This window comes from Pseudomonas sp. PKS (assembly GCF_051913525.1).
Classification (GTDB): domain Bacteria; phylum Pseudomonadota; class Gammaproteobacteria; order Pseudomonadales; family Pseudomonadaceae; genus Aquipseudomonas; species Aquipseudomonas guariconensis_D.
Genome location: NZ_JBEGDO010000002.1, coordinates 1 through 367,710, shown reverse-complemented (window position 1 = coordinate 367,710; position 367,710 = coordinate 1). Strand labels below are relative to the sequence as shown.

The 367,710-nt window shown below is 62.9% G+C and carries 355 protein-coding genes, 3 tRNA genes and 1 pseudogene; 175 read left to right on the top strand and 184 right to left on the bottom strand.

Going from position 1 to position 367,710, the window contains the following annotated elements; translation table 11 throughout:
- Positions 1-19: 19 nt before the first annotated feature.
- Positions 20-301 (bottom strand): YheV family putative zinc ribbon protein, encoded by a 282-nt coding sequence (locus ABOA88_RS04035; RefSeq protein ID WP_043207663.1) that lies wholly within the window; start codon positions 299-301, stop codon positions 20-22.
- Positions 298-2,349: an oligopeptidase A gene (gene prlC / locus ABOA88_RS04030; RefSeq protein ID WP_196170254.1), complete on the bottom strand. Its 2,052-nt coding sequence runs from the start codon at positions 2,347-2,349 to the stop codon at positions 298-300. The genes ABOA88_RS04035 and prlC overlap by 4 nt, the downstream gene beginning before the upstream one ends.
- A 103-nt stretch (positions 2,350-2,452) precedes the next feature.
- On the opposite strand from prlC, the gene ABOA88_RS04025 reads away from it, so the two are divergent.
- Positions 2,453-3,001 (top strand): gamma carbonic anhydrase family protein, encoded by a 549-nt coding sequence (locus ABOA88_RS04025; RefSeq protein ID WP_196170255.1) that lies wholly within the window; start codon positions 2,453-2,455, stop codon positions 2,999-3,001.
- A 105-nt stretch (positions 3,002-3,106) separates the two neighbouring features.
- Positions 3,107-3,757 (top strand): HAD family hydrolase, encoded by a 651-nt coding sequence (locus ABOA88_RS04020; protein ID WP_367850548.1) that lies wholly within the window; start codon positions 3,107-3,109, stop codon positions 3,755-3,757.
- A 93-nt stretch (positions 3,758-3,850) separates the two neighbouring features.
- On the opposite strand, the gene ABOA88_RS04015 is transcribed toward ABOA88_RS04020, so the two are convergent.
- Positions 3,851-4,924, bottom strand: a complete 1,074-nt coding sequence (locus ABOA88_RS04015) for an aminopeptidase (RefSeq protein ID WP_196170285.1) — start codon at positions 4,922-4,924, stop codon at positions 3,851-3,853.
- An 84-nt stretch (positions 4,925-5,008) separates the two neighbouring features.
- On the opposite strand from ABOA88_RS04015, the gene ABOA88_RS04010 reads away from it, so the two are divergent.
- Together ABOA88_RS04010 and ABOA88_RS04005 are read left to right on the top strand one after the other, a co-directional pair.
- Entirely contained in the window at positions 5,009-5,425 is a 417-nt protein-coding gene (locus tag ABOA88_RS04010; protein ID WP_196170257.1) for a PA0061/PA0062 family lipoprotein, read from the top strand.
- Positions 5,426-5,503: 78 nt separating this feature from the next.
- Positions 5,504-5,917, top strand: coding sequence for a PA0061/PA0062 family lipoprotein (locus ABOA88_RS04005; protein WP_196170258.1), 414 nt, complete (start codon positions 5,504-5,506; stop codon positions 5,915-5,917).
- A 20-nt stretch (positions 5,918-5,937) separates the two neighbouring features.
- Here ABOA88_RS04005 and ABOA88_RS04000 read toward each other — a convergent pair whose 3' ends face one another.
- Entirely contained in the window at positions 5,938-6,171 is a 234-nt protein-coding gene (locus tag ABOA88_RS04000; RefSeq protein ID WP_196170259.1) for a DUF1161 domain-containing protein, read from the bottom strand.
- Between the two features lie 70 nt (positions 6,172-6,241).
- Positions 6,242-6,667: an OsmC family protein gene (locus ABOA88_RS03995; protein ID WP_196170260.1), complete on the bottom strand. Its 426-nt coding sequence runs from the start codon at positions 6,665-6,667 to the stop codon at positions 6,242-6,244.
- A gap of 150 nt (positions 6,668-6,817) precedes the next feature.
- On the opposite strand from ABOA88_RS03995, the gene ABOA88_RS03990 reads away from it, so the two are divergent.
- Entirely contained in the window at positions 6,818-7,822 is a 1,005-nt protein-coding gene (locus tag ABOA88_RS03990) for an LLM class flavin-dependent oxidoreductase (RefSeq protein WP_367850549.1), read from the top strand.
- Positions 7,823-7,903: 81 nt separating this feature from the next.
- Here the strand turns inward: ABOA88_RS03990 and ABOA88_RS03985 are convergent, their stop codons facing one another.
- Together ABOA88_RS03985 and ABOA88_RS03980 are read right to left on the bottom strand one after the other, a co-directional pair.
- Positions 7,904-8,125, bottom strand: coding sequence for a DUF1161 domain-containing protein (locus tag ABOA88_RS03985; RefSeq protein WP_367850550.1), 222 nt, complete (start codon positions 8,123-8,125; stop codon positions 7,904-7,906).
- Between the two features lie 106 nt (positions 8,126-8,231).
- The gene (locus ABOA88_RS03980) at positions 8,232-8,447 is read right to left on the bottom strand and encodes a dodecin (RefSeq protein WP_043207635.1); all 216 of its coding nucleotides are present in this window, start codon (positions 8,445-8,447) and stop codon (positions 8,232-8,234) included.
- Between the two features lie 154 nt (positions 8,448-8,601).
- Between ABOA88_RS03980 and ABOA88_RS03975 the strand changes: the two genes are divergently transcribed.
- Positions 8,602-8,925 carry a DUF883 family protein gene (locus tag ABOA88_RS03975; RefSeq protein WP_043207633.1) on the top strand — a complete coding sequence of 108 codons (324 nt, stop codon included), beginning with the start codon at positions 8,602-8,604 and terminating at the stop codon, positions 8,923-8,925.
- Here the strand turns inward: ABOA88_RS03975 and ABOA88_RS03970 are convergent.
- A complete protein-coding gene (locus tag ABOA88_RS03970; RefSeq protein WP_367850551.1) occupies positions 8,922-9,818 on the bottom strand; it encodes a LysR family transcriptional regulator in 897 nt (298 codons plus the stop codon). The genes ABOA88_RS03975 and ABOA88_RS03970 overlap by 4 nt on opposite strands.
- Before the next feature lie 209 nt (positions 9,819-10,027).
- On the opposite strand from ABOA88_RS03970, the gene trpB reads away from it, so the two are divergent.
- Positions 10,028-11,245 carry a tryptophan synthase subunit beta gene (trpB, locus tag ABOA88_RS03965; protein ID WP_182816841.1) on the top strand — a complete coding sequence of 406 codons (1,218 nt, stop codon included), beginning with the start codon at positions 10,028-10,030 and terminating at the stop codon, positions 11,243-11,245.
- Positions 11,242-12,051, top strand: a complete 810-nt coding sequence (gene trpA / locus ABOA88_RS03960) for a tryptophan synthase subunit alpha (RefSeq protein WP_367850552.1) — start codon at positions 11,242-11,244, stop codon at positions 12,049-12,051. Before trpB ends, trpA begins: the two co-directional genes overlap by 4 nt.
- Positions 12,052-12,137: 86 nt before the next feature.
- Here trpA and ABOA88_RS03955 read toward each other — a convergent pair whose 3' ends face one another.
- Entirely contained in the window at positions 12,138-12,467 is a 330-nt protein-coding gene (locus ABOA88_RS03955; RefSeq protein WP_070091331.1) for a DOPA 4,5-dioxygenase family protein, read from the bottom strand.
- 54 nt (positions 12,468-12,521) lie between these two features.
- Here ABOA88_RS03955 and ABOA88_RS03950 point away from each other — a divergent pair, with 54 nt between their 5' ends.
- Entirely contained in the window at positions 12,522-13,139 is a 618-nt protein-coding gene (locus ABOA88_RS03950; protein WP_367850553.1) for an NAD(P)-dependent oxidoreductase, read from the top strand.
- 45 nt (positions 13,140-13,184) lie between these two features.
- Here ABOA88_RS03950 and ABOA88_RS03945 read toward each other — a convergent pair whose 3' ends face one another.
- On the bottom strand, positions 13,185-14,084 hold the full coding sequence (locus tag ABOA88_RS03945; protein ID WP_196170264.1) for a choline sulfate utilization transcriptional regulator: 900 nt from the start codon (positions 14,082-14,084) through the stop codon (positions 13,185-13,187).
- A 109-nt stretch (positions 14,085-14,193) separates the two neighbouring features.
- On the opposite strand from ABOA88_RS03945, the gene betC reads away from it, so the two are divergent.
- The 3 genes from betC to ABOA88_RS03930 all read left to right on the top strand — a co-directional run bounded on the left by betC (position 14,194) and on the right by ABOA88_RS03930 (position 18,303).
- Positions 14,194-15,711: a choline-sulfatase gene (gene betC / locus ABOA88_RS03940; protein ID WP_367850554.1), complete on the top strand. Its 1,518-nt coding sequence runs from the start codon at positions 14,194-14,196 to the stop codon at positions 15,709-15,711.
- A 14-nt stretch (positions 15,712-15,725) separates the two neighbouring features.
- The gene (gene choX, locus ABOA88_RS03935) at positions 15,726-16,652 is read left to right on the top strand and encodes a choline ABC transporter substrate-binding protein (protein WP_367850555.1); all 927 of its coding nucleotides are present in this window, start codon (positions 15,726-15,728) and stop codon (positions 16,650-16,652) included.
- Between the two features lie 85 nt (positions 16,653-16,737).
- On the top strand, positions 16,738-18,303 hold the full coding sequence (locus ABOA88_RS03930; protein WP_196170267.1) for a SulP family inorganic anion transporter: 1,566 nt from the start codon (positions 16,738-16,740) through the stop codon (positions 18,301-18,303).
- Between the two features lie 27 nt (positions 18,304-18,330).
- On the opposite strand, the gene aroE is transcribed toward ABOA88_RS03930, so the two are convergent.
- Together aroE and hemF are read right to left on the bottom strand one after the other, a co-directional pair.
- Positions 18,331-19,155 (bottom strand): shikimate dehydrogenase, encoded by an 825-nt coding sequence (aroE, locus tag ABOA88_RS03925; protein ID WP_367850556.1) that lies wholly within the window; start codon positions 19,153-19,155, stop codon positions 18,331-18,333.
- A gap of 24 nt (positions 19,156-19,179) precedes the next feature.
- A complete protein-coding gene (gene hemF / locus ABOA88_RS03920; protein WP_367850557.1) occupies positions 19,180-20,091 on the bottom strand; it encodes an oxygen-dependent coproporphyrinogen oxidase in 912 nt (303 codons plus the stop codon).
- A 134-nt stretch (positions 20,092-20,225) separates the two neighbouring features.
- On the opposite strand from hemF, the gene ABOA88_RS03915 reads away from it, so the two are divergent.
- Positions 20,226-21,203: an NADPH:quinone reductase gene (locus ABOA88_RS03915; protein ID WP_367850558.1), complete on the top strand. Its 978-nt coding sequence runs from the start codon at positions 20,226-20,228 to the stop codon at positions 21,201-21,203.
- 80 nt (positions 21,204-21,283) lie between these two features.
- Here ABOA88_RS03915 and ABOA88_RS03910 read toward each other — a convergent pair whose 3' ends face one another.
- The 3 genes from ABOA88_RS03910 to dprA form a co-directional block, all read right to left on the bottom strand.
- Complete coding sequence (locus tag ABOA88_RS03910) at positions 21,284-21,592, bottom strand: hypothetical protein (RefSeq protein WP_196170270.1); 309 nt, start codon at positions 21,590-21,592, stop codon at positions 21,284-21,286.
- Between the two features lie 356 nt (positions 21,593-21,948).
- Positions 21,949-22,506 (bottom strand): L-threonylcarbamoyladenylate synthase, encoded by a 558-nt coding sequence (locus tag ABOA88_RS03905; RefSeq protein ID WP_043207599.1) that lies wholly within the window; start codon positions 22,504-22,506, stop codon positions 21,949-21,951.
- 37 nt (positions 22,507-22,543) lie between these two features.
- Entirely contained in the window at positions 22,544-23,641 is a 1,098-nt protein-coding gene (dprA, locus tag ABOA88_RS03900) for a DNA-processing protein DprA (RefSeq protein WP_437437070.1), read from the bottom strand.
- A gap of 208 nt (positions 23,642-23,849) precedes the next feature.
- Between dprA and def the strand changes: the two genes are divergently transcribed.
- The 5 genes from def to ABOA88_RS03875 are packed head-to-tail and all read left to right on the top strand — an operon-like array spanning position 23,850 to position 28,379.
- Complete coding sequence (def, locus tag ABOA88_RS03895; protein WP_016394290.1) at positions 23,850-24,356, top strand: peptide deformylase; 507 nt, start codon at positions 23,850-23,852, stop codon at positions 24,354-24,356.
- A gap of 60 nt (positions 24,357-24,416) precedes the next feature.
- The gene (gene fmt, locus ABOA88_RS03890; RefSeq protein WP_367850559.1) at positions 24,417-25,349 is read left to right on the top strand and encodes a methionyl-tRNA formyltransferase; all 933 of its coding nucleotides are present in this window, start codon (positions 24,417-24,419) and stop codon (positions 25,347-25,349) included.
- Positions 25,346-26,656, top strand: coding sequence for a 16S rRNA (cytosine(967)-C(5))-methyltransferase RsmB (gene rsmB, locus ABOA88_RS03885; RefSeq protein ID WP_196170272.1), 1,311 nt, complete (start codon positions 25,346-25,348; stop codon positions 26,654-26,656). Before fmt ends, rsmB begins: the two co-directional genes overlap by 4 nt.
- Positions 26,657-26,678: 22 nt before the next feature.
- Positions 26,679-28,052 (top strand): Trk system potassium transporter TrkA, encoded by a 1,374-nt coding sequence (trkA, locus tag ABOA88_RS03880; protein ID WP_367850560.1) that lies wholly within the window; start codon positions 26,679-26,681, stop codon positions 28,050-28,052.
- A 12-nt stretch (positions 28,053-28,064) separates the two neighbouring features.
- Positions 28,065-28,379, top strand: coding sequence for a tetratricopeptide repeat protein (locus tag ABOA88_RS03875; protein ID WP_043207591.1), 315 nt, complete (start codon positions 28,065-28,067; stop codon positions 28,377-28,379).
- A gap of 95 nt (positions 28,380-28,474) precedes the next feature.
- On the opposite strand, the gene ABOA88_RS03870 is transcribed toward ABOA88_RS03875, so the two are convergent.
- Both ABOA88_RS03870 and ABOA88_RS03865 read right to left on the bottom strand, forming a co-directional pair.
- The gene (locus tag ABOA88_RS03870) at positions 28,475-29,362 is read right to left on the bottom strand and encodes a lysophospholipid acyltransferase (RefSeq protein WP_043207587.1); all 888 of its coding nucleotides are present in this window, start codon (positions 29,360-29,362) and stop codon (positions 28,475-28,477) included.
- Positions 29,363-29,403: 41 nt separating this feature from the next.
- Positions 29,404-29,955, bottom strand: coding sequence for a DNA-3-methyladenine glycosylase I (locus ABOA88_RS03865; RefSeq protein ID WP_043207586.1), 552 nt, complete (start codon positions 29,953-29,955; stop codon positions 29,404-29,406).
- Between the two features lie 87 nt (positions 29,956-30,042).
- On the opposite strand from ABOA88_RS03865, the gene glyQ reads away from it, so the two are divergent.
- The 4 genes from glyQ (at position 30,043) to ABOA88_RS03845 (ending at position 34,407) form a co-directional block, all read left to right on the top strand.
- Complete coding sequence (glyQ, locus tag ABOA88_RS03860) at positions 30,043-30,990, top strand: glycine--tRNA ligase subunit alpha (RefSeq protein WP_043207584.1); 948 nt, start codon at positions 30,043-30,045, stop codon at positions 30,988-30,990.
- The gene (glyS, locus tag ABOA88_RS03855) at positions 30,987-33,041 is read left to right on the top strand and encodes a glycine--tRNA ligase subunit beta (RefSeq protein WP_196170274.1); all 2,055 of its coding nucleotides are present in this window, start codon (positions 30,987-30,989) and stop codon (positions 33,039-33,041) included. The genes glyQ and glyS overlap by 4 nt, the downstream gene beginning before the upstream one ends.
- A gap of 3 nt (positions 33,042-33,044) precedes the next feature.
- A complete protein-coding gene (gmhB, locus tag ABOA88_RS03850) occupies positions 33,045-33,572 on the top strand; it encodes a D-glycero-beta-D-manno-heptose 1,7-bisphosphate 7-phosphatase (protein ID WP_196170275.1) in 528 nt (175 codons plus the stop codon).
- Between the two features lie 64 nt (positions 33,573-33,636).
- Positions 33,637-34,407, top strand: a complete 771-nt coding sequence (locus tag ABOA88_RS03845) for a lysophospholipid acyltransferase family protein (RefSeq protein ID WP_367850561.1) — start codon at positions 33,637-33,639, stop codon at positions 34,405-34,407.
- 249 nt (positions 34,408-34,656) lie between these two features.
- Here the strand turns inward: ABOA88_RS03845 and ABOA88_RS03840 are convergent, their stop codons facing one another.
- Positions 34,657-36,279 carry an MFS transporter gene (locus ABOA88_RS03840; protein WP_196170276.1) on the bottom strand — a complete coding sequence of 541 codons (1,623 nt, stop codon included), beginning with the start codon at positions 36,277-36,279 and terminating at the stop codon, positions 34,657-34,659.
- Positions 36,280-36,375: 96 nt separating this feature from the next.
- Entirely contained in the window at positions 36,376-38,022 is a 1,647-nt protein-coding gene (locus ABOA88_RS03835) for a GMC family oxidoreductase (RefSeq protein WP_367850562.1), read from the bottom strand.
- A 237-nt stretch (positions 38,023-38,259) separates the two neighbouring features.
- Here ABOA88_RS03835 and ABOA88_RS03830 point away from each other — a divergent pair, with 237 nt between their 5' ends.
- Positions 38,260-39,147 carry a LysR family transcriptional regulator gene (locus ABOA88_RS03830; protein WP_070575617.1) on the top strand — a complete coding sequence of 296 codons (888 nt, stop codon included), beginning with the start codon at positions 38,260-38,262 and terminating at the stop codon, positions 39,145-39,147.
- Here ABOA88_RS03830 and ABOA88_RS03825 read toward each other — a convergent pair.
- The 3 genes from ABOA88_RS03825 to ABOA88_RS03815 are packed head-to-tail and all read right to left on the bottom strand — an operon-like array spanning position 39,136 to position 42,148.
- Positions 39,136-39,954, bottom strand: a complete 819-nt coding sequence (locus ABOA88_RS03825; RefSeq protein ID WP_196170278.1) for a sulfite exporter TauE/SafE family protein — start codon at positions 39,952-39,954, stop codon at positions 39,136-39,138. The two genes, ABOA88_RS03830 and ABOA88_RS03825, sit on opposite strands and share 12 nt — an antisense overlap.
- Positions 39,951-41,231, bottom strand: a complete 1,281-nt coding sequence (locus ABOA88_RS03820; protein ID WP_367850563.1) for an NAD(P)/FAD-dependent oxidoreductase — start codon at positions 41,229-41,231, stop codon at positions 39,951-39,953. Before ABOA88_RS03820 ends, ABOA88_RS03825 begins: the two co-directional genes overlap by 4 nt.
- Positions 41,232-41,263: 32 nt before the next feature.
- Positions 41,264-42,148, bottom strand: a complete 885-nt coding sequence (locus tag ABOA88_RS03815; RefSeq protein ID WP_196170280.1) for an MBL fold metallo-hydrolase — start codon at positions 42,146-42,148, stop codon at positions 41,264-41,266.
- Between the two features lie 317 nt (positions 42,149-42,465).
- Between ABOA88_RS03815 and ABOA88_RS03810 the strand changes: the two genes are divergently transcribed.
- Positions 42,466-43,770 (top strand): sigma-54 interaction domain-containing protein, encoded by a 1,305-nt coding sequence (locus ABOA88_RS03810; protein WP_230387866.1) that lies wholly within the window; start codon positions 42,466-42,468, stop codon positions 43,768-43,770.
- Positions 43,771-43,836: 66 nt separating this feature from the next.
- Here the strand turns inward: ABOA88_RS03810 and gyrB are convergent, their stop codons facing one another.
- From gyrB to dnaA, 4 genes are read right to left on the bottom strand one after another with little or no spacing between them, the layout of a single operon-like run.
- Complete coding sequence (gene gyrB / locus ABOA88_RS03805) at positions 43,837-46,257, bottom strand: DNA topoisomerase (ATP-hydrolyzing) subunit B (protein ID WP_196168087.1); 2,421 nt, start codon at positions 46,255-46,257, stop codon at positions 43,837-43,839.
- 4 nt (positions 46,258-46,261) lie between these two features.
- Positions 46,262-47,365 carry a DNA replication/repair protein RecF gene (gene recF / locus ABOA88_RS03800; protein WP_196168086.1) on the bottom strand — a complete coding sequence of 368 codons (1,104 nt, stop codon included), beginning with the start codon at positions 47,363-47,365 and terminating at the stop codon, positions 46,262-46,264.
- 15 nt (positions 47,366-47,380) lie between these two features.
- On the bottom strand, positions 47,381-48,484 hold the full coding sequence (dnaN, locus tag ABOA88_RS03795; RefSeq protein WP_196168085.1) for a DNA polymerase III subunit beta: 1,104 nt from the start codon (positions 48,482-48,484) through the stop codon (positions 47,381-47,383).
- 40 nt (positions 48,485-48,524) lie between these two features.
- Positions 48,525-50,060 (bottom strand): chromosomal replication initiator protein DnaA, encoded by a 1,536-nt coding sequence (gene dnaA / locus ABOA88_RS03790; RefSeq protein ID WP_367850564.1) that lies wholly within the window; start codon positions 50,058-50,060, stop codon positions 48,525-48,527.
- 167 nt (positions 50,061-50,227) lie between these two features.
- On the opposite strand from dnaA, the gene ABOA88_RS03785 reads away from it, so the two are divergent.
- The 22 genes from ABOA88_RS03785 to glmS all read left to right on the top strand — a co-directional run bounded on the left by ABOA88_RS03785 (position 50,228) and on the right by glmS (position 70,882).
- On the top strand, positions 50,228-50,362 hold the full coding sequence (locus tag ABOA88_RS03785) for a hypothetical protein (RefSeq protein ID WP_268866945.1): 135 nt from the start codon (positions 50,228-50,230) through the stop codon (positions 50,360-50,362).
- Positions 50,363-50,643: 281 nt separating this feature from the next.
- Positions 50,644-50,778 (top strand): 50S ribosomal protein L34, encoded by a 135-nt coding sequence (gene rpmH, locus ABOA88_RS03780; RefSeq protein ID WP_003253163.1) that lies wholly within the window; start codon positions 50,644-50,646, stop codon positions 50,776-50,778.
- Between the two features lie 13 nt (positions 50,779-50,791).
- Positions 50,792-51,196: a ribonuclease P protein component gene (gene rnpA / locus ABOA88_RS03775; RefSeq protein WP_070574400.1), complete on the top strand. Its 405-nt coding sequence runs from the start codon at positions 50,792-50,794 to the stop codon at positions 51,194-51,196.
- Positions 51,189-51,434 carry a membrane protein insertion efficiency factor YidD gene (yidD, locus tag ABOA88_RS03770; protein ID WP_011536514.1) on the top strand — a complete coding sequence of 82 codons (246 nt, stop codon included), beginning with the start codon at positions 51,189-51,191 and terminating at the stop codon, positions 51,432-51,434. The genes rnpA and yidD overlap by 8 nt, the downstream gene beginning before the upstream one ends.
- A 2-nt stretch (positions 51,435-51,436) precedes the next feature.
- Positions 51,437-53,119: a membrane protein insertase YidC gene (gene yidC, locus ABOA88_RS03765; RefSeq protein WP_196168083.1), complete on the top strand. Its 1,683-nt coding sequence runs from the start codon at positions 51,437-51,439 to the stop codon at positions 53,117-53,119.
- A gap of 84 nt (positions 53,120-53,203) precedes the next feature.
- Positions 53,204-54,574 carry a tRNA uridine-5-carboxymethylaminomethyl(34) synthesis GTPase MnmE gene (gene mnmE, locus ABOA88_RS03760; RefSeq protein WP_196168082.1) on the top strand — a complete coding sequence of 457 codons (1,371 nt, stop codon included), beginning with the start codon at positions 53,204-53,206 and terminating at the stop codon, positions 54,572-54,574.
- 503 nt (positions 54,575-55,077) lie between these two features.
- The gene (gene mnmG / locus ABOA88_RS03755; protein ID WP_367850565.1) at positions 55,078-56,970 is read left to right on the top strand and encodes a tRNA uridine-5-carboxymethylaminomethyl(34) synthesis enzyme MnmG; all 1,893 of its coding nucleotides are present in this window, start codon (positions 55,078-55,080) and stop codon (positions 56,968-56,970) included.
- Positions 56,967-57,617 carry a 16S rRNA (guanine(527)-N(7))-methyltransferase RsmG gene (gene rsmG / locus ABOA88_RS03750; protein ID WP_196168080.1) on the top strand — a complete coding sequence of 217 codons (651 nt, stop codon included), beginning with the start codon at positions 56,967-56,969 and terminating at the stop codon, positions 57,615-57,617. The genes mnmG and rsmG overlap by 4 nt, the downstream gene beginning before the upstream one ends.
- 18 nt (positions 57,618-57,635) lie before the next feature.
- Complete coding sequence (locus ABOA88_RS03745; RefSeq protein WP_043214197.1) at positions 57,636-58,427, top strand: ParA family protein; 792 nt, start codon at positions 57,636-57,638, stop codon at positions 58,425-58,427.
- Between the two features lie 9 nt (positions 58,428-58,436).
- Positions 58,437-59,309, top strand: a complete 873-nt coding sequence (locus tag ABOA88_RS03740) for a ParB/RepB/Spo0J family partition protein (protein WP_070091293.1) — start codon at positions 58,437-58,439, stop codon at positions 59,307-59,309.
- A 149-nt stretch (positions 59,310-59,458) separates the two neighbouring features.
- Positions 59,459-59,866: a F0F1 ATP synthase subunit I gene (locus ABOA88_RS03735; protein WP_043214193.1), complete on the top strand. Its 408-nt coding sequence runs from the start codon at positions 59,459-59,461 to the stop codon at positions 59,864-59,866.
- Between the two features lie 16 nt (positions 59,867-59,882).
- Positions 59,883-60,752, top strand: coding sequence for a F0F1 ATP synthase subunit A (atpB, locus tag ABOA88_RS03730; protein ID WP_023383137.1), 870 nt, complete (start codon positions 59,883-59,885; stop codon positions 60,750-60,752).
- A 145-nt stretch (positions 60,753-60,897) separates the two neighbouring features.
- Complete coding sequence (atpE, locus tag ABOA88_RS03725; RefSeq protein ID WP_003097235.1) at positions 60,898-61,155, top strand: F0F1 ATP synthase subunit C; 258 nt, start codon at positions 60,898-60,900, stop codon at positions 61,153-61,155.
- A gap of 57 nt (positions 61,156-61,212) precedes the next feature.
- Positions 61,213-61,683, top strand: a complete 471-nt coding sequence (locus ABOA88_RS03720; protein ID WP_023383136.1) for a F0F1 ATP synthase subunit B — start codon at positions 61,213-61,215, stop codon at positions 61,681-61,683.
- A gap of 12 nt (positions 61,684-61,695) precedes the next feature.
- Complete coding sequence (locus ABOA88_RS03715) at positions 61,696-62,232, top strand: F0F1 ATP synthase subunit delta (protein WP_043214190.1); 537 nt, start codon at positions 61,696-61,698, stop codon at positions 62,230-62,232.
- 21 nt (positions 62,233-62,253) lie between these two features.
- Positions 62,254-63,798: a F0F1 ATP synthase subunit alpha gene (gene atpA, locus ABOA88_RS03710; RefSeq protein WP_043214188.1), complete on the top strand. Its 1,545-nt coding sequence runs from the start codon at positions 62,254-62,256 to the stop codon at positions 63,796-63,798.
- A 48-nt stretch (positions 63,799-63,846) separates the two neighbouring features.
- Positions 63,847-64,707: a F0F1 ATP synthase subunit gamma gene (gene atpG, locus ABOA88_RS03705; protein ID WP_023383133.1), complete on the top strand. Its 861-nt coding sequence runs from the start codon at positions 63,847-63,849 to the stop codon at positions 64,705-64,707.
- A gap of 27 nt (positions 64,708-64,734) precedes the next feature.
- The gene (gene atpD, locus ABOA88_RS03700) at positions 64,735-66,111 is read left to right on the top strand and encodes a F0F1 ATP synthase subunit beta (protein ID WP_023383132.1); all 1,377 of its coding nucleotides are present in this window, start codon (positions 64,735-64,737) and stop codon (positions 66,109-66,111) included.
- Between the two features lie 44 nt (positions 66,112-66,155).
- Positions 66,156-66,581 (top strand): F0F1 ATP synthase subunit epsilon, encoded by a 426-nt coding sequence (locus ABOA88_RS03695; protein WP_043214185.1) that lies wholly within the window; start codon positions 66,156-66,158, stop codon positions 66,579-66,581.
- A 112-nt stretch (positions 66,582-66,693) separates the two neighbouring features.
- Positions 66,694-68,061 (top strand): bifunctional UDP-N-acetylglucosamine diphosphorylase/glucosamine-1-phosphate N-acetyltransferase GlmU, encoded by a 1,368-nt coding sequence (gene glmU, locus ABOA88_RS03690; RefSeq protein ID WP_196168079.1) that lies wholly within the window; start codon positions 66,694-66,696, stop codon positions 68,059-68,061.
- Between the two features lie 206 nt (positions 68,062-68,267).
- Positions 68,268-69,044, top strand: a complete 777-nt coding sequence (locus ABOA88_RS03685; RefSeq protein WP_196168078.1) for a DeoR/GlpR family DNA-binding transcription regulator — start codon at positions 68,268-68,270, stop codon at positions 69,042-69,044.
- Between the two features lie 2 nt (positions 69,045-69,046).
- Positions 69,047-70,882: a glutamine--fructose-6-phosphate transaminase (isomerizing) gene (glmS, locus tag ABOA88_RS03680; protein WP_196168077.1), complete on the top strand. Its 1,836-nt coding sequence runs from the start codon at positions 69,047-69,049 to the stop codon at positions 70,880-70,882.
- A 206-nt stretch (positions 70,883-71,088) separates the two neighbouring features.
- Here the strand turns inward: glmS and ABOA88_RS03675 are convergent, their stop codons facing one another.
- From ABOA88_RS03675 to cynR, 5 genes are all read right to left on the bottom strand, one after another.
- Positions 71,089-71,481 (bottom strand): Rid family detoxifying hydrolase, encoded by a 393-nt coding sequence (locus ABOA88_RS03675; protein WP_196168076.1) that lies wholly within the window; start codon positions 71,479-71,481, stop codon positions 71,089-71,091.
- Between the two features lie 16 nt (positions 71,482-71,497).
- Positions 71,498-72,052, bottom strand: coding sequence for a pyridoxamine 5'-phosphate oxidase family protein (locus tag ABOA88_RS03670; protein ID WP_367850566.1), 555 nt, complete (start codon positions 72,050-72,052; stop codon positions 71,498-71,500).
- A 53-nt stretch (positions 72,053-72,105) separates the two neighbouring features.
- Complete coding sequence (locus ABOA88_RS03665; RefSeq protein ID WP_196168074.1) at positions 72,106-72,810, bottom strand: SDR family oxidoreductase; 705 nt, start codon at positions 72,808-72,810, stop codon at positions 72,106-72,108.
- Positions 72,811-72,914: 104 nt separating this feature from the next.
- Complete coding sequence (locus tag ABOA88_RS03660; RefSeq protein ID WP_196168073.1) at positions 72,915-73,802, bottom strand: LysR substrate-binding domain-containing protein; 888 nt, start codon at positions 73,800-73,802, stop codon at positions 72,915-72,917.
- 226 nt (positions 73,803-74,028) lie between these two features.
- Positions 74,029-74,943, bottom strand: coding sequence for a transcriptional regulator CynR (gene cynR, locus ABOA88_RS03655; RefSeq protein WP_367850567.1), 915 nt, complete (start codon positions 74,941-74,943; stop codon positions 74,029-74,031).
- Between the two features lie 111 nt (positions 74,944-75,054).
- Here cynR and ABOA88_RS03650 point away from each other — a divergent pair, with 111 nt between their 5' ends.
- From ABOA88_RS03650 to ABOA88_RS03640, 3 genes are read left to right on the top strand one after another with little or no spacing between them, the layout of a single operon-like run.
- Positions 75,055-75,714 carry a carbonic anhydrase gene (locus ABOA88_RS03650; protein ID WP_367850568.1) on the top strand — a complete coding sequence of 220 codons (660 nt, stop codon included), beginning with the start codon at positions 75,055-75,057 and terminating at the stop codon, positions 75,712-75,714.
- A gap of 29 nt (positions 75,715-75,743) precedes the next feature.
- The gene (gene cynS / locus ABOA88_RS03645) at positions 75,744-76,214 is read left to right on the top strand and encodes a cyanase (protein WP_043210009.1); all 471 of its coding nucleotides are present in this window, start codon (positions 75,744-75,746) and stop codon (positions 76,212-76,214) included.
- Positions 76,215-76,229: 15 nt separating this feature from the next.
- The gene (locus tag ABOA88_RS03640) at positions 76,230-77,504 is read left to right on the top strand and encodes an amidohydrolase family protein (RefSeq protein WP_367850569.1); all 1,275 of its coding nucleotides are present in this window, start codon (positions 76,230-76,232) and stop codon (positions 77,502-77,504) included.
- 72 nt (positions 77,505-77,576) lie between these two features.
- On the opposite strand, the gene lpdA is transcribed toward ABOA88_RS03640, so the two are convergent.
- Positions 77,577-78,977, bottom strand: coding sequence for a dihydrolipoyl dehydrogenase (lpdA, locus tag ABOA88_RS03635; protein ID WP_367850570.1), 1,401 nt, complete (start codon positions 78,975-78,977; stop codon positions 77,577-77,579).
- Between the two features lie 210 nt (positions 78,978-79,187).
- On the opposite strand from lpdA, the gene cfaB reads away from it, so the two are divergent.
- The gene (gene cfaB / locus ABOA88_RS03630; protein WP_196168070.1) at positions 79,188-80,372 is read left to right on the top strand and encodes a C17 cyclopropane fatty acid synthase CfaB; all 1,185 of its coding nucleotides are present in this window, start codon (positions 79,188-79,190) and stop codon (positions 80,370-80,372) included.
- 1 nt (position 80,373) lies between these two features.
- Here cfaB and cls read toward each other — a convergent pair whose 3' ends face one another.
- A complete protein-coding gene (cls, locus tag ABOA88_RS03625; RefSeq protein ID WP_367850571.1) occupies positions 80,374-81,813 on the bottom strand; it encodes a cardiolipin synthase in 1,440 nt (479 codons plus the stop codon).
- A 126-nt stretch (positions 81,814-81,939) separates the two neighbouring features.
- Between cls and ABOA88_RS03620 the strand changes: the two genes are divergently transcribed.
- Positions 81,940-82,467 (top strand): DUF3617 domain-containing protein, encoded by a 528-nt coding sequence (locus ABOA88_RS03620; protein ID WP_367850572.1) that lies wholly within the window; start codon positions 81,940-81,942, stop codon positions 82,465-82,467.
- 4 nt (positions 82,468-82,471) lie between these two features.
- On the opposite strand, the gene folE2 is transcribed toward ABOA88_RS03620, so the two are convergent.
- The gene (gene folE2 / locus ABOA88_RS03615; protein WP_367850681.1) at positions 82,472-83,365 is read right to left on the bottom strand and encodes a GTP cyclohydrolase FolE2; all 894 of its coding nucleotides are present in this window, start codon (positions 83,363-83,365) and stop codon (positions 82,472-82,474) included.
- 112 nt (positions 83,366-83,477) lie between these two features.
- On the opposite strand from folE2, the gene zigA reads away from it, so the two are divergent.
- Both zigA and ABOA88_RS03605 read left to right on the top strand, forming a co-directional pair.
- Entirely contained in the window at positions 83,478-84,683 is a 1,206-nt protein-coding gene (zigA, locus tag ABOA88_RS03610) for a zinc metallochaperone GTPase ZigA (RefSeq protein WP_196168068.1), read from the top strand.
- A 77-nt stretch (positions 84,684-84,760) separates the two neighbouring features.
- On the top strand, positions 84,761-85,735 hold the full coding sequence (locus tag ABOA88_RS03605) for a CobW family GTP-binding protein (protein ID WP_367850573.1): 975 nt from the start codon (positions 84,761-84,763) through the stop codon (positions 85,733-85,735).
- Here ABOA88_RS03605 and ABOA88_RS03600 read toward each other — a convergent pair whose 3' ends face one another.
- Entirely contained in the window at positions 85,736-86,128 is a 393-nt protein-coding gene (locus tag ABOA88_RS03600) for a DUF3301 domain-containing protein (RefSeq protein WP_196168093.1), read from the bottom strand.
- A 119-nt stretch (positions 86,129-86,247) separates the two neighbouring features.
- Here ABOA88_RS03600 and pdxY point away from each other — a divergent pair, with 119 nt between their 5' ends.
- Positions 86,248-87,120 (top strand): pyridoxal kinase PdxY, encoded by an 873-nt coding sequence (gene pdxY / locus ABOA88_RS03595; protein WP_196168066.1) that lies wholly within the window; start codon positions 86,248-86,250, stop codon positions 87,118-87,120.
- A gap of 44 nt (positions 87,121-87,164) precedes the next feature.
- Here pdxY and ABOA88_RS03590 read toward each other — a convergent pair whose 3' ends face one another.
- Positions 87,165-87,650 carry an acyl-CoA thioesterase gene (locus ABOA88_RS03590; RefSeq protein WP_043209987.1) on the bottom strand — a complete coding sequence of 162 codons (486 nt, stop codon included), beginning with the start codon at positions 87,648-87,650 and terminating at the stop codon, positions 87,165-87,167.
- 324 nt (positions 87,651-87,974) lie between these two features.
- On the opposite strand from ABOA88_RS03590, the gene ABOA88_RS03585 reads away from it, so the two are divergent.
- On the top strand, positions 87,975-89,735 hold the full coding sequence (locus ABOA88_RS03585; RefSeq protein WP_367850574.1) for a cation:proton antiporter: 1,761 nt from the start codon (positions 87,975-87,977) through the stop codon (positions 89,733-89,735).
- 174 nt (positions 89,736-89,909) lie between these two features.
- Here ABOA88_RS03585 and ABOA88_RS03580 read toward each other — a convergent pair whose 3' ends face one another.
- From ABOA88_RS03580 to uvrD, 3 genes are all read right to left on the bottom strand, one after another.
- Positions 89,910-90,317 (bottom strand): SMI1/KNR4 family protein, encoded by a 408-nt coding sequence (locus ABOA88_RS03580; RefSeq protein ID WP_043209983.1) that lies wholly within the window; start codon positions 90,315-90,317, stop codon positions 89,910-89,912.
- 112 nt (positions 90,318-90,429) lie between these two features.
- Positions 90,430-91,278, bottom strand: a complete 849-nt coding sequence (locus tag ABOA88_RS03575) for a Tim44 domain-containing protein (RefSeq protein ID WP_090344154.1) — start codon at positions 91,276-91,278, stop codon at positions 90,430-90,432.
- A gap of 280 nt (positions 91,279-91,558) precedes the next feature.
- Positions 91,559-93,742, bottom strand: a complete 2,184-nt coding sequence (uvrD, locus tag ABOA88_RS03570; RefSeq protein ID WP_367850575.1) for a DNA helicase II — start codon at positions 93,740-93,742, stop codon at positions 91,559-91,561.
- Positions 93,743-93,982: 240 nt separating this feature from the next.
- Between uvrD and ABOA88_RS03565 the strand changes: the two genes are divergently transcribed.
- The gene (locus tag ABOA88_RS03565; RefSeq protein WP_230387549.1) at positions 93,983-96,859 is read left to right on the top strand and encodes a putative bifunctional diguanylate cyclase/phosphodiesterase; all 2,877 of its coding nucleotides are present in this window, start codon (positions 93,983-93,985) and stop codon (positions 96,857-96,859) included.
- 6 nt (positions 96,860-96,865) lie between these two features.
- On the opposite strand, the gene zwf is transcribed toward ABOA88_RS03565, so the two are convergent.
- Positions 96,866-98,308 carry a glucose-6-phosphate dehydrogenase gene (gene zwf / locus ABOA88_RS03560; protein WP_196168062.1) on the bottom strand — a complete coding sequence of 481 codons (1,443 nt, stop codon included), beginning with the start codon at positions 98,306-98,308 and terminating at the stop codon, positions 96,866-96,868.
- 104 nt (positions 98,309-98,412) lie between these two features.
- On the opposite strand from zwf, the gene hexR reads away from it, so the two are divergent.
- Together hexR and ABOA88_RS03550 are read left to right on the top strand one after the other, a co-directional pair.
- On the top strand, positions 98,413-99,279 hold the full coding sequence (gene hexR, locus ABOA88_RS03555) for a transcriptional regulator HexR (protein ID WP_043209971.1): 867 nt from the start codon (positions 98,413-98,415) through the stop codon (positions 99,277-99,279).
- Positions 99,280-99,475: 196 nt separating this feature from the next.
- Positions 99,476-99,694 (top strand): PA3496 family putative envelope integrity protein, encoded by a 219-nt coding sequence (locus tag ABOA88_RS03550; protein ID WP_080642090.1) that lies wholly within the window; start codon positions 99,476-99,478, stop codon positions 99,692-99,694.
- Here ABOA88_RS03550 and ABOA88_RS03545 read toward each other — a convergent pair.
- On the bottom strand, positions 99,636-100,598 hold the full coding sequence (locus tag ABOA88_RS03545) for a LysR family transcriptional regulator (RefSeq protein WP_043209969.1): 963 nt from the start codon (positions 100,596-100,598) through the stop codon (positions 99,636-99,638). The two genes, ABOA88_RS03550 and ABOA88_RS03545, sit on opposite strands and share 59 nt — an antisense overlap.
- Positions 100,599-100,787: 189 nt before the next feature.
- Here ABOA88_RS03545 and ABOA88_RS03540 point away from each other — a divergent pair, with 189 nt between their 5' ends.
- Positions 100,788-102,203 carry an acetyl-CoA carboxylase biotin carboxylase subunit gene (locus ABOA88_RS03540; RefSeq protein WP_070093419.1) on the top strand — a complete coding sequence of 472 codons (1,416 nt, stop codon included), beginning with the start codon at positions 100,788-100,790 and terminating at the stop codon, positions 102,201-102,203.
- 11 nt (positions 102,204-102,214) lie between these two features.
- Complete coding sequence (oadA, locus tag ABOA88_RS03535) at positions 102,215-104,023, top strand: sodium-extruding oxaloacetate decarboxylase subunit alpha (protein ID WP_196168061.1); 1,809 nt, start codon at positions 102,215-102,217, stop codon at positions 104,021-104,023.
- Positions 104,024-104,176: 153 nt separating this feature from the next.
- Here the strand turns inward: oadA and ABOA88_RS03530 are convergent, their stop codons facing one another.
- From ABOA88_RS03530 to ABOA88_RS03520, 3 genes are read right to left on the bottom strand one after another with little or no spacing between them, the layout of a single operon-like run.
- On the bottom strand, positions 104,177-104,848 hold the full coding sequence (locus tag ABOA88_RS03530) for a GNAT family N-acetyltransferase (protein ID WP_367850576.1): 672 nt from the start codon (positions 104,846-104,848) through the stop codon (positions 104,177-104,179).
- 4 nt (positions 104,849-104,852) lie between these two features.
- Positions 104,853-105,299 (bottom strand): GNAT family N-acetyltransferase, encoded by a 447-nt coding sequence (locus ABOA88_RS03525; RefSeq protein ID WP_196168059.1) that lies wholly within the window; start codon positions 105,297-105,299, stop codon positions 104,853-104,855.
- Positions 105,300-105,310: 11 nt separating this feature from the next.
- Positions 105,311-105,940: an FMN-binding negative transcriptional regulator gene (locus ABOA88_RS03520; protein ID WP_367850577.1), complete on the bottom strand. Its 630-nt coding sequence runs from the start codon at positions 105,938-105,940 to the stop codon at positions 105,311-105,313.
- Between the two features lie 89 nt (positions 105,941-106,029).
- On the opposite strand from ABOA88_RS03520, the gene pdxR reads away from it, so the two are divergent.
- Positions 106,030-107,568: a MocR-like pyridoxine biosynthesis transcription factor PdxR gene (pdxR, locus tag ABOA88_RS03515; RefSeq protein WP_367850578.1), complete on the top strand. Its 1,539-nt coding sequence runs from the start codon at positions 106,030-106,032 to the stop codon at positions 107,566-107,568.
- A gap of 80 nt (positions 107,569-107,648) precedes the next feature.
- On the opposite strand, the gene ABOA88_RS03510 is transcribed toward pdxR, so the two are convergent.
- The 4 genes from ABOA88_RS03510 to aspA all read right to left on the bottom strand — a co-directional run bounded on the left by ABOA88_RS03510 (position 107,649) and on the right by aspA (position 112,625).
- Positions 107,649-108,752: a polyamine ABC transporter substrate-binding protein gene (locus ABOA88_RS03510; protein ID WP_196168056.1), complete on the bottom strand. Its 1,104-nt coding sequence runs from the start codon at positions 108,750-108,752 to the stop codon at positions 107,649-107,651.
- Positions 108,752-109,795: a histone deacetylase family protein gene (locus ABOA88_RS03505; protein ID WP_196168055.1), complete on the bottom strand. Its 1,044-nt coding sequence runs from the start codon at positions 109,793-109,795 to the stop codon at positions 108,752-108,754. The genes ABOA88_RS03510 and ABOA88_RS03505 overlap by 1 nt, the downstream gene beginning before the upstream one ends.
- A gap of 217 nt (positions 109,796-110,012) precedes the next feature.
- Positions 110,013-111,005: an AraC family transcriptional regulator gene (locus ABOA88_RS03500; protein WP_367850579.1), complete on the bottom strand. Its 993-nt coding sequence runs from the start codon at positions 111,003-111,005 to the stop codon at positions 110,013-110,015.
- A gap of 195 nt (positions 111,006-111,200) precedes the next feature.
- Complete coding sequence (aspA, locus tag ABOA88_RS03495) at positions 111,201-112,625, bottom strand: aspartate ammonia-lyase (RefSeq protein ID WP_196168054.1); 1,425 nt, start codon at positions 112,623-112,625, stop codon at positions 111,201-111,203.
- Between the two features lie 180 nt (positions 112,626-112,805).
- On the opposite strand from aspA, the gene ABOA88_RS03490 reads away from it, so the two are divergent.
- The 5 genes from ABOA88_RS03490 (at position 112,806) to ABOA88_RS03470 (ending at position 116,427) form a co-directional block, all read left to right on the top strand.
- Positions 112,806-113,747, top strand: coding sequence for a LysR substrate-binding domain-containing protein (locus ABOA88_RS03490; protein WP_196168053.1), 942 nt, complete (start codon positions 112,806-112,808; stop codon positions 113,745-113,747).
- Between the two features lie 171 nt (positions 113,748-113,918).
- Positions 113,919-114,410, top strand: a complete 492-nt coding sequence (purE, locus tag ABOA88_RS03485) for a 5-(carboxyamino)imidazole ribonucleotide mutase (protein WP_043209945.1) — start codon at positions 113,919-113,921, stop codon at positions 114,408-114,410.
- 10 nt (positions 114,411-114,420) lie between these two features.
- On the top strand, positions 114,421-115,503 hold the full coding sequence (locus ABOA88_RS03480; RefSeq protein WP_196168052.1) for a 5-(carboxyamino)imidazole ribonucleotide synthase: 1,083 nt from the start codon (positions 114,421-114,423) through the stop codon (positions 115,501-115,503).
- Between the two features lie 95 nt (positions 115,504-115,598).
- The gene (locus tag ABOA88_RS03475) at positions 115,599-115,847 is read left to right on the top strand and encodes a GlsB/YeaQ/YmgE family stress response membrane protein (protein WP_196168051.1); all 249 of its coding nucleotides are present in this window, start codon (positions 115,599-115,601) and stop codon (positions 115,845-115,847) included.
- Positions 115,848-115,893: 46 nt separating this feature from the next.
- Positions 115,894-116,427: a DUF3299 domain-containing protein gene (locus tag ABOA88_RS03470; protein WP_416742703.1), complete on the top strand. Its 534-nt coding sequence runs from the start codon at positions 115,894-115,896 to the stop codon at positions 116,425-116,427.
- A gap of 60 nt (positions 116,428-116,487) precedes the next feature.
- Here the strand turns inward: ABOA88_RS03470 and ABOA88_RS03465 are convergent, their stop codons facing one another.
- Together ABOA88_RS03465 and ABOA88_RS03460 are read right to left on the bottom strand one after the other, a co-directional pair.
- Positions 116,488-117,384: a D-hexose-6-phosphate mutarotase gene (locus ABOA88_RS03465; RefSeq protein WP_367850580.1), complete on the bottom strand. Its 897-nt coding sequence runs from the start codon at positions 117,382-117,384 to the stop codon at positions 116,488-116,490.
- Positions 117,385-117,456: 72 nt separating this feature from the next.
- Positions 117,457-117,855 (bottom strand): acyl-CoA thioesterase, encoded by a 399-nt coding sequence (locus tag ABOA88_RS03460; RefSeq protein WP_003253317.1) that lies wholly within the window; start codon positions 117,853-117,855, stop codon positions 117,457-117,459.
- Positions 117,856-118,215: 360 nt separating this feature from the next.
- Between ABOA88_RS03460 and ABOA88_RS03455 the strand changes: the two genes are divergently transcribed.
- The 8 genes from ABOA88_RS03455 to ABOA88_RS03420 all read left to right on the top strand — a co-directional run bounded on the left by ABOA88_RS03455 (position 118,216) and on the right by ABOA88_RS03420 (position 128,882).
- Positions 118,216-119,505 (top strand): MFS transporter, encoded by a 1,290-nt coding sequence (locus tag ABOA88_RS03455; protein WP_196168048.1) that lies wholly within the window; start codon positions 118,216-118,218, stop codon positions 119,503-119,505.
- A 198-nt stretch (positions 119,506-119,703) separates the two neighbouring features.
- Entirely contained in the window at positions 119,704-120,702 is a 999-nt protein-coding gene (locus ABOA88_RS03450) for a phosphate ABC transporter substrate-binding protein PstS (RefSeq protein WP_196168047.1), read from the top strand.
- A 140-nt stretch (positions 120,703-120,842) separates the two neighbouring features.
- Positions 120,843-123,131, top strand: a complete 2,289-nt coding sequence (locus tag ABOA88_RS03445) for an ABC transporter permease subunit (protein WP_196168046.1) — start codon at positions 120,843-120,845, stop codon at positions 123,129-123,131.
- A gap of 17 nt (positions 123,132-123,148) precedes the next feature.
- Positions 123,149-124,819, top strand: a complete 1,671-nt coding sequence (gene pstA / locus ABOA88_RS03440; protein WP_196168045.1) for a phosphate ABC transporter permease PstA — start codon at positions 123,149-123,151, stop codon at positions 124,817-124,819.
- Positions 124,820-124,921: 102 nt separating this feature from the next.
- Positions 124,922-125,755, top strand: coding sequence for a phosphate ABC transporter ATP-binding protein PstB (gene pstB / locus ABOA88_RS03435; protein ID WP_043209930.1), 834 nt, complete (start codon positions 124,922-124,924; stop codon positions 125,753-125,755).
- 130 nt (positions 125,756-125,885) lie between these two features.
- Positions 125,886-126,656: a phosphate signaling complex protein PhoU gene (gene phoU / locus ABOA88_RS03430; RefSeq protein ID WP_043209928.1), complete on the top strand. Its 771-nt coding sequence runs from the start codon at positions 125,886-125,888 to the stop codon at positions 126,654-126,656.
- A 164-nt stretch (positions 126,657-126,820) separates the two neighbouring features.
- The gene (locus tag ABOA88_RS03425) at positions 126,821-127,735 is read left to right on the top strand and encodes a response regulator (RefSeq protein WP_196168044.1); all 915 of its coding nucleotides are present in this window, start codon (positions 126,821-126,823) and stop codon (positions 127,733-127,735) included.
- Between the two features lie 250 nt (positions 127,736-127,985).
- A complete protein-coding gene (locus tag ABOA88_RS03420; RefSeq protein WP_367850581.1) occupies positions 127,986-128,882 on the top strand; it encodes a peptidoglycan DD-metalloendopeptidase family protein in 897 nt (298 codons plus the stop codon).
- A 66-nt stretch (positions 128,883-128,948) separates the two neighbouring features.
- On the opposite strand, the gene ABOA88_RS03415 is transcribed toward ABOA88_RS03420, so the two are convergent.
- From ABOA88_RS03415 to phoB, 3 genes are all read right to left on the bottom strand, one after another.
- Complete coding sequence (locus ABOA88_RS03415; RefSeq protein ID WP_043209925.1) at positions 128,949-130,289, bottom strand: hemolysin family protein; 1,341 nt, start codon at positions 130,287-130,289, stop codon at positions 128,949-128,951.
- A 254-nt stretch (positions 130,290-130,543) separates the two neighbouring features.
- Positions 130,544-131,815 (bottom strand): phosphate regulon sensor histidine kinase PhoR, encoded by a 1,272-nt coding sequence (gene phoR / locus ABOA88_RS03410; RefSeq protein ID WP_367850682.1) that lies wholly within the window; start codon positions 131,813-131,815, stop codon positions 130,544-130,546.
- Between the two features lie 194 nt (positions 131,816-132,009).
- Complete coding sequence (gene phoB, locus ABOA88_RS03405; protein ID WP_003253341.1) at positions 132,010-132,699, bottom strand: phosphate regulon transcriptional regulator PhoB; 690 nt, start codon at positions 132,697-132,699, stop codon at positions 132,010-132,012.
- A gap of 176 nt (positions 132,700-132,875) precedes the next feature.
- Between phoB and ABOA88_RS03400 the strand changes: the two genes are divergently transcribed.
- Positions 132,876-133,247, top strand: a complete 372-nt coding sequence (locus ABOA88_RS03400) for a COG4315 family predicted lipoprotein (RefSeq protein WP_070093397.1) — start codon at positions 132,876-132,878, stop codon at positions 133,245-133,247.
- Positions 133,248-133,366: 119 nt separating this feature from the next.
- Here the strand turns inward: ABOA88_RS03400 and ubiA are convergent, their stop codons facing one another.
- On the bottom strand, positions 133,367-134,257 hold the full coding sequence (gene ubiA, locus ABOA88_RS03395) for a 4-hydroxybenzoate octaprenyltransferase (RefSeq protein WP_367850582.1): 891 nt from the start codon (positions 134,255-134,257) through the stop codon (positions 133,367-133,369).
- A complete protein-coding gene (locus tag ABOA88_RS03390) occupies positions 134,257-134,814 on the bottom strand; it encodes a chorismate--pyruvate lyase family protein (protein ID WP_367850583.1) in 558 nt (185 codons plus the stop codon). The genes ubiA and ABOA88_RS03390 overlap by 1 nt, the downstream gene beginning before the upstream one ends.
- 132 nt (positions 134,815-134,946) lie before the next feature.
- Between ABOA88_RS03390 and ABOA88_RS03385 the strand changes: the two genes are divergently transcribed.
- From ABOA88_RS03385 to ABOA88_RS03370, 4 genes are all read left to right on the top strand, one after another.
- A complete protein-coding gene (locus ABOA88_RS03385) occupies positions 134,947-135,114 on the top strand; it encodes a rubredoxin (protein WP_011536423.1) in 168 nt (55 codons plus the stop codon).
- Between the two features lie 30 nt (positions 135,115-135,144).
- Positions 135,145-136,293: an NAD(P)/FAD-dependent oxidoreductase gene (locus ABOA88_RS03380; protein WP_196168039.1), complete on the top strand. Its 1,149-nt coding sequence runs from the start codon at positions 135,145-135,147 to the stop codon at positions 136,291-136,293.
- A gap of 189 nt (positions 136,294-136,482) precedes the next feature.
- Entirely contained in the window at positions 136,483-136,782 is a 300-nt protein-coding gene (locus ABOA88_RS03375) for an HU family DNA-binding protein (RefSeq protein ID WP_043209915.1), read from the top strand.
- Positions 136,783-136,937: 155 nt separating this feature from the next.
- Positions 136,938-137,312 carry a hypothetical protein gene (locus tag ABOA88_RS03370; RefSeq protein WP_043209913.1) on the top strand — a complete coding sequence of 125 codons (375 nt, stop codon included), beginning with the start codon at positions 136,938-136,940 and terminating at the stop codon, positions 137,310-137,312.
- A 145-nt stretch (positions 137,313-137,457) separates the two neighbouring features.
- Here the strand turns inward: ABOA88_RS03370 and ABOA88_RS03365 are convergent, their stop codons facing one another.
- The 6 genes from ABOA88_RS03365 to exbB form a co-directional block, all read right to left on the bottom strand.
- Entirely contained in the window at positions 137,458-138,861 is a 1,404-nt protein-coding gene (locus tag ABOA88_RS03365; RefSeq protein ID WP_196168038.1) for an aminoacyl-tRNA deacylase and HDOD domain-containing protein, read from the bottom strand.
- Between the two features lie 141 nt (positions 138,862-139,002).
- On the bottom strand, positions 139,003-141,081 hold the full coding sequence (gene recG / locus ABOA88_RS03360; protein WP_196168037.1) for an ATP-dependent DNA helicase RecG: 2,079 nt from the start codon (positions 141,079-141,081) through the stop codon (positions 139,003-139,005).
- A 3-nt stretch (positions 141,082-141,084) separates the two neighbouring features.
- Positions 141,085-142,011 (bottom strand): hydrogen peroxide-inducible genes activator, encoded by a 927-nt coding sequence (locus tag ABOA88_RS03355; protein WP_196168036.1) that lies wholly within the window; start codon positions 142,009-142,011, stop codon positions 141,085-141,087.
- 94 nt (positions 142,012-142,105) lie between these two features.
- Positions 142,106-142,840, bottom strand: coding sequence for an energy transducer TonB (locus ABOA88_RS03350; protein WP_196168035.1), 735 nt, complete (start codon positions 142,838-142,840; stop codon positions 142,106-142,108).
- Positions 142,837-143,265 (bottom strand): TonB system transport protein ExbD, encoded by a 429-nt coding sequence (exbD, locus tag ABOA88_RS03345; RefSeq protein ID WP_043209902.1) that lies wholly within the window; start codon positions 143,263-143,265, stop codon positions 142,837-142,839. Before exbD ends, ABOA88_RS03350 begins: the two co-directional genes overlap by 4 nt.
- A 3-nt stretch (positions 143,266-143,268) precedes the next feature.
- Entirely contained in the window at positions 143,269-144,231 is a 963-nt protein-coding gene (gene exbB / locus ABOA88_RS03340) for a tonB-system energizer ExbB (protein WP_367850584.1), read from the bottom strand.
- Positions 144,232-144,423: 192 nt separating this feature from the next.
- Between exbB and ABOA88_RS03335 the strand changes: the two genes are divergently transcribed.
- A complete protein-coding gene (locus ABOA88_RS03335) occupies positions 144,424-145,275 on the top strand; it encodes an SDR family oxidoreductase (protein ID WP_367850585.1) in 852 nt (283 codons plus the stop codon).
- Between the two features lie 125 nt (positions 145,276-145,400).
- Here the strand turns inward: ABOA88_RS03335 and ABOA88_RS03330 are convergent, their stop codons facing one another.
- The 5 genes from ABOA88_RS03330 to ABOA88_RS03310 form a co-directional block, all read right to left on the bottom strand.
- Entirely contained in the window at positions 145,401-146,126 is a 726-nt protein-coding gene (locus tag ABOA88_RS03330; protein WP_367850586.1) for a hypothetical protein, read from the bottom strand.
- A gap of 57 nt (positions 146,127-146,183) precedes the next feature.
- The gene (locus ABOA88_RS03325) at positions 146,184-146,564 is read right to left on the bottom strand and encodes a RidA family protein (RefSeq protein WP_043209898.1); all 381 of its coding nucleotides are present in this window, start codon (positions 146,562-146,564) and stop codon (positions 146,184-146,186) included.
- A 21-nt stretch (positions 146,565-146,585) separates the two neighbouring features.
- Positions 146,586-148,694, bottom strand: a complete 2,109-nt coding sequence (gene spoT, locus ABOA88_RS03320; RefSeq protein WP_196163174.1) for a bifunctional GTP diphosphokinase/guanosine-3',5'-bis pyrophosphate 3'-pyrophosphohydrolase — start codon at positions 148,692-148,694, stop codon at positions 146,586-146,588.
- Positions 148,695-148,753: 59 nt separating this feature from the next.
- Positions 148,754-149,017: a DNA-directed RNA polymerase subunit omega gene (gene rpoZ, locus ABOA88_RS03315; RefSeq protein ID WP_008091595.1), complete on the bottom strand. Its 264-nt coding sequence runs from the start codon at positions 149,015-149,017 to the stop codon at positions 148,754-148,756.
- Between the two features lie 220 nt (positions 149,018-149,237).
- The gene (locus tag ABOA88_RS03310) at positions 149,238-150,110 is read right to left on the bottom strand and encodes a LysR family transcriptional regulator (RefSeq protein ID WP_043209893.1); all 873 of its coding nucleotides are present in this window, start codon (positions 150,108-150,110) and stop codon (positions 149,238-149,240) included.
- A 209-nt stretch (positions 150,111-150,319) separates the two neighbouring features.
- Here ABOA88_RS03310 and ABOA88_RS03305 point away from each other — a divergent pair, with 209 nt between their 5' ends.
- From ABOA88_RS03305 to ABOA88_RS03295, 3 genes are all read left to right on the top strand, one after another.
- Entirely contained in the window at positions 150,320-151,702 is a 1,383-nt protein-coding gene (locus ABOA88_RS03305) for a glutamine synthetase family protein (protein WP_070093384.1), read from the top strand.
- 4 nt (positions 151,703-151,706) lie between these two features.
- A complete protein-coding gene (locus ABOA88_RS03300) occupies positions 151,707-152,480 on the top strand; it encodes a gamma-glutamyl-gamma-aminobutyrate hydrolase family protein (protein WP_196168031.1) in 774 nt (257 codons plus the stop codon).
- Between the two features lie 112 nt (positions 152,481-152,592).
- Positions 152,593-154,137, top strand: a complete 1,545-nt coding sequence (locus ABOA88_RS03295; RefSeq protein WP_070572153.1) for an APC family permease — start codon at positions 152,593-152,595, stop codon at positions 154,135-154,137.
- Positions 154,138-154,174: 37 nt separating this feature from the next.
- On the opposite strand, the gene gmk is transcribed toward ABOA88_RS03295, so the two are convergent.
- Together gmk and ABOA88_RS03285 are read right to left on the bottom strand one after the other, a co-directional pair.
- Positions 154,175-154,831: a guanylate kinase gene (gene gmk, locus ABOA88_RS03290; RefSeq protein ID WP_367850587.1), complete on the bottom strand. Its 657-nt coding sequence runs from the start codon at positions 154,829-154,831 to the stop codon at positions 154,175-154,177.
- 13 nt (positions 154,832-154,844) lie between these two features.
- Positions 154,845-155,708 carry a YicC/YloC family endoribonuclease gene (locus ABOA88_RS03285; protein ID WP_196168029.1) on the bottom strand — a complete coding sequence of 288 codons (864 nt, stop codon included), beginning with the start codon at positions 155,706-155,708 and terminating at the stop codon, positions 154,845-154,847.
- Between the two features lie 226 nt (positions 155,709-155,934).
- Here ABOA88_RS03285 and rph point away from each other — a divergent pair, with 226 nt between their 5' ends.
- Together rph and ABOA88_RS03275 are read left to right on the top strand one after the other, a co-directional pair.
- Positions 155,935-156,657, top strand: a complete 723-nt coding sequence (gene rph, locus ABOA88_RS03280) for a ribonuclease PH (protein WP_043212958.1) — start codon at positions 155,935-155,937, stop codon at positions 156,655-156,657.
- A gap of 25 nt (positions 156,658-156,682) precedes the next feature.
- Positions 156,683-157,054: a DUF4870 domain-containing protein gene (locus ABOA88_RS03275; protein WP_043212961.1), complete on the top strand. Its 372-nt coding sequence runs from the start codon at positions 156,683-156,685 to the stop codon at positions 157,052-157,054.
- Positions 157,055-157,162: 108 nt separating this feature from the next.
- Here ABOA88_RS03275 and ABOA88_RS03270 read toward each other — a convergent pair whose 3' ends face one another.
- The gene (locus tag ABOA88_RS03270) at positions 157,163-157,942 is read right to left on the bottom strand and encodes an exodeoxyribonuclease III (RefSeq protein ID WP_043212963.1); all 780 of its coding nucleotides are present in this window, start codon (positions 157,940-157,942) and stop codon (positions 157,163-157,165) included.
- An 80-nt stretch (positions 157,943-158,022) separates the two neighbouring features.
- Between ABOA88_RS03270 and pyrE the strand changes: the two genes are divergently transcribed.
- Complete coding sequence (pyrE, locus tag ABOA88_RS03265; RefSeq protein WP_011536401.1) at positions 158,023-158,664, top strand: orotate phosphoribosyltransferase; 642 nt, start codon at positions 158,023-158,025, stop codon at positions 158,662-158,664.
- 106 nt (positions 158,665-158,770) lie between these two features.
- Here the strand turns inward: pyrE and ABOA88_RS03260 are convergent, their stop codons facing one another.
- From ABOA88_RS03260 to coaBC, 7 genes and pseudogenes are all read right to left on the bottom strand, one after another.
- Complete coding sequence (locus tag ABOA88_RS03260) at positions 158,771-159,430, bottom strand: DUF799 domain-containing protein (RefSeq protein WP_367850588.1); 660 nt, start codon at positions 159,428-159,430, stop codon at positions 158,771-158,773.
- Complete coding sequence (locus ABOA88_RS03255) at positions 159,427-159,798, bottom strand: DUF4810 domain-containing protein (protein ID WP_367850589.1); 372 nt, start codon at positions 159,796-159,798, stop codon at positions 159,427-159,429. Before ABOA88_RS03255 ends, ABOA88_RS03260 begins: the two co-directional genes overlap by 4 nt.
- Before the next feature lie 26 nt (positions 159,799-159,824).
- Positions 159,825-160,505 carry a CsgG/HfaB family protein gene (locus ABOA88_RS03250; RefSeq protein ID WP_196168026.1) on the bottom strand — a complete coding sequence of 227 codons (681 nt, stop codon included), beginning with the start codon at positions 160,503-160,505 and terminating at the stop codon, positions 159,825-159,827.
- 194 nt (positions 160,506-160,699) lie between these two features.
- Positions 160,700-161,605: an acetylglutamate kinase gene (gene argB / locus ABOA88_RS03245; protein ID WP_043212973.1), complete on the bottom strand. Its 906-nt coding sequence runs from the start codon at positions 161,603-161,605 to the stop codon at positions 160,700-160,702.
- A gap of 31 nt (positions 161,606-161,636) precedes the next feature.
- Positions 161,637-163,010 (bottom strand): annotated as a pseudogene (locus ABOA88_RS03240) (phosphomannomutase/phosphoglucomutase); the annotation flags it as partial.
- 134 nt (positions 163,011-163,144) lie between these two features.
- Positions 163,145-163,600 (bottom strand): dUTP diphosphatase, encoded by a 456-nt coding sequence (gene dut / locus ABOA88_RS03235; protein WP_084855344.1) that lies wholly within the window; start codon positions 163,598-163,600, stop codon positions 163,145-163,147.
- Positions 163,601-163,605: 5 nt separating this feature from the next.
- Positions 163,606-164,817, bottom strand: a complete 1,212-nt coding sequence (gene coaBC, locus ABOA88_RS03230; protein ID WP_070093841.1) for a bifunctional phosphopantothenoylcysteine decarboxylase/phosphopantothenate--cysteine ligase CoaBC — start codon at positions 164,815-164,817, stop codon at positions 163,606-163,608.
- 125 nt (positions 164,818-164,942) lie between these two features.
- Here coaBC and radC point away from each other — a divergent pair, with 125 nt between their 5' ends.
- On the top strand, positions 164,943-165,623 hold the full coding sequence (gene radC / locus ABOA88_RS03225; RefSeq protein WP_196168024.1) for a RadC family protein: 681 nt from the start codon (positions 164,943-164,945) through the stop codon (positions 165,621-165,623).
- Positions 165,624-165,672: 49 nt separating this feature from the next.
- Here the strand turns inward: radC and ABOA88_RS03220 are convergent, their stop codons facing one another.
- Positions 165,673-167,262: an ABC transporter substrate-binding protein gene (locus ABOA88_RS03220; RefSeq protein WP_196168023.1), complete on the bottom strand. Its 1,590-nt coding sequence runs from the start codon at positions 167,260-167,262 to the stop codon at positions 165,673-165,675.
- Between the two features lie 362 nt (positions 167,263-167,624).
- Here ABOA88_RS03220 and rpmB point away from each other — a divergent pair, with 362 nt between their 5' ends.
- Both rpmB and rpmG read left to right on the top strand, forming a co-directional pair.
- Positions 167,625-167,861 (top strand): 50S ribosomal protein L28, encoded by a 237-nt coding sequence (gene rpmB / locus ABOA88_RS03215; protein WP_043212989.1) that lies wholly within the window; start codon positions 167,625-167,627, stop codon positions 167,859-167,861.
- Positions 167,862-167,872: 11 nt separating this feature from the next.
- Entirely contained in the window at positions 167,873-168,028 is a 156-nt protein-coding gene (gene rpmG, locus ABOA88_RS03210) for a 50S ribosomal protein L33 (protein WP_003253507.1), read from the top strand.
- 107 nt (positions 168,029-168,135) lie between these two features.
- Here rpmG and ABOA88_RS03205 read toward each other — a convergent pair whose 3' ends face one another.
- The gene (locus ABOA88_RS03205) at positions 168,136-168,495 is read right to left on the bottom strand and encodes a cupin domain-containing protein (protein WP_196168022.1); all 360 of its coding nucleotides are present in this window, start codon (positions 168,493-168,495) and stop codon (positions 168,136-168,138) included.
- 195 nt (positions 168,496-168,690) lie between these two features.
- Here ABOA88_RS03205 and ABOA88_RS03200 point away from each other — a divergent pair, with 195 nt between their 5' ends.
- Positions 168,691-170,184, top strand: a complete 1,494-nt coding sequence (locus ABOA88_RS03200) for an aldehyde dehydrogenase (RefSeq protein ID WP_196168021.1) — start codon at positions 168,691-168,693, stop codon at positions 170,182-170,184.
- A 172-nt stretch (positions 170,185-170,356) separates the two neighbouring features.
- A complete protein-coding gene (locus ABOA88_RS03195) occupies positions 170,357-171,496 on the top strand; it encodes an MFS transporter (protein WP_043212996.1) in 1,140 nt (379 codons plus the stop codon).
- Between the two features lie 100 nt (positions 171,497-171,596).
- Here ABOA88_RS03195 and ABOA88_RS03190 read toward each other — a convergent pair whose 3' ends face one another.
- Together ABOA88_RS03190 and ABOA88_RS03185 are read right to left on the bottom strand one after the other, a co-directional pair.
- On the bottom strand, positions 171,597-173,153 hold the full coding sequence (locus ABOA88_RS03190; RefSeq protein ID WP_367850590.1) for a phospholipase D family protein: 1,557 nt from the start codon (positions 173,151-173,153) through the stop codon (positions 171,597-171,599).
- 59 nt (positions 173,154-173,212) lie between these two features.
- On the bottom strand, positions 173,213-174,643 hold the full coding sequence (locus ABOA88_RS03185) for an aminotransferase-like domain-containing protein (RefSeq protein WP_196168019.1): 1,431 nt from the start codon (positions 174,641-174,643) through the stop codon (positions 173,213-173,215).
- Between the two features lie 179 nt (positions 174,644-174,822).
- Here ABOA88_RS03185 and ABOA88_RS03180 point away from each other — a divergent pair, with 179 nt between their 5' ends.
- Entirely contained in the window at positions 174,823-175,053 is a 231-nt protein-coding gene (locus tag ABOA88_RS03180) for a DUF1127 domain-containing protein (protein WP_196168018.1), read from the top strand.
- 145 nt (positions 175,054-175,198) lie between these two features.
- Here the strand turns inward: ABOA88_RS03180 and ABOA88_RS03175 are convergent, their stop codons facing one another.
- Complete coding sequence (locus ABOA88_RS03175; protein WP_196168017.1) at positions 175,199-176,491, bottom strand: NAD(P)/FAD-dependent oxidoreductase; 1,293 nt, start codon at positions 176,489-176,491, stop codon at positions 175,199-175,201.
- Between the two features lie 181 nt (positions 176,492-176,672).
- Here ABOA88_RS03175 and ABOA88_RS03170 point away from each other — a divergent pair, with 181 nt between their 5' ends.
- The gene (locus ABOA88_RS03170; RefSeq protein WP_196168016.1) at positions 176,673-177,026 is read left to right on the top strand and encodes a YkgJ family cysteine cluster protein; all 354 of its coding nucleotides are present in this window, start codon (positions 176,673-176,675) and stop codon (positions 177,024-177,026) included.
- Positions 177,027-177,029: 3 nt separating this feature from the next.
- On the opposite strand, the gene ABOA88_RS03165 is transcribed toward ABOA88_RS03170, so the two are convergent.
- Entirely contained in the window at positions 177,030-177,518 is a 489-nt protein-coding gene (locus tag ABOA88_RS03165; protein ID WP_043213006.1) for an Lrp/AsnC ligand binding domain-containing protein, read from the bottom strand.
- 155 nt (positions 177,519-177,673) lie between these two features.
- On the opposite strand from ABOA88_RS03165, the gene dadA reads away from it, so the two are divergent.
- From dadA to ABOA88_RS03135, 6 genes are all read left to right on the top strand, one after another.
- Positions 177,674-178,975 (top strand): D-amino acid dehydrogenase, encoded by a 1,302-nt coding sequence (gene dadA / locus ABOA88_RS03160; protein ID WP_043213007.1) that lies wholly within the window; start codon positions 177,674-177,676, stop codon positions 178,973-178,975.
- The gene (locus ABOA88_RS03155; protein ID WP_196163193.1) at positions 178,947-179,300 is read left to right on the top strand and encodes a RidA family protein; all 354 of its coding nucleotides are present in this window, start codon (positions 178,947-178,949) and stop codon (positions 179,298-179,300) included. Before dadA ends, ABOA88_RS03155 begins: the two co-directional genes overlap by 29 nt.
- 91 nt (positions 179,301-179,391) lie before the next feature.
- Positions 179,392-180,465 (top strand): alanine racemase, encoded by a 1,074-nt coding sequence (gene alr / locus ABOA88_RS03150; protein ID WP_196168015.1) that lies wholly within the window; start codon positions 179,392-179,394, stop codon positions 180,463-180,465.
- Positions 180,466-180,575: 110 nt separating this feature from the next.
- The gene (locus ABOA88_RS03145; protein WP_043213014.1) at positions 180,576-181,124 is read left to right on the top strand and encodes a cupin domain-containing protein; all 549 of its coding nucleotides are present in this window, start codon (positions 180,576-180,578) and stop codon (positions 181,122-181,124) included.
- Positions 181,125-181,278: 154 nt separating this feature from the next.
- Positions 181,279-181,683, top strand: coding sequence for a c-type cytochrome (locus ABOA88_RS03140; protein ID WP_043213033.1), 405 nt, complete (start codon positions 181,279-181,281; stop codon positions 181,681-181,683).
- 127 nt (positions 181,684-181,810) lie between these two features.
- Positions 181,811-183,676 carry an acetyl-CoA hydrolase/transferase family protein gene (locus ABOA88_RS03135; protein ID WP_196168014.1) on the top strand — a complete coding sequence of 622 codons (1,866 nt, stop codon included), beginning with the start codon at positions 181,811-181,813 and terminating at the stop codon, positions 183,674-183,676.
- Positions 183,677-183,705: 29 nt separating this feature from the next.
- On the opposite strand, the gene xpt is transcribed toward ABOA88_RS03135, so the two are convergent.
- Complete coding sequence (gene xpt / locus ABOA88_RS03130) at positions 183,706-184,278, bottom strand: xanthine phosphoribosyltransferase (RefSeq protein ID WP_043213018.1); 573 nt, start codon at positions 184,276-184,278, stop codon at positions 183,706-183,708.
- Between the two features lie 71 nt (positions 184,279-184,349).
- Positions 184,350-186,359 (bottom strand): DNA helicase Rep, encoded by a 2,010-nt coding sequence (gene rep, locus ABOA88_RS03125; RefSeq protein ID WP_070572124.1) that lies wholly within the window; start codon positions 186,357-186,359, stop codon positions 184,350-184,352.
- A 252-nt stretch (positions 186,360-186,611) separates the two neighbouring features.
- Between rep and ABOA88_RS03120 the strand changes: the two genes are divergently transcribed.
- Positions 186,612-188,276 carry a putative bifunctional diguanylate cyclase/phosphodiesterase gene (locus ABOA88_RS03120; RefSeq protein WP_196168013.1) on the top strand — a complete coding sequence of 555 codons (1,665 nt, stop codon included), beginning with the start codon at positions 186,612-186,614 and terminating at the stop codon, positions 188,274-188,276.
- Between the two features lie 106 nt (positions 188,277-188,382).
- On the opposite strand, the gene ABOA88_RS03115 is transcribed toward ABOA88_RS03120, so the two are convergent.
- Entirely contained in the window at positions 188,383-189,771 is a 1,389-nt protein-coding gene (locus ABOA88_RS03115) for a NorM family multidrug efflux MATE transporter (RefSeq protein ID WP_196168012.1), read from the bottom strand.
- Between the two features lie 156 nt (positions 189,772-189,927).
- Here ABOA88_RS03115 and ABOA88_RS03110 point away from each other — a divergent pair, with 156 nt between their 5' ends.
- Complete coding sequence (locus tag ABOA88_RS03110) at positions 189,928-190,878, top strand: LysR substrate-binding domain-containing protein (protein ID WP_196168011.1); 951 nt, start codon at positions 189,928-189,930, stop codon at positions 190,876-190,878.
- A gap of 65 nt (positions 190,879-190,943) precedes the next feature.
- Here ABOA88_RS03110 and hglS read toward each other — a convergent pair whose 3' ends face one another.
- Positions 190,944-192,329: a 2-oxoadipate dioxygenase/decarboxylase HglS gene (gene hglS / locus ABOA88_RS03105; RefSeq protein WP_196168010.1), complete on the bottom strand. Its 1,386-nt coding sequence runs from the start codon at positions 192,327-192,329 to the stop codon at positions 190,944-190,946.
- Between the two features lie 119 nt (positions 192,330-192,448).
- Positions 192,449-193,339, bottom strand: a complete 891-nt coding sequence (locus tag ABOA88_RS03100; protein WP_196168009.1) for a LysR family transcriptional regulator — start codon at positions 193,337-193,339, stop codon at positions 192,449-192,451.
- 136 nt (positions 193,340-193,475) lie between these two features.
- Here ABOA88_RS03100 and amaB point away from each other — a divergent pair, with 136 nt between their 5' ends.
- Both amaB and amaA read left to right on the top strand, forming a co-directional pair.
- Positions 193,476-194,966 carry an L-piperidine-6-carboxylate dehydrogenase gene (amaB, locus tag ABOA88_RS03095; protein WP_196168008.1) on the top strand — a complete coding sequence of 497 codons (1,491 nt, stop codon included), beginning with the start codon at positions 193,476-193,478 and terminating at the stop codon, positions 194,964-194,966.
- A 159-nt stretch (positions 194,967-195,125) separates the two neighbouring features.
- Complete coding sequence (gene amaA / locus ABOA88_RS03090; RefSeq protein ID WP_070572115.1) at positions 195,126-196,412, top strand: L-pipecolate oxidase; 1,287 nt, start codon at positions 195,126-195,128, stop codon at positions 196,410-196,412.
- A 91-nt stretch (positions 196,413-196,503) separates the two neighbouring features.
- On the opposite strand, the gene ABOA88_RS03085 is transcribed toward amaA, so the two are convergent.
- On the bottom strand, positions 196,504-197,931 hold the full coding sequence (locus ABOA88_RS03085; protein ID WP_367850591.1) for a mechanosensitive ion channel domain-containing protein: 1,428 nt from the start codon (positions 197,929-197,931) through the stop codon (positions 196,504-196,506).
- A 246-nt stretch (positions 197,932-198,177) separates the two neighbouring features.
- Between ABOA88_RS03085 and ycaC the strand changes: the two genes are divergently transcribed.
- The 4 genes from ycaC to ABOA88_RS03065 all read left to right on the top strand — a co-directional run bounded on the left by ycaC (position 198,178) and on the right by ABOA88_RS03065 (position 202,461).
- Positions 198,178-198,807 (top strand): isochorismate family cysteine hydrolase YcaC, encoded by a 630-nt coding sequence (gene ycaC, locus ABOA88_RS03080; RefSeq protein WP_043213448.1) that lies wholly within the window; start codon positions 198,178-198,180, stop codon positions 198,805-198,807.
- 59 nt (positions 198,808-198,866) lie between these two features.
- Complete coding sequence (locus ABOA88_RS03075; protein WP_196168006.1) at positions 198,867-199,418, top strand: antibiotic biosynthesis monooxygenase; 552 nt, start codon at positions 198,867-198,869, stop codon at positions 199,416-199,418.
- Positions 199,419-199,457: 39 nt separating this feature from the next.
- A complete protein-coding gene (locus tag ABOA88_RS03070; protein ID WP_196168005.1) occupies positions 199,458-200,276 on the top strand; it encodes an alpha/beta fold hydrolase in 819 nt (272 codons plus the stop codon).
- Positions 200,277-200,478: 202 nt separating this feature from the next.
- The gene (locus tag ABOA88_RS03065; protein ID WP_367850592.1) at positions 200,479-202,461 is read left to right on the top strand and encodes an amidohydrolase; all 1,983 of its coding nucleotides are present in this window, start codon (positions 200,479-200,481) and stop codon (positions 202,459-202,461) included.
- 95 nt (positions 202,462-202,556) lie between these two features.
- Here the strand turns inward: ABOA88_RS03065 and ABOA88_RS03060 are convergent, their stop codons facing one another.
- The 4 genes from ABOA88_RS03060 to ABOA88_RS03045 all read right to left on the bottom strand — a co-directional run bounded on the left by ABOA88_RS03060 (position 202,557) and on the right by ABOA88_RS03045 (position 207,541).
- Entirely contained in the window at positions 202,557-203,468 is a 912-nt protein-coding gene (locus ABOA88_RS03060) for a LysR substrate-binding domain-containing protein (RefSeq protein ID WP_196168004.1), read from the bottom strand.
- 157 nt (positions 203,469-203,625) lie between these two features.
- Complete coding sequence (locus ABOA88_RS03055; protein WP_196168003.1) at positions 203,626-205,413, bottom strand: monovalent cation:proton antiporter-2 (CPA2) family protein; 1,788 nt, start codon at positions 205,411-205,413, stop codon at positions 203,626-203,628.
- Between the two features lie 195 nt (positions 205,414-205,608).
- Entirely contained in the window at positions 205,609-207,096 is a 1,488-nt protein-coding gene (locus tag ABOA88_RS03050; RefSeq protein WP_196168002.1) for a YifB family Mg chelatase-like AAA ATPase, read from the bottom strand.
- A gap of 181 nt (positions 207,097-207,277) precedes the next feature.
- Positions 207,278-207,541 carry an accessory factor UbiK family protein gene (locus ABOA88_RS03045; RefSeq protein ID WP_196168001.1) on the bottom strand — a complete coding sequence of 88 codons (264 nt, stop codon included), beginning with the start codon at positions 207,539-207,541 and terminating at the stop codon, positions 207,278-207,280.
- Between the two features lie 388 nt (positions 207,542-207,929).
- Here ABOA88_RS03045 and glnK point away from each other — a divergent pair, with 388 nt between their 5' ends.
- Together glnK and ABOA88_RS03035 are read left to right on the top strand one after the other, a co-directional pair.
- On the top strand, positions 207,930-208,268 hold the full coding sequence (gene glnK, locus ABOA88_RS03040; protein WP_002555808.1) for a P-II family nitrogen regulator: 339 nt from the start codon (positions 207,930-207,932) through the stop codon (positions 208,266-208,268).
- A gap of 42 nt (positions 208,269-208,310) precedes the next feature.
- A complete protein-coding gene (locus ABOA88_RS03035) occupies positions 208,311-209,642 on the top strand; it encodes an ammonium transporter (RefSeq protein ID WP_043213430.1) in 1,332 nt (443 codons plus the stop codon).
- Between the two features lie 218 nt (positions 209,643-209,860).
- Here the strand turns inward: ABOA88_RS03035 and ABOA88_RS03030 are convergent, their stop codons facing one another.
- Positions 209,861-210,031, bottom strand: a complete 171-nt coding sequence (locus ABOA88_RS03030) for a hypothetical protein (protein WP_196168000.1) — start codon at positions 210,029-210,031, stop codon at positions 209,861-209,863.
- 69 nt (positions 210,032-210,100) lie between these two features.
- Between ABOA88_RS03030 and sutA the strand changes: the two genes are divergently transcribed.
- Positions 210,101-210,427 (top strand): transcriptional regulator SutA, encoded by a 327-nt coding sequence (sutA, locus tag ABOA88_RS03025; RefSeq protein WP_043213429.1) that lies wholly within the window; start codon positions 210,101-210,103, stop codon positions 210,425-210,427.
- A gap of 84 nt (positions 210,428-210,511) precedes the next feature.
- Here sutA and ABOA88_RS03020 read toward each other — a convergent pair whose 3' ends face one another.
- The 6 genes from ABOA88_RS03020 to lptM are packed head-to-tail and all read right to left on the bottom strand — an operon-like array spanning position 210,512 to position 215,143.
- Complete coding sequence (locus tag ABOA88_RS03020) at positions 210,512-211,207, bottom strand: HAD family hydrolase (protein WP_367850593.1); 696 nt, start codon at positions 211,205-211,207, stop codon at positions 210,512-210,514.
- Positions 211,204-212,103: a tyrosine recombinase XerC gene (gene xerC, locus ABOA88_RS03015; protein WP_367850594.1), complete on the bottom strand. Its 900-nt coding sequence runs from the start codon at positions 212,101-212,103 to the stop codon at positions 211,204-211,206. Before xerC ends, ABOA88_RS03020 begins: the two co-directional genes overlap by 4 nt.
- On the bottom strand, positions 212,103-212,813 hold the full coding sequence (locus ABOA88_RS03010; RefSeq protein WP_196167999.1) for a DUF484 family protein: 711 nt from the start codon (positions 212,811-212,813) through the stop codon (positions 212,103-212,105). Before ABOA88_RS03010 ends, xerC begins: the two co-directional genes overlap by 1 nt.
- Before the next feature lie 13 nt (positions 212,814-212,826).
- A complete protein-coding gene (gene dapF, locus ABOA88_RS03005; RefSeq protein ID WP_070572093.1) occupies positions 212,827-213,657 on the bottom strand; it encodes a diaminopimelate epimerase in 831 nt (276 codons plus the stop codon).
- Positions 213,658-213,661: 4 nt separating this feature from the next.
- Positions 213,662-214,909 (bottom strand): diaminopimelate decarboxylase, encoded by a 1,248-nt coding sequence (gene lysA / locus ABOA88_RS03000; RefSeq protein ID WP_196167998.1) that lies wholly within the window; start codon positions 214,907-214,909, stop codon positions 213,662-213,664.
- Between the two features lie 9 nt (positions 214,910-214,918).
- Positions 214,919-215,143 carry an LPS translocon maturation chaperone LptM gene (gene lptM, locus ABOA88_RS02995; protein WP_196167997.1) on the bottom strand — a complete coding sequence of 75 codons (225 nt, stop codon included), beginning with the start codon at positions 215,141-215,143 and terminating at the stop codon, positions 214,919-214,921.
- Positions 215,144-215,419: 276 nt separating this feature from the next.
- Here lptM and cyaY point away from each other — a divergent pair, with 276 nt between their 5' ends.
- From cyaY to rnk, 3 genes are all read left to right on the top strand, one after another.
- Positions 215,420-215,752: an iron donor protein CyaY gene (gene cyaY / locus ABOA88_RS02990; RefSeq protein ID WP_043213409.1), complete on the top strand. Its 333-nt coding sequence runs from the start codon at positions 215,420-215,422 to the stop codon at positions 215,750-215,752.
- A gap of 1 nt (position 215,753) precedes the next feature.
- Positions 215,754-215,975 (top strand): DUF1289 domain-containing protein, encoded by a 222-nt coding sequence (locus ABOA88_RS02985; RefSeq protein WP_196167996.1) that lies wholly within the window; start codon positions 215,754-215,756, stop codon positions 215,973-215,975.
- 133 nt (positions 215,976-216,108) lie between these two features.
- Positions 216,109-216,519 carry a nucleoside diphosphate kinase regulator gene (gene rnk, locus ABOA88_RS02980; RefSeq protein WP_196167995.1) on the top strand — a complete coding sequence of 137 codons (411 nt, stop codon included), beginning with the start codon at positions 216,109-216,111 and terminating at the stop codon, positions 216,517-216,519.
- Positions 216,520-216,533: 14 nt separating this feature from the next.
- On the opposite strand, the gene ABOA88_RS02975 is transcribed toward rnk, so the two are convergent.
- The 4 genes from ABOA88_RS02975 to ABOA88_RS02960 form a co-directional block, all read right to left on the bottom strand.
- Entirely contained in the window at positions 216,534-217,376 is an 843-nt protein-coding gene (locus ABOA88_RS02975) for a hypothetical protein (RefSeq protein ID WP_367850595.1), read from the bottom strand.
- Positions 217,377-217,454: 78 nt separating this feature from the next.
- The gene (locus ABOA88_RS02970) at positions 217,455-220,319 is read right to left on the bottom strand and encodes a class I adenylate cyclase (protein WP_367850596.1); all 2,865 of its coding nucleotides are present in this window, start codon (positions 220,317-220,319) and stop codon (positions 217,455-217,457) included.
- Positions 220,320-220,500: 181 nt separating this feature from the next.
- The gene (locus ABOA88_RS02965) at positions 220,501-220,746 is read right to left on the bottom strand and encodes a TIGR02647 family protein (RefSeq protein WP_043213401.1); all 246 of its coding nucleotides are present in this window, start codon (positions 220,744-220,746) and stop codon (positions 220,501-220,503) included.
- Between the two features lie 66 nt (positions 220,747-220,812).
- Positions 220,813-221,121, bottom strand: coding sequence for a hypothetical protein (locus ABOA88_RS02960; protein ID WP_196167993.1), 309 nt, complete (start codon positions 221,119-221,121; stop codon positions 220,813-220,815).
- A gap of 145 nt (positions 221,122-221,266) precedes the next feature.
- Between ABOA88_RS02960 and ABOA88_RS02955 the strand changes: the two genes are divergently transcribed.
- Positions 221,267-221,926, top strand: coding sequence for a glutathione S-transferase family protein (locus ABOA88_RS02955; RefSeq protein WP_196167992.1), 660 nt, complete (start codon positions 221,267-221,269; stop codon positions 221,924-221,926).
- 192 nt (positions 221,927-222,118) lie between these two features.
- Here the strand turns inward: ABOA88_RS02955 and argH are convergent, their stop codons facing one another.
- Entirely contained in the window at positions 222,119-223,513 is a 1,395-nt protein-coding gene (argH, locus tag ABOA88_RS02950; protein ID WP_070572082.1) for an argininosuccinate lyase, read from the bottom strand.
- 308 nt (positions 223,514-223,821) lie between these two features.
- Between argH and ABOA88_RS02945 the strand changes: the two genes are divergently transcribed.
- The 7 genes from ABOA88_RS02945 (at position 223,822) to ABOA88_RS02915 (ending at position 230,191) form a co-directional block, all read left to right on the top strand.
- Positions 223,822-224,565, top strand: a complete 744-nt coding sequence (locus ABOA88_RS02945) for a LytR/AlgR family response regulator transcription factor (protein WP_196167991.1) — start codon at positions 223,822-223,824, stop codon at positions 224,563-224,565.
- 105 nt (positions 224,566-224,670) lie between these two features.
- Entirely contained in the window at positions 224,671-225,612 is a 942-nt protein-coding gene (gene hemC, locus ABOA88_RS02940) for a hydroxymethylbilane synthase (protein WP_196167990.1), read from the top strand.
- Positions 225,609-226,379: a uroporphyrinogen-III synthase gene (locus tag ABOA88_RS02935; RefSeq protein ID WP_328325573.1), complete on the top strand. Its 771-nt coding sequence runs from the start codon at positions 225,609-225,611 to the stop codon at positions 226,377-226,379. The genes hemC and ABOA88_RS02935 overlap by 4 nt, the downstream gene beginning before the upstream one ends.
- A 45-nt stretch (positions 226,380-226,424) precedes the next feature.
- Positions 226,425-227,525, top strand: coding sequence for a uroporphyrinogen-III C-methyltransferase (locus ABOA88_RS02930; protein WP_328325571.1), 1,101 nt, complete (start codon positions 226,425-226,427; stop codon positions 227,523-227,525).
- A complete protein-coding gene (locus ABOA88_RS02925; protein ID WP_367850597.1) occupies positions 227,522-228,760 on the top strand; it encodes a heme biosynthesis HemY N-terminal domain-containing protein in 1,239 nt (412 codons plus the stop codon). Before ABOA88_RS02930 ends, ABOA88_RS02925 begins: the two co-directional genes overlap by 4 nt.
- Positions 228,761-228,981: 221 nt before the next feature.
- On the top strand, positions 228,982-229,488 hold the full coding sequence (locus tag ABOA88_RS02920; RefSeq protein ID WP_196167988.1) for a disulfide bond formation protein B: 507 nt from the start codon (positions 228,982-228,984) through the stop codon (positions 229,486-229,488).
- A 232-nt stretch (positions 229,489-229,720) separates the two neighbouring features.
- Positions 229,721-230,191, top strand: a complete 471-nt coding sequence (locus ABOA88_RS02915) for an Rsd/AlgQ family anti-sigma factor (RefSeq protein ID WP_043213381.1) — start codon at positions 229,721-229,723, stop codon at positions 230,189-230,191.
- A gap of 9 nt (positions 230,192-230,200) precedes the next feature.
- On the opposite strand, the gene ABOA88_RS02910 is transcribed toward ABOA88_RS02915, so the two are convergent.
- Positions 230,201-230,863 carry an FKBP-type peptidyl-prolyl cis-trans isomerase gene (locus tag ABOA88_RS02910; RefSeq protein ID WP_367850598.1) on the bottom strand — a complete coding sequence of 221 codons (663 nt, stop codon included), beginning with the start codon at positions 230,861-230,863 and terminating at the stop codon, positions 230,201-230,203.
- 224 nt (positions 230,864-231,087) lie between these two features.
- Between ABOA88_RS02910 and ABOA88_RS02905 the strand changes: the two genes are divergently transcribed.
- Positions 231,088-232,134, top strand: coding sequence for an AlgP family protein (locus ABOA88_RS02905; protein ID WP_367850599.1), 1,047 nt, complete (start codon positions 231,088-231,090; stop codon positions 232,132-232,134).
- On the opposite strand, the gene ABOA88_RS02900 is transcribed toward ABOA88_RS02905, so the two are convergent.
- Positions 232,110-232,592, bottom strand: coding sequence for a TIGR02444 family protein (locus tag ABOA88_RS02900; RefSeq protein WP_367850600.1), 483 nt, complete (start codon positions 232,590-232,592; stop codon positions 232,110-232,112). The genes ABOA88_RS02905 and ABOA88_RS02900 overlap by 25 nt on opposite strands.
- A 69-nt stretch (positions 232,593-232,661) precedes the next feature.
- Here ABOA88_RS02900 and abc-f point away from each other — a divergent pair, with 69 nt between their 5' ends.
- From abc-f to ABOA88_RS02885, 3 genes are all read left to right on the top strand, one after another.
- Positions 232,662-234,572, top strand: a complete 1,911-nt coding sequence (abc-f, locus tag ABOA88_RS02895) for a ribosomal protection-like ABC-F family protein (protein WP_196167984.1) — start codon at positions 232,662-232,664, stop codon at positions 234,570-234,572.
- Positions 234,572-235,159 carry a mechanosensitive ion channel family protein gene (locus ABOA88_RS02890; RefSeq protein WP_070572070.1) on the top strand — a complete coding sequence of 196 codons (588 nt, stop codon included), beginning with the start codon at positions 234,572-234,574 and terminating at the stop codon, positions 235,157-235,159. The genes abc-f and ABOA88_RS02890 overlap by 1 nt, the downstream gene beginning before the upstream one ends.
- Before the next feature lie 231 nt (positions 235,160-235,390).
- Positions 235,391-236,023, top strand: coding sequence for a LysE family transporter (locus ABOA88_RS02885; protein ID WP_090344276.1), 633 nt, complete (start codon positions 235,391-235,393; stop codon positions 236,021-236,023).
- A 55-nt stretch (positions 236,024-236,078) separates the two neighbouring features.
- Here ABOA88_RS02885 and ABOA88_RS02880 read toward each other — a convergent pair whose 3' ends face one another.
- Together ABOA88_RS02880 and ABOA88_RS02875 are read right to left on the bottom strand one after the other, a co-directional pair.
- Positions 236,079-236,831, bottom strand: a complete 753-nt coding sequence (locus tag ABOA88_RS02880; protein WP_043208196.1) for a slipin family protein — start codon at positions 236,829-236,831, stop codon at positions 236,079-236,081.
- A 2-nt stretch (positions 236,832-236,833) separates the two neighbouring features.
- On the bottom strand, positions 236,834-238,180 hold the full coding sequence (locus tag ABOA88_RS02875) for an NfeD family protein (protein ID WP_196167983.1): 1,347 nt from the start codon (positions 238,178-238,180) through the stop codon (positions 236,834-236,836).
- Between the two features lie 96 nt (positions 238,181-238,276).
- On the opposite strand from ABOA88_RS02875, the gene ABOA88_RS02870 reads away from it, so the two are divergent.
- The 3 genes from ABOA88_RS02870 (at position 238,277) to ABOA88_RS02860 (ending at position 239,747) form a co-directional block, all read left to right on the top strand.
- Complete coding sequence (locus ABOA88_RS02870) at positions 238,277-238,735, top strand: aminoacyl-tRNA deacylase (protein ID WP_043208200.1); 459 nt, start codon at positions 238,277-238,279, stop codon at positions 238,733-238,735.
- A 60-nt stretch (positions 238,736-238,795) separates the two neighbouring features.
- Positions 238,796-239,038, top strand: coding sequence for a DUF2789 domain-containing protein (locus tag ABOA88_RS02865; protein ID WP_196167982.1), 243 nt, complete (start codon positions 238,796-238,798; stop codon positions 239,036-239,038).
- Positions 239,039-239,108: 70 nt separating this feature from the next.
- Positions 239,109-239,747 carry an NADH:ubiquinone oxidoreductase subunit N gene (locus ABOA88_RS02860; protein WP_070094711.1) on the top strand — a complete coding sequence of 213 codons (639 nt, stop codon included), beginning with the start codon at positions 239,109-239,111 and terminating at the stop codon, positions 239,745-239,747.
- Positions 239,748-239,836: 89 nt separating this feature from the next.
- Here ABOA88_RS02860 and ABOA88_RS02855 read toward each other — a convergent pair whose 3' ends face one another.
- From ABOA88_RS02855 to ABOA88_RS02785, 15 genes are all read right to left on the bottom strand, one after another.
- On the bottom strand, positions 239,837-240,274 hold the full coding sequence (locus ABOA88_RS02855; protein WP_196167981.1) for a CBS domain-containing protein: 438 nt from the start codon (positions 240,272-240,274) through the stop codon (positions 239,837-239,839).
- Positions 240,275-240,388: 114 nt separating this feature from the next.
- Positions 240,389-241,663 carry a VWA domain-containing protein gene (locus tag ABOA88_RS02850; RefSeq protein WP_367850601.1) on the bottom strand — a complete coding sequence of 425 codons (1,275 nt, stop codon included), beginning with the start codon at positions 241,661-241,663 and terminating at the stop codon, positions 240,389-240,391.
- 8 nt (positions 241,664-241,671) lie between these two features.
- Positions 241,672-242,913, bottom strand: a complete 1,242-nt coding sequence (locus ABOA88_RS02845) for a VWA domain-containing protein (RefSeq protein ID WP_367850602.1) — start codon at positions 242,911-242,913, stop codon at positions 241,672-241,674.
- Positions 242,914-242,957: 44 nt separating this feature from the next.
- Entirely contained in the window at positions 242,958-243,461 is a 504-nt protein-coding gene (locus tag ABOA88_RS02840) for a hypothetical protein (protein ID WP_196167978.1), read from the bottom strand.
- A gap of 10 nt (positions 243,462-243,471) precedes the next feature.
- The gene (locus tag ABOA88_RS02835) at positions 243,472-244,209 is read right to left on the bottom strand and encodes a hypothetical protein (RefSeq protein ID WP_196167977.1); all 738 of its coding nucleotides are present in this window, start codon (positions 244,207-244,209) and stop codon (positions 243,472-243,474) included.
- A 26-nt stretch (positions 244,210-244,235) separates the two neighbouring features.
- A complete protein-coding gene (locus tag ABOA88_RS02830; RefSeq protein ID WP_367850603.1) occupies positions 244,236-245,783 on the bottom strand; it encodes a formylglycine-generating enzyme family protein in 1,548 nt (515 codons plus the stop codon).
- Positions 245,773-246,996 carry an ABC transporter permease gene (locus ABOA88_RS02825; protein ID WP_367850604.1) on the bottom strand — a complete coding sequence of 408 codons (1,224 nt, stop codon included), beginning with the start codon at positions 246,994-246,996 and terminating at the stop codon, positions 245,773-245,775. The genes ABOA88_RS02830 and ABOA88_RS02825 overlap by 11 nt, the downstream gene beginning before the upstream one ends.
- Positions 246,980-247,678: an ABC transporter ATP-binding protein gene (locus ABOA88_RS02820; RefSeq protein WP_196167975.1), complete on the bottom strand. Its 699-nt coding sequence runs from the start codon at positions 247,676-247,678 to the stop codon at positions 246,980-246,982. Before ABOA88_RS02820 ends, ABOA88_RS02825 begins: the two co-directional genes overlap by 17 nt.
- Before the next feature lie 6 nt (positions 247,679-247,684).
- Positions 247,685-249,637 (bottom strand): vWA domain-containing protein, encoded by a 1,953-nt coding sequence (locus ABOA88_RS02815; RefSeq protein WP_274092806.1) that lies wholly within the window; start codon positions 249,635-249,637, stop codon positions 247,685-247,687.
- Positions 249,634-250,680, bottom strand: a complete 1,047-nt coding sequence (locus ABOA88_RS02810) for a hypothetical protein (protein WP_182816733.1) — start codon at positions 250,678-250,680, stop codon at positions 249,634-249,636. Before ABOA88_RS02810 ends, ABOA88_RS02815 begins: the two co-directional genes overlap by 4 nt.
- A gap of 5 nt (positions 250,681-250,685) precedes the next feature.
- Positions 250,686-253,394, bottom strand: a complete 2,709-nt coding sequence (locus ABOA88_RS02805; protein ID WP_182816730.1) for a putative virulence factor — start codon at positions 253,392-253,394, stop codon at positions 250,686-250,688.
- Positions 253,391-256,471, bottom strand: coding sequence for a virulence factor SrfB (locus ABOA88_RS02800; protein ID WP_367850605.1), 3,081 nt, complete (start codon positions 256,469-256,471; stop codon positions 253,391-253,393). The genes ABOA88_RS02805 and ABOA88_RS02800 overlap by 4 nt, the downstream gene beginning before the upstream one ends.
- A 17-nt stretch (positions 256,472-256,488) precedes the next feature.
- Positions 256,489-257,928, bottom strand: a complete 1,440-nt coding sequence (locus ABOA88_RS02795) for an SrfA family protein (protein ID WP_367850606.1) — start codon at positions 257,926-257,928, stop codon at positions 256,489-256,491.
- Between the two features lie 211 nt (positions 257,929-258,139).
- On the bottom strand, positions 258,140-259,873 hold the full coding sequence (locus ABOA88_RS02790; protein WP_367850607.1) for a dipeptidase: 1,734 nt from the start codon (positions 259,871-259,873) through the stop codon (positions 258,140-258,142).
- A 197-nt stretch (positions 259,874-260,070) separates the two neighbouring features.
- Positions 260,071-260,147 (bottom strand) — tRNA-Arg (locus ABOA88_RS02785).
- Between the two features lie 185 nt (positions 260,148-260,332).
- Between ABOA88_RS02785 and ABOA88_RS02780 the strand changes: the two genes are divergently transcribed.
- From ABOA88_RS02780 to ABOA88_RS02730, 11 genes are all read left to right on the top strand, one after another.
- Positions 260,333-261,082 (top strand): GntR family transcriptional regulator, encoded by a 750-nt coding sequence (locus tag ABOA88_RS02780; protein WP_070572053.1) that lies wholly within the window; start codon positions 260,333-260,335, stop codon positions 261,080-261,082.
- Complete coding sequence (locus ABOA88_RS02775; RefSeq protein WP_196167969.1) at positions 261,079-262,803, top strand: fumarate reductase/succinate dehydrogenase flavoprotein subunit; 1,725 nt, start codon at positions 261,079-261,081, stop codon at positions 262,801-262,803. The genes ABOA88_RS02780 and ABOA88_RS02775 overlap by 4 nt, the downstream gene beginning before the upstream one ends.
- 112 nt (positions 262,804-262,915) lie before the next feature.
- Positions 262,916-263,161: a 4Fe-4S dicluster domain-containing protein gene (locus ABOA88_RS02770; protein WP_196167968.1), complete on the top strand. Its 246-nt coding sequence runs from the start codon at positions 262,916-262,918 to the stop codon at positions 263,159-263,161.
- Positions 263,162-263,284: 123 nt separating this feature from the next.
- The gene (locus ABOA88_RS02765; protein ID WP_367850608.1) at positions 263,285-264,691 is read left to right on the top strand and encodes an ABC transporter substrate-binding protein; all 1,407 of its coding nucleotides are present in this window, start codon (positions 263,285-263,287) and stop codon (positions 264,689-264,691) included.
- Positions 264,692-264,706: 15 nt separating this feature from the next.
- Complete coding sequence (locus tag ABOA88_RS02760; protein WP_367850609.1) at positions 264,707-265,489, top strand: ABC transporter permease; 783 nt, start codon at positions 264,707-264,709, stop codon at positions 265,487-265,489.
- A complete protein-coding gene (locus ABOA88_RS02755; RefSeq protein WP_367850610.1) occupies positions 265,489-266,346 on the top strand; it encodes an ABC transporter ATP-binding protein in 858 nt (285 codons plus the stop codon). Before ABOA88_RS02760 ends, ABOA88_RS02755 begins: the two co-directional genes overlap by 1 nt.
- Entirely contained in the window at positions 266,343-267,308 is a 966-nt protein-coding gene (locus tag ABOA88_RS02750; RefSeq protein ID WP_196167964.1) for a HEAT repeat domain-containing protein, read from the top strand. The genes ABOA88_RS02755 and ABOA88_RS02750 overlap by 4 nt, the downstream gene beginning before the upstream one ends.
- A complete protein-coding gene (locus ABOA88_RS02745; RefSeq protein ID WP_196167963.1) occupies positions 267,308-267,583 on the top strand; it encodes a DUF971 domain-containing protein in 276 nt (91 codons plus the stop codon). The genes ABOA88_RS02750 and ABOA88_RS02745 overlap by 1 nt, the downstream gene beginning before the upstream one ends.
- 430 nt (positions 267,584-268,013) lie before the next feature.
- Positions 268,014-269,456 (top strand): NADP-dependent succinate-semialdehyde dehydrogenase, encoded by a 1,443-nt coding sequence (gabD, locus tag ABOA88_RS02740; protein ID WP_070090834.1) that lies wholly within the window; start codon positions 268,014-268,016, stop codon positions 269,454-269,456.
- A gap of 180 nt (positions 269,457-269,636) precedes the next feature.
- Positions 269,637-270,914 carry a 4-aminobutyrate--2-oxoglutarate transaminase gene (gene gabT / locus ABOA88_RS02735; RefSeq protein WP_196167962.1) on the top strand — a complete coding sequence of 426 codons (1,278 nt, stop codon included), beginning with the start codon at positions 269,637-269,639 and terminating at the stop codon, positions 270,912-270,914.
- A 139-nt stretch (positions 270,915-271,053) separates the two neighbouring features.
- Entirely contained in the window at positions 271,054-272,262 is a 1,209-nt protein-coding gene (locus ABOA88_RS02730) for an HDOD domain-containing protein (protein WP_367850611.1), read from the top strand.
- A gap of 14 nt (positions 272,263-272,276) precedes the next feature.
- Here ABOA88_RS02730 and ABOA88_RS02725 read toward each other — a convergent pair whose 3' ends face one another.
- Both ABOA88_RS02725 and desA read right to left on the bottom strand, forming a co-directional pair.
- Positions 272,277-273,308 (bottom strand): GGDEF domain-containing protein, encoded by a 1,032-nt coding sequence (locus tag ABOA88_RS02725; RefSeq protein WP_437437072.1) that lies wholly within the window; start codon positions 273,306-273,308, stop codon positions 272,277-272,279.
- 98 nt (positions 273,309-273,406) lie between these two features.
- The gene (desA, locus tag ABOA88_RS02720) at positions 273,407-274,591 is read right to left on the bottom strand and encodes a delta-9 fatty acid desaturase DesA (protein ID WP_196167960.1); all 1,185 of its coding nucleotides are present in this window, start codon (positions 274,589-274,591) and stop codon (positions 273,407-273,409) included.
- Positions 274,592-274,741: 150 nt separating this feature from the next.
- On the opposite strand from desA, the gene dibA reads away from it, so the two are divergent.
- Positions 274,742-276,637, top strand: coding sequence for a phosphodiesterase DibA (gene dibA, locus ABOA88_RS02715; protein ID WP_367850613.1), 1,896 nt, complete (start codon positions 274,742-274,744; stop codon positions 276,635-276,637).
- A 99-nt stretch (positions 276,638-276,736) separates the two neighbouring features.
- Here dibA and ABOA88_RS02710 read toward each other — a convergent pair whose 3' ends face one another.
- From ABOA88_RS02710 to tcyJ, 9 genes are all read right to left on the bottom strand, one after another.
- Positions 276,737-277,381, bottom strand: coding sequence for a methionine ABC transporter permease (locus ABOA88_RS02710; RefSeq protein WP_196167958.1), 645 nt, complete (start codon positions 277,379-277,381; stop codon positions 276,737-276,739).
- Positions 277,371-278,477: a methionine ABC transporter ATP-binding protein gene (locus ABOA88_RS02705; RefSeq protein WP_367850614.1), complete on the bottom strand. Its 1,107-nt coding sequence runs from the start codon at positions 278,475-278,477 to the stop codon at positions 277,371-277,373. The genes ABOA88_RS02710 and ABOA88_RS02705 overlap by 11 nt, the downstream gene beginning before the upstream one ends.
- A gap of 1 nt (position 278,478) precedes the next feature.
- Positions 278,479-279,279: a MetQ/NlpA family ABC transporter substrate-binding protein gene (locus tag ABOA88_RS02700; RefSeq protein ID WP_367850615.1), complete on the bottom strand. Its 801-nt coding sequence runs from the start codon at positions 279,277-279,279 to the stop codon at positions 278,479-278,481.
- Entirely contained in the window at positions 279,272-280,660 is a 1,389-nt protein-coding gene (locus ABOA88_RS02695) for an LLM class flavin-dependent oxidoreductase (RefSeq protein ID WP_367850616.1), read from the bottom strand. The genes ABOA88_RS02700 and ABOA88_RS02695 overlap by 8 nt, the downstream gene beginning before the upstream one ends.
- The gene (locus ABOA88_RS02690; protein WP_367850617.1) at positions 280,660-281,865 is read right to left on the bottom strand and encodes an SfnB family sulfur acquisition oxidoreductase; all 1,206 of its coding nucleotides are present in this window, start codon (positions 281,863-281,865) and stop codon (positions 280,660-280,662) included. The genes ABOA88_RS02695 and ABOA88_RS02690 overlap by 1 nt, the downstream gene beginning before the upstream one ends.
- A gap of 98 nt (positions 281,866-281,963) precedes the next feature.
- Positions 281,964-283,184: an SfnB family sulfur acquisition oxidoreductase gene (locus ABOA88_RS02685; protein ID WP_367850618.1), complete on the bottom strand. Its 1,221-nt coding sequence runs from the start codon at positions 283,182-283,184 to the stop codon at positions 281,964-281,966.
- A 236-nt stretch (positions 283,185-283,420) separates the two neighbouring features.
- Entirely contained in the window at positions 283,421-284,176 is a 756-nt protein-coding gene (gene tcyN, locus ABOA88_RS02680) for an L-cystine ABC transporter ATP-binding protein TcyN (protein WP_196167952.1), read from the bottom strand.
- Positions 284,177-284,178: 2 nt separating this feature from the next.
- Positions 284,179-284,847: a cystine ABC transporter permease gene (gene tcyL / locus ABOA88_RS02675; RefSeq protein ID WP_043208270.1), complete on the bottom strand. Its 669-nt coding sequence runs from the start codon at positions 284,845-284,847 to the stop codon at positions 284,179-284,181.
- On the bottom strand, positions 284,844-285,638 hold the full coding sequence (gene tcyJ / locus ABOA88_RS02670) for a cystine ABC transporter substrate-binding protein (protein ID WP_043208272.1): 795 nt from the start codon (positions 285,636-285,638) through the stop codon (positions 284,844-284,846). The genes tcyL and tcyJ overlap by 4 nt, the downstream gene beginning before the upstream one ends.
- A 292-nt stretch (positions 285,639-285,930) precedes the next feature.
- Here tcyJ and epsC point away from each other — a divergent pair, with 292 nt between their 5' ends.
- Together epsC and betT are read left to right on the top strand one after the other, a co-directional pair.
- Entirely contained in the window at positions 285,931-286,863 is a 933-nt protein-coding gene (epsC, locus tag ABOA88_RS02665; protein ID WP_367850619.1) for a serine O-acetyltransferase EpsC, read from the top strand.
- Between the two features lie 342 nt (positions 286,864-287,205).
- Entirely contained in the window at positions 287,206-289,167 is a 1,962-nt protein-coding gene (betT, locus tag ABOA88_RS02660) for a choline transporter BetT (RefSeq protein WP_167358082.1), read from the top strand.
- Positions 289,168-289,241: 74 nt separating this feature from the next.
- Here betT and tauD read toward each other — a convergent pair whose 3' ends face one another.
- The 4 genes from tauD to tauA all read right to left on the bottom strand — a co-directional run bounded on the left by tauD (position 289,242) and on the right by tauA (position 292,890).
- A complete protein-coding gene (gene tauD / locus ABOA88_RS02655; RefSeq protein ID WP_367850620.1) occupies positions 289,242-290,075 on the bottom strand; it encodes a taurine dioxygenase in 834 nt (277 codons plus the stop codon).
- A 41-nt stretch (positions 290,076-290,116) separates the two neighbouring features.
- Positions 290,117-290,956, bottom strand: a complete 840-nt coding sequence (gene tauC / locus ABOA88_RS02650; protein WP_367850621.1) for a taurine ABC transporter permease TauC — start codon at positions 290,954-290,956, stop codon at positions 290,117-290,119.
- Positions 290,953-291,747 carry a taurine ABC transporter ATP-binding subunit gene (gene tauB / locus ABOA88_RS02645; protein WP_196163279.1) on the bottom strand — a complete coding sequence of 265 codons (795 nt, stop codon included), beginning with the start codon at positions 291,745-291,747 and terminating at the stop codon, positions 290,953-290,955. The genes tauC and tauB overlap by 4 nt, the downstream gene beginning before the upstream one ends.
- Before the next feature lie 171 nt (positions 291,748-291,918).
- On the bottom strand, positions 291,919-292,890 hold the full coding sequence (gene tauA, locus ABOA88_RS02640; protein ID WP_367850622.1) for a taurine ABC transporter substrate-binding protein: 972 nt from the start codon (positions 292,888-292,890) through the stop codon (positions 291,919-291,921).
- A gap of 498 nt (positions 292,891-293,388) precedes the next feature.
- On the opposite strand from tauA, the gene ABOA88_RS02635 reads away from it, so the two are divergent.
- The 9 genes from ABOA88_RS02635 (at position 293,389) to ABOA88_RS02595 (ending at position 301,269) form a co-directional block, all read left to right on the top strand.
- The gene (locus ABOA88_RS02635) at positions 293,389-294,729 is read left to right on the top strand and encodes an OprD family porin (RefSeq protein WP_367850623.1); all 1,341 of its coding nucleotides are present in this window, start codon (positions 293,389-293,391) and stop codon (positions 294,727-294,729) included.
- Positions 294,730-294,891: 162 nt separating this feature from the next.
- Positions 294,892-295,530, top strand: coding sequence for a peroxiredoxin (locus ABOA88_RS02630; protein WP_043208283.1), 639 nt, complete (start codon positions 294,892-294,894; stop codon positions 295,528-295,530).
- A gap of 497 nt (positions 295,531-296,027) precedes the next feature.
- A complete protein-coding gene (locus ABOA88_RS02625) occupies positions 296,028-296,282 on the top strand; it encodes a DUF3077 domain-containing protein (RefSeq protein ID WP_196167945.1) in 255 nt (84 codons plus the stop codon).
- A gap of 265 nt (positions 296,283-296,547) precedes the next feature.
- Entirely contained in the window at positions 296,548-297,141 is a 594-nt protein-coding gene (ssuE, locus tag ABOA88_RS02620) for an NADPH-dependent FMN reductase (protein ID WP_070090814.1), read from the top strand.
- Between the two features lie 93 nt (positions 297,142-297,234).
- The gene (locus ABOA88_RS02615) at positions 297,235-298,200 is read left to right on the top strand and encodes a sulfonate ABC transporter substrate-binding protein (RefSeq protein WP_367850624.1); all 966 of its coding nucleotides are present in this window, start codon (positions 297,235-297,237) and stop codon (positions 298,198-298,200) included.
- 59 nt (positions 298,201-298,259) lie between these two features.
- Positions 298,260-299,408, top strand: a complete 1,149-nt coding sequence (gene ssuD, locus ABOA88_RS02610) for an FMNH2-dependent alkanesulfonate monooxygenase (protein WP_043208289.1) — start codon at positions 298,260-298,262, stop codon at positions 299,406-299,408.
- Positions 299,409-299,418: 10 nt separating this feature from the next.
- The gene (gene ssuC, locus ABOA88_RS02605; protein ID WP_043208290.1) at positions 299,419-300,213 is read left to right on the top strand and encodes an aliphatic sulfonate ABC transporter permease SsuC; all 795 of its coding nucleotides are present in this window, start codon (positions 299,419-299,421) and stop codon (positions 300,211-300,213) included.
- A complete protein-coding gene (ssuB, locus tag ABOA88_RS02600) occupies positions 300,210-301,022 on the top strand; it encodes an aliphatic sulfonates ABC transporter ATP-binding protein (RefSeq protein WP_367850625.1) in 813 nt (270 codons plus the stop codon). The genes ssuC and ssuB overlap by 4 nt, the downstream gene beginning before the upstream one ends.
- Positions 301,023-301,053: 31 nt before the next feature.
- A complete protein-coding gene (locus ABOA88_RS02595; RefSeq protein WP_003255829.1) occupies positions 301,054-301,269 on the top strand; it encodes a TOBE domain-containing protein in 216 nt (71 codons plus the stop codon).
- Positions 301,270-301,384: 115 nt separating this feature from the next.
- Here the strand turns inward: ABOA88_RS02595 and ABOA88_RS02590 are convergent, their stop codons facing one another.
- The 4 genes from ABOA88_RS02590 to ABOA88_RS02575 all read right to left on the bottom strand — a co-directional run bounded on the left by ABOA88_RS02590 (position 301,385) and on the right by ABOA88_RS02575 (position 306,521).
- The gene (locus tag ABOA88_RS02590; protein WP_367850626.1) at positions 301,385-302,011 is read right to left on the bottom strand and encodes a TetR/AcrR family transcriptional regulator; all 627 of its coding nucleotides are present in this window, start codon (positions 302,009-302,011) and stop codon (positions 301,385-301,387) included.
- Positions 302,011-303,588 carry a glutamate--cysteine ligase gene (gene gshA / locus ABOA88_RS02585; RefSeq protein WP_196167940.1) on the bottom strand — a complete coding sequence of 526 codons (1,578 nt, stop codon included), beginning with the start codon at positions 303,586-303,588 and terminating at the stop codon, positions 302,011-302,013. The genes ABOA88_RS02590 and gshA overlap by 1 nt, the downstream gene beginning before the upstream one ends.
- 228 nt (positions 303,589-303,816) lie before the next feature.
- The gene (locus tag ABOA88_RS02580) at positions 303,817-304,200 is read right to left on the bottom strand and encodes a PaaI family thioesterase (protein ID WP_052352403.1); all 384 of its coding nucleotides are present in this window, start codon (positions 304,198-304,200) and stop codon (positions 303,817-303,819) included.
- Entirely contained in the window at positions 304,200-306,521 is a 2,322-nt protein-coding gene (locus ABOA88_RS02575) for a Tex family protein (protein ID WP_196167939.1), read from the bottom strand. The genes ABOA88_RS02580 and ABOA88_RS02575 overlap by 1 nt, the downstream gene beginning before the upstream one ends.
- A gap of 231 nt (positions 306,522-306,752) precedes the next feature.
- Here ABOA88_RS02575 and ompR point away from each other — a divergent pair, with 231 nt between their 5' ends.
- Positions 306,753-307,493, top strand: coding sequence for an osmolarity response regulator transcription factor OmpR (gene ompR, locus ABOA88_RS02570; RefSeq protein WP_367850627.1), 741 nt, complete (start codon positions 306,753-306,755; stop codon positions 307,491-307,493).
- 123 nt (positions 307,494-307,616) lie between these two features.
- Positions 307,617-308,930 (top strand): ATP-binding protein, encoded by a 1,314-nt coding sequence (locus tag ABOA88_RS02565; protein WP_070572020.1) that lies wholly within the window; start codon positions 307,617-307,619, stop codon positions 308,928-308,930.
- A 31-nt stretch (positions 308,931-308,961) separates the two neighbouring features.
- Here the strand turns inward: ABOA88_RS02565 and rimK are convergent, their stop codons facing one another.
- Together rimK and rimB are read right to left on the bottom strand one after the other, a co-directional pair.
- Entirely contained in the window at positions 308,962-309,867 is a 906-nt protein-coding gene (gene rimK, locus ABOA88_RS02560; RefSeq protein WP_043208300.1) for a 30S ribosomal protein S6--L-glutamate ligase, read from the bottom strand.
- Positions 309,864-310,346: a retropepsin-like aspartic endopeptidase RimB gene (gene rimB / locus ABOA88_RS02555; protein ID WP_328306830.1), complete on the bottom strand. Its 483-nt coding sequence runs from the start codon at positions 310,344-310,346 to the stop codon at positions 309,864-309,866. The genes rimK and rimB overlap by 4 nt, the downstream gene beginning before the upstream one ends.
- Positions 310,347-310,455: 109 nt before the next feature.
- Here rimB and ABOA88_RS02550 point away from each other — a divergent pair, with 109 nt between their 5' ends.
- Positions 310,456-310,857 (top strand): RNA-binding S4 domain-containing protein, encoded by a 402-nt coding sequence (locus ABOA88_RS02550; RefSeq protein WP_196167938.1) that lies wholly within the window; start codon positions 310,456-310,458, stop codon positions 310,855-310,857.
- 31 nt (positions 310,858-310,888) lie between these two features.
- Here the strand turns inward: ABOA88_RS02550 and ABOA88_RS02545 are convergent, their stop codons facing one another.
- Positions 310,889-311,689 (bottom strand): phosphatase PAP2 family protein, encoded by an 801-nt coding sequence (locus ABOA88_RS02545; protein WP_196167937.1) that lies wholly within the window; start codon positions 311,687-311,689, stop codon positions 310,889-310,891.
- A gap of 108 nt (positions 311,690-311,797) precedes the next feature.
- Here ABOA88_RS02545 and hslO point away from each other — a divergent pair, with 108 nt between their 5' ends.
- The 3 genes from hslO (at position 311,798) to ABOA88_RS02530 (ending at position 315,033) form a co-directional block, all read left to right on the top strand.
- Positions 311,798-312,697 carry an Hsp33 family molecular chaperone HslO gene (gene hslO, locus ABOA88_RS02540; RefSeq protein ID WP_070572017.1) on the top strand — a complete coding sequence of 300 codons (900 nt, stop codon included), beginning with the start codon at positions 311,798-311,800 and terminating at the stop codon, positions 312,695-312,697.
- Positions 312,698-312,876: 179 nt separating this feature from the next.
- Positions 312,877-314,418 carry a phosphoenolpyruvate carboxykinase gene (locus ABOA88_RS02535; protein ID WP_196167936.1) on the top strand — a complete coding sequence of 514 codons (1,542 nt, stop codon included), beginning with the start codon at positions 312,877-312,879 and terminating at the stop codon, positions 314,416-314,418.
- A gap of 180 nt (positions 314,419-314,598) precedes the next feature.
- The gene (locus ABOA88_RS02530; RefSeq protein ID WP_367850628.1) at positions 314,599-315,033 is read left to right on the top strand and encodes an acyl-CoA thioesterase; all 435 of its coding nucleotides are present in this window, start codon (positions 314,599-314,601) and stop codon (positions 315,031-315,033) included.
- A gap of 66 nt (positions 315,034-315,099) precedes the next feature.
- On the opposite strand, the gene ABOA88_RS02525 is transcribed toward ABOA88_RS02530, so the two are convergent.
- Together ABOA88_RS02525 and fdhD are read right to left on the bottom strand one after the other, a co-directional pair.
- Positions 315,100-315,582, bottom strand: coding sequence for a glycine zipper domain-containing protein (locus tag ABOA88_RS02525; protein WP_196167934.1), 483 nt, complete (start codon positions 315,580-315,582; stop codon positions 315,100-315,102).
- A gap of 250 nt (positions 315,583-315,832) precedes the next feature.
- Complete coding sequence (gene fdhD, locus ABOA88_RS02520) at positions 315,833-316,666, bottom strand: formate dehydrogenase accessory sulfurtransferase FdhD (protein ID WP_196167933.1); 834 nt, start codon at positions 316,664-316,666, stop codon at positions 315,833-315,835.
- A gap of 171 nt (positions 316,667-316,837) precedes the next feature.
- Here fdhD and lysM point away from each other — a divergent pair, with 171 nt between their 5' ends.
- Positions 316,838-317,278, top strand: coding sequence for a peptidoglycan-binding protein LysM (gene lysM, locus ABOA88_RS02515; protein ID WP_043208319.1), 441 nt, complete (start codon positions 316,838-316,840; stop codon positions 317,276-317,278).
- Between the two features lie 78 nt (positions 317,279-317,356).
- On the opposite strand, the gene yrfG is transcribed toward lysM, so the two are convergent.
- Positions 317,357-318,019 carry a GMP/IMP nucleotidase gene (gene yrfG / locus ABOA88_RS02510; protein WP_196167932.1) on the bottom strand — a complete coding sequence of 221 codons (663 nt, stop codon included), beginning with the start codon at positions 318,017-318,019 and terminating at the stop codon, positions 317,357-317,359.
- A gap of 64 nt (positions 318,020-318,083) precedes the next feature.
- Here yrfG and nudE point away from each other — a divergent pair, with 64 nt between their 5' ends.
- Positions 318,084-318,650: an ADP compounds hydrolase NudE gene (nudE, locus tag ABOA88_RS02505; protein ID WP_196167931.1), complete on the top strand. Its 567-nt coding sequence runs from the start codon at positions 318,084-318,086 to the stop codon at positions 318,648-318,650.
- Entirely contained in the window at positions 318,647-319,480 is an 834-nt protein-coding gene (gene cysQ / locus ABOA88_RS02500; protein ID WP_196167930.1) for a 3'(2'),5'-bisphosphate nucleotidase CysQ, read from the top strand. The genes nudE and cysQ overlap by 4 nt, the downstream gene beginning before the upstream one ends.
- Positions 319,481-319,519: 39 nt before the next feature.
- Here the strand turns inward: cysQ and ABOA88_RS02495 are convergent, their stop codons facing one another.
- Genes ABOA88_RS02495 through rfbB form a run of 7 tightly spaced genes read right to left on the bottom strand, consistent with a single transcriptional unit; the run spans position 319,520 to position 326,592 of the window.
- On the bottom strand, positions 319,520-319,975 hold the full coding sequence (locus ABOA88_RS02495; RefSeq protein WP_196167929.1) for a thioesterase domain-containing protein: 456 nt from the start codon (positions 319,973-319,975) through the stop codon (positions 319,520-319,522).
- Positions 319,972-321,381 carry a sigma-54-dependent transcriptional regulator gene (locus ABOA88_RS02490; RefSeq protein WP_367850629.1) on the bottom strand — a complete coding sequence of 470 codons (1,410 nt, stop codon included), beginning with the start codon at positions 321,379-321,381 and terminating at the stop codon, positions 319,972-319,974. The genes ABOA88_RS02495 and ABOA88_RS02490 overlap by 4 nt, the downstream gene beginning before the upstream one ends.
- Positions 321,378-323,192, bottom strand: a complete 1,815-nt coding sequence (locus ABOA88_RS02485; protein ID WP_196167927.1) for a sensor histidine kinase — start codon at positions 323,190-323,192, stop codon at positions 321,378-321,380. Before ABOA88_RS02485 ends, ABOA88_RS02490 begins: the two co-directional genes overlap by 4 nt.
- A gap of 37 nt (positions 323,193-323,229) precedes the next feature.
- Positions 323,230-324,090 (bottom strand): dTDP-4-dehydrorhamnose reductase, encoded by an 861-nt coding sequence (gene rfbD / locus ABOA88_RS02480; protein WP_367850683.1) that lies wholly within the window; start codon positions 324,088-324,090, stop codon positions 323,230-323,232.
- 5 nt (positions 324,091-324,095) lie between these two features.
- Positions 324,096-324,641: a dTDP-4-dehydrorhamnose 3,5-epimerase gene (gene rfbC, locus ABOA88_RS02475; protein WP_196167926.1), complete on the bottom strand. Its 546-nt coding sequence runs from the start codon at positions 324,639-324,641 to the stop codon at positions 324,096-324,098.
- On the bottom strand, positions 324,638-325,513 hold the full coding sequence (rfbA, locus tag ABOA88_RS02470) for a glucose-1-phosphate thymidylyltransferase RfbA (RefSeq protein ID WP_196167925.1): 876 nt from the start codon (positions 325,511-325,513) through the stop codon (positions 324,638-324,640). Before rfbA ends, rfbC begins: the two co-directional genes overlap by 4 nt.
- Positions 325,510-326,592 carry a dTDP-glucose 4,6-dehydratase gene (gene rfbB, locus ABOA88_RS02465; protein ID WP_196167924.1) on the bottom strand — a complete coding sequence of 361 codons (1,083 nt, stop codon included), beginning with the start codon at positions 326,590-326,592 and terminating at the stop codon, positions 325,510-325,512. Before rfbB ends, rfbA begins: the two co-directional genes overlap by 4 nt.
- A 215-nt stretch (positions 326,593-326,807) precedes the next feature.
- Here rfbB and ABOA88_RS02460 point away from each other — a divergent pair, with 215 nt between their 5' ends.
- From ABOA88_RS02460 to ABOA88_RS02450, 3 genes are all read left to right on the top strand, one after another.
- Positions 326,808-329,708, top strand: coding sequence for an aminotransferase (locus tag ABOA88_RS02460; RefSeq protein WP_367850630.1), 2,901 nt, complete (start codon positions 326,808-326,810; stop codon positions 329,706-329,708).
- A gap of 197 nt (positions 329,709-329,905) precedes the next feature.
- Positions 329,906-331,012, top strand: coding sequence for an agmatine deiminase (gene aguA, locus ABOA88_RS02455; protein ID WP_196167922.1), 1,107 nt, complete (start codon positions 329,906-329,908; stop codon positions 331,010-331,012).
- Positions 331,013-331,193: 181 nt separating this feature from the next.
- Positions 331,194-331,391: a hypothetical protein gene (locus ABOA88_RS02450; RefSeq protein ID WP_196167921.1), complete on the top strand. Its 198-nt coding sequence runs from the start codon at positions 331,194-331,196 to the stop codon at positions 331,389-331,391.
- A gap of 96 nt (positions 331,392-331,487) precedes the next feature.
- Here ABOA88_RS02450 and ABOA88_RS02445 read toward each other — a convergent pair whose 3' ends face one another.
- A complete protein-coding gene (locus tag ABOA88_RS02445; RefSeq protein ID WP_196167920.1) occupies positions 331,488-333,575 on the bottom strand; it encodes a TonB-dependent receptor in 2,088 nt (695 codons plus the stop codon).
- Positions 333,576-334,059: 484 nt separating this feature from the next.
- Between ABOA88_RS02445 and ABOA88_RS02440 the strand changes: the two genes are divergently transcribed.
- Positions 334,060-335,346, top strand: a complete 1,287-nt coding sequence (locus tag ABOA88_RS02440) for an OprD family porin (protein WP_196163310.1) — start codon at positions 334,060-334,062, stop codon at positions 335,344-335,346.
- A gap of 30 nt (positions 335,347-335,376) precedes the next feature.
- Here ABOA88_RS02440 and ABOA88_RS02435 read toward each other — a convergent pair whose 3' ends face one another.
- The 9 genes from ABOA88_RS02435 to ABOA88_RS02395 all read right to left on the bottom strand — a co-directional run bounded on the left by ABOA88_RS02435 (position 335,377) and on the right by ABOA88_RS02395 (position 340,866).
- Positions 335,377-337,041, bottom strand: a complete 1,665-nt coding sequence (locus ABOA88_RS02435) for an FMN-binding glutamate synthase family protein (protein WP_367850631.1) — start codon at positions 337,039-337,041, stop codon at positions 335,377-335,379.
- 119 nt (positions 337,042-337,160) lie between these two features.
- A complete protein-coding gene (locus tag ABOA88_RS02430; RefSeq protein ID WP_196167918.1) occupies positions 337,161-338,546 on the bottom strand; it encodes a flavin-containing monooxygenase in 1,386 nt (461 codons plus the stop codon).
- A gap of 92 nt (positions 338,547-338,638) precedes the next feature.
- Positions 338,639-338,842: a hypothetical protein gene (locus ABOA88_RS02425; RefSeq protein WP_367850632.1), complete on the bottom strand. Its 204-nt coding sequence runs from the start codon at positions 338,840-338,842 to the stop codon at positions 338,639-338,641.
- A 67-nt stretch (positions 338,843-338,909) separates the two neighbouring features.
- Positions 338,910-339,110 carry a DUF3079 domain-containing protein gene (locus tag ABOA88_RS02420; protein ID WP_367850633.1) on the bottom strand — a complete coding sequence of 67 codons (201 nt, stop codon included), beginning with the start codon at positions 339,108-339,110 and terminating at the stop codon, positions 338,910-338,912.
- Between the two features lie 126 nt (positions 339,111-339,236).
- Positions 339,237-339,312: transfer RNA gene (locus ABOA88_RS02415), tRNA-Thr, on the bottom strand.
- An 87-nt stretch (positions 339,313-339,399) separates the two neighbouring features.
- The gene (locus tag ABOA88_RS02410; protein WP_196167908.1) at positions 339,400-339,648 is read right to left on the bottom strand and encodes a hypothetical protein; all 249 of its coding nucleotides are present in this window, start codon (positions 339,646-339,648) and stop codon (positions 339,400-339,402) included.
- Positions 339,649-339,669: 21 nt separating this feature from the next.
- A complete protein-coding gene (locus tag ABOA88_RS02405) occupies positions 339,670-340,050 on the bottom strand; it encodes a hypothetical protein (protein WP_367850634.1) in 381 nt (126 codons plus the stop codon).
- An 18-nt stretch (positions 340,051-340,068) separates the two neighbouring features.
- The gene (locus ABOA88_RS02400; RefSeq protein WP_043211003.1) at positions 340,069-340,275 is read right to left on the bottom strand and encodes a helix-turn-helix domain-containing protein; all 207 of its coding nucleotides are present in this window, start codon (positions 340,273-340,275) and stop codon (positions 340,069-340,071) included.
- A gap of 9 nt (positions 340,276-340,284) precedes the next feature.
- Positions 340,285-340,866, bottom strand: a complete 582-nt coding sequence (locus ABOA88_RS02395) for a hypothetical protein (protein WP_196167906.1) — start codon at positions 340,864-340,866, stop codon at positions 340,285-340,287.
- Between the two features lie 448 nt (positions 340,867-341,314).
- Between ABOA88_RS02395 and ABOA88_RS02390 the strand changes: the two genes are divergently transcribed.
- Entirely contained in the window at positions 341,315-341,674 is a 360-nt protein-coding gene (locus ABOA88_RS02390) for a multidrug/spermidine efflux SMR transporter subunit MdtJ (protein ID WP_070571999.1), read from the top strand.
- Entirely contained in the window at positions 341,668-341,985 is a 318-nt protein-coding gene (mdtI, locus tag ABOA88_RS02385; protein ID WP_196167905.1) for a multidrug/spermidine efflux SMR transporter subunit MdtI, read from the top strand. The genes ABOA88_RS02390 and mdtI overlap by 7 nt, the downstream gene beginning before the upstream one ends.
- A gap of 223 nt (positions 341,986-342,208) precedes the next feature.
- Here the strand turns inward: mdtI and ABOA88_RS02380 are convergent, their stop codons facing one another.
- The 5 genes from ABOA88_RS02380 to ABOA88_RS02360 all read right to left on the bottom strand — a co-directional run bounded on the left by ABOA88_RS02380 (position 342,209) and on the right by ABOA88_RS02360 (position 346,546).
- Positions 342,209-343,444, bottom strand: coding sequence for a methyltransferase (locus ABOA88_RS02380; protein ID WP_230387539.1), 1,236 nt, complete (start codon positions 343,442-343,444; stop codon positions 342,209-342,211).
- 127 nt (positions 343,445-343,571) lie between these two features.
- Positions 343,572-344,261, bottom strand: a complete 690-nt coding sequence (locus ABOA88_RS02375) for an ABC transporter permease (RefSeq protein WP_196167904.1) — start codon at positions 344,259-344,261, stop codon at positions 343,572-343,574.
- Positions 344,261-344,953: an ABC transporter permease gene (locus ABOA88_RS02370; RefSeq protein WP_196168090.1), complete on the bottom strand. Its 693-nt coding sequence runs from the start codon at positions 344,951-344,953 to the stop codon at positions 344,261-344,263. The genes ABOA88_RS02375 and ABOA88_RS02370 overlap by 1 nt, the downstream gene beginning before the upstream one ends.
- 55 nt (positions 344,954-345,008) lie before the next feature.
- A complete protein-coding gene (locus ABOA88_RS02365) occupies positions 345,009-345,761 on the bottom strand; it encodes an ABC transporter substrate-binding protein (RefSeq protein WP_043211016.1) in 753 nt (250 codons plus the stop codon).
- An 11-nt stretch (positions 345,762-345,772) separates the two neighbouring features.
- Positions 345,773-346,546: an ABC transporter ATP-binding protein gene (locus ABOA88_RS02360; protein ID WP_196167903.1), complete on the bottom strand. Its 774-nt coding sequence runs from the start codon at positions 346,544-346,546 to the stop codon at positions 345,773-345,775.
- Between the two features lie 605 nt (positions 346,547-347,151).
- Between ABOA88_RS02360 and gabP the strand changes: the two genes are divergently transcribed.
- On the top strand, positions 347,152-348,552 hold the full coding sequence (gene gabP / locus ABOA88_RS02355; RefSeq protein ID WP_070571997.1) for a GABA permease: 1,401 nt from the start codon (positions 347,152-347,154) through the stop codon (positions 348,550-348,552).
- Positions 348,553-348,684: 132 nt separating this feature from the next.
- On the opposite strand, the gene ABOA88_RS02350 is transcribed toward gabP, so the two are convergent.
- Together ABOA88_RS02350 and ppk2 are read right to left on the bottom strand one after the other, a co-directional pair.
- A complete protein-coding gene (locus ABOA88_RS02350) occupies positions 348,685-349,128 on the bottom strand; it encodes a hypothetical protein (RefSeq protein ID WP_070571996.1) in 444 nt (147 codons plus the stop codon).
- 90 nt (positions 349,129-349,218) lie between these two features.
- Positions 349,219-350,226, bottom strand: a complete 1,008-nt coding sequence (gene ppk2 / locus ABOA88_RS02345; RefSeq protein WP_230387538.1) for a polyphosphate kinase 2 — start codon at positions 350,224-350,226, stop codon at positions 349,219-349,221.
- 177 nt (positions 350,227-350,403) lie between these two features.
- Between ppk2 and ABOA88_RS02340 the strand changes: the two genes are divergently transcribed.
- Positions 350,404-350,958: a sce7726 family protein gene (locus ABOA88_RS02340; protein WP_196167902.1), complete on the top strand. Its 555-nt coding sequence runs from the start codon at positions 350,404-350,406 to the stop codon at positions 350,956-350,958.
- 183 nt (positions 350,959-351,141) lie between these two features.
- On the opposite strand, the gene ABOA88_RS02335 is transcribed toward ABOA88_RS02340, so the two are convergent.
- The 8 genes from ABOA88_RS02335 to ABOA88_RS02300 form a co-directional block, all read right to left on the bottom strand.
- Positions 351,142-351,843: a beta family protein gene (locus tag ABOA88_RS02335; protein ID WP_367850635.1), complete on the bottom strand. Its 702-nt coding sequence runs from the start codon at positions 351,841-351,843 to the stop codon at positions 351,142-351,144.
- A gap of 23 nt (positions 351,844-351,866) precedes the next feature.
- On the bottom strand, positions 351,867-352,034 hold the full coding sequence (locus tag ABOA88_RS02330) for a hypothetical protein (RefSeq protein ID WP_367850636.1): 168 nt from the start codon (positions 352,032-352,034) through the stop codon (positions 351,867-351,869).
- A 250-nt stretch (positions 352,035-352,284) separates the two neighbouring features.
- The gene (locus ABOA88_RS02325; RefSeq protein WP_196167900.1) at positions 352,285-352,605 is read right to left on the bottom strand and encodes a hypothetical protein; all 321 of its coding nucleotides are present in this window, start codon (positions 352,603-352,605) and stop codon (positions 352,285-352,287) included.
- Between the two features lie 79 nt (positions 352,606-352,684).
- On the bottom strand, positions 352,685-353,146 hold the full coding sequence (locus ABOA88_RS02320; protein WP_196167899.1) for a DUF4234 domain-containing protein: 462 nt from the start codon (positions 353,144-353,146) through the stop codon (positions 352,685-352,687).
- Positions 353,147-353,363: 217 nt separating this feature from the next.
- Positions 353,364-353,439: transfer RNA gene (locus tag ABOA88_RS02315), tRNA-Phe, on the bottom strand.
- A 90-nt stretch (positions 353,440-353,529) separates the two neighbouring features.
- Entirely contained in the window at positions 353,530-353,802 is a 273-nt protein-coding gene (locus ABOA88_RS02310; RefSeq protein WP_043211032.1) for an oxidative damage protection protein, read from the bottom strand.
- A complete protein-coding gene (gene mutY / locus ABOA88_RS02305) occupies positions 353,799-354,866 on the bottom strand; it encodes an A/G-specific adenine glycosylase (RefSeq protein ID WP_367850637.1) in 1,068 nt (355 codons plus the stop codon). The genes ABOA88_RS02310 and mutY overlap by 4 nt, the downstream gene beginning before the upstream one ends.
- A complete protein-coding gene (locus ABOA88_RS02300) occupies positions 354,863-357,103 on the bottom strand; it encodes an AsmA family protein (RefSeq protein WP_367850638.1) in 2,241 nt (746 codons plus the stop codon). Before ABOA88_RS02300 ends, mutY begins: the two co-directional genes overlap by 4 nt.
- Before the next feature lie 265 nt (positions 357,104-357,368).
- Between ABOA88_RS02300 and hisB the strand changes: the two genes are divergently transcribed.
- The 5 genes from hisB to hisF all read left to right on the top strand — a co-directional run bounded on the left by hisB (position 357,369) and on the right by hisF (position 360,502).
- Positions 357,369-357,962, top strand: a complete 594-nt coding sequence (gene hisB, locus ABOA88_RS02295; protein WP_043211130.1) for an imidazoleglycerol-phosphate dehydratase HisB — start codon at positions 357,369-357,371, stop codon at positions 357,960-357,962.
- The gene (gene hisH / locus ABOA88_RS02290; protein WP_196167896.1) at positions 357,962-358,600 is read left to right on the top strand and encodes an imidazole glycerol phosphate synthase subunit HisH; all 639 of its coding nucleotides are present in this window, start codon (positions 357,962-357,964) and stop codon (positions 358,598-358,600) included. Before hisB ends, hisH begins: the two co-directional genes overlap by 1 nt.
- On the top strand, positions 358,601-358,861 hold the full coding sequence (locus ABOA88_RS02285) for a DUF2164 domain-containing protein (RefSeq protein ID WP_196167895.1): 261 nt from the start codon (positions 358,601-358,603) through the stop codon (positions 358,859-358,861). It abuts the gene before it with no gap.
- A 27-nt stretch (positions 358,862-358,888) separates the two neighbouring features.
- Positions 358,889-359,620, top strand: coding sequence for a 1-(5-phosphoribosyl)-5-[(5-phosphoribosylamino)methylideneamino]imidazole-4-carboxamide isomerase (gene hisA / locus ABOA88_RS02280; RefSeq protein ID WP_138219338.1), 732 nt, complete (start codon positions 358,889-358,891; stop codon positions 359,618-359,620).
- A 111-nt stretch (positions 359,621-359,731) separates the two neighbouring features.
- On the top strand, positions 359,732-360,502 hold the full coding sequence (gene hisF / locus ABOA88_RS02275; protein WP_367850639.1) for an imidazole glycerol phosphate synthase subunit HisF: 771 nt from the start codon (positions 359,732-359,734) through the stop codon (positions 360,500-360,502).
- A 122-nt stretch (positions 360,503-360,624) separates the two neighbouring features.
- Here the strand turns inward: hisF and choV are convergent, their stop codons facing one another.
- From choV to ABOA88_RS02260, 3 genes are all read right to left on the bottom strand, one after another.
- A complete protein-coding gene (gene choV, locus ABOA88_RS02270) occupies positions 360,625-361,803 on the bottom strand; it encodes a choline ABC transporter ATP-binding protein (protein ID WP_196167894.1) in 1,179 nt (392 codons plus the stop codon).
- Positions 361,800-362,648, bottom strand: coding sequence for a choline ABC transporter permease subunit (gene choW, locus ABOA88_RS02265; RefSeq protein ID WP_170831707.1), 849 nt, complete (start codon positions 362,646-362,648; stop codon positions 361,800-361,802). The genes choV and choW overlap by 4 nt, the downstream gene beginning before the upstream one ends.
- 90 nt (positions 362,649-362,738) lie before the next feature.
- Entirely contained in the window at positions 362,739-363,686 is a 948-nt protein-coding gene (locus tag ABOA88_RS02260) for a choline ABC transporter substrate-binding protein (protein ID WP_090346341.1), read from the bottom strand.
- Between the two features lie 442 nt (positions 363,687-364,128).
- Here ABOA88_RS02260 and ABOA88_RS02255 point away from each other — a divergent pair, with 442 nt between their 5' ends.
- Both ABOA88_RS02255 and ABOA88_RS02250 read left to right on the top strand, forming a co-directional pair.
- Positions 364,129-365,505 (top strand): L-serine ammonia-lyase, encoded by a 1,377-nt coding sequence (locus tag ABOA88_RS02255; protein ID WP_102081072.1) that lies wholly within the window; start codon positions 364,129-364,131, stop codon positions 365,503-365,505.
- 388 nt (positions 365,506-365,893) lie between these two features.
- On the top strand, positions 365,894-367,000 hold the full coding sequence (locus ABOA88_RS02250) for a GlxA family transcriptional regulator (RefSeq protein ID WP_043211058.1): 1,107 nt from the start codon (positions 365,894-365,896) through the stop codon (positions 366,998-367,000).
- 139 nt (positions 367,001-367,139) lie between these two features.
- Here ABOA88_RS02250 and ABOA88_RS02245 read toward each other — a convergent pair whose 3' ends face one another.
- On the bottom strand, positions 367,140-367,397 hold the full coding sequence (locus tag ABOA88_RS02245; RefSeq protein ID WP_043211060.1) for a hypothetical protein: 258 nt from the start codon (positions 367,395-367,397) through the stop codon (positions 367,140-367,142).
- Positions 367,398-367,710: the final 313 nt, after the last annotated feature.

Here is a 367,710-nt window from a genome sequence, read left to right as displayed (position 1 = left end):
CCCCCCCCCCCCGACGGCCTCATTCGGCCGGTTTCTTCAGCTTCGGATTGGGGAAGAACTGCACGGTCTGAACCTTGGCCGGCGCCGCCTTGGGCGCCAGGTGGTTGACCCGGGTGCCCAGCTCGGTGGGCACCGACAGGCCCTGTTCGTTCAGGGTGTCAGTGAAACCGCAGGCCACGCACTCGCGGTGTGGCACACCGTCTTCATTCCACATCATCAGCTTGTCGGGTTCGCTGCACGCCGGGCAGACCGCCCCGGCGATGAAGCGCTTCTTGGTTTTGCTCACAGGGACCTCGCTCATGCCGCCGCATCCTCGGTCAGGCCACTATGGCGCAGCAGCGCATCGATGGAAGGCTCGCGGCCACGGAAGTCGACGAACAGCACCATCGGCTCACGGGAACCGCCACGGGCCAGGATCGCTTCGCGGAAAGCACGACCGGTCTCGGCATTGAGCACGCCTTCTTCCTCGAAGCGCGAGAATGCGTCGGCCGAGAGCACTTCTGCCCACTTGTAGCTGTAGTAACCGGCCGCGTAACCACCCGCGAAGATGTGGGCGAAGCTGTTCGGGAAGCGGTTGTAGGCCGGCGGGCGCATCACCGACACCTCGTCGCGCACGCCCTCGAGCACCTGCAGCACGCTGCGCCCATCGCCATGGTTGGCGTGCAGTTCGAAGTCGAACAGCGAGAACTCCAGCTGACGCACCATCATCATGCCCGACTGGAAGTTCTTGGCCGCCAGCATCTTGTCCAGCAGGTCCTGAGGCAGGGGCTCGCCGGTCTCGTAGTGGCCGGAGATCAGCGCCAGGCCTTCAGGCTCCCAGCACCAGTTCTCCATGAACTGGCTCGGCAGCTCCACCGCATCCCAGGCCACGCCATTGATGCCGGAAACGCCCGCATGCTCGATGCGGGTGAGCAGGTGGTGCAGGCCATGGCCGAACTCGTGGAACAGGGTGGTGACTTCGTCGTGGGTCAGCAGCGCCGGCTTGCCGGGCGCGGCCGGAGTGAAGTTGCACACAAGGTTCGCCACCGGGCTCTGCAGGCTACCGGCGGCGGTACGACGACGGTCGCGAGCACCATCCATCCAGGCACCGCCACGCTTGTTGGCGCGGGCGTACAGGTCGAAGAAGAAACGGCCCACGTGCTGGCCGTTTTCCTTGATCTCGAACAGGCGCACGTCCGGATGCCAGGCGTCGAAGCCCTTGAGCTCGGCAATCTCGATGCCGTACAGGCGCTGCACGATGGTGAACAGGCCCGAAAGCACCTTGTCGATCGGGAAGTAGGCACGCAGGGCTTCTTGGGAGACGCTGTAGCGCTGCTCGCGCAGCTTCTCGCCGTAATAGCCGGCGTCCCAGCTCGAAAGCTCCGGGCAGCCCTGCTCGGTGGCATAGGCCTTGAGCTGCTCAAGGTCCTGGGCGGCGAACGGTTTGCTGCGTTTGGCCAGATCGCGCAGGAAGCTCAGCACCTGGTCGCTGGACTCGGCCATCTTGGTGGCCAGGCTCAGCTCGGCGTAGTTCTTGTAGCCCAGAAGCTCAGCGAGCTCCTGGCGCAGGTCCAGGATTTCGCTCATCACCGGGCCATTGTCGAACTGGCCGGCGTTAGGGCCTTGGTCGGAGGCGCGGGTGCAGTAGGCGGCGTAGAGCTCTTCGCGCAGGGCGCGGTCGTTGGCGTAGGTCATCACCGCGTAGTAGCTGGGGAACTCCAGGGTGATCAGCCAACCGTCCAGGCCCTTGGCTTGGGCAGCGGCGGCCATCTGCGCCTTGGCCGAGTCGGTCAGGCCGGCGAGCTGCGCTTCGTCGGTGACGTGTTTGGTCCAGGCCTGGGTGGCGTCCAGCAATTGGTTGGAGAAGCGGCTGCCCAGCTCGCTCAGGCGGCTTTGCACCTCGGCGTAGCGCTGCTGCTTGTCGGCCGGCAGGTCGATACCCGACAGACGGAAGTCCCGCAGGGCGTGGTCGATGATGGTCTTCTGCGCCACATCAAAGCCGGCGGCTTCGGGGCTCTTGGCCAGGGCTTCATAGGCTTCGAACAGGGCGCGGTTCTGCCCCAACTCGGTGGAATAGGCGCTCAGCGCGGGCAAGCAGGACTCGTAGGCCTCGCGCAATTCCTTGCTGTTGCACACCGCATTGAGGTGGCTGACCGGGCTCCAGGCGGCGCCCAGGCGGTCGTTGAGCTCGTCCATCGCCAGCACCAGGCCGGCCCAGGTGGGGTTCTGGCCTTGCTGTTCGAGGATCTGGGCAATGGCTTTTCGGTTATCGGCCAGGATCTGCTCGATCGCCGGCAGCACGTGTTCGGCACGGATCGCCGAGAAGGGCGGCAGATCGTAGGACTGCAGAAGCGGGTTGTTCGCACTCACGGTTTAGATACCTTGGCAGGAGGAAACACGGGACCATCTTAATTACAATCGACGCCGACCGCAGCAGGCAGCCCGCCTATCGGCATTCAAGAGGGGCGCTATCATGGCCATCCGACGCTTTGCACAACACACTCCGAAAGTTGGACCCAGGGTTTTCATCGATCGTTCGGCGGTGGTGCTGGGCGACGTGGAGATCGGCGAGGACAGCTCGGTCTGGCCGTTGACCGTCATTCGCGGCGACATGCACCGCATCCGCATCGGCGCACGTACCAGCGTGCAGGATGCCAGCGTGTTGCACATTACCCACGCCGGCCCCTTCAACCCTGACGGGTTTCCATTGCTGATCGGCGATGATGTGACGATCGGTCACAAAGTCATGCTGCATGGCTGTACCCTTGGCAACCGCATCCTGGTCGGCATGGGCTGCACTATCATGGATGGCGCGGTAGTGGAAGACGAAGTGATCATCGGTGCCGGCAGCCTGGTCCCCCCCGGCAAACGCCTGGAGAGCGGCTACCTGTACGTCGGCAGCCCGGCCAAACAAGCCCGCCCGCTGACCGACAAGGAACGCGCGTTCTTTCCCTACAGCGCCGCCAACTACGTCAAGCTCAAGGACCAGCACCTGGCCGAAGGCTACGACCAGCCCGAATGACCGCCTTCGCGTCTAAACCCCCGCCACAGGCCCTGCGATTGACCTTGTGGGAGCGGGTTTACCCGCGAAGAACGCCACGCAGCATTCAAGTGGAACCCTTTGTACATGCACCAGCAGAACATCCTCTTCGACCTCGACGGCACCCTGACCGACCCACGCCTGGGCATCACCCGTTCGATCCAGTATGCCCTGACCAAGCTGGGCATCGACGAGCCGGACCTGACCCGCCTCGAACACTTCATCGGCCCCCCTTTACTGCAGGCCTTCATGCAGTTCTATGGCTTCGACGAAGCCAAGGCCTGGGAAGCGGTGAACTTCTATCGTGAGCGCTTCCGTGTCACCGGCCTGTACGAGAACCTAGTATTCGACGGCGTGCCAGAACTGCTCAAAACCCTCAACAGCCAAGGCCGCACGCTGTACATCGCCACCTCCAAGCCCTGGGAGTTCGCCCGGGAAATCGCCCGGCACTTTGCCTTCGACCACCACTTCAAGGTGATCTACGGCAGCGAACTGGATGGCACCCGCACCAACAAGGTCGAACTGATTCGCCACCTGCTGGACGAAGAAGGGCTGGACCCGGCCCAGACGCTGATGATCGGGGACCGCAAGCACGACCTGATCGGTGCACGCAGCAACGGGCTGCAGGCAGTGGCGGTGGGGTATGGCTTCGGCAGCCGTGAAGAACTCTTGGCCGAAGCACCAGCGTTTCATTTCGAGACCTTGGCGCAGATGCACCAGGCATTCGTCGGCCAATGAATGCAGGGGGCTGCTGTTGCAGCCCGTTCGCAGGCTCCCACAGGGCAGCGGTGCCCCCTGTAGAAGCCTGCGAAGGGCGCAAGCCGGCCCCACTTACCGACCTGCAGCCAATCGCGCCAACCGCGTCTTGCGCTCTTCTAGCGGCAACCGCCCCAGCGCCTCGACCTGCCGGTAGAACCGGCTCCAGTCTCCGCCCACTTGCCCAAACAACGCCGCAAACGCCGGCACCCACTGGTCATACAGCCCGAACGGCAACAGCTTGGCGTTGTTCATCGGCCCATACATCCAGGCGTCATAGCGTTTGTCCCCTTGCCACTGCTCATCGCGCATCTGCCGATAGGCCTGGCGCAGCCGTGCGAACTCCGCCTGCTTGGCCGCCCGCTTGGCTGCCTCGCTGCGTGGGCTTGCGTAGATCGCCTCGAGCCGTGCTCGACTGTCCAGCACCAGCTGGATGAACTGCGCGCGCTGGCGCAGCGCATCCTCCCGAATCGCTGCAAGCCCACGGGCCGCGCGCCATTGCCGCGATCCTTCCTGCTCGACGAACGAGGCAAAAGACTCGTTGAACTCCGTGTCGTCCTGCACATAGAAACGCTGGTGGGCCAGCTCGTGGAAGATCACTGCGGCCAGGCGCTCGTCGCCCCAGCCGACCATCGAGGAAAGGATCGGGTCGTCGAACCAGCCCAGGGTCGAATACGCTTCGACGCCCCCCACATAGGTGTCCAGCCCTTGCTGGCGCATCAATGCCGCCGCGCCCCGGGCCGCGCCTTGCCGGTAGTAGCCCCGGTAGGCCACGCATCCGGCAATCGGGAAGCAATGGGTCACCGGCTGCAACGAAAGCTCCGGCGTGGCAAACACGTTCCAGACCACGTAGGGTCGTCCCAGATCAGCGTAGACGCGGTAACTGCGGTTGTCCGGCAGTTTCAGGTGCTCACTGGCGAACGACCGGGCCTGCTCGGCCTGCGCCAGTCGCTGGCGCAGGGGCGCAGGGGTGGTGGGGTCATCAAGCAGGCGCTCCACCGGCTGGCGTGCGCGCAGCAACTGCCATTGCCCTTCGGCCAGTTGCCCGTAATAGCCAAGGCTGCTGCAACCGTTCAGCAGGAGGGCGGCGAGGACGGGAACCAAACGGGTGAAAACGCGGTCGAGAGGCCCATGACCTGAGCGCTGCAAAAGAAAAAGTCGGAACATCAGGGCTGTCTATCTCGCTCACGGCCAGTGCGGTCCAAGACTATCTCGCCAGGGGGGCGTTTCGCCATGCGTTCAATGATTGTCATCGCCGGCACGCTCGTGCTGCTGTCCGGATGCTCCACGTTGCCGGCGCCGGACCCTAACCAGGCCTGGGTCGACCTCGCGCCCTTCGACAACACGTCCCTGCACGCAGTACAGGTGGACGAACGCGACTGGGCCGATAGCCGCTATTTCGAAGTCCAACCTGGCAACCATGAGCTCACTGTGCGCTACCAGTTCCCCGTGGAACCGAGCAACATCGGCCCAGTCGACGAGCCCTTGTGGCGCGACTGTCAGCTCAACCTGACCTTCAAGGATTTCAGCGCAGGCCAGCGTTACCAACTGCAAGCCGGCAGCATCGGTTTCCGCCCCTGGATCAAGCTGTACGACCAGCAGCAAAAGCTCGTCAGCCAAGGCTTGCCAGCAGGCTGCCAGCGCACCTGAAAGACCAAGACTTTCACGACAGTACGGGGCTGTCGGCGCTATGCTTATAGCTTGTGAATCGCAAGCGGGAGTTTCGCCATGCGCCAGCCCATGATGCTGATCGCCCTCAGTGCGCTGGGGGCCTGCGCCAGCCCCTTGCCGCCCGTCGACCCCAAGCAGGCCTGGGTCGATCTCTACACCATCACCCCCGGTAAGACCATCATGGCCGACCGTCTGGACGGCAAGCGGCTCGATGATGGCCGCTACTTTCAGGTCACACCTGGCAAGCACGAGCTGGTGGTGCGCTTCGACTATGAGGTGTACTCAGGCGGCTTCTCGACCGACCCGACCGAGCGTACCTGCTACCTGACCGTGCGCTACAACGACTTCAAGGCCGGTGAACGCTATCGCCTCGAAGCCAGAGCGCCGGTGATGCAGCCGCAGGTGCTGCTGTACGATGCCCAACGCACGGTAGTGGTGGACGAACCCAGCAACGTCTTCTGCATTCCGTGACCCGCAAACGCGGGTCCTTTCTACCGATCGTTTTTCTGGTAGATGATTTTCTTGGTCCCGCCCTCACAGCTGCCAACGATCATGTTCTGGTCGCGGACCTCGCCATTGGGCACGATTTCCAAGGTGTAGGACGTCACGCCCGCGGCCTGGATCTTCGCTTCGATCTCGGCTTTGAGTTCTTCGCACGGCTTGGGCGCGGCCAGGGCGGTCGAGGCCAGCAGGGAAACCAGCACGGCGGTTGCAACGCGGATCATGGGACGGCTCCTGAAGAGGCAGACCAGCTGCCAACGCTGTTTAGACTACAGGAAACCGCCCCTGTTGCGCCTAGGCAACCAACGTCGCGTCCAGGCTGATCGTGGCGTTCAGTACCTTCGATACCGGGCAGCCGGCCTTGGCCTTATTGGCAATTTCCTGAAACTGCGCCTCGCTGGCGCCAGGCACCTTGGCCTTGAGGATCAGGTGCACGGCGGTGATGGCGAAACCGTCCGGCTGCTTGTCCAGGCTCACCTCGGCAATGGTGTCGATGCGTTCTGCGGTCAAGCCCGCCTCGCCCAGCATCATCGACAGGGCCATCGAGAAACACCCCGCATGCGCCGCACCGATCAGTTCCTCCGGGTTGGTCCCAGGCGAGCCTTCGAAGCGGGTGTTGAAGCCATAGGGATTCTGCTTGAGCGCCCCACTCTCGGTGGACAGCGAGCCCTTGCCGTCCTTGAGCCCGCCTTGCCAGATCGCCGATGCTGTCTTTTTCATGCTGCCTCCTGGTCATAGGATGAGTACCTATGGGTTCTGAGGACTGCACCCTATGCAAGTTCAGAACAATCCGACGCTCAACATTGAAACCCCGGAAACTGCCCATACAGAGTCTTCAAGGCCCTTGGCCAAATTTCTGCGGAGGCTCCAATGACGCACCTGCGTGACCTGAAGATTTCTACCCTCGACCTGGTACCGGTGCGCGCCGACGGCGGCCCAGCCCAGTCCCTGCGCAACTCGCTGGATCTGGCGCAGCACGTCGAGCGCTGGGGCTACAACCGCTTCTGGGTGGCCGAACACCACAACATGGATGGCATCGCCAGCTCCGCCACGGCGGTGCTGATCGGCTACCTGGCCGGCGGTACCTCAAGCATTCGCATCGGCTCTGGCGGCGTGATGCTGCCCAACCACGCGCCACTGGTCATCGCCGAGCAGTTCGGCACCTTGGCCAGCCTGTACCCGGGCCGAATCGACCTGGGCCTTGGCCGTGCGCCAGGCTCCGACCAGATGACCGCCCGCGCCTTGCGCCGCGAGCGCTCCGGCAGCGCCGACGATTTCCCGGATGATGTCGAAGAGCTGTCGCGCTATCTGGGCCCTCGCACGCCGGACCAAAAAGTCATCGCCGTACCCGGCCATGACACCGACGTGCCGATCTGGCTGCTGGGTTCCAGCCTGTTCAGCGCTCAGCTGGCCGGCATGCGCGGGCTGCCCTACGCCTTCGCCTCGCACTTCGCCCCGCGCTACATGCACGAGGCGATCCGCATCTACCGCGACCATTTCAAGCCCTCGACCGTGCTCGACAAGCCCTACGTGATGCTGGGCGTGCCGATGGTCGTGGCCGACACCGATGAACAGGCCGAGTATCTGGCCACCTCCATGTACCAGCGCATCCTCGCGCTGATCCGTGGCCAAAGCTTGATGCAGCGCCCACCGATGCCGAGCATGGACGGCTTGTGGCTGCCCCACGAGCGCGATGCGGTGGGCAGTTTCCTGGGCCTGGCGATGATCGGCAGCCCGCAGAAGGTGCGGGCCAAGGTGGAGGTGCTGTTGGAGCAGACCGGTGCCGATGAACTGATCTTCACCTGCGACCTGTATGAGCATGCGGATCGGTTGCGTTCGTACGAGCTGCTGGCCCAGGCGCTCAAGACCGAGTAGTGCTTTTCGCGGGTTTACCCGCTCCCACAGGGCTCATCGCGGAGCACGTGGGAGCGGGCTCACCCGCGAAGCGTTCACCACTCAACCCCGTCTATAGACGATTTCCTTGGTACCGCCTTCGCAGGTACCGACCACTTTGCCCGCCGGCTCGCTCTTGTTCACGATTTCCAGCGTATAGCCTTTCACGCCCTTGGCATCCAGCTTCGCCGCAATCTCGGCCTTGAGCTCTTCGCACGGCTTCCCAGCCGCAAATGCCCCGCCTGCCAGCGCCATCAAACCCACCGCCAGAATCAGTTTCTTCATCGATCGCTTTCCTTGTTCAGATCAAAAAAGGACAGGGTGCCATTATCGAAATGGCACCCTGCAACCTTTACCCCATCTGGCCGGGCGAAGCCAGCCTGGGCCTGTTTCAGCTGTTGGCGATGCGGAAACCGACCTTCAGCGTGACCTGGAAGTGCGCGACCTGGTTATCGCGGATATGGCCACGGGTATCGACGACCTCGAACCACTCCAGATGCTTGATGCTCTTGCCGGCCTCAGCCAGGGCATTGTTGATCGCGTCCTCGATGCTGGTGGGCGAGGACCCGACCAGCTCGATCTTCTTGTAGGTGCGATGATCGGACATGAGCGCTCTCCTTGGTTGGCGTGTGAGATTTGAGCCTAGCAGCGCAGGCCCGCTTTACCTGCGAACTTGCATGGCAAACGAAAGTTCGATCGCACTTTCGCTTCGCGGCACAGTCGCAACCCTTACAACCCAACCCACGCGAAGGAGAGTCATCATGGCCTACAACTCGCTGCGTAAAGCGTCGCTGGAAAGCATGGAGGCGGAGATCGAAAGCCTGCTCAAGACCCTCGAACACCTCAAGCACGACGCCTCGGAAGAGTCGCAGAAATCCATGAAAGCGATCCGCAGCAACGCCGAGAACGCGCTCAGGCAGTCGCGAACCCTGATGGGCGAAGCGTACGAAGAAGTCAAAGCCCGCACCCGCCAGACCGGCATCGCCACTCGCGATTACGCCCAGGAACATCCCTGGACCACCGCAGGCGTCGCCATCGGTGCCCTCGGCCTGCTGGCCGCCTGGCTGATGTGCAAGCGCAACTAAGTCGTTTGAAGGTCCAACTCGTTGCGCAGCCACTGCGCCAACTGCTCGGCGCGCCCGTCCGCGGCGCGTCGCGGCACCCACAGCGCCAAGGCTGCGCGGGTAGGCGAGAAGCCCCAAGGTGCACTCAGCCGCCCGGCCCGTAGGTCATCCGCCACCAGCGGTTGCGGAGCGATGGCCACACCCAGGCCGGCCACTGCGGCCTCCAGCAGATAATACAAATGCTCGAAGGCTTGGCCGAACGTCAACGCGGCCGGGTCCAGCCCTTGCTGCCCGGCCCAGGTCGGCCAGGCCTGTGGGCGCGAGGTGGTATGCAGCAGGGCTTCGTCGAGCAACGCCTTGGGCGGCGCGTTGCGCAAGCGCTCAAAACCTGCGAAATGCGGGCTCACCACCGGCCCGATGCGCTCCTGGGCCAACACATGGACCTGCATGTCCGCAGGCCACGGCGGCTCGGCATACACCAGCAAGGCATCCAGCCCCGGGCGGCGGGGGTCCAGGTCGCCTTCACCGGCGGACAAATGCAGGCGCAGCTCCGGCAAGTCAGCCTTAAGCCGCCCCAGACGCGGGATGAACCAGCGCGCCAGCAGACTGCCAGAACAGCCCAGCACGAACGGCGCCTCGCTGACATCGCGGCTGAGCTCCGCGCAAACCGTGCGCAGCCGATCGAAGGCATCGAAGCTCGCATCGCGCAGGCGTGAACCGGCATCTGTGAGTTTGATGCCGCGCCCATCCTTGACGAACAAGGCCACACCCAGATGCTCCTCAAGTACCTTGATCTGTCGGCTGACGGCGCCGTGGGTCACGTGCAGATGCTCGGCAGCCTGGCTGACGCTGTTGAGCCTGGCAGTGGCCTCGAAGGCCCGCAAGGCGTTGAGGGGGGGGAGATCCTGGCGCATTTGATGTGTGAGATTTTCTGACAAATTATCGCAATCTTATCGGTTTTCAGCCGGCCATGTCGTGGTTAGAGTAGGCCCATCGACCGATGGAGGCCTGTTCGCGGGTAAACCCGCCCCACAGGTTCAGCATCGCCCGGATTTGTGGGAACACGTTCACCCACGGACAAGCCCACACGATTTCACTGATCACATCGCCTATGGAGCGCCCCATGACCCAGACCCAATACCGCGCCGGCCCCGACGCCAACGGCCTGTTCGGCTCGTTCGGCGGCCGCTACGTGGCCGAAACCCTGATGCCCCTGGTCCTGGACCTGGCCCGCGAATACGAGGCGGCCAAGGCCGATCCTAAGTTCCTCGAGGAACTGGCCTACTTCCAGCGCGACTACATCGGCCGGCCCAACCCGCTGTACTTCGCTGAGCGCCTGACCGAGCACTGCGGCGGTGCGAAGATCTTCTTCAAGCGTGAAGAACTCAACCACACCGGCGCGCACAAGGTGAACAACTGCATTGGCCAAGTGCTGCTGGCCAAGCGCATGGGCAAGAAACGCCTGATCGCCGAGACCGGCGCAGGCATGCATGGCGTCGCCACCGCTACCGTGGCCGCGCGCTTCGGCCTGCCCTGTGTGATCTACATGGGCGCCACCGACATCGAGCGCCAGCAAGCCAACGTGTTCCGCATGAAGTTGCTGGGCGCCGAGATCGTCCCGGTCACCGCCGGCACCGGCACCCTCAAGGACGCCATGAACGAGGCCCTGCGCGACTGGGTCACCAACGTCGACGACACCTTCTACCTGATCGGCACCGTGGCAGGTCCTCACCCGTACCCGGCGATGGTCCGCGACTTCCAGTCGATCATCGGCAAGGAAACCCGCGCCCAGTTGCACGAGAAGGAAGGCCGCCTGCCTGACAGCCTGATCGCCTGCGTCGGCGGTGGTTCCAACGCCATGGGCCTGTTCCACGACTTCCTCGATGATGCCAGCGTGCAGATCATCGGCGTCGAAGCCGGTGGCCACGGCGTGAACACCGACAAGCATGCCGCCAGCCTCAACGGCGGCGTCCCGGGCGTTCTGCATGGCAACCGCACCTACCTGCTGCAGGACGAGGACGGCCAGATCACCGATGCCCACTCGATCTCCGCCGGCCTGGACTACCCGGGTATCGGCCCTGAACACGCCTACCTGCACGAAGTGAAGCGTGTCGAGTACGTCAGCATCACCGATGACGAGGCCCTCGACGCCTTCCACACCTGCTGCCGCCTGGAAGGCATCATTCCGGCCCTGGAGAGCTCCCATGCCCTGGCCGAGGCGATCAAACGCGCACCGAACCTGCCCAAGGACCACCTGATGGTCGTGTGCCTGTCCGGCCGAGGCGACAAGGACATGCAAACCGTGATGAACCATATGGCCGCCCAGGAGAAACAGCCATGAGCCGTCTTGAACACCGCTTCGCCGAGCTGAAGGCCCAAGGCCGCTCCGCGCTGGTCACCTTCATCACTGCCGGCGACCCTGGCTATGACGCTTCCCTGGCCATCCTCAAGGGCCTGCCCGAAGCAGGCGCCGACGTGATCGAGCTGGGCATGCCGTTCACCGACCCGATGGCCGATGGCGTGGCCATCCAACTGGCGACCTTGCGCGCCCTGGATGCCGGTCAGACCCTGGCGAAAACCTTGCAGATGGTCCGCGAGTTCCGCGTCGGCAACCAGACCACGCCGATCGTGCTGATGGGCTACTACAACCCGATCCATCGCTTTGGCGTGGAGCGCTTCGTGGCAGAGGCCAAGGAAGCCGGCGTCGATGGCCTGATCATCGTCGACCTGCCGCCCGAGCACGACGCCGAGCTGGCCACCCCGGCCCAGGCCGCAGGCATCGACTTCATCCGCCTGACCACCCCGACCACCGACGACGCCCGCCTGCCGCGCGTGCTGGAGCGCAGCTCCGGATTCGTCTACTACGTCTCGGTAGCCGGCGTGACCGGTGCGTGCTCGGCCACCACCGAGCACGTGCAGCAGGCCATCGCCCGCTTGCGTCGCCACACCGACCTGCCGATCAGCGTGGGTTTCGGTATCCGCACACCGGAGCAGGCCGCGGCGATCGCCAAGCTGTCCGAAGGCGTGGTGGTCGGTTCGGCGCTGGTCGACAAGATCGCCCAGGCCAAGAGTGCCGACCAGGCAGTGGCTGATGTGCTGAGCCTGTGCTCGGCGCTGGCTGAAGGCGTACGCGGCGCCCGCCTGTAACATCGCGAGGGCTGCGCCAGCCCCACGGGATCACCGCTCGTGGGGGCTGGCGATATAGCCTGCGAGGGGCCGCAAAGCGGCCCCATTCATTCGAATATCGACAAGTCCAGTGGCCGCACGGCCCCCATCCAGATCGCATGATCCCGGTGATCCGCCAGCTCATCCCCCGTCAGCGGATGCAGGAACACCACCAACCCCTTGCGATACAGCGCCAACCACGGCAACACCACGCCCACCACCTCCGGCCCGAAGGCCAGCTGGCAGCTCCAGTCCGGATGCGGCCCGACCGGCTTCTGGTGCATGCGCCCCATGGTCACGGGAAACAGCCGCGCCGCTTCCTCGCATAGCGCCCGGGCCTGTTCCATCGTCGATGCGTCGTAATACACGTGGGCGTGATAACCCTTGATCCTTTGCACGATTACTCCCAAATGAGGTCAAAGGATCACGGGCCAGCGAAGGGGAGCGATCCTGTGAAAAATGCCGAGACCCCAGGGTTCAAACTGGTTCTGTTCGGTGCCGAAAGCAGCCTGGGCAGTGCATTGATCGTCGAGCTGCTGTCGCGCCAGCGCGAAGTCATTGCAGTGGTCGATGACCTCAACCGTCACGCGCCACGCCCTGGCCTGCACTTCAAGCGAGGCGCGCTAGGTGACAAGCACCAGGCCGAACAGAGCGTGGCCGGAGGCTCGGCGGTGATCGCCCTGCTTTCAGCGCTGGCGCCCGACGATCTGCCTGCGCAACGGCAAATGGCCGAAGCCCTGGTGGCAGGCCTTTCGCGTACGACTATACGCCGGCTGTTGCTGGTGGGCGATTTCGATGTGCTGGACAAGCCGGCCGGGCACAGCGAAGCGCAACGGGCGTGCGCAGACCATGTCGTCGATCAACTGCAACGCAGCACGCTGCGCTGGACGCTGATCAACGCCCCTGAAGAGATGCCAGGCCTGGGCATCGAGCATTTCCGCAACCTCGATGGAACCCTCGAGCCCGGACTGGCCGGGCCTTTGCAGCGATTGGCGCGGATTGCGGCAGGGATGGTCGATGCCCTTGAGCTGAATCTGCACCAGGGCGAGCACGTGAACTTCGTGCTCTAGGATGCGCGGCTGCCTGCGCTGGGCCGTAAAGCGGTCCCCGCGACATCACAGCCCTCGCTCCTGCTCCAGCCAATCCACGAACCGTTGGATCAACGCCCCACGCCGCTTGCGCGGCGGCAGCACCACGTAATACCCCCGCGCCGAGCGCAAACTGCCTTCGAGCGGTCGGCACAACAGCCCTTGGTCCACCAGACCATCCACCAGGTGTCGCCAGCCAATCGCCACCCCTTGGCCTGCAATCGCCGCCTGGATCAACAGCGTGTAGTTGTCGAAACGCATCTGCCCAGGCGGGGGTGGACTGTGCAGACCCAACCCGCGAAACACCCCCACCCAATCGAACCAGCGACTGGCCTGTTCACCGCGCAGATGAAGCAGGGGCAATCGTTGCAAAGCCTCGGCTGACGCGGGTTTGCCATGCATCAGGTTGGGGCTGCAGACCGGGAAGACCTCCTCGTCGAACAGCCAGCGGCTCTCGCCCTGATGAAAACGCCCATCGCCAAACAGCACCGCCACGTCGATGTCCGGGCGCAGCATGGCCTGGCTGCGCTCACCGGTCACCAGGCTGACGTCCACCTGTGGATAAGCCTCATGGAAGCGCGGCAACCGTGGCATCAGCCAGAAGGCCGCAAAGGCGAAGTCGGTTGCCACCTGCAACACTTCGCGCTGACCGCGCCCACTGGCCTGGGCGATGCCGTCGTCCATCGCCAGCAGCGCTTGGTGGATCTGCTCGAACAGTGCCTGACCCGTCTCGGTCAGTTCAATCCCCCGGTAGATCCGGTCGAACAGGCGTGTGCCCAACTGGGCCTCCAGGCGCTTGACCTGCTGGCTCACCGCCGGCTGCGTAGTGCCCAACTCCAATGCCGCAGCGGTAAAGCCCCGCAGCCGGGCGGCAGCCTCGAAGACCCGCAAGGTATCCAGGGAAACGTCAGCAAGGTGCTCAAACATAAGCGCAACTAATCCCACTCATTGCCCGGCATGGGCTTTACCCATGTTATCCACAGTCGCATCCTCGATCGCAAGCGGTTCCCATAACCTTCAACGATGGAAGGCACCCATGAAGCGACCCAACATCCTGTTCATCATGGCCGACCAGATGGCCGCGCCCTTGCTGCCGATCTACAGCTCATCGCCCATCAAGATGCCGCACTTGAGCCGCCTGGCCGAACAGGCGGTGGTGTTCGACGCCGCGTACTGCAATAGCCCGCTGTGTGCACCCTCGCGCTTCACCCTGGTCAGCGGGCAATTGCCCAGCCGCATTGGTGCCTACGACAACGCTGCGGATTTCCCTGCCGACGTACCCACTTACGCCCACTACCTGCGTCGCCTGGGCTATCGCACCGCGCTCTCTGGCAAGATGCATTTCTGTGGGCCCGACCAACTGCACGGCTACGAGGAGCGCCTGACCAGCGACATCTACCCGGCCGACTACGGTTGGGCCGTGAACTGGGACGCACCCGACCAGCGCCCGAGCTGGTACCACAACATGTCCTCGGTACTGCAGGCTGGGCCCTGCGTGCGCACCAACCAACTGGATTTCGATGAAGAGGTGGTGTTCAAGGCCCGCCAGTATCTCTACGACCATGTTCGCGAGGGCGACGGCCGACCGTTCTGCCTGACCGTCTCCATGACGCACCCCCATGACCCCTACACGATTCCCAAGCACTACTGGGATCTGTACGACGGTGTGGATATCCCCATGCCGCTTGAAAGCATTGCCCAAGACGAGCAGGACCCGCACTCCCAACGCCTGCTCAAGGTCTATGACCTGTGGGACAAACCCCTGCCGCCGCACAAGGTCCGCGATGCCCGCCGCGCCTACTTCGGCGCCTGCAGCTATATCGACGACAACATCGGCAAGCTCCTGCAGACCCTGGAGGAATGCGACTTGGCCGAGGACACCCTGATCGTGTTTTCCGGCGACCACGGCGACATGCTTGGCGAGCGAGGGCTCTGGTACAAGATGCACTGGTTCGAGATGTCGGCCCGGGTGCCACTTCTGGTGCACGCACCCAAACGCTTCGCCCCGGCGCGGATCAGCGCCAACGTCTCCACCTGTGACCTGTTGCCAACCCTGGTGGAGCTGGCCGGTGGCGCAGTCGAACCGGCCCTGCACCTGGATGGCCGCTCCCTGGTCGGGCACCTGCAAGGGCAGGGCGGACATGACGAGGTAATCGGCGAATACATGGCCGAAGGCACCGTCGGCCCGCTGATGATGATCCGCCGTGGCCCGTACAAGTTCGTGTACAGCGAGGACGACCCATGCCTACTCTACGACCTGAGCCGCGACTCGCACGAGCGGGAGAACCTCACCGGCAGCCCGGATCATCAGGCGCTGCTGCAGGCATTTGTCGATCAAGCCCGCCAACGCTGGGACATTCCCGCCCTGCGCCAGCAAGTGCTGGCCAGCCAGCGCCGTCGTCGCCTGGTGGCAGAGGCGCTTGCCATCGGCAAGCTCAAGAGCTGGGACCATCAACCCTGGGTGGACGCCAGCCAACAGTACATGCGCAACCACATCGATCTCGACGACCTCGAGCGCAAGGCGCGTTATCCACAACCCGCACCCCTGGATTGAGCAGAGAGGCCGCCATGAAGCAGTTCTCCACCGCCGTGATCGCCCTGGCCCTGGGCCTGACCGCCATCACGGCCCACGCCGACAGCGATAGCCAATGCACCACCGTCAAGATGGCCGACCCTGGCTGGAGCGACATCGCCTCCACCAACGCCGTGGCGCGCCTGCTCCTGGAGAGCCTCGGCTACCAGGTGAAGATCGACAATCTGGCCGTACCGATCATCTTCGGCGGCCTCAAGGACGGCCAGGTGGATGCCTTCCTGGGCAACTGGATGCCCGCGCAGCAGGGCTTTCACGACAAGTTCGTCGCCAATGGCGACGTGCAGCGCCTCTCTCGAAACCTTGAAGGCACGCAATTCACCCTCGCGGTGCCGGATTACGTCTGGGAGGCCGGTGTGAAAGAGTTTGCCGACCTGCAAAAGCATGCCGACGCGTTCGACAACAAGCTCTACGGCATCGGCTCCGGGGCACCGGCCAACCTGTCGCTTAAAGAGATCATCGGCAAGAACGCCTTCGACCTGGGGCAGTGGAAGCTGGTCGAATCCAGCGAGCAGGCGATGCTGGCCCAGGTCCAGCGCGCGGTACAGAAAAAACAGTTCATCACCTTCCTCGGCTGGACGCCGCACCCGATGAACGTGAAGCTCAAGATGCATTATTTGACCGGCGGCGAGCAGTGGTTCGGTAGCAAGGGCGACGTGTACACCCTGGTGCGCAAAGGTTATCCACAGGCCTGCCCGAACGCAGCGAAACTGCTGGGCAACCTGCGCTTCAGTCTGGCGATGGAAAACAGCATCATGGCCGAGGTTGTGGACAAGAAGGTGAGCTTCGATGAGGCGGCCAAGGCCTGGGTGCAGGCACATCCCGAATGGCTGAACACCTGGCTGGCCGGGGTGACCACCCGGGAGGGTGGGGATGCCCAAGAGGCCGTGAAAGCTAGACTTTGATCCGCTGAGCGACACATAACCCCTGTGGGCGCGGATGAACCCGCTCCCACAGGGCTGGTGAAATCTCCAGGAATCTGTATTCCCCATGCCCCACCTGACCCACCTGCTGCCTTTCCTCACCTGGCTCCCCCGTCAATCGGGCCGAAGCCTGCGCCAGGACCTGCTGGTGGGCCTCAGTGGCGCCATCCTCGCGCTGCCGCAATCGATCGCCTACGCCCTGATCGCCGGCCTGCCCGCTGAATATGGCCTGTACGCCGCCATCGTACCGGTGCTGGTGGCCTGCCTGTGGGGGTCGTCCTGGCACCTGATCTGCGGCCCTACCGCAGCCATCTCCATCGTGCTCTACGCCAGCATCAGCCCGCTTGCCGTGGCTGGTAGCGACGACTACATCACCTTGGTGCTCCTGCTGACCTTCCTAGGCGGCGTGTTCCAGCTCGTGCTGGGGATGCTGCGCTTCGGCGCGCTGGTCAACTTCGTCTCCCACGCCGTGGTGCTCGGTTTCACCCTGGGCGCCGCGGTAGTGATCGCCCTCGGTCAGCTGCCCAACCTCATGGGCATGGACCTGCCCAGCCAGGCCACGGCACTGCGCACATTGCAGGACTTGCTCAACCATGCCGGCGAGGTCGACCTGCCGTCGCTGGCCCTAGGCCTGGCGACCCTGCTGATCGGCGTGTTGCTCAAGCTCTGGCGTCCACGCTGGCCCAGCCTGTTGATCAGCCTGGTGGTGGTCAGCGTCATTGCCTGGCTGCTGCCGAGCCTCTTTGGCCATGTGCCCAGGGTGCCTGCCTTCGTTGGCCAGTTGCCGCCCTTGAGCCCCTTGCCGCTGCTGGATTTGGAACTGATCCTGCGCCTGCTGCCCAGCGCCGTGGCGGTGGGCATGCTCGGGCTGGTGACCAGCCTGTCGATTGCCCGGTCGTTGTCGGCGCGCTCCGAGCAACTGATCGACGCCAATCAGGAGATCCGTGCCCAGGGCCTGTCGAACATGGTCGGCGCGCTGTTCTCCGGTTACCTGTCATCGGGCTCGTTCACCCGATCAGGCTTGAGCTACGACGCTGGCGCCCGCTCGCCACTGGCCGGGGTGTTCTCGGCATTGTGGGTGGCTCTGTTCGCCGTCGCCGGCGCCGGGCTGATCGCACACCTGCCGATTCCAGCCATGGCCGGCAGCATCCTGCTGATCTGTTGGGGGTTGGTGGATCACCGGGCCATCCGCTCGCTGTTTCGGGTCAGCCGCTCGGAGTTCCTGGTCATGGCGTTGACTGCCGCCGCCACCTTGCTGCTGGAATTGCAGACCGCGATCTATGCGGGCGTGCTGGCATCGCTGTTCTTCTATCTCAAGCGCACCTCGCGGCCACGGGTGCAACAGAGCCGGGAAGGGGGGGTCGATGTGCTGCGGGTAGGGGGGTCGATCTTCTTCGGCGCCGCTCATTATCTGCAGGTGCGCCTGCAACGCTGCCAAGGGCCGCAGGTCGTGATCGACGCACGGCAGATCAATTTCATCGACTACTCAGGGGTGGACATGCTGCACCGCGAAGCGCGGCGACTGAAGCGTAATGGCGGGAGCCTCACCTTGCATCGTGCCCGGCCGCAGGTGATCGAAGAGTTGCAAAAGCTTGAAGGCGCCGCGCTGTGCCCGATCCGCTTCGAAGAGTGATTGGGGCCGCCATGCGGCCCAACACAGTCAGCCGCGCGCCAACTGTCGCCGTAGCTCATCCAGCACAGGTGCCGTATCCGGCCGCACCCCACGCCAGGTGAAGAACGCCTCGGCAGCCTGCTCGGCCAGCATCCCCAGCCCATCGAGCACCTTGGCCGCGCCCAATCGGGTGGCCCATTGGCAGAACGGCGTCGGCTCCTTGCCATACATCATGTCGTAGCAGACCGTGCGCCCCGGCTCGACCAGGCTGTCGGCAATCGGCGGCAACTCACCCGCCAGGCTCGCCGAGGTGGCATTGATGATCAGGTCCACCGGCTCCTGCAACCAGGCAAAACCACTGGCCACCACCGGCCCCAGGTCATCGAACTCCCGGGCCAGTTGCTCGGCCTTTTCCACCGTGCGGTTGGCGATCACCAGCGACTGCGGGCGATGCGCCAGGATCGGCTGCAACACGCCGCGCACCGCACCACCGGCACCAAGAATCAGGATGCGCTTGCCGGCAAGCTCCACGCCGGCATTGACCGTCAGGTCCCGCACCAGGCCGGCGCCATCGGTGTTGTCGCCCTGCAGCGTACCGTCGGCCAGCTTGCTCAAGGTGTTCACGGCACCTGCACGCTGGGCCCGTGGCGTGAGGCTGTCGCACAGGCGGAAGGCTTCTTCCTTGAACGGCACGGTGACGTTGGCCCCCGCGCCTTGCTTGAAGAAGCCGCGGGCGCAATCGCTGAAATCATCCAGCGGCGCCAGCAGGGTGCTGTATTCCAGGTCCTGGCCGGTCTGGTCGGCGAACAGGCGGTGGATCAACGGCGACTTGCTGTGGCCGATGGGGTTACCGAAAACGACGTATTGGTCCATGGGAACTCCTCGTTATCCACAGGCTTACTGATTGAGCCAGTCACGGTCCTGCAGGAAGTACTCGGTCAGGCGCGCTTCCTCGCTGCCCGGCGCGGGTTTCCAGTCGTAGCCCCAGCGGACCTGCGGCGGCAGCGACATGAGGATCGACTCGGTGCGACCGCCCGATTGCAGGCCGAACAAGGTGCCGCGGTCGTAGACCAGGTTGAACTCCACATAGCGCCCACGGCGGAACTCCTGGAACTCGCGCTGCTCGGGCGTGTAAGGCGTGGCCTTGCGGCGCTGGACGATTGGCAGGTAAGCCTCGATGTAGGCATCGCCGATGGCGCGCAGGAAGGCGAAGCAGGTGTCGAAATCCCACTCGTTCAGGTCATCGAAGAACAGCCCGCCAATGCCACGCGGCTCGCCCCGGTGCTTGAGGTGGAAGTACCGGTCGCACCAGGCCTTGTAGCGCGGGTACACATCGGCGCCGAAAGGCGCGCAGGCCTGCTCGGCGACCCGGTGCCAGTGGATGCAGTCTTCTTCGTTGCCGTAGTAAGGCGTCAGGTCGAAACCACCGCCGAACCACCACACCGGCTCCTCCCCTTCCTTCTCGGCGATGAAGAACCGCACGTTGGCGTGGGAGGTTGGCACATGAGGGTTGTGCGGGTGGATCACCAGCGACACGCCCAGCGCCTCGAAACCACGGCCGGCGAGCTCCGGGCGGTGGGCACTGGCCGATGGCGGCAGGCCGGCACCGAACACATGCGAGAAGTTCACGCCGCCCTTTTCGATCACCTTGCCCTCCCCGATCACCCGCGTGCGACCGCCGCCACCGGCTTCACGCACCCAGGCGTCCTCGACGAAACGGGCGCCGCCGTCTTCGGTTTCGAGGGCAGAGCAGATGCGGTCTTGCAGGTCGAGCAGGTAGGCTTTCACGGCCTCGGTGCGGCTGGTCATCGGGTCACCTGGAAGGAGCGGAAAAATGTGCCGGCTAGCATACCATCGGCGCAAGCTACGCCGCAGTTGACGACGATCAAGCAAAGGCGTCCGATAGGAGGTCTTCCCGATCCCCCATGACAACGGAGTGTGAGATGGCCAAGCGTATCCAGTTCAACCAGCACGGCGGCCCGGAAGTCCTGCAGCTGGTCGAGTTCGAACCCGCTCCTCCGGGCCCGCAGCAAGTCCGCGTGCGCAACCACGCGATAGGGCTGAACTTCATCGACACTTATTTTCGCAGCGGTCTGTACGCCCCGCCCACGCTGCCCTCAGGCCTGGGTACCGAAGCTGCCGGCGTGATCGACGCGGTCGGCGAAGGCGTCAGCCGGCTGAAAGTGGGCGATCGCGTGGCTTATGCCGGCGGGCCGCTGGGCGCCTATAGCGAGGTGCACACCCTGCCAGAGGCCAACGTGGTCAAGCTGCCGGAGGCCATCAGCTTCGAACAGGCCGCCGCAGTGATGCTCAAGGGCCTGACCACCCAATACCTGCTCAAGCAGACCTACGCCGTGCAACCGGGCGATTTCATCCTGTTCCATGCCGCTGCCGGTGGCGTGGGCTCATTGGCCTGCCAGTGGGCAAAAGCCCTGGGCGCCAAGCTGATCGGCACGGTCAGTTCCGCCGAGAAAGCCGAGCGCGCCAAGGCCCTGGGCGCTTGGGCGACCATCGATTACAGCCACGAGGACGTGGCCAAGCGCGTGCTGGAGCTGACCGGTGGGGAGAAATGCGCGGTGGTCTACGACGGCGTGGGTGCCGACACCTGGCTGACCTCGCTGGACTGCCTGCGCCCACGCGGGCTGATGGTGAGTTTCGGCAACGCTTCCGGCGCGGTGACCGGGGTGAACCTTGGGATCCTGTCGCAGAAGGGCTCGCTGTACGTCACCCGCCCGACCTTGGGCAGCTACGCCAACAACGCAGAGGACACCCAGGCCATGGCCGACGATTTGTTCGGCATGATCACCAGCGGCAAGTTGGTTGTGGATATCCAGCAGCGGTATCCGCTGAGCGAAGCGGCCAAGGCCCAGACGGAACTGTCGGCGCGCAGAACCGTTGGCTCGACTGTGCTGCTGCCCTGATCCGAGATCGTTACGCGGTGGGTTGATTCAGAACGCCACCGGTGGGGAGCGGTTTTACCCGCTCCCACAGCGCCCACCGCTTAGCCGGCGGTCCTGATGGTTGCCGGCGCCGACTCGATGCCATCGAGCATCGCCTCCACCAAGCCCTCTGCCATTTCAATCGCGTGCAGGTTCGACCAGTACATGCCGCGGCCTGACTCGTGCAGGTGTTCGAGTGCCTGCAGGCCAGTCTCGTAGGCGCAGCGCAGGTAGAGCGCTACGTGGACGAGGGCGTCGTGGGCAGAGATGTCAGGGTTTGTGGAGAAGAGGGGAGGATGGCCGGCATCGCAGCGGCCGAAGGGGCGAGATGTGGTGTTGGGTAGAGGTGGATCAAGGACAAGCTTTTTCATGGGAACCTACCTGTTGGCGCCAGCACTCAATCCGTTACCACTCGAATTGGGTGGCAGCTGTACGCAGGGTGGTAAACCGGCGGTTCCCAATCCGGCAGGCTCGAAAGCCTCCCGCGCACAGCCGCCATGGACTGCCACGGAGAACCTAGACTGCCGGGTTACCACACCCGATCACCAAGTCGTTTGGCGACGGTCTGGAGCCTAGAGGCATGGGTTCCCTGCCGGAAGGTGACGGCAGCTAACGGATAGGTAGGGTATTTCCCTAAATTCCAGCTGGACAGCCGGGCGGAGGAAATCAGAAAAGTCCTGCAATACCTTGGGGCCGCGTGGCGGTCCATCGCCGGGCCCTCCCTGGGTCAGCCGGCCCGAACGACCTCGCCTGTCACCAGGTCGCGAATCACGCTCGGATTCTTCCGCCCACCCAGCGCTCCGCCAAGCACCAGGTCCAATTGGCCATGGAAATACTGCTCCACTCGCAACCGGCTCTTGGCCGCAGGGCGCCCGCCTGGGTTGCACGAGGTGGAAATCAGCGGCCCGACCAGCGCGCACAGCTCGCGCACCAAGGGGTGATCGCTGACCCGCAGGGCCACGGTGTCGTGCATCCCGGTCACCCATTCAGGCAACAGGTCTTGATGCGGTACCAGCCAGGTGTTCGGTCCAGGCCAGGTGCTGCCCATGCGGTCGATCCAGTCCTGTGGAAAATCCTCGAACAGGAAATCGAACTGTCGAATGTTGTCAGCGACCAGAATCAGCCCTTTATCCACAGGCCGCGACTTGAGCGCCAGCAGGCGATACACCGCGTCCTCGTTCCATGGGTCGCAGCCCAAGCCCCAGACCGCTTCTGTCGGATAGGCGATGACCGCACCTGCCCGAATCTCACGTGCGGCTTGTTGCACACGCCAACTGCTCACCATTTTGTCTCTCCGCATTTAAGCCTGATGCGCAGTGTACTTAGCTGCTTCGGGCAAACCAACGCCCAGCTTCGTTGCTCACCCGCCCACCCAGCTCCAGTTCCGTGAGGCTGGCCAGCACCTGGGCCAGGGGCTGCCCGCTGCTGTGGGCCAGGGCTTCGCTGGTCTGGGGCGCGGCATGCAGCAGGGCGAGCAATGGGTGGTCCGAGTTTTCCACAGGTGCGGAGGGCAGGTTTTGCCAGCCTTTGAGGCTGTCGAGGATCTGTTCAACGCTTTCAACCAGCAATGCACCATCGCGGATCAGCTGGTGGCAGCCCTTGGAGCCGGGGTGGTGGATCGAGCCGGGAATGGCGTACACCTCCCGACCTTGCTCAGCCGCCAGACGCGCGGTGATCAGCGAACCACTGGCCAGACTCGCCTCGACCACCAGCACCCCCAGCGACAGACCGCTGATGATCCGGTTGCGTCGGGGAAAATTCGCGGCATGCGGATTGGCATCAAGGGGAAACTCCGACACCAGCGCACTGCCGCCCTCGATCATGTCCCTGGCCAGCTCGCGGTGGCGCTGTGGATAAAGTTTTTGCAGACCCGTGCCGAGCACGCCGATGGTGTGCCCACCGGCCTGCAATGCCGCCCGATGAGCGGCACCATCGACCCCCAGAGCCAACCCGCTGGTGATGGTGAAACCGGCCTGTGCAAGACACCGGGAAAACGCCTTGGCGGTGTCCAGCGCAGGGGGCGTTGCGCGGCGACTGCCGACGACGGCCAGCTGCGGCCGCTCGAGCAATGTAGGATCGCCGGCCACGAAAAGCAGCGGCGGGGCTGAGTCCGTTTCTGCGAGCAGCGCGGGATACGAAGGGGCGTCCCACATCAGCAAATGCTGGCTCGGACGCTCTAGCCAGGCCATTGCGGCGGCCGCGCCGTCACGGACTTCGGCGCTGCGACGGGCCTCGGCACAGGCCGCCGGCAGGCCCAGCGCACGCCAGGCACTGGCCGGAGCGCTGAGGGCCGAAGCGGCATCGCCGAAGGCATCGATCAGGGCGTGGAAACGTCGCGGCCCCACCTCGGGCAGCCGATGCAAACGCAGACGCGCCTCGAGTTCGGCAGGTGGACAGGCGGGCATAACGGACATGTTCATGGCGGATCATCCTTGATCGGCGAGGGGTCATCCACGTGGCACAACCTGTGGATAACTTTGTTGATAATACTTTGACAAGCTGTCCATGGAATGGACCTGATGCAGTCCTTTCACACCCTAGCCGAGCTTTGCCAGGTGCCGAATGCCCCGATTCCCTTTATTATGTGTGCTCAGTTTTCAACCGAACGCACAGTGACTGCCTGACCTTATGGCCATCTTGAACATTCTCGAATTCCCGGACCCGCGCCTGCGCACCATCGCCAAACCGGTGACGGAGTTCGACGACGCCCTGCGTCAGCTGATCGACGACATGTTTGAAACCATGTACGAAGCCCCTGGCATCGGCCTGGCCGCCACCCAGGTCAACGTGCACAAGCAGGTCGTGGTCATGGACCTCAGCGAAGACCGCAGCGAGCCGCGCGTCTTCATCAACCCCAGCGTCGAAGAGCTGACCCACGACATGGGCCAGTACCAGGAAGGCTGCCTGTCGGTGCCGGGCTTCTACGAGAACGTCGACCGTCCTCTGCGTGTGCGGGTCAAGGCCCAGGACCGCGACGGCAAGCCGTTCGAACTGGAATGCGAAGGCCTGCTGGCAGTGTGCGTGCAACACGAGTTCGACCACCTCAACGGCAAGCTGTTCGTCGACTACCTGTCACAGCTCAAACGCGACCGGATCAAGAAGAAGCTGGAAAAGCAGCACCGCCAGCAAGCCTGATCCCCACCTTCCAGAAGGCTTGCTTCGGCAAGCCTTTTTCTTTTTCAAAGCGAGAACTCCATGCGTATCGTCTTCGCAGGCACCCCAGAGTTTGCCGCCGAACACCTCAAAGCCCTGCTCGACAGCCCCTACGAAGTGGTGGCCGTCTACACCCAGCCTGACCGCCCGGCTGGCCGTGGCCAGAAACTCATGCCCTCGGCGGTCAAGCAGTTGGCCGTTGAAAACGCCATCCCGGTGTACCAACCGCAGAGCCTGCGCAACGCCGAGGCCCAGGCGGAGCTTGCCGCGCTCAAGCCAGACCTGATGGTGGTGGTCGCCTACGGTCTGATCCTGCCCCAGGTGGTGCTGGATATCCCGCGCCTGGGCTGCATCAACAGCCACGCCTCTCTGCTGCCGCGCTGGCGCGGCGCCGCGCCTATCCAGCGTGCAGTCGAAGCCGGCGATGCCGAAAGCGGCGTGACCGTGATGCGCATGGAAGCCGGCCTCGACACCGGCCCCATGCTGCTCAAGGTCGTGACCCCGATCAGCGCCGAGGACACCGGTGGCACCCTGCACGACCGCCTCGCCCAGATGGGCCCGGGCGCCGTGGTGCAGGCCATCGCGGGCCTGGCCGACGGCAGCCTGCAAGGTGAGGTTCAGGATGACGCCCTGGCCACCTATGCCCACAAGCTGAACAAGGACGAAGCACGCATCGACTGGAATCGCCCAGCCATCGAGCTGGAACGTCTGATCCGCGCCTTCAACCCGTGGCCGGTGTGCCACAGCACCCTGGACAGCGAGAGCGTGAAGGTCCTGGCCGCGCAGTTGTCCACAGGCAAGGGCAACCCTGGCGAGATCCTTTCCGCCAGCAAGGACGGCCTGGTGGTCGCCTGCGGCGAAGGCGCCCTTAGCCTGACCCGTCTGCAATTGCCGGGGGGCAAGCCACTGGCCTTCAGCGACCTGTTCAACAGCCGCCGCGAGAAGTTCGCAAGCGGCAAGGTACTGGGCCAATGAATCCTCGCCTGGCCGCCGCCCGCGCCTTGGCCGCCGTACTCAGCGGCAAGGCCTCGCTCAACAGCTCGTTGCCCGCGCAACTGGACAAGGTCGAGGAACGTGACCGCGGCCTGGTCCAGGACCTGGCCTTCGGCACCGCCCGCTGGCAGCCACGCCTGGATCTGCTGGCCGCCCAACTGCTGCAAAAGCCCTTCAAGGCCGCCGATGCCGATGTTCAGGCCTTGCTGCTGGTCGGCCTGTACCAGTTGTTCTACACCCGCATTCCGGCCCACGCCGCCATTGGCGAAACCGTCGGTTGCGCCGACAAGCTCAAGAAGCCGTGGGCCAAGGGCTTGCTCAATGCCGTGCTGCGCCGCGCCCAGCGTGAAGGCGAGGCACTGCTCGCCGACATGGAGCGCGACCCGGTGGTGCGCACCGCTCATCCACGTTGGCTGCAAAAGGCACTCAAGGCATTCTGGCCGCAGCAGTGGGAAGCGATTTGCGCTGCCAACAACGCCCATCCGCCGATGATCCTTCGGGTCAACCGCCGCCACCACAGCCGTGATGCCTACCTGGCGCTACTGACCGAGGCCGGCATCAGCGCCAGCCCTTGCCAGTACAGCCGCGATGGCATCCTGTTGGCCGAAGCCTGTGATGTGCGCGGCCTGCCAGGCTTCGCCGAGGGCTGGGTCAGCGTGCAGGACGAGGCCGCGCAACTGGCCGCCGACCTCATGGAACTGGCGCCCGGCCAGCGCGTACTGGACGCCTGCTGCGCCCCGGGTGGCAAGACCTGCCACCTGCTCGAAGCCGAAGCCGGGTTGGCCGAAGTGGTCGCCATCGACCTGGAAGCCAAGCGCCTGGCGCGGGTGCGCGAGAACCTCGACCGCCTGCAGCTGGATGCCCAGCTGATCGCCTGCGATGCCCGCGACACCGCCAGTTGGTGGGACGGCAAACCGTTCCAGCGCATCCTGCTCGACGCGCCCTGCTCGGCCACCGGCGTCATCCGCCGTCACCCGGACATCAAGCTGACCCGCCAGGCTGACGACATCCCGGCCCTGGCGACGCTTCAAGGCGAGCTGCTCGATGCCCTGTGGCCGACCCTCGAAGTCGGCGGCATGCTGGTCTACGCCACCTGTTCGAGCCTGCCGACGGAAAACACCGAAGTGATCGACGCCTTCCTCGCCCGCACCCCCGGTGCCCGCGAGCTGGACCTGGCACTCGAGGCCGGCCTGCGCCAGCCCCACGGCCGCCAGCTGCTGGCCCAGGAAGGCGGCCACGACGGTTTCTACTATGCCAAGCTGATCAAGATCGCCGCCTCGCGCGGGTAAGCACAAGGACTAGGAGTAGCGGATGAAGATCATCATCCTCGGCGCAGGGCAGGTGGGCGGCACGCTGGCAGAGCACCTGGCCAGCGAAGCCAACGACATCACCGTGGTCGACACCGACGGCGACCGCCTGCGCGACTTGGGCGACCGCCTGGATATCCGTACCGTGCAGGGCCGCGGCTCGCTGCCCACGGTGCTGCGCCAGGCCGGCGCCGATGACGCCGACATGCTGGTGGCGGTGACCAACAGCGACGAGACCAACATGGTGGCCTGCCAGGTCGCCTATTCGCTGTTCCACACGCCCACCAAGATTGCCCGGGTGCGCGAGTCGGCCTACCTGACTCGTGAAGAGCTGTTCGACAACGACCATATCCCGGTGGATGTGCTGATCAGCCCGGAACAGGTGGTGACCAACTACATCAAGCGCCTGATCGAGCACCCCGGCTCCCTGCAGGTGATCGACTTCGCCGACGGCAAGGCGCAACTGGTGGCGGTCAAGGCCTACTACGGCGGCCCACTGGTGGGCCAGCAACTGCGCCAGATCCGCGCCCACATGCCCAACGTCGATACCCGCGTGGCGGCCATCTTCCGTCGTGACCGCCCCATCACGCCGCGAGGCGACACGGTGATCGAAGCCGACGACGAGGTCTTCTTCATTGCCGCACGCAAGGACATCCGGGCGGTAATGGGCGAACTGCGCCGCATCGATGAGACCAACAAGCGCGTGGTCATCGCCGGTGGCGGGCAGATCGGCGAACGCCTGGCCGAGGCCATCGAAAGCCGCTACCAGGTGAAGATCATCGAGATGAGCCCGACCCGCTGCCGCCATCTCTCCGACACCCTGGAAAGCACCGTGGTGCTGCAGGGCAGCGCCTCGGACAAAGACCTGATGCTCGAGGAGAACATCGCCGACGCCGACATCTTCCTGGCCCTGACCAACGACGACGAGGCCAACATCATGTCCTCGTTGCTGGCCAAGCGCCTGGGTGCACGCAAGGTGATGACCATCATCAACAACCCGGCCTATGTGGACCTGGTCCAGGGCGGCGATATAGACATCGCTATCAGCCCGCAGCTGGCTACCATCGGTACGCTGCTGGCCCACGTGCGCCGCGGCGACATCGTCAGCGTGCACTCGCTGCGCAGGGGCGCGGCGGAGGCCATCGAGGCGGTCGCGCATGGCGATGCCAAGTCGAGCAAAGTGATCGGCAAGGCCATCGAAGACATCGCCCTACCGCCAGGCACGACCATCGGCGCGATCATCCGCGACGAGGAAGTGCTGATCGCCCACGACGACACAGTGATCGAAGCGGGTGATCATGTGATCCTGTTCGTTGTGGATAAAAAGCACATCCGTGACGTGGAAAAGCTGTTCCACGTGGGCCTGAGTTTCTTCTAAGGAGAAAACGGCATGCGCGAATCGCTGGAAAAGATGCTGGCCAAGGGTGTGGATAACGCCCTGCTGCGCTTTGGCCTGGGCAAGGCGTGGCTCGATGAAGGCAACGGTGCCGAGGCGGCGGTGCACTTGGCGCGCTGCGTGGAGCACGACCCGAAGTATTCGGCGGCCTGGAAGCTGCTGGGTAAGGCCTACCAGCTACAGGGCGACCTGGCGGCGGCGCGCAAGGCCTGGGAGGAGGGGATCGCGGCGGCGCAGGCCCATGGGGACAAGCAGGCCGAGAAGGAGATGGCGGTGTTCCTGAAGAAGCTCGACAAGGCAGCAGGTTGACGCGATCCCTATGGGGGCGGGTAAACCCGCTCCCACAGGGGCCCTGCTGAAACAGGCAGAGTTGTATTCAGCCTGTTCCAGCGGCGGTGGATAACTCAATACCAGCGCGCTTCGCCCGCCGGACGCTTCTTGAAGCGCTTCATGCTCCACATGTACTGGCTTGGATACTCGCGTACGTAACGCTCGACGACCTTGCTCATGGCGGCCGCCGCCACGGTCACATCCTCGCTGTACATCTCCTCGGGCGCAGCCTCCAGGAAAACCTTGAAGCCAGAGCCGTCCGGCAGACGCAGCGCATGCAGGAACACGCCCACCGCCTTGCCACCCGCCAGCATGTTGGGCACGAACTTGCTGGTCAGCGCCTGGGTGCCGAGAAATGGCACGAACACGCCGGCGGACTCGGCCGGCTCCGGGTCGGCCGGAATACCCACCTGACCGCCGCGACGCACTTCCTTGATCACGCTGAGGATGCCTTCCTTGGTCGAAGGCGCCACGCGGTTGCCCATCTGCACCCGCTGCTCGCGCAGCAGGTCATCCACAGCCTTGAGCTTGGGCGGGCGGTAGAAGATGATCGGTTTGCACTGGCTGCAATAGAAGTGGTTCAGCACCTCCCAATTGCCCAGGTGACTGGTGATACCCACTACGCCCTTGCCCGAGGCCAAGGCCTGCTCCAGGACCTCCAGGCCGTGTACTTCCTTGATCAGCTCCAGCGAGCGCTGGGGCGGCCAGATCCAGGCGCAGGCGCTTTCGACGAAGGACTTGCCGATATCCTTCAATGCACGGCCCACAAGTTGCTCGCGCTCGGCCGGGTTCATTTCCGGGAAGCACTTGGCCAGGTTGATGCGCACCACATTGCGCGAACCGTTGGGGATCTTCCACATGAGCCAGCCGATACCCGCACCGACCCGCTGCACTGCGCCCCAGGGCAGCTTGGCGAACAGTCGCAGCACCCCGACCATCAGGGCGCCTTTGAATTTTTCCACAGCCGGATTCCTTATTTCTGCAAGGCGGGCATTGTAACGCTTCAGCGCAGCAACGCGGCGTAGCGATCACAGTCGGTGGTGTGGTCCATGACCATGCCGGTGGCCTGCATGAAGGCATAGCAGATGGTCGGCCCGACGAACGTGAAGCCGGCCTTCTGCAGGGCCTTGCTCATGGCCCGGGCCTCGTCGGTAACCGCCGGCACCTCGCCACGCGTCTTGAAGTGGTTGATCCTGGGCGCGCCACCGACGAACGACCACAACCACTCGGCCGGGTTATCCACAGCCAGCCAAGCCTGCGCGTTGCGCCGCGCGGCCTTGAGCTTGAGGCGATTGCGGATGATCCCCGCGTCGAGCATCAGCTCTTCGATCCGCTCGTCGCTCATCTGCGACAGCTTCACCGGGTCGAAACCATGCAGTACCTCGCGGTAGCGCTCGCGTTTCTTCAATACCGTGATCCACGAAAGCCCGGCCTGGAACCCTTCGAGCAAAAGCATCTCGAAGAGCAACGCCGGGTCACGCTGAGGCGTTCCCCACTCCTGGTCGTGATAGGCCTGGTACAACGGATCGTCGGTACACCAGAAGCAGCGTGGCATAAGGCTCCATTCCATGGGTAGAGGGCGAGGCGAATCGGGTTATACTCCCGCTCTTTACATCCGCATCCCCAGATACAGGTGAATTTCGTGAGCCAGCCTACGCCAGCCGTGCGTACCTTCCAAGACCTCATCCTCGCCCTGCAGCAATACTGGGCGGAGCAAGGTTGTGTGGTGCTTCAGCCCTACGATATGGAAGTAGGCGCCGGCACTTTCCATACCGCCACTTTCCTGCGCGCCGTCGGCCCGGAAACCTGGAACGCCGCCTATGTGCAGCCTAGCCGTCGCCCAACCGACGGACGGTATGGCGAAAACCCCAACCGCCTGCAGCACTACTACCAGTTCCAGGTGGTGCTCAAGCCGAACCCGGCCAACTTCCAGGAGCTGTACCTCGGCTCGCTGAAGGCGATCGGCCTGGACCCGCTGGTCCACGACATCCGTTTCGTCGAAGACAACTGGGAATCGCCGACCCTCGGCGCCTGGGGCCTGGGTTGGGAAATCTGGCTCAACGGCATGGAAGTGACCCAGTTCACCTACTTCCAGCAAGTCGGTGGCATCGAGTGCTTCCCCGTTACCGGTGAGATCACCTATGGCCTGGAGCGCCTGGCCATGTACATCCAGGGTGTGGACTCGGTCTATGACCTGGTCTGGGCCGACGGCCCGTTCGGCAAGGTCACCTATGGCGACGTGTTCCACCAGAACGAAGTGGAGCAGTCGACCTACAACTTCGAGCACGCCAACGTCGAGAAACTGTTCGAGCTGTTCGACTTCTACGAAAGCGAAGCCAACCGCCTGATCAAACTGGACCTGCCGCTGCCGACCTACGAAATGGTCCTGAAGGCGTCCCACACCTTCAACCTGCTCGACGCCCGCCGCGCCATCTCGGTGACCGAGCGTCAGCGCTACATCCTGCGCGTACGTACCCTGGCCCGGGACGTGGCGCAAAGCTATCTGCAAGCCCGCGCACGCCTGGGCTTCCCGATGGCGACCCCTGAACTGCGTGACGAAGTGTTGGCTAAGCTGGAGGCTGCACAATGAGTGCTCAAGATTTTCTGGTCGAACTGGGCACCGAAGAGCTGCCACCGAAGGCCCTCGCCAGCCTCGGCGACGCCTTCCTGGCCGGCATCGAGAAAGGCCTGCAGGCCGCCGGCCTGAACTACACCGACAAGCAGGTCTATGCCGCCCCGCGCCGTCTGGCCGTGCTGATCCGCCAGCTGGACGTGCAGCAGCCTGACCGCAGCATCAACATCGACGGCCCGCCCCGCCAGGCCGCCTTCGACGCCGAAGGCAACCCGACCCAGGCCGCCCTGGGCTTCGCCAAGAAATGCGGCGTCGACCTGGCCGAGATCGACCAGAGCGGTGCCAAGCTGCGTTTCTCGCAGCACATTCCGGGCAAGGCCACCGCCAGCCTGCTGCCGACCATCGTCGAAGACTCGCTCAACGACCTGCCGATTCCCAAGCGCATGCACTGGGGCGCCAGCCGTGAAGAGTTCGTGCGCCCGACCCAGTGGCTGGTGATGCTGCTCGGCGACCAGGTCGTCGAATGCACCCTCCTGGCCCAGCAGGCCGGTCGCGAATCCCGTGGCCACCGCTTCCACCACCCGGAAAACGTGGTCATCACCACCCCGGCCAACTACGTCGAGGACCTGCGCAAGGCCTACGTGCTGGCCGACTTCGCCGAGCGTCGCGAGCTGATCGCCAAGCGAACCGCGGAGCTGGCCATGCAGCAGGAAGGCACCGCTGTCGTGCCGCCGGCACTGCTGGACGAAGTGACCGCCCTGGTCGAATGGCCTGTGCCGCTGGTGTGCTCCTTCGAGGAGCGTTTCCTGGAGGTGCCGCAGGAGGCCCTGATCACCACCATGCAGGACAACCAGAAGTACTTCTGCCTGCTGGACAGCGAAGGCAAGCTGCTGCCGCGCTTCATCACCGTGGCCAACGTCGAGAGCCGTGATCCGAAGCAGATCGTACTGGGCAACGAAAAGGTCGTGCGTCCGCGCCTGACCGACGCCGAGTTCTTCTTCAAGCAGGACAAGAAACAGCCGCTGGAAACCTTCAACGAGCGCCTGAAGAACGTGGTCTTCCAGGCTCAGCTGGGCACTGTCTACGACAAAGCCGAGCGCGTTTCCAAGCTGGCCGCGTTCATCGCTCCGCTGATTGGCGGCAATGCCCAGCGCGCAGGCCGCGCAGGCCTGCTGTCCAAGTGCGACCTGGCCACCGAGATGGTCGGCGAATTCCCTGAGATGCAAGGCGTTGCCGGCTACTACTACGCCCAGAACGACGGCGAGCCGGAAGACGTGGCCCTGGCGCTGAACGAGCAGTACATGCCGCGCGGTGCTGGCGCCGAGCTGCCGCAGACCCTGACCGGTGCCGCCGTGGCCATCGCCGACAAGCTCGACACCCTGGTCGGCATCTTCGGCATCGGCATGCTGCCGACCGGCAGCAAGGATCCCTACGCGCTGCGCCGTGCCGCCCTGGGCGTGCTGCGCATCCTGATCGAGAAGCAGCTGGACCTGGACTTGACCACTGCGGTCGAGTTCGCCGTCAAGCAGTACGGTGCCAAGGTCAAGGCCGCCGGCCTGTCCGAGCAGGTGCTGGAGTTCATCTTCGACCGCCTGCGCGCGCGCTACGAAGACGAAGGCATCGACGTCGCCACCTACCTCTCGGTGCGTGCCCTCAAGCCGGGCTCTGCCCTGGACTTCGATCAGCGCGTGCAGGCCGTGCAGGCCTTCCGCAAGCTGCCTGAAGCCGAAGCCCTGGCCGCGGTGAACAAGCGTGTGTCGAACCTGCTGAGCAAAGCCGAAGGCGCCATCGCCGACCACGTCGAGCCGAAGTACTTCGACAATGCCAACGAGTTCTCCCTGTATTCGGCCATCCAGCAGGCCGACCAGGCCGTGCAACCGATGGCTGCCGCGCGTCAGTACAGCGAGTCGCTGGCCCGCCTGGCCGCCCTGCGTGATCCGGTCGACGCCTTCTTCGAGGCGGTGATGGTCAACGCCGAGGATGCCAAGGTCCGCGCCAACCGTTATGCCCTGCTCAGCCGCCTGCGCGGCCTGTTCCTGGGCGTGGCCGACATCTCGCTGCTGGGGTAAGCCTTGAAACTGCTGATTCTTGATCGAGACGGAGTGATCAACCACGACTCCGACGCCTACATCAAGTCGCTGGAAGAGTGGATCCCCATTCCCGGCTCGATCGAGGCCATCGCGCAGTTGAGCAAGGCAGGCTGGACGGTGGCCGTGGCCACCAACCAGTCCGGCATCGCCCGCGGCTATTATCCGCTGGCGACCCTGGAGGCCATGCATGCGCGCCTGCGCGCGCTAGTGGCCGAGCAAGGGGGGGAGGTGGGTTACATCGTGCATTGCCCGCACGGCCCGGACGACGGTTGCGATTGCCGCAAACCCAAGCCTGGCATGCTGCGGGCGATTGCCGAGCATTATCAGGTCGATCTGGCTGGCGTCTGGTTTGTCGGCGACAGCAAAGGTGACCTGGAGGCCGCCCTGGCCGTCGATGCACAACCTGTGTTGGTGAAGACCGGCAAAGGACAAAGGACGCTGGAAAAAGGCGTTCCGCAAAACACCTTGATTTTCGACGATCTGGCGGCCATCGCCAGAGAACTAATTTAAGTAGTGCGCCCGCTGTGGCGCACTTTTCCTTAGGCGGGCAGGCCCCGCAACGGTACATGCCACTATGTCGATCCTGCAGGCGATCAGAATCTTTCTTTTTTACCTGCTGTTGGGCACCAGTTCGCTGCTGTGGTGCTCGCTGAGTTTCTTCGTCGCACCGTTTCTGCCGTTCCACAAACGCTACCGGTTCATCAATGTTTACTGGTGCCGCTGCGCCGTGTTCCTGGCACGGGTGATCCTGGGCATTCGCTACAAGGTCACCGGCGCCGAGAACGTGCCCAAGGAGCCCTGCGTGATTCTCTCCAACCACCAGAGCACCTGGGAGACGTTCTTCCTTTCCGCGTATTTCTCGCCACTGAGCCAGGTGCTCAAGCGTGAGCTGCTGTACGTGCCGTTCTTTGGTTGGGCAATGGCGATGCTTCGCCCGATCGCCATCGACCGTAAAAACCCGAAGGAGGCCCTACGCCAGGTCGCCAGCAAGGGCGACGAGCTGCTCAAGCAGGGCGTGTGGGTGCTGATCTTCCCCGAGGGCACCCGGGTGCCCCACGGACAGATCGGCAAGTTTTCCCGAGGCGGCACCGCCCTGGCGGTGAATGCCGGGCTGCCGGTGCTGCCAATCGCGCACAATGCAGGCAAGTTCTGGCCACGTGAAGGCTGGGGCAAGCGCCCGGGGACCATCGAAGTGGTGATCGGCGAGCCGATGTACCCGGTGGGCACTGGCCCGCGGGCGATCGCAGAGCTCAACGACCGCGCCCAGGCCTGGAACGAGGCGGCCCAGCGGGCCATGGGATCGCTGCCACCGGTGGCGGAAAACCAAGCGGAACACAACGTTTGACGATCTGTGGATAACTTGTGAGCAAGTTTTGGATCATCACCTCGAAATGCAACTTAAGTATTTGATTTAAAAGCTTATTTCTTTGTATGACCGTTTCTTGAAAATCGTGCATAAGTTTTTTCGCAGCATAAAAAAACCGGCTTTTACGCCGGTTTTTTTGTGTCCGCAGCACCGCTGATCGCGTGAAGACTTGCGGGAGCGGATAAACCCGCTCCCGCAAACTACCCTGCGCGCGACCAAGGCCGGGCGCTAGACCTTGTCGATATCCACATCCTTGGTCTCTTTCAAGCAGAACAACCCCACCACCAGGCTCACCCCAGTGATCAGCACCGGGTACCACAGCCCATAGAAGATATCGCCGGTGTACACCACCAAGGCGAACGACACGGTCGGCAGGAAGCCACCGAACCAGCCATTGCCGATGTGATACGGCAGGGACATGGAGGTGTAGCGGATGCGGGTCGGGAACAGCTCGACCATTACTGCCGCCAGGGGCCCATAGGTCATGGTGGCAATCAGGATCATGGCGACGATCAGCACCACCACCATCACCTGGTTGACGCTCGCGGGATCCGCCTTGGCCGGGTAGCCAGCCTGCTCGATGGCCGAGCGCATGGCCGCCTCGTCGAACCCATCGATGCGCTGCTCGCCGATGGTGACCAGCACCTCAGAGCCCACTGGCGCATCCACCGAGCTGTAGGGCAGGCCTTGTTTGACCAAGAACGTCTTGACCTTGTCGCACGGGCTGTCGAAACGAGCCTTGCCCACCGGGTCGAACTGGAAGGTGCAGCCTTGTGGGTCGGCCGTGACGACGATCGGCGCCTGCTGGCTGGCTGCGTCGATCTGTGGATTGGCGTAGTGGCTCAGGGCCTTGAACATCGGGAAGTACAGCACTGTGGCCAGCAACAGGCCAATCATCAGGATCGGCTTGCGCCCCACCCGATCGGACAACCAGCCGAAGAACACGAAGAACGGTGCACCGATCACCACGCTGATGATCAGCAGGGTATTGGCCTGGGCCGGGTCCATCTTGAGCATCTGGGTCAGGAAGAACAGCACATAGAACTGGGCCGTATAGAAGGTCACGGCCTGGCCGGCGTTGATGCTGAACAGCGCGGTCAACACGACCTTGAGGTTCGGCCAGGAGGTGAAGGATTCGCGGATCGGCGATTTGCTGACCTTGCCTTGAGCCTTCATCTTCACGAAGGCGGGCGATTCTTCCATGCTCATGCGGATCCAAGTGGAGATCGCCAGCAGGAAGATCGACAACAGGAACGGCAACCGCCAGCCCCAAGCCTCGAATTCGTCACCACTGATGTAGCGGCTGCCCAGCACGACGACCAGCGAAAGCAGCAAACCAAGCGTTGCGGTGGACTGGATGAACCCGGTATGAAAACCACGCTTTCCAGGCGGTGCGTGCTCGGCGACGTAGGTTGCCGCGCCGCCATACTCACCGCCCAAGGCCAGGCCCTGAAGCATGCGCAGCAGCACCAGGATGATGGGCGCGGCGATGCCGATGCTGGCATAGGTGGGCAGCAGACCAACGGCGAAGGTCGATAGGCCCATCAGCACGATGGTCACCAGGAAGGTGTACTTGCGCCCGATCATGTCACCCAGGCGGCCGAAGACCAGCGCGCCGAACGGGCGGACCAGAAAGCCGGCGGCAAAGGCCATCAGCGCAAAGATGAACGCCGTGGTGTCGTTGACCCCTGCAAAAAACTGCTTGCTGATCACCGCCGCCAATGCGCCATAGAGAAAAAAGTCATACCACTCGAACACCGTCCCGAGGGATGACGCGAAAATGATCTTACGTTCCTCACGTCGGCTGACCGTGCTGGCAGCCGTACCTTGCTCTTGGATGTAATCCGACATCGTTGCTGTCCTCGGCCCGTAGGCCACAGTGATTATTGTTGTTTTCCACTGTCGGCGGCCTCTGACCGCAAGCCGCCGGTGTTGCACGCACCCGGGTCAGGGCGTCGGTATCGCGGTGTCGCTGAGGTTGGTCTGGGTGAGAGCCCCCTTGAGGATCAGTTGCGCCGCCTTCTCGGCGATCATCAACGTGGGTGAGCAGGTATTGCCTGAAACGATCTGCGGCATGATCGATGCGTCAGCCACGCGCAGGCCGGGCACTCCCTGTACGCGCAGCTGGTTATCCACAACGTCCAGCGGGCCGCTGCCCATGCGGCAGGTGCCCACGGGATGGAAGATAGTGGTGCCGATCTTGCCGGCGGCCTCGTGCAGTTGTTCCTCAGTCTGCAGGGCCGGGCCGGGCAAGTATTCACGCGGATCGAACGCTGCCAGGGCGGGGGCCTGCACGATGCGCCGAGTGACACGAATGGCATCGGCGGCGACTTTGAGGTCTTGCGGATCACTCAGGTAATTGGGATCGATCAATGGCGCAGCAAGCATGTCCGCGCTGCGGATATCGATGCGGCCGCGGCTGACCGGGCGCAGGTTGCACACCGAGGCGGTGAACGCCGGGAAGCGGTGCAACGGCTCGCCGAAGCGCTCCAGCGACAAGGGTTGTACGTGGTACTGCAGGTTGGCGGTGGCCTGCTCGGGGTCCGAACGCACAAAGGCACCCAGCTGGCTCGGGGCCATGGCCAACGGGCCACTGCGGTCATAGAGGTAGCGCAGGCCCATGCCCATCTTGCCCCACAGGCTGTTGGCCATCTGGTTGAGCGTACGGGTGTTGCGGATCTGGTAGATCAGGCGCAGTTGCAGGTGGTCCTGCAGGTTGCCGCCCACGCCCGGCAGCTCATGACGAACCCCGATGCCCAACCCCTCGAGCAATTTTCGCGGCCCGATGCCAGAGCGCTGCAGGATGCCAGGCGAGCCGACCGAACCGGCGCACAGAATGATCTCCCGTCGCGCCTTGAATGCCTGCCAGGCCCCTTGCCAGCGGGCTTTGACCGCTGAGGCCCGGGCATTCTCGAGGATGATCTGGTCGACCTGCACACCGGTGAGCACCGTGAGGTTTGGACGCCCTTGCACCGGCCGAAGGAAGGCCTTGGAGGCATTCCAACGCACACCGCTGCGTTGATTGACCTGAAAATATCCACAACCTGCGTTGTCGCCGGTATTGAAATCCGCCACCTTGGCGATGCCACTCTGCTCGGCAGCATCGCGGAAGGCATCGAGGATCGGCCAGCTGTAGCGCTGCTGTTCGACACGCCATTCGCCCTCGGCGCCATGGCTGTCGCTGGCACCGGCGAAGTGACGCTCGCTGGTCTTGAACAATGGCAACACATCCTTCCACGCCCAGCCGTCATTGCCTTGTTCGGCCCAGCGGTCGTAATCGGCCGCCTGGCCGCGCATGTAGATCATGCCGTTGATCGAGGAGCACCCACCCAGCACCTTACCCCTTGGATAACCCAGGCTGCGTCCACCCAGGCCTGGCTGCGCCTCGGTCTTGAAGCACCAGTCGGTGCGTGGATTGCCGATGCAGTAGAGGTAACCGACGGGAATGTGAATCCAGGGATAGTTGTCGCGGCCACCCGCCTCGAGCAGCAGAACGCGGCAGGAAGGGTCGGCGGACAAGCGGTTGGCCAGCAGGCAACCGGCAGGACCGGCACCGACGACCACATAGTCGAAGACTGAATCGGCTGATGGCATGTGAAACCTCGCGCCTGATTTTTATTCTTGTCCCTGACCATCTTATTGATTAATTTCGAGGACGAAACACGAGATTTCGCGCAGCCGCTGTGCGTTTTAGCACAGCGCTATACCTGAGCCGGCCCCTTCGCGGGTAAACCCGCTCCCATAGGTTATCGCCGAACTCAGGCTCGGCAATAACCTATGGGAGCGGGTTTACCCGCGAAAGGGCCAGCGCGAACAGCCAAAAGGATCAGCATGTTCGACTGGAACGATCTGCGGTTTTTCCTCGAGTTGCAGCGCAGCGGCCGTCTGCTGAGCGCCGCCAAACGCCTCAACACCACCCACAGCACCGTCGCCCGGCACATCGAGAGCATCGAGCAGAGCCTGGGCACCGCGCTGTTCGTCCAACACGCTCAGGGTTATGAACTCACGCCGTCCGGACAGGCCCTGCTCAAGCATGCCGAAGCCATGGAGAACGTGGCCTTGCTCGCCCAGGAAGAGATCACCCAGGCCATCACGCCATTGGGCAAGATCCGTCTAGGGGTCACCGAGGGCATCGGCATCATGTTCTTCACCCCACGTATGAACGCCCTGTTCGAGCGTTACCCGGGGCTGGAAGTGGAACTAGTGGCGGTGCCGCGGTTCGTCAGCATCCTCAATCGGGAAGCAGAGATCAGCATCCACCTGGAGCGGCCCAGCGCCGACCTGCTGATCACCCGCAAACTCACCGATTACCGCCTGGCGCTGTACGCTAGCCAAGCGTACCTGGACCGGGCACCGCCCCTGCGCAACCGCGAGGACCTGGCCCGGCACAGCTGGATCGGCTATGTCGACGACCTACTGTTCAGCCAGGAGCTGCTGTTTCTAAACAGTTTTTGCCGGGCCCCAAACGTGGTGTTCCGCAGTACCAGCGTGATCGCCCAGCAACATGCCGCACGCGCCGGGCTGGGCATTGCCGTGCTGCCCAACTACATGGCTCGCCATGACCCCTCGCTGGTGCGGGTGCTGCCCAGTGAAACCATCCAGCGCAGCTACTGGATCTGCACCCGCCGGGAGTTGCACAAGTCGGTGCGCCTGCGGGTGGTCTGGGACTACCTGCTGGCCTTGTGCAACGCGGAGCAGGACGAGCTGCTAGCCGAGTAGCGCCTTGCCCGCCAACAGCAATGCAGCGCCGATCCCTGTCACGGCGAACAGTTGCTGCAGACGTGGCCCGGCCAGCTTGCTCGCCAGGGGGCGGGCCAGCAGCAGACCCAGCACGGCCCCGACGGCAAACGGCGCGCCTACCGCCCAGTGCATGACACCGGCCAGGCTGGCGCTGACCACACTGCCGGTAGATACCAAGGCGATCACCGCCAGGGATGTGGCGACGATGCTCTTCATGTCCAGGTTGGTGTAGCGGTTCAAGGCCGGAATGATGACGAACCCGCCACCGACGCCCAACAGTCCGGACAGCAGCCCCGACAGCACACCGGTAAACGCCAACGCGCGGGCGCAAGGCAGGGTCCAACGTAACCGCCCCTGCAACGGGTTGAGCACGCAGGGCATGATCTGACGCTCACCGCAGGCCGGCTCGCCGCGCAGTTCACGGCTGGCCTTGCGCCAAATGCGCTGGCAGGCATAGACCAACACGGCAGCGAACACCAGCGAAAGTGGCGTATTGGGCAGACGGTGCGCCAGCATCAGGCCGAGCGGCGCCGCGATCACCCCAATGGCCGCGATGAACAACGCCGCACGATACCGCACCACACCCTTGCGCAAACCCAGCACAGCGCCGACTCCGGCCGCCAACCCCACGGCGAGCAAGCCGATGGGCGCCGCTTCGACCATCGACAAACCGAGGCCGAACACCAACAGGGGCACGGCAAGAATGCCCCCGCCGGCACCAGTGAGCGCCAGCACGGCACCAATGATCGCGCCAAGCCCAGCTCCGATCAGTTGATGTTCGATCACTGCCCGACCTCAGCCACCAGCGGTTGGGGTCGCGCCAGCCATTCACGACCTTTGAGCATGCCTTTCCAGTACAGCGGCGGGAGTATCTGCGCCTTGAGCAGCCAGGCCAGGCGAGTGGGCTGGCGGCCGTCGAGCAACCAACGCGGAAAACTCGGCGCCACCTTGCCGCCGTAGGTGAACTCGGCAAGCACGATTTTCCCGCGCTCGACGGTCAGCGGGCAGGAACCATACCCATCGTACTGGGCGAGGGTAGGCAGGCGCCCCAGCGCAACCAGCACATTGTTGGCCACCACCGGTGCTTGCTTGCGCGCCGCGGCAGCAGTCTTGGCATTGCTGGTGTTGGTGACATCTCCCAGCGCATGGATGTTGGTGAACTGGCGGTGGCGAAGCGTGGCGGGGTCCACATCGACCCAACCGGCAGCATCGACCAGCGGGCTCTGACGAATGAAGTCCGGCGCGACTTGCGGGGGCACCACATGCAGCATGTCGAAAGCCTCGACGCGGGTCTCGCTGCTGCCGTCGGGCAGTGTACGCACGAAAGTCGCACGCTTGTTCGGGCCATCCACCGCTACCAGGCGATGGGTGTAGTTCAGGTCCACTGCGTACTTGTCGATGTAAGCCATCAGGGCCGGGACATAGTCAGGTACACCGAACAACACCGCGCCGGCATTGAAGAAACTGGCCTTGATCGCGCCCAGGTTGCCTTGGCGCAACCAATGGTCACAGGACAGGTACAGCGCTTTCTGGGGCGCGCCGGCGCACTTGATTGGCATCGGCGGCTGGGTAAAGAGCGCACGGCCTTTTTTCAGGTTCTGCACCAACTGCCAGGTGTAGGGTGCCAGGTCATAGCGGTAGTTGGAGGTAACGCCGTTGCGCCCTAAGGTGTCGCTTAGGCCTTCGATGGCGTTCCAGTCGAGCTTGAGGCCTGGGCAAACCACCAACTGCTCGTAGCTGACGGCGCGACCATCCTCGAGCACGACCAGTTGCGCCTGGGGATCGAAGCGCTCGACCCGCGCTTTGATCCAGCGTACGCCACGCGGAATGGTCGAGGCCATGGTCCGGGCCGTGCTCGGCGCATCGAACACACCCGCGCCGACCATGGTCCAGCCAGGCTGGTAGTAATGCACGTCGGCCGGATCGATCACGGCGATGTCCAGGGACGGGTCGCGGCTGATCAGGCTGGAGGCGGTAGCGATACCGGCGGCGCCGGCACCGACAATGACCACCTTGTGGTGGTCAGCGCATGAAGAATCGGCAGGGGACTGCAAGGCAGGCATGGCGGTGTTTCCTTGGAATAGTCGTTATGTGTTCAAAGCACGTTCAGCGGAATCTTCAGATAGCTCACGCCATTGCCCTCAGGCTCGGGGAACTGGCCGCTGCGCATGTTGACCTGCACCGAGGGCAGGATCAGCACGGGCATCTCGAGGGTGGCATCACGGGCTTCGCGCATGGCCACGAAGTCGTCCTCGCTGATGCCTTGGTGGATGTGGATGTTGCTGGCGCGCTGTTCGGCCACGGTCGTGACGAAGCGCATCTCCCGGCCACCTGGCAGGTAGTCGTGACACATGAACAGCTGAGTCTTGTCAGGGAAGGCCAGCAGGCGGCGAATCGAGCGATACAGCGTGCGCGCATCAGCGCCGGGGAAATCACAGCGCGCGGTGCCATAGTCCGGCATGAACAGCGTGTCGCCCACAAATACCGCCATCTCGCCGCTGTCCTCCACCACATAGCTCATGCACGCCGGCGTATGTCCCGGCGTATGCAGGGCACGGGCGCGCAGGTTGCCAATCAGGAAGATCTCCTCGTCTTCGAGCAGTACATCGAACTGACTGCCGTCTCGGGCAAAGCCTGGCGCTTCGTTGAACAGTTCGCCGAAGGTCTTCTGCACCTGGGTGATGAGGGCACCGATCGCTACATGTCCGCCCAGCTTTTCCTTCAGGTAGGCCGCTGCGGAGAGGTGGTCAGCGTGGACATGGGTTTCCAGTATCCACTGGACCTTGGCACCCAACGCCTGTACCCGGGCGATCAAGGCATCGGCCGATTCGGTGCTGGTACGACCTGATTTGGGATCGTAATCCAATACGCTGTCGATCAGCGCGCACTGGCCAGAGCTTCGGTCCAGGACGAGGTAACTGATGGTCGAGGTCACCTTGTCGTACAAGGCTTCCACATGAAGGTTGCTGCCGATGATCATTGCACGTCTCCAGATTTATCCACCGCGCCTTCTAGAGGCGTAGGCAGTATTTGGAGGTTTATCAAGATGCATGCCAGTCGGGATCCGTGGGGAGCGCTGGCTGTTACGCAGACGAGGTGGTGTCTGGAAGGCCAGTAAAAACAGGGAAATCTCGGTGACGCCATTGCAGCTGGAGCACGGGTGATGCGAGCCAGGGCCCCATTTGAACCCCGGGGATCTGCCATGCCTGTCAGCCCATTTGGCAGTCGACTGTCAGCTAATGGCAGTGTTTGGCAGTCCCTGTTAACCTCGCCGGGTACTCGCCATCGGTCACCGTTATGTCCGCGTTTAGTGTGTCAGCCCAGCATCCCGCCATCCTCGCCCTGGTGTCCTACCTGGAACACGATGTGCTGCCCAGCATCATCCTGGACACCGACTACAACATCCTCGCGGCCAATGCTGCCTATCGCCGCCAGTTTGGCAAGGATGACCACGCTCCCGTGGGAGAGAAATGCCACCGGGTTTCCCACCACTATGCGGTGCCGTGTGATCAGGCGGGCGAGCATTGCCCTTTGCGCAAGGCTTGGGACAGCAAGGTGCCAGAGCGGGTTTTGCACATCCATCACACGCCTCGCGGGCCTGAGCATGTGGACGTGGAGCTGCGCCCGATCCTGGATGAACAGGGCAGGGTGGTGGCTTTCGTCGAACGGCTCACCAGCGTGACGCTTGCCTCGGCTCAGCCTCAGGAGCAAGGGCTGGTTGGGCGATCCGCAGCATTCAAGACGGCCCTGGCGAGCCTGCAGCGAGCAGCACCAGCGCAGATCCCAGTGTTGTTGCAAGGCGAGTCCGGTACCGGCAAGGAGCTCTTCGCCCGTGCCTTGCACCTGGGCAGCCCTCGGGCCAACGGTCCCTTGGTGGTGGTCGATTGCACGGGCCTCACCGAATCGCTGTTCGAAAGCGAGTTGTTCGGGTACGAGAAGGGCGCCTTCACCGGCGCCACCCAACGCAAGATCGGCCTGGCTGAAGCAGCCCATGGGGGCACCCTGTTCCTCGACGAGATTGGCGAAGTCCCCCTGGCGATGCAGGTGAAACTACTGCGCCTGATCGAATCCGGCAGCTTCCGGCCCGTGGGCAGTACCCGCACGGTCCACTCCGATTTTCGCCTGGTCTCGGCGACCCATAAGCCTCTAAAGGAAATGGCCGCCGCCGGTACCTTCCGCGAAGACCTGTACTATCGCATCAGCGGCTTCCCCATCCGTTTGCCCTCCCTGCGAGAGCGCGTGGAAGACCTGCCCTTACTGGCCGAGAGCCTGCTGCAGCGCATGGGCAAGCAATCACCGAAACTGCAGCCTGAAGCCCTCGAGCGGCTCAGCCTGCATCCCTTCCCGGGGAACATCCGCGAGCTGCGCAACATCCTCGAGCGGGCACGCCTGTTTGCCGATGAGGGTCTGATTCGACCTGAGCATCTACCGGATGACATCGGCCCGTCGGCAGCTCAAGGTTCACGTCATCGCAGTCGCAATGAGCTGGGCGACTTGGCTCAGGCCTTGGAAAACTTCCGCGGATCACGCAGTGAACTGGCCCGTCATCTGGGCATGAGTGAGCGGACGTTGTATCGACGCCTGCGTGAACTGGGGCTGTAGATTCTGCGAGCCCATAACAAAAAGCCCCGGCAATGCCGGGGCTTTTTGTTTGTGCGGTGGGCCTGATCAGAAGTCCAGGTTGGATACCGACAAGGCGTTGCTTTCGATGAAGTCACGACGCGGCTCGACCGCATCACCCATCAGGGTGTTGAACAGCTGGTCGGCAGCGATCGCATCTTCGATGGTCACCTTCAGCATCCGGCGTACAGTTGGGTCCATGGTGGTTTCCCACAGCTGATCCGGGTTCATCTCACCCAGACCTTTGTATCGCTGGATGGTGTGACGCTTGGCGGTTTCGTTCATCAGCCAGTCCAGGGCTTCCTTGAACTCAGTGACCGCCTTGCGACGCTCGCCCCGCTGCACGTAGGCACCTTCACCGAGGAGGGTACTGAGTTTGGCGCCGATGGCGACCACGGTGCGGTAGTCGTTACTGCCGAAGAAGTCACGATTGAAGGTGACGTAGCTGGCCAGGCCATGGGAGGTGATTTCCACTTCCGGCAGCCAGAGGTTACGTTCCTTGTCTTCGCGCAGGCTGGCCTGGTAGGTGAGACCGGACTTCTGGCTGTTGTTCAGACGCTCTTGGAACTGAGCCAGCCAGCTCTGCATGACTGCCTGGTTAGCCAGTTGCTCCAGAGTGACTTCCGGCAGGTAGATGAAGTGCTCGGTCAGCTCTTCCGGATACAGGCGCGACAGACGCTTGAGCGTTTTCATCACGGAACGGAATTCGTTCACCAGGCTTTCAAGCTGAACGCCGGAAACCGCTGGCGCCGATTCGTCCAGGTGCAGGCTGGCATCTTCGAGGGCCGACTGGGTCATGTACTCTTCCATGGCCTCGTCGTCCTTGATGTACTGCTCCTGCTTGCCTTTTTTCACCTTGTACAGCGGCGGCTGGGCGATATAGATGTAGCCGCGCTCGACCAGCTCCGGCAGTTGGCGGAAGAAGAAGGTTAGCAGCAGGGTACGGATGTGCGAACCGTCAACGTCAGCATCGGTCATGATGATGATGTTGTGATAACGCAGCTTGTCGATGTTGTACTCTTCACGGCCAATACCGCAGCCCAGGGCAGTGATCAAGGTGCCCACTTCCTGGGACGAGATCATCTTGTCGAAACGCGCTTTCTCGACGTTGAGGATCTTACCCTTGAGCGGCAGGATCGCCTGGGTGCGACGGTTACGACCTTGCTTGGCCGAGCCACCCGCGGAGTCACCCTCCACCAGGTACAGTTCGGAAAGGGCAGGGTCCTTTTCCTGGCAGTCGGCGAGTTTGCCTGGCAGGCCGGCGATGTCCAACGCACCTTTGCGGCGGGTCATCTCACGTGCCTTGCGCGCCGCTTCACGGGCACGGGCAGCATCGATCATCTTGCCGACCACTGCCTTGGCTTCGTTGGGGTTTTCCAACAGGAAGTCGGCAAAGTACTTGTTCATCTCCTGTTCCACGGCGGTCTTCACCTCCGAGGAAACCAGCTTGTCCTTGGTCTGCGAGCTGAACTTCGGATCCGGCACCTTGACCGAGATGATCGCGGTCAGACCTTCACGGGCATCGTCGCCGGTGGTCGCAACCTTGTTTTTCTTGGCCAGGCCTTCCTGTTCGATGTAGTTGTTCAGGCTACGGGTGAGCGAGGAGCGGAAGCCGACCAGGTGGGTACCACCGTCGCGCTGCGGAATGTTGTTGGTGAAGCACAACAGGTTTTCGTTGAAGCTGTCGTTCCACTGAAGGGCGACTTCGACACCCACACCGTCGTCACGCTGAACATTGAAGTGGAACACCTGGGAGTTGACCGGGGTCTTGTTAGTGTTCAGGTATTCAACGAACGCGCGCAGGCCACCTTCGTACTTGAAGAACTCTTCCTTGCCGCTGCGTTCATCCTTGAGCAGGATGCCGACGCCCGAGTTCAGGAACGACAGTTCGCGAATACGCTTGGCGAGGATGTCCCAGCTGAAGTGGATGTTCTTGAAAGTTTCGGCCGAAGGTTTGAAGTGGATGTGGGTACCGGTGCTTTCACTCTCACCGACCACGGCCATCGGGGCCTGTGGAACACCGTGAACGTACGTCTGCTCCCAGATCTTGCCGCTACGGCGAACGGTCAGTACCAGCTTCTCGGACAGGGCGTTCACAACGGAAACACCTACACCGTGCAAGCCGCCGGAAACCTTATAGGAGTTGTCGTCGAACTTACCGCCTGCGTGCAGGACGGTCATGATGACCTCGGCTGCCGAGACACCTTCTTCTTTGTGTACGTCGACAGGAATGCCGCGACCGTTGTCGCGAACACTGATGGATTCGTCCGGGTGAATGATGACAGTGATGTCGTCGCAATGACCAGCGAGGGCTTCGTCGATCGAGTTGTCGACCACCTCGAAGACCATGTGGTGCAGGCCGCTGCCATCATCGGTGTCGCCAATGTACATGCCGGGGCGTTTGCGCACGGCATCCAGTCCTTTCAGCACCTTGATGCTGGAGGAGTCGTACGTTTGATTTTCGCTCATGCCTTCACTCCCGATGGTCGTGGGTCTGGGTGATACGGCCTTGTTCCACGTGGAACAAAGCGACTGGCGTTTCCGTCTGCCAGCCTTCCCTCAGTAATTCGTGATCTACACAGGTGATAAAAACCTGGCAGTGTAATTCTTCAAGCAAGCGACATAGCGCGAGACGATGCTGCTCATCCAGTTCGGACGGCAGGTCATCCACGAGATAAATACAGTGACCGCGGCGTGCCTGACTGACGAGATGGCCCTGGGCGATCCGCAAGGCGCAGACCACGAGCTTCTGCTGTCCTCGGGACAAAATGTCGGCGGCATTGTTTGTGCCCAATCGCAGACGCAAATCAGCACGCTGCGGCCCCGCCTGGGTATGCCCGATTTGCTGATCGCGAAGAAGAGAGGAGGCGAGCACTTCGTTGAGTTCCCGGTCCTTGTCCCAGCCTCGGTAGTAGCTCAGGGTTAACCCGTCCAGCTCAACCAGTTCGCTCAGGGTTCGCTCGAAGACAGGCTTCAAGGCCTTGATGTAATTGCGACGGTATTCATCTATCTCCGCACTGGCCAGGCATAACTCCCGGTCCCAGGCGGCTTGCGAAGCAGCGTCAAGTGTACCATGACGCAACCATGAGTTCCGCTGCCGCAGCGCCTTCTGCAGGCGTTGCCAGGCAGTCATGAATCGAGGTTCCACGTGGAACACTCCCCAATCCAGGAACTGACGGCGTACTTTTGGAGCGCCTTCGAGCAGGCGGAAACTGTCCGGGTTGATGAGTTGCAACGGCAGTAGCTCCGCCAGTTGGGCGGTGCTGCGTGCGTTCTGTCCATCGATCCGGATGGTGAAATCCCCCTGGCGATCCCGCGATATACCCAGGTTGCTGGTGCCACCCTCCACAAGCTGAACCTCGCCGAAGACGGTACAGGTGGGCTGCTCGTACTGGATAACCGGATTCAGGCGCGTACTGCGAAAGGAGCGGGCGAGCCCCAACAGGTGGACAGCTTCCAGCACGCTGGTCTTGCCGCTGCCATTGGCGCCGTAAAGGATGTTGATGCGGGGGGAGGGGGAGAGGGTCACCGGGTGCAGGTTGCGCACCGCGGTGACCATGATACGTCGAAGTGACATTTGACCTGCTACAGGTTACAGACGCATCGGCATGACGACGTAGGAGGAGTCATCGTTGCCGGCTTCCTGGAGCAGGGCGCTGCTGTTGGAGTCGGACAGGATCAGGCGAACCTGCTCCGTGGTCATGACACCCAGCACGTCCAGCAAGTAGCTGACGTTGAAACCGATCTCCAGCGAGCTGCCGCTGTAGTCGACGCTGATCTCTTCTTCCGCTTCTTCCTGCTCCGGGTTGTTGGCCTGGATTTTCAACTGGCCGGAAGCCAGCTGCAGGCGGATGCCCCGGTACTTTTCATTAGAGAGAATCGCGGTACGGCTGAACGCTTCGCGCAGGGCCTGACGATCACCGATCACCAGCTTGTCGCCGCCTTTTGGCAGGACTCGCTCGTAGTCCGGGAACTTGCCGTCCACCAACTTGGAGGTGAAGGTGAACTCGCCCGTGGTGGCACGAATGTGATGCTGGCCGAGAACGATGCTGACCATACCTTCCGGGTCAGTCAGTAGGCGCGCCAGCTCGAGGATACCCTTGCGTGGCACGATGACCTGGTGGCGCTCGGCCTGGCCAATGGCCGCCTGCATGGAGCACAGGGCCAGACGGTGGCCGTCGGTGGCAACCGCGCGCAGGGTGTCGGTCGATACTTCCAGCAGCATGCCGTTGAGGTAGTAACGCACGTCTTGCTGGGCCATGGCGAAGCTGGTGCGTTCGATCAGGCGACGCAGCTTGCTTTGCTCCAGGTTGCAGGTCAGCGAGCCTGGACCTTCCTCGACGGTCGGGAAGTCGTTGGCAGGCAGCGTCGACAGTGTGAAACGGCTGCGACCGGCCTTGACCAGCAGCTTCTGCTCGTCGACCTTGATGTCGATCAGAACGTCGCTGGGCAGGCTCTTGCAAATGTCCATCAGCTTGCGCGCCGGGACAGTGATTTCGCCCGGCTCGGCCGGCTCTTCCAGTTGCACGCGGCCAACCAGCTCGACTTCCAGGTCGGTACCGGTCAACGACAGTTGCTGGCCTTGCACGACCAGCAGCACATTGGACAGGACCGGCAAGGTCTGGCGGCGCTCGACGACGCCTGCGACCAGTTGCAGGGGTTTCAACAGGGCTTCGCGTTGAATGGTGAAATGCATGGTCTAGTCCCTTGCCTTCAATTAGCTGCACCGACGTTCATCAGGTCGTCAGCGTGCGCAGCAGGTTCTTGTAGTCCTCGCGGATGTCCGCGTCGGATTCCTTCAATTCGTTGATCTTGCGGCAGGCGTGCAGCACGGTGGTGTGGTCCCGGCCCCCAAACATGTCGCCGATTTCCGGCAGACTGTGGTTGGTCAGTTCCTTGGACAACGCCATGGCCACCTGGCGGGGACGCGCGACCGATCGCGAACGCCGCTTGGACAACAGATCGGCGATCTTGATCTTGTAGTACTCGGCCACGGTGCGCTGAATGTTATCCACACTTACGAGTTTGTCTTGCAGCGCCAGCAAGTCCTTGAGCGACTCGCGGATCAGCTCGATGGTGATATCCCGACCCATGAAGTGGGAGTGGGCGATCACCCGCTTCAGGGCACCTTCGAGTTCACGCACATTGGAGCGGATACGCTGGGCGATGAAGAAGGCCGCGTCGTGAGGCAGTTCGACCTTGGCCTGGTCGGCCTTCTTCATGAGGATCGCCACACGGGTTTCCAGCTCCGGTGGCTCCACGGCGACTGTCAGGCCCCAACCGAAGCGCGACTTCAGACGCTCTTCCAGGCCTTCGATCTCCTTTGGGTAACGGTCACTGGTGAGAATCACCTGCTGACCGCCCTCGAGCAAGGCGTTGAAGGTGTGGAAAAACTCTTCCTGGGATCGCTCCTTGCGGGCGAAGAACTGGATATCGTCGATCAGCAACGCATCGACCGAACGATAGAAGCGCTTGAACTCATTGATCGCATTGAGCTGCAACGCCTTGACCATGTCGGCGACGAAACGCTCGGAGTGCAGGTAGACCACCTTGGCATTCGGGTTCTTCTTCAGCAGGTGGTTACCCACAGCGTGCATGAGGTGGGTCTTACCCAGGCCCACGCCACCATAAAGGAAGAGCGGGTTGTAACCATGCTTGGGGTTGTCGGCAACCTGCCAGGCCGCGGCGCGAGCCAATTGGTTGGACTTACCCTCGACGAAGGTTTCGAAGGTGAAGGTACGGTTGAGGTAGCTGGTGTGCTTGAGCGCGCCTTCGACCTGGACCGTGCGTTGCTCGGTGCGTGTGCTGGTGGCAGGCGTAGAAGCAGGCTCGCCCATGGCGTCGAAACTGTCGCGCGAAGACGGCTCTTCGATCTCGAGCGCAGGCGCCAGTTCAAGCGCAGGTTCAACGACCGGCTCGCTGGGCTGCACGACCTGTGCGGCTTGCTGGACTTGGGTCTGCTGGGCCATTGACGCAGCGACCGCGGCACTGACAGGCGCATTGGGTGCAGCACGCGGAGCGGAACTGCGACGGCTGCCTATTAATAAGGAAAGGGCAGGCGCAATGCCATTGCCACGCTCGCCCAACAGCTCGAGCAGACGACCCAGGTACTTTTCGTTGACCCAATCGAGAACGAAACGGTTGGGCGCATAGACGCGCAACTCGTCGCCTTCGGCTTCGACCTGTAGCGGACGGATCCAGGTGTTGAATTGCTGGGCAGGCAGTTCATCGCGCAGAAGCTCCACGCACTGCTGCCAAAGTTCCACTGACACGGATATCCCCTGAGTTGAAAGCCGGATGAGGCAAAAACAAACCGCCATTGTACCGGGAGGTAGACCAGTTATCCACATGTGGCACCGACTTGCACAGGGACAAATCGGCCAAAAAACTTCCTAAACACCCTTCATGCAATGTGAATAAGGCCTGTGGATAACCAGGCATGAGCACTATGCACAACCCAACCATCAAGCCTGTTGATAACTCACCTGTGGATAACAAGGCATTCGCTCCACAGGTTGTGCGTATCATCAGCACAACGAAGGCACGGCTTACCGACAAGGTTATGATTCTCTGAAACGCGCACCAATAAAGGCGTACGAGAGGTTATCCACAGAAGGTTATCCACTAAAGATCTATAAGTTCTTCAGAAAAGCTTTTTATATGTCCTTCTATTTTTTTCATGTTGTCTTCTCGTCCACGTTCGATCAAGCCACGTGACGGCCTTCGACCCCTTGGTACCTTCTATAGGCAAAAGCTGGTTGGAAATTGACCTATGGGCTTGCTTTCTCTAGAATCGCCGGTCTCTTAAAAAGGGGGCCATTCCGGCCCGTTGTCGACAAACCCAGGTAACACGCCATGAAACGTACTTTCCAACCAAGCACCATCAAGCGCGCGCGCACCCACGGCTTCCGTGCCCGTATGGCTACCAAGAACGGCCGCGCTGTTCTGTCGCGTCGTCGTGCCAAAGGCCGTAAGCGTCTGGCAATTTGATTTTTCGGCACAGGTGGTGAGTCAGGACTTCAGTCGGGATAAGCGACTGCTTACACCCCGGCACTTCAAAGCGGTCTTCGACTCCCCAACCGGCAAGGTTCCAGGGAAAAACCTGCTTATCCTTGCTCGCGAGAACGGCCTCGATCATCCGCGCCTCGGCTTGGTGATCGGCAAGAAGAGCGTCAAGCTCGCCGTTCAACGCAATCGTCTCAAGCGCTTGATGCGCGATTCGTTCCGTCTGAACCAGCAGCTGCTCGCTGGGTTGGACATCGTGATCGTCGCGCGCAAGGGATTGGGCGAGATTGAAAACCCAGAATTGCACCAACACTTTGGCAAGCTCTGGAAGCGACTGGTTCGCAGTCGGCCCTCTCCAGCGGCTAATGCCGATTCCGCAGGGGTAGACAGTCACGATGCGTAAACTGGCACTCGTTCCGATCCAGTTTTACCGTTATGCCATTAGTCCACTAATGGCCAGCCACTGTCGTTTCTACCCCAGTTGCTCCTGTTACGCTTATGAAGCCATTGAAAATCATGGCCTCTTGCGTGGTGGGTGGCTGGCCGTTCGTCGCCTGGGGCGTTGTCATCCGTGGAACGACGGTGGTTTCGATCCCGTTCCACCCGCTCCTTCCTCCCGAACTTCTTCGATAGCCGAGTAATCATGGATATTAAACGCACGATCCTGATCGTCGCCCTGGCAATCGTGTCCTACGTCATGGTCCTGAAATGGAACCAGGACTACGGTCAGGCTGCCTTGCCGACTCAGAATACTGCTGCCAGCAATGTTGCCCCGGCGCTGCCGGACACCGTTCCGGCCGGCAATAACGGCGCCAGCGCCGATGTGCCGAGCACCAATGCTGAAGCGAGCCCAGCGGAGCTGGCACCTGTCGCTGTCAGCAAGGACCTGATCCGGATCAAGACTGATGTCCTGAACCTGGCTATCGACCCGGTCGGCGGTGATATCGTCCAGTTGACTCTGCCGAAGTACCCGCGTCGCCAGGATCATCCGGACATTCCGTTCCAGCTGTTCGACAATGGTGGCGAGCGTGTCTACCTGGCCCAGAGTGGCCTGACCGGCAGCAACGGCCCGGACGCCCGTTCCACCGGCCGCCCGCTGTACGCTTCCGACAGCAAGAGCTACCAGCTGGCTGATGGCCAGGACCAACTGGTCGTGGACTTGAAGTTCAGCGAGAACGGCGTCAACTACATCAAGCGCTTCAGCTTCAAGCGCGGTGAGTACGACCTGACCGTCAGTTACCTGATCGACAACCAGAGCGGCCAAGCCTGGAACGGCAACCTGTTTGCCCAACTCAAGCGTGACGCCAGCTCCGATCCGTCGTCGAGCACGGCCACTGGCACCGCTACCTACCTGGGCGCTGCCCTGTGGACAGCTTCGGAGCCGTACAAGAAAGTGTCGATGAAGGACATCGACAAAGGCAGTTTGAAAGAAAATGTGTCCGGTGGCTGGGTTGCCTGGCTGCAGCACTACTTCGTGACCGCCTGGATCCCGAACAAATCGGACAACAACGTCGTCCAGACCCGCAAGGACAGCCAGGGCAACTACATCATCGGTTACACCGGCCCCGCCCTGAACGTCCCAGCTGGCGCCAAGGCTGAAACCAGCGCCATGCTGTATGCCGGTCCCAAGATCCAGTCCAAGCTCAAGGAACTGTCCCCAGGACTGGAATTGACTGTCGATTATGGCTTCCTGTGGTTCATTGCCCAGCCGATCTTCTGGCTGCTGCAACATATCCACAGCCTGCTGGGTAACTGGGGCTGGTCGATCATTGTCCTGACCATGCTCATCAAGGGTCTGTTCTTCCCGCTTTCCGCCGCCAGCTACCGTTCGATGGCACGTATGCGCGCCGTTGCGCCGAAACTGGCCCAGCTCAAGGAACGCTTCGGTGACGATCGCCAGAAGATGTCCCAGGCGATGATGGAGCTGTACAAGAAAGAGAAGATCAACCCGCTGGGCGGCTGCTTGCCGATCCTGGTCCAGATGCCGGTGTTCCTGGCCCTGTACTGGGTACTGCTGGAAAGCGTCGAGATGCGCCAGGCCCCATGGATGCTGTGGATTACCGACCTGTCGATCAAGGATCCGTTCTTCATTCTGCCGATCATCATGGGCGCCACCATGTTCATCCAGCAGCGTCTGAACCCGACTCCGCCGGATCCGATGCAAGCGAAGGTCATGAAGCTGATGCCGATCATCTTCACCTTCTTCTTCCTGTGGTTCCCGGCCGGTCTGGTGCTGTACTGGGTTGTGAACAACTGCCTGTCCATCGCACAGCAGTGGTACATCACTCGTAGCATCGAAGCTGCGACCAAAAAAGCCGCTGCTTGACGAACGGCTGACGGCCTGTGAATAAAAACGCCCCCTCGTGGGGCGTTTTTGCTATCTGTGTATTTTCCGTAGAGGTTTTCGAGCATGAACACTGTGCGTGAAACCATCGCCGCCATTGCCACCGCCCAGGGGCGCGGAGGCGTTGGCATCGTCAGGTTGTCCGGTCCGCTGGCCAGCCAGGCAGGGCAAGCCATCACCGGCCGCACGCTGACGCCACGCCATGCCCACTATGGGCCGTTCCGTGAAAACGATGGCCTGGTGCTGGATGAAGGCATCGCCTTGTTCTTCCCGGGGCCGAATTCGTTCACCGGCGAGGATGTCCTGGAGTTGCAGGGCCACGGTGGTCCGGTGGTCCTGGACATGCTCCTGCAGCGCTGTCTGCAGTTGGGCTGCCGCCTCGCACGCCCAGGTGAATTCAGCGAGCGGGCGTTCCTCAACGACAAACTCGACCTCGCCCAGGCTGAGGCGATCGCCGATCTGATCGAGGCAAGCTCCACCCAGGCAGCGCGAAACGCCCTACGCTCGCTGCAGGGCGCTTTCTCCAAGCGGGTGCATGACCTAACCGAAGCGTTGATTGCATTGCGTATCTACGTCGAGGCGGCGATCGACTTCCCTGAAGAGGAGATCGATTTTCTGGCCGATGGCCATGTACTTTCGATGCTCGATAACGTGCGCAGCGAGTTGTCCACAGTACAGCGCGAAGCCGGGCAGGGCGCTTTGTTGCGCGACGGCATGACTGTCGTCATCGCTGGTCGTCCGAATGCCGGCAAGTCCAGCCTGCTCAATCGCCTGGCCGGCCGGGAAGCGGCTATCGTCACAGACATCGCCGGGACCACGCGGGATATCCTGCGTGAACATATCCACATCGATGGCATGCCGCTGCACGTAGTGGACACCGCTGGCCTGCGCGACACCGACGATCATGTGGAAAAGATCGGCGTGGAACGTGCCCTGAAGGCCATCAATGAAGCGGATCGGGTGCTATTGGTGGTCGATTCCACGGCGCCGGAAGCGAGCGATCCATTCGCCCTGTGGCCAGAATTTCTCGACCAGCGGCCAGACCCGGCCAAGGTCACACTGATACGGAACAAGGCCGACCTCAGTGGTGAATCGGTCGGTATGGAGCAGTGCGAAGATGGCCACGTGACCATCACCCTCAGCGCCAAGGGTGAAGACAGTGGGCTGGACTTGTTACGCGATCACCTCAAGGCCTGCATGGGCTACGAACAGACTGCGGAAAGCAGTTTCAGCGCCCGTCGCCGTCATCTGGAAGCCCTGCGCCAAGCCGAGACGCATCTGGAGCACGGTCGTGCTCAGCTGACTCTGGCCGGTGCCGGAGAATTGCTGGCCGAAGACCTGCGGCAGGCGCAGCAAGCACTAGGGGAGATCACCGGGGCATTCAGTTCCGACGACCTGCTGGGACGCATCTTCTCGAGCTTCTGTATCGGTAAATAACGCTGCATCGGTGTTTCACACAAAGCCGCTCCCCAGGGAGCGGTTTTTTTTTGCCTGTGGAAAGGCCGGGCAGGCAGCCCTTCGGGACAAAAATCATCAACAGACATAAACCAGAGCGGATGAGGTCTGTGGAAAAGTCGGCTTCAGCACCGTTGATAACCGACCTTTTTTGTTGAGGACAAACCGCCCTGTGGGTAATAAGCACTTTAATCCACAGGTTAAACGCCGTTATCCAGAACCCTCATGCCCCTTCCAACACAGGGTTTTGAATTCGCCAAGGCTGCATGAACAAAGGGCTGCATAAGTTTATCCACAGATTGCTGGGGGCATAAGAATAAACATAAAAACAAAGCTTTTTTAAATTTTTCCTCTTTGTTTTCTTTTTCCTGCCATTCATCCACAGCCTGGTCAAATTTTGCTCAGAAGGTTCCTTTGAAGGGGGTGAAGTCCCTATACTTGTCCGCTTACCTTCTCTATTCGCAAAAACAGGCACGAGGTGCGTGGTGGATTTCCCTTCCCGTTTTGAAGTGATCGTCATCGGCGGCGGCCATGCCGGTACCGAGGCTGCGCTTGCGTCCGCACGCATGGGTGTGAAAACCCTGCTGCTGACCCATAACGTGGAAACCCTCGGTCACATGAGCTGCAACCCGGCTATCGGTGGCATCGGCAAGAGTCACCTGGTCAAGGAAATCGATGCGCTCGGCGGCGCCATGGCGCTGGCCACCGACAAGAGCGGTATCCAGTTCCGTATCCTGAACAACCGTAAAGGCCCGGCCGTCCGTGCGACCCGTGCCCAAGCTGACCGCGCCATCTACAAGGCCGTGGTCCGCGAGATCCTGGAAAACCAGCCGAACCTGTGGATATTCCAGCAGTCCTGTGATGACCTGATCGTCGAGCAGGACCAGGTCAAAGGTGTAATTACCCAGATGGGTCTGCGCTTTTTCGCCGACTCGGTGGTACTGACCACAGGTACCTTCCTCGGTGGACTTATCCACATCGGTCTGCAGAACTATTCCGGCGGTCGCGCAGGTGATCCGCCCGCGATCGCCCTGGCCCACCGCCTGCGTGAACTGCCACTGCGCGTCGGTCGTCTGAAAACCGGTACCCCGCCACGTATTGACGGGCGTTCGGTGGATTTCTCGGTGATGACCGAGCAACCCGGCGATACACCGATTCCGGTCATGTCGTTCATGGGCAATTCCGACATGCATCCACGCCAGGTGAGCTGCTGGATCACCCACACCAATGCCCGTACCCACGAGATCATCGCCTCGAACCTCGACCGTTCACCGATGTACTCGGGCGTCATCGAAGGCGTAGGACCGCGCTACTGCCCGTCGATCGAAGACAAGATCCATCGCTTCGCCGACAAGGAAAGCCATCAGGTGTTCATCGAGCCGGAAGGCCTGACCACTCACGAGCTGTACCCCAACGGCATCTCTACTTCGCTGCCGTTCGATGTACAGCTGGACATCGTCCGGTCGATCCGTGGCATGGAAAATGCCCACATCGTTCGCCCGGGCTATGCCATCGAGTACGACTATTTCGACCCACGCGACCTCAAGTACAGCCTGGAGACCAAAGTCATCGGCGGGCTGTTCTTCGCCGGGCAGATCAATGGCACCACCGGCTACGAAGAGGCCGGTGCCCAAGGCCTGCTGGCCGGCACCAACGCCGCGCTTCGGGCCCAGGGCCGTGACAGCTGGTGCCCGCGCCGCGACGAGGCCTACATCGGCGTACTGGTCGACGACCTGATCACCCTCGGTACCCAAGAGCCGTACCGCATGTTCACTTCGCGCGCCGAATACCGGCTGATCCTGCGCGAGGACAATGCCGACCTGCGCTTGACGGAAAAGGGCCGCGAGCTGGGGCTGATCGACGACGCCCGCTGGGCCGCGTTCTGCGCCAAGCGTGAAGGCATCGAGCGTGAGGAGCAGCGGCTGAAGTCGACGTGGATCCGTCCGGGAACGCCCGAAGGCCAAGCAGTTGTGGATAAGTTCGGCACGCCGCTGAGCCATGAATACAACTTGCTCAACCTGCTGGCGCGTCCTGAAATCGACTATGACGGATTGATCGAAGCGACCGGTGGGGAACAAATCGATCCACAGGTGGCCGAACAGGTCGAGATCAAGACCAAGTACGCCGGCTACATCGACCGTCAGCAGGAAGAAATCGCCCGACTGCGTGCCAGCGAAGATACCCGTCTGCCTGTGGATATCGACTACACCACGATTTCCGGGCTGTCCAAGGAGATCCAGAGCAAGCTCGGCCAGACGCGTCCAGAGACCCTCGGGCAGGCTTCGCGTATTCCGGGCGTGACGCCGGCGGCGATTTCCCTGTTGCTGATTCATCTGAAAAAACGCGGCGCAGGCCGCGAATTGGAGCAAAGCGCTTGAGTTCCCTGGTCACCCCGCAACATGCAGAAGAGTTGTCCACAGGCGCGCGCCAGCTCGGTGTCGAGCTGAGCCCGCAGCAGCAGGAAAAACTGCTGGGTTACCTGGCCCTGCTGATCAAGTGGAACAAAGCGTACAACTTGACCGCAGTGCGCGACCCGGACGAGATGGTGTCGCGCCATCTGCTCGACAGCCTGAGCGTCATGTCGTTTATCCACAATGACACCCAACGCTGGCTGGATGTCGGCAGCGGCGGCGGTATGCCGGGTATTCCGCTGGCCATCCTGCATCCCCACAAGCAAGTGACGCTGCTCGACAGCAATGGCAAGAAGACACGCTTCCTCACCCAGGTGAAGATGGAGCTCAAGCTGGACAATCTGCAGGTTATCCACAGCCGGGTGGAAGAGTTCCAGCCGGCCCAGCCGTTCTGCGGGATCATCTCCCGTGCGTTCAGCAGCATGGAGAACTTCACCAACTGGACACGCCACTTGGGCGACGCCCGGACGCAATGGCTTGCAATGAAGGGGCTGCATCCGGCCGATGAACTGGTAGCATTGCCCGCAGACTTCACAGTGGAAAGCGAGCAGGCCCTGACCGTTCCGGGTTGCCAGGGCCAGCGCCATCTGCTGATACTGCGCCGCAAGGCATGACTGGGAACACACGCAACAATGGCTAAGGTATTCGCAATCGCGAACCAGAAAGGTGGTGTGGGCAAGACCACCACCTGTATCAATCTCGCCGCATCGCTGGCCGCGACCAAACGTCGTGTGCTGCTGATCGACCTCGATCCACAGGGCAACGCCACCATGGGCAGTGGTGTGGACAAACACGTCCTGGAGCATTCGGTCTATGACCTGCTGATCGGGGAATGCGACCTGGCCCAGGCCATGCACTACTCCGAGCATGGCGGCTTCCAGCTGCTGCCAGCCAACCGCGACCTCACCGCCGCGGAAGTGGTGCTGCTGGAAATGCAGATGAAGGAAAGCCGCCTGCGCAACGCGTTGGCGCCGATCCGCGAGAATTACGATTTCATCCTCATCGACTGCCCACCCTCGCTGTCGATGCTGACCCTCAATGCCCTGGTCGCCTCCGATGGCGTGATCATCCCGATGCAGTGCGAGTACTACGCGCTCGAAGGTCTCAGCGACCTTGTGGATAACATCAAGCGCATCGCCGCCCGCCTGAACCCGGAGCTGAAGATCGAAGGCCTGCTGCGGACCATGTATGACCCGCGCCTGAGCCTGAACAACGATGTGTCGGCCCAGCTCAAGGAGCACTTCGGCGACCAGCTGTACGACACGGTCATCCCTCGCAACATCCGCCTGGCCGAGGCGCCGAGTTTCGGCATGCCGGCCCTGGCCTACGACAAGCAATCGCGTGGCGCACTGGCCTACCTGGCACTGGCCGGGGAACTGGTACGCCGTCAACGCCGTCAATCACGCACTGCACAGACAACTTAAGGAATCCGCATGGCCGTTAAGAAACGGGGTCTCGGACGTGGGTTGGATGCACTGCTCAGTGGTCCTTCCGTCGGCGCGCTCGAAGAGCAGGCTGTGAAGGTGGACCAGAAAGAACTGCAACACCTGCCGGTCGAACTGATCCAGCGTGGCAAGTATCAGCCACGCCGCGACATGGACCCCGAAGCGCTCGAAGAACTGGCGCACTCGATTCGCAACCAGGGCGTGATGCAACCGATCGTGGTCCGCCCGATCGGCGAGAACCGCTACGAAATCATCGCTGGTGAGCGCCGCTGGCGCGCCACCCAGCAGGCTGGCCTGGACACTATTCCGGCTATGGTCCGCGAAGTGCCGGATGAAGCCGCCATCGCGATGGCCCTGATCGAGAACATTCAGCGTGAGGACCTCAACCCGCTGGAAGAAGCCCTGGCGCTGCAGCGTCTGCAGCAGGAATTCGAGCTGACCCAGCAACAGGTCGCCGATGCCGTGGGCAAGTCGCGGGTCACCGTGGCGAACCTGCTGCGCCTGATCTCACTGCCTGAAGCGATCAAGACCATGCTGGCCCATGGCGACCTGGAGATGGGCCATGCCCGTGCATTGCTTGGGCTGGAAGAAGATCGCCAGGAGGAGGGGGCGCGGCATGTTGTCGCACGTGGCCTTACCGTGCGCCAGACCGAGGCGTTGGTGCGTCAATGGCTCAATGGCAAATCTGATCCGGTCGAGCCGAGCAAACCTGATCCGGATATCGCGCGGCTTGAACAGCGTCTGGCAGAGCGCCTGGGCTCGGCGGTTCAGATACGCCATGGCAACAAGGGCAAAGGCCAACTTGTAATTCGTTACAACTCTCTTGATGAGTTGCAAGGCGTACTGGCTCACATTCGCTGAAACACTTCCTGTTGTAGCGCGCAGTCGGAAATCACTACCGAAGAGTTGAATAGGGGTTAAACCACCCCTATACTCTGCGCGCATTTTGTCGGCACAAATTATGCCAAGTCATTGCTGACTTGACGGTCGACTTTCGAGGAGCAGTTGTGATGGAAATCCGCACGCCAAACCGCTTGCCTTTCCATCGCTGGGCGGTTTTTCCGGTACTGCTGGCTCAATGTATCGTGTTTCTGCTGGCAACTCTGGTGTTGTGGCAGTGGCAAGGAGCGGTCAGCGGTTATTCAGGTCTCTGCGGAGGGCTGATTGGCTGGCTGCCCAATGTGTATTTCGCCTGGAAGGCTTTTCGCTATAGCGGGGCCAGGGCAGCGCAGGCCATCGTCAAGTCGTTTTACGCAGGCGAGGCAGGCAAATTGATTTTGACGGCAGTGCTTTTTGCACTGACCTTCGCAGGAGTGAAGCCATTGGCGCCGTTAGCAGTATTCGGCGTCTTCCTGCTGACCCTACTGGTCAGCTGGTTCGCGCCCCTGCTGATGAATAAAAGACTTTCGAGACCTTAGGGCGTTTGAGGCAACCATGGCAGCAGAAACCGCTTCGGGCTATATCCAGCACCACTTGCAGAACCTGACCTACGGTCAACTACCAGACGGCAGCTGGGGCTTCGCCCATTCGGCTGCAGAAGCCAAGGCAATGGGCTTCTGGGCGTTCCACCTGGACACCCTGGGTTGGTCCGTCGCGCTGGGTCTGATCTTCCTGTTCATTTTCCGCATGGCAGCCAAGAAGGCGACTTCCGGCCAGCCTGGCGGTCTGCAGAACTTCGTCGAAGTACTGGTGGACTTCGTCAATGGCAGCGTGAAGGACTCCTTCCATGGCCGTAGCCCGGTGATCGCCCCGCTGGCGCTGACCATCTTCGTCTGGGTGTTCCTGATGAACGCCATCGACCTGGTACCGGTCGACTGGATCCCGCAACTGGCCATCCTGATCTCCGGCGACCCGCACATTCCGTTCCGTGCCGTGTCGACCACCGACCCGAACGCGACCCTGGCCATGGCCTTCTGCGTGTTCGCCCTCATCATTTTCTACAGCATCAAGGTCAAGGGCCTGGGCGGCTTCATTGGTGAGCTGACCCTGCACCCGTTCGGCAGCAAGAACATCTTCGTTCAGATCCTGCTGATCCCTGTGAACTTCCTGCTGGAATTCGTCACCCTGATCGCCAAACCGATCTCGCTGGCACTGCGTCTGTTCGGCAACATGTACGCCGGCGAGCTGGTGTTCATCCTGATCGCCGTGATGTTCGGCGCCGGCATCCTCTGGCTCAGCGGCCTGGGTGTGGTGCTGCAGTGGGCGTGGGCTGTGTTCCACATCCTGATCATCACCCTGCAAGCCTTCATCTTCATGATGCTCACCATCGTCTACCTGTCGATGGCGCACGAAGATAACCATTAAGACCGCCTGGCGTGTCTGATAGCCTTCCCTGCCTGTTTGGGGGGAAGGCTGAAAACGTCCGCAAGGGCACCGCTGTACCAAACGATTTGTTTTACCGCTTCAAACTAAAAACCTAACCAATACGACGTAAAAGTCGGGAGGAAAGATGGAAACTGTAGTTGGTCTGACCGCTATCGCTGTTGCTCTGCTGATCGGCCTGGGTGCTCTGGGTACCGCCATTGGTTTCGGCCTGCTGGGCGGCAAGTTCCTGGAAGGTGCTGCTCGTCAGCCTGAGATGGTTCCGATGCTGCAGGTCAAAATGTTCATCGTTGCCGGTCTGCTCGACGCCGTAACCATGATCGGTGTTGGTATCGCTCTGTTCTTCACCTTCGCGAACCCCTTCGTTGGTCAGATCGCCGGCTAATCACTCGTTTCTACGAGTTGATTGGTGTGATGGACAAAGACCGAGCGAGGTGTTGGCGTGAACATTAATGCAACCCTGATTGGCCAATCCGTTGCTTTCCTGATTTTTGTGCTCTTCTGCATGAAGTACGTATGGCCTCCGGTCATCACTGCTCTGCAAGAGCGCCAGAAGAAGATTGCCGACGGCTTGGACGCTGCCAACCGCGCAGCTCGCGACCTGGAGCTGGCCCAAGAGAAAGCGGGTCAGCAACTGCGTGAAGCAAAGGCACAGGCAGCCGAAATCATTGAGCAAAGCAAGAAACGCGCTGCTCAGCTTGTCGAGGAAGCCCGTGAACAGGCTCGCGTCGAAGCTGACCGTGTGAAGGCTCAGGCTCAAGCCGAGATCGAACAGGAACTCAACAGCGTCAAAGACGCCCTGCGTGCCCAAGTGGGTGCCCTGGCCGTTGGCGGTGCTGAAAAGATCCTTGGCGCCACAATCGATCAAAACGCGCATGCGGAGCTGGTTAACAAACTGGCCGCTGAAATTTAAGCGAGGGCGATCATGGCAGAACTGACCACGTTGGCCCGACCTTACGCTAAGGCTGCCTTTGAGCACGCCCAGGCCCATCAGCAACTGGCCAATTGGTCAGCCATGCTCGGCCTGGCTGCTGCGGTGTCGGAAGACGACACCATGCAGCGCCTGCTCAAGGCCCCGCGACTGACAAGCGCAGAAAAGGCCGCCGCATTCATTGAAGTGTGCGGTGACAAGTTCGATGCACAGGCACAGAATTTCATTCATGTTGCCGCGGAAAACGATCGTCTCCTGCTCCTGCCGGAGATTGCCGCTCTGTTCGACCTGTACAAGGCCGAGCAAGAGAAATCCGTGGACGTGGAAGTCACCAGTGCTTTTGCGTTGAACCAAGAACAGCAAGACAAACTCGCCAAGGTTCTCAGTGCACGGCTCAGCCGGGAAGTGCGCCTGCACGCGTCGGAGGATGCCAGCCTGATCGGCGGCGTCGTCATCCGCGCCGGCGACCTGGTAATCGATGGCTCGGTTCGCGGCAAGATCGCGAAACTGGCCGAAGCATTGAAATCTTGAGTTTGAAGGGGCAGCAGAGCAATGCAGCAACTCAATCCTTCCGAAATTAGTGAAATCATCAAGGGTCGCATCGAGAAGCTCGATGTCGGCTCCCAAGCCCGTAACGAAGGTACCGTCGTAAGCGTTTCCGACGGTATCGTGCGGATCCACGGTCTGGCCGACGTTATGTACGGCGAAATGATCGAGTTCCCGGGCGGCGTATACGGTATGGCACTGAACCTGGAGCAAGACTCCGTAGGTGCGGTGGTACTGGGTGCGTACACCTCCCTCGCCGAGGGCATGAGCGCCAAGTGCACCGGTCGCATCCTTGAAGTGCCGGTCGGCAAGGGCCTGCTGGGTCGCGTCGTTGACGCGCTGGGCAACCCTATCGATGGTAAAGGTCCTCTGACCACCACCGAAACCGACGCGGTCGAGAAGGTCGCTCCGGGCGTTATCTGGCGTAAATCGGTAGACCAGCCTGTACAGACTGGCTACAAATCGGTCGACGCCATGATCCCGGTTGGCCGTGGCCAGCGCGAGCTGATCATTGGTGACCGTCAGATCGGTAAAACCGCCATGGCGGTCGACGCGATCATCAACCAGAAAAACAGCGGTATCTTCTGCGTCTACGTGGCCGTCGGCCAGAAGCAGTCGACCATCGCCAACGTCGTTCGCAAGCTGGAAGAAGCCGGCGCCCTGGCCAACACCATCGTTGTTGCCGCCAGCGCCTCGGAATCCGCCGCACTGCAGTTCCTGGCCCCGTACGCCGGCTGCACCATGGGCGAATACTTCCGTGACCGCGGTGAAGACGCACTGATCGTTTACGATGACCTGTCCAAGCAGGCCGTTGCCTACCGTCAGATCTCCCTGCTGCTGCGCCGTCCGCCAGGACGTGAAGCGTACCCAGGCGACGTGTTCTATCTCCACTCCCGTCTGCTGGAGCGTGCTTCGCGCGTTTCCGAAGAGTACGTCGAGAAGTTCACCAACGGTGCCGTGACTGGCAAGACCGGTTCCCTGACCGCTCTGCCGATCATCGAAACCCAGGCTGGCGACGTTTCCGCGTTCGTTCCGACCAACGTGATCTCGATCACCGACGGTCAGATCTTCCTGGAATCGGCCATGTTCAACTCGGGCATCCGTCCTGCAGTTAACGCCGGTGTTTCGGTATCCCGTGTAGGTGGTGCCGCCCAGACCAAGATCATCAAGAAGCTGTCCGGTGGTATCCGTACCGCTCTGGCTCAGTACCGTGAACTGGCTGCATTCGCCCAGTTCGCTTCTGACCTGGACGAGGCTACCCGCAAGCAGCTGGAGCATGGTCAGCGCGTTACCGAGCTGATGAAGCAGAAGCAGTACGCTCCGATGTCCATCGCGGACATGGCGCTGTCGCTGTACGCCGCTGAGCGTGGCTTCCTGACCGACGTAGAAGTCTCCAAGGTCGGTAGCTTCGAGCAAGCACTGATCGCCTACTTCAACCGTGATCACGCCGAACTGATGGCCAAGATCAACGTGAAGGGTGACTTCAACGACGAAATCGACGCTGGCATCAAAGCTGGTATCGAGAAGTTCAAGGCCACCCAGACCTGGTAAGCCGCAGCGGGGGCTACGGCCCCCGCTTGCTAACCTGATAGGTGATACATGGCAGGCGCAAAAGAGATTCGCAGTAAGATTGCGAGCATCAAAAGCACGCAAAAAATTACCAGCGCCATGGAGAAAGTGGCGGTCAGCAAGATGCGCAAGGCACAACTGCGCATGGCTGCTAGCCGTCCTTACGCGGAGCGTATCCGCCAGGTGATCGGTCATCTGGCCAACGCCAACCCGGAATACCGCCACCCGTTCATGATCGAGCGCCCTGTAAAGCGCGCCGGTTATATCGTGGTGAGCAGTGACCGTGGTCTGTGCGGTGGCTTGAACACCAACCTGTTCAAGGCCCTGGTCAAGGACATGAACGAGAACCGCGAACAGGGCGTTGAAATCGACCTGTGCGTGATCGGCAGCAAGGGTGCGACTTTCTTCCGCATCTTTGGCGGCAACGTCGTAGCCGCGATCAGCCACCTGGGCGAAGAGCCATCGATCAACGATCTGATCGGCTCCGTCAAAGTGATGCTGGACGCCTACCTGGACGGCCGTATCGATCGCCTTTCGGTGGTTTCGAACAAGTTCATCAACACCATGACCCAAAAACCGACGGTCGAGCAATTGGTACCGTTGGTGGCAACCCCGGATCAGGATCTCAAGCATCACTGGGACTACCTGTACGAACCCGACGCAAAAGAGCTGCTGGACGGCTTGATGGTGCGTTACGTGGAGTCGCAGGTGTACCAGGCGGTGGTCGAGAACAACGCTGCTGAACAAGCAGCCCGGATGATCGCCATGAAGAACGCCACAGACAACGCCGGTGATTTGATCAGCGAACTCCAGCTGATCTACAACAAGGCGCGTCAGGCTGCGATCACCCAGGAGATCTCGGAAATCGTCGGCGGCGCTGCCGCGGTTTAACGGTTCAAATATTCAGAGGATCCAGCTATGAGTAGCGGACGTATCGTTCAAATCATCGGCGCCGTCATCGACGTGGAATTCCCACGTGACGTCGTGCCGAGTGTTTACAACGCGCTGAAAGTACAAGGCGCGGAAACCACCCTCGAAGTTCAGCAGCAGCTGGGCGACGGCGTGGTTCGTACCATTGCGATGGGCTCGACCGAAGGCCTGAAGCGCGGTCTGGATGTCGTCGACACCGGTGCTGCCATCTCCGTTCCAGTCGGTAAGGCCACCCTGGGCCGTATCATGGACGTTCTGGGCAACCCGATCGACGAAGCTGGCCCGATCGGCGAGGAAGAGCGTCGCGGTATCCACCAGAAGGCGCCTTCGTTCGCTGACCAGGCAGGCGGCAACGACCTGCTGGAAACCGGCATCAAGGTAATCGACCTGGTCTGCCCGTTCGCCAAGGGTGGTAAGGTTGGTCTGTTCGGTGGTGCCGGTGTCGGCAAGACCGTTAACATGATGGAACTGATCCGTAACATCGCCATCGAGCACAGCGGTTATTCCGTGTTCGCCGGTGTGGGTGAGCGTACTCGTGAGGGTAACGACTTCTACCACGAGATGAAGGACTCCAACGTTCTCGACAAAGTAGCGCTGGTCTACGGTCAGATGAACGAGCCACCAGGAAACCGTCTGCGCGTAGCGCTGACCGGCCTGACCATGGCTGAGAAGTTCCGTGACGAAGGTAACGACGTTCTGCTGTTCGTCGACAACATCTATCGTTACACCCTGGCCGGTACCGAAGTATCCGCACTGCTGGGCCGTATGCCTTCTGCAGTAGGTTACCAGCCGACCCTGGCCGAAGAGATGGGCGTTCTGCAAGAGCGTATCACTTCGACCAAAGAAGGTTCGATCACCTCGATCCAGGCCGTATACGTACCTGCGGACGACCTGACCGACCCGTCGCCAGCCACCACCTTCGCCCACTTGGACGCCACCGTCGTTCTGTCCCGTGACATCGCCTCCCTGGGTATCTACCCAGCGGTCGACCCACTGGACTCGACTTCGCGCCAGCTGGACCCGAACGTGATCGGCAACGAGCACTACGAAACTGCCCGTCAGGTTCAGTATGTTCTGCAGCGCTACAAAGAGCTGAAGGACATCATCGCGATCCTGGGTATGGACGAACTGTCCGAAGCCGACAAGCAACTGGTTGCCCGCGCTCGTAAGATCCAGCGCTTCCTGTCGCAGCCGTTCTTCGTGGCCGAAGTCTTCACCGGTTCGCCAGGCAAGTACGTTTCCCTGAAAGACACCATCGCTGGCTTCAGCGGTATCCTCAAAGGTGACTACGACCACCTGCCAGAACAAGCGTTCTACATGGTCGGCAGCATCGACGAAGCGATCGAGAAAGCCAAGAAACTGTAATCCCGGCGCCCCGAAAGGGGCGCTAATCAGGTTGAGGCAAGCAGATGGCTATGACAGTCCATTGCGATATCGTCAGCGCGGAAGGAGAAATCTTCTCCGGTCTGGTCGAGATGGTGGTTGCGCACGGCAACCTGGGCGATCTGGGTATCGCTCCAGGCCACGCGCCGCTGATCACCAATCTGAAACCAGGTCCGATCACGCTGACCAAGCAGGGTGGCGATCGCGAGGTGTTCTACATCTCCGGTGGTTTCCTGGAAGTGCAGCCGAACATGGTCAAGGTACTCGCCGATACCGTGCAACGTGCCGCCGACCTGGACGAAGCCTCCGCTCAGGATGCCGTCAAGGCTGCTGAGAAGGCCCTGCATGAGAAAGGCGCGGATTTCGACTACAGTGCCGCATCCGCACGTCTGGCCGAGGCCGCAGCTCAGCTGCGTACCGTCCAGCAGATCCGCAAGAAGTTCGGCGGCTGAAACCGCAGGCTTCATGCAGATTGAGAAAAAGGGTAGCCATCGGCTACCCTTTTTCTTTTTGTTCTTCATATACCGGTCATGTCACTGACCGCCCAGGATTGGTAGCCAGTCAATGTCTCTCGATATCGTTATTCTCGCCGCAGGCCAAGGCACTCGCATGCGTTCGGCGCTGCCCAAGGTACTGCATCCGGTTGCTGGCAACTCCATGCTGGGCCATGTTATCCACAGCGCCCGACAGCTCAAGCCCACGGGCATTCATGTGGTCATCGGCCATGGCGCGGAGTTGGTGCGTGAGCGTCTGGCCGCCGACGACCTGAACTTCGTGATGCAGGACAAACAGTTGGGGACCGGCCACGCTGTTGCTCAGGCCCTGCCAGCGATCACCGCCGATACCGTACTGGTGCTCTATGGCGATGTGCCGTTGATCGAGGTCGAAACCTTGCAGCGCCTGTTGGCCAAGGTCAGCGCCAACCAGCTGGGCCTGCTGACCGTCGATCTGGAGGACCCGACTGGTTATGGCCGCATCGTTCGTGATGCCCAGGGCCAGGTGATAGCCATCGTGGAGCACAAGGATGCCAGCGATGCGCAGAAAACGATCAAGGAAGGCAACACCGGTATTCTGGCCATGCCGGCGGCCCGCCTGGCCGACTGGATGAGCCGTTTGTCCAACAACAACGCTCAAGGCGAGTACTACCTCACTGACGTGATCGCCATGGCGGTGGCCGATGGCTTGGTGGTGGCCACCGAGCAGCCTCATGACCCGATGGAAGTGCAGGGCGCCAATGATCGGCGTCAGCTGTCGGAGCTCGAGCGTCATTATCAGTTGCGCGAAGGTCGTCGTCTGATGGCCCAGGGCGTGACACTGCGTGACCCGTCGCGCTTCGATGTGCGAGGCGAGGTGACCGTCGGTCGCGATGTGCTGATCGACATCAACGTGATCCTCGAAGGCAAGGTGGTCATCGAAGACGACGTGCAGATCGGCCCCAACTGCGTGATCAAGGACAGCACCCTGCGCAAGGGCGCGATCATCAAGGCCAACAGCCATATCGAGGGTGCCGTGATGGGCGAGGGCAGCGATGCCGGCCCCTTCGCTCGCCTGCGTCCGGGCAGTGTGCTGGACGCCAAGGCCCATGTGGGTAACTTTGTCGAACTCAAGAACGCCCACCTGGGTGAAGGCGCCAAGGCCGGTCACCTGACTTATTTGGGCGATGCGCAGATCGGGGCGCGTACCAATATCGGCGCGGGCACCATCACGTGCAACTACGATGGCGCCAACAAGTTCAAGACGGTAATGGGCGAGGATGTGTTCATCGGTTCCAACAACTCCCTGGTCGCCCCTGTGGAAATCCAGTCCGGCGCAACCACCGCAGCCGGTTCGACCATCACCCAGACGGTCGAAGCCAAGCAGTTGGCCGTGGCCCGTGCCCGCCAGCGCAACATCGATGGCTGGAAGCGTCCTGAGAAAATCAAGAAGAGCTGAATTATCCACAGTCAGTTATACACAGGCCGGCTTATGTGAATAAGCCGGCTTTTTTCTATCTGTGGAAAACCAACGGGAACACAGCAAGCCGCTCTTACTTGAACAGCGCAATTGGCCGACAAAATGCGGTAGGCAGTGCTTGACGAATCATCGTCCTTAGGTTTTGATTGCAACCATTATCTTTCGAATCGAAACTTAATCCGCCAATGTCGAAACGAAACACTCCTCAGCGTCGCCACAACATTCTGGCTTTGCTCACCGAGCAGGGCGAAGTAAGTGTGGACGCGTTGGCCAAGCGTTTCGAAACCTCTGAAGTGACCATTCGCAAGGACTTGGCGGCGCTCGAATCCAATGGTCTTCTGCTGCGTCGCTATGGCGGCGCCATCCCTGTGCCACAGGAAATGCTCGTCGAGACCGTGCAGCCTGTGTCGAGCTACAAGCAGGCGATTGCCAAGGCAGCCGTCGGACGGATTCGCGAACACGCGCGCATCATCATCGACAGCGGCAGCACGACCGCCGCCATGATCCCGCAGTTGGGGCGCCAGCCCGGTCTGGTGGTGATGACCAACTCCCTGAACGTGGCCCGCGCCATCAGCGAACTGGAGCATGAACCGGTGCTGCTGATGACCGGCGGTACCTGGGATCCCCATTCCGAATCCTTCCAAGGTCAAGTCGCCGAGCAGGTCCTGCGTTCCTACGATTTTGACCAGCTGTTCATCGGTGCCGATGGCATCGACCTCGCCCGTGGCACGACGACCTTCAATGAACTGCTGGGCCTGAGCCGGGTCATGGCGGAAGTCGCCCGAGAAGTGATCGTGATGGTCGAGTCGGACAAGGTCGGGCGCAAGATCCCCAACCTTGAGCTGCCCTGGGGCAGCGTCAACACCCTTATTACAGATGATCGCCTGCCGCTGGAGGCACGCGAACAGATTCAAGCCCGCGGCATCAATCTGATCTGCGCCGCGATCAGCCAGGAGCAATAACCATGTGTGGAATCGTCGGTGCCGTAGCCGAGCGTAATATTACTGCCATCCTCATCGAAGGCCTCAAGCGCCTGGAGTACCGCGGGTACGACAGCGCCGGCCTGGCGGTTCTGACTGCCCAAGGCGTTCTCGAGCGCCGCCGTCGCATCGGCAAGGTCAGTGAGCTGGAAGCCGCTGTTGCCGCCGACCCCTTGGCAGGCCAGCTGGGCATCGCCCACACCCGTTGGGCTACACACGGTGCGCCGACCGAACACAACGCCCACCCGCACTTCTCCGGCGACGACGTGGCGGTTGTTCACAACGGCATCATCGAGAACCACGAAGCCCTGCGTGAAGAGCTCAAAGGCCTGGGCTATGTCTTCGCATCGCAAACCGATACTGAAGTCATCGTGCACCTGATCCACCACATCCTGAAAACCGTTCCCGACCTGACCGATGCCCTCAAGGCTGCCGTCCAGCGCCTGCACGGTGCCTACGGCCTGGCACTGATCAGCAAGCACCAGCCAGACCGCCTGGTCGCCGCCCGCAGCGGTAGCCCACTGGTGATCGGCCTGGGCCTAGGGGAAAACTTCCTAGCCTCCGACCAACTGGCACTGCGCCAGGTCACCGACCGCTTCATGTACCTGGAAGAAGGCGACATCGCCGAGATCCGCCGCGACCAGGTGAGCATCTGGGACCAGGCTGGCCACAAGGTCCAGCGGGAGACCGTGCAGTACCACGAAGGGGCGGAGGCCGCTGACAAAGGCGCCTATCGCCACTTCATGCTCAAGGAGATCCACGAGCAGCCGAGCGTCGTTCAACGCACGCTGGAAGGTCGTCTGGGCAAGGATCACGTCTTGGTCCAGGCCTTCGGCCCGCAAGCCGCCGAGCTGTTCGCCAAGGTGCGCAATGTCCAGATCGTCGCCTGTGGTACCAGCTACCACGCCGGCATGGTCGCCCGTTACTGGCTCGAAGAGCTGGCTGGCATTCCGTGTCAGGTCGAAGTGGCCAGCGAGTTCCGCTACCGCAAGGTGGTGGTGCAGCCGGACACCTTGTTCGTCTCCATCTCCCAGTCCGGCGAAACCGCCGACACCCTGGCCGCCCTGCGTAACGCCAAGGAGCTGGGCTTCCTTGGCAGCCTGGCAATCTGCAACGTGGGCATCAGCTCGCTGGTGCGCGAGTCGGACCTGACCCTGCTGACCCTGGCCGGCCCGGAAATCGGCGTGGCCTCCACCAAGGCCTTCACTACCCAGCTGGTGTCGTTGATGCTGCTGACCCTGGCCCTGGGCCAGGTGCGCGGCACCCTGCCGGCAGGCGTCGAGGCCGAGCTGGTGGAAGAGCTGCGCCGCCTGCCGACCCGCCTGGGTGAAGCCCTGGCGATGGACAGCATCGTCGAGAAGACCGCCGAGCTGTTCGCCGACAAGCACCACACCCTGTTCCTGGGCCGTGGCGCCCAGTACCCCGTGGCCATGGAAGGAGCGCTCAAGCTCAAGGAGATCTCCTACATCCACGCCGAGTCCTACCCAGCCGGTGAGCTCAAGCACGGCCCCTTGGCTTTGGTAGACAACGACATGCCGGTGGTGACCGTCGCACCGAACAACGAGCTGCTGGAAAAGCTCAAGTCCAACCTGCAGGAAGTCCGCGCCCGCGGCGGTCAGTTGGTCGTGTTCGCCGACGAGAATGCCGGCATGAGCAACGGCGAAGGCACCCACGTGATCAAAGTGCCGCACGTCATCGATGCGCTGGCGCCGATCGTCTACACCATCCCGCTGCAGTTGCTGTCGTACTACGTGGCCGTGCTCAAGGGCACTGACGTCGACCAGCCGCGTAACCTCGCCAAGTCAGTGACGGTGGAGTAAGACTTTCCATGTGTTTCTCAGCGCATGACTGCATGGAATAAAGTTCTACACAATGCATAAGCCCCCGTATCTACGGGGGCTTTTCATTTCTGGGCCAAATCGTTGGTTCGGATCTCAAGATAAACGAGCAGCCGTTACACAGCCGCGCTGTGCTCGCGAAGATCCACGTTCAAGATGCGGTCGTTGTTCGGAGGAGCGCTGGAGGATTACCCAGTTTTTTGAGGAAGTACCAGAATGGCATCCATTGCAACCAATGCATTCAACGCGAGCGCTGAAACACCCACGGTAGCGCGTGCGGGGAAAGGCGCCTCGAAATAACGGCTCATGATTTCGTTCACGGCACCGAAGTGCGAGAGGTCCGTGAGATAAATAGTGAGTTTTCCAACGTTCGAGAAACTACCGCCTGCGGCTTGTGCTACGGCCTTGAGGTTCTCGAGCACCTGAATGGTTTGGGCTTCAATACCCTGAGCCAACTCCATCTTTTCAGGATGAAGCGCGATTTGCCCTGTCAGGAAAACCAAATCACCCATGTGGACTGCTTGCGAATACGGGCCGATAGCTTTCGGCGCCTGATCACTGTGGATAGCGACTCTGCTCATCAAAATTGATCCTGTCTTAGGGGGCGATCCAACCTGCCTGCCAACGCTCGTCCTGCAAAATGAAGCGGGCCCGCTGGTGGATATCCTGGGTAAGGTCGAGCCACTCGACTTTGTTCAGGTGGACAGCCACTACAGCAAAATTTTCAAAGCCGTCTCTGTGCGTTTCATAGGCAGTTGACGGTAAAGGGATCGCCTCGCCTGGTATGTTCCCATGACGAAAGAGTGCTTGAGTCCTGTCACGCGCGTGCACCCAGTGCTGGGCAAGCAACGAGGTATCCATTAAAGGTTCGGCTAGGCCCTCACACCGAATCTGGAGCTTGCCTGTGGGGTCAATGGACGCGATGCCGACTCGAGGTTCAGCAAGCATCTCTGCGTATTTGGCCGACCGTTTGTCCACATAGAAAATGATCGACCTGGTGAACTCATCTGTATAACGCAGAACCACGGTGCTTACCTTGGGTTGCCCTTCAGCATTCACGGTAGCCAGTTGCATCAAGCGAAATGGATTCGGACCATCACCTACAGGGATAGATAAATCCGACCATACCTTGGCCAGAATCAGATCTAACATGACGATCCCAATGCATGAAAAAGGGTCGAGTAATGCACACGACCCTGAGGCCATCAGACGCTGCGGGTAACCCCGCCGTCGACCTTGATGTTCTGGCCGGTAATGTAGGCGGCCCCTTCGCTTGCAAGGAAGGCGATAGTGGCGGCGATTTCCTCGCTGGTGCCATAGCGCTTGAGCGGCACACCTTCACGGCGCTCTTCCGTTGCAGGGAGGCTGTCGATCCAACCAGGCAGCACGTTGTTGATGCGAATGTTGTCGGCAGCATACTTGTCAGCAAAGATTTTGCTAAACGACGCCAGGCCGGCACGGAATACCGCCGAAGTAGGGAAGAGTTCGCTTGGTTCGAACGCCCAGGCAGTAGAAATATTGATGATCGCACCGCCGTTCTGACGCTGCATGTACGGTGTTACCAGGCGCGTAGGACGGATGACATTGAGCAGGTATGTTTCCATACCCTTATGCCAGTCCTCGTCGCTGATCTCGAGGATCGGCGCACGGGGGCCGTGCCCGGCGCTGTTTACCAGTACGTCAATACGACCCCATTTCTGGATGACTGCGTCGACCAAGCGTTGCAGATCTTCATTTGACTGGTTACTACCGGTGACCCCAATACCACCCAGTTCTTGTGCCAGCGCTTCCCCTTTGCCCGAGGACGACAGGATACCGACCTTGAAGCCATCAGCAGCCAGTCGACGTGCTGCTGCTGCTCCCATGCCGCTACCACCGGCAGTGACGATTGCTACTTTTTCTACTGACATACATCCTCCTGAATGAGGCGTGGATGGGTTGTTGGTGAATTGAGACTAGCACTGCCCAGCGCTCACCAGAGAGACATCAACGCTTCTTCAAGTCAGTAGATTTTTTATTGGCTAGCTTGCGCCATCAGCCATTCACGCACCGTTTCAAGGGCCGCCGGCTGATGGGCGTTTCGCGGCCAGACCAGGTAGTAGGCTTTCTCCAAACTCATCTGGTGAGTCATCGCCAGCGCTAATCTGCCCGCTTCTATATCTGCTTTAACGAAGTAGTAGCTAGCCAAGGCCAGCCCTTGCCCGGCTGCAGCTGCCTCGATAGCTAACACCGTCTGATTGAACCGTATATTTCTGAAGGGTAGGCGCACGGTACTCTGGAAGGCTTGTTCAATGAACTGCGGCCAAAAGTTGTGTGCGTCATGCAGCAGTGTGTATTCCTGGAGCTTCTCTATGCTCTCTGGCCTACCGAGTTTCTCGATCAGGGCCGGACTACCGACCGCAACGATACGTTCAGGCAAAAGGAGCTTGGCATTGAGCATGTTCTCGAAAGGCGCTCGCCCGTAGCGGACAGCGATATCCGCTCCGTCAGGTCGGAATTGAGAAATTCGATCAGTGGCGAGTACCTGCAGATTGATCTGAGGATGCTCTGCTGAGAACGAAGGCAGTCTAGGTATCAGCCACTTCGCCGCAAACGTAGGCGTGACACTGACCGTCAGATCCAGATCATCGGGTTTGAGGGCCTCAGTGGCCGTGCTGATCAAGGCGAAGGCCTCACGAATGGCAAGGCTGTAGGTCCTCCCCGGATCCGTCATGCGCAACCCCCGGGGCAGTCGCTCGAACAGCTTCAACTCAAGAATTGCCTCAAGCCCTCGAATTTGCTGCGCCACAGCAGCCTGCGTCACTCCCAGTTCCTCGGCGGCCAGCCGGAAATTCAAATGGCGGGTAACCACCTCAAAGACCCTTAGCGCGTTAAGAGGCGGCAAGGAGGAATGTCTGGTCATGATAATTTTTCTACTGACACTCGAATGATCTCCTGTCTCGCGGGGAACGAGTAATACAGTTTCAGAGGCTACGTCGAAGCAGCACGGAAAGGAACCTGTGTCAGTAGAACCAGCAGGGACTTGATGAATCAGCCGCCTTCACGCCCATGGGCCGATGCTACCGACCCATTGGCGACTGAATCGTGCTCCCGCCTGTGTGGGGCAAACGATGTTCCGAGTAGCCAGCTCACGAGCGGTCGCCTCCCTGGCCCGGGCGCTTCTCCAAGCGTCCAACGACCTCCGTGGCCAATTCAATGAACGCACGTGCCGCCGCGCTCTGATAGGCGCCCTTGCGCTGCATGAGCACGGCGGTGCGCTGGAGTCGCAGCGGGTCCAGCTCGATGGCGACCAGCTCGTCGTGGGCGAGGGCGATGGTGGTGGGCAGCAGGGTGGACAGTGTGGTTCGGCGGACCACTTCAATGACCGCGTTGATGGCATTGGCCTCCATTTGCACACGTGGGCGGATGTCGTGCTGGCGGCAGTATCGGTCGATCTGCTCGCGGGTGGCGAACTCACTGCTGAGCAGGATCAGCGATTCGGCGTTCAAGGCTTCTGGCCCAATGACGCGTTGCCCGGCCAGCGGATGCTTTGCGCCGACCACCAGGGCGAGGGTTTCGACCAGCAGCGGGTAGGCCTCGATGTCTTGGGCATGCACTTCTTCGAACGCGATTCCGACGTCCAGCTCATCGGATAGCAGCAGTTCTTCCATGCGCTCCTGGGCGATTTCACGCACGTTCAAGGTGATGTTCGGATAGTGGCCGTGGAATGCCTCGACGAGCGGGCCCACCAGGTAGGTGGTAAAAGTCGGGGTGACGGCCACCCGAAGCGAGCCTCGGCTCAAGTCGCCCACGTCATGAATGGCGCGCTTGCCCTCCTGCAATTCCTGAGACGCCCGTTGTGCATAACGTAGATAGACCTCCCCGGCATCGGTCAGCCGCGTCGTGCGGCCTGAGCGATCGAACAACTGCGCACCGAGGCTTTCCTCCAGTTGCCGGACCTGCTGGGACAGGGCCGGCTGCGAGACGTGCAGGGCCGTCGCGGCCCGCGTGAAGCTCTGGTGTTGCGCGACGGCCAGGAAGTACTGGATATGCCGTGCCAGCATGGGTCTTTCTCATAAGATTATCTGATGCAGTGCATCATAAATTAGACTTTTACCTTATGAAATGGGCTGCGTAACCTTTGCCTCATCGCATCGCGACCTGAGGAGTCAGCCATGAAAGACATCATCGACGGTTTCCTGAAATTCCAGCGAGACGCCTTCCCCGAGCGCGTGGGCCTGTTCAAGAACCTGGCGACCCAGCAAAGCCCGCGGGCGTTATTCATCTCTTGCTCGGACAGCCGCCTGGTACCAGAGCTGGTGACCCAGCGTGAGCCGGGTGATCTGTTCGTCATCCGCAACGCCGGCAACATCGTGCCGTCCTACGGCCCCGAGCCGGGTGGCGTGTCGGCTTCGGTGGAATATGCCGTCGTCGCGCTGCAGGTATCGGACATCGTGATCTGCGGCCACTCCGATTGTGGCGCCATGACGGCCATCGCTACCTGCAAATGCCTGGACCACATGCCTGCCGTGGCCGGTTGGCTGCGCTATGCCGACTCCGCCCGGGTGGTGAACGAGGCGCGTAACCACAAGGACCCGCAGGCGAAGGTCGAGGCCATGGTGCGCGAGAACGTGATTGCCCAGTTGGCCAACATCCAGACGCACCCATCCGTACGTCTGGCCCTGGAAGAGGGCCGTGTCGCGCTGCATGGCTGGATCTACGACATCGAGAGCGGCTGCATCGACGCCTTCGATGGCCGTACCGGCCAGTTCGTGTCCCTCGCCAGCAACCCCAATGTCCGCGCTGTCGCTCATCAGCTGCAGCGCGTTGTGTGAACCCCTTTCATCCCCACGGAGATATCACCATGATCCAGTCCCAAGTCAGCCAGAATGCCCGCGTTGCCCTGACCGAAGTCATCCTTCTGTCCAAGGCTCGCAAGGATCTGTCCTTCGCTCAGATCACCGACGGTACCGGCCTGTCCGAAGCGTTCGTTACCGCCGCGCTGCTGGGTCAGCACCCACTGCCCGCGGAAGCTGCACAGGTTGTAGGTGACAAGCTGGGCCTCGACGCGGACGCAGTGGCGCTGCTGCAGACCATCCCGCTGCGTGGCAGCATCGAAAACCGTGTCCCCACCGACCCGACCATCTATCGCTTCTACGAGATGCTGCAGGTGTACGGCACCACCCTGAAGGCACTGGTCCATGAGAAGTTCGGCGACGGCATCATCAGCGCCATCAACTTCAAGCTGGACGTGAAGAAGGTCGACGATCCAGAAGGTGGCTCCCGCGCGGTGATCACCCTGGACGGCAAGTACCTGCCGACCAAGCCTTTCTGATTCGGTCACAGGTCAATGACCCGGCTGCCGCAAGGCGGCCGGGCCTTTGAACGAGGAATGACACGCATGGATTTGATCTTTCGAAATGTACGTATCGACGACAGCCGGCCTCTGACGGATGTGGCGGTGCTTGACGGCAAGATCGCCCAGATTGCTCCGACCATTGCCGTCCAGGCGAAGCAGGAAGTGCAGGGCAACGGCAATGTGCTGATTCCTGGGTTCGTCGAAGGGCACCTGCACCTTGAAAAAGCCAACGTGATGCATCGCAAAGCCAATCGCTCTGGCACCTTGCAGGAAGCGATCGCTGTCACCGCCGAGCTCAAGCCTACCCTGACCCGTGAAGATATTCTGGAGCGTTCGACCCAGGTACTGCGTGCATTGGTGCAGGCGGGCAGCACCCATGTGCGTGCGCATGCCGAATTCGACCCATCACAAGGTTTCACGGGGTTGGATGTGGTGCTGGAACTGCGCGAGCGATTCCGTGACGTCATTGATATCCAGGTGGTCGCCTTCCCCCAGGAAGGGATCTTGAAGCTGCCTGGGATGAAGGAAATGATGGTCCAGGCGATGGAGAAGGGGGCCGATGTCGTCGGCGGCATTCCGTATAACGATGTTTCGCCGCTGGAGCACATCGACTTCGTGTTCGAGCTGGCCAAGCAGTACGACAAAGATATCGACTTGCATCAGGACTTCGCCGATGACGCCGAGAACATGACCATCGAGTACCTTGCGCGAAAAACCATCGAGCAGGGGTATCAGGGTCGTGTCTGCGTAGGCCACTTGACCAGTCTGGGAGCGGTTCCCCCGGATAGACAGGCTGCCATTATCGATCTGCTGCGAGAGGCGGGTATCAGTGTCATGTGCCTGCCAGCGACCGACCTGCACCTGGGCGCCCGCGGTGACAGCCATAATGTGCGTCGGGCACTGACGCCGGTACGGGCATTGCGCGACGCAGGCGTGAATGTCTGCCTGGCGACCAACAACATCCGCAACGCATTCACGCCTTATGGCACGGGGGATTTGTTGAACATCGCACAGCTTGCCCTTTCGGCTTGCCATCTGGGGGGCGCGGATGATCAGGCGACCGTTCTTGCGATGCTCACGACAAGCCCAGCCAAAGCGTTGGGATTGAAAAAACACGGCCTGGCGGTGGGGAATGATGCCGACCTGGTGCTGGTCGACACGCAGTCGGTCCGTGATGTGATTCTCGACCTGCCGGCGCGCCTGATGGTGCTCAAGCGCGGCCAGGTCGTCGCGACCTCCGAATACCGCCGTTCTGTCGCTTTTTGAGCATCCCAAAAGAAGGGGCGAACCGTGATGTTCGCCCCTTGCTCGGTTTTTTTCGATGCGATCTGAGTGTCGTCAGATCTGCATCGCCATGCCATCGACATTCATCGCTGCCTGGCGCAAGGCTTCGGAGCGGGTCGGGTGCGGGTGGCAGGTGAGGGCGATGTCTTCGGCCGAAGCCGAGAACTCCATGGCCACGCAGAACTCGCCGATCATTTCGCTCACGCTTGGACCGACCAGGTGCACGCCGAGCACTTCATCGGTATTGGTGTCGGCGATGACCTTGGCGAAGCCTTCGGTCTCGTGGTTGATCTTGGCGCGGCTGTTGGCGGTGAAGGGGAACTTGCCCACCTTGTAGGCGCGGCCTTCGGCCTTGAGCTGTTCTTCGGTCTTGCCGACGCTGGCCAGTTCCGGACGGGTGTAGATGACGCCTGGGATCAGGTTGTAGTTGACCTCATGGGCCTTGCCAGCGATGCGCTCGATGCACGACACCGCTTCGTCTTCGGCCTTGTGCGCGAGCATCGGCCCGGAGGTGACATCGCCGATCACCCAGATGCCGGGTACCGAGGAGCGATGGTGATCGTTGGCCAGCATGCCGCGCTTGTCGGTCACAAGGCCTGCGCTTTCCAGGTTCAGGCCCTGGGTGTATGGGCGACGGCCGATGGCCACCAGCACGTAGTCGGCTTGCAGGGTTTCGGCTGCGCCGCCGGCGGCGGGTTCGAGGGTCAGGCTGACGCTGTCGGCGGATGGCGTGGCCTGGGTCACCTTGCTGCCGAGCTTGAAGGTCATGCCTTGTTTGGCCAGGGCCTTCTGCAGGGTCTTGGCGGTCTCTTCGTCGGTGCCAGGGCAGATGCGGTCGAGGTACTCGATGACCGTGACCTCGGCGCCCAGTCGACGCCAGACCGAGCCCAGTTCCAGGCCGATCACGCCTGCGCCGATCACCACCAGGTGCTTGGGTACCTGGGGCAAGGACAGGGCGCCGGTGGAGTCGATGATGCGCTTGTTGTCGATGGTCACGCCTGGCAGCGGAGTCGGCTCGGAGCCCGTGGCGATGACGATGTCCTTGGCTTGCAGGGTGGTCTCGCTGCCGTCCTCGGCTTTGACGATCACCTTGCCCACGCCGTCGAGACGGCCCCAGCCTTTAACCCAGTCGACCTTGTTCTTGCGGAACAGGTACTCGATGCCCTTGGTCAGGCCGGTCACGCTTTCGTCCTTCTGCTTCATCATCTGGGCCAGGTTCAGCGTTGGCTTGACCTCGATACCCAGATGGGCGAATTCCTCGCCGCTGGCGGCCTCGTAGAGCTCCGAGGCGTGAAGCAAGGCTTTCGATGGCATGCAGCCAACGTTAAGGCAGGTACCACCGAGGGTCGAGCGGCCCTCGACGCAGGCGACGCTCATGCCCAGCTGGCCGGCGCGGATCGCTGCGTTGTAGCCGCCGGGGCCACCGCCGATGATCACCACATCATAGGATTTCATGGGTTTTACTCCAGGAGTGAAGAAGCGCAGAGGGCCACAAGATTAGTCTGCGAAATCAAGGTTGTATACAATCTTGCGCGCAATTCGTACTGAATAGCTCTAGACCATGGTCTTGATAAACGGAAACTTCCGGTGAATGAACTACCCTTGCCCCGGTGACGTCCCAAATATCAGATGGGGCGTCCGGAACACATGAAGGGAGGGACATTCATGCTTGCGCAACTTCCACCTGCGTTGCAGAGCCTGCACTTGCCTTTGCGTCTGAAGCTGTGGGATGGCAACCAGTTCGATCTAGGGCCCAGCCCGCAGGTCACCATCCTGGTCAAGGAGCCTCAGCTGATCAGTCAGCTGACCCACCCGAGCCTGGACGAACTGGGTGTCGCCTTCGTCGAAGGTAAGCTGGATCTGGAAGGCGATATCGGGGAAGTCATCCGCGTCTGCGACGAGCTCAGCGAAGCCCTGCTCCAAGACGAGGATGAAGGATCGCCAGAGCGTATCGCGCATGACAAAGCCACGGACGCCGAAGCCATTTCCTACCACTATGACCTGTCCAATGAGTTCTACCAGCTGTGGCTCGACCAGGACATGGCTTACTCCTGCGCCTACTTCCGCGAACCGGACAACACCCTCGACGAAGCCCAGCAGAACAAGTTCGATCACCTGTGCCGCAAGTTGCGCCTGCAGGCTGGGGACTATTTACTGGATGTGGGCTGCGGCTGGGGTGGGCTGGCGCGTTTCGCCGCACGTGAGTATGGCGCCAAGGTGTTCGGCATCACCCTGAGCAAGGAGCAGCTCAAGCTTGGTCGTGATCGGGTCAAGGAGGAGGGGCTGACCGATCAGGTCGAGCTGCGGATCCTGGACTATCGCGACCTGCCTCAGGACGGGCGCTTCGACAAGGTGGTGAGTGTCGGCATGTTCGAGCACGTCGGCCACGCCAACCTGGCGCTGTATTGCCAGAAGCTGTTCGGCGCCGTGCGTGAAGGCGGCCTGGTGATGAACCATGGCATCACGGCCAAGCACGTGGATGGCCGGCCAGTCGGGCGAGGCGCGGGCGAGTTCATCGACCGCTATGTCTTCCCCCACGGCGAACTGCCGCACCTCTCGATGATCACGGCGAACATCTGTGAGGCCGGGCTGGAAGTGGTGGACGTGGAAAGCCTGCGCCTGCACTACGCCAAGACGCTCAATCACTGGAGCGAAAACCTCGAGCACCAACTGCACAAAGCCGCCACCCTGGTGCCGGAGAAGACACTGCGCATCTGGCGCCTGTATTTGGCCGGATGCGCCTATGCCTTCTCCAAGGGGTGGATCAACCTGCACCAGATCCTGGCGGTGAAACCCTACGCCGATGGGCACCATGACCTGCCCTGGACCCGCGAGGACCTCTACCGCTGACTTACAGGATCGGAGAAATCAGCCGGGCGATACGCATCCCAAGTTGTTGCAGGCGATGCGTATCGCGGCTGTCCTCGGCAGTGATCTCCCGGGCTTGGGCAAAGTCATCGAGCAGCATCGACTCGACCTGGTCGGCGAAGGCTCGGTCGACGGTCAGCAAGGTGATCTCGAAGTTCAGACGGAACGAACGGTTGTCCAGGTTGGCGCTGCCGATCGCACTTACCTCGTCATCGACCAGCACCACCTTCTGGTGCAGGAACCCTGGCTGATAACGGAACATCCTCACCCCGGCCCGTACCGCTTCGAAGGCGAACAGACTGGACGCTGCGTAGACGATACGGTGATCCGGCCGCGACGGAATGAGGATACGCACATCCACGCCGCGCAACACCGCCAAGCGCAGGGCGGCGAAGACAGCCTCATCAGGAATGAAGTACGGGCTGGTGATCCACACGCGCTGGGTGGCCGAGTGGATGGCTTCCAGGAAGAACAGCGCACAGGTTTCCTGCGGGTCTGCCGGACCGCTGGCCAGTGCCTGGCAGAGCACGCCGTTATCCGGATAGGTGTCGGGCAGGATCAACGGCGGCAACTGGCGGGCGGCCCAATACCAGTCTTCGGCGAAGGACTCCTGCAAGCAGGCAAGCACCGGGCCGCTGACCTGAACGTGGGTGTCACGCCAAGGCGACAGGCGAGGGTGGCCACCGAGGTATTCGTCCCCCACGTTGTGCCCGCCGAGGAACCCCGCCAGGCCATCGACGACGACAATCTTGCGGTGGTTGCGGAAGTTCACCTGGAAGCGATTGAACCACCCACGGCGTGTGGCAAATGCATGGATCTGCACGCCACCCTCCCGCAGGGTCTGGCTGTAGCTGGCCGGCAATGCATGGCTCCCTACCCGGTCATACAGCACGAAGACCTGCACGCCTTCGGCCGCCTTGCGCAGCAACAGCTGCTGCAGTTTCCTGCCGATGTCGTCGTCATGGATGATGAAGAATTGCACCAGCACGGCCTGCCGGGCTTCGGCGATGGCTGCGAAGATGGCATCGAAGGTGGCCTGGCCATTGATCAGCAGTTTCACTTCGTTGTTGGCCAGGCACGGCATGCGCCCGAGTTTCGGCATTGCCCGTAGGGCGGCATAGCTCTCCGACTCCCGGGCGGTCAGCGCTTCCTCGACCCAAGGCCGCCAATTGAGATTGGCCATGGCGACGTGCATTTCCTGATTGGCCTGGCGTCTGGCTTGGATGTAGGCATAGAAGGAGCGGGCCCCAAACACCAGGTAGGGAATCAGCGTGAAGTAAGGGATGAAGAACAAGGACATCGCCCAGGCGATGGCACCCTGGGCGGTGCGTACGGTGAACACCGCATGCAGCGCGGCGATGATGCCTAGCAGATGAATCAGGCCGAGCACATAGCCGAAGAAATAGGGGCTGTGGAAATCCATATGCGTCCTGCTTGCTGAGAGCCTGACGATAACAGAGCATGTTCCTGACCCGCCTTGCAACCCGGAAGCGGAAATGACGTCTAAGGCTCAATCGGCAGAGGCCGTTATATCGAGGAGCATTTATCCATGAAGATTCGTCTGCCACTGCTGGCGCTGGCATTGGGCCTGAGCGCACCACTGGTACATGCGCAGATGTTGCAACCGGGCTTGTGGGAGCTGACCACCAGCAACATGCAGGTCGATGGCAAGCCATTACCGGACATGAAATTCATGCTCGGGCAATTGAAGAACCTACCACCTGAGCAACGCGCCATGATGGAAGGCATGCTGGCCAAGCAGGGCATCACCGTGGGTGGTAAGGGCGTGCGCTCCTGCCTGACGCCAGAACAGGTCCGGACCAATGACATTCCGCTGCAGGACCCTCAGTCCGGCTGTACGCAGAAGATCACCGACCGCACAGGCAATGTATGGAAATTCCAGTTCAGTTGCCCTCGTGCCCAAGGCACCGGGCAGGCGACCTTCCTCAGTGACCGGGAGTTTCATACCCAGGTCAGTGGTACGTTCAACGCTTCGGGGGTTCAGCAGCAGGGCAGCATGAACACCAAGGCTGTCTGGCTAGGTAATGACTGTGGTTCGGTGAAACCTCGCAGTTGAGGCTTCAGAACCGATAGCGACTGATCGCCACTGCGTCGTGGGCATGCAGACTCTCTGCATGTTCCACCCGCAGGCTGAACCCCTCTACCCATTGCACTTTCCGCAGCGCCTGGTGCAGGCGCCTGGCGGCATCCTCGCAGAACATCAGGTTCTGTCCATTGGCCAGGGCGAACGCCTGTTCGTCTGCGCGCTTTACCGCTGTTTGTACCGCCGTACCCAAGGCAAGCTCTAGCGTGTCGATGAGCTCGGAGAGGGGCAAATGCTGCAGGTTCTCTCGCAGTCGTACCCGGACCTGGGCCTCACTGCGCTGACTATGGGGGGTGGCGACGATGCCCTGATTGCTGCCGAGCCATTCCAGCAGGGTCGATTGATCGGGTACCTGCTCTGGAAAGTCCTTGAGGAACTGCTGCTGAATCAGCTGGCGGGCGAGCGCCGCGGAACAAGGGCAGGTGGAGGAATAGGGAATCACCACAGAAAGTTCCACGTGGAACATTTCATTTTCGGTCTTCGCATCCAAGGTGACGGGATAGCTTTTCCAGCCGGCCAAGGGGCTGACCAGCGCAGGTCTTTTCAGCAAATACTCGAAGCGCAAACTCAGCTGTGCCGTTGAAGAAAGCCCGACGTGGGTGTCGAGGAAACTCGCCAGCAGCCGACGGAGCAGCCGTGGACTTAGCTCGGTGTTTTCCATGGCTTCCAACGCCAGGTAGAGCCGCGACATGTGAATCCCTCGGGCGGCGCCGTCTTCCAGATTGACGCCTGCATCGGCTTGGGCATTGAGGGTGCGTCCTTCAAATTGCAACGGCACGGCGATGCCGCACATACCCACCCAGTCCAGGGGGAGGGCGACGACCTCGGGATGGGACTGTGTGGCAATGTCGGGAAGCGTCAGACTGGTCATCATGGGGTCTCTGGAAAGGGTCGACAAACGCGGCTTGGCGAAATTGTATTGTTATATTATAACGGTGCGCAATGCATCGTTTCGAATGCGCTTGCCTGTCGAGGTACGACCAATGCCCCACCGTTTACCTGTCACCGTGTTGTCCGGCTTTCTGGGAGCTGGCAAAAGCACTTTGCTCAACCATGTGCTGCGCAATCGTGAAGACCTGCGCGTCGCCGTGATCGTCAACGACATGAGCGACATCAACATCGATGCCAGCGAGGTACAGCGCAACGTCAGCCTGAACCGTGCGGAAGAAAAGCTGGTGGAGATGAGCAATGGCTGCATCTGCTGCACGCTGAGGGAAGATTTGCTCGAGGAGGTCGCGCGGCTGGCGAGCGAGGGTCGTTTCGATTACCTGCTGATCGAGTCCACCGGTATTTCCGAGCCTTTGCCGGTAGCTGAGACGTTCACTTTCCGTGACGAACAAGGTCGCAGTCTGTCGGACATGGCACGCCTGGACACCATGGTCACGGTAGTCGATGCGCTCAATTTTCTGCGCGACTATCAGGCAGCCGACAGCCTGGCCAGCCGCGGTGAATCCCTGGGTGAAGACGACGAGCGGTCCATCAGCGATCTGTTGATCGAACAAGTGGAGTTCGCCGACATACTGCTGCTGAGCAAGATCGACTTGGTCAGCCAGCATGAGCGAGACGAACTGACAGCTATCCTGCGCAGCCTCAACGCACGGGCGCAGATCGTGCCGATGGTCATGGGCCAAGTGCCGCTGGCGCGTATTCTCGATACCGGCCTTTTTGACTTCGAGCAAGCCGCCCAGGCACCGGGCTGGTTGCAGGAGATGCGTGGCGAGCACGTGCCGGAAACACAAGAGTACGGGATCGCTGCGGGGTCCTGGCAGGCCCGTCGCCCGTTGCATCCGCAACGCTTCCACGACTTTATCCACAAGCCTTGGAGCAACGGCAGGTTGCTGCGCTCAAAGGGGTTCTTCTGGCTGGCCAGCAAGTTCCAGGAGGCGGGAAGCTGGTCCCAGGCCGGCGGCATGATGCGCCATGGGTTCGCCGGTCGCTGGTGGCGCTTCGTACCGCAGGAGCAGTGGCCGCAGGACCCCGAGAGCACCCAGGCGATCCTCAAGCATTGGACACAAGAGTGCGGCGATTGCCGGCAGGAGTTGGTGTTCATTGGGCAGAGTATCGACTTCGCGCAGTTATCCACAGAACTGGATGCGTGTCTGCTGACCGACGAGGAATGGGCGCAAGGGGAGATGGCATGGCTGCGTCTTCCCGATCCGTTCGGGCCTTGGTATGACGAAGCGGCGTGAAGGTGTGGATAACTGTCGGCGGGTTGACTGGTGGAAACGAGGGCGCATAGTTGGAAGCTATTTCCAAGGTGTGGCCCATGCTCCAGAACATCCCGACCCACGTGATCGCAGGCCCATTGGGCGCTGGCAAGACCAGCCTTATACACCAGCTGTTGGCTCAGCGCCCGTCAGGTGAGCGCTGGGCCGTACTGGTCAACGAGTTCGGTCAGGTTGGCCTGGATGCGGCGCTGCTGAGCCGGGACGAGGATGGCATTGCAATTGGCGAGGTGGCCGGCGGCTGCCTGTGCTGCGTCAATGGCATGCCGTTCCAGGTCGGCTTGGGCCGTTTGTTGCGCAAGGCACGCCCTGATCGGGTGTTCATCGAGCCTTCCGGTCTGGGCCATCCTCAGTCTTTGCTGGCCCAGCTGGGTCAGGCTCCCTGGATGGGTGTACTGGCCGTGCAGCCGTTGGTGATGGTGCTGGACGCACAGGCTCTGGCCCGTGGTGAACCTTTGCCCGACGCGCAACGTCAAGCCTTGCCCGCGGCTGCACTGCTGGTTTTCAACAAGGCTGGGGCTTTGGATGAAGCCCAGCGCCTGTTGATAACCGCACAGTTCCCCGAGTCTCCGGGGCTTTGGACCGATCATGGGCGATTGTCGGTGGACCTGTTGCCCGTCACGTCTGACACGGCGCACCCTCTCGAGGTTGTGGACAAACTGCCCAGGGAGACACCTTCGAACCCCGCTGGCGCCTTGTGGACAGATCCTCGTCGGCCAATCTGTCTCGCCCAGCAAGGCGAGGGTGGCTGGAGCGTTGGCTGGCGTTGGCACCCCTCCCAGCGTTTCGACGCGACGCGTTTGCTCACAATGCTTGAAAGTTGGCCGTGGCGCCGCGCAAAAGGTGTTATCCACAGCGACGCTGGCTGGCAGTCCTTCAATGGCCTGGAAGGCGAGGCGCTGGTTTGGCAACCGAGCGAATGGCGCAAGGATTCACGTCTTGAGTTGATCTTCGATCAGCCGCAGTTGCTGGACACCCTCCAGGCAGCCTTGGTCGCCTGCCGCCTGGGGGCCTGATCAGTTGCGCCAGCGGTTATGTTCCTGGCGCCACTGCTGCATCTCGATGACGTTGTCCGCCTTCGGCGGAACCTTGATTTCGAACGGATAGGGCGCCAGCTCGATCTGCAGGGTGTGGGCACCAAACTGCGTCACCGTCCCAGGGTGGCGTTGCTCGCCGGTCACGGTGAACTCGAACCCATAGACACGCGCCAGGCGCTTGCGGCCATTGGCATCGCGCACGAAGGCGATGCGTTTGAGGGCGACGTTGTCGTCGAGCAGTTCAAGGTCAAGCTTGGTGCAATGTTGCTTGACCCGTTCAAGGGCCTTTTCGCGCAGCCCATGGTTGTGCCACAACCAGGCACCGGCGGTCGCCACTACCATCAGGACGAAGAGGTTCTCCAGGGTCAACATTTGCATATGCTCCAAAACGGTAGATCCAGCTTAACTGTGTCCCTGGCCTGTCGTACAGGTGGTAAACGGGTTCATACTGCGCGGCGCACATCTATTGAAACAGCTTTGGAATTTCCTACATGAAACGTACACCGCATCTGCTTGCTATCCAGTCCCACGTGGTCTTCGGCCACGCCGGAAACAGCGCTGCGGTGTTTCCCATGCAGCGGGTCGGGGTCAATGTCTGGCCGCTGAACACCGTGCAGTTCTCCAACCATACCCAGTATGGACAGTGGGCCGGTGAAGTGCTGGCTCCGGCGCAAATTCCTGCGTTGGTGGAAGGCATTTCCAACATCGGTGAACTGGGCCATTGCGACGCGGTGCTTTCCGGTTACCTGGGCAGCGCCGAACAGGGGCGGGCGATCCTGGCGGGTGTCCAGCGGATCAAGGCGGTGAACCCCAAGGCGTTGTACTTGTGCGATCCGGTCATGGGGCATGCGGAAAAAGGCTGCATCGTGCCGGTCGAAGTCAGTGAATTTCTCTTGGAGGAAGCCGCCTCTGTGGCGGATATCCTGTGCCCCAACCAGCTTGAACTGGACAGCTTCTGTGGTCGTCGGGCCGAATCCCTGGAGGATTGCGTGGCCATGGCACGCGGTCTGCTTGAGCGCGGCCCCCAGGTGGTACTGGTCAAGCACCTGTCCTATCCGGGGCGCGCCGAGGATGCCTTTGAAATGCTGCTGGTGACCCGGGAGCACAGCTGGCATCTGCGCCGACCATTGCTGGCCTTCCCGCGTCAGCCGGTAGGGGTGGGTGACTTGACCTCTGGCCTGTTCCTGGCCCGAGTGCTGCTGGGTGATAGCTGGGTCCAGGCGTTCGAGTTCACCGCTGCGGCAGTGCACGAAGTGCTGCTGGAGACCCAGGCCTGCGCGAGCTACGAACTGCAACCGATCAGGGCCCAGGACCGCATCGCCCATCCGCGTGTGCGCTTCGAGGCGCAGCGGTTGGCGATCTAGGCCAATGAAAGGGCTGCTGTGCAGCCCTGTCGGTTGCTCGACCTCTAGATCGAATCGGTCTTGAGGTTCTGGTAGCGCTGCTCCAGTTCCTGGCGGATCTGTCGGCGCTGCTGGCCCTGCAGGAAGCGCCGCTTCTCTTCGCTGCTCTGGGGCTGGCGTGGTGGGACCTGCACCGGACGGCGGTTGTCGTCGACCGCAACCATGGTGAAGAAACAGCTGTTGGAGTGCCGTACGGAGCGCTCGCGGATGTTTTCGGTCACGACCTTGATGCCCACTTCCATGGACGTATTGCCGGTGTAATTGACCGAGGCGAGGAAGGTCACCAGCTCGCCGACATGCACAGGCTCGCGGAAGATCACCTGGTCCACCGACAAGGTGACCACGTAGGTGCCGGCATAACGGCTGGCGCAGGCATAGGCGACCTCGTCGAGGTACTTGAGCAGGGTGCCGCCATGGACGTTGCCGGAAAAGTTGGCCATGTCCGGGGTCATCAGGACGGTCATCGTCAGCTGGGCGTTTCCAGGTTCCATAGTGTGCTCACGGGTTGGTTGCGCTGAAATGGGGCTGGTATCTGCGGACACTTCTGTTTCCCCCTCATAGGGTTTCCCCATCCTGGTACGGGACGTCGCCTGACGCGCTTCCGTCACGCGGATCGTGCCATCTCTGGCAGCAAAATCGCCGATCTGTTTCTGCATATTGCACCGGCTATTCATGCGAAGGCGCGATGTTAACCTGAGCGAGCCCATGCAACATGGGCTTTCCTGCTTTGAACACAGTATCTACGTGCTGCTCGCTCGGGTTTGCCTTGGCAGAGGAGCGGTCTGCCCGGGCAACGAGAAAAGGAGTACCTCGCCATGCATGCCATCAGCTTCATCCAGGATCTGGCCGTGATCATGCTGGTCGCCGGGGTGGTTACCATTCTCTTCCACCGCTTCAAGCAGCCGGTGGTGCTGGGCTACATCGTCGCAGGCTTCATCATCGGGCCTCATACACCACCCTTTGGCCTGATCCACGATGAGGACACCATCAAGACCCTGGCTGAGCTTGGGGTGATCTTCCTGATGTTCTGCCTGGGCCTGGAGTTCAGCCTGCGCAAGCTGTTCAAGGTCGGCGCTACGGCGTTCATCGCCGCCTTCCTGGAAATCGTCCTGATGATCTGGATCGGTTTCGAGATCGGCCGCTGGTTCGGCTGGAGCACCATGGACTCGCTGTTCCTGGGGGCGATCCTGGCCATCTCCTCGACCACCATCATCGTCAAGGCGCTCAATGATCTGAAGATGAAGAACGAGCGCTTCGCCCAGCTGATCTTCGGCGTGCTGATCGTCGAGGATATCCTCGGCATCGGCATCATCGCCCTGTTGTCGGGCATCGCCGTCAGCGGCACGGTCAGTTCCGGCGAAGTGTTTTCCACCGTCGGCAAATTGTCGCTGTTCATGATTGTTGCACTGGTGATCGGCATCCTGCTGGTGCCACGGCTGTTGGCCTATGTGGCGAAGTTCGAAAGCAACGAAATGCTGCTGATCACTGTATTGGGGTTATGCTTCGGCTTCTGCCTGTTGGTGGTCAAGCTCGAATACAGCATGGTCCTGGGCGCGTTCCTGATCGGCGCGATCATGGCCGAATCCCGGCAGTTGCTGAAGATCGAGCGTCTAATCGAACCCGTACGCGACCTGTTCAGCGCCATCTTCTTCGTTGCCATCGGCCTGATGATCGACCCGCGCGTGTTGCTCGACTACGCCTGGCCGATTGCAGTGATCACCCTGGCGGTGGTGCTGGGCAAGATGCTGTCGTGCGGCATGGGGGCATTCATCGCCGGCAATGATGGACGCACTTCGCTGCGTGTTGGCATGGGGCTTTCACAGATTGGCGAGTTTTCCTTCATCATCGCCGCCTTGGGCATGACCTTGCAGGTCACCAGCGACTTTCTTTATCCGGTGGCTGTGGCCGTGTCGGCCATCACCACTTTGCTTACGCCTTATCTGATTCGCGCTGCCGATCCGCTCTCGCTCAAGCTTGGCAAGGTGGTGCCCGGGCGCCTGGCGCGGGTGCTGTCGTTATACGGGGAGTGGCTGCGCAGCATTCAGCCCCACGGCGAGGGTGCGCTGGTCGCGGCGATGATCCGGCGTATCCTGATGCAGGTGGGTGTCAACCTGGCGCTGGTCATCGCGATTTTCTTTAGCGGTGGGTACTTTGCCGCGCGCATTGGCCACTGGTTGAGCGAATGGGTCAGCGATGTCAGCCAGCAGAAGGCGCTGATCTGGGGGGCCGCCTTGTTGTTGTCGCTGCCTTTCCTGATTGCCGCCTATCGCAAGCTCAAGGCGCTATCGATGCTGTTGGCGGAGATGAGCGTGAAGCCGGAGATGGCCGGACGGCACACTCAACGTGTCCGTCGGGTGATTGCCGAGGTGATTCCGTTGCTGTCGCTGCTGGTGATCTTCCTGCTGCTGTCGGCGCTCTCGGCGAGCATCCTGCCGACCAACGAGTTGCTGCTGGTCATCGCAGTCGTGGCAGCGGTGGTGGTGGCCTTGCTGTGGCGATGGTTCATCCGGGTGCACACCCGCATGCAGATCGCCTTGCTGGAGACGCTGGAAAACAACCGGGATCAATCCCACTGAGCGTTTGCGCACTCTGCGCAAGGCGACGTCGCAGTCCGAGGGGATGGAACGGTAACGCCGCCGCCAGGCGCAGAACGCCTGGCGATTCTACGTTGAGTGGTGGCTATGAGCCATCTCTGGGCGCAAGAAATTACGTCGCACTGAGGGGGGCGCGGGCTTTGCGAGAAGTACGGCTCAGCTTTCCAGCCAGACGTCCCGGACCCAGTGCCAGACGGTTTCCCAGTTATCTTCGCTGATCGCTTCTTCCTCGGCGTCCCACAGCACCACGGTGCCGTCTTCTTCGACACAGTAGTAATTATCCCCATCCTGACACAGTGGGACCAGGTCGCGTGGTACGCCAGCGTCCCAGGCGTTGGCGGCAACGTCTGGCAGGTAGGTGTGGGACTGGGGGTCGGTGACGGTCACCGGCTCCAGGCTGCCGTAGACTACGTCGCTGACTGTCAGCAGGAACTCGCGCAGGCCGAACGGCATGTTGATCAGCAACTCTTCCTCGATTTCTACCAACAGGTCCTCGTCCGGCAATTCCAGTGGCACCGGCACGGGTTCATTGGCTTCACGGAGCTGATCGATCACTTCTTCCACGGCTTACATCCTCTGGCCTTGATGACAACGCTGCGGTTTATACCCTAGTAGCCCGCTGTGCCAAAAGCAAAAACCCCGGGCAAGCCCGGGGTTTTGTGTGCAACGCGGTGGATCAGCCGTTCTGGCGGATACCGGCGAGCAGCCAAGGCTGGTTTTCGCCCTGGGCACGCTCCATGTGCCAGCTTTCGCTGAACGCTTCACCCTGGTCGAAGCGCGAGGTCTTCGACACACCATGGAAGGTCAGGGTGGCGACAGTCTTGTCGGCACGATCGTCGACGCCTTCGAGCTGCACATCGAGGTTGTCGATGTAGGTGGACTGGAAGCCATCACCCAGGTCGGCACGCTCGCGCTTGAGGAACTCGAGCATCTGCGGGGTGACGAACTCGGCGATCTTGTCCATTTCGTTGGCATCCCAGTGCTGCTGCAGCGACATGAAGTGAGTGCGGGCAGCGGACAGGAAGCTTTGCTCGTTGAACCAGGCCGGAGCGTTGATGACCGGTGCGCCAGCAGCGGCCGAAGCGCCACCGAAGACCGACGGTTGGGCTGGCTGGGCATGGGTTTCACGCTGGTAGGGCGCATGGCCGGCACCGGCCATCTGCGGCTGCTGCTGGCGGCGGCGGGCGGCGATGAAGCGGAACACCAGGAAGGCGATCAGGCCCATGATCAGGAAGTCGAAGATCTGCATGCCCTGGAAGCCGTCGCCCATGAACATGGAGGCCAGCAGGCCACCGGCGGCGATACCGGCCAGTGGGCCCAGCCAGCGCGAAGCACCGCTGGCGGCGGCCGGTGCACGGCCGGGAGCGGTCGGCGCGGCGGCAGGTGTGGTTGGCGCAGCCTGGCGGGTCTGGTGGATAGGCGCGGAGCCCGAGCTCTTGCCGCCGCCGAAACGCTTGGCGTTGGCGTCCAGGCTCAGCGTCAGGCCGACGCACAGCGCCAGTACGATGCTAAGAAAACGTTGCATAGATGGGATTTCCCCTGTGGGTGGATTGCACGCGCGTCATGTTGCACATGTTGTAGGAGACATGACCAGCGCCATAATGTTTCCAGCTTTTGCCTGAATGGTCTGAGGCAAGCCTGATTAGCGGGTAGGACCATTCGTCAAAATCTGTAAGAGGTGGCTTGTAGGGCAGCATTGAACCGGTGGGCTGGCCAATCCTGCGATGGGCCGCTCAGCGGCCCGAAGTTTGGAAAGCTTGTATTCGTACAATCCGCCGCTCACACGGGTTCAGCGCCAGTGGGCCTCAGATCGCTTCCAGCTTGGCATACCCCAGCATCAACCACTTGCTGCCCTCGGCGAAGTTGACCTGCACCCGTGCCTGGGCACCGGAGCCTTCGAAGTTGAGGATCACACCTTCACCAAACACGGCGTGCTGCACGCGCTGGCCAAGGTTGAACGCGGTCTGCGGGATGTTGGCATTGGCGAACAGGCTGCTCGCCTGGCTCTGGCTGCCACCGAAGGGACGGCTGACCGAATTGGACAAGCGCACCTCTTGAACCAGGCCTGCCGGAATTTCCCGTACGAAACGTGACACTTTGTTATAGGTCTCGCTGCCATACAGGCGGCGGGTTTCGGCGTAGGTCATGATCAGCTGGCGCATGGCCCGGGTGATGCCCACATAGGCCAGGCGGCGTTCTTCTTCCAGACGACCGGGTTCTTCCAGGCTCATCTTGTGGGGGAACAGGCCTTCTTCCATGCCGACCAGGAACACATAGGGGAATTCCAGACCTTTCGCGCTGTGCAGCGTCATCAGCTGGATGCTGTCCTCGTGTTCGTCGGCCTGGGCATCGCCCGCCTCTAGGGAGGCGTGGCCGAGGAAGGCGGAGAGCGGTGACAGGTCGGCGTCGTCCTCGCTCGTCTCGAAGTTGCGCGCCGCGCTGACCAGTTCCTCAAGGTTTTCTACCCGAGCCTGGCCCTTTTCGCCTTTTTCTTCCTGGTGATAGAGGATCAGGCCGGACTGCTCGATGACGGTCTGGGTCATCAGGTGCAAAGGCATTTCCAGGACCTTGGCAGCGAGGTTCTCGATCAACTCGATGAACGCGCCCAGAGCACTGGCGGCACGGCCCTTGAGAGCTTTGGCCGCCAACAGCTGGCACATGGCCTCCCACATCGACAACTGGCTGTGCCGGGCATGTTCGCGGATCGCCTCGACGGTCTTTTCGCCGATGCCGCGCGGTGGCACGTTGATCACCCGCTCCAGGGCGGCGTCGTTGCCGCGGCCTTCGAGCAGGCGCAGGTAGGCCATGGCGTTCTTGATCTCGGCGCGCTCGAAGAAGCGTTGGCCGCCGTAGATGCGGTAGGGAATGCGTTCTCGCAGCAAGGCTTCTTCAAGCACCCGCGACTGGGCGTTGGAGCGGTACAGGATGGCCACGTCGCTGCGGGCATTGCCCTGCTTGATGAAGCTCTCGATGGTCTCCACCACATAGCGCGCTTCGTCATGCTCGTTGTAAGCGGCATAGAGGGTCAGCGGCTCGCCTTCACCCATATCGGTCCACAGCTCTTTGCCCAGGCGCCCGCTGTTGTTGGCGATCAGGGCGTTGGCCGCTTTGAGGATACCGCCGGTGGAGCGGTAGTTCTGCTCCAGGCGAATCAGCTCGGCGTCGGGGAAGTCAGCGGTGTACTGATGGATGTTCTCGATCTTGGCGCCGCGCCAGCCGTAGATCGACTGGTCGTCGTCGCCCACCGCCATGAGGCTGCTGCCGCCTGCGGCAAGCAGGCGCAGCCAGGCGTATTGCACGGCGTTGGTGTCCTGGAATTCGTCCACCAGCAGGTGGCGGAAGCGCCGCTGGTAGTGTTCGAGCAGGCCAGGGTGGTCACGCCACAGGTCCAGGGCGCGAAGCAGCAATTCGGAAAAGTCGATGACCCCGGCGCGTTCGCAGGCCTGTTCGTAGGCCTCGTAGATGCTGCGCATGGTGCCCAGGAACAGATCGCCACCGGCCTGGATATGCTGTGGGCGCAGGCCTTCGTCCTTCTGGCCGTTGATGAACCATTGAGCCTGGCGGGCGGGCCAACGCTGCTCGTCGAGACCGAGTTCGCGAATCACCCGTTTGATCAGGCGCTGCTGGTCATCGCTGTCCAGAATCTGGAAATTCTGCACCAGCCGGGCTTCCTGCCAGTGGGCGCGCAGCAGGCGGTGCGCCAGGCCGTGGAAGGTCCCCACCCACATGCCGGCCGGATTGATGCCCAGCAGTTGCTCGATCCGCTGGCGCATTTCGGCCGCGGCCTTGTTGGTGAAGGTCACCGACAGGATCGAGTGGGGGGAGGCCTGTTCGACCTGGATCAACCAGGCGATACGGTGCACCAGTACGCGGGTCTTGCCCGAGCCGGCACCGGCCAGCACCAATTGACGCCCCAGCGGGGCCGCTACGGCCTGGCGTTGGGCATCGTTGAGGGAGTTCAGCAGGAGGGAGAGGTCATCATTGCGCATCCGGCCATTCTAGGGCCGCGCAGGGGGCAGGGGCAAACGGCCCCCGGAGAAATCTTGCAGGCGGTGTCAGGCCGTTCATCGGCGGCCTGGGCAGAGTCCTGTTCTTGAGCGGTCTGGGTAAACGATCGCAGGTATTTTTGAAAACATGACGTAGAGCAGTTTGGCCCAGGCCATGGCTTGTGTATGCTCCCTGCACTTTTGCGGTCTGCCAATACAAAAACACAACAAGAACACGACCCTATGACCCAGGATTTCGCGGCGATCGGAGCATCGCCGGAGACGGCAAGGAGTGTGCGCAGGCAATTTGCGACCCAGCTCTCCATCGAGCGTACCCGTCTTCTCTATCAGGGCTCATTGCTGCCCACCCTGTTAATGCTGATCAACGGCCTGCTGTGCGCCTGGCTGCTGTGGAGCCCTGAGCGCTATCTGCTGGTCAGCGTGTGGCTGGCCTGGCTGTTGGCGCTGGTGGCCCTACGGGTGATCCAGGTCGCGGCCTTCGATGCGGCGACGCCAGCGCGCCAGGCCAAGGCGTCCTGGCAGCACATGTTCCTGTCCGGCTCGGCCTTCAGTGGCCTGACGCTGGCCTGTGCGGCGATCGCTTTGGTGCCGGTGGACGATTTCGTGCAGCAGGCCTGGGTGTTCGGACTGCTGGGGGCGGCGGCGTTGTCGGCCAGTGTCGCCTATGCCGTCAGCCTGCCGGCGTTTCTCAGTTTCGCCTTGCCCTGCCTGTTGCCGCCCATCGTGTTCCTGTTCTACTTCGATGCCGGTGCGCAGCGCGGCTGGGGCTGGCTCGGCCTGATCCTGCTGGGGGCGCTGATGGTGGTGGCCTGGCAGGTCAACCGCCTGCTCGAGCGCAGCCTGTTGCGCCGCTTCCAGAACCAGGCGCTGATCGAACACCTGCAGAGCGCCCAACACCGTGGCGAGCAACTGAACCAGGCGTTGCTCGTCGAGGTGCGTCAGCGTCGTCATGCCGAAGAACAACTGCGCCAGGCCCAGGCTGGGCTCGAGCAGCGGGTGCTTCAACGCAGCCACGAGCTGGACCTGGCCAACCAGGCCCTGGGCAAGAGCGAGCAACGCCTGGCCTTGGCGCTTCAGGCCAGCGAGCTGGGGTTGTGGGATTGGAACCTGCTCACCGACGAGGTGCATCACACACAGCTGTACGCGCTGTTCGGCCTGGACCCGGAGCAGGTCCGTTCGGTACGCGCCGACCTCAAGCCGCGCTTGCACCCGGATGATCTGCCGTTGCTGCGCAGGACATTGGTCGAACACCTCAAAGGCCGCACCGAGGACTACCGGGTCGAATACCGCATCCGGCATACCCAGGGGGATTGGCGCTGGATCGAAGACCGAGGCCGTGCCGTGGAGCACGCCACCGACGGCCGGGTGCTGCGCATGCTCGGCACGCGGCGTGACATCACCGCGCAAAAGGAGCAGGAAGAACAGCAGCGTCTGGCGGCCACGGTGTTCGAAGCGGCCAGTGAAGGGATCGCGATTCTCGATGCGGGCTTCCAACTGCTCGCCGTCAACCAGGCCTTTTGCCAGATCACAGGCTTCGACCGGGAAGAGCTATTGCAGCGCAATGCCCTGGAGTTGCCCTGCAGCCGTGACGCCCGGCGTCACAGCCAGGCGATCGGCCAGGCGCTGGAGCAGCAGGGGCGCTGGCAGGGCGAGCTGGTCGAGGCGCGACGCAACGGCGAGCTGTATCCCCAGTGGTTGCAGCTCAATGGCGTACGTGACGCGCGGGGCAACATCAGCAATATCGTAGGTTTCTTCACCGACCTGTCGGCCCGACGGGAGTCGGAGGAGCGACTGCGCTACCTGGCCCACTACGACGATCTCACTGGGCTGGCCAACCGCGCCTTGTTCCGCCTGCGTCTGCATGAGGCCGGGCAACGGGTTCGGGTGAACGGGCGCAGCCTGGCGTTGCTGCACATCGATTTGGACCGCTTCAAGCTGCTCAACGAAAGCCTGGGCCACGAACTGGCCGACCAGCTGTTGAAGAAGATGGCCCTGCGCATCGCCAATGCGGTGCCTGAAGCCGATACTGTCGCGCGCTTGTCTGGCGATGAATTCGTCGTGCTGTTCGATGGCTACAGCAACCTTTCCAGCCTGGTGCGGGTGACGACCCGCCTGCTCGACAAGCTGCGTGTTCCGCAACGTTTGGGTGGGCATGAGCTGGTGATCAGTGCGTCGGTCGGCATCAGTGTGCTGTCGGACCCCAGTTTCGACCTCAACGCATTGCTCAGCCAGGCCGACATGGCCAAGCAGCACGCCAAGCACCTGGGCGGTGACAACTTCCAGTTCTATACCGAAAGCCTGCGCGCCAGCACCCTTGAGCGCCTGCAGCTGGAAAACCACTTGCGCAAGGCCATCGATGAAGGCCAATTGCTGGTCTACTACCAACCCAAGCTCTGCCTGCGCAGCGGCCGCCTGCTCGCCGCCGAGGCACTGGTGCGTTGGCAGCATCCGCAGTGGGGCATGGTGCCGCCGGGCGACTTCATCGGCCTTGCCGAAGAAACCGGGCTGATCGGGCCGATGGGCGAGTTCGTGCTGCGCGAAGCGTGCTGGCAGGCCTTTGAATGGCGGCGTCAGGGCATGAGCGTGCGGGTTTCGGTGAATCTTTCCGGCTATCAACTACGCCAGGGCAAGATCGTCAGCCTGGTGCGTCAGGTGCTGGCAGAGACGGGCCTTGCGCCGCAGTTGCTGGAGCTGGAACTGACTGAAAGCCAGTTGCTCGACAGCGTCGAACACATCATCTCGACGTTCCAGCAACTGCACCAGTTGGGGGTCAAGCTGGCGATCGACGACTTCGGTACTGGCTACTCCTCGCTGAGCTATCTCAAGCGCTTCCCGGTGGACTACGTGAAGATCGACCAGGCGTTCATTCGCGGTCTCCAGGAGGGCAGCCAGGATGCGGCGATCATCCGTGCGATCATCGCCATGGCCAAGAGTCTGGGCCTGAAGGTCGTGGCCGAAGGGGTGGAAACACAGGAGCAGCTTGCCTTCCTGCATGATCACGGGTGCGACGAGGCGCAGGGGTATCTGATCAGCAGGCCGCTGGATGCCCAGGCGTTCAAGGCCTTGTTGGAGAAATCCCCGAACATCCTGGTGAGTTGACCGTTTTCAGCTGTGCCAATGCCGCCCCTGATGGGCCAGCAGGCTGTTGGCCTGCTCCGGGCCGTTGCTGCCGGCAGGGTAGGGGCGAGGCGCCTGGAAGTGCTCTTCCCAGCCTTGCAGGATCGGGTCGATCCAGGCCCAGGCGGCTTCGACCTCGTCGCGACGCATGAACAAGGTCGAATCGCCCGCGAGCACATCCAGCAGCAGCCGCTCGTAGGCTTCCCAGCGACGTGTCTGGCCGAACACCTGGGCCAGGTTCAGGTCCAGCTCCACCGGCTCCAGGCGCATGCCTTTGCCCGGGCTCTTGGTCATCATGCGCAGGCTGATGCGTTCATCGGGTTGCAGCTGGATCAGCAACTGGTTGACCTGTCCGCCACTGAACAACTCATGGGGCACCGGCTTGAACTGGATGACGATCTGCGAGGAGCGTCGCGCCATGCGTTTGCCGGTACGCAGGTAAAAGGGCACGCCGGCCCAGCGCCAGTTGTCGATCTGGGCCTGGACCGCGACGAAGGTCTCGGTGTCGCTGTCGTTGTCCACATCCTTTTCGAAGTAGTACGCCGGCACTTCCTGGCCGCCGATCCGACCGGCGCCGTATTGCCCGCGCACGGTCTTGTCCTGCACGTCCTGACCGGTGATCGGCTTGAGGGCACGCAGGATCTTCACTTTCTCGTCACGCACCGCCTCGGCTTCGAACTGCGCCGGCGGCTCCATGGCCACCAGGCACAGAAGCTGAAGCAGATGGTTCTGCAGCATGTCGCGGGTTGCGCCTGCGCGGTCGTAGTAGGCGCCGCGGTTCTCCACACCCAGGGTCTCGCAGACGCTGATCTGCACGTGGTCGACCTGGCCGTTGCGCCAGACCGGTTCCAGCAGGGCGTTGGCAAAACGTAGCGCCATGAGGTTCTGCACGGTCTCCTTGCCCAGGTAGTGATCGATGCGAAACACCTGGGACTCGTCGAACACCGCACCGATCGCTTCATTGATGGCCGTGGCTGACTCGAGGGAGTGGCCGATGGGTTTTTCCAGCACGATGCGCGCCTCGCTGTCGGCAAGGCCCGCGATGCGCAAATGGTTGGCGATGGGCACGAACAGGTTGGGCGCGGTAGCCAGGTAGTAGATGCGCGCCAGGCCTCCAGGTTCGCCCAGGTAGCGTGCCAGGCGAACGAAATCGGCGCTTTGCGAGGCATCCATGGCGAAGTAGTCCAGGCGTGCGCAAAACCGTCGCCAGACCTCCTCGTCGAAATCCTGGCGGGCGATCTGCGCCCGGCAGTTACGTTCGGCGAGCTTGAGGTATTCATCCCGGGGCAGGTGGCGCCGCGCCAGGGCGATGATCCTCACGGCATTGTGCAGGCGGGCCTCGCGGTACAGGTGGTAGAGCGCCGGCAGCAGTTTGTGCAGGGCCAGATCGCCCGTACCGCCGAAGACCAGGATGTCGCAAGGAATAGTCAAAACCACCACTCTCCACATTGGTTTAGCTGGGCGGGTCGCTGGTCATGTAGTATAACTACAAGAAAGCTACATCCCGGCCAGCCGATCATAACCGAGTCCAGCCTGTGAATCTGTTGCAACATATCGCCCAATCGCGCCATTTGCTGCGCAAATCGGAACTGAAAGTGGCCGACCATGTGCTGCTCGATCCGGCTGCCGTCATGCACAGCTCGATGGCCGACCTTGCCCACAGCGTGGGAATCAGCGAGCCGACCATCGTACGTTTCTGCCGCGCGATCGGTTGTTCGGGCTTCCAGGATCTCAAGCTCAAGCTGGCCCAGAGCTTGGCGGCAGGCGCCAGTTTCGGCCAGTTCGCCATCCATGAAGATGACTCGGTCGCCGACTACAGCCTGAAGATCTTCGATACCACCCTGCACACCCTGATGGAAGTGCGTGAGCACCTCAACCCCCAGGCCCTGCAGCAGGCGGTGACGGCCATGGCCCAGGCCCAGCGCGTGGAGTTCTATGGTTTCGGTGCTTCCGGCGCGGTGGCCGCCGATGCCCAGCACAAGTTCTTCCGCCTGTTGCTCAGCGCCGCGGCGTATTCCGACCCGCACATGCAAGCCATGTCGGCGGTGACCCTCAAACCTGGCGATGTAGCGGTGTGCATTTCCCAGTCGGGCCGCTCCAAGGATCTGTTGATCACCGCCAATCTGGTGCGTGAAAGCGGCGCCAACCTGATCACCCTTTGCCCGAGCCAGACGCCGTTGGCCGAGTTGTCCACCGTCAACCTGGCCATCGACGTGCACGAAGACACCGAAATCTACACCCCATTGACCTCGCGCATCGCTCACCTGGTAGTGATCGACGTACTGGCCATGGGCGTGGCCATGGCCCGCGGGCCGAGCCTGGTGAACCACCTCAAGAGCGTGAAACGCAGTTTGCGCAGCCTGCGCCTGTCGCCCAAGTCGATCAAGGCGACCGACGACTGAGCCTGCTGCCGATGCGGCCTGTTCGCGGGTAAACCCGCTTTCACCGAGATCGGTGCGAACCCTGTGGGAGCGGGTTTACCCGCGAAAGGTCAGGGCAGGCAAAGCACATTTCACGGTTTTGTCACCAATCCACAGCCAAACCGTAAACCTGCACGGCCAACCTGAAGCTCCCCGCATCCTAACTGGGAGACAGGCAATGGCACGTGATCATGACGGTTCGTTCCAACCCACCGCCAAAGCTCGCAAGCAGCAGGAAAAGGACCAGCGTCGCATGGAGTTCCGCCGCGCGATCGAAAGCTACTGCGACCAGCGTCAGTTATTGCGCGACATTACCGATTACCCCGACCTGCGGGACATCACGGTTTGGCAGGTATCGGCGGCATCTTCCCCGAAAATCGCTCCACAAGCCCGCTGATTTTCGCCCGTTCGTTGCGAATGAATGCAAGGAAGGCCAAGGCCACCGGTGATTGCCGCTTGGCCTTGGATTGCACCACGCACCAACTGCGATACAGCGGCAGCTCCTCTACCGGCAGTTCTTTCAGCACCCCGGTGGCCAACTCCAGGTTCAGCGCATGGCGGGTGAGCAGGGCGATTCCCAGGCCTGCGATCACGCACTCGCGCTGGGCATCGGCCGAGGCGACTTCTAGGGTCTGGGTGAAGTGCACGCGCTTGTCCTTGAAATATTCCTCGCAGGCCTTGCGGGTGCCCGAACCCTGCTCGCGGATCAGCAAGGTATGAGGCTCGAGGTCCTGCAGGCGCAGTTTCTCCAGCTTGCACAGCGGATGGTCCGGCGGTGCCACGGCCACGATCGGGTTGTTCAGGAACGGCATGAACTCAAGCCCCATGTCCTGGGGCACCATCGACATGATGATCAGGTCGTCGCGGTTGTCCGAAAGCCGGCGGATTGCCTGGGCCCGATTGACCACCGTCAGGGTCAGGTTGACTTCTGGATGGCGTTGCTTGAACGCGGCGAACAGGTGGGGCACGAAGTACTTGGCGCTGGATTCGATCGCAAGTTTCAGCTGGCCCTGCAATGAGCCCTGCATGTCCGAAAGCTGCATGTCGAGGTTCTCCAGACGCCCGAAGATGTCCCTGCTGGCGCGCTGCAGGGCTTCGGCTGCTTCGGTCAGGTAGAGCTTCTTGCCCACGTACTCGAACAAGGGCTGGCCGATCAGTTCTTCGAGCTGGCGGATCTGTAGACTTACGGCGGGTTGCGTCAACGCCATTTCCTCTGCCGCACGGCTGTAGGAACGCAGATCGCACACCTCGTTGAAGATCTGCAGTTGACGCAATGTCATACGCATCAAGGACTTACGCATTTTCCCCCAGGCTCCCGCAAAACCTTGTTACGGCACTATAAGCTTTTACTTATGCCGACCCTAACAAATATTGATTTTTGTTTATCAACCTACAGCGATAGGGTTGGTTTGCGACTGGCCAGCAACACATGGCCACGCGCCGACCGGGAAAACCGGCTCGTGTGTTCCATCGGCTTTGGGAAGACTCCAGTGATAAAAAAAATCCTGATCGCCAACCGGGGTGAAATCGCAGTTCGGATCGTGCGTGCCTGCGCCGAGATGGGCATTCGCTCTGTGGCGATCTATTCCGACGCCGACCGTCATGCCTTGCACGTCAAGCGCGCCGACGAGGCCTACAGCATCGGTGCCGAGCCCCTGGCCGGCTATCTGAACCCGCGCAAGCTGGTCAACCTGGCCGTGGAAACCGGCTGTGATGCCTTGCATCCAGGTTACGGATTCCTGTCGGAAAACGCCGAGCTCGCGGAAATCTGCGCAGAGCGTGGCATCAAGTTCATCGGCCCTGCCGCCGACGTCATTCGCCGCATGGGCGACAAGACTGAAGCGCGCCGCACCATGATCCAGGCCGGTGTACCGGTAACGCCCGGTACCGAAGGCAACGTCGCCGACATCCACGAAGCCCTGGCCGAGGGAGATCGCATCGGTTACCCGGTCATGCTCAAGGCCACCTCGGGTGGTGGCGGCCGTGGTATCCGTCGTTGCAACAGCCGCGAAGAGCTGGAGCAAGCCTTCCCACGCGTGATCTCCGAAGCCACCAAGGCCTTCGGTTCGGCGGAAGTGTTCCTGGAAAAATGCATCGTCAACCCCAAGCACATCGAGGCGCAGATCCTGGGTGACAGCTTCGGCAACGTGGTGCATCTGTTCGAGCGCGACTGCTCGATCCAGCGCCGCAACCAGAAGCTCATCGAGATCGCCCCCAGCCCGCAGCTGACCCCGGAACAGCGTGCCTACATCGGCGACCTGGCGGTCCGCGCGGCCAAGGCCGTGAACTACGAGAACGCCGGTACCGTGGAGTTCCTGCTCGCCGATGGCGAGGTGTACTTCATGGAAATGAACACTCGCGTGCAGGTGGAACACACCATCACCGAAGAAATCACCGGCATCGACATCGTGCGCGAGCAAATCCGCATCGCCTCGGGTCTGCCGCTGTCGGTCAAGCAGGAAGACATCCAGCACCGTGGCTACGCGTTGCAGTTCCGCATCAACGCCGAAGACCCGAAGAACAACTTCCTGCCCAGCTTCGGCAAGATCACCCGTTACTACGCGCCCGGCGGCCCAGGTGTGCGTACCGACACCGCGATCTACACCGGCTACACCATTCCACCGTTCTACGACTCCATGTGCCTGAAACTGGTGGTCTGGGCATTGACCTGGGAAGAAGCCATGGACCGTGGCCTGCGGGCCCTGGACGACATGCGCGTGCAAGGCGTGAAGACCACCGCCGCGTATTACCAGGAGATCCTGCGCAATCCGGAATTCCGTAGCGGCCAGTTCAACACCAGTTTCGTGGAAAGCCACCCGGAACTGACCAATTACTCGATCAAGCGCAAACCCGAAGAGCTGGCCCTGGCCATCGCCGCCGCCATTGCTGCACACGCAGGCCTGTGAGGAACCGAATAATGTCCAAGAAAATCTTTGTCACCGACACAATCCTGCGCGACGCTCACCAGTCCCTGCTGGCCACCCGCATGCGCACCGAAGACATGCTGCCGATCTGCGACAAGCTCGACAAGGTGGGCTACTGGTCCCTAGAAGTCTGGGGTGGCGCGACCTTCGACGCCTGCGTGCGCTTCCTCAAGGAAGACCCGTGGGAGCGTCTGCGCAAGCTGCGCGCCGCTCTGCCCAACACCCGCCTGCAGATGCTGCTGCGTGGCCAGAACCTGCTGGGCTACCGCCACTACAGCGACGATGTGGTCAAGGCCTTCGTCGCCAAGGCTGCGGTCAATGGCATCGACGTGTTCCGCATCTTCGACGCCATGAACGACGTGCGTAACCTGCGTGTGGCCATCGAAGCGGTCAAGGCTGCCGGCAAACACGCCCAGGGCACCATCGCCTACACCACCAGCCCCGTGCACACCATCGACGCCTTCGTCGCCCAGGCCAAGCAGATGGAAGCCATGGGCTGCGACTCGGTCGCGATCAAGGACATGGCCGGCCTGCTGACCCCGTTCGCTACCGGTGAGCTGGTCAAGGCGCTCAAAGCTGAGCAATCGCTGCCGGTGTTCATCCACTCCCACGATACCGCTGGCCTGGCCGCCATGTGCCAGCTCAAGGCCGTGGAAAACGGTGCCGACCACATCGACACCGCGATCTCCAGCTTCGCCTGGGGCACCAGCCACCCAGGTACCGAGTCGATGGTCGCCGCGCTCAAGGGCACCGAGTTCGACACCGGCTTGGACTTGGAGCTGCTGCAGGAGATCGGCCTGTACTTCTATGCCGTGCGCAAGAAGTACCACCAGTTCGAGAGCGAGTTCACCGCCGTGGACACCCGCGTGCAGGTCAACCAGGTGCCAGGCGGCATGATTTCCAACCTGGCCAACCAGCTCAAGGAGCAAGGCGCCCTGAGCCGCATGAACGAAGTGCTGGCGGAGATCCCACGCGTACGTGAAGACCTCGGCTTCCCGCCGCTGGTGACGCCGACCTCGCAGATCGTCGGCACCCAGGCCTTCTTCAACGTGCTGGCCGGCGAGCGCTACAAGACCATCACCAACGAGGTGAAGCTTTACCTGCAAGGCGGCTATGGCAAGGCGCCGGGCGTGGTCAACGAACAACTGCGTCGCCAGGCGATCGGCAGCGAAGAAGTGATCGACGTGCGCCCGGCCGACCTGCTCAAGCCGGAGATGGCCAAGCTGCGTGCCGACATCGGCAACCTGGCTCGCTGCGAGGAAGACGTGCTGACCTACGCGATGTTCCCGGACATCGGTCGCAAGTTCCTCGAGGAGCGTGAAGCCGGCACCCTGACCCCAGAAGCCCTGTTGCCGATTCCGGAAGCCGGTGCCGTGGCAGGCCCGGGCGGCGAAGGGGTACCGACCGAGTTCGTCATCGACGTGCACGGCGAGACCTACCGCGTCGACATCACCGGTGTGGGCGTCAAGGCCGAAGGCAAGCGTCACTTCTACCTGTCCATCGACGGCATGCCGGAAGAGGTGGTGTTCGAGCCGCTCAACGAGTTCGTCAGCGGCGGTGGCAGCAAGCGCAAGCAGGCCACTGGCCCGGGTCACGTGAGCACCACCATGCCGGGCAACATCGTCGATGTGCTGGTCAAGGAAGGTGACACCGTCAAGGCCGGCCAACCGGTGCTGATCACTGAAGCCATGAAGATGGAGACCGAAGTCCAGGCCCCGATTGCCGGCAAGGTCACCGCCATCCACGTGGCCAAGGGCGATCGCGTCACGCCGGGCGAGATCCTGATCGAGATCGAAGGCTGATCCAAGCCTTCGACAGCAAGCGGTTTACCTCATGGGGAGCGATGTGCTCCCCTTTTTTTGTGCTGAATCTGTGGGGGATGTGCGCGGGCAAACCCGCTCTCAACGGTCCAGGCGGACCCGGCGGGTTTACCCGTGCAAAGGCCGCCGACACGCTCAACCTTTACGACAGGCCTCCAGCGTCTTCACTTGCCCCCCGGGCTGCTGGTTCTCTGCGCTCAACCAGCGCTCGAAGCCTGCCGCCACGCTTGGCCACTCATCATCGGTGATCGAGTACCAGGCCGTGTCCCGGTTGTGATCCTTGACCACCATGTGCTTGCGGAACACCCCTTCGAAGACAAAGCCGAAGCGCTCGGCGGCGCGTTTGGAGCGGGCATTGGCGTTGTTGCACTTCCACTCCAGGCGCCGGTTGCCCAAGGCAAAGCCGAGCTGGCTCAGCAAGTAGACGGCCTCGGTGCCGCGAGGGGTGCGCTGCATGGCGGCGCCGAAGGCGATGTGGCCGATTTCGAAGCGGCCCTGTTCGGGGACGATCGACATGTAGCTCAGGATGCCCTGGGCCTGGCCGGTGGCGCGGTCGATGACGCTGTAGAACAGCGGGTCGCGACTGGCGGCGTTGCCTTCGAGCCAGTGGTCGAAGCTCGCGCGCTCATTGAAGGGCCCGTAGGGCAAGTAGTCCCACAGCACTGGGTCCGAGCCAGGGCCCTGCAACACCTCCCAAAGGTCATTGCCGTGGTGGGCCGGGTCGAGTTTTTCCAGGCGGACGAAGCGTCCTTCGAGAGGCTCGGCGTTGGGTGTTGCCGCGGGTTTCCAGTTCAGTGCGTCTGTCATGGGCCTACAAGCCTTTGCGAAATTGAATGAAGCCCGGCCGCTCTGCGACTTGCTCGTACAGGCGGATGGCGGTGGCGTTGGTCTCGTGGGTGAGCCAGTGCACCTTGATGCAGCCGGCTGCCTTGGCGGTTGCGTAGACATGCTCGATCAGCTGGCGACCAATGCCCAGGCCGCGCTGGTCGGCGTTGACGTACAAGTCTTGCAGGTAGCAGGAATTTTCGATGCTCCAGTTGGAGCGGTGATAGATCCAGTTGACCATCCCCACGGCTTTGCCATCGACCCAGGCCAACGCTGAATGGGTGGGCTCGTTCTCATCGAGCAAACGCTGCCAGGTGCTGGCGCTGACTTCATTGGCCAATTCGGTTTCGTAGAAGCGCAGATAGGCGTGCCAGAGGGCGAGCCAGGCGGCATGGTCGTTGGCGCTCACTGGGCGCAGGGTAACGCTGGGCATGGTCTTTTCCTTCAGAGTGGGCGCATCTGCGCCGCGAGTTGGTTGTCCAGGTAATCGGAACTGCTGCCCAGACCGTCACGTACACCGGCGATGTCTTGCGCCGAGCGGTTCTGGCTGAGCTTGCGCGCACCTTGCAGGCGGGCGATGGGCATGCGCAGGCCGACGATGGCGCGCAGCATGCCGTCGATGTAATCGCTGGGTGCGTCGCTCACCTTCCAGGGTTCGGCGCGGTCTTGTTCGTGCCGATCGCTCAGGCGGCTGACGATCTCCAGCAGGCGAGGGGCGTCGTGGATCACTTGCACCGCGCCATAGGCGTGCACGGCCAGGTAATTCCAGGTGGGCACGACCCTGGGGTTTTCGGCCTTGCTCGGGTAGTAGCTCGGGCTGACATAGGCATCTGCGCCTGGGAAAACCAGCAACGCTTCGCCGCCTTGCTCCAGGACCTGCCATTGGGAGTTGGCCCGGGCCAGGTGAGCATAGACAGTGCCGTACTCGCCTTGAGCTGTATCGAGCAGCACGGGTAGATGGGTAGCGAGCAAGCCGTTTTCGCCATGGCTGACCAGAACGGCGAGGCGGGTGTCGCGCATCTGCTGGTGCAGGCGCGCGAGGTCATGTTCCTGGTGGGGCTTGGCGTTGTACATGCGAGATTCCTTGTCCAATGGCGCCATCCTAGGCAGGCTATTGGTACTCTGTAAGAGCCAATACAGCCTGTTTTTATAGGTCCAATGCCATGAGCGAACGTCCTCTCGCACTGCCCTTCGACCCCACGGGTATCGTGCTCGACCGCCGGCGCGGGCTCAGCCAGCAGCTGTACCAGACGTTGCGGGCGCGGGTGCTGGATGGACGTCTGGGCAGTGGCACGCGTTTGCCCGCCACCCGAGACCTGGCGGCCATGTTGTCGCTATCGCGCAACAGTGTGGTGCGGGCTTACGACCAGCTATATGCCGAGGGCTACATCGAAAGTCGGGTGGGCGATGGTACCTACGTAAGCCAGCTGCCCAAACTATCCACACAGGTATCCACAGGGTTATCCCTGGGGTTATCAACAGAGTTATCCACATTTTCGCCTTCTGGTACTGAAGATTTATCCAGTTCAGGGCGATCCAGCGAGCCTTTGCAGCGTCTTAAAAACAACCATCTTCCACCACCCAAGGCTGGTGCGCCGAGGGCTTTTCGCGTCGGTGTGCCGGCATTCGACTTATTCCCCTTCGAGGTCTGGGCCAGGCTGCAAGCGGGTTTCTGGCGAAACCCCGACCCTGCATCGCTCGGTTATGGCGACCCGGCGGGTGAGCCACAGCTGCGCGAACTCATCGCCGCCTACTTGCGACGCTCACGTGGGTTGTCGTGTGGCGCTGAACAAATTGTGATCACCAGTGGTGCCCAGCAGGCCATCAGCCTTTGTGCACAGTTGCTGTTGCAGCCGGGCGATGGGGTGGCTGTGGAAAACCCAGGGTACCGGGCGGCCGGCCACACCTTCGCGTTGGCGGGGGCGAAAGTCAGGGGTGTGCCAGTGGACGATGAAGGGCTGGATTGCGCGCAGCTGGCGCAACTTCCCGATTGCCGGATGGCCTATGTGACCCCGGCGCACCAGTACCCCACTGGCGTCACCATGAGCCTGGCCCGGCGCCTGTCATTGCTGGATTGGGCACAGCGTCAGGATGGCTGGATCATCGAGGACGACTACGACGGGGAGTATCGCTACAGCGGTGCGCCACTGGCGCCCTTGGCCTCCTTGGACCGGCAGGGACGGGTGCTGTACGTGGGCACGTTCGGCAAGATCGCTTTCCCGGCCCTGCGCCTGGGTTATCTGGTACTGCCTCGACCGTTGGTGGAGGCATTCAGCCAGGGGCGGGCGCTGGCGGTGCGCCATTCGGAGGTCGGCACCCAGTGTGTGATGGCGCAATTCATGGCCCAGGGGCACTTCCAGCGGCATATCCGGCGCATGCGCAAGGCAGCGCTGGCGCGGCGAAATGTCCTGAAAGCCGGGTGGCCGGAGGATGTGCCAGGGCTGGGCGCCATGCCGGAAGTGGCGGCTGGGCTGCATGTGAAAGTGGCTGTGGATAACCTTGCCCGTGAGCAAGAGTTGGTGGCCAGGGCAGAGGCGGTGGGGGTGGAGGTCAACCCGCTGAGCAGTTACTGGCTCGAAGACGGCAATGTCCCTGTGGATAAGCGCGCCGGACTGGTGCTGGGGTTCGCGGCGGTGCCTGAAGCGCAGATTGCGGATGCAGTGATGCGATTGCGCAGGGCGTGGCGACCGCTTCGCGGGTGAACCTGTTCCCACAGACACAGCGCTGACCTGACAGGCAGCTCCGTACCTGTGGGAGCGGGTTTACCCGCGAAGCATCCAACTCAAGTCCCGGACTTGATGCGTGTCCAGGCCCGGGTGCGCGCCCGTTCGGCCTCGCGTGGCAGTGGCTTGAGGGTATACAGCTTGGCCATCGCTTCGGCGGTCGGGTACAGGTTGGGGTTGTTGCGGATCGCCGGGCTGACTTTGTCGGTGGCGTCCTTGTTGGGGTTGGGGTAGCCGACGAAGTCACTGATCGGCGCGATCACTTCAGGGCGCAGCAGGTAGTTGATGAACGCGTGTGCATCCTCAGGGTTGGCGGCATTCTTGGGAATCGCCAGCATGTCGAACCAGATCGGTGCACCTTCCTTGGGCAGGCGCATGTCCACCACCACGCCATTCTTGGCGTCGCGCGCACGGTTGGCGGCCTGGGAGAAGCTACCCGAATACCCCACCGCCACGCAGATATCGCCGTTGGCGATGTCTGCCATGTACTTCGAGGAATGGAAGTAGGTGATGTGCGGGCGGATCTTCAGCATCAGATCCTCGGCTTTCTTGTAGTCGGCCGGCTTCTCGCTGTTCGGTGGCAGCCCCAGGTATTGCAGCGCCAAGGGCAGGATCTCCGACGGTGAGTCGAGCAGGGCGACGCCGCACTGCTTGAGCTTGGCGATGTTCTCTTCCTTGAAGATCAGATCCCAGCTGTCCACAGGCGCCTTGTCGCCGAGCACCGCCTTGACCTTGTCCGGGTTGAAACCGATCAGCACAGTGCCGTACATGTACGGCACGGCGAACTTGTTGCCCGGATCGTTGGCTTCGATCAGCTTCATCAGCGCCGGATCCAGGTGCTGCCAGTTGGGGAGCTTGGATCGGTCCAGAGGCTGGAACACACCGGCTTCGATCTGCTTGGCGAGGAACACGTTGGACGGCACCACCACGTCGTAGCCTGAGTTGCCGGTGAGCAGCTTGGCTTCCAGGGCTTCGTTGGTGTCGAAGATGTCGTAGATCAGCTTGACGCCGCTGTCCTTCTGGAAGTCCGTCAAGGTCTGCGGCGTGATGTAGTCGAACCAGTTGTACACGCGCAGGGTGCGCTGTTCGGCCTGGGCCTGAAGGGCACCGGTGAACAGGGTGGCAGCGATGAACGGGGCGAGCAGACGCTTGAGTCGGACCATTACCGGGCTCCTGGCTGGGCATGCTGGAAGCCTTCCAGCACGTTGACTGCGTTGATACCGATTTCTTCCACAGCGTAGCCACCTTCCATCACGAACAAGGTCGGCTTGCCGAGCTGGCCGATACGCTTGCCCATCTCCAGGTAGTCTGGGCTGTCCAGCTTGAACTGGGAGATCGGATCGTCCTTGAAGGTATCTACGCCCAGGGACACCACCACCACGTCCGGCGCGTAGGCGGCGATACGCTGGCAGGCGTCCTCCAGGGCAGCGCTCCAGGCGGCCCAGTCACTGCCGGCGGGCAGCGGGTAATTGATATTGCAGCCCTCGCCTGCGCCTTCGCCGGTTTCGTCGGCATAGCCGAGGAAGAACGGGAACTCGTCCTGCGGGTCGCCGTGGATCGAGGCGAAGAACACATCGCCGCGCTGGTAGAAGATGTCCTGGGTGCCGTTGCCGTGGTGGTAGTCGACATCGAGGATGGCGACCTTGCGGTGGCCTTGGTCAAGGAATGCCTGGGCGGCGATGGCGGCGTTGTTGAGGTAGCAATAGCCCCCCATCACTTCGGCCGCGGCATGGTGCCCTGGTGGACGGCACAGGGCGAATGCCGAATGGGCGCCTTGTTGGATCGCCGCCTGGGCAGTGAGGGCAACCTGGGCTGCGCTGTAGGCAGCTTGCCAGGTACCGGCAGTGATCGGCGCGCCGGCATCGAAGCTGTAGTAGCCAAGCTCACCATGCAGGCCAGTCGGTTTGACCTTACGCAGGGTGCGGGCTGGCCAGGTGAAGGGCAGCAGGTCACCTTCCTGGCCCATCTGCGCCCAGCGCGCCCAGGCCCCTTCGAAGAAATCCAGGTAGTCGGCGCCATGCACTCGCAGCAAGGGCGCGCGGCCGAAATCACGCGGTTCTTCGACAGGACCCAGGTTGCGCTTCTTGACCTGCTCCAGGACGTGGTCGGCGCGCGAAGGCATCTCGAAGCAGGGCATCAGCTTGCCGTCGATCAGCTCGCAGCGGCCGTGGTGCAGGCGGTGATCATCAGAATAGATCGTCAGCATTTTTATTCTCCGGGTTTACTGGCGTGGCCTCATTGTGTGAGTCGGCGCGCGGGGGGAGAACGTTGCAAACGGCCAAAAGGGGATCGATGTGGCCAAAGACAGTGTCCGGTGTGGGGGCTTGTTCGCGGGTAAATCCGCTCACACAGGCCTCCCGCTGATTTTGAATTCAGCGCAATACCGCTGGGAGCGGGTTTACCCGCGAAAAGGCCGGCACCGATCAGCCGCGAAAATGACTGGGCGCCACGCCGCTCCAGCGCTGGAAGGCATGGCGAAAGCTCGCGGTCTCGCTGAAGCCGAGCGTCTCGGCGATACGGTAGATCGGCATCTGGTCCTCGGCCAGCAACTGCTTGGCCCGCTCGAAGCGCAACTCGTCGAGCAACTGCTGGTAGCTGCAGCCCAGGGCTTGCAGGTGCCGACGCAGGGTGCGCGAGGAGCAGTTCATCTGGCGCGCCAGGCCTTCGAGCCCGGGGGCGGCATCGAGCTGGTTGATCAGCAGTTGGCGGATGCGCCCCAGCCACGCCTGGCGCCCCGTGAACTCCAGGTTCAGCTGGCGGCAACGCTCGGCCATGGCCTTATGGGTAATGGGATCGGCCAGGGGCAGGGGCATGTCCAGCCAGCGGCGCTCGAAGGCAAAGGCATTGTCATTGGCCTCGAAGCCCAGGGGGCACGGGAACGCATCGGCATAGAGCGCGTGATAGTCCGGTCGTGGATGCTCGAAGCGCGCCGCGAGCAGCGGCAGGGGGCGCCCCAGCAGGTCGTCGCAGATGACTTTCAGCGACACCAGGCAGAATTCGGCATTGAAGGCCGCCAGCGCAGGGCTGTCCTGATAATCGCTGGCACTGAACCAGATCCGCTGGCCGTCGTCCTCCAGGCGCAGGTGAAAGGCTGTGCCCAGCAGCGCGGGATAGCGCAGCGCCAAGCGCAGGGCGTCACCCAAAGTGGCACTGGAGAGCAGGGCGTAACCGAGCATCCCGTAGCATGACACATGCATGCGCCGGCCCAGTTCCAGACCGATCTCCTCGCGCAGGGTTACGGCATTGGCGCATACCTGCAGTTCTTGCTGGGTGGTGATGCGGGCATCGGCATGGCCCAAGTCCGCCGCGCCGATGCCGCTGCCGCAAAGCAGCCGCTCGGCATCGCAGCCTTCTTCCTGGAAGACCTTGAGAATCAGCGAAACTGCGTTGAGGGTGGTCAGGTGGCTGTGCAGCATGCTCGGTATCCCGTGGGGCTGGGAAGCATTATGGAGCAAGTTGTGTGCCGGACGGCTACGTGGCGCTGTTTTGCAGCCCATCATGGCCCTTGTACCGCGCGCATAAAAAAAGGGCCCGTAGCGTGCGCTCGGGCCCTTGAAAGGTTGAGAGGTGTCTAGTCCCTCGACCTGGTGAGACGTTTTACAGCGGCCTGGTTACGCCTTCAGCGGAACCAGACGTGGAGCGATCATGTTTTCCGGACGCAGGATGTCGTCGAGCATCGCGTCGTCCAGCAGCTTCTCTTCACGCACCAGTTCCAGAACACCGCGGCCGGTTTCCAGGGCGACACGGGCGATACGGGTGGCGTTTTCGTAGCCGATGTACGGGTTCAGGGCGGTGACCAGGCCGATCGAGTGCTCGACCAGTTCACGGCAGCGCTGTTCGTTGGCGGTGATGCCGACGATGCAGTGCTCGCGCAGCATGTCCATGGCGCGCTGGAGCAGGCGGATGGAGTCGAAGATCTTGTAGGCGATCAGCGGTTCCATGACGTTCAGCTGCAGCTGGCCACCTTCGGCGGCGACGGTCAGGGCCAGGTCGTTGCCCATGATGGCGAAGGCCACCTGGTTGACGGCTTCCGGAATAACCGGGTTGACCTTGCCTGGCATGATCGAGCTGCCTGGCTGGCGCGCCGGCAGGTTGATCTCGTTGATGCCGGTACGCGGGCCGCTGGACAGCAGGCGCAGGTCGTTGCAGATCTTCGACAGCTTGACCGCGGTGCGCTTGAGCATGCCGGAGAACAGTACGAAGGCGCCCATGTCGGAGGTGGCTTCGATCAGGTCGGCAGCTGGAACCAGCGGTTGGCCGCTGATGGCCGCCAGGCGCTGCACTGCCAGGGCCTGGTAGCCAGGGTCGGCGTTGATGCCGGTGCCGATGGCGGTACCGCCCAGGTTGATTTCGGTCAGCAGTTCCGGCGCCAGCGAGCGCAGGCGCTGCAGGTCTTCGGTCATGGTGGTGGCGAAGGCGCGGAATTCCTGGCCCAGGGTCATCGGTACGGCGTCCTGCAGCTGGGTGCGGCCCATCTTCAGTACGTGGTCGAATTCCTTGCCTTTGGCCGCGAAGGCCTGGATCAGGCTGTCGAGGCTGGCCAGCAGGGCGTCGTGACCCAGCAGCAGACCCAGGCGGATCGCGGTCGGGTAGGCGTCGTTGGTCGACTGCGCCATGTTCACGTCGTTGTTCGGGTGCAGGTACTGGTACTCACCCTTCTGGTGGCCCATGACCTCCAGCGCGACGTTGGCGATGACTTCGTTGGCGTTCATGTTGGTGGAGGTACCTGCACCACCTTGGATCATGTCCACAACGAACTGGTCGTGGAACTCACCGCGGATCAGGCGGGCGCAGGCCTCGCTGATGGCGGCGTGCTTGGCATCGCTCAGGTGGCCCAGCTCACGGTTGGCGTCGGCAGCGGCCTGCTTGACCATGGCCAGGGCCACGACCAGCTTCGGGTAGTGCGACAGCGGAACACCGGAGAGGTGGAAGTTGTTGGCAGCGCGCAGAGTCTGGATGCCGTAGTAGGCATCGGCAGGGACTTCAAGGGTACCAAGCAGGTCTTTTTCGACGCGGAACGATGCAGCGGAGGACATGACGGATATCATCTCGATTTAAACCCGGCACCTGCCGGAATGCCGCCAATCCTAGGCCTGCCCGGATTTTGCGGCCAATGCTGTTGCACGCTAACCTATGCACAAACGGCATACCGATTCATGTGACGCCAATTGACAAACGAGCGTGTTCCATTTTGGTGCGCGCTGGGAGACCGCTTCATGAACCTCGAAAGCAAGTGGCTGGAAGACTTCAGCGCCCTGGCCGCCACCCGCAGTTTTTCCCAGGCGGCGGAGCGTCGTTTCGTCACCCAGCCGGCCTTCAGTCGGCGTATCCGCAGCCTGGAAGCGGCGCTGGGGCTGACTTTGGTGAATCGTTCCCGCACACCGATCGAACTGACCGAGGCCGGGCAGTTGTTTCTCGTCACGGCGCGCACGGTTGTCGACCAATTGAGCGAAGTTCTGCGCCACTTGCACCATCTAGAAGGCGGGCAGGGTGAGGTGGTCCAGGTGGCTGCCGCGCACTCGCTGGCATCGGGATTCTTCCCGCGCTGGGTGGCCCAGTTGCGTAACGACGGCCTGAACATCGCCACCCGTCTGGTGGCCACCAACGTGGGCGATGCCGTGCATGCGTTGCGTGAAGGTGGTTGTGACCTGATGCTGGCGTTCTATGACCCGGATGCGGCCTTGCAGATGGATGCGGAAATCTTCCCCTCGCTGCACATGGGCACCACCGAGATGCTGCCGGTGTGCGCCGTGGGCGTCGACGGCAAGCCGTTGTTCGACCTTGAAGGCGACAGCAGCGTGCCGCTGCTTGCCTACAGCGCTGGGGCTTTCCTCGGTCGATCGGTCAACCTGCTGCTGCGCCAGCGCAACCTGCGCTATACCACTGTCTATGAAACCGCCATGGCCGACAGTCTCAAGAGCATGGCCCTTGAAGGCATGGGCATCGCCTGGGTGCCGAGGTTGTCGATGCGCGGCGAGCTGGAGCGTGGCGAACTGGCGATCTGCGGGGGCAGTCAGTGGCACGTGCCGTTGGAAATTCGCCTCTATCGCTGCGCCTTGGTCCGCAAGGCCAACGTGCGTCTGCTCTGGCGCAAGCTGGAGGGTGGCACGACGACCACACCTGTTGACCCAAAAGTCAGCCAAAGCCCCGAAAAATAAGGCCGACAGTTGGTCGCCGGGGGTGCCTGGATGGCTTCGCGTTACGTTATACTTCGCGGCCCCCAGGCCGGATCGATCCGGCCATGATCAGCAAACAAGCCACGCCGGTCGTCCCGCGTGGCTTGTTGTTTTTTGACGCGCCCAAGGGCGCACAAGCGAAGAGGCTCGACGATGAGTGCACTGGTTGGCGTGATCATGGGCTCCAAGTCCGATTGGTCCACCCTTAGCCACACCGCCGATATGCTGGAAAAACTCGGCATTCCCTACGAGGTGAAGGTGGTTTCCGCCCACCGTACGCCGGATCTGCTGTTCCAGTATGCCGAAGAGGCCGAAGGCCGCGGCATCGAGGTGATCATCGCCGGTGCTGGCGGTGCTGCCCACCTGCCGGGCATGTGCGCCGCCAAGACCCACCTGCCGGTGTTGGGCGTGCCGGTGCAGTCGTCGATGCTCTCGGGTGTCGACTCGCTGCTGTCGATCGTGCAGATGCCCGCGGGCGTGCCGGTCGCCACCCTGGCCATCGGCAAGGCCGGTGCCATCAACGCGGCGCTGCTCTCGGCAAGCATCCTGGGTGCCAAGTACCCGCAGTATCACGCGGCACTCAAGCAGTTCCGCACGGAGCAGACCGAAACCGTCCTGGACAATCCGGACCCGCGTCAGGCCTGAGGCTATCAACATGAAGATCGGTGTAATCGGTGGTGGCCAGCTCGGCCGCATGCTGGCCTTGGCGGGGACTCCGCTGGGCATGAACTTCGCTTTCCTCGACCCGGCCCCGGACGCCTGCGCGGCTGCCCTGGGTGAGCACCTGCGCGCTGACTACGGCGATCAGGACCACCTGCGTCAGCTGGCCGACGAAGTCGACCTGGTGACGTTCGAGTTCGAAAGCGTTCCGGCCGAAACCGTGGCCTTCCTCTCGCAGTTCGTTCCGGTCTATCCAAGCGCCGAAGCCCTGCGCATCGCCCGTGACCGTCTGTTCGAAAAGAGCATGTTCCGCGATCTGGGCATCCCGACGCCGGCATTTGCCAACATCCTGTCACAGGAAGACCTGGACGCGGCGGTAGCCAGCATCGGCCTGCCGGCAGTCCTCAAGACCCGTACCCTGGGCTATGACGGCAAGGGCCAGAAGGTCCTGCGCAGTGCCGAGGATGTCGTCGGCACCTTCGCCGAACTGGGCAGCGTGCCTTGCCTGCTCGAAGGCTTCGTGCCGTTCACCGGTGAAGTGTCGCTGGTGGCCGTGCGTGGCCGTGATGGCGAAACCCGCTTCTACCCGCTGGTGCATAACACCCACGAGAGCGGCATCCTGCGCCTGTCGGTCGCGAGCGATGCACACCCGCTGCAGGCGCTGGCCGAAGACTACGTGGGCCGCGTGCTGCAGAAGCTGGACTACGTGGGCGTGATGGCTTTCGAGTTCTTCGAAGTCGACGGTGGCCTGAAGGCCAACGAAATCGCCCCGCGGGTTCACAACTCCGGGCACTGGACCATCGAAGGGGCCGAGTGCAGCCAGTTCGAGAACCATCTGCGCGCCGTGGCTGGCCTGCCGCTGGGCTCGACGGCCAAGGTCGGCGAGAGCGCCATGCTCAACTTCATCGGTGAAGTGCCGGCTGTGGATAAGGTCGTGGCCATCGACGGCTGCCACCTGCACCACTACGGCAAGGCCTTCAAGGCCGGCCGCAAGGTTGGCCATGCCACCCTGCGTTGCGCCGACATGGCCACCCTCAAGGCCAAGATCGCCGACGTCGAAGCGTTGATCGCCGGCTGATTGAACCTCTGCCCTGCGCAGGCCCTCTGAAATGGCAACAAGCCAAAGTGTGTCTAGGCTTTGGCTTGTTCCATCTTCACTGCAGAGGAATTGCCATGGGTATCATTGGAACCATCTTCATCGGCCTGATCGTCGGCCTGCTGGCCCGTTTCCTCAAGCCCGGGGACGACAGCATGGGCTGGATCATGACCATCCTCCTGGGGATCGCCGGCTCCCTGGCCGCGACCTACGGCGGGCAGGCCCTGGGTATCTACCAGGCGGGGCAGACCGCAGGTTTCATTGGCGCCCTGGTCGGTGCAATCATCCTGTTGGTGATCTACGGATTCATCAAGAAACGCGGGTGACTGGTTTAGAATGCTCGGCAATTCACCTGAGTTGCCGAGCATTTCCATGCGTGCGTTTTTCCTTGTTCCCCTACTGCTGGCCAGTGCACTGGCCCATGCCGAGTTGCCTGAGACCGACTGGCTGGAGCTGATGCCCAAGTCGGACCAGAAGGCACTCGAGCAGATGCCCGAAATCGACCACAACTCTCCCGAAGCCATGGGCACCTTCACCGACAAGGGTGGGCTCAAGCAGGCCAAGGGTTTGCCTGCGGTGATGTACTCCACCAAGACCGTGGCCGCCATGAATGGCAAACAGATCCGCCTGGGCGGTTATCCGGTACCGCTGGAAAGCGATGCCAAGGGCAACAGCACGTTGTTCTTCCTTGTGCCGTATCCCGGCGCCTGCATCCACGTGCCGCCGCCGCCGCCTAACCAGCTGGTGCTGGTGCGTTACCCCAAGGGGATGAAGATCGATGACATCTACACACCGCTTTGGGTCAGTGGCACGTTGAAGGTGGAGAAGGTCAGCAACGACCTGGCCGATGCGGCCTATGCGCTGGAGGCAGGGAAGGTGAGGGTGGTGGAGGACGCTGACCTCTGATTCGATCTCTTCCGAGCTGCTCCCACAGGTCATGCTCGAACACTGTGGGAGCGGGTCTGGTCAGAGTGCTTCGCTGGTGATCGTAACGCTCAGCGAATGACTCGCCCCCGGGGCCAGGGTCACCACGTCGTCCCACACATTCGCGGTCTCGATGCACAGCATCCGTTGCCAGCCATCATCCGCCATATCCGCCAGCTCCCGGGCGCGATCGGTCCAGGGATTCCAGATCACCGCCGAGCGTGAGCCCGTGGCGTGCAAGGTGATGCGGCGGTTCCATTGCGGGTCGACGATCTTCAGCAGATCAGGTGTCTGCAGGTAGATGCGGTCGGTCTCGCCGGCAAAGCCCAGGGTGCCGTGCTGCTGGCGCAGTTCCCAGTCGGCCAGGGTCTCGATGTAGCCAAGGTTCTCTACTCCCTCGACCCGAGCCTGTCGCACATCGCTGACTGCGAAGTAGCTGTGCAGGGCTTGGCTGATGGTGACGCTGTCATTACCCAGGTTGAGGCTGCTCAAGGTCATCTTCAGTTGCGTGCCCATTTCGATCAGCAGCTTGAGCTCGACCTCATGGGGCCAGCCAGCCAGGTCGCCCAGCGCCTCCGGCAGGCTGAACTCGATGCGAAGGCCCTCTGTGGCCTCCTCGATTCCCAGCAGTTGCCAATCACGGGTACGGGCCAGGCCATGGGCGGGTGCCTGTTCGCCGTGGTACATGGCCTGCACGGCCTGGGGGTTACGCTGCAGATTACCGAACCAGGGCCAGCACACCGGTACGCCGGCGCGCACGGACTTGCCCTGGCGGAAGATGGCTTGGTCGCTCAACCACAGTAGAGGGGGCTCACCCAGCCGTTGGTAGCTCAAGACCTGGGCGCCCTGTTGGGCGATCAGCAGTTCGGCGTGATTGCTGGTGATGCGCCAGCAGTTGAGTTCGCCGTGTTGTTCCGTTTCGACCTGGAAAGTAGCCATGCGCTCGTCTCGTCGTGATGCATATCAGGCCTTGGACCTCATGCCATGCAACGAGTTTACCGCGCCCCTGGCTCAGCGACGAGGGACGGAACGGGTGCGGCCACTGCCGTCAATGGCGACGAAAACGAACACAGCTTCAGTGACCTTGCGCCATTCACTGGACAGCGGGTCGTCGCTCCACACTTCCACCATCATCTGGATGGAGCTGCGGCCGATTTCCAGGGTCTGGGTATAGAAGGAAAGCTGTGCACCCACCGCCACCGGGACCAGGAAGGCCATGCGGTCGATGGCGACGGTGGCAACCCGGCCACCGGCGACGCGGCTGGCCATGGCGGTGCCTGCCAAGTCCATCTGGGCGACCAGCCAGCCGCCAAAGATATCGCCGAAACCGTTGGTTTCGCGGGGCAGGGCAGTGATCTGAAGGGCGAGGTCGCCCTGTGGGATAGGATCTTCTTGTTCGAGCTCAATCATGCGATGGGGCCTCGGACCCGTGACGCTTCGTTGGTTGGCGCAAATGACGTACGCCGGGAAAACGATTCAGCTTGAAACATACTACGCTGATTTCGCTCCGGCGGGCGGCCAAAGGGAGACTCTGCGAAACTGCCTGCAACATTGACCGGCGTTTTCGCGCAGCATCCCACGCAAGGCTCAGCCTTTTCCTACGAGCGGCCAGTATATAGCCCTGAACAGCCAGCGACGACCGCGCATTCGTGAATATCTGTATGGATTTTGTACCGCTATGAGGCGGATGCAGCAATTTGTTATCTTCGCTGGCTACCGAGCCAGAAGCCGCATGACAAACGGCCTGCAAGACCAATAAGAGACCATTCCATGACCTCCGTGCCGAGCAGTATCGAGCAGCCCTCGCGGCCGCTGACCCGCAGTGACTACAAGACCCTTTCACTGTCCGCCCTTGGTGGAGCGCTGGAATTCTACGACTTCATCATCTTCGTGTTCTTTGCCACGGTAGTCGGCAAGTTGTTCTTCCCCGCCGACATGCCCGAGTGGCTGCGCTTGATGCAGACCTTCGGCATCTTCGCGGCTGGTTACCTGGCGCGGCCGTTGGGCGGCATCATCATGGCCCACTTCGGCGACCTGCTCGGTCGCAAGAAGATGTTCACGCTGAGCATCTTCATGATGGCTTTGCCGACCCTGGTCATGGGCCTGCTGCCGACCTACGCGCAGATCGGCCTGTGGGCCCCGGTCCTGCTGCTCTTGATGCGTGTCGTGCAAGGTGCGGCCATCGGTGGCGAGGTTCCAGGCGCCTGGGTGTTCGTTTCCGAGCATGTGCCAGCGCGTAATACCGGTTATGCCTGCGGCACGCTCACGGCAGGCCTGACTTCGGGCATCCTGCTCGGCTCGCTCGTGGCTACCTTGATCAATACGGTCTACAGTGCCGACGAAGTGGCGGACTACGCCTGGCGCATTCCGTTCCTGCTCGGGGGCGTGTTCGGCCTGTTCGCGGTGTACCTGCGCCGCTGGCTGCACGAGACGCCGGTATTCGCCGAAATGCAGCAGCGCAAGGCCCTGGCCGAAGAGCTGCCGCTGCGTGCGGTGCTGCGCGACCATCGTGGTGCGATCATCCTGTCGATGCTGCTGACCTGGCTGTTGTCGGCGGGCATCGTGGTGGTGATCCTCATGACCCCGGCGCTGCTGCAAAGCCTCTATCACATCAGCCCCACCGACTCGCTGAAGGCCAACAGTCTGGCTATCGTCCTGCTCAGCGTTGGCTGTGTGGGTGCCGGCAGCCTGGCCGATCGTTTCGGCGCCGGGCGTGTGTTCATCGTCGGCAGCCTGGCACTGCTGGCATCGTCCTGGGCCTTCTATCACAGCCTGCCGACGCGACCGGACCTGCTGTTCCCACTGTACGCGCTGACCGGTCTGTTCGTCGGCATCGTCGGTGCGGTGCCTTATGTGATGGTCAAGGCCTTCCCGCCGGTGGTGCGTTTCAGTGGGCTCTCGTTCTCCTACAACCTGGCCTACGCCATCTTCGGCGGCCTGACGCCAATGGTGGTCACCGCGCTGCTCAAGTTCAGTCCCATGGCGCCGGCCTATTACGTGGCCTGCCTGTGCGCCGTGGGTCTGCTGGTGGGTGTCTACCTGCTCGCGACCAAGCGCTGACCGAGGGCGGTCGTATCCGCGAAGACGGCATGGCGATGTTTATCCTCCTGCGCCGCAACATCCTGTAAAGGCCATCCCGGGCGACCGTGATGGCCTTTCATCCAATTGTCATATTCAGGTCATAGAGTGTTCATGCGGCCTGCAGATACTTGGGCCCGATCCATCTCACACCCCAAATATTCCTGCTAGGAGTTAGGCATGAAACTGAAGCGTTTGATGGCGGCCCTCACGTTCGCCGCCGCTGGCGTCGCTACCGCCAATGCGGTTGCCGCCGTCGATCCTGCAATCCCGACTTACACCAAGACCACTGGCGTATCGGGCAACCTCTCCAGCGTCGGTTCCGATACCCTGGCGAACCTGATGACTCTGTGGGCCGAGGCCTACAAGAAGGAATACCCGAACGTAAACATCCAGATCCAGGCTGCCGGCTCCTCCACCGCGCCGCCCGCGCTGACCGAAGGCACCGCCAACCTCGGCCCGATGAGCCGCAAGATGAAGGACGTCGAGCTGCAGGCCTTCGAGCAGAAGTACGGCTACAAGCCGACCGCCATTCCGGTCGCCGTCGACGCCCTGGCAGTCTTCGTCCACAAGGACAACCCGATCACGGGCCTGACCATGGCTCAGGTCGATGCCATCTTCTCCTCCACGCGTCTGTGCGGTGGCAAAGCCGACGTCAAGACTTGGGGCGACGTGGGCGTGACCGGCGATCTGGCCAACAAGCCGATCCAGCTGTTCGGCCGTAACTCGGTATCCGGCACCTACGGCTACTTCAAGGAAGAAGCCCTGTGCAAAGGCGACTTCAAACCTAACGTCAACGAACAGCCTGGTTCGGCTTCGGTCGTGCAGTCGATCAGCAGCTCGCTGAACGGCATCGGCTACTCGGGCATCGGCTACAAGACCGCCAGCGTCAAGACCGTGCCTTTGGCCAAGAAAGAAGGCGGCGCCTTCGTCGAGGACAACGAAGCCAACGCCCTGAACGGCACCTACCCGCTGTCGCGCTTCCTGTACGTCTACGTCAACAAGGCCCCGAACAAGCCTCTGGCCCCGCTGGAAGCCGAGTTCGTGAAGCTGGTTCTGTCCCAGGCAGGTCAGCAGGTCGTGGTGAAGGACGGCTACATCCCGCTGCCAGCCAAAGTGGTCGACAAGACCCTGGCTGACCTGGGTTTGTCCCACGCCGGTAACGTTGCAAAGAAGTAAGTAACTGAGGAAGGGGTCGGTGCCAAGCGCCCGGCCTCCTCCACGAATTCCTCGTCCGAAGCCAGGATTCCTGAGCGGCGGGCTTTTTTGCGTCACTGCATTGTCATGTTTTTGTCATACGGGACCGCTAGGGTGTGCGCATGAATGATCTGGCCAACTCCACCATGACCCAAAATTCTCCCCCCGTGCGGATTGACTTCAATACGCCCGAGCTGCAACGCAAGCGCCGCCTGCGTGCGCTGAAGGATCGCCTGACCCGCTGGTATGTCCTGGTGGGCGGGCTTGCCGTGCTGGCAGCCATTACCCTGATCTTCTTCTACCTGGCCTACGTGGTCCTGCCGCTGTTCCAGGGCGCCGAGCTGACCAGCAAGAAAGCGCTGGAGCCGACGTGGCTGCAACAGGATGCCGGCAAGCCGCTGATGATCGCCCTCGAGGAGCAGAACCTAGTGGGCATGCGTGTTTCCGACAAAGGCCAGGTGCTGTTCTTCGATGCCAAGACCGGCAGCGAAGTCGAGCATGTCGACCTGCCGTTGCCGGCAGGCACCCAAGTGACGTCGATCAGTGCCGACCAGCCGGGCAGCCCGCTGGTGGTGCTTGGCCTGTCCAACGGCCAGGCGCTGGTGTTCCACCACACCTACAAGATCACCTATCCGGACAACAAGAAGACCATCGATGCGGGTATCGACTACCCCTATGGTCAGGCGCCGTTCATGCTCGACCCACAGGGCCGCGCGCTGGAGCATGTGAGTGTCAACGTCAACGGCGATACCTTGCTGCTGGCTGGCTCCACCGGTTCGCAACTGCACGTGACTGAGCTGACTCGCCAGGAAAACATGATGACCGGCGAAGTCACCACCGAGCAGAACCGCATCGAGCTGCCGCAGATGACCGAGCCGGTGAAGGCCATCTTCGTCGATCCCCGTCAGCAGTGGCTGTACGTGGTCAACGGTCGTGCCATTGCCGACGTCTTCAGCCTGCGCGACAAGAGCCTCAATGGTCGCTACAAGCTGTCTGAAGATGGCGACACCGAAATCACTGCCAGTGCTCAACTGGTCGGCGGCATCTCGCTGATCTTCGGTGACTCCAAGGGTGGCCTGAGCCAGTGGTTCATGGCTCGCGATCCGGACGGCGAGTCGCGCTTCAAGCTGATCCGCAGCTTCCAACTGGGCAAGGCGCCAGTCGTGCAGATCGATGCCGAAGAGCGTCGCAAGGGCTTCGTCGCCCTGGACAGCGAAGGCAAGCTGGGCGTGTTCCACAGCACGGCCCACCGCACCCTGCTGGTCGAGCCGGTCGCAGAAGGCGCCGGCGTGCTGGCCCTGTCGCCACGCGCCAACCGCATCATCATCGAGCAAGGCGGCAAGCTGTTGCCCCTGAGCCTGAAGAACCCGCACCCGGAAGTGTCTTTCAGCGCGCTGTGGGGCAAGGTCTGGTACGAGAACTATGACGAGCCGAAGTACGTCTGGCAGTCCACGGCTTCCAACACCGATTTCGAGCCCAAGCTGAGCCTGTCGCCGCTGACCTTCGGCACCCTGAAGGCCGCGTTCTACGCGATGATCCTGGCTGCGCCTCTGGCCATTGCCGCCGCCATCTACACCGCCTACTTCATGGCCCCGGGCATGCGCCGCAAGGTCAAGCCGGTCATCGAGTTGATGGAAGCGATGCCGACGGTGATCCTCGGCTTCTTCGCCGGCCTGTTCCTGGCACCGTACCTGGAAGGTCACCTGCCAGGTGTGTTCAGCCTGCTGCTGATCCTGCCGATCGGCATCCTCGCCGCCGGCTTTGCCTGGAGCCGCCTGCCGGAGTCGATCCGCCTGCGTATCCCGGATGGTTGGGAGGCGGCGATCCTGATCCCGGTGATCCTGGTGATCGGTTGGTTTGCCCTGTTCATGAGCCCGTTCATGGAGAACTGGTTCTTTGGCGGCGACATGCGCCTGTGGATCACCAACGACCTGGGGATCACCTATGACCAGCGCAACGCTCTGGTAGTCGGTATCGCCATGGGCTTCGCGGTCATCCCGAACATCTACTCCATCGCCGAAGACGCCGTGTTCAGTGTGCCGCGCAGCCTGACCCTGGGCTCCCTGGCCCTGGGTGCGACACCCTGGCAGACCCTGACCCGTGTGGTCATCCTCACCGCAAGCCCGGGCATTTTCTCGGCGCTGATGATCGGCATGGGCCGTGCGGTGGGCGAGACCATGATCGTGCTCATGGCCACCGGCAACACCCCGGTCATGGAGCTGAACCTGTTCGAAGGCATGCGCACCCTCGCCGCCAACGTGGCGGTGGAAATGCCCGAATCCGAAGTCGGCGGCAGTCACTACCGTGTGCTGTTCCTCGCTGCCCTCGTGCTGCTGATGTTCACGTTCATCATGAACACCTTGGCCGAGCTGATTCGCCAGCGCCTGCGCAAGAAATACTCGTCGCTTTGATAGAAAGGTAGAGATCCGTGAAAAAGGATTCCCTCAAAGGCTGGTTCAAGAGCGGCGCCCCTGGCGTCTGGATCAGCGGTGGCGCGGTCGCCATGGCGGTGATCATGACCGTCGGCCTGCTCGCCGTGATCGCCGTCCGCGGCCTGGGCCACTTCTGGCCGGCCGACCTGATCCAGGCCACCTACAAGGTGCCGGGCCAGGGTGATCATGTGATCATCGGTGAGGTGGTGCAGAAAGAAGAAGTGCCACGCGCCCGCCTCAAGGGCGCCGGCTTGCCGGTGCCGGACGAAGGCCCGGAGTTCATGACCCGCGAGCTGGTCAAGGTGGGTAACCGCGACCTCAACGGCAGCGACTTCACCTGGGTGGTGGGCGACTGGCTGGCCGACCAACAGAAGCCGGCCGACCTGATCGCCCTGGAGCGCCGCGAGTGGGGCAACTTCTATGGCTACCTGGCGAGCGTCAAGGAAGAAGACCGTGTGGTCGCCGAAGGCCCTGCGGCCTGGGCTGAGCTGCAGAGTCGTCTCAAGCGCGCCGACCAGCTGGCCCGAGAGCTGCAGAGCCTCGAGAAGAAAGACATCGGTGCCATCAACCATGGCCTGGAGCGTCTGCGCCTTCACGCTCGCAAGCTGGAGCTGGACGGCAAGCTGGACGCTGCCGCCCAGGCGGACATGGACGCCGAGCGTGCCGAACTCAACGCCCGCTACAAGGCCATCGAAGAGCGCCTGACCGGCCTGCACCAGGCATTCGCCCGCGACAGCCTGGTGGCCCGCGATGGCAATGGCCGCGAAGTGGAGATCAACCTGAGCAAGGTGGTCCACGCCTACCAGCCCAACGGCATGTCTGTCATGACCAAGCTGGGTGTGTACTTCAGCAAGGTGTGGGAGTTCCTGAGCGACGACCCGCGTGAAGCCAACACCGAGGGCGGTATCTTCCCGGCGATCTTCGGTACCGTGATGATGACCCTGATCATGGCCGTGATCGTTACCCCGTTCGGTGTACTGGCGGCGGTCTACCTGCGTGAATATGCCAAGCAGGGCCCGGTGACTCGCCTGATCCGTATTGCGGTGAACAACCTGGCGGGTGTTCCGGCGATCGTCTACGGCGTGTTCGGCCTGGGCTTCTTCGTCTATGTGCTGGGTGGCTCGATCGACCGCCTGTTCTTCCCCGAAGCCCTGCCGGCGCCAACCCTCGGTACCCCGGGCCTGCTGTGGGCCTCGCTGACCCTGGCGCTGCTGGCGGTGCCGGTGGTGATCGTGGCCACCGAGGAAGGCCTGGCGCGCATCCCGCGTACCGTGCGTGAAGGCTCCCTGGCGCTCGGCGCGACCAAGGCCGAGACCCTGTGGAAGATCGTCCTGCCAATGGCCAGCCCGGCCATGATGACCGGCATGATCCTCGCCGTGGCCCGTGCCGCGGGCGAAGTGGCGCCGCTGATGCTGGTCGGTGTGGTGAAACTGGCGCCGTCGCTGCCGGTGGACGGTAACTACCCGTACCTGCACCTGGACCAGAAGATCATGCACCTGGGCTTCCACATCTACGACGTCGGTTTCCAGAGCCCCAACGTCGAGGCCGCGCGGCCGCTGGTGTACGCCACCGCGCTGCTGCTGGTGCTGGTGATCGCGACCCTCAACCTCTCGGCGGTGTGGATCCGTAACCACCTGCGCGAGAAGTACAAGGCCCTCGACAGCTGATTTCAGCTTTAAGCTTCAAGCGGCAAGCTCCAAGCAGATTGCCGCTTTGACCCAACTTGCAGCTTGCAGCTCGAAGCTTGCAGCTACGAACGGAGTGAGAACATGCAGCATGAATCCCACGCCCACGGCATCGACATGTCCGCCCTGGGCCGCGACAAGCAGAGCCTGCGCCTGGCCGAAGAAACCGTGGCCATCGAAGTCCCGGGCCTGTCCCTGTTCTACGGCGACAAGCAAGCGCTGTACGACGTGAAGATGAACATTCCCAAGCAGCGCGTGACCGCCTTCATCGGCCCGTCCGGCTGCGGTAAGTCGACCCTGCTGCGCACCTTCAACCGCATGAACGACCTGGTCGACGGTTGTCGCGTGGAAGGCGCGATCAACCTGTACGGCAACAACATCTACCGCAAGGGCGAGGACGTGGCCGAGCTGCGCCGCCGCGTCGGCATGGTGTTCCAGAAGCCCAACCCGTTCCCCAAGACCATCTATGAAAACGTGGTCTATGGCTTGCGCATCCAGGGCATCAACAAAAAGCGTGTGCTCGACGAAGCCGTCGAATGGGCCCTCAAGGGTGCGGCCTTGTGGGACGAGGTCAAGGACCGCCTGCACGACTCGGCCCTGGGCCTGTCCGGTGGTCAGCAGCAGCGTCTGGTCATTGCCCGTACCATCGCCGTGGAGCCGGAAGTGCTGCTGCTCGACGAGCCTTGCTCGGCCTTGGACCCGATCTCGACGCTGAAGGTCGAAGAACTGATCTACGAACTGAAATCCAAGTACACCATCGTCATCGTGACCCACAACATGCAGCAGGCGGCCCGCGTATCGGACTACACCGCCTTCATGTACATGGGCAAACTGGTCGAATTCGGGGATACCGACACGCTGTTCACCAATCCGGCGAAGAAGCAGACCGAAGACTACATCACCGGTCGTTACGGCTAAGGGCGCCTTTGGCGCAGCTGCAAGCTTCAAGCTGCCAGCTGCCAGAAAAAGCGGTTAGCGCGGCGCCAGGGAACGACACGAACCACTTGAAGCTTGCAGCTTGAGGCTTGCAACTTCGCGGAGCGAAAGCATGATCAACAAAGAGAGCCTTACCCACCACATCTCCCAGCAGTTCAACGCCGAGCTCGAGGAGGTTCGCAGCCACCTCCTGGCGATGGGCGGCTTGGTCGAGAAGCAGGTCAACGACGCCGTCACCGCGTTGATCGAGGCCGACTCGGGCCTGGCCCAGCAGGTGCGTGAAGTCGACGAGCAGATCAACCAGATGGAGCGCAACATCGACGAGGAGTGCGTGCGCATCCTCGCCCGTCGTCAGCCGGCGGCTTCCGATCTGCGTCTGATCATCAGCATCTCCAAGTCGGTGATCGACCTGGAGCGCATCGGCGACGAATCGACCAAGATCGCCCGCCGCGCCATTCAGTTGTGCGAGGAAGGCGAGTCGCCACGTGGCTACGTCGAAGTGCGCCACATCGGTGACCAGGTCCGCAACATGGTGCGTGACGCGCTGGACGCCTTTGCCCGTTTCGATGCGGACCTGGCCCTCTCGGTGGCCCAGTACGACAAGACCATCGACCGCGAGTACAAGACCGCCCTGCGCGAACTGGTCACCTACATGATGGAAGACCCGCGTTCGATCTCCCGCGTGCTGAGCGTGATCTGGGCCCTGCGTTCGCTGGAGCGTATTGGCGACCATGCGCGCAACATCTCGGAACTGGTGATCTACCTGGTGCGCGGTACCGACGTACGCCACATGGGCCTCAAGCGCATGAAGGCCGAAGTGCTGGGCGAAGCGGCCGACGATGGCGAAATCGCTAATGTTCCGGCCGAATCGGACGATAAGTAGGATTGCTCCCGAGCATCGACGCCCGGCCTAGGCCGGGCGTTTTCGTTTGCGGTCGAGCAGCCAGCAGGCACCCGCGAATGACCAGAGGAGTCCCGGCGTGACCAGTGGTTTGGCAAATGGCCATCAGTCGGCGGTATGCTAGTCGGGGTTCAAGAGGAGTATCGATGAGTAAGGTCAATGTGCTGGTCGTGGATGATGCGCCATTCATCCGTGACCTGGTGAGGAAGTGTTTGCGCAATGCCTTCCCAGGCATGGTCATCGAAGACGCAGTCAACGGCCGCAAGGCCATGGCCATGCTGGGCAAGGAGCGGTTCGACCTGGTCCTGTGCGATTGGGAAATGCCGGAGATGTCTGGCTTGGAACTGCTCACCTGGTGCCGGCAGCAGCCGGAGTACAAGGACTTGCAGTTCATCATGGTGACCAGCCGTGGCGACAAGGAAAACGTGATCCAGGCCATCCAGGCCGGTGTTTCCGACTTTGTGGGCAAGCCGTTCACCAACGAGCAGTTGCTGACCAAGGTGAAGAAGTCCCTGACCAAACTCGGCAAGCTCGACAGCCTGATGGCCAGCGCGCCGGCGCGGGTCAACTCGGCATTTGCCAATGACTCGCTCAGTGCCCTGACCGGCGGTCGCCCCGAGACGGTCAAGGCCCCGGTGGCTGCTGCCGCTGCGCCAGCACCTGCGCCTGGTAAACCACTGATCAACGCCCCGACTCCGAAGACGGCCGCCGCCGCAGCCCAGAGTGGACGTGGCCAGGGGCAGTTGCGCTTGTCCAGCGGTACCCAGCCCTGCGTGATCAAGGCCCTGAGCCTCAAGGAAGCCTTGCTGGTGGTTCGTCGCAGCGCCACCCTGCCGCAGGTGCTCGAAGGGGCGGTGTTGGACCTGGAGCAAGGTGAGAACGCCGAAGTTGCGCGGCTCAATGGCTACCTGCACGCCATCGCCGCCCTGGAGCCCAAGCCTGAAAGCGACTGGCTGCAACTGACGTTCAAGTTCGTCGACCAGGATGCGCAGAAGCTCGACTACCTGTCGCGCCTGATCGCCCGCGGAACCGCGCAGAAGCACTTCACCCCGGGCGCCTAGATCGCAGTCCGGGGCGCCACTGTCTTGCTCGGTGGTGTCCTTTTCGCGGGTAACCCCGTTCCCACAGATATCCGCGGGAGCGGGTTTACCCGCGAAGCAGCCACCTCGATGGATGACACGGGCTTTTCCCGTGTTCGCGGTGAAGCGGGGCCAGAGATGGCCAATTGCTCATTTCCCGACCAACTGCAATACCCCTTTGAAATCCGACTGCTAGGCTTCCAGACACAATAACTGTCAAAAAGCCACCGCCATGCCAACCCGTCTGCTGCTGTTCTGTGCCTTGCTCACGGTCTCGGCGTCGAGCGTGGGCATGACCCTGTACAAGACCACCGATGCCTACGGCGTGGTCTCCTACTCTGAACACCCAAGCCCTGGTGCCAAAGCGTTCGTGCTGCGCGAGCCGATGTTCGAGCGGCTGGAGCGCCAGGTGCGTTTGCGCACGGTCGATTTTGCAGGCGGTACGCGCTTCTTCGCGCGTAACGACCTGTTCGCGCCGGTGGAGGTCGAGCTGCGTTTGCAGCGCCTGGCCAATGTCCAGGGCGGCAATGCGCCCCGAATCGTCCGACGCGTGGTGCCGCCGCGCTCGACCCAGGTGCTGACGGTACTGGCGGCTTTGCCCGGCGAGCAGGTGAAGTACGAGTCGAAACTGCGCTATGCCCTGGGTGACCCCGCTCGGCGCCCGCAGGCGTTCCGGTATCCGTTCCCCTGGCAAGGAGGGCCGTTCCGGCTGAGCCAGGGGCCGAACGGGCGCTTCAGCCACTTCGGCCCCAAAGGGCGCTACGCCATGGACATCGCCATGCCCGAAGGCACACCGATTGTCGCGGCACGGGGCGGGGTGGTGGTGAAGATCGAGAACAACCAGACGGGCCGTGGCAACAACCCGGCGGGCAACTTCGTCAGGATCCTGCACCCGGATGGCACCATGGGTGTCTATCTGCACCTGATGCGCGGGTCGGTGGTGGTCAGCGAAGGGCAGCGGGTATTGCAGGGGGCGCCATTGGCGAAGTCGGGCAATACCGGCAACAGCAGCGGGCCGCACCTGCATTTCGTAGTGCAGCGCAACGTGGGGTTGGCGTTGGAGTCGATCCCCTACCAGTTCGACCGGCCGATCGGTGGGATGCCAGACTTCACCGCTGGCAACCCTTGAGCTTGCAGGGGGCGCTGTGGATGCTGGTGCCAGCCAGCGATGGGGCGCAAAGCGCCCCCAGGGCAGTCAGATGAGCTTCAGTACCTTGGCCAGCACGATCTTCGGCCCTTTCATCTTCTTGATGATGATGCGCAGGCCTTCGACCTCCAGCACTTCCTCTTCCTCGGGCACGCGCTTGAGCGTTTCATAGACCAGGCCTGCCAGGGTCTCGGCTTCGATGTGGTCCAGGTCCACTCCCAGCAGCCGCTCGACCTTGAACAACGGCGTGTCGCCACGTACCAGCAGTTTGCCCGGCTGGTAGGCGAGGATGCCGCGTTCGGTCTTGCGGTGCTCGTCCTGGATGTCGCCGACCAGCACTTCCAGCACGTCCTCCATGGTGAGGTAGCCGATGACCTTGCCGTCGGCTTCCTCGACCAGCACGAAGTGCGCGCCGCCCTTGCGGAACTGTTCCAGCAGTTGGGACAGCGGCATGTGCCGCGAGACGCGCTCCAGCGGGCGGGCCAGGTCGTCCAGGTCCAAGGTCTCGGGGAAGTGGTCCATCTCGGCCAGTTCCAGCAGCAGGTCCTTGATGTGCAACAGGCCCACGAACTCTTCGCGCTCGGCGTCGTAGACCGGATAGCGGCTGAACTTGTGGCGACGGAACATCGCCAGGATTTCCTTGAGCGGCGCCTTGGCGTCGAGGCTGACCATGTCCTCGCGGGAGTTGGCCCAGTCGACCACTTCCAGTTCGCCCATCTCCACCGCCGAAGCCAGTACACGCATGCCTTGGTCGCTCGGGTCCTGGCCGCGGCTCGAATGCAGGATCAGCTTGAGTTCTTCGCGGCTGTAATGATGCTCGTGGTGCGGTCCAGGCTCGCCCTGGCCGGCGATACGCAAAATGGTGTTGGCGCTGGCGTTGAGCAGGTAGATCGCCGGGTACATCAACCAGTAGAACAGGTACAGCGGCACCGCGGTCCACAGCGACAGCAGCTCGGGTTTGCGGATCGCCCAGGACTTGGGCGCCAGCTCGCCGACCACGATGTGCAGGTAGGAGATCACGAAGAAGGCGACGAAGAACGAGATCGCCTTGACCAGCTCCGGCGTATCGACGCCCACGGCGGCCAGCAGCGGCTCGAGCAGGTGGGCGAAGGCCGGTTCACCCACCCAGCCCAGGCCCAGGGAGGCCAGGGTGATACCCAGCTGGCAGGCCGACAGGTAGGCGTCCAGCTGGTTGTGAACCTTGCGCAGGATGCTGCCGCGCCAGCCGTGCAGTTCGGCGATCGACTCGACGCGGGTCGCACGCAACTTGACCATGGCGAACTCGGCGGCAACGAAGAAGCCGTTGAGCAGCACCAGAAGGAAGGCAAAGAGAATCATGCCGAAGTCGGCAAAGAGGGAAATGAAGCTGAAACCAGGGGAAGGGTCCATGATGGAGTTTTTACGGGGTCCGTCTTTGAAATAGGGAGAAAAAAAGTGCCAGCGTTGGCTGGCACAGGGGATCCAATGTAGCGGCTGAAGCTGCAAAAGCAAAGGGCGCGGTATCACCCTGTCGTGGGTAACCCCGCGTGCATGCCTGGCACGCACCTTGTGGGAGCGGACTCACCCGCGAATCAGGCGCCGTGGTGTCTTGCACCGGCTGTGCCGGTGTTCGCGGGTGAACCCGCTCCCACAGTGCCGTGGTTTCAGGCTTTGTTCGTCACCACCTGGGCAGGTGCGAAATGGCAGGTGAAGGTGCTGCCGTGGCCTGGCACGCTGCTGATCTCCAGGCGTGCACGATGGCGCAGCAGCACGTGCTTGACGATCGCCAGGCCAAGCCCAGTGCCGCCCGTATTGGAGGCGCGGCTGGAGTCGACCCGGTAGAAGCGCTCGGTCAGGCGGGGCAGGTGCTTGGCATCGATGCCGATGCCGGAGTCCTGCACGGAGAGGTGAGCTCCTTGCTCGTCCGCCCACCAGCGAATGCGGATGTTGCCTTCGTCCTGGGTGTACTTCACGGCATTGAACACCAGGTTGGAGAAGGCGCTGCGCAGTTCCGACTCGCTGCCCTTGAGGCGCACGCCAGGCGCCGCGTCCAGTGTGATGCGCTGGTTGCGTGGACCGGACAGTGCCTGGGCATCAGCCTTGATCGATTGCAGCAGGGCGTCGACGGCCACGGGCTGGTTGTCCGAGGGGTAGTCGGTGGCTTCGAGCTTGGCCAGCAGCAGCAGGTCGTTGAGCAGTGTCTGCATCCGCGCGCCTTGCTGGCTCATCTGCTGGAGCGCCCGGCCCCAGCGTGGGTTCACGTCGTCGACGTTGTCCAGCAGGGTTTCCAAGTACCCTGTGATGACCGTCAGGGGTGTGCGCAGCTCGTGGGAGACGTTGGCGACGAAGTCCTTGCGCATCTGCTCGAGTTGATGGATGCGGGTGACGTCGCGCACCAGCATCAGGTGCTCGTTGTTGCCATAACGGGTGATGTGAAGTTGGACCCGCATCCGGTCGTTGATCGGGGAGGGGATCTCCAGCGGCTCGACGTAGTTCTCCGATTCGAAGTACTCCTTGAAGCGCGGGTGGCGCACCAGGTTGGTCACTGGCTGGCCGCCATCCTGTGGGGTCTTGAATCCCAGCAGGGTTTCGGCGGCGCAGTTCCACCATTCGAGGTTACCTTCGCTGTCGAGCATGATCACCGCATCGCGCAGTGCCGCGGTGGATTCCTGGACCCGGTCGATCACCGCCTGCAGGCGGCCGCGCACCCGCTGGTCGCGACGTTGCAGATGGTAGATGCTGTCGAACACCTCACCCCACAGGCCGTAGCCATCGGGCGGGGCTTCGTCGGGCTGATGATTGCGCAGCCAGTCGTGCAGGCGCAGCAGTTGCTTGAGGGTCCAACCCAGGTAGAGCGCAAGGCCGATCGCCAGGCTCCAGCCGTAGTAGCCGCTGATCAGCCCGCCGATCAGGCAGACGGTGATCAGCAGCAGCATGTGGCGAATCAAGGTCGCGTGCCAGTTCTGGTTCAATTGAGGGGATCCTTCGGATCCAGCTTCGAGCTGCAAGCTGTGAGCTTCAAGCTGCAAGAAGAAGCGGATCGGTGGTGCTGTTCAGTCCTTTATTCCAAGCCTGGCGGCAAGCTGTTCGACGCTGCCGGCTCTTGCCGCTTGAAGCTTGGCGCTTGCAGCTAGCTTTTGGTCGAGAAGCGGTAGCCGGTGCCTCGGACGGTTTGTACCAGATTTTCGTAGGCTTCACCCAACGCCTTGCGCAGTCGACGGATATGCACGTCGACGGTGCGTTCCTCGACATAGACATTGCCGCCCCAGACCTGGTCGAGCAACTGGCCCCGGGTGTAGGCGCGCTCTTGGTGGGTCATGAAGAACTGCAGCAGGCGGTATTCGGTGGGGCCCATCTCGGCGGGCTTGCCGTCGATGGTCACGCGGTGGCTGATCGGATCGAGCAGCAGACCACCCACTTCGATCGGCGCCTCGCTGTCGCTGGGGCCGGTGCGGCGCAGGACGGCTTTGAGGCGCGCGACCAGCTCACGCGGCGAGAACGGCTTGGTGATGTAGTCGTCGGCGCCGACTTCCAGGCCCTGGATCTTGTTGTCCTCTTCACCCTTGGCGGTGAGCATGATGATCGGGATGTCGCCGGTCAGCTCGTCGCGCTTAAGGCGCCGGGCCAACTCGATGCCCGAGGTGCCGGGTAGCATCCAGTCGAGCAGGATCAGGTCCGGCTTGCGGTCGACGATGATGGCATGGGCTTGCTGGGAGTTTTCCGCTTCCAGGCAGTCATAGCCGGCCATTTCCAATGCAACGGCGATCATCTCGCGAATGGGCGCTTCGTCGTCGACGATCAGAATGTTTCTGCCAACCATTGCGTAAAACCTCTCCCAGGAACTGTGTCTTGGCCCGCATTAGATAACGGAATTATTGCAGCTGTGTGACAGGACATTGGCGATTCTGGCGACATTCCATGACTGGACTAGGCTTGAAGGGGCCGCCACGGCGGTCGTAAAACCCTCCTACACCCCCCGAAACCACGGTGATTCCAATGACACGACATACGCTGAGCTGGATGGCCCTTTTCGCTGCGCTGGCGCTACCGGGGGTGGCATCGGCCCACCACGCGATGGAAAAGGATGGCATGTGGGTCGATCATGCCGGCATGACCCTCTACACCTTCGACAAGGACGCCGACGGCAAGTCCATGTGCAACGGCGAATGCGCCAAGAACTGGCCGCCGCTGATGGTCAAGGCCGAGGACGAAGCCGCCAAGGACAAGTGGACCCAGGTCACCCGCGATGACGGGACCAAGCAGTGGGCCTATGACGGCAAGCCGCTGTACACCTTCATCAAGGACAAGAAAGCCGGAGACAAGACCGGTGACGGTGTGAAGGACGTCTGGCATATCGCCAAACCTTGAAACCTACAGCGGATTGAAGGACGCCGGATAACCTGTGGGAGCGGGTTTACCCGCGAATGCGAAGGTGCAGTCACTATCGATTCGTGGGTAAACCCGTTCCCACAGGGAGGGTGCAGGGCTCAGCGCAACACGTAGTCCAGCACCACACCGATGAAGATCAGCATTCCCGCCCAGTGATTGTGCAGGAACGCCTTGAAGCACGACTCCCGGTCCAGCTTGCGCGTTGACCAGTACTCCCAGGCAAAGCACACCGCTGCCGCAAGCAGGCCCAAGTGGAACCATCCCCCCATGTCGAAGCGATTGCCCGCCAGCAGCAGGCAGCCCAGCGACAGCATTTGCAGGGTCAGGATGATGGTGCGGTCGGCCTCGCCAAAGAGGATTGCCGTGGACTTCACGCCGATCTTCAGGTCGTCGTCGCGGTCCACCATCGCGTAATAGGTGTCATAGCCCACGGTCCACAGCAAATTGGCGATGTACAACAGCCAGGCGCTGGCCGGCAGCTCGCCCCCTGCGGCGGTGAACGCCATGGGGATACCCCAGGAGTAAGCCGCACCCAGCACCACCTGGGGGTAGTAGGTGTAGCGCTTCATGAATGGGTAGCAGAACGCCAATGCCACCGCGCCGAACGACAGCCATACCGTGCGGGCATTGGTGCACAGCACCAGCAGGAAACTCACCCCCACCAGGATCGCGAACAGCATCACCGCTTCGCGAGGCCTTACCCGGCCGCTGGCCAGCGGCCTGTCGGCCGTGCGTTTGACATGGCCATCGACCTTGCGGTCGGCGAAGTCGTTGATGCAGCAGCCGGCGGCGCGCATCAGTACCACGCCCAGGCCGAAGATCAGCACATTGGCCAGCGTCGGCGAGCCGTTGCCGGCGATCCACACCGCAGAAAGGGTGGGCCACAGCAGCAGGTAGATACCGATCGGGCGGTCCATGCGGCTGAGCTGGATGAAGTCCCAAGCCCGGGGATGCAGGCGGTTGAACGACTTGAGCAGTTGCAGGTACATCAGCGGATTTCCTCCTTGGCCGCTTGCCACAGGGCCGGCAGGAACACCTCGGCCACCAGCAGGTCCAGGCCATCGCGGGCAAACCGTGAACGCCGCCCCCACAGGTTGGCATGGCGCGCTTCGGACGGAAGCCAGGCCTGTGGATAACTACAGACTTCGATGGGGTGACGGGTGAAGGCCTGGTCGCAGAACAATAGCTCGCCCAGCGAGCGGCTGCCCAAGGTCTCGAGGTCCAGGCCACCGCGCTCCAGGGCGCTGCGACCGGCCACGCTACGGGCGAAGACCCAGGGCTGGTCATGGCCGCGCAGGTAGACTTCGCGCACCCAGCCTTCCTCGCCAGGGGCCAGGCCCAGGGCTTGGCATTCGTCATCGCGCAGGGGCTGCCAGCCCTCGAACAGGGGGGTGACGGCGAAGTGGTCACGGGAGAGGTGGGTCAGGCGGCGGGTCAGGGAGCCTTGATCGAAGAGCCAGTCGAGAATCGACGGTTCGATGCCGGCAGCCAGCTGTGAATACGGCAGCCACGCGACAGCGGCTGCTTGCGGGGTTTCGTACGGCACGTCGGTATGCTTGTTACAGCCAGAGAGGCGGCGAGCTTAGCATGTTTGCCGCTGTTGCTTGCATACTGCTGGAAGGGCCAGTACAAAGCCCCTGCGGTACCGCCGCACCTGATCCAGATGAGGAAGAACGAGATGAAGAAGTGGCAATGCATTGTCTGTGGCCTGATCTACGACGAGGCCGAAGGCTGGCCGGACGACGGCATCGCCCCGGGCACCCGCTGGGAAGACGTGCCGGAAGACTGGCTGTGCCCCGACTGTGGTGTCGGCAAGAGTGACTTCGAAATGATCGCCATCGGCTGATCACCCCCTGTTCAACGAGAGGAGCATGACATGACGTCCCCCGTGGTGATCATCGGTACCGGCCTTGCGGGCTACAATCTGGCCCGGGAGTTTCGCAAGCTCGACGGCGACACGCCGCTGTTGCTGATCACTGCCGACGATGGCCGCTCCTACTCCAAGCCCATGCTTTCCACCGGCTTTGCCAAGCAGAAGGATGCCGACGGCCTGTGCATGGCCGAGCCGGGCGCCATGGCCGACCAGCTCAAGGCCGAGATCCGCACCCACACCCCCATCAGTGGCATCGATCCGGGCCACAAGCGCCTGTGGATCGGTGAAGAGGCGGTCGAGTACCGCGACCTCATCCTGGCATGGGGCGCACAGACCGTTCAGGTGCCAATCGAGGGCGACGCGGCCGACCTGGTCTTCCCCATCAATGATCTTGAAGACTACGCGCGCTTTCGGGCCGCGGCAGCAGGCAAACGCCGGGTGCTCATCCTCGGCGCTGGCCTGATCGGTTGCGAATTCGCCAACGACATGAGCCTTGGCGGCTTCGAGGTCGATGTGGTCGCCCCTTGCGAGCAAGTGATGCCGACCTTGCTGCACCCGGCTGCTGCCAGCGCGGTACAGGCGGGCCTGGAGGGGCTTGGGGTCCGCTTCCATCTAGGGCCGGTGCTGACCCGCCTGCAGCGCGACGGGCAGGGCCTGGAGGCACACCTGTCCGATGGCCGCGTGATCGCCTGCGACCTGGTGGTCTCTGCCATCGGCCTGCGCCCGCGCACGGACCTTGCCGCAGCTGCGGGCTTGCAGACAAACCGGGGTGTGGTGGTGGACCGGCAGTTGCGCACGTCCCACGACAACATCTTCGCCCTCGGCGATTGCGCCGAGGTCGACGGAATCAACCTGCTCTATGTCATGCCGCTGATGGCCTGCGCCCGCGCCTTGGCCCAGACGCTTGCTGGCAACCCTACCGCTGTCGCCTATGGGCCGATGCCGGTGACCGTTAAAACGCCAGCGTGCCCGCTGGTGGTTTCGCCGCCCCCGCCTGGGCGCGAAGGTATCTGGCAGGTCGAGGGGCAGGGCGCCGACCTCAAGGTGCTCTGCCACGATGCCGCTGGCCAGCTGCTGGGCTACGCGTTGACCGGCATGGCGGTGATGGAAAAGCTGGCGCTCAATCGGCAATTGCCACCCCTGATGGCGTAAATAGCGGGTGCTCTGTCGGGTATGTCCTGTTCTTGAAGCGACAATGGCCACCCAAGTACTGGCGCGGCTTCGGTGAGCGTGCCATCCTCACTCCCGTCTGCCGCAGATTAGAGCCTGCGGTGCCTTGAACGCTGCTTCGCGAAGCAGCACGGCAATAACAACAAGAAATCCCGTACAAGAGGCTTCACTATGCGTAAACCAGAACTCGCCGCTGTTATCGCCGAAAAGGCCGACCTGACCAAGGAAAAGGCCAATCAGGTCTTGAATGCGATCCTCGACAGCATCACCGGTGCGCTGGACAAGGACACGGTCACCCTGGTCGGTTTCGGTACGTTTGAAAAACGTCATCGTGGCGCCCGCACCGGCAAGAACCCGCAGACCGGCCAGCCCGTCAAGATCAAAGCCAGCAACACCGTTGCCTTCAAGCCCGGCAAGAACCTGCGCGACAGCGTCAACCAGCCCGCCAAGCCTGCGAAGAAAGGCAAATGACCCTTTATCGATAACAGCGGTTATCCAAACGGGCGCCCTGGGCGCCCGTTGTGCATTCAGGCACCTGGAAAATCGTCGAAACAGCAGATTTGCATTGAGCGACCGATAAAAGGATAAACTGCGCCGCTCAGTCACTTTTTAGTCGAGGCGTGTTGATGAAGTTTCGCTTCCTGCTCTGGGCCATGGGCCTGTTGATGGCCAGGGCCAGCCGCAACAATCCGGCGTTCCAGCAACAATTGCGTGACAAGGATCTGGTGTTCCAGATGCAGACCCTTGATGGTCGGATCGGCCGGCATTTCATCGTCAGCGGCGAGCGCATCAGCAGCAAAGGGGGCCTGCACCCGCAGCCAGCCTTCGCCATTGCCTTCAAGGACGCAGCCTTTGGCTTCGCCACGCTTCAGGCCAGCAACAAACAACTGGCCTTCATGCAAGGCATTCAGGACAAGAGTATCCAGATCAAGGGCAATCCGGCGCTGGTCATCTGGTTCCAGGGCCTGATGAAGTACCTCAAGCCCAAGAAGAAGGGCTGATTCGAAGAGCGGTTGGCTTGTTCCGTGTGTCTTCTTCGCGGGCAAGCCCGGCCCCACAGGGACACCACGGACCCAGTGGGGGGGTGACCCGCGAACAGGCCGCTGCGAGCAACACAAGACGGTTGCTCCCACACGTCCTCACCGCTTACTGCTGGGCGTGGAACTGCGAGGCCAGTTCGCGCAGCAACGCCTCGGCCTCCAGTACTTTGTTCACGACATCGTCGGCCTTTTCCCGGGTCAGGCTCAGCCGTTCCAGCAGGGCCTCTGGGATCTCCTCCTGAGGGCCCGAGCCAATGCCGCGGGCACGCAACAGGCGAATCGCCAGGCACACCAGGTTGGGGAACGCCGAATTCTCCCCCTCATAGCCCGGGTCATGCTGGAAGCGCAGCGCCGTGCACAGCTCTTCAGGCATGTCCCACAGTTTCATCAGCCAGGCGCCGATCTGTTCGCGGCTGATACCCAGCAGGTGTTGCTCCACGTAGGTGTGGCACAGGTGCGGGTTGACCTCCAGATGGCGGCAGATCAACGAGAAGTGCGGCGGAAACACATGCGCCAGCAGCAGGTAGCCGAAATTGTGCAGAAGGCCCGCCAGGTAAGTCAGGCCGGCCTCAGGTCGCTCGGCTCGGGGCATGGCACGGGTCAGGCCTTCGATCACCGCAGCGGTGTAGATCGACTGCTGCCAGTAGGGCGTGGTTTGCTGGGGGTGGTCCTGGGGCAGGCTCAAGGTCTTGCCCAGCGCCAGGCCCAAGGCGAGGTTGATCACCAGGTCGAAGCCCAGTACGCGGACGATGGCATCCTCCACCGAACGGATCTTGCCGGGCGAGGCGTAGTAAGGCGATGCTGCCCAACTGACCACTTGAGCGGCCAGGGCCGGGTCGGTTTCCACGACGCCGGTGATGTCATCGATGCTGGCGTTGGGGTCGACGCGCAGTTTGATGATCTTCTGCGCGGTGTCCGCCAGCGGTGGAATTTCGATGGTCTGCTCAAGGCGTTGCTGGATGCGTCGTGCGGTAAAGGCTTGGACGGCGCGGGTGATTTCCTTGGGGTCATCGTCCGGGCGGTCGAGGTTGGGCCGGATGTCGTGGGTGTGTTCACCGAAGTTCCCCGCGCTGGCCTTGCTCAACATGCCTTTGAACGCATCGCGTGAGATCTCAAGCAGCAAGCCAGGCTCACCGGACTGGATCAGCAGATTGTCGACTTTCAGCAGGCTGGCTTCGTAGAGGCAGGGGTAGCTGGTCAGTGCCGGGATCCCCGGCAGGGTCTTGAGGGCATGCTTTTCGAGCATGTGCGCAAGGCGTGCGACCGGCACGGCTACCAGCTTGCGACCGGTAAGTTCGGTCAGGCGGTTCAAGTCCAGCAGCTGACTCTGCGGGAACAGCACCATCAAGGCGCCGACTTCGTCGTCGAGAAGAATCGCCTGGACTCGAGCGTTGACCGGTAGCCGCGCATGCTCGGGCACTTCGCGGAAGGGCACGCCGAGCTTGTCGAGCAACAGCCGAATGACAGAGGGTGCGTGTGGGGTCGAAGTATCCAGGGCAACTTCAGTCATGGTCTGAGTCCAAGGTTTTCTTTTAAACGCGAAGTATAACCACCCGGCGCGATAACTGGATCCATTATGCTTCGATGGTGGCCCACGCAGTGTGAGGCTGCAAAACAGGCCCCTAGGTTTGGGTGCATTTCGTGATCGGTATCACACCTGTCCGTACTGCTGGCCATGGCGCAGCCAGCGATCCAACAGTGGGCTGACATGGTCAGGCCAACGGGCCAGCAGAGCCTGGGCTGCATCACGCACTGCAGGGAGCAGGTCTGCGTCACGCATCAGGTCGGCTACCTTGAACTGCAGCAGACCGGTCTGGCGGGTGCCGAGCATTTCGCCGGGGCCGCGCAACTCCAGGTCCTTCTCGGCGATGACGAAGCCGTCATTGGTTTCGCGCATGATACCCAGGCGTTCACGGCCGATCTGCGACAGGGGCGGATGATAGAGCAGCACGCAATGGCTGACCGCGCTGCCCCGGCCCACCCGGCCGCGCAACTGGTGCAACTGGGCAAGGCCAAGGCGCTCGGGGTTCTCGATGATCATCAGGCTGGCATTGGGGACATCCACGCCCACCTCGATCACGGTGGTCGCCACCAGCAACTGGAGATTGCCGGCCTTGAACTCGGCCATCACGGCGGCTTTTTCCGCCGGTTTCATGCGCCCGTGGATCAGGCCCACACGCAGTTCGCCCAAGGCGCTGCCCAGCTCCTCGAAGGTGCTTTCTGCCGCCTGGCAGGTCAGTTCTTCCGACTCTTCGATCAGGGTGCAGACCCAATACGCCTGGCGCCCTTCGGCGCAAGCCGCGCGTACCCGCTCGACCACTTCGAAGCGCCGGCTGTCGGCCACCAGCACGGTGTTCACCGGGGTACGGCCTGGGGGCAGCTCGTCGAGGATGGAGGTGTCCAGGTCGGCGTAGGCGCTCATGGCCAGCGTGCGCGGAATCGGGGTGGCGGTCATGATCAACTGGTGCGGGCACAGTTCGCCGTTCACGCCTTTCTGGCGCAGGGCCAGGCGCTGCTGGACGCCGAACCGGTGTTGCTCGTCGATGATCGCCAGGGCCAGGCGACGGAATTTCACTTCCTCCTGGAACAGCGCATGGGTGCCGACCACCATCGGCACGCCGCTGGCGATCTGCTCCAAGGCGCTGGCGCGAGCCTTGCCCTTGAGCTTGCCGGCCAGCCAGGCCACCTCGAGGCCCAAGGGCTCGAGCCAGCGCTTGAAGGTCAAGTAATGCTGTTCGGCGAGGATCTCGGTAGGCGCCATGAGGGCCACCTGGTAGCCGGCTTCCAGGGCCTGCAAGGCGGCAAGGGCCGCGACTACCGTCTTGCCTGCGCCGACATCGCCCTGCACCAGGCGCATCATCGGCTCGGGCTGGCTGAGGTCGTAGGCGATTTCGTTGCCGACCCGCTGCTGGGCGCCGGTGGGGCTGAAGCCCAGGTTGGCCAGGTATTGCGCTGGCAGGCGGCTGGCCTTGGGCAATACCGGGGCACGCAGGGCGCGCAGGCTTTCACGCAGGCGCTGTTGGGAGAGCTGATGGGTCAGCAACTCCTCGAAGGCCAGGCGATGCTGGGCCCAGTGCTGGCCTTCGGCGAGTTCGTCGAGGTCGGCGTCGGCCGGTGGGTTGTGCAGGTAGCGGATCGCATCGTCCAGTGGCGCCAGGTGGTAATCCCGAGCCAGTTCGTCGGGCAGCCAGTCCGGCAGGCTGCGCGGGCCGAGCATGGCCAGGCTCTGCTGGCACAACAGGCGCAGGCGTTGCTGTGTCAGACCTTCGGTACTCGGATAGATGGGCGTCAGGGTCTGTTCGACTGGTGGTGCCGGTTCGCTGCCATTGAGCGCGCGGTACTCCGGGTGATAGATCTCCAGCCCCGAAGCACCGGGGCGGGCCTCCCCGTAGCAGCGCAGATGGGTGCCACGCTTGAGGCCTTCTTTCTGGGCATTGCTGAAATGATAGAAACGCAGGCTCAGCACGCCGGTGCCGTCTCCCAGACGTACCACCAGGCTGCGGCGTTTGCCCATGGTCACGTCGGCGCCGCTGACCACCCCTTCGATCACCGCATCCTGACCGGGGCGCAATGCTCCGATGGGCACTACGCGGGTGCGATCCTGATAGCGCAGCGGCAGGTGGAACAGCAGGTCTTGCAGGTTCTCCAGGCCGACCTTGGCCAGTTTCTCGGCCATGGCTTCTCCCACACCCTTGAGGGCGGTCACCGGGACAGTCGACAGCTCGGTCATGGGTCAGGCCGATTTTTCCGCAGGCGGCTTGGCGACCGAGCAGAGGCGGATCGAGTCGGCGAGGATCTCGATGGCCTTGGGCCGCGGGAAGCTGGCGCGCCAGGCAATGGCCACAGTGCGGAACGGCGAAGGTGGCGTGAGCGGACGAACTTCGATCACGCCCGGGGCGTAATGGTGGCTGTGTACGGCCGACAGCGGCAGGATCGACACGCCAAGCCCTGAGGCGACCATGTGGCGTATGGTTTCCAGCGAGCTGGATTCGACCGTGGTGTGCTTGGAGCCTTCGCCGCCCTTGTTGATGGTCGGGCAGGCCTCCAGCACCTGGTCACGGAAGCAGTGACCCTCGCCGAGCAGCAGCAGGCTCTTGTCATTGAGCATGGCCGTGTCGATGGTCTTCTTGGCGGTCCAGGGGTGATCGGCGGGCATCAGTGCGTAGAAGGGCTCGTCGTACAGCGGCAGCGTCAGCACGTCGGCCTCGTTGAACGGCAGGGCAATGATCACGGCGTCCAGCTCGCCGTTGCGCAGTTTTTCGCGCAGCACGTGGGTGAAGTTCTCTTCGATGTACAGCGGCATCTGCGGGGCGACCCGGTGCAGCTGCGGAATGAGGTGCGGGAAGAGATAGGGACCGACGGTATAGATGGCACCGACCTTGAGCGGTGCGGTGAGTTGGTTCTTGCCGGCCTGGGCCAGTTCGCGAATACCCTGGGCCTGCTCCAGGACCTTTTGCGCCTGGGCGACGATGCTTTCACCGACCGGAGTCAGGCGCACCGCGCTCTTGCTGCGCTCGAAGATCAGCACGCCAAGCTCGTCCTCGAGTTTCTTCACACCGACCGACAGGGTCGGCTGGCTGACATGGCAACGCTCGGCGGCGTGGCCGAAATGCTGCTCCTGGGCGAGTGTGACGATGTAGCGTAATTCTGTGAGGGTCATAACGTGCGTCCATGAAGTTGCGGCCCCAGCATAGCGGCTGCAATCGATAGACGCACGTTATCAGACTTGCTGTTTTGTGACAGAAACAAAAGTCTCAGCGACGGTCCAGCGAGTAGACGAACGGTGCCACGACTTCGATCTGACCATTGTTCAGCAATTCCTTCGGCGGCTTGGGTACTGGCTGCGCCCGACGGATCATCTCCAGGGTCGCCCGGTCCAGCGCCGCGCTGCCCGAGCCACCGGCCAGCGAGAACGACAACACCTTGCCTTCGGCATCGACCACGAAGCGCAGCCGGTTGATGCCTTGCAGACCACGGCGACGAGCGTCTTCCGGGTACCGCTTGTACTTGGCCAGGTGGCGCAGCAGGTCGCTCTGCCAGGTCGGCAGGGCATTGCTGTTGGACGCGATGCTCGGTGCCGGTGCCGCCGATTTTTGCGGTGGCGTGTTGCTGGGCGGCGTGTCCGCGACCTGTTCCTTGGCCGGGGGCAGATCCTTCGGTGGCTCAGGCTTTTTCTCAGGCTTGGGCGGTTGAGGCTTGGCCTTGGGCTTGGGCGGCTTGGGGATGGCGATCTTCGGCTTGGGCGCTTCCACCAGCTTTGGCAGCGGAGGCTCTTCGACCGGTGCCGGAGGCTGCGGTGCGGCCTTGGGCGGTGGTGGAGGTGCCGGTGCGGGCAGCGGCGCCAGCTCGACCATCATGGCGGCTGGTGGCAGCTCGACGGCCTGGGGCACCGACCAGTTCAGGGTCAGTAGCACCGCCAGCACGTGTACGCCCAGCACGATCGCCAGGCTGACGCCGTAGCGCGCCAGGTTGGACCGTGTCGTTGTCATTGCTTGGCTGCCGTTTCTAGACCGACCAGACCGACCTTGAGGTAGCCGGCGGCGCGCATGGTGTTCATCACTTCCATCAGGTCGCCGTAATCAACACCCTTGTCGGCCTGGAAGAAGATCGTGGTTTCCTTGTCACCCTTGGTCTTGGCATCGAGCATCGCGCCGAGCTGGTCGCGCTGGGCCACCTCGTCATCACCGACATAGAGTTTCTTGTCGGTCTTGACGCTGACGAACACCGGCTTCTCGGGCCTCGGTGCCGGTTTGGCGGTCGAGGCTGGCAGGTCGACCTTGATGTCGACAGTGGCCAGGGGGGCTGCGACCATGAAGATGATCAGCAGCACCAGCATGACGTCGATGAAAGGTGTGACGTTGATTTCGTGGTTTTCGGCGAGATCGTCGCCACCTTCGTTGAGATGCAGGCCCATGGCTTACCCCACTTTCACCATGTGCGGGGTGACGCGCTCGCCACCCTGATGGTCCAGGTCACGGCTCACCAGCAGCAGTACCTGGGCCGAGGCGTCGGAGACTTGGGCCTTGTAGCCTGCGATGGAGCGGGCGAAGACGTTGTAGATGACCACGGCCGGAATGGCCGCGACCAGACCCAGCGCGGTGGCCAGCAGGGCTTCGGCGATGCCGGGGGCGACCACGGCCAGGTTGGTGGTCTGGGTCTTGGCGATGCCGATGAAGCTGTTCATGATGCCCCAGACGGTACCGAACAGACCGACGAAGGGCGCGGTGGAACCGATGGTGGCGAGCAGGCCGGTGCCGCTGCTCATGTTGCGGCCGCTGGCGGCGACCAGGCGCTCCAGGCGGAAGCTGACGCGCTCCTTGATGCCTTCCTTCTCGCGGGCATTGGCCGAGAGGCGCATTTCGTCCAGCGCATCATGGACCAAGGTGTGGGCCAGGGTGCCTGCCTTGTTGGCAGCGTCGCTGGCTTCCTTGAGGCTGGCTGCCTTCTTCAGCAAGGCCACTTCGCCACGCAGGCGGCGCTTGGCACCCATCAGCTCGAAGCCCTTGGCGATCCAGATGGTCCAGGTGATCAGCGAGGCGATGGCCAGGCCGATCATTACGGCTTTGACGACCACGTCGGCGTTCTTGTACATGCCCCAGGGAGAAAGATCGTGGGCCATGCCCAGGGAGGTGTCTTCGACCAAGGCCTGGACGTTCTCGTCCGCAGGGGCCTGAGCATTGGAGGTAGCAGCGGGGGCCTGGGCTTCACCGGTTGGGGCCGGGGCGGCAGGTGCTGCAGCGGCAGCAGGGGCGCTGGTGGCTGCGGTGGCAGGCTCATCGGCCATGGCGGCCGGGGCCAGCACCAGGCTGAGGGTCAGCGCGGCGATGGCGCGCCATGCGCGCGACGTGGTTGGCGAAGCGGAGGATTGTGTACGTGTCATGCTGGCCGGACCTGATGAAGATAAAGAAGGTGACGTTCTCCAGGGCCTCGAGTCGGGCCGAGAACAGATAGGGCGCCATTATTGCAAGTAATTCTTGTTAGCAGAAGTAATTAAGTTGCCTTTTTTAACCATCGTCTAGCCGCCTATCGATTAATCCGGTTAGCCTCAACCTTTGTCTGTGGAGCGATTGAAATGTCCGAACCCTGCGTGATGATCGTTGGCTGCGGTGATGTAGGCGGTCGTCTAGCTCGCCAGTTGCTGGCGCTGGGCTGGCAGGTCAGTGGCTTGCGACGCATGGTCGAGCATCTGCCCGTGGGCGTCGTGCCGATTGCCGCCGACCTGTCCGAGCCCGCGATACCGGCAGACTGGCCCCAGCGATCGCCCGATTACCTGGTGTACTGCGTGGCCGCCAGCCAACACGATGAGGGGGGATACCAGGCTGCTTATGTCGACGGTCTGCGTCATGTGCTCGATTGGCTGCGGGCGCGTGGACAGCAGCCCCGGCGGCTGCTGTTCGTGTCCAGCAGCAGTGTGTATGCGCAGGCGCAGGGCGAGTGGGTCGACGAGAACGCGGTGACTGAACCCCAAGGCTATTCGGGCCGCGTGATGCTGCAGGCCGAGCAGTTGGCGCTGCACAGCGGGCTGCCCGCAACGCTCGTGCGCCTGACCGGCATCTATGGCCCGGGTCGGGAGTGGCTGCTCAGCCAGGTGCGTCAGGGTTACCGGGTGGCCGAGGAGCCGCCGCTGTATGGCAACCGCATCCATGCCGAGGATGCGGCAGGTTTGCTGGCCTTCCTGCTCCAGGCCGACGCCCGTGGCGTGGCGCTGGACTCTTGCTATATCGGCGTTGATGACGACCCTGCGCCCTTGGCCGACGTAGTGGGCTGGCTGCGCCAGTACATGGGGGTGAGCGAATGGTCGGACGAGCAACGCGTTCGGCGTACCGGTAGCAAGCGCTGCAGCAATGCACGAGCACGTGCGCTGGGATGGGCGCCGCAGTATCCAAGCTACAGGGAAGGGTACGCCGCGATCTTGAAGAGTTAGAGCGCGATCAAGCTTCTTGCTGGGTTGCCTTGGCCTTTTCGCGGGTAAACCCGTTCCCACAGGCACCGCGGTGTTATCGAGGGTGCCGCAGAGCCTGTGGGCGTGACGGGACTTGCGAGGTTATATCAGTCGCGCTCAAGCACCCACTGCCGGGCGCCGGGCGCCAGCTGTGGCTTTTCGTCTGGCTGGGCACGATTGACCGCTTGAAGGATTTCCAGCGTGTCGCCGTCGCGCTTGAAGATCCACGGCGCGCCTCGTTGGTTGCGCTCCAACCACAGGCTGTCGTTATCGCCGCCCATGTCGGCGCAATCACCCGCCAGGCACAGGGCGTAGCGATCCAGATTCGGCAGGCCCGTCACGCTGCCGTTGTCGGCGAAGCGCACCGTTGCACCTTTACCCGGGCCCTCGACGATCTTCCATTCGCCGCCCAGATAGGCGGTGTACAGGGCCTTTTCAAAACTGCCGCCAAGCGGGGCGTTGGCGGAGGCCGTCGGCGCCTTCACGAAGGTCTGTTTGTTGCCGTTTTGCGAGGTGACGCGCAGTTTGTTGCCACTGAGGTTCAGTTGCTCGGTCTGGCCGCCGGTGAAGCTGGCCTGCCACTGGTCTTCCTTCGCGCTCAGGTAACCATCCACTGCCTCGAAGCCGTTGCTGTAGCTGGCTTGCTGGTTGGCAGTGTCGATTTTCCATTCGAGTACTGGCCCTTTTTTGCTCAGGGCCTGGTGCAGGCTGTCGCCGTCGGCGGCATCGATAGCGTCCTGGTTGATCCAGGTGCCGTTGTAGTCTTCAGGTTTGTGGCTGGCACAGCCGCCCAGGAGCAGGGCTGCCAGTGCAAGGGGCAGGGCATGGCGCATGATGGTAAAACCTTGGGGCAGGAAAGGTGACGGGCAGGGCGCCCGCCACCGGAGGCATCACTCGATGACCAGGATCGCGTCCATCTCGACCTGGGAGCCTTTCGGCAGAGCGGCAACGCCGATAGCGGCGCGCGCTGGGTAAGGCTGCTCGAAGTAACGGCCCATGATCTCGTTGACCTTGGCGAAGTGGCTCAGATCGGTGAGGAAGATGTTCAGCTTGACGATGTCCTTGAACGAACCGCCAGCGGCCTCGGCAACGGCCTTGAGGTTTTCGAAGACCTGGACGGTCTGGGCTTCGAAGCCTTCGACCAGTTCCATGGTTTTCGGATCCAGCGGGATCTGGCCGGACATGTAGACGGTGTTGCCGGCCTTGATCGCCTGGGAGTAGGTGCCGATGGCGGCTGGGGCCTTGTCGCTGTTGATGACGGTCTTGGTCATGATGACTCCTTGGTTGACGGACTACGTACGCATGCGGGTGATGCGGACCACGCCGGTCAGGGTACGCAACTTCTTGATCACGCGGGCCAGGTGCACGCGATCGCGCACGCTGACCACCAGTTGGACCACGCTGATACGGCCGTCGCGTTCGTCCATGCTGATTTTTTCGATATTGCCGTCGGCGGCGTTGACACTGCTGGCCAACAGGGCGATCAGGCCGCGCTGGTGCTCCAGCTCGACGCGCAGTTCGACATTGAACTCACCGGTGATGTCCTTGGCCCAGGAAAGCTGCACGCATTTTTCCGGGTTGTGGCGGATTTCACTGATGTTGCGGCAGTTCTCCAGGTGCACGACCATGCCTTTGCCCGCCGACAGGTGCCCGACGATCGGGTCGCCGGGGATAGGGGTGCAGCATTTGGCGTAGCTGAGCACCAGGCCTTCGGTGCCGCGGATGGCCAGCGGGCCTTCCGGTGCGGGCAGTTGCTCGCCTTCGGCGGACAACAGGCGGCGAGCCACCACGTAGGCCATGCGATTGCCCAGGCCGATGTCTTCGAGCAGATCCTCGAGCAGCTCCAGGCGGTATTCGCTGAGGATGGACTGGATGCGCTCCGACGGGATTTTCTCCAGGCTGCTGTCGAAGCCGGTGAGGACCTTGTTCAGCAGGCGTTCGCCCAGGCTGATCGATTCGGACCGGCGCTGCTGCTTGAGTGCATGGCGAATATGCGTGCGCGCCTTGCCGGTGACCACGAAATTGAGCCACGCGGGGTTCGGACGGGCGCCCGGCGCGCTGACGATTTCCACCGTCGAGCCGCTTTGCAGTGGTTCGGACAGCGGCGCCAGGCGGCGATTGATGCGGCAGGCGATGCAGCTGTTGCCGACATCGGTATGCACTGCGTAGGCGAAGTCGACGGCGGTGGAGCCTTTGGGCAGCTCCATGATCCGGCCCTTGGGCGTAAAGACATAGACCTCGTCCGGGAACAGGTCGATCTTGACGCTCTCGATGAATTCCAGCGAGTTGCCGGCGCGCTGCTGCAGCTCGAGGATGCCCTTGACCCATTGACGGGCTCGGGCATGGTTGCCTTTGGGCTGTTCGTCCTCGTTGGACTTGTACAGCCAGTGGGCGGCGATTCCGTTGTTGGCCATCTCTTCCATTTCGCGAGTGCGGATCTGGATCTCGATGGGTACGCCGTGCATGCCGAACAGCGTCGTGTGCAGCGACTGGTAGCCGTTGGCCTTGGGAATCGCGATGTAGTCCTTGAAGCGACCGGGCAGTGGCTTGTACAGGTTGTGTACGGCGCCGAGCACGCGATAGCAGGTGTCGACCTTGTCGACGATGATGCGGAAGGCATACACGTCCATGATCTCGTTGAAGGCGCGGCGCTTGCCGCGCATCTTCTTGTAGATGCCATAGAGGTGTTTCTGCCGGCCGCTGACCTCGCCCTCGATGCCGTCCGCGGCCAGGCAGTTGGCCAGCGACTGTTCGATCTTGGCGACGATTTCCTTGCGGTTGCCACGGGCGCTCTTGACGGCGCGGTGGATGAGCGAGGAGCGCATCGGGTGCATCGCCTTGAAACCGAGGTCCTCGAATTCCACGCGCACGTTGTGCATGCCCAGGCGGTTTGCGATGGGAGCGTAGATTTCGAGGGTTTCCTTGGCGATGCGTCGGCGTTTTTCGCCAGAGAGCACTTCCAGGGTGCGCATGTTGTGCAGGCGGTCGGCCAGCTTGACCAGGATGACGCGGATGTCCCGGGCCATGGCCATGGCCATCTTCTGGAAGTTTTCGGCCTGGGCCTCGGCCTTGGTCTCGAAGTTCATCTGGGTCAGCTTGCTGACCCCGTCGACCAGCTCGGCGACAGTCTCGCCGAATTGCTGGCAGAGGGCTTCCTTGGCGATGCCGGTGTCTTCGATCACATCGTGCAGCATGGCGGCCATCAGGCTCTGATGGTCCATGTGCATGTCGGCCAGGATGCTGGCCACGGCCAGCGGATGGGTCACGTAGGGCTCGCCGCTGCGGCGGCGTTGGCCATCGTGCGCCTGTTCGGCGTAGAAGTAGGCCCGGCGGACCAGATTGACCTGGTCGGGGCCGAGGTAGGTCGACAGCCGTTCGGCGAGGGCTTCTATACCCGGCATGGGTTCACCTCCTGCCGAGGGAGAGGGCCTTGTGCCGCACGATGTCGACCGGGCATGGATCAGACAGCCTCGTTGTTCTCGTCCTCGAACGCAGCGAAGACCGGATCTTCAGTGACGATCTCTTCGGCGGCGATGAACTCAGGAGTGACGATACCTTCGGCGATTTCGCGCAGGGCGACGACGGTCGGCTTGTCGTTTTCCCATGCAACGCGCGGCTCTTTGCCGCCGGTGGCCAGCTGACGGGCGCGCTTGGTCGAGAGCATGACCAGCTCAAAGCGGTTATCCACGTGTTCCAGGCAGTCTTCAACAGTTACGCGGGCCATGGTCTTCCTCAGTAGCAAATGCGTTAGCGTGCAGCCCAGAGTGGGCAGGCGGACTCGATAGTTTAAAAAATCACCAGCCAATAGGGAAGCGCTGTTTTGTCAGGTGCTGCTCTGTCGGGCCTGTATTGACTGCTTCGCGGGTAAGCCCGCAGGCACCGGCACGCTCGACCCTGACGATAACGGGATGCACAGACCGCAGACAACCCTCCTTGGCGCGTTCTCACAACATGGCGTCGCGCAGGCGCGGGGTCAGCTCTTCGAACAAGGTCTGTACCGAGCGCAGCGCTCGGCAGTCCGGGCGGGTCAGCAGCCACAGCTGGGTGTCGCAACCGGGCAGGGGGCCGCTCAGGGCCTCGACCTCGGGCAGGGCATCGACCATGTAGTCCGGTAGTGCCGCGACGCCAAGGCCGGTGCTCACCAGCTGGGCGATGGTCGACATGCTGCTGCACTGGTAGCGTGGATTCAGGCCAGGGTACTGCTGGTTGCGCCAGACGACTGTGGGATGGTCCTGCATCGAGTCGTCCGGGGCGATCCACGGCACGCTGTGATGCGACTCGCCCAGGCGCTCGCGCCACTGCGCTTGGCCGCAGACCACGTAGGACGTTGAGCCCAGGCAGCGGCCGACAAGATGCTCGGGCGGTGTGTTGGTCAGGCGCAGCGCGATGTCGGCATCGCGTCGACTGAGGTTGGCGAAGGTGTTGGAGGTGCCTAGCTCCAGCGACAGGGCAGGGTAGTTCGACATGAAGTCGGCCAGCGCTGGCAGTAGCAGGCTGTGCATGACTGCTTCGGTACACGTCAGACGAACGGTACCGCTGACGACCTGTTCGCCGCTGGTCAGGGCGATGCGTGCGGCATCGAGCGCCTGCTCGGCGCGCTCGGCCTGCTCTGCCAGGGCCTGGGCGGTATCGGTGGGCAGGTAACCTTTGCGGCTCTTGACGAACAGCGCTGTGCCCAATGCGGACTCCAGTCGGCGAATCGAGCGAAACACCGTCGAGACATCTACCTTGAGCAGTTCGGCGGCTTTGGCCAGCGAGCGACCGCGCTCCAGGGCCAGGACCAGGGAAAGGTCGGCATGGGTAATCTGATATTGCATTGATGCACGCTCTGCTTGCCGAAATGCCAATGTCTGTTGCGTTGAGGCCATTTTATAGTGGAACGGCCCCCGGGAATCAATGCACACCGGGTCGCACCCTATCCCCAACGATGGGACAGTGAAAAGAACAACAGTAGCAACCATCGCCGCCCGCGAGGCGCCAGCAGTATCCCTCCACATCGCCGCCCCGAATCAAAGGATGTACAGCCATGACGTCGGTAATCCCGTGCGCCAGTTCTTCCAGCGAGATGAATGAATTCCTAGAGGCTCATCCGGACACGCAGTTCGTCGATCTGCTGATTTCCGACATGAACGGTGTGGTACGCGGCAAGCGCATCGAGCGCGCCAGCCTGCACAAGGTATACGAGAAAGGCATCAATCTGCCGGCGTCGTTGTTTGCCCTGGATATCAACGGCTCGACCGTCGAGAGCACCGGCCTTGGCCTGGATATCGGCGATGCCGACCGCATCTGCTATCCGATCCCCGGTACATTGTCCGACGAGCCTTGGCAGAAGCGCCCCACCGCCCAACTGCTGATGACCATGCATGAGCTGGACGGCGCGCCGTTCTTCGCCGATCCACGTGAAGTGTTGCGCCAAGTGGTCGCCAAATTCGACGAGCTGGGCCTGGATATCTGCGCAGCCTTCGAGCTCGAGTTCTACCTGATCGACCAGGACAACCTCAATGGCCGTCCGCAGCCGCCGCGCTCACCGATCTCCGGCAAGCGCCCGCAGTCGACCCAGGTGTACCTGATCGACGACTTGGACGAGTACGCCGACTGCCTGCAGGACATGCTGGAAGCGGCCAAGGAGCAAGGCATCCCGGCCGACGCCATCGTCAAGGAAAGCGCCCCGGCCCAGTTCGAGGTCAACCTGCACCACGTGGCCGATCCGCTCAAGGCCTGTGACTACGCGATCCTGCTCAAGCGCCTGATCAAGAACATCGCCTACGACCATGAAATGGACACCACCTTCATGGCCAAGCCCTACCCGGGCCAGGCGGGCAATGGCCTGCACGTGCACATCTCGCTGCTGGACAAGAAGACCGGCAAGAACATCTTCGCCAACGAAGATCCGCTCCAGAGCGATGCGCTGCGCCACGCGATCGGCGGTGTGCTGGAAACCATGCCGGCATCGATGGCGTTTCTGTGCCCGAACATCAACTCCTACCGTCGCTTCGGCGCACAGTTCTATGTGCCGAACGCACCGAGCTGGGGCCTGGACAACCGCACCGTCGCCCTGCGCGTGCCCACCGACAGCAGCGAGAACGTGCGCATCGAGCACCGCGTGGCCGGTGCCGACGCCAACCCTTACCTGATGCTCGCCGCCATTCTGGCCGGCATCCATCACGGCCTGACCAATCAGGTCGAGCCGGGTGAGCCGATCGAAGGCAACTCGTACGAGCAACTGGAGCAGAGCCTGCCGAACAACCTGCGCGACGCCCTGCGCGCGCTGGATGACAGCGAAGTGCTCAATCAATACATCAGCCCGGACTACATCGATATCTTCGTGGCCTGCAAGGAAAGCGAGCTGGCCGAGTTCGAAGTGTCGATCTCCGACCTCGAGTACAACTGGTACCTGCACACGGTATAAGCCCATGAGCGCAAATGCGGTCCCTCTGATCGGTGTCAGCGCCTGCCGCCAGCAGGTGGGGAAAAACTCGTCGCACACTGTGGGCGACAAGTACGTGGAGGCGGCCGGCTTTGCGGGGCTTCCGTTGATTTTGCCGGCCCGTGACGGTGGCAGCGACACACAGGCGCTGCTCGCGCGGCTCGATGGCATTCTTTTTACCGGCTCGCCTTCTAATGTCGAGCCGCATCATTACAATGGCGCCCCCAGCGCGGAAGGGACCCGGCACGACACCGCGCGTGACCGTCTGACCTTGCCGTTGCTGCAGGCAGCCATTGCCGCCGGTATACCGGTGTTCTGTATCTGCCGTGGTTTCCAGGAATTGAACGTCGCCCTCGGCGGCACTCTGCACCAGCGCGTGCAGGAGCTGCCCGGCTACCTGGATCACCGAGAACCTGAGGATGCACCACTTGAGGTGCAATACAGCCCTCGACACCCCGTCGGCGTTGCGCCGGGAGGGCTGTTCGAGCGCTTGGGCCTGGCTGAGCAGTTCGAGGTCAACTCGCTGCACAGCCAGGGCATCGACCGTCTGGCCCCTGGCCTGCGCGTCGAGGCACGGGCCCCGGATGGCCTGATCGAGGCGGTGTCCATGCCTGATGCGCCGGGCTTCGTGCTCGGTGTGCAGTGGCACCCGGAATGGCGTTTCGCCGAAAACCCGGTCTCCCGGCGCCTGTTCCAGGCATTCCGCGAGGCCTGCATTGCCCATGCTGCACGGGAGGGTTTGCGCCAGAAAACACTCTGACGTTACCCGAAGGTCTTGGATGACCCGCTCCCTGCAACAGCTTTCAATGAGTGAAAGCGGGCCTTGTTCGCAAGGTCCGTGAAAACAATACCAATAGTTACGGCAAAGACTCATGAGCGAATACACCGAAGCCGGCCGCCCACCCGATGTGGCGACCGATGCAGGCAACACCCAGCGCGCCAGCAAAGGCCTGGCAAAAGGCCGTTTGGGCCTGCTGGCCAGCGTGGTGCTGGGCATCTCCACGATTGCACCTGTCTATACCCTGACCGGTGCCCTTGGCCCCACCGTGCGTGAGGTGGGCGCCCACCTCCCCGCTGTTTTCATCGTCGGCTTCCTGCCCATGTTGCTGGTCGCGCTGGGCTATCGCGAGCTCAATGCCGCGGAGCCGGACAGCGGCACCTCCTTTACCTGGTCGGCACGGGCCTTCGGGCCGATGATCGGCTGGATCGGTGGCTGGGGGCTGGTCGTGGCCACTACCATCGTGTTGTCCAACTTGGCGGGTGTGGCCGTCGATTTCTTCTACCTGTTCATTGCACAGATCACCGGTCAGCAGGAGCTGGCGGCATTGGCGGACAACTTGTTGGTGAACATCACCACCTGTTGTGTGTTCATCGCCTTGGCGGTGTGGATCTGCTGCCGTGGCATGGGCACCACGATGACCGTGCAATACGGCCTGGTGGCCTTGCAGTTGCTGGTGCTGATCGGCTTTGCGTTCGCCGCTTTCAGCGAGACCACCGCACCGCCACCGCTGGCATTCGACCTGGCCTGGTTCAACCCGTTTGGCGTGGAGTCGTTCTCGGCGTTCGCCGCAGGTCTGTCGTTGTCGATCTTCATCTTCTGGGGCTGGGACGTGTGCCTGACCGTGAGTGAAGAGTCGATCGGCAGTGACGAAGTCCCGGGCAAGGCTGCCACCTGGACGGTGTTGCTGATCCTCGGTCTCTACTTGGTCACCGCCATCGCCACCCTGCAGTTCGCCGGGATCAGTGATGTTGGCCTGGGTCTGGGTAACCCGCGTATCCAAGAGAACGTCTTTGCGCACCTGGCCGGTCCGGTCATGGGGCCGCTGGCGATCCTGATGTCCATTGCCGTATTGGCGAGCACTGCTGCGTCCTTGCAGTCGACCTTCGTGTCGCCGGCGCGGACCCTGCTCGCGATGGGCTACTACGGCGCCGTGCCACAACGTTTTGCCAGCGTCTGCCCGCGTTCGCAGACGCCGCGCTACGCGACCATCTGCGCCGGCGTTGCTGCTGGTCTGTTCTACGTGACCATGCGCACGCTGAGCGAGAACGTGCTGGCCGATACCATCACTGCCCTGGGCATGATGATCTGCTTCTACTACTCGCTGACGGCCTATGCCTGTGTCTGGTATTTCCGCCACAGTCTGTTCGGCAGCCTGCGCCACTTCTTCATGCGCGGCCTGTGCCCGCTGGTGGGTGGTGTAATCCTGTCGATCATCTTCGTGCGCACGGCGATCGACAGCGCCTCGCCGGACTTCGGCAGCGGCTCTCACGTTGCCGGGCTTGGCCTGGTATTCGTGATCGCGGCAATCATTTCGGCACTGGGGATCGTGTTGATGGTGCTGTCGCGCTGGCGTGCACCGGCCTACTTCCTGGGCGCGACGTTGCGCCAGCAGGCCAACCTGCAACTGCAGGAGTAATGAAAAAAGGGGCTGCGAACGCAGCCCCTTTTTGATTTCAGCCGATCAATTGCTTGAGCAGCGCTCCGTGGCGTTGCTGTTGCTTGTGCAGCCTGAGCGCCTCGGCACGTTCGACGGCTTGTGGATCGCCATCTCGGTTTGCACGGAACACCGCTTTGAGGTCTTCCAGCGCCTCGGCGAAGTCATCGTTGATGATGACGTAGTCGTACTCGTCGTAATGGACCATCTCGCTGACCGCTTCCCTCATGCGGCCTTCGATGATTTCCTCGCTGTCCTGGCCGCGGTTGTCCAGGCGATGGCGCAGGGCCTGCTGGCTTGGCGGCAGGATGAAGACCGACAGCGCCTCGGGCATCAGCTTGCGTACCTGCTGGGCGCCTTGCCAGTCGATTTCCAGGATCAGGTCATAGCCTTGGTCGAGGGTCTGCTGCAGTGCGCTGCGCGAGGTTCCGTAGAAGTTGCCGAAGACCTCGGCGTGCTCGAGGAAGTCGCCCTGCTCGATGAGCACCTTGAAATGCGCGTGCTCGACGAAGTGATAGTTCACCCCGTGCTGCTCGCCTGGGCGCATGGCGCGGGTGGTGTGGGAGACCGAGACGCGGATGTTGTCGTCCGCCTGGGTCAGCGCCGTGACCAGGCTGGTCTTGCCGGCGCCGGACGGGGCCGAGACGATGTAGAGGGTGCCGCTGCTGTGGTTCATGGTAGGGGTGGCCTTACTCGATGTTCTGTACTTGTTCACGCATCTGTTCGATCAACACCTTGAGGTTGACCGCCGCCTGGGTGCTGCGCGGATCGAACGCCTTGGAGCCCAGGGTGTTGGCTTCGCGGTTGAGCTCTTGCATCAGGAAGTCCAGGCGCCGGCCGGCTGCGCCGCCGGACTTGAGGACCCGCCGGACCTCGGTGATGTGCGTGCTGAGGCGGTCCAGCTCTTCGGCCACGTCGCTTTTCTGGGCCAGCAACACCATCTCCTGCTCCAGGCGCTGCGGGTCGAGTTCGGCCTGCAGGTCATTGAAGCGGTCGAGGATGCGCTGGCGCTGGGCGGCCAGCATCTGTGGCACCAGGGCGCGCAAGGTGGTGACCTCTGCGGTCATGCTGTCCAGACGCTCGTTGATCAGGCGGGCCAGTTCCAGGCCTTCACGCTGGCGGCCGGCCTTGAGCTCGGCGAGCGCCTCGTTGAACAGCGCCATGGCCTCGGCGTTGAGCGCCTGAGGGTCGCTGGCGTCGGCCACCAGCACGCCGGGCCAGGCCAGGACTTCGAGCGGGTTCAGCGGCGCGGGCTGCTTGATCAGGCCGGCGACGGTCTCGGCGGCGGCGACCAGCTGCGCGGCGCGCTCACGGTCGACCTGAAGGGGCTTGCCGGCGTTGTCTTCGCTCAGGCGCAGGGTGCATTCGACCTTGCCGCGCGACAGGCCTTGGCGCAGGCCTTCGCGCACCGCGCCTTCCAGATCGCGCAGGGCCTCGGGCAAGCGCAGGTGAGGCTCCAGGTAGCGGTGGTTGACCGAGCGCAGTTCCCAGGCCAGGGTGCCTTGGCTGCCAGCGCGCTCGACGCGAGCAAAAGCGGTCATGCTGTGCACCATGGTGAGTACCTCGCGAAGTCTGAATGAACGGGAAAGCCTTTCGGCCAAGGCGCGGGATTGTAGCGCAGTGCGGTGCGGGCGCCCAATCCACCCATGTTACAGAGAGCCTGCAAGGCCGGTGGGAAAAGACGACAGGCTGCCCCGGCGCGCGACAATAGGCGTGTCCTCCCAGGGCGCCGGGCCTTATAATGCTCGCCAGATTCAAGTCCCGGTACAGGTATCCCAGATGAAACGTCCAAGTGGTCGCGCCGCCGATCAGCTCCGCTCGATCCGCATCACCCGCAACTACACCAAGCACGCCGAGGGGTCGGTACTGGTCGAGTTCGGCGACACCAAGGTCGTCTGCACGGTCAGCGTCGAAAATGGTGTTCCCCGCTTCCTCAAGGGTCAGGGCCAGGGTTGGCTGACCGCCGAGTACGGCATGCTGCCGCGTTCCACCGGCGAGCGTAACCAGCGTGAAGCGAGTCGTGGCAAGCAGGGTGGCCGTACCCTGGAGATCCAGCGCCTGATAGGCCGTTCCCTGCGCGCCGCGCTGGACATGAGCAAGCTGGGCGACGTCACCCTGTACGTCGACTGCGATGTGATCCAGGCCGATGGTGGCACCCGCACCGCGTCGATCACCGGTGCCATGGTCGCCCTGTGCGACGCCCTGGCCGTGATCAAGAAGCGTGGTGGTCTCAAGGGCGGCAACCCGCTCAAGCACATGATCGCCGCCGTGTCGGTGGGCATGTATCAGGGCGAGGCCGTGCTCGACCTGGACTACTTGGAAGACTCCGCCGCCGAGACCGACCTGAACGTGGTCATGACCAGCGCCGGTGGCTTCATCGAGGTCCAGGGCACCGCCGAAGGCGCCCCGTTCCAGCCTGAAGACTTCAACGCCATGCTGGCCCTGGCCCAAAAGGGCATGACCGAGATCTTCGAACTGCAGAACGCGTCGCTGGCCGACTGACCTGGCTGCCAAGGAGATGTGGAACATGAACGAGCCTGACGACCTACCGGTCGCCCCACCCAACGCCGAGATCCGGCAATGGGCGATGTTCTGTCATCTCTCGGCGCTGCTGGGCCTGGTGGTGCCCCTTGGGCACCTGCTGGGCCCGCTGGTGATGTGGATCTGGAAGCGTGAGCTGGATCCGTTCATCGACGCGCAGGGCAAGGAGGCACTGAACTTCCAGATCAGTGTGACCATCGCAGGGTTCATCTGCTTCTTGCTGATGTTCGTGCTGGTAGGGATCGTGCTGTTCGCCATCCTGACGGTGGCGGTGCTGGTCCTGGCCATCCTTGCAGGGGTCAGGGCCAACGAGGGCAAGCCTTATCGCTATCCGCTGATCTGGCGACCGATCAAGTAGGTTTTTCTAAGGATCATTCGCGGGTAAACCCGCCCCCACAGGCGCTGCGCTTAAGAAGGGCGGTGTCCTGTGAGGGCGGGTTTGCCCGCGAATGAGCTGCAGACTGACTTAGATCGTCAGCGTCCAGTCGTAGTCCACGATCAGTGGCGCATGCTGGGAGAAGCGCGGCTGGCGCGGCAGGCGGGCGTTGCGCACGAAACGGCGCAGGCCTGGGGTGAGGATCTGGTAATCGAACCGGTAACCCAGGTTGAGCATCTCGGCCTGCTCGTTGTCCGGCCACCAGCTGTACTGGTCGCCTTCGCGGCTGACTTCGCGCAGGGCGTCGACGTAGCCCATGTCGCCAACGATTGCGTCCATCCACGCACGCTCCGGCGGCAGGAAGCCCGGCGACTGCTGGCTGTCGCGCCAGTTCTTGATGTCCAGCTTCTGTTGCGCCACGTACAGCGAGCCACAGTAGATGTACTCGCGACGCTTGCGGCGCTGCTTGTCCAAGTAGCGGGCGAAGTCGTCCATCAACTTGAACTTCTGGTTCAAGTCCTCGTCGCCGTTCATGCCTGAAGGCAGCAGCAACGTTGCAATACTTACCTTGTCGAAATCCGCTTGCAGGTAACGCCCGTAACGGTCGGCTGTCTCGAAGCCCAGGCCGGTGATGACTGCCTTGGGCTGCATCCGCGAGTACAGTGCCACGCCACCTTGGGCTGGCACCTCCGCGTCGCAGGCGTAAAGGAAATAGCCATCGAGCTGGAAAGCTGGGTCGTCGAGTTCAAAGGCCGAGGCGCGGGTATCCTGAAGGCAGATGACGTCGGCATTCTGGGCTTGCAGCCAGCTGAGCAATCCACGCTCGGCCGCAGCCTGAATGCCATTTACGTTCACACTGATGATCCGCATAAATGGCCCCAAAAATCTCGTGCGTGTATGATACCCGAGCTCAACTCATTTAGCTAAATCCGTGGTGTCCGGGACTCTTCATGCAGCCGTATCAGCGCGACTTCATTCGTTTTGCCATCGATCGCGGGGTTCTGCGCTTCGGTGAGTTCACCCTGAAATCGGGGCGTACCAGCCCGTACTTCTTCAATGCCGGCTTGTTCAATACCGGTTCAGCACTGGCGCAACTGGGGCGTTGCTACGCGGCGGCCATCGTCGACAGCAAGATCCCGTTCGACGTGCTGTTCGGCCCCGCCTACAAGGGTATTCCCCTGGCGGCAGCCACTGCCGTGGCGCTGGCCGAGCAACACCAGCTCGATGTGCCATGGTGCTTCAACCGCAAGGAAGCCAAGGATCACGGCGAAGGCGGCAGCCTGGTCGGCGCCCCGCTGGCCGGTGACGTGCTGATCATCGACGATGTGATCACCGCTGGCACCGCCATCCGCGAAGTGATGCAGATCATCAACGCCCAGCAGGCCAAGGCCGCTGGCGTTCTGATCGCGCTGAACCGCGAAGAGCGTGGCAATGGCGAGCTATCGGCGATCCAGGAAGTCGAGCGTGACTTCGGCATCCCGGTGGTCAGCATCGTTTCGCTGACCCAGGTGCTGGAGTTCCTGGCCGATGATCCACAGCTCAAGCAACACCTGCCAGCTGTCGAAGCCTATCGGGCGCAGTACGGGATCTGACTCCCGCGTTGCAATTGAAAAAGGCGACCTTCGTGAGAGGGTCGCCTTTTTTTGTGCAGGCTATTCAGGCCTTATTAGCGGCGAACCGCCGCGATGCCGGCTGCCCTCAGTCCGTGCCGTACTTCGGCGAGCGGGGGCCATAGAGGATTCCGCCGTTGGGCTGGGGTGTGAGCAAACGACTGCTGGTGATGCCAGCGATCGGGTAACCCGCATCATCTTGTACGTTGCTGATGATCTGGTTGATCGCTGCGGTGACCAGCATGCCAATCAGGCCACCTTGATTCTGCCGGCCTTCCTCGCTCGACGCGCTGGCGCTACCTGTCCACAAGGTGGTTCCGCTCTTGAGGTCCACCAGTTTGGCGCTGGCGGTGACGATAGTTGCGCTGCTGAGCACCATATAGCGGGTACCGTAATCGCTGACGGTGACATACAGGCCTGCGTCCGCACCAAAGATCTCATGCAGCTTGTCGGGCGGTAGCTGATGGATATCGGCGGGTGTGCTCAGGCCGTTCTGGCGGAATGTTTCGTCAACCAGTGCCACGGGCATCACGTAGTAGCCTGCCTCGGCCAGCGGATAGGTCACCTGGGACAGCATGCTGTAGGTGGCTTTGACATCCGGGGACTCGTTCAGCGGCGGCAGGATCAGGATCGATTTAGGGCGACTTTGCTTGTAGGCCGTGTAATCGATGGTCTTGCGCTCGGCGCAGCCGGTGAGCAGCACCAGCACGCAGGCGCTCACGAGCAGTTGGGTGAGGCGACTGATCATTGCTTGATTCCCTTGCTGGCATTGTTGATCAGAAAGTCCATGTACGGCGCCGATTCAGGGAACAGTGCTTTTTCGGTGCGCAGTTGCTGAATCATCTGATCGTCCTTGCCAAGGCTGGAATAGAGCAGCCCAAGTTGAGCGTGATAGCCGGGGGGTACTGCGCCGTTCTTGGCTTTGATCTTTTCGAGGTCACGCTCAAGGGCGATGGCCTGTTCCTCTTTCGAGGTCTCGCCTTTGAAGTACTCATGTACCTGGGGCTGGTAGCTCTCCCATTGGTACAAGGGCTTTTGCCCGCTGCAGCCGGCCAGCAGGGTGCAGCCAAGCAAGAGCGCGGCGAAAGCGCGCCAGGCCGAGAGTGGGGTCGTCATGTAACGGTCTTCCTTGTCCTATGCACTTACTGTGCTTGTGGCTTCCATTGGCCGCTTTCCACGGCATTGACCAGTTTGTTCACGGCTTCGCGCATGGCCAGGTCGAGGACTTTGCCATTAAGGGTGGAGTCATAGCTGGCGGTACCGCCGAAGCCGATGATCTCGCGGTTGGAGAGTGCATATTCACCTGCACCCTGGCTCGAATAGACCACCTCGGAGGTGCTGATATTGACGATGTTCAGTGCAACCTTGGCATAGGCAATCTGGGTCTTGCCGCGGCCCAGGATGCCGAACAGCTGGTGATCGCCGACCTCTTTGCGGCCGAACTCGGTCACATCGCCTGTCACCACGTAGTCGGCGCCTTTGAGACGTTGGGCTTGGCCCTTGATCGCCGCTTCCTGCTGGATCTCGCCCATATTGTCGCGGTCGAGCACATTGAAGCGATGGGTCTGCTGCAAATGGGTGATCAGGATGGTTTTGGCCTGGCCACCCAAACGGTCAACGCCGTCGGAGAAGATGCCGCGCATGTAGCTGGAGCGATTGTCGAATTTACCCACGGCGATCGGCGCGCGAACGCCGCTGTAAGGACGGTTGACGCTTTCCACCTGCTGCACGGTAACTGCCGTGGAGGTTTCGGTTGCGCAGCCGGAAAGGGACCCGATAGCCAGAGCGGCTACCAGCACGAGTCCTTGTGATGCGTATTTCACGCGATATCTCCCACTAGAAATTAAAACGATAGCGCTATGCCATTACCTTTTCGGCGCCTGGCAGGAAACCTTTATGTGCGGCGGGAGCTTAAAGCGCGGGTGTGGTGAGGACGAATAAAAAAAGGCGACCTTAGAGGTCGCCTTTTTCCGTGAATCGGCGCCAGATGGTAAGAACCATCTGACAGACCAAGTGGTCAGTGACGCTTGGTGTTGGTGATCAGGGTACCCACGCCGCTGTCGGTGAAGATCTCCAGCAGGACGGCATTCGGTACGCGACCATCGATGATGTGCGAGCTGTTCACACCACCTTGCACTGCCTCCAAAGCACATTTGATCTTCGGCAGCATGCCGCCGTAGATGGTGCCGTCGGCGATCAGCTCGTTGACCTGCTCGGTGGTCAATCCCGTCAGGACGGTGCCTTGCTTGTCCATCAGGCCTGCGATGTTGGTCAGCAGCATCAGCTTCTCGGCCTTGAGCGCCTCGGCTACCTTGCCCGCCACCAGGTCGGCGTTGATGTTGTACGACTCGCCGTTCTCACCCACGCCGATCGGTGCGATCACCGGAATGAAGTCGCCTTTGACCAGCATGTTCAACAGGTCGGTGTTGACGCTCACCACTTCACCTACGTGACCGATGTCGATGATTTCCGGCTGGGTCATCTCCGGTGTTTGACGGGTGACGGTGAGCTTCTTGGCGCGGATCAATTCAGCATCTTTGCCGGTCAGGCCGATGGCGCTGCCGCCGTGACGGTTGATCAGGTTGACGATGTCCTTGTTTACCTGGCCGCCCAGAACCATCTCCACCACGTCCATGGTGGCCGAGTCGGTGACGCGCATGCCATCGATGAAATGGCTCTCGATCGAGAGACGCTTGAGCAGGTCACCGATCTGTGGGCCGCCGCCATGCACGACCACCGGGTTGATGCCCACGGCCTTCATCAGCACGATGTCCCGGGCAAAGCCGGTCTTGAGCTCTTCGCTCTCCATCGCGTTGCCGCCGTACTTGATCACCAGGGTCTTGCCGACAAAGCGGCGAATGTAAGGCAGTGCTTCGGACAAAACCTCGGCTACATGGGAAGCGGCATCGCGATCGAGGGTCATGCAGGGCTCCAGGTAAGGAACGGATAGTCGGTCAGAACGGCAGTTGCAGGGCTGGATCGACACGCAGCAACTGCGTGCGCAAGACAGCCTGGATACGTTTGAGCTCGGCGTCGCTTTCGGCCTCGAAGCGCAGCACCAGCACCGGGGTGGTGTTGGAGGCGCGAACCAGGCCCCAGCCCTGGGCGTAGTCGACCCGCACACCGTCGATGGTGGTGAGGTTGGCATCGCCCCAGTCGGCGTCGCGTTGCAGTGCATCAATGATGCTGAATTTACTCTCGTCGGTCACATCAATGTTGATTTCCGGCGTCGAAATATCGTTCGGGAACGCCGCGAACAGGCTTTCGGCGTCTTGGTCTGCCTTGCTGAGGATTTCCAGCAGACGGGCAGCGCTGTAGATGCCGTCGTCGAAACCGTACCAGCGTTCCTTGATGAAAATGTGTCCGCTCATCTCGCCGGCCAGCAGAGAGCCGGTCTGTTTCATCTTCTTCTTGATCAGCGAGTGGCCGGTCTTCCACATCAGGGCGCGACCGCCGAGCTGTTCGATCAGCGGCGTCAGGCGACGGGTGCATTTGACGTCGAAGATGATCTCGGCGCCGGGGTTGCGCGACAGCACGTCCTGGGCGAAGAGCATCAGCAGGCGGTCTGGATAGACGATGGTGCCGGTGTTGGTCACCACGCCCACGCGGTCGCCGTCACCGTCGAAGGCCAGGCCGATGTCGGCGCCGGTTTCCTTGACCTTGGCGATCAGGTCCTCGAGGTTTTCTGGCTTGCCCGGGTCCGGGTGATGGTTGGGGAAGTTACCGTCGACGTCGCAGAACAGCGGGATGACGTCGCAGCCCAAGGCCTCGATCAGTTGTGGCGCGATGACACCGGCGGCGCCGTTGCCGCAGTCCACCACCACCTTGAGTCTCTTGGCCAGCTTCACGTCGCCGACGATCTGCTGGAAGTAACGCTCCAGGATCTCGACACGTTCGACGCGGCCCTCGCCACGGCTCAGGTCGTTGGTTTTCAGGCGGGTCAGCAGGGCTTGGATCTGTTCGTTGGCCAAGGTGTCGCCAGCGATGACGATCTTGAAGCCGTTGTAGTCAGGCGGATTGTGGCTGCCGGTGAGCATTACACCGGATTTGCCGGCCAGCACATTGGCGGCGTAGTACAGCGCTGGAGTCGGAACCAGGCCGACGTCGCTGACCTGGCAACCGGCGTCGACCAGGCCCTTGATCAGTTGCTCGACCAGCATCGGGCCGGACAGGCGGCCATCGCGACCGACCGAGATCTGTGGCTCGCCCTGGGCAAGGGTCTGGGCGCCGATGGCACGGCCGATCCAATAGGCAGTCTCGCCGGTCAGGGTTTTGCCGACAACGCCCCGGATGTCGTAGGCGCGGAAGATGCTCTCGGGCAGTGCGGGTACCAGGTGGGCCATGTCGTTCATCTCTGGGAGCTCCAATAATCAAAGGCTTCTGGGTAGGCGCAAACTGAACGCTTGGACGATGCTTTTGCCAGAGAGTTCGCCATCCATGGCCCAACGGTCGTCAGCCGGACTCAGTGGCTGCCGGAGTGACCGAAGCCGCCAGCCCCGCGCTGGCTCTCGTCGAAGGACTCGACGATATCGAAATGGGCCTGCACCACAGGCACCAGCACCAGCTGCGCGATACGCTCGCCGATGGCGATGGTGAAGGGCGTCTGGCCGCGGTTCCAGCACGAGACCATCAGTTCGCCCTGGTAGTCCGAGTCGATCAGGCCGACCAGGTTGCCCAGCACGATGCCGTGCTTGTGGCCCAGGCCCGAGCGCGGGAGGATCATGGCGGCCAGGCCCGGGTCGCCGATGTATACCGACAGGCCAGTGGGAATCAGCAGGGTCTGGCCCGGCTCCAGGACGGTGTCCTCCTTGAGCATGGCGCGCAGGTCCAGGCCGGCGGAGCCGGGGGTGGCATATTGCGGCAGAGGGAATTCGTTGCCCAGGCGAGGGTCGAGGATCTTGGCTTGAAGAGCGTGCATGTAACTTATTGAACCTGGTTGAGCCGTTCGGCGATGAAGGCGACCAGTTGTCGGGCGATCTTGCCCTTGCTGGTCTGCGCGAAGAGGGTCTGGTGCTGCTGGCGGTCGATGACGGTCAGGGCGTTTTCCTCGCTGTTGAAGCCGATGCTGGGGTTGGCCACATCATTGGCGACGATCAGGTCGAGGTTCTTGTCCTTGAGCTTGCGCGTGGCGTAATCGAGCAGGTGTTCGGTCTCGGCGGCGAAACCGACGCTGAACGGACGATCGGTGCGGCCAGCGATGGTCGCAAGGATATCCGGATTGCGCACCATCTGCAGCAGCATGCCGTCGCCGGTCGTAGGGTCTTTCTTGAGTTTTTGCGGGGCAACGACTTCCGGGCGGTAGTCCGCGACCGCTGCCGAGGCGATGAACAGGTCGCAGGGCATGGCGGCCTCGCAGGCCGCGAGCATGTCCCGAGCGCTCACCACGTCGATCCGGTTGACGCGATCGGGCGTCGGTAGGTGCACGGGGCCTGTAACGAGGGTCACCCGAGCCCCTGCTTCGGCGGCCGCCTCGGCCAGAGCGAAGCCCATCTTCCCGGAGCTATGATTGGTGATGTAGCGCACCGGGTCGATGTTTTCCTGGGTGGGGCCGGCGGTGATCAGCACGTGCTTGCCGGTCAGCGACTGGCGCTTGAAGCTTTCGGCGGCGCACCAGGCCAGATCCGTGGCTTCGAGCATGCGACCAAGGCCTACGTCACCACAGGCCTGGCTGCCTGAGGCCGGGCCGAATACCTGGATGCCGCGGCTCTTGAGCAGTTCGAGGTTGGCCTGGGTGGCCGGGTCGCGCCACATGGCCTGGTTCATGGCCGGCGCCACGGCAACAGTGGCATCGGTGGCCAGCACCAGGGTGGTCAGCAGGTCATCGGCCATGCCCTGTGCCAGGCGTGCCATGAGATCGGCAGTGGCTGGGGCGATCAGCACCAGGTCGGCCCACTTGGCCAGTTCGATGTGCCCCATCGCAGCTTCCGCGGCGGGGTCGAGCAGATCCATGTGCACCGGGTGGCCGGACAGTGCCTGCAGGGTCAGTGGCGTGATGAACTCGGCACCACCGCGGGTCATGACGACGCGCACCTGCGCGCCGTGTTCCAGGAGTCGGCGAATCAGCTCGGCGCTCTTGTAGGCGGCGATGCCGCCACCCACGCCGAGAACGATGCGCTTGCGATACAGCCGCTGCATAGGCTTGCCTTTTTCCAGTGAAAGCGGGCGACGACGACTGCTGCCTGCGGCAGATCGTCGCATCTACGGAGCGGGATAGATTAACACAGGGCCTAAACGCGCCGCAGTAACACGCAAGGAGGGGTATGAACATCAGGGAATGGCCAGCGGACGATCGGCCACGGGAGAAGCTGTTGCAGCGCGGTGCGGCCGTGCTGTCGGACTCGGAATTGCTCGCTGTACTGCTGGGTTCGGGAGTTGCCGGGCGTAATGTGCTGGACTTGGCGCGGGGGCTTTTGGTGCGTTTCGGCGGACTCAGGCAGTTTCTCGAGGCTGATCGCGATGCTGTGCTGCGTGAGCCGGGCCTGGGGCTGGTGAAATATGCGCAGTTGCAGGCGTTGCTGGAGATTGGCAGGCGTTATCTGGATGAATCCATCTCGCGCGAAGCCGTTCTGGAGAGTCCGGCATCGGTGCGGCGTTACCTGAAGTCCATGCTGTGTCACGAAGCCAGCGAAGTGTTCGGCTGTCTGTTCCTGGACACCAAGCACAGGCCGCTGGCGTTCGAGATCCTGTTCAGGGGGACGATCAACCGAGCGAGCGTCTACCCGCGTGAGGTGGTGCGGCGCTCGCTGTTGCACAACGCCGCCGCACTGATCCTCTGTCACAACCATCCGTCAGGTCATAGCGAGCCCAGTGAGGATGACGTGCACATGACGCTGGTGCTCAAACGGGCATTGGCGTTGATCGATGTGCGGGTGCTCGATCATGTCATCGTCGGGGACGGTGAGCCACTGTCGATGATCGAGCAGGGGTGGTTCGAGGTCTAGGGCTGCTTTTGCGGCCTGCGACGGGGCGCAAAGCGCCCCGACCAATGACTTAGCGCGTGACGGAAACCTTGCTGAAATCCAATCGCCCGAACGGGCTCACCTGGTAACCCTCCACGCCTTGGCGCAGCAGCGTCGCCGCGGTTGGGTGGGCCAGTGGCAGCCACAGTGCTTGCTGCTGGATCAGCGTCTGCGCCTGTTGATACAGGCGGCTGCGCACGCTCTGGTCGTTGGTGGTGCGACCGGCGCTGATCAACTGATCCAGGCGGTTGTCGCAAAAACGCGCGAAGTTGGTGCCGGACTTGACCGCCGCGCAGGAAAACTGCGGGCTGAGGAAGTTGTCCGGATCGCCGTTGTCGCCGGCCCAGCCCATGAACAGCAGGTCATGCTCGCCAGCCTTGGCCCGGCGGATCAGCTCGCCCCATTCGATCACGCGGATCTCGGCCTTGATGCCGATCTTCGCAAGATCCGCCTGGAGCATCTGTGCGCCCAGGCTCGGGTTGGGATTGAGCAGGCTGCCTGAGGGGCGGGTCCAGATTGTCGTGGCAAAACCGCCCGCAAGCCCTGCCTTGGCCAACAGTGCCTTGGCCTTTTTAAGGTCCATGGTGTAGCCGGGCAGGTCCTTGGCGTAGCTCCAGGTGTTGGGCGGGTAGGGGCCATTGGCCGCGATGGCGGTGCCTTCGAACACGGCCTTGAGATAAGCAGGCTTGTCGAAGGCCAGGTTGATGGCCTGGCGCACCTCGGGCTTGTCCAGTGGAGGGTGCTGGCTGTTGATGGCGACGAACGCCGTCATGAACGCCGGGACACTTGCGGTCTTGAGGTTGCCGTCCTTGCCCGCTTCGGTGATATCCAACGGTTTGGGCGAGAGGGCTACTTGGCATTCGCCGCGTTTGAGCTTTTGCAGGCGTACGTTGGCGTCCGGGGTAATGGCGTAGATCAGCGGGTCGACAGCGGGCTTGCCCGCGAAATAGTCGGGGTTGGCGCGATAGCGCACCACCGCGTCCTTCTGAAAACGCTGGAACACGAACGGCCCGGTGCCGACCGGCTGGCTGTTGAGCTTTTCCGGGGTGCCGGCCTTGAGCAGTTTGTCGGCATATTCGGCGGAATAGATCGAGGCGAAGCCCATGCTCAGGGTGGCCAGGAAGGTGGCGTCCGGGTGGGTCAGGGTGAAGCGCACCGTGTGCGCTTCCGGCGCCTCGATCAGTTTGATCAGGCTGGCCAGCTGCAGCGATTGGGCATGCGGGTACCCTCCAGGCGCCGTTTTGTGCCAGGCGTGAGCGGGGTAGAGCATGCGCTGGAAGCTGAACAGCACATCGTCGGCTTCCAGCTCACGGCTGGGTTTGAACCAGGGCGTGGCATGGAATTTCACGCCATTACGCAGCTTGAAGTCATAAATCAGGCCGTCATCGGACACTGTCCAGCTTTCCGCCAGGCTGGGCACCACCTTGCCCTGGCTGGCATCGAATTCCACCAGACGATTCATCAGCACATCGGCCGAGGCGTTGGTGGTCGTCAGCGAGTTGTACTGGACGACGTCGAAACCTTCGGGGCTGGCCTCGGTGCAAACGGAGAGGGGCGCCGCCTGGGCGAGGCCTGCGGCGAACAGGGTGGTGAACAACAACGATAGGGCGGCGACACGCATGGTGGCTCCTTGACTGATCTGGGGCCCATCTGACTGTGCAGTTGAGGAAAGGTCCTACCCTAGTGCGCGCATTGATAAATGACCACCTTCTTTTTCGTCTGTCTGGCGACGAGCGGTCGACAGCACGCCAGCCTTGTCGCTATGCTGGCCGGGCGCGCTCGGCCCTATCAGGATGCGTATCTTCTGTTGTTGTGGTCGAGTCTTTCTGGTATAAAGCAGCGCTCTTTTCTAGGGGCACGGTCTGTCGCGCAAGCCGATTCGGTCGATAAGACCCCCGGAAACACGGCGCCTGGCGCCATAGACTGAGAGATTAAGCGGCCAACCCATGCCGGGTTGGGCATGTGGTTTTAGAGGGCTGAGGCATGTCGAGAGTCTGTCAAGTTACCGGTAAGGGTCCGGTAACCGGGAACAACATTTCCCACGCAAACAACAAAACCCGTCGTCGTTTCCTGCCAAACCTGCAGCACCACCGTTTCTGGGTTGAATCCGAGAAGCGTTTCGTGCGTCTGCGCGTTTCCGCCAAGGGCATGCGTATCATCGACAAGCGCGGTATCGATGCCGTTCTGGCCGACATCCGTCGTGCTGGCGCCAAGGTTTAAGGGAGAACATCATGCGTGAATTGATCCGTCTGGTTTCGAGTGCCGGTACCGGCCACTTCTACACCACCGACAAGAACAAGCGCACCACTCCGGACAAGATCGAGATCAAGAAATACGATCCGGTCGTCCGCAAGCACGTGGTCTACAAGGAAGCCAAGATCAAGTAATTGATCGGCAACCTGAAAAAAACCCGCTTCCTCGGAAGCGGGTTTTTTTATGTCCGGCGTTCAGGTCAGAAGGCGAAACCTTCGATGATGCCCTTCACGTCCGACTCTTACTTCTGTTCGAACATGACGTAGATCTTGCGGCAGGGCTCCAGCACTTCCCAGGTGCCCTTGAAGCCGGCCGGGATCACGAACCGATCGCCGGTACGCAGCGTCTTGGCATTGCCCTCCTGGTCGCGCAGTACCGAGACACCCTGTGTGATCTCGCAGTATTCGTGCTCGGTGTAGTTCACCGTCCACTGGCCCACCTCACCTTCCCACACGCCCGCAGCGAACTGGCCGCAGGGGCTGGAATAGTGGTTGTAGACCGCCTGGTCGGGCTCGCCCTTGATGATTTTTTCCGCCGCAGGGCGGTAGCGTTCGGCCTCGGTGAGTGCCTGGGCGAAGTCGATGATGGTGCCGATGCTCATGGTGATTCCCTTTTGTTGTTTAATAAAATGCACATCAGTAGGCGTTTAGGCCTTTCGTGTCAAATATATTGATAGTTTCCACCGGCTGGTTTAGGGTGTCGGGTGCCAGTGTGCGCTTGTCGCCCGGCCAGAATTATTGACACGCCGTGATGTCCTCAGTACGGCGTTGCACCTTAACAAGAGGAGGAGTTTCGTATGACCACCCTGACTCGTGCGGATTGGGAACAGCGTGCCCAGCAACTGAAGATCGAAGGTCGCGCCTTCATCAACGGCGAATACACCAATGCCGCATCCGGTGAAACCTTCGACTGCCTGAGCCCGGTGGACGGACGCTTCCTGGCCAAGGTTGCCAGCTGCGATCTGGCCGACGCCAACCGCGCCGTCGAAAATGCCCGCGCCGTGTTCGAATCCGGCGTCTGGTCGCGCCAGGCCCCGGCCAAGCGCAAGGCTACCCTGATCCGCTTCGCCGACTTGCTGCGCAAGAACGTCGAAGAACTGGCCCTGCTGGAAACCCTGGACATGGGCAAGCCGATCGGTGACTCCTCCACCATCGACGTCCCTGGTGCCGCCAACGCCATCCACTGGACTGCCGAAGCCATCGACAAGGTCTACGACGAAGTCGCCCCGACTCCGCACGATCAGCTGGGTCTGGTGACCCGCGAGCCTGTGGGCGTGGTTGGCGCGATCGTGCCGTGGAACTTCCCACTGCTGATGGCCTGCTGGAAACTCGGCCCGGCCCTGGCCACTGGTAACTCCATCGTCCTCAAGCCTTCGGAAAAGTCGCCGCTGACCGCCATTCGTATCGCCCAGCTGGCGATCGAAGCTGGCATCCCGGCAGGCGTGCTGAACGTGCTGCCAGGCTACGGCCATACCGTGGGCAAGGCTCTGGCCCTGCACATGGACGTCGACACCCTGGTGTTCACCGGCTCGACCAAGATTGCCAAGCAGCTGATGGTCTACGCGGGCGAGTCGAACATGAAGCGCGTCTGGCTGGAAGCCGGCGGCAAGAGCCCGAACATCGTCTTCGCCGACGCCCCTGACCTCAAGGCCGCCGCCGAAGCCGCTGCCAGCGCCATCGCCTTCAACCAGGGCGAAGTCTGCACCGCAGGTTCGCGCCTGCTGGTCGAACGCTCGATCAAGGACAAGTTCCTGCCGATGGTGGTCGAGGCCCTGAAGGCCTGGAAGCCGGGCAACCCGCTGGATCCGTCGACCACCGTCGGCGCGCTGGTGGACACCCAGCAGATGAACACCGTGCTGTCGTACATCGACGCCGGTCACCAGGACGGCGCCAAGCTGCTCGCGGGCGGCAAGCGTATTCTGGAAGAAACCGGCGGTACCTATGTCGAACCGACCATCTTCGACGGCGTGACCAACGCCATGAAGATCGCCAAGGAAGAGATCTTCGGCCCTGTGCTGTCGGTCATCACCTTCGACACCGCCGAGGAAGCCGTGGCGATTGCCAACGACACCCCGTACGGCCTGGCCGCTGGCATCTGGACCGCCGACATCTCCAAGGCCCACAACACCGCCCGTGCCGTGCGCGCCGGCAGCGTGTGGGTCAACCAGTACGACGGTGGTGACATGACCGCGCCGTTCGGTGGCTTCAAGCAGTCGGGCAACGGCCGTGACAAGTCGCTGCACGCCCTGGAGAAGTACACCGAGCTGAAAGCGACCTGGATCAAGCTGTAATCCAGTGAGCCGCTAGGCGGCTCTTTTCGCGGGTGAGCCCGCTCCCACAGGATTTGTAGGAGCGGTTACCCACGATGGGCTGCGCAGCAGCCCTGCAAGCAACTAGCCGGGCCGGCCCTTGCCGTCCCGGCTTTGTCGTCTCTGCTGTTCAAGATCTGCCTGGGAGGCTGTCATGCGTTGGGGAACCTATTTTGCCGTGCTGGCGTCGGTACTCAGTGTCGGGCTCGCGCTCGGCGTGAGCATGCCGCTGGTGTCCTTGCGCCTGGAGGGCTGGGGCTACGGTGGGTTCGCCATCGGCGTGATGGCCGCGATGCCCGCGCTCGGTGTGCTGCTCGGGGCCAGCCTGGCCAGCCGCCTGGCGGGTTGGGTCGGTGTGCCAGCGGCGATGCGCCTGTGCCTGTGGGGCGGTGCGTTATCTATCGGCCTTGTAGCCGTGCTGCCCAGCTATGCGCTGTGGCTGGCATTGCGCCTGGTGATCGGCATGGCCCTGACGGTGGTGTTCATCCTGGGTGAAAGCTGGATCAACCAGCTAGTGGTGGAGCAGTGGCGCGGCCGGTTGGTGGCGCTGTATGGCAGCAGCTATGCCTTGAGCCAGCTTGCCGGCCCCTTGGTGCTGGGGTTTCTGGGCTCGGACGATGACTTCGGATTCTGGGCCGCCACTGCGCTGCTGTTGTTCGCGCCCTTGCTGCTGCTGGGCCGCGGCGGTGCGCCCAGCACCGAGGCGTGCAGCGTCACCTTCGGCGACCTGTTCGGGTTCTGTCGGCGCCTGCCGGTGATCGCCTGGGCCATTGCGCTGTTTGCCGCCTTCGAGGCGATGATCTTGACCTTGCTGCCGGTGTACTGCCTGCAGCAAGGGTTCACCGCCGAGATCGCGTTGTTCATGGTCAGCACCGTGGTGGTGGGCGATGCCGTGCTGCAGTTGCCGATCGGTGCCCTGGCCGACTACATGTCGCGACGGACGCTGTTCAGTGGCTGCGCCTTGACCCTGCTCGTTTCGAGTCTGGCCATTCCGCTGACGTTGCACACGCCTGCGATCTGGCCGGTCTGGGTGTTGTTCGGGGCCAGTGCCGGTGGACTGTTCACCCTGTCGCTGGTGCTGATCGGCGAGCGTTATCGGGACGATGAGCTGGTGCGCGCCAACGCGCATGTGGCGCAGCTGTGGGGCATCGGTTGTCTGCTTGGGCCGTTGATCGCCGGCGCCGGCAGCCAATGGATCAGTGGCCATGCACTGCCGTGGCTGATGGCGGCAGGTGCGGCGGGGTTGGTCGTGTTGACCCGCCGGCGCGACGCCTTCGAGCCTGCTTCGGCCTGATAGCGAGTTTGTAGCCTATTCGCGGGCCACAGGTGCGGCGCTGTCATTGAGAGCGCTGCTTGACTTGTGGGCAGGGTTCACCTGCGAACGGGGCGGCGGCTCACAGCATCTTTTCCAGCCCCACCGCCTTGCTGATCCAGGCATTGAACCGCCGCCACAGCCCGCCTGGCTCGGAGGTGAGCAGGCGGCGTTTGCCATTGTCCTCGGTTACCCACACCAGTTTGTCCCCCACCAGTTTGGCCTGATAGCTCAGCGCTGGCGCCATGCCCTGCACCGCAAGATCGCGGGTGTATTCGGCCAGCTCGGGGCTGTCGACCAGCACGCCGACCTCGGTGTTCCACAGCACTGAACGTGGGTCGAAGTTGAACGAGCCGATGAAGGTCTTGCGCCGGTCGAAGACGATGGCCTTGCTGTGCAGGCTGGAGTCCGAGCTGCCATACAGGCGCAGGCTGCGGTAGGCGCTCGGGTCTCCGGGTTGGCGGCGCAGCTCGTACAGTTGCACGCCGTGTTCGAGGAGGGCGCGGCGATAGGGGGCATAGCCGCCATGCACCGCTGGGACGTCGGTAGCTTCCAGGGAATTGGTCAGCAGCTTGACTGACGTGCCGGCATCGGCGCGGCCGGTCAGGTACAGCAAACCCGATTCGCCCGGTACGAAGTAGGCCGACACCAGGATCAGCTCGCGATGCACATTGGCAAGCTCCGGTGCCAACTGCTGGGTCATCAGCAGGTGCGGGTCCGGCTCGTCTTGGGCCAGCACCTTGCTGGGTGAATCCCACAGGGCCTTGCTGTGGGCCCAGATCAGCTCGTTGCGCCACGCGTCCAGGCGTGGATTGGACTGGTAGGCCATCAAGCGGTCGTACAAGGCTTTGTGCTTGACCCGCGCTTGCGCCAGTGAGATCTCCAGGCGCTTGCGGCTGGCGCGCAGGTCGTTGGCATCCGGTTGGCGCCAGAGGAAGTCGCCGATAGGCAGGCTCAAGGCGCTGTTCCAGTACTGGTCGAAGCTGTGGCCGAGCTGGTCGGCCACCGGGCCTACGCCGAGCAGGTCGATGTCGGTGAAGTTGAGGTTGGGCTCGGCGTCGAAGTATTCATCGCCCAGGTTGCGGCCGCCGACGATGGCCATGCTGTTGTCCACCAGGAACAGCTTGTTGTGCATGCGCCGATGCTGGCGCGACAGGTTGAACAGCCGGCCTACGGCGCGGGTGGCGCCGGTGCTGCGCCCCAGGTGCAGGGGGTTGAACACGCGGATCTGGATATTGGGATGGGCAGCGAGCGTGCCCATCATGGTGTCGAGGCCGTCGCTGGTGGTGTCGTCGAGCAGCACGCGCACGCGCACGCCGCGGTCGGCGGCGCGCAGCAGTTCATGAACCAGGGCGCGGGTGCCCAAACCGTCGTGGACGATGTAGTACTGCAGGTCGATGCTCGCCTGGGCATTGCGGATCAGCTCGGCGCGGGCTCGAAAGGCCTCATTGCTGTTGGGCAGCAGGCGAAAACCCGAACGCCCGTCATAGGGCGCGGCCTGGCGCTGGACGGAGCGGCCGAACGCCGATTCGCTGGCCGGCAGCGTCTGGCTGACCTGGCGGGGCGTACTGACGCTGGCGCAGCCTGACAGGCCAAGCAGCAGCGCCAGCAAGAGTGGCAGAGCTCGCTGGAGTCTCAAGAGAAGAACGTCCTGTACAGCAAAGGCTTATGGTTTGGACCGTGGAGGGCGGCGCAAAGTTACGCCGGGTCTTCGTCCGCTTCCAGTAGACGAAGGGCGGTTTCACCCACTTTGCGTACCGCAGCTTCGATCTGGGGCGTGGGCCGCGCGGCAAAGTTCATGCGCAGGCAATGCCGGTACTTGCCCGACGCCGAGAAGATGCTGCCGACGGCAATCTGCACCCCCTGCTCCAGTAAAGCGCGATTCAGGCGCAGCGTATCGAAACTTTCCGGCAATTCAACCCATAGCATGAACCCGCCTTGGGGCCGACTGGCGCGCGTGCCGGGCGGAAAGTACCGTGTCACCCAGTCGCTCATCTGGTCGCGGCCGCGTTGGTACTGGCTGCGCATGCGGCGCACGTGGGGCTGAAAGTGGCCGGCTTCGATGAAGTCGGCGATGGCCAGTTGCGGCTGGCTGGCGGTACTGCCGGTGCTGATGTACTTCATGTGCAGCACGCGCTCCAGGTAGCGCCCGGGCGCCACCCAGCCGACCCGCAGGCCCGGAGCCAGGGTCTTGGAGAAAGAGCTGCACAGCAGTACGCGGCCGTCTTCATCGAACGACTTGATGGTCCGCGGCCGCGGGTAGGTGTAGGCCAGGTCGCCGTACACATCGTCTTCGAGAATTGCCACGTCGTAGCGCTGGGCGAGGCTCAGCAGGGCCTTCTTGCGCGCCTCGGGCATGATGTAGCCCAGTGGGTTGTTACAGCTGGGGGTGAGCTGGATGAGCTTGATGGGCCACTGCTCCAGCGCCAGTTCCAGGGCCTCCAGGCTGATGCCGGTGAGCGGATCGGTGGGAATCTCCAGGGCCTTCATGCCCAGGCCCTTGAGGGTCTGCATGGCGCCGTGGAAGCTGGGCGCTTCGACGGCCACGATATCCCCGGGTTCACACACGGCGCGGATGCTGGTGGACAACGCCTCATGGCAGCCAGTGGTCACCACCAGGTCGGCCGGGCCCAGGCGGCAGCCGGAGTCGAGCATCAGCCGGGCGATCTGCTCGCGCAGGGCCAGGTTGCCATGAATGTTGTCGTAGTACAGGCCTGGCATGTCCTGGCGGCGGCTGAGCTGGGCCAGGCTACGCAGCAGGGGCTTGAGGGTCGGGCTGTCGATGTCGGGCATGCCGCGACCGAGCTGCATCACGCCTTTTTGCGGCGTGCTGCGCACCAGTTCCAGCACTTGCTCCCATTGCGAGATATCCACCGGGCGTTGGGCGGTGCGGCTCATGGCAGGCAGGGCAGGGAGGCTGCGGTCCTCAGTGACGAAATAGCCGGACTTGGGTCGCGGCGAGACCAGGCCGTTGTCTTCGAGCAGGCGATAGGCCTGCTGCACCGTGCTCAGGCTGACCCCATGCTCAAGGCTCAGGGCGCGCACCGATGGCAGGCGCTGGCCGGGGCGGTACAGGCCTTGTTCGATGCGTGCGCCAAGCAGTTCGGCAAGGTTGAGGTAAAGGGTCACGGCATACTCCTGGGCACTGTCTGCGACTAGGACCGGTACAGATGGGCTGAAAATACGCCATTCAGTCCTGTTTCGGCCAATTCTGTATGGGAATAATAAGCCGATATTGGATCTGTATTGTCGAGGGCGCGAACCGGCATGCTTTCTCCAGGGTTCGATCAAAGCAGGAGAGCGTGATGATGGGCGGCGTGAGCGACGTACGTTTGCAATTGTTGGCCGAGGAACTGGAAGAAGGCCTGCGGCCCAAGGTCTACAACGCCCCGGCTGGGCTGGGACGCTGGGGGTTGATGTTGCACCGCTGGCGCACTCGCCGGGTCTTGTTGCAGTTGGATGATAGCCAACTGAAGGATGTGGGACTGAGCTGGGAGCAGGCTCGCGAAGAAGGGCGCAAACCCTTCTGGAAGGACTAAATGCGATTGCTGTGGGAGCGTGCGGCGAGTGCAGACCTTGTGGGGGCGGGTTCACCCCCGAACACCGGCAAAGCCGGAGCCATCCACCGCGTTACATTCTTCGCGGGTAAATCCGCTCCCACAGATCTGCGCATAGTTCCAAGATTCAGGCCAGCTCCTTGAGCCGATGCCACAGCATGCCCAAGGCCAGCAGCGGCGAGCGCAGCAGCCTGCCGCCGGGGAAGGTGATGTGCGGGACCTGGGCGAACAGGTCGAAGCGACCGCTCTGCTGGCCGCTGATGGCCTCTCCCAGCAGGCGCCCGGCCAGGTGGGTGGCGTTCACGCCGTGGCCGGAGTACGCCTGGGCGTAATAGACGTTCGGCTGGCTGGCCAGGCGCCCAATCTGCGGCAGGCGGTTGGCGCCGATGCCGATCATGCCGCCCCATTGATAGTCGATGCGCACATCGGCCAGTTGCGCAAATACCTTGAGCATCTTGGGGCGCATGTAGGCGGCGATGTCCTTCGGGTCGCGCCCGGAGTAATGACAGGCTCCGCCGAACAGCAAGCGGTGGTCGGCCGACAGGCGATAGTAGTCCAGCGCCACCCGCTGATCGCAGACCGCCATGTTCTGTGGCAGCAGTTGGCGGGCGCGATCCTCGCCCAGCGGCTCGGTGGCAATGATATAGCTACCGGCCGGCAGCACCTTGCCGCCCAGCTCGCGATTCAGGTCGTTGTGGTAGGCGTTGCAGCACAGCACCAGGGTGCTGGCGCGCACACGCCCTTTGGCGGTATGGACCTGCACCTGCGAGCCATAGTCGATGCGCGTCACCTCAGACAGTTCGTGCAGCTTCACGCCCAGGCTGGCGGCGACCCGTGCTTCGCCCAGGGCCAGGTTGAGCGGGTGCAGATGGCCCGAACCCATGTCGATCAGCCCGCCCACGTAGCGGTCCGAGCCCACTACGCTGTGCATGTCCGAGGCCGGTACCAGGCGCAGTTCGTGACGATAGCCGAGGCTGCGCAGTTCTTCGGCGTCCTCGGCGAAGCCTTCCAGTTCACCCGGTTTGTTGGCCAGGTCGCAGTAGCCCCAGGTCAGGTCGCAGGCGATGGCATGGCGCTCGACACGCTCGCGGACGATATCCACCGCTTCCAGGCCCATGAGTTTCAAGTTGCGCACGCCTTGCTCGCCGAGGATGGGCAGAAATTGCTCCAGGCCATGGCCGACGCCGCGAATCAATTGCCCGCCGTTGCGTCCGCTGGCGCCCCAGCCGATCTTGCGCGCTTCCAGCAGGATGACGGACAAACCACGCTCGACCAGCTCAATGGCGGTATTGAGGCCCGAATAGCCGCCGCCGACGACGCAGACGTCAGCGCTGTGCTCGCCTTCGAGCGCCGGGTAGTCGGGATGCGGCACGCTGCTGGCGGCGTAATAGGAGGCGGCGTGCTGCGCGCTGTGGATCATCTGTCGTTTCCCGGTGCTGAGGCGAAAGGGCGAGGATAAGTCGCAGGTGCAAGGTGGGCAACTGCGCGGGCTGTGCCCTCGTTCGTGGGTAAACCCGCGCTCACCGGTTGGATGCGCGGGAGCAGGTTTGCCTGCGAACAGGCCTATAATCCCTTCACGTTCTCCTGCTGCTTATCTCGCCATGTCCTGCAACAGCCACAAGATCCATTTTCTGCGCGAACTGATCCCGTCCTTCGAGTGCGAGCCGGGTTGTCACGACTGCTGCGGCCCGGTCACGACCTCCGCCGAGGAGATGGCACGCCTGCCGCGCAAGTCCCGCGACGAGCAAGACGCCGCGCTTGAGCGCCTCGACTGTGTGCACCTGGGCCCCAATGGCTGCACGGTCTATCAAGAGCGTCCGATGATCTGCCGCCTGTTCGGCACCACGCCACGCCTGGCCTGCCCGCGAGGGCGCGGGCCTGAGCAGATGATCGAGCCGCAGGCCGAGGAACTGGTGCATCAATTCATTGCCACCACCCGCCAGGTATTGGTCTGAGCTTCACTCCGGAATCGGCAGACAGAGGCTCTCTTTGACTTCTTCCATCACGATGTAGCTCTTGGACTCGCGCACGTGGGGCAGCTTGAGCAGGATGTCGCCGAGCAGCTTGCGGTAGGAGGCCATCTCCGAGATGCGCGCCTTCACCAAGTAGTCAAAATCGCCGGAGACCAGGTGGCACTCCAGCACGTGAGGCAGCTTGAGCACGGCGCGGCGGAACTCCTCGAAGGTGTCGCCGGACTTGTAGTCCAGGCTGATCTCCACGAACACCAGCAGGCTGCCCTTCAGGTGCTGCGGATTGAGCCGGGCGTTGTAGCCCATGATGATCCCCTCGCGCTCCAGGCGGCGAACCCGCTCGGTGCAAGGGGTAGTGGAAAGGCCGACCTTTTCGCCCAGTTCAGTGAACGAGATACGGCCGTCGTTCTGCAGGATACGCAGAATATTGCGGTCGATCTTGTCCAGTTCACGCTTGGTCTGGTGCTGGGTTCTCATAGGGGATGCCCCTCCGTGAAAGGCGATTTTGCCGAGAATTCTCGCCAAATATAGGCTTTTATATAGTGAAATGCACTGGCTATTCCTCCCTATACTGCGCCCAATCCAGCCATTTCAACAAAAGTCTGCGGTGCGCCGCGTGCGAGGGATAAACAATGCGAGTTCTGGTACTTGGTAGCGGTGTGATCGGAACCGCCAGTGCCTACTATCTGGCCCGGCAAGGTTTCGAAGTGACGGTGGTCGACCGCCAGCCAGCGGTGGCCATGGAAACCAGCTTTGCCAACGCTGGTCAGATCTCGCCCGGCTATGCCTCTCCATGGGCTGCCCCAGGTGTGCCGCTCAAGGCCATCAAGTGGCTGCTCGAGCGCCACGCCCCCTTGGCCATCAAGCTCACTGGTGATGTCGACCAGTACCTGTGGATGGCGCAGATGCTGCGCAACTGCACCGCCAACCGCTATGCGGTGAACAAGGAGCGCATGGTGCGTCTGTCCGAGTACAGCCGCGACTGCCTCGACGAACTGCGCGCCGAAACCGGCATTGCCTACGAAAACCGCTCCCTGGGTACCACCCAGCTGTTCCGCACCCAGGCCCAGGTGGACGCCGCCGCCAAGGACATTGCTGTCCTCGAGCAATCCGGCGTGCCTTACGAGCTGCTCGATCGCGACGGCATCGCCCGCGTAGAACCTGCCCTGGCCGGCGTGAAGGACATCCTGGCCGGCGCCCTGCGTCTGCCGAACGACCAGACCGGCGACTGCCAGCTGTTCACTACCAAGCTCGCCGAGATGGCGGTCAAGCTGGGCGTCGAGTTCCGCTTCGATCAGAACATCCAGCGCCTGGACTTCGCGGGTGACCGCATCAATGGGGTGTGGATCGACGGCAAGCTGGAAACGGCCGACCGCTATGTCCTCGCCCTGGGTAGCTATTCTCCGCAGATGCTCAAGCCGCTGGGCATCAAGGCGCCGGTCTACCCGCTCAAGGGCTACTCGCTGACCGTACCGATCACCAACGCGGACATGGCCCCGACCTCGACCATTCTCGACGAAACCTACAAGGTCGCCATCACCCGTTTCGACAACCGCATTCGTGTGGGCGGCATGGCCGAAATCGCAGGTTTCGACCTTTCGCTGAACCCGCGTCGGCGCGAAACCCTGGAGATGATCGTCAACGATCTTTATCCTCGCGGCGGCGACCTGAGCCAGGCCAGCTTCTGGACCGGCCTGCGCCCGGCCACCCCGGACGGTACCCCGATCGTGGGCGCTACCCCGTACCGCAACCTGTTCCTGAACACCGGTCACGGTACCTTGGGCTGGACCATGGCCTGTGGTTCCGGTCGCCTGCTGGCCGACCTGATCGCACGCAAGAAGCCACAGATCAGCGCCGAAGGCCTCGATATTTCGCGTTACGGCAACAACCAGGAGATTTCCAAGCATGGCAATCCAGCGCCAGCTCACCAATGAGCGCATGAGCCAGATCGTCACCCATAACGGCACCGTCTACTTGGCGGGCCAGGTGGGGGACGACCTGGACGCCGGGATCGAACAGCAGACCCGCGAGGTGCTGGCCAACATCGAGCGCCTGCTGGAGCAGGCCGGCACCGACAAGACCCGCCTGCTCTCGGTGACCATCTACCTGAAGGACATCGACGCGCATTTCCTGGGCATGAACGCGGTGTGGGACCAGTGGCTGCCCCAGGGCGTCGCTCCGGCCCGCGCCACGGTCGAGGCCAAGCTGTGCGAGCCGGAAATCCTCGTCGAGATGTCGGTGGTCGCCGCACTGCCGTAACCCGTTCCCTCACCCTGGCTCGGCGGGCACTACCCCACGCCCGTTGTGCCAGGGGCTTAATTCATAACCAGACTGCCAGAAGGCTGCCGCCATGCGTCCCGCCCGTGCCCTGATCGATCTTCAAGCCCTTCGCCACAACTACCGCCTGGCCCGTGAGCTGTCCGGCGCCAAAGCCCTTGCCGTGATCAAGGCCGATGCCTACGGCCATGGCGCGGTGCGCTGCGCCTTGGCCCTGGAGACCGAGGCCGATGGTTTTGCCGTGGCCTGCATCGAGGAAGCGCTGGAACTGCGCGCCGCCGGGATCAAAGCCCCGGTGCTGTTGCTCGAAGGTTTCTTCGAGGCGAGCGAGTTGGCGCTGATCGCCGAGCATGACCTGTGGTGCGTGGTGCAATCGCTGTGGCAGCTCGAAGCGATCGAGAAGACGCCGGTGCACAAGCCGCTGACGGTCTGGTTGAAGATGGACACTGGCATGCACCGGGTCGGCCTGCACCCGAAGGATTACCAGGAGAGCTACCAGCGCCTGCTGGCCAGCGGCAAGGTGGCGCGTATCGTGCTGATGAGCCACTTCGCCCGCGCCGACGAACTGGATGTGGACGCCACGGCCCAACAGGTCGCAGTGTTCGAAGCCGCCCGCCAGGGCCTGGCTGCCGAGTGCAGCCTGCGCAATTCGCCTGCGGTGCTGGGCTGGCCCCAGGTGCCGAGCGACTGGGTGCGCCCCGGCATCATGCTGTACGGCGCCACTCCGTTCGAAGTGTCCCAGCCCCAGGCCGAGCGCCTGCAGCCGGTGATGACCTTGCAATCGCGGATCATCAGCGTGCGCGAACTGCCGGCCGGTGAGCCGGTGGGCTACGGCGCCAAGTTCATCACCCCGCGCCCGACCCGCGTCGGCGTGGTTGCCATGGGCTATGCCGACGGCTATCCGCGTCAGGCACCGACCGGCACGCCCGTGATGGTCGCCGGCAAACGTACCCAACTGATCGGCCGGGTGTCGATGGACATGCTCTGCGTCGATTTGACCGAAGTACCCGAAGCTACGATCGGCAGTCCGGTGGAGCTGTGGGGCAAGCAGGTGCTGGCCAGCGACGTGGCTGCCCAGGCCGGGATGATCCCGTACCAGATCTTCTGCAACCTCAAGCGCGTACCGCTGGACTATATCGGCGAATGAGGCGCTGAAGCGGACAGGCTGCGGGGCGAAGTGTTGTAAATACTGAACGGCGTTGCCATCATATCGTTCACACTTCGCTCCCACCTCGACCGTTTCAGGAGGCTCCAGCTTTGGACGTCGGTGAACGACTGCAAGCCATCCGCAAGCTCAAGGGCCTGTCCCAGCGTGAACTCGCCAAACGCGCGGGCGTCACCAACAGCACCATCTCGATGATCGAGAAGAACAGCGTGAGCCCTTCGATCAGCTCCCTGCGCAAGGTGCTCAGCGGCATCCCCATGTCCATGGTCGAATTCTTCTCCGTGGAGCTGGCGCCTGAAAGCCCTACCCAGGTCGTCTACAAGGCCCACGAACTGATCGACATCTCCGACGGCGCTGTGACCATGAAGCTGGTGGGCAAGTCGCACCCCAACCGGGCGATCGCCTTCCTCAACGAGGTGTATCCGCCAGGGGCCGATACCGGCGAAGAAATGCTCACCCACGACGGCGAAGAGACCGGCATCCTGCTCGAAGGCCGGCTTGAGCTGGTAGTCGGTACCGAGACGTTCATCCTCGAGGCCGGCGACAGCTACTACTTCGAAAGCACCCGTCCCCACCGTTTTCGCAACCCCTTCGAAGAGCCTGCCCGGCTGATCAGCGCGGCGACACCGTCGAACTTTTGATCCAGCGCAGTGCATTGTTTCGGCAATACCCCTTTCCCTTGTGGGGTCGTTCCACGGTTTCGGGGTTCCCGCTATACTTTCAAACGCTCGCAGATCCGTGGCCGCGGGCGTGATTAGCCACCATGAGGGTGTTCGCGTGAACCAAATCAAGAAGATGCTGGCCGTACCAGCAGCCGTATTCGCCCTTTGGGCAATGAGCGCAACCGCTGCGACCAACGACGAAATCGCCAAGCGCCTCGAGCCGGTCGGCCAGGTGTGTGTCCAGGGCCAGGAGTGCAAAGGCATGGCAGTGGCTGCTACCGCAGGTGGCGGTGGTGCCAAGACTCCAGATGAAATCATCGCCAAGCATTGCAACGCTTGCCATGGCAGCGGCCTGCTCGGCGCGCCGAAGATCGGCGATACCGCCGCCTGGAAGGAGCGTGCTGACCACCAGGGTGGTCTGGACGGCATCCTGGCCAAGGCCATCACCGGTATCAACGCCATGCCGCCCAAAGGCACCTGTGCCGACTGCTCGGATGACGAGCTCAAGGGCGCCATCAAGAAGATGTCGGGGCTGTAACCCAAGCCTGATTCCCCCAAGCCCGCCTCCCATGGCGGGCTTTGTGTTTCTGGGCTACGAAATGGAGTGGCTTTTTCGCGGGGAATAACGGTCCAACCCCTGCGCACGGATGTTCACAGGAGGCCCCATGACCCAATGCTGTTCCCTCGACCAGGCGGTAGAACAGGTCTTGGCCCGTCTACCCGCCCACATCCACATGGGCCTGCCCTTGGGCCTGGGCAAGCCCAATGCCTTCGTCAACGCGTTGTATGCCAGGGTGCGCCAGCTACCCGAGCGCCAACTGACGATCTACACCGCTTTGAGCCTCGGTCGTCCGCCACTGGGCGACGGCTTGCAACGTCGTTTTCTGGAGCCCTTCGTCGAGCGGGTTTTTGGCGATTATGAAGAGCTCGACTACCTCGCCGACCTGCGCAACGACAGCCTGCCCGACAACATCCGCGTCGAGCAGTTCTTTCTGCAACCGGGCAGCCTGCTGCACAGCCAGAGCGCCCAGCAGGACTACGTCAGCAGCAACTACACCCATGCGGCGCGGGACATCAACGCCAAAGGCCTGAACCTGATCGCCCAGCTGGTTGCCGCCACGCCCGAGCGCCCTGATCACCTCAGCCTTGCCTGCAACCCCGACATCACCCTCGACCTGTTGCCGATGATCGCCCGTCGTCGCGCCGCCGGTGAGACCATCCTGCTGCTCGGCCAGGTGCACACCGAGCTGCCCTACATGCCTGCGGGGGCCGAGCTTGGCCGGGATGCGTTCGACCTGTTGATCGACGAGCCGGAGCGGCGCCGGTTGTTCTGTACCCCGAACATGCCGGTTTCCACCCAGGATCATTGCATCGGGCTGCACGCCAGTGCCCTGGTGCGCGATGGCGGTACCCTGCAGATCGGCATTGGCGCCATGGGCGATGCGGTGGCCGCGGCCTTGCTGGCGCGCCAGGGCGACAACGCCGGCTACCGGGCATTGCTCGACGCTCTGGACCTCACGCCCTGGCAGGTACTGATCGAGCGCGAGGGTGGGCGCGATGCCTTCGCCCAAGGCCTGTATGGCTGCAGCGAGATGTTCGTCAATGGCCTGCTGGCGTTGGTCGAGGCAGGGGTGGTGCGGCGCCCGGCCGACGAGCAGGGGGCATTGGTGCACGGCGGATTCTTCCTGGGCCCCGAGGCGTTCTACCAGCGTCTGCGGGAGATGCCTCTCGAGCAACGCGGCCGTTTTGTCATGACGGCCATCAGCTACATCAACGAGCTGTACGGGCAGGAGTCGCTCAAGCGCCGCCAGCGCCGCGACGCTCGCTTCATCAACACAGCATTCGGCATGACCTTGCTCGGTGCTGGCGTGGCCGACCAGCTTGAAGATGGTCGGGTGCTCAGCGGGGTAGGCGGGCAATACAACTTTGTCGCGCAAGCGCATGCCCTGGAGGGCGGGCGCTCCCTGCTGCTGCTGCGCAGCTGGCGCGAGTCCGGGGGCGAGGTGACTTCCAACCTGTTCTGGAACTACGGCCACTGCACCATTCCCCGGCATCTGCGCGATATCGTGGTGACCGAATACGGTATCGCCGACCTGCGTGGACAGACCGACCGCGAAGTGATCGCCAGGTTGCTGGCGATCAGCGATTCACGTTTCCAGCAGCCGTTGATGGAGCAGGCGAAGGCGGCGGGCAAGCTGCCCAAAGGCTTCACGCTGGCCACGCGCTTTACCGACAACACGCCCGAGCGTCTGGAGGCGATACGCGAGCGGCATGCGCGGCTGTTCCCGGAGTATCCATTGGGGTGCGATTTCACGGCCGAGGAGCGGGATTTGCTCCGGGCGCTCAACTGGCTCAAGAGCAAATTCACGTTGAGCGAGGTGCTGGCGTTGGGCAAGGCGGCGCTGGATGCGCCCGCGCCCGAGGCCTATCCGGCGCAGTTGGCGCGGATGGGATTGGCGCAGCCGCAGGGGCTGAAGGAGGAGCTGTACCAGCGATTGCTGCTGGCAGGGTTGGCCGCAACCCGGAGGTAGCTGGGGCCGCAAGGCGGCCCCAGGAGGCATCAGTCGATGAACGTGACCACGCCGCCTTCGAGCGACTTGACCCGAGCCAGCGACTCGACGCGGTAGCCCTGGCTGTCCAGTTCGGCGCGGCCGCCCTGGAACGATTTTTCGATCACGATGCCCAGGCCCGCAACAGTGGCGCCGGCCTGCTTGATGATCGAGATCAGCGCCTGGGACGCCTTGCCGTTGGCCAGGAAGTCATCGATCACCAGTACGCGGTCGCTGCTGTTGAGGTGACGCGGCGAGATGGCCACGGTGTTCTCGGTCTGCTTGGTGAAGGAGTACACCGAGGCGGTCAGCAGGTTCTCGGTCAGGGTCAGCGACTGGTGTTTGCGGGCGAAGATCACCGGCACGCCCAGCTTCAGGCCGGTCATCACCGCCGGGGCTATCCCTGAGGCTTCGATGGTGACGATCTTGGTCACGCCGGAGTCGGCGAACAGACGGGCGAACTCGTCACCGATCAGTTGCATCAGCGCCGGGTCGATCTGGTGGTTGAGAAACGCGTCGACTTTGAGAACCTGATCGGAAAGCACGATGCCTTCTTCGCGAATCTTCTGCTTCAGTGCTTCCACTGTGGTATTCCTCGATGTAGCAAAGGTGGCCACGGACCAGGCCGCGGCAAAGGTTGAATAATAAGGGTTGATCAGCGTCTGAGCATGGCCCGGATGTCGGCCAGCGCGTTGTTGCCGCGCGCGGCCTTCACTTCGACAGGCGCGTCGTCCAGGCCCTCCCAGGCCAGGTCGTCCGGCGGCAGTTCGTCCAGGAACCGACTGGGGGTGCAGTCGATGATTTCGCCGTACTGCTTGCGCTTGGCGGCGAAGGTGAAGGCCAGGGTCTGGCGGGCGCGGGTGATGCCCACGTAGGCCAGACGCCGCTCTTCCTCGATGGTGTCGGCCTCGATGCTGGAGCGGTGCGGAAGGATTTCCTCCTCCATGCCCATGATGAACACGTAAGGGAATTCCAGGCCCTTGGAGGCGTGCAGGGTCATCATCTGCACGCCCTCGGCGTTTTCTTCCTCTTCCTGCTGACGCTCGAGCATGTCGCGCAGCACCAGCTTGCCGATGGCGTCCTCGATGGTCATGTCACCCTCTTCGTCCTTCTCGAGGGTGTTCTTCAAGGCATCGATCAGGAACCAGACGTTGCTGATACGGAACTCCGCCGCCTTGTCGCTGGCGGTGTTCTGGCGGATCCAGTTCTCGTAGTCGATGTCGCGGACCATGTCGTGCAGGGCCGCGATCGGGTCCTCCAGGGCCACGCGCTGGCGCACCCCGTCGAGCCAGTGTTTGAAGCGCTGCAGGCGCTCGGTGTAACGGGCATCCAGGTGCTCGCCCAGGCCCAGCTCCTCGCTGGCGGCGTACATCGACACGCCACGCTCGGTGGCGTAGTTGCCGAGTTTTTCCAGGGTGGTGGAGCCGATTTCCCGGCGCGGCACATTGATCACGCGCAGGTAGGCGTTGTCGTCGTCCGGGTTTACCAGCAGGCGCAGGTAGGCCATGAGGTCCTTGACCTCCTGGCGCCCGAAGAAGCTGTTGCCGCCAGAAAGGCGGTACGGCACCTGGTGGTGCTGGAGCTTGAGCTCGATCAGCTTGGCTTGGTAGTTGCCCCGGTAGAGGATGGCGAAGTCGCTGTAGGGCCGGTTGGTGCGCAGGTGCAGGGTGAGGATCTCCATGGCCACGCGCTCGGCCTCGGCTTCCTCGTTCTTGCAGCGGATCACGCGGATCTCGTCACCCACGCCCATCTCGCTCCACAGCTGCTTCTCGAAGGCATGCGGGTTGTTGGCGATCAGCACGTTGGCGCAGCGCAGGATGCGGCTGGTGGAGCGGTAGTTCTGCTCCAGCATCACCACTTTCAGGGAGGGGTAGTCCTCCTTGAGCAGCATGAGGTTCTCAGGACGTGCGCCCCGCCAGGCGTAGATCGACTGGTCGTCATCGCCCACCACGGTGAACTGGTTGCGCATCCCGATCAGCATCTTCACCAGCAGGTACTGGCTGGCGTTGGTGTCCTGGTATTCGTCCACCAGCAGGTAGCGCACACGGTTCTGCCAGCGTTCGAGTACATCCTTGTGTTCTTCGAACAGCTTCACCGGCAGCAGGATCAGGTCGTCGAAGTCCACCGCGTTGAACGCCTTGAGCGTGCGCTGGTAGTGGGTGTAGACGATGGCGGCGGTCTGCTCGCGGGGGTTGCGGGCTTTTTCCAGGGCCTCGGCGGGCAGGATCAGGTCGTTCTTCCAGGCACCGATCATGTTCTTGATCTCGTCGATGCCGTCGTCGCCTGAGTATTCCTTTTGCATGATGTCCGACAGCAAGGCCTTGATGTCGGTCTCGTCGAAGATCGAGAAGCCCGGCTTGTAGCCCAGGCGCTCATGCTCCTTGCGGATGATGTTCAGCCCCAGGTTGTGGAAGGTGCACACGGTCAAGCCGCGGCCTTCACCCGGGCGCAGGAGGGTGCCGACCCGCTCCTTCATCTCGCGCGCGGCCTTGTTGGTGAAGGTCATGGCCACGATGTACTGGGCACGGATGCCGCAGTTCTGGATGAGGTGGGCGATCTTGCGTGTGATCACGCTGGTCTTGCCGGAGCCTGCACCGGCGAGCACCAATAGAGGGCCGCCGACGTAGTCACAGGCTTCTTGTTGCCGGGGATTGAGTCGGGACATGCTAGAAACCGGGGGTCACCAGAAAATAGCCGCGCATTCTAGCAGGCATGGGGCGGTTGTGGCGTTACCGTCTGACAGTGTGACGCAAGGCGCGAATCGGATTTGCCGCTTTTGTTACTTTCGCGCAGGATGCACGACAAAATGCGTCGGGATACTGGCTATGGAGTGGCACTTTAAGTGAAAATTATTTTCATTCGTGAGGGCTGGATGCTCCGCGCCCGTCGTTCTACTGTTCAAGCTTAAGGAGCTCGCTTGTCCACGCCTGTCGAACCGTTGCGTTTGCTGCTGTTGGCCGATGAGCCGGAATGGGCCACCCTGCTGCGCGAGTGCCTGCAGCCGCTGGCCGGGAGCGCGGTCTTGTTGACCGCACCGAACTGGGAGTCGGTGGACAGTCTGTTCGTCAATGACCGCCAAGCCGTCGTCCTGGCGAGGCCGGCGTTGCAGCCGGCCCCCGGTCGTTGTGACCTGCCCACCATCCTGCTGCTCGATGAAGAGCCCGACACGCCACCCAGCGCGGTCAGCGACTGGCTGGTGCGCGAGCAGTTGAGTGGCGATGCGCTGCGTCGTTCCCTGCGCCATGTGCGCGAGCGGGGCGTGCTGGTGGCCACCTTGCAGCGCCTGGCCGAGCAGGACCCGTTGACCGGCATCGCCAATCGCCAGGGCTTCCAGGCACTGCTGACGGCGCGCCTGGCGGAAAACGAAGGCCGTGGCGTCGCGCTGGGTCATCTGGACCTGGACAACTTCCGCCACGTCAACGATGCCCTTGGCCACCAGGGCGGCGACCGCCTCATCCTGCAGGTGGTGGCGCGGTTGAAGCAGCAACTGGAGGCTGGGGACCAACTGGCCCGCCTGGGAAGCGACGAATTCGCCCTGTTGATCGACACCCGCCGTGACGCCAACCGCGCCGAGTGGATGGCCGAGCGCATCGTCGAGGCCCTCGCCGAACCCTATTGGGTCGATGGCGAGAGCCTGTTGCTCGGTGCCAGCCTGGGCGTGGCCCACGCCCGTGCCCAGGCCGGCGCCGATCCGCTGATGTGGCACGCCCATATCGCCATGCGCCAGGCCAAGGGCAGCCAGGGCTGCACCTTCTATGTGTTCAACGAGCGGATCAACCGCAACGCCCGCAGCCTGGCCGACCTGGAAAGCGAGCTGCGCCGGGCCCTGCGCCGCGACGAGCTGGAGCTGCACTACCAGCCCCGGCTGAGCCTGGGCGATGGACGCATCGTCGGCCTCGAGGCCCTGGTGCGTTGGCGTCATGCCGAGCGAGGCCTGCTGCCACCGAGCGAATTCGTGCCCCTGGCCGAGCAGAGCGGCTTGATCGTGCCCTTGGGCTACTGGGTGATCTCTCGGGCCCTGCGCGACATGCAGGCCTTGCGGGAGCGCGGGCTCGAGCCCTTGCACATGGCGGTCAACCTGAGCTTCCGCCAGTTCCAGGACAGCCAGTTGCTGGCCACGCTCAGCCGCTTGATCATCGAGCATGGTGTCGATGCCCGCTGGCTGGAATTCGAACTCACCGAGACTGCGGTCATGCGCCGTAACGAGCTGGTCCGCCAGACGATGGACGCCTTGGGGCGCCTGGGCGTGCGCTTTTCCCTAGATGACTTCGGCACGGGCTTTTCGTCGTTCGTGCACCTGAACAGCCTGCCGATCACCCTGCTCAAGGTAGATCGCAGCTTCGTTGGCGGCATGGAGCTGCGCGAGGAGAACCGCAAGCTGGTGCACGCCATGATCAACCTGGCGCACAACCTCAACCTGGAGGTGGTGGCCGAAGGGGTGGAGACCGAAGAGCAGATGGCGCTGCTGCGCGAGTTCGGCTGCGACCAGGTGCAGGGATACCTGGTGAGCAAACCCCTGCCGGTGGAGGCGTTGATGGATTACCTGCAGCAGGCGGCCAAGCCGCAGTTAGTGAGCCTGTAGTCGCCACCGAGTCGTCATCTTCGCGGGTGAACCCGCTCCCACAAGGAACACCAGTACCCGGGGGGAGCGGGTTCACCCGCGAAAGGCCGCGCCGCGGCCCCGGCAATCAGACCGACACCACCACCCCATCGGCCTTGTGCGCCTTGCCCAGCATCCGCTTGGTCCGCCACTCGAAGCCAAGGGTCAGCGCCACCGCTGCGCAGGCCAGTCCCAAGGCCAGGCCCCACCACACTCCCACCGCGCCACCGCCGAGGGTGAAGGTGAACAGCCAGGCGCTGGGCGCCCCCACCAGCCAGTAGCAGCACAGGCCGATGAGGAAGGTGGTCTTGGCGTCCTTCAGCCCTCGGATAGAGCCCATGGCGATGGTCTGCATGCCATCGAACAATTCGAACCAGGCCGCGACCATCACCAGGCTCACGGCCAGTTGGAAGATCGCCGCGAAGGCTGGGTCGTCACGGTCGATGAACAACCCGACCAGCGTATCGGGTAGCAACCAGAACAACGCCGCGAAGGCGAACATGATCATCGCCCCGAAACCGATCCCCACCCGCCCGGCGCTGCGCGCGGCCAGCAGGTTGCCACCGCCGTAGTACAACCCCACACGCATGGTCACCGCATAGGAAAGGCCCGTCGGCACCATGAACGCGGTAGAGACGATCTGCAGGGCGATCTGGTGCGCTGCCAGCTCCGTGCTGCCCAGCACCCCCATGCACAGGGCGGCGAAGGCGAACAGGCCGACTTCCACCATGTAGGTGCCGCCGATCGGCAGGCCCAGGCGCCACAGCTCGCGCAGCGCGGGTAGGGAAGGGCGCGACAGGCCCTTGCGCAGCGGGTAGGCGACATAGGCCTTGTGCCAGCGAATGTACAAGGCCAAAGCGATGGCCATGCCCATCGACACCACCGCCGTGACCAGGCCGATGCCCATCAGGCCCAGTCTGGGCAGGCCGAACATGCCTTCGATCAGCGCGTGGTTGAACACATAGTTGAGCACCGTGCCCACCAGGCTGATGACCATTACCGGTGTCGAACGGCCCAGGGCGCTGGTGAAGCCACGCAGGGCCATGAAGGTCAGGTAGCCGGGCAGGGCCAGCGGCAGCAGCGTGAGGAACTCCATCGCCGAGGCGACGTTCTCCGGCTGTTGGCCAAACAGCAGCAAGGCCGGCTCCAGGTTCCACAGTACCAGCGCGGCCACCAGGGCCAGGCCCCAGGCCAGCCACAGGCCGTTCTGCGCCAGACGGGTCGCGCCAGGGACATCACCTGCGCCCTGGCGAATGGCGACCAAGGTGCCGACCGCAGCAATCACGCCCAGGCAGAAGATCGACACGAACGAATAGCTGGCTGCCCCCAGTCCACCCCCGGCCAGCGCCTGTGGGCTGATGCGGGCCATCATCAGGGTGTCGGTCAGCACCATCAGCATGTGCGCCAACTGCGAGGCGATCAGCGGGCCGGCCAGGCGCAGCAGAGCCTTGAGTTCGGTGGTGGGCGCGACGTGCATTGGGATGTCCTTTTTCCTGAATCTGTTGAGCGAGCCGTCGATTCTGAGGCTTCGGTCAACTTTGCACAAAAGGATAAATGCGATCGTTGGCATGAGTCGAACTCATGTATATATGATTCCACGCATTCCATTTTTGCCCCGCAGGGCAGGTGCCAGATGTCTCGTCAGCTTCCTCCGCTCTATGCGCTACGCGCATTCGAGGCCGCCGCTCGGCTGAGCTCGTTCACCCGCGCCGGTGAAGAACTGTCCATCACCCAAAGCGCGGTCAGCCGGCATATCCGCACCCTGGAGGATCACTTCGCCTGCCGCTTGTTCGTGCGCAACGGTCGCAGTCTGCAACTGACCGAAGCGGCACGCGTACTGTTGCCCGGCGTGCGTGAAGGCTTCAGTGCCCTGGAGCGGGCCTGCGACACCTTGCGCGGTGAAGACGACATCTTGCGCATGAAGGCCCCGTCGACCTTGACCATGCGTTGGCTGCTGTCGCGCCTGAGCCAGTTCCGTCACCTGCAGCCAGGCAACGAAGTGCAACTGACCAGCGCCTGGATGGACGTGGACCATGTGGACTTCAATCAGGAGCCGTTCGACTGTGCGGTATTGCTCAGCGATGGGGTATTTCCCGCGGACTGGGAGGTACGGCGGCTGTTCGCCGAGCTGCTGATCCCGGTGGGCGCGCCGGGCCTGCTCGATGATGGCCCATGGGACGAGCGGCGCCTGGCCGGCATCGAGCTGTTGCACCCGACGCCGGACAAACGCGATTGGCGCGCCTGGCTGGAGCGCATGGGGCTCACCGACAAGGTCTCGCTCAAGGGCGGGCAGGTATTCGATACCCTGGAGCTGGGCATGATCGCAGCTGCCCGTGGCTATGGCATCTCCATGGGCGATCTGCTGATGGTGGCCGAGGATGTGGCCCAGGGACGCCTGAGTCTGCCGTGGCCAACAGCAGTGCCCAGCGGCATGGATTACTACCTGGTGTGGCCACGAACGAGGCCCGGGGGAGAGCGTTTGCGCAGGTTGAGCGCCTTCTTGCAGGAAGAGGCGGCGGCGATGAACCTGCCGGATGTGAGCATCCTTCAGACCCAATCGCGGGATCGCTCGAATTCTGATTGATCTGGCTGTTCGCGGGTAAACCCGCTCCTGGAGGGGCCTGGGGAGCGGGTGTACTGGCGAATGGCTTACAGCGACTTGAGGTTCAGCGCCTGGGCACAGGCCTCGAGTGAGCGCTGCTCGCTCTGGGCATACAGCGCCAGTTCATCCTGTACCTTCATCTGCAGTGCCGTTTCGAATGCCTCGCGGTTGGCGTTGCTGCCGTACTCGGCCTGGGCATCGTCGCCCAGGTTGGACTGGAAGATCCCGGCGGCACTGACCGGCAGGAAATCTTCGTACACCAGCGCCTCGAAATGCACGTGGCCGGCATCGATCAGGCCTTGCAGGGTGGTCGGGCGACCTTGCTGGTCGCGTGCGGCCAAGCCTTTTTCGGTGGCAAAGTAGCGGAAGTACGCCAGCCCCTGTTCGCGCATCTGCGCCAGATCGTCCGGGAATTCGGCGAACTGCGCCTTGAGCAGCGCCATGTAGCGCTCGGCGTTGGCTTCGGCCGGTGCGCCGCCCAGGGCCTCGCGGGTGGCGTCGAGCAGGCGGTCATAGAGCTGGCGACCCTTGGGGGTCAGCGCCGCGCCGCGTTGTTCGATCTCGCCGAAACGCGCGGTGTGGCTGCCTTGTGCATCGCTGAACGCGACCTTCTCCTGCAGCGCTTTGAAGCTGGTCTGGCGCAGCAGGATCGGGTGGCGACGGGTGGGCGGGCCTTCGACCACGGCCTTGGGCGGAATCCCTTTGGCTGGCATGCCTACCTGAATGGCGTCGATGTCCAGGGTACGTGGGGTCAGGTGGTTGATGTGTGGGCCCTTGAAGGCCACGACGTCGGCGATCAGGCGGTGCTGGTCGTGCAGTTGCTGGTACTGCTCGGCCGTGACGGTGGCGTCCTGGTGCCAGCGGAAGGTGTGCAGCGCTTCCTGCACGAACGTATCGGCATCGCTGGCGCTCAGGCCGCCGTCGCGCTCGCACTGGGCGATCAGCTCCAGCACCCGCGGGGTGAAGATCTTGCGCTTGGCCAGGATGCCCTGGGCCAGTTCGCGCAACTGCAGGTTGTCGATCAGCTCCAGGCGCAGCAGCGAGGTGAACACTCGGAACGGGCTGATGTGCAGGGACTGCTCGTGTACCGCACGAAACGCGGTGGAGTGCACAGGCACGCCGGCGCTGCTCAGGTCGTAGTAGCCTACAGGCTCCATGCCCATGACTGCGAACAGGCGGGCGATGGTCGCAAGCTCCTCGGCGGTGCCGACGCGGATGGCGCCGTGGCGCTCTTGATCGAGGCGTTCGATTTCACCGGTCCAGCGCAGGGCTTCGGCGATCTTGGGCTGCTGGGTCATGACCTGCTGGTTGATTTCACTCACCAGCTCCAGCAGCGTGCCGTACAGAGGCACTTCCTGTTTGTACATGAGGGACATGGCGGCAGAGAACTGCGCGCGAATGCTGTCGGGGCTGACGAAATCGTGGGCGGGCATCGCTAGCTTCCTGAGGGTGAGTGAGTACCCGTACATGAAAACTGGGAATGCACTTTCCCCACAAGCGAAAAAAAGTGCAGGTGTCATTCCTTTTTGGATCGACCTTTTGGTCCCACCTATCAGCCTTGCAGCTGGTCTTTGACCCACTCCACCAACGCCCGCACCTTCGGCACCTCCGCGGCATGTTCGGCGAACGCCAGGTAATGCGCGCCGTTGCTCTTCATCGCATGGTTCCAGGCCATCACCAGGCTGCCCTCGGCCAGTTCCTTGGCCACCAGGTAGCGGGGCACCAGCGCCACACCGCAACCGGCTTGCGCCGCGCTCAGCGCCATATAGAAGGTGTCGAAGCGTGGCCCGTGGTAGCTGTTGTCGGTATGCAGCCCTTGCTCCAGGAACCACTCGTGCCAGGCCTCCGGACGCGATGTGCTTTGCAGCAGCACCAGTTGCGCCACCGCGCTGGCATCCTTGAGCTCACGACCTTGCAACAGCTCCGGCGCGCACACCGGCACCACTTCCTCGCCGAACAGTTCCACGCACGTAGCGCCTGGCCAGGTGCCCTGGCCATAGAAGAACACTGCATCCGCCGAGCCCTGAAGCAGGGCGAAGGGCTCCATCTCGTTGCGGATGTCCAAATGGATGTTCGGGTAGCGCTTGCCGAAGCCCTTGAGGTGCGGAATCAACCAGCGCACGCCAAAGCTCGGTTGGGTGGCTACCTTCAATACTTCGGTTTGCTCGCCGTAGGTCAGGACGTAGCGGCTGGACATGTCCACCTGGGTGAGGATCTTGTTGACCTCGGCCAGGTACAGCGAGCCGGCGGGTGTGAGTTGCAAACGTCGGCGGATACGCAGGAACAGGTGATGACGGAGCATCTCTTCGAGCTGCGCGACCTGCTTGCTGACTGCGCTCTGGGTCAGGTGCAGCTCTTCGGCCGCGCGGGTGAAGCTCAAGTGGCGGGCAGCGGCCTCGAAGCACTGCAGGGCGGTCATCGAGGGTACCAGGCGTTTGGACATAGCGGTCTCTACGGCAGGAGGATCATTACCTGAAGGAATGATATGCGGAATAAAGGTCGTTTGTTGCGCTAGTGTGATCGGATTAATACTGATCCACATCAGGTTTTCAACCCTCCACCCCCTGTAGGAGAAGCACATGGTCGCTGGATTGCTCGAGCGCCTTGGCGTTGCCGCCGAGGCTTACACCCAGGGTGACTACCCTGTTCACACCCCGATCGACGGTAGCCAGATCGCCTCGGTGAAACTGCTCGGCAAAGCCGAGACCACGGCCCGCATCGATCAGGCCCACAAAGCCTTCGAAGCCTGGCGCAGCGTGCCGGCCCCGCGCCGTGGCGAGCTGGTGCGCCTGTTCGGCGAAGTGCTGCGCGCACACAAGGCTGAACTGGGCGAATTGGTGTCGATCGAGGCCGGCAAGATCACTCAGGAAGGCCTGGGTGAAGTGCAGGAAATGATCGATATCTGCGACTTCGCCGTTGGCCTGTCGCGTCAGCTGTACGGCCTGACCATCGCCTCCGAGCGCCCAGGTCACCACATGCGTGAGACCTGGCACCCGCTGGGCGTGGTCGGCGTCATTAGCGCCTTCAACTTCCCCGTGGCGGTCTGGGCGTGGAACACCGCGCTGGCGCTGGTCTGCGGCAACGCCGTGGTATGGAAACCTTCCGAGAAGACCCCGCTGACCGCCCTGGCCTGCCAGGCACTGTTCGAGAAGGCCCTGAAAGCCTTTGGCGATGCACCCGAAGGCCTGAGCCAGTTGGTGATCGGCGGTCGCGAAGCCGGCGAAGCCCTGGTGGATGATCCGCGCGTACCGCTGGTCAGCGCCACCGGCAGCACCCGCATGGGCCGCGAAGTGGGCCCACGTGTGGCCGCCCGATTCGGCCGCAGCATCCTCGAGCTGGGTGGCAACAACGCCATGATCCTGGCCCCGAGCGCCGATCTCGACCTGGCCGTGCGCGGCATCCTGTTCGCCGCGGTCGGTACTGCGGGCCAGCGCTGCACCACCCTGCGTCGCCTGATCGTGCACCGCTCCATCAAGGACGAAGTGGTTGCCCGCGTCAAAGCCGCCTACGGCAAGGTGCGCATCGGTGACCCACGCAAGGACAACCTGGTCGGCCCGCTGATCGACAAGCAATCTTTCGACGCCATGCAAGGCGCGCTGGCCAAGGCCCGCGACGAAGGCGGCCAGGTGTTCGGCGGCGAGCGCCAGCTGGCCAGCGAATACCCCAACGCCTACTACGTCTCTCCGGCCATCGCCGAGATGCCGGGCCAGAGCGAGGTGGTGCGCCACGAGACCTTCGCCCCGATTCTCTACGTGCTGGCCTATGATGACTTCGAAGAGGCCCTGCGCCTGAACAACGAAGTACCGCAAGGCTTGTCGTCGTGCATCTTCACCACCGACCTGCGTGAGGCCGAGCGCTTCCAGAGCGCCTCGGGCAGCGACTGCGGCATCGCCAACGTCAACATCGGCACCAGCGGCGCGGAAATCGGCGGCGCGTTTGGTGGCGAGAAGGAAACCGGCGGTGGCCGTGAGTCCGGTTCCGATGCCTGGAAAGGCTACATGCGCCGTCAGACCAACACCGTGAACTACTCGCGCGAGCTGCCGCTGGCGCAGGGGATCGTGTTCGACTGATGATCGCAGGCCGGGGGCTTTGCCCCCGGTTCGCGGGTGGACCCGCTCCCACAGGTACAACAGGGTTTTGCAGACCTGTGATGTAGCTGTGGGAGCGGGTCCTGCCGCGAAAGGGCCGCGCAGCGGCCCCAACAAGAACAACACTGCTGGAGCCGGGCCATGTCCGAATTGCGTCAAGAATGTCTGTGGGAGTTCGTCACCAAGCCGACCGTCGCCGCCCAGGCGCTGGCGGGTGAGCACAAGGCCGATGTCTGCGTGATCGGCGGCGGCATCACCGGGCTGTCCGCAGCGATCCACCTGCTCGAACAAGGCAAGTCGGTGATCCTGCTGGAGGCCTGGAAGATCGGTCATGGTGGCTCTGGACGCAACGTCGGCCTGGTCAATGCCGGCACCTGGATCCGCCCCGACGATGTCGAGGCGACCCTCGGCCTGGAGCAAGGCAGCCGTCTGAACAAAGTGCTCGGCGGAGCGCCTGCTGAAGTGTTCGCGATGATCGAGCGCCTCGGCATCGACTGCCAGGCCCAGCACAAAGGCACCCTGCACATGGCGCACAACGCCACCGGCATCGCCGACCTTGAGGCGCGTCACGCCCAGTGGAGCCGTCGCGGTGCGGATGTCGAACTGCTGACCGGAGCCCGCTGCCAGGAATACTGCGGTACCGACAAGATTTCCGCCGCGCTGCTCGACCGCCGCGCCGGCACCATCAACCCAATGGCCTACACCCAGGGCTTGGCTGCCGCCGTGGCCCGCCTGGGCGGACGGGTGTTCCAGCAGTCGTCGGTCGAAGGCCTGGAGCGCGACGGCGATGGCTGGCGAGTGAACACCGCTCGTGGCTCGGTGCGCGCCGACAAGGTGGTGATCTCCACCGGCGCCTACACCGAAGGCGAGTGGAGCAACCTGCAGAAGCACTTCTTCCGTGGCTACTACTACCAGGTGGCTTCCAAGCCGCTGCAGGGCGCCGCGGCCGACAAGGTCCTGCCTCATGGCCAGGGCTCCTGGGACACCCGCACCGTGCTCAGCAGCATTCGCCGCGACGACCAGGGCCGTCTGCTGCTCGGCAGCCTCGGTCGAGTGGACAACAAGCCGGCCTGGTTCGTGCGCAGCTGGGCAGACCGCATCCAGAGCCATTACTACCCGGAGCTGGGCAAGGTCGAGTGGGAGATGCACTGGACCGGTTGCATCGACTTCACGCCGGATCACTTGATGCGCCTGTTCGAGCCGGCCCCTGGGCTGGTGGCGGTGACCGGCTACAACGGTCGGGGCAACACGACCGGGACAGTGATTGGTCGCGCGTTCGCCGAGTTCCTGCTCAAGGATGACCCGAACAGCCTGCCGATCCCGTTCTCGCCAATGAAGCCGGTCAGCGCGCCTTCGCTGCGCACGGCCTTCTATGAGTCGGGCTTCTCGCTGTATCACGCGGGGCAATGCCTGCGGGTGGTGCTTTAACCGCGTAGGCTTGTTCGCGGGTAAACCCGCTCCTACAGGGGCAGCGCTGAACTTGTAGGAGGGGGCTACCCGTGAAAAGCGCCTGCACGAATCACTTGTGCAGCCAGCTGAGGAAGCCGCCTTTCTTCACCACGGGCGGTTTCTGCATCAGCAGGGACTCCCGGTTCTGACGACGGAAACGCTGCAGTTTGGTCAGGGCGGTCTGTACCTCGCCTCGTTGGGCCAGGCAACTGCGCACCTGCTCCTTGTCGATGCGATAGAGCAGGCAGCCGGTCAGGGTCCGAAATTCGGCCAACGACTCCTCTTCGTCGATCAGGCCTTCGATCCCCAGCACCTCGCCAGGCCCCATGCGCCCGGCTTCGATCAGCCGTTCGCCATCGCGAATCGACGCCGACACCACGCCGCTGCCGATCACCAGCACGTAGTCGGAGTGCTCACCCACGCCAAGGATCACCTGGTCGGCCAGGTATTCCACCGCGGTCATGCGCTGGCTCAGGGCGTCGCGTTCATCGCTGGTCAAGGCGCGGAACACCCGCACGTCATCCAGCAGCTCGCGCTGGCGGCTGCGTGGGGGCAGGGCGAGGTCCACGTTCCACATCACCCCGTTGGCCTCCAGATGACGATGGGCCAGGTCGAACAGTTGGTTGCGCACCTCGACCTTGCGCTCCATGGTCGCCACGAACCCGCTGGCCTCGTACTCCACCGACTCCAGCGTGGAGGCTTTCACGGTCACCTTGCTCGGCGGTGTCGTGAGTAGTGCGCTGGTGCCCTGCAGGGCTTTTTCCAGCGCATCGAATACCCGCTTGGGGCGCACCTTGGCCGGCACCACCACGCTGATCGACACCCCATGCACGTCCGCCGGACGGCTGAAATTGAGCAGCTTGGCCTTGGCCACCACTGAGTTGGGCACCACCGCCAGGCTGCCATTGCCGGTGAGCAGGCGCGTGGCCCGCCAGTCGATGTCCAGGACCTTGCCCTCGGTGCCGTCGATGGAGATCGCATCGCCGATCTGGTAGGGCCGTGTGGTGTTGAGCACGATGCCTGAGAACACGTCCGCCAAGGTGCTCTGCAACGCAAGGCCGATGACGATGGCCATGACGCCTGAGGTTGCCAGCAGACCCTTGACCGGCAATTGCATCACGTAGGCCGCCGCTGCGATCACAGCCGCCACGAAGATCAACGCGCCCAGTACGTCCTGCAGCAAGCGCCCGCCGTGACCGCCCCGGGCGATCAGCACCAGGCCGAACACCACCGTCACGGTACGGGCAAAGAACAGCCACCAGGCGATCTCCAGCGCGGTGGCCATCAGGTTGCGGGGCACGTCGTCCACCCAGGGCGCAGGTTGCAACGGGCTCATGCCCGCCGCCAACAGGACCCAGCTGAACAGCAGGAAAATCACCAGCCGGGCGCCAATACGGCAGGCCCGGCGTTCGACCGGGATCAACTGCCATAACAACAGGTCGAGCAGCAGCAGGGCGGCGCCGAGCAACAGCGGGGAGGACTGAATGAACGCCAGCATGGAAGTCTCGCGACAGAGGAAGGCTGTGGGTAGTAAAGAGCAGGTTGGGCGGGCAGGCAATGGAGCCGGGGCCGCACAACGGCCCCAACGTCGAAAGGCTCGCAGAGAGCGTCGCTTCGATAGGCGTTCTAAAAATAGAACGCTAGAGCCATTTTTCGCTATCTGGTGCTTCAAAGGTGATGTTTTTAATCTGTGCCCATGCAGTCAAGGCAACACCCCAACTCACTCACCGAAGGAACACAGACCATGAGCAAATTCACCTACAACCGCCTGGACAAGAACAACGCTGCCGTACTGCTGGTCGACCACCAGGCAGGCCTGCTCTCGCTGGTACGGGACATCGAGCCTGACCGCTTCAAGAACAACGTGCTGGCCCTGGCGGACCTGGCCAAGTACTTCAACCTGCCGACCATCCTCACCACCAGCTTCGAGCAAGGCCCCAACGGCCCGCTGGTCCCGGAGCTCAAGGCGCAGTTCCCGGACGCCCCCTACATCGCTCGTCCAGGCCAGATCAACGCCTGGGACAACGAAGACTTCGTCAAGGCGGTGAAGGCCACCGGCAAGAAGCAACTGATCATCGCCGGTGTCGTGACCGAAGTGTGCGTGGCCTTCCCGGCGCTGTCGGCCCTGGAAGAAGAGTTCGAAGTGTTCGTGGTCACCGATGCCTCTGGGACCTTCAACGAGATGACCCGCGACGCCGCCTGGCGCCGGATGGAAGCGGCCGGTGCGCAGCTGATGACCTGGTTCGGCGTGGCCTGTGAGCTGCACCGCGACTGGCGCAACGACATCGAGGGCCTGGGTACCCTGTTCTCCAACCACATCCCGGACTACCGCAACCTGATGACCAGCTACAGCACGCTGACTGCTGGCAAGTAACCCACTTCACCAGGCGCCGGATTCCGGCGTCTGGCCTCATCTTGTCCAGGGGAAGGCCGATGAACAACCGTACCGTGGTGACGCTGGTCATCCAGCACAAAGTGCGCACCGAGGCGCTGGCGCGTTATGAAGCCTGGTTGCGGCACACCGTCAGCGTGGCCCGCCAGCAGCCGGGTCATCTGGATGTGAATGTGATCCGTCCTGACGACGGTGGCCGTCAGTTCACCACCGTGGTGCGCTTCGCCGAGGCCGGCCAGCTGCAGGCCTGGGTCGACTCCCCCGAGCGCCAGGCGCTGATCAACGAGGTGTTGCCGCTGCTGGAGGAGGGCGACCAGACCCAGGTCCATGACGATCCGGAGTTCTGGTTCACACCGCCCACCACCGGTGCACCCCAACCGCCGCGCTGGAAGCAGGCGCTGCTGACTTACCTGGTGATCTGCCCCATGACCTTGCTCATCCCGCAACTGCTGTCGCCGCTTTTCGCGCGCTTTCCGCAGTTGGGCGGCGCGATCATCGGCAACTTGATCGTCAACCTGTTCGTCATCCTGCCCGTGGTGTTCTACATCATGCCGTGGGTAACCCGTCGCTTCGCCGACTGGCTGCGCGGCTGAACCACGCCTTTAGCGCGACACTTTCAAGGAGATACCGACATGACCACTCTCGTTACCCACGACGGCACTTCGATCTATTACAAGGACTGGGGCAGTGGCAAGCCCGTGCTGTTCAGCCACGGCTGGCCACTGGACGCCGACATGTGGGATTCACAGATGGAGTACCTGGCCAGCCGCGGCTACCGCACCATTGCCTTCGACCGCCGTGGTTTCGGGCGTTCGAGCCAGCCCTGGGATGGCTACGACTACGACACCTTCGCCGATGACATCGCCCAGTTGATCGAACACCTCGATCTGCGTGACGTGACCTTGGTCGGCTTTTCGATGGGGGGCGGTGATGTCAGCCGCTACATCGCCCGTCACGGCAGCGAGCGGGTGGCCGGGTTGGTGCTGCTGGGTGCGGTGACACCGGTGTTCGGCAAGCGTGACGACAACCCCGAGGGGGTCGACCTGTCGGTGTTCGAAGGTATCCGTGCCGGTCTGCGTGCCGACCGTGCGCAGTTCATCGCCGATTTCGCCACACCGTTCTATGGCCTGAACCATGGGCAGCAGGTCTCCCAAGGGGTGCAGACGCAGACCTTGAACATCGCCCTGATGGCCTCGATCAAGGGCACCCTGGACTGCGTGACAGCCTTCTCCGAGACCGACTTCCGTCCGGACATGGCGAAGATCGATGTACCGACTTTGGTCATCCATGGCGACGACGACCAGATCGTGCCGTTCGAGACCACCGGCAAGCAGGCGGCGGCGTTGATTCGCGGGGCTGAGCTGAAGGTGTACGCCGGGGCACCGCATGGGTTTGCTGTGACCCATGCGCAGCAGCTGAACGAAGATCTGCTGGCGTTTCTTCAGAAGTGATCGTGGCAGGCCTTCACGGGTGAACCCGCTGCCATAGGGATCAGACCTCGAGGTTTTGATCCCTGGGAGCGGGCCTCCACGCGAATAGAGCTCGCCAGGCAGCACAAATGGTGAACAGGGCTACCCTTTCACAACCCACCGCACTGCACTTATCGGCATGCCCCGCAGCGGCCCGGCCGCTGCCGCCCAGACGGAGAAGACCATGTCCAAGGACCGCAACGACAAGACCCGTCGCCAGTTCCTCGCCACCAGTACCGTCCTCGGTGCCGCCGGCGCGCTCTGGTCCGCATTGCCTTTCACCGGCCAAGCCGGTTCCGCTTACGCAACCAGCCAAGGAGGTTCCATGTCCGCCGACCTGATTCTGTTCAACGGCAAACTGCATACCGTTGACCGCGAGAAGCCCACCGCGACCGCCGTCGCCATCAAGGGCGGCCGCTTCATTGCCGTGGGCAGCGACGCCGAGGCCATGGCCCACAAAGGCACCACCACGCAGATCATCGACCTCAAGCAGCGCACGGTGATCCCCGGCTTGAACGACTCGCACCTGCACCTGATCCGCGGTGGCCTGAACTACAACCTGGAACTGCGCTGGGAAGGCGTGCCATCGGTTGCCGATGCCCTGCGCATGCTCAAGGACCAGGCCGCACGCACCCCCACGCCCCAGTGGGTGCGAGTGGTCGGTGGCTGGAACGAATTCCAGTTCGCGGAAAAGCGCATGCCGACCCTGGAAGAAATCAACCAGGCCGCGCCGGACACGCCGGTGTTCCTGCTGCACCTTTACGACCGCGCGCTGCTCAACCGTGCCGCCCTCAACGCCGTGGGCTACACCAAGGAGACGCCCAACCCACCAGGCGGCGAGATCCAGCGTGACAAGTTCGGCAACCCGACCGGCATGCTCATTGCGCGCCCCAACGCGATGATCCTCTACGCCACCTTGGCCAAGGGGCCGAAGCTGCCGCTGGAGTATCAGGTCAACTCCACGCGCCAGTTCATGCGCGAGCTCAACCGTCTGGGCCTGACCAGCGCCATCGATGCTGGCGGTGGCTACCAGAACTACCCGGACGATTACCAAGTGATCCAGGAACTGGCCGACAATAACCAGTTGACCGTGCGGATTGCCTACAACCTGTTCACCCAGAAACCCAAGGAGGAGCTGGCTGATTTCAAGAACTGGACCTCCAGCGTCAAGCTGCATGGCGGCAACGACTTCTTCCGCCACAACGGCGCCGGCGAAATGCTGGTGTTCTCCGCTGCCGACTTCGAGGATTTCCTTGAGCCGCGCCCGGATCTACCGCAGACCATGGAGCAGGAGCTGGAGCCGGTGGTGCGCCATCTGGTTGAGCAGCGCTGGCCGTTCCGCCTGCACGCCACCTACAACGAATCGATCTCGCGCATGCTCGACGTGTTCGAGAAGGTCAATCGCGATATCCCGTTCAATGGTTTGCCATGGTTCTTCGACCATGCCGAGACCATCACCCCGCAGAACATCGAGCGAGTGCGTGCGCTGGGCGGTGGCATCGCCATCCAGGACCGCATGGCCTTCCAGGGGGAATACTTCGTCGACCGCTACGGCGCCAAGGCTGCCGAGCAGACGCCACCGATCAAGCGCATGCTCGACATGGGCGTGCCGGTGGGCGCCGGTACCGACGCGACACGGGTGTCCAGCTACAACCCGTGGACCTCGCTGTACTGGTTGGTCAGCGGCAAGACCGTGGGTGGCATGGCGTTGTATCCGCAAGGCCTGAGCCGCGAGACTGCACTGCAACTGTTCACCCAGGGCAGCGCCTGGTTCTCCAGCGAGCAGGGCAAGAAGGGTCAGATCAAGGTGGGGCAGTTGGCTGACCTGGCGGCGCTGTCACTGGACTTCTTCAGCGTCGATGAAGAGGCGATCAAGGGCATCGAGTCGGTGCTGACCATTGTCGATGGCAAGGTGGTCTACGGCGCAGCGGAGTTCGACAAGCTCGGGCCGCCCCAGGTGCCGGTGCTGCCGGAGTGGTCGCCGGTGACCAAGGTTCCGGGGCATTGGCGGGTGGGTACACCGTCCTTGGCGGCGGTGGCACACCAGTGTGTCGGGCCGTGCGGTGTGCACGCGCACAGCCATGAGAAGGCGCGGCATTCGACGGTGCCGGTGAACGACTTCCAAGGCTTCTGGGGAGCGTTGGGCTGTTCCTGCTTCGCCTTCTGAAACTCTCCAGGCTGGCGCCAGCCCCACAGCATTCAACGTGCTCTTGTGGGCGCTGGCGACCGCCTGCCAGAGGCTGCAAGCGTCACCCGCCAACCTCACGCCATATCGCTGACTGCGAACTCCTCGGCCAGATGATCGATCAACGCCCGCACTGACGGCAGCAACCCCCGCCGTGACGGGAAGATCGCATGGACGATCCCGCAGCGCGGGTGCCAACCTGGCAGCATTTCCACCAACCTGCCTGCCGCCAGGTCTTCGCGCACCGCTACCCGTGGCAAATGCGCGATTCCCACACCCGCCACCACAAAGTGACGCAAGGCGAACAGGTCGTCGGTGACCACCTTGGGCTTATGCGCGATCACCAACTTCTGCGCCATGCGCTCGTCCTGGAACAACTCCCACTGGTACTCACGCTGCGAACTGCCCCAATGCAGGCTGGGCAGTTGGCCCAGCATCTGCGGCTCGAAGTTTTCCGGCAGTTGTTCGAGAAACGACGGCTGCCCCACCAGGCACTGAGTACTGTTGCTCAGCACCTTCATCACCATGTCGGTATTCTCCAGCGGCGGGAAGCGCACCCGCAGGGCGATGTCGAAGCCTTCGTGAAGCAGGTCGACCCTGCGGTTGGTGCTCTCGATGAACAACTCCACCTGCGGGTACTTGGCCATGTAGCGCGTCAGCATCGGCCCCACCCAGGCATTGAGCAACGTCGTGGGGCAACTGATGCGCACCAGGCCACGGGGCTCGCTGCGGTTGCGCTCGATGATCTCGGCGGCCCCCTCGGCCTCGACTCGCATGGCCAGGCAGCGCTGGTAATAAGCCTGGCCGACTTCGGTCAGCGAGCAGTGCCGGCTGGTGCGATGCAGCAAACGCACGCCCAGGCGCTCTTCCAGCTCGGCGATGCGGCGGCTGAGCTTGGATTTGGGCATGTCCAGGGCCCGGCCGGCCGGCGCGAAACCGCCGTGCTCGACTACCTGGGTGAAGTAGTAGAGGGAGTTGAGGTCTTCCATGGGCATTCTCGAAACGCAGGCGAGGGAATTTTCGCAGTCTACCGTAGCGAGTCTGTTTTGAGCGGCGAAGGCCCATGAATGAGCAGGGGCCGCTGTGCGGCCCATGGCGGGATCAGTCCGTTTTCGAAGGGATAGCGGTTCGCGCTGGGGCTATGCCCTACGGCGCGTCCGACTCGAACAGCCGCTCCAGCTCCTTGCGCGCTTCCTGGGCGGTCTGCATCACCTTGGCCCGGTCGTCGCGCACGCGGCCTTGGGCTTCGAGCACTTGTTCGTCGTGTTCGGTGAAGCGTTGGATGCGGTCTGCGGCCTGCTCGCCCGACAAGCCCAGCCCGACCAAGGTGCGGCGGCTCATCTCAAGGCTGGAATAGAACGTCTCGCGGATCGGCTCGGCGCCCACGTCCATCAGCTTGTGCACATGCTGGCGGTTGCGCGCCCGGGCGATCACCTTCAGGTGCGGGTACAGGCGCTTGACCCGCTCGGCGGTGCGGGTGGTCACCTCCGGATCATCCGTGGTGATGATGACGTACTCGGCCTCGCCAACCTTGGCCGCATGCAACACCTCCGGGCGCTGCGGGTCGCCGTAGAACACCGGGGCCTGTTCGAAGGTGCGGGTCATCTCAATGGTGTCCACCGAGGTGTCCAGGGCAATGAAGGGGATTTTCTGCGCGCGCAGGATGCGCGAGACGATCTGGCCCATGCGGCCCATGCCGACGATCACCACCCGCGGCGTATCGGCCTGGATGCTCTTGTAGTGCTCCGGCACCTCGCGAGCCGGTTGCGGGCGCTTGAGCAGGCGCGCGCAGGCCAGCAGCAACAGCGGGGTGATGGCCATCGACAGGGTGATGGTCATCAGCAGCATGTCGTGGGTGCGGGCATCGAACAGGCCCTGGTCCTTGCCCAGCTTGAACACCACGAAGGCGAATTCGCCACCTGCCGCCAGCACCACGCCAAGGCGCAGGGCGCCGGCGGTGTTCAAGCCGCCGGCCAGGCGCCCGACCAGCATCAACAGCGGCAGTTTCACTGCCACCAGCAGCAGGGTCAGGCCGAGCAGTACCAGCGGCATCTCCAGCAGCAACCCGAGGTTGGCGCCCATGCCCACACTGATGAAGAACAACCCCAGCAACAGACCTTTGAACGGCTCGATCTGCGACTCCAGCTCGTGACGGTACTCCGAGTCCGCCAGCAGCAGACCGGCGAGGAAGGCGCCCAGCGCCATGGAAATGCCGGCCTGCTCCATGAGCCAGGCGGTGCCGATCACCACCAGCAACGCAGTCGCCGTGGACACTTCTGGCAGGCCGGTACGGGCCACGGTGCGGAATACCGGGCGCAGCAGATAGCGGCCGCCGACGATGACGAGGGCGATGCTGGCGAATACCTGCAGGCCATGCTGCAGGCTGTCGCCATGGCTGGTGTCCGGACCGCTGGCGGCCAGCAGTGGCACCAGGGCGATCAAGGGGATGGCGGCGATGTCCTGGAACAGCAGGATGGCGAAGGCCAGGCGACCGTGGGGGGCATTGAGCTGTTTGCTTTCGGCCAGGCTCTGCAAGCCGAATGCGGTGGACGACAAGGCCAGGCCCAAGCCCAGCACCATGGCGCTGGGCAGCGACTGGCCGAAGCCGAACAGGGCGATGGCGCCGATGACCGCGCCGGTCAGCAGCACCTGGGCCAGACCCACGCCGAACACCGCCTTGCGCATCAGCCACAGCCGCCGGGGCGAGAGCTCCAGGCCAATGATGAACAGCAGCAGGACCACGCCTAGCTCGGAGATGTGCGCGACGCTCTCGGTGTCGCGAATCAGCCCCAGCGCCTGGGGCCCGATGGCCACACCAGCGAGCAGATAGCCGATGACCGCCCCCAGTTGCAGGCGCTTGGCCAGGGGCACGGCAACGACGGCGGCAAGCAGGAAAATCACCGCCGTTTGCAGCAGGCTGGCTTCGTGGGGCATGGCTCGGACTCCTTGAGCGGCGTCAGGATTGGGCAATGGGTAGTAGAGGCGGGCATTTTCGTCTTGGGCAATAAACGGGACAATCCCTTCGCATCGGGAAGCATCGTTCCGAAATCGGCACCTTTGTAGGGGCGCAAGACGCCTCGCAGCCCAATTATGAGAGCGGGTTTACCGCGAACCTGCGTTACCCGCTGTTCAGGCACTCGGCCTATATTGCAGCGCTTCGGCCAGGTGTGCACGCCCGATGCCGGGTGCCTGTTCGAGGTCCGCCAGTGTCCGGGCCACCTTGAGCAAGCGGTGAGCGGCGCGCAGGGACAAGGTCAGGCGCTCGCAGGCATTTTCCAACCAGGCCTGGTCGACCGCTTCCAGCGCACAGTGGCGACGCAGGCCGTTGAGGTCGAGAAAGGCATTGGCGCAGCCCTGGCGCCGCTGCTGTAGCTCACGTGCCTCGGCCACCAGGCGGGCGACGCTGGCGCTGGACTCGCCGCAGGGCTGGTGGGTCAGTACGGTGCTTTCCCTGGCCACGGTCAGGTGCAGATCGATCCGGTCGAGCAGCGGGCCGGACAGCTTGTTGCGATAACGCTGGATCTGCTCGGTGCTGCACCGGCAGCGCCCGGTGGGATCACCCAGGTAACCGCAAGGGCAGGGGTTCATGGCCGCTACCAGTTGGAAGCGTGCGGGAAAGCGTATTCGATCCTTGGCACGGGCCACCACGATTTCCCCTGACTCCAGCGGCTCGCGAAGCACTTCGAGCACGCGCCGCTCGAACTCCGGCAGTTCGTCCAGAAACAGCACGCCATGATGCGCCAAGGTGATCTCGCCCGGTTGAGGTCGACTGCCACCGCCCACCAGGGCAGGCCCTGAAGCCGAGTGATGAGGATGACGGAAGGGGCGCTGGGGCCAGCAGTCTAGCGGCTTATGGCCGCTGACCGACTGGATCGCGGCGACTTCCAGGGCCTCGTGCTCATCCAGCGGCGGGAGCAACCCGGGCAGGCGGCTGGCGAGCAGGGTCTTGCCTGTGCCAGGCGGCCCGGTGAAAAGCAGATTGTGCGCACCGGCCGCAGCCACCAGCAGCGCACGCTTGGCGGCGGTCTGGCCCTGGACCTCGCTGAGGTCCGGGTAGGGCCGTTCCCGCAGCAGCAGGCCGTTGGCTGCATAGGGCGGCAGGGGAGACTGGCCATTGAGGTGAGCCACTAGCTCTAGCAGATGGCCCACCGCGTAGACCACCAAGCCACTCGCCAGGCTCGCTTCCTCGGCGTTCTCTCGTGGTACCACCAGGGCTCGCCCGGCCTCTCGAGCGGCCAGCGCTGCAGGCAGCACGCCTTGCACCGGCCGTAATCCACCCGACAGCGCCAGCTCGCCGATGCACTCGATCTCGCTCAGGGGCGCCACCGGCACCTGGCCGTTGGCGGCCAGGATGCCCAGGGCGATGGCCAGATCGTAACGCCCGCCGTCCTTGGGCAGGTCGGCCGGGGCGAGGTTCTGGGTGATGCGCCGGGCGGGGTAGTCCAGGCCGGAATTGACGATGGCGCTGCGCACCCGGTCCTTGCTCTCCTTGACCGTGGCTTCGGGCAGGCCGACCAGGGTCAGGGTGGGCAGGCCATTGGCCAGATGGGTTTCGACACTGACAGCAGGCGCCAGCACGCCGACCTGGGCGCGGCTGTGGACGAGGGCGAGGGACATGGACACTCCGTGGTCGCTTGGGGAAAACCGCTTCCTGCGGTTGGGCAAGCATAGAGCGCCCGGGGAAGGGCGATTGCGAAAGAGTGCGTCGGGGTTTTGCAGGGAGCAGGCCAACGGCCTACAGAGACAGCGGTGTTCATGAGAACACCGCAGAACAGGCCTGGGCGAAAGCGGGCGGCTGTTATTCCTGAGAGGACGGGGCGATCCGGGCTTCCAGCTCGGCCACCTGCTTCTCCAGGGCTTCCAGACGTGCGCGAGTGCGCGCCAAGACCACCATCTGGCTGTCGAATTCATCCCGGCTGACCAGGTCCAGCTTGCTGAAGGCGCCCTGCATGAGGACCTTGAACTGGCTCTCCAGTTCGGCGCGTGGCTGTGCGGTATCGCCGCTGAACAGGCGAGAGGCCTGGTCGCTCAGGGCGTCGAGAAAGGCTTTGGGCGCGAGCATGTTGGGCTGTCCGCTTGAATCGTTGAGAGGTGCGCAGTGTAGCACGCACCTGGATGGCGTTTGCCCTGCACATTTTTTGCGCAGCCTGCAGCATCGCGGCGCACCGAAGTTGTGCGTCTTTTCCCTGCTGGCGATTGGCCAAAGCCTGCGCTTGAGCGTAATAGACTGTTTTTGCTTGGGTTATCCGAAGTGGCAAGGTTTCTGCAAAGACCCTTCTGAGCCATGCACTGATGCAGTTCTTGTGACCAGGCAGTGCGAGGCTGGAACCAACGGCCCCTTCGACTTTGGCGAGAGGGCTCCGACGACGGGTTACAAAGCCAACCGCTGCGCTTAGACTTGAGACGGGTTTGTTTTCCTGGGGCAAGTCCACCAAATCGGGAGAAGTTTCATGAAGCTAGTCACTGCCATCATCAAGCCGTTCAAGCTGGACGACGTGCGCGAGTCGCTGTCGGAAATCGGCGTGCAGGGCATCACCGTGACCGAAGTAAAAGGCTTCGGTCGGCAGAAAGGCCATACCGAGCTGTACCGCGGTGCCGAGTACGTGGTCGATTTCCTGCCCAAGGTGAAGATCGACGTCGCGATCGACGACAAGGACCTTGACCGTGTCATCGAAGCCATCACCAAGGCCGCCAACACCGGCAAGATCGGTGACGGCAAGATCTTCGTGGTCAATCTGGAGCAGGCCATCCGCATCCGTACCGGCGAAACCGATACCGACGCGATCTAAGTAACACCGCCTCACAAACCCAACGCCCCAGGAGAAAACAACATGACTCTGCGTAAGATCGCAGGGCTAGGAGCCCTATTGTCCCTCGTAATGCCCGGCCTGGCCTTGGCAGAGGAAGCTGCCCCGGCGTTGAATTCCGGCGATACCGCCTGGATGCTCACTGCCACGGCGCTGGTGCTGTTCATGACCATTCCGGGTCTGGCCCTGTTCTATGGCGGCATGGTCCGCTCCAAGAACGTGCTGTCGGTGATGATGCAATGCTTCGCCATTACCGGCCTGATGAGCATTCTGTGGGTGGTCTACGGCTACAGCCTGGCATTCGATACCACCGGTATGGAAAAGGGCGTGGTCAATCTCTATTCCTTCGTCGGCGGCTTCTCGAAGGCGTTTCTGAGCGGCGTCACGCCTCAGAACCTGACCTCGGCCACCGCGCTGTTCCCCGAGGCAGTCTTCATCACGTTCCAGATGACTTTCGCCATCATCACCCCGGCGCTGATCGTCGGCGCCTTCGCCGAACGCATGAAGTTCTCGGCCATGCTGGTGTTCATGGGTGTCTGGTTCACCCTGGTCTATGCGCCGATCGCGCACATGGTCTGGAGCGGTGACGGCGCGCTGATGTGGGACTGGGGCGTACTCGACTTCGCCGGTGGCACCGTGGTGCACATCAATGCCGGTATCGCAGGCCTGGTCTGCTGCCTGGTGCTGGGCAAGCGCAAAGGCTACCCGACCACCCCGATGGCCCCGCACAACCTGGGCTATACGCTGATGGGCGCGGCCATGCTGTGGATCGGCTGGTTCGGTTTCAACGCAGGTTCCGCCGCCGCGGCCAACGGCACTGCCGGCATGGCCATGCTGGTCACCCAGATTGCCACCGCCGCCGCGGCGCTGGGCTGGATGTTCGCCGAGTGGATCGGCCACGGCAAACCCAGCGCCTTGGGTATCGCCTCCGGTGTGGTCGCGGGCCTGGTGGCCATCACTCCGGCGGCAGGCACCGTGGGTCCGATGGGCGCGCTGATCATCGGCCTGGCTTCGGGCGTGATCTGCTACTTCTGCGCCACCAGCCTCAAGCGCAAGCTTGGCTATGACGACTCCCTGGACGCCTTCGGCGTGCACGGTATCGGCGGTATCGTCGGCGCCATTCTCACCGGTGTGTTCGCGGCACCTGCCCTGGGCGGCTTCGGCGCGGTCACCGACATCGCCGCGCAGGTCTGGGTGCAGACCAAGGGCGTGCTGTTCACCGTGGTCTACACCGCCATCGTTACCTACGTGATCCTCAAAGTGCTGGATGTACTCATGGGGCTGCGGGTCAACGAAGAAGAAGAGTCGGTCGGCCTCGACCTGGCTCAACACAACGAGCGCGGCTACAACCTGTAACCGCGACGCGCTGGAAAACTTGCCCGGTTCGCCGGGCATTTTTTTGCCTGTAATTCGCTGTTTGGCGAAGAGCAAACGGTTTACCCGGCACGTTCGTGACAGAGGCGTAAAACTTACAATGCTCAGGGCGTTCAGGGAGCTTTGCTTTTTCAACGAGCGCGCTAGAATGCGCGCCGAAGGGTGTTCGATGAGCTGTCCACACACTTCTCCACCCTTTGCTAGGCTTGCCAGTAGCGCATGGCCAGCAGGTGCTGCCGGCGCTTTTTTTCCGGCCGATGGCTCGACGATTTTTCAGGTTCTGCCAGGAGCAGGGCCTGTTGGGCGACCGTCTCCACATCAGGAGAGGGACGCCCGGGCAGTGGCCAACCCACGGCCAGTTGAATTTTCACTGGTGGCTGCCGGTCTACGGCTCCACTGGTCTATAACTAACCTGCTTTTCGCAAGTCATGAGGTAGAACATGAGCGACGACGATCTGGAAAATGACGACCTCGAAGTAGGCGATGAAGACGAGGCCGATGAGGGCCTTGAAGCTGCGGCCGACGACGGCGCGGAAGACGCTGGCGAAGACGACAGCCCCGCACCGGTAGCCAAGGGTAAATCCAAGGCGGCGGTCTCGGTGGACGAGATGCCAAGCATGGAAGCCAAGCAGAAGGAGCGCGATGCGCTGGCCAAGGCCATGGAAGAGTTCCTTGCGCGTGGTGGCAAGGTTCAGGAGGTCGAAGCCAACGTGGTCGCCGATCCACCCAAAAAGCCGGACAACAAGTACGGCAGCCGCCCTATCTGAGTGGCTGAACGCAAAAAAGCCCGCCGTCGCTGCGGGCTTTTTTGTGGGCGCAGGTTTTATCGGGCTGTGCGGTAACCGGCCCTTTCAGCGCCAGCGCGACAGAACGTCCGGCAACTGTGACAGCCGCTGGATTTCTGCATCCGGTGCCCGTTCGCCCACCCACGCCTTGCCTTGGGGGTTGAACCACACCGCCCGCAGCCCGGCGCGCTGCGCGCCTGCGACATCGTCAGCGGGATGGTCGCCGATGTGCACTGCAGCACCGGCCTCGACCTCGCCCCGGCGCAGGGCTTCCATGAACGGCGCCGGGTCCGGTTTGCCGATGCCCAGGTCCTCGGCGCACAAGGCAAATCTGAAGTAGTCCGCCAGCCCCAGGCGACGCACGTCGGCGTTGCCGTTGGTGACCACGCCGAGCGTGTACTGGTGGCGCAGGATTTCCAGCACCGGTTGCACTTCGGGAAACACCTCTACCTGATGCCGTGCGTGCAGGAACACCTCGAAGCCTTCGTTGGCCAGCGCCAAGGCCTGTTTCTCGCTGTAGCCGACCTCTTCCAGTGCATGGAACAGCACACGGCGGCGCAGGGCGCTGATGCGGTGCTTGAGGCCGGGTTCGGCCTGCACCAGGCGCTCGCGGATGGCGAACAGGTGCTCGACCGGCACCCCGCCCAGGATCGGGGCATTGGCCGCGAGCCAGTCGCGCAGGACGATTTCGGCACTGGCGATCACCGGTGCGGTGTCCCACAGGGTGTCGTCCAGGTCGAAGGTGATCAGCTTGATGCTCATGAGTCTGTGCCTTTGCTGCGTTTGGCCCGAGGATGGGCGCTGTCGTAGACCGCGGCCAGGTGCTGGAAGTCCAGGTGGGTGTAGATCTGCGTGGTGCCGATGTCGGCGTGGCCAAGCATCTCCTGCACTGCGCGCAGGTCCTGGGAGGATTCCAGCAGATGGCTGGCGAAAGAGTGGCGAAGCATGTGGGGATGCAGGTGCTGGCCCAGCTCGCGCTCGCCTGCGGCCTTGACCCGCAGCTGGATCGCCCGTTGGCCGAGGCGGGTACCTTGGCGGGTCAGGAACACTGCGTTGTCCCGGGGCGCGCTGATGCCACGCAGCTTCAGCCAGTGCTGCAGGGCCTCCCGGGCCTTGCGTCCGACCGGCAATACACGGGCCTTGTTGCCCTTGCCTTGTACCTGAACCAGCCCGGCGGTGAGATCCAGCTGGTCCAGGTCAAGGTTGGTCAGCTCAGACAGGCGCAGCCCGGAGGAGTAGAAAAGCTCGAGAATCGCCTGGTCGCGACGGGCAATGAAGTCATCGTCCACGCCGCCGTCGAGCAGTTGCAAGGCGCGGTCGGTGTCCAGGACCTTGGGCAGTCGGCGCTCGCCCTTGGGCGCGGCCAGGCCATTGGCCGGGTTGTGCTGGCACAGGTCTTCGCGGTTCAGGTAACGGTACAGCCCGCGCACTGCCGAGAGCAGGCGTGCCAGGCTTCGAGCGGACTGGCCATGCTGATGCAGGCGCGCCACCATCTGGCGTAACTGCTGGACCTGCAGGGCATTCCAGTCGGCGATGCCTTGGGCGGCGCAGAATTCGATGACTTTCTGCAGGTCGCGACGGTAAGCCAGTTGGGTGTGTTCGGACATCTGGCGCTCATTGCGCAGATGAGCGCAATAAGCCTCCAACTGGCGTTCCATCAGCGCACCGGTCGCAGGGTCTGGGTGAAGCGCGGGACAACGCGGCCGAGCACTTCGGCGATGTAGCTCAGGAACAGGGTACCGACGCTGCTCTTGTAGTGCTGCGGGTCGCGGCTGCCGATCGCCAGCACACCGTGCAGCCCTTGGTAGTCGAGCGTGGCGACCGCGCTGGAGCCGACTTCCTTGCGCTGCTCTTCGCCGAACAGGAAGGCCAGCTCATGCTCGCGCAGGTTGCCGCTGACAGTCTTGCCGCTGCCCAGCAGCGCGCCGATGGCCTGTTGAGCTTCGCCGTTGCTGGCCCAGCGGCCGACAGGGGCTGCGCTTTCGCCGAACAGGATCAGGCTGACGAACGGCACCTGGAATTCCTGGCGCAGGCTGTCTTCCACAGCCATGACCACTTCCTCGAGGCTGCCCGCATCGAGCAGGTCGAGGATCAGGCGACGGGTCTTGTCGAACAGCCGGTCGTTGTCCCGGGCCACATCCATCAATTGCGAGAGGCGATGACGCATCTCGATGTTGCGATCGCGCAGCAACTTCAGCTGACGCTCCACCAGCGACACGCTGTCGCCACGCTGGTGGGGGATGCGCTGCTCTACCAGCAGTTCGTCGTGCTCGGCGAAGAAGGTCGGGTGGGCGCGCAGGTAGGCGACCACGGCCTCGGCATCGAGGCTGGGGGCCTGCTCGGGTACAACCTGGGGCTGATCGGTCATGGCGGTTACTCGTTTAGAGACGAACCTGTCCTTCATACACGCGGACGGCTGGGCCAGTCATCAGTACGGGCTTGCCGGGGCCGGCCCACTCGATGTTCAGGCGGCCGCCCGGCAGGTCGATGCTCACCGGCGAATCCATCCAGCCCTGGCTGATGGCGGCTACCGCGGCCGCACAGGCCCCGGTACCGCACGCCTGGGTTTCGCCGGCGCCACGCTCCCAGACCCGCAGGTTGGCGTGGTGACGGTCGACGACCTGGATGAAGCCTGCGTTGACCCGCTGCGGGAAGCGCGGATGATGTTCGATTTTCGGGCCCAGCTCATGCACCGGGGCCGTTCGCACGTCATCGACACGCAGCACCGAGTGGGGGTTGCCCATGGACACGGCGGCGATTGAATGGACCTGGCCATCGACTTCCAGTGGATAGCTCAGGGCCTGTTCATCGGCGATGAAGGGGATCTCGGCAGGGGCGAAGCGCGGTGGGCCCATGTCGACACACACCTGGCCGTCGTTGCGCACGTCCAGCTCGATGATGCCGCCTTTGGTTTCCACGCGGATGCGTTTCTTGGCGGTCAGGCGCTTGTCCAGCACGAAGCGGGCGAAACAGCGCGCGCCGTTGCCGCACTGCTCGACCTCGGAACCGTCGGCATTGAAGATCCGGTAGCGGAAATCCACGTCCGGGTTGTTCGGCGCCTCGACGATCAGCAGTTGGTCGAAGCCGACGCCGGTGTTGCGGTCACCCCACTGCTTGGCATGCTTGGGCTGGATGTGCGCGTGCTGGCTGACCAGGTCCAGGACCATGAAGTCGTTGCCCAGCCCGTGCATCTTGGTGAAACGCAGCAGCATGGTTTCACTCCGGCAGCAGGCTTTCGCCGGCGAACAGTTCGGCAATGGTTTCCCGGCGACGGACTTCGAAAGCCTCGCTGCCATCGACCAGCACTTCGGCGCAGCGGCCACGGGTGTTGTAGTTCGAGCTCATGACAAAACCATAGGCGCCGGCGGACTGAACGGCCAGTAGGTCGCCTTCGGCCAGGTTCAGCACACGGTCCTTGGCCAGGAAGTCGCCGGTCTCGCAGATCGGGCCGACAAGGTCATAGCTGCGGCCTTCGCCGGCACGCGGCTTGACCGCGCTGACGCCCATCCAGGCCTGGTACAGGGCCGGGCGGATCAGGTCGTTCATCGCCCCATCGATGATGGCGAAGTCCTTGTGTTCGGTGTGCTTGAGGTATTCGACGCGGGTCAGCAGGACACCGGCATTGGCGACGATGTAACGGCCCGGCTCGAACACCAGGGCCAGGTCACGTTCGCCGACGCGCTCGCGGATGGCCTGGATGTAGTCTGAAACCAGCGGTGGCTCTTCGTCGCGGTAGCGAACGCCGACACCACCGCCCAGGTCCAGGTGACGCAGGTGGATGCCGCACTCGGCCAGGCGGTCGACCAGCACCAGCAGGCGGTCCAGGGCATCGAGGAAGGGCTCGACGGTGGTCAGCTGCGAGCCGATGTGGCAGTCCACGCCCACCACTTCCAGGTTGGGCAATTGCGCGGCGCGCACGTAAATGGCCTCGGCGTCGGCGATGGCGATGCCGAACTTGTTTTCCTTGAGACCGGTGGAGATGTACGGGTGGGTGCCGGCGTCGACATCCGGGTTCACGCGAAGCGAGACCGGGGCGACCTTGCCCATCTCGGCGGCCACCACTTGCAGGCGTTCGAGCTCTTCGGTGGATTCGACGTTGAAGCAGTGCACGCCGACTTCCAGCGCGCGGCGCATGTCGTCACGGGTCTTGCCGACACCGGAGAACACCACCCGATCGGCGCGTCCGCCAGCGGCCAGGACACGCTCCAGTTCACCGCCGGAGACGATATCGAAGCCTGCGCCCAGGCGCGCCAGGACGTTCAGCACGCCCAGGTTGGAGTTGGCCTTGACCGCGAAGCAGACCAGGTGCTCAGTGCCTTGAAGGGCATCGGTGTAGCTGCGGTACTGGGCCTCGATGTGGGCGCGCGAGTACACGTAGGTTGGGGTGCCGAAACGTTCGGCGATGGCCGACAGGGCCACGCCTTCCGCGAACAGCTCGCCGTCGCGGTAGTTGAAAGCGTCCATTGGATTTCCTTAGTACTGCGCGGGCTGCGACTCTGGCTGGGCGGGTTCGGCAGGCTCGAGCGTCTCGGTCTCGGCCGGTTGAGCCGGCTGGGCCGCTTGATGCTGGTGCGATTTGCGGGCCTCCTTGCCGTCCTTGCCGTCTTCAGGCAGGTACAGGGGGCCCTTCTGACCGCAGGCCGAAACGAGGCAGGCAACCGCGACCAGCGCCGCGAGGGAGGAAATCAGGCGCTTCATTGGCGAATCCTTTGAAATATGCAGTATTGCGCCCGAGTATACCGAGCGCCTGCCGGATTGCCTATGCAAGGACCGGTCCGCCTGGCGGCCCGATCAAGCGAAGGTTTCAAGCGTCACGGGCAAGGAAATACGGTTCGACGCAGGCTCAGCTTTTTTCCTGCCGCTTGCAGCTTGCAGATTGCCGCTCGAAGCTTATAGCTTGATGCTTTGCATTCCCGGCAAGTCGCCCGTATCTTGCCCGGCTTGCCGTAAGCAGCCAATTTCGAGGTACCTGCAATGAGTTTGAGCGAAGCGCGTTTCCACGATCTGGTCGACGCGACCCAACAGGCCCTGGAAGACCTGTTCGATGAGAGCGGCCTGGACGTGGACATGGAGAACTCCGCCGGGGTGCTCACCATCAAGTTCGACAGCGGCAGCCAGCTGATCTTCAGCCGCCAGGAGCCGCTGCGCCAGCTGTGGCTGGCCGACCGTTCCGGAGGATTCCACTTCGACTACGACGAAGAGAGCGGCAAGTGGGTCTGCGAGAAGAGCGAGGAGCTGCTGGGCGAGATGCTCGAGCGTATCGTCTGGGAGCGGGCCGGCGAGAAGCTGGACTTCGACGAGATCTGACATGAGTGAGCAACCCCGGCCGCCCAAGCCGCTCTACAGCAACGTCAGCCCGGCGGTGCCGTCGCCCTGCATCAGTGTGTGCCGGCTGGACGAGCGCCGGGTCTGTACCGGGTGTTTTCGTCATGTCGAGCACATCCGCGAATGGCGTTCGGCCGACGATGAGCGGCGCCGGCAGATCTGTCGTGAAGCCCAGGCCCTGCGCGGGCAGCACATCGGCCATTGACGGTCCGGGCTTGAGTATTTGTCCGGCTGTGGTAGTGTCGGGCTTGCGTCGATGACGCCAAAAGCATTCACAAACCCCGCCCTTGGGCGGGGTTTTGCTTTATCTGCCTGTTAAAAAGGAGTCTGACTGGATCATGAGCACCAAGCCTTCCCTCATCCTCACCCGATTGGACGTACAGCGTCTCGAGCGCCTGATCGACAGCCTCGACGAAAGTACGCCGGGTGTGCTCGCCCTGCAGGACGAGCTGGACCGCGCCGATCAGGTGGTCGGTCACGAGGACGTCCCGGCCGGTGTGGTGACCATGAACTCGCGTGTGCACTGCCGCGAGGAAGCCAGTGGCAAGGACTATCACCTGACCCTGGTCTATCCGAAGGATGCCGGCCCCGAAGGCAACGTCTCGATCCTGGCGCCGATCGGTTGTGCGCTGCTGGGGCTGTCGGTCGGTGACCAGATCGACTGGCCGGCCCCGGGCGGCAAGACCCTCAAGCTCAAGCTGCTGGCGGTCGAGTACCAGCCGGAAGCGGCGGGCGACTTCGATCTCTGACCCCCGCGTGGATTTCAGGGCGCGCTCTGCGCCCTGAGCTGGCAGGCATGGATGCAGTTGTCGACGATGCGGCTGCGCAGCGACCAATCGGTGTTGATGATGTAGAAGCCCTGGATATAACTGTCCAGGTCTTGCGAGTCGAACCATTCATCGATCTTGTCACTGAAATCATCGGGCGTGAATACCACTTTGTTGTATTTGGCGCACTGGATCGAGCGCAGTATGCCGTCAGGCTTATAGCGTTGAGCCTTGTCATCCATGAAGGCTTTCAGTTCCTCGGTAGGCGGTGTGTTCTCACCGATCCAGACCTGCTCCACACCATCCCAATGGTCGCCGCCAGCAATATGGTTATAGGCGATCACTACAGTTTGGCCAGGATGGTCATTCCAGAGTTGATCCAAGGTCAGCCCGTGCAAATCGTAAGGAATGATTCGCGGGCCGAGGTGCTTTTCCAGCATCGCCAGCATCCATTTATGCTCCTGGGTGCTGAAGTTATCGAATTGATGGAAGTCGAGAATGATGATCTCCCGTTCGTTGGCGGGGTCTTCATAGAAGCGATTCAACTCGAGCACCACATCGCCAAGTACCGTGCGCCCGGACGTGTTCAGGTGATAGAGCTTGTAGCGGTAGGGGGAGTCGGGTGTGTATTCACGGCTGGCACGTACTCGAAGGTCAAGGACGCGGATGCCGCCGCGGATCTGGTCGATGCACGAAACGTCCTGGGTCACCTCCTGTGGGGGGATGATATTGTCGGCGTCCTTGTCCATCCCTGAGTCATGGCTACCCGGCAGTACCAGTTGATCAATTCTTAGGCGGCCCAGCTCAGGCAGGTTGCCCATCCAGTTCTGCTTGTTCATAACGCACTCCAGTCATTGAATGAGTGCACAGCTTCTGGTTGGCTGGATTGGCTGTTTAGAAGGAAATGTTGCTCATCGTCAGGGGGCGAGCATCGCCTGCAACTGCTCCAGGCCATCGTTCAGCGCCCGCTCCAGCTCGGTTTTGTAGCGTAGGTAAAGCGCGGTAGAGCCTTGGTCGTCGCCCAGCAGTTCTGAGAGGTCCAGGTCGGTGATGTAGCAGCGATAGTTGCCCGCGCTACGGCGTTGCCCCAGGATCTGCCGAGCGACCACGGCGTACAGCTGGTCGCCATGCTCCAGCTCGGAGAATTCCTGCTGGTTGCAGTAGAGCGTGATGTGCACCTCGTTCGCCGCGCTGGCCTGCAGGATCGCCTGGACTTCATAGTACGGTTGGCCGGCGCCTTCGCGGGGTGCCGAACGTGGCTCCAGGCTGCGCGCCTTGCCAGGGCTCGATGGCAGCAGCTGGTAATACAGGATCTCCAGCGACGCCTGCTGCAGGCTGTCCAGCGGCAGCCGCGCATCGTGTCGCACTACGACCGAGCGCAGGAAGCGTTGCAGTGGCAGCAACAGGTGTGCTTCGTCCTGTAATGGCAGACGCTGATGCCACAGTGCGTTGTATTCATCCAGCACGTACAGGTCGGCCCACCCTTCCTGCAGGCGATAGAACACCTGCAGGCAATCGCGGCGGCCCTGTTCCAGCACCAGGGGCAGGTCATGGTCCTGCAAGGCATTGGCGTCCAGGTGCAGAGGGCTGTACTGGCCGCGCTCCTCGCCCAGGCAACCCAGTACCGCGTCATGATCGGGCAGGGTGGTCAGGGTGACTTGTCCAGGCTGCAGCTCCAGTACATGGGTGTGCTGCGCCACCTGCAGCAGGTAGCGATGATTGAGCTTCTGCTCGAGCAGCAATTGCGCGGTGTCGAAGATTTCCTCGACCCGCAGGGCGATGGCCTGGGCGCGATTGCGGCAGAAGCAGCGCACCCGTAGCCGGGGGCGTTGATTGCACTGGCCGAGGCTGTTGAGGAAGTCGCGCAGGCAGCGCACCAGTGCGTGTTCGCCGTCGTAGCGCTGGACCAGTACCTCGTTCCAACTGTTGAGGGTGACCTGGTCGAGCGTCAAAACCAGGTTTTCGCGCACGCCGGCGTAGCTCAGTGAGTCGGTGCGTTCGGTGGTCATCAGGATGTTCAGGTCGCGATGCTGACGCAGCGGATCGATGCCGACGTTGACCAGCAGCAGGATCTCGTCGGCCACGCTCGGTTGCAGCAGGCGGACCTCGCTGACCGTCTCCAGTGGCAGTGGGATGCTCTGTTGCAAGCTGCCTAGCAAGTTGAACAGCTCAAAGTCAGTCAGGTCGCTGTCGCCGGGGTGCAGGGCCAGGCGCGTGGTGTTGTCGATCACGCCATTGCGATGGGCCCAGGTGAGCAGTTCGAGCAGCTCGCGGCAACGCCTGAGGGGGCTGAAGTGCTCCCATTCGTGTACGCCCAGGTTGCCGTTGTACAGGCTCCAGTGAGTGGTGCCCGGTTCCTTGCGGTTGGGCGATTGGACCAGGGTTAGGGTGTCTTCGGCCAGGTCTGGCGCGATCCCTGGGTTGATCACCTCGATCTTGCCGGCTCGACGCTCGAAGGCCGCATACAGGCGTCGGCCTAGCACGTTGAGGTCGCGCTGGTCGGCACGACTGCTGGCGCTCTGGTCGCGGGCGAACTGGGTGAGGAAGCGATAGCTGTGGTTGAGCTCGGCCACCAGCTCACGGCGTTCCGTGGCCACCTGACGCACCTTCCATTGGCTACGGGTATCAAGCATGGCCAGTTGGCGCTCGTCCCAGCCCCACTCATTGGTCAGGCGCGCGAGCAACTGGCGCTGCCAGCCGCTGGCGCGGGAGCGGCCGAGCTCGCTGAGTTTCTTGTTCACTTTCAGGTAAAGGCTACGACGCACCAGCTCCAGGCGGGTGGACTCACCCCGTTGTTGCAGGTACTGCTCGATGCGCCGGTAGACCATCACGTAGGGATCGAGCGCGTCGAGGTCCAGCTGGTTGGCGAACACCGCCTGCTTGTACTCCAGGCTCAGGCAGCGCACATCGGGGTGCTCGCTGGCATAGACCTCGGTGAGCAACAGTTTGAGCAATGACTTGTAGGGCGAGTCGATCCCCTTGAACAACTGCCACAAGCCGGCGCCGACGAATTCTCCGGGCGGGATATGCGCCAGGTGACCGAGATCCAGGTCGTCTTCGGCGCGGATGAACCGCTTGGACAGCAGGGTCTGGGTGTAGACCCGGTAGTTGTGTTCCTCGTATACGGGCACCAGCCACCACAGTGGTGTGCGCCCGGCCAACCAGATCGCGGTGCGGTAGAACTCATCAAGCAGCAGGTAATGCTGGGTGGTTCCGCAGTCGTCGGAACTGAGCTCACCAGTGCGCTCGCCCTGGACGAATCCCTGGGGCTCGATGAGGAAGAAATGCGCCTCGGCGCCCTGGCTGGCGGCCCAGGCTTCCAGAAGCAGGCATTTGCGCTGCAGTTCGGCCAGTTCGTCTTCCTGTAACCCTGGGGCGTGACATACCCACAGGTCCATGTCGCTTTGCTCGGCCTGGGCCAGCGTACCCAGGCTGCCCATCAGGAACAGCCCGTGGATCGGCTGCGGCGCTGTGCTGTGGCGGGGTTTGTAGGTGAAGGAGCGGGCCAAGCGCTGGGCTTCGGCCAGCAGATCGGGGCCAGGCTCGAAGCCCGAAACCCCCGCTGGCGTCGTCCCCGAGACATAGCCTGGGAGCACGGGGTGGTTGACGTGAAACAGCAGGGGTAGTGCGGTCAGCACCTGCTGCTGGCGGGTGGAAAGCCCTTCCCGCGCGCGCTCCAGGCGGCCTTGGTTCAGGTGCAGAAAGCGCGCACGCAATTTCGCCAGTTCCTTGCGGTCGATGCCTTGCTCGAGGTCGGGGCGGATTTCGTGGGGGCTATTCATTGCATACTCAGGACCGGGCCAGGGGAAGCACCGGCGAGTTTAGCCTGAGTAATGGGGTCGGATGAGCAAAAACTGGTTTTTTGGCGTCATTTCCCCGTCACCATGGGCCTTGTTCACAACCAAACCCGTCCCGACAGGTGTGTCGGGCGGATTTGAGTTGCACGTAGCGGCGGAAGAAGGTTCAGGCTGGCTGCGCGGCCTTGAGGATGGTCAGCACTTGCTGAACGCTCTGGGCGGCATCCAGCCCCAGGCTGGTCAGGTAGCCGCCATCGGGCTGGTCGGTGAGTTGCTTGTCGTACAGGCGGCGGGCTGCGGCCACCAAGGCTGGGGCAGCGTTGCTGTGGACCTTGATGCCTTCCTGGTGGGAATCCAGGTTGAACAGGGCGAGGACTTCCAGTTCAGCGATCAGTTCGGGGGTGAAGGACATGGCGACTCCTGACTTCCAGACGAGGGGCGGAGGCACCGTCGAACGGTGCCTGACCCTGGAGTGTAGTCACGCTTCGTCGTCGTCGCCTTGATCTGCTTCAGGTGGCAGCTCGGGCAGAGCGCGCAGGGCGTTCTCGTACCACTCGCCATTGAAGGGGCGGTCCTCGTCGAGCATGGCGTCGATCTCGATGGCCAGGACATGGGCCATGAGGTTGAGGATGTCCTCGCGCTCGTAGCCGACCAGGGTCAGTTTGTTGAACGTGGCCTTGGCCGCCGGCGGCTCGCCGCTTTCGATCTGGTTCTCGATGGCTTGGGTCAGAGTCGCCTCGACGAAGGCTTCCTCTTCGTTGTTGTCGATGTCGCTGTGCTCGCTCATGGCAGTCCTCCAGGGGTGGGATGCACAGTGTGCCATGCTTGCGCGGGCGATGCCTGGCCATCGACAGGGCCGATGATGCTGGTCAGAGCCTGGGGATGGGTCTATAAAAGCCGGGCCATCCCCACACGGCCTGGAGGCTGTAACAATGCTCAAGCTTCACGGATTCGCGGTCAGCAACTACTACAACATGGTCAAACTGGCCCTGCTGGAAAAAGGCCTGCCATTCGAAGAGGTGCTGTTCGTTCCCAATCAGACCCCGCAAGCCCTGGCGATCAGCCCCCGAGGCAAGGTGCCGGTGCTTGAGACCGAGCACGGTTTCCTCAGCGAAACCACAGTAATCCTCGATTACATCGAGCAGACCCAGGGCGGCAAGCCGCTGTTGCCGGCAGATGCTTTCGCCCAAGCCAAGGTGCGGGAGTTGGTCAAGGAAATCGAACTGTACATCGAGCTGCCGGCGCGAACCTGTTATTCCGAGGCCTTCTTCGGCATGGCCGTCGAGCCGCTGATCAAGGAGCGCGCCCGCACCGAGCTGCTGGCCGGTTTTGCCACGCTCAAGCGCAACGGCAAGTTTGCCCCGTACGTGGCGGGCGAAACGTTGACGCTGGCCGATCTGATGTTCTGCTTCTCGGTGGACCTGGCCTGCGCAGTGGGCAAGAAGGTGCTGAACGTCGATTTCCTGGCGGAGTTCCCGCAGGGCAAGGCGTTGCTGGAGAAGCTGGGGGCGAACCCGCACATGGCGCAGATCGTGGCGGACAAGGAGGCGGCGATGCCGGCGTTCCTGGAGATGATTCGCAGCAAGCGCTGAGAGAAGAAGTGGCCTTCTGCGGCCATGAGGCGCGGGTTCATCGCCCATCGCGCTGCAGACACCGACTTTGCCGGTGTTCGCGGCGCTTCGACGCCTCAAACCCGCCCCCGCAAGCATTATGACAACCCAGTGGGAGCGGGTTCATCGAGGCGTCGAACCACCCCGAATGAGGGCAAGCCCTCGCGAGGCGGCTTAGCGCGAAGCCAGCAGCGCCTTGCCGCGGGCCACGGCTGCGCGCACCTGGGCCGGTGCGGTGCCGCCAATGTGGTTGCGCGCATTGACCGAGCCTTCCAGAGTCAGAACGGCGAAGACGTCCTGCTCGATCTGGTCGCTGAACTGGCGCAGTTCGTCCAGGCTCATCTCGGCCAGGTCCTTGCCGGTGTCGACGCCATACTTCACCGCGTGACCGACGATCTCGTGGCAGTCACGGAACGGCAGGCCACGGCGGACCAGGTAGTCGGCGAGGTCCGTGGCGGTGGAGAAGCCGCGCAGGGCCGCTTCACGCATGATGGCGTGCTTGGGCTTGATCGCCGGGATCATGTCGGCGAACGCGCGCAGGGAGTCGCGCAGGGTATCGGCGGCGTCGAACAGGGGCTCCTTGTCTTCCTGGTTGTCCTTGTTGTAGGCCAGCGGCTGGCCTTTCATCAGGGTTAGCAGGCCGGTCAGGGCACCGAACACACGGCCGCTCTTGCCACGCACCAGCTCCGGGACGTCGGGGTTCTTCTTTTGCGGCATGATCGAGCTGCCGGTGCAGAAGCGGTCGGGCAGGTCGATGAACTGGAACTGCGCGCTGGTCCACAGCACCAGCTCTTCGGAGAAGCGCGACAGGTGCATCATCGCCAGGCTCGCCGCGGCGCAGAATTCGATAGCGAAGTCGCGGTCCGAGACGCCGTCCAGCGAATTGCCGGCGACGGCCTCGAAGCCCAGCAGCTTGCAGGTCAGCTCACGGTCGATCGGGTAGGTGGTGCCGGCCAGCGCGGCGCTGCCCAGCGGCATGCGGTTGGTGCGCTTGCGGCAGTCGACCAGGCGCTCGTAGTCGCGGCTGAGCATCTCGAACCAGGCCAGCAGGTGATGACCGAAGGTCACCGGCTGCGCGGTCTGCAGGTGGGTGAAGCCGGGCATGATGGTCTCGGCCTCGCGCTCGGCCTGCTCCAGCAGGCCCTGCTGCAGGCGGGTGATCTCGGCCAGGATCAGGTCGATCTCGTCGCGCAGCCACAGGCGGATGTCGGTAGCCACCTGGTCGTTGCGGCTGCGGCCGGTGTGCAGCTTCTTGCCGGTGATGCCGATGCGGTCGGTCAGGCGTGCCTCGATGTTCATGTGCACGTCTTCCAGGTCGACGCGCCAGTCGAAGCTGCCCGCTTCGATCTCGCCCTGGATGGTCTTCAGGCCGTCGATGATGGCATCGCGCTCGGCGTCGGTGAGTACGCCGACCTGCGCCAGCATGGTGGCGTGGGCGATCGAACCCATGATGTCGTGGCGGTAGAGGCGCTTGTCGAAATCGACCGAGGCGGTGAAACGGGCGACGAAGGCGTCGACGGGCTCACTGAAGCGGCCGCCCCAGGACTGATTGGTCTTGTCGGTGCTCATGGATTCACTCGTTGAAGGCGTGAACGAAAAAGTGGCGCCGATCATAGCAGGGTTGGAGCGCGCGCCGCAGGGCGCTGGTCGAGAGAAATCTCGCAAAGCTCAGGGTGAATCGGTGTAGGGGGATATTCAACGATTGAACGGCAGTGTTCCACGGACCGTCTACAGTTGGACAGAGGACTGGCGGCGAATCTGCCGGGCCAGTGAATCTTTGGCCGTCGCATCGGTCTAGAGCGTGACCGCGTGTCGGTCGCCCTACACCTTGTCTACGCTATACCCATGCGAGACTCACTCAGGAATCCAGCGTAATTATGAATGTCCTGATCGTTGATGACGAACCCCTGGCCCGTGAACGCCTGACCCGGATGCTTGGCGAGCTGGAGGGCTATACCGTGCTGGAGCCCAGTGCCACCAACGGCGAAGAGGCCCTGGCCTTGATCGACAGCCTCAAGCCCGATGTGGTGCTGTTGGACATCGGCATGCCTGGTCTGGATGGCCTCCAGGTGGCCGCCCGGCTGTGCGAGCGCGAAGCGCCACCGGCGGTGGTGTTCTGTACCGGTGACGACGAGTACGGGAGCCAGGCTTTCCGGGAAAGCACCCTCAGCCATGTGACCAAGCCCATCCAGCCTCAGGCCCTGCGCGACGCCTTGCGCAAGGCCGACAAACCCAACCGCGCCCAGCTCGCCGCGCTCACCCGCCCGGCCAATGAAGGCGGCGGCCCGCGCAGCCATATCAGTGCGCGAACCCGCAAGGGTATCGAGCTGATTCCCTTGCCCCAGGTGATCTACTTCATCGCCGACCACAAGTACGTGACCTTGCGCCACGAGGCGGGAGAAGTCTTGCTGGACGAGCCGCTCAAAGCCCTGGAGGACGAGTTCGGCGAGCGCTTCGTGCGCATCCATCGCAACGCCCTGGTCGCCCGGGAGCGTATCGAGCGGCTACAGCGCACGCCACTTGGGCACTTCCAGCTGTTCCTCAAGGGGCTCGACGGCGATGCGCTGACGGTCAGCCGCCGCCACGTGGCGGGTGTGCGCAAGATGATGCAGACGCTCTGAACCGGCAGATGTCGGCCAGGGAGGGCCGGGTGATGACCTGAATCTGCTAGGTGCGCTGGCGGAGCTGTTATCATCGGCGGCATTTCTCTTGGATCGGGGCGTTCCATGTCCACTCGTGAAATCCGCATTGCCACCCGTAAAAGTGCCCTGGCCCTGTGGCAGGCCGAATATGTCAAAGCCCGACTGGAAGAGGCCCATCCTGGCCTGGTCGTGACCCTGGTACCCATGGTCAGCCGTGGTGACAAGCTGCTTGACTCGCCGCTGTCGAAGATTGGCGGCAAGGGGCTGTTCGTCAAGGAACTGGAAACCGCCCTGCTCGAGCACGAGGCCGATATCGCCGTGCATTCGATGAAGGACGTGCCCATGGACTTCCCTGAAGGTCTGGGCCTGTACTGCATCTGCGAGCGCGAGGATCCGCGCGATGCGTTCGTTTCCAACACATTCGCCAGCCTCGATGCGCTGCCGGCCGGCAGCGTTGTCGGCACCTCCAGCTTGCGTCGCCAGGCCCAGCTGCTGGCGCGCCGCCCAGACCTGCAGATCCGCTTCCTGCGTGGGAACGTCAACACCCGCCTGGCCAAGCTCGATGCTGGCGAGTACGACGCCATCATCCTCGCCGCGGCTGGCCTGATCCGCCTTGGTTTCGAAGACCGCATTAGTTCCACCATCAGCGTCGACGAGAGCCTGCCCGCCGGCGGCCAGGGCGCGGTGGGCATCGAATGTCGCAGTGCGGACCAGGCGATTCACGCCTTGCTGGCGCCGCTTCATCACTCCGACACCGCCGACCGGGTGGTGGCCGAGCGGGCGCTGAACAAGCGCCTGAACGGCGGTTGCCAGGTGCCGATCGCCTGCTACGCGGTACTGGAAGGTGAGCAACTGTGGCTGCGCGGTCTGGTCGGCCAGCCCAGCGGCGGCACCTTGCTGGTGGCCGAGGCCCGTGCCCCGCGTGGCCAGGCCGAGGCCTTGGGCGTGCAGGTCGCTGAGGATCTGCTGGGCCAGGGGGCCGAGGCCATTCTCAAGGAAGTCTACGGCGAGGCTGGGCACCCGTGAGCCCTTGGCGCCTGCTGCTGACCCGCCCCGAAGAGGAGTGCCAGGCGCTGGCGCAAAGCCTCGCGCAGGCAGGGATCGCCAGCAGCAGCCTGCCCTTGCTGGCCATCGAACCGGTGGCGCTGCAGGCCGGGCAGCGCCAACACCTGGCGGACTTGCACGGTTACCAGGTGATCATTGTGGTCAGCAAGCCCGCCGCGCGCCTGCTGCTCGAGCAACTGGGCCAGGCAGGCCTGCAGCCGCCGCGACAAGGTTGGTTCACCGTGGGGGCGGCTACGGCGCAGGTGCTGCAGGCGCAGGGCTTGAAAGTTGATTATTCGGCGCAAGGCGACGACAGCGAGGCCTTGCTCGCGCTACCGCTCCTGCGCGAGGCTATGAACCGCGCTGGCACCCCTCGCGTTTTGATCGTGCGGGGCGTCGGAGGTCGCGAACTGCTGGCCGGGCGTCTCGCAGAGCAAGGTGCTAGTGTCGATTATCTGGAACTGTATCGGCGCAACCTGCCGGTGTATCCGGCCGGCACCCTGCTGCGCCGCGTCGAGGCGGAACGCCTGAACGGCCTGGTGGTCAGCAGTGGGCAGGGGCTGGAGCACCTGCTGCAGTTGGCGGGGGCCGACTGGCCACGCCTGGCGCACCTGCCGTTGTTCGTGCCAAGCCCGCGGGTAGCCGAACAGGCCAGGGCGTTGGGTGCCCAACAGATTGTGGATTGCCGTGGCGCCAGTGCCGCGGCCTTGATGGCAGCCGTGCAGCGAAGTACTGCACCTGCCGACTAAGGCGCTAAGCTCAATGCGACGCGCCCCCATGCAAAGGATGGATACGTGAGCGAAACTGTCTTGTCCAACAACGAACAACCCACGGCGTCCGATACGCCGGAATCCACCTCCGCCATCCCTGCCAAGCGCTCTGGCAACGGCCTGGCAACGTTGGCTCTGCTGCTCGGCGCGGCTGGGGTCGCCGTCGGTGGTTGGGGTGTCTGGCAGGTCCGTCAGCTGCAAGGCAGCGAGCAGGGCCAGGGTCAGCACCTGCAGGCCCTGAGCGAGCGCACCGAGACGCTGCAACAACGCGAGCAGCAGATCAGCGCGCAACTGGCCACCCTGCCGGCGGCCAGCGAGCTGGAAGACCGCCGTCGCCTGGTGGCGCAATTGCAGGGCGACCAGCAACGCCTCAACCAGCGTTTGGAAACCATTCTGGGCGAGAGCCGCAAGGAATGGCGCCTGGCTGAGGCCGAGCACTTGCTGCGCCTGGCGACACTGCGTCTTTCTGCGCTGCAGGACATCGCCAGCGCCAAGGCTCTGGTCGAAGGGGCGGACGAGATTCTTCGCGAGCAAAGCGACCCTGGGGCCTTCGCTGCCCGAGAACAACTGGCGCGCAGCCTGGCCACCCTGAACAGCACCGAGCAGCCGGACCGCACCGGTCTGTTCCTCAAGCTGGCCGCCCAGCGCGAGTTGGTCCAGCAGCTCAGCGCACAATCGCCTGAATTCGAAACCAAGGCCGATGCCCTGGGTGCCCTGACGGCCGATGGCGATGGCGCCAGCCGCCTGTCCCAATGGTGGGCAGAGATTTCCAAGTACTTCCAGATCGAGTTCAACGCCGACGACAACGTGCGGCCACTGTTGTCCGGGCAATCGCTCAATCAACTGCGCCTGGCGCTGAGTCTGACCATCGAGCAGGCACAGTGGGCGGCGCTCAACGGCGAAGCGAAGGTCTATACCCAGGCCTTGGACGATGCCCGCAGCGTGTTGCTGGCCAATTTCAATGCCGACAATCCGCAGAGCAAGGCTATGCTCGCCAGCCTCAACGAACTGGCCGAACAGCCGGTCTCGGTGGTCACTCCTGACCTGTCCGAGAGCCTGGCCGCGGTGCAGGCGTACATCCAGCGTCGCCACCTGCCAGCCGAAGCCGAAGGGGGCAAGCCATGAAGCGCGTCTACCTGCTGGCGGTGCTGGCGATCGTGGTAGCCGCGGCATTGGGCATCGCGGTCGCCAAGCACAGTGGCTACGTACTGGTCGCCTATGGTGGGTTCCGCTACCAGTCCGGACTGTGGGCGGCATTGGCGGCGCTGGTCGCCATTGTCGTGGTGCTCTGGCTGGTGCGTTACTTGATCGGTCTGGTGCTGACCTCGAGCGGTGTGGTCAACCCTTGGTCGCGACGCAATCGCAGCCGCCGTACCCGCATCGCTATCGAGCAGGGGCAACTGGACCTTGCCGAAGGCCGTTGGGCGAGCGCCCAGCGCCATCTGCACCGCGCCGCCGAGGCCGAGCGCCAGCCATTGCTCTACTACCTTGGCGCGGCCCGAGCGGCCAACGAGCTGGGCCGTGCCGAAGACAGCGACAGTCTGCTCGAGCGCGCGCTGGAGCGTCAGCCCCAGGCCGAGCTGGCTATCGCCCTGACCCATGCGCAACTGCAGATGGACCGCGGCGACATCGGTGGTGCCCATGAAACCCTGCTGGCCATGCAGGAGCGTCACCCCCACAACAACCAGGTGCTGCGCCTGTTGTATCGCCTGCATCTGGAGCAAGGTGACTGGTCGGCATTGATCCGCCTGCTGCCGGAGCTGCGCAAAGGCAAGGTGCTGCCGGCCAAGGAGCTCGCCGACCTGGAACAACGCGCCTGGGGCCAGAACCTGGGCCTGGCGGCGACCCGTGGCGAAGATGCCCAGGCTGCCCGCCAAGCTCTGGAGCGGGCCTGGCAACAGCTTACGGCTGCCCAGCGCCAGGAGGCGCAATTGGTATCGGCCTATGCCGAGCAGCTGCGCCAGCTCGGGGCCCAGGGCGAAGCCGAACAGGTGCTGCGCACGGCGCTCAAGCGTCAATACGAAAGCCACCTGGCCCGTCTGTATGGGCTGGTGCGCGGCGACGATCCGACCCGACAGTTGCAAACCGCCGAAGGCTGGCTCAAGGATCACCCGCAGGACCCGAGCCTGCTGCTTACCCTGGGCCGTCTGAGCCTGCAGAACCGTCTGTGGGGCAAGGCTCGGGACTACCTCGAAAGCAGCCTGCGCATGGAGCGCAATCCGGAAGCCTGTGCTGAGTTGGCCCGGCTGCTGGCCGGGCTGGGTGAGACCGAGCGCAGCAACCAGTTGTTCCAGGAGGGGCTGGGCCTGTTGGACGAGCGACTGTTGGCCTTGCCATTGCCCGAAGGCATGCGAGCCTGACCGAACCAGGTACCCACGCCGAGCCGTGGGTACCTGGCGCTGTAACTTCTCCTGTTAGTTTGGCGGTATTTACGCTAACTCCCTTCGGAAATCTCCTACTCGAAGTTGCAGACTTTCCTTTTTCAATCAGGGAGTTGTCTCTCCTGTAGCGCCTTGAAACAAAGCGCCTCTTTCCACTACCGTTCCGGGCTACTTCATTTTGATCCGGGACCTACTCGCTCATGCTGCCGGCCCGCTTGCGCACCTTTTTCCTGATTGGCGGTTTCGCCTCGGCGGCGGTCCTGCTTGCCTCGTTCTGTCTCGAAAACACCCTTGGCCTGGTGCCTTGCTCCCTGTGCTTCAGTCAGCGTTTACTGCTTGGGTTGTACGCATGGGTGTGCTTGTGCGCGGTGTTGCACTCGCCGGGCGTGGTCGGCAAGCGCAACTATGCGGTGCTGGCGCTGGGTTGTTCGTTGAGTGGTGCGCTGCTGGCATCCAGGCATGTCTGGCTGCAAGGGGCGGGGCTGACGGCCGATGCCTGCCAGATGCCATTCGTGTGGATGCTTGAGCAGTCATGGGACCAGGCGTTGAAGATGCTGGTACTGGGCGGCCCCGACTGCACCTCGCTGACCTGGAGCTTCGTCGACCTGACCTTGCCCGAGTGGAGCCTGCTGGCGTTCCTGTCTTTGTCGGCCCTCCCGTTGAGCTGGTTGCTGGGCTACCGCATGCGCAAACTCGGCAAAGGTTGATCCAGGGCAAATCGTCACGGGATCGTACGACCAGCGGTGTCCTGCCAGTGTATTAAACACTTGTATGAACTTTGTCCACTGCGTACCTTGAAGCCCAGCACGTGCGGGAATAATCTCGCAGCACGCATACCGAAAACACAACTGCTCGATGCCGTCCTGCTGATGTCACCTTTGTGCCGCGGTATTAGCGCACGAGGTGCAGCGGCATCTACCCAGAAGGGAAGAGATCGCCATGCTCGATAGTTGTCAGAACGCTCAGGAACGCTGGGGTGGGGTTCACAAGCTGATCGACCGTTGGCTCCAGGAACGAGCGGAGCTGGTCCAGGCCTTCCGCGCCTTGCGTGACGCCAAGCCGGCCTTTGCCGACAAGGACAAGAACCGTGATTTCTGCGCGGTGCTCGTCGACTACGTTTCGGCCTGGCATTTCGAAGTGAGTGAGCAACTGGTCACGGAGGCCAAGGCATTCGGTGACGAGGGTGCCCTGCAGCTTGCCGAACAGATCAACCCGCGAATCAACGACATCACCCAGATTGCACTGGCCTTCAACGACCATTGCGAGAAGGGCGAGTGCAAGGACCCCGAGCGCTTCTCCAAGAAACTGGGCGAGCTCGGCAGTCTGTTGCACGAGCGCTTCGAACTCGAGGACTGCCTGATCGAGGTGCTGCACAACGCGCACAAGGAAGAGGGCGCGGTGCAGGCCTGAGGGCAGGCGTCAGTCGGCCACCGCCAGCAGTTCGATTTCGAAGACCAGGGGAGTGTAGGGCGCGATCAGGTCGCCCGCACCTTCGGCTCCATAGGCTTGCGCCGATGGGATCACCAATCGCCACTTCGCCCCTGCCTTCATGTGCGGCAATGCCACTTGCCAGCCTTCGATCACCGAGTCCAGGTTGAACCATTGGGGCTGCTGGTTCTGGTCGAACACCGAGCCGTCCGGCAGTTTTCCTACGTAGCGTACCTGGACCTTGCCACCGGCCTTGGGGGAGTTGCCCGTGCCGCTTGCCAGCTCGCTGTAGAGGATGCCTTCTGGCAGCTCGTGAACGCCGGCACGCGCCCGCTCGTTGGTCAGGAAGCGTTTCTCCGCAGCCAGGCTTTTGTCGATCTGCGCCTGTTCGGCGGCCGCGCTGGCTTGTTCTTCGTGCTGCTGGAGGATGGCTTGCATGCGCGGCTTGTCGAGCTTTAGTGGCTGGCCTTGGTAGGCCTGGCGCAAGCCTTCGACCAGAGCGTCGAGCTCAAGGCCGGGCACTTCGTCACGCAGGCGTTCACCCAGGCTGGCGCCGAGGCTGTAGGCCAGGTCGTGGTTGGAGGGGGGGGCTTCAGGGTTGGCCCAGGCCAAAGGCGCTGCCAGGCACAGGCCGAGAACAAGATAACGAGGCACGGTCAACTCCTGCTGCGATGAGCGCAAAGTATGCCAGCCTTGTTGGTCAAAGATGTGTAAATATCAGCAACACTTTATTGGGCAACTACACTTGCACCGAGCTGCAAGATGACAACTTTGCCCAGGCATGCAACGCGGCGTTCATAATACTGTCCACATGCCCTAGCGGCGGTAGCAGCAGAAGCATAGTATGAGCCGCAATCTCGTCAGCCAGGAGGTAAACCATGTCGGCCAAGAAGAAGCCAGTCAGTACGCCGTTGCACCTGCTCCAGCAACTTTCGGGTAGTCTGCTCGAACATTTGGAAGATGCCTGCTCGCAAGCGCTCGCGGATGCCGAGAAACTGCTGGCCAAGTTGGAAAAACAGCGCGGCAAAGCCCAGGAAAAACTACACAACGCACGCCTGAAGTTGCAGGATGCCGCCAAGGCCGGTAAAGCCAAGGCTCAGAACAAGGCGCATAAAGTATCCGCTGAACTTGAGGACCTGCTCGACTCGCTCAAGGAGCGTCAAGCGCAGACTCGCACTTATATCCAGCAACTTAAACGTGACGCCCAGGAAAGCCTGAAACTTGCCCAGGGTGTTGGCAAAGTGCGCGAGGCCGCCAGCAAGGCGCTCGACCAGCGCGCGTCGGCCGCCAAGGCACCTGCCAAGCCGGCAGCGACCAAAGCCGTTGCCCGTCCGGCTGCCAAGGCGACGGCAAAACCAGCCGCCAAGACTGCCGCTGCCAAACCTACCGCTGCCAAGACCGCAGCTGCCAAGGCTCCGGTGAAAGCCGCTGCCAAACCGGCGGCCAAGGCTTCGGTGAAAGCCGCTGCCAAGCCTGCAGCCAAGGCTCCGGCCAAAGCTGCCGCCAAGCCGGCTGCCGCCCGTACCGCCGCTGCCAAACCGGCCGCAAAACCAGCCGCTGCCAAGGCCACCGCCAAGACAGCCGCCGCCAAGCCGGCTGCCAAAGCCGCAGCGACCAAACCGGCTACCGGCAAACCTGCAGCCGCCAAGCCCGCCGCAGCCAAGCCCGCCGTAGCCAAACCGGCCGCAGCCAAGGCGACTACCGCCAAACCGGCCGCAACCAAGACCACGGCTGCCAAGCCTGCTGCGCGCAAGGCCCCGGCCAAACCAGCTGCGGCCAAGCCTGCCACCAGCAAGCCAGCAGAAGCCAAGCCTGCCGCACCGGTGACCAGCAGCCCTGCGCCAGCGACCAACTCGGCAGCGCCTGCCGCCGCGTCGCCGGCACCGGCCAGCACCCCGGCTCAGTCGGCGCCGTCGGCCTCCTGAAGCCCATTGGCCACGGCGCGCAGTTGATGCAGCGCGTCGTGGTCACGGGCTTGCTCGGGTACCAGCCATTGCAGCCAGTCGTCTGGCGGGCTGCTCGGGTCCGCAGGCCATTGCCCCGCACACGCCTGCAGGCGCGCCAGCAAGGTGCGCTCCGCTTCCAGCTCCAATCCCTTCACCTGCTCCCGCAGCGACGCCAACTGCGCATCGCCTTGCGCAGCTTCGCGCCATTGTTGGCGCACCACGCGCAGGGGCACCACGACCTGTTGCTGCCATGGGCCGGCAATGGCCTGTAGCGCAGCCGCGCGCAGCGCATCGGGTGCGACACGGCGGGCCTGCAGCCAAGTCCCGCAAAGCAGCAGACAGACATCCGCGCCTGCCCCTTGCAGTGCAAGGCAGGCCGCTTCGACCCCGGGCTGTCGATACAGCGCCAGGGCGTGATTCCACAATTCGTTCTGCATGTTCGGACTCGCCAGTGGTCAAGGTGGCCTGTGTGCCCAGAAGGGAAGCTGATAGACTCCGCGACCATCATGATCAGACTATCGAATCTCACTTTACAGCGTGGTCCGCAGCGCTTGCTAGAAGGCGCCGAGATGACCCTGCACGCCGGTCACAAGGCCGGCCTGATCGGCGCCAACGGTGCCGGAAAATCCAGCCTGTTCGCCTTGCTGCGCGGTGAGCTGTCGCCCGATGCCGGCGACTGCCAACTGCCTGGCGATTGGCGCATCGCCCACATGCGCCAGGAGGTCGACACCCTCGATCGCCTGGCGGTGGACTATGTGCTCGACGGCGACGTGCGCCTGCGCAAGATCCAGGCTGACCTGGCTGTCGCCGAGGCGGCCCACGATGGCACCGCCGTGGCGCGCCTGCACAGTGAGCTCGACAGCGCCGACGGTTACACCGCCGATGCGCGCGCGCGTAAGCTGCTGGCAGGTCTGGGTTTCACCACCGAGCAGATGGACCGGCGCGTCGGCGACTTCTCCGGCGGTTGGCGGATGCGCCTGAACCTGGCCCAGGCCCTGATGTGCCCATCCGATCTGCTGCTGCTCGACGAGCCCACCAACCACTTGGACCTGGACGCCATCCTCTGGCTGGAGGACTGGCTCAAGGGCTATCCCGGCACGCTGCTGCTGATTTCCCACGACCGCGACTTCCTGGACGCTGTGGTCGACCACGTGCTGCATGTCGAGCAGCGCAAGCTCAACCTCTACAAAGGCGGCTACAGCGCCTTCGAACGCACCCGTGCCGAGCGTCTGGCGCAACAGCAACAGGCCTATGAGAAGCAGCAGGCCCGCCGCGCGCACATGGAAAAGTACATCGCCCGCTTCCGCGCCCAGGCCACCAAGGCCCGTCAGGCGCAGAGCCGGATCAAGGCCCTGGAGCGCATGGAGGAGCTGTCTGCCGCCCATGTGGACTCGCCGTTCGACTTCGTCTTCCGCGAGTCGGAGAAAATCTCCAACCCGCTGCTGGACCTTTCCGAAGGCCGTCTGGGCTATGGCGACAAGGCCATCCTGGAGAAGGTCAAGCTGCAGCTGGCGCCCGGTGCGCGCATCGGCCTGCTGGGCCCCAACGGCGCCGGCAAGTCGACCCTGATCAAGAACCTCGCTGGTGAGCTCGAACCCATCGCCGGGCGCCTGGTGCGGGGTGAGAACCTGGCGGTGGGCTACTTCGCCCAGCACCAGCTCGACTCCTTGGACGACAAGGCCAGCCCCCTGCTGCACTTGCAGCGCATTGCGCCGGCCGAACGTGAGCAGACCCTGCGCGACTTCCTCGGCGGGTTCGATTTCCACGGCAACCGCGTCGACGAGCCGGTGGTGAACTTCTCCGGCGGCGAAAAGGCGCGCCTGGCCCTGGCGTTGATCGCCTGGGAGCGGCCGAATCTGCTGCTGCTCGACGAGCCGACCAACCACCTGGACCTGGAGATGCGCCTGGCCCTGACCATGGCCCTGCAGGAGTTCAGTGGCGCGGTGGTGGTGGTTTCCCACGACCGTCACCTGCTCAAGAGCACCACCAACGACTTCCTGCTGGTGGCCGATGGCAAGGTCGAAGCCTTCGACGGTGACCTGGACGACTACAGCCGGTGGTTGATCGACTATCGCCAACGCAGTGCGCCGGTCAGCAATGCCCCGGCCAACCCAGACAAGACCGACAAGAAGGCCCAGCGCCAGGCCGCCGCCGCGTTGCGTCAGCAACTTGCCCCGCACAAGCGTGCCGCCGAGAAGCTCGAGACCGAGCTGAACCAGGTGCATGGGCAACTGGCCGAGATCGAAACGGCGTTGGGTGATGGTGGCCTGTATGAGGCGTCCCGCAAGGACGAACTGCGTGACCTGTTGGCTCGTCAGACCAAGCTCAAGCAGCGTGAGGGCGAGCTGGAAGAAGCCTGGATGGAAGCGCTGGAAACCCTCGAGGCCATGCAGGCCGAGCTGGAGGCGTTGTCCTGATGGAGGAACTGCGCTCGCTGCTGCCAGGGCAATGGATGGACGCGTTCTGGCTTGGGCTGCAGATCCTGCTGATCCTGATCGCCGCGTTCATCTTGCAGCGTGTGATCGCACGTGGGCTGAGTCGGCTGGGTAACCGCTATCCGCTGCCACCCGAGCTGCTGGTGCCGGTGCGTGGTGGTCTTCGCTGGCTGATCATGGGCAGTGCGCTGTTGTTCGTGCTCGAGCGCCTGGGCGTTTCGGCCACGGTACTGTGGACGGCGCTGTCAGGCTTCGTCGCGGTGGCGGCGGTGGCGTTCTTCGCCATCTGGAGCGTGCTCTCCAACTTGCTGTGCGCGGTGCTGATCTTCACCGTCGGGCCATTTCGTATCGGTGATGTGGTCGAGCTGGTGGACACCCTCGACAAGCCGGGGGTCAAAGGCCGGGTGATCGCCATCAACCTGCTGTACACCACGCTGATGGAAACGCCCGAGGCGGGCGGGGCGCTGGTGCAGGTGCCGAACAGTCAGTTCTTCCAGAAAGCCGTGCGCCGTTGGCGGGGGACCGAAGTGGCTACGGTGTCGAAGGGCGAGCCGGTCGAGGCGGATTGACCCGTTGACGGTGTTGATTTCTTCGCGGCTAAACCCGCTCCCACAGGGTTTACCGGTGCTCCAATAATGCGGCTGTACCCGCGAATAGGCCCCAGGATGACCTCGGTAGAGGCGGGCTTGCCCGCGAACAAGCCAGCACCTGCATGACAGCAACCCCGAAAAATCGCTGGTGATTTTTTCACCAACGCCTTAGCTTAACGTTTTGCAACATATGTCCGAGCGAGGTGTGCGATGTCGATGGAAACCTGGTTGGCCTTCTTTGCCGCGTGCTGGGTGATCAGCCTGTCGCCGGGTGCCGGGGCGATCGCCTCGATGTCCAGTGGCCTGCAGTACGGGTTCTGGCGTGGCTACTGGAATGCCCTAGGCCTGCAACTGGGCCTGATCGTGCAGATCGCCGTGATCGCGGCCGGTGTGGGCGCCATCCTTGCCGCCTCGGCCACCGCCTTCCAGCTCATCAAATGGTTCGGCGTCGCCTACCTGGTGTACCTGGCCTACAAACAGTGGCGCGCCTTGCCCATGGACATGAATGACACTTCGGGCGTGCGGCCTATCGGCAAGCCGATGAGTCTGGTGTTCCGCGGTTTCCTGGTCAACGTCAGCAACCCCAAGGCACTGGTGTTCATGCTCGCGGTGCTGCCGCAGTTCATCAATCCGCATGCGCCGCTGGTGCCCCAGTACCTGGCCATCACCGCCACCATGATCACCGTGGACATGCTGGTCATGGCCGGCTACACGGGCTTGGCGGCCCGCGTATTGCGGTTGCTGCGCACGCCCAAGCAGCAAAAGCGTATGAACCGCACGTTTGCCGGCTTGTTCATCGGTGCGGCGGCGTTTCTGGCGACCTTGCGCCGCGCGCCGGTCTGAACCGTTTGCAGCCCCCACAGGCTCGGGGTCGAGCTTGTGAGGGCTGCAGCGAGGATCAACGCGGTTTATCGACCAACCCCTTGAGCAAGTCCACCGGCAGCGGAAACACGATGGTCGAGCTCTTGTCCCCGGCAATTGCCCCCAGCGTCTGCATGTAGCGCAACTGCATCGCTCCTGGCTCCTTGCTTAGCATCTGCGCCGCCTGCATCAGCTTCTCCGAGGCCTGCAGTTCACCTTCGGCGTGGATCACCTTGGCCCGCCGTTCACGCTCGGCTTCGGCCTGACGGGCGATGGCGCGGACCATCGATTCATTGAGGTCAACGTGCTTGATCTCGACGTTGGCCACCTTGATGCCCCACGCATCGGTCTGGGCGTCGAGCACTTGGCGGATGTCCAAGTTGAGCTGCTCGCGTTCGGCCAGCAGTTCGTCCAGCTCATGCTTGCCGAGTACCGCGCGCAGGGTGGTCTGGGCCAGCTGGCTGGTGGCGCTGAGAAAGTCCTCCACCTGGATGATCGCCTTCTGCGGGTCGAGCACGCGAAAGTACAACACGGCATTGACCTTGACCGAGACGTTGTCGCGGGTGATCACGTCCTGGGGCGGCACGTCGAGTACCACGGTGCGCAGATCGACCCGCACCATCTGCTGGATCCCCGGGATCAGGATGATCAAGCCCGGTCCTTTGACCTGCCAGAAGCGTCCCAGCTGGAACACCACGCCCCGCTCGTACTCGCGCAGGATGCGCAGGGCCGACAGCAACAGCAGGCCGATGACCGCCAGCAAGGCGCCAAAACCGAATTGAACGAACATCTTCACTCTCCTTGCGCGGCGGGTGCGGTGGCACTGACCTCCAGCATCACGCCATGGCGGGCCGTCACGCGCACATGTTGCCCAGGCTGCAACGGGGTCGCGCACTGGACTTGCCATTGTTCGCCCTGGGCCTGTACCGAGCCGCAGAACGGGTTGTCCGCCATCACCTGGGTCACCGTGACCAGGCTGCCCACCAGCCCGGCATCGCCACTGACCAAGGCGCGTCGCCTGGCCTTGATGGCCATGCCCAGCACGCCACCGAGCAGCAGTGCCGAGACCGCCGCCAAGGCGACGATCAGCCCCAAGGGAATGCCGAAGCCCGGCGCGTCGGTGTCCATGAGGATCACCGCGCCGACCACGAACGCGACAATGCCGCCGAAGCCGACCACACCGAAGCTCGGCAAGAACGCCTCGGCGATCATGAAGGTCACGCCCAGCAGGATCAGCGCCACACCCGCATAGCTCACCGGCAGCAACTGCATCGCGTACAGGGCCAGCAACAGGCAGATGCCACCGATCACACCGCCAACGCCGGAGCCCGGGTTCATGAACTCGAACAGCAAGCCATAGATCCCGATCATGATCAGGATGAGCGCCACGCTGGGATTGGTGATCACCGCCAGCAGACGGGTGCGCCAGTCCGGCAGGTGCTCGACGATGGCGGCGCCGGCAGTCTGCAATTGGCGCGGCTGGCCGGCAGCGATGAGGGGCTTGCCATCCAGTTGCTTCAACAGGTCCGGGAGGTCGTTGGCCACCTGGTCGATGACTTTGATGCGCACCGCCTCGCTGGCCGACAGGCTGACTGCCTCGCGCACGGCCTTCTCTGCCCACTCGGCGTTGCGCCCGCGCAACAGGGCCAGGCCACGGATGTAAGCGGCGGCATCATTGACCTGCTTGCGCGCCAGGGTGTCGTCTTCGTGTGGCGCGTTGGGCTCAGGCTTGCCCGGTGGTGCCGCCCCGATCTGCACCGGCGTGGCGGCGCCCAGGTTGGTGCCTGGCGCCATGGCGGCCACGTGGCTGGCATAGAGGATATAAGTGCCGGCGCTGGCTGCCCGGGCGCCGCTGGGGGCGACGAAGCTGGCCACGGGCACGGGGCTTGCGAGAATCGCCTTGATGATCTGGCGCATGGCGCTGTCCAGCCCGCCGGGCGTGTCCAAGCGGATCACCACCAGTTGCGCGTTTTGCGCCTGTGCCTGTTCCAGGCCGCGTACCAGGTAGTCGGCAGTGGCCGGGCCGATAGCATCATCGACATCCAGCAACCAGACGCTGGCACCGGGCACTGCCAGGCCACTCGGAACCATGCCGAGCACGAGCATCAGCAGCAGCCAGCGCCAGCCGCGAGCGATCACCTGTCGTCACCTTGTCCGGGCCTGTCACCGAAGTTTAGTCGTAGCCGCCGGACCTGGGCCTAAACTTCCTAGATGGGGGTAAACCGGAGGTGCATCATGCGTATGGCCAAAACCTTGCAGCAGCGCCTGGACAAGGCCAACTGCGACTACGACATCATTCCCCATCCTCACTCGGCCACGAGCCTTGAGTCGGCGCGCACGGCCGGCGTACCTGCCGAGCGGGTCGCCAAGTCGGTGATGCTCGATGACCGGCATGGCAACTACATCATGGCCGTGCTACCGGCCAACCGCCATCTGGACATGAGCAAAGTGCGCATGTCCGGTGCCTGGCAACTGACCCGAGAAAGTGGCCTGCCGAGCCTGTTCGGCGACTGCGAGCGCGGTGCCGTGCCAGCACTGGGCGATGCCTATGACATAAAAATGCTGCTCGACCCGAGCCTTACCCGCCAGGGTGATGTCTACCTGGAGGCGGGGGATCACGATCACCTGATCCACATGAGCATGGAGCAATACCTGAAGCTGGTTCCGCGCGCCGAAGTGCGCGAACTGTGCTGATGATCATCAACCCACTGCCGGGCCGGCGTCGTGGATGGCCGCCCGGCCCGAGGAGGCACCATGGAAGCACCGAACCATCCGTTCGCCGAACTGTTCAAGCAGCTGGGGCTGGCGGACGATGCCGAGAGCATCGACAAGTTCATCACCACGCATTCACCACTCAAGAACGAGATCAAGCTGGTGGATGCGCCGTTCTGGACCGAGTCCCAGCGGGCCTTTCTCAAGGAGAGCGTGATAGAGGACGCCGATTGGGCCGTGCCGTTCGATCAACTCAACGAGGCCTTGCGTCGCCCCCGCAAATAAAGCGCCGAGTGGCACCTGATGGGTGAATTGACCGTTGCTATGCTCAGGTAAAACAACAGGGGATAGCGCGATGAAAGATCCCTACGCATCAGGTTTCTGGTGCTCCGTGACGATCCTGGGCACGCTGACGGCCGGTTATTTCTACGGCATCCGCCACGTCCACTCCATGGACCACGCGCTGCAGTTCATGTATGCCGCCGCCGCCATCACGGCGGCGGTGGCGCTCTGCGCACTGGCCTGGATCGCCTGGCAGCAGTTGCGCCTGAACAAGCGCGAGGTGATCCAGGGGCATACGCTGGTGACCATCTGGAACACCAAGGTCGCCCTGCGTCGGGTCGAGACGGTTTTCGATCGCTATTTCTGGGGAAGCTACTGGCATTCTGGGCGGACCTTCGAGGAGGTCATGGGTGAGCTCAAGGGCACACCCCTGGAGCAGAGTCTGGACGCGCTCAAGCGTCAGTGCCGGGAGCTGGACCGCGAGATCCGTGACCATCAACACCGCTGGCTGGCCAACGCCCGCGACCTTTCCAGCGTAGCCACGGCCATGGCGCGCGAGCGCTATCAACTGGACCTGTGCGACCCCCAGGGCCGTGATGGCGGCAATACCGCAGTGCTCAATCGCGACCTCGAGGTGCTGGTGTACACCTGGTCAGCGCGCCTGCGCAGCTTCGACCACCAGTTGGACGAGTTGGAGCGCGCATACCACTAGAGTCCAGGAGCCAAGGGCATGGGGCCGCTGCGACGGGACGCACGGCAGCCCTAAGAACCGAACGGACGAGTGCGGCGACTCAGCGGGTATCAATCACCGCGGATGTACTGCTCCAACTGCATGATCAGATTGGCCTGTTCGGCGATGGTTTCCTTGACCAGGTCGCCGATCGACAGCAGGCCGAGCAACTTGCCGTTGCTCACCACCGGCAAGTGGCGCAGGTGCCTGTCGGTCATCAGGTTCATGCAGTACTCCAGGCTCTGCCTGGGCTCGACCGTGACCACCGGTGCACTCATGATTTCGCGTACTGGCGTCGCCGCCGATGAGCGCCCCTTGAGCACCAGCTTGCGGGCGTAGTCGCGCTCGCTGACGATCCCCACCACTTGGTTTTTTTCCACCACCGGCAAGGCACCGACGTTCTTCTCCGCCAGCAGCTTCAAGGCGTCGAGCACCGAGTCGTCAGGGCCGATGGTGTAGACGGTCTGATGCTGGGACTTGGTCTTGAGGATTTGTTCGACGTTCTTCATACGGGCCTCTGCGGGGTGAAAACCGATGTGTCGGAGTAACTAAAGCATCCGGCAGGGCAGCCTGCACGGCAATGCAGGAAACGGCATGGACTCGATTGAAAAACGTCATGGGCGTCAGGAACAACCCCCCGCACTCACCTCCCGGCTGGCCTGCTTGAGCGCCTCTGCCACTGCGGCAGCGTCATTGGCGGTATAAACGCGACCGCCGGTATTGCTGGCCGCGCAGTTGGAGCCGGTGGCCGCACTGATGTTGACCACGTTGATGCGCAGGCGCGGCTGGCGTTGGGCGATCTGTTCGGACACTTCGCACACACTGGTGCCGCAACTGTCGCGACCGTCCACGAACATGACGATCACGCCATCTCGATCCCGGCCATTCATTGTCAAGGCGGCGGCGCCCAGGCTGTCCCCCAGGGCGGTGCCACCTCGGGCCTTGAGTGCCGCGACCTTGTCGATCAGCACGGCGCGCTGGCGCTGGCCGAACACGCCGTGGTCGAGCGGTCGGCCACAGCCCTCGAACGTCACCAGGCGCATGGCCACGCTGTTGTCCAGGTTCTCGATCACCGATGTCAGCGAGGTTTTCGCCATGTCCATGCGGGTGACCCGCTCGGGGGCGCTGCTGGGCAGGAGTTCCTCGACGATCGGGATCTTCGCCAGCAGGCTCATGTACCACGGGTCAATTTCGCGCTTGACGCGGATGCGGGTGTCCATAGAGCCGGACGTGTCCAGCACCACGACGAATTCGGACGGCTCGAAGGTATCCCCGGGTGTGCAAACCTGGGCTGTCTGGCGGTAGGCCTGCCAACGCTGGTAGAGGTCTGGCCAGCTGAGGTAGAGGCCATAGAGCAGGGCCAGCAGCAGGCCGAGCAGCAGCCCGGGCCACAGCCGCAGGGGCCTGCGTTCCACGGCGATTACTTTTGTCACCGGAGCCGGCGTGGGCTTTGCCGGTAGCGGTTCAGTTACAGGTGGCGGCGCAGGCGGTGGTGGAGAAGCCACAAGCGCCACTTGCCCCCAACGAATCACCAGCGGCTCGTCGTTGATGCTGTAAAGGTTGTTCAGATCAGGAGGGCCGATCAGCGTGCGCAGCGCCGCCGAAGCGCTTGCCTGGCCACGCCGCTCAAGCTCCTGAGCCAGTTGCTCGACGGCGGCCTGGCGTTGCTCGTAGCGTTTGAGCAGGGCCGTTTGCTGGCCGCGGCCGAGGGTGTCGAACAGGTGGGGCTGTCCGGCAAGTTCCGACCACCACTCCAGTACGCCATCACGTCCTTGCCGCGGAATGGCGTACAGGTGCGCGATGCTCGGTGGAAAGTGCTGGCGAATTAGCGCCACCGTCTGTTCCAGGGCGGTGGCGGCGTGTTGGCTGGCGTGGGTGTCTCGGAGTACCCGTTGCATGGAATGTCCTAATCACAATTGGCCGAACCGGAAACCTCCTCGCTGGCCTGCTTGAGCGCAGCGGCCATTTGCGAGGCGTTGTCGGCCGAATAGACCCGGCCACCGGTGCGCTCGGCGATGCAGTTGGCCTGGCTGTTATTGCTGATGTTGATCAGGTTGACCCGCAGCCTAGGTTGCTCGCGGGCGATCCGCTCGGCCACCGCGCAGGCGTTCTGGCCGCAGCCGTCGGGGCCATCGACGAACATCACGATCATGCCGTCGCGGGTGCGTCCGTCCATGGCCCGGGCCGCGACATCGAGGCTGGCGCTAAGCGCAGTGCCATCGTTGGGCTCCAGGGCCTGGATGCCTTGGATCAGTGCTGGACGCTGGGCAGGGGTGAACACGCCATGGTCCAAGGGCGCGCGACAGCCATCGAAGGTCACCACGCGCATGTCGATGGCCGGGTGCAGGTCCTCGATCAGGTGCGTCAGGCTGGCCTTGGCGACGTCCATGCGCACCGGTGCGCGGGTGATCTGCGCCAAGCGCTGCGGGTCGACGGCCAGATCGTTGATGTACTGGAAGAACCATTGCTCGTCTTCAGCCGTGGCTTCGACGCTCAGGCGCATAGAGCCTGACGTGTCGAGCACTACAGCGAATTCCGGTGGCTGCACCTGGGCGTCCTTGACGCAGGCGTATGGCTGCTGCACGGACCGGGTATCCAACCAGCGCTGCAGGTAGGGCCAGCCGAACCACAGGGCCAGTGCCAGGAGCAGCAAACCTAGCAACGGCAGCAGGAACCATGGCAGCCATATCCAGCGCCGGCGCACCGGCACGGGCGCAGGTGGCGGCGGTGGCGGCACGGGGGCTGTGGCGGAAGGGGGAACCGGTTGACCCCAACGGACCACCAGCGGGTAGCCGTTGATGCTGTAGAGGTTGTCCATATTCGCGGGCCCGATCAGGCGCTGCAGGACCGTGGCCTCTTCGTGCTGGCCGCGCCCCTGCAGTTCGCCGATCAACTGGCGCACGGCGTCCTGGCGCTGTTCGTACAGCGCCAGCAATGCCTGTTGCTGGTCGGCATCGAGTTCATGGAAACGGCGGGGCTGTCCCTCCAGTTCCGACCACCATTCACGTACGCCGCCCTGGCCGGTGCGTGGGGTCGCGAACAGGTGCGCGATGCTGGGAGGGAAATGCCTGACGATGATCGCCATGGCGTGTTCTAGCGGCTTCGGGTCATCCTGGGCCGGGCTGGTGTCACGGGTGACCCGCTGCATGTCGGTATCCTGAAAAAAGCCGGCAGCCGAAGCTGCCGGGGGACTTACTCGTAACCCAGGCTCAGTTGCAGGCGGCTGACCTGCTGCTGCAGCGCCTTGAGCTCCTGCTTGCGGGCTTCGACCTGGGCACTGCTGGCATTGCTCGCCGGCGCCGCCTGGCCGGCCTTGAGACGTTGCTCGAGCCCGGCGATCTGTTGTTGCACGTCGGCCTTGTTGGCGTGGCGCTTCTTGAGTGTGGCGAGCAGGCCATTGAGCGATTGCTCCAGGCTCGCCTGCTGACGGCGCTGGGTTTGCAGGTCCTGGCGAGTGGAGGCCTGCAGGGCACTGAGCTGGTCATACACTTGGTTGAACTGGCGGTTCTGCTCCTGGGCCGCGCGCAAGTCCTGTTCGCTGCTGCGCACTTCATCGGCGTAGCCGCCGCCATAGTCGCAGTTGAGCTTGCCAATCAGGCTGGCGCTGCTGTCGGAGGCCTTGCACTGGGACGCGGTGGTGGCGCAGCCGGTCAGGCCGGCGAGCAGCAGCAGGCATAGGCAGTGACGTACGAACATAGGCCCGTCCTCAACCCAGGGTGATGGCCGAACGCTGGTTGTAGAGGCCATCGACCTCTTGCTGCAGCGAGGCGACCTTGGCGTTCATCTTGGCGATCTCCGCCTCGACCTTCTGGACTTCCTCGGGGTTGGCGCCGTTCTGGCGTTCGAGTTGGGCCACTTTTTCGAATTCGCTGACCGTCGCCTTCATGTTGGTCACGTCTTTGCGCATCCGGGTGATGTTCTGGTCGATGTTGGCGATGTCCTGCTGGGCCTTGGCCTTGTTGACGGTCTTGCTCTGTATGTCCTTCTGGATGGCCGCGATCTGTGCCTTGTCATCGGCGATGACCCGTTGCAGCGTGTTGGTACGTTCGGCGACCTGGGCAGTCTTGTTCTGTACGTCGGTGGTCATGACGTTCAGGCGTTGGGTCGTGTCGGCGTACTGGCTACGGCGTTGGTCCAGGTAGTAGTTGGCGCCCATGGCCACACCGCAGGCGGCAAGGCCGGCGACCACCGCGCAGGCGGCTTTGTTGCCGGAGTTCGACAGGGCACAGGCCAAGACACCGGCACCGGCGGCCACGGCGCAGGCCTGGTAGCCGGAGGTGCTGAAGAACTTGGCGTCATTGCCTGCGCTCAAGCGCGGGTCAGCGGTGCCGCCGTTGCCGCCGAGCATGGAGCTGCCAGTGCTGGCGCAGCCGGTCAGGACGAGGGTGGCGGCCAGGGCCAGGCAGATCCACTGGCTGATTCTTCCGGGTTTGTTGTGCTTCACGGTTTCGATTCCTTGCGGTGTTGTTGTCAGTGCGCCACGGCTTTGCAGCTGTCGAGCCATGCGGTGGTATCGATTTTCTGGGTCTTGAGGAATGACACCTGGTTGGCCCAGTGGGTACGCAGGTAGGGCGTCAGTTCCTTGAGGTTCTTGTTGGCTGTCAGCACCCCTTCGAGCACAGGAACCTGTGCCTGCAACAGGTCCTGGCCATACAGCGAGCCGGACTCGACCAGCGAACTTGCGTAGTAGCGGCTGAGCTTGTGCAGGCGCGCGCTCTGTTCGTCGAGCTTGGTCTTGCGCATGCCGCAGGTAGGGTCTTCTTCGCCGGCCTTGCAGTTGCTGGCGTAGTTCTTCTGCAAGAAGTCCAGGTACTGGCCATCGTCGAGCATCTTGGTGCAGAGGAAGGCGCCCAGGTTGAGGCTGGCGCGGATCGCCTGGTCGCGGGCTTCCTGCTGTTGCTGGTTGCTGGCGCGCAGTTGGTTCTCGACGTTCTTGAGCTGGTTCTTGAGCGCCTGGTCCTCGACACCGGAGGCCAGTTCTTCAAGCGCCTTGACCGTGCCTTTGTCCTTGCTTTGGGGCGCCGGCTGGTCACTGCCCAGGGATGCCCAGCTCTTCTCGATGTTCTTGACCCGGTCGCGCGAGGTCAGGGTCGGCGAGACCAGGGCCAGGCGCAGGCCGTTGGTCTTTTTCGCCACCGGGCCTTCGGCGTTGTAGTAAGGCTCCTCTTGGCGCAGGGCGGTGCGCAGTTCGCCCTCGCTGGTCAGGTAGTTGCCGCCGCGGACCACGAAACCACCGGCCTGACCGTGCTGGCGGTCGAGCTTGTTCAGGCGGAAGGGCTCGAACATCATCTCGCTGGCATTGCCGAGCATGTCGTGCAGGCCCAGGGGGTTGGGCTTGAGCAGGCCGCTCAGTTGCAACTGGCCGTTGGCCGATTGTGCCCCGGCGAACCATTCGTAGGCGTTCAGGCCTTCGGCCATGGGGTAGCGATTGTCGCGAAACTCGGCAGTGCTGACCTGCAACCCACCACGGGCGGCAAACTCCCACTCTACCTCGGTGGGCAGGCGCAGGAAGCCCAGCGCGCCGTCTTCACGGGGCAGCTTGTCGGCGGCGTTGGCCCGCAACCAGCGGTTGTATTTGTCGGCGGCCTGCAGGGCGTCGAGCCAACTGACCGAGACGATTGGCAGGCGCTGCTTGTTCGAAGGCGTCGGGCAGGTTTCGTCCATCAGGGCGCGATACTGCAGTTGGGTCATCTCGTACTTGGCCAGCAGGTAGTAGCGCGACTTTTCGCCCTTGGCGCTGGTGAAGCTGCCGGCGATGAACGCAGGGCGGGTCTGCTCCACGTAACCCCATTCGGCACTGTCCTGGCCGATGTTGATCGGGTAATCGTCCAGCGGCCCGGCCACAGGGATCAGCACCTTGCGAAACACCATGGCGCCGTCGCAGGGCATGGGCAGGACCACGTCGTCGGCCTCGGCCATCGGGTTGTAGAACTTCTCGTCCCAGGTTGCCGCAGACGCTTGCAGCAGGAAGCCGAGACCCAGTGGCGCCAGGAGCAGGCGGCAGGCTTTAGAGTTCACGCAGACTCTCCGCAGGTTGAATCCGTATTGCCCGCAAGGCACCGATCAAGGCGACCAGGCCGGCGACCAGGAAGGCGAGCAGCAAGGCCACCAGGCCATGCCAGACGGTGATGTGACAAATGAAGGCGCCAGTGGCCTGGCTGGTGCGCAGCAATTGGTCGAACAGCAGGCTGCCGGTGTAGTAACCGCCCAGCCCGCCCAGATAGCCGACCAGGCTCAGCACCAGTGCTTGCAGCACGACGTAGCCGGCCACGGCGCAGCTGCCGAAGCCCAGCAGTCGCAGCACCGCCAGGTGGCGGCGCTTGCGATCGATGTTGGCCAGGAAGGCCCCGACCAGCGAGGCGATGCAGCCGACCAGCGCCGCACCGGCGATGACGCCGAAGATCAGCCCCAGCACATGGTTGATGGCCCGCACGCTTTCGATCTCCGCCAGACGGCTGGCGGTTTCGATGCGCTGCTCATTCAACCAGCGCTCCAGTGGGGCGACGCTGTCGATGTCCTTGGCGTAGACGCGGGCGCGGGCGTAACCGATCTTGACCCCGTCCAGCGCTTGCCCGGTGCTGGCGCCCAGCGTTGCCACGCGGTAGCCATCGCGGTAGCGCTCCAGCTCCAGCAGCAGCTGCGGGCTGACGAATGCCGCTGGCCGGGCGAAGCGCACGCTGTCGACGATGGCCTGCACCTGCAGGGTGCGTTCTCCGCGCTCGTTGACCTCGTCCAGGCGCCGGGCCACGCGCAGGCGGACCGTGCCGCCGACCTTGGCGTCCAGGCGCTGGGCGGCGCGCTCGCTGAGGATCACCTGGTCGCCCTGCAAGGCGCTCAGCCCGCTGTCCAGCAGCGGGTCGCCGGCTGCGGTGGGGATGACCTCGACGTTGTCGGCAAAGCGGCCATGCTCACCGAGCAGGTCGGCCTGGGTGTTGAGCGAGCGGGTCTGGCCGATGGCGAAGCCCACGTCCGGACGCTGCTGCAGGCGCTCGAGCCAGGCCTGGTCGTAGTGGCCGCTGCTGAGCATCTTCACTTCAAGGTTGCGTGGGTCACGCAGCAACTCGTCCTGCAACTGGCTGACCACCCCATGCTTGAGGCCGAACAGCAACAGCAACGGCGCGATCACCGCCATCAGCGAGGCGGCCATGCACAGGGAGACGTTACGGTCGTGCCAGAGGTCGGCCAGGGTCAGGCGCACCAGCAGGCCAAGGTGCTCATGCCATGGGTTCAAAGCGCGTCTCCCCCTCGCCGTTGATCGCGCCCAGGCGCTTGAGGCCGAAGCGCTCGACCAGTGCCCAGTCGTGGGATACCACCAGGGCGGCGATACCCAGCTCGGCCACCAGGTTCAGCAACAGCTCGAACAGGCGCTGGGCATTGTGCGGGTCGAGCGCTGCGGTGGGTTCGTCGGCCAGCAGCACGCGCGGTTCATGGGCGATCGCCCGGACACAGGCCACCCGCTGGCGCTCGCCGATGGACAAGGCCTGGGGCAGCTTGCCCAGCAAGGGCTCCAGACGCAGGGCGGCGATGGCTTTGTCCACGGCGGCGCTGTGGGCGGTAAGGCCCAGCAGGCGCCGGGGCAGGAGGATGTTCTCGCGCACGCTCAGAAACGGCAGCAGGCCGCCGTTCTGCAGGACGAAACCCAGCGCCCGCGAGCGCAGGGCGGCCAGCGCAGGCTCCCGGTCTTCGGCCAGCAGTCGGGCGACATCCTCTCGTTGCGGCCCCAGGCGGTAGTGCGTCAGCCGCTCAGGCTTGAGCAGCAGGCCGATGGCTTCGAGCAGGGTGCTCTTGCCACAGCCGCTTTCGCCAGTGATCGCTCGCACTTCGCCTGGGCGCAGGTGCAGTTCGTCCAGGTGTACCCGGTGCGATTGTGGTCCGTCGCCACGGACCACGCTCAGTCCCTTGATTTCGAGCATGGTGGGTCAGGGCATCATTTCCAGTGGCACCGGGTAGACGTTGTCGCGACTGTCGGCGCCTGGCGCCAGGGCCACCCAACGGTCCACGTCGGCGTTGTAGCGTTGGTAATGGCGCAGTTTGGTGCTCAGGTTGCGGATGAATTTTTCCTGGGCCAGGCCGTCCCAGCCTTTCCAGGTTTCTTCGTCCAGGTTGAGCACTTCGCTCTGGTAGGGCAGGTCCTGCAGGTACTCGCCGAGTACGCCCAGGTCGGCTACGCGGGTGGTCGCGCCTTGCTTGAGTTGGTTCGGGTCGGTGCCCATGGTCGCGGCCACCGAGCGCAGCCGGGCGAACATGTCGCTGGGCGAGATCATGCCTTCGTTGGCGGCATCGAGGATCTGCTTGAGCACATCGCTCAGGTCGCTGAGCTGGGCCTTGGTCAACAGCACCCGTACGTCGGTGGTCGGTACGTTCTGCTTGATCAGATCGCGGTCACTGATCCAGGCCTGGAACACCGGCGGTGCCTGGGTCCCGGTGGTCTTGCCCAGGTAGGCCAGTTGCATGGCGTGGCCGATCAGCGCGGCATCTTCGAGCATCTTCTTGTCGGCCGGATCGGCCTTGGCGTTGGTTGCGCTGCCGATGGCGTCCTCGCCCAGGTAGGCCGATTTGACCTGCTGGGTGATGGCCGCGGCCAGGCTGTCGACCTTGCGGCCGAAGGCCTCCACGTCGCCGGCATTGACCGGGTAGTACAACGAGGTGTTGGTGCCGGGGTAGTTCGACAGGGTGCGGTACTGAGCCTCGGCGGCACTGTGGTTCTTGGCGCCGCTCGGGGTCTTCAGGTGCAGGGTGTAGAGCGCAACGCCTGGGTTGCTTGCCTCGATCTTCACCTGCTCGGCCCCCAGGCCGGTGCTCGACAGCTTGTCGCCGCCATCGATGGCGCCTGCGTCGGTGATCAGCACCACGTAGCGCGCGCCGAACTGGCTCCAGTCGACCTTGTCCACGGCATGCATGACGCCGGCATAGGCGTCTTCGTCGAAGGCGCTGCTGGAGACTTTCGCCTGCTTGAGGTCGGCGACCTTGGACAGGAAGTCGGCGCCGTCTTTCACGGTGTTGGGGTCGGCGTACATCTTGCTGACGTACTCCAGGCCCGGTACCGCCTTGGTGCTGGAGCGGTAGGCGACCAGGCCGAACTTGACCTGCTGACCGAGGTTTTCCTTTTCGATCTGCGCGTAGACACGTTTGATCGCCTCACGGGTGCGGTCGATGTACGGGTCCATGGAAATGGTCGAGTCGATGACGAACACCACCGCTGCGCTGAAGGCCTTGAGCTGGGTCTTGGTCGTCGGGCTGGCCGCCCCCGCGGTCTGCGCGCCCTGCTCCTGGGCTTTGCTCACCGAGGCCACATTGAGGATGCGGGTGCGGAAGCCTTCCTCGGTCATCACCTCTTCGCCGCTGAGCACGGGCAGTAGGTAGAAGTTCTTCTGCATGTCGACAAAGAACTCAGGCTCCTGGGCCAGTACGCCAGGGGCTTCGGTGTTGTGCTTGAGTTTGGCGCGAATCGGGGCGATCTGGCTGACCGGGTCCGGCGCGTCGAGGATGCCTTCGAGCTGGCTGCGCTCTTTGAAGAACAGCAAGCGGTCGCGGTTGGCCGGGTTGGTGAAGGCCAGGGTCAGCTGCATCTTCCAGGCGACGGTGCAGTCGCCGGGCAGCCAGCCGATGCTCTTGCCTTGGGTGTCGGGACCGACCCGCAGCCATTCATGGCCGTCAGCTTGGGCGCGTTCGTAGACATAGAAACGGCTGAAGGCTGGCTGCGCAGCGCCGGGCGCCGCACCGGCGGCATCGCTGAGCTTGCAGCCTGGGGTGGTCAGCACGCGTTGGAACAGGGTTTTCTTGCCGTCCTGCAGCAGCGGTTTATCCGCTGCCTGCAGGGCCGGGCTCAGGCTCAAGGCCAGCAGGGCGACGCCGAGGCCGCGCAGGCTCATGGCTTGAGCTCCTCGAAGCGCGCCTTGGCTTCGGCGTTGTTCTCATCGAAACCGAGGATGGTTTCGTACCAGTAGGCGGCGGTGGCGTTGTCTGGTGCCTTGAAGCATTCGCTGGCCTGGTGGTACTTGGGGTCGTACTCATGGGCATAGGCCATGGCGATCTGCACGTCCCCGCCTTGGGCGCGGTTGGCGTACAGGCGTTGGGCCACGCCGCAGTGGTTGTTGGCCTTGGCGGTATTGATGACGTCGAGCAGCTTGGCGCTGTCCGGTGCCTGCTGAATGCAGCTCTGGACGAAGGCCAATTCTGCCTGGCCTTGCATGCTTTCCAGGGTGCAGGGCGCGGCAGCGGCGCTGGCCGGCTCCGCCGCCGGTGCAGCCTGTTGCTCGGCCGCTGGCGGCTCCACGGGTGCCGGCTGCTGGCGCTGGGTGAACCACCACCAGGCCGCTGCAGCGGCCGCGGCGATCAGAATCAGCAGAATCAGCGGCAGCAGCCAGCGATTGCCGGATTTCGCAGGGGCCGGTGCCACCGGGGCATAGGACGCAGAGGCTGGCTCCGGCTGGGGAGCCGGCGCTTCGACGACCGGCTCTACGGTCTCCACAGGCGGGGCGACGACTTCGACCGGTGCTGCAGGTGGTGGTGGCGTGACAGGGGCGACAGGTTGCTCCAGTGCAGGCCCTCCGGACGCCGAGCCGATGACGGCAGGGTTGATCCGCACCATGCCCATGTCGCTCTGTCCTTGCTCGGGATGGCTCACCTCGATGCGGAAGTTTGCCGTGCCGCTGGCTTCGAGCAAGGGGTCGATCAGGTCAGGGCCGATGCGGGTTTCGATCGCTTCGGTGCCTTCGACGGCGACCAGGCTGTCCAGCCTGAACCAGTGGGCGATATTGCCCCAGCGTTTGCCTTCATGCAGGAAGTCGTGGGTCTGGCTGCTCTGCAGGGAGCACTGCAACCCTTCGCTCGCACCCTCCCAGCCGGTGATCCGCAGCAGGCCGTGGCCTGGCGTGTTCACATCCAGTGGCAGCACATCAACTCTGATACCCATTGCACTCAACTCGCTTCGAAGGTGTTCAGCAGCACAGCCAGCTGGCGTCGCTGCTCGGTGGTGATTTCCGGATCGGCGCCGTTCTTGGCGTTTTCCTGGGTCAGCCAGGCCAGGCCCGACAGCCAGTCCACCAGGAAGCGCTGTTCCTGATGCGAGGGCTGTTCAGGCAGGTTGGGCAATTCGCCTTCGGCAACGGTCCGGTAGAAGCTGAACACCGGCTCCTTGGCCCCCAGCAGACTGTTGGGGCGTGCCGAGAGCGGCTTGCCCAGCAGGCCGAACCAGCAGAGGAAGTCGCGCATCACCAGCTGCACGGCCATGACCTGACGCTGGACCATCTGGTCGCGACGGGCGCCGCTGACGATGCGCTGCATGACGGCGGCGTCCAGTTGCTCGAGGAAGGCCGGGCGGCGTACCGCGCTGACCAGTTCCTCGGTCAGGGCTTCGACCAGCTCGCGGGTCATGCGCAGGCTCGCCAGGCGCAGAGGCTGCGTGCTCAGGTCGCGCATGTGCTTGATCCAGGACTTGAGCGCGGCGCGGGCAAAGCGCTGTTCGGACGTCAGGCGCTTGGCCAGCGGTTTGACCGGGGCTGCGGCGGGGGCGGCCTCGGTGCTGGCGAACAAGTTGCCGAAGCTGATTGCAGGCGCCTTGTTGGCAGGCGCCTTGGTGGCTTGCTCAGGCTCGGCGACGGCCTCATCGTCCAGGCCGTCGATTTCGTACACGCCGCTCAGGTACAGCTCTCGCAGCTGTTCGACAGGCAGTTGCAAGGCATGGATGAGCTCGCTGATGGCGTCCGGGTCGGCCCCCAGGTTGTCGAGCAGGTACTGGGTCTTTTCGCGCTTTTTGCCCAACAGTTGCTCGAAGTCTTCTTCACGCCAGGCGTGTAGACCATGCTCCAGCAAGTCGGTACGGCATTGCTCCAGTTGTTCCTGGATGCGCGTGAGCTTGAAGTCGATGTCACTGACCGCTTGGAAACTGCCGCTGAAGCGACTGATGCCGCCGTCGTTGAGCGCGAGCATCGCACCCCAGGCTGTAGCGGGGTCTTTGACGTGGCGTTCGACCGAGGGGCTGGCGGCAAAGCACTGCTGCAGTTGTTGCAGACGGGGCGCATGGCGCTCGTTGAACTGGGTTTCATCGCCGTTGGCGTGGTCACGCTCGATGAACGCGGTGTCCAGGCGTGGCTTGCGCACCAGGTAGGTGTTGTTGAATGGCACGCCCGACCAGTCCTTCATCCATTCCTGGGTGCCGAAGCGTTCGATCATGGTCAGCTTCATCATGTTCTCGCAGCCTTCGGGCAGTTGCCCTTCGCTCAGGCTGAGGGTGTTGCTGATGAAACCATCGAGCATGGTCAGGGCCCAGATCAGGCCGGGGGCTCGCTGGGCGCGTTCTTTCGGGGTAGCGCCCTGGGTCTTGTGGATCCAGCGGGTCAGCACAGGGCCGACGCTGACCACCTCGCTCTGCTTGAACGAGCTGGTGCACAGCACCAGGGCGTTCATCTGCTGGGCATCGGTGTAGCGCTCGAACAGGTAGGCCACCTTGCCACGCAGGATCAGGCTCGAGGCCGGGTTGACCTCTTCGACGGCATCGGGGCTGGCGGCATCTTCGATGCGCAGCAACTTTTGCCGGGTGCGATAGCCGGGGAAGTCGAGCAGATCGACCTGATCCACCACCGGGTCCTTGGGGCTGTTGATCAGGCGGAAGGTCATCTCGGTGGTCAGCGCGGCCAACTGGGCGATTGTCAGACCGACGCGGCCCTGAGGCTGGCCGTCTTGCAGCGGACGCACGTCCACCTGCATGTCACGACCGGTGCCCAGGCGACCGAGGATGTCCACGTTCATGATGCTGTTGGCCTGGGTGTAGGTCCCGTTTTCTTCCTTGACCAGCACGCTCAGCGGCGCCAGCACGGTATCGGCGAAGCCCAGTTTTTGCAGGCCACCGACCAGCAGCTCGTAGACATCGGTCAGGGCCTGTTGCTCGCCCCAAAGCACCGAGAACAGCTTGGCCCGCTGGCGGTAGTTCAGGCGTGGCGCCAGCTTGATCACCCGTGGCCAGTACAGCTCGTTGAGCTTGCGCACTGACTTCTCGTAGTTGCCTTTGAGGTAGTCCCACAAGGCAACCACGTCGTCCCCGGTCACGCCCGGTTGCAACTGCTCGTGCTCGCGGCCTTCGTAACCCTTGAGCAGCGCCTGGATGCTTTCGTCGGTGAAGCTGTAGTCGAGCTTCTCCTGGTCGAAATCTTCGAACCAGGCGTTGGAGAGGATCTTGGCGACTTCGATTTCGCTGAACAGCTTCAGCTCGACAGGGTAGTCGGCGTCAGGGCTCGGCGTGGCCCGACGGCTGAAGCGGGTGACCAGACCTGTAGCCTCCTTGCCGAGCCCTGTCGGGTTGACGTGCTCGATGAAGTCGAGGGTCTTGCCGCCGAAGTCGGTTTCAAGGCGCCCGGAACGGTCCGCGGCCAGGGCCGAGATCAGGTACGACTTGCCCGCCTGGGACAGCCCGAAGAAGCCGATCACCATGGGCGTGGAGGCCGCGCGCTGCAAGTCACGGGCCCGGTTGCGCGCCTGGCGCAGGCGCAGGCTCAGGCCATCGGCCTCAGCCTCGACGCTGGCGGCATTGCCGCGCACCTGCTCGATCCAGTCCAAGGCTTGGCCGGCGCCTTTGTGAATGGCGCCCCAGGCACCCATCAGTTGCTGTTGCTTAGGGGTAAGGTCGCTCATTTTCCTTTGACATTCCCGCTGTCGAGCCAATAGTCGCTGTCACTCAGGCTCATGGTCGGCATGGTGTTGAGTGACAGTTCCAGATCCCGGTCGTAATCGAAATCGGCATCCTGGATGTTCGATTGCAGGTCGCAGATGACCAGTTTGTCGCTGACCAGCCCTTGCTCGAGCAGCAGGTCCGAAGGTTCTTCGACCTCCAAGCGGATGCGCAGTACCGGCGCTTCGCCGTTCTTGCCGATGGCACGGGAGAACGCGGCGCTGCCCCTGGGCGTGAAGCGCAGGGTGTAGAGCGGCGAGGCCGACCAGCGCTCGGCGGACAACTGCCGGTAACCCAGGTGCATGTCGCCGCGCATTTCCAGCCAGGGCGTGCCACGGGTTTCGCCTTCGCCGACGATGGGCAGCTCGATGCGGCCTTTGTCGGACTTGAGGTCGCGATAGAGCACATCGCCATGCTTGATGGTGCCGGCATTATCGATCTGGCCGAAGTGCTTGATGATCGAGTACGGCTTGAGCGCGGCGGTGCGGAAGTAGAAGTTCGGCACGCTGTGCTTGGAGCACAGCAGGCAGATCATCGCGCCCACAGAGGCGGTGCTCTTCGGGTCGTCGATCAGGCCGTTGCGGTGGAACGGGTACCAGCCGCCGGTGCGGTAGTTCTGCAGGGCCAGGATACGCCCCGGAGGCAGCGGCAGGCGCTGGCGGATGAACGCCTGGATGCCTGGCAGGCGCGAGGGGCGGCCGGTCAGCAGCAGGACGTCGCAGGGGTAGTGGAAGATCACTTCGCACAATTCGGCGAGGATCTTGGTGATGTTGATCTGTCCGCCCAGGAAGGCGGTATGCACCTGCTCAAGGTCAAACGTGATCGGCGTGCCGAGCAGGTCCAGGGTGCCCTCGCGGCCCACTTCGCGACGCACTGCGGCATTGACGAACTCCACCACGCTGTCGTTGACCGCGTCGCTTCCCAGCACCTGTTGCCAGGTCTGCTCGATCGTCTCCTGGGGCTGCGCCGGGTCGTAATGTTCATAGGCCTTGAGCAAGGCCAGGCCCAAGGGCACGAACACCTGCAGGTTCAACTGCTGACGCAGGATGCGCTCCTGGGCGGTGGCGTCACCGTTGCCGCACAGGCGCGACATGAGCTCATCGGGCGCTGGTACGCCAGCATTGTGCAAGGCACTGCGGAACGACGGCAGGACGAACTCCTGGATCACGTCCAGCAGGATGTCGTCACCGGCGATCTTGAAGCCATCGCGAAAGCGCTGGTTCGGAATGATGTGTACGTTGCTGCCAGTGCCGCCATTGTTGCCGCGGTCCAGGCGATAGTCGGTGATCACCAGGTCTGTGGTGCCACCGCCGATGTCGATGGTCGCCAGAGTGATCTGCTCGGCTTCCTGTTTGTCCGGGCGGGCCAGGGCTGCGAAGAACTCTTCGGGGTGTCCGGCGAAGTTTTCGTTGACCTCGTTGTAGAGGTAGACGAGCTGGCCGCAACTGGCTTCGTCCCACTCCACGCGGATGCTCGGCAACGGTGTGCGCGGCACCACGCTCTTGTCCTTGAACGGGTTGCTCTCGCCGGCGTGCCAGCCCAGGCTCTTCCACACCAGGCCCACGGCTTCGTACAGGCGGTTGCTGAGAATGCTGCGCTCGGCCTGTGGCATGCCTGGCGGCACGGTGAGGGTGATGCTGCTCAGCTGGCGCGGCACGCGGGCGTGGCCTTGGCGCGAGCGCTGGGCCGGGCTGTTGATCTGCGATAGGGCCTGGGTGACCACCTCGGCCAGCATGAAGGTCATCAGGTTGCTGCGCGAATAGCGCGGCGTGAAAACCGGCATGTCGTTCTTGGGCGGCAGGTACAGGGCCTGGCCCAGGTCGTTGATCAGGTGAGCAAAGGGCGCGGCGGTGGCCAGCGGCTCCTTGTCGGTCTTGACGTAGGAGGTGTTGAAGCGCCAGCCGTGGCCGTAGGCCTTCTCATCCCACAGGTAGCGTTTGGGGCTGGACAGACCGGTGGAGCCCTCGGTGCCGCGACGGCGGCTGGCCAGGCGCCCGGCTTCACCGCCGACCCGGGCGATGGTGGCCCACTGGAAGGCGTTGTGGCGGCCGCTCTTGACCGAGTAGTGGTCCTTGCCGAAATAGGCCTGGGCGAATTCGACACGGCTCTCGAAGGCCTGGTTGTAGACCTTTTCCGGTTCGCTCAGGTCGCGCAGTTCGAGCACATAGTTGTGTTTCATGCCCGAGCCGGACTGGCCGTGGTCTTCGATGAGGATGCCGCAGGTGCGCGAGTTGCCCACATCCAGCACCAGGTCCACCGGGATTGGTTTGACCACGCCTTGGGTTTCGTTGGCGATCACCTTGATTTCCGGGATCTCGACCTTGGGCTTTTCGGTGCTCTGCTCGGCGGGTGTGGGCCGGCGCAGCAGGCTTAGCACGTTCAGGTAGTGAGCCAGGTGGCGGTTGCCCTGCAGGTCGCGGTCCAGGCGCTCTCGGGTCCAGTCGGCACGGGCCTCGCCATAGAGCTCGGCCAGCCATTCACGGATCCAGCCGTGGGTCAGGAACCAGCCATATTCACGGGCACTGCAACCGAGCTTGAAGGCGACGCCGGCACGCACGTCCTCTTCGTTGGGGGCCAGGTAGGCCGCGCCATTGATAGTCGGCATGATGCGGCTGTCGAAGGCCAGGGTCAGGCGGTGGGTATTGCCGTCTACGTCAGGCTCGGCCAGCTTGACCAGGCGCATGCGCGCCCAGTTGTTGGGGCCTTCGTCGAAGCGATAGGGCGGCATGAAACGCAGGAACGGGATCGGCAGCCAGGTGCCATTGAACAGCTTCAGGCTTTCTTCCATGGGCACGCGGAAGTGGTTGTCCTCGGTGGTGTCGAACTCCACCTGCACCACTTTGTCCGGCTCGGGCTCGTAGAAGTCCTTGTACTCCTTGGACCACAGCAGTCGGGTGGGGACCATGCCGTTGTTCAGTTGCACGAACTTGCCGGCTTGCTCGCCATCCGGGCCGAGACGCAGGGCGAAATCCATGAATTGAATGCCGGTATCGCTGACCAGCGTGACCGTTTCTTCGAACTGGGTGATTTCGGGCAACATCTTCTGCGTTTTCCGTGTTATTGACCGGCTTGTTTCATCAGCATCGGGAAGGCTTGCGAGCCGTAGTTGCCGCTGCAGTCAGCGACGCCCTGGGCGCCTGGCTTGCAGTTCACCTGGGGAAGGTCATAGCTGCTGCCATCGGCACAGGTGGCCTGGCCTGAACTGTTGATCGACAGCAGGCCGCCGTTCATGGCCGCTTCGACAGGGGCATCGCAGCGCACGCCGTCGGAGCGGCTGACCGTAGCCTGGCCCTTACCGTTCTGGAAGTCGTACTTCAGGCGCAGTGGCTTGCCGGTGCCCACCTCCTGGATTCCGGCACCGGACCAGTCGCCATTGAGGAAGTCCGCGGTGCCGTTGCCAGCGCCTGGCGGAATGCTCAGCAGATTCGGTTGGGCGCTGGCCTGGGGCTCTTGCGCCAGTTCAGGCGGTGCAGGTGGCGCCGCGTTGCCGGTGGCGGTCGACTCGCCGGGCGCGGCCTGACTGCCTTCGGGCGTGGATGTCGGACTTGGGACGGCAGGCGCTTCGGCCGTGGTGGGCGCTGGGATGGCCGTGGGAGCTTGGATCGCACCTACGCCGGCGGGCGCGACGGGCTCACTCGGTACGGCGCCGACGCCTGCTCCGGTCGTAGGCATGGCGCTCAGCGTCCCGGCCGGGAGTACGGGGGCGACGGTCTGGCCAGGGTTGAGGGTTGGCAATTGGCCGTCCAGCGCCGGTACGCTCAGTGGAGGGATGCCCAGGGCCGGAATGCCACAACTGCGCAGGCCGAACAGCAGCAGGAGCAACAGCAGCAACAGGGGCAGCAGCCACCACCAGCGCCGCCACCAGGAGGGCCTTGACGGTTGCACGGCCAGCGGCGGCACGGGCGCAGCCGGGGCCAACGGTGGCGGCTCGATCGGCGGGGGTGGCATCACCGGTTCGGCAGTCTTGGGTGTGCGGGGGTAGAGGCAATGCAAAGGCTGACGACTGCGTTCGGCGCCAGCGTGGATGAAGCCCCAGAACGTCAGGACCGGGCGGCCATCGACCAGGTAGACGAAGTTCTCGTCAGGGAAGGGCACCACGCAGGTCAGCAGTTTGCCGAACACTGTGCGATCGCCCTGGGCACCGGCTTTGGCGCCGGCCAATGGTTGGCCATGGGCGTCCAGGCCGAGCAGTTCATTGCTCAGGTCGTTGATTCTGGCTTGGAGGATTTCCAACTGTGCGCGGGCTGGGGCGCGTTCTTCCTCGGTAGCGCTGCTCCAGGGGATGACATCCCCGGGGCGATCGCTGTACCAGTCGATGGTGCTGCCCAGCTCATCGGTTTGCGGGATGGCCAGGTGCTCGACCAGATCAGGATGGGCCGGGTGCTTGCGGCGGATCGCCTCGCGGATCTGCAACGCAGCACGGTAGACCGGTTGGCCCGTTTCTCCCAAAGCGGTGAAATCTTCACTTTTACCGCTGCGTAGCAATACTCCGCGCATCCCTGACGACCCTGCCTAGTCTTTAGTTCCGAATCCATGCGGTATCCATGCCTTGATACCGAAAATCCGGGCAACACTACTGGCAAAATGATTTCGTCGTCAATTCAGGTGGATGGCTTTTTGATATTTAAGCGCCATAGTCGATAGGGGCGCTACAGTTCAGGTCGTTTCCATGGCTGGGCGAAGGGGCCGCGACGCGGCCCCGAACCGCTTACAACTTGGGCATCTGTCCTATCCGCGCGATCATCTCACTGACGATCTGCAGATCCAGCATGAACTGCTCCACGGTCTTGAACTCGTTGTCGTTGTGCCCGGTGTACTTCACGTTGGGCATCGCCAGGCCGAACTGCACGCCATTAGGCAGGTCATGCACCGAGGTGGCGCCAGCAGAGGTGCCGAACTCGTGAGGCAGGCCCAGGTTCTGGCTGGCCACATCGAGCAGGGCCTTGACCCATTCACCCTCGGGGTTGCGGTACATCGGCTCGTCGAGGCTGTACTCGAAGGCCACCGAGGTGTGGCTGCCGCGCGCCCAGTTGCCCAGCTTGTCGGCCAGCTCGTCCTTGAGGTTGGCCAGCGGCTTGCCTTTGGGGATGCGCAGGTTCACCGCAAGCTTGAGGGCTTTCTGGTCGAGCCCGACGTAGGTCAGCGAGGCGGTGAGCGGGCCCATGAACGGGTCTTCGAAATTCACGCCCAGTTGCTTGCCCAGGTAGTCCAGCCCCCAGTTGTCCGCCGCATAGCGTGCTGCATCGGTGATGTGGTTCTGCTTGAGCGGTACTTGGTCGCCCAGGCCGTTGAGGAAGACCAGCATCCGCGCCACCGGATTGACCCCCGATTCAGGCTCCGAAGAGTGCGCCGAGACGCCGGTCACTGTCAGGATCACTTCCTTGCCCGCTACCTTGGCATCGATGGTGAAGTCGCCACCGTTGCGCTTGGCGTACTCGGCGCCGGCCTTTTGCAGGGCCTCGGCCAGTGCAGTTGGGTTGTCGCCCAGCAGGGTCGCTACCGACGTGGTGGGGATCTGGTTGGTGGCCAGGCCGCCGGTGAGTGTGGTGACTTCCGCGCCCGTGCCGGTGGCCGGACGCCGATGGAAGCTCGCCATAACGGTGCCGTAGCCTTTTTCGGCGATCACCACTGGATAGCCGCCATCGAGCGCCAGGTTGTAGTTGGGCACCGGGTTGCGGGCGAAGTAGTAGGGGATGGCGTCACCAGTGGTTTCTTCAGTGGTGTCCACCAGCAGCTTGAACTGACGGGCCAGCGGCAGTTTTTCGTCCTTGGCCACCTTGAGCGCGTACAGCGCCACGACGATGCCGTTCTTGTCGTCCTCGGTGCCACGCCCGTACATGCGGTCCCCTACCAGGGTCACCTTGAACGGGTCCAGGTGCGTGCCGTCTTCGAGTTTCCAGTTATCCGGGTTCACCGGCACCACATCGGCGTGGGCGTGGATACCGACGACTTCCTTGTCGTTGTCGCCCAGGGAGATTTCATAGACCCGGTTGTCGATGTTGCGGAACTTCAGACCGAAGCCCTCGGCCAGGGTCTTGATCTTTTCGGCGATCTTGAGGAACTGCGGGTTCTCGTGCTGTGGCACGCCCTCGACCTGGAAGGTCGGAATCGCCACCAGTTCGCGCAGGGTCTCGGTGGCAGCCTTGCCGTATTTGATCCGGGTGTACAGGCCGAGCAGTCGGTTGATCTCGTTTTGCTGATCAGCGTTGAGCGGCTTGCCGGCCAGGTAGGTGGTCAGCGTTTCGTTCAGCGCGTCGGCCTTGGCCAGGTTGCTGCCGGCCAGCTTGCCGAGAAAGTGGCGGAAATCAGTCGGATCGCTGCCGTCGTAGGTCTTGAGGATCGCCGCCGATTGCTGTGGCGTGAGGTTGGCCTGGGCGTGGTTGGCGAACAGCCCGAGGCTGGCCAGCAGCAGGGTGGCGGTCGTGAGTTTTTTCAGAGTCATGAGTCAGCGCAGTCCTTCGCGGATCGTTGATAGAGGTCCCCGCTCTGTAGGAACGGGATAACCCCACGCTAACACCAATGGAGAGGTTGTAGGGAGAGGCACAGTGGCACTAGTGTGCAACTGGAACGGTGAAGCAAACTCGCCGAAATTCCAGCCCAAATGAAAAAGCCCCGGGAGATCTCCCAGGGCTTCAGGTATGGCGCACTCGGCGGGATTCGAACCCACGACCCCTGCCTTCGGAGGGCAGTACTCTATCCAGCTGAGCTACGAGTGCAACGGGGCGCAATGATACCCATCTCGTAGGGTGGCGTCCATCGCCTTGATCTGTAGCCGTTTTTGCCACAAAGGCATGAGCGGGGAAAATATCCATATTCGAAAACGATATTTCTCACGTTCTGCTTATGCGCTATTCTCTGGTCACAACTTGTTATAACAAGTCACGTCAGAGTGAAGAGAATCATGGCCGAACTGCTCCCCCTGTCCCCGGTGCCGCTATACAGCCAGCTCAAGGAGCTGCTGCGTGAGCGTATCCTCGACGGTACCTATCCGCCCCACAGCCGCATGCCCTCCGAAGCCGAGCTGGGCAAGGCCTTCGACGTCAGCCGCATCACTGTGCGCCAGGCCTTGGGCGATCTGCAGAAGGAAGGGCTGATCTTCAAGATCCATGGCAAAGGCACCTTCGTCGCCAAACCCAAGGCGTTTCAGAACGTCACCACCCTGCAAGGCCTGGGCGAATCCATGAGCCAGATGGGCTACGAGGTGATCAACCGCCTGCGCAGCTTCCGTCATGTGCCGGCCACTGCGCTGGTGGCCGAGCGTCTGCAGGTGGAGGAGGGCAGCCTGGTCACCGAGATTCGCCGGGTGCGGCTGATTAACCGCGAGCCGGTTTCGCTGGAGCTGACCTGGCTGCCGAAGGCCGTTGGCGAAAAGCTCGAAAAGGCTGACCTGGTCACCCGCGACATCTTCTTGCTGCTGGAAAACGACTGTGGCATCGCCCTGGGCCACGCCGACCTGGCCATCGACGCGGTGCTGGCCGATGCCGACCTGACCCAGGCGCTGGAGGTGGAGGAGGGCTCGCCGATCATGCGCATCGAGCGTCTGACCCACGCCGCCGACGGCACGCCGCTGGACTTCGAACACCTCTACTACCGCGGCGATGCGTTCCAGTACCGCCTGCGCATCGACCGCCAGAAGGGAGCCAAGGCATGAGCATCGAGACCCGCGACTACGACATCATCGTCATCGGCGGCGGCACCGCAGGGCCCATGGCCGCGATCAAGGCCAAGGAGCAGGACAAGTCCTTGCGCGTGTTGCTGCTGGACAAGGCCAACGTCAAGCGCAGTGGTGCCATCAGCATGGGCATGGACGGCCTGAACAACGCGATCATTCCAGGCCACGCCACGCCCGAGCAGTACACCAAGGAAATCACCGTGGCCAACGACGGCATCGTCAATCAGGCCGCTGTGTATGCCTACGCCACCCACAGCTTCGAAACCCTCGAGCAACTGGACCGCTGGGGCGTGAAGTTCGAGAAGGACGAGACCGGCGACTACGCAGTGAAGAAGGTCCACCACATGGGGGCTTACGTGCTGCCCATGCCCGAGGGCCACGACATCAAGAAGGTGCTCTATCGCCAGCTCAAGCGCGCGCGGGTCGAAATCACCAACCGCATGGTCTGCACCCGCGTGCTGCTCGATGGCGAAGGTGCCGCTGCCGGGGTCATGGGCTTCGACTGCCGCAGCGGTGAGTTCCAGGTGATCCGCGCCAAGGCGGTGATTCTCGCCTGTGGTGCCGCCGGGCGTCTGGGCCTGCCTTCGTCAGGCTACCTGATGGGCACCTATGAAAACCCGACCAATGCCGGCGACGGCTACGCCATGGCCTACCACGCCGGGGCGGAGCTGGCGAACCTTGAGTGCTTCCAGATCAACCCGCTGATCAAGGACTACAACGGCCCGGCCTGCGCCTATGTCACCGGTCCCTTAGGCGGCTACACCGCCAACAGCAAGGGTGAGCGCTTCATCGAGTGCGACTACTGGAGCGGTCAGATGATGTGGGAGTTCCACCAGGAGCTCGAAGGTGGCAACGGCCCGGTGTTCCTCAAGCTCGATCACCTGGCCGAGGAAACCATCCAGAACATCGAAGAGATCCTGCACAGCAACGAGCGCCCCAGCCGTGGGCAGTTCCACGCCAACCGTGGCACCGACTACCGCCAGCACATGGTCGAGATGCACATCTCCGAGATCGGCTTCTGCTCCGGGCATTCAGCCTCTGGTGTGTGGGTCAACGAAAAGGCCGAAACCAGCGTACGCGGCCTGTATGCCGCCGGTGACATGGCCGCAGTGCCGCACAACTACATGCTCGGCGCCTTCACCTATGGCTGGTTCGCCGGGATCAACGCCGCCCGCTACGTGGCAGAGCGTCCGTTCGCCGAGGTGGACCCTGCCCAGGTCGAGCGCGAGCGCGAACGGGTGTTCGCACCTTTGCACCGCGAGCACGGCCTGCCACCGGCCCAGGTCGAGTACAAGCTGCGGCGCATGGTCAACGATTATCTGCAACCGCCGAAGGTGACCAAGAAGATGGAGATCGGCCTGGCCCGCTTTGCCGAGATCGAGCGTGACCTGTCGCAGATGAAGGCCAGCAACCCCCATGAGCTGATGCGTGCCATGGAAGTGAGCGTGATCCGCGACTGCGCCGAGATGGCCGCACGGGCCTCGCTGTTCCGCGAGGAGAGCCGTTGGGGGCTGTATCACCATCGGGTGGATTTCCCGGAGCGCAACGATGGCGAGTGGTTCTGCCATTGCCACCTGAAAAAAGGCGAGGACGGCCAGATGACCAGCTTCAAGAAACCCATCGAGCCCTACCTGATTGCCCTGGATGCCCAGGAGCAGACTGCTTATGACCGGCTGCGGGTAAAAGCCGACGCTGCCTAGACACCGGCGAACGCTGTGGGAGCGGGTTTACCCGCGAAATGGCACCGCAGAGCAAGACAGTTGCTCCCGCAGGTCGGTGCAGAGGCTCAACGAACCCCAAGGACTCCGCGAAATGGCCTACCAACCCCAAGAGATTTTCTTTCGCAGCAACGCTCCGGTCACCATCGATGAAGACAAATGCATCGCCGAGAAAGGCTGCACCGTCTGCGTCGAGGTCTGCCCCATGGACCTGCTGGCCATCAACCCGGTCACCCAGAAGGCCTACATGGCCTTTGACGAATGCTGGTACTGCATGCCGTGCGAGAAAGACTGCCCGACCGGCGCGGTGAAGGTGGACATCCCTTACCTGCTGCGCTGAGCCACGCCACACGCCATCCGGCCCACCGCCGGACGCCCATTCGAAATGCCCCCTCGTTTCCCACCACCGCGCCAGGTGGCGGAGACGACGCCAACATCTAAAAACGATTCGAGGGGAAACATCATGCGCCTTGCAGCAACCGTGGCCGGCCTCGCGCTGGCAACCATCGGCCTGAATGCCAACGCCGAAACCATCCGGGTCGCCATCGGCACCCAGGACACCACCATCAACTGCGCCACCGGTGGCCTGCTGATCCGTGAGCTGGGCTTGCTGGAGAAGTACCTGCCCCATGACGGCAAGTACAAGGACGCGACCTACCAGGTCGAGTGGAAGAACTTCACCAGTGGCGCGCCGCTGACCAACGAAATGGTCGCGGGCAAGCTGGACTTCGGCGCCATGGCGGACTTCCCCGGCTCGTTCAATGGTGTCGCGCATCTGGATGCTGGCAAGCGCAGCCTGTTCATCAGTGTGCTGTCCGGCAGCGTACAGGGCAGCGGCAACGGCATCGTGGTGCCAGCGGCGTCTACTGTGCAGGCGCTCTCCGAACTCAAGGGCAAGACCATCTCGGTGCCGTTCGCCTCCACCGCCCATGGCATGCTGCTGCGCGCCGTCGCCGCCCAGGGCTGGGACCCGCAAAAAGACGTGCGCATCATCGCCCAGGCCCCGGAGATCGCAGGCTCCGCGTTGCGCAGCAACCGCATCGAGGCTCACGCCGACTTCGTGCCCTTCGCCGAGCTGTTCCCCAACCGTGGCTTCGCCCGCAAGATCTACGACGGCGCCCAGGCCAACGCACCGACCTTCCATGGCGCCCTGGTCGATGCCGGCTATGCCAAGCAGTACCCAGAAGTGGTCACCGCCTACCTGCGCGCCAGCCTCGAAGCCGACCGCCTGATCGCCGCCGAGCCCGAGAAGTACAGCGAGCTGATCGAGAAGGTCACCGGCATCGAATCCGAGGTGAACTACCTGTTCCACGGCCCGCTGGGCCTGCAGACCCGCGACTTGACCTGGAAGCCTGAGTACCGCCAGGCCGTGGCCACGTCCATCGATACCCTCAAGCTGCTGAAGAAGACCGACCGAGGCCTGGACACCGCCCAGTTCATCGACGATCAGTACATCCGCGCCGCCTTCAAGCAGTCCGGCCTGGACTACGACAAGGCGCTGAAGAACTACGCTCCGCTGCCGCTCAGCGCCACCGATGCGCTGACCGGCCAGCCGATCAGCGACTTCAGCCGCCTGGCGCAGATCTGGGTGCGCGGCGAAGACAAGGTCCGCCACTACGCCTCGCCAGAGGCGGCCCTCGGCGCCCTGGCGCAACTGGAACAGGAGGGCAAGGACATCCGCGCGATCTACGCCCAGGCCGCTGACAGCGGCATCAAGCTGCTGGCCAACCAGGCCTGGTTCGTGCGCAACGCCAAGGGCGAGCTGGCGGCCTTCCTGCTCAAGGATCAGGCTGAACAGTACGCCAAGGCCCACGGCGGCGAGGCACTGGACTTCGTCAGTGCCAACCGCAAGCTGCTCGCCCAGCGCTGATCCGGAGGCGACGTCATGACCCGCGACCTCACGCGCTGGCCGCTGCGCCTGGCTTCCTTGCTGGCCTGCCTGCTCTTCTGGCAGGTGGCGGCCAGCCAGAAGCTGGACCTTGGCCTGTTCACGTTCACCTATGTGCCCACGCCGAGCGCCGTGCTCGAGGCCGCCTGGCAGCTGTTGGCGTCCAACGTCTTGCTGGCGCACGTGTCCAGCAGCCTGGTGCGGGTGTTCGCCGGTTATCTGGCCGCCGCAGTGTTGGGTGTGGCGCTAGGGCTGTTGATCGGTCGCTCGAAGTGGGCCGAGGACACCCTGCTGCCGCCGCTGGAAGTGCTGCGGCCGATCCCGGCGGTGGCCTGGATTCCGCTGGCGATCCTGATGTTTCCGTCGTCTGAGCTGTCGATGGTGTTCATCACCTTCACCGGCGCGCTGTTTCCCATCCTGCTCAATACCGTGCACGGCGCAGAGGCGGTCGACCCGCGTCTGGTGGCCTCGGCGCGCAGCCTGGGTGCAGGACGCGGCGCGATCCTGCGTGAGGTGGTGTTGCCGGGCGCGCTGCCGAGCATCGTCACCGGGCTGGCCATTGGCATGGGCACGTCGTGGTTCTGCCTGGTCACCGCGGAGATGATCTCCGGACAATTCGGCATCGGCTATTACACCTGGGAGTCCTACACCCTGCAGAACTACCCGGACATCGTCGTCGGCATGCTGCTGATCGGCGTGCTGGGCATGGGCAGCAGCACCCTGGTCAAGCGCCTGGGCGCACTGGCCACCCCTTGGTACCGCGCGCGGAGGACAGCCTGATGAACAGCTATCGACAGGCGCCGCAGGCCGGACACATCGAGGCGCGTGGCGTGTCGATCCGCCTGGGCCAGGGGCGCGAGGCCTTCGAGGCGGTGCAAACCCTGGACTTTGCCGTCGCTCCAGGCGAGTTCGTGTGCATCCTCGGGCCTTCGGGCTGTGGCAAATCAACCCTGCTCGGCGCCTTGGCCGGCCACCTGGCGCCCAGCGCCGGGCGGCTGGAGGTCGATGGCCAGGCAGTCGAAGGCCCTTCGCCCCAGCGCGGCATGGTGTTCCAGCACCACACCTTGCTGCCCTGGCGCAGCGTGCTCGACAACGTCGCCTTTGGCCTGAAGATGCAGGGCATGGGCAAGGTCGAGCGCCAGCGTCGCGCCCAGGACATGTTGCAACGGGTGGGGCTCGCCGACTTCGCCGAGCGCTGGCCGAGCCAGCTTTCCGGTGGCATGCAGCAACGCGCCGAGATCGCCCGCGTGCTGATCAACCGCCCACATCTGCTGTTGATGGACGAGCCCTTCGGCGCGCTCGATGCCCAGACCCGCTCGCGCATGCAAGAGCTGTTGCTGGAGGTCTGGAGCGGCATTCGCACCACCGTGGTGTTCGTCACCCATGACATCGACGAGGCACTGTTCCTCGCCGATCGCATCCTGGTGATGAGCCCGCGTCCCGGACGCTTCATCGAGGACTTGCCACTGAGCTTCCCGCGGCCACGTCGCGCAAGCCTTTTGACCAGCCCCGAATTCACCCACCTCAAGCGCCATTGCCTGGCGCTGCTGCGTCACGAAGAAGGCCGCGAACTGCCGCGCCTGACCCCGCTGGGCCTGCCCGGCACCGATCATCCACCGTTGCGGATAGCCCTATGACCGAACGAATCACTGATAACCCTGACATCCTCCCGCTGCTGCCACGCCTGGCCGATGCCGATGCTGGCGTGCGGCGGATCGCCCTGATCGAACTGGCCGACCTGGAAGATCCGGATGGCCTACCCTGGCTGACCGATGCCCTGCTGGTCGATCCGCATGCCGAGGTTCGCGCCGAAGCCGCGCGCCTGCTGGAGGCCTGGGAAGCGCCCGAAGTGGTGCAGGCGTTGTGCGCCGCCTTGGCCGATGCCGCCGAGCCGGTGCGCCTGGCGGCGGCCCAGAGCCTGAGCGAACTCAAGTCCCTGGAGGCGGGCGCGCTCATCCTGCCGTGGGCCAGTCATGCCGACGCGTTCGTTCGCGCCAGTGCCTTGCGGGCATTGCGCGAACTGCGCCTGGAGGACGCTGCCGGCCCTGCGCTGCTGGCCCTCGATGACGCCGACGCTTCGGTGCGTCGGGAGGCCGTGGGTATCCTCGGCTGGCTCAAGCATGCGCCCGCCTTGCCGGCGCTGGCGCGGCTGGCCGGGGAGGAGACAGACACCGAGGTGCGCCGCGCTGTCATCGGCGCTCTGGGCCTGGCCCGCGATACCCGCGTGCTGCCGGCATTGGTCGCCGCCCTGGGTGACGAGGCCTGGCAAGTGCGCGAGGAAGCCGCCACCACGCTGGGCAAGGTCGGATTGGGCGATGCCGGGCCTGCATTGATCGCGGCCCTGGACGACAGCTATTGGCAGGTGCGCCTGCGTGCGGCACGGGCGTTGGGCCGCCTGCGTCATGGCGAGGCGTTGGATGCCCTGGCCCGACTGCTCGGGCATGCCATCGCCAACCTGCGCAAGGAGGCCGCGCTGGCCTTGGGTGAGCTGGGCCAGGCCCGGGCGTTGCCAGCGCTGCAGGCCGCCGAGGCCGATGGCGACCCCGAGGTGCGCAAGGCCGTGCGCATTGCCCTGGCGCAACTGCAAGGGGCGGCGTGATGAACGCGCCCCAGGCACTGCGCAACCTGCGCGGGCGAGGCGAATTGGCCGTGCACTGGCCTGATGCGTTGCAGGTCGTCAGCCATGCCCGCCTGCGCGGCGCCTGCCCTTGCTCGCAATGCCGCGCGGCGAAGTTGCGCGGCGGCATCGCCGTGGTACGTGAGGATGTGCGTGTGGAGCGGGTCGAGGTGCAGGGGTATGGGGTGCAGTTGGTGTTCAGCGATGGGCATGAGCGCGGCATCTTCCCTTGGGCCTACCTGCGCGCATTGGGATGATCGAGACCTTTCGCCTTCAAAGGAGAAAGCCGCCAGCCAGGCAGCGTTGGCTTTCGCTGGTGGTTCTTCACAACGCGTTGTGAGTCCAGCCGGGAAGGGCCGTCGGTCCTCCCATCCATTCGCCAGCTTACCTATGGGCTAACCTGAATGAGCCAGTGGCGCGAAGCCTGCGATGTGCTAGCCGCGAAGGGCTCCAGAGCCCACCACCGATCCGGAAATCCGGCTCGGTGTTCAACCGTTCGTTCTTTTTTTCGAACAGCCTATTGTCCAACACCCCAGCACCCGCTTAGCATTCCGTTTGAGATTTCAAACGCTCGATGCCCAGGCGTTGAACACCCCTGGTGCAAGAATTCCTGATGGCGCCCTCGGGCGCCTTTCAACAATCAATAATTAGCGCCGTCCGTGCACGGTGCTCTCAAGGGAATCCGACATGCAGCTCAAAGACGCTCAGTTGTTCCGCCAGCAAGCCTTCATCAACGGTGAGTGGCTGGACGCGGACAACGGTCAGACCATCAAGGTGACCAACCCGGCTACCGGTGAAGTCATCGGTACCGTGCCGAAGATGGGCGCCGCCGAAACCCGCCGCGCCATCGAAGCTGCCGACAAGGCCCTGCCGGCCTGGCGCGCACTGACCGCCAAAGAGCGTGCTGGCAAGCTGCGTCGCTGGTTCGAGCTGATGATCGAGAACCAGGACGACCTGGCTCGCCTGATGACCACCGAGCAGGGCAAGCCACTGGCCGAAGCCAAGGGCGAGATCGCCTACGCTGCCTCGTTCATCGAGTGGTTCGCCGAAGAAGGCAAGCGCGTCTACGGTGACGTGATTCCTGGCCACCAGCCGGACAAGCGCCTGATCGTCATCAAGCAGCCGATCGGTGTCACCGCCGCCATCACCCCGTGGAACTTCCCGGCCGCGATGATCACCCGTAAAGCCGGCCCGGCCCTGGCCGCTGGCTGCACCATGGTCCTCAAGCCTGCTTCCCAGACCCCGTACTCCGCCCTGGCCCTGATCGAGCTGGCCAACCGTGCCGGCATCCCGGCTGGCGTGCTGAGCGTGGTCACCGGTAGCGCTGGCGAAGTCGGCGGCGAGCTGACCGGCAACTCCCTGGTTCGCAAGCTGTCCTTCACCGGCTCCACCGAGATCGGTCGCCAGCTGATGGAAGAATGCGCTAAGGACATCAAGAAGGTCTCCCTGGAGCTGGGCGGCAACGCGCCGTTCATCGTGTTCGACGACGCCGACCTGGACAAGGCGGTCGAGGGCGCGATCATCTCCAAGTACCGTAACAACGGCCAGACCTGCGTCTGCGCCAACCGTATCTACGTTCAGGACGGCGTCTACGACGCGTTCGCCGAGAAGCTCAAGGCCGCTGTCGCCAAGCTGAAGATCGGTAACGGCCTGGAAGAAGGCACCACCACTGGCCCGCTGATCGATGGCAAGGCTGTCGCCAAGGTCCAGGAGCACATCGAAGACGCAGTCTCCAAGGGCGCCAAGGTGCTGTCCGGCGGCAAGCTGATCGAAGGCAACTTCTTCGAGCCGACCATCCTGGTCGACGTACCGAAGAGTGCTGCCGTGGCCAAGGAAGAAACCTTCGGCCCGCTGGCTCCGCTGTTCCGCTTCAAAGACGAAGCCGAAGTCATCGCCATGTCCAACGACACCGAGTTCGGCCTGGCTTCGTACTTCTATGCCCGCGACATGAGCCGTGTGTTCCGTGTTGCCGAGGCCCTGGAGTACGGCATGGTGGGTATCAACACCGGCCTGATTTCCAACGAAGTGGCACCGTTCGGTGGCATCAAGGCCTCGGGCCTGGGCCGCGAAGGTTCCAAGTACGGCATCGAGGACTACCTCGAGATCAAGTACCTGTGCATCAGCATCTGATCACGTACTGAATTTCCCTCTGCCAGCGGGGCGCGAGAGCGACGTCTCGCTGGCCTTTTTGACACCGTAGTACCTGGTGACCAGGGTGTTCGCGACAGTCGATCAACGCATGCTGATCGTGAACGACCCCAGCCACCCCCGAATAACAGCGCCATTATCGTCGGCGCGAATGAGGGCATTATGAGCAAGACCAACGAATCCTTGATGCAACGCCGTGTCAACGCCGTCCCACGTGGCGTTGGCCAGATCCACCCGATCTTCGTCGACACCGCGAAGAACTCGACCGTGATCGACGTTGAAGGCCGCGAACTGATCGACTTCGCCGGCGGCATCGCAGTACTGAACACCGGCCACCTGCACCCGAAAGTGGTTGCCGCCGTTCAAGAGCAGCTGACCAAAGTCAGCCACACCTGCTTCCAGGTTCTGGCGTACGAGCCCTACGTAGAGCTGTGCGAGAAGATCAACGCCATGGTCCCTGGCGACTTCGCCAAGAAGACCCTGCTGGTCTCCACCGGTTCCGAAGCCGTCGAGAACGCCGTGAAGATCGCCCGCGCCGCCACTGGCCGTGCCGGCGTGATCGCCTTCACCGGCGGCTACCACGGCCGCACCATGATGACCCTGGGCCTGACCGGCAAGGTCGTGCCTTACTCCGCTGGCATGGGCCTGATGCCAGGCGGCATCTTCCGCGCCCTGTTCCCGAGCGAACTGCACGGCATCAGCGTTGACGACGCCATCGCCTCGGTCGAGCGCATCTTCAAGAACGACGCCGAGCCACGCGACATCGCTGCCATCATCCTCGAGCCGGTACAAGGCGAAGGCGGCTTCCTGCCAGCGCCGAAAGAGCTGATGAAGCGTCTGCGCGCCCTGTGCGACCAGCACGGTATCCTGCTGATCGCCGACGAAGTCCAGACCGGCGCCGGCCGTACTGGTACCTTCTTCGCCATGGAACAGATGGGCGTCGCGCCTGACCTGACCACCTTCGCCAAGTCCATCGCTGGCGGCTTCCCGCTGGCCGGTGTGTGCGGCAAGGCCGAGTACATGGACGCCATCGCCCCGGGCGGCCTGGGCGGCACCTACGCCGGTTCGCCGATCGCCTGCGCCGCGGCCCTGGCCGTTATCAAGGTGTTCGAAGAAGAGAAACTGCTGGACCGCAGCAAGGCTGTCGGTGAGCGTCTGACCGCTGGCCTGCGCAAGATCCAGGAAAAGCACCCGATCATCGGTGACGTGCGTGGCCTGGGCTCCATGATCGCTGTGGAAGTCTTCGAGAAAGGCACCCACACCCCGAACGCCGCTGCCGTTGCCCAGGTTGTGGCCAAGGCACGTGACAAGGGCCTGATCCTGCTGTCCTGCGGTACCTACGGCAACGTCCTGCGTATCCTGGTTCCGCTGACCGCCGAAGACGCGCTGCTGGACAAAGGCCTGGCAATCATCGAAGAGTGCTTCGCTGAGCTGGCCTGAATGTGACACGCTGCAGAAAAAAACCCGCCTCGGCGGGTTTTTTTTATGCCCAAGCCAGGCACGGGACGCTATCGTTGTCCGAGGATTTGCCCAGGATGCTGCAACGGATTGCGTGTCAAGGATTACCAGGAGCCCGCCGATGAGCGCTGCCAACCCCATCCCGCCTTGCGTACTGATTGCCGAAGGCGATCCTTGGGTGCGCGACATGCTCCGCGACATGCTGCTCAGCGTCCGCTGCGATGCCCGTTTGCAGGTCTGTGCCAATGGACCGGAGGCCTTGGCCGCGCTGGCGAGCAAGCCCGACCTGATCATCGCCGCCCGCGAGTTGGTCGGCGGCGACGGCCTGGACTTGCTGCGCAACGTGCGTGCCAAGCAACAAACCGCTACCTTGCCATTCATCCTCATGAGTGAGCGCAGCGACAGCGCCAGCGTGCATGAGGTGCTGCCGCTGCATCCCACCGCTTACTTGAGCAAACCTCTGGATCTGGACAACCTGCGCAAACGCTTGGAAAAACTCCTGCTGGAGGTGGGTGAGCAGGTCGCCTGTCCGACCCCGGCCTTGCAGCCGGGCATCAAGCTGCCGGCCTATCTGGAGCAGCGCCGCGCCAGCGCCGATGGCGGGCCGCTGCTGGCCGATGTGCAGGTGGCAATCAAGCGTGCGCTCAACCCCCAGGGGCTGAACCTGAAGACGCTGGAGGAAGAGGTGCGCAACGATCCGCAGATCACGGCGGTGCTGATTGCCGCTGCCAACAGTGCCGCTCTGCACAGCGAAGTACCGGTGCAGACGTTGTTGCAGGCGTTGAACAAGCTCGGCAGCACCCAAAGCATGAACCTTATCCTGGGCTTGGCCCTCAAGCGCAGTGCGCGCCTGAGTGACCCGTTGCTGGCGCGGCACGCGGCGCATTTCTGGGACCTTTCGCTGCACACCGCAGAGTATGCCCGCAGCCTGGCGCACCTGCTCGAACTCGACGAAGAACGCTGCTACTGCGCGGGTTTGCTGCATTGCCTGGGCGATCTGGCCGTGCTGCGTTGCCTGCAGGAGTGGTGCCTGGCGGGCGGTGAGCTGGACGAGGACCAGGTACAACTGTCGCTCAATGAATTTGGCGCCGCTTTTGGCTCGGCGCTGCGCACTCGATGGCGCCTGCCGCTGAGCCTGCGCGAGCTGATCGCCGCGATCTATCAGCTCGGCGGTGGGGTCTATTCCCGGGAAATCCTGGCCATGAACCTGGCCGGGCAACTGTCGCGCCTGCCGGCGGAGCAGGGCCTCGAGAAAGTCGCCAGCGGCAAGACGGCTCGCCTGCTCAAACTAGGGATGGCGGAGCTGAGTCGGTTGCGCAGGCAGGATTGAGGTCGTGCCCAGCCTTAGCCGCGCACGATCTGGTTCTTGCCCTGGCGCTTGGCCTGGTACATGGCGGCGTCGGCGCGAGCGAAGAGGGTGTCGATCAGCTCGTCCGCATCGGTGAGCTCGGTCACGCCTTGGCTGACCGTGACGCCATACACCTGCTGCCCATGACTGAAGCTCAAGTGCTGGATTTCCCGTTGCAGCCGTCCGGCGATCTGTTCGGCGATCTGGGCGGTGCAGCCGGGGAACACGGCGGCAAACTCCTCGCCGCCGATCCGCCCGAACAGATCGCCCCGGCGTAGCACGGCACGGCCGCTGTCGGCGATGCGTTGCAACACCTGGTCACCTTCCTGATGGCCATAGGTGTCGTTGATCTGTTTGAAATCATCGATGTCCAGCAGCAGGAAGGCCAGGGGCTTGCCTTCCTCCCGGGCGGTTTCCAGGGCCTGGCGGGCGCACTCGAAGAAGTGGCGGCGATTGCTGCTCTGGGTCAGCACATCGGTGGTGGCCAGGCGCTGCAGCTCGCCTTCGAGCTGTTTCTTCTCGGTGATGTCCTCGGCGATGCCGACGATGATCACGCGTTGATCGGTGTCGCGCTGCTGGTTGACGTAGCACTTGTCGCTCAGCCAGCGGACCTGGCCGGCGGCGTTGATGATGCGGTATTCGCGATCTTCCACCGAACCTGTGTCCAGCACTTGCGCCAGGCTGCGCTCGGCGTATTCCAGGTCGTCCGGGTAGATGCTGTCGCGCCAGGCGTTGTAATCGGCCAGTACCAGGCTGGCCGGGCGACCGAAGATACGCTCGTAGGCGGGGCTGACATAGAGCACTCGGCGGCTCTCCCAGTCGAACGCCCACAGCACGGCGTTGACGCTGTCGAGCAGCGAACTGTAGAGCTGCTCGCGTTCGCTCAGGCGGGCGACTTCGCCCTGGGCATGGAGCAGGGCGAGCAGGGTCTGTGCAGCTTCGGGCGGTGGATTGCCGAAGAGGGTCAAGGTGAGATCTTTGGCCATGAGCACGGAGCGATTCTCGGCGTGAAAGCGTGCGGCCACGATCCGGCCCGCCACGCGGGCGATATGTCGGATTTGAGTCGGGCAGTGGAGTGAAGTTCCGGTCGGCACGCCCCAGGGCGAGGCGTGCCGATCAACGGTGCTCAGGCGCCGGAAGGGCGCAGGGAGTAGGTTTTCAGCTGGTCGGCGAAGTCGCGCAGCGCCTGGATGCCGCTGGCCTCGGCTTCGTGGACCCAGTCCTTCATGGCGGCCAGCATGTCGTGGCCGTTGGCGCTGGTGCGGGCCCAGATCTGTTGCAGGGCCAGGCGTTTTTCATAGATGGTCTTGAGCGACTGGCTGTGGGCGAGCATGGACTCGATGCGCACGTGGTGGCGGTCCTGCAGCAGGCTCGTTTCACGCGATAGCAGGCGCTTGGCGCGGCGGAAGTGGTGGCGCACCGAGGTGTCGACCCGATCCAGCTCCTGCTTGACCAGTGGCGCGATGACCAGCTTGCGGTACTGGGCCATGATCTGGAAGCGGTTGTTGAGGATCGCCATGGCGGTGTCCATGTCCAGGTGCGCCTTGCCCTCGACCCGATGGGCGATGGGCGCCACGCGCTGGACCTTGGCCAGGCGCAGCAGGCACAGCAGACGAATCCACATCCAGCCCATGTCGAACTCCCAGCGCTTGACCGAGAGCTTGGCCGAGTTGGGGTAGGTGTGGTGGTTGTTGTGCAGCTCCTCGCCGCCGATCACGATGCCCCAGGGCACCAAATTGGTGGCCGCGTCCCGGCACTCGAAGTTGCGATACCCCAACGCATGGCCCAGGCCATTGACCACGCCCGCAGCCCAGAAGGGAATCCACATCATCTGCACCGCCCAGATAGTGATGCCGATGGTGCCGAACAGCAGCAGGTCGATCACCGCCATCATGGCCACGCCGCCAAGCTTGTAGCGCGAGTAGAGGTTGCGTTCGATCCAGTCATCCGGACAGTTCTTGCCATAGATGCGCAGTGTCTCGGGGTTGCGTGCCTCTTCGCGATAGAGCTCGGCGCCTTTGCGCAGCACGGTGCCCAGGCCCTTGTAGACCGGGCTGTGGGGGTCGTCCGGCGTTTCGCACTTGGCGTGGTGCTTGCGATGGACGGCGGTCCATTCGCGGGTGTTCTGCGCCGTGGTCAGCCACAGCCAGAAGCGGAAGAAATGTTTGAGCCCGGCGTTGAGCTCCAGGGCGCGATGGGCGGAATAGCGATGCAGGTAGAGGGTGACGCTGATGATGGTCACGTGGGTCATCAGCAGGGTGACGCCGACCAGTTGCCAGGCCGACAGATCGAGAAAACCGGAGTACCACATAGGTGTAGAGACCCTCGAAAAAACAGGGGAACCGCGCGGGCATTATCGCCGGGTGAGGAAATAAAACCAGTCACCCTTTCTGATAGGAAGTCACGGCATGTTTCAGCCTTTATAATGCCCCATTCTTTTTCATGGGCTTATCCACCCGACATGTCTGTTTCCGTTCGCGACGCCTTGCGCATGGCTGCGCTGTACTTGGTGTTCTCGTTGCTCTGGATGGTGATGTCCGAGCAGGTGTTGCAGGGGCTTTTCGATGATTCCGAGGTGCTGGCGGTCGCGCGGCAGGTCAATGCGTTCGTGTGGATGCTGCTCACCACCGGGTTGATCTTCGTCTCCCGTGCCCGCCTGCTCAATTTCATCGGCATCGGTGCACAGCTGCGCAGCGAGGATCGCGAGCGCCTGCGCATGGCTGCAGCGGTGTTCGACAGCACCCTCGAAGGCGTGCTGGTGACCGACAGCAATGGCCTGATCGTGCACGTCAACCGCGCCTTCATGCGCATCACCGGCTACGCCCAGGACGAAGTCCTCGGCCAGCGCCCGAGCAAGTTCAAGTCCGGTCGCCATGGCCTGCCGTTCTACCAGCAGATCTACGCTTCGCTGGCCGAGAAAGGCGAGTGGAGCGGGGAGATCTGGAACCGTCGCAAGAGCGGCGAGATCTACCCGCAGTGGCAGACGATCTGCGCCATTCGCGACGACGCAGGTGCGCTCACCCATTATGTGGCAGTGTTCAGCGACATCAGTGCGATCAAGCACACCGAGCAGGAGCTCGCCTACCTGGCGCATCACGACCCGCTGACCGGGCTGCCCAACCGCCTGCTGTTCAACGACCGCGCCGAGCAGGCCTTGGCGGCCGCCCAGGCCAACAAGCGCGGGTGCGCGTTGCTGTTGTTGGACCTCGACCATTTCCAGAGCATCAACGATGGCCTGGGCCATACCTTGGGCGACCAGTTGCTCAAGCTGGTGGGCGAGCGCCTGCGCGAGGTGCTGGGCAGTGGCGTGACCCTGGCGCGCCTGGGCGGGGACGAATTCGCCGTGCTGGCCGAGAGCTGCCCGCAGGTAGGCCAGGCCGCGACCTTGGCCCAGGCCATCATCGAACGCATGCGCGATCCGTTCGTCTTCGAGGGGCATCGTCTGTTCATCAGCGTGAGCGTTGGTATCAGCCTGTTCCCAAGCGATGCACAGAGCGCCGCGCAACTGCTGCGCAACGCCGATGCGGCATTGTTCAAGGCCAAGAACAACGGTCGCGCCTGCTACGCCTTGTACACCGAGGAACTGACCGCCCACGCCCAGCAACGCGTGGAGACCGCCGGCGATCTGCGCCGGGCGCTGGAGCAGCAGGAGCTGCGGGTGTTCTACCAGCCGGTGCATGACTTGCTGACCAACAGGTTGGTGGGCGTCGAGGCACTGGTGCGTTGGGAGCACCCCACCCGTGGGATGGTTTCACCGGGCGAGTTCATCCCTATTGCCGAGCGCACTGGGCTGATCGCCGAAATCGACGCCTGGGTACTGCGCCAGTCGTGCCGGCAGATGGTGCAATGGCAGGTCGAAGGGCGGGGGCTGCAGTTCGTCGCGGTGAACATCTCCAGCCGCCTGTTCGGCCAGCGCGAGCTGTACCGCCAGGTGGCCGAGGTGCTGCACGATACCGGCCTGGATCCAGCCCTGCTGGAGCTGGAAGTCACCGAGAGCGCGGTGATGGAAGACCCGGAAGTGGCGCTTGAGCAGTTGCACCGGCTGCGTGAGCTCGGGATTAGCCTGGCCATCGACGATTTCGGCACGGGCTATTCCTCGCTGCTGCGGCTCAAGCGTCTGCCGGTGCAGAAGCTCAAGATCGACCAGGGCTTCGTGGCGGGCCTGCCTTGCGACGAAGACGACATTGCCATCGTGCGGGTGATCATCGCCCTGGCCAGGAGCATGGGCATGCAGGTGCATGCCGAAGGGATCGAACAGGCCGAACAGGCGCGCTTCCTGCTCGAGCAGCAGTGCGACCTGGGGCAGGGGTACTGGTACGGGCGGCCGGTGCCGGCGGTGGACTTCCACTGGAGCTGAGAGGCTTGGGGCTGCGTTGCAGCCCATCGCAGGCTTCGCACGTCCCACAGACCTGTAGGCGCTGGCGGAGCCTGCGATGGGGCGCGGCGGCCCCAAGCGCTAACGTTTGTTCAACCCCTTGGCCAGGCGGTCCCCGCCCAGCTGAATCACCGCCACCAGCGCCACCAGCATGGCGATCACGGTCAGCATGATCTGGCTGTCGAAGCGCTGGTACCCATAGCGATAGGCGATATCGCCCAATCCTCCCGCCCCGATGGCGCCCGCCATGGCTGAGGAGTTGATCAAGGTCACCAAAGTGATGGTGAAGCCGCCTACGATGCCTGGCAGCGCCTCGGGCAGCAGCACATGCCAGACGATGTGCCAGCGTCGGCACCCCATGGCCTGCGCCGCCTCGACCAAACCATGGTCGACTTCGCGCAGGCTCACCTCGGCGATCCGTGCGAAGAATGGCGTGGCGGCGATGGTCAGCGGGACCACGGCGGCCCACACGCCATAGGTGGTGCCGACCACCAGGCGGGTGAAGGGAATCAGCGCGACCATCAGGATCAGGAACGGAATCGAGCGGAACAGGTTGACGATCGCGCCCAACGTTCGGTTCAGCACAGGCGCTTCGAAGATCCCGCCTTTGTCGCTGGTGACCAGCAGCACCGCCATCGGTACACCGACCAACAGCGCGATGAGCGACGACACGCCCACCATCAACAGCGTATCGAGCAACCCTTCGAGCAGACGATCAAGCCACATAACCCAGTACCTCCGCGTTCTCGGCCCAGCGTCTGGCGCGCTCGAGCAATTGGTGCGAGCTATGGGGCGAGCCCTGCACGGAAAGTACCAGTTGCCCCAGGGCGTGGGCACCGATGGTCTCGATGCCGCCTTGAAGCAGGCGTATCCGCCCGCCCAAGTCGTCGAACACGTCCGACAGCTGCGGTTCGCCCAGCAGGTTCAGGCGCAGGACCACGGCATCCCCGGGGCCAGTCGGGCTGGCGCGCAGATTGGCCTGCAGGGCGGCGGGCAACCTGGCCTGCAAGGGCGCGAGCAAGGTGCGGGTCACCTCGTGGCGCGGTGAGCCGAACACCCGCCAGACCTCGCCCTGCTCGACGATTTCGCCGCGTTCGAGCACCACGACTCGATGGCAGATATCACGGATCACCGCCATTTCATGGGTGATCAGCACCACGGTCAGCCCCAGGCGCTGGTTGATGTCACGCAGCAGATCGAGGATCGAGGCGGTGGTTTCGGGGTCCAGTGCCGAGGTGGCCTCGTCGCACAGCAGGATTTCGGGGTCATGTACCAGCGCCCGGGCGATGCCGACGCGTTGTTTCTGTCCACCCGACAGCTGCGCCGGGTACACGTGATGCTTGTGCGCCAGGCCCACCAGCTCCAGCAGCTCGCTGACCTTGCGCTGGCGCTCGGCCTTGGACACGCCGGCGACCTTCAAGGGCAGCTCGACGTTCTGCCACACGGTCTTGGCCGACATCAGGTTGAAGTGCTGGAAGATCATGCCGATGCGTCGGCGCAGGGCGACCAGGCGCTCTTCGTCGAAGGGGGCGATGTCGGTCTGGTCGATCAGCACCCGGCCCTGGCTGGGCTGCTCCAGGCGATTGATGGTGCGCAGCAGGGACGACTTGCCGGCGCCGCTGCGGCCAATGATGCCGAAGATCTCGCCGCGACGAATGTTCAGGTCTATGCCCTGCAAGGCAGGTTGCGCCTGGCCAGGGTAGGTCTTGCCCAGGCCGATGAAGCGCACATGGGCCTGATTGACCTCCGGGCGCAGGGCCTGCTCGCGGGCAGGCGGCGAAGTGTGCGGGACAGGCGCCTTGAGGGCGCTGGCGTTGCTCATCTCAGCCCTCCCAGCCGGCCTGGTACAGGCTGCCGTGGGCTTTGTTCAGCGCGGCGCGCACGGTCGGCGAGTGCTGGTAGATGTCGACGAACTTCGCCAGGCGCGGGTCGTCCTTGCTCTGTGGGCGGATCACGAACTGGATCACGTACTCCTTGTTCTCCAGGCCGTCGAACAGCAGCGCCGAGGTCGGATCGAAGCTGTTGGCCAGGCGGATGTAGGCCGGGTAGCCCTGGACCAGGTCGGCGTCGTCATAGGCCCGCACCAGTTGCACGGCTTCGACCTGCAAGATCTTCAGCTTCTTGGGGTTGGCGACGATGTCGTCCTCGGTGGCTTTGTAGCCCACGCCCGGCTTGAGGGTGATCAGCCCTGCCTTGGCCAGCAATTGCAGGCCGCGCCCACTGTTGATCGGGTCGTTGGCGATGGCCACGCTGGCGCCTTCGGGCAGCTCGGCGAAGCTTTTGTAATGCTTGGAGTAGAGCCCGACGTTGTTGATGATGCCGGGGGCGTAGGGCACCAGGTTGAAGCCGGCGGCGGCCTTGGCATTTTCCAGGAACGGGATGTGCTGGAAGTAGTTCACGTCGATATCGCCGCTGTTGAGGCTGACGTTGGGGGCGATCCAGTCGCTGAACTCGATCAGCTTCACCTCCAGGCCTTGCTTGTGGGCTTCTTCCACCGCCGCTTCCAGCGGGATGGCGAAGGCTGCGGTGGTGCCGATCTTCAGCGGCTCGGCGGCCAGGGCGGCGCCGGTCAGGCTCAGGGACAAGACAGCGGCCGCGACGGGCCGGAACAGTTTCTCAAGCATGGTGCAGGGCTCCAGTCGGGGCAGGGATCGGGTTGCGGTAGGAGGCGCCGGGGTGGCCGGCGGGAAGGTAGGCGTGACGTGCGCCGAACAGTTTTTCGCGCAGCGTGCCTTCGCTGTAGGCGGTCTTGTAGCGGCCACGCCTTTGCAGCTCGGGCACCACCAGGTCGATGAAGTCTTCGAAGCTTTCCGGGGTGACGGTGCGGGTCAGGTTGAAACCATCCAGGCCGGTATGGTCGATCCAGTCAATCAACTGCTCGGCGACCTGCTCGGGCGCGCCGACCAGAGTCACGTAGCGCCCGCCCAAGGCGTGCTGCTGCAGCAGACGGCGGCGGGTCCAGGCGTTGTCCTGCAACTGGCGCGTGGCGGACTGGATCGCGTTGCCCTTGGCAAAGCCGATCGGCTCGTCCAACCCATAGGCGGCGAAGTCGATACCCGTGGAGCTGGCAAAGTGCGCCACGCCGGCTTCGGGGCTGGCATGGCGCAGGTATTCGGCATGCTTGGCACGGGCCTGGGCTTCGGTGGGCGCGACGATCACGGTGATGCCCATGAACACCTTGATCGCTTGTGGGTCGCGGCCAGCGGCCCGGGCGGCGGCGCGGACCTTGTCGACCTGGGCGCGGGTGGCGGCCTGGTCCTGGCCGCTGATGAACACGCACTCGGCGTGCTGGCCGGCGAACGCCAGGCCCCGGGGCGAACTGCCCGCCTGGAACAAGACCGGCGTGCGCTGGGGCGAAGGCTCGCACAGGTGGTAGCCCTCGACCTTGTAGAACTCGCCCTGATGCTGGACTTTGCGCACTTTGCCCGGTTCGGCGTAGACCCGCCGCTCCCGGTCAGCGACCACGGCGTCATCATCCCAGCTGCCTTCGAGCAGTTTGTACAGCACCTGCAGGTACTCATCGGCCTGGTCGTAGCGCCGGTCGTGCTCGGGTTGCTGGGCCAGGCCCATGGCCCGGGCGGCGCTGTCCAGGTAGCCGGTGACGATGTTCCAGCCGACCCGGCCATTGCTCAGGTGGTCGAGTGTGGAAAGGCGCCGGGCGAACAGGTAGGGCGCCTCGTAGGTGAGGTTGGCGGTCAGGCCGAAGCCCAGGTGGCGGGTGACCGAGGCCATGGCCGAGACCAGCAGCAACGGGTCGTTGACCGGCAACTGGATCGACTCCTTGAGCGTGACGTCCAGCGACTGCCCATACACGTCGTAGGTGCCGACGATGTCGGCGATGAACAGGCCATCGAACAAGCCGCGCTCCAGCAGGCGCGCAAGGTCGGTCCAGTAGGCCAGGGTCTTGTACTGGGTCGAGGTGTCCCGTGGATGGGTCCACAGGCCGTGGTTGATGTGCCCGACGCAGTTCATGTTGAAGGCGTTGAGCAGGATCTCTCTGGCCATCAGATGGTCCCCCGACGCGGCGGGTTTTCCCCATTGAGGTAGTAATTGCCGATGGCGTGATACTTCCAGCGCACCGGGTCGTGCAGGGTGTGCACCCGGGCGTTGCGCCAGTGCCGGTCGAGGTTGTGCTCGGCCAGGGTGGCCTGGCTGCCGGCCAGTTCGAACAGGGTGGTGCCGGCGGCGAGGGAGACCTCGGTGCTGATCGCCCGGGCCTCGGCCACGGCAATGGAGGCAGCGGCGACATTATCGGCGCTGCTGTCGTCGCGGGCCCGGTCGAGGAACTCCCCGGCCCGCTCCAGCAAGGCCTCGGCAGCGTGCAGGCGGATGGCCAGATGACCGAAGCTTTTGAGTGTGAGCGGGTCGTCACTGGCCTTGTCGATCCCCGCGTCGACCCACGGCCGGCTGCGGGTGCGCACGAAGTGCAGAGCGTCCTCGAGGGCTGCGCGGGCGATGCCGGTGTCGATGGCGGCATGAAGGATCTGCGCCAGGGGGCCAACGGGCGTCGGGCGATCGAAGGCGCTCTGGAACGGCACCACGTCTTCATCGCGCACCGGCACGTTGTCGAACACCACCGAACCGCTGCCGGTGGTGCGTTGGCCGAAGCCGCTCCAGTCATCGATCACTTGCAAGCCTGGACTGTCGGCGGGTACGAACACCAGCTGCTGAACGCCGGCATCATCGACCACCGAGGTGGGAATGCGCTGGGCATACAGGGCGCCGGTGGCGTAGAACTTGCGACCGTTGATACGCAGGCCATCGCCGTCGCGGCTCAGGCGGGTGGTGCGGTCGTGGGCGGTCTTGGTGCCCAGCTCGGCCAATGCGTTGCCGAAGCGTCGGCCCGCCAGGACTTCAGCGTAGAGGCGCTGTTGCTGCTCGGGAGTGCCGTTTACCCGCAGCACTTCCAGGGCATAGAAGTGGTTCTGCGGAATCTGGCCCAGGGCGGCATCGGCCTGGGCAATGCGCGCGATGACCTTGGCCAGGGTCACGTTGGACACGCCGGCGCCGCCAAAGGCCTTGGGCACGCTGATGCCCCATAGGCCGGAGCGGGTGAACAGCTCGAGTTCGGCGTAGGGCAGCAGGCGTTCGCGGTCGCGTTGGGCGCTGTCGCGCTGCAACTGCTGGGCGAGGTCCTCGGCGACGGCCAGAGCCTGGGCATCGCTGGTGATGACCGCCGCCTTGGGGGTGGGGTGGGTCAGTGCGTTCATGTGTTTCTCCAGTGCGGATCGTAAGGGGCCGCTCCGTGCCCCATCGCAGGCTGTCGCCAGCCCCACAGGGTTCAGTGCAGGTGCCGGCGCAGGCTCACTCAAATCCAGGAATGACGGGCAGGGCGGGTACCGTTGAGGTGCCAGGCGCCAACGGCGTGGTACTTCCAGCGCACCGGGTCGTGCAGGGTATGCACGCGGGCATTGCGCCAGTGGCGGTCGAGGTTGAACTCGGCGAGGGTGGCGCGGCTGCCGGCCAGCTCGAACAGCTTCTCGCTGGCCTGCAAGGCCACTTCGGTGGTCAGCACCTTGGCCTCGGCCACGGCGATCGAGGCGCGGGCTGCCGACGCCTCGTCCACTGGACCGGCGTTGACCTCGTCGAGTACCTGGGCGGCCTTGCGCAGCAACGCCTCGGCGGCATGCAGCTCCAGCTTCAGACGGCCGATGTCGGCGATCACATAGGGGTCATCGCTGGCCCGGTCCACCTTGGCTTCGATCCAAGGGCGGGATTTTTCCCGCACGAAGGCAATGGCATCGTCGATGGCCGCTTCGGCGATACCGGCATCGATGGCGGCCTGGATCAACTGCGAGGCCGCGCCCTGGGTGTTGGGCACCTCGCGCTGGCGCCAGTTGTCCACCACCAGCTCGGCGTCCACCGGGACTTGATCCAGCAACACGGTGCCACTGGCGGTGGTGCGCTGGCCGAAGCCGGACCAGTCATCGACGATGCGCAGACCCGGGCTGCCCCGGCGGACGAAGGCCAGGCGCTGGCGGCCCTCTTCATCCAGGGCCTTGACCGCCACCCAATGGGCGAACAGGGCGCCGGTGGAATAGAACTTCTCGCCGCTGATGCGATAGCGCTCACCGTCACGGGTGATCCGTGCCTTGAGGGTGTCCTTGGTGCCACGTTCAGGCCCGGCATTGCCGATGCGCCAGCCGTCGAGCACGGAGCGGAACAGCGCGGCCTGCTGGGCCTCGGTGGCGGTCAGGCGCAGCAGCTGGATCATGCCGAACTGGTTCTGCGGGATCTGTCCCAGGGCCGGGTCGGCGGCGCTGATCACGCGGAAGACTTCGGCGATGGTCTGGAACGAGACCTCGGGGCCGCCAAAGGCTTTGGGAATGCTGATGCTACCCAAGCCGCTGCGAGTGAATTGTTCGATCTCGGCCCAGGGCAGCTTGCGCTGCTGGTCGCGGCGCGAGGCCTGTTGACGGGCCGCGTCGGCCAGTTCCTGAGCGGCCTGCAGGGCCTCGGCGTCGTTGCGCAATACCTTGGCCGGCAGTAGCGGGGGTGAGCTGTCGAGATCGCTTGTGGACCAGACCATTCCTTACCTCACAAAAGTTGAAAGCGTCGCTGGCAGCGACTGACGTTTGCTGGTCCGGTGGTCCGGTCTATATACCCTATTCGCTTATAAAAACTTTATGAACTAACTTTTTGGACTATGTATAGAAGTCAGACTTTTGTGTCGCCCACGCGCACGCATTCGCGGGTAAACCCGCTCCTACAGAACTGTGGGAGTGGGTTTACCCGCGAATAGGTCAGTGGTGAGAGCGAGAAAAATCAGCCGGCCGCGGTGCCCAGGAACTTGCGCAGGAACTGCCGCGTCCGTTCTTCCTTGGGATTGGCGAACAGCGCCTTGGCTTCGCCCTGCTCCACGATCACGCCCTTGTCGAAGAAGATCACCCGGTTGGCCACGTCCCGGGCAAAGCTCATCTCGTGGGTGACGATGATCATGGTGCGCTTTTCCTCGGCCAGGCCGCGGATGGTCGCCAGCACCTCGCCGACCAGCTCAGGATCGAGCGCAGAGGTCGGTTCGTCGAAGAGGATCACTTCCGGTTCCATGGCCAGGGCCCGGGCGATGGCCACCCGTTGCTGCTGGCCACCGGACAGCCGCCGAGGGTAGGCGTCTTCCTTGCCAGCCAGGCCGACCTTGGCCAGCAGGCGCCGGCCCAGTTCGATGGCTTTGTCCCGGGGCGTCTTCTTGACGATCACCGGCCCTTCGATGACGTTCTCCAGGGCGGTGCGGTGAGGAAACAGGTTGAAGTTCTGGAACACGAAACCGGCCTGCTGGCGCAAGCGCCGGATCGCGCCTTGCTGGCTGCCCAGCGAGCGGTTGGCGTCGATGCTGATGTCGCCGATCTGGATGCGTCCGGCGTCGGGCGTTTCCAGCAGGTTGAGGCAACGCAGGAAGGTGGTCTTGCCCGAACCGCTGGGGCCGATGATGGCCACCACTTCGCCGGGCTGGACGGTCAGGTCGATGCCGTTGAGCACGGTCTGGCCCTTGAACTGCTTGGTCAGGCCTTCTACTACGATCATCTTCAGTGCTCCTGGTCGTGCTGGTTGACCCGCGCTTCCATGCGGTTCTGGAAGTGCGCAAGGATGGTGCACAGGATCCAGTAGATCACTGCCACAGCCAGGTACATGGTGAAGACTTCGAAGGTCCGGGCGGTGATCAACTGCGCCTGGCGGAACAGCTCAGGCACCTGGATGGTCGCCGCCAAAGCGGTGTCCTTGACCAGGGAAATGAAACTGTTGCCCAGCGGCGGCAAGGCGGTGCGCATGGCCTGGGGCAGGATCGCCCGGCGCATGGCCTGGGTACGGGTCATGCCGATGCTGGCGGCGGCCTCCCATTGGCCTCGGTCGATCGAGGAGATCGCCGCGCGCAGGATTTCGCAGATGTACGCGGCCATGTTCAGCGAAAGGCCGATCAGCGAGGCCGGGATCGGGTCGAGTTCGATACCGATCTGCGGCATGCCGAAGTAGATCACGAACAGTTGCACCAGCAAGGGCGTACCGCGGAAGAACGATACGTACACCCGGGCCAGCCAGTCCAGCGGCAGGATCTTGGAACGGCGCATCAAGGCCAGGGCAAAGCCCAGGACCAGGCCGAAGAACATGCCGCCGACACTGAGTAGCACCGTATAACCCGCGCCCTTCAACAGGAAGGGCGTGGAGTCGATGACAAGTTGCAGGCTTTCGGAAATCATTTAGTGACGTCGGCACCGAAGTATTTCTCGGACAGCTTGGCCAGGGTCCCGTCGGCCTTGAGCTTGTCCAGCGCCTTGTTGATCGCCTCGAGCAGTTCAGGCTCGCCCTTGCGCAGGGCGACGCCCGACTCCAGGCGCGAGAAGGCTTCGCCGGCGAGCTCGGTGTCCTTGGCTTTCTGGGCGTATTCCAGGGCGGCCAGGCGGTCGATCAGGATGGCGTCGATGCGGCCGTTGCGCAGGTCGGCGAATTTGCTCGGGTCGTCTTCATAGGTGCGCACGTCGGCTTGCGGAACGTCCTTCTTCACCCACTGCTCGTAGTTGGTGCCCAGGCCTACGCCGACTTTCTTGCCGGCGAGGTCCGCGGCCTTGTGAATGTTCAGCTGGTCGGCTTTTTTCTTCAGGATCAGGGCCTGGATGCCGGAGATGGTGTAGGGCTCGGAGAAGTCATACTTCTTCTTGCGCTCGTCTGAGATGGTCACCTGGTTGATCACCACGTCCAGGCGCTTGGATTCCAGCGCGGCGAGGATGCCGTCCCACTTGGTTGGCTGCAGCTTGGCCTTGACGCCCAGCTCCTTGGCCAGCAGTTCGGACAGTTCCACCTCGAAGCCGGCGAGCTTGCCGTTTTCGTCAACGAAGCTGAAGGGTGGGTAGGTGCCTTCCAGGCCGACGCTGATGCTGCCTTTTTCCTGGATGGTCTTGAGCTGCTCGCCTGCAAAAGCGTGGCTGAACAGGCCGGTACCAAGCACAAGGGCCAGGCTGGCGTTGAGAAGGGGTTTGGCGAATTTGGTCATGTAGGGCCCCGCGCTTGTTGTGGAAGTAGTGGGTGGCGACTATAGGGGTGGCCTTGATAGGCCTGGAAATAATAAAAATTTATTTTGTTATTTCTTTTTATAAGTTTTGTCGAATGGGACAGCATTGAGGGTAGGCGAGGAATACACACTCTGTCAGCGCTGCTTATACCCGACTTAGCGCAGGATGGAATAAAGCGTTGTTTTTTCCAAGCACTGGATTTGCCGTACAGTGGAATCCATAGCGCGGCCCGCATCCATGAAGACCCGCACAGCCTCGATCCAGGAGACCACCGTGAGCGAACATCCATCCACCGGACACTGGCAACTGCAGACCCTCGTCAGCGACTTGCGCAGCGCCCGCGAGCAATGGCGAACCCGCAATGGCCGCAGCAGCGGCGAACAAGGCGGGCGCGAACTGCCCTCGCGCGAAGCAATGCGCCAGATTCTCGAGCAACTGTGCGGGGCGTTGTTCCCCATGCGCCTGGGCCCGGTGGACCTGCGTGAAGAGAGCGAAGACTTCTATGTCGGGCATACCCTGGATGCCGCACTGACGGCACTCTTGGCCCAAGCGCGTCTGGAACTGCGTTACGCCTCGCGCCACGGAAAGGCCGAGGTGAAGGACGTCGATGCCCATGCCCTGCAGCTGATCCAGGGCTTTGCCGCCGCGCTGCCGAACCTGCGTGTACTGCTCGATACCGACGTGCTGGCCGCTTATCACGGCGACCCGGCGGCGCGCAGCGTCGATGAGGTGCTGCTGTGCTATCCGGGGATCCTGGCGATCATCCATCACCGCCTGGCTCATCACCTGTACCGGGCCGGCCTGCCGTTGCTGGCGCGGATCAGCTCGGAGCTGGCGCATTCGGCCACCGGCATCGATATTCATCCCGGCGCCCAGATCGGCCCGAGTTTCTTCATCGATCATGGTACCGGCGTGGTAATCGGCGAAACCGCGATCATCGGCGAGCGGGTGCGTATCTACCAGGCCGTGACCCTGGGCGCCAAGCGCTTCCCGGCGGACGAGACTGGCATGTTGCACAAGGGCGAGCCGCGCCACCCGATCGTCGAGGACGATGTGGTCATCTACGCCGGGGCCACCATCCTTGGGCGGATCACCATCGGCAAGGGCTCGACCATCGGCGGCAATGTCTGGCTGACCCGCAGTGTGCCGGCCGAGAGCAACATCACCCAGGCGAATCTGCAGCTGGAGTGCGAAGGGCAGAAATAGCCCGGATCTCACGCCTTCCATCTCGCCTCGTTCGCGGGTAAACCCGCGTCTACAGGTCCGGCGCTGACGCCAGGATCGCGCTGGACTTGTAGGAGCGGATTCAACTGAGAACGTGTCGGAATTCACTGCAAATACCGGGTTCAGCGGTCGGGCAAGGTCGCGTTGAAAGCCGATCCGTGTTTAACTTGAACGCTTGTTCAAAGTAAAAACGCTGGTCCATTGCCGGTGTTCAACAGGAGGATCCCCTTTGCTGAACCCGTTCAATCCGAGTCTTTCAACGCTGCATGAGGTGCGCGCCCAATGAGTGCACCGACCCCCTCACTTGCCAATGGCAAGATCCGCATGAACCCTCCGGTGTTCTACTTCGCGGCCAGTTTCATTCTCATCTTCGGCCTGGTGGTCATCGCCAACCCCAAAGCGGCGGGCGACTGGTTGCTCGCGGCGCAGAACTGGGCGGCCAATACCGTCGGCTGGTACTACATGCTGGCCATGACCCTGTACCTGGTCTTCGTGGTGGTCACCGCCTTGTCGGGCTACGGCAAGATCAAGCTCGGTGCCGACCACGACGAGCCCGAGTTCAGCTACCTGTCCTGGGCTGGGATGCTGTTCGCCGCCGGCATCAGCATCACCTTGTTCTTCTTCTGCGTCTCCGAACCGCTCACCCACATGCTGCAACCACCCCAGGGCGAGGGTGGCACGGTGGAGGCCGGGCGCCAGGCGATGGAGCTGCTGTTCCTGCACTGGGGCCTGCATGGCTGGGGCGTGTTCGCCTTCGTCGGCATGGCCCTGGCGTATTTCGCCTATCGCCACAATCTGCCATTGGCGCTGCGTTCGGCGCTGTATCCGTTGATCGGCAAACGCATCAACGGGCCGATCGGCTATGCCGTCGACGGCTTCGGCATCATTGCCACGGTGTTCGGCCTGGGTGCCGACATGGGTTTTGGCGTGCTGCACTTGAACGCGGGCCTGGATTACCTGTTCGACATCAGCCACAGCCAGTGGATACAGGTCGCGCTCATCGTCCTGATGATGGGCGCTGCGGTGGCCGTGGCGGTCGCCGGGGTGGAAAAGGGCGTGCGGGTGATGAGCGACATCAACCTGTTCCTGGCCTGTGCGTTGCTGCTGTTCGTGCTGTTCGCCGGGCCCACCCAGCACCTGTTCAACACCTTGATCCAGAACCTGGGCGACTACCTCGGCGCCTTGCCGCGCAAGAGCTTCGATGTCTATGCCTACGGCGAGAACCGCGACTGGCTGGGCGGCTGGACCGTGTTCTACTGGGCCTGGTGGATTGCCTGGGCGCCGTTCGTGGGGCTGTTCATCGCACGTATCTCCCGTGGCCGGACCATCCGCGAGTTCGTCTTCGGTGTGCTGTTGATCCCGCTGGGCTTCACCCTGGCGTGGATGTCGATCTTCGGCAACAGCGCCATGACCCAGGTGCTCGACCACGGCATGACCGCCCTGGGCCAATCGGCCTTGGAAAACCCGTCCATGAGCCTGTACCTGCTGCTGGAGACCTACCCGTGGAGCAAGACCGTCATCGCGGTGACGGTGTTCATCAGCTTCGTGTTCTTCGTCACATCGGCGGATTCCGGCACCGTCGTGCTCTCAACGCTGTCGGCCAAGGGCGGCGATGCTGATGAGGATGGCCCGAACTGGCTGCGCATCTTCTGGGGCGCCATGACCGCGTTGATCACCAGCAGCCTGCTGTTCGCCGGCAGCATCGACTCGCTCAAGTCGGCGGTGGTGCTGACGTCGCTGCCGTTCTCGCTGATCCTGCTGTGCATGATGTGGGGGCTGCACAAAGCGTTCTACCTGGAGTCCCAGCGGCAGATCGCGCAGATGCACTCGCTCGCGCCGTTCGCCGTGTCGCGCCGTGGCCGGGGTGGCTGGCGCCAGCGCTTGAGCCAGGCGGTGCACTTCCCGTCACGCGATGAGGTGTACCGCTTCATGGACGACGTGGTGCGCCCGGCCATTGGCGAGGTGACTGAAGTCTTCGTGCAGAAGGGTTTGAACGTGATCACCCAGGACGATCCGAGCCACGACAACGTCAGCTTGAAGATCGGGTTGGGCGAGGAGCAGCCGTTCATCTATCAAGTGCAGATGCGCGGGTATTTCACCCCGTCGTTCGCCTTGGCCGGGTTGGGCACCCAGGAGTTGAAGAACCGCCGTTACTACCGCGCCGAGGTGCATCTGTCCGAAGGTAGCCAGAACTACGACCTGGTGGGCTACAACAAGGAGCAGATCATCAACGACATCCTCGACCAGTATCAGCGGCACATGCAGTTCCTGCATCTGGTCCGGTAGTCGCCTCTTCGCAGGTAAACCCGCGCCCACAAGGATCGTTACAAGCCCTGTGGAAGCGGGTTTACCCGCGACCTTCAGAACGGCGCATCCCCCAGGATGGTCGCCCGATGCATCACCCGTCGGCTCGGCCGGTAGTCATCCACCGCATAGTGCTGGGTCACCCGGTTGTCCCAGAACGCCACGTCGTTTTCCTGCCACCGCCAGCGGATTGTGAACTCGGGCCGGGTTGCATGGGCGAACAGCAGTTTGAGCAGCGCCTCGCTTTCCTGCTCGTTCAGTTCGTTGATCCGCGTGGTGAACCCTTCGTTAACGAACAGCGCCTTGCGCCCGCTCACCGGGTGGGTACGTACCACCGGGTGCGACAGCGGCGGGTTGTTGCGCCGGGTGGTTTCCCAGCGCGCCAGGTCTTCGGGCGTGGTGCCGAAGCGCTCGAGCGGGAAGGACTTGGTGAAGTCGTGGGTGGCGGTCAGGCCATCGAGCATCCCCCGCAGCGGCGCCGACAGCGCCTCGAAGGCCGCGATGCCGCTGGCCCACAGGGTATCGCCGCCGAAGGCGGGCAACTGCTTGGCGCTGAGCACCGCGCCCATGGCGGGCGTGGGCAGGAAAGTCACGTCGGTGTGCCAGACCGCATTGTCGCGCACGTCGGTGACGGCAGTGTCCAGGACCAGCACCTGCGGGGTATCCGGCACGTTGGGGTAGATCGGGTGGATGTGCAGGTCGCCGAAGCGGGCGGCGAAGCGGGCCTGTTGCTCAGGGGTGATGGGCTGGTCTCGGAAGAACAGCACCTGGTGCTTGAGCAAGGCCTGCTCGATGGCATCGCGTTGCTCGACGCTGATATCGCGGGAGAGGTCCACGCCACTGATCTGGGCGCCGAGCGCTGGGCTCAGGGGGGTGATGGTCAGGCTCATGTCGGTCTCGCTTGAATGTTTTGTGCCGGAGCAGGTGTTCATCAGTGGCTTTGCCCGTGCCAGGGCACCAACTTGCGTTGCAGGGCGCGCAGGCCCATTTCCAGGGCGAAGGCGATCAGGGCGATCAGCAGGATCCCCAGCACCACCACATCGGTGACCAGAAACTGCGCCGCCGACTGCACCATGAAGCCCAGGCCGCTGGTGGCGGCGATCAGCTCGGCGGCCACCAGGGTCGACCAGCCGACCCCAAGGCCGATACGAATGCCGGTGAGGATGTCGGGCAGGGCGCTGGGCAGGATCACATGGCGGATCAACTGCGCCTTGGTCGCGCCCAGGGACTGGGCGGCGCGCAGCTTGGCCGGGTCAACGGTGCGCACGCCGGTGGCGGTGGCGATGGCGATCGGGGCGAAGATGGCGAGGTAGATCAACAGCACCTTCGACAGCTCGCCGATGCCACACCAGATCACGATCAGCGGCAGGTAGGCCAGCGGCGGGATCGGCCGATAGAACTCGATCAGCGGGTCGAGAATGCCGCGGGCGACGCGGTTGTGGCCGATGGCCAGTCCCACCGGGATGGCAGTCAGGGCGGCGGCGACCAGTGCCAGGCCGATCCGTCCGAGGCTTGCGCCCAGGTGCTGCCAGAGGCTGGCGTCCATGTAGCCCTGGGTGAGCAAGGTCCAGGCCTTGGCCAGGATATCGGCGGGCGAGGGCAAAAACAGCGGCTCGATCCAGCCGGCGGCGGTCACCAGCCACCAGGCCAGCAGCAGGCTAGCCAGGGTCAGGGCGCTGATCCAGCGGGTCGACAGGGGGCGGCGTACCTTGGCGGTTGGGGTTGGCCGGGCGACAGGTTTGTCGGCGGCCGTCAGGTCCAGGCTGCTCATGCGGACTCCTGCCGGCGGGCGGCTTCGCGTTGGGAGAACACCCGCGCCAGGACGTGCTCGCGGGTCTCGATGAAACGTGGGTCGGACTTGATCGCCCGGGCCGATTCACCCGCAGCGTAGCGTTGGCCGAAATCCAGCTGCAGGCGTTCGACCACCCGCCCAGGATTGGGCGCCAGCAATACCAGTTCGCTGGCCAGGAACACGGCTTCCTCGATGTCATGGGTGATCAGGAACACTGGCTTGGCGGTGCGCTGCCAGACCTGCAGCAGCAGCTCCTGCATCTGCTCGCGGGTGAAGGCGTCGAGGGCGCCGAAGGGTTCGTCCATCAGCAGCACGCGCGGGTCGGCGGCCAACGCACGGGCCAGGCCCACGCGCTGTTTTTGCCCGCCGGAGAGTTGCCAGATACGCCGCTCGCCGAAACCCGCGAGGTCGACCAGCGCGAGCATTTCCCGGGCCTTGGCTTCGCGCTCGGCACGGGCGACGCCGGCGAGCTCCAGGCCAAAGGCGACGTTGCCCAGGACATCCTGCCAAGGCAGCAGCGCGTCATCCTGGAACACCACGCCGCGCTCGGCACCCGGGCCTTCGACCGGCTTGCCGTCGAGGGTAATGCGACCGGCGCTGGGGGCGACGAAGCCGGCAATGAGGTTGAGCAGCGAAGTCTTGCCGCTGCCGGACGGGCCGAGGGCCACCAGCAACTGGCGTGGCCCCAGGCTCAGGTTGATGTCGGTCAGCACCGGGGCATCGGTGCCGGGGTACTGTGCGCTGATGCGCTCCAGTTCGAGCAAGGCCATGGCAGGCTCCGTCGTGACGTGTCGTGCGAGGGTGGGAGGCTGCGCGGTTCTGGGGGAGCGGGTTTACCCGCGAATGCTGTTTTGAATTCACCGACGCATTCGCGGTTAAACCCGCTCCCACATGTTCTGCGCTGCTCTCTATAACACCGCTGTACCTGTGGGAGAGCTGGGTCAGTTGGGCAGGTACTGGGCGCTGACGTACGGCGAGTAGTCCGGCAGCACCGCCTCGACCTTGCCTTGTTGCTTGAGGAATTTGGCCGTGTCGGTCAGTGCCTGGGTGGTCGGAGTACCCAACGCGTTGGCCTGGTCACTGGCCAGTGGGTAGACGTTGCCCTGCAGCAGTACCGGGATGTCGGTGGGCTTGGCGCCGGACAGCTTGGCCAGTTTGCTGACGTTGTCGGGGTTGGCCAGCCAGGCTTTCGGGTCCTTGCGGTAGTCGGCGTAGGCGTCGAGGGTGACCTTGGCGAACGACTTGACGATGTCCGGATGCTTGGCGGCGAAGTCCTTGCGCACGATCCACGCATCGAAGGTCGGGGCGCCTTTGCTGGCCAACTCGCCGGAGGTGATCAGTACTTTGCCGTTCTCCTTGGCCACGCCCAGGGCGGGGTCCCAGACGTAGGTGGCATCGATGTCGCCACGCTTCCAGGCGGCGATGATCGCAGGGGGGGCGAGGTTGAGGATCTGCACCTTGCCCGGGTCGATGTTCCAGCTCTTGAGGGCGGCCAGCAGGCTGTAGTGGCCGGTGGAAACGAACGGCACGGCGACTTTCTTGCCGACCAGATCCTGCGGCGTCTTGATGCTGTCGCGGGCGACCAGCGCTTCGCCTGCGCCAATCTGGGTGGCGATCAGGAAGGTCTCCACCGGCAGCTTGCGGGTGGCTGCGGCAGCCAGGGGGCTGGAGCCCAGGTAGCCGATCTGCACGTCGCCGGAGGCCACGGCGGTGATCACGTCGGCGCCATTGTCGAATTTGCGCCAGTCGATGCTGGCCTTGCTGGCTTTTTCATAGGTGCCATCGACCTGGGCGACCTTGGCCGGGTCGACGGTGGTCTGGTAGGCGACGGTCAGGTCGGCGGCCTGGGCGAGCCAGCTGGCGCTGGCGAGGGTCAGGGCGGCGAACAGGCGCAACGGAGTGTGCGGGATCATGGATGAGCTCCTCGTCAGGCGAATCAGGGCTGGGTTGACGAAAAGACTAAGTGATCTAAGAAAGCAAAAATAAATAACTTTTTAGAATTAGCTTAGGAGCCAATTGCTAGGCTTTTTGACCTGCTGGTCAGCTTCGCTGGCGAAGTCTGAAAGTGGAGCTACGCTTTTTCGGTTTTGCGCGGGCGTGAAGAGAGTTATGGGCAAACGTTTGCACATAACATTCAGGAATAAGAAAAGATGTTTTATACAACGGATTGGAGTAAAGGTTCCAAATATATTCCTTAAAAATCTTAAAAAGTCATAAAACGGTCATTTTGGATTTATAGGATTGTCATTATCCTGTGGCGCAAGCGGCGTCTTAGACCAAAGTCGCGAAACGATTGGTAACGATTGACTTCGCAGACACTGTTTGGTGCTAAATCGCCCAATCCATGGCGAGCGGGGCAACAGATCCTGCCGCTTGAGATACACAAGAATTAGAACGTAGAGGAGCAAAACATGTACAAGTCCAGCCTGGCCCTGGCCGTGGCACTGGGGGTTCTCGCCCAACAAGCAGGCGCTGCCGGTTTCATTGAAGACAGCAAGCTGTCCCTGAGCTCGCGCACCATGTATTTCAATAACGACAACCGTGAAGACCACGCCAAGCCTGGTAAAGAGCGCCCGGATCAGCGTGAGAGCGGCCAGGGCTTCAAGGTCGATTACGCGTCTGGTTTTACTGAAGGTACCGTCGGCTTTGGTGTTGATGCCCAAGCACTGTGGGGCATCCGCCTGGACGGTGGTGAGGGTTATCACAAGTCCGGTTTCTTCCCGGATGATGGCAAAGGGGCCGCGAGCCAGTGGGCTCGATTCGGCGCGAACGCCAAGGCCCGTTTCTCGAAGACCGAAGCGCACTTCGGTAGCGCCCTGGCACCAAACCTGCCGATCCTCGTTTCCAACGACGGTCGTCTGCTGCCACAAACCTTCGAAGGGGGCACCATCACCTCGAAGGAAATCGATAACCTGACCATCAACGCCGGTCAGCTGACCCACGCCATGGGTCGTGCGTCGAGCAACCGTACCGGTTTGTCGGTCAATGGTGCTACCGCCGAAAGCAACAAGTTCCGCTATGGCGGCTTGGACTACAAGCTTACTCCAGACCTGACTCTGCAGTACTACTACTCGAATCTGGAAGACTTCTACAAACAGCACTTCCTGGGGGCGACCCACGTCTTCAAGATCGACGACAACCAGTCGTTCAAGACCGACCTGCGCTACTTCGATAGCAGCAGCGACGGCAAGAACGGCAACGACAAAAGCTACGACTTCAACAACAACGGTGGCTACGCCAAGAACAAGGGCGAGATCGACAACAAGACCTGGTCCGCGATGTTCACCTATACCTTGGGTAGCCATTCCTTCTTGGTGGGCCACCAGCAAGTTGGCGATGACGGTGGCTTCGTCTGGTTGAACCAGGGCGGCTTGGTTAACGATAGCGGCACCTCGGAAGGTGCGGGCGGTTCCAGCTTCTATCTGTTCACCGATAGCATGGTCAACTCGTTTGCCCGTGCTGGCGAAAACACCACCTTCGGTCAGTACAGCTATGACTTTGCGGGCCTGGGTGTTCCAGGCTTGAAGGCCTCGGTTGCTTACCTGCGTGGTGACGATATCCGCAACCAGTCGGGTAATGGCACCTACAACGAGTGGGAGCGTGATGCGCGCATCGATTACGTCCTGCAGCAAGGCGCCCTCAAAGGCCTGGGCTTCAGCCTGCGTCAGGGTGTTTACCGTGGCAGTGGCGAGAGCAGTGCCGACCAGGACCAGACTCGCTTCATCGTCAACTACACTTACGCCTTCATGTAAGTCGTAGCTGCACAAAAAGCCTCGCCTAGCGCGAGGCTTTTTTACGTCTGCAACTCGACATGTAAAATAGTTATAAATAAATCAATATTTATTCTTTTTGTTTTTAATTGAATGCAGGCACATTGAACCCATCTACCAGACACAGCACAGGAGCCCAGCCCCATGAGCCTCAAACTCGGTGACATCGCCCCCGATTTCGAACAGGAATCCAGCGCCGGCAAGATCCGCTTCCACGAATGGCTTGGCAATAGCTGGGGTGTGCTGTTCTCCCACCCGGCCGACTTCACCCCGGTGTGCACCACCGAGCTGGGCCTGACCGCCAAGCTCAAGGACGAATTCGCCAAGCGCGGTGTCAAGGCCATCGCCTTGTCGGTGGACCCTGTCGATTCCCACACTCGCTGGATCGATGACATCAACGAGACCCAGAACACCGTGGTCAACTTCCCGATCCTCGCCGATGCCGATCGCAAGGTCTCCGACCTGTACGACCTGATCCATCCCAACGCCAGCGACACCCTGACGGTGCGCTCGCTGTTCGTCATCGACCCCAACAAGAAGGTGCGCCTGACCATCACCTACCCGGCCAGCACCGGGCGCAACTTCAACGAGATTCTGCGGGTGATCGACTCGCTGCAACTGACCGATAACCACAAGGTGGCCACGCCGGCGAACTGGCAGGATGGCGACGAGGTGGTGATCGTGCCTTCGTTGAAAGACGAAGATGAAATCAAGCAGCGCTTCCCCAAAGGGTATCGGGCGGTCAAACCCTACCTGCGCCTGACCCCGCAGCCGAATCGTTAAGGAATACTCGTTGCATTGCTCTTAGCCATAGCAGGGATCTTTGGGCCGTTTCGACGGCCCTTTTTTTATGCGCGTGCAGGTGGGGCAGAGGAAGCGGGGTCGCCTGGTTTTGCGGCGGCTGCGCAGCCGATCGCGGCGCAAGGCCGCTCCTACAGGCACCGCGCAGCTCAAGTCGGATATTTCTGAACCTCGAGCCAAGCGCTTCAGCCTTTTGCAAGTAACGACCTATCCTACGCACCTGCCGGAAGCTGCTGCATTGTTGGGGTCACACCCCAGGGATAACGTCGCCGGGTCGTCCTGTTTGGCGACCGGGTGTGAGAACCCGAAGACAGCTAAGGTTTCGGCATTTCCGTTATGGCAGCCGTGTACGGGCAGACCTCGGTCTGGCCGGGTTTTCCTTGTGTCCCGGTTTCTCACCCTGTGCACGGCTGCCACCTTGATCTCGTGAGAAAGAACCTGGGTGGTGGTTCCAACACCACATGAGGAATTTTTGAGCGATGACCGACAACTCAAGTACATGGAAAACCGCAGGCGTCCAGACCTGCCTGGACTTGTACCGCATCCAACCCGACATCCCCTTCCAACAAGCCTTCGACGAACTCTCCGTGTTGCTGGGGTGCATCCGCCATCTGACCTGCGAGGCGGAGATGGAAGGCGACCAGATGTCAGGCAGCGCCGCCCGGATCCTCAGTGCCATGGCCAAGGCATTGATCGACGATATGGAAGTTGGGATGAATCGGGGCTCTGATTAGTGGCTCCGAGGCGCCCTCTTCGCGGGTAAACCCGCGCCTACAAGGATCGCCACTAGCCCTGTGGGAGCGGGTTTACCCGCGAATGCGTCAGTACATTCCCTATCGCATCCACAGGAGTACCAGCGAAATCACTGTATCGACAAAATGGAATAAACAAATGAAAAAATATGATTTCTAGATATATATGACAGCCTGTTAATGTCGATTCCATTCCAGCGGGGCCAACTCCTCGCGGCCCTGCAATCGAATCGAAGGAAGCGTTTTCATGCTGGTTGTTTCTCTCGGTGGTAGCCCCAGTACCCGTTCACGCTCCGGCGTGCTGCTCGAGCGCTCGCGCCAGTGGCTGCAGGATCGGGGCGTGGAGGTGGTGACCTTCCAGGTGCGCGAATTTCCGGCCGAGGACTTGCTCCACGCCCGCTTCGACAGCCCACAGGTCCAGCACTTTCAGCAACTGGTCGCCCAGGCCGACGGCCTGGTAGTCGCCACCCCGGTGTACAAGGCGTCTTTCGCCGGTGCGCTGAAAACCCTGCTCGACCTGCTGCCTGAGCGCGCGCTGGAGCACAAGGTGGTCTTGCCGATCGCCACTGGCGGCAGCATCGCCCACATGCTGGCGGTGGATTACGCCCTCAAGCCGGTGCTGTCGGCACTCAAGGCGCAAGAGACCCTGCAAGGGATCTTCGCCGACGACAGCCAGATCGCCTATGGCGAGCACGGCAAGCCCGCGCAACTGGCCGCCGCGCTCGAGGCGCGGCTTGAGGATTCACTGGAACTGTTCCACAGCGCCTTGGCCCGACGGCCCAAACCCGTGGCCCCGGGCGTGCTCAACGAACGCCTGCTCACTGCCCGCTGGAGCATCTGAGCCGGCATCACCGCTTCACCGTTTTTCCCACCTTACTCGCCCGCCAACGGGCAAGCAGGTGCAACCCGAACCCAACTCGCACAGGAGAGCGCCATGCGCACAGTCTTCTTGCGTCGTGGTCTGGTCGCCCTGTTTGCGGCGGCTGTGTCCTTCGGCGCCATCACCCAGGCCCAGGCAGAAAGCCTGCGTATCGGTTATCAGAAATACGGCACCCTGGTGCTGCTCAAGGCCAAGGGGTCGCTGGAGAAGCGCCTGGCCGAGCAAGGCATCCAGGTGCAGTGGACCGAATTCCCCGGCGGCCCTCAGTTGCTCGAAGGGCTGAACGTCGGTTCCATCGACTTCGGCGTCACCGGCGAGACCCCGCCGGTGTTCGCCCAAGCCGCCGGTGCCGACCTGCTCTACGTGGCCTACGAGCCGCCAGCGCCACACAGCGAGGCGATCCTGGTGCCCAAGGGCTCGCCGGTGCAGTCGGTGAAGGACCTCAAAGGCAAGAAGGTCGCCTTCAACAAAGGCTCCAACGTCCACTACCTGTTGGTCCGCGCCCTGGAAGATGCAGGCCTCAAATACAGCGATATCCAACCGGTCTACCTGCCGCCAGCCGATGCCCGCGCTGCCTTCGAGCGTGGCAGTGTCGATGCCTGGGTCATCTGGGACCCTTACCAGGCCGCTGCCGAACAGCAACTGCAAGCCCGCACCCTGCGTGACGGCAAGGGCCTGGTCGACAACCACCAGTTCTACCTGGCCACCCGCAAGTACGCCACTTCCCACCCGGCGGTGATCCAGACCTTGGTCGACGAGGTGCGTGCCATCGGCCAGTGGTCCGAAGCCAACCCGCAGGAGGTCACCGACCAGGTCGCCCCGCTGCTCGGCCTGCCTGCCGACATCACCCTCACGTCCGTCAAGCGCCAAGGCTTCGGTGCCAAGCCGCTCACGCCCGAGGTGGTCGCTGCCCAGCAGAAGATCGCCGATACCTTCCAGGCGCTGAAGCTGATTCCCAAGCCCTTGAGCATCAAGGACGTGATCTGGACACCCCCCGCCAAGGTTGCCACCGCGCCTTGATCGATTCGCTGCGGCCGGGGCTGTCCCCGGCTCGAGCCACCCTTGAGGAGACAACTCCAATGAGCCTTAACATTTTCTGGTTCCTCCCGACCCATGGTGACGGCAAGTACCTGGGCACCAACGACGGCGCCCGCGCGGTCGACCATGGCTACCTGCAGCAGATCGCCCAGGCTGCTGACCGTCTGGGCTTTGGTGGCGTGCTGATCCCCACCGGGCGCTCCTGCGAGGACTCCTGGCTGGTGGCCGCCTCGCTGATCCCGGTGACCCAGCGCCTGAAGTTCCTGGTGGCACTGCGCCCAGGCATCATTTCGCCGACCGTGGCCGCACGCCAGGCCGCGACGCTGGATCGCCTGTCCAATGGTCGCGCGCTGTTCAACCTGGTGACCGGCGGCGACCCGGAAGAACTGGCCGGTGATGGCCTGCACTTGAACCATCAGGAGCGCTACGAAGCCTCCGTGGAGTTCACCCGCATCTGGCGCAAGGTGCTCGAGGGCGAGGTGGTCGATTACGACGGCAAGCACATCCAGGTCAAAGGCGCCAAGCTGCTCTATCCGCCGATCCAGCAACCGCGGCCGCCGCTGTACTTCGGTGGTTCCTCCGACGCTGCCCAGGACCTGGCTGCCGAACAAGTCGAGCTGTACCTGACGTGGGGCGAGCCGCCGGCTGCGGTGGCGGAAAAGATCGCTCAGGTACGTGAGAAAGCTGCGGCGCAGGGGCGCGAAGTACGCTTTGGCATCCGCCTGCACGTAATCGTCCGCGAGACCAACGAAGAGGCCTGGGCGGCCGCCGACAAACTCATTTCGCACCTGGACGATGACACCATCGCCCGTGCCCAGGCATCCCTGGCACGTTTCGATTCTGTGGGCCAGCAGCGCATGGCCGCCCTGCACGGCGGCAAGCGCGACAAGCTGGAGGTCAGCCCCAACCTGTGGGCAGGTGTCGGACTGGTGCGCGGCGGTGCCGGTACCGCGCTGGTGGGCGATGGCCCGACCGTGGCGGCACGGGTCAAGGAATATGCCGCGCTGGGCATCGATACCTTCATCTTCTCCGGGTATCCGCACCTGGAAGAGTCGTATCGGGTCGCCGAACTGCTGTTCCCGCACCTAGATGTGCAGCGCCCCGAACAGCCCAAGAGCGGTGGCTACGTGAGCCCGTTCGGCGAGATGGTCGCCAACGACATCCTGCCCAAGTCCGTGGCGCAGAGCTGAGGGCCTGGCCATGAGTCGAGCAACTTCTTCCTGGTCGAAGCGCCTGGCACCCTGGGCCTTGCCACTGCTGCTGTTGGCGGTGTGGCAGTTGGCGGTCGCCAGCGGCTGGCTGTCGACCCGCATCCTGCCGGCGCCGAGCGCGGTGGTCAGCGCCGGCGTCGAGTTGGTGCGCAGCGGCGAGATCTGGACGCACCTGGCCATCAGCGGCTGGCGCGCGGCCTTGGGCTTTGTGATCGGCGGCAGCATCGGCCTGGTGCTGGGCTTCATCACGGGTCTGTCGAACTGGGGCGAGCGTCTGCTCGACAGCTCGGTGCAGATGATCCGCAACGTGCCGCACCTGGCGCTGATTCCCTTGGTGATCCTGTGGTTCGGCATCGATGAGTCGGCCAAGATCTTCCTGGTGGCGCTGGGGACGCTGTTCCCCATCTACCTCAACACCTACCACGGCATCCGCAACGTCGACCCGGCGCTGGTAGAAATGGCACGCAGCTATGGCTTGTCGGGCTTCGGCCTGTTCCGCCAGGTGATCCTGCCGGGCGCGCTGCCATCGATCCTGGTGGGCGTGCGCTTCGCCCTGGGCTTCATGTGGTTGACGCTGATCGTCGCCGAGACCATCTCGGCCAATGCCGGTATCGGTTACCTGGCGATGAATGCCCGTGAGTTCCTGCAAACCGATGTGGTGGTCCTGGCCATCGTCCTGTACGCCGTGCTCGGCAAGCTTGCCGACCTGGCCGCCCGTGGCCTGGAGCGTGTCTGGCTGCGCTGGCACCCGGCCTATCAACCGGCGAAGAAGGAGGGCGCATGACCGTGCTCAAGGAACAACCGCCGCGCTTGCTGCGCGGTATCCCCCTGGCGGTCCAGGGCGTGCGCAAGGCGTTCGGCCAGCGCGAGGTGCTGCGGGGCATCGACCTGCACATTCCGGCCGGCCAGTTCGTCGCTATCGTGGGGCGCAGTGGCTGCGGCAAGAGCACCTTGCTGCGCCTGCTGGCGGGCCTCGACCAGCCCAGCGCCGGCCAGTTGCTCGCCGGTGCCGCGCCCTTGGATCAAGCCCGCGAGGAAACCCGCCTGATGTTCCAGGACGCGCGTCTGCTGCCCTGGAAGAAGGTGATCGACAACGTCGGCCTGGGGCTGTCCGGCAACTGGCGCGCCGATGCGTTGCAAGCCCTGGAAGCGGTCGGCCTGGCCGAGCGCGCCCATGACTGGCCGGCGGCGTTGTCGGGCGGCCAGAAGCAACGCGTGGCCCTGGCCCGGGCACTGATTCACAAACCGCGCCTGTTGCTGTTGGACGAGCCACTGGGTGCGCTCGATGCCTTGACCCGGATCGAGATGCAGCAACTGATCGAACGCCTGTGGCACCAGCACGGTTTCACCGTGTTGCTGGTTACCCACGACGTCAACGAAGCCGTCGCCGTGGCAGATCGGGTGATCCTCATCGAAGACGGCGCCGTCGGCCTGGACCTGACTGTCGACCTGCCGCGTCCGCGAGCGCGTGGATCGCACCGACTGGCGGCGCTGGAAAGCGAAGTCCTCAGCCGTGTTCTCGCCGTACCGGGCACGCCGCCCGAGCCGGAACCTGTAGCCCCTTTGCCCACGCAGCTGCGTTGGGCGCACTGAACCCAAGAAGCCCTAGAGAAGGAATTACATCATGACCATCAAAGCCATCAACGTCCGCAACCAGTTCAAAGGCACCGTGAAGGAAATCCTCGAAGGCCCGGTGCTTTCGGAAATCGACGTGCAGACCGCCTCTGGCATCGTCACCTCGGTGATCACCACCCGTTCCGTGCGTGAGCTGGAACTGCAGGTGGGCAGCGAAGTGATCGCCTTCGTCAAATCCACCGAAGTGTCCATCGCCAAGTTGTGAGGATCGTGGGGGCTTTGCGCCCCTCTCGCGACACAAGGCCGCTCCTGCAGGGTGCACGATGCCCGGCAGCAGTGGCCTTGTGTCGTGAGTGGGCCGCGCAGCGGTCCCCTGTGGTTCAGCGCTTGGGCAGGAACGGCGGCAGGTACAGCCCCAGGTACGCCTCGAACACCCGCTTGCCTTCCTCGGCCATGCGTGGGGTGATCTGTTCGTGCAGTTGCATCGAGCGCGCATAGACCCGGTCGCTCAGCTCCATGGCCAGGGCGAATACATCCACATCCCTGGGCATCGCCGGTAGCTGGAAGTGCTGCTCGAACAGCTTGTGCATCAGTTCGCCCAGCTCCAGGTCGTGCTGGCGGTCGGCCTGGACCACTTCGCTCAGGCCATGTTGGGCGAGGATCAATTGGCGTGCGGCCGCATCCTCGTTGTAGATGTCCAGCATGCGCTGCTCGATCAGCCGTGACAGGTCGTGCCAAGTGGTGAACGTGCTGCTGTCGATGGGGGCACTCAGGGCTTCGCGAAACGCCAGATGCACGTCAGCGGTCAAGGCTTCGAGCAGTGCCGGTACGCTGGCGAAGAAGTGGTACACCGACGACGGCGGGATCTGTGCCCGCTCGGCCACGCTGTAGATCGACAGGCCCGCCACGCCTTGATCGGCGAGCAGTCCGCGCGCCGCGGCCAGGATCGCGTCGATCCTGGCCTGGCTGCTGGCGCGTGGCTTACGCGGGCTGGTGGCGCGGCTCATCAGTTGCTGATGGCCAGGATACTGGCCTGATAGGCACCCACGAACAGGTCGAAGTCACCGACTTCCTGCTGCTCCAGGCGCGACTGCTCGGCCAGCGACTCGCGCGCCAGGGTCTCGAAAGCCTGCTGGCGCTCGACACTCAGCGGTTGCTCGCGGAAGGTTCCGGCATGCAGGCGGCTTTGACGCAGGGAAAACTGGACAAAGGTTTCGTTGTGTTCGGCCATGCGCGCCAGCACTTGGGCCGACGGCGTCAGGGAGGCATCGTCGACCTTGGCCTGCTGTGCGGCCAACGCCTTGGCGTGTTCTTCACCGCCTTGGGCGCGGTCGAGCAGTTCGGCCAGTGGGGCGATACGGGCGATCAGCTCGCTGGCCCAATCCTTCAGGCCGATGGGCTGGCCGTTGCGACGAAGTTCGAGGCCCGGACGGCGGCCTTCCTTGACCACGGTGAGGAAGTTGTTGGTGCACTGGCCGCATTCGCCGCTTTCGAGCAGCGGACTGTCGTCCAAGGCGCAGAACAGCAAGAAGGCATCGAGGAAACGTGCCTGGGGAAGATCGATACCCACTGGCAGGAACGGGTTGATGTCCAGGCAACGCACTTCGACGTACTGCACGCCGCGGGAGGTCAGGGCCTGGATAGGACGTTCGCCGGTATAGGTGACGCGCTTGGGGCGAATGTTCGAGTAGTACTCGTTCTCGATCTGCAGGATGTTGGTGTTCAGCTGGACCCACTCGCCATCTTTGTGCGTGCCGATCTCGACATAGGGCGGGTAGGGCGTGCCGACCGCCTTGCGCAGGCTGTCGGTGTAGCTGGCCAGGTTGTTGTAGCAAGGCGTCAGGCCAGCCTGGGCATTGCTCTGGTAGCCCAGGTCGCTCATGCGCAGGCTGGTGGCGTAGGGCAGGTACAGGGTTTCGCCATCCAGCTCTTCGAGCTGGTGCGGGTGGCCGCGCAAGAAGCCTTTGTCCAGGGCGGGCGATGCGCCGAACAGGTACATCAGCAGCCAGCTGTAGCGGCGGAAGTTACGGATCAGGGCGATGTACGCCGCCGACTGATAGTCGCGGTCGTTTTCCTCGCTGCCTTCGGCTGCGCGCAGCAGCGGCCACAGCGCCTCGGGCAGGGAGAAGTTGTAATGGATGCCGGCGATGCACTGCATGGTGCGGCCGTAGCGCAGGGCAAGGCCCTTGCGGTAGACATGCTTGAGCTTGCCGATGTTGGAGGTGCCGTACTCGGCGATCGGGATGTCTTCCTCGGCCGGCAACGTGCAGGGCATGGACGGGCTCCACAGGTATTCGTCGCCGAGCTTGGCATAGACGAAGCGGTGGATCTCGTCGAGGCTCTCGAGCACCTTGGCCGGGTCCGCCAGGGCGGGGGTGATGAACTCCAGCAGCGACTCGGAATAGTCGGTGGTGATCTGCTCGTTGGTCAGCGCCGAACCCAGGGCCTCCGGGTGCGGCGTCTGGGCCAGGCGACCTTCGTCGGTCACACGCAGGCATTCGCGCTCAATACCGTGCAGGCACTGCTTGAGCAGGGGGAGATTGGCGCCGAGCAGGCTCAGGCGGCGGTTGAGGAGTTCGCTCAAGATGTATTCCTTCACGCGTCAGTCGCCCCAATATGGGGGTAGGGATGACGGTCTACAAGGGTAGTTGGAAAAGGAACTGGCGTTGTCGCCTGGTTTGTCTGGGTTTTCAGCAGTGCCAGTGCCGACTGCGGCCGCTTCGCAGCCCATCGCTGGCAAGGCCTGCGATGGGGCGCGCAGCGGCCCCGATACTTGATAACGCCGAAAATACCGCAGATAAGCCTTGGTGAGCTAGAGAACCGCGAAGGTTCCTTGCGCCTTGGCCACGCGCTTGTCGCCCTGGAATACGTCGGCGTCGACCACCAGCGTACGGCGCCCGGCGTGCAGCACCTGGGCGGTGCACACGACTTCACCGTCACTCACTGCGCGCATGTAGTTGATCTTGCATTCGATCGTCACGCTCTGCTGATCGAAGCCATGGCTGGCCGAGCAGGCCAGGCCCATGGCGATGTCCACCAGGCTGAAGATCGCCCCGCCGTGCAGCTTCTGGCCGCGGTTGCGCAAGTGCGGCTCGAGCGTCAGGGCCACCTCGGCTACGCCTGTTTCCAGGCGTTGCAGGCGGCAGCCCAGGAGTTGGCTGAAGGCGCTTTCAACGTATTCGGCCGGGATCTGCATCACTTCTTCTTCAACTGCTTGGCGTTGGCGAACAGCGCGGCCATGGCGTTGTTGGCCGGTGCGGCTGCGGTTTCACGCGGGCGCGGTGCCTGTTGCTGGCGATTGCCGCCATTGCCACGATTGCCACCACGGTTGCCTTCGACCTTCTCGCCGGGCGTGTCGCTCATGCGCATGGACAGGCCGACACGCTTGCGTGGGATGTCCACTTCCATGACCTTGACCTTGACCACGTCGCCGGCCTTGACCGCCTCGCGCGGGTCCTTGACGAACTTCTCCGACAGCGCCGAGATATGCACCAGGCCGTCCTGGTGCACGCCGATGTCGACGAAGGCGCCGAAGTTGGTGACGTTGGTCACCACGCCTTCGAGGATCATGCCGGGCTCCAGATCCTTGAGGTCCTCGACCCCTTCCTGGAAGGTGGCGGTCTTGAACTCGGGGCGTGGGTCACGGCCGGGCTTGTCCAGCTCCTGGAGAATGTCGGTGACAGTTGGCAGACCGAAGGTTTCGTCGGTGAACTTCTTCGGGTCCAGACGCTTGAGGAAGCTGCTGTCGCCGATCAGCGAGCGGATGTCGCGGTCGGTATCGGCGGCGATGCGCTGCACCAGTGGGTAGGCTTCCGGGTGAACCGCCGAGGCGTCCAGCGGGTTGTCGCCGTTCATTACCCGCAGGAAGCCTGCGGCCTGTTCGAAGGTCTTCTCGCCCAGGCGGCTGACCTTCTTCAGCGCCGCACGGGTGGTGAACGGGCCGTTGGCGTCGCGGTGGGCGACGATGTTCTGGGCCAGGGTGGCGTTCAGGCCGGAGATGCGGGTCAGCAGGGCCACGGAGGCGGTGTTGACGTCCACGCCCACGGCGTTCACGCAGTCCTCGACCACAGCGTCCAGGCCGCGCGCCAGTTTCACCTGCGAGACGTCGTGCTGGTACTGGCCGACGCCGATGGATTTGGGGTCGATCTTCACCAGTTCGGCCAGCGGGTCCTGCAGACGGCGGGCGATGGAGACCGCGCCACGGATCGAGACGTCCAGGTCCGGGAACTCGCGGGCTGCCAGTTCAGAGGCGGAGTAGACCGACGCGCCGGCCTCCGAGACCATGACCTTGGTGATCTTCAGGGCCGGGTATTTCTTCACCAGTTCGATGATCAGCTTGTCGCTCTCGCGGCTGGCGGTGCCGTTGCCGATGGCGATCAGCTCCACCGAGTGCTTGGCGCACAGCGCAGCGAGAATGGAAAGGGTGCGGTCCCAGTCATTCTTCGGCGCGTGCGGGTAGACCGTGGTGTGGTCGAGCAGCTTGCCGGTGGCATCGACCACCGCGACCTTGCAGCCGGTGCGCAGGCCCGGGTCGAAGCCCAGGGTGGCGCGAGGACCGGCGGGCGCGGCGAGCAGCAAATCGTGCAGGTTATGGGCGAAGACGTTGATCGCCTCGCTCTCGGCGTTGTCGCGCAGCTCGCCGAACAGGTCGGTTTCCAGGTGGGTGTACAGCTTGACCTTCCAGGTCCAACGCACCACTTCGGCCAGCCACTTGTCGGCCGGGCGGTTGCGGTTTTCCAGGCCAAAGTGGTTGCCGATCATCAGTTCGCAGGGGTGCAGTGTGCCTGGCAGCTCCTCGCCTACCTTCAGTGAGGCGGTCAGCACGCCTTCGTTGCGGCCACGGAAGATCGCCAGGGCGCGGTGCGACGGCACGCTGCGCAGCAGTTCGTCGTGGGCGAAGTAGTCGCGGAACTTGGCGCCTTCTTCTTCCTTGCCGGCCACCACGCGCGCGCTGAGCACCGCCTCCTGCTTGAGGAACACGCGCAGCTTGTCGAGCAGGGCGGCGTCTTCGGCGAAGCGCTCCATGAGGATGTACTTGGCCCCTTCCAGGGCGGCCTTGACGTCGGCCACGCCCTTGTCGGCATCGACGAAGCGCGCCGCTTCGGTTTCCGGGGTCAGTTGTGGGTCGTTGAGCAGACCGTCGGCCAGTTCGCCCAGGCCGGCTTCCAGGGCGATCTGACCCTTGGTGCGGCGCTTTTGCTTATAGGGCAGGTAGAGGTCTTCCAGGCGGGTCTTGGTGTCGGCCAGCTTGATCTCGCGGGCCAGCTCCGGGGTCAGCTTGCCCTGCTCCTCAATGCTGGCCAGGATGCTGGCGCGGCGCTCGTCGAGTTCGCGCAGGTAGCGCAGGCGCTCCTCCAGGTGACGCAGCTGGGTGTCATCCAGGCTGCCGGTGACTTCCTTTCGGTAACGGGCGATGAAAGGCACCGTCGAGCCTTCGTCCAACAGGGCCACTGCCGCTTCGACCTGCTGCGGGCGAACGCCCAGTTCCTCGGCGATACGGCTGTTGATGCTGTCCATGAGAACCACCTGACAAATAATGAATGCTGGAGGCCGCAAGGGGGCATTCAGGCCCGGCGGCGCAGGGTGAAAGCGGCGCATTATACCCATCGTGCCGGGCTTGCGGTGATAGCGCCGGGCCAGCCTCGGCCAGGCAGGAAGTGGCGCCAGGGGAAAAATCTGCTAACAATGCACACGGCACGCGTTGTCATGGCTACGCCATAATGCGCGGCTATATCAAAGGAGTTATTCATGACCAGCACCGCAAATACCGCTGAAGGCGAGAAGATTCTCATCGTCGATGACGATCCGGGGCTGAGCAGCCTGCTGGAGCGTTTTTTCACCAGCAAGGGCTATCGTGCCCGCGCGGTGCCCAACACCGAGCAGATGGACCGCCTGCTGGCGCGTGAGGTCTTCAACCTGGTGGTGCTCGACCTGATGCTGCCCGGCGAGGACGGCCTCTCTGCCTGTAACCGCCTGCGCAAGGCCAACAACCAGATCCCGATCATCATGCTCACCGCCAAGGGCGACGAGCTCAGTCGCATCAAGGGCCTGGAGCTGGGGGCCGACGACTACCTGGGCAAACCTTTCAACCCGGATGAGCTGATGGCGCGAGTCAAGGCCGTGTTGCGTCGGCAGGCTCCGACTGTACCGGGTGCGCCTGGCAGCGAGGACGAGACGGTCACGTTCGGCGACTACGAACTTTCGCTGGCCACTCGCGAGCTCAAGCGTGGCGATGAAGTGCACATGCTGACCACCGGCGAGTTCGCCGTGCTCAAGGCGCTTGTCATGCACGCCCGCGAGCCGCTGACCCGCGACAAGCTGATGAACCTGGCTCGCGGCCGCGAGTGGGATGCGTTGGAGCGGTCCATCGACGTGCAGATCTCGCGCTTGCGCCGCATGATCGAGCCGGACCCTTCCAAACCGCGCTATATCCAGACCGTGTGGGGTGTAGGCTACGTCTTCGTGCCGGACGGAAACGCCAGCAAATGAATATGAGCCTGCAGGCTTGCCATCACGCACCAGGGCGACCCGATGGGGTCGCCCTGTTTGCGTCTGGATCAGGCCTGCACCCTGTCGAGCCCCGCCCGTGAGCGCAGCGCAGTAGTTGTCCAGATGAAAACGCCTCTTTGGTTCCCGCAAAGCTTCTTCGCCCGCACCCTGTGGCTGGTGCTGATCGTCGTCCTGTTCTCCAAGGCCTTGACGCTGGTGTACCTGCTGATGAACGAGGACGTGCTGGTCGATCGCCAGTACAGCCACGGCGTGGCCCTGACACTGCGCGCTTATTGGGCCGCCGACGAGGAGAACCGCGACAAGATCGCCGAGGCGGCGGGGTTGATCCGGGTCACCGGCTCCGGTGTGCCGGAGGGCGAGCAGCATTGGCCCTACAGCGAGATCTACCAACGCCAGATGCAGGCCGAACTTGGCGATGACACCGAGGTGCGGCTGCGCATCCACGCGCCGCCTGCCTTGTGGGTCAACGCGCCGAGCCTGGGCCCGGGCTGGTTGAAGGTGCCTTTGTATCCGCACCCGCTGCGGGGGCAGAAGATCTGGAACGTGCTGGGCTGGTTCCTGGCCATCGGCTTGTTGTCCACCGCTTCGGCGTGGATCTTCGTGCGCCAGCTCAACCAGCCGCTCAAGCGACTGGTGTTCGCTGCCCGACAGTTGGGCCAGGGGCGCAGCGTGCGTCTGCCGATCAGCGACACACCAAGCGAGATGACGGAGGTATACCGGGCCTTCAACCAGATGGCCGAAGACGTCGAGCAGGCCGGACGCGAGCGTGAGCTGATGCTGGCGGGGGTGTCCCACGACTTGCGCACCCCCTTGACCCGCCTGCGCCTGTCGTTGTCATTGATGGCCAATGACAGTGAACTGACGGATGACATGGTCCGCGACATCGAGGATATGGATGCGATCCTCGACCAGTTCCTGGCCTTCATCCGCGATGGTCGGGACGAACCGGTGGAAGTGGCCGATCTGGGCGCACTGGTTCGCGAAGTCGTGGCGCCCTACAACCAGCCAGAGGAGCGGGTGCGCCTGTGCCTGGAGCCGATTCCGCCGTTCCCACTGCGCCGGGTGTCGCTCAAGCGCATGCTGGGTAACCTGATCGGTAATGCCTTGCATCACGCTGGCAAGGGGGTCGAAGTGGCGGCCTACGTGTCGGGTGACCAGAGCGCGCCCTATGTGGTGCTCAGCGTACTGGACCGAGGCACGGGGATAGACGAGTCGGAGTTGGAGACCATCTTCAACCCCTTCATCCGCGGGGATCGTGCCCGGGGCGGCAAGGGCACCGGGCTGGGGCTCGCGATCGTCAAGCGGATCGCGGCCCAGCACGGGGGTAATGTCGAGTTGCGCAATCGTTCCGGAGGCGGTATCGAAGCGCGCGTAAGGCTGCCGTTGGGGTTGCTGTTACCCCGTAACGCCGTTTGATGCCCTGTCACGGCACCGGTGTTGCGTTGTCTCAGCCCTTGCCCTTGGTCCGTGTCTGGTTCGGCCCGCCGTTCTTCTCCAGGTGTTCGATGATCATCCCGGCCACGTCCTTGCCGGTGGTGACCTCGATTCCCTCGAGCCCCGGCGAGGAGTTCACCTCCATCACCAGCGGCCCGTGATTGGAGCGCAGGATGTCCACCCCCGCCACGCTCAAACCCATGACCTTGGCCGCACGAATGGCGGTCATGCGTTCTTCGGGGGTGATCTTGATCAGGCTGGCGACGCCGCCGCGGTGCAGGTTGGAGCGGAACTCGCCAGGTTTGGCCTGGCGCTTCATCGACGCGATGACCTTGTCGCCGACGACGAAGCAGCGGATGTCGGCACCGCCCGCCTCCTTGATGTATTCCTGGACCATGATGTTCTGCTTCAGACCCATGAACGCCTCGATCACCGATTCGGCAGCCTTGGTGGTTTCGCACAGCACCACGCCGATGCCCTGGGTGCCTTCGAGCACTTTGATCACCAAGGGGGCACCGTTGACCATCTGGATCAGGTCGGGAATGTCATCCGGCGAATGGGCGAAACCTGTGATCGGCAGGCCGATGCCGCGACGTGACAGCAGTTGCAGGGAGCGCAGCTTGTCGCGCGAGCGTGCGATGGCCACCGATTCGTTGAGCGGGTAGACGCCCATCATCTCGAACTGACGCAGCACCGCGCAGCCATAGAAAGTGACGGACGCGCCGATGCGCGGGATGACTGCGTCGAAACCTTCCAGCGGTTTGCCGCGATAGTGGATCTGCGGTTTGTGGCTGGCGATGTTCATGTATGCGCGCAGGGTATCGATCACCACCATCTCGTGGCCACGCTGGGTACCGGCTTCGACCAGGCGGCGGGTGGAATACAGACGTGGATTGCGCGACAGCACAGCGATCTTCATGCAGCACCTGTGACAGGGGAAAGGGTGGCCGGAAAGGCCGGTTTGTCCTGAACGTACTTAAGGCCAGGATTGACCACCAACTGGCCATGAATCAGCGCCTTGGAACCGAGCAGCAGGCGATAGCGCATGTTTTTGCGACAGGCCAGGGTGAACTCCACCTCCCAGACCCGGTCGCCCAACGCCAGCGGCGTACGGATCACGTAGCGGACCTGGGCTTGGCCGTTGGAGCTCTTGATGGTTTTCATCGTGACCAACGGGGCTTCGCAGCGGCGATGGCGAAGTTGCACCACTGACCCCAGATGAGCGGTGAAGCGCACCCAGGGTTGGCCGTCACGCTCGAACGGTTCTACGTCCGTGGCATGCAGGCTGGAAGTACTGGCGCCGGTATCGATCTTGGCGCGCAGGCCCGCCAGGCCGAGGTCGGGCAGGGCGACCCACTCGCGCAGGCCGATTACAGTCAGATGGTCAAATGTCTTCACGAAACACGCCCTGCGAATGAGGTGGTGAACTGTAAGCACGGCACGGACTTTTTGCATCCGCAAGTTACGGTAGTACAGTTCCGTGAAAGACAGAATTCGAGGTAATGCAATGGCCCACAAAGCGGAAGAAGACGACAAGGTGCGCCTGGATAAATGGCTATGGGCGGCGCGGTTCTACAAGACACGCGCCCTGGCCAAGGCGGCCATCGAAAGTGGCAAGGTGCATTGCCGGGGCGAACGCTGCAAGCCGGGCAAGGAGCCTCGGGTGGGTGACGAGTTCGTGCTGCGCACCGGATTCGATGAGCGCACCGTGGTGGTCAAGGCATTGTCGGATGTGCGGCGCGGGGCGCCGCAGGCGCAGGCCTTGTACGAAGAGACCGAAGAAAGCGTTCGGCGACGTGAGCAGGCTGCCGAGATGCGCAAGGCCGGCGCGATGGGTGTGACCACCGATGGGCGGCCGACCAAGAAGCAACGGCGCCAGATTCACCAACTGCATGGCAGTTATGAATGAGTAGGGGCCGCAGCGCGGCCCCGATGGCCATTCAGGCCGTGCGAATGACGCTCATCCTGCCCACCAGCGGCAATCGCGCCAGCCATCTGAACAACGGGTCGGTCCAGCGCAGTAACGCCGCACTGGCCTTCGCCGCCAACGGCGTATGGCAGCTCCAGCCCAAGGCCAGCACGGCCATCAGCAATCCGCCGATATAATCGTCCTGTCCCCAATGTGCGCCTGCCACCAGGCGCGGCAGCATGAACAGCAATGCCAGGCCCCAGATCACCAGCCGCTGCAGCAGGGTGCGGCTGAACAGGCTCATGAACAGCGCCCAGATCAACAGCACCGAAGCGTGATCGCCAGGAAAACTCTGGCTGGAGCGATCCTTCAGTTCCCACTTGGCTTCCAGATTCGGGTAGTAGTCGCTGAGATGGACTACGTTGTCGAAGACCATCGATGGGCTGTTGTGTTGCCAGCCCATGAACGCCACCCACTTGGAAAACAGCACGCGAACCACCACTAAGAGGAACAGCGTTACCAGAAAGCCGAAGAAGGCTTCGCGCACCTGGGTCGCCTTGAACACCCAGTTGCCCCGGATCAGCAGGGCCAGCAGGATCAGGCCGACGACGATATCGAAAGGACGCAGGCTGCCGAGGGTCCAGACGTATCGCCAGAGGGTATTGTCGGCCAAGGGCGCGTTGAGGCTGTGGAACAGCCACTCGTCTAAAGTCAGACACAGGATCTGGCCAAAAGGCCATAACCAGAAACACAGTAGAGCAACAGGCAGCAGGGTACAGGCTACGAGGGGTCCCCAGGACCACCTTGCTTGGAACAGTGGTCGATTGTCCATAAAATACCTCTATTACCAGCGGGGTTAAGAGCGTCTCGTGGACGCTCTGCCACGGGAGTCGTAATTCCCTGTAACCATTTTGTCATCATTTTCAGATAGCCAAAACCTATGAGCGATTTGCCGGATACCGACTTCACCCAACGTTTCATCTTCGACGACCGCGATATCCGCGGCGAGTGGGTGGCGCTCGAGCAGAGCTATGCCGACGTGCTGGCCCGTCATCCTTACCCTCAGCCGGTCGCCGTGCTGCTCGGTGAACTGATGGCGGCGACCGCATTGCTGGTGGGCGCGCTCAAGTTCGATGGCCTGCTGGTGCTTCAGGCGCGCTCCCAGGGGCCGATTCCGCTGTTGATGGTCGAGTGCTCCAGTGATCGCGACATCCGCGGCATGGCGCGCTACGAGGCGGACCAGATCCCGGCCGACGCCACCCTGGCCCAGCTGATGCCCGACGGGCACCTGACCTTGACCATCGACCCGGTCAAGGGCCAGCGCTACCAGGGCACCGTGGACCTCGATGGCGCCAACCTGTCGGAGTGCTTCACCAATTACTTCGTCCAGTCCCAGCAGCTCAACACGCGCTTCTGGCTCGATGCCAAGGGTGGCAAGGCCCGTGGTCTGCTGCTGCAGCAGTTGCCGATCGATCGTCAGCGCGACGAAGAAGAGCGCGAGGGCAGTTGGCAGCATGTCGTGGCCCTGGCAGGCACCCTCAAGCCTGAGGAATGGTCTCTGGACAACGAAACCCTGCTGCACCGCCTCTACCATGAGGACGCCGTGCGTCTGTTCGACATCGAGCCCCTGCGCTTCCATTGCAGCTGCTCGCGCGAGCGTTCCGGCAATGCATTGGTGAGCCTCGGCGAGGAGGATGCCAAGGCGCTGGTGGAAGAGTGTGGTGGCAAGGTCGAGATCGATTGCCAGTTCTGCAACGAGCGCTATTTCTTCGACGCGAGTGATGTGGCGCAATTGTTTGCAGGTGGTGGCACCGAGGCACCGTCAGATACTCAGCACTGAAACGCTTCACTACAGGAGAAACTCCTGTCGAATTGCGCAAAAGCGCAGTTCTGACAGGAGGGGCCTACTTTTTTTGGGCTTTTCTGGCATAATCCGGCCACTTTTTTCGCTGTAGTAGTTTGAAATAGACAACTACAAAACGTTTGGAGCACTCGGCCTTGGGCCGGATGGGGTATCTCATGACGCAAGCCAACAACACCGTGTACACCGACCTGACCGTCGATGAGCTGGTAAAAGAAGCGCTGTCCCGCGGTGAAGGCGAGCTGGCCGATACTGGCGCACTGGTTGTGAAAACCGGTCATCGTACCGGCCGTTCGCCGGCTGACCGTTTCATCGTCGACGAGCCCAGCACCTCCGGTGCCATTGCCTGGGGCCCGATCAACCGCAAGTTCCCGGCTGACAAGTTCGATGCTCTGTGGGCTCGCGTCGAGGCGTTCAACAACGCTCAAGAGCACTTCGTTTCCCACGTCCACGTAGGTGCTGCCGCCGAGCACTACCTGGCGGTCAAGATGACCACCCAGACTGCCTGGCAGAACCTGTTCGGCCGTTGCCTGTTCATCAATCCGGCCCAGTACAACCCGGCCGGTCGTGACGAGTGGCAAGTGCTCAACGTCGCCAACTTCGAGTGCGTTCCAGAGCGTGACGGCACCAACTCCGATGGTTGCGTCATCATCAACTTCGCCCAGAAGAAAGTGCTGATCGCTGGCATGCGTTACGCCGGCGAAATGAAAAAAGCCATGTTCTCTGTGCAGAACTTCCTGCTGCCAGCCGCCGACGTACTGCCGATGCACTGCGCCGCCAACATCGGCGAAGCAGGCGATGTGACCCTGTTCTTCGGTCTGTCCGGCACCGGCAAGACCACCCTGTCGGCCGACGAGAGCCGTTACCTGATCGGTGACGACGAGCACGGTTGGGGCGAAGGCGTTGTCTTCAACATCGAAGGCGGCTGCTACGCCAAGTGCATCGACCTGTCCGAGAAGAACGAGCCGGTCATCTGGAAAGCCATCAAGCATGGCGCAGTGCTGGAAAACGTCGTTCTCGACGATGCCAAGCATGCCGACTACGCCGATGGCAGCCTGACCCAGAACAGCCGCGCTGCCTATCCGCTGGAGCACGTCGAGAAGCGTTCCGCGAAGAACCTGGGCGGCGAGCCGAACGCGGTCATCTTCCTGACCTGCGACCTGACTGGCGTTCTGCCTCCGGTTTCGATCCTGAACAACGAGCAGGCGGCCTATCACTTCCTGTCCGGCTACACCGCGCTGGTCGGTTCCACTGAGATGGGTTCGGGCGGCGGCATTAAGTCGACCTTCTCCACCTGCTTCGGCGCTCCGTTCTTCCCGCGTCCGGCTGGTGAGTACGCTGAACTGCTGATCAAGCGCATCAAGGGCTTCGGCTCCAAGGTCTACCTGGTCAACACCGGCTGGACCGGTGGTGGCTACGGCGTTGGCAAGCGCTTCAGCATTCCGACCACCCGCGCCGTGATCGCTGCGATCCAGAGCGGTGCCTTGATCGGTGCCGAGACCGAGCACCTGGACATCATCAACCTGGATGTGCCGAAGGCCGTTCCGGGCGTCGAGACCGTCCTGCTCAACCCACGCAACACCTGGGCTGACTCGGCTGCCTACGACGAGGCCGCCAAAGGCCTGGCCAATCTGTTCATCGAGAACTTCAAGAAGTTCGACGTCTCCGAGGCCATCAAGGCCGCTGGCCCACAGCTGTAAGCTCGCCAGCACGGATGAAAAAGCCGCCCCCCGGGGCGGCTTTTTTGTTTCTGGTCCTGAGCCGATGGTATGGTCGCTGAAGCAATCGTGGGCTTGTCTGGCGATTGGGCTGCTGGGCAGTCCAGATGCTCCTGAATGACGGCCGCAACCTCCACTCGCGTCACCAAGCCTGGGAAACCTATGAACGAATCCCCTCAGCGCAGCCATTTCAACCACTTCCATCCCATCCTCACCCGCCCACAGGACAACGACGTCAATGGTCATATTGCCGGCGCGACGGTGCATGGCTACTTCGAGACGGCCATCCAGGCGTTTCTCGTCGAGCAGGCCGAGCTGGACTTGCGCGAGGGTGAGTTGGCGGGCGTGGTGATCAGCTCGGCGGCGCAGTTCTATGCCTTGCCGGGCTTTCCCGATGTGCTCGAAGTGGGGTTGGGCGTGATGCGCCTGGCAGGCAGCACGGTGGAGTACCACTTGGCGCTGTTCCGTCCAGGCGAGCCACAAGCCTGCGCGGCGGGGACGGTGGTGCAGGTCTTCGTGGAGCGTGCCTCCGGCAATCCGGTGACCTTCCCTGACGCCCTGCAAATGTCCCTGGCAGGCTTGCAGCTCAACGGCTAAGCACCCAGGTCGACACCAACGAAAAGGCCCTGCCGGTCAGGGCAGGGCCTTTGCTTGACTGAATGATCAGTCGTCGTAACGCCAGTGGCGTTTGTGCTTGCGGTGGCCGTAGTGGTGGCCACGGTCCCAGTGACGGCGGTCGTCGTAGTCACGACGGTAGCGGCGGTCGTGACGCTCGTCATCGTCGGCCTTGTTGCCCAGGTAGTTACCCAGGGCACCACCAGCACCACCACCGGCGGCTGCACCGATATAGCTACCGGTGGTGCCGCCCATCGAGCGACCGACTACGTTACCGCCGGCAGCGCCCAGTGCACCACCGATGGCGGCTTCACCGCGCTGACGCTTGTCGGCACCCAGGGCACCGCCGGCCGCACCGCCCAGGCCGGCACCAATGGCGCCGCCGGTGCTACCACCGATGGAGTTGCCTACTACGGAGCCGAGTACCCCACCCAATGCGCCGCCAATGCCGGCCTCGGTATTGCCACCGGCCATGGCAACGCCGCTGAGCAAGCTGAAAGACAACAACAGAATCGAGGAGTACTTCTTCATCGAGAGAGCCTCATAGGGATGACGAGGCGAATTTGAGGCTCGGCGAGGCGGCTGGCAATGGAAATCCGACGAGTAGCACGACTTGTACACAATTCTCTAACTTCTTGTTTTTTAGGTGAAACTTTCTCCAATTTTGCTTGTCTGAAGCTACTTGAGACAAAGCCCTGGCCGTTGCGGACAGGGCTTTTTTTATGGCTGTTCGCCAGTTTTCGAACAGAGGGGGAGGCCGTCGTCTCGGGCGCGTTCATCCCTACGACTGCTCCGCCACAGGGCTGTATACCCGTGGTGCGCTGTGTTTGGGCAAGTGGATGAGGTTGAGGTTGTGCTTGCGGGCCCATTGCAGGGCCAGGCCGGTCGGTGCCGAGAGGCTGACCAGGGTCTGGATGCCGGCACGCAGGACCTTCTGGATCAGCTCGAGGCTGCAACGGCTGGTGACGATGGCCAGGCCGCCCTCGGTATCGATGCGTTGGCGCAGCAGCGCGCCGATCAGCTTGTCCAGCGCGTTGTGGCGCCCGATGTCTTCACGGCCCAGCAGCAGCTCGCCGTCACGGTCCATGAACAGCGCCGCATGCACCGCGCCACAGTGCTGCCCGAGGGGCTGGAAGGCATCGATGCGCTGACGCAGCCCGGCCAACCAATGCGCCGGAGGCAGGGGCGCTCCGGGCAGCGTGGCCAGCTCGGGTAGCGCCTGCTCCAGGGCTTCGACGCCGCACAGGCCGCAGCCGCTAGTGCCGGCCAACTGACGACGCTGGTTCTTCAGGTTCCAGAAGGCGCGGCTGGAAATCTCCAGGTCGGCGTAGAGCGCCGAGCCGCTGCCAGAGAGCTTCACGTCATAGATTTCGTCTGTGCTGGCGACGATACCGCTACCGACGCTGAACCCGACGGCGAAGTCTTCCAGGTCGGTAGGGCTGACCAGCATCACGGCCTGGTTCAGACCGTTATAGACGATCGCCAGGGCCACCTCTTCGGCGAGCGGTGTCTTGTCGCGCACGTCATCGGTGAGTTGTACGTAGTCGTAGGTATTGCTGGCGGCAGGCAAGGCAAGAGGCGTGGGCGCCGCGCAGACTGGGGGTTTGCTGTTCATCAGAGCGGATTACCGGCGGCTTGTTACCTGCACAAGCCTAGGCTTGCAGGCAGGCGACGTCTAGTCGCTAGGTTCTATCCCCTGATAGAGCGCGTCGATTGGCTGGCGAGGCAGATGGGCCAAGTCTGTCCTAGACTCCTGCTTCCCTGTTTGATCATCAAGGAGAGTGACATGAGCCTGTTCAGTTTCGTGAAGGAAGCCGGTGAAAAACTGATCGACTTACTGACGCCCGGAAACGCCAACGCCGAGGCGCAGCTCAAGAAGCACGTCGAATCCGTCGGCCTGGGTAACCCGAACATTTCCGCCACCGTGCAGGGCGATACCATCGTGCTCAAGGGCGAGGTGGCGAGCCAGGAAGAAAAGGAGAAGATCATCCTCGCGGCGGGCAACATCGATGGCGTGGCTTCGGTGGATGACCAGATCACGGTCACAGGGCCCGTGGCCCAGGCGGCGCGCTTCGTCACGGTCAAGAAAGGCGATACCTTGAGCGCCATCGCCAAGGCCGAATATGGCGACGCCAACAAGTACAACAAGATCTTCGAGGCCAACAAGCCGATGCTCAAGCATCCGGACAAGATCTATCCGGGACAGGTGCTGCGCATTCCTGACTGATTGCCTGTTGTCCCGATTCGCGGATAAACCCGCTCCCGTGTGATCTTCGTGGGAGCGGGTTTATCCGCGAATGCATGCTCACAGACCGTCCAGCAGTTGTCGGTAATCCTCTACCGCCGCGAACTCCTGGGTATCACGCGGCCCCGCCTTGCTGTCGGGCTGGCGCACGGCCAGCAAATGCTCCACGCCGAAGCGCTGCGCACTGCGCAGGATCGCCAGGGTGTCGTCGATGAACAAGCTGCGCGCAGGCTCGAAGCCGATGTCCGCCTGCAGGGCGTCCCAGAACTGCGGGCTTTCCTTGGGGAATCCGTAGTCGTGGGAACTGATCAGCCGCTCGAAATAGGGCGCAAGCTCCACACGCTCGAGCTTCAGCGACAGCGAGTCGCGATGGGCATTGGTGATCAGCACCACGCGCTTGCCGGCTTGGCGGATTGCGGCGAGGAAGGTATCGGCGTCTGGGCGCAGTGCAATCAGGTCGGCGATTTCCTGTTTGAGTTCGCGGATCGGCAGGTTCAGCTCGCGACTCCAGAAGTCCAGGCAGTACCAGTTGAGGGTGCCTGCATTGCGCTCGAACAGCGGCTGCAGCTCGAGCTCGGCCATGGCCCGGCTGACACCGTGCAGCTCGGCGTAGCGCTGTGGCAGGTGCTCCAGCCAGAACTGGTTGTCGTAGTGCAGGTCGAGCAGGGTGCCATCCATGTCCAGCAGGACGGTATCGATGGCGGACCAGGGAAGAACAGGCATGGGAAACTCTCGTTCAGTCGGCAAGCCACGGTATAGTAACCCGTTCACGCCAAGGAGCCGCCCCATGCGCCAGAAACCCACCGTCCTCGCCCGCGAGATCGTCGCCAGCAGTCGTCTGTTCCGCGTCGAAGCCGTGCAGTTGCGTTTTTCCAACGGTACCGAGCGGACCTACGAGCGCCTGGTCGGTCGCGGCAATGGCTACGGCGCGGTGATGGTGGTGGCCATGCTCGACGCCGAGCATGCGGTGCTGGTGGAAGAATACTGTGGTGGTACCGATGAGTATGAATTGTCCTTACCCAAAGGCCTGATCGAGCCTGGCGAGGATGTGCTGGCCGCAGCCAACCGTGAGCTCAAGGAAGAAGCAGGCTTCGGCGCGCGCCAACTGGAGCATCTCACCGAGCTGTCCCTCTCACCTGGCTACATGAGCCAGAAAATCCAGGTGGTACTCGCCACGGATCTTTACGAAGAACGTCTGGAAGGGGATGAGCCCGAGCCGATGCGCGTGGACAAGGTCAATCTGCGTGAACTGTCGGCGTTGGCCATGCATCCGCAGTTCTCCGAGGGCCGGGCGCTCGCGGCGCTGTACTTGGCCCGCGACCTGATGACCCAGCGGGGGCTGCTCAGCGTATGAACGATCAACAATTGATGGACGAAGTGGTGAAACTGGCCCGGCTGGCGGGTGAGGCGATCTTGCCGTTCTGGCGCGCCGATGTGGCGGTGACGGCCAAGGCTGATGACTCGCCGGTGACCGCCGCCGACCTCGCCGCTCATCAGGTCATCGCGGATGGCTTGCAGGTGCTGGCCCCGCATATCCCGGTGCTGTCGGAGGAGGATTGCGAGATCCCGCTGGCCGAGCGCCAGGCCTGGCGCCGCTGGTGGCTGGTCGACCCGCTCGATGGCACCAAGGAGTTCATCGCCGGCAGCGAGGAGTTCACTGTAAACATCGCCTTGATCGAAGAGGGAGAAGTAGTGTTTGGTGTGGTGGCGATGCCAACCAATGGACGCTGCTACTTCGGCGGCCGGGGGCTGGGCGCGTGGCGCGCCGAGGTGAATGCCACTGCCGAGCCGATCCGGGTGCGTCAACAACCGCCGGAGGGCGGACGCTTCACGGTGGTCGCCAGCAAGCGACATTCCAGCCCTCAGCAGGAAGCGCTGTTGGACGGACTGGGCAGTGCCGTTGGCGAGCTGGAACTGGCCAATGTCGGCAGCTCGCTGAAGTTCTGCCTCTTGGCCGAAGGTGCCGCGGATTGCTATCCGCGACTGGCGCCGACCTCCCAATGGGATACCGCCGCTGCCCAGGGTGTGCTGGAAGGTGCCGGGGGCGAGGTTATCGGGCTGGATGGCCAGCCGTTCCGCTACCCGGCGCGTGAATCCCTGCTCAATGAATTCTTCCTGGCCTTGCCGGGCGCGGCTGCGTGGCGCCCGGCCTTGTTGCAATTGGCAGCGGCCATCGGTCGCTGAATGATTTGGGACGCAAGGCGTCCCCCGGCAGCGGCAAGCCTAGCGATGCAACACGTATTGGCCGCTGAACTTCACGGCGGGTTCGTCGCTGCCCGCGTTGCAGACGATGGTATCGAGGGTCAGGCGAGCCCGTCCGCGGCGCTGGTACATCGCCACGAAGCGCTCCCAGGTCTTGTCGTCCGGTGCTTCGCAGCGTGCCACGGCGGTGTCGGTTACCGGCAGCGGATAGCTGATCTGCCCTTCCTGGATGACGATATGCCCGTCATCGATGCCCAGCTCACGCAAGCGCAGGTGCAACCAGCCCCAGCCCACCAGTACCGCACCGCAATACAGACTGCCACCGAACATGGTGCTCTTGTGATTGACGTTGGGCGCCAACGGCAACTGCAGGCGCAGGCAGTGATCTTCCCAGCCGATGACTTCCATGCCCATCTCCCGGGTCAGGGGAATGTCGCTGTGCAGTACGGACTGCAGGTACTGGCTGTCGGTGGTCATGGGCGGGTTTCCTCCTGATCGTCGTGTCCGCTGGCGCCGCCTTCGAAATTCAGGCCATGCTTGCGCAGCTTGTCGTGCAGTGTCTTGCGCGGGATGCCGAGGGCTTCGGCGAGGCTGCGCAGGGAGTTGTGGGGCTGGGCCAGCTCGGCGGCGATTAACGATCGCTCGAACTGTTCGACCTGTTCGCTGAGGGTTCCGCTGCGCTCAGGTTCGAGGGCGGTGGGAATGCTGGGCGTCTGGCCGTCGAGGGCCAGCTCCAGACCCAGGGCGAAGCGCTCTGCCGCGTTCTGCAGCTCGCGCACGTTCCCTGGCCAGTCGTGACGCAGCAGCAGGGCACGCTGGGCCGGTTGCAGGCTGTGGGCTTGCAGGCCATGGCGCGTGCTGGCGCCATCGGCGAAGTGCTGGAACAGCACCAGGATATCGTCGCCGCGCTCGCGTAGCGGCGGGATGCGCAGCGGTGCCACATTCAGGCGGTAATACAGGTCGGCGCGAAAGCGCCCTTGGTCGGCGGCCTGGCGCAGGTCTTCCTTGGTGGCGGCGATGATGCGGATGTCCAATGGGATGAGCTGGTTGCCGCCCAAGCGCTCCACCACTCGCTCCTGCAACAGGCGCAGCAGCTTGACCTGCACATCCAGGCTCATGCTTTCGATTTCATCGAGGAACAACGTCCCGCCATTGGCGAACTCGAACTTGCCAATGCGGCGCTTCTGCGCGCCGGTAAAGGCGCCGGGCTCATGGCCGAACAGCTCGCTCTCGACCACCGACTCGGCCAGGGCTCCGGCATTGATCGCCACGAAGGGCCCCTCGCGACGGCTCGACAGGTCGTGCAGCGCGCGGGCCACCACCTCCTTGCCGGCGCCGGTCTCGCCGAGGATCAGCACGTCGGCACGGGTGGCGGCCAGGGCGCCGATCTGCTCGCGCAGGCGCTGCATGGCCGGCGACTGGCCGACCAGACGCGTGGACAGCTCCTGGCGATCGCTCAGGGCCAGGCGCAGGCTGCGGTTGTCCAGCACCAAGCGGCGCAAGGCCAGGGCGCGGCGTACGCTGTCGAGCAGGGCATCGCTGGCAAAGGGCTTTTCGAGAAAATCATAGGCCCCGGCGCGCATGGCCTGCACGGCTAGCGGCACATCGCCGTGGCCGGTGATCAGCAGCACCGGCAGGTCGCTGTCACGCCCATGCAATTGCTCCAGCAATTGCAGGCCGTCGATGCCGGGCATGCGGATGTCACTGACCACCACGCCAGGCCAGTCCGCAGCGATGCGCTCGGCCAGGCCCTGGGCGTCGGCCAGCGTCGTGACTTTCAGACCGGCCAGGTCCAGGGTCTGGCCCAGGGCCTGGCGCAGGTGCGGGTCATCGTCCACCAGGATGACCTGGGTGCGGCTGTCGATGAGTGTCTCGGTCGTCATGCCGAGGGGTCCTCCGAAGGTTGCAGGTTCGCGCCGGGCGTGGCCACACGCAGCTGCAGGGTGAGCAGTGCGCCGCCTTCCGGGTGGTTGCCGAGCAGCAGTTCGCCACCTAGGGCTCGCATCAGGCTTTCACAGATCGCCAGGCCCAGGCCCAGGCCCTGGGTGCGGGTCTTGGTGGTGAAGAATGGCTCCTTGGCGTGTTCCAGGGCCTGGCTGCTGAAGCCTGGGCCGTTGTCGCGGATGTACAGGTAGACGTAGCCGTCGCGGGTTTCGGCACTGAGCCACAGCTTGCGCGGGTTGGCTTTCTCGGTCAGGGCGTCGAGGGCGTTGGCCAGCAGGTTGCCGAGCACCTGGCGCAGGCGGGTTTCGCCGGCCTGGACCCAGAGCGTGGCGTCGGGCAGATCGCGGATTAGCTCCACGGCCATGGCCCGGCGGCGCTTGGCCAGCAATGCCAGGGCGTCATCGAGCGCCGGTTGCAGGGCGACGCTTTCCGGGGCGTGGCGGTCGCGACGGGCGAAGGCGCGCAGGTGGGTAATGATCGAGGCCATGCGCCCGGTCAGCTCGCCGATCAGCTTGAGGTTGCCACGGGCATCTTCGATGCGTTGATGGTCGAGCAGGATCTCGGCGTTTTCGGCATAGCTACGGATAGCGGCCAATGGCTGGTTGAGCTCATGGCTGATGCTGGCCGACATGGTGCCCAGCACCGACAGCTTGCCAGCCTGGACCAGCTCGTCCTGGGCGCGGACCAGCTCCTGTTGGGCCTGTTCCCGCTCCAGCACTTCCTTCTTCAAGCGGGTGTTGAGGCCTTCGAGGTCGGCGGTGCGTTCCATCACGCGCTTTTCCAGCTCCTGGCGGCCGCGGGCTTCGAAGTCGATACGGTCGATGTAATGGCGCCGCCGTTGCATCACCAGGCCCGCCAGCAGCATCAGCACCAGCAGGGCGGCCGCACCGATGGCCATGACCGTCTGCACGGAGCGGTCGACCAGTGTGCGCGGGGCGAGGATGCTGACTTGCCAGCCGGTTTCCTTGATGCTGCGGGTCTGGATCAGCCAGGCAGCGGTGTTGAGGTTGAGCGGTTGCGGGGCCTGGGTCGGGTAGGGCTGGATGGCGACGATCGCCTCGCGCTCGGCGGCGGTCAGCGCCCGGGTGGCGCGAAAACGCCAGTCCGGTCGCGAGGTCAGCACCACCACGCCATTCTGGTCGGTGAGCAGCAGTTGCTCTGGGGTACGGCCCCACAGGGTTTCGGTGTGGTCCAGGTCGACCTTGACGACCAGCACGCCGACGATCTTGTCCCGGTCGTGCACGGCTGCGGCGAAGAAATACCCACGCTTGGCCGAGGTGGTGCCTTGGCCGAAGAACCGCCCCAGGCGCCCTTCCATGGCTTCGAGGAAGTACGGCCGGAAGGCGAAGTTACGGCCCACGAAACTGTCGTGCTTGTCCCAGTTAGAGGCGGCCAGGGTATTGCCGCTGACGTCCATCAGGTACATGACCTCGGCACCGGTCTGCTCGACGATCTCCTTGAGCAGTCGGTTGGCGTTGGTCACCGCTTCGGTCTTGAACGGGTCGTGGAGCGCACCGCGCAGGGCCGGTAGGTCGCCGAGGATCTGCGGCAAGGTCTCGTAGCGGTGCAGGGTGCCCAGCAGGTTGGCGACGTAGAGGTCGAGGGTCTGGCGATTTTGTGAGGCCAGTTCCTCCTGGTAGTAACGCTCGGCTAGGTGGTGCAGCGGCCAGAGCAGGGGGGCCAGGCACAGGGCCAGCAGGGCGAGGCTGCGCCAGCGGGGACGGCGTGGAGGCGTGGAGGTCGAAATCATCAAGGGATGCGCCAGAAAGATCTGGCGCAATTATGCGCTACTTGAGGCAGTCGATCAGCGCTTGGTGCCAGTGCGGTTGTTGGACCTGCCATTCACGGGCCAGGCGCGAGCAGTCCAGGCGCGAGTTCAGCGGCCGCCGCGCAGGTGTCGGGTACTCGCTGGACGGGATCGGCAGCAACTCGGCGCAGGGTAGGCCTTGGGCGCGCAGTTGTTCGGCAATGGCCTGGGCAAAGCCGAACCAGGATGTCTCGCCTTGAGCCGTCAGGTGGTAAATGCCCCAGGCGCCGGCCTGGCCTGCCTGCCAACGCTCGATAAGGGCGCGGGTGCTGACGGCAAGGGTGCCGGCCCAGGTCGGCGCGCCGATCTGGTCGTCGACCACCCGCAGTTGCGGGCGCTCTTGCAGCAGGCGTTGCATGGTCAGCAGGAAGTTGCGCCCATGTCGCGAGTAGATCCAGCTGGTACGCAGGATCAGGTGCTCGCCGCCCACCGCACTGATGGCCTGTTCGCCAGCCAGCTTGCTGCGCCCATAGACGCCCAGCGGGTTGGGTGTGTCCGCCTCGGTGTAGGGGCTGGGCTTGTCGCCGTCGAAGACATAATCGGTGGAGTAGTGGATCAGCGGCACGCCAAGGCGTGCGGCTTGCTCGGCCAACACGCGCGGGCCTTCGGCGTTGATGGCGAACGCCAGCTCAGGCTCGCGTTCAGCCTGGTCCACCGCGGTATGGGCAGCGGCGTTGATGATCAGGTCGGGGGCCAGTTGCCAGAGCGGTTCGCGCAATTGCCCGGGGTTGGCCAGGTCGAGCTGGTCGCGTCCGAGCAGCAGTACCTCGCCCAGGTCGGCCAACTGCGGGCGCAAGGCTTGGGCGAGTTGGCCGTTATGGCCGCACACGAGGATCTTCAGTGGTTTCATGGCAGCAGGTCGAGCTCGCTGAACAGCTTGCCAAGCTGGTCCTTGGCCGATAGCTGCGGCGGCGCCTGCAGTTGCCAGTCGATGTTCAGGGTTGGGTCGTCCCAGCGGATGCAGCGCTCGGCAGCGGGGTTGTAGTAGTCGGTGGTCTTGTAGAGGAACTCGGTTTCCTCACTCAGTACCACGAACCCATGGGCGAACCCTGGCGGTACCCACATCTGGCGGAAGTTCTCGGCCGACAGGCGCGCGGCGACCCAGCGGCCACAGGTCGGGGAGCTGCGACGTACGTCGACGGCCACATCCAGTACTTCGCCGCGCACCACGCGGACCAGCTTGCCCTGGGTGTTCTCGACTTGGTAATGCAAGCCGCGCAGCACGTCTTTGCGCGAATAGGAGTGGCTGTCCTGGACGAAGGTGACGTCCAGGCCGGTGTGTGCGGCGAAATCCCTGGCGTTGAAGCTTTCAAGGAAAAACCCCCGGCTGTCGCCGAACACTTTAGGTTCGATGATCAGCACGTCGGGGATGTCGGTGGGGATGATCTTCATGTGGACTCTTGGGCGATCTTGTTCAGGTACTGACCGTAACCAGTCTTCTTCAGTTCGTTTGCCTTGGCCAGCAATTGCTCGCGGGTGATCCAGCCTTTTTGGTAGGCGATTTCCTCCAGGCAGGCGACTTTCAGGCCTTGGCGGTTCTCGATGGTCTGCACGTACTGCGAGGCTTCCAGCAGGCTCTCGTGGGTGCCGGTGTCCAGCCAGGCAAAGCCACGACCGAAGCGCTCCACGCGCAGGTCGCCGCGCTTGAGGTAGGCATTGTTGACATCGGTGATCTCCAACTCGCCCCGGGGGGACGGGCGCAGGCCCTTGGCGATCTCGATCACGTCATTGTCGTAGAAATACAAGCCGGTGACGGCATAGCTGGACTTGGGCTCGGCAGGCTTTTCCTCGATCGAAAGTGCCCGGCCTTGCTCGTCGAAGTCCACCACGCCGAAGCGCTCCGGGTCTTTGACCCAGTAACCGAACACCGTCGCGCCCGAGGGATGGCTGGCCGCACGGGTCAACTGCTCGGTGAAGCTTTGACCGTGGAAGATGTTGTCGCCCAGGATCAGGCACACCGGATCATTGCCGATGAACTGCTCGCCAATCAGGAAGGCCTGGGCCAAACCGTCGGGGGAGGGTTGCTCGGCATAGCTGATCCGCAGGCCGAACTGGCTGCCGTCGCCGAACAGCTGGCGATACTGGGGCAGGTCCCGGGGGGTGGAGATCAGGAGGATGTCACGGATGCCCGCCAGCATCAGTACCGAGATCGGGTAGTAGATCATCGGCTTGTCGTAGATGGGCAGCAACTGCTTGGAAACGCCAAGCGTGATGGGATGCAGGCGGGTGCCGGAGCCCCCCGCCAGGACGATGCCTTTGCTCATGCGATCAGGTCCTTGAAATTGGAATGTCCCAGGCGCTCACCCTGGTAGCTGCCATCCTGGACATGGCGGCACCACTGGAGGTTGTCCAGATACCACTGCACGGTCTTGCGCAGTCCGCTCTCGAACGTCTCTTCGGGCACCCAGCCCAGCTCCCGTTCGATCTTGCTGGCGTCGATGGCATATCGCAGGTCGTGGCCTGGGCGGTCGTGGACGAAGGTGATCAGGTCAGTGTAGCGGGCCACGCCGGCCGGATGCTCAGGCGCCAGCTCCTCGAGCAGTGCGCAGATGGCGTGCACGACATCGATGTTCTTCTGCTCGTTGTGGCCACCGATGTTGTAGGTCTCGCCGACCTGGCCTTCGGTCACCACCTTGAGCAGGGCGCGGGCGTGGTCGTCGACGAACAGCCAGTCGCGCACCTGCTGGCCGTCGCCGTATACCGGCAGCGGCTTGCCGGCGAGGGCGCTGAGGATCATCAGCGGTATGAGCTTCTCGGGGAAGTGGTACGGGCCGTAGTTGTTCGAGCAGTTGGTAACCAGCACCGGCAGCCCGTAGGTACGGTGCCAGGCGCGTACCAGGTGATCGGACGCGGCCTTGCTTGCCGAATAGGGCGAGCTTGGCGCGTAGGGCGTGGTCTCGGTGAACAGGTCGTGTGCACCCTGCAGGTCGCCGTAGACCTCGTCAGTGGAGATGTGATGGAAGCGAAACGCCGCACGTGCCTGCGATGGCAGGCGGCTCCACCAGGCACGGGTGGCTTCGAGCAGGGTGTAGGTGCCGACGATGTTGGTCTGGATGAACTCCGCCGGGCCATCGATGGAGCGGTCCACATGGGATTCGGCGGCCAGGTGCATGATCGCGTGGGGCTGGAAACGCTCCAGCACGGCGCTGACCGTGGCCGCATCGGCGATATCGGCCTGGACGAGTTCGTAGCGGGTATTGCTGGCGATGCGCTGCAGCGACTCCAGGTTGCCGGCGTAGGTGAGCTTGTCGAGGTTCAGGACCTCATGCTCGGTATTGTCGATCAGGTGGCGGATCAGGGCAGAGCCGATGAACCCGGCACCACCGGTGACGAGAATTCGCATCTGAAGGAACCTCTGGGTCTGAAGGAAGCTCCAGTGGAGCTTAGCGTGTCGGTCGGGTGGCTGCGGTCTGGCCCTTTGTTCGTGCGGCGGCATTGTCCGGTAAAGCCGGACAGTGTGGAACTGCCTGGCTGTTACCAAGGCTTTTATCGCCAGCCTCTTGTATATCGGCAGCAGCAGTGGCGATATAAGCGACAAAAAAACCGAGGTTCCATTCCATGCCCTTGAGCACCCTGATCCAGCGTTCCCGCCAGCCCAACCCTTCGCTGAGCGAAGCCCAGGCCCATGCCCTGCTGCGCGCGCACTACGACCTGGACGGACCCTTGCAGCCACTGGGCAGTCAGCAGGACCTGAACCTGCTGCTCGACAGCGACCAAGGCCGCTTCGTGCTCAAGGCCTGCCACGCCAGCTATGCGCAAGTGGAGCTCGAGGCGCAGCACGCGGCACTGGCCTACCTGCGGGAGCAAGGCCTGCCTGTGCCGGCCGTGCGCCGGGCAGGTGATGGCCAGGATCTTTTGGCTGTGGACATCGATGGCCAGGCTTTGCGGGTGCGTCTGCTCGACTATATCGAGGGCCAGCCACTGACACGCCTCAAGCACATGGAGCCGCGCCTGATCGCTGAACTGGGCGCGCTGTGCGCGCGTGTCGACCAGGCGTTGGCTGACTTCGATCATCCCGGGCTCGAGCGCACCCTGCAGTGGGATCCACGCCACGCCCAGGCACTGATCGAGCATTTGCTGCCGGTGCTGCAAGACCCGTCCCGTCGAGCCCGTGTGCAGCAACTCAACGGGCTGGCCATCGAACGCCTGCAGCCGTTGGCCGATGACCTGCCGACCCAGGCCGTGCACCTGGACATCACCGATGACAATGCGGTCTGGGCGCGTGATGCCGATCGTCAGTGGCAACTGCAGGGCGTCATCGACTTTGGCGATCTGGTGCGTACCTGGCGTATCGCCGACTTGTCAGTGACCTGCGCGGCCCTGCTGCACCACGCCGAAGGCGACCCGCTGCGTATCCTGCCGGCGATCCAGGCGTACCAGGCCATCAATCCACTGCAGGACGCCGAGCTGCGAGCCTTGTGGCCATTGGTGCTGATGCGTGCGGCCGTGCTCGTGCTCAGCAGCGAACAGCAGTTGCAGGTAGAGCCTGGCAACCAGTACATCCTCGACAACATCGCCCATGAGTGGGAAATCTTCGACACCGCCAGCGCCGTGCCGTTTGCCCTGATGGAGGCTGCGATTCTCCAGGCCGCAGGGCACGCCCTGGCGCCGCTGACCCTTTCGGACTGTGCGCCGCTGATTCCGGCCTTGGCCGGCGAGGCGGTGACGCGCATCGACCTGGGCGTGCTCAGCCCTCATTGCGAAGCCGGTAACTGGGAGCAGCCCGGTTTCGACCAGCGGCTGCTGACCGGGCAGGCCGGGCCGGCCTGTACCCTGCACGGGCAGTATCGGTTGTCACAGACGCACATCGATCGTCCCGAGGAGCCCGCCACCTGCGCTTTGGGCGTGGAACTGAACGTGCCCGCCGGCACGGCGTTGCAGGCACCGCAGGCAGGTGTCTGGGAGCGCACCGGAGAGGGCCGTGGTCGGCTGCGCACACCCGACTGGAGCCTGTGGCTGGCAGGGCTGGAAGAGGCGCCGCAGGACGGCCAGGCATTGGTCAAGGGGCAAGCCCTGGGCCTGACCTGCGGCTTCCTGAGTGTCCAGTTGAGCCGGGATGAGCAGCATCAGCCGCCGTTCTTCGCCAAGCCCTCCCATGCCCAGGCCTGGTTGGCGGTATGCCCGTCCCCCCGCGCCTTGCTGGGCTTCGATTGCGACGCCGAGCCCTTGGTCGACGCCCAGGCCCTGCTGGCTCGCCGTGACGCCAGTTTTGCCCGCTCGCAGAAGCACTACTACGCGCAGCCACCGCATATCGAGCGGGGCTGGCGCAACTACCTGATCGACATGCAGGGCCGCTCCTACCTGGACATGCTCAATAACGTCGCGGTGCTGGGCCATGGGCATCCGCGCATGGCCGCCGAGTCGGCGCGCCAGTGGTCGCTGGTCAATACCAATTCGCGTTTCCACTATGCGGCGATCGCCGAGTTCTCCGAGCGGCTGCTGGCGTTGGCGCCGGAAGGCTTCGACCGGGTGTTCCTGGTCAACAGCGGCACCGAAGCCAACGACTTGGCCATCCGCCTGGCCTGGGCCTACAGCGGTGGGCGCGATTTGCTCAGCGTGCTGGAGGCCTACCACGGCTGGTCGGTGGCGACCGATGCCATTTCCACCTCGATCGCCGACAACCCGCAGGCGCTGGAAACCCGGCCGGACTGGGTGCATCCGGTCGAGGCACCGAACACGTTCCGAGGGCGTTTCCGTGGGCCGGACAGCGCGCCTGATTACCTGCAGGATGTCGATGCCAAGCTGGCCGATCTCGATGGCCGGGGGCGGCAACTGGCCGGATTCATCTGCGAGCCGGTCTACGGCAATGCCGGGGGTATCTCGCTGCCGGCGGGCTACCTGCGCGAGGCCTACGCGAAGGTCCGTGCCCGGGGCGGGGTGTGCATCGCCGACGAGGTGCAGGTCGGCTATGGTCGCCTAGGTGAATACTTCTGGGGCTTCGAGGAGCAGGGCGTGGTGCCGGACATCATCACCATGGCCAAGGGCATGGGTAACGGCCAGCCACTGGGCGCTGTGATTACCCGGCGGGAGATTGCCGAGGCCCTGGAGGCTGAGGGTTACTTCTTCTCCTCGGCCGGTGGTAGCCCGGTCAGTTGCCGCATCGGCATGGCAGTGCTGGATGTGATGCAGGAGGAAGGCCTTTGGGAGAACACCCGCGAGGTAGGCCGTTACTTCAAGGCGCGCCTGGAGGCGTTGGTCGATAAACATCCGCTTGCAGGGGCAGCCCACGGCTCCGGGTTCTACCTGGGCCTTGAACTGGTGCGCGACCGCCAGACGCTGGAGCCTGCCACCGAAGAGACCATGACCTTGTGCAACCGCCTGCGCGACCTGGGCATCTTCATGCAGCCCACCGGGGACTACCTGAATATCCTCAAGATCAAGCCGCCCATGTGCACCACCCGGGCGAGCGTGGACTACTTCGTCGACAGCGTGGACCGCATCCTGTCCGAAGCGCTTTAAGTCGCGGTCATTGAGCCACCTGAGTCGATTGTTATCGGCTTAGGTGGCTTTTTTATGACCAAATAATTTGTCGCTCAGCTTTTAAGTTCGATTTTTATCGAGTATATAATGGTGTAACGCATGGCCGCTTCCCAGCAAGCAGTCCTCTTTATCAATGACCTGGCGCAGTCGGCGCCGGGCCCTCGCAGAGGTTACCGATGAAAACCCTCAACTCGACCCCGCGTGCCGACGGTTTCCACATGCCCGCCGAATGGGCGCCGCAGACCCAGGTCTGGATGGTCTGGCCGGAGCGTCCGGACAACTGGCGCCTGGGCGGCAAGCCGGCGCAAGCTGCGCATGTAACCCTGGCCAAGGCCATCGCCCGATTCGAGCCGGTCACCGTCGCCGTCTCTGCAGGCCAGTACGAGAATGCCCGTCGCCAGCTCGACGTCCCCAACATCCGTGTGGTGGAAATCAGCAACGACGACGCCTGGGTGCGTGACACCGGCCCGACCTTCGTCATCAACGACCATGGCGAAGTGCGGGGTGTGGACTGGGGCTTCAATGCCTGGGGCGGCTTCGACGGCGGCCTGTACGCGCCCTGGAACCGTGACGAGGAACTGGCGGCCAAGGTCCTGGAAATGGAGCGCTGCCAGCGTTACCACACCGAGGGCTTCGTGCTCGAAGGCGGTTCGATCCATGTGGACGGTGAAGGCACGCTCATCACCACCGAAGAGTGCCTGCTCAACCGTAACCGCAACCCCCACCTCAATCGTGAGCAGATCGAAGAGATTCTTCGCGAGCACCTGGCCGTCGAAACCATCATCTGGCTGCCGGATGGCCTGTACAACGATGAGACCGACGGCCACGTCGACAACTTCTGCTGTTACGTGAGCCCGGGCGAAGTGTTACTGGCCTGGACCGATGATTCCAATGACCCCAACTATGCGCGTTGCCACGCTGCCTATGAAGTGCTGAAAAACAGCCGCGATGCCAAAGGCCGTGAGTTCGTCGTGCACAAGATGCCGATTCCGGGCCCGCTGTATGCCACCGAGCAAGAGTGCGCAGGTGTCGATCACGTGGCTGGCAGCCAAGAGCGTGACCCGTCCGTGCGCCTGGCTGGCTCCTATGTCAACTTCCTGATCGTCAACGGCGGCATCATCGCACCAAGCTTCGACGATCCCGCTGATGCCCAGGCCAGAGCGATCCTGGCCAAGGTCTTCCCGGATCACGAAGTCGTCATGATCCCAGGACGCGAACTGCTGCTTGGGGGTGGCAACATCCACTGCCTGACCCAGCAACAGCCGGCGCCGGTCAAGCGCTAAGCCCCTGATAAAAAAGGCCCGTCCAATGACGGGCCTTTTTTTATGGCTGCCGATAGCCGGATAGGGACGATGGCATACCTCTTGTATTGTTTTTCAGGTGTTTCAGTCAGATAGCGATCTGCTGTTCTGTAATAAAACCAACGTAAGTTAGCCGCTCACGGCACCTGGAGTACCTGTGGACATGAATGCAACAAGTGAGTCGGCTATGCCTTCCTCGGTGATGGATCATGAATCGCTCAAGATTCTGGCTCAATGGTTGAAAAGCCATGGAGGCTATCGATTCAAAATGGACGATCCACGGCGTCTGTTGGATGGGCGATATCCGCAGGGCCTGATCAGCGAGGCTGAGCTGGAAGCGTTGATGGCCGTCTGGCACTGATTGGGTGCACGCTCGCTCAAACGAAAACGCCACCGTGACTATCGCGGTGGCGTTTTTTTTCGGTCTTGGCTGGCCAGATGAGAGCGTGTACCCGAATCAGAAGCTGTAGGTACCGGTCACCACCAGGCTGCGTGGATCACCGAACTGGATTTGGCTGGCACTGGTGGCCGAGCTGTAATAGGTCTTGTCGGTGAGGTTGCTCAAGGCCGCGCGCACATCCCAATCGTGGGTGCGGTAGCCCGCCAGGGCATCCCAGCGGCCATAGCCGGGCAACTTGACGGTGTTCTGGTTGTCGGCGTATCGATCGCCTACCAGCGTCAGGCCGGTTTCGGCGTACCAGCCGAGTTCTGGTTTCCAGGTAACGAAGAGGCTGCCGTTGCGCTTGGCCACATCATTGATGCGGTTGCCTTGCTGGCCATTGTTGTCCTTGACGATGGTCGCATCCTGCACCCCCACGCCGCCGCGCACATACCAATTGCCGGTGACATTGCCCGTGACGGTCAGCTCGAGGCCTCTTGAGCGCTGCTCGCCGCTGAGCTGGATGAGCTCGGGGTTGTTCGGGTCGCGGGTACGGCGGTTGTACAGCTCCAGTTCGTAGAGGGCGAGCGTGGTGCTCAGGCGTTCGTCGAACCAATCGCTCTTGACCCCGATTTCCTTCTGTCGAGTGAGCTCCGGGCCTGCATCGTTGCCATTGCCCGGAGCGCCAGGTGTGATGCCGATCAGACCTCCACCGACCGGTGAGAAGGTCTTGCTCCAGGACGCATAGAACGAGTGCTCGCGCCATGGGGAATAGACCACGCCCACGCGCGGGCTGGTGCTCGTGCTCTCCTGGGTTTCCGTGAGGTTCTTCACTTTGCTCGTGGTCTGCACTTCGAAGCGATCGAGGCGCACGCCTGCCAGCAACTGCCATTGATCGTTCAGGCGGATCTGGTCCTGCACATAGAGGCCCGCGCTTTCCACGCGGGTGTGGTTGTTGCTCGATATCTTCAGCGCACCGGTGTGCTGGTGTTGTCCACTGGAGCCTCCCAGCGGTACGGAGGGTACGCCGACCCCTTGATGCAGCAACGAATTGCGGCGCTGTTCGCCCAGCTCCAGGCCCACCAGCAGGGTGTGCTCGAGGTCGAAGGTTTGCAGATGACCTTCGGCCTCGAAGGTATTGAACAGATTGCGGGTGCTCAGGTCCTGTTGCCAGCGCTGGCGATTCACCAGGCCGGTGGAAGGGGTGTAGCCGGTGAGGTAGGTGTTGTCGAAGTCGCTCTCCAGATTGAACAGGCTGAACGTATGACGCAGTTGCCACTGGTCATTGAGCTCGTAGTTCAGGCGCGAGCGCAGCGACTGGGCACGGTCATCGATGAAGTCGCGCTGGGTATCACCGTAGGTGGTGTGACGGCTGACATCGACGGGGCGCCCGGTCTGCGGATCGCCAGGAATGCCGCGGTCTGGGGTGCGGTTGTAGCGGCTGTACTCGTATTGCACCAGCCAGTTCAGCTGCGGGGTCAGCTGCCAGCTCATGGACGGTGCGAACAGTTGGCGGCTGCCGTCGATGCCGTCGCGGAAGCTGTTGTTGTCTTGGTTGCCGAGGTTCAGGCGCAGGCTGAGGGTATCGGTGGGGTCGGCATTGAGGTCGGCATACAGGCTGCGCAGGTCTTCGCTGCCTCCCTGGGCCTCGATGCTCGAGCGCCGGCCGTGCTCCGGGGCCTTGCTGACCCGGTTGACGATACCGCCCTGGCTGCCACGGCCATAGAGCACCGCCGCCGGCCCCTTGAGTACTTCGACCCGCTCGATGTTGTGCAGGTCGCGCACGTATTGGCTGTCATCGCGTACGCCGTCCAGATAGAAGTCGTTGCTGGCGTCGAAGCCACGGATACGCAAGCTGTCGAAGCGGGTATCGGCACCACTGCTGACGTTGGGAATGCCCTCCAGTGCCTTGCCCAGGCTGAAGCTGCCGTAGTCGAGGACGTTGCGGGTCTTCACGGTGTCGATGGCCTGCGGCACGTAGCGAACCGGGGTAGATGTACGTGTTGCCGTGCTGACTTCATGAACCCGAGGGTTGTCGTCTTCGCGCTCGCGGTCGGCGGTGACCGAAAGCTCTGGCAGGGTGGTGGTGGCGGCATTGGCCAGGCTTGCTCCGAACAGCAGCGACAGGCCAAGGGATAAAGAGGGAAGGTGGGAGGGTACCGACATTGAGCATCCGCAAAGCAATAAATGAAAATTGGGTGCGGATAATAACGAGTGTTATTAGTGTTTGGTTGGGTAATTTGTAAGGGGTTGTCTTTACAGGTGTTTCAGTTTGTAAAAAATACTCAACCCATTTTCGGGGCCAACAAGCGTGTTGGAAGCACAAGGTCGCAACACAAGGCTGGCCGGCGCCATAGGGAAAAAACCTAATGCTGTACGGATTTGTCCGGAAATACCCGTGTTGTAGCCGTGAATCTGGTTATAAGCATCTGCCGTTCACGATTTTTTGACATCTCGAATCAGGCAGGGCTAGGATTCGCCCAACGCCTGCTGGCCATGACTTGGCCATGCTGCTGCACAAAGCCCGCTGTATGACACAAGACGGGCTTTTTTCAGTTGTGGATCCGCATAGCGTCGAACCTACGAAGGGGCGTTGGTTCCTGGCGTCAGGTTGCAGGGCGTTTAAAAATTCAGAAATAAGGAAAACAAGATGTTGAAAACCAGGATCAGCCTGGTCGCTCTGGCGATGATCGCCGCGACCCAGGCCCAGGCCAACGACCAAGCCGAAAGCAAGGGCTTCGTCGAAGACAGCCAACTGAATGTCTTGCTGCGCAATGCCTACATAAACCGCGACTACAAAGACGGTAACAAAGACAAAGCCGAATGGGGCCAAGGGGTCATCGGTACGTTCTCGTCCGGCTTCACCCAAGGGACCGTTGGGGTTGGTGTCGATGCATTCGGTCTGTACGCCGTGCGCCTGGACGGTGGTAAAGGTCGTAGTGGCGCGGGAGGCATCGACTTCTTCAAGCAAGGCGATAGCGGCAACGCTGCGGACGATCTCTCCAAAGGCGGCGCAGCGGTCAAGTTCCGCGTCTCCAACACTGTACTGAAGTACGGTGACCAGATGCCTGCGCTGCCTGTTCTGAACTACGACAACGCGCGTCTGCTGCCGGAAAGCTACACCGGTACCTTGATCACCTCCAAAGAGATCAAAGGCCTCGAGCTGAACGCCGGTCGCTTCACCGCCGAATCGCGCAAGAGCGCCGAGGGCCGTGACAGTGGTGGCCTGAAGTCGATCAACGTGTTGGGTGGTAGCTACAAGTTCACCGACCAGTTCACCGCCGCTCTGTATGCCTCCGACGTTGAAGACGTGCTGAAGAAGCAATACGTAGGCGCCAACTATGTGTTCCCGATCAGCAAAGACCAGTCCCTGACCCTGGACTTCAACGGCTACCGTACCAAGCTGGACAACTCCTATGTCCGCGAACACAACGTGACCGGTGACGACAACAAGATCTGGAGCCTGGCGGCTACCTTCGCTACCGGTCCGCACTCGTTCACTCTGGCTCATCAGCGCTCTACCGGCGACAGCAACCTGGGTTACGCCTACGGCGGCTACCAGAAAGGCCAAGACCGTTTTGGCGATGGTGGTAGCACCATCTTCCTGGCCAACTCCTACTGGTCCGACTTCAACGCCGAAGACGAGCGCAGCTGGCAGCTGGGCTACGGCCTTGATTTCACCGCCTTTGGTGTTCCAGGCCTGACCTACAACGTTGCGTACGTTCGTGGCGATAACATCACCACCTCGACCAGCACTGGCGGTACCGAGCGCGAAATCTTCAACCAGCTCAAGTACGTGGTACAGAGCGGCGCTGCCAAGGACCTGAGCGTCAAGCTGCGCAGCTCCGTCCTGCGTGTCTCGCAGAAGTCCAGCGAGTACAACATCAGCGGCAACGAAGTTCGCGTCTTCGTCGAGTACCCGATCAACGTCTTCTGATCCCGCACTCGCGTCCCGAACAGCCCCGGCTTATGCCGGGGCTGTTTCTTTTCGGCGTATCGCTGTCACTGGCGCGACGCTGTCTGCGATTTGTGGCGCGAAGCTGTCGCTGCGAGCCATTTGCCACATCCGCCCATAGAACTCGTTCTCGATCGACCCTCCGAGCAATTCGCCGGGCTTGAGGAACTGATGCAGCTGTGAAAACAGGCTGATCTCGCTCGGGCTGATGCGCCGTGCCAGGTGCTTGGGCTTGAGCTCCGACGGATGTTCCAGGCCCGCCGCTGCAAGCATCTCGGCCAGGGCATGCAGCGTATTGCGATGAAAGCTCGCCACTCGCTCGGCCTTTTCCGGTACCACCAGGGCGCGTTGGCGCAGCGGATCCTGGGTGGCCACACCGGTGGGGCACTTGTTGGTATGGCAGCTTTGCGACTGAATGCAGCCAATGGCGAACATGAAGCCACGTGCCGAGTTGACCCAGTCAGCACCGATGGCCAGCGTACTGGCGATATCGAACGCACTGACGATCTTGCCCGCTGCGCCGATGCGCACGTGGTCGCGCAGATTCAGGCCGACCAATGTGTTGTGCACGAACATCAGCCCTTCACGCATGGGTACGCCCATGTTGTCGCTGAACTCCCGAGGCGCGGCACCGGTGCCTCCTTCCTTGCCGTCGACGACGATGAAGTCGGGCGTGATCCCGGTGGCCAGCATGGCCTTGGCGATGGCCATGAACTCCCAGGGATGACCCAGGCAGAATTTGAAGCCCACCGGCTTGCCGCCAGACAGCTCACGCAGGCGGGCGATGAAGTGCAGCAGCTCCAGCGGCGTGCGGAAGGCACTGTGGGCGGCCGGCGAAATGCAGTCTTCGCCGACCCGCACACCACGGGTGGCGGCGATCTCGGCGCTGACCTTGTGCCCTGGCAGGATGCCGCCATGACCGGGCTTGGCGCCTTGGCTGAGCTTGAGTTCGATCATCTTCACCTGCGGATCGCGCGCCTGTTCGGCAAAACGCACCGGGTCGAAGCGGCCCTCTTCGGTACGGCAGCCAAAGTAGCCGCTGCCGATCTCCCAGATCAGATCCCCGCCGTGTTGGCGGTGATAAGGGCTGATGCTGCCTTCGCCGGTGTCGTGGGCGAAGCGGCCCAGGCGCGCGCCTTTGTTCAAGGCGCCGATGGCATTGGCGCTGAGCGCGCCGAAGCTCATGGCCGAGATGTTGAAGATCGACGCCGAATACGGCTGTCGGCAGTGCGGGCCACCGATGTTGATGCGAAACGACGCCGGGTCGGGCGTCTGCACCGGTACCATCGAATGGCTGATGAATTCGAAGCCAGGCTTGTAGGCATCGTTGAGTGTGCCGAAGGCCTTCTCGGCGCTCTCGTTCTTGGCGCGGGCATAGACCAGTGAGCGCTGCGAGCGGGAGAACGGCAGCTTGTCGTCGTCGCCCTCGATCAGGTACTGGCGTATCTCCGGGCGAATGGTCTCGATCAGATAACGGATGTTGCCCAGGATCGGGTAGTTGCGGCGCACGGCATGATGGCTCTGGCGCAGGTCATTGAGACCGATCAGGCTGAGCAGGGCAGTGAGCAGGGTGAGCGGCCAGAGCCAGCTGTGCTGGGCAAGAAATGGAATGCTGGCGAAGGTGAACAACAGGCAGGCGGCCAGGCAGGCGTAGCGGGTAGGGAGCGCGTCTTTCATGGGTCCATCGCTGACAGGATGACCCGCACTAGGATAGGCAAAGGCCGCGCGCGGAAAACCAGGGGATTCGGTAAAAGACTATTACCTGCGCGCGGCTTGTGTTCAGTCGTGGGCGCGCATCAGCGCTTGTCCTGCCTCAGGACCTGGACGTCACCGGGCGCTGCGGTCTCGCGCAGGTATTCCTCCAGCGAGTCGTCCAGCGCCTGCAGCCAGCGAGTATGGTGCGGCACCGCAGCGGTACCGGTCATTACCGAACGGTAGGAGCGGTCCCGATAGCCCATGATGTCGTGCTTCTTGTCGTGCTTCCATTTGAGGAAGATGCGGTTGACTGCATCGATGTCGAAGCTTGGGTAATCGGTTTGTCCGATCAGGTGCTGGATGTAGCGACCCTGGAATTCGTACATCGAGGCGGTGCTCTCCAAGGCCTCTTCCTCGGCACGCCAGCGCGCACTGTCGGCCTGCATGGCGGCGTGGTCCGGCAGTTGGATGCGGCCAAGCATCAGATCACGGGCGAACCAGGCCTGGGCATCGAACAGGTTGAAGCTGTACCAGAGGTCTTGCATGCCCAAATACAGCAACTGCGGGTTGGCTTCCCAGACCACGCCTTGGTAGAGGCCCAGCGGCCATAGGCGATTGTCGGTGCGCAGGGCCAGTTCGTCAGGCAGGAACGGGAAATGATGCTGGTAGCCGGTACACAGGATGATCGCATCGGCCCGCTTGCTGGAGCCGTCGGCAAAGTGCGCCACGTCGCCTTCGACTCGCTGTAGCTGCGGTCGCTCTTCCCACCCTTTGGGCCACTGGTAGCCCATCGGTTGGGTGCGATAGGCGCTGGTGATCGAGCGGGCACCGTACTTGTAGCACTGCGAGCCGATGTCCTCGGCCGAGTAGCTACTGCCGACGATCAGCACGTCCTTGCCGGCGAACTCCAATGCATCGCGAAAATCGTGGGCATGCAGGATGCGCCCTGAAAAGCGCTCGAAGCCCGGGAACGACGGGACGTTCGGTGTGGAGAAATGCCCGCTGGCCACTACCACGTAATCGAACACCTGCTCGATGCCTTGATCCTGGGCGTAGTCATGGGCAGTGACGGTGAATGTGCGGCTCTGGTCATCGAAGCGCACGGCCTTGACCACGGTGTTGAAGCGAATGTACTGGCGCACTCCGGCCTTTTTCACGCGGCCCTGGATGTAATCCCACAGCACCTCGCGGGGAGGGTACGAAGAAATCGGCCGACCGAAATGCTCATCGAAGCTGTAGTCGGCAAACTCCAGGCATTCTTTCGGGCCGTTCGACCAGAGGTAGCGATACATGCTGCCGTGGACCGGTTCGCCATGCTGGTCCAGGCCGGTGCGCCAGGTGTAGTTCCACATGCCACCCCAGTCGGCCTGTTTTTCGAAACAGACCACTTCAGGCATGGGCGCGCCCTTGGCATGGGCGGATTGGAAAGCACGCAGTTGCGCCAGGCCTGACGGGCCGGCGCCAATGATGGCAACGCGAATAGTCATGAGGATGTCCTGTAAACACGAAAAAAGGCAAAACGTCCCCAACCCCGAACGGCAAAAGGCCTAGGGCTGTGGATGGGTGAAGACTTCAGGTGTCAGCAGGCAGGTGGAGGCACGGGGCGCTTGCGCTTGTGCGCCAGCAGCATGTCTCGAGGTGGAATCGACAGCGTATGGAACAGCGTCGAGAGAGGAGAGCAGCCGAGGGTGGAGCGGACAACGGCATGGAAGGGCCCGGTGGCCTTGCCAAGCAGAGCGGCAAGCGGGCCATGGGACCGATAGATACGTGTGATCTCGTGCATGGGGGCTTGTAGTGCCTCTTTTCTTTATGGGTGCCTTTTTAGCTATAACGCATCGAGGGAAAGCATTTCAAGGTTTGTCATTGGCACGCGGCAGTAGCGCCTGGTTCTGCTGGTGCTGCCGCTCCCAGTCTTCACCGAACAGCTCCGCCGGATGCTGGGTCCGTTCAGAACCATTGCCACAGGCCAGCGCTTTTGCCGGGCAATACAGGTCGCAGCCCCAGCAAATGCGCTCGGGGTGGCTGGGGTTGTGTGGGAATTTTTTGGCCATGGCGCATGCTCCGTTCTGGCCTGGGGATTTCAGGCTAAGGGAGATGCGGTGGGAGAGGTTGATGGGCGTCAATGGCGGAAATAAAAAAGGCCCACCGTGAAGGTGAGCCTTTTTTGATACTGCGTATGGTGCCGGCACCAGGAATCGAACCCGGGACCTACTGATTACAAGTCAGTTGCTCTACCAGCTGAGCTATACCGGCAATGGGGCGTCATTATAGCGATCGGTTGGCGCGTGTAAACCTATTCCTTCCAATAGGTTACGCCATTGCCGGGAAAGCAGCGTTTTCCTACCAGCCGCGGTGGATGCTGTTGACGCTGGGCTCGGCCTGGGCGGGGTTGAAGAACAGCTTGTCGTTGTCGCAGCCGCGCTTGCGACAGGGTGTTTCGGCGCGCAGGGGCAGGCCTCTGTCGCCGCCCAACTGCATGCCGGGCATGTCCCAGTCGAGGGACGAGGTCTTGGGCGAGTGGGTGCTGCTGGCGCAGCCGGCCAGGGCCAGGGCGCAGCACAGCAGGGCAAAGGGCTTGGTCTGGATCACGTTGTCGATGTCCGTTCTGGGTCAGTCGTTGTTCAGAATTCGCTGGATGGTGCCCCCGCAGGCCATGTAGCAGCTGTCGTAGTCAGGCTGGCATTCGGAGCCTGTGGTGTTGAAAAACGGATAGCTGGGATAGGGGCAACTGTGACGCGTGTTCTTGTTCGGCTTGCTGTCCTTGCAGTACTGGTAGGCCCTCAGTTCGGCCTGGTACAGGGCGCGCTGGCTGTTTTCTTCCAGACGGGCCAGTTGTTTGCAGTGATTGCGTTGCATCGCGCATTTGTTGATGCAAGCAAGCCCATGCGGGCTGGGCGGTGGCGAGTACCTATACGTGTAGGAGGGGCCGCAGCCGCCGAGCAGCAGGCTCGCCAGCACCAGGGCGGCGAAGCGTTGGTATGGGGTGTCCACGGGTACAACGGTCCTTGATCATTCCTCGCTGAACTCCAGCAGGTCGCCCGGTTGGCAGTTCAGCGCGCGGCACAGCTTCTCGAGGGTCTCGATCTTGAAACCCTTGATCTTGCCGTTCTTCAGCAGTGACAGGTTCGCTTCCGTTATGCCGATGATTTCCGCCAGGTCCTTGGAACGGATCTTGTTCCTGGCCATGACGACGTCGAGGCGGATGATTATCGGCATAGGGGGCGGCTAGACATAACAGTTGTGTTCATCGCTGAGGGTCTTGGCGTCACGCATGAGCAGCGAGAAGGCGCAGAGCAGGATGCCTTTCATGATCTCGTAGACAGCCTCGGATGATACACCGATCGACACGACGAAGCTCCTCTCCCCGGTGGGCAGGTCGATGGCCAGGGCCAGGCCCTGGAAGGTATCGATCACTGGCCACAGCAGCGGAGCGCCGATGCACAGCAGCCCGACTCGCCAGAGCATGCGGATGTTGGCCAGGCTCCAGGTGTGCCCCTTGGACAAGCGCAAGAAGAACAAGCCAGTGAGTAGCAGGCTCAGCACCGAGAGCCCGGTCGGGATCATCTCCAGCGCCAGTACCAGACCCATGGCCAGCCTCGAGGGCTGGTAACCGTCTTCCAGGAGCAGAGGCATGTTGATGCCATGGCCCTGCAGGTAGGCCGCGACCGTGTCGGGATAGTCGAAGACCCAGAGCAGCGGTGTGCCGAAAAGCTCGACCGCGCCGGTGGCCCAGGCCAGGAAAGCGGCAAAGACGCCGATGATGCGCAAACGCGAACGCGCGTAGGCCACTGATCTGCTGTCGTTCATGGGGTGCCTCCGTACTGTGATGAACGGGGCGGATTATTGGTGAAATATTATCGTTACACAATAATTAATTTCATTTTATTTTGGGTTGGCGACGCTTTGCCGCAGGGGAGTCAGTCACTTGGTAGCGGCAGCGTTTTCCAGGGTGTGAATAATATAATTTACGAACCTTTCAGCAGGCTTTACGGGGCTTTTTCCTGACAAGGCCTGTTTAAGCGCGAAATTTCATTAGTCTTAGTCTATCGTTTTGACTTATTCGATCAGCTCAGCTAATGTTCTGTTCATTATGTTGAACAGAAAAGCTTTCAAGCTCCTCTCCACCTCCCGCCTGGTTTCCCGTGAGCGTCACTGGACCGGCGATCTCTAGCCCCTCCCTCGACCTGCAGCCTTAAACGTTGTGTCTCGTGCCGATGCCTGTGCGCTCGGCCGCTGTCGCCCATGGGAGGGCACCATGCGTTCCTGGATCTATTTGTTCGTCGCGATCACCGCTGAGGTGATCGGTACGGCGTCGATGAAACTCGCTGCCACACATTTCCCCGTCATGGGGCATGTCGTCATGTACGTCATGATCTGTCTGTCGTATTTCTTCCTGGCACTTGCGGTAAAGCGTGTGCCGGTTGGCGTGGCTTATGCCTTGTGGGAAGGAATCGGTATCGTCCTGATCACCTTGGTCAGTGTGGTCTGGCTTGGTGAAAGCCTGGGCTGGACCAAGGCCCTGGGCTTGGCAGTGATGATCGCCGGCATCCTGCTGGTCAAGGCCGGCACCCGCAGCACGCCTGCTGTGCGCGAAGCGGAGGGCCTGCCATGCTGATTCCCTTTGCCTGGCTGGGTTTGGCCATCGTGCTGGAAGTATTGGCTAACCTGCTGCTCAAGTACTCGGACGGTTTCCGTCGCAAAGGCCTGGGTCTTGCCTCGATCCTCAGTGTATTGGCGGCGTTCACCGCTTTGGCCCAGGCCGTTCAGGACATCGAACTGTCGCTCGCCTACGCCATCTGGGGCGGCTTTGGCATCCTGGCGACCGTGGCGATGGGTTGGGCGTTGTTTGGTCAGCGTCTGGCTGGTCGCGGATGGCTGGGCCTGGCTTTGCTCTTGGTCGGCATGAGCCTGCTGAAAATGGCCTGAAAATAACGCGATCGGCGCACGTCCGGCGCGTTTATGCACAAGCGGCATGCCAGCATTGCGCGAAAGGCATGCCACTTGACTTATCCGTCGGTCTTTGCGCAAAGGCCTGTTTTTACTGGTATTGACTCGCTATCTGGAATAAGCGAACACGCTGAAATAGCGATTGGATCCCCGTTTTCGTGATGTTCATCACAAGCTTGTTCACAGAGTTATCCACAGGCTTTCAACTGGACGGCGCGGTTCCTTTGCGCTCGGCAATCAACAGCAGATTGCGAGGCGTGAGGGGGTAATCGCAAAACACACCCATGCGCACGTCATAGCCGCGCTCGTGAAGAAACAGGGCCCGGTCCAGTACCAGCCACATTTCCAGCGGGCGACGAAACAGGTTGCGCAGCAGCTCCAGATTGCGCACCTGTGCCAGGCGTTGCCAGCCGGCAGCCTCCAGCGCCGTCCAGTCGGGCGCCTGATGTATCTCGACATGCCGAAGTTCGGCCAGCTCGCGACAATACTGCTCGAAGGGCTTGTCCAGCCAACTGGTCGGCAGCGAGGGCGTTGGCAGGTACTCGTTGATGGCGCGCTGCTGGCGTTGCAACAGGTCAAAGCCCAGGCGGCGTGCCATCGAGATGTCACGCTGACGTCGGACACGGGCGCTGGAAGTCACCGCCTCGTTGAGCGGCAAGCCCAGGTCTTCCTGGCTCAACTGCAAGGCCGAGGCCTGGGCTGCCGAAGACATCGGCTGATAGGCCTTCCCCGGAATGCGGTTGTAGCAACAGGGCGCGACGGCGATCTGTGGACAACCTTGCTGGCTGGCCAATTGCAGCAGCCGCACATGTAACTCACCACACGCATGAAGGGCGACGGCGCTCTTGCCGCTGTCCAAGTGACGGTGGCTGTCTGGTGCCAACACATCTTGATGGACGTGGGTGGCCGGCAGGTGGTGATGTTCGCTCAGGGCGCTTCCCGCAGTGACCAGCTCGGCGTCGTACTCCAGGCAGGTCAGCCGTTGGCCGGGCTGCAGTAGGCGCCGGCCCAGGTGGCCTTTGCCTGAACACCAGTCCAGCCAGTGACCGGTGGGCTGGTGGAAGGCCAGGCGACGGGTGAAGGCTTCGATCTGTTGCCACTTGCGTCCCGGGACATTCACGTCGAGACGATGGCCGGCCGGGTGCAGGCCGGCATCGGGCAGCTCGCCCAGTGCGGACAACTGCGAGGCGCGAGCGGCCAGTTGTGCGAAGGGCGCTGGCGCCGGCAGCTGTTCGGGATGCTGCTGGGCGGCTTCGGCCTGCTCCAGGGTGCGCTGGCGCAGCCAGGTGGCCAGTTCGGGGTGTTGGGCCTCCCAGTCCAGATGCAGCTGGGTGAACGGGCGCGGGCGCCATAAGTGCTGATGCTGGAGAAGGAAATGGTCGAGAGCCTGGAAGCGCTCGAGCAGGTGAGGGCCGTGAAGGTAGGGGATGGTTTGCATTCAAGCACCGCAGCGCTGTTGGAAGGGGAGCGCGTTGCGCTCCATCGCAGGCATCGCCAGCGCCTACAGGTTCAGACGATGCGGAGCCTGCGGTGGGCCGCAAGGCGGCCCCCGGGTTTTTACAGTCTCAACGCCCCTGGCAGGCGTCCACGCGCAACCAGCGCTCGAGCACCTTGAAGCCCTGGACCAGTACGAAGGAAATGACCAGGTAGAACACGCCTGCAGCAAAGAAGATCTCCACCGGCAGGTAGGTGCGGGCGATGATGGTCCGCGCCATGCCGGTCAGCTCCAGCAGGGTGACGGTACTGGCCAGGGCACTGGCCTTGAGCATCAGGATCACTTCGTTGCTGTACGCTGGCAGGCCGATGCGCGCGGCGCGCGGCAGCATGATGTAGAACAGGGCCTTGCCCCGCGACATGCCCAGCGCCCGTGCCGCCTCGATTTCGCCTTTCGGGATGGCCTGCAATGCGCCACGCAGGATTTCGGCGATGTAGGCGGCGGTGTGCAGGGTCATGGTCAGCACGGTGCACCAGAACGGATCGCGTAGGTACGGCCACAGCGCGCTGCTGCGCACTGCATCGAACTGGGCCAGGCCGTAGTAGACCAGGAACAGCTGCACCAAAAGCGGCGTGCCGCGGAAGAAGAAGATGTAGCCATAGGGCACTGCGCGCACATACCAGTGGCGCGAGGAGCGGGCGATGCCCAGTGGAATGGCCAGGATCAGCCCGGCGATAACTGCGATGGCGACCAGCTCCAGGGTCAGGGTCGCGCCCTGGGCCAGGCGTGGCAGCCACTTGATGATGACTTCCCAGTTCATTACTCGGCCCTCACGAAGCCGCGAGCGGCACGTTTTTCCATGAAGTGCATACCGGTCATGGCAATGATGGTCAGGCTCAGGTAGATGCACGCGGCGACCGCATAGAAGGTGAACGGCTCCTTGGTCACGGTCACGCCGATCTGCGCATGACGCATGATTTCCTCGAGGCCGATCACCGACACCAGTGCCGTGTCTTTCATCAGGATCATGAACAGGTTGCCAAGGCCGGGCAGGGCGATGCGCCACATCTGCGGCAGGATGATCTTCGAGAGGATGCGGCCTTTGGACAGGCCCAGCGCCAGGCCCGCTTCACGGTGCCCTTTGGGGATGGCCAGGATCGCGCCGCGGAAGACTTCCGTGGCGTAGGCGCCGAAGCACAGGCCCAGGGCGATCACGCCAGCGGCGAATGCGCTGAGCTCGAGGCCCGGCATGTTCAAGGCCTCGCCGAGGCTGTTCATCAGCCCGACGGTGCCGAAGTAGATGAGCAGTACCCAGAGCAGTTCGGGCACACCGCGCACCAACGTCGAATAGGTGCTGCCAAGCCATTGCAGTGGCTTGGCTGGGGATGTCTTGGCCAGGGCGCCGAGCAGGCCCAGGACCAGCCCCAGCAGCAGGGCGCAGAGCGCCAGTTTTACGGTCATCAGGGTGCCGGCCATCATGGCCGGACCGAATCCGTGCAGGTCGATATTCATGGGCAGGTGCATTCAAGGGACCGGCGCCGCGCAAGGCGGCGCTGGTCTGGGTGAATCATTCGATGCTGAACGGGAAGTACTTGTCGTTGATCTTCTTGTACGTGCCGTCGGCCTTGATTTCGGCCAGGGCCTTGTTCAGCTTCTCGCGCAGCGGGTCGCCTTTGCGCACGGCAATGCCGATCTTGTCGCTGTCGACCACAGGCTCGCCCTTGAACTCGAAGTTCTGGCCGTCCTTGCTCTTGAGCCACTCGTACTGCACGTACTTGTCGGCCAGGATGCCGTCGATGCGGCCGGCGATCAGGTCCAGGTAGGCGTTTTCCTGGGTGTCGTAGAGTTTGACCTCGACGTCATCGCCGTAGTTGTCCTCCAGCCAGGTGCCGGACAGGGTCGCACGCTGGGTGCCGATCACCTTGCCCTTGAGCGAAGCCTTGTCGGTCTTGAAGTCGACGTTCTTCGGGGCGATGAACTGCAGCTTGTTGGAGTAGTAGGGGTCGGTGAAGTCGACGGCCTGCTTGCGCTCGTCGGTGATCGACAGCGACGACACCAGGAAGTCGAACTTCTTGGCGTTCAGCGCAGGGATGATGCCGTCCCAGTCGGAGGTGACGACCGAGCACTCGACTTTCATCTTGGCGCACAGGGCGTCGCCGATGTCCTTGTCGAAGCCGACCACGTTGCCGCTGGCATCCTTGTTGTTGAACGGCGGGTAGGCCGCCTCGATACCCATGCGCAGTTTTTCCGCGGCCATGGCATTGGCCGAGAAGACCAGCGTGGCGGCAGCGGCCAGGAGGAATTTCTTATAGGTCTGCATGTGTTGCTCCGTTAGCGGTGGCTGGACATGAATTGCTTGCAACGCGCCGAGGTCGGGTTTTCGAACACCTGCTGCGGCGATCCCTGCTCTTCGACCAAGCCCTGGTGCAGGAAGACGATTTCACTGGACACCTGGCGGGCAAAGTTCATCTCGTGCGTCACCAGCAGCATGGTACGGCCTTCTTCGGCCAATGCGCGGATAACGTTAAGCACTTCCTGGACCATTTCCGGATCGAGCGCCGAGGTCGGCTCGTCGAACAGGATGACTTTGGGCTTCATGGCCAGGGTCCGGGCAATGGCGGCGCGTTGCTGCTGGCCACCGGAAAGCTGGGCGGGGTAGCTGTGGCGCTTGTCGTGGATGCCGACCTTGGCCAGCAGAGCCTCGGCGGCCTCGATGGCCTCGGCCTTGCTCAGGCCCAGCACGCGACGTGGCGCCTCGATGATGTTGTCGAGGATCGTCATGTGCGGCCACAGGTTGAAATTCTGGAAGACGAAGCCGATTTCGCTGCGCAGACGGTTGATCTGGCGGTTGTCGGCGGCGATCAGGTCGCCGGTCTTGGTCGCCTTGAGCTTGAGCTCTTCACCGGCGACGAGGATCTGCCCCTGATGGGGATTCTCCAGCAGGTTGATGCAGCGCAGCAGGGTGGACTTGCCGGAACCGGACGACCCCAGGATCGAGATCACGTCACCGTCGCGAGCGGTCAGAGAAATGCCCTTGAGAATCTCCTGCTCGCCGTAGCGTTTGTGCAGGTTGCGGATTTCCAGCGCGGGCGTGGCCTGGGCCATGTGCGGTCCTCATGTGTTCGGGTGCGTTCCCAGCTGTTGGCGGCCTTCCTGGCGAGCGCCAAGCTAGCATAGCGGCGTAATGGCGGCCAACCAGGTCGCAGGTGGCTCGGGTCGCTGGCGGGATACTTTGTCGCATCGTTGCAGCGGACTGTCGCGAGGATGTCCGCGCGCACGTCTCCAGCACCGGAGCCTTGATGAAAAAAGGCGCGATGGTGCCAGCTTTGGACGTGCCTGGGAAGCCGTTTTTGGCCGGGTAGTACTTTGTGCGTGACTGTGCAGGGCCTGGGTTGCTCCTCAAGGTTGCACTTTCGGTTGATCGTTTTTTGTGCACGGGTGTTACCGTGGGGCACCTTTGGTGCATTTGTAAGTGGGTATTTCAGTAATCAGGGCCTGGCAAGAAATTTTGACGACCTTTCGGTCAAGGCGTGGCCGAAAGACCTGCAAGGCCCGAAGCGCTTGGCCATCAGCGAATTCTGACGAACGTGATTTGCGGCTGGCCCGCTTATTGCCATACGGAAACCACCGAATGCAGCGACGCCTACACCAACCCCGGGCGCGCTTCGTTTCAGCATTTCGGGTGGTCCACTCCTTACAAAGGTAGTTTTATGAGCGGTAAGCACAATTCCAATGACCTCGCTCAGGGGCTCAAGCAACGGCATGTCACCATGCTGTCCATCGCAGGCGTAATCGGCGCCGGTCTGTTCGTTGGCTCCGGCCACGCCATCGCTGCGGCAGGTCCTGCCGTCCTGCTCGCCTACGCTGCGGCGGGCACCCTGGTGGTGCTGGTGATGCGCATGCTCGGCGAGATGGCCATCGCCTCACCGGATACCGGTTCCTTCTCCACGTATGCCGACCGCTCCATCGGGCGCTGGGCAGGCTTTACCATCGGTTGGCTGTATTGGTGGTTCTGGGTCCTGGTGATCCCGCTGGAGGCCAATGCCGCGGCGGCCATCCTGCATGCCTGGTTCCCCGCTGTGGACCTCTGGGCCTTCTCGCTCATCATTACGCTGGCGCTGACCCTGACCAACCTGTGCAGCGTGAAGAACTACGGTGAGTTCGAGTTCTGGTTCGCCCTGCTCAAGGTACTGGCCATCATCGGCTTCATCGTCGTTGGCTGCGTGGCCATGTTCGGCCTGGTGCCCAATAGCCAGGTCAGCGGTGTCAGCCACCTGTTCGATACCCAGGGCTTCATGCCCAACGGTCTGGGCGCGGTCCTGGCCGCGATGCTGACCACCATGTTCTCGTTCATGGGTACCGAGATCGTCACCATCGCCGCCGCCGAATCGAAAGACCCGGGCAAGCAGATCAGCCGTGCCACCAACTCGGTGATCTGGCGTATCTGCCTGTTCTACCTGGTGTCGATCTTCCTGGTCGTGGCCCTGGTGCCATGGAACGACCCGGCCCTGGCCGAGACTGGTTCCTACCAGACTGTCCTGAGCCGCATCGGCGTGCCGAACGCCAAGCTGATCGTTGACATCGTCGTGCTGATCGCCGTGACCAGCTGCCTGAACTCGGCGCTGTACACTTCTTCGCGCATGCTGTTCTCCCTGAGCAAGCGCGGCGATGCGCCGGCCATGGCGCAGCGCACCACCAAGGCGGGCACTCCGCACTGGGCGGTCCTGCTGTCCACCGCGGCGGCGTTTCTGTGTGTGTTCGCCAACTTCGTGGCTCCGGCTGCGGTGTTCGAGTTCCTGCTGGCCAGCTCCGGCGCCATCGCGCTGCTGGTGTACCTGGTGATTGCCGTGTCGCAACTGCGCATGCGCAGCCAGCGTGAAGCTCGTGGCGAGAAGATTGCCTTCAAGATGTGGCTGTTCCCGGGGCTGACCTGGGCCACCATCGCGTTCATCATTGCGATCCTGGTGGTGATGGCGTTGCGCGAAGACCATCGCGCCGAGATCATCGCCACCGCATTGCTCAGCATTGGCGTGGTCGCTGCCGGCCTGCTGGTGCAGCGCAAACGCAAGGCCGAAGGCCAGGCTGCTGGTCAGGTGGCGCTGGATAACTGATCCGGGCTGTTGAAACAAACAAAGGCCGTGTCCTGTGAAGGGCACGGCCTTTTTATTGGTCTGTATCGGCGTTTTCGCAGGTAAACCCGCTCCCGCAGGGCTTGTGGGACGGGTTTGAGCTACCGGCGATCTTCAGCCGAACTGCTTCTGCTGTTGCTGCTGCTTGGCGACCGCTTCGGAGGCTGCCACATAGGCCTCCTGGAACTCGTCGCTCTCCAGCCAGGCCATGGTGGCGTCCTCGTCGGTGCCGTCGAGCCATTTGCGATAGGCAGTGAAGACCATGACGATGTAGTCGGTGGCGTGTTCTTCCTTGTGGCCCTTGAGCACCAGGGCCAGCAGTGGATCGACCAGGAACACCGAGATCATCGGCACCAGGCCGTTCTGCTGGGCTTCCTTCATTTTGTCGAACAGGCTGTTGTAGCTGCCCGAGTCCATGGCTTTGTTGAAGACTTGCTCGACGCTGGCGCTGTCGCCGGCGCTGGCCTTGACCGCCTGGCCGCTGCGCACCATGCGGTTCTGCTTGGCCTTGGTGGCGGCGCGCTTGGCGCGTTTTTGCTGCTTGGTGTTGGAGGCCATTGGGGCGAGTCCTTGGGAGTGTCTGGAAAAATGCGCGTATTGAAGCGTAATTGCCGGAGAAACCCAAGGGGCCGGCTTGCGGCCCAAGGCTCAGCTGACGAGTGCGGGAGGCTCATCCTCCTCGAACCCCCGCGAGGCGCGTCCGACCAGCAACGGATCTGGCGCATGGGCGATGCTATGGTCCTTGCCCGGGTAGTCCAACGAATGCAGAAAATGCCGGATGCAGTTGATCCGCGCACGTTTCTTGTCGTCGGACTTGATCACCGTCCACGGCGCATCGGCGGTGTCGGTGTGGAAGAACATGGCTTCCTTGGCAGCGGTATAGTCGTCCCACTTGTCCAGCGACTTGATGTCGATGGGCGAGAGCTTCCAGTGCTTGAGTGGATCGTCTCGGCGTGAGATGAAGCGGCGCAGCTGCTCTTCGCGATTGACCGAGAACCAATATTTGAACAGCAGGATGCCGCTGTTGCACAGCATCCGCTCAAGCTCCGGTGCCTGGCGCATGAACTCCAGGTACTGCAATGGCGTACAGAACTCCATCACCCGCTCGACGCCGGCGCGGTTGTACCAGGAGCGGTCGAAGAAGACCATTTCGCCCGCGGTCGGCAGGTGCTGGATGTAGCGCTGGAAGTACCACTGGCCCTTCTCCTGCTCGGAGGGCTTTTCCAGGGCGACGATCCTCGCCCCGCGTGGGTTCAGGTGTTCCATGAAGCGCTTGATGGTGCCGCCTTTGCCCGCCGCGTCGCGGCCTTCGAACAGAATGACTACGCGTTGGCCAGTTTCCTTCACCCAGCTCTGGACCTTGAGTAGCTCGATCTGCAGGGCGTGCTTGGCCTTCTCATAGTCCTGGCGGCGCAGGCGCGTGCGGTAGGGGTAGCTGGCCGGCAGGCGCGCCGAGGTGCTGTCTTCATTGCTGCCGCGTCGGGCGGTGGCCACTTCCAGCGCTGCCGGCTGCTGGCTGATGGCGCTGATGCTCGGCTCTGGGGTGGTCTTGGCGGCAGACTGGCGTCTGCGAGGTGGGCGGTTGCGGGCGATTGGCGTGATGCTGGGCGTCGCATCGGCGGTGGGCGGGAGTAGAGGTGTGGCGTCGTCGCTCATGGCAGTCCTTTGGGGTCGGTTCGAATGTCCACCCGATAGGCTAGGGCGCTTTAAGGAGCGGCTATTTGATATTGATCAAGGGTGCCTGGTTTAGTCTTTTCAGTAGTGAAGCGCTGTAACACTTCACTCGCCCGCTCTGCCCGTCTAGGTGTGAAGCATTACGGGGGCGGAGCTATAATGCGGCGCATGTTGAATCCAGACGAAATTCGCCCTCTCCTTAAGCAGTGGATCAGGAATGTGATGCCACATGAGCCCGGTGATGTCTTCATCGAGGAGCTGTGCTTCATTGACAAGGCCAGGCGCGCAGACCTTGTGCACGCCAATGGGAAACTGAGTGCCTTCGAGATCAAATCCCATGCCGATACCTTGACGCGCTGGGCCGGACAGCAGGAGGCCTACCTGGCGTGTTTCGATGAAGTGTGGCTTTGCTGTCATTCTCGACACTTGGTCAAGGCGTTGGAGCTCTCAGCTGCAAGTGTTGGGATCTTGATTGTCGATGACTTCTCAGGAATGGCCTTGGTGAGAAAGGCTGGGCAAAACAAGCGACAGGATAAATTTCATCTCACAGGATTCTTATGGCGAGAGGAGCTGGATAATCTAGCGCGCGCGCATGGCATCGGGATAAAAAGCAAAGACTTGATAAAAACAGTGCGGCGCATGGTTAGCGACGCACTGACAGTCAGCGATATCCGCAGTTGTGTGCTGTCTGTTTTGAAGCGGCGTTACGCTTAAAGAAGATCGTCGATTTCGTCGGGGTCTATCGAGCCGGCTGCAATGTCTTGTTGGTCCGCAATGGATTTCAATATTGCGCAAATATGTTGGTTTATACGGTAGCCATTCCAGGTGCCGTTGTTTCCATATCCAGCGTTTGTAATCTCGATTCGCGCGTATTCTCTTGTTGCCCAGCAAAAATCATCACCCGTGATAACCGGGTAGGCGTCGTATTTCTTTGGCGATATCGATATAGTTGTTAAATTCTTTATCGCCACCTTTTCTACGTTGCCACCATTCCGTGGGGGTGTAATAGCAGCCGAAGGGGAGTACGGGCATGCCTATTACATATTCCATCGGTGCCGTGGGATTGGTCGCTGCATAATCTCCGTAGACAATGTTCGCGCCGGGCAGGTTCTGGTTGATTGTCGATTGCCATGCCACATCGTAACAGGTGGCAGAGCGAGAGCTGTTAGAGGCGGGCTTGTCGATAGGGAAGGAAGTGCTCAAAAGCACTATCGAGCTAGGCGAGTAGGTATTCAGGCTCTTGAGCAAGCGGTCGAAGTCTGAACCGGCTGCGGTGCTGGATGGGGCGGAGGCTATGAAATCAAGGATCACATGCGCACCGCTTGGGCGAGCGAGGGAATCCATTATCGAGAGCAAGCGATTGCGTGAAGTCGGAGTCGGCTTTTCTGGGCAGAACATCCTGATAGCAATTGCGTTGAACTCACGCTCCAGTGATAAGGCTAATTGAATGACATCTCGTTGAGAGTCATCATCGGACCATGAGACGACAGGGATGATGGTAGGGTTCGTCGCTTGAATATTCTTAAAGAATGTCTTTTTTATGTGAAAAGCATTCAGGGGGTTGTGCAGATCATGAGTGGTGATGAAGCTTTCCTGCACATCTTTCTTTCCTCGGGAAATGTCTAGAAAAAAGGATGGTCGGTCCAGTCTTTTAGAAAGTTCTGGAGGTGTCTGTCATCGTTCCCTCTCATATCCAGAAGCGGTGTGAATAAATTCCGCCTGGCGTGTTCGAGGTTGGTCAGTGCTTTAATATCGTTCAGGCCGACGCGTAAACAGGCGGCGTATTTCATGCTGCACTCCTTGCAGCTATGGGCGGTCGTGGCTGGGCGCTAACGATAGCCGAATCATGACATGGCTAGAGTGCAAAATTGTTTGCCGATATTTCGCTCGATATGCTTTTTTAACGATGCCTGCGAATGAGTAGGACGCCTCCGATACACCTGCCGACAATTTAAACGCTTATTGCGTTTGTATTGTCACTTGCCGTGTTACACCCATGGGCCATATGGCCATGGGTGCAAACGACCTATTCGGCTAGCCTCAGGCTGCGCTCAGCGCCGGGATCTGCAGGCCAAGCTTGGCGGCGGCGTAGTCCATGTCGCCCTTGGAGATCGACTGGGCCTGGAAGCCAGCCCCGATCAGGTCCTTGATGTACAGCTTGTTGTAGATGAAGCAGAACACCAGCGAGCTCAGGCCCATGGTGAGCATCTGCAGTACGAACTGGATCGCACCGAACTTCCAGTCACCACGGAACAGCGCCGGGAAGAAACCGAAGAAAAAGGTGGTCCAGGAGAAACCGACCGGGGCTTCTTTCAGCGCGCCGGTTTTCGGGTTCTTGAACATGATCGACGTGTAGGCCATTTATCTCTCCTTGTATGCCCGCTTTTCAAAGCATGGGCGGGCTGACATGCAAATCCTTGTGCCGGTTGGCGTTCGTGGATCAGAGCTGTGTCGGCTGCGCATAGATCGGTTGCTGGCGCTGCGCGTTCTCGCCCAGTTCGTTGATGCAGTAATTGATGTAGTACGCGTTGAACAGGAACGTGTAGAAGGCGTTCATCGAGAAGTAAGGCTGCTGCTGGGCGTTGGCGTAAGTCATCAGCAGGCTGCGGGCATTGAATGCCCAGACGATGAACAGCACGCCGCTGGCGATGCTCAGCAGGGCGCCGATGCCGACCAGGAAGGGTTCGGGGTTATCGATGAAGACCCCGCTCAGGCCCATGCAGACGCAGATCCAGATAATGTAGGTCTCGCTGCAGACGGTCTGCCCTGTGGCTTCGCGCAGGTGTTGGTTGGTCTTGTACAGCCAGATCAGCAGGTACAGGCCGCCGGTGGCCGCGCACAGCAGTACCAGGTGCAGTGTCTTGCGATTGACCTTGTTCATGAGTTCGGCAGGGGATGTCATGGCGCTTCCGATTTTCGAGAGGAAAAAACGGGCTGAGGCATCGGCTGTCTGATGAGGCATTCCTTGCTCAACCATCGTCCTTGGGGGTGTGCGCTGCAAGGCGGGGGCAGCGCGGCGCGAATGATAGCATAAGGCTATTTTGACGCCAGACTTTCGTTGCAAAAGTCGCGGGCATTAAAAAACCCCAGGTAACTTGCGTTACCTGGGGTTTGGCACTTGGTGCCCAGAGACGGAGTCGAACCGCCGACACGAGGATTTTCAATCCTCTGCTCTACCGACTGAGCTATCTGGGCGACGGGGCGAATTAAAAAGGTTTTCAGACCTTCCGTCAACGACTTTTTGAAAATTTTTTAAATTAATTCCGTCGCTTACGTTTTTTGGGGTCATTCGCTGGGCGGAACGTACCCTTCGGCCTGGGCGTACTCCTCGCCAGCGAAGAACTTGTCCATCTCCGCCTGGAGGAATTTGCGGTCCTCGGCGTTCATCATGTTCAAGCGCTTTTCGTTGATCAGCATGGTCTGGTGCTTCTGCCACTCGTCCCAGGCCTTCTGCGAGATGTGATCGAAGATGTCCTGGCCTTTGGCGCCCGGGTAGGGGGGGCGTGGCAGGCCGGGGAGTTCTTCGTTGTACTTGCGGCACTTCACGGTGCGGGTCATCGGGACTCTCCTGCAATCAATTCATCGGCCGCGCGTTTGAGCAGCTTCTTGACCGGGGCGGCGAGGCCCAGGCGCGGCGGGGTGGCGAGGTTATACCAGAGCCAGTCGGGCTCAGCCACGGTCGGGCCCAGCGAGTCGACACGCACCAGCCACGGCTCGATGGCCAGCTGGAAATGGCTGAAGGTGTGGGTCAGGCCATCCAGGGCCTGGCTGTCGGTCGCGCGCAGGCCGTGCTGGTAGGCCAGGTCGTCGAGCTGTTCCAGGTTGTCCAGCTCCGGCAAGCTCCACAGCCCGCCCCACAGGCCGCTCGAAGGGCGGCGATAGAGCAGAATGGCGCCCTCATGATTGGCCAGCAGCGGCATCAATGTGCGGCGCTGGGGCAGGGTCTTGCGTGGCTTGGGCTCGGGGTATCGGGTTTCTTCACCGAGCAAGTGGGCCTGGCAGCCGGCCTTGAGCGGGCAGATCAGGCAACTGGGTTTGCTGCGGGTGCAGAGGGTCGCGCCCAGGTCCATCATCGCCTGGGTGTAGTGGTTGGCCCTGGCGTACGGCGTAAAGCGCTCGGCGTTGGCCCACAGCGCGTTGGCCACCTTGGGCTCGCCAGGATAGCCGGCCTGGGCGGTGTAGCGGGCCAGCACGCGCTTGACGTTGCCGTCGAGGATCGGCGCGCGAATGCCCATGCTGATGCTGGCGATGGCGCCGGCAGTGGAGCGGCCGATGCCCGGCAACTCCGTTAGTTGCTCGACGCTGCGTGGAAACTCGCCGCCATGCTGCTCTACCACGATTTTCGCGGCCTTTTGCAGATTGCGCGCCCGGGTGTAGTAACCCAGGCCCGTCCATAGGTGCAGCACCTCGTCCTCCGGTGCCTCGGCCAGGGCCTGCACGGTCGGCAGGGCCTGCATGAAGCGGTCGAAGTAGTTGAGCACCGTGCTCACCTGGGTCTGCTGCAACATGATTTCCGACACCCACACCCGATAGGGCGTGATGCCCTGTTGCCAGGGCAGGTCATGACGGCCGTGCTGGTCGTACCACTGCAAAACGGCATTGGAGAACTGCTCGGGACTCATCGTTTGAACAGCCCCTTGAGTGCATCCTTGAGCTCTGGGCTGACTTTATCGCCAAGCTTCTCGTCGAGTTTTTCCTGCAGGCGGTTGCCGGCCAGCTTGGCCGCGACCTTGCCCAGGCCTTCCTGGTCCAGGCGGCAAGCCTTGGCGCCAAGCTCCAGCGGGCCACGGCAGCGCACCGGCACCTCAATGCCGACATAGCGTTCGTTGACCTGGCAGGCCGGGTCCGGCATGGCGCGCTGGTCACCCTCGACGATCACCCCCAGGTTGTAGTCCATGCCCAGTACGCGCAGGTCCACATCGCCATGACCGTTGACGGTCAGGCCTGGGATGCTTGCCTTCAGGTTAGGGTTGCTGGCGACGCCATTGCGCACCACCAGGCTGCCGCGCAATTCCTGGAAGGGGGTGTCCTTGCCGCGCGGCTCGCCGCTCAAAGTCTTGCGGTTGAGGGTCGCGATGGCATGACATAGCTGCTGTTCGAGGTTGGCGTTGACCAGCACTCCGTCGTTGAGGGTGAAGCTGGCATTGCCGTTGAGGGTGTCGACCAGTGCCTTCTGACTGTTGCCGGTGGCGGTCAGGTCGCTGGACAGCGTCAGCAGGCCCTTGACCGGTGGCGCCTTGTCCGGCGTATCGGACTTGATGAAGTGCTCCACCGGCACGCGGTTGATCCGGGTCTTCATGCCGATCTGTGGGACGGCCGGACGCACGTCGAGCGTCCCGCTGGTCTCGAAGCTGCCGTCGTACAGGCCGCCTCGCAGGGTCTCGAGGGTCAACAGGCCGCCCTGGCCATTGGCCTTGAGCTGGGCATCGGTGATCGGCAGCTTGTCCAGGGTCAGGGCGCCGAACGACACGTCTGCCTGTAGATCGAGCTGACGCAGGCGATCCACCGGCAGCAGCTTGTCACTGCTCCAGGCCCCCTGGGTCGGCGCGTTGGGTAGCGGTGTCGTGCTCGGGCCGCTGACGGCGCTGGCTTCCTGCTGCTGGACCTCGGCCTGGCGCGCGGCGCTGGCGCCTTTGGCTTGTTCGCTCTTGGCCTGCAGGTAGCGGTCGGCGTTGAACGTGTCGCCTTTAAGGCGCAGGCGCAGGGCCTGCTTGGCGAAGTCGTCGAGGGCGATGCGGCCGCTGAAGGTGCTCTCGTCGAGCTTAACGGCCAGGTCTTCCAGGGCCAGGCTGGTTGGATTGGCCTGCAGGCGGGTGACCAGTTCCAGCTTGCCGAATGCTGCCGGGTCGGCGGTGGCAGGCAGCGGATGGCCGATGCTGTCGAGGAAGGTGCGCAGGTCGAACTGGGCGATGGACAGCCCGCCGCTCAGTTGCGGGGTCTTGTCCAGGTCGCGCAGGTTCAGCTCGCCCAAGGCGCGCAGCTGGTTGGCAGAGAGCTTCAAGCCGTTCCAGGAGGCGACGTTGGCGGCCAGGTCGACCAGCAACTGGCCTTGAGCGGCGAAAGTCATGGTCTTGCCGGCCAGTGGTTCGCCCGAGGTCTCGCCCGACAGGCGCATATCCTCGATGTTGTAGCGCTTGAGCTTGCGGTCGAAGCGCAGCTCGCCCGTCAATTCGGTGCGTGCCTTGAGGCTTGGCTGGCCGACGGTGAGGAAGGCACTGGCCTTGAGCGGGATGTTCACGCCTTCATGGACTGCGCCGGTGCTCAGCTGGATGCTTTGGGCGCTGAAGGTCTGGCCAGTCTTGGCGTCGGTGTATTGCACCTGGGCGTTGTTGACTGTGAGGCTGTCGATGTCCAGCTTGACCATGCGCTCGCGGGTGTCCTCTTTGTTGACCGGCGTATCGGCTGTGGCGGGCGTCTCGGTCGTGCTGGTCGACGGCGTGTCGGCAGGCTGCGGCAGTGGCTTTCCGATGTCCTCCCAGTTGCCGTGGCCGTGTTCGTCACGGTTCAGGGTCAGGTTCAGGCCCTCGACGCGCACGTCGCTCATCTGCACCTCGCGGCGCAGCAGCGGCAACACACGGACCGACAAACCCAGCATCTGCAGGTCGGCGAACGGCTCCTTGGGCTTGTTCAGCGTGGCGATGCTGGCCTCGTGCAGCTCCAGGCCCAGCCAGGGGAACAGGCTCCAGCCGATATCGCCATTGAGCGTCAGCTCGATGTGGGCCTTGTCGCGGGCCAACTGGCGAATCTCGTCTTTGTAGTCGTTGGGATCGAAGAGGTGGGTCAGGGCGAAGCCCAGCGCCACGATGATCAGCAGCAACCCGAGAAGCCCCAGCCCCAGGATTTTGCCGAACGCTTTCATGGGCGAGTCCTTGTAGTCCGTTTTTGAAATTCAAGCCTGGGAGTATAGCGCCGTGGGTAGGACCTAGGCGTAATCAATAGTGGCGGACGGCAGGGCCATTACAGTCCGTGTAGGTAGTGGCTTTTCCCGCGAGCGAGCACCCTGTCGCCTCAAACAGCAAAAATTACACATATGCGACATTGCCATATGTCATCCGCGTTCCAAGCGGGCGCGATCTGGGCCTATAATGGCAGCCTTTTCGCCCAATGATTTTGCGGAGCTGGTGATGGTCGAACGTAAGGCTTCCGTCGAGCGCAATACCCTGGAAACCCAGGTAAAAGCCTCGATCAACCTCGATGGCAGTGGCAAGGCCCGATTCGATATCGGTGTGCCTTTCCTCGAACACATGCTCGACCAGATCGCCCGGCATGGGCTGATCGATCTGGACATCGAGTGCAAGGGTGACCTGCATATCGACGACCACCATACCGTCGAGGACGTCGGCATCACCCTCGGCCAGGCGTTCGCCCAGGCCATCGGTGACAAGAAGGGCATCCGTCGCTACGGCCATTCGTATGTGCCGCTGGACGAAGCCCTGTCGCGCGTGGTCATCGACTTCTCCGGCCGTCCGGGCCTGCAGATGCATGTGCCGTACACCCGCGCCAGCGTAGGCGGCTTCGATGTCGACCTGTTCCAGGAGTTCTTCCAGGGCTTCGTCAACCACGCCCTGGTGACCCTGCACATCGACAACCTGCGTGGCCACAACACCCACCACCAGATCGAAACCGTGTTCAAGGCCTTTGGCCGCGCGCTGCGCATGGCCGTCGAGCAGGATGAGCGCATGGCCGGGCAGATGCCTTCTACCAAGGGATGCCTGTGATGCAGACCGTCGCCGTAATCGACTATGGCATGGGCAACCTGCACTCGGTGGCCAAGGCCCTGGAGCATGTGGGGGCCGGCAAGGTACTGGTCACCAGCGACGCGACTGTGATCCGCGAGGCCGACCGTGTGGTGTTCCCAGGCGTTGGCGCGATCCGTGACTGCATGGCTGAGATCCGTCGCCTGGGCTTCGACAGCCTGGTGCGTGAAGTCAGCCAGGACCGTCCGTTCCTCGGCATCTGCGTGGGCATGCAGGCCCTGCTGGACCACAGCGAGGAGAACGACGGCGTCGACTGCATCGGCCTGTTCCCTGGTCAGGTGCGTTTTTTCGGCAAGGACCTGCAGGAGGACGGCGAGCATCTGAAGGTGCCGCACATGGGCTGGAACGAAGTCAGCCAGACCATCGACCACCCCCTGTGGCATGACATTCCCGACCGCGCGCGCTTCTATTTCGTGCACAGCTACTACATCAATGCCGGCAAGCCTGGGCAGGTTGCAGGCCGCGGCCACTACGGCGTCGATTTCGCCGCGGCCCTGGCCGAGGGCTCGCGCTTCGCCGTGCAGTTCCACCCCGAGAAGAGCCATACCCATGGCCTGCAACTGCTGCAGAACTTCGTCAGCTGGGATGGACGCTGGTAAATGAGCAAATCGCGGACCAAGGCCCCGATCATCACCCTGGCACCTGAGCAGGAGCGCGAGGCGCTCGACACCTTGAAGCGCTTTCTCGAAGACCGCTTCGAGCTGACGCTTGGGTCGTTCGAGGTGGCCGAGGTCCTCGAGTTGTTCAGCAAGGAAATTGCACCCCACTACTACAACAGGGCGATTGCCGATGTTCAGCTGCACCTCAAGGAGCGGTTCGAGAGCATCGAGAGCGACCTGTGGGCACTCGAGAAGCCCTGAATTTCACTGATTAGACAGGTTCCCAAGATGCTGATTATCCCCGCTATCGATCTGAAGGACGGTGCCTGCGTGCGTCTGCGCCAAGGCCGCATGGAAGACTCCACGGTATTTTCCGACGACCCGGTGAGCATGGCCGCCAAATGGGTCGAGGGTGGCTGCCGTCGCCTGCATCTGGTCGACCTCAATGGCGCCTTCGAAGGCCAGCCGGTCAACGGCGAAGTGGTCACCGCCATCGCCAAACGCTATCCGAACCTGCCGATCCAGATCGGCGGTGGCATCCGCTCGCTGGAGACCATCGAGCACTACGTCAAGGCCGGCGTGAGCTACGTCATCATCGGCACCAAGGCGGTCAAGCAGCCTGAATTCGTCGCCGAGGCGTGCAAGGCGTTCCCAGGTAAGGTCATCGTTGGCCTGGACGCCAAGGACGGCTTCGTCGCCACCGACGGTTGGGCCGAAGTCAGCTCGGTGCAGGTCATCGACCTGGCCAAGCGCTTCGAGGCCGATGGCGTCTCGGCGATCGTCTACACCGACATCGCCAAGGACGGCATGATGCAGGGCTGCAACGTGCCCTTCACCAAAGCCCTGGCCGAAGCCACCTCGATTCCGGTGATCGCCTCCGGCGGCATCCACAACCTGGGTGACATCAAGGCCCTGCTGGACGCCAAGGCACCGGGCATCATCGGTGCCATCACCGGCCGCGCCATCTACGAAGGCACCCTCGATGTCGCCGAGGCCCAGGCCTTCTGCGACAACTATTGATAGGAGCGGCAAGCGGTAAGCCGCAAGCTGCAAGAACAAAAGCCGGAGCACGTACTGCTTTTATCTTGCAGCTAGCCGCTGATAGCTTGCAGCTGCTCCCTAGGAGCCCCCATGGCTTTAGCTAAACGCATCATCCCTTGCCTGGACGTGGACAACGGCCGGGTGGTCAAGGGCGTCAAGTTCGAGAACATCCGCGATGCCGGCGACCCGGTGGAAATCGCGCGTCGCTACGATGAGCAGGGCGCTGACGAGATCACTTTCCTGGACATCACCGCCAGCGTCGATGGCCGTGACACCACCCTGCACACCGTCGAGCGCATGGCCAGCCAGGTGTTCATCCCGCTGACCGTGGGCGGTGGCGTGCGTACCGTGCAGGACATCCGCAACCTGCTCAACGCCGGCGCCGACAAGGTTTCGATCAACACCGCAGCAGTGTTCAACCCCGAGTTCGTGGGTGAGGCTGCCGAGCGTTTCGGTTCCCAGTGCATTGTCGTCGCCATCGACGCCAAGAAGGTCTCCGCCCCCGGCGAAGCGCCGCGTTGGGAGATCTTCACCCATGGCGGGCGCAAACCGACCGGTCTGGATGCAGTGGCCTGGGCCAAGAAGATGGAAGGGCTGGGTGCCGGTGAGATCCTGCTCACCAGCATGGACCAGGACGGCATGAAGAGCGGTTTCGACCTGGGCGTGACCCGGGCTATCAGCGATGCGGTGGGTATTCCGGTGATCGCCTCGGGCGGCGTCGGCAACCTGCAGCACCTGGCTGACGGCATCCTGGAAGGCCATGCCAGCGCGGTGCTGGCGGCGAGCATCTTCCACTTCGGCGAGTACACCGTGCCGGAAGCCAAGGCCTACATGGCTGCGCGCGGGATCGTCGTTCGGTGAGTCACTGCCGGGAGGGCTTTGCCCTCCTGAAAAGACACAAGGCCGTTGTCACGCAGAGGGTGCAATCCCTTCCCCGTGGCAGCGGCCTTGTGTCTTTTCAGGGCCGCACAGCGACCCCTGTCTTACCCGTGGTTCTTGCCCAGCAGCGCGTGATACAGCTCGCTGTCGCCGAGAATCCCCACCACCTTGTCGTTCTCCTGCAGCACCAGCTTGTTGCCGGTGTGGTAGCGGATCTGCAAGGCCTCGCGCATGCCGATGTTGGCATTGACCAGGGTCGGTTTGCGGCCAAGGGTTTCCACATCCTGTCCTGGTACCCAGTTCTGCAGGTCCAGGCCGTTCTGGCCTTGGCGGGCGCGTTTGATCGAGTTGCCTTCGCCCAAGTCCAGCCAGGAATCACCGCCTGGGTCCAGGCATACCGAGCCGTTGACCCGCTTGCAGTTGTCCAGGCTGCGCATCAGGCTGCGGCCGCACAGCACGTTGAGCGGATTGGTGTGGGCCACGAAGGTGCGTACATAGTCGTCGGCCGGGTTCAGGACGATTTCTTCAGGCTTGCTGTACTGGATGATCCGGCCATCTTTCATGATGGCGATACGGCTGCCCAGTTTGAGCGCCTCGTCCAGGTCGTGGCTGACGAACACGATGGTCTTGCTCAGCTTGTTCTGCAGCTCCAGCAACTCGTCCTGCAGGCCTTGGCGGATCAGCGGGTCGAGGGCCGAGAAGGGTTCGTCCATCAGCAGGATGTCTGCGTCCATGGCCAGCGCCCGGGCCAGGCCCACGCGCTGCTGCATGCCGCCGGAGAGCTCGTCGGGCTTTTTGTTGCGCCATTGGGTCAGGCCCACCAGCTCAAGCTTCTCATCGACCAGCTTGCGCCGCTCTTTCTCGGGGCGGCCCTGCATTTCCAGGCCGAAGCTGATGTTCTCGCGCACGGTCAGCCAGGGCATCAGGGCGAACTTCTGGAACACCATGGCGATGCGCTTGGTGCGCATCATCTTCAGTTCAGCCGGGGTGCAGTGGGCGATGTCGATGTGCTTGCCTTCATGCTCGACGAACAGCTTGCCGCGGCTGACGGTGTTCAGGCCGTTGATGCAGCGCAGCAGGCTCGACTTGCCCGAGCCGGACAGGCCCATGAGCACGCAGATCTCGCCTTTCTTGATGTCCAGGTTGGCTTTTTCGACGCCGACCACAAGGCCGGTCTTCTTGAGGATCTGCTCGCGGGTCTGGCCTTGGTCCAGCAGCGCCAGCGCTTCGCGTGGCTTGTTGGAGAAGATGACGTCGACGTCTTCGAAACGAATGATGCTCATGACTCACCTCGTGCCGGCAGCTCCGGTTGCTTGCAGATACGGTCCAGCATGATCGCCAGCAGCACGATCGCCAGGCCCGCCTCGAAGCCCAGGGCGATATCGGCGGTGTTCAGTGCGTTGACCACAGGTTTGCCCAGGCCGTCGGCGCCCACCAGGGCGGCGATCACGACCATCGACAACGACAGCATGATGCATTGGGTAACGCCCGCGGCGATGCTGGGCATCGCATGGGGCAGTTCGATGCGGGTCAGCAGCTGGCGGCGCGAGCAGCCAAAGGCCTTGCCGGCGTCGAGCAGTTCCTGGGGCACGTCGCAGATCCCCAGGTAGGTGAGGCGGATCGGCGCAGCGATGGCGAACACCACCGTGGAGATCAACCCTGGCACCACACCCAGGCCGAACAGGGTCAGTGTCGGGATCAGGTAAACGAAGGTAGGCACCGTCTGCATCAGGTCCAGGACGGGACGCATGGCGGTGTAGAACATCGGTTTGTGCGCAGCGACGATGCCCAGCGGCACGCCAATGGCCACGCACACCACGGTGGCGAAGGTAACCTGCGCCAAGGTCTCCATGGTTTCCTGCCAGTAGCCGAGGTTGAAGATCAGCAGGAAGGACAGCGCGACAAATGCCGTCAGCGCCCATTTGCGCTGGATCAGGTGCGCCAGGGCGGCGAACAAGGCGATGAGGACGTAGGGGTTGAACCAGGTCAGGGCGCTGGTGACCCCATGGATCATGAATTCCAGGCCCTGGGCGATGGCATCGAAATAGTTGGCACCGTTCTGGGTCAACCATTCGACGAATGAGGCGATGTACTGCCCCAGAGGTATTTTCTGATCGATAAGCATGATAGCGAGCTTCCACCTGCAAAGATTGAAATCAGTCCGGGGCGGGCGTTGGCCTGCCCCGAGGTAGTGCCAATTGCTACTGCATCCTTGTTGTTATTGCGTCAGTTTGGCCTTGGCCGCCTCCAGCCCGGGTTTGCCATCCACGGTCGTCACTCCGGCCAACCAGGTGTCGAGCACTTGCGGGTTGTTCTTCAGCCACGCCTTGGCGGCTGCGTCGGGTTTCATCTTGTCGTCCAGGACGTTGCCCATCAGGGTGCTTTCCATGTCCAGGGTGAACGACAGGTTCTTCAACAGCTGGCCGACGTTGCTGCATTCCTGCGTATAGCCCTTGCGGGTATTGGTCAGCACGGTTGCCTTGCCGAACTCGGGGCCGAAGAACTCGTCACCGCCGGACAGGTACTGCATCTTGAAGCGCTTGTTCATCGGGTGCGGTTCCCAGCCCAGGAACACCACCGCCTCGCCACGTTTCTGCGAGCGGTCCACCTGCGACAGCATGCCCGCCTCGCTGGACTGCACCAGCTTGAAGCCGGCGTCCTTCAGGCCAAAGGCGTTTTTGTCGATCATGCTCTGGATGGTGCGGTTGCCGTCGTTGCCCGGCTCGATGCCGTAGATCTTGCCGCCCAGTTCGTTCTTGAACTTGGGAATGTCGGCGAAGTCCTTGAGGCCCTTGTCATACAGCGCCTGGGGCACGGCCAGGGTGTACTTGGCATTCTCCAGGTTGGCACGCACGGTTTCGACCGTGCCGGCGTCACGGTACTGCTTGATGTCGTTCTCCATGGTCGGCATCCAGTTGCCGAGGAACACATCCAGGTCCTTGCCGGCGGCCAGCGACTTGTAGGTCACCGGTACCGAGATCATGTTGGTGTGAGTCTTGTAGCCTAGGGCTTCGAGTACAACGCTGGTGACGGCGGTGGTCACGGTGATGTCGGTCCAGCCGACGTCAGAGAACCGTACCGTCTGACACTGCTCGGGCTCCACGGCCTGAGCCAACAGAGGTGTTGCGAGCATCGCGACCAGCAAGAGCGAGGGTGAACCTTTCATGGATGGACTCCTGTGATTTTTCTTCGGGTTTCCCGCGGGGCGCCGGGCTTTCTCTAGGCTCCGGTCGACCAGGCCTGCAGAGGGCAGGATGCGAGGCCGTGCAATACGAGTCGCTTTCGATAATCCCCCAGCGTTCGGCAATCGCCTACTGGTGGGGTCGTAACCAGTACAGGACGGGTCGCATCCAGTAAGGGCAATGTCGCATATGGATTTTTCCACCCTCTACCCTGCGTTTTTACGTCACCAGCCCCCTCGAAAGCGGCGCGCAAGGCGCCTGGAGCGGGCGGCGTTGCTGGACAAAAGTACGTCGGTTGCAGACGGCGGGTAGTGGGGCAAAAGCCCGATGATGCGTGCATTCGCGGCAACTCGCGGTATCAGCCTAGCAGTTGCGCAACCCGCCATACGCCGCGGGGAGACAAGCCCATCAAGAGGTGATTCGACAATGGCCATCAGCGTGTTCGACCTGTTCAAGATCGGTGTCGGGCCTTCCAGCTCCCACACCGTCGGCCCCATGCGTGCCGCTGCCCTGTTCGTCCAAGGGCTGCGCCAGCGCGGCGAGCTGGAACAGGTCAGGCGAGTGGAAGTCCGGTTGTATGGCTCGTTGTCGGCGACCGGCGTCGGCCACGGCACCGACAACGCCACCATCATGGGCCTGATGGGTGAGTGGCCCGACTCCATCGACCCTACGGTGATTGCCCCGCGCATCGCCGAACTGCGCGAAACCAGCACCTTGCAGCTCGATGGCCACCTGCCGGTCGAGTTCGTCTGGAGCCGCGACATGCTGCTGCTGGACGAGAACCTGCCGTACCACCCCAACGCCATGACCCTGATCGCCGAAGGCGCGCAGGGTGAGCTGCACCGTGACACCTACTACTCGGTCGGTGGGGGCTTCGTGGTCGATGCCGCCCAGGCCGCCAGCGGTGTGCTGGACGCTGACGAGACGGTACTGCCCTACGATTTCAACAGCGCGGCCGAACTGCTGAGCCTGTGCAAGCAAAACGACCTGCGCGTGTCGCAATTGATGATGGAGAATGAAAAGGCCTGGCGCAGCGAGGAAGAAATCCGCGCCGGCCTGCTCAAGCTCTGGCACGCCATGCAGGAATGCGTGAACAACGGCCTCAAATATGAAGGCACCCTGCCTGGGGGCCTCAACGTGCGTCGCCGTGCCGCCAAGCTGCATCGTAGCTTGCAGGAACTGGGCAAGCCCAATGTGATTGGCTCGACCATGAGCGCCATGGAGTGGGTCAACTTGTTCGCCCTGGCCGTCAATGAAGAGAACGCCGCGGGTGGGCGCATGGTGACCGCGCCTACCAATGGCGCGGCGGGCATCATCCCGGCGGTGTTGCACTACTACATGCGCTTCTCGGATGCAGTGGATGAGTCCAACGTGGTGGATTTCTTCCTCGGTGCTGCCGCGGTGGGCATCCTGTGCAAGAAGAACGCTTCGATCTCCGGTGCCGAGGTCGGTTGCCAGGGCGAAGTCGGTTCGGCCTGCGCCATGGCCGCAGCAGGCCTGGCGGAAGTTCTGGGCGCCACCCCGCCGCAGCTGGAAAACGCAGCCGAAATCGCGCTGGAGCACAACCTGGGCCTGACCTGCGACCCGGTCGGTGGTCTGGTCCAGGTGCCGTGCATCGAGCGCAACGCCATTGCTGCGGTCAAGGCGATCAACGCCGTGCAGATGGCCCTGCGCGGTGACGGCGAGCACTTCATCTCTCTCGACCAGGTGATCCGTACCATGCGTGATACCGGGGCCGACATGCACGACAAGTACAAGGAAACCTCGCGCGGCGGTCTCGCTGTCAGCGCCATCGAGTGCTGATGCCCTTTTGCCCCTTCTGCGGTCGGTGTGCCCCAACTTGGCGCACCGATCGTTCCCTACCGGCTGTCAGCTGTCGCTACCAGAGGTGTCGTTGTCGGTGACACTTATGGATGTCGCTTCTGGGCATCCTTCCCAAAAGTGCTACTTAACTGCTCAGGGGTTACACGCAAAGGCGCTAGCGCGCCTGTTCGCGTTTTCCTACAAATCGCAGGGAAAAGCTCTGACAGGCCTGACGCGACGTCGTTTTTGGTTTTTTTTGAATGGTCGTTCAATTTCAGGCACGACCTTTGCGTTGTAGTTGGCAAAGCCCCTGCATACGAACTGGGGCCATGACAAGAAAACAGTGCCAGCCTGAGGCACACCCTGCATTGTGTGAGGAGAAATCGCGATGACGTCGTACACCTCCGGGACCCCAACCCAGAACCGCACAGCTCCCCAGTCCATCGGGTTTCTCCTGCTGGATAACTTCACCCTGATTTCCCTCGCATCCGCCGTCGAGCCGCTGCGCATGGCCAACCAGCTCTCTGGCCGTGAGCTGTACCGTTGGCACACCCTGACTGTCGATGGCGGCCAGGTCTGGGCCAGCGACGGTCTGCAGATCACGCCGGACGCGGCCATGCACAGCGCGCCGCCGATGGACACCGTGATCGTCTGCGGCGGTGTCGGCATCCAGCGCACCGTCACCCGCGAGCACGTCACCTGGCTGCAAGCCCAGGCGCGTCAATCGCGTCGCCTTGGCGCGGTGTGTACCGGCAGCTGGGCGCTGGCCTGTGCCGGGCTGCTCGATGGCTTCGACTGCAGCGTGCATTGGGAGTGTCTTGCCGCGATGCAGGAAGCCTTCCCACGGGTGAACATGAGCACCCGCCTGTTCACCCTGGACCGTAACCGTTTCACCAGCTCCGGCGGCACCGCGCCGCTGGACATGATGTTGCATCTGATCAGCCGTGATCATGGTCGTGAGCTGTCGGCGGCGATCTCCGAGATGTTCGTCTACGAGCGCATCCGCAACGAACAGGACCACCAGCGCGTGCCGCTCAAGCACATGCTCGGCACCAACCAGCCGAAGCTGCAGGAGATCGTCGCGCTGATGGAGGCGAACCTGGAAGAGCCAATCGACCTGGACGAGCTGGCGGTCTATGTCTCGGTGTCGCGGCGCCAGCTCGAGCGCCTGTTCCAGAAGTACCTGCACTGCTCGCCGTCGCGCTACTACCTCAAGCTGCGCCTGATCCGCGCGCGGCAGCTGCTCAAGCAGACGCCGATGTCGATCATCGAAGTGGCTTCGGTGTGCGGGTTCGTTTCTACACCGCACTTTTCCAAGTGCTACCGCGAGTACTTCGGTATTCCGCCGCGTGACGAGCGCGTGGGCTCCAATACTGCCCAGCAGGTGGCGATGATGCCGATTCCGCAGGCCATGGCACTGACCCCGCATAGCGGTCCGATGGCTTCGCTCAGCCAGGCGCGTAACGAGTCGACGTTTGCCAGCGTAAGGCTCTGACGTCGCCTCGACTGTCATGCGCGTCGATCGACGCGTAAACCATGGCCCCACAGGGTTCTCATCGAACCCTGTGGGGCCATTGCATTCGTGTTGTTGGCACTGGCCCATTCGCGGGTAAACCCGCGAATGGATCTGGGCGTCAGGCGCGGTTCTTGAACTCTGCCAAGGCCGGCAGGAGCTGCTTCTCGATGGCCTGGCGCACGGCTGGGAGGATGGTGGCGCTGCCGGTGTACATCTGCTCGACCATGCCTTTGAGCGCGCGTGCGTTAGGCTCGGTCAGCCCCCGCACCACGGCCTCGCAGGCCTGCTCGGCACTGGCGCCCGCCGGAATTTCGAAGCCCCTGGAGCGCAGTTGGCCCAGCAGGTCTTCCTGATCAATCAAATCCGCATGCATCATGGCTGTTGTCCCTTTTATCGCTAAGAGAGTGCTGCTGTGATCTGCAACCGATTCTCTGACCAAGCCGACAGGGCGGCAAGGACAGAATGTCGCAATGGCTTCTTTGGCTAAGAACAGGTCGTTCCCGGCTAAATCCAGCAACCCGGGCTGCCCCACACTGGACGCATTCACGGCAAACGAGGGTTTGGTCACCCTCACTCGTGCAAAGTGGATGTTGCTCGCTCTCTTGGCCCCGGATGCTCACGGCTTTCCGGGGTTATTTTTTTGCCTGCGGGAAACCATCGCGGGACAAGCCGCTCCTCCAGGATCGAGA

Excerpts from the sequence above, each read along its gene's own strand:
- ABOA88_RS04035 (WP_043207663.1), bottom strand. The coding sequence starts at position 301 with ATGAGCGAGGTCCCTGTGAGCAAAACCAAGAAGCGCTTCATCGCCGGG.
- ABOA88_RS04025 (WP_196170255.1), top strand. The coding sequence starts at position 2,453 with ATGGCCATCCGACGCTTTGCACAACACACTCCGAAAGTTGGACCCAGG.
- ABOA88_RS04020 (WP_367850548.1), top strand. The coding sequence starts at position 3,107 with ATGCACCAGCAGAACATCCTCTTCGACCTCGACGGCACCCTGACCGAC.
- ABOA88_RS04010 (WP_196170257.1), top strand. The coding sequence starts at position 5,009 with ATGCGTTCAATGATTGTCATCGCCGGCACGCTCGTGCTGCTGTCCGGA.
- ABOA88_RS04005 (WP_196170258.1), top strand. The coding sequence starts at position 5,504 with ATGCGCCAGCCCATGATGCTGATCGCCCTCAGTGCGCTGGGGGCCTGC.
- ABOA88_RS04000 (WP_196170259.1), bottom strand. The coding sequence starts at position 6,171 with ATGATCCGCGTTGCAACCGCCGTGCTGGTTTCCCTGCTGGCCTCGACC.
- ABOA88_RS03995 (WP_196170260.1), bottom strand. The coding sequence starts at position 6,667 with ATGAAAAAGACAGCATCGGCGATCTGGCAAGGCGGGCTCAAGGACGGC.
- ABOA88_RS03990 (WP_367850549.1), top strand. The coding sequence starts at position 6,818 with ATGACGCACCTGCGTGACCTGAAGATTTCTACCCTCGACCTGGTACCG.
- ABOA88_RS03985 (WP_367850550.1), bottom strand. The coding sequence starts at position 8,125 with ATGAAGAAACTGATTCTGGCGGTGGGTTTGATGGCGCTGGCAGGCGGG.
- ABOA88_RS03980 (WP_043207635.1), bottom strand. The coding sequence starts at position 8,447 with ATGTCCGATCATCGCACCTACAAGAAGATCGAGCTGGTCGGGTCCTCG.
- ABOA88_RS03975 (WP_043207633.1), top strand. The coding sequence starts at position 8,602 with ATGGCCTACAACTCGCTGCGTAAAGCGTCGCTGGAAAGCATGGAGGCG.
- ABOA88_RS03970 (WP_367850551.1), bottom strand. The coding sequence starts at position 9,818 with ATGCGCCAGGATCTCCCCCCCCTCAACGCCTTGCGGGCCTTCGAGGCC.
- trpB (WP_182816841.1), top strand. The coding sequence starts at position 10,028 with ATGACCCAGACCCAATACCGCGCCGGCCCCGACGCCAACGGCCTGTTC.
- trpA (WP_367850552.1), top strand. The coding sequence starts at position 11,242 with ATGAGCCGTCTTGAACACCGCTTCGCCGAGCTGAAGGCCCAAGGCCGC.
- ABOA88_RS03945 (WP_196170264.1), bottom strand. The coding sequence starts at position 14,084 with ATGTTTGAGCACCTTGCTGACGTTTCCCTGGATACCTTGCGGGTCTTC.
- betC (WP_367850554.1), top strand. The coding sequence starts at position 14,194 with ATGAAGCGACCCAACATCCTGTTCATCATGGCCGACCAGATGGCCGCG.
- choX (WP_367850555.1), top strand. The coding sequence starts at position 15,726 with ATGAAGCAGTTCTCCACCGCCGTGATCGCCCTGGCCCTGGGCCTGACC.
- ABOA88_RS03930 (WP_196170267.1), top strand. The coding sequence starts at position 16,738 with ATGCCCCACCTGACCCACCTGCTGCCTTTCCTCACCTGGCTCCCCCGT.
- aroE (WP_367850556.1), bottom strand. The coding sequence starts at position 19,155 with ATGGACCAATACGTCGTTTTCGGTAACCCCATCGGCCACAGCAAGTCG.
- hemF (WP_367850557.1), bottom strand. The coding sequence starts at position 20,091 with ATGACCAGCCGCACCGAGGCCGTGAAAGCCTACCTGCTCGACCTGCAA.
- ABOA88_RS03915 (WP_367850558.1), top strand. The coding sequence starts at position 20,226 with ATGGCCAAGCGTATCCAGTTCAACCAGCACGGCGGCCCGGAAGTCCTG.
- ABOA88_RS03910 (WP_196170270.1), bottom strand. The coding sequence starts at position 21,592 with ATGAAAAAGCTTGTCCTTGATCCACCTCTACCCAACACCACATCTCGC.
- ABOA88_RS03905 (WP_043207599.1), bottom strand. The coding sequence starts at position 22,506 with ATGGTGAGCAGTTGGCGTGTGCAACAAGCCGCACGTGAGATTCGGGCA.
- dprA (WP_437437070.1), bottom strand. The coding sequence starts at position 23,641 with ATGAACATGTCCGTTATGCCCGCCTGTCCACCTGCCGAACTCGAGGCG.
- def (WP_016394290.1), top strand. The coding sequence starts at position 23,850 with ATGGCCATCTTGAACATTCTCGAATTCCCGGACCCGCGCCTGCGCACC.
- fmt (WP_367850559.1), top strand. The coding sequence starts at position 24,417 with ATGCGTATCGTCTTCGCAGGCACCCCAGAGTTTGCCGCCGAACACCTC.
- rsmB (WP_196170272.1), top strand. The coding sequence starts at position 25,346 with ATGAATCCTCGCCTGGCCGCCGCCCGCGCCTTGGCCGCCGTACTCAGC.
- trkA (WP_367850560.1), top strand. The coding sequence starts at position 26,679 with ATGAAGATCATCATCCTCGGCGCAGGGCAGGTGGGCGGCACGCTGGCA.
- ABOA88_RS03875 (WP_043207591.1), top strand. The coding sequence starts at position 28,065 with ATGCGCGAATCGCTGGAAAAGATGCTGGCCAAGGGTGTGGATAACGCC.
- ABOA88_RS03865 (WP_043207586.1), bottom strand. The coding sequence starts at position 29,955 with ATGCCACGCTGCTTCTGGTGTACCGACGATCCGTTGTACCAGGCCTAT.
- glyS (WP_196170274.1), top strand. The coding sequence starts at position 30,987 with ATGAGTGCTCAAGATTTTCTGGTCGAACTGGGCACCGAAGAGCTGCCA.
- ABOA88_RS03845 (WP_367850561.1), top strand. The coding sequence starts at position 33,637 with ATGTCGATCCTGCAGGCGATCAGAATCTTTCTTTTTTACCTGCTGTTG.
- ABOA88_RS03840 (WP_196170276.1), bottom strand. The coding sequence starts at position 36,279 with ATGTCGGATTACATCCAAGAGCAAGGTACGGCTGCCAGCACGGTCAGC.
- ABOA88_RS03835 (WP_367850562.1), bottom strand. The coding sequence starts at position 38,022 with ATGCCATCAGCCGATTCAGTCTTCGACTATGTGGTCGTCGGTGCCGGT.
- ABOA88_RS03830 (WP_070575617.1), top strand. The coding sequence starts at position 38,260 with ATGTTCGACTGGAACGATCTGCGGTTTTTCCTCGAGTTGCAGCGCAGC.
- ABOA88_RS03820 (WP_367850563.1), bottom strand. The coding sequence starts at position 41,231 with ATGCCTGCCTTGCAGTCCCCTGCCGATTCTTCATGCGCTGACCACCAC.
- ABOA88_RS03815 (WP_196170280.1), bottom strand. The coding sequence starts at position 42,148 with ATGATCATCGGCAGCAACCTTCATGTGGAAGCCTTGTACGACAAGGTG.
- ABOA88_RS03810 (WP_230387866.1), top strand. The coding sequence starts at position 42,466 with ATGTCCGCGTTTAGTGTGTCAGCCCAGCATCCCGCCATCCTCGCCCTG.
- gyrB (WP_196168087.1), bottom strand. The coding sequence starts at position 46,257 with ATGAGCGAAAATCAAACGTACGACTCCTCCAGCATCAAGGTGCTGAAA.
- recF (WP_196168086.1), bottom strand. The coding sequence starts at position 47,365 with ATGTCACTTCGACGTATCATGGTCACCGCGGTGCGCAACCTGCACCCG.
- dnaN (WP_196168085.1), bottom strand. The coding sequence starts at position 48,484 with ATGCATTTCACCATTCAACGCGAAGCCCTGTTGAAACCCCTGCAACTG.
- ABOA88_RS03785 (WP_268866945.1), top strand. The coding sequence starts at position 50,228 with ATGAGCACTATGCACAACCCAACCATCAAGCCTGTTGATAACTCACCT.
- rpmH (WP_003253163.1), top strand. The coding sequence starts at position 50,644 with ATGAAACGTACTTTCCAACCAAGCACCATCAAGCGCGCGCGCACCCAC.
- yidD (WP_011536514.1), top strand. The coding sequence starts at position 51,189 with ATGCGTAAACTGGCACTCGTTCCGATCCAGTTTTACCGTTATGCCATT.
- yidC (WP_196168083.1), top strand. The coding sequence starts at position 51,437 with ATGGATATTAAACGCACGATCCTGATCGTCGCCCTGGCAATCGTGTCC.
- mnmE (WP_196168082.1), top strand. The coding sequence starts at position 53,204 with ATGAACACTGTGCGTGAAACCATCGCCGCCATTGCCACCGCCCAGGGG.
- ABOA88_RS03745 (WP_043214197.1), top strand. The coding sequence starts at position 57,636 with ATGGCTAAGGTATTCGCAATCGCGAACCAGAAAGGTGGTGTGGGCAAG.
- ABOA88_RS03740 (WP_070091293.1), top strand. The coding sequence starts at position 58,437 with ATGGCCGTTAAGAAACGGGGTCTCGGACGTGGGTTGGATGCACTGCTC.
- ABOA88_RS03735 (WP_043214193.1), top strand. The coding sequence starts at position 59,459 with ATGGAAATCCGCACGCCAAACCGCTTGCCTTTCCATCGCTGGGCGGTT.
- atpB (WP_023383137.1), top strand. The coding sequence starts at position 59,883 with ATGGCAGCAGAAACCGCTTCGGGCTATATCCAGCACCACTTGCAGAAC.
- atpE (WP_003097235.1), top strand. The coding sequence starts at position 60,898 with ATGGAAACTGTAGTTGGTCTGACCGCTATCGCTGTTGCTCTGCTGATC.
- ABOA88_RS03715 (WP_043214190.1), top strand. The coding sequence starts at position 61,696 with ATGGCAGAACTGACCACGTTGGCCCGACCTTACGCTAAGGCTGCCTTT.
- atpA (WP_043214188.1), top strand. The coding sequence starts at position 62,254 with ATGCAGCAACTCAATCCTTCCGAAATTAGTGAAATCATCAAGGGTCGC.
- atpG (WP_023383133.1), top strand. The coding sequence starts at position 63,847 with ATGGCAGGCGCAAAAGAGATTCGCAGTAAGATTGCGAGCATCAAAAGC.
- atpD (WP_023383132.1), top strand. The coding sequence starts at position 64,735 with ATGAGTAGCGGACGTATCGTTCAAATCATCGGCGCCGTCATCGACGTG.
- ABOA88_RS03695 (WP_043214185.1), top strand. The coding sequence starts at position 66,156 with ATGGCTATGACAGTCCATTGCGATATCGTCAGCGCGGAAGGAGAAATC.
- glmU (WP_196168079.1), top strand. The coding sequence starts at position 66,694 with ATGTCTCTCGATATCGTTATTCTCGCCGCAGGCCAAGGCACTCGCATG.
- ABOA88_RS03685 (WP_196168078.1), top strand. The coding sequence starts at position 68,268 with ATGTCGAAACGAAACACTCCTCAGCGTCGCCACAACATTCTGGCTTTG.
- glmS (WP_196168077.1), top strand. The coding sequence starts at position 69,047 with ATGTGTGGAATCGTCGGTGCCGTAGCCGAGCGTAATATTACTGCCATC.
- ABOA88_RS03675 (WP_196168076.1), bottom strand. The coding sequence starts at position 71,481 with ATGAGCAGAGTCGCTATCCACAGTGATCAGGCGCCGAAAGCTATCGGC.
- ABOA88_RS03670 (WP_367850566.1), bottom strand. The coding sequence starts at position 72,052 with ATGTTAGATCTGATTCTGGCCAAGGTATGGTCGGATTTATCTATCCCT.
- ABOA88_RS03665 (WP_196168074.1), bottom strand. The coding sequence starts at position 72,810 with ATGTCAGTAGAAAAAGTAGCAATCGTCACTGCCGGTGGTAGCGGCATG.
- ABOA88_RS03660 (WP_196168073.1), bottom strand. The coding sequence starts at position 73,802 with ATGACCAGACATTCCTCCTTGCCGCCTCTTAACGCGCTAAGGGTCTTT.
- cynR (WP_367850567.1), bottom strand. The coding sequence starts at position 74,943 with ATGCTGGCACGGCATATCCAGTACTTCCTGGCCGTCGCGCAACACCAG.
- ABOA88_RS03650 (WP_367850568.1), top strand. The coding sequence starts at position 75,055 with ATGAAAGACATCATCGACGGTTTCCTGAAATTCCAGCGAGACGCCTTC.
- cynS (WP_043210009.1), top strand. The coding sequence starts at position 75,744 with ATGATCCAGTCCCAAGTCAGCCAGAATGCCCGCGTTGCCCTGACCGAA.
- ABOA88_RS03640 (WP_367850569.1), top strand. The coding sequence starts at position 76,230 with ATGACCCGGCTGCCGCAAGGCGGCCGGGCCTTTGAACGAGGAATGACA.
- lpdA (WP_367850570.1), bottom strand. The coding sequence starts at position 78,977 with ATGAAATCCTATGATGTGGTGATCATCGGCGGTGGCCCCGGCGGCTAC.
- cfaB (WP_196168070.1), top strand. The coding sequence starts at position 79,188 with ATGCTTGCGCAACTTCCACCTGCGTTGCAGAGCCTGCACTTGCCTTTG.
- cls (WP_367850571.1), bottom strand. The coding sequence starts at position 81,813 with ATGGATTTCCACAGCCCCTATTTCTTCGGCTATGTGCTCGGCCTGATT.
- ABOA88_RS03620 (WP_367850572.1), top strand. The coding sequence starts at position 81,940 with ATGAAGATTCGTCTGCCACTGCTGGCGCTGGCATTGGGCCTGAGCGCA.
- folE2 (WP_367850681.1), bottom strand. The coding sequence starts at position 83,365 with ATGACCAGTCTGACGCTTCCCGACATTGCCACACAGTCCCATCCCGAG.
- zigA (WP_196168068.1), top strand. The coding sequence starts at position 83,478 with ATGCCCCACCGTTTACCTGTCACCGTGTTGTCCGGCTTTCTGGGAGCT.
- ABOA88_RS03605 (WP_367850573.1), top strand. The coding sequence starts at position 84,761 with ATGCTCCAGAACATCCCGACCCACGTGATCGCAGGCCCATTGGGCGCT.
- ABOA88_RS03600 (WP_196168093.1), bottom strand. The coding sequence starts at position 86,128 with ATGTTGACCCTGGAGAACCTCTTCGTCCTGATGGTAGTGGCGACCGCC.
- pdxY (WP_196168066.1), top strand. The coding sequence starts at position 86,248 with ATGAAACGTACACCGCATCTGCTTGCTATCCAGTCCCACGTGGTCTTC.
- ABOA88_RS03590 (WP_043209987.1), bottom strand. The coding sequence starts at position 87,650 with ATGGAACCTGGAAACGCCCAGCTGACGATGACCGTCCTGATGACCCCG.
- ABOA88_RS03585 (WP_367850574.1), top strand. The coding sequence starts at position 87,975 with ATGCATGCCATCAGCTTCATCCAGGATCTGGCCGTGATCATGCTGGTC.
- ABOA88_RS03575 (WP_090344154.1), bottom strand. The coding sequence starts at position 91,278 with ATGCAACGTTTTCTTAGCATCGTACTGGCGCTGTGCGTCGGCCTGACG.
- uvrD (WP_367850575.1), bottom strand. The coding sequence starts at position 93,742 with ATGCGCAATGATGACCTCTCCCTCCTGCTGAACTCCCTCAACGATGCC.
- ABOA88_RS03565 (WP_230387549.1), top strand. The coding sequence starts at position 93,983 with ATGACCCAGGATTTCGCGGCGATCGGAGCATCGCCGGAGACGGCAAGG.
- ABOA88_RS03550 (WP_080642090.1), top strand. The coding sequence starts at position 99,476 with ATGGCACGTGATCATGACGGTTCGTTCCAACCCACCGCCAAAGCTCGC.
- ABOA88_RS03545 (WP_043209969.1), bottom strand. The coding sequence starts at position 100,598 with ATGCGTAAGTCCTTGATGCGTATGACATTGCGTCAACTGCAGATCTTC.
- oadA (WP_196168061.1), top strand. The coding sequence starts at position 102,215 with ATGTCCAAGAAAATCTTTGTCACCGACACAATCCTGCGCGACGCTCAC.
- ABOA88_RS03530 (WP_367850576.1), bottom strand. The coding sequence starts at position 104,848 with ATGACAGACGCACTGAACTGGAAACCCGCGGCAACACCCAACGCCGAG.
- ABOA88_RS03525 (WP_196168059.1), bottom strand. The coding sequence starts at position 105,299 with ATGCCCAGCGTTACCCTGCGCCCAGTGAGCGCCAACGACCATGCCGCC.
- ABOA88_RS03520 (WP_367850577.1), bottom strand. The coding sequence starts at position 105,940 with ATGTACAACGCCAAGCCCCACCAGGAACATGACCTCGCGCGCCTGCAC.
- pdxR (WP_367850578.1), top strand. The coding sequence starts at position 106,030 with ATGAGCGAACGTCCTCTCGCACTGCCCTTCGACCCCACGGGTATCGTG.
- ABOA88_RS03510 (WP_196168056.1), bottom strand. The coding sequence starts at position 108,752 with ATGGTCCGACTCAAGCGTCTGCTCGCCCCGTTCATCGCTGCCACCCTG.
- ABOA88_RS03505 (WP_196168055.1), bottom strand. The coding sequence starts at position 109,795 with ATGCTGACGATCTATTCTGATGATCACCGCCTGCACCACGGCCGCTGC.
- ABOA88_RS03500 (WP_367850579.1), bottom strand. The coding sequence starts at position 111,005 with ATGCTGCACAGCCACCTGACCACCCTCAACGCAGTTTCGCTGATTCTC.
- aspA (WP_196168054.1), bottom strand. The coding sequence starts at position 112,625 with ATGTCCTCCGCTGCATCGTTCCGCGTCGAAAAAGACCTGCTTGGTACC.
- ABOA88_RS03490 (WP_196168053.1), top strand. The coding sequence starts at position 112,806 with ATGAACCTCGAAAGCAAGTGGCTGGAAGACTTCAGCGCCCTGGCCGCC.
- purE (WP_043209945.1), top strand. The coding sequence starts at position 113,919 with ATGAGTGCACTGGTTGGCGTGATCATGGGCTCCAAGTCCGATTGGTCC.
- ABOA88_RS03480 (WP_196168052.1), top strand. The coding sequence starts at position 114,421 with ATGAAGATCGGTGTAATCGGTGGTGGCCAGCTCGGCCGCATGCTGGCC.
- ABOA88_RS03475 (WP_196168051.1), top strand. The coding sequence starts at position 115,599 with ATGGGTATCATTGGAACCATCTTCATCGGCCTGATCGTCGGCCTGCTG.
- ABOA88_RS03470 (WP_416742703.1), top strand. The coding sequence starts at position 115,894 with ATGCGTGCGTTTTTCCTTGTTCCCCTACTGCTGGCCAGTGCACTGGCC.
- ABOA88_RS03465 (WP_367850580.1), bottom strand. The coding sequence starts at position 117,384 with ATGGCTACTTTCCAGGTCGAAACGGAACAACACGGCGAACTCAACTGC.
- ABOA88_RS03460 (WP_003253317.1), bottom strand. The coding sequence starts at position 117,855 with ATGATTGAGCTCGAACAAGAAGATCCTATCCCACAGGGCGACCTCGCC.
- ABOA88_RS03455 (WP_196168048.1), top strand. The coding sequence starts at position 118,216 with ATGACCTCCGTGCCGAGCAGTATCGAGCAGCCCTCGCGGCCGCTGACC.
- ABOA88_RS03450 (WP_196168047.1), top strand. The coding sequence starts at position 119,704 with ATGAAACTGAAGCGTTTGATGGCGGCCCTCACGTTCGCCGCCGCTGGC.
- ABOA88_RS03445 (WP_196168046.1), top strand. The coding sequence starts at position 120,843 with ATGAATGATCTGGCCAACTCCACCATGACCCAAAATTCTCCCCCCGTG.
- pstB (WP_043209930.1), top strand. The coding sequence starts at position 124,922 with ATGCAGCATGAATCCCACGCCCACGGCATCGACATGTCCGCCCTGGGC.
- phoU (WP_043209928.1), top strand. The coding sequence starts at position 125,886 with ATGATCAACAAAGAGAGCCTTACCCACCACATCTCCCAGCAGTTCAAC.
- ABOA88_RS03425 (WP_196168044.1), top strand. The coding sequence starts at position 126,821 with ATGAGTAAGGTCAATGTGCTGGTCGTGGATGATGCGCCATTCATCCGT.
- ABOA88_RS03420 (WP_367850581.1), top strand. The coding sequence starts at position 127,986 with ATGCCAACCCGTCTGCTGCTGTTCTGTGCCTTGCTCACGGTCTCGGCG.
- ABOA88_RS03415 (WP_043209925.1), bottom strand. The coding sequence starts at position 130,289 with ATGGACCCTTCCCCTGGTTTCAGCTTCATTTCCCTCTTTGCCGACTTC.
- phoR (WP_367850682.1), bottom strand. The coding sequence starts at position 131,815 with ATGCTGCTGCTGATCACCGTCTGCCTGATCGGCGGGCTGATCAGCGGC.
- phoB (WP_003253341.1), bottom strand. The coding sequence starts at position 132,699 with ATGGTTGGCAGAAACATTCTGATCGTCGACGACGAAGCGCCCATTCGC.
- ABOA88_RS03400 (WP_070093397.1), top strand. The coding sequence starts at position 132,876 with ATGACACGACATACGCTGAGCTGGATGGCCCTTTTCGCTGCGCTGGCG.
- ubiA (WP_367850582.1), bottom strand. The coding sequence starts at position 134,257 with ATGTACCTGCAACTGCTCAAGTCGTTCAACCGCCTGCATCCCCGGGCT.
- ABOA88_RS03385 (WP_011536423.1), top strand. The coding sequence starts at position 134,947 with ATGAAGAAGTGGCAATGCATTGTCTGTGGCCTGATCTACGACGAGGCC.
- ABOA88_RS03380 (WP_196168039.1), top strand. The coding sequence starts at position 135,145 with ATGACGTCCCCCGTGGTGATCATCGGTACCGGCCTTGCGGGCTACAAT.
- ABOA88_RS03375 (WP_043209915.1), top strand. The coding sequence starts at position 136,483 with ATGCGTAAACCAGAACTCGCCGCTGTTATCGCCGAAAAGGCCGACCTG.
- ABOA88_RS03370 (WP_043209913.1), top strand. The coding sequence starts at position 136,938 with ATGAAGTTTCGCTTCCTGCTCTGGGCCATGGGCCTGTTGATGGCCAGG.
- ABOA88_RS03365 (WP_196168038.1), bottom strand. The coding sequence starts at position 138,861 with ATGACTGAAGTTGCCCTGGATACTTCGACCCCACACGCACCCTCTGTC.
- recG (WP_196168037.1), bottom strand. The coding sequence starts at position 141,081 with ATGACCGAGCTGTCGACTGTCCCGGTGACCGCCCTCAAGGGTGTGGGA.
- ABOA88_RS03355 (WP_196168036.1), bottom strand. The coding sequence starts at position 142,011 with ATGACCCTCACAGAATTACGCTACATCGTCACACTCGCCCAGGAGCAG.
- ABOA88_RS03350 (WP_196168035.1), bottom strand. The coding sequence starts at position 142,840 with ATGACAACGACACGGTCCAACCTGGCGCGCTACGGCGTCAGCCTGGCG.
- exbD (WP_043209902.1), bottom strand. The coding sequence starts at position 143,265 with ATGGGCCTGCATCTCAACGAAGGTGGCGACGATCTCGCCGAAAACCAC.
- exbB (WP_367850584.1), bottom strand. The coding sequence starts at position 144,231 with ATGACACGTACACAATCCTCCGCTTCGCCAACCACGTCGCGCGCATGG.
- ABOA88_RS03335 (WP_367850585.1), top strand. The coding sequence starts at position 144,424 with ATGTCCGAACCCTGCGTGATGATCGTTGGCTGCGGTGATGTAGGCGGT.
- ABOA88_RS03330 (WP_367850586.1), bottom strand. The coding sequence starts at position 146,126 with ATGCGCCATGCCCTGCCCCTTGCACTGGCAGCCCTGCTCCTGGGCGGC.
- ABOA88_RS03325 (WP_043209898.1), bottom strand. The coding sequence starts at position 146,564 with ATGACCAAGACCGTCATCAACAGCGACAAGGCCCCAGCCGCCATCGGC.
- spoT (WP_196163174.1), bottom strand. The coding sequence starts at position 148,694 with ATGCCGGGTATAGAAGCCCTCGCCGAACGGCTGTCGACCTACCTCGGC.
- rpoZ (WP_008091595.1), bottom strand. The coding sequence starts at position 149,017 with ATGGCCCGCGTAACTGTTGAAGACTGCCTGGAACACGTGGATAACCGC.
- ABOA88_RS03310 (WP_043209893.1), bottom strand. The coding sequence starts at position 150,110 with ATGCAATATCAGATTACCCATGCCGACCTTTCCCTGGTCCTGGCCCTG.
- ABOA88_RS03305 (WP_070093384.1), top strand. The coding sequence starts at position 150,320 with ATGACGTCGGTAATCCCGTGCGCCAGTTCTTCCAGCGAGATGAATGAA.
- ABOA88_RS03300 (WP_196168031.1), top strand. The coding sequence starts at position 151,707 with ATGAGCGCAAATGCGGTCCCTCTGATCGGTGTCAGCGCCTGCCGCCAG.
- ABOA88_RS03295 (WP_070572153.1), top strand. The coding sequence starts at position 152,593 with ATGAGCGAATACACCGAAGCCGGCCGCCCACCCGATGTGGCGACCGAT.
- gmk (WP_367850587.1), bottom strand. The coding sequence starts at position 154,831 with ATGAACCACAGCAGCGGCACCCTCTACATCGTCTCGGCCCCGTCCGGC.
- ABOA88_RS03285 (WP_196168029.1), bottom strand. The coding sequence starts at position 155,708 with ATGGTGCACAGCATGACCGCTTTTGCTCGCGTCGAGCGCGCTGGCAGC.
- rph (WP_043212958.1), top strand. The coding sequence starts at position 155,935 with ATGAAACGTCCAAGTGGTCGCGCCGCCGATCAGCTCCGCTCGATCCGC.
- ABOA88_RS03275 (WP_043212961.1), top strand. The coding sequence starts at position 156,683 with ATGAACGAGCCTGACGACCTACCGGTCGCCCCACCCAACGCCGAGATC.
- ABOA88_RS03270 (WP_043212963.1), bottom strand. The coding sequence starts at position 157,942 with ATGCGGATCATCAGTGTGAACGTAAATGGCATTCAGGCTGCGGCCGAG.
- pyrE (WP_011536401.1), top strand. The coding sequence starts at position 158,023 with ATGCAGCCGTATCAGCGCGACTTCATTCGTTTTGCCATCGATCGCGGG.
- ABOA88_RS03260 (WP_367850588.1), bottom strand. The coding sequence starts at position 159,430 with ATGATCAGTCGCCTCACCCAACTGCTCGTGAGCGCCTGCGTGCTGGTG.
- ABOA88_RS03255 (WP_367850589.1), bottom strand. The coding sequence starts at position 159,798 with ATGACGACCCCACTCTCGGCCTGGCGCGCTTTCGCCGCGCTCTTGCTT.
- argB (WP_043212973.1), bottom strand. The coding sequence starts at position 161,605 with ATGACCCTCGATCGCGATGCCGCTTCCCATGTAGCCGAGGTTTTGTCC.
- dut (WP_084855344.1), bottom strand. The coding sequence starts at position 163,600 with ATGCACGCTCTTCAAGCCAAGATCCTCGACCCTCGCCTGGGCAACGAA.
- coaBC (WP_070093841.1), bottom strand. The coding sequence starts at position 164,817 with ATGCAGCGGCTGTATCGCAAGCGCATCGTTCTCGGCGTGGGTGGCGGC.
- radC (WP_196168024.1), top strand. The coding sequence starts at position 164,943 with ATGAACATCAGGGAATGGCCAGCGGACGATCGGCCACGGGAGAAGCTG.
- ABOA88_RS03220 (WP_196168023.1), bottom strand. The coding sequence starts at position 167,262 with ATGCGTGTCGCCGCCCTATCGTTGTTGTTCACCACCCTGTTCGCCGCA.
- rpmB (WP_043212989.1), top strand. The coding sequence starts at position 167,625 with ATGTCGAGAGTCTGTCAAGTTACCGGTAAGGGTCCGGTAACCGGGAAC.
- rpmG (WP_003253507.1), top strand. The coding sequence starts at position 167,873 with ATGCGTGAATTGATCCGTCTGGTTTCGAGTGCCGGTACCGGCCACTTC.
- ABOA88_RS03205 (WP_196168022.1), bottom strand. The coding sequence starts at position 168,495 with ATGAGCATCGGCACCATCATCGACTTCGCCCAGGCACTCACCGAGGCC.
- ABOA88_RS03200 (WP_196168021.1), top strand. The coding sequence starts at position 168,691 with ATGACCACCCTGACTCGTGCGGATTGGGAACAGCGTGCCCAGCAACTG.
- ABOA88_RS03195 (WP_043212996.1), top strand. The coding sequence starts at position 170,357 with ATGCGTTGGGGAACCTATTTTGCCGTGCTGGCGTCGGTACTCAGTGTC.
- ABOA88_RS03180 (WP_196168018.1), top strand. The coding sequence starts at position 174,823 with ATGGGCGGCGTGAGCGACGTACGTTTGCAATTGTTGGCCGAGGAACTG.
- ABOA88_RS03175 (WP_196168017.1), bottom strand. The coding sequence starts at position 176,491 with ATGATCCACAGCGCGCAGCACGCCGCCTCCTATTACGCCGCCAGCAGC.
- ABOA88_RS03170 (WP_196168016.1), top strand. The coding sequence starts at position 176,673 with ATGTCCTGCAACAGCCACAAGATCCATTTTCTGCGCGAACTGATCCCG.
- ABOA88_RS03165 (WP_043213006.1), bottom strand. The coding sequence starts at position 177,518 with ATGAGAACCCAGCACCAGACCAAGCGTGAACTGGACAAGATCGACCGC.
- dadA (WP_043213007.1), top strand. The coding sequence starts at position 177,674 with ATGCGAGTTCTGGTACTTGGTAGCGGTGTGATCGGAACCGCCAGTGCC.
- ABOA88_RS03155 (WP_196163193.1), top strand. The coding sequence starts at position 178,947 with ATGGCAATCCAGCGCCAGCTCACCAATGAGCGCATGAGCCAGATCGTC.
- alr (WP_196168015.1), top strand. The coding sequence starts at position 179,392 with ATGCGTCCCGCCCGTGCCCTGATCGATCTTCAAGCCCTTCGCCACAAC.
- ABOA88_RS03140 (WP_043213033.1), top strand. The coding sequence starts at position 181,279 with ATGCTGGCCGTACCAGCAGCCGTATTCGCCCTTTGGGCAATGAGCGCA.
- ABOA88_RS03135 (WP_196168014.1), top strand. The coding sequence starts at position 181,811 with ATGACCCAATGCTGTTCCCTCGACCAGGCGGTAGAACAGGTCTTGGCC.
- rep (WP_070572124.1), bottom strand. The coding sequence starts at position 186,359 with ATGTCCCGACTCAATCCCCGGCAACAAGAAGCCTGTGACTACGTCGGC.
- ABOA88_RS03115 (WP_196168012.1), bottom strand. The coding sequence starts at position 189,771 with ATGCACGTCGCGCCCACCACCGAACTCAAGGCTCTGCTGCGCCTGGCC.
- ABOA88_RS03110 (WP_196168011.1), top strand. The coding sequence starts at position 189,928 with ATGTCTCGTCAGCTTCCTCCGCTCTATGCGCTACGCGCATTCGAGGCC.
- hglS (WP_196168010.1), bottom strand. The coding sequence starts at position 192,329 with ATGCCCGCCCACGATTTCGTCAGCCCCGACAGCATTCGCGCGCAGTTC.
- ABOA88_RS03100 (WP_196168009.1), bottom strand. The coding sequence starts at position 193,339 with ATGTCCAAACGCCTGGTACCCTCGATGACCGCCCTGCAGTGCTTCGAG.
- amaB (WP_196168008.1), top strand. The coding sequence starts at position 193,476 with ATGGTCGCTGGATTGCTCGAGCGCCTTGGCGTTGCCGCCGAGGCTTAC.
- amaA (WP_070572115.1), top strand. The coding sequence starts at position 195,126 with ATGTCCGAATTGCGTCAAGAATGTCTGTGGGAGTTCGTCACCAAGCCG.
- ABOA88_RS03085 (WP_367850591.1), bottom strand. The coding sequence starts at position 197,931 with ATGCTGGCGTTCATTCAGTCCTCCCCGCTGTTGCTCGGCGCCGCCCTG.
- ycaC (WP_043213448.1), top strand. The coding sequence starts at position 198,178 with ATGAGCAAATTCACCTACAACCGCCTGGACAAGAACAACGCTGCCGTA.
- ABOA88_RS03075 (WP_196168006.1), top strand. The coding sequence starts at position 198,867 with ATGAACAACCGTACCGTGGTGACGCTGGTCATCCAGCACAAAGTGCGC.
- ABOA88_RS03070 (WP_196168005.1), top strand. The coding sequence starts at position 199,458 with ATGACCACTCTCGTTACCCACGACGGCACTTCGATCTATTACAAGGAC.
- ABOA88_RS03065 (WP_367850592.1), top strand. The coding sequence starts at position 200,479 with ATGTCCAAGGACCGCAACGACAAGACCCGTCGCCAGTTCCTCGCCACC.
- ABOA88_RS03060 (WP_196168004.1), bottom strand. The coding sequence starts at position 203,468 with ATGGAAGACCTCAACTCCCTCTACTACTTCACCCAGGTAGTCGAGCAC.
- ABOA88_RS03055 (WP_196168003.1), bottom strand. The coding sequence starts at position 205,413 with ATGCCCCACGAAGCCAGCCTGCTGCAAACGGCGGTGATTTTCCTGCTT.
- ABOA88_RS03050 (WP_196168002.1), bottom strand. The coding sequence starts at position 207,096 with ATGTCCCTCGCCCTCGTCCACAGCCGCGCCCAGGTCGGCGTGCTGGCG.
- ABOA88_RS03045 (WP_196168001.1), bottom strand. The coding sequence starts at position 207,541 with ATGCTCGCGCCCAAAGCCTTTCTCGACGCCCTGAGCGACCAGGCCTCT.
- glnK (WP_002555808.1), top strand. The coding sequence starts at position 207,930 with ATGAAGCTAGTCACTGCCATCATCAAGCCGTTCAAGCTGGACGACGTG.
- ABOA88_RS03035 (WP_043213430.1), top strand. The coding sequence starts at position 208,311 with ATGACTCTGCGTAAGATCGCAGGGCTAGGAGCCCTATTGTCCCTCGTA.
- sutA (WP_043213429.1), top strand. The coding sequence starts at position 210,101 with ATGAGCGACGACGATCTGGAAAATGACGACCTCGAAGTAGGCGATGAA.
- ABOA88_RS03020 (WP_367850593.1), bottom strand. The coding sequence starts at position 211,207 with ATGAGCATCAAGCTGATCACCTTCGACCTGGACGACACCCTGTGGGAC.
- xerC (WP_367850594.1), bottom strand. The coding sequence starts at position 212,103 with ATGGAACGCCAGTTGGAGGCTTATTGCGCTCATCTGCGCAATGAGCGC.
- ABOA88_RS03010 (WP_196167999.1), bottom strand. The coding sequence starts at position 212,813 with ATGACCGATCAGCCCCAGGTTGTACCCGAGCAGGCCCCCAGCCTCGAT.
- dapF (WP_070572093.1), bottom strand. The coding sequence starts at position 213,657 with ATGCTGCTGCGTTTCACCAAGATGCACGGGCTGGGCAACGACTTCATG.
- lysA (WP_196167998.1), bottom strand. The coding sequence starts at position 214,909 with ATGGACGCTTTCAACTACCGCGACGGCGAGCTGTTCGCGGAAGGCGTG.
- lptM (WP_196167997.1), bottom strand. The coding sequence starts at position 215,143 with ATGAAGCGCCTGATTTCCTCCCTCGCGGCGCTGGTCGCGGTTGCCTGC.
- cyaY (WP_043213409.1), top strand. The coding sequence starts at position 215,420 with ATGAGTTTGAGCGAAGCGCGTTTCCACGATCTGGTCGACGCGACCCAA.
- ABOA88_RS02985 (WP_196167996.1), top strand. The coding sequence starts at position 215,754 with ATGAGTGAGCAACCCCGGCCGCCCAAGCCGCTCTACAGCAACGTCAGC.
- rnk (WP_196167995.1), top strand. The coding sequence starts at position 216,109 with ATGAGCACCAAGCCTTCCCTCATCCTCACCCGATTGGACGTACAGCGT.
- ABOA88_RS02975 (WP_367850595.1), bottom strand. The coding sequence starts at position 217,376 with ATGAACAAGCAGAACTGGATGGGCAACCTGCCTGAGCTGGGCCGCCTA.
- ABOA88_RS02970 (WP_367850596.1), bottom strand. The coding sequence starts at position 220,319 with ATGAATAGCCCCCACGAAATCCGCCCCGACCTCGAGCAAGGCATCGAC.
- ABOA88_RS02965 (WP_043213401.1), bottom strand. The coding sequence starts at position 220,746 with ATGTCCTTCACCCCCGAACTGATCGCTGAACTGGAAGTCCTCGCCCTG.
- ABOA88_RS02960 (WP_196167993.1), bottom strand. The coding sequence starts at position 221,121 with ATGAGCGAGCACAGCGACATCGACAACAACGAAGAGGAAGCCTTCGTC.
- ABOA88_RS02955 (WP_196167992.1), top strand. The coding sequence starts at position 221,267 with ATGCTCAAGCTTCACGGATTCGCGGTCAGCAACTACTACAACATGGTC.
- argH (WP_070572082.1), bottom strand. The coding sequence starts at position 223,513 with ATGAGCACCGACAAGACCAATCAGTCCTGGGGCGGCCGCTTCAGTGAG.
- ABOA88_RS02945 (WP_196167991.1), top strand. The coding sequence starts at position 223,822 with ATGAATGTCCTGATCGTTGATGACGAACCCCTGGCCCGTGAACGCCTG.
- hemC (WP_196167990.1), top strand. The coding sequence starts at position 224,671 with ATGTCCACTCGTGAAATCCGCATTGCCACCCGTAAAAGTGCCCTGGCC.
- ABOA88_RS02925 (WP_367850597.1), top strand. The coding sequence starts at position 227,522 with ATGAAGCGCGTCTACCTGCTGGCGGTGCTGGCGATCGTGGTAGCCGCG.
- ABOA88_RS02920 (WP_196167988.1), top strand. The coding sequence starts at position 228,982 with ATGCTGCCGGCCCGCTTGCGCACCTTTTTCCTGATTGGCGGTTTCGCC.
- ABOA88_RS02915 (WP_043213381.1), top strand. The coding sequence starts at position 229,721 with ATGCTCGATAGTTGTCAGAACGCTCAGGAACGCTGGGGTGGGGTTCAC.
- ABOA88_RS02905 (WP_367850599.1), top strand. The coding sequence starts at position 231,088 with ATGTCGGCCAAGAAGAAGCCAGTCAGTACGCCGTTGCACCTGCTCCAG.
- ABOA88_RS02900 (WP_367850600.1), bottom strand. The coding sequence starts at position 232,592 with ATGCAGAACGAATTGTGGAATCACGCCCTGGCGCTGTATCGACAGCCC.
- abc-f (WP_196167984.1), top strand. The coding sequence starts at position 232,662 with ATGATCAGACTATCGAATCTCACTTTACAGCGTGGTCCGCAGCGCTTG.
- ABOA88_RS02890 (WP_070572070.1), top strand. The coding sequence starts at position 234,572 with ATGGAGGAACTGCGCTCGCTGCTGCCAGGGCAATGGATGGACGCGTTC.
- ABOA88_RS02885 (WP_090344276.1), top strand. The coding sequence starts at position 235,391 with ATGTCGATGGAAACCTGGTTGGCCTTCTTTGCCGCGTGCTGGGTGATC.
- ABOA88_RS02880 (WP_043208196.1), bottom strand. The coding sequence starts at position 236,831 with ATGTTCGTTCAATTCGGTTTTGGCGCCTTGCTGGCGGTCATCGGCCTG.
- ABOA88_RS02870 (WP_043208200.1), top strand. The coding sequence starts at position 238,277 with ATGCGTATGGCCAAAACCTTGCAGCAGCGCCTGGACAAGGCCAACTGC.
- ABOA88_RS02865 (WP_196167982.1), top strand. The coding sequence starts at position 238,796 with ATGGAAGCACCGAACCATCCGTTCGCCGAACTGTTCAAGCAGCTGGGG.
- ABOA88_RS02860 (WP_070094711.1), top strand. The coding sequence starts at position 239,109 with ATGAAAGATCCCTACGCATCAGGTTTCTGGTGCTCCGTGACGATCCTG.
- ABOA88_RS02855 (WP_196167981.1), bottom strand. The coding sequence starts at position 240,274 with ATGAAGAACGTCGAACAAATCCTCAAGACCAAGTCCCAGCATCAGACC.
- ABOA88_RS02850 (WP_367850601.1), bottom strand. The coding sequence starts at position 241,663 with ATGCAACGGGTACTCCGAGACACCCACGCCAGCCAACACGCCGCCACC.
- ABOA88_RS02845 (WP_367850602.1), bottom strand. The coding sequence starts at position 242,913 with ATGCAGCGGGTCACCCGTGACACCAGCCCGGCCCAGGATGACCCGAAG.
- ABOA88_RS02840 (WP_196167978.1), bottom strand. The coding sequence starts at position 243,461 with ATGTTCGTACGTCACTGCCTATGCCTGCTGCTGCTCGCCGGCCTGACC.
- ABOA88_RS02820 (WP_196167975.1), bottom strand. The coding sequence starts at position 247,678 with ATGCTCGAAATCAAGGGACTGAGCGTGGTCCGTGGCGACGGACCACAA.
- ABOA88_RS02815 (WP_274092806.1), bottom strand. The coding sequence starts at position 249,637 with ATGAGCCTGCGCGGCCTCGGCGTCGCCCTGCTGGCCTTGAGCCTGAGC.
- ABOA88_RS02810 (WP_182816733.1), bottom strand. The coding sequence starts at position 250,680 with ATGGGTATCAGAGTTGATGTGCTGCCACTGGATGTGAACACGCCAGGC.
- ABOA88_RS02805 (WP_182816730.1), bottom strand. The coding sequence starts at position 253,394 with ATGAGCGACCTTACCCCTAAGCAACAGCAACTGATGGGTGCCTGGGGC.
- ABOA88_RS02800 (WP_367850605.1), bottom strand. The coding sequence starts at position 256,471 with ATGTTGCCCGAAATCACCCAGTTCGAAGAAACGGTCACGCTGGTCAGC.
- ABOA88_RS02795 (WP_367850606.1), bottom strand. The coding sequence starts at position 257,928 with ATGCGCGGAGTATTGCTACGCAGCGGTAAAAGTGAAGATTTCACCGCT.
- ABOA88_RS02790 (WP_367850607.1), bottom strand. The coding sequence starts at position 259,873 with ATGACTCTGAAAAAACTCACGACCGCCACCCTGCTGCTGGCCAGCCTC.
- ABOA88_RS02780 (WP_070572053.1), top strand. The coding sequence starts at position 260,333 with ATGGCCGAACTGCTCCCCCTGTCCCCGGTGCCGCTATACAGCCAGCTC.
- ABOA88_RS02775 (WP_196167969.1), top strand. The coding sequence starts at position 261,079 with ATGAGCATCGAGACCCGCGACTACGACATCATCGTCATCGGCGGCGGC.
- ABOA88_RS02770 (WP_196167968.1), top strand. The coding sequence starts at position 262,916 with ATGGCCTACCAACCCCAAGAGATTTTCTTTCGCAGCAACGCTCCGGTC.
- ABOA88_RS02765 (WP_367850608.1), top strand. The coding sequence starts at position 263,285 with ATGCGCCTTGCAGCAACCGTGGCCGGCCTCGCGCTGGCAACCATCGGC.
- ABOA88_RS02760 (WP_367850609.1), top strand. The coding sequence starts at position 264,707 with ATGACCCGCGACCTCACGCGCTGGCCGCTGCGCCTGGCTTCCTTGCTG.
- ABOA88_RS02755 (WP_367850610.1), top strand. The coding sequence starts at position 265,489 with ATGAACAGCTATCGACAGGCGCCGCAGGCCGGACACATCGAGGCGCGT.
- ABOA88_RS02750 (WP_196167964.1), top strand. The coding sequence starts at position 266,343 with ATGACCGAACGAATCACTGATAACCCTGACATCCTCCCGCTGCTGCCA.
- ABOA88_RS02745 (WP_196167963.1), top strand. The coding sequence starts at position 267,308 with ATGAACGCGCCCCAGGCACTGCGCAACCTGCGCGGGCGAGGCGAATTG.
- gabD (WP_070090834.1), top strand. The coding sequence starts at position 268,014 with ATGCAGCTCAAAGACGCTCAGTTGTTCCGCCAGCAAGCCTTCATCAAC.
- gabT (WP_196167962.1), top strand. The coding sequence starts at position 269,637 with ATGAGCAAGACCAACGAATCCTTGATGCAACGCCGTGTCAACGCCGTC.
- ABOA88_RS02730 (WP_367850611.1), top strand. The coding sequence starts at position 271,054 with ATGAGCGCTGCCAACCCCATCCCGCCTTGCGTACTGATTGCCGAAGGC.
- desA (WP_196167960.1), bottom strand. The coding sequence starts at position 274,591 with ATGTGGTACTCCGGTTTTCTCGATCTGTCGGCCTGGCAACTGGTCGGC.
- dibA (WP_367850613.1), top strand. The coding sequence starts at position 274,742 with ATGTCTGTTTCCGTTCGCGACGCCTTGCGCATGGCTGCGCTGTACTTG.
- ABOA88_RS02710 (WP_196167958.1), bottom strand. The coding sequence starts at position 277,381 with ATGTGGCTTGATCGTCTGCTCGAAGGGTTGCTCGATACGCTGTTGATG.
- ABOA88_RS02705 (WP_367850614.1), bottom strand. The coding sequence starts at position 278,477 with ATGAGCAACGCCAGCGCCCTCAAGGCGCCTGTCCCGCACACTTCGCCG.
- ABOA88_RS02700 (WP_367850615.1), bottom strand. The coding sequence starts at position 279,279 with ATGCTTGAGAAACTGTTCCGGCCCGTCGCGGCCGCTGTCTTGTCCCTG.
- ABOA88_RS02695 (WP_367850616.1), bottom strand. The coding sequence starts at position 280,660 with ATGGCCAGAGAGATCCTGCTCAACGCCTTCAACATGAACTGCGTCGGG.
- ABOA88_RS02690 (WP_367850617.1), bottom strand. The coding sequence starts at position 281,865 with ATGAACGCACTGACCCACCCCACCCCCAAGGCGGCGGTCATCACCAGC.
- ABOA88_RS02685 (WP_367850618.1), bottom strand. The coding sequence starts at position 283,184 with ATGGTCTGGTCCACAAGCGATCTCGACAGCTCACCCCCGCTACTGCCG.
- tcyN (WP_196167952.1), bottom strand. The coding sequence starts at position 284,176 with ATGATCGTAGTAGAAGGCCTGACCAAGCAGTTCAAGGGCCAGACCGTG.
- tcyL (WP_043208270.1), bottom strand. The coding sequence starts at position 284,847 with ATGATTTCCGAAAGCCTGCAACTTGTCATCGACTCCACGCCCTTCCTG.
- tcyJ (WP_043208272.1), bottom strand. The coding sequence starts at position 285,638 with ATGACCAAATTCGCCAAACCCCTTCTCAACGCCAGCCTGGCCCTTGTG.
- betT (WP_167358082.1), top strand. The coding sequence starts at position 287,206 with ATGAACCCTCCGGTGTTCTACTTCGCGGCCAGTTTCATTCTCATCTTC.
- tauD (WP_367850620.1), bottom strand. The coding sequence starts at position 290,075 with ATGAGCCTGACCATCACCCCCCTGAGCCCAGCGCTCGGCGCCCAGATC.
- tauC (WP_367850621.1), bottom strand. The coding sequence starts at position 290,956 with ATGAGCAGCCTGGACCTGACGGCCGCCGACAAACCTGTCGCCCGGCCA.
- tauB (WP_196163279.1), bottom strand. The coding sequence starts at position 291,747 with ATGGCCTTGCTCGAACTGGAGCGCATCAGCGCACAGTACCCCGGCACC.
- tauA (WP_367850622.1), bottom strand. The coding sequence starts at position 292,890 with ATGATCCCGCACACTCCGTTGCGCCTGTTCGCCGCCCTGACCCTCGCC.
- ABOA88_RS02635 (WP_367850623.1), top strand. The coding sequence starts at position 293,389 with ATGTACAAGTCCAGCCTGGCCCTGGCCGTGGCACTGGGGGTTCTCGCC.
- ABOA88_RS02630 (WP_043208283.1), top strand. The coding sequence starts at position 294,892 with ATGAGCCTCAAACTCGGTGACATCGCCCCCGATTTCGAACAGGAATCC.
- ABOA88_RS02625 (WP_196167945.1), top strand. The coding sequence starts at position 296,028 with ATGACCGACAACTCAAGTACATGGAAAACCGCAGGCGTCCAGACCTGC.
- ssuE (WP_070090814.1), top strand. The coding sequence starts at position 296,548 with ATGCTGGTTGTTTCTCTCGGTGGTAGCCCCAGTACCCGTTCACGCTCC.
- ABOA88_RS02615 (WP_367850624.1), top strand. The coding sequence starts at position 297,235 with ATGCGCACAGTCTTCTTGCGTCGTGGTCTGGTCGCCCTGTTTGCGGCG.
- ssuD (WP_043208289.1), top strand. The coding sequence starts at position 298,260 with ATGAGCCTTAACATTTTCTGGTTCCTCCCGACCCATGGTGACGGCAAG.
- ssuC (WP_043208290.1), top strand. The coding sequence starts at position 299,419 with ATGAGTCGAGCAACTTCTTCCTGGTCGAAGCGCCTGGCACCCTGGGCC.
- ssuB (WP_367850625.1), top strand. The coding sequence starts at position 300,210 with ATGACCGTGCTCAAGGAACAACCGCCGCGCTTGCTGCGCGGTATCCCC.
- ABOA88_RS02595 (WP_003255829.1), top strand. The coding sequence starts at position 301,054 with ATGACCATCAAAGCCATCAACGTCCGCAACCAGTTCAAAGGCACCGTG.
- ABOA88_RS02590 (WP_367850626.1), bottom strand. The coding sequence starts at position 302,011 with ATGAGCCGCGCCACCAGCCCGCGTAAGCCACGCGCCAGCAGCCAGGCC.
- ABOA88_RS02580 (WP_052352403.1), bottom strand. The coding sequence starts at position 304,200 with ATGCAGATCCCGGCCGAATACGTTGAAAGCGCCTTCAGCCAACTCCTG.
- ABOA88_RS02575 (WP_196167939.1), bottom strand. The coding sequence starts at position 306,521 with ATGGACAGCATCAACAGCCGTATCGCCGAGGAACTGGGCGTTCGCCCG.
- ompR (WP_367850627.1), top strand. The coding sequence starts at position 306,753 with ATGACCAGCACCGCAAATACCGCTGAAGGCGAGAAGATTCTCATCGTC.
- ABOA88_RS02565 (WP_070572020.1), top strand. The coding sequence starts at position 307,617 with ATGAAAACGCCTCTTTGGTTCCCGCAAAGCTTCTTCGCCCGCACCCTG.
- rimK (WP_043208300.1), bottom strand. The coding sequence starts at position 309,867 with ATGAAGATCGCTGTGCTGTCGCGCAATCCACGTCTGTATTCCACCCGC.
- ABOA88_RS02550 (WP_196167938.1), top strand. The coding sequence starts at position 310,456 with ATGGCCCACAAAGCGGAAGAAGACGACAAGGTGCGCCTGGATAAATGG.
- ABOA88_RS02545 (WP_196167937.1), bottom strand. The coding sequence starts at position 311,689 with ATGGACAATCGACCACTGTTCCAAGCAAGGTGGTCCTGGGGACCCCTC.
- hslO (WP_070572017.1), top strand. The coding sequence starts at position 311,798 with ATGAGCGATTTGCCGGATACCGACTTCACCCAACGTTTCATCTTCGAC.
- ABOA88_RS02535 (WP_196167936.1), top strand. The coding sequence starts at position 312,877 with ATGACGCAAGCCAACAACACCGTGTACACCGACCTGACCGTCGATGAG.
- ABOA88_RS02530 (WP_367850628.1), top strand. The coding sequence starts at position 314,599 with ATGAACGAATCCCCTCAGCGCAGCCATTTCAACCACTTCCATCCCATC.
- ABOA88_RS02525 (WP_196167934.1), bottom strand. The coding sequence starts at position 315,582 with ATGAAGAAGTACTCCTCGATTCTGTTGTTGTCTTTCAGCTTGCTCAGC.
- fdhD (WP_196167933.1), bottom strand. The coding sequence starts at position 316,666 with ATGAACAGCAAACCCCCAGTCTGCGCGGCGCCCACGCCTCTTGCCTTG.
- lysM (WP_043208319.1), top strand. The coding sequence starts at position 316,838 with ATGAGCCTGTTCAGTTTCGTGAAGGAAGCCGGTGAAAAACTGATCGAC.
- yrfG (WP_196167932.1), bottom strand. The coding sequence starts at position 318,019 with ATGCCTGTTCTTCCCTGGTCCGCCATCGATACCGTCCTGCTGGACATG.
- nudE (WP_196167931.1), top strand. The coding sequence starts at position 318,084 with ATGCGCCAGAAACCCACCGTCCTCGCCCGCGAGATCGTCGCCAGCAGT.
- cysQ (WP_196167930.1), top strand. The coding sequence starts at position 318,647 with ATGAACGATCAACAATTGATGGACGAAGTGGTGAAACTGGCCCGGCTG.
- ABOA88_RS02495 (WP_196167929.1), bottom strand. The coding sequence starts at position 319,975 with ATGACCACCGACAGCCAGTACCTGCAGTCCGTACTGCACAGCGACATT.
- ABOA88_RS02490 (WP_367850629.1), bottom strand. The coding sequence starts at position 321,381 with ATGACGACCGAGACACTCATCGACAGCCGCACCCAGGTCATCCTGGTG.
- ABOA88_RS02485 (WP_196167927.1), bottom strand. The coding sequence starts at position 323,192 with ATGATTTCGACCTCCACGCCTCCACGCCGTCCCCGCTGGCGCAGCCTC.
- rfbC (WP_196167926.1), bottom strand. The coding sequence starts at position 324,641 with ATGAAGATCATCCCCACCGACATCCCCGACGTGCTGATCATCGAACCT.
- rfbA (WP_196167925.1), bottom strand. The coding sequence starts at position 325,513 with ATGAGCAAAGGCATCGTCCTGGCGGGGGGCTCCGGCACCCGCCTGCAT.
- rfbB (WP_196167924.1), bottom strand. The coding sequence starts at position 326,592 with ATGCGAATTCTCGTCACCGGTGGTGCCGGGTTCATCGGCTCTGCCCTG.
- ABOA88_RS02460 (WP_367850630.1), top strand. The coding sequence starts at position 326,808 with ATGCCCTTGAGCACCCTGATCCAGCGTTCCCGCCAGCCCAACCCTTCG.
- aguA (WP_196167922.1), top strand. The coding sequence starts at position 329,906 with ATGAAAACCCTCAACTCGACCCCGCGTGCCGACGGTTTCCACATGCCC.
- ABOA88_RS02450 (WP_196167921.1), top strand. The coding sequence starts at position 331,194 with ATGAATGCAACAAGTGAGTCGGCTATGCCTTCCTCGGTGATGGATCAT.
- ABOA88_RS02445 (WP_196167920.1), bottom strand. The coding sequence starts at position 333,575 with ATGTCGGTACCCTCCCACCTTCCCTCTTTATCCCTTGGCCTGTCGCTG.
- ABOA88_RS02440 (WP_196163310.1), top strand. The coding sequence starts at position 334,060 with ATGTTGAAAACCAGGATCAGCCTGGTCGCTCTGGCGATGATCGCCGCG.
- ABOA88_RS02435 (WP_367850631.1), bottom strand. The coding sequence starts at position 337,041 with ATGAAAGACGCGCTCCCTACCCGCTACGCCTGCCTGGCCGCCTGCCTG.
- ABOA88_RS02430 (WP_196167918.1), bottom strand. The coding sequence starts at position 338,546 with ATGACTATTCGCGTTGCCATCATTGGCGCCGGCCCGTCAGGCCTGGCG.
- ABOA88_RS02425 (WP_367850632.1), bottom strand. The coding sequence starts at position 338,842 with ATGCACGAGATCACACGTATCTATCGGTCCCATGGCCCGCTTGCCGCT.
- ABOA88_RS02420 (WP_367850633.1), bottom strand. The coding sequence starts at position 339,110 with ATGGCCAAAAAATTCCCACACAACCCCAGCCACCCCGAGCGCATTTGC.
- ABOA88_RS02400 (WP_043211003.1), bottom strand. The coding sequence starts at position 340,275 with ATGCCGATAATCATCCGCCTCGACGTCGTCATGGCCAGGAACAAGATC.
- ABOA88_RS02395 (WP_196167906.1), bottom strand. The coding sequence starts at position 340,866 with ATGAACGACAGCAGATCAGTGGCCTACGCGCGTTCGCGTTTGCGCATC.
- ABOA88_RS02390 (WP_070571999.1), top strand. The coding sequence starts at position 341,315 with ATGCGTTCCTGGATCTATTTGTTCGTCGCGATCACCGCTGAGGTGATC.
- mdtI (WP_196167905.1), top strand. The coding sequence starts at position 341,668 with ATGCTGATTCCCTTTGCCTGGCTGGGTTTGGCCATCGTGCTGGAAGTA.
- ABOA88_RS02380 (WP_230387539.1), bottom strand. The coding sequence starts at position 343,444 with ATGCAAACCATCCCCTACCTTCACGGCCCTCACCTGCTCGAGCGCTTC.
- ABOA88_RS02375 (WP_196167904.1), bottom strand. The coding sequence starts at position 344,261 with ATGAACTGGGAAGTCATCATCAAGTGGCTGCCACGCCTGGCCCAGGGC.
- ABOA88_RS02370 (WP_196168090.1), bottom strand. The coding sequence starts at position 344,953 with ATGAATATCGACCTGCACGGATTCGGTCCGGCCATGATGGCCGGCACC.
- ABOA88_RS02365 (WP_043211016.1), bottom strand. The coding sequence starts at position 345,761 with ATGCAGACCTATAAGAAATTCCTCCTGGCCGCTGCCGCCACGCTGGTC.
- ABOA88_RS02360 (WP_196167903.1), bottom strand. The coding sequence starts at position 346,546 with ATGGCCCAGGCCACGCCCGCGCTGGAAATCCGCAACCTGCACAAACGC.
- gabP (WP_070571997.1), top strand. The coding sequence starts at position 347,152 with ATGAGCGGTAAGCACAATTCCAATGACCTCGCTCAGGGGCTCAAGCAA.
- ABOA88_RS02350 (WP_070571996.1), bottom strand. The coding sequence starts at position 349,128 with ATGGCCTCCAACACCAAGCAGCAAAAACGCGCCAAGCGCGCCGCCACC.
- ppk2 (WP_230387538.1), bottom strand. The coding sequence starts at position 350,226 with ATGAGCGACGACGCCACACCTCTACTCCCGCCCACCGCCGATGCGACG.
- ABOA88_RS02340 (WP_196167902.1), top strand. The coding sequence starts at position 350,404 with ATGCGGCGCATGTTGAATCCAGACGAAATTCGCCCTCTCCTTAAGCAG.
- ABOA88_RS02330 (WP_367850636.1), bottom strand. The coding sequence starts at position 352,034 with ATGAAATACGCCGCCTGTTTACGCGTCGGCCTGAACGATATTAAAGCA.
- ABOA88_RS02325 (WP_196167900.1), bottom strand. The coding sequence starts at position 352,605 with ATGGCCTACACGTCGATCATGTTCAAGAACCCGAAAACCGGCGCGCTG.
- ABOA88_RS02320 (WP_196167899.1), bottom strand. The coding sequence starts at position 353,146 with ATGACATCCCCTGCCGAACTCATGAACAAGGTCAATCGCAAGACACTG.
- ABOA88_RS02310 (WP_043211032.1), bottom strand. The coding sequence starts at position 353,802 with ATGACCCGCACCGTGAAGTGCCGCAAGTACAACGAAGAACTCCCCGGC.
- mutY (WP_367850637.1), bottom strand. The coding sequence starts at position 354,866 with ATGAGTCCCGAGCAGTTCTCCAATGCCGTTTTGCAGTGGTACGACCAG.
- ABOA88_RS02300 (WP_367850638.1), bottom strand. The coding sequence starts at position 357,103 with ATGAAAGCGTTCGGCAAAATCCTGGGGCTGGGGCTTCTCGGGTTGCTG.
- hisB (WP_043211130.1), top strand. The coding sequence starts at position 357,369 with ATGGTCGAACGTAAGGCTTCCGTCGAGCGCAATACCCTGGAAACCCAG.
- hisH (WP_196167896.1), top strand. The coding sequence starts at position 357,962 with ATGCAGACCGTCGCCGTAATCGACTATGGCATGGGCAACCTGCACTCG.
- ABOA88_RS02285 (WP_196167895.1), top strand. The coding sequence starts at position 358,601 with ATGAGCAAATCGCGGACCAAGGCCCCGATCATCACCCTGGCACCTGAG.
- hisA (WP_138219338.1), top strand. The coding sequence starts at position 358,889 with ATGCTGATTATCCCCGCTATCGATCTGAAGGACGGTGCCTGCGTGCGT.
- hisF (WP_367850639.1), top strand. The coding sequence starts at position 359,732 with ATGGCTTTAGCTAAACGCATCATCCCTTGCCTGGACGTGGACAACGGC.
- choV (WP_196167894.1), bottom strand. The coding sequence starts at position 361,803 with ATGAGCATCATTCGTTTCGAAGACGTCGACGTCATCTTCTCCAACAAG.
- ABOA88_RS02260 (WP_090346341.1), bottom strand. The coding sequence starts at position 363,686 with ATGAAAGGTTCACCCTCGCTCTTGCTGGTCGCGATGCTCGCAACACCT.
- ABOA88_RS02255 (WP_102081072.1), top strand. The coding sequence starts at position 364,129 with ATGGCCATCAGCGTGTTCGACCTGTTCAAGATCGGTGTCGGGCCTTCC.
- ABOA88_RS02250 (WP_043211058.1), top strand. The coding sequence starts at position 365,894 with ATGACGTCGTACACCTCCGGGACCCCAACCCAGAACCGCACAGCTCCC.
- ABOA88_RS02245 (WP_043211060.1), bottom strand. The coding sequence starts at position 367,397 with ATGATGCATGCGGATTTGATTGATCAGGAAGACCTGCTGGGCCAACTG.